The following is a 457,346-nucleotide window of genomic DNA, read 5'->3' as shown; positions in this document are numbered from 1 at the left end:
GGCAGCAGTAGGGAATCTTCGGCAATGGGGGGAACCCTGACCGAGCAACGCCGCGTGAGTGAAGAAGGTTTTCGGATCGTAAAGCTCTGTTGTAAGAGAAGAACGTTGAGTAGAGTGGAAAGTTACTCAAGTGACGGTATCTTACCAGAAAGGGACGGCTAACTACGTGCCAGCAGCCGCGGTAATACGTAGGTCCCGAGCGTTGTCCGGATTTATTGGGCGTAAAGCGAGCGCAGGCGGTTTAGTAAGTCTGAAGTTAAAGGCATTGGCTCAACCAATGTTTGCTTTGGAAACTGTTAAACTTGAGTGCAGAAGGGGAGAGTGGAATTCCATGTGTAGCGGTGAAATGCGTAGATATATGGAGGAACACCGGTGGCGAAAGCGGCTCTCTGGTCTGTAACTGACGCTGAGGCTCGAAAGCGTGGGTAGCGAACAGGATTAGATACCCTGGTAGTCCACGCCGTAAACGCTGAGTGCTAGGTGTTGGGTCCTTTCCGGGACTCAGTGCCGGAGCTAACGCATTAAGCACTCCGCCTGGGGAGTACGACCGCAAGGTTGAAACTCAAAGGAATTGACGGGGGCCCGCACAAGCGGTGGAGCATGTGGTTTAATTCGAAGCAACGCGAAGAACCTTACCAGGTCTTGACATCCCGATGCCATCCCTAGAGATAGGGAGTTACTTCGGTACATCGGTGACAGGTGGTGCATGGTTGTCGTCAGCTCGTGTCGTGAGATGTTGGGTTAAGTCCCGCAACGAGCGCAACCCTTATTGTTAGTTGCCATCATTGAGTTGGGCACTCTAGCGAGACTGCCGGTAATAAACCGGAGGAAGGTGGGGATGACGTCAAATCATCATGCCCCTTATGACCTGGGCTACACACGTGCTACAATGGTTGGTACAACGAGTCGCAAGCCGGTGACGGCAAGCTAATCTCTGAAAGCCAATCTCAGTTCGGATTGGAGGCTGCAACTCGCCTCCATGAAGTCGGAATCGCTAGTAATCGCGGATCAGCACGCCGCGGTGAATACGTTCCCGGGCCTTGTACACACCGCCCGTCACACCACGAGAGTTTGTAACACCCAAAGTCGGTGAGGTAACCTTCGGGAGCCAGCCGCCTAAGGTGGGACGGATGATTGGGGTGAAGTCGTAACAAGGTAGCCGTATCGGAAGGTGCGGCTGGATCACCTCCTTTCTAAGGAAAACTAAGTAACGGAGGGCGTTTAAAAGCGACTTGATTTTAGGAAACCAAGGCAGTATGCTTGCATACAAGGTGGTTTATCTAAATCACAAGCTTTTAGCCCGAGTACAATTTAGCCGATAAGGTTAATGGTACCCTTATTTAGCTACGGAAGCACGTTTTGGGGAGTGTCTATTTAGTTTTCAGAGGTTTTGTGGGGCCTTAGCTCAGCTGGGAGAGCGCCTGCTTTGCACGCAGGAGGTCAGCGGTTCGATCCCGCTAGGCTCCATTATCTAGGATACAAAGAGATGTTCGGCTTGCCGAAATTTCTGTAGAAAAATAGGAAATCGACGCAGTGTGTCTTGCACACAAGGAGATTTATCTTTTTTCCTAAGAAATTAATCTCGTGTTCAACTAGATAAGCTGATATTAGAATACGATCCTAAACTTTCTAGGAATAAGTCAAAACCACCTAGTGTCTTAGCGACACGTCGTTGGTTGTCTCCTTATTCTACGCAAGTTTTGCGACAGGTCGCACCGGATCTTGATATCATGCACTTGTCCATTGACAATTGAATATCTATCAAATAGTAACAAGAAAATAAACCGAAACGCTGTAAATATTTAATGAGTTAATTAATAAGGTTAAGTTAATAAGGGCGCACGGTGGATGCCTTGGCACTAGGAGCCGATGAAGGACGTGATTAACGACGAAATGCTTTGGGGAGCTGTAAGTAAGCAGAGATCCAGAGATATCCGAATGGGGGAACCCGGCAACTACAGGTTGTCATCACTAATTGTTAAGATTAGTTGAGGGAAGACGCGGTGAACTGAAACATCTCAGTAGCTGCAGGAAGAGAAAGCAAAAGCGATTGCCTGAGTAGCGGCGAGCGAAAGGGCAAGAGGCAAACCAGGATGTTACATTCTGGGTTGTAGGACTGCAATGAGGACTTATAGATGATAGAAGAAGACTCTGGGAAGGGTCGCCAAAGAGAGTAACAGCCTCGTATTTGAAATCGTTTATAAGCCTAGCAGGATCCTGAGTACGGCGAGACACGAGGAATCTCGTCGGAAACTGGGAGGCCCATCTCCCAACCCTAAATACTCCCTAGTGACCGATAGTGAACCAGTACCGTGAGGGAAAGGTGAAAAGCACCCCGGAAGGGGAGTGAAAGAGAACCTGAAACCGTGTGCCTACAAGAAGTTCGAGCCCGTTAATGGGTGAGAGCGTGCCTTTTGAGAATGAACCGGCGAGTTACGTTATGTGCGAGGTTAAGTTGAAGAGACGGAGCCGTAGGGAAACCGAGTCTGAATAGGGCGAGTGAGTACAATGATGTAGACCCGAAACCAGGTGACCTACCCATGAGCAGGGTGAAGGTGAGGTAAGACTCACTGGAGGCCCGAACCAGAGTACGTTGAAAAGTGCTTGGATGACTTGTGGGTAGCGGAGAAATTCCAAACGAACTTGGAGATAGCTGGTTCTCTCCGAAATAGCTTTAGGGCTAGCGTCGACATTGAGAATCTTGGAGGTAGAGCACTGTTTGGGTGAGGGGTCCATCCCGGATTACCAATCTCAGATAAACTCCGAATGCCAAGTATTTATGGTCGGCAGTCAGACTGCGAGTGCTAAGATCCGTAGTCGAAAGGGAAACAGCCCAGACCACCAGCTAAGGTCCCCAAATAATTGTTAAGTGGAAAAGGATGTGGGGTTGCACAGACAACTAGGATGTTAGCTTAGAAGCAGCTATTCATTCAAAGAGTGCGTAATAGCTCACTAGTCGAGTGACCCTGCGCCGAAAATGTACCGGGGCTAAAACAATTTACCGAAGCTGTGGATTCCGAAAGGGATGGTAGGAGAGCGTTCTATGTGTGATGAAGGCATACCGTGAGGAGTGCTGGAGTGCATAGAAGTGAGAATGCCGGTATGAGTAGCGCAAGACAGGTGAGAATCCTGTCCACCGTAAGACTAAGGTTTCCAGGGGAAGGCTCGTCCGCCCTGGGTTAGTCGGGACCTAAGGAGAGACCGACAGGTGTATCCGATGGGCAACAGGTTGATAGTCCTGTACTAGAGTATAGAGTGAAGGAGGGACGCAGAAGGCTAACTCAACCAGACGATTGGACGTGTCTGGCCAAGCAGTGAGGCGTGAACTGAGTTAAATGCTTAGTTCTGTAACGTTGAGCTGTGAAGGGGAGCGAAGTTTAGTAGTGAAGTGAGTGATGTCACGCTGCCAAGAAAAGCTTCTAGCGTTAATGTATACTCTACCCGTACCGCAAACCGACACAGGTAGTCGAGGCGAGTAGCCTCAGGTGAGCGAGCGAACTCTCGTTAAGGAACTCGGCAAAATGGCCCCGTAACTTCGGGAGAAGGGGCGCTGGCTTAAAGTCAGCCGCAGTGAAAAGGCCCAAGCAACTGTTTATCAAAAACACAGCTCTCTGCGAAATCGCAAGATGAAGTATAGGGGGTGACGCCTGCCCGGTGCTGGAAGGTTAAGAGGAGTGCTTAGCGGTAACGCGAAGGTATGAATTGAAGCCCCAGTAAACGGCGGCCGTAACTATAACGGTCCTAAGGTAGCGAAATTCCTTGTCGGGTAAGTTCCGACCCGCACGAAAGGCGTAATGATTTGGGCACTGTCTCAACGAGAGACTCGGTGAAATTTTAGTACCTGTGAAGATGCAGGTTACCCGCGACAGGACGGAAAGACCCCATGGAGCTTTACTGCAGTTTGATATTGAGTATCTGTACCACATGTACAGGATAGGTAGGAGCCATAGAAGCCGGGACGCTAGTTTCGGCAGAGGCGCTGTTGGGATACTACCCTTGTGTTATGGCTACTCTAACCCGATTGGCTAAACGTCAATGGAGACAGTGTCTGACGGGCAGTTTGACTGGGGCGGTCGCCTCCTAAAAGGTAACGGAGGCGCCCAAAGGTTCCCTCAGATTGGTTGGAAATCAATCGCAGAGTGTAAAGGTATAAGGGAGCTTGACTGCGAGAGCGACAACTCGAGCAGGGACGAAAGTCGGGCTTAGTGATCCGGTGGTTCCGCATGGAAGGGCCATCGCTCAACGGATAAAAGCTACCCTGGGGATAACAGGCTTATCTCCCCCAAGAGTTCACATCGACGGGGAGGTTTGGCACCTCGATGTCGGCTCGTCGCATCCTGGGGCTGTAGTCGGTCCCAAGGGTTGGGCTGTTCGCCCATTAAAGCGGCACGCGAGCTGGGTTCAGAACGTCGTGAGACAGTTCGGTCCCTATCCGTCGCGGGCGAAGGAAATTTGAGAGGATCTGCTCCTAGTACGAGAGGACCAGAGTGGACTTACCGCTGGTGTACCAGTTGTTCTGCCAAGAGCATTGCTGGGTAGCTATGTAGGGAGGGGATAAACGCTGAAAGCATCTAAGTGTGAAGCCCCCCTCAAGATGAGATTTCCCATGATTTTATATCAGTAAGAGCCCTGAGAGACGATCAGGTAGATAGGTTGGGAGTGGAAGCATGGTGACATGTGAAGCGGACCAATACTAATCGCTCGAGGACTTATCCAAAGGTATTGACAGCGAGAGGTTGAGCTTGGTACAATAGATAGGTATTCAATTTTGAGTGCACAAACAATCCAGAGGATTGTTTGGGTTGGGGAATCAGGAAACGACGTTTCCCACCTAACCCATTCATAGTTAAGTGATGATAGCCTAGGAGAGACACCTGTTCCCATGCCGAACACAGCAGTTAAGTCCTAGCACGCCTGAAGTAATTGGGGGTTGCCCCCTGTGAGATAAGGGAGTCGCTTAGCGATAGGGAGTTTAGCTCAGCTAAGGAGGACGGAAGTTCGACTTTGTCGAAGCGTTAGCGCACGACAGGGACCAGTTTGAGCTAAGCCCCGCGAGGGAGTTTAGCTCAGCTGGGAGAGCATCTGCCTTACAAGCAGAGGGTCAGCGGTTCGATCCCGTTAACTCCCATGATTAAGTAATGAGGACGTAAAAAAAGCGGTTGATTTTAGGAATCGCTCAGAGGTTTAAGGACTTCAAGAGGATTGCTCTCAATACTAGCTTTTTAGTTCGAATAGAATTACTTGAATAGGTCCCGTGGTGTAGCGGTTATCACGTCGCCCTGTCACGGCGAAGATCGCGGGTTCAATTCCCGTCGGGACCGTTAGTAAGAGGAGACTCGTTAGCTCAGTTGGTAGAGCATTTGACTTTTAATCAAAGGGTCACTGGTTCGAGCCCAGTACGGGTCATAGATGCGGGTTTGGCGGAATTGGCAGACGCACCAGATTTAGGATCTGGCGCTTAACGGCGTGGGGGTTCAAGTCCCTTAACCTGCATAGGAAGCAATAGGCCGGCTTAGCTCAGTTGGTAGAGCATCTGATTTGTAATCAGAGGGTCGCGTGTTCAAGTCATGTAGCCGGCATTTGCGAACGTAGTTCAGTGGTAGCGAATATTATTCGTTACTTTTTTGTTTAGACAATTAAAAAGCACTCATAAATTTAATGAGTGCTTTTACAACTTTAACGATTCTTGAGTTCAAGATAACGCTTGTACCAGATATTGATATAAGATTCTGAGAAAGGCCCTTTTTTATTGTTAATCCACTCAACAAGAATTTTGACATTCTCTTTCAGAATATAATCAATATCTGCTGAATAATGCATTTCTTTTTTATGGCTTTCATATTCGTCAACATCTAAAAGCTTTTTTTCGTGATTCTCAAAGACTTTGACATCTAAGTCGTAATCAATATATTTGAGGGCTTCCTCATCCATAACATAGGGACTAGCTAAGTTACAATAATAGGAAACACCGCTATCACGAATCATTGCAATTATATTGAACCAAAATTTTTTATGAAAATAAACAATGGCTGGTTCTCGAGTCACCCAGCGTCTGCCATCACTTTCAGTAACAAGTGTATGGTCGTTTACACCAATAATTGCATTTTCAGTTATTTTTAGTACCATAGTGTCGCGCCATGTTCGGTGCAAACTACCATTATGCTTATAACTCTGAATTGTAATAAAGTCGCCTTCTTTGGGTAATTTCATGGCTAAAACCTTCTACAATTTAGTTTATCCGTTATAGTTTAACATAATTTGATGGAAAAAGCATTTGTTAAGAAAGAAAATGGTAGAACTATTGCTTATAGATAGTCAGCTAAAGCAGATGAAATGTCGGAAAAATCATAGCCCTTTCGAGCCAAAGCTTGGATTAAATGCTGTTTAAGTGCATAATCCTCATATCTCTTTTGATACTTTGGTAGAAGCCTATCCACATCTCGATAGATAAGAGTAATGTCATCCTCTTTATTTTTATCAATAGCTAAATTTTCGAGCGCTTGATTAACTGTTTGATAGTCAAAACCTTTGCTAAGAAGATTTTGCTGAATTTTAGCCTTGATGGTTTTTGCTGGGTAACGACCTGCATACTTTTTATAAAGTTTTTGTCCAACCTTGACAACAGTATGGGAAAAGTCTTGTCCGTCTAGGCATTCTTCAATAATGGACTTTGCAATCCCTTTCTGGGAAAGCTTCTGGCTTAGAACGAAAGGTCCCTTATCACCATTTGTTAAATTTTGATTGATAAAAACCTCAGCGTAATGATAATCATCAATCCACTTATCTTTTTTTAAATCTGTTAGGACTTTTGGAATAATTTTTTCCTCAATATCATGCTTATTGAGATAATCTTTAACCTCTTTTTCTGTTCTTTGTTTGAAGGAAAGGAAGTAGAGAGCTAGATTCTTACCATAGGAAAACTGGGCAAAATTCTTAATTTCCACCAATTCTTCCTTGGTGACCAATCTGTCCCTTGAAAGCATGAAATGGACAATGGTATCTTCGGTAATATAGAGCTTCTCTTCATCATCTAATTCAAGGAGATAGAACCGTTTTTTCTTTTCAATCTTAGTAATTTTCATAGGTTTATTATAGCAAAAATGGTAGAATATTAGGGTGTAAAGCGAGCCTAGCAATTTTAATGGAAGATTGTTGTTGAGAGTTACTCTTATTTATTCGCTTTTTATTTTTGGTTAGAAAGGACTTTGCAAGAATGAATTTGCAGGTCAAACAGCGGATTCCTCTAAAAATTAAGCGGATGGGGATCAACGGGGAAGGCATTGGCTTTTATAAAAAAACTTTGGTTTTTGTACCTGGAGCCTTAAAAGGAGAAGATGTTTTTTGTCAAGTGACAGCTGTCAAGAGGAATTTTGTCCAAGCCAAACTTTTGAAAATCAATAAAATATCTAAGGACCGAGTACAACCACGATGTCCCATATATGAGAAATGCGGGGGATGTCAGATTATGCACCTAGCATATAAGAAACAGCTAGATTTTAAGAATGAGATTATCAAACAGGCCTTGAAGAAATTCCAGCCTACTGGATACGAAAATTATGAAGTGCGACCAACCAAGGGTATGGAAAATCCTTATCACTATCGGGCCAAGCTCCAGTTTCAAACACGTCATTTTTCTGGCTCGGTTAAAGCAGGACTGTTTGCCAGTAATTCGCATCATCTGGTTCCGTTGGAGAACTGTCTGGTTCAAGATGAGTTGACACAGAAGATTGTGAATAAGGCGACCGAACTGCTAGATAAGTATAAAATTCCAATTTATAATGAACGAAAAATTGCTGGAATCCGAACAATCATGGTTCGTAAAGGGCAGGCGAGCTCCCAAGTTCAACTTATTTTTGTGACTAGTCGTGACTTACATCTGACCGCTCTGATTAGAGAACTAAGGCTGGCCTTCCCTGAAATTGTAACAATTGCTGTTAATTATAATAAATCAAAATCAAGTGAAATTTATGGCGACGAGACAGACATTCTCTGGGGAAAAGAGTCTATAAAAGAAGAGGTGCTGGACTATAGTTTCTCTCTATCGCCTAGAGCCTTTTATCAACTTAATCCTCGACAAACTCAGGTTCTTTACCAAGAAGCGGTTAAAGCTTTAGATATCGCTAAGGAGGACAATCTCATAGACGCCTATTGCGGTGTAGGGACGATTGGCTTTGCTTTTGCAGATAAGGTGAATTCCGTTCGAGGAATGGATGTAATTCCTGAGGCTATTGTGGATGCTAAAAAGAATGCGAAAGCACTTGGATTGACCAATACTCACTATGAAACTGGTAAGGCAGAAGATCTTATCCCCAAATGGTATAATGCAGGTTACCAAGCTAGTGCTTTAGTAGTTGACCCACCGAGAACGGGCTTAGATAACAAGCTTATTAAAACCATTCTCGAAGTAAAGCCTGAAAAGATGGTTTATGTTTCTTGCAATGCCTCAACTCTGGCCCGTGATTTAGTACCTTTGACAAAGTCTTACCAAGTGGACTATATTCAGTCAGTAGATATGTTTCCTCATACCGCTCGAGTTGAGGCGGTTGTTAAGTTGAGGAGAAAGTAGAAAATAATTGTTAAATACGAATAAAGATGAGAGTAGCTACGCAGTTACTCTTATCTTTGTTTTACAAAAAAATTACAAAAATTTCTAATTAATTAAATAAGTTACATTTATATGTTGACGAACAAATTAAACTAGGCTATAATGAAGGCGAAAAGAGAAAGGAATCAAAGATTATGAAAAAATCTTATAAATTTGTAGCTACGTTTATGCTAGGTACTGCCTTGCTATTAACGGCTTGTCACAAGAATAGTTCTCAAAGTAAAGATCGTCCAGCTTCTACAAAGACTAGCCAGACAAGTAAAGCAAGACCTCAAAAAGGAAGTTCACAGAATCAGTCCAGTTCCCAAGCTAGTAGTAATAGTCAAGGTAATGGAGAAACTAACAATCCATCAAGCTCTACAAATCAAAGTTCAGCTAATAGTCAAGTTACTGCTTCAAGTCTTGATGTTACTGCCATTGCTAACGGAGACTTCTCCAGTCTTGTTGGAACCTGGCAAAATGCTAATGGTGACACATTAGTTTTTGATAATAATGGTTTGGTCTCAGACACTCAAGTCATCTCTTCACAAGGTGTTAGCGGAGAAAAGGCTCTCTTTACGATTGCTCCAAAAGATTCAGAAGTAGGTAGTGCGGCCTTGTTTGTCATCCCTGCGGGTGTGCCAACTGTTGGAGGTAAAACCTATAAGCAAGATGCTTTGGTAGCAGGTCAAGGTGAGTCTGCAGAAGATACTCCATATTATCGAGTAGGCTGATGATCCGTAAAATTACTGTTAAGGAGTAGTGATTTTATTTAGTGAAAAGTAATATTACCGAAATATTTCATTATTACAGAAAAATATTGACGCTGCTTACCTATTTTTTTATAATAAAGGCGAAATAAAGTAATATGAATAGAAGGAGAGCTATTATGAAAAAAGATTTGTTATGGAATGAAAGACAACGTTTTTCTATTCGTAAATATTCCTTTGGTGCAGCCTCAGTTTTACTCGGAGCTAGTCTGGTATTAGGGGGACAGGTTCTAGCTGACGAACAAACAGCAGCTCCAACTAGTCAGCCACAAGATACAAGTGTACAGACGACTACGGGCAAGGAAACTGAAGCTATTACACCAAAGACAGATGGTGCTGTAAGAGAAGCTGTAGCAGAGACAGCTACTACCGATAAGGTTACCCAAGTAACTGCTGAGAACCCAACAGCAGTTAGTGATGCTGAAATTTCAACTGATAAAATCTCTACAAAAGAGTCTGATATCGATAACACTACAGTACCAACAAAAGTTGATGCTGCTATTCAAACTGGTGATTATACAGCTCCTAGTGAAATAAATTCAGCAGACCAAGCGCAACAGATAGGGTCAGTAACTAATTCTTCACCTGTTACAGCGATTCAGGAAGTCGGTAAAGACCTCCCAAACTCAGGAAACTATACTTATCCTGAACGCACAGAGGTCAAGAATAGTCCGTCAGCTTCGGCCCCTATAGCCTTCTATGCCAATGCAGGTGACCGTGTTTACTATGACCAAGTCCTCAATCAAGATGGCTATCAATGGCTGAGCTACAAATCCTATAGTGGTATCCGTCGTTATGCCAATATTGCCAAGTTAGTAGTTAAGGAAGTACAAGCCGATAAGCCAGATTCTCAAGTTGGTAAAAAGCCGGAGACTGACAGCGAAGAGACGCCCCTTCCAGCTTTGGAACGCTATATCTTTGATAAAGAAGTTGAGGTTAAGAACGAGGCAAGGGCTGCTGCCCAGACAGAATTTACCTTTGGAGAGGGTGACTCTATCAGCTATGATAAGATTCTTGAGGCAGATGGTTATAAATGGATTTCCTATGTGTCTTACGGCGGTACTCGTCGCTATGTCATGCTGGATAAGCTACCAGCTCAAGCTAACGAGCAAAAGACAGAATCCAAGCTAACCGGTCAAATTAGTATTGAAAACCAAAACGATAAGGGCTTTGATGTTCGGATTTCTAACGTGTCAGATAGCAATGGCATTCTGGCTGTTAAAGTTCCAATCTGGACAGACAAGGATGACCAAGATGATATTGTTTGGTATGATGCTGTGAGTCAAGGTGACGGCACCTATAAAGTGGCTGTGAATATATCTGATCATAAGAATGAAAGCGGTCTTTACAATATTCACCTCTATTATATTGAAAATGATGGTGCTATGAAGGGTGTTGCAAGTCTACAATATCCCCTTCTTGAAGCTGAAAAAACTCAAGTAACCCGGACAGGTACACTTTCCTTTAACAATAAGGATAATGGTGACTTTGATGTTATCATCTCAGATGTGGTTGATAGCCAAGGTGTCTTAGCTGTTAAGGTTCCGGTTTGGACAGATAATGACGGCCAAGATGATATTGTCTGGTATGATGCTACGAAGCAAGCTAACGGTGATTATAAGGTTAGTGTCAAGGTCAGCGATCATAAGAGCCAACATGGTGTTTACAATGTCCACCTCTACTATGTTGAAAATGATAACAAGTTGGTTGGTATTGCTGGGACCCAAACGACAGTTCCTGAACCAGCAGTTAAATCGGACTATGAAACAACCTTTCCGTCATTGAAAAGCTATACTTTTGTCAAGCAAGTTGATGTTAGAAATGAACCTCGAATGGCTGCGGATACAGCCTTCACCTTCCAAGCTGGCGAAAGTATCAACTACGATAAGATTATGCACAAGGACGGCCATGATTGGATTTCCTATGTCAGTTATGGCGGTCAACGGCGTTATATCGTTATTGGTTAAGCTTCCTAACAAATCTTTTATAGATAAAATCGCCTCTGCTTGTTTAAACAGGGGTGATTTTTTGGGTTAGAAGGAAGATGAAAAATAGCTAAGGATAGGCTTGATATAGCTACTTTGACAGTATTGTGAATTTGTGATATTATGATTCGAGAAAGTAGAGTAAAGTATGTATCGCGTATTAAGTATTAATGATGAGGTCATAGTACTTGCTAATACGGACGGTCACGTCAAAAGGATTGATCGTTTGTCTTTTAGTTTTAACCCTAGGTTGGGAGATAGGGTGGATCTTTTTTATGACGATCATGATGAAGTCATTGCGACGAGGGCCAGGGTAGTTGAGAATGAATCGGGTTCTCGCGCAATTAGATCAGCACTCCTACAGGGCATCTTTGACCTATTTACAGAAGTTTTAACGATCCACAATGATCAGGTTGGTAATATCAAGAAAATCCTTTCTCAGCTCTTTATTGCCTTCTTCATGGTTTGGGCCTTGGTGGGCGTTGTTGTTGTTGAGTTGATTATCCTGATTGAGTCACTCCTAATTTGGGCTTATCAATTTATATTAATTGCTATTAAGTATTTGCATGATGTGATTGCTAAGAAGCTGGCTGATCGGGCTCGGCAACAGGCCAAGCAAGAAGTTGCTGCAACTTATGGCTACGACCAAGCCTATGACAATGGGATCGATCCAGAGGCTTATGCTGATTATGAAGATGAGTCTTACGTTGTAGACCTCGATTCTTTAGAGTTGTCCCCTGATGAAAGGGACCGTTATTTTTCAGATGAGGCTGACTATCCAGAGAAGTAGGAGTTTTCCTATTTCTCTTTCTTTATAAGCTAAAATTTGCTAAAATGATAGGGAAATAAACAATAATACGAGGTAAGATATGTCACAATTTTTAGTTTTTGGTCACCAAAATCCTGATACCGATGCTATTGCATCGTCCTACGGCTGGGCTTATTTGGAGCGTACAGCTTTTGGACGTGATGCTGAGGCTGTCGCCCTTGGGACGCCAAATGAAGAAACCGTTTTCGTTCTGGACTATTTTGGTGTTGAAGCACTGCGTGTCGTTGAATCTGCTAAGGCAGAAGGGGTCGATAAAGTTATTTTAACGGACCACAATGAATTTCAGCAATCTATTTCAGATATTCGCGAAGTAGAAATCGCAGCTGTTATTGACCACCACCGTGTGGCCAACTTTGAAACGGCTAACCCGCTTTACATGCGTGTGGAACCAGTTGGATCAGCTTCTTCAATTGTTTATCGTGCTTTTAAGGAAAACAATGTTGAAGTGCCAAAAGAAGTAGCCGGTCTTCTCCTATCAGGTCTTATCTCTGATACCCTTTTGCTTAAATCACCAACTACTCACGAAACGGATCCCCAAGTAGCTAAGGAATTAGCTGAAATTGCTGGCGTCAACTTGGAAGAGTATGGCTTGGCTATGCTGAAAGCAGGGACTAACCTTTCAAGCAAGTCAGCTGAAGAATTGATTGATATTGATGCTAAGAGTTTTGAGCTCAATGGTAACAATGTGCGCGTGGCTCAGGTCAATACGGTTGATATTGATGAAGTTTTGGATCGTCAAGCTGAAATTGAAGAAGCTATCAGGGCCTCACAAGAAGCTAATGGCTACTCAGACTTTGTCTTGATGATTACAGATATTCTGAACTCCAATTCAGAAATTCTAGCACTTGGAGCTAACAGGGATAAGGTTGAAGCAGCCTTCAATTTCAAATTAGAAAACAATCATGCCTTCCTTGAAGGGGCTGTATCACGTAAGAAACAAGTGGTTCCGCAGTTGACGGAAAGTTTTAATGGATAAAAAGCGCACTCAAAAGCCAAGGGCAAAGGGCCCCTGGCTTTTATATATAGGAGAAGCTAATGAAGAAAGAGCAATTAAAAGAAGGAGACCTCCTGTTTACAGTAGGCGATTCAGAAATGGGACAGGCTATCACGACCGCCACAGGTGATTACAGTCATGTTGCTATCTATCTCGAAGGAAGTATTTATCACGCGACAGTAGACCAAGGGGTATCTAAACAGGACTTGACAAGCTTTTTAGAGGAAAATAAGATTGTAGATGTTTTTTGCTATCCAAAGATTAAACTTAAACAAGTTTTTGAAAAAGTTCATGCCTTGCTAGGAAATCCTTATAATATTAGCTTTTATCCTGACGGAACAGGTTTTTACTGCTCTCAGCTCATTGCACATCTTCTTCCGATTTTTGCAGAAATTCCAATGCAATTTGGAGATGGCCATCAAGAGGTGACAAATTTCTGGCAGGAATACTATGAGCAACTTGGTTTAGCTGTCCCTACAGGACGGCCTGGGACCAATCCTAGCCTTCTAGCCCAATCTCCTCAATTATGCTATCGGGGTCGATTAAAATAATGAGTTAAATCCTACTGTTTGAGCCCTCTATAATATCCAGAAAGGCCTTATGCATACGGTAAGTAAAATCTGTTAGGTCTTGGCTAGGTCCATGTTCGGTGGTCCACTTCATCAGTGACCGTACAATAGACGCATACAGTTGGGTCAAGAGCTCTAAGGGAAAGAGTATAGGACATCCCCTCCCTGAGCAAGAGCTCTTTGATATAGAGCTGGCAGAGCTGATCAAACCGATCTTCAAAACCCTGTTGATTTTCCAAGGGTGTTTTTAGCAGTGCCTTGAGGAGGTCTGTATGCTCTTGATAAAACTGGTAAATATCTTCTAGAAAATACTTTAGCCCTTTATTATCAAGGTTTTCTCCGTACTTGGCAGCGAATTTTTCCTGAAGCGGCTCTAAAGTCTTTGTAATCAGCTGTTCCAATAGGTCATACTTATCTAAATAGTGGCTGTAAAAAGTAGAGCGGCTGACTAAGGCTTTTCGACAAATGTCTTGAACAGTTAAGCTATAAAACCCTTTTTCCAGAATTAGAGCGACAAGGGCATACTCGATGTCCCTTTTAGTTTTGAGAATGCGGATGTCTTGCGTCATATAATTTTCCCCTGTTTGTTGCTTATCAAACATTTTTCGGACATAATGTATGATTTCCTACAGATTATAGGAAAGTATAGCTTGTCTGTCAACCCAAGCTAGAGTATACTAACCGTGTTGATAAGGAGAAATCATATGAATATTTTAGTGGTCAATGGACATCCGGATAAAGAAAGTTTTAGTCAGGCTATCTATGAAACAGTAGTGGCAAATCTAGATTTTGCCCAACATCAGGTGGAAACTTTAGAGCTTGGCCACCTGCACTTTGATCCTGTTTTACGCTATGGTTATCGCAAGCGCATGCCAGAGGATAAGTTCATCTTACAATCGCAGGAACTTATTCAGTGGGCCGATCATTTCATCTTTATTTATCCGATTTGGTGGAGCGGCATGCCTAGTTTAATGAAGGGCTGGATTGATCGTACCTTTACTCCGGGTGTTGCCTATTCATCTAATACTGAGGGGAATTTCATCTGGAACTACCTGCGTGGACGGCAATTTCGTAAACTTTTAAAAGGAAGAACGGCAGATATTATTGCAACCTCCATGGCCCCCAGCTGGTGGTATAAACTCTTTTCTGGCTGGATCAGTGTGCCAGATAGTTATGGCCTAGCAGCATTAAAAAGTGCTGTTCTCAATCATTGTGGTATTAAAACGCGCCGCTTAATGGTGCTGGGCAATATGGGGCGTGAAGCTTGTACAGAAGCAAAACGAAAAGCTTTTTTGAACAAAGTAGGTGTAGCTGTCAAAAAGCTGTAGGGAATATAAAAATTAAAAGCGTTTGAAATTCAGTGATTTCAGACGCTTTTAAAGTGGTTCTGGTTTTTGTATTAATGGTTGCCTATAACTTTGAGATGGGTAATCTGGCTGCTTACTACTTTTGCAATGTCTTTACCTGTCAAAGTAAAATAATCACCTGATTTTCTACGACAGACAACGCCCCAATTGGCCTGCAACCAGCCATCATCTTGTTCCTCAATATCCCATAAATGCTTAGTTGCTAGATTTCGACTGAAGAAAATTTTAAAGAAATTTTCAATTTCTGCACGTCCCCTATAGGTATGACCATCATTGGCCTCAATAACAGCGTCTTGGGTAAATAATGCGCAGAGTTCCTGAAGGCTGTTTTCATTTTGAACAGCCAGATCAGATAGTTCAAAGTAGCGGTTTAATATGTTCATGCAATAACCTCCTCTTTAATAATTCGATACAATTTGAACAATTGTATTATAGAGCTTTTTTTGATAGAATTCAAAGAAAGGAGTGATAAGGTGAAAAATTTATCCCATCCTGCAACAGCAGATATTAAACTAGAGCAAATTCTTTATGCTTTGAGTGAGCCCATTCGTTTAGCCATTTTTCGAGAATTATATAAATCTAACAAGGAAAGAAACTGCAGCTACTTCTCGGACTTGGGAAAGAAAAATAATTTGTCTCATCATTATAAAATGTTGAGAGAAAATGGATTAATCAGAGTTCGTATAGACGGACGACAGCGCTTTATTTCCCTAAGACTAGATGAATTGAATGAAAGATTTCCAGGACTGCTAGAGAGCATTTATGAAAGTCTATAAATGATATGAGGAGCTGGATTGATCGTATCTTTACTCCGCGTATTGCTTATTCTTCTAATACCAAGGGTAATTTCATCTGGAGTTATCTGTGTGATAAACAATTTCGTAAATTTCTAAAGAGGGGAAAAGGTAGATATTTTGTGACCTCCATGGCCCCCAGCTGGTGGTATAAACTCTTTTCTGGTTGGATTCGCATGCCAGATAGTTATGGAGTGGCAGCGCTAAAGAATACCGTTCTCAATCATTGAAGTATTAAAACGCGCCGAGTGATGGTGTTGGGTAATATGGGGCATGAGACTTGTACATTGGAAAAGCGCCAACACTTTTTAAAAGAGGTTGAAAAAAATATACAAAAATTATAGTTTTGAAATCATCATAAAAATCTGGAACAATCTTGTTTCAGATTTTTCTTGCTAAATATAGAGGAATAAGATATACTTTATCTCAATAACTAACCGCTGGTTAGTTGTTGAGAAATCAATAGTTCATAAGAAAGCAGAAACGATGATGAAACAGACTTTTTACCAAGTGGCAACAAAATATACGGCTAAAAAATATCATATCAGTCCTCATATTTTTAAAGTGACGTTTGACTTATTAATCTTTCCAGTTAGTATCTGGGTTGTAGAAAATCACGGTTCCTACTTTTTGATCGATACAGGCATGGGGAATATGGCATCTTATGCTGTGGAGACTTATTTAGGCAGAAAGCCATTGGCTGCGGCCTTTTTGACACATGGCCATTCGGATCATGTGGGAGGAATCGCCCAGCTCAAGGACTTATATCCAACCTTACCTCTGATGATAGACAGAAGAGAGCTACCTTACGTTTCGGGACAAAAGCCTTATCCAAGACGTAAAAAGGTGGAGTCAGTAGCTTTCAATACCGATTGGCTAGAAGATTTGGATAGTGAGAGAGCAAGCTCTCTCTTAGCAGATGCAGGGCTGGTACCGATTTTTACGCCTGGGCACTCACCGGGGCATACCTGTTACTATCATGCTGAAGATAAGGTTCTGATTGCGGGAGATCTGCTGACGACCAGCCGATTTGGTCACCTAAAGCCGCCAATGAAAGCTTTCACGGCAGATATGCCTCAAGCTCTGGCGACAGCTCATGATCTTTTGCAGACCGATTCACAAACCTTGATCAGTGTCTGTCACGGAGGAGAAGTTGCCAATGCCCTAGAAGAAATGGAGAAGAGTAGATGGTATCAGAAAAAATAAGTCAGACTAAGGAGAGTATCCTTTCCGCTGCCCAAAGCTTATTTCAAGAAAAAAACTATCAAACCGTGGGGGTACGAGAGATTGCTAAGCGTGCAGGTTGTTCACACACAGCCATTTACCTCTATTTTAAAAATAAGAGTGAGATTCTCTATGAGGTGGCGCATAAGCCCTTAGAAAAACTGTATCATACCTTACTTGCTCTGGAAGAGCAAGACTTGACACCCAGTGTAAAATTATTAGAAGGAAGTCATATCTTCATACAGTTTGGCTTTAATAACTATAATTCTTTCTCCCTGCTTTTTCTAGATGATGGTGAACGTGTGGATCAAGAGCAATTTACCTATCCCATTAGTGAGCTTCGGATGAAGAGTTTCCAACTTTTGAAAGAGACTGTTACTAGTCTACTGAGTCCTGATTTGACGCAGGAACAAGCTCTCAATGTTGTGCGCGGTATCTATCTTTTTCTCCAAGGCATGGTAACTAATTATGCAGATGGTCAGACCAGTTACGATGAACGCCTGCGCACTATCGTAACAGACTATTTAACCTACACAATTATCCAAAAAAGGAAGGAAGAATGTCAATGACTCATTCTTATTTATTGGTTATTGATATGCAAACGGATTATGTTGGAAAGGGAAAATATCGCTCCAATTCCCAATTATTGTCAGCGATTAATGGTAAAATAGGCAGCTATCCTGAAGGTCATGTGATTTATATTGTCAATCGTTTCTGGTGGGAGCTTAGTAGGAAGCCCAAGGTATTTGCTCAAGGTTTGTCGCTTGTGTCAGATCACGTATTTGAAAAACGCCGTGCATCTTGCCTAAGCAATACCGCCTTCTTGACTTTCTTAAAGGAAAGAGAGGTCAGAGAGCTGGAAATTGTCGGTGTCGATGGTAATGGCTGTATTAAAGCGTCCGCTCTAGCAGCAGATCGCTCTGGGTTCAAGGTAACTTTAGATTTAAAATGTATTGGGGTTGCCAATCAGACTAAATTCACAAAAACAAAAGAGAAATTGCTGGCGGCAGGAGTCTCTTTTAAATCTTGAAAAAGGAGGGAAGATGTCAAGTATCATTATTAGCCTTCATTTTTTGTTAGAAGTGGTAACTGTCATGGGGTTACTAGGCGGTCTTCTCACAGAAAAAACTTGGACAGTCAAACTTAGCTTTGCCTTTATAAGCTTACTAGTGGTGCTAGTCTGGAGTCGCTATGGGGCTCCCCAATCCCCACAAGTCCTCAAAGGATTTCGTAAACTTTTGTTAGAATCGTGTGTTTTTGTATTGGGGACGCTTGGTTTCTGGCAGCTCTATGGTGACAAAGCGGGGACACTCTATGCTATTGTCACACTAATTGATTTGGTGCTTTTATACATCTTGGCTTTGCGTTAAAAATGGTATAATTAACCTATTAGAATCTGGGTGTATCAAGGGGGCTGGAATGGAAAAATTGAAATTTACGTGTCCGACCATTTTAGATGGCGGTGAATTCCCGCTGGAACATACAGGGAAGGGTGACAATGTTTCACCGGAATTTTTATTAAAAAATCTTTCTCCGCAAGCCGAGACCCTAGCAGTTGTCCTAGAAGATTTAAACCATCCGCTTAAAAAAGAATTCACGCATTGGCTGATTTGGAATTTACCCGCTTTAAGCCGTATTCCTGCAAAGATCCCTCAAGGATTTGCAGTGGCAAATCTTCAAGGTGCCAGACAGGGAATCGCCTACGGCTGGCACTGCTACGCCGGACCAAAGCCACCTTTGGGTCAGACTCATGCCTATCGTTTTACCATCTATGCCTTAGATAAAACCTTGGAACTAGGGACATGGACCAGAAAACGCCAGTTATTAAAGGCTATGGAAGGGCATATTTTACAAAAGGGAGAACTGACTGCTAGTTTTGGCAGTCCGAAAAATCTTACGTTCTTCCCTGCTAGTTGAGCGATAATAATAAGACTTTATGAACCTAGGAGATTAACCGTGCTGATTGTTTTAAATCCTGATAAATTGACCCGTCAAACTTTTTTTCAAGCCTTGATAAACTACCTGTCACAGCATTCTGATGTTAGTCTGAGGCAAATCAAGCGGGATTTTGGAGAGACTGAGCACTTGGATAGAAAGCTCGAGGATTATATCCAAGCGGGTTATATTGAACGTCGGGAGCGCCGTTATTATTTGAGCCTGACCCCGCTTGAAAACATAGATCAGTTATCTTTAGGCGATAAGGTTATCCTTGATAGGGATAGTTCTGCCTACCAAGAGTTAAAATCTTTAGCATTCGAAACAAGGCTGACCAACACTACTAATGAAGCTGTTCTAGTCGAGTGGACAGACTTTGAACGAAATACATTAACCCTCTCCAATTATTTTCACAGACTGAGGACCAGCTCTCCTTTATCTCAGGAACAAAGAAAGCTTTATGCAACTTTAGGTGATGTCAATCCTGATTATGCTCTCAAATATATGACTAGCTTTCTCTTGAAATTTGCTAATAAGGATTTGGTCAAGCAAAGACGGCCAGATATTTTTGTCCAAAGTCTGAATCAACTAGGCTACATAGAAGAAGCAGAAGTGGGAACTTACAGTCTGAAATTAGACTTTGATAGAGAAAATCTGGTATTTAAGACTAACCAATGATAGACAAAAAATCCTTGCTCACAAATGGGCAGGGATTTTTCCGTTTAGGACACTCGCGAGAAAGAAAAAGTGAAAGAGAGGTCTAATTACTTTAATGCTCTCACATAAATTTCTTGAGCAATTATTTTGGGAATAACCAACTCTTCCCCGTTATAATGAATGGTAAAGGTCTGAGCATAGTTATCTATAGCCGTCAGTTCAATACTCTGGTTGATGTGGAGCCGGTGATCATCAAGATAATTTAAGAGCTGAAAGTTATCGCGGGCACGACCAATCAGATAAAAACCAGTCTTGTCAATCTGACTGAGTGGGATCCGATAGCGCTCCTCTAGAATTTCTCCTTTTTTGGGAATACTGCCACCATGAGGGCAATACTCAGGAAAACCGAGGTTTTCTTCTAAGCGGTCAATGAAAATTGTTGAGACCGTATGTTCTAAAACTTCAGCTTCTTGATGGATCTCGTCAGGCGTGTAGTGGAGATCTCTGACTAAAAACGATTCGATTAAGCGGTGTTTGCGGTAAAGGTCAGATACCAATAAGAGCCCCTTCTGGCTCAAACGATAACCTGAGACTTTGTCTTTAGTGATTAGCTTTTCGCTAATCATTTTTTTAACCATTTCTGAGACAGCCGGTGCAGACACCTGCATCTTTTCGGCAATTTCCTTGTTGGTCATCCTGTGATGAATTTGACCGAGTTCATAAATGCATTTTAAATAGTCTTCACGATTGGGTGTCATAGCTCTCTCACTTTCCTGCTAGTATTATAACAAAATAAAATTCTGGTTGACAAAAGAATCAGAAAAGGAAAACTAAAATTATCATTAATTGCTTCGAGCAGTCAGATGAAAGAACGAACTTTAGTGGTTACACTGCTTGTTTCGGTTGTCAGCCGAAGAATCTAACTTTATGGTAACAGCTCCAAAAGCCATGATGGTTAGAGAAATAACCACCCAAGGCTTCCAGAAGTTGTGGCACTTTCTTCTTCAAGGTGGGATAAACTGATTGATGGACAATGCGGGGTGATAGGCGTCTCGTCAATCAATAGTTGAAGGAGATGACGACCAGAAGCACCCATAATATCTTCGATATAGGTCGTTATCTTAATGCCGCCTGACTGAAGAATTTTATGAATACAATTGGTTTCACGATTGCGGCTTTCCACATAATGTTTTCGTTGTCTGGTCAACTCTCTCAATTCTTGGATGGTGTCATCGGGAACGAAACTCCGAGGAAGCAGACCAATCCGTGTTAATTTGGCAATCCAGTGAGCATCTTTCTTATCGGTTTTCTGACTCGGAATGGCCTTCATGTGGGCTGGTTGAGCGAGTATCAACTCGAAATCATCACATAGAGCATGCCAGACAGGTCGCCAATAAACACCTGTGCTTTCCAGACCAACAGCTTCCACATGAAACTGTCTAAGAAAATCGTGGCAAGCACGTAGGCCTTTCGTTGTTTGTATCAAAAGTTGCCATCTCACGCTTTGGACGAGTTGAGGTAAGTGACCCATGTAAAATACAAACGACAATATTGGCTTGATGGACATCAATACCTGCACAAGATTGATAGAGAACATCCATGACAATTCCCTCCGTTTTAAAATGAGAGAGCTTATCTACCGAATTTTAGTCGTATTTTTATACTCATGCCTATCGCATATTTTGGGGTGCTCGTCAGTAGAGTGGAGTGGATCAGTTTTGCCCTCGATTACTAGAATCATTAACTCGTCAACCACAAAGCCCTCACTAAGATTATACACCTAGTGAGGGCTTTGTGTCCGTTTTCATTATTCTGTGGGTGAGGGTGGAGCCATCATGGATGTCTTGCCCAGTCTCTTTTAGGCTATTAAATCGCTAATTTTAGTCAGTTGTTTTTAGCATCAGGTAAAGGAAATAGGGAGCTCCGATGATAGAGACAATAATTCCCGTCGGAATGCCTGTTCCAACTAAGAGAAGGCGTCCGATAGTATCAGCTGTTATGAGAAGTATCATTCCCACTATGAGCGAAGCAGGTAGGATGGTTTGATGTTGCCCTCCCAGCAGCCGGCGAACAATGTGCCCAGCCAACAGCCCTATAAAGGTGATATTACCAACTAGGACGACGCTTAAAGAGGCTAGGGCTGTTGCCAGACCTAGGATGATTAAACGTTCCCGTTGGAGATTAAGGCCAAGGGCCAGAGCAGTCTGTTCATTTAGAGCCATGATATTAAGGAATTTACTGCGACTAAAGGTCAAAAGCCAGACAATCAGTAAAAAGGGAGTAAAGAAACCAAGAATCGTCCAATCATTACCTGTAATCTTACCACTGAGCCAGGAGATGATACTGGTCATTTTATTGTCATCAGTTAGGCTGAGAATAGCGACCATAATACCAGAGAGCATGCTGGAGATCCCTACACCTGTGATAATCAGGCGAGTAGGATTGATACTGTGGTTTTTTTGCCAAGACATCAAGTAAACCAGCAGGATAGCCCCGGCTCCCCCCAGCATAGCAAAAAAGGGAAGAAAACTGTTTGTTTCTAAGTCACTGTCCGCTGAGAGACTGATCATGATAGTCATGACGAGCCCAGCTCCGGCATTAATCCCTAAAATTCCTGAGTCAGCTAGGGCATTCCTAGTCAGCGTTTGTAAAAGAATCCCAGCTAAAGCTAGGGAGCCTCCGCCAAGAAGACAGGCTAAAATTCGAGGAAGACGAATGCTAGTGATAATAAAGTTTTCTGCCGAATTCCCTTGCCCTAGTATTAGTTGCCAAAGATTTGTCAGAGAGGAATAACTGTAGCCAACTGAGAGCGATAGGTAAATGACTAAGGCTAGGAGGCTTAATAAGATGAGAAAGATCTTGAAGGAGGCTTTTCTTACCATCATAGGTCACTCCCCTTTCTAATCAGCCAGAGGAAGCAGGGCAGCCCAGCGATACTGACAAGGGCGCTGATAGGAACTTCCATAGGTGGATTAAGAGTCCGACTGAGCAGGTCTACATAAATCATAAAGGTAGCCCCAGCAAGGGCAGTAAAAGGCAGCAGGTAACGATAGTCCCGTACAATAAAGACACGGATAAAATGCGGGATAATCAGACCAATAAAGGCAATGCTGCCAACCAAGGCGACGGCACCTGCGGATAGGAGGATGACAATTCCCAGTAAAACAAAACTGACAGTATTGGTCTTTTGCCCCAGAGATTTAGACACGGTTTCATTAAGACTTAGAATGGTCAGTTGATGGGCAAACAGCAGGGTTAAGAGGAAACCAAAAATCATTAAAGGGCTGACGATAGCCAGCATTTTCCAGTTGATCTGAGAAAAACCTCCAGCCTGCCAACCGATAACACTGGTTTCGAGATTGAAGTAGAGAGTGATGGCTTGGCCTAGGGCGGAGCAGAGGGTAGCCACCATTGCCCCAGATAAGATTAGACGGATAGGGTGGTAACCCTTCCTTGGACGATAAGAAAGGCCTAGAACCAGAAGGGCTGCCAGAAGCGAGCCCAGCAGGCATAGCAGCAGAATCAGACTATAGTGGAGACTTCCCCAAAAGGCATAGCCTATAATTAGAGCAAGTCCAGCACCAGCATTAATCCCCAGAAGCCCTGGGTCTGCAATCGGATTTCGAGTGACTCCCTGCATAATAGCCCCAGCTTGAGCCATAGCAGCACCAACTAAGATGGTGGCAAAGAGCCTCGGCAGGCGTAGATCAAAGATGATGTCTTGGCTAGCTGAATTTTGTAAGGGAGCTTTTATAACATGCAAGAGTTGATCGTTGCTGTAATTGATAGCGCCAAATCTTAAGGAAAGGTAGCAGGCTAGAATAAATAGGACAAGGATGGTGAAAAAAACGGGTCTAAGCAAAAAATGCTGCCAATCCCGTTTTTTATGAGCTGTCACAGTGATTGGTTGCTTATGCTTATTCCCTGTTAGACAAGGGGAAAACACCAGTCTAGCAAACTGTGCGAGACTAACCAGAGGATCCCGAGATTTTGGGTTGCCGCTCCCCTTTTTAGCCCCGCTTTTTTGGTTAAGAAGGGAGCTTTTCTTCTTCATAAGGCAGGCGTCCAATCTAATTGGCTTTTTTCACAGCTTCAACAAAGGCGGGCAACTGCTTATCCAGTGACATTGGATCAGAGAAGTAGAAGAGAGCTTCATCAACTTCTAGGATATGATTGTTTTGGACAGCAGGAATATTTTGCCAGACATCACTCTCCTTGAGGGAAGCTGCTGAATTTTTGGTTGCCTTGCTGACATTGAGGAGAGCATAGTCGCCAATGTAATCGCCAAGAACTTCTTGAGAGACACCGAAATAGCCGGTTTTAAAGACATCATCCCTTACTTTTTGGGGTGCCGAGAATCCAAGAGTATCGTAAATGAGCTCGCCACCACGCCCCCAATTTTTGCCATAGAGGTAGATATCCTTATCATAGAAGTCCATAACGGTAAAGGTAGTATTTTTAGAGAGAACAGCATTAAGTTCCTCCTTGGCCTTGGTCGTTTTTACTTTCCAATTTTTAAGCCAAGCCTTAGCTTTATCTTCTTTATCAAAGACCTTACCAAAATCAGTTAGCATCTGCAGATAATCGTGTTTGCCGTATTCAATAACCAAAACAGGAGCAATTTCTTTTAATTGCTTGATGTTTTTGTCGGTTGAAAAGACAATAATCAGATCTGGCTTTTGTGCAGCAATAGCTTCAGTATCTTCGGAAGTCAGCTTCTTAACATTTTTTAGTTTATCACCAAAGGCGGGACTGTCTTTCTCATTATCGAGCGAGTAACTGGAAACATCGATCCCGAGTTCTAAGAGATAACCAGTGTAAGAGTAGGCAAAGTTGACCACCTTTTTTGGATTTTTGGGCACCTTGCCATAATAGGTGAAACCTTCGATCTTTGGCATGGAAGACAGAGAGTCTTTTTCAGAATCTTTTTGCTTGTTGCCGCAAGCCACAAGCAAAAGAGTAGCCAATAAGGCTACAAATATTGTCATTATTTTTTTCATACGATTTCTCCTTGAAATCAATCTATGTAATCAGCTGGTAAGTCAGCAGTATGGGACGGTGGGTAATAGGGTCTTCAGTGAGGTGGGCCTCAATTTTGAAGATTTCCCTTAAAATATCAGGAGTCATCATCTCTTGGACAGAGCCCTGATAAAGGATTCTGCCGTCTTTCATAGCGACCAGTCTATCAGAAAAACGGGCAGATAAGTTGAGGTCGTGCAGGACCATAACAATAGTTTTACCAGCTCTTTGATTGAGCTTTTGAAGTAATTCTAAAACCTCTAATTGATGATTCATGTCAAGATAGGTTGTTGGTTCATCTAGAAAAATAGTATCGGTATCTTGAGCCAAAGCCATAGCAATCCAAACTCGTTGGCGTTGACCGCCAGACAGGCTATCTACATCTAGGTTGGCAAAATCAGTAACCTTGGTGACTTCCATAGCCCAGTGAATGGTATTGCGATCCTCTTGAGTCAGACTGCCCAGATATTTCTGATGGGGAAAACGTCCATAAGAAATAAAGTCATAGACAGAAATCCCTTTGGTTGCTTCCATTACTTGAGGAAGCAGGGCCAACTTTTTAGCGACTTCCTTGGTTGGTAGGTTAGAGATGGCCTGACCATCCAGATATATCTGTCCTTTTTTGACAGCTTGTATCCGTGTCAAAGCCTTGAGTAGGGTGGACTTTCCGCAGCCGTTAGCCCCAATAATAGTCGTAATTTTTCCTTCTGGAATTTGCAGTGATAAGTTCTCGATGATGGTCAGGTCATCGTAGGCCACTTGAATCTGATCTGCACGAATATTGGTCATTGTAAGCCTCCTTTCTATGTAATATTCAGGTCTGGGCAAAGAAAATTATCTTTTGAAGCTTAGACTTTCCTTGCCGATAGAATTTTAAAAAGCTGTCTCCCAAGTCAGTTTTTCTGAATTTTGACAGGATCAGATCTTCAAAACTCCTTCCACATTATAGCATAGGAATTTTAAATTTAGAACTGTTTTCTGAAAAAATTGAATAAAGTAAAAGCCAAGTCCCCCAAGGGATTTGGCTGTTTGGAATGGTTCTTATTTGTCGCTCTAAATTAGAATTTTAATGAGCGATTCAGATACTTTTTAGCAATGACGATATCACCGTCGTAGCTAGCTCGTCTGCCATCAACGATTTGGAAAGCATCCGCCCCCTTACCAGCAATAATAACGGCATCGCTGGATTTTTGGGTTTTTAGCAGAGCCTTTTTAATCGCCTCTTCTCGATCAACGATGATGTCAACTGGGCGGCTGATATGGCTGGCGATCTCCTGACAAATAACGTGAGGATCTTCTTTGTTGGGATCATCGGCTGTTAGGATGACTTCCAAATCAGGATTCTGATTGATGACTCGACCGAAATCTGCCCGCCGGCTTTCGCCCTTATTGCCGGGAGCCCCAAGGATGAGAATGTTTTTACCTGTCTGGTGTTGGGTGACCACCGACAAGAGTTTTTGTAGGCTGTCACCGTTGTGCGCATAGTCAACAAAAACCTTAGCTCCATTAGTTTGGGTAAGAACTTCCATTCGCCCCGGCACACTGGTCTCAGCGATTCCTTTTTGGATATCGGCTAAACTCGCTCCCAACCGTAAACTCGCTAAACCGGCAGCCAGAGCATTTTCCTGATTGAAATCACCGATCAGCTGGATATCGTAATGTCCAGCCAGCTTACCAGTCAGATCAAAATCAAAAGCTTGCCCATTTTTAATCTGATTGGCGGAGCCTTGACCATAAAAATCATGAGGTAAATTAGCCACTTGCTCGCGAACGATGGCAAAATGATTCATGCCACTATTAACAACGACTGCTCGGCTATTGTCCATAAGCAAGCGCTTGTGATAAAAGTAATCCTCAAAGGTCGGATGCTCAATCGGACCGATATGATCAGGACTGATATTGAGGAAGACCCCAACATCAAACGTTAAACCATAAACGCGCTTGACCAGAAAGGCTTGACTGGACACTTCCATAATCAGATGGGTCCGCCCATTTTTAAGGGCTAGAGCCATCATTTGAAAGAGATCGAGACTTTCGGGCGTGGTCAGCTGCGATTTAAAGAAAGTCTCGCCATCCAAGGTGGTATTCATGGTTGAAAGCATGGCAGGTTTGTGGCTCTGTTTGAGAATATTGTAGGCAAAGTAGGCTGCTGTAGTCTTGCCCTTGGTCCCTGTAAAAGCCAGAATTTTCAGCTTCTTCTGGGGATTACCATGGAAGGCCATGGCAATCAGACTCATGGCCTGCTTAATATCATTGACAAGGATAGCTGGGATTCCTACCTCGTAGTCTTTTTCAGCAACATAAAAGGTCAAACCATCATCAACAGCTGCTTCTAGGAATTCCCTTTTAAAAGCAGCACCCTTGGCAAAAAAGAGGGTCGAAGAGCTAACCTTGCGGCTATCGTAGCTGAGTTGATCAAAAGTAACCTCTTTCCAAGTATAGGCAAAACCACCTTTGTAGCTGATATCTCGAAAATTTTTATCTTGCTTGAGAATGTCAAGCACCTGTGTCATCTTTATCATGATTACTATTTTAGACGGAAAGTTCCCGTTTTACAAGTCACAGGCAAAAGTTTATAATAGTAGGGCTAATTTAATAAAGTGAAGAAAGAAGATATGGCAGAAAAACAGTTAACACAGAATGAGAAGATGGCCCGAGGGACCTTCTGGGCAACAACCGGAAATACGCTAAGTCGTCTCATGGGAGCCCTCTACATCATCCCTTGGTATGCCTGGATGGGAGAATATGGCAATCAGGCCAATGCCCTCTATGGGATGGGGTATAATATTTATGCTTATTTCCTGCTTTTATCTACCACAGGAATTAATGTGGCTGTCGCCAAACAGATTGCCAAGTACAATGCCATGGGTAAGGAAGACCATTCTATCCATCTGATTAAGAGTTTTCTCAAACTCATGGGGGCGGTTGGTCTAGTCTTTGCCATTATTATGTATCTGGCCTCCCCCCTCTTTGCTGTGCTCTCAGGGACAGGTCCAGAATTGGAGCCGGTCATCCATAGTCTCTCCCTAGCTGTCTTAGTATTTCCAGCTATGAGTGTTATCCGAGGGATTTTTCAGGGCTACAATGATTTTAAGCCTTATGCCATGAGTCAGATTTTTGAACAATTAATCCGAGTTATCTGGATGCTTCTGACGGCCTACTTCATCATGCAGTTAGGTTCTGGCGATTACGTTAAGGCAGTCAGTCAGTCAACTCTAGCCGCCTTCATTGGGATGATTGCCAGTATGGCAGTTCTCATCTTTTACCTCAATAAGGCTGGCCTGATTAAGAAAATTTTTGCCAAGCAAAGGGAGAAAATCAAGATTGATACCTTAGGTCTGCTGAAGGAGACCTTCAAGGAAGCCATTCCCTTTATCATCACAGGATCTGCCATCCAGACCTTGCAGTTGATTGACCAAGGAACCTTCAACAACGTCCTTGCTCTCTTCACCAACTATAGCCGAACAGAGCGTAATGTCCTCTTTAGCTACATGTCGGCCAATCCAAGCAAGATTAATATGATTTTAATTTCAGTCGCCACCTCTATCGGAGGTGTGGGCATTCCTGTCATTACCGAATCCTTCACTAAAAAAAATTGGGGGGAACTGCGTAAAGTTGTGGTCAATAACCTGCAGATGCTCTGGCTCTTTATTCTACCGGCAGTTGTTGGTTCGGTTATCTTAGCCAAGCCGATTTATGTCGTCTTTTACGGCCTGCCGACTAAAACAGCCCATTACCTCTTTGTCTTTGTTATGGCCGAGACTGTTCTGCTGGCCCTCTATTCCCTTATGGCTCCTATGCTTCAGGCCCTCTTTCAAAATCGCAAGGCTATCCAGTATTTCCTCTGGGGAATTTTGGTTAAGGTGCTTTTCCAAATACCGATGATGTATGTCTTTGGCCCTTACGGCCCCCTAGTGGCAACAGCTCTGGCTCTTTGGATTCCTATCGTTTTGATGTATTTCAAGATACAAGAAGTGACCGGTTTTGACCATGCAGAAATTAGGCAGGATGCGCGAACCATTCTCTGGATGAGCTTAATCATGGGCGTGGTTGTCGGCCTTGGTTACTTCGGCCTCAGTCAGGTCTACCCTGTCGTCGGACGAGTCTCCAGCCTCGTTCACGTAGCCATCTTAGGGGCTCTTGGCGTCTGTATCTACGGCTACTTTGCTCTCCGTACCCGTCAGATTGACGGTCTCCTTGGGCGCCGTGCAGCCGCCCTACGGCAGAAATTCCATATTAGATAGTAGCTACTAGAAGACTTTGTCAGCAGTTAATACGCGAGCATCGGAATTTTTAATAATAGTTAGAAACTGTCAATGCTGTTAAAGCAATGGCAGTTTTATTATGTGACTTTTAGTCAGTCTCGCGTCTGTTGGTAAAGACTAAAAGAGTCTGGGCAAAACTCGTCCAGTATTCCTGTTTTGGAATAACCCCTTGACGTAATGGTTGGGAGCGACAAAGTCCTGCCTCCTATTAACTCGTTTAGATAGAGCTATTTAACGCAGTGGTTGGGAGTAAGAGAAGTGGGACAGAAGTCGATTTTTTATATAAATTGACTTCGTTGTCCCACCTCCGCACAGTTGATTAGGATGGCCGCTAACACTTGCGAAGCAAGGGTTTAGGACCTCCAATCAACCACTACGTCAAACTGTTATTACTGCAAAAATAGAAGGCTGGAATACTTTTCTCCAGCCTCTTGCCCCCGCACAGTTCATTAGGTACTTTAGCACCAATGAACCACTGCTGATGGGAATTCCCTATCTTGGGGCGCCGTCCCATTTTTAGGCGCCCCTTAAACAAGTCCACTGGACTGTTTAACTACCACGCAAGAGATAGGTCAAACAGTCTGGGAGACTGTTGAGAAAACTAAGATCAACTGTGCGGGGATGGGAGTAAAACGGTCTGGGGAGAGACCATTTCAGGTCACCACCTTAAAACTAGGATGTGGTGAGGGCCTTATAAATTTTTCTTATACCTGTTTATCACTAATAAATATGGAGTTAGTGCCCACTACAGTCATAAATCGTGTTACAATAAAAAGCAAATGTTTAGGAGGCGATTTGATGACACACGATTATAAATTAGCAACCCTTTTGGCCCACGCTGGTATCAATTCTGACAAGGAAACGGGAGCTTTGGCAGCCCCCCTGCATTTTTCAACCACCTACCAGCATCCAGAATTTGGTCAGTCAACAGGATTTGACTATACTAGGACTAAAAACCCAACGAGGGTGACGCTGGAAAAGACTCTGGCAGCCATTGAAAAGGCGGATTATGCTATCGCAACCAGCTCTGGGATGAGTGCTGTCGTTCTGGCCTTAGAAATCTTCCCAGTTGGCTCTAAAGTAGTGGCAGCTCGGGATCTCTATGGGGGGTCTTTTCGCTGGTTTAATGATCAAGAAAAGCAAGGCCGGTTTTCCTTCACCTATGCTAATTCTCAAGCAGAAATGCTGGCAGCTATCTCTGACGAGACAGATATCGTCTATATTGAAACGCCTACTAATCCGCTCATGATTGAGTTCGATATTAAAACAGTAGCTGAACTGGCCCACCAAAAGGGGGCAGCGGTTATCGTGGATAACACCTTCTACAGTCCGATTTACCAAAATCCAATTGAGCTGGGGGCAGATATCGTGATTCACTCAGCCACTAAGTATCTGGCTGGTCACAATGATGTCCTAGCAGGAGTGGTCATCACCAGTAATCAAGATTATTACGACAAGCTCTTCTATAATCTCAATACAACTGGTCCCAACCTGTCGCCCTTTGATAGCTATATGCTCATGCGTGGGCTCAAAACGCTCAAGCTCAGGATGGCAGCTTCCACTAAGAACGCTCAAGCTGTTGCTGAATATTTACAGCAGTCATCGGCAGTTAAGGAAGTTCTTTATACTGGCAAGGGTGGTATGATTTCCTTCAAGGTTAAAAATCAAGCTAAGATTCCAGAGATTATCAATAGTCTGCACGTTTTTACCTTTGCGGAAAGTTTAGGAGGGGTGGAAAGCCTCATTACCTATCCAACGACCCAGACCCATGCTGATATTCCTGCAGATGTCCGAGCTTCCTATGGCTTGACTGATGACCTCCTGCGTCTTTCCATAGGTATTGAAGACAGTCAGGATTTGATTGCAGATCTTAAACAAGCTCTGGAAGCTTGAAGATTAACAGGATGGCCGTTGGCAAACCAAACTAGCCACTAGGATACACGATTAGCTCTTGAGGAGAAGACAATGACACAATACGATTTTACGACCTTACCCAATCGTCTCAACAACCATTCCATGAAGTGGAAAGAAGTGGAGGCCAATCGCTCCCTCCTGCCACTCTGGGTGGCTGATATGGATTTTTTAGCCTTTCCTGAAATGAAAGCGGCCGTTCAGGCTTATGCTGACCGTGGGGTCTATGGTTACCCTTATTTTTCAGATCAGGTTCTGGAGTCCATTCAGAATTGGGAAAGAGAGCAGCATGGCTATAGATTTGATAAAGAGGCCCTAGTCCTGATTGAAGGAGTCGTTCCAGCGATTTCAGTAGCTATTCAGACCTTCACTAAAGAAGGAGATGCGGTCTTGATTAATACCCCAGTCTATCCGCCCTTTGCCCGTTCGGTCAAGCTCAACAACCGACAGTTGATTGAAAATTCCTTGGTTGAAAGGCAGGGCCATTTTGAGATTGATTTCGATCAGTTGGAAAAAGATGTGGTAGAAAATCAGGTTAAGCTCTATGTCTTCTGCAGTCCCCATAATCCGGGCGGTAGAGTCTGGAGTCCGGAAGAGCTTATCAGAGTAGCTGAACTCTGCCGCAAACACGGTGTCATTCTGGTCTCTGATGAGATTCACCAAGATCTAGCCCTCTTTGGACACAAGCATCATTCCATCAATACGCTGGGCGACTTTCAGGATTTCACCGTGGTCCTCTCCAGTGCCACCAAGACTTTCAATATTGCAGGGACTAAAAATAGTTTTGCCATCATTGAAAATTCTGCCTTGAGGGCAGCCTTTAAAAAGCGCCAGCTGGGCAATAATCAGCACGAAGTCCCAACAATCGGCTTAGTGACAACTGAAACGGCCTTTCGTTATGGGAAACCTTGGCTGACTGAACTCAAAAAAGTTTTGGAAGACAATATTAATTTAGTCTTTGAGACCTTGACGCAAAAGACCAACATTAAGGTCATGAAGCCAGAGGGGACCTATCTAGTTTGGTTGGATTTTTCAGACTATCACCTGTCTGATGAAGAACTTCATCGCAAAATCAAAGAAGAAGCCAAGCTGATTCTTAATGTCGGTTCGACCTTTGGTAAGGAGGGTACAGGCCATGCCAGATTAAATGTAGCCACTCCTAAAACTACTCTGCAGGAGGCCTTAAATCGTTTAGTCCAAGTCTTCTAAAACGATCACTCTTTGTCTGTAACAGCTGCTGGAATTTCTGAATTTTCCTGCTAAATACTAGATGTTTTGATATAATAAAGAAAACAACTAGAAAGGTGGAAAGCTTCTAGGAAGCTGACACATTATGGGAAAATTTCAAGTTATTTCACACCCACTGATTCAACACAAATTATCAATTTTACGTCGTGAGGATACCTCAACTAAGGTTTTCCGTGAATTGGTTAATGAAATTGCTATGCTGATGGGTTATGAGGTCTCTCGGGATCTGCCGCTGGAAGATATTGACATTCAAACCCCCATCACCAAGACGACTCAAAAGCAATTAGCCGGTAAGAAATTGGCCATTGTCCCCATCTTGCGGGCTGGAATTGGAATGGTTGATGGTTTGGTCAGCTTGGTTCCGGCAGCCAAAGTCGGTCATATCGGGATGTATCGCGATGAGGAAACCCTTCAGCCAGTTGAATATCTCGTTAAATTACCAGAAGATATTGATCAAAGACAAATTTTCTTGGTTGACCCAATGTTGGCAACCGGAGGTTCGGCAATTTTGGCGGTAGACTCCTTAAAGAAACGCGGTGCAGCCAATATCAAATTTGTCTGCTTGGTAGCTGCTCCCGAAGGAGTTAAGGCTCTCCAAGAAGCCCATCCAGATATTGATATCTACACCGCAGCATTGGACGAAAAGCTTAATGACAATGGCTATATCATTCCAGGTCTCGGTGATGCGGGCGACCGTCTCTTTGGTACAAAGTAGTGAAAATGAGAAGCAGTCCTTTGGGGTGTTTCTCTTTTTACGCCCATAAGTTTTTTATTTGACCTATTTTGACCAAACAGCTATAATAGTGACACGATGATAAGACGGTGGGAAGCCTCTCTTGTACAGCTAACTTGTCTTATCGAAATTTAAGTTAAGAAACGGAGAACTTTTATGATTCCAGTAGTTATTGAACAAACCAGCCGTGGGGAACGTTCCTACGATATTTATTCCCGTCTTTTAAAAGACCGTATTGTCATGCTGACGGGGCCTGTCGAAGATAATATGGCTAATTCTATTATTGCACAGTTGCTTTTCTTGGATGCCCAAGATAGCACTAAGGATATCTACCTCTATGTCAATTCACCGGGTGGTTCTGTCTCAGCCGGTCTGGCAATTGTTGATACGATGAATTTCATCAAGTCAGACGTCCAAACCATTGTCATGGGGATGGCTGCTTCCATGGGAACCATTATCGCCTCTAGCGGTGCCAAGGGCAAACGTTTCATGCTGCCAAATGCAGAATATCTCATTCACCAACCAATGGGCGGTACTGGTGCTGGTACACAGCAAACGGATATGGCTATTGCGGCAGAGCAGTTACTGAAAACACGGAATAATTTAGAGCAAATCCTAGCTAATAATTCTGGCAAAACGGTTAAGCAAATCCATAAAGATGCTGAACGTGACTACTGGATGTCGGCTAAGGAAACCCTTGCTTACGGCTTCATCGATGAAATTATGGAAAATAATGAATTAAAATAAAATGGAAAAACTGGCAGTTGATCTGACCAGTTTTTTAATGTGCTATAATAGAAACATGTTAGAAATCAATGAGGAGTACTGGCGATCGATGATGCCGTGGACCATCTTGCCAAACTTGTTTTAGCCAGTCCACAGGCTAAAAATTATCAACTAGCTAAGACTAAGGTCTTAGCTGACCAAGACCTGCAAATTCAATTAGCTCGCTTTCGAGACTTACAGGAGAGTTACGAAGAGCAAAAAGAATTTGCCAAGTATCGGCCAGAAGTGGATGGCCTTCGCCGACAGGTCTTGCAGCTCAAGCGCCAGATAGATTTGACTCAGACCATGCAGGATTTCCGAGCAGCAGAAGTAGCTCTGCAAGAGGTCTTGGCTGGCATTACTGAGCAGTTAGCCCAGACAATTTCACCTGATATTTTTGTTGATACAGGCCTTCCCCTCGCCCCTCACCATCGTCAGCATGGTCATGGGCGAGGTCAGAATATTCGTGAGAAAGGAAAAGTACAATAGCCATGTTTGAAAAACAAGAGCGACTAGGGATTATTGTTTATCTCTATTATAATCGAGATGCCCGTAAATTAAACCGTTATGGCGATATGATTTATCATTCACGGCGTTTTCGCTACGTTCACCTCTATCTGGATGCTGATAAGTTGGAGGAAACCTTAGAAACCCTAAAGAAATTAAAGTTTGTCAAGCGCGTGCGGCTATCACATTTTGATGAGATTGATCGTAATTTGGTTGGTAGTCTTTATCGTGAGGAAAATAAGCCAGAGTTGGAGACGGACTAGTCTTAAACGCTTTATAGCTTCAAAAGGACCAATCCCTCTAAGGCTAAATGTCATCAATTTTTATGCGAGGCAGAGTGTTAGACTTGGCCTCTTTTTGCTGAAATTTTCTAATTAAAAGGCGGGAATTACAAAAGGAACGAGCTAAGGGCCTTCTAAATTTCCCTTATTAGCAGCTTTTAGAGAGGCAAAAGCAAATGCTCTTGACAATTATCAGATAATTCTGTATTCTATGAAGTAGATTTTCGAGACCAGACTGAACTAATTTTCAGCGATCTCTTGTATCTTATACTAATTGAGCATGACTTGAGTTACAGGAAAGCCCCTTGACTTCCAAAACGCAGTTTGGTCACTGGGGCTTGTCTTGTACTTTTAGTCTCTGCATCTTATTTTTAAGGAGAATAATCTGATGTATAAAAAGATTATCGCAACTGGTATGCTTCTGCTGGCTGCTGTAACATTAGTAGCTTGTGGTAAGTCCCCTGATGTTACCAGCAACGCTGCTGGGACAAAAATCGGCGACACCATTAAAATTGGTGTAGATATGGAATTAACTGGACCTGTATCTGCCTATGGCTCAGCCGAAAATCAGGGAATTAAGCTGGCTGTCAAAGAAATTAACAAGGCCGGTGGCGTAGATGGCAAAAAGCTAGAATTGGTGACCAAGGACAATAAGTCTGACAATGCTGAAGCTTCTACATCAGCAACAAACTTAGCTGTTCAAAGCCAAGTTAATGCCATTGTTGGTCCGGCTACATCTGGAGCGGTTTCGGCAGCTTCGCTGAATGCTCAAAAAACAGGAGTTCCTCTCCTTTCCCCTAGCGGAACGCAGGATGATTTAACTATTGATAATCTCAATGGAAAAACACAAACCAAGCAGTTTGTTTTCCGTACGACTTTTAGAGATAGCTTTCAGGGGCAAGTATTAGCCCAGTATGCATCGGAAAACCTGCAGGCGAAAAAGGTTGTGCTTTTCTATGATAACTCCAGTGATTACGCTAAAGGAATCGCTGATGAGTTCAAGAAAACCTACAAGGGGGAAATTGTTTCCACTAAGACTTTTGCGGCGAAAGATACAGACTTCCAGTCAGCTCTGACAAGTATCAGGGACCTCGATTATGATGCTATTGTTATGCCGGGTTACTATACTGAAACGGGACTGATCACCAAACAGGCGCGTGATATGGGCATCAGTGCACCAATCCTTGGTCCCGATGGTTTCAGCGATAAGACTTTTGTGAGCTTGGCAGGTAAGAAGAATACGACGAACGTTTATTACGTGTCGGGCTACTCTACTAAGATTGCCTTATCTGGGAAAGCCAATGACTTTATTAGCGGCTTCAAAGAAGAGTACGGTTCAGAACCAAATATGTTCTCTGCTCTTGCCTACGACTCGGTCTATATGATTGCAGCGGCAGCAAAAGGGGCAGACAATTCCATCGAATTAGCTTCTAATCTAGCAGCTTTGAAGAATTTTGAAGGAGTTACTGGCAAGATGACTATTGATAAATACCATAATCCGATTAAATCAGCTGTTATGGTGAAATTGGACAATGGTACAGAAAGTTCTGCTGAAGCTGTAACGGTTAAAAAATAGTCGTACTTGTACAACTGCATTAATGGATAAAACTAGAAAGTTTGGTATTTTATGTTACTTGAACAACTCCCACAACAACTAGTTAATGGTATTATTCTGGGAAGTATCTATGCCCTGCTGGCCCTAGGTTATACCATGGTTTACGGGATTATTAAATTGATTAACTTTGCTCATGGAGATATCTTCATGATGGGGGCTTTTATCGGTTACTATGCCATCAATGGACTCCACATGAATTTCTGGCTGGCCCTCATCTTTACTATGGTATTGACGGCATTGCTGGGAATGTTGATTGAATTCTTAGCCTACCGTCCTCTGCGTAATTCCACGCGAATTTCAGCCTTGATTACGGCCATCGGGGTATCTTTCCTATTGGAATATACGATGGTTTACTTTGTTGGTTCTAATCCTCGTTCATTCCCTGAGTCTATTCAACAGCACAATTACGATTTAGGACCAGTAACAGTCACCAATATTCAGCTCCTAATCTTGATTGTAGCCATTGTTTTGATGGTAGCTCTCCAAGTCATTGTTAAGAAGACAAAGATGGGAAAAGCTATGCGGGCTGTGTCAGTGGACAGTGATGCTGCTCAGCTGATGGGAATTAATGTGAATTCAACCATCAGCTTTACCTTCGCACTGGGTTCAGCTTTAGCTGGTGCAGCAGGTGTACTGATTGGTTTGTACTATAATTCTATTGATCCTTTGATGGGGATGATTCCTGGGATCAAAGCCTTCGTCGCTGCTGTTTTGGGCGGTATCGGTATCATTCCGGGTGCTGCCTTGGGTGGTTTTGTTATCGGAATTTTGGAAACTTTGGCAAATACGGTCAACCTATCAACCTACCGCGATGCGATTGTCTATATTGTACTGATTATTATCCTTTTAGTTCGTCCAGCTGGTATTCTCGGTAAAAATGTGAAAGAGAAGGTGTAAGACATGAAACAGAATTTAAAATTAAATCTTATCTGGCTTGCGCTGATTGCTCTCATCTACGCTGTTCTGCAAATTTTAGCCAGCAGTGGTATTTTGAACCTCTATTATATCCAAATCCTAATGGGGATTGGAATCAGTATTTTGATGGGCTTGGGCACTAATCTAGTCTTAGGATTTTCAGGCCAATTAACCTTAGGACAGGCCGGGTTCATGGCTATTGGTGCTTATTCTTCAGCTATCATTACAACCTACTATCCTACCTATGCTGCCTTCTACTGGTCTATCCTAGTGGGAGCTGTTATTGCAGCTGTAGTCGCTATTGTTTTCGGTTTGCCTACCCTACGCTTAAAGGGGGACTATCTGGCCATTGCTACCTTAGGTATGGCGGAAATCATCCGTATCTTAATCATTAACGGCGGAACTTTGACAAATGGAGCTGCTGGACTAACAGGAATTTTGCCTTATACAACTTGGCAAGTCATCTTTCTCTTTGTAGCAGTCATTACCATTCTTGTATTAAACCTTCTGCGCTCATCAATGGGACGTCAGATTATCACCTTGCGTGAAGATGAGATCGCAGCAGAGGCTATGGGTGTTAATGTTACCAACAGAAAAGTGCTAATCTTTGCAATCGGTGCGGTCATCTCAGCTATTGCTGGATCCCTCTATGTCAGCTATATCGGTACCATCGTCCCCAAAGATTTCCAATTGATGAAATCAATTGATTATCTCATCGTGGCCGTTCTCGGCGGTCTGGGTTCTATCACAGGTACCATCATTGCAGGGATTGTTTTGGGAATCTTGAACATGTTCCTACAAAATGTATCGGAGCTGCGGATGATTATCTACTCTATTGCTCTTATTTTAGTAATGATTTTCCGTCCGAGCGGTCTCTTAGGAACTAAGGAATTCACGCTGTCGCGTTTCTTTAAAAAGAATAAGGAGGGCAACCACTGATGGCACTTCTTGATGTAAAAAATTTAACAAAAAATTTCGGCGGCCTGACTGCAGTTGGTGATGTCTCCCTCGAACTTAATGAAGGAGAATTAGTTGGTCTCATCGGTCCTAACGGTGCAGGTAAAACGACTCTCTTTAACCTTTTGACTGGTGTTTATGTTCCTAGTGAGGGGACTGTAACGCTGGATGGTACCCTTATCAATGGTAAGGCCCCGCATAAAATTGCCTCATTAGGACTGTCACGAACCTTCCAAAATATCCGTCTCTTTAAGGATATGACTGTTTTGGAAAATGTTTTGATTGGACTTGCCAATCGTCACAACGCTCATATTTTGGCAGCCATTTTACGTCTGCCTAAGTATTACCAAAGTGAGAAAGAACTCAAGCAAAAAGCAATGGATTTGCTAGCCATCTTTGATTTGGCTAATGATGCTGATACCCTGGCTAAAAATCTTCCTTATGGACAGCAGCGCCGTTTGGAAATTGTGCGGGCTCTGGCTACAGAACCTAAAATTCTCTTTTTAGATGAACCTGCTGCCGGTATGAATCCGCAGGAAACAGCAGAGTTAACAGCCTTAATTCGCAAGATTAAGGAAGAATTTGGAATTACTATCATTCTAATTGAACACGATATGAGTTTAGTTATGGATGTAACTGAACGTATCTACGTGTTGGAATATGGCTGTCTTATCGCTCATGGCACACCGGATGAAATCAAGGCCAACAAACGCGTTATTGAAGCCTATCTTGGAGGTGAAGCTTAGTGTCTATGTTAAAAATTGAAAACCTCTCAGTCAGTTACGGTGCCATTGAAGCTGTAAAAGATGTCAGCTTTGAAGTCAACGAGGGGGAAGTAGTATCCCTCATCGGTGCTAATGGTGCAGGCAAAACGTCTATTCTTCGAACGATTTCAGGTCTTGTTCGTCCTAGCCAAGGAAGGATTTCTTATCTGGGCAATGAGATTCAAAAGGTAGCTGCGCGTAAGATCGTAGCAGACGGGTTAGCTCAGGTTCCCGAAGGCCGTCATGTTTTTCCGGGACTGACCGTTTTAGAAAACCTAGAAATGGGAGCTTTCCTCAAGAATAATAAGGATGAAAATCAGGCTAATCTAAAGAAAATCTTCGATCGCTTTCCGCGTTTGGAAGAACGTAAAAATCAGGATGCAGCCACCCTTTCCGGTGGTGAACAGCAGATGTTGGCCATGGGGCGCGCACTTATGAGCCAGCCCAAGCTCTTGTTATTAGATGAACCCTCTATGGGACTGGCCCCAATCTTTATCCAAGAAATCTTTGATATCATTCAGGATATTCAAAAGCAAGGAACAACGGTTCTTCTGATTGAGCAGAATGCCAATAAGGCGCTCTCCATCGCTGATCGCGGTTATGTCCTTGAAACTGGGAAAATTGTTCTTTCCGGCACAGGTCAGGAATTGCTGGCTTCTGATGAAGTCCGCAAGGCCTACTTGGGTGGTTAGGGAATCGCCTAGATATAGTAAAAATGGCTAGAAATATTTTCTAGTCACTTTTTGTATCACCAAGTCTGTACTAACTTGAATAATTGCCAAAATAAGCTATAATGAAAATTAAGTCAGCTTTAAAGGCAGGTCAATCCGCTTTGAATAAGGCTTGCTTGATTGCTCAGATGAGATCTTGCTGAGCAGGAAGAATTATTTCTAAGGGGGAGATGGCTGGTTTAGTTGCTTTAGAAGGGTTTGAGCGAATGAACTGGCGAGAATTTTCCAAATTTAAATCAAAAAGAGAGAGGGACTTATGAAGTTCAAAAAAAGTGAAAGACTGTATTTACTGATAAGCATTATCTTACTTATCTTGATTTTGGCAATGTATATGCTGGCTAAGCGCTCCAATACGGCTAAGACTGGCAATGTTGAAGTCGCCCCAACGCATATTTCAACCAGCTCTTCATCCGATAAAGGGGCTGATTCTGTCGAATCTGATTTGGAGCATTTAGAAAATAACCCAAGCCAAGATAAGATTGAAGATATTCAAGATGAAATTGATCACGTCAGCAATAAGAGCCAGAAAGCTGCCTATCAGGAACGTCTGAATATTGTTAAAGCCAATCTTGCTGTCGATGAAGCAGACACCAATCGGACAGCCGACAGCATCCAAGAGGCGCAGGCTGCTATTGATGAACTATCCACTCAATCTAAAAAGGATGAGCTCCAAGCTCGTCTGGATACGATTAATCAAGCGAGCCAAACCGCCGGCCTTTAATTTTTATTAAATGATTTCAGTTAAAAATAAAATTTTATCCATCTTTGTTTCGGTTTTTTAGGGGAGAAGGCCTGATTTTACAGGCTTTTTCTAACTTTTAATATCTTTAAAATTATGACAGACATATTAAAAATGAATTAAAATTCCTTGGAACTGAGATGAAATTTCGGTATAATAAGTCCATAAATAAATGATACTGGAGAAGCAAAATTAATGGCAAGACATAATCGCTCAAAGGCAAAAAGTTTTAGTACGCATTATTTCGTAAATATTTTATTATTTATACTTTATACGGCGGTCACTGGTATGACTCTCTTTACCATGTATACCTATCATTTTTTGGCCTTCCGTTATTTGAATGTCATCTTGACCCTGGTTTTAGGTCTTGTTTTTCTTTTGTCTGCTTTTTTGACCGTCAAGGGAAGAGCTAAACTTGTCAATAGCTTCTTGCTTGTAATTTTTACGGTCCTATCGACCATAACCTTTCTCGGGTTTAATAAAGTGGTTAATTTAGCCGGAGGCCTCAATAACTCAACTAAGTATTCAGAGGTTGAAATGAGTGTTGTTGTCCCTAAGGACAGCTCGATTAAAAGTGTTAAAGAACTTGACGCTGTGGAAGCACCAACTCAGAGTGATGGTACGAATATTGATGAATTCATCAAGCAGATTAAGGTAGACCAGTCTAAGAATTTATCCGTCAATCACGTTGACTCCTATGCCCAAGCCTACAGCGACTTGATGGCAGGTTCAACCCAAGCTATCGTACTCAACAGTGCCTACTCAAGCCTGATTGAAAGCCAAGATAAGGACTTTAATAAAAAAGTTAAAAAAATCTACACCTATACAATTCAAACCGCTAATAAAACGAGCTCAAAGAAAAAGGTTGATACCAACGCCTTTAATATCTATATTTCAGGTATTGATACTTATGGTCCCATCAACTCTGTTTCCCGTTCAGATGTTAATATTATTGCAACTATCAATCTCAAAACTCACAAGGTGCTCTTGACAACAACTCCACGTGATGCCTATGTACCAATTCCTGATGGCGGCAATAACCAAAAGGATAAATTGACCCATGCTGGTATCTATGGTGTTGAAACCTCGATGAAGACGTTAGAGAATCTCTACAATATTGATATTGATTACTATGCGCGCCTCAACTTCACTTCTTTCCTCAAGTTAGTTGATCTTCTGGGTGGGATTGATGTCTATAATGACCAAGCCTTCACGGCCCATACCAACAAGGATTATACTTTTGAAGTCGGAAATGTTCATCTCGATTCGCAAGGGGCTCTGGCTTTTGTCCGTGAGCGTTACAGCCTGGAAAATGGCGATAATGACCGCGGTAAGAACCAAGAGAAGGTTATCACTGCTATCATCAATAAGTTAGCATCTGCTAAGTCTGTCTCTAAGATTTCTTCGATTGCTAATAATTTGCAAGATTCTATCCAAACCAACATGCCTCTGAATGATATCATGACGATTGCCAATACCCAATTGGCCTCTGGTGCTTCGTTCAAGGTCAGCTCTCAGTCTGTTACAGGAACTGGCTCGACAGGCGAATTACCATCTTATGCTATGCCAGGTGCCTCACTCTATATGATGCAGCTAGACGATGCGAGTGTCAGTGCTGCCGGTGATCAGATTAAAGATGTCTTAGGAGGAAAATAGACTTGATTGATATCCATTCACACATCGTTTTTGATGTGGATGATGGGCCTAAAACGCTCCAGGAAAGTCTAGCGCTAATTGCTGAGAGTTATCGGCAAGGGGTGCGCACGATAGTGTCAACTTCCCATCGGCGTAAAGATATGTTTGAAACGCCTGAAGATAAAATTTATGCTAATTTTTTGCAGGTTAAAGAAGCAGCGGAAGAAAAATTCTCTGATTTAACCATCCTGTATGGAGGAGAACTCTTCTATACCGAGAATCTCCGACAAAAGTTAGAAGAAGGTACAGTGCCGACTATGGCTGGAACAAGCTATGCCTTGATTGAATTTAGTATGCACACACCTTGGAGAGATATTCACCAAGCTTTGACGAAGGTTTTGATGCTGGGGATTACCCCCATTGTTGCCCACATTGAGCGCTATAATGCCTTAGAAGGAAAGCCTGAGCGAGTTCAGGAAATTATCAATATGGGCTGTTATACTCAAGTCAACAGCAACCATGTCCTCAAGCCCAAACTTTTTGGAGACAAGGAAAAACGCTTTAAGGTGAGAGGCCGTTACTTTTTAGAGCAGGACCTTGTCCACTGCATCGCCAGCGACATGCATAATCTGGATAAGCGCCCTCCTTATATGGAGCAGGCCTACCAGCTTGTTGCCAAGGTTTATGGCGAAGCCAAAGCTCAAGAGCTATTTAAAGAAAACATTCACGTTCTACTCAAGAATGAAAACTAATAAGGAGAGACTATGACTTCAGCAGAAAATGCATCGTTTGAGATTGATGTATTCGCCCTACTTAAGAAATTATGGAACCGGAAATTTTTAATTATTTTCGTAGCCCTCTTATTCGGCTTTGTAACCTTGTTTGTCAGTGTATTCATTATTCCAAAGACTTACACAGCTGGAACTCGGATTTATGTCGTCAATAACAGCACGAGTGACTCGATCAATTATCAGGATATTCAGGCAGGGACGGACTTGGTTAATGACTACAAAGAAATCATCCAGTCGCAAGATGTCCTTGATGATGTTGTCAAAAAGGAAAAATTAGATATCAGTTCGGATGAGCTCGCTAAAAAAGTTAGTGTTCAGGTACCTACTGATACTCGCCTCATTACCATTGCTGTCCAAGATAGAAGTCCTCAGGAAGCTAGTCGGCTGGCTAATGCTGTCCGAGAAGTTGCTATTCAAAAAATTAAGGATGTCACCAGAGTTGATGATGTAACAACTGCTGAAACGGCTAAGGTTCCAACCTCGCCAACCTCACCGCGCATCAAGAGGAATCTGGTTCTTGGCACAGCAGCAGGAGGCTTTATTGCAGTTGTGACTTTGATAATCTTTGAAGCCCTTGACGACCGCATCAAAACGAGTGAAGATATTGAAAAAGCTCTTGATCGGACCTTGCTCGGGGTTGTTCCAGATATTAATAGCCTATAGGAGGAATTATGGGTTACTTAGAATTATCCAGTAAACAAGAAAAAACAATTGATAAAGCTGAAGAATATTACAATTCCATTCGTGCCAATATCCAGTTTAGCGGAAGCGACATTAAGGTCATTGCCTTGACCTCTGTCCAACCCAAAGAAGGGAAATCGACAACTACAATGAGCTTGGCTGTGTCCTTTGCCCGTGCTGGCTATCGAACGCTCCTGATTGATGCGGATACTCGCAATTCTGTTATGATGGGGAGCTTCAAACCGGACGGTCCAGTCAAGGGCCTGACGGATTTCCTCTCAGGAAATGCAGACTTGCAAACGACTATCAGCCGGACTAATATTCCTAATTTAACCATGATTCCTGCTGGGCAGGTGCCGCCTAATCCAACGGCTCTCTTTCAAAGCGATAATTTCAAACGTATGATTGAGGCCGTTAGAGAGCATTATGATTATGTTTTGCTTGATACGCCGCCGATTGGGAAGGTTGTCGATGCTGCTATTATTGCCCAAGACTGTGATGCTTCCGTCCTTATTACTGAAGCAGGAGTCATTCGCAGCCGCTTTGTGAAAAAGGCTATTGAGCAGATGGAAAAGAGCGGAGCTCAATTCCTCGGTGTTATTCTCAATAAGGTGGATGAAAAATCAGAAAACTATGGCAACTATGGTAGTTATGGCAGCTACGGGGATTACGGTAAGCGAACTGCCGTAACTCGCACCAACCATGCTAGTCACACTCGCCGGTCCAAATAAAAATTAAGAGAAGCCGTAAGGTTTCTTTTTAAAAACGAATCATCAATTGATAGGAGTCAAGCTGGTTTTCTGGCTGAGCTTTTTCTTGTGTTATAATAGAAAAAACGCAAGTAAAGAGCCGATCTACCTAGCTGAGAGCAAGGATCAGAAGTTTTTATACGAAGGTTCCATCTGGTGGGTTCCGTCATAAATTTTTAAAGGAGCATTGGCAATGAGAAGAAGGGAAGTATAGCGAAAATGAGCATTATCGAAATTATATTGGGCGTTCTCTTAGTAATTCCGTTTGTTATTTTTATACTAACTTATCCGATAGTCTTATTGGCTGTTTTTTTGCTACCTATCATTTCTAGACTTAGTAAAAAAAATCAAGTTTTGGTAAATGATTTTCTTCGTTCCACAGTGAATATTCCGGTACTTATTTATTTTAGTATGCCAGTAATTTCAGCTATATACAGTCATATTTTTGAAGGAATCCTGAAAAAAACTGGTATAAACATTAATGGAGATTTTACTATACAGGTAGTTGCATATATGGAATTTCTTACAGTCTTAACTTATTTTGCAATAATTTTTTTAGAGACCGTAAGTGAAAAAAATGGAACCATTGAGATAAAAATTAAAAGAGTATTAGTTTCTTTTGATAAACATAAGCATTTCCTTAAGAAAATGCTTATCCCAGTATCAGTAATTGGCTTTTTGTCATCAACTATGAGTATTACAGCCTTACTTTTTCCACAGTTTAAGAACTTTATATCCTCGGTAATGTTAAATTTAAATGAAGGAGTATACTCCATTTTAATTATTATAGCAATATATGTCACATACTTTGCTATAAATTATTTTGTAGTAACTGTTTTCAAACTAGTAGTAGAAAATTGGAAAGATTATTCAATTTGGTATAAGTCATTATGGGCTGTATTAAGTAGGATAAAAAATCTTTTTGAAAAATAAATATACAGGAGTGCAATAGCAATGAGAAAATCTTTTTATACCTGGCTGATGACCCAGCGCAATCCCAAGTCTCAGGAACCAGCAGCCTTGCTGGCAGATCTGGCCTTCAACGACAGCACCTTTCCCAAGCATACCGATAATTTTGAAGAAGTCAGCCGCTACTTAGAGGACTACGCCAGCTTTAGCTTTAACCTAGGCGATTTTGATAAGATTTGGGAAGACTATTTGGCTCACTAGGCGTTACTATAAAGGAGAAAGTAAAGACAAACCTATTTGTGACCTCTACTTAACCAGTATTTAGCCGCACCTTCCCAGAGCAGTCATTTTTTAGCTAGCAAAAACCTAGGCAGGTCTTAACTAGCCTTTCTTTCCAGCATGATTTTTCTAGTCAAATAAGTTATAATGGGATTACAGTAAGCAAAGAAAGAGGCAGCCTATTTGCAGGACTATTCTGTTGATATTAATTTAAAACATCCCGATGATTTGATGGCTCTTTTCGGTAGCAATGAGCGTCATCTGAAATTGATTGAAGAAAATGCAGGCGTGGTTATCCATGCCAGAACTGAAGTGGTGCAGATTCTCAGTGATGATGAGGAATCTTTGGAGATTGCCCGCTTGACCATTGAGGCTCTCTTAGTCTTGGTGGACCGAGGCATGCTGATCAATACTTCCGATGTTGTTACTGCCCTGAGTATGGCCCAAAATGGAACGATTGATCAGTTTGTCGCCCTCTATGAAGAAGAAATCATCAAGGATAATTATGGTAAGCCTATCCGCGTTAAAACTCTGGGGCAAAAGGTTTATGTGGATAGTGTCAAGAATCACGATGTCGTCTTTGGCATCGGTCCAGCAGGAACTGGGAAAACCTTTCTGGCTGTTACCTTAGCGGTGACAGCTCTTAAACGCGGTCAAGTCAAGCGCATTATCCTAACGCGTCCAGCTGTTGAAGCTGGCGAAAGTCTGGGCTTCCTGCCAGGTGACCTCAAGGAAAAGGTGGATCCTTATCTGCGACCAGTCTATGATGCCCTCTACCAGATTTTGGGCAAGGACCAGACCACACGTCTTATGGAGCGCGAGATCATTGAGATCGCTCCCTTGGCCTATATGCGGGGACGGACTCTGGATGATGCCTTTGTTATCCTGGATGAAGCCCAGAACACGACCATCATGCAGATGAAGATGTTCTTGACTCGTCTAGGTTTTAACTCTAAGATGATTGTCAATGGCGATGTCAGTCAGATTGACCTGCCAAGAAACAGCCATTCTGGCTTGCTTGATGCTATTGAGAAGCTCAAAGCTATCAAGCAGATTGACTTTGTCTACCTGTCTGCCAAGGATGTCGTTCGCCATCCAGTTGTGGCTGAAATTATCAAGGCTTACGAACAGGAAATGGAGTAATTTAGAACCTTTTAAGTGTATAAGTGTAAAGAGGCTGGGCGAAAACTCGTCCAGTCTTCCTATTTTGTCATAAACTTTTGGCGCAGTGGTTGGGAGTGAGACTTATTGGCTAGGTCAAGAAATCTTACCCCTGCACAGTTCATGAGGTACTTTAGCACCAATGAACCACTGATGAGAGTTAATCCGGTAGACGAATAGATAGACCAATGATACGGCGCGTTGGTAGGACTGGATTATAATATGGATAGAGTTAAAATTTGTCAGGAAAAAATGGGAAACTAGAAAATGTGGCAAACAAATCTTTTCTAAAACTTTATGCTAGGATAACAGTTTGATGTACTTTTGAAGAAAAGGATTGTATCGCCACTCTTATTTTTGAGTATCGGTAGGTGCAATAGAGCCGTTTTAAAAACGAAATAATCATCAATGCACCGGCCTATCTCTTCTCTTTGTTTTGTCCGAAGGTTAGGCTTTTATGCTATAATAAAAAAGATAATTAGATTGGAAGAGTTATGTATATTGAAATGACTGATGAGACCAAGCAGGTTTCCCAAGAGATGCTGACCCAGATCGGAGATATGCTTAATTTTGCTGCCGAAAAGCTGGGCAAAGAAAATAAAGAGATGGCTGTCACTTTTGTGGATAATGAGGCGATACACCAAATTAACCTAGAATATCGTGGCATGGATCGCCCGACAGATGTGGTCAGTTTGGAGTACAAGCCAGAAGCACCCATCATTTTTTCTGACGAAGATCTAGCTGAAAATCCTGAATTAGCAGAGATGATGGCAGACTATGATGCCTACATCGGCGAACTCTTTATTTCTGTTGACAAAGCCCATGAGCAGGCTGACAGTTATGGCCACAGCTTCGAGCGTGAGATGGGGTTTCTAGCTGTTCATGGTTTTCTGCACATCAATGGTTATGACCATTATACCCCAGAAGAAGAAAAAGAGATGTTCACTTTACAGGAAGAGATTTTAGAAGCCTATGGACTTACGAGAGACTAATTCACCTAAGAAATGGAAAAACCGAACGCTGACATCCAGTTTAGAATTTGCCTTGACCGGTATCTTTACAGCCTTTAAGGAAGAGCGTAACATGCGCAAGCATGGGATATCGGCTGTTCTGGCTGCTTTAGCGGGCATTATTTTTCACATTACAGCTATCGAATGGTTATTCTTGCTGCTGGCAATTTTCTTAGTGATTACCTTTGAAATTATTAACTCGGCTATTGAAAATGTTGTTGACTTAGCCAGTAATTACCACTTTTCAATGTTAGCCAAGAATGCTAAAGATATGGCTGCGGGTGCTGTGCTGGTTATTTCAGGCTACGCAGTTGCCACTGGCATTATTATCTTTGTGCCAAAAATTTGGGCACTGCTTTTTCACTGAGTCAGCTGCAATTGGCAGCTGGCCTTATTTCTTAGAATAGAAAGGAATGAACGAGTTTGTGTTCTGACCTGAACACAATTAAGGCTGGGTAAAAACTGAGCCATTTAGAAAATCCTGATTTTCTGTTAATGGTCTATGTTTACTTTGCTTGTAACGTTCTTTATATCGTATGTTTAAATCAGGTTTTGTGGCCATTTTAGGCCGTCCTAATGTTGGTAAATCAACGTTTCTCAATCATGTCATGGGCCAAAAGATTGCCATCATGAGTGATAAGGCTCAGACAACGCGCAATAAAATCATGGGTATCTATACAACAGATACGGAGCAGATCGTCTTTATCGACACACCGGGGATCCATAAACCCAAGACAGCACTGGGAGATTTTATGGTCGAGTCCGCCTATTCGACCCTTCGTGAAGTGGAAACGGTGCTCTTTATGGTCCCAGCCGATGAGGAGCGTGGCAAAGGCGATAATATGATTATGGAGCGCCTTAAGGCAGCTAAGATTCCAGTCATTTTGGTCATCAATAAGATTGACAAGGTCCACCCTGACCAACTTTTAGAAAAGATCGAAGATTTTCGCTCTCAGATGGATTTTAAAGAGATTGTACCAATCTCTGCCCTGCAGGGTAATAATGTGGAAACCCTATTGACCATTCTTAAGGATAATCTGGAAGAAGGATTTCAGTATTTCCCTGAAGACCAAATCACAGATCATCCAGAACGCTTTTTAGTATCTGAGATGATTCGTGAGAAAATCCTCAAATTGACCGAGCAGGAAGTACCGCACTCCGTAGCTGTGGTTATCGAATCTATGAGGCGCGACGAAGAAACAGACAAGGTTCATATCCGCGCGACCATCATGGTCGAACGCGATAGCCAAAAAGGCATCATTATCGGTAAGCAAGGTGCTATGCTTAAGAAAATTGGTAAGATGGCCAGACGCGACATCGAACTCATGCTGGGGGACAAAGTTTACCTTGAAACCTGGGTCAAAGTTAAGAAAAACTGGCGTGATAAAAAGCTGGACTTGGCTGACTTTGGCTATAATAAGAAGGAGTATTGAGAGCGAGACAGAAATCATTATTTCGGAGAAATTGATTTCGTCGTCCCACCTCCGCACAGTTGATTACTATTGACATGAACTGACGTTCATGGGATTCCTCCAACAGTTCCCCAAACTGTTAGAGCTATCACTTGCGTGGTAGTTAAACAGTCTAGTGGACTGTTTAAAGGGTCGCCTGAAAATAAGAAAGCGATGAGGGTCGGCGGACCTTTTTAATCCGAGCCTAGAAATGGGGGAGCGAGGTACAGATAGATAGACTTGTAGTCCAAGTTGGGCTTAGTGAGGAGACAGACCAATGACAGGTAACTTATTTATCGAAGAAACAGGGTACGAACAGAAACAAACGATAATCTTTTTGCATGCTTCGGGTTCCAGCAGTAAAATGTGGCAGCAGCACATGGCAGCACTAAAAAATAATTTCCACTGTGTCGCCATTGACTTGCCTGGGCATGGCAATAGTCGTGATATCGAATGGACAAATTTTGCTGATGTGACAGAAATGATTGCTGACATTATCAAGGTGAAAGCTCACGGTAAACCGCATCTGGTTGGTCTTTCGCTGGGTGGCGGTCTCGTTTTGAACTTGCTAGCGAAACATACCGATTTGGTTGAGCGTGCTGTTGTCGATGGCATGGCCCACTATCCCATCAAAGGTTATCGGAAGGTTATTGCTGGTGTCTATGCTATGTCATTGCTCAAAAATACGATGTTAGTCGCCAAACTCATGAGCAGCATGATGGCAAAAGATGGTGTTCCTGAAGAAGAGTATCGAACCTTTGTTGCTGATTTACAGCAGGCTTCAAAGCGCTCTTTTCGCCGTGCTATGTCCCAAGCTAATCTCTTAAGATTAAACCTGAGAGTTGATAATCCTATCTTTTTTGTTTCAGGTGGAAAAGAGTCGGGTTCGATACATGAATCGCACCAATTACTGGCAAGTCAAAATCCAGCCAGCGAGTATGCTTATTATCCCGACAAGGGTCATGCTTGGCTGTTTAGTGATGTGACCACCCACATTCAGCTCGTGCAGTATTTTTTGCAGGGCGCTGCCTTTCCCCATAAATTGAGGCGGTTTGCTGATTAAGAAGATGTCAAATAAGGTTTAAAGCTGGGGGAGATCCCGGCTTTTGCCATGAGGAGGTAATAATATGACGTATTTAGATATGTTAGTAGAAAGTGTTGACCGCGCACAGGAGCGGTTTGAACGATTATTTGAAGGAGTAACAGTTGAAGAGGCCAATCGTTTTCCAGCTGCAGAAGTTTCAGGTCAAATTAAATCTATGACTTGGCTGGCTTGGCATACTGCGCGTGAAATGGATTTACAGATTTCGGACTTGGCAAAAACAGAGCCGATTTGGTTGGCTCAGGGCTGGAAAGAAAAGTTCAACTTGGACTTGCCTGATGACACACAAGACTGGCAGCACTCGTTAGAGGAAGCCCAAAAAGTTCAGGTGGATGATCTGAGTATTGCGCTGGGATATCTGGAAGCAGCTGCTAAGCTCACTAAAGATTACCTCAACTCGCTTGATGAAGCCGCTCTTGATGATATTGTGGACGATTCTTGGACACCTGCGGTCACTCGCGGTGCCCGTCTGGTGTCGATCATTGATGATGCTGCCATGCATTCAGGTCAGGTTATCTATGCTAGGCGCTTGTTAGGTTTGAAGGATTAAGCTGTTAAAAAAGCAAAGAAGTATCAAAAGAAAGGAAGGATCAGCTTAGAATCCAAGTGGAAGAGCTGATGAAAAAGATAAGAGGCATAGAAAAGCCAATTTCTCTGTCTTAGTCTTGTTTCGATTAGTTTTTCTGGCTGTTCCTGATGTTTTAGATATGCCTGAATTACCAGAAGTTGAGACCGTCAGGCGCGGTTTGGAAGGCCTGATTGTCAACAAGAAGATTGTATCAGTAGATGTGCGCGTGCCCAAGATGGTTAAGACGGATTTGGATACTTTTAAGATGAATCTGCCTGGTCAAACGATTTGCGCTATGCGCCGCCGAGGGAAATACCTTATTTTTGATTTAGGCGCTCAGGTGTTAATCTCGCATCTGCGTATGGAAGGCAAGTACCTGCTCTTTCCAGATGAGGTACCCAACAATAAGCATTTTCATGCCTTCTTTACATTGAATGACGGCTCAACCTTGGTTTATCAAGATGTCCGCAAGTTTGGGACATTTGAGCTCTTAGCAAAATCAGCAGAAGAGGCTTATTTTGTCAAAAAGAAAATTGGCCCTGAGCCGACCAAGGAAGATTTTAAGTTGGCGCCCTTTGAGCGAGCTGTCTTGTCTTCTCATAAGCCCATCAAGCCGCTGCTCTTGGAGCAAAAATTAGTTGCCGGCCTAGGAAATATCTATGTTGATGAGGTGCTCTGGGCAGCTAAAGTTCACCCAGAACGTCAGCCACCCAGTCTCAAAAAAGCAGAAATTAAGCGGCTGCATGATGAGACTATTCGTATTTTGCAGCTGGGCATTCGCAAGGGCGGATCGACCATTCGAACCTATCGTAACGCTTTAGGTGAAGACGGCACCATGCAAAAGTATCTACAAGTTTACGGCCGAACAGGTAAACCCTGTCCGCGTTGCGGAACAGAGATTCAAAAGGTAAAAGTAGGAGGACGGGGCAGCCACTATTGTCCCAAGTGTCAAAAGAAATGAGTAAGATTATCGGATTAACAGGTGGTATCGCTTCGGGGAAATCGACGGTGACAGCCTATTTGAGACAAAAAGGATATCAGGTTATTGATGCTGATCAATTGGTTCATGACCTGCAAGCAAAAGGTAAACCGCTCTATCAGGCCCTAATTTTAGCTTTTGGAACTGGAATTTTGGCTCCCGACCAAGAATTGGATCGCCCTAAATTTGCCCAACTTATCTTTAACGATCCAGCTGCCAGAAAGAAATCGGCTGATCTTCAAGATCGCATTATCCATCAGGAGCTGGCAAAAAGGCGAGATCAGCTAGCAAAGTCTGAAAAAATTTTCTTTATGGATTTGCCGTTACTTTTTGAGCTAGATTATCAAGACTGGTTCGACGAAATTTGGCTGGTCGCCTTAGATGAGGACCAGCAAATCGAGCGTTTGATGGCGAGAAATGGTTACTCCTTAGAAGAGGCTGAAAAACGGATTGCTGCCCAGCTCCCTTTGTCTAAAAAAATTCGTCTAGCTGACCGAGTGATTGACAATAATGGTAGCCTAGAGGAGACTTATGCTCAGCTGGAGCAGCAGTTAGAACGACTGAGCGCCAACTGATAACTGAACCCGCCTACACTCCTGTGAAAAAGCTTCACCTTTCTTGAATTTGCATGATTCATCATCAGGTTTCCTATTTTCGTTGGAGTGCTTAACGGTTTAGCGACACTGCGTTTGTTAGTCGATTTTACTAACTAAACGAGGTTAGTGGGAGAGGTAGCCAAGTCACCTTAGTGATTGGCGTTTGCCATCAAGTGCGAAGCACTTAGCTAACAAGCCTCTGCTATATCTTACGAAGAAGTGCTAATGCCGAAAATTACTAATTAGTATTTTTCCTTGTTGGGCTTGAGGAAAAGTCAATCACCTTGCACTTTTTCCAAGTCCAACTTGTGGTATAATATTTAACAGATGATCCAAGAAAGAAGATGATGACTTATAGAAACAGCAAGTGTTGCAACTGTCAATTGGCAACAGAATCTAAGGATAGCTTGGTTCGGTAATTTTCTCACTGGGGCAAGTTTTTCACTTGTGATGCCTTTTATGTCCCTCTTTGTGGAACAGTTGGGAGCTAAACCAGGGAGAGTTGAGCTTTACGCTGGCTTGTCTGTTTCACTTTCAGCCCTAGCTTCGGCTCTAGTTGCCCCTATTTGGGGTTCTCTAGCTGATCGCTATGGGCGTAAACCTATGATGATTCGGGCCAGTCTTGCTATGGCTTTTACTATGGGAGGATTGGCCTTTGTCCCCAATGTCTTTTGGATGCTGGCTCTAAGACTTTTAAATGGAATGTTTGCTGGCTATGTCCCTAATTCGACAGCCTTAATTGCCAGTCAAGCGCCCAAGGAAAAGTTAGGAGCAGCTCTAGGGACTCTGGCGACTGGCGTCACAGCAGGAACTTTAATTGGGCCTCTCTTAGGAGGCTATTTCGCTGACCTCTTAGGCATTCGTAATATCTTTCTCTTTGTTGGCGGTCTCTTACTTTTGTTAAACCTTATGACAGTCTTCTTGATTCGAGAGGATTTTGTGCCTGTAAAGAGGGAACATGAACTTCCGACCAAAGACCTGCTGCACCAAGTCAAGGACCGTCAGGTCATGCTGGGCCTCTTTGTTACCAGCATGATTATTCAGGTTTCGGCCCAATCTATTGCCCCTATTTTGACGCTTTACATCCGTCATCTAGGGCAGACAGAAAACCTCATGTTCGTCTCCGGTTTGATTGTTTCCAGTATGGGTTTTTCCAGTATGCTATCTAGTTCCTTCCTAGGAAAAATCGGCGATAAAATCGGCAATCATCGTCTGCTTCTTTTGGCCCTTTTTTATAGTTTTTGTATGTATCTGTCCTTCGCCCATGCCCAAACGCCTCTGCAGTTAGGACTGCTTCGCTTTCTATATGGTTTTGGGACAGGGGCCCTAATGCCCAGTGTCAATTCGCTGCTGACCAAGATTACGCCTAAGGAAGGGATCTCTAGGATTTTTAGTTACAACCAGATGTTCTTCAATATAGGGCAAGTCGTCGGTCCCTTTATCGGTTCCAGCGTAGCGGCAGGTCTAGGCTATCACTGGGTTTTTTATGCCACCTCAATCATCGTCTTTGTTAATTTCTCATGGAGTTTTATTAATTTTAGACATTATCTGAAAGTTAAGGAAATCTAGTGCGGATAAAAATAAATTTGAAATGTAGTTCCTGCGGCAGTCTCAATTATTTGACTTCAAAAAATAAGGTAAACCATCCTGAAAAAATTCAGGTGCCCAAATACTGTCCCAAGGAGCGAAAAGTGACCCTTCATCTTGAATCTTAAAAGCATTTATGATAAACTACTTAGGATAATAGTGGAGGAAAGATATGTACAATATTTTACTGACTGCTCTGTTGGTTATGTCTGTGATTTTGATTATTGCCATTTTTATGCAGCCTCAGAAAAACCCAAGTAGTAATGTATTTGATAGCAGCGGTTCAGAAGCCCTCTTCGAGCGAACAAAAGCCCGCGGATTTGAGGCCTTCATGGAACGCTTTACTGGTATCCTAATCTTCCTTTGGTTGCTGGATGCCCTAGTGCTTGCGATTTTATCAAGTAAGTAATGACGAAAGTGAGCCGAGACTTGGTCTGGCTCCTTTTTTATAGAAAATTCCCCACAAAATCAAGAAATAAAGAGGATGAAAAGACAGTTCAAACAAACGTCTGGTCTGTCAAGAAAATTATGGAAGAACAAATTATTAACTACTTAAAAGAGCAAGGCAAATCCAGTGTCAATGATCTGGCTGCTGCTCTGGACATGGCTGGTTCACAAAAATTTCCCCAGTTGATTAAGGTTATCTCTCAGCTAGAGAGCAACAAGAAGCTTCGATTTCATCAGGATGGCTATGTCTCCCTGCGCAAGGAAGTTCCTAAGAAAAAGCATGAAATTACCATTCAGGGGGTCTTCCGGGCCAATAAGAATGGCTTTGGTTTCTTGCATGTCAGTGATGATGAAGAAGACATGTTCATCGGTCGCAATGATGTTGGATATGCTATTGACGGAGATACCGTTGACGTTGTGATCAAAAAGCCAGCTGACCGCCTCAAGGGAACAGCTGCAGAGGTGCGCGTTGTTGATGTGGTCGAGCGGGCTCTCAAGACTGTTGTCGGCACGTTCATCCTCGATGATGAACGACCACCGTATGCCGGTTATATCAAGTCTAAGAACCAGAAAATTCCTCAAAAAATCTACATCAAAAAAGAACCGGTTGCCTTAGATGGCAGTGAGGTCATCAAGGCCGAGATTGATAAATACCCCACCCGCCACCATGACTATTTTGTCGCCCATGTACGTGATATTATCGGTCATAAGGATGATGTGGGAATTGATGTGCTGGAAGTTCTGGAATCTATGGACATCGTGTCTGAATTTCCAGAAGCGGTAATGGCTGAGGCCGAAGCTATCCCAGATGCTCCATCTGAAAGTGACTTTGAAGGCCGTTTGGATCTGAGGGACGAAATCACCTTTACCATTGATGGTAAGGAAGCCAAGGACTTGGATGATGCGGTTCATATTAAGAAATTGCCTAATGGTAATTTTGAACTGGGTGTGCATATTGCGGATGTCTCTTACTATGTGACCGAAGGGTCAGCCCTAGACAAGGAGGCAGTCGCCCGTGGCACGTCTGTTTACGTGACGGACCGTGTGGTCCCAATGCTGCCAGAGCGTCTCTCAAATGGTATCTGTTCCCTCAATCCTAATGTCAACCGCTTGACCCAATCCGCCATTATGGAGATTAATCCACAGGGGAAGGTCGTCAAGCACACCATTACTCAGACGGTCATTAAGACAACTTTTCGTATGACTTATGATGATGTCAACCAGATGTTGGCTGGCAATCCCGCTGTTATCGATCAGTTCAAGCCCATTATGGAATCTGTTAGCCACATGGCTGAGCTCCATAAGATTTTGGTGGCTATGCGCATCAAGCGAGGAGCCTTGGACTTTGATCGTCCAGAAGCCAAGATTTTGGTTGATAATAAGGGACTGCCGACTGATGTTGTCGTCAGAGACCGAGGCACCGCTGAGCGGATGATTGAGTCCTTTATGCTGGCTGCCAACGAATGTGTAGCTGAACACTTTGCCAAACGTAAACTGCCCTTTATCTATCGAATTCATGAAACGCCCAAGGCTGAGAAATTGCAGAAGTTCATGGATTACGCCTCCCTCTTTGGAGTACCTATCTACGGCACGGCTAATAGTCTCGGTCAGAAGGCTCTGCAAGAATTTATGAATCGGATTGCAGGACAACCCGGACACGAGGTCATGTCCATGATGCTCCTGCGGTCCATGCAACAGGCCCGATATTCCGAAAACAATCATGGTCATTATGGCTTGGCGGCCGATTATTACACTCATTTCACCAGTCCTATTCGTCGTTACCCCGACCTGCTGGTTCATCGAATGGTGCGGGAATACAGCGATTTGACTGAGGAGAAGAAAGAACACTTCCAAGAGGTTATTCCAGAATTAGCTAGCTCTTCATCAGCCTTGGAACGTCGGGCTATTGATGCCGAACGGACTGTTGAGGCTATGAAGAAGGCCGAATATATGGCTGATCAGGTTGGACAGGAATTTGAGGCCGTGGTAGCTAGTGTGGTTAAATTTGGCATGTTTATCGAATTGCCAAACACTATTGAAGGTTTGGTCCACATTACTACCCTGCCAGAATTTTACAATTACAACGAGCGGACTATGACCCTGCAAGGGGAAAAATCTGGCAAAGTCTTCCGTGTTGGTCAGAAGATTAAGGTGCGATTGACCCGAGCAGACAAGGAGACGGGAGATATTGACTTTGCCTATTTGCCTAGCGACTTTGATAGCATCGAAAAGGTAGATAGACAGGCTAGAAAGGCCCGTGAAGAAAAAGCTAAGGAGTTCCGTAATCGTCAAGGTTCAGGCAAACGTCGCTTTGATAAGCGACAAGATCGCTTTGGCGACAAGGACAAGGCCGATAAGGGCAAAGGCAAGTGGGACAAGAAGCCGGATGATCATCGGAAGAAAAAGCCGGATAAACGCAAGAACCAGAACCGTCCCCATAACGATAAAAAAGGGCGGGAATCAGGCCGCCGTCGCAAAAAACGCTAAGAGATCCTTTGAAAATAAAATAGCAGGCTGTTCATTCACTTGGTCATAAGAGTAACAGTCTAAAACTGGCTGCGGTAGGCGTTTAACCAGTTGATAGTATTGGCCTTAAACAAGACAGAGAGAATCCCCTAAGACTCTTCATAATAATTGAGACCGAAGATAAAGACTTGCAGCATCTTGGGGGATGTCAACAAGTCGTTAGGACAACTCATTCTATGTTATCCTAACGAGATAAACATTAGCTGAACAATGCAAGAAAGGAGAAAAATGGCAAAAAAAACAACAAAAACTGACCCTGTTTTGGCTCAAAATAAAAAAGCCCGGCATGATTATACCATCGTTGATACCGTCGAAGCTGGCATAGTGCTGACTGGAACCGAAATCAAATCTGTTCGGGCTTCTCGCATCCAGCTCAAAGATGGCTATGCTCAGATAAAAGATGGTCAGGCTTGGCTGGTTAATGTTCATATTGCTCCTTTTGAGCAAGGCAATATCTGGAATCAGGATCCTGAGCGCACCCGCAAGCTCCTCCTTAAAAAACGTGAGATTAATCGCTTGGCAAATGAGCTTAAAGGAACTGGTATGACGCTGATTCCCCTCAAGGTCTATATCAAGCGGGGTTTTGCTAAGGTACTCATCGGTCTAGCCAAAGGGAAGCACGACTATGACAAACGGGAAACGATCAAGCGCCGAGACCAAGAGCGGGATGTCAAACGCCAGATGAAAAATTTTAATGCTAGATAAAAAGTTTGGAACCCACAAGGTCCCAAACTTTTTTAGTATTTAGCCTTCAAAAGGACTCCTTATCGCATTTCCTGATGAATAAGATTCAGCAAGATTTCGACAAAGATGGAGGAAATAGATTGAGGATTAATAATGGATTGCCTATTAATCGCACTGCCCGGCAGGACAATAGTATGTCTGAAAAATTTATCAATCTGTGAGTGATTATTGAGGGTGATAAGATAAGAATTTTGGGGCATATTATGCTGCAATGCTGCTAGAGCAGATCTGTAGTTGCCCATATCTCCTGACAGTGAGAACATAATTAAGGTATCTTCGTCCCGTATAATATTGGTCAGATGGGCTCCGCTGTTTAAGTCACCAGCAAAATAACTGGGGATGCTCAAATCCTGAAGTCCCATATGTAAAAACCTTGCTGGCAAGGACGAGTAGTAGATACCGAAAATATGAACCCGTTGACCGTTTAAAATGGCCTGAATAAGCTGGGTAACGTTATGTCGATCAACATTTTTAAATTGCCTAGCTAGACTGATATAATTATCAGTCATATCATCCAGAGAATCAAGGGACTCTTTGCGGTAGTGACGGTGGAGATAGTCGATGGCGTCATAACGAAAGTCTTTAAATCCTCTGTAACCCAGTGTTTGGCAAAATCGTTGTACAGCTGCCGTAGATGTATGTGAAAGATCAGCAATTTTAGTAATGGTGTACGTTTCCAGAGTATCAATGTGGTTAATAACATACTGGTAAACCTTTTGTTCAGTTTTAGAAAAATCCGAGCGGTGCTGTTCTATTTGTTCTAAAAAATTCATGTTAGTAAGGACTCCTGTAGCATTCATTTTACTGAGTTTTAAAGCAATTGTCAAAACTCTCGGCTTGTCATCAGAGCAAGATTGACAAGGCTTTCAAAAAAAGATAAAATCAATTTGTTAAAAATAATTTAATTTATCGATAAAATTATCAAAAGTTAGAGGGAGGCTCCTATGGACTATCAACAGTTAGCAGACAGCATTGTAAAAAATGTTGGGGATGTAGACAATATAGCCATCTTATCTCACTGTATGACGCGATTGCGTTTCAATTTAAAGGACGTTTCTAAGGTCAATAAGGAAGCCTTAGAGCAGCTAGAAGGGGTTATTGGTACGGTTTACGCTGGTGGTCAGTATATGGTTATCTTAGGGCAGCATCTAGTTCCAGTTTATGATGCCATCATGAAGACCTATGATATTAAGTCTGGCGGTGTCGTTGATGAAAATCTGGATGGCAATCTAGGAAATCAAGAGGGCTGGACTTGGAAAAATGCACCAAATAAGATTATCGGCTTTGTATCCAGTTCTGTTACCCCAATGATTCCTGCTTTGATTGCGGGTGGTATGCTGAAAGTCGCCTTAATCCTGATAACGACCTTTATCAGTAAAGATTTTGAAACCTCTTCAACTTACTTGTTGCTGTCAGCTATTGGGGATGCTCCTTTCTACTTTATGCCTATTTTTGTAGCCTACGGTGCAGCTACAAAATTGGGTGGGACACCTATTTATGCTATGGTATCGGCGGCAGCCTTATTGCATACGAATTTCACTACTTTAGTGACGGCAGGAAAGCCAATTGATCTCTTTGGAATCGATGTTCGCCTGCTGTCCTATGGCACATCCATGCTGCCAGCCCTGCTTATTGCAATTGTTGCCTACTATGCTGAGAAATATCTAAATAAGTTAGTACCTAGTATTTTCAAGGCCATCTTCGTTGGTATGGGAACGATTTTTATAGCAGGCAGTTTAGGCTACCTTGTCTTAGGTCCTATTGGTAATATTGTTGGTCAAGGTATTGCAGCAGTCTTCATGTTTTTAGACAGTACCGTAGGTCCTCTAGCCGTAGGGCTTCTTGCAGCAGTTTTGCCTTGGATGGTTATGGCAGGAATGCATACGGCGATCACCCCCTTCATGCCTCAATTGCTTTCTAATCCAGGCTATGATGCCATGCTTCGTCCAGCCTTTCTGATGCATAATATGGCAGAAGGTGGTGCCGTGCTTGGCGTTATTGGAAGAACCAAGGATAAAGTGAAACGCAGTGAATTTACTTCAATAGCTATTGGTTGTATTGTTGCCGGTGTGACGGAGCCTGCTATTTATGGTGTTAACCTTAAGTATAAAAAACCTATGTACGGTGTTATGGCTGGTGGTTTTGCGGGCGGTTTTGTTGCCAGTCTTCTAGGAGCCCGCGCATTTGAAATGGGCTACTCCAATGTGCTGGCACTGCCGATTTTTGCCAATACTGCCATGGCGGCTGTTGCTGGGATTATAGTCTCCATCGTTGTTGCCGCTCTTGTGACCTTCTTTATAGGAGTTGAAATTGAAGACAAACGCACTATCGAAACTGTTACAGAACCCGTGCAAAAGGTGGTGCCAGATGACGCTATATTAGCAGTTGCCGATGCGGAACTACTGCCACTTGAAAGAGTCAATGACGAAGTTTTTTCTCAAAAATTGATGGGAGATGGCCTTGCCTTTAAACTGGAGAGTGACTTTATCACTTCTCCAGTCAATGGTGAACTAACTACAGTATTTCCAACGGGACATGCTTTTGGAGTAACGCGGCCTGATGGTGTCGAAATTTTGGTGCATATTGGTATCAATACGGTTGAGTTAAAAGGTCAGGGCTTCGATGTTTTAACCCAAGCCGGAGAAACTGTTCGTGCTGGTCAGCCAGTAGTTAAAATTGACCGTGAGGCTATTGCTCAAGAGGGTTATGATACAACAACGATGTTGGTTATCGCTAATGCGAATGGTAAGGATATCACCCTTAAAACACAAGGTGAAGTGAAGCAAGGTGAACGGTTGAATTGAACACGGGCTGCGGCTTATGCAAAAAAGATAGTTTCTTTCTAGACGCAAGCGTCTTCGACGGACCTCCTATTTTTGCTTGATCCGCGTACGCCTTTAGCGACATGACGTTTGGTTAGTCGATTTTACTAACCAAACGAAGTTAGTGGGAGAGGTAGGCAATTCACTCTAGTGATTGGCGTTTGGTATCAAGTGCGAAGCGCTTAGATAACAAGCCTCTGCCGTATCTTGAGAATTGCGACACTTCGAACCTGCGGTCGATCATACCGAAGGTTTGAAGTTAGTAATTGGCATAGCAAACTACCATGGTAGTTTGTGTAGTAGAGCAAGACCTAAGGTCTTAGCGATCTTTGTCAATTGAACGCGCCTACGACTCTGTGAAATTAGACTCGCTTTCCTAGAATCTTAAGTGATTCTTCGTCAAGCTCCCTAAATTTCTTTGAGTCGCTTAACGGCTTAGTATCTTGTAAATCGAACCCGCCTACACTCCTGTGGAATTAGATAAATGTCGCTCGATTCTTAATGAATCGTCACTCCATTTCCTAAATTCCTTTGGAGTGCTTAACGGCTTAGTATCTTAATAATCGAACCCGGGCTGCGGCTTGTGCAAAAAAGATAGTTTCTTCCTAGACGCCAGCGTCTTCGTCGAACCTCCTATTTTTGCTTGATCCGCGGACGCCCTTAGTATCTCAATGTAAGGAGGAAGCTATGTCTTATCAATTACCTCAAGGTTTCTTATGGGGAGGTGCGACCGCTGATTTTCAGTATGAAGGCGGCTTTGGAGAAGGAGGACGAGGGCTTCTTTCTCATGATTTTGAAACGGATGGTTCTTTGGAGTCACCCCGTCACCATACCATGAGTATGCCTGATGGTTCTATTATTACACCACGTTCATCTTTCTTTTACGCAGATCCTATTCCTCAGGAAGCAGAACCTATTTTTCTAGATGATGAATATTATCCGAGTCACAAGGCTGTTGATTTCTACCATCATTATAAAGAAGATATTAAATTGATGGCAGGAATGGGCTTTAATGTTTTTCGTTTTTCAATTTGTTGGAGCCGTATTTATCCGACGGGAGAAGAAGCAGAGCCAAATGAAGAAGGGCTTGCCTTTTATAATGATGTTATTAATGAGATGGCAAAATATGGCATGGAACCCCTGATTACAATCTGTCATGATGAAATGCCGATGAACCTAGCACTGAAATACGATGGCTGGTCCTCTCGCTATGTTATTGATGCCTATCTTAAATACTGTCAAACGCTATTTGAGCATTATGGCGACCGCTGTCGCTACTGGCTGACCTTTAATGAAATTAATGCAGTCCGAGGTTTTGGTCCTTGCGGTACCAGAAACTCAACTGGACAGGATCGCTATCAAGCGGCTCACCACATGTTTGTGGCCAGTGCTAAAGCTGTTAGATTGGGTCACGATTTGATGCCAGACAGTCAATTTGGCGCCATGTATGCCATGAGTGAACTTTATCCTGCCACTTGTAAACCTGAAGATGTCTTTCACCGTCTGCAAGAATGCCGTGAAAATTGGTATTTTATCGATATTATGGGGCGTGGATACTATCCTAAATATAGCAAATCCCTTTGGGAGCGTCATGGAGTTGATGAGATCCAAATTGAAGACGGTGATGAGGCGATTTTGCGTGACGGTCAGTTGGATTTTATCTCTTTTAGTTATTATCGTTCGAACACGACTCAGGCAGGTGATGATTGGTTCAATGTAGGCGGATCTAGCAATCCCTATCTTAAGGAAACACCTTGGGGCTGGGCTGTTGATCCTCTTGGCCTTCGGCATGTCATGAATGAGATTTTTGATCGTATTCAAAAACCGCTCTTTATTGTAGAAAATGGTATGGGAGCTATCGATCAGGCTGATGAAGACGGCTATGTCGAAGATGACTACCGTATTAACTATCTGCGCGATCATCTGCAAAATATGGCTGATGCGATTAATAGTGATGGTGTCGACTGCCTTGGCTATACCATGTGGGCACCAATCGACCTTGTTTCCTTATCCACTGGTGAAATGAAGAAACGTTATGGCTTTGTCTATGTAGATATGGATGACAAGGGTCGCGGTAGCCTCAAACGAACCCCGAAGAAATCCTACCAATGGATAAAAGCCATTATTGCCTCTAATGGTGCTAAGTTAGCTGAAATGTAAGAAACTATCAGCTGGCTTGCTGGATGCTTTCTCTTTGGTCGTTGGTTGCAATGAGGAAATTGTTTCAGTGTAGAAACTCCAGACACACAGTAGGAGGACAAAAATGGCCATAAAACGTAAAAAATCTTTAAGATGGATAGCTCTCTTCTTCGGCCTAGCGCTTATTTTGGGCATGCTGTTTCTAATTTGGCACCCCAAAAGTGCAAGTGAAGAACCCCAAATTTATGGTGTGACCGTCGATGACACTTGGGATGGTGAGGTTTCTACCAAAGAAATTGTCAAGGCTCTAAAAGCCATGCCTGTTCGACCGACTGTCCGAATTGTGATGTCCAAGGAAAAAAGTCCTAAGGATTACGTTCCCCTCTTCAAAAAGATCGCACCAGTTGCTGATATCATGGCTCAGCCTGTTGATTCCTACGATATGAAGGCTTATCCCAACGTTTCTTCTTATCGCCAGCGCTTTCAAGAATCGCTGGACTGCCTCTCCGACTATACAACGATTTGGGAGGTGGGAAATGAGGTTAATGGAACGGACTGGATTAAACAGCGTCCAAAGCTCATTATGAACAAGGTTGAGGCTGCGTATGAAGTCGTTAAAGAGGCCAACCAGCAAACAGCGGTAACTTTCTACTATGAGAATCCTAAAGACCGTGATATGATGGCTTGGATCGATCATCATGTCCCTCAAAAATTAAGACAAGGGCTGGACTTTAGTTTTATTTCTTATTATGAAGATGATAACAAGGGCTATCAGCCAGACTGGAAGTCTGTCTTCCAAGTGTTTCAAGACAAGTTTCCACAATCTAAAGTAGGTATGGGGGAATGCGGCAATACAGCTGACTCAGCCACAACAGCCAGTAAAATAGCTATGATGCGCCATTATTACCGCCAGCCAGCTTATACTGAGCACTATGTCGGAGGCTATTTTTGGTGGAACTGGGTTCAGGACTGTGTTCCTTATGAGAATAACCGAGTTTCTCAAGAACTTAATCATATTTTAAAATAACAAAAAGTAAGATTGTACACAGTTTCGGTGAAACTCAAGGAATAAGGCAGTCTTTGATTTTGTTGGAATGATGGTGACTAAGAGTTAAATAAAGGGTCAAAATTAAATAATCATTGCCAGGAGGGGGACATGCCCCTCCACGGTAGAATGATGGTAGCTCATAAAATTTTTTCAGCTAAAATGGTTTATCAAGTCTATTTTACTGGAAATTTTATGAGTTTTTTTATTGCACTTATATGGTAAATTCTAGACAGAAAAATCCCCCATAGTTGGAAATTTTGGTATCCAACTATTGGAGACTTGTTCACCCTCGTTTTAAAATTTTATTTGCTATTAAACCTTTGTAAATCGATGACTTCAATCTTATACCCGTCAGGGTCAGTAATGAAGTAGTACATCTTAGGTTTATTTGGGAGTCCCTTGATGTCGGTGATGGTATAGCCAGCCTTCTCATGAGCTTGATGGGTAGCTTCAAGCTCATCGACCCCAACAGCAATGTGGCCGTAGCCATCGCCAAGATCATAGTCGCCGTGGCCGTAGTTGTAGGTTAGTTCTAATTCATAGTCTGGATCATCATCCAAGGCCATATAGACCAGCGTAAACTCATATTCGGGGAAATCATTGCGACGGACTTCCTTGAAACCGAGAGCTTCTTGATAAAACTTAAGAGAGACGTCCAAGTCTTTGACGCGAACGCAGGTATGCATAAAATTCATAAATGAGACCAAGAATAGACAAAACAGCAGTCAGTATACTGTAGCTGTCCATTCTGTTTCCTTTCTTTAATAATATAAATTAGTTTAGCCAAGTGATAACGTCTTCGCGTGGTTTGCGGGAGCGTGGATGCTTGGGATCGCGCAGACGGTAACCAAAGGAAACCATGCTGGCAATTCCTTCCTTGTCAGGATTAATAATGCCATGTTTGGTCAAGATGGCATTAACCTTATCGTAATCGAAACCTTCAATAGGGCAGGAATCAATCCCCATGAGGGCAGCCGAGGTCATCATATTAGCCATGGCTATGTAGGTTTGTTTGGCCGTCCAATCAAAGAGAGCGCGAGGGTTGTCAGCAATTTTCATATTGACTTCCTGAAAGGTCTTGTAAAGATCTAATCTGGCTGTCAAATCGGCTGGATCGGTCAGCCCTCGGCGTATTAAGCTATTTTTGATGGATGCACTATCGTAGCGGACATCCTTGTCAGCCAAAAGAAGGACAAAGTGACTGGCCGTATCCAATTGGTATTGAGCGCCCCAGGCAACTTCTTTGAGTTCAGAAGCCAACTTCTTGATGTGCTGCCGATCCAAAACGACAAAGCGCCAGCCTTCTAAGCCGATAGAAGACGGACTGAGCCAGGCAGTATCTAGGATGGCTTCCATATCGTTACGCGGAATCTCATCTTCATTATAGACCCGCACAGCCACCCGTCGGTCAAAGGCTTGTCGAATTTGTTTTTTTATACTATCAGTGGTCATCTGAGAGCCTCCTATCTATTGTGCCTTCATCATATCATTTTCTAAAAATTTCTGCTAATCTTAGGAAAAATTGTGATAAGATTAAACTAAGAAAGTGAGAGGCTTATGAGCATTTTAGCTATTGATTTAGGAGGAACGCAAATCAAGTCAGGCCTAGTATCTGACGATTATGTGGTAGAAGAGACATTTCCTCCACTGATGTCACCTGACAATTTATCAGACTGTCTGTCCTTATTGAATGTTCTGATTCAGCCCCACATTTCAGATATTTCGGGAATTGCCATCAGTGCACCGGGAACGATTGATACCGGTCAATCAGTCATTTACCATGGCGGTAGCCTTCCTTTTCTTCATGAATTTAATGTCAAGGACTACTTTGCCAGCACCTATGATTTGACTGCTTGCGCTATCAATGATGGTAAGGCAGCCGTCTTAGCTGAGTTGGCCAAGGGCAACTTAGAAGGCGTTAAAAATGGTGCTGCTTTGGTCTTAGGGACGGGTCTAGGGGGTGGCTTGATTATTAATGGCCAGCTCTACCAAGGCACGCACTTCCAAGCAGGTGAGCTAACCTTCCTGCTTCCCCCAAAGCTGGGGAAAAATGAGATCTTGGATATGCGTGGGGTTCAAGTCTCTGCTGTTGGTCTGATTGCTCGTCTGGCTGAAATTTTAAATCTAGACGATAAGAAAGATGGCCCAGCGGTTTTTCAGGCCTTGTCTCAGAGGGATAGTCGTATCTATCCACTTTTTGAAGATTATTGCCGTTATGTGGCTCTTACCATTCTAAATTTGCAGACAGCATTGGATCTTGAGCGCTTTGTCATTGGTGGCGGTATCAGTGCTCAGCCCCTCCTTTTAGAGGAAATCAATCGACAGTTTGACCGACTCAAGGCGGAAGTAATGCCTGTCAGGGCCGTCATCAAGCGTCCGGATATCGTCGCCTGCTGCCACTCTAATAATGCCAATTTAATCGGGGCAGCCTATCTTTTGAAAACTAAGATGGGTTAAGGAATTGAGGGGAGTTATCTTCCTTACGAGCTATTAGCCTGCCCTGCTCACGGGTTCTTTTATTTAGCTTAGTATAAAAAAATAATCACTTGCAAAGGAGTTATCATGCAAAATCAGCGGAAAGAATTTAACTATCTCTCTAGTTCAATTCTGATATCCGTTTTCCGAGGAATTTTGGTTGGCCTTTTTTCAGGTTTTACAGTCAGCCTCTTTCGCTACCTTATTACTCTAGTTTTCACCCAATTTCAAAAGGGGTATATCCTTGCGCACAAGTTTCCCTGGGTTTTGGTTCTGATTTTCGTCATCTACGTAATTTTTACCCTTATTATCGGTCATTTAATTGTGTCAGAACCTAATATCAAGGGTTCTGGGATTCCTCAGGTTGAGGCCGAACTCAAGGGCTTGATGAGCCAGAATTGGTGGCCCATCCTCTGGAAAAAATTCTTGGCGGGCGTGCTGGGAATTTCCAGCGGTCTGATGTTAGGACGCGAAGGTCCTAGTATTCAGGTAGGAGCTGTCAGCGGTAAAGGGCTAGCTCGTTATCTCAAACTCAGTAAACTTGAAGAGCGGACCCTGATTGCCAGCGGGGCAGCAGCAGGGGTGTCAGCTGCTTTCAATGCCCCAATCGCAGGTCTTCTCTTTGTGGTTGAAGAGGTTTATCACCATTTTTCCAGTCGAGTTTGGATAACGGCCCTATCAGCTAGTCTGACAGCTAATCTGATCTCGCTGAGAGTTTTTGGGCAAACACCGGTCTTGGCCATGCCAAGTAATCTGCCAACACCGCATCTGTCTAACTATATTATTTTCGTTCTGATGGGGCTGCTGCTGGGTTTTCTGGCTTATCACTACGAATGGCTAGTCCTGCGCATGGGTCTCTACTACAATCATCTAGGCAAAATCTTTCATCTCAGGCCTCAGCACTACAGCTTGATTGCTTTTGTTCTTATCATACCGCTGGGCTACTTTGCTCCTCAGCTCTTAGGTGGAGGAAATGCCTTCGTTCGCTCCTTGTCCTCCCTACAGGCTCCCGTCCTTTACTTCTTGGCTTTCTTCTTGCTTCGTTATTTCTACAGTATGATGAGCTATGGCTCAGGTCTACCGGGAGGCATCTTCCTGCCAATTCTGACGCTCGGTGCCTGCCTCGGTGCCTTCTTTGGCAGTGTCTTTCTCCAGCTGGGTTGGATTTCTCAAAATGAATTTCCGATTTTCATTATTCTGGGTATGAGTGCCTATTTTGGAGCTATTTCTAAGGCTCCTTTGACCGCCATGATTTTGGTTTGTGAAATGGTTGGTGATCTTCACCACCTCATGGCTTTAGGAACAGCGACCCTTATGGCTTATATCGTCATGGACTTACTGGGTGGAGCCCCTGTGTATGAAGCCATGTTGGAGAATCTGCTTGAGGGGGGGCATCCCCATGATGAGGATAGTCCGCTGACGTGGATTGAGGTACCGGTCTCCACCAAGATCGCCGGTAAATCTGTCTATCAGCTGGAGCTGCCCAAGGATGTCCTCATCACCAGCCAGCGGGAAAATGGCAAGAGCCATATTGTTTCAGGTGGCACGAAATTAATTTTAGGAAATGCCATCAATGTGGTTTTGCCAGAAGATAGGATTGACGAAGTCAGACATCTGCTCTTAGACTAGAGCGTTTGGTTTATCAGCACTGGAGTACCCCACTGTTAAACTAGCTTATACTGATCACTAAGATTGGGGTAGGTCGAAAGCCTTAATGTGCAACTGTCCTTGCTTAACAGATGATCCAAGCCAAAAAATCACCTCTGTTTAAATAAGCAGAGGTGATTTCATCTATAAAAGATTTGTTAGGAAGTCTAATCATTGAAAAGCGGCTGGGCAAAACTCTTGGCGCAGTGATTGGGGGTGAGTTCTGTCTCCTATTAACTAGTTTAGATAGAGCAGCTTGACGCAGCAGTTGATTGGAAGTCCTTATCTTGGGATGCAGTCTCATTTTCAGGCATCCCCTTAAACAGTCCACTGGACTGTTTAATTGCTTTTCGCAAGATATAGCGGCCTTCCTAATAGCTGTGAGGAGGTTGGAAATAGAAACCAAAATTTTCAATGTTTGAATTATTTCCCACGCTCTTTCTTGTAGCTAATTTAAAAATTAGAGCTCAAAATATTGTAATTTCTTAGGAGTTTGAGTAAGAGGGTTGAAGCCAGTTTTGGTGATATAGCCGCAGTCCTCAATCCGAACGCCGACCCTACCGGGGATATAGATACCTGGTTCAACCGAGAAGCACATGCCTTCTTGGATAACTAGATCATTGCCAGCCATAATGGATGGATATTCGTGAACATCCATCCCTAGACCGTGACCAAGGCGATGGTTGAAGTATTCTCCGTAGCCGGCCTTCTCGATAACCTTGCGGGCAGCGGCATCAACTTCGCTGGCAGTAACACCCGGTTTGATGAAGTCTTGGGCGGTTAATTGGGCTTCCAGACAGAGCTTGTAGATATCTTCCTTGAACTGATCAGGTCGTCCGACGGCGACGGTTCTTGTCATGTCAGAAGTATAACCTTCGCAAACAACACCTAGATCAAAGAGGAGAAGGGCATTATTTTCTATTGGGTTCTTGCCAGGAATACCGTGCGGATTGGCTGCGTTATTGCCAGTCAAGACTAAGGTATCAAAGCTCATCTGGCTGATACCTTTTTTCTTGAGCTCAAATTCAATTTGTGCCACCAAATCCATTTCGGTCCGACCAGCTCGGATATTGTCAAAACCAACCTTGACAGCATAGTCGGCATAAACCCCAGCAACCAGCATCTTATTAATTTCATCGGTTGATTTAATCAAACGCATTTCTTGGACATAGGGCGTGAGATTTTCAAAGCGTCCCAAGAAAACGGACTGTAAGCCGTTAAATTTAGTCACATTGAGATGATCAAATTCTACAAAGATAAACTTAGAGTCAATTCTTGGCAGGCTGAGGCGAATTTTTTGCCAAGGATTTTCAGCATCTTGATAGCCGATGACCTCGAAGCTGACCACTTGACGAGCCCGAGCGGCCTCTAGTTCAGGAACGAAGAGGATAGGCTCATTGTCGCTGTAGACAAAGAGAAAGAGCTGACGCTCATGGGGATCGCAGTCGAAACCAGTTAGATAATTGACTGTAACAGGGTCAGAAATAATAGCCAAACGCGATTGGTGCTGAGCAATATAGTTACGGATTTGATTGATTTTTGACATGTCAAAACCTCTTTTTCTGAATAAATTCTTGCCTTTATTCTTTCAAAAAATCCTCTAAATTGCAAGGGCTTACTAAAATTTTCCCCTAGCCAGAAAATTTCTGCCAGTTTTTTGCTCAGATTTGTGCTAAAATGAATCTAAGCAAACGTTTTCAAAAACGTTTAAAAGTGACTGGGAGTCGAGAGACTGGGCAAAACCTCGTCCAGTATTCTTGTTTTGAGATAAACTGTTATTACTGCAAAAATAGAAGGCTAGAATACTTTTTTCCCCAGCCTTAATGAACCCACTGCTGGTTGGTTTTCTTTTTGCCACAAGGCTAAAGCAGAAAATCTAAACGAATGTGATGAACATCGCTCATTTATTTCCAACCTTAAAAGGTCGTCCGGATCCAAACCTTACTCAGATTTTTAATCGGGAAATGAAGCGTGCAAAGCAAGTGTCAAAAATGGTCTGATGAGAGATCGTTTCAGATCACCACCTTAAAACCAGGACGTGGTGAGAACCAAAATTTTCAATTTGAGGTTGATCCCACTCCCCAGTCTGCTAAAAATACTTAGAAGTAATAGGAGGAACACGCATGGTAACACGTCGAGAATTTGCTGATGAGGAAATGCGGGCAAAGAGTCCCTATTTCTCTCCCTTAAAAACCGTGATTGAAACAGCTTTTTATGAAAATCACGTTAAGTCAATAAAAAGTTTGGAAGAGGCTTATCAGCTGGCTTCATCAGCAGCTGGGACAATCATTTTGGACATGCCAGTTATCCACACCAAGGAATTAGGTCTGCCTTCCTATGCCCGTGTACTTTTAACCAATTCAGGTGCAATAGTCGGTCGGACGGCTAGGGCTAGACGAATTTACGGGCGAAACCCGGCTGAAGACCAGAAGCTCCTCCCTCTTGTACGAGATGCTGTTTTACAGGCTAGACAGAGGACGTTCTATCGTTCGTCAGCAGTTGTCGGTCTAAATGAAGACTTTATGGTACGTGCCCACCTTATGGTTCCTGAAGATGAAAGTCCCAACCTCTATTCTTGGTTACTCAATTTCCAAATTTTGGATGAAACCTTTAAAAATCGTTTAGTAGACTCTAAACAATATAATGAAAATGATATCTTCATCTTCTTTGATCCAGATTGGTCTCACCCTGATTATCCGGAAGGTCTGGTTTATTTCGATGTGCTTCATAATTGTGCCATGATTTTAGGCCTGCGTTATTTTGGTGAACTTAAAAAGGCTACCTTGACCCTTGCTTGGAGCACTGCTGCCCGCAATGGTTATGTTGCCTGTCATGGTGGTTTAAAAATATTTCGTGATAAGACTGGCAAGTCTGAGAACGACTATGTCGCTTCTTTCTTTGGTCTGTCGGGGTCAGGGAAGTCAACCTTGACCCATGCTAAAAACAATGGCAAGTATGATATCCAGGTCTTGCATGATGATGCCTTTATTATTTCAACCAAGGACGGGTCTTCCATTGCCTTAGAGCCTTCCTATTTTGACAAGACCAATGATTACCCGACTGGTCATCGGGAACAAGATTATTTTGTGACTGTACAAAACTGTGGCGTAACGCTGGATGCCAACGGACGCAAAAAATTAGTGACCGAAGATATTCGCAATGGTAATGGTCGAACAGTCAAATCGCGCTATTCTACGCCAAATCGTGTTGACCGTATTAATGAGCCTATCAAGGCCATCTTCTGGATTATGAAGGATGACAGTCTTCCTCCTATTCTCAAGATTGACGATCCTGTTTTGGCTACCACCATGGGCTGTACCCTAATGACTAAGCGCTCTAATGCAGAAAATCTCTCAGGAGATCAAAAGGATCTGATTATTGAACCATTTGCCAATCCTTTCCGCGTTTACCCCTTGGTCGAAGACTTTAAGAAATTCTGCTCTTTATTTGAATCGGGTGTTGACTGCTATATCATCAATACAGGTCTCTATATGGGCAAGCCTATTCCTAAGGAAGTTTCTCTGGGTATTATTGAGTCCATTGTTGATGGTCAAGGAACTTTCAAACCTTTTGGTTCCCTGAGTGGTATCAACTACCTTGAACTGGAGAACTACCCAGTTCCGCCATTCGACCACCATTATAAGCAGTTAATTCGTGAAAGAATGCAAGTCAGACAAGATTTCTTGCTTTCCTTTAATCAAAAGTATCCCCACACCGCCCTGCCCGTCGAGGCCATTTCCAAGATGGAAGCTGTCCTCAAACATTTGGATTAGGATGTAAGCAGGCCGCATAATTAAAGAGGGTAGTGATAATGAAAGGACTAGCTTTTGTATTTACTTTTGTTGCTGCTACTTGCGCTGTTAACAGCTGATCAGCTGTAAAATAAAAATCGCTTATCCTAAGAAAAAATCGTTAATTAATTAGAAAATCATCTGAGTAGGGAAACAAATTAGATAGGAGATTCAAGTAAGTTATGGCCTTGTCTGTACATCTAAGGGATTTTCCCAACGCTGTCGAAGAATGTTTATCCTGATAGGCTTATAACCAGATGCGTTCAACTGATTGTTCATCATTAAAAAGTGGCTTTGTCCACTTTTTTGATTTTTAATACTCCGTTCAAATCCAAATTAGTACTGTATCGCTCATTGATGTGAAGAAGACAAAGTAAGTCTAAAACGCTTCTTTCTAGCGGTATTTTTAGGATGAAACGCCATAGGAAATTAAGACTGGCTATGTCAACGTAATTTCCAACCACTGTGTCAAATTGTTCTATCTAAAATAGTTAGCGCACAGAAGAACTTTTGTCGCATCTCCGCTCATTAAATTAAAAAGTAAATTCTTGAAACGAATTGAGTATGATTAAAAATTTTCCGAGCTTGTTTGCTTAAAATTTGAAAGGGCATACTAAATTTCAAGTTCAAGTTAGCCAGTCTGTAAAAACTCTTTAGGAGATTTATAATTGAATAGTTTCTTTGGATAGTTGTTAATCCAGTTTTCAATAAATGCGACTTGTTGTTGAGTCGCATTTTTGCTTCCCTTAGGCAACCAGCGCCGGATGAGTCTATTATGATTCTCATTAGTTCCACGCTCCCAAGAAGAATAGGGGTGGGCATAGTAGATATGAGCAGGGTCAAAAACTTCTGCTAAACGACTGAATTCAGCCCCGTTATCAGCTGTGATAGAGTTAATTTGATAATCCCTGAGGATTGCTTTCAGAGCTTGATTGACTGAAGACGTGGACTTATCGGGAATGAGTCGAATGATTTGATAACGACTCTTTCTATCCGTTAGAGTCAACAGGCACTCGTTTTTTGCCCGAGTTTGAATAACCGTATCAATTTCAAAATCACCAACATTCTCACGCTTGTTAATGCTTTCTGGTCGTTCCTCGATAGACTTTCCAGCTGGCTTAAAGTTGGGACTGGCATGCTTTTTCTTAGTTTTCTCCTTGCGAGGATAAAGCATGTCAGCTTTAGTCAATCCTAAGTGTCCATGATGAATCCAGTAGTAAATAGTGGAGATGGGAACAGGTAATCCTTTTGCCTTTACTATCATCTCAGGAGAATATTTCTGTTTGATGTAGTGAGTTATCTTTTCTTTGAGTCCCTTGGTCAGGGAGACTTGTTTAACAGAACGTTTACGATTGTTTTGATAGGCTTTTTGGGCGAAGTCAGCTGAGTAGATCACCTCAAATTTTCCTTTACGCACTTGTTGTCTAACCTGACCACGTTTGACTTCGTTGTGAATGGTTTGAGGAGCTTTAGCCAATCTCCTAGCGATTTCACGATTTGAGAGCCCTTCTTGAAGCCAACGTTCAATTATTCTACGTTCAGTTAGTGTCAAATGTTTACTTTTTGGTGTATAATAGTTTTGCATCTCAGAGTCTTTCTAATTGTTATTGTGGTGATTACAATTATATCTCTCTGAGATGTTTTTTGATACTCTTAGGTGGCTAACTTCATTTTAGAACTTTCCTTTGAAAGGGCATACAAAAATTTCAAAAAAACACTCCATAATTATTGAAAGTGTTTACAATATGTGATAATATAATCGTGAAAGCGTAATTTTCATGTAAATCTGTGGCTGTTTCCCTAATTTTTGAGACAGCGCAGAGCTGATTAATCTGATAAAGAGGGAGAGCTCACATGAATACTGATGATACCATTACCATTTACGACGTAGCGCGTGAAGCCGGCGTTTCCATGGCGACTGTCAGTCGGGTCGTCAATGGGAACAAAAATGTCAAAGAAAATACTCGTAAAAAAGTTCTTGAAGTGATTGACCGTCTGGATTACCGTCCTAATGCGGTTGCTCGTGGCCTCGCCAGCAAAAAGACCACCACAGTCGGGGTTGTTATTCCCAATATTGCCAATAGTTATTTTTCTATTTTGGCTAAGGGTATTGATGATATCGCCTCTATGTATAAATACAATATCGTCCTTGCTTCCAGTGATGAAGATGATGATAATGAGGTCAATGTCATTAACACCCTCTTTGCTAAACAGGTAGACGGGATTATTTTTATGGGGCATCATTTGACTGATAAGGTTCGTCTGGAATTTTCCCGCTCTCGCACGCCAGTTGTTTTGGCTGGTACTGTTGACCTCGATCACCAGTTCCCAAGTGTTAATATTGATGAAGAACAAGCGGCTAATGATGCTGTTTCAGATTTGGCAAAACGCCACAAAGAGATTGCCTTTGTCTCTGGTCCTCTAATTGACGATATTAATGGTAAAGTTCGTTTAGCGGGTTATAAGACTGGACTTAAAAATGCTGGCCTTAAGTTTCAGGAAAGCCTAGTTTTTGAAGCTAACTACTCTTATGAGGAAGGCCTCGCTTTGGCGAAACGAGTGCTCAATTCAGGAGCTTCAGCGGCCTATGTTGGAGAAGATGAACTGGCTGCTGGCCTACTGAACGGCCTCTTTGAGGCTGGTCAAACGGTGCCTGATGATTTCGAAATCATTACGGGCAATGATTCCCCAATTGTCAAGTATACTCGGCCCAACCTGTCCTCAATTAATCAACCGATTTATGATTTAGGCGCTGTCAGTATGCGGATGCTGACCAAGATCATGAATAAGGAAGAATTAGACGAGCACGACATCGTCCTCAATCACAGCATCAGCAAACGTGCATCAAGTAAATAAGTTACCTGATCGGTCCGCGGAGATTCTCATATCAAGAATAAGGTTGTCTGGCCATGAAGCTATAGCCCTAGCACGTTTAAATAGTATCAATGGAAGGTCTGCTTAGGCAGGCCTTTTTGAATGAACCTTGCGAGCTTTTTCTTTGAACAGATGACTGAGTATGCTAAACTAAAGACAGTAATACAAGATACAAAGCCGTTAAGCGAGTCAAAGGAAAATAGGAAAGTTGACGCAGATGCAGTAAGCATCTAGGAGACTTTATCTTTTTCCGCAGAGTCGTAGGCGTGTTCAATTATCAAGATACAAAGCCGTTAAGCGACTCAAAGAAATTTAGGGAGCTTGAGGAAGAATCCCTAAAGATTCTAGGAAAGCGAGTCTAATTTCACAGAGTCATAGGCGTGTTCAATTAAAAAAATTTTCGTGGGCCGGCCATAGAAGTGAGTGGCCGAAATCGTTAAACTAATGGGAGCAAAAAGATGAATGGTACTTTAATGCAGTATTTTGAGTGGTACCTGCCAGCAGATGGGAAACACTGGCAGCGATTGGAAGAGGATGCCCAACATCTTAAAGATTTGGGGATTAGTATGGTTTGGTTACCGCCTGCCTTTAAGGGGACGGGGCCGGAAGATGTTGGTTATGGGGTTTATGACCTCTACGATTTAGGAGAATTTGACCAAAAGGGAACAGTCGCAACTAAATATGGGACAAAAGAAGATTACCTCAAGGCAATCCAGACTTTAGAGAAATTAGATATTCGGACCATGGCTGATATTGTTCTCAACCACAAGGCTGGTGGAGATAAAAAAGAACGTTTCAAGGTTGTTCAGGTTAATCCTGAAAATCGTATGGAAATGGTCTCAGATATTTTTGAAATTGAAGCTTGGACCGCATTTGATTTTCCAGGCCGCAAGGATACCTACAGCGATTTTAAATGGCATTGGTATCATTTTACAGGCGTAGACTACGATGCCCTTAATGACCAACGAGGGATCTATATGATTCAAGGTGTCAATAAAGGTTGGGCCGACACCAATCAGGTAGACAATGAGAATGGTAATTATGATTACCTCATGTTTGATGATATTGATTTTGAACATCCAGAGGTCGTTGACCACCTCAAGACTTGGAGTAAGTGGTTTCTAGAGACAACGGGGGTATCAGGTTTTCGTCTGGATGCGGTCAAGCACATCAAGGCCAGCTTTATGATGGACTTCATCAATGATATCAAAAAAGAGGTCAAGCCAGATCTCTATGCTTTTGCAGAATATTGGAAGACGGATGCTCAAGCCAACTTAGATTACATAACAGAAACACAAGGCTCTTTTGATTTGGTTGATGTAGTTCTGCATATGAACCTCTTTGAGGCTAGTCAGCGGAAGGAAAATTATGATCTCAGTCAAATTTTAGAAGGCAGTCTCATGCAGAATGCAGAAACCTTTGCCGTAACCTTTGTGGATAATCATGATTCACAAAGGGGTCAAGCTTTAGAGTCTTGTGTGGAAGAATGGTTCAAGCCAGCAGCCTATGCCCTGATTCTCCTGCGGCAGCAAGGGCTGCCTTGTGTCTTCTACGGCGACTACTATGGTGTTTCCGGTGACTTTGCCCAGCAGGATTTCCAGCAGGAATTAGACAGCCTCCTCTATGTTCGTAAAAATCATGTTTACGGGGAGCAAATTGATTACTTCGATGATCCCAACTGTATCGGCTGGACCAATCAAGGCAATACCGATCATCCAGACGGCTCAGCTATTGTTATCTCTAACAAAGATGCCGATTCAAAGCGGATGGATATGGGTAAGTTTAATGTTGGTAAAATCTTTGTGGACATTATGGGCAATTGCCCAGACAGTGTTGAAATTGGTCAGAATGGCTGGACCGATTTTCCAGTTCAAGGCCAGTCTGTCTCGGTCTGGGTTAATCAAGCTGTCCTCTAGTAGAAAATATATGATAGCAAAAGGAGGCTGAGGCAAAAGTTCTCAGCCTCAATAAACACTGCTGGGGTTTTCCTTTTGCCGTAAGGCCAAAGCAGAAAACCAAAATGGATGTGATGAGGTGATGAGCATCGTTCATCTTATTTCCAACATTAACAGACCTTTTAAACGGTACAGGGGTGGAAATAAGAACCAAAATTGAAAATTTTGGGGCTGTTCCCACTCCCTTTTGGTGAGTCATGAATTTTATATCAAAATAGGCTATAATAGAGGTTATGAAAGTATTACTCTATTTGGAAGGTGAACATCTTATCGGAAAATCAGGGATCGGTCGGGCCATCAAGCACCAACAGAAGGCTTTAGAAATGGCAGGTATTCCTTATACGACCGATTCTAAAGAGGATGATTATGATATTGTCCACATTAATACCTATGGTCCCAAGAGCTTAGCTCTTCTCAATTCTGCTAAAAAGCAGGGAAAAAAGGTTATTGTCCATGGGCATTCTACCATGGAGGATTTTCGTAATTCTTTTATCGGATCAAATATAGTTGCGCCAGTTTTTAAGACCTATCTCAAGAAGATTTATCAGGCAGCTGATTATATCGTTACCCCTTCTGAATATTCCAAGTCATTAATCCAAAATTATGGGGTTACTACCCCCATTTCGGCCATTTCTAACGGAATTGATTTGCCCAAGTATCAGCCCAGTCCTGTCAAAGAGAAAGCTTTTCGCGATTACTTTGAAATTAAAGAGGGACAAAAAGTAGTGATTTCAGCAGGTCTCTATTTTAAACGCAAAGGTATCTTTGATTTTGTTAAGGTGGCACAAGAAATGCCAGAGGTTCGTTTCATCTGGTTCGGTAAAATTAATGAACTGGTGATTCCAGCTGATATTCGCAAGGTGGTTGAAAAGGCTCATCCCGCTAACGTTCTCTTTCCCGGCTACTTTAAAGGAGATATTTTTGAAGGGGCTATGAGCGGAGCGGATGCTTTCTTCTTTCCATCCTATGAGGAGACAGAAGGAATTGTGGTTTTAGAGGCATTAGCCAGCCATCAGGCCGTTGTTCTACGAGATATCCCTGTCTATAAAGGCTGGATTGATGAGACTTCTGCTGAGCTCTGTCACAATAACGATGAATTTGTAACCAGTCTTTATCGCACAATTAATAAAGAAGTTGACAAGCGAGATGCTGGCTATCAAGTGGCCACAACACGCTCGCTTGAAAATGTTTCTAAGCAGCTAGCAGCCGTCTACCAGAAGGTTATGGAGTTGTAAGATGAGAATTGGATTATTTACAGATACTTACTATCCGCAAGTATCTGGCGTGGCAACTAGTATCAAGACTTTAAAGGATCAGCTAGAGAAAAAAGGTCACGAAGTTTATATTTTTACGGGAACGGATAAGGGAGTCAAACGCTTTGAAGATCCCACGATTATCCGCCTGCCTAGCGTCCCCTTCGTTTCTTTTACTGACCGTCGAGTGGTTTATCGCGGTGTTATTACGGCCTATAAGATTGCTAAAGAATACCAGCTAGATATTATCCATACTCAGACTGAGTTCAGTCTGGGTCTCTTGGGAAAATGGGTAGGAGCTGCCCTCCACATTCCTGTTGTCCATACCTATCATACTCAGTATGAAGATTATGTGGATTACATTGCTAAGGGCAAGTTGATTCGACCAAATATGGTCAAATATATCATGCGAGGCTACCTCAAAGACTTAGATGGGGTTATCTGCCCCAGTCGGATAGCTTTAAACCTCTTGGATGGCTATGGCGTTAAGATTCCTAAGCGCGTAATCCCGACAGGTATTCCCTTAGAGGATTTTGTCTGTGATCAGGTGACCGATGATGATGTGACTGCCCTGCGTATTAAAGTAGGCCTTGAGCCCGATCAAACCATGCTGCTCAGCCTGTCTCGGATTTCTTCGGAAAAGAATATCCAAGCGGTATTGGCTGCTTTACCTCAGGTTTTGCAGGAAAATAACCGTGTTAAATTAGTGGTTGTCGGTGATGGTCCTTATTTGGATGAGCTCAAGAAACAAGCAGAGCAATTGCATTTGGGTTCTGCCGTTATCTTTACTGGGATGGTGCCTCATGATCAGATTTCGGTCTATTATAAGGCAGCAGATTTCTTTGTCTCTGCTTCAACGAGTGAGACTCAGGGGCTGACTTATATTGAAAGTCTGGCTATGGGAACCCCCATCATCGCTCACGGCAACCCTTATCTGGATGACTTGATTACCAACCGCATGTTTGGTAGCCTCTTTTACAATGAGAAAGACCTAGCTGATACCATTTTGGATGCGATCGCCCTGACACCCGACCTCACCCAAGAGCAGCTGGAAAGAAAGCGGCATGAAGTTTCTGCTGAGACCTTTGGTCAGGCTGTTTATGAGTTTTATCTGGATATTTTGATTTCCTATTCGACCAAGAAGGCAGAGAAGTTCTCATTGACGGTTGAAGGCAGTCCGACAGACCGCTCTGTCCGCCTTGTTAAATCGGCAGTCCGTCTGCCCCAAAAAGCCGTCCGGACCACCGTTAAAACCTCTCGTAAAGTTGTTAAAGCCCCCGTCAGGATGGTGAAATCCATTAGGGATTTCTTGGGATAGACTTTTGATTCATATTTTAGTGTTAATAAAATGCATTACTTATCTTGAAAATAAATCAATTCCTGCTATAATATGTAACGAAGACAAGTTTCTTGTGTTTGGTCTTCTAGCGAGTGCTTGGTTGGTGAAAAAGCACAGACCTATCAAGGAATACTCCTTCCTCGATTTTATGCAAACATAAAAGGGTGGTTCCCTTATCACCACTGGAGGTCTGCAGCAATCCTTCATTTTGCTGTAGATAAACTGAGGTGGAACCACGTTGCGACGTCCTTTTTAGGGCGGCGCTTTTTTTGTAACTGCCAGACAGTCGAGCTTTTTATAACGATGTTTAAAAAGAGTCAGCAGATGTATTCAGACGTTGGATTAGTAGAAGTGTCGCCATTTGCAAGGCCTACCACCAGCTGGAAGAAAAGCACCACGGCCAGGCTTGGTCTATCGAAGAGGATTTGCTAGCGCTTGGAAATGATATTGGTAATTTAAATCGTTTAGTGATGACCAAACAAGGTCATTACTATGATGAAACTCCCTATCAACTCGAGCAAAAGCTAGCAGAGGCGATTTGGTGGCTCCTAGAGCTGTCTCAGCGTCTCGATATTGATATCCGAGCAGAGATGGAAACCTTCCTATCTGATAAGGAGAAACACTTAAATCTGCAAAATAAAATGGAGTGAAGTAGGTGAGCCTAATAAGAGCAGTAAGCTTTTTATAAATATCTCGGAAAGGGAGAAGAGTATGTTTTTAAAATATGAAGAAGTGATTGAGTTTTTAAAAGAAAAGGAAATTTATTCGGAAGATAGCAAAGTTATCTGGGCTACAAAAAGAATAGGCAGAAGTAGTACAAATGCTTATTTCTTACTTATTTTTTCAAGCGATAGACTTATAGTGATAGGTGTTTCTGCAATGGGAAAACCTGAAGAAGTTTTGGACGTTATTGAAGTAGCAGATATGGAGCGATGTGAGTTTAAGAAAAAACTACTAATGGGCTATCAATTGACGATTGAGACCAAGGAAAGTAAATCTACTACTCTTCATGTTAACAAGGCGATGGTAGGTACCAAATGGCACAAGGAAAACTTTGAATCTATTCAAGGTAACAACTTTGATTATGTGACATTTACTTAAAGTAATTTAGTAAAGTCAAAAGACATTAACAAGAGAAAATAAAGGAGCAAATTATGATTAAAATTACTTTTCCAGACGGTGCTGTACGCGACTTTGAATCTGGTGTGACAACCTTTGAAATTGCGCAATCAATTTCAAATTCTCTGGCTAAAAAAGCTTTAGCTGGGAAACTCAACGATAAACTGATTGATACGACACGTGCGATTACCCAAGATGGTAGTCTAGAAATCGTGACGCCTGATCACGAAGATGCATTGCCAATTCTTCGTCATTCAGCTGCTCACCTCTTTGCCCAAGCGGCACGCCGCCTTTTTCCAGATATTCATTTGGGTGTTGGCCCTGCTATTGAAGATGGTTTCTACTATGATACCGATAACGAAGCTGGCCAAATCTCAAATGAAGACCTGCCGCGTATTGAAGAAGAAATGAAGAAGATCGTCAAAGAAAACTTCCCATCTATTCGTGAGGAAGTGACAAAAGATGAGGCGCGTGAAATCTTTAAAAACGATCCTTACAAGCTCGAACTCATTGAGGAGCACTCAGAAGATGAAGGTGGCCTTACCATCTATCGTCAGGGTGAGTATGTTGATCTTTGTCGCGGTCCACACGTACCATCAACTGGTCGCATTCAAGTCTTCCACCTGCTCAATGTAGCGGGTGCTTACTGGCGCGGGAACAGCGACAATGCTATGATGCAGCGGATTTATGGTACGGCTTGGTTCGATAAAAAAGACCTCAAAGCTTATCTCAAGCGCTTAGAAGAAGCTAAAGAGCGTGACCATCGTAAACTTGGTAAAGAGCTCGATCTCTTTATGATTTCCCAAGAAGTCGGACAAGGTTTGCCATTCTGGTTGCCAAATGGGGCAACTATCCGCCGTATCTTGGAACGCTACATTACCGATAAGGAATTAGCTGCAGGCTATCAACACGTTTACACACCACCAATTGCCTCTGTAGATCTTTACAAGACATCTGGTCACTGGGATCACTACCGTGAGGACATGTTCCCAACCATGGATATGGGAGATGGTGAAGAATTTGTTTTACGGCCAATGAACTGCCCCCACCACATCCAAGTTTACAAAAATCATGTGCGTTCCTACCGTGAATTGCCGATTCGTATTGCGGAGCTGGGTATGATGCACCGTTACGAAAAATCTGGTGCCCTCACAGGTCTGCAACGGGTGCGCGAAATGACCCTCAATGATGGTCATACCTTTGTGGCTCCGGAACAAATCCAAGACGAATTCAAGAAGACCCTTCAGCTCATCATTGATGTTTATGAAGATTTCAATCTGACAGATTATCGTTTCCGTCTATCCTACCGTGACCCTAAGGATACCCACAAATATTATGATAACGATGAGATGTGGGAAAATGCCCAAAGCATGCTCAAAGGTGCCATGGATGATATGGGCTTGGACTACTTTGAAGCAGAAGGAGAAGCTGCCTTCTACGGTCCTAAGCTCGATATCCAAGTGAAAACAGCCCTTGGCAATGAAGAAACCCTCTCAACCATTCAATTGGACTTCCTCCTGCCAGAGCGCTTTGACCTTAAATACACGGGTGCTGATGGTGGAGAGCACCGCCCAGTCATGATCCACCGCGGGGTCATTTCAACCATGGAACGCTTTACAGCCATCCTGATTGAAACTTACAAGGGTGCCTTTCCAACCTGGCTGGCACCGCAACAAGTTACTGTTATCCCGATTTCCAATGAAGCCCATGCTGATTATGCTTGGGAAGTGGCAAAGACTTTGCGTGACCGCGGTATCCGTGCTGAAGTTGACGAGCGCAATGAAAAGATGCAATACAAAATTCGCCAAAGCCAAACCCAAAAAGTTCCTTATCAATTAATTGTTGGTGACAAGGAGATGGCAGACAAGTCTGTTAACGTCCGCCGCTATGGCAGCAAGCAGACCCATACCGAAGCTCTGGATGAATTTGTTGAAAATATCTTAGCGGATATTGCTAGAAAATCGCGTCCAGAAGAATCAGTTGAATAAAGTAGCAGATAGTGTAATGAAAAAGCAAGGAAACGATAATTTTCCCTGCTTTTTCTAAAAGATGTTGAAAGAGAATAACATCCAGAAGAATCTGCTGAATAAGTAAAAAAGGAGTCCAGAGGGCTTCTTTTTTGCTATGATTTTTAACAAAAATTTTTAATTTTGCCAGCTAAGCTTGCTTGAAAGTCGGATAGTAACCCTCTATAATGGGGTTAAAAAAGTAGGTAGGAAAAGTATGATTAGTGAAACGATTGTTCTACTGAGAAAAAAGTTAGGCTATTCTCAGGAAATATTAGCTGAAAAGGTGGGAGTATCCCGCCAAACCCTTAGTAAATGGGAATTGGGCGAGAGTTTACCAGATATTGTCGCTTCAAGCCGTTTGGCAGAAATTTTTGACATTAGCTTAGATGAGCTGGTTAATGGTGATGATTCTCTTTTCGCTGGTAAACCTAGGGAGGGAAAGTATATCTTTGGAACGGTAACGGTTGGTGAAAAGGGACAAATTGTCATTCCTGTACGGGCTAGAAAAGTGTTTAACATTAAAAAAGGCGATAGTCTTATGGTCTTAGGTGATATCAATCAAGGCTTGGCCTTGTTAAACAGCGATTTCTTTGTTCAGGCTTTTGAAGAAATGGGGTTAATGAAATGAGAAAACTAACTGGCTTTGGCCTTAGCTTTGCCGTGTTCATATTATTCTTGAATCTGATAGGCTGTTATGATTTTGTCATGGTGGTAACGCATAATCAGGCTTATTTTACGGCACACTATACCCCAGCTATTGAGGCATACTTTAGCAACTATCCTATTGTCTTTGCGATCGTATGGTTCAGCCATTTGTTAGCTGGCACCTTGAGCTCAATTTTCTATCTTTTCAGAAGAAAATCAACACTTACTTTGGCTGGTCTTGCTTTCTGGGGAGATGCCCTTCTGATGCTATTGACCAGTCTTTTTAGAAATCGTATTCAGGTTTTTGGTTGGCAATTTATCTTTGATTTGGTTATTCTGGGATTGCTTGGCATCTATTATAGGTATGTGCGTAAAGTGATGAGTGATAAATCAAAAATAGATGCTGGATCAAGAGAGTCCTAAATAGGCTTTTTAACTTTAGATGTAAAAAAGGAATCTCTATTGGATACGAAGATCAGAACTTAGTGAACTTATTCTAGAAAAATTATTTAAGAACATAGATAAAATCCTTAGTCATAATGCTGCATTGCATAGAGTTACAAGCAGTTCTAAGAAAAAGTAAGTTTAGAATTTCTATAATTATTTTTACAGATAGTTGCTTGCTCATAAATAAAAACCGACTGAAGCAGAAAACTAGTTATTAGAAGAAGCCTTGAGAGGCTTTTTTTGATCAAAGATAGGTCAGAAGTGTGGTAAAAGTTATTGGAAGGGTCTTTAACTGCCAAATATGATAAGATAGAGTTACGGTCTTCTTGCAGTTAGTTTATGAAGTCCTGTAATTACATCAAAGAAAATCAAATACGATTAGGCAACATTAATGGGCATCAAGCCCCTCACTCACTAAGGGCAGTTACTATGGGAAGGTATACCCTTACTAGTTGGTATACGACATCAACGGCCTATCCTTTTGATCTTCAAAGAGTATAAAACTATAAAAATAAAAAGAGGTCTGTTTATGAAACGTAAACCGTTAGTTATCGTCCTTTCCCTATTAGCCTGTCTGCTTCTGGTAGGTGGTGCAGTTATTGCTTACCTTCAATCAGGGTATAAGATTTCAGTTGCGCAAGCCAAACGTATTGCCCTTAAAAATGCTAATGTGTCAGCAAATCAGGCTACGTTTACGCGCACACAAAAAGAGCGTGACGATTGGCGGGCGACCTATGAAATTGAATTTCACACCGACAATGCGGCCTATGACTATACTGTTGATGCTTCGTCCGGTCATATTTTAGAAAGAGATACAGAAATGCGGGAAAACCCTGTAACCGCCTCGTCGGGTGCTGCTAAATCAAATTCTAGTACTGCTGATTCATCATCGGCTTCTTCCGATACCGATCCATCGTCTCAACTAATTTCTGCCGATGAAGCAAAAACAACTGCTCTCAAAGATGCGGGGCTAGAAGAATCAGCTGTTTCAGGACTGGTTATCCATAAGGAAGTGGAAGATGGTATGACAGTCTATGAAGTAGATTTTAGTGATCCAACTGCTGGTCTTGACTATGATTACACGATTAATGCTGAAAACGGTGCTATTATTGAAGGCAGTTCTGAACCAATTAATGACTAAAAAAGTGGGAGCAAGGCGTACTCGTTTCTATAAACATCGGCTTAAGTCCCACTTTTTTGCTATAATAGTGTCATGAGAATCATCGTCACAACTAGTCTGGGTCAGAATCCTCTTCTGGTTCAAGAGGCTCATGCTTTGGCCCAGCACTATGCGCTGACCTATCTGGAAAGGCAAAAACAATCGCTAAAAAAACTCACTCAGGGAGAAACTCCTGCTTTAGTGGTTTATCAAGACAAGCTTGTTTTGACGCATCCAGATGGCAGTCAGCTCTATTTTCATCCTGATACGGCTGTGCTGAGAATCAAAGCCGATCGCGATCCTCTTGTAGACTTGCTTCCATCTGACTCTGAAACTGTCTTAGATACGACAATGGGCTTAGCCAGCGATAGTATTGTGATGGCTGCGGCAGGTCATCAGATTACAGCGCTAGAAGTTAATCCTCTAATCCACCTAATCGTCAGTCGTGGTTTAAAGACGTTTAAGACTGGCAATGGACAGATAGATAAGGCCATGCGTTCAATAAAAGCGCTCAATCAAGAAGCCCTTGCTTACATGAGACAGCTGCCCAATAAGAGTGTAGACACTGTCTATACAGACCCCATGTTTTCACACAGGATTACAGAGTCCAGCAACCTTAGAGGCCTCGCTCCCCTAGCAGATTTTAGAGGCTTATCAGAGTCTTTCATGCAGGAAGCGCAGCGAGTAGCCCGTCACGCTATCATCGCTAAGGCCCATTTTCGTGACGATAGCCTCGAGCGCTTTGGCTTCGAACGTCAGATTAGACCCAACCAAAAATTCCATTATGGAATTAAATTTCTTCTATAACTGTAAAAAAATAAAGAGTCAGCACAATAATTTTTGATTGCTCTGACTCTTATTTTTTTACAGCTAGCGGAGATTTATAAGGGGTGGGAATAGAGTCTGAGACAAAAGTCCAGACTCGTTAGCATTATTCCAAATTTACCAGATTGACGCAGTGGTTGATTGGCGATCTTTATCCCACTCTCTATTCGTTTAAGTTTTCCGCTTTGGCCTTGTGGCAAAAGGAAAGTCAGCGGTGGTTTATGGTGCTAAAGCACTTAATGAACTGCACAAGGATAAGACTAAGTTGGCGTAATCAATAAAGTCTTGCTCCCAACCACTACGCCAAGAGCTTATTACAAAACAGGAATGCTGGACAGCTGGACAATTTTTGCCCAGTCTCCAAACCTAACCTTATTTTGCAAGCTTTGCGAAATATTCCAAGGTTCGTATAAGTTGAGCGGTAAAGCTCATTTCATTATCGTACCATGCTACCGTTTTAACTAGGTAAGTATTGCCATCAGTAGTAACTTCAGTCTGTGTAGCATCAAAAATGGAACCATGAGTATCTCCAATAATATCTGTAGATACAATTTGTTCATTATTATAAGAAAAACTTTCAGTTTCTGCAGCCTTCATAGCAGCATTAACTTCGTCAACTGTGACTGGACATTTGACAACACTGACAAGTTCAGTCAGAGATCCTGTCGGTGTTGCTACTCGTTGAGCATGCCCTTTTAATCGTCCATCCAGTTCAGGGATAACCAGTCCGATAGCTTTTGCAGCTCCTGAAGAGGTAGGGACGGTGTTAATTGCGGCAGCACGTGCACGGCGCAAATCACCTTTACGATGAGGACCATCTAAGGTCATTTGATCCCCTGTATAACTATGTATTGTTGTCATGGTACCAACAATAATACCGAATACTTTATTCAAGGTATCTGCCATTGGTGCCAAACAGTTTGTTGTACAGGATCCGGGGGAGATGACGGTTTCCTCACCAGTCAACGTTTCGTGATTAACGTTGTAAACAATTGTCTTAACATCATTACCACCTGGAGCAGTAATGATGACTTTTTTAGCTCCTCCATTAGCGTGGAGATGCTTCTCGGCCTTTTCACGTGTAGTAAAGAAACCAGTCGCCTCGAGAACAATATCAACACCAGATGAGGCCCAGTCAATCTTTTCGGGATCGGGCTCTTGTGTAACTTTTATAAACTCTTTGTTAACGAGTAAACCGTCTTTTTCTACGTCAACGGATCCCTCAAACCGCCCTTGTGTACTATCATACTTCAATAGGTGTGCCAGCATTGCTGGATCAGTTAAATCATTGACGTGAACAACTTTAACATTTTCGATGTTTTGAGCCCGTCGTAGTGCTAAACGTCCAATACGCCCAAAACCATTAATACCAACTTTTACAACCATTTTATTTAACCTCCAGATTATTTTTATTAAACAATTTTCCGAATAAAAGGTTCTGACGAAATTCCTTGCGATAATATTTGCTTTGCCCATTCCTTCGCTGAAAATAATGAATGATCTTTATAGTTTCCGCATTCCTTATCAGAAATACCAGGGACATTTTCCCAACTAAAATCATCACGAACTAACTCTTTTAACGAGTCTTTTATGACTCTGGCAATTTCATCTGAAGAATGCTCATGCCATATAATCAAATGAAATCCTGTTCGACAACCAAAAGGAGAAAAGTCAATAACGCCATCAATCCTATCGCGAATAAGACTTGCTAGCGAGTGCTCGATAGTATGGATTCCTCCAGTAGGAATGGCTCCTTTATTAGGCTGGACAAAACGTATATCAAAATTAGTAATGGCATCACCATTATCTCCATACTGGGTATCAATCTTTCTAACGTAAGGGGCTAGAACCTTAGTGTGATCTAAAGTAAAACTTTCTACTTTTGACATGATGGTCACCTCCAATCATTTTTATTTATTAGAACAAGAGAGATTATTACGAAAAGTCCTCCAATGATTAAATCAAAAGTAAATTTATCATGTAAGCCTACTATTGAGAAGAATGTCGAAAAAACAGGAACTAAGAATAGAAAACTGCTGGCAATAGTTGCTTTTCCTCTTTTTAAGCTGAAAAACCAAAGGCCAAATGAACCAACAGAAGCAGGAAGTATAAGCCAAATAAAACATAGCCATCCCACAAAGCTTAATTGCGTTAAATGATAAGTCTCATGTCTCAAAAATGAAATAATAAGCATCCCTAAGCCACCGATTAGAAGTTGCCACCCCGTAAATATCCACGGTCCTTGATCAAATGGTACAAGTTTAGTAATAACGGTATTAACAGCCCAGCAAAATGAGCCAAGCAAAGCAATCCATGCTCCTATACCTGTGGCGGATTTATCAATTCCTAAACAAATTATTACCCCCATGAAACCCAAAATGAGAGAAAATATTTTCCAACGAGTAAGCTTTTCATGCAATAGAAAATGTGCAAGAATAGATAACCATAAAGGATTTGTAAACAAGATAATAGAAGACACGGAAGATGATAGTTCCTTTGCCATGGCAAGATTTAAAAATCCCATAGTCCCAGTTGTTTGTAACAAGCCAATAGCGGTAACAAGAATGATACCTTTCATGGTATTTCCTTTACTTGTTGGAATAGTAGAGCGCCAATCCTGTAACAAGAATATCCATGCAAGCATGAGTACGCCAGCTATTATGAAACGCCAGCCACCTATAAAGAATGGTGGCGCTAAATCACTTGAAATGAGGTACTTACCGGTAGGAAAAGATGATCCCATGAATATAGTTGTTAAAACAATACCAGTAATAAACAACTGCTTAGGTTCAGATTTATTGGTCATATAATAACCTTCCTTTCAGAGACCTTTACATTATGCGTAAAATGGGATATAATTTAAACAGTAAAACCATATTGGGGATATCTTTTATCTCTAATATGGATTATAAAACTTTGATTGGAGAATGTCAACATGAAATTATCATCCGGATGGGAACAATCAGTTTATGTTTTATTAATTCTGGCCCAGCACCACAAAATAAAAGCATGAATTCCATAGCTTTGAGCGAGCGTCTTGGTGTATCGCATTCCTACTTAAAGAAGATCATAAAATGTCTTGTTAATGAAGGATTGATTATTTCTGTACCAGGAAAATATGGCGGTTTTTCATTAGCTAAGTCATTGGAAGAGATAACATTTTATGATGTTTTTGTAGCTGTGGAAGGTAGGGGAAAAATTTTTGCGAGCCAACAACTGCTGAAACAGTTCCTAGGAGAAGAAGAAGGACAGAACGCACAAAAGTGTGCTGTTACAGATTCTTTAGAAATTATTGAAAATACTTTAGTGTCCACCTTAACCTCTATAACTCTTGGTCAAGTGTATAGTCAAATACAATCACATTATGACTTAAAAGAGCTCCATCAGTGGGTAGAGGATAATGCCTAGAAATATAAAGTTTCAGTTTTGTGATTTTACTATAGCTGAAGCGATAACTATAAATTTTTTAGATTTCTATCTTAAACATTAACAAGGCTTGTTTGGTAACAAAAAGTGGTATACTAAACTCATGAAAACCGTATACAAAAAGCCTTAAAGCTTAATTCATAAAATTTAAAATGGTTAATGGTGTCCCGAAAACAACGTTCCATCTGATGCTTGAGTACATAATACTGTCTACCAAGATCAGCACCAGAAAGGTGGGTGGGCCAATACAGACTATGTATGGAAGACCAGATTATCATGACTTTGTGGTATTTACGCTATTGTCCCATTCAGTGACTGCTTGCCTTTGATTTAGCGGCTTTAGTCGTAAATACAGCTTAGTAACTAGAAAGGAGATAGTATGAAAGAGCACAGACACCACCATCAGGACCATCACCATAATGTGGCTAAACAGTCCACTAGTCGAATCTTTATAGCTTTCATGTCCAATTTTGTTTTTGCAATTGTTGAAATGATTTTTGGCAGTATTTTCAATTCCAGTGCTATTTTGGCAGACTCTGTTCATGATTTTGGGGATGCCTTGGCTATTGGCTTATCCTATTATTTTGAGCGGTTGTCCAAACGAAGGAGTGACTATCGATACACACTAGGTTATTGGCGCTTTAGTCTTCTTGGAGCATTGATGACTGCCGTTATTCTTATTATTGGCTCTGCCTTGGTTTTATTTGAAAATATTCAAAAAATAATGCATCCTGAGCCGGTTAACTACAATGGGATGCTGGTTCTTGGTCTGATTGCTATTGTTGTCAATATTGTGGCCAGCCGTGTTTTAAATGGGGAAGAATCTGAGCATGAGTCCATTTTAAGCCTGCATTTTCTTGAAGATATCTTAGGCTGGTTGGCAGTCATTGTTGTTTCCCTAATTTTGAGGGTTGCCGATTGGTATATTCTTGATCCACTGCTATCTGTGGCTATCGCTCTCTTTATTTTAAGTCGAGCCCTGCCTAAGTTTATTAGAAATCTATCAGTTTTCTTGGAACATGCTCCTGCTGACTGTGATATTCAGCAGTTAGAAAAAGAAATTTTAGCTTTAGAGTGGGTTCAAGCCATCAATCAATTTAACCTTTGGTCTTTAGACGGCCGAAAAAATATTGCGATGATCCATTTGTTGGTTGCTCCTGATTGTAATGAGCAGCTATTAAAAGACCGAGTTCATCACCTTTTTCAGTCTTATTATATTGTGGAATCGGCTGTTGAATGCGATCATTCGACCTTTCAGCACCTGCATCACAGTCCTTATGTAAAATAGCTGAAAAAATACTGGCCCCTGTTCAGACTTGCGTTTTTCCAATAGTGGCCGCAGAAGTAGTTGAGTTTGTAAAAAGGCAGCAGATTATTTATAAAAAATAGTCTGTTGCTTTTTTAATTCTGGGACTAATTGTTGAGAAGTAAGGCCAGCCAAGAGATTTAGCTATTTTATTAAGTAGTATAGTATTTCAAAATAAATATGCAAGGAATGCTTTATGGTAGTAATAAGATGCGGGCCTATTCAGCAGAAATAAAAGAAAAAATCTTTACCTACTGCCCCCAAGACCTGAGCACCACCGCTAAAAAATTGGATGCCTGCCCAAAGCACTTTTAGAAAAGTATTGCCGATTAAGGTTAAAACCATTCCGCTATCCTCATAGAAAGTATGGCAGCATAATTAGACTATAAGCAAGCATTAAGAGGTCATTATTCAAGTAGGATTCTCTCAGACCATCATTAAAAGGTTCCAGCCCCCGGCATAAGTCCAAAATCTTCAGCGATAACTATGGCAGGTATAGGTAATAAACATCCGACCCGTCTCATCATATTTATCGAGGTGGAGGGTGCGATAGTAGGACTGGTCGGAACGATAAAGGCTGTGAATAGCCAGTATTAAGAGAAGATATGTGCAGGAGGAAACCAGCTGAAAAATAACTGGGGCAAACAGCCATGGTGACCTCGCCCTCTCCTACACAGTATTGTAATCTCTGAAGATTACGCATAGAAACTAAGTCATAAAATCATTCATAGATACTTGTTTAGCAATCATTTTGGACAATTTACAGTTTTCAAATAGATAAGGCTGAGGCAAAGCCCCAACCTTATTTTATCTATATCCTAAGATAATTTTTGCTGACCATTCAAATAGGAGGTATTATTCCAGCAAATGAGGTCAAAATGCTTACCATCATCGCTGTCAAGAATAGTCACACTGCCATTGTCAAGTCCCCCATGTTCGCGTAACTGACCGGACTCAAGGCCTAATAGGTAATTGATGGCTGCGGTAAAACAGGCACCGTGACCGACGAGGAGGACATTTTGGTCATGCTGATAGTCAAGCTTTGCGATAAAGCTAGCAACCCGTCGGGTAGCTTGATAGACTGATTCTGCTTCAAAAAAGGTATTATCAAATTTAGCTAAATTATGGCGGAAGGCAGCCATCTGTTTAGGATAGATGGCTGCAATGGTTGAAATTTTCTGCCCCTCTAAACGCCCCAAATTCCATTCCCTCAGTGCTTGGCTGGGGATAATTTCAGTTGGCTTTCGATTTTGGTTATTAATAATCGTAGCCGTATCGCGAGCTCGCTTTAGATCGCTTGAATAAACCTTATCGAAATCAATAGTAGATAAGTAGCGGCCCAATTCCTCTAAATTTTGAATGGATTGCTTAAGTAAGGGAGAATCCCCACGGGATCCTTGAAAGCGTCCTTCCAGATTCCACTGAGTTTTACCATGTCTAACAAAATATAAACGCATATTTAAACTTCCTATCTTAATAGCTTTTTACAATGAAAACAAAGAGAAAAGCTAATGAGAATGGGGGCAGATACCCGAAGCGGCCAATTAACTTCCTCGATAACAGTATGGTTATTCTTTGATATCTACAAATTTGGCAGCGACAAAGTCGGCTAGGGTCTGACTGTCAATCCGAATAGAGCGTTTGAGCTCACCGGCAGAGACAATCATCTGCCCCAGCTCTAAAGCAACTTGATCTATATAAATGGGGAATTTATGTTTTTGCCGGATACCGACAGGATTATTGGCCCCGTGAATATAGCCGGTTGTTTTTTCCAAGTCCTTTTGGGGAATCATAGAGACCTTTTTGTTACCAGAGACTTTAGCAAGTTTCTTTTCCGAGAGATGCTCGGTAATAGGTACAATTCCAATGACTGGTCCGGTTTTATCACCAACTAAGGCCAGGGTTTTAAAGATGTCTGACCGCTTAATCCCTTCTGGCAATTGTCCATCTAGACCGTTAAAATCCAAGGAATCGTGTGCGATTTTGGCCTTGTCTAAGATTTGATCGACCAAGGTTTTTTTTAGCTTCTTTTTCTTAGCCATTTTTTCCTCTACAGCAGTATTCTCAAGGATTATTATAGCATATTAGGAGAAATTAGAATAGAGACTCTACCTGAAGCAAAATGACTAAGCAGAAAAAAGGATGCTCGAATAAAAAAGTCTGGGGCTCTCTTGAGTCCAAACTTTAGTGGCTATTTTTATTTTTGTTTAGGTGCTTGTCCAAAGAGCTTTTTAAAGATTTGAACAGAATCCTTGTTAGGATTAATCTGATTAAGATCTAAAGTATCATCAAAGCCGGGCAGAGAGCCGTGAGAGGTATATTGGTGAAGATCATAATCAACATCTGTCTGAGGCTGAGCCTCGTAATAACCTGAATCAGAGCCGTAGGTTGGCAGCCAAACGGCATCAAACTTCTTAACAGAAATTTCTTGCTCAGTCATGAAGTAGGTACCAATATAGATACCGACATGTTCAGCCCCCAAGCGCTTTAATTCAGCTCGAAAGGCTTCAACACCTTTGCTCATGTTTTTCATGGTATCTTCTTCCACATCAATCCAATAGTAAGTTGGCTTGTAGGGAGAGGCATGCTTGTAGAAAGTCCTAGCTTCTGCACGCATCTCTTTCTCAGAGGAACCGAGAGCGTAACTGTAAACAGCGACGGGAATATCTCGTTTTTGAAATTCTTTGATATGGGTTTTAAAAGATTTGTCAATACCAGAGGAGTGAGCAGCATTACTATCCTTAGAAATTTTTGATCCTCCGTAGACACGGACGATAGCTCCAGAAATATTTTTGGATAAGGTATCATAATTAATCTGCTTAGGCAGTTGCCAACCTGAGATATCGACAATCGGATTTAATTTTAAATCTTCTTGTGTCGAAGATGACGTAGATGTCTTGGAGCTGCTAGAACTAGCAGCAGTCTGTGGGATATTTTTTTTAGCCAGCTGCAAACTGCTGCTGCGAGCATTAGAAACTACTAGAGCGGCAAGGCTCAACAGCAGTCCAATTAATCCCAAAAAGACATAAACGACCATCGGTTTTATTCTTTTTCTCATTATGTTTTATTTTAACGTAAATATCTAAAAAAATCAAAGTGAACAGCCTAAACTAAGGGATTTTCCGAGAGGAAAAAAGGAAAATTTAACCTAAAATTTTGTCCTATTAGCCCTCCCTTTTTAAGTCTGCTTAGCGATGAGGTTTCCCCTTAAAATACGCGAAGCTTTAGTAGTTTTTGTAAAGGATAAGTCATCACAATCTCTTTTTTTTTTGACTCCAATACTTTTAAGTATAACAGATCCTTAACCTTCAAGCGATAGTCTCTGAAAACTTTCACAAAATTGTAAGAAACTGTATTCACAACTTTAAATTCTTAGCGTCAGCTGGAAAAAGCCTGGGGAAAAAAGTATTCCAGCCTTCTATTTTTGCAGTAATAACAGTTTGCCGCCGTGGTAAAAAGACGATTGACCCTATTTAAGTCAATCGTCGAGGGGATTTTCAAGACCCTAGGCTTGAAAATAAGCAATGGAACTCCGTTAGGAGGTCGCTTGCGTCCCTGCCACATAAGACTAATTCTCAAAAAATGTGAATACAAGTTCTAATAGTTAGTGGCAATAGCTTCAAGAGATTTTTCTAGTTAATGGATAAAACAAAATAGGATTATTATTCATATAGTTATGAATTATAGTTAAGCATAGAAAATATATATTTTACAGCTATAAGGACTGGTGCTAGAATAAAAGCATAGTGAAGAAAAGAACTTCTGATGAAGTATGGAGGATAAGCTTATGACTAAGATTCAATATCATTTTGACCATGTCGGGTCTTATTTGCGACCGGCTGAACTAAAGACAGCGCGTGAGCAGTATGCGGCTGGAAACATTAATCGAGAGGCCTTATTAGAAACTCAGGATAAACTCGTTGCAGATTTGGTCGGACATCAAGTAGAGAGCGGTCTCAAGGTCGTCTCTGATGGTGAATTTGGTCGCTCTTGGTGGCACTTGGATTTCCTCTGGAACCTGACCGGCTTTGAGTCTTACCAACAGGAAGATTCTTATAAATTCCACGGGGCAAAGACTCGGACCACCAATGTTCGCATCGTCGGAAAAATCGCTGAGAACAAGGCCCATCCCTTCTATCGTGATTTCAGTTACCTCAGCTCTATTACTCCTGAAGGTGTCATCCCTAAGATTACTATTCCTAGTCCTTCTTTGGTTATCAATCGGGACCATCGGTCGGACTTGGCCTTAGAGTATTATGACTCCTGGAAGGACTTCTTGGATGATTTGGCTCAAGCTTATCATGACACTATTCAGCACTTCTATGATTTGGGGGCTCGTTACGTTCAATTAGATGATACAACTTGGGGCTATCTGATTCAGCAGTTTGAGGACAAGAAGGATAATCCAGAAGAAACTGCCCGATTACAGGCCATTGCTCAAGATGATGTCTATACGATTAATAAAGCTTTAGCCGGCTTGCCGGATGATTTGACTCTGGCAACTCACATCTGCCGAGGAAATTTTAAATCGACCTATCTCTTTGAGGGTGGCTATGACTCGGTAGCCCGCTATCTGGGTCAGCTCAATTACGATATTTTCTTCCTAGAATATGATGATGCCAGAAGTGGCAGCTTTACTCCTCTTACTGATATTTGGAATGATCGCAAAGGCGTTGAAATTGTCCTTGGATTGATAACGTCTAAAGATCCTGCTTTGGAAGATGTAGACCAAGTCATTGACCGCATCAAAGAAGCTGCCCAACTGGTTCCGCTGGGAAATCTGGGGCTTTCAACCCAATGTGGTTTTGCCTCAACAGAAGAGGGCAATAGGCTGACAGAGGCCGACCAATGGAAGAAACTCCAATTGATTGAAAGTATTACTGAGAAGGTCTGGGGTTAATGGCTTATACTCAAAGAAAATCAAAATCAGGCTAGAGCCACAGATTACCTGAGAGTAGGACAGACAGCCATGATGGCTTTGCCCTCACCCTCCTATGTTAAGGCGGTAAGCTTTGGGCGGTCTATCCCAAAGGAAGAACCTCCATTGGAGCATTTCAATCCCACCTCCACACTGTTTAATCAGGCTTGAGCTTGTATCGCAGAAATGTGGCAGGGTGTAGTCAATGATGACCCATTTTGATTTCCAACGAGTATGATTGCATAAAAGAAGAGGCAGGGCAAAAATTGATACCCTCCCCTTACAGTGGACAGTGAAAAAACAAAATTCACTAGAAACGATAAGGGGAGTTTTCGTATGCCAAAAAGAAGTCGAAAAACAGTGGAAGAGAAACTAGAAATTAAGAAGTGGGAACAACCCAAAATTTTCAATTTTTGGATTGTTCCCACTCCCTTCTTTGTAGACTTGAGCATTAGCCACCTAACAAGCTTGGTTCGTTTTATGTGCCCCAGAGAAAATCAATTAAGACCTTGTCAACTTCTGGGTTGCTGTGGAGTTTAGAATGACTGGCCTTTGGACCTGTAAAGGTTCTTTCCTCATAAGATTTGGCAAAGGGTGAAACCAGATATTTGAGTGATTGAGTCGCTGCATTTGGGACCCGTCCGTCTGAATGATCACCGATATCTCCCATTAAATTGAGGATTTGTACCTGATTCTTGGGATAAGTCTCCCTTAACTTGGTCAATTCGCGATAGCTGGCATTTATTTTGTTCGGCTTACCTTGAGCATCAATCTTTAGCCCTTGGGGAAGCATGATAGCATCCGGGAGCTTACGATTATCAAAGCTGAGTCCAGCATAATGACCAGCGATTCCAACATACTTATGGACCTGAGGCAGGGCCTTATTTTGACCATTTTGCAACATGTAGTGGAGAACGGCGATATTCCCAAAAGAATGGCCAACCATATTGACTTGTTTAAACTTATAAACCTTCTGCAGTTTTTTAACGACATTGGTCGCATACTGCCCTCGCATCTCAAACATAGTGCTGAAATGCTTTTCAAAGTTGACCATGACAATAGGATTTTTTACATTCTTTTTGAGCCTTCCTTTGAGAGTTACCTTGCCTTTTTCGTCAACAAAAGCAATGGCAACATTATCGGTCACGCCAGCATTCTTGGCGGCATTGACCATGTGTTCCTCGGCATGATAGGAACTAAAGCCTCCGTGGAAAAAGAGGGTTGGAATGGGTTCATGGACTAGCTTCTTACTGGCTTCCTGTCTCTGCCAGGCTCGCCAGCCAAAAATCCCAAAACCGATGGTAAGTAGAGCCAGACTAGTTGCAATAATTTTTTTCTTCACAAAATTTCTCTCCCTTTTCTAAATAAGATTGTAAAGCTTACAAATCTATCTTACCGAAAAGGCTTTCATGAAGCAACTGGCAAACTTGAATTTTTAGGAATTAAAGAATATTTTATAGGTTATAAAGCGGGAGTTCCCTATTTTCCCCAGAGGAAGGCTATCAGCACTTTATCAACTTGAGGATTAGAGTGAAGTTTAGAGTGACGAGCCAGCTTACCAGTGAAGGTCTGCTCCTTATAGGATTTGGCAAAGGGTGAAACCAGATACTTGAGCGACAGGGAAGAGATATTTGGCACCGTTCCATCGGTCTGGCCGCCAATATCGCCGATCAGATTGATGATAGCTGTTTGCCCTTTGGGGTAGGTTTCTCTTAACTTGGCCATTTCTTGATAGCTGGCATTCATCTTATTAGGCTTGCCGTTTTTATCAAGTTTTAGACCACTGGGCTGTCTGATAGCGTCAGGTACCCCTTGGAAATTTAGACCAGCGAAATGACCGGCAATGGCTACATATTTTTGAACTTGGGGCATGGACTCATCTTGTCCATTTTGTAGCATATAATAGACGGCGGCGATATTGCCAGCAGAGTGACCAACTATATTGATTTTTTTGAAAGCGTAGACCTTTTGTAAAGCCTTGACAACATTGCTAGCATAACGTCCTCGCTCATTAAAGTTAGCATTGGTACTGTCATCAAAGTTAACCATGACCAGCGGATTTTTGTCGGATTTCTTTAGTTTTCCCTGTAGACGGACCTTCCCTTTCTTATCAACAAAAGCAATGATAGCTTTTTTGGAAGCACCAGCCCTCTTAACAGCTCTGACCATGTGTTTCTCGGCGTGATAAGAAGAACCGCCTCCGTGAAAAAAGAGTGTAGGAACAGCTTCTTGAACAAATTTTTTGCTGGCTTCTTGCCTGTGCCAAGCCTGCCAGCCCCAAAAGCTTAGGATCAAAATGCCCAGAAGCAGCAGGATTAAAGTTATTTTTTTCTTCATATATATGTTCTCCTTTTAAATGATCGTTTAGGTTTTTATCTTAGCCCAAAGTTATTTAAGAAGCAAAAAAAGTGTTCTGCTTATCTCCATGTCCATGCTTTCTTTAGTTTGACTGGCTTGACAGTTTTGTCTTTCTGACATAGACTTATAAGCATGGAAATAAGTCTAAAACGCCTGACAAGGCTGGCTTTATTGACGGCCCTCTGTATTGTTTTAAGGGAAGCTTTTTCAGGCCTCCCTAATGTTCAGCCCATCACGGCTATTTTTCTTGTTGTAACGATGATGTACGGTGTGGTGGACGGAATAATCCTTTCGAGTTTAACCATGCTTCTGACAGGCTTTCTGCTGGGTTTCGGAGAAATAGTCTTTCGCCAAGTACTTACCTTTGCTCTGATTTGCCTGCTTTGGTTCTGGCTTGGGACGCTTTTTAAAAAGCTTACCCCCAACCTTTCTCTAACCATGCAGCTTGTGACGGCGGCAGGACTTTCTATTCTTTATGGGGTTCTTTTAGATGCCAGTTCTGCTGTTATGTTTAAGACACCAGCCTTGGCCTATATTTTAGCTGGTCTATCCTTTGATTTAGTCCATGCGGCTTCCACGGCTCTCTTTTATCCCTTGATTTTATCTATTTTTAGGAGGTTTTCTCATGAAAAAATTATTGACTAGTCTCGCTTTAGTCCTATCTTTGCTTCTGTTGGTTGCTTGTGGTCATAGCCAAGCTTCTAAAACAGCTGACAAAAAGGCGGATGCTGGAAAGCAAAGCGTTACTTTGATGATCAAAACCGATAATAAAACGACTAAGGAAACGGTCAGCTTCAAAAAGGGGGCCACAGTTACAGATGTTTTAAAAAGCAAGGCTAAGATTGAAGAGAAAGCTGGCCTGATTATTAGCATAAATGGTGTTAAACAGGATGAATCAGCTAAAAAATACTGGTTCTTCAAGATTAATGGAAACTTGTCCAATACAGGGGCTGATCAAACCAAAGTCAAAAACGGTGACAAAATTGAGTTCTACATGGATGTGTATCAGTAAAAAATGTCATTGGAGTATTTTAGCCTTCCAACCAAGCTGAGTGGTTACTAGCTGTACTATTTATCTTTGGATGAAATTAAGATGACCTCTGTTTATGACAGCTACATTTTTCTAACAAAAATACCAGCTAAATTGATGCTTAGTCATCTAGCTGGTATTTTATTTAGCAACTTTAGGCTGATTCCAATTCGGCGGTCGATCAGCAGGGAAGCACAGGCCGCGTTTGATAACTTTATAACTCTTGCCAGTGACTTAACTGGTCAAGATCTTCTTGGCTAAGTTGAAAATGTTGAGCTTCCAGATTACTTCTGGCTTGAAAACGACTGCTGGCTCCAGGGATGGCAAAAACAGTATCGCCGTGTGCCGTGATTAGCCAGTTAAGAGCAATTTGGGCGGGAGACTTGCCATATTTGAGTCCTAGTCGCTTGAGGAGATCAATCAAGGGTTGCGTTTTAACGAGATTTTTCTGGTTCAGCCCAGAATTTACCCGCCGAACTTTTGATAGGGTCTGAATACTATCAGGATTATCGTGAAAACGTCCTGTCAAGACACCTTGTTGGAGGGGAGAGTAGGCGATGAGAGAAATTCCCCGTTCTTTGGCTAATTCAAGCACACCGTTTTTTTCAGGCTTGCGGTGCAAAAGATTGAATTTAACCTGATTGGAAGATAGACGCAGGTCAAACTTTTTTAAAATATCATCGGCTTTTTCCATCTGACGGGCAGTAAAGTTGCTGACTCCGATGGCTTTGATAACGCCCTGATGATGAAGTTTAGCCAATTCTTTCAGCTGGCGGTAGAGGCTGGATAGGGAGGTTGGCTGATGAATCTGATAAAGATCAATCGCATCTCTTTGCAAATAATCCAGTCGAGTTGCAATGGTCTCAGAAATAGTTTTAGCCGAGCGCAAGAGTGGAAACCACTTATCAGCAATGTAGACCGTTTCTGATAAAGCCCCCTCAGACTGTAAGCGTTGTAAATTTCGGCCGATAAATTTTTCAGAGTTTCCTCTTCCGTAAACTTCCGCCGTGTCTAACCAGTTGATGCCTCCCTCAAGGCTCACTTTAATGATGTCGTAGACAGCCTGATCATCTATTTTGTGCCACCAAGTTCTGTCTTTATCCTTATTGCTAAACTGCCAGGTTCCTAAACCCAGAGGGGATAAATAAAGATTTGAGTGGCCGAGAAGTCGTAATTCTTGCATAATAGGCAACCTTTCTGGATAATAGTACTTATGAAATTTCGGACAGGAACATTTAATGATATATCATCTAGTTATGATTAGTTTAACTGTTCAAAATTTAATTGTCAACCAGAAAAAGGCTATCCAATGATAGTAATTTTGTCGAGGAGTTTTAAAGATGACTGTAAATGGTGAAACAATTCGTTCCTTATTTAGAAGTGCTGAAAATTTAGCTAGTCGCAGAATGACCCATTTGTTAGCTCCCTTGGGGATCACTCTCAATCAGAGCGAGGTTCTGCTAGTTTTGGACAAGCATGCTCCCCTATCCTTAAAGGATTTAGGTGATTTACTAATTTGTGAAGAGAAGAGTCCCAGTCGCTTGGTTCAGTCTTTAATTAAAAAGGACCTAGTGGCTGCACAAGCCAATAAGGCCGATAAACGAAGCCGACTCCTCTCTTTAACGGATAAGGGAAAGGCGTTGATCGAGCCTACTAAACAGAAAAAAGCTCAGTTTGATGCTGAGTTGTTGGCAAAAGACTATGACTTGGAAACTTTGCTGGTGACCCTACAGAATTTTGTTGAAGGAAGTTTTTATGAAGAAAAACTGAGGAAGCGCTCTCTCTGGCAGGAAAAATAAAAAGGCCTCCGTACAGAGCAGACCAGCCTAGATAAGAATAGCATTATGGTACTGGGCAAAAACTCGTCCAGTACCTGTTTTAGAATAAACTCTTGGATTAGTGCTTGGGAGCAAGAGGATGGGACAGTTATTAGGTGCTTTAGCACCAATGAACCATTGCTGGCTGGCTTTCCAACCCGACCGGTTTTGAGCAGGAAATCAAGGTTTATCAAGCAGAACAACCTGATTTAGCTCTACAAAAAGGACTTTATATCAATGAGCGGTATCAAACTCAAACCTTAAAGCAAAAAGAAAGTCAAGCGCTTTTATCTGAAAAAGGCAGACGCATCTTTGCCAAACGCAAGGCTGATGTGGAACCTGTCTTTGGTCAGATTAAGGCTTGCTTGGGGTACAAGAGATGTAACCTGAGAAGTAAAAGTCAGGTGACGATTGATATGGGATCGGTCCTTATGGCCAATAACCTCCGAAATACCACACAAGAAGAACTCAAAAGTAAAAAGCAGAGCACTTCATCAAAAGGGACTCTGCTTTTTGATGATCTGAGCACTTTTGTCTCAGGCTTTTTCCTTGCTTTTCTCTCTGAGAAAATTGGCTGGAAGCCATAATAAAAAGCTGGTTTTTCCCAGCCTCTTTTAAATTATCGACGGTGCTTTGCTTCAAATTATTAGTTGAAAAAGATAAGGCATTTGTTATAATGGTATCAATAAGATAACAGTGTTATCGGAAAAAGGAGATGGTCTATGATTAAAAAAGATGAAACACTAAATTCGGAAATTTTAAAGAGTGCTAAGGCTGAATTTTTAGAACATGGTTATCAGGAAGCTTCCTTACGTCAGATTTGTAAAAATGCTGGTGTAACGACAGGAGCTCTTTATAAGCGTTATTCTGGAAAAGAAGCCTTATTTGGCGCGCTTCTTGAACCTAGCTTGCAAGCGATGGAAATGATGGAGCAGCAGCATAAATTAGATGATTATCACTTATTAAAAGAAAATAAATTATCGCGAATGTGGGATAAATCCCTAGATGAATTAACTGATATTATGAAGTTCATCTATGACCACGAGGATAATATGCGATTATTGCTGTTTAAGTCACATGGTTCAAAATTCGAATCATTTCAGCAGCAGATGATTGAAAGCTCAACCGATAATACCTATCGTTATCTTGAACAAGCTTATCAAGAAGGAAAAATTTCTTATGTTCTTGACAAGTCTCAGCTTTATTTAGCCATGACTGCTTATTATAAGGCTATTATTCAGCCTTTGGAGCAGGGGTGGTCCTATCAAAAAGCACTCTTGGCTTGTCAAACCATTATTCAACTCTTTAATTGGTCTCAATTATTAGGCTTTTAAAGGAGGTATATATGAAGAAAAAATCAACAATGGCTTGGATTTCTGAGTTCATTGCTCCCTATAGATTTTATTACATAGCAAGTGTGTTTTTAGCACTGGCTTCGGTTATTTTTGGCTTTTTGCCTTATTTTTACATTGGACAGATTATTCGCGACTTGTTCAATGGTCTTAAAGATGGACAAGTTTATTTGCAAGCCTGTTTATGGATGGCGGTTTTTTGGCTGGCTTATGCTATCTGTCATGCCCTATCAACTGGTCTTTCTCATAAGGCTACTTTTGTTGTCCTAGCAGACATTCGTTTTCGGTTAACAGAGAAATTGGCTAAAATTCCTTTAGGATCTGTCCTTAGTCAATCGTCTGGCTCTTACAAAAATATCATTGTTGAACGAGTGGAGGCTACTGAAACAACTTTAGCTCATATTATTCCCGAATTTACAGCAGCTTTAGTTGGTCCCTTAATTGTCTTTGGTTATATGATAAAATTGGACTGGCGTTTAACCCTTTTATCATTTTTAACTCTGCCGATTGGTATTTTATTTTATCTTAATATGTTACGCAAGAGCAAGGGTGATTATGAGAATACACTAGTTAAAACCAAGGTCTTAAATGATACGGCCGTTGAATATATTAACGGAATTGAAGTTATCAAAATATTTGGTAAAGAAAAATTTTCTTACCAGAAATTTGTTACGGCAGCTAAAGAAGGAGCTGATTGTTTTATTGAATGGATGCGTAAGTGTCAGTTTGATATGGCAGCGGTCACTGTTATTATGCCATCTGTCTTTGTGATTCTGCTGCCTGTCGGAGCTTACTTTATTTACAGTGATCGTTTATCTCAAGACAGTTTTATTTTACTGATGATTTTATCGATGGGATTTTTCACACCATTAATAACGCTTGGAACTTATATGGACGATATTAGAAAAGTACATAGCATTTTTGGTGAAATTACAGAAATCCTGGAACGTCCGGATTTACAGCGCCCACAAGAGTTAAGTCAGAGCTTGCAGGGAGGAGATATTGTTCTGGAAAATGTTTCTTTCGGTTATGAAGAGGACAAAGAAGTTCTACATAATATCTCTATGACCATCAAGGCGGGGACAGTTAATGCCTTGGTTGGGCCTTCGGGCTCTGGTAAGTCTACTTTGGCCAAATTAATTGCTTCTTTCTGGGACGTTAAAAGTGGTCGTATTTCCCTTGGTGGTCTTGATATTAGAGAAATTCCGTTGGAAGAGTATAGTCGGCTGATTGCCTATGTTTCTCAAGACAATTTTCTCTTTAATGATAGTATTTTAGAGAATATTCGTTTAGGAAAGCCATCTGCCAGTGATGAAGAAATCTATCAAGTTGCCAAATCTTGTGGTTGTTACGATTTTATTATGGATCTGGAAAATGGCTTTGCGACACAGGTTGGTAGCGCTGGTGGCAGTTTATCTGGCGGAGAACGCCAAAGAATAGCTATTGCTAGAGCCATGCTAAAAGATGCTCCTATTGTTATTTTGGACGAAGCGACGGCTTACACAGATCCAGAAAATGAAGCTCTGGTTCAATCAAGCATCGCACAATTGGTTAAAGGAAAAACCTTGATTGTAATTGCTCATCGTCTCTCAACTATTGCTGACGCAGATCAGATTATTTTGGTTAATGAGGGGCATTTGGAAGCTCTTGGCAAACAAGAAGATTTATTAAGTTCAAGCGACCTCTATCAGAAAATGTGGCAGGCACATTTGTCGGTTCGAGATACAGATCGAGATGAAAAGATAGGAGGTCTGGCTCATGCTTAGTATTTTAAAACGTTTTTTTGATTTTTGTACTGAAGAAGATCGTAAGAAATTTTATATTTCCATTATTTTGGGACTCTTAAAAGCTATGATAGGAGCCATGCGGATACCAGCTATTGCTCTTATTTTGAATGCTTTGATTGCAAATAAACTTTCAATGACGGTTATTTGGCAGGCAACAGGCATTCTATTGCTCTCGCTTGTCCTCAATATCTTTGTCACCTTGAAAACAACTATGCTGCAAACAGAAGGTGGTTATCATACCTGTGCTCAAAAGCGCATTGAAATTGCTGAACACATTCGTTATTTGCCTATGGGCTATTTTAATCAAAATAGTTTAGGTAAAATTACCAGCATTACAACCAATACCTTGGAGAGTTTGTCCGATATTGCAACACGGGTTATTATGGTGACAGTGCAAGGCTTTTTGACAACCGCTGTCATAACGCTTTTTGTCCTCACTTATGATTGGAGGATTGGCTTAGTTTTAATTGCAGGATTGCTGGTTTTCCTCTTACCCAATGCTTTGATGCGCAAGCAGGCAGGAGCAATGACTCCCATCAAGCAAAAGGCTGACACTGATTTGGTTGATGTCGTCTTGGAATACGTTCAGGGTATTGCGGAGGTAAAAAGTTTTAACATTACCAAACAATCAGCTAAAAAGTTGTCAGCAACAATTTTTGCTAAAAGAGATGCCGATATTAAAATGACCTTAGTCACAGTTCCTTGGATTGCTGCTCAAAATGTTATTACCAAATTAACAGGAGTTGCCATGTGTGGTGCAGCTATTTGGTTTTATTTACAAGGTGGCATGGACTTGCTGATTTGCATGATGATGGTTATTAGTGCTTATATGGTTTATGAAAGTTTGGATGGTGTTAGCAGTTTTTCTTCTCTGTTAAGAGCTGTTGATTTGGCGGTGGAATTGGTACAAGAAGTCTTTGATCTGCAGCCAATGAATACTAAAGGTCAAGAGTTACAAGCTCAAACAAGTACCTTGGAGCTTGAACAAGTTACTTTTTCCTACGGGGACCGTCCGATTATTAAAAATCTCTCTTTGACTATTCCTGAAAAAACAAGAACAGCTATTATTGGCCCTTCTGGCAGCGGTAAGACAACTCTTTGCCATCTGCTGGCACGCTTTTGGGATCTTGACAGTGGCAGCATTCGCTTGGATGGGCACCTGCTGACAGATTACAGCTACGATAGTTTGATTCGAAATTTTAGTTTTGTTTTCCAAAATGTCTATCTTTTTGAGGATACAGTTGAAAATAATATTAAGTTTGGACGACAAGAAGCTAGTCATGAAGAGGTCGTTGCGATTGCTAAAAAGGCTAGATGCCATGATTTTATTATGAATTTGCCAAATGGATACGAGACAGTTATCGGTGAAGCAGGAGCTAGTCTATCCGGAGGCGAAAAGCAAAGGCTTTCCATTGCGCGTGCTATGATGAAGGATGCACCAATCATTATTCTTGATGAAGCTACAGCTAATATTGATCCAGAAAATGAAGCGGAACTCATAACTGCCATTGATGAATTGACCCAAGAAAAAACCGTTATCATGATTGCTCATCGTCTGAAAACAGTAGAAAACGCTGATCAAATTGTTGTTCTTGATAAAGGGCAAATTGTTCAGCAGGGCAAACATGACAAATTAGCCAAACAAGCAGGCCTTTACCGCGATTTTATCACAACCAGAAAAGAAGCCCTTTCATGGAAACTAGCAACAGGAGTATAGTTACCTGAAGAAAGAACAGATATTGAAACAAAAAAGGAGAAAACCATAAAAATTAGGTTTTCTTCTTTTTTTATGCCATACAGCATTAAATGCTGAAGCAGTGGCTTATTGGAGGGCATTATCTGACTGTGATTGTCGGAGAGAGTCTTATTTTTAGACTCAAAAAGGGGACTCACTAGCCAAACTGGCTGCCCGCTTAGAAGTATTTGGGCACATTTTTGAACACTTAAGTGTGTGAGTCTTGGTCTTTTGTAAAAGCGCTTACATTGTTAGAATGAAGGCATAGGAAAACAAAAATCTTTAAGTAAAGGAGTAGGATTATGGATATACTACTTTATATTCTGAATTGGTTCTCGCAAAATATCTTGCAGAAACCAGCCTTCTTTGTGGGCCTTTTGGTACTGGTTGGCTACTGGCTGCTCAAAAAGCCCCTGCACGATGTGTTTGCAGGTTTCATCAAGGCAACAGTTGGTTACATGATTTTGGACGTTGGTTCTGGTGGTCTGGTTACAACCTTTCGCCCTATTCTGGCAGCCCTCAACTATAAGTTTAAGATTGGTGCCGCTGTCATTGACCCTTATTTTGGTCTAACAGCTGCCAATGAAAAAATTGCCCAAGAATTTCCAAAGTTCATTGGGACGGCGACAACGGCTCTCTTGATTGGTTTCTTCTTCAATATCTTTTTGGTGGCCTTTCGTAAGATTACCAAGATTAGGACCCTCTTTATTACTGGTCACATCATGGTTCAGCAGGCGGCCACCGTAACCTTGATGGTCATTCTCTTGATTCCAGCCTTCCGAAATCAAGTTTGGGGGACTGTAGCTATTGGTCTTATCTGCGGTCTTTATTGGGCAGTCAGCTCAAATATGACGGTTGAGCCGACCCAACGTTTAACTGGCGGTGGCGGTTTTGCCATCGGTCACCAACAGCAATTTGCTATCTGGTTTACCGATAAAGTTGCACCAAAACTTGGTAAAAAAGAAGATAATTTGGACAATCTCAAATTACCAGCTTTCTTGAATATCTTCCACGATACAGTAGTTGCTTCTGCAACTTTGATGTTAATCTTTTTCGGTGCGATTCTAGCCATTCTTGGTCCAGATATTATGGCTAACAAGGATGTTATCACCACTGGTACGCTTTACGATCCAACCAAGCAGTCCTTCTTTATGTATGTGATTCAAACAGCCTTCACCTTCTCAGTTTATCTCTTTGTCTTGATGCAGGGGGTTCGGATGTTCGTTGGTGAATTAACGAATGCCTTCCAAGGTATTTCCAATAAGCTCTTGCCTGGTTCCTTCCCTGCGGTTGATGTTGCGGCTTCGTTCGGATTTGGCTCAGCCAGTGCCGTCCTATTCGGTTTTGCAACAGGTTTGATTGGTCAGTTGATTACGATTGTTCTCTTGATTGTCTTCAAGAATCCTGTCCTTATCATCACTGGTTTCGTTCCAGTATTCTTCGATAATGCGGCCATCGCTGTTTATGCAGATAAACGGGGCGGTTGGAAAGCAGCTGTCATTTTGTCCTTCATCTCTGGTATTTTACAAGTAGCGGTTGGTGCTCTAGCAGTTGCCCTACTAGGTCTAGCAAACTTCGGTGGTTACCACGGTAATATTGATTTCGCTATTCCTTGGGTACCCTTTGCTTACCTCTTCAAGTATGCTGGTATCATCGGTTACGCTATTGTGGCTGTCTTCCTCTTGGCTATTCCACAAATTCAATTTGCCAAAGCTCAGGATAAGGAAGCCTACTATCGCGGTGACGTTTCAGTTGAAGACTAAGCGCAACAATGATTATTTAACCTTTTAGAAATTAGAAATAGGAGAAAATATTATGGTAAAAGTACTTACAGCATGTGGAAACGGTATGGGTTCTTCAATGGTCATTAAAATGAAAGTGGAAAATGCTCTGCGCCAACTCGGTGTTACAGATATTGAATCAGCATCCTGCTCAGTTGGTGAAGCTAAGGGTCTGGCTTCTGGCTATGATATCGTCGTTGCTTCTAACCACCTGATTCATGAATTAGATGGGCGCACTAAGGGGCATCTGATTGGCCTTGATAACCTCATGGATGATAACGAAATCAAGACAAAACTAGAAGCTGTTTTGTAGTAAATAAGGGGGAGTGAAATTCAGACGATGCTCACTCCCTTATTTAAAAGAAGGAGATTATTCTATGAATTTAGCACAATCGTTTAAGGAAAATAACTCCATTCGCTTAGGACTGACAGCAGAGACTTGGCAAGAAGCGGTTCATAAGGCTGTAGAACCTTTGATTGACAGTGGGGCGGTGACAGAAGACTATTATGATGCCATTATTCAATCAACTGAAGAGTATGGCCCTTACTATATCCTAATGCCTGGTATGGCTATGCCTCACGCCCAAGCCGGTGTCGGGGTCAATAAGGACTCTTTTGCTTTGATTACGCTGACAAAACCTGTGACTTTTTCAGATGGTAAAGAAGTATCTGTTCTGTTGACCTTGGCCGCCAAGTCAGCAGCTATCCATACGACCGTTGCCATCCCCCAAATTATTGCCCTCTTTGAACTGGACAATGCCATTCAGCGACTCCTTGACTGCCATTCAGCAGAAGAAGTCTTGGCCATGGTTGAAGAATCCAAAAACAGCCCTTACCTAGAAGGAATGGATCTGGATAATTAAATTAGTCCTGTGGACTAATTTAACCCGAGCCCGGAAACTGAAAAGCGAGGCGTCCTGTGGACTAATTTAACCCGAGCCCAGAAACTGAAAAGCGAGGTGTTCTGTGGAATAATTTAACCCGAGCCCAAAAACCGAAAAGCGAGGCGTCCCGTGGACTAATTTAACCCGCAACACGGAACAAGTAAACGCGATAATCGTGTTAGCAAGGAAGATAGGAAGCTCGCACTAGTAGCGGCTCTGTGATTCTTCGTTAAAGCTAAAAACAAAAAACGAAGGCTTCAGTAAAGAGTCTTAGACTGGACTTGAAACAAAGTAATTTGTGTCAATGAGATGGGGCAGACAGCTATGATGATTTCGCCCTCACCCACAAAGTATTGTAATCGCTGAAGATAACGTATAAAAAGCCTGGCCTCGTGTTAACTATTTTAGGTAGAACAATTTGACGCAAAGGGTCTAGGCTGGCAATAAAGTCATAGTGTTTGTCCGAAAACTAGCCTGGGTCGATAAAGATTTTTATGAAAGGAAAATGATTATGACAAAACAACTTCCAAATTTACAAGTAGCCCTTGACCATTCTGATTTACAAGGTGCTATCACAGCCGCAGTCTCAGTTGGCCAAGAAGTCGATGTCATTGAAGCAGGAACGGTCTGCCTCCTCCAAGTCGGTAGCGAATTGGTTGAAGTGCTCCGCAACCTCTTCCCTGACAAAATTATTGTGGCCGACACCAAGTGTGCCGATGCTGGCGGAACAGTCGCCAAAAATAACGCTGTTCGTGGTGCTGACTGGATGACCTGTATCTGCTGTGCCACCATTCCGACTATGGAAGCAGCCCGCAAGGCTATCGAAGCAGTCCGCGGAGACCGCGGTGAAATTCAGATCGAGCTCTACGGTGACTGGACTTACGACCAAGCACAGCAATGGCTGGACGCTGGAATTTCGCAAGCCATTTACCACCAATCGCGCGACGCCCTGCTGGCAGGCGAAACGTGGGGAGAAAAAGATCTTAATAAGGTCAAAAAACTAATTGATATGGGCTTTCGTGTATCTGTTACAGGCGGTCTCAATGTTGATACCCTAAAACTCTTTGAAGGAGTGGATGTCTTTACCTTTATCGCCGGTCGTGGTATTACCGAAGCAGCAGACCCTGCTGCTGCAGCCCGTGCTTTCAAGGACGAAATTAAACGAATCTGGGGGTAGGTTATGACACGTCCAATCGGTATTTACGAAAAAGCCACACCCAAACAGTTTACTTGGCTAGAACGTTTGAATTTTGCTAAGGAGTTGGGCTTTGATTTTGTTGAATTATCCATTGATGAATCAGATGAACGTTTAGCCCGTCTGGAATGGTCAAAAGAAGAACGTTTAGACTTAGTTAAAGCTATTTTTGAAACGGGTGTGCGGGTGCCCACCATTACCTTTAGCGGCCACCGCCGTTTCCCGATGGGATCCAATGATCCCGACAAGGAAGCGCGTGCTATGGACATGATGAAAAAGTGCATCATCTTTGCTCAAGATATTGGCATTCGCAATATTCAGCTAGCAGGCTATGATGTCTACTACGAAGAAAAATCGCTTGAAACGCGGGCACGTTTTATTAAAAATCTGCGTCAGGCCTGCACTTGGGCAGAAGAAGCTCAAGTCATTCTTTCCATTGAAATCATGGACGATCCCTTCATCAATTCGATTGAGAAATATTTAGCTATTGAAAAAGAGATTGATTCTCCTTACCTTTTTGTCTATCCTGACACAGGTAACGTTTCAGCCTGGCATAATGACCTCTGGAGCGAATTTTACAATGGACACCGTTCAATTGCCGCTCTTCACTTGAAGGATACTTATGCGGTAACAGAAAACTCCAAGGGACAGTTTCGTGACGTGCCGTTTGGCCAAGGCTGTGTTGACTGGGAAGCCATGTTTGATGTTTTAAAGAAAACGAATTATAACGGTCCTTTTTTGATTGAAATGTGGTCAGAAAACTGTGAGACCATTGAAGAAACACGGACCGCTATCAAGGAAGCACAAGACTTCCTTTATCCACTGATAGAGAAAGCGGGGTTACGATAAATGCTAGTACCAGAATTAAGACAACGCGTCTATGATGCCAATATGAAGCTACCAGTTCATGGTTTGGTCAAATTTACCTGGGGTAATGTCTCGGCCATTGATCGTGAACAGGGCTATATTGCTATCAAACCATCAGGTGTTGACTATGAGAAACTGTCACCTGAAAACATGGTCGTGACTGACCTTGATGGCAATATTGTTGAAGGGGATCTCAACCCATCATCTGACCTGCCGACGCACGTTGAGCTTTATAAAGCCTGGCCGGAAATCGGAGGCATTGTCCACACGCACTCAACCGAAGGGGTAGCTTGGGCACAGGCTGGCCGTGATATTCCTTGTTATGGAACCACCCACGCTGATACCTTCTACGGACCAATTCCTTGCGCGCGTGCCCTGACTCCAGAAGAAATCAATGGTGCGTACGAAAAGGAAACTGGCAAGGTCATTATTGAAGAGTTTGCTAAACGCGGTCTCGATCCTATGGCTGTGTCCGGTGTTACTGTTCGTAATCACGGTCCCTTTGCTTGGGGGAAAGATGAAAATACGGCAGTCTATAATGCTGTCGTACTAGAAGAAGCAGCACGAATGGCTAGATTTACTGAAAGCATCAATCCTTCGGTTCAAGAAGTCCCCCAAGCACTGAAAGATAAACATTACCTTCGCAAGCACGGGAAAAATGCTTATTATGGTCAAAAAGGATTGGAACACTGATCACTAATAGTAAACACACTCCCAACTGCTGTAGTCAACGTGTTTTTCTATGAGAAGTTTCAACTGATATGTTTGTTCCAGCTTCTAACTCTTTGTTGTCTTAAGCTTCCCTGCCTTTTTGTTCTTTCCAAGTCAAAGTGATATAATGGCAGAGACATTATAGGAGCGGGGTAGAAGACGATGTTTGGTAAGGTGACCATTAACGATATTGCTAAGTTAGTAGGTGTTTCAAAGGCGACAGTATCCTACTACCTTAGTGGAAATTACAAGAAGATGTCACTCGCAACAAAGGAGAAAATTAGGCAGGCCATAGAGGTAACAGGCTATCAGCCAAGTAAAGTTGCCCAGAGTTTAGTAACGCGAGATACTAAAACGATTGGGGTCGTGATTGCTGATATTACTAATCCTTTCATTTCCTTTGTTATGAAAGGAATCAATGATACTTGCACCTTGCATGGCTATGCTGCTACTTTTACAAATTCAGATAATGATTTAAACCAAGAATTAGATAATCTAAGAAGATTAGATCAAGAAAAGGTATCTGGTGTTATTTTAGATTCGGTCGATGCCAATAATCCCATGATTAAAACATTGGATAACCAAAAGATGGTCATGGTCGACCGGCAATCTAAGAACCTAACTCTGGATACCATAGTTTCCGACAACACCTATTCGACCAGTAAATTTTTGAAAAAAATGCAAGCTGCCGGCTATGAAGATATCTATTTTGTAACCTTCCCCATTACGGGGATCTCTACACGGGAAGCCCGTTATCTAGGTTTTACAGAGACGGTAAGCAGCGATCCTTCCAAGTTAATTACACTGGGAGAGGCTGAAACAGAAAAAAAGATTTTTTCGATTATTGAAAAGGCGCAAAAGCGGACAGCTTTCTTTATGATGAATGGTCCTACTCTTTTAGAATTTATGAAGATGTTAAACAAAACAGATTATCGCTACCCTGATGATTTTGGTCTGGGCTCATATGAAGATCTTGATTGGATGGAGGTTCTAAATCCCAATATGTCGTGTATCCGTCAAGATTCCTATGGACTTGGCTGTGTCGCAGCAGAATGTCTGATTGATAAGATTAAGCATGATGACCAGACTTATAAACCTCAGCTGATCGAGGTTCGTAATGACATCGTACTTCGAAAATCTTTTTAATGGGTTTAGAATGGTTTGAGAAAGGGAGGCAGCAGATAATGGTTTCTCCCTTTTCTTTTTCAATTTTAAATAAGAAAACGCTTGCAAAATATTTTTGGTGTGATATACTCAAGATAGCGAAGAAAGGTTAAACGTTTAACCAAAAAACGTTATTATTTTTTGATGATTTGGTTAAACGATTAACTTTAATTTTGGAAGGAGCGTAGAGTACAAATGGAAGTCAAAAAAATATTATCGGAGCCTTTACAATCTAGCTATTCGGTAACCCGACTTCAGCATCAAGATGACGATTATTTGCTGGTAGCCTCGGAAGTTGAAGATGCTTGCTTTGCTTATGACCTCAATCGTTCTTTTGAAAGGACAGTCATTTGGGATGAAATCGGAGGAACTATGAGTATCATCCAGATTCCGGGAACCCTTGATTTCCTAGCAACCCAAAAATTTTACCCTGGCTTTAATGCTAAATCATGTCAAATTGTCAGAGGAAGCTTTTCAGAAGGGTGCTGGACAATTTCCAAGTTGGCAGACTTTCCCTATTTACATCGTTTTGATCTCATTGAACAATCTGATGGCAGCCTTCTCTTTGTTGGTTGTACCATTGCTAATTCTAAAAGTTTTGTTGAAGACTGGTCTGACAAGGGAAAAATTATCGTTGGACAGTTCGACGAACAAAATAACCAATTGACTGATTTACGAACGCTCCCGCTTAGACTTTGTAAGAATCACGGTTACTACAGTGTCAAAGAGGAGGGGTATTCCTTGATAACAGGCGTTGAAGGAATTATAAAGTTAACCTACCCAGAGTATTCGGATACAAATGACTGGCGATTGGATTTGCTCTTTGGTGAAGAAACAAGCGATATCGTCCAGATTGATTTGGACAGTAACGGTGTTAAAGAAAATGTTATCATCCAAGCATTTCATGGTGATAAATTGCGGGTTTTGAATAATGACTTTACGACAGAAATTTTCCATCATCCCCAAAAGACTCCTTTTGGGCATTCGATCTGGTCAGGCTATTTCGATGGACAGCCAGTGTTTATATTTGGCTGGAGATCTGATCAGGCTGATTTAATGCTCTACCGAAAGGTCGACGATAAAATTCAGATGGAACTAATTGATTCAGGCGCCTCTTCAAGTAACTGCTTAGCTTTTGAAAAAAATGGGAAGAATTACATTTTTTCTGCTAACAATGGGCGCCATGAAGTGGCTTTATATCAGATATCTTTTTAAGAATTTAGTGCAAGTTTTATAGGAGGGTGATAAGAAATGCTGTACTCAAATATAAAGAGTTTTAATCTAGCCGATTATCAAGTAGTTGGTAAAGTCTTACAGCTGCTTCAGGAAAGAAATTTTCTTCAAGTTGAGGACGGACGTATTCAAGTAGATGAGGATATTTATCTGCAAGTCTTATCTTATCAAACACAGGATGTATCAAATCTTCCTTTTGAAAGACACCATAAAAGATTAGATGTTCACTATGTAGTAGAAGGTAGCGAATATATCTACTTATCATCCTTAACCGAGATAGAGCCTGCAACTCCCTATGACATTAGGCGAGATATTGAATTTCTGGAAGAGCCTGAACATATCAATAAAGTGAAATTAAAGAAAGGAGATTTTTTGATCATCGGTATGGATGAGCCTCATAAAACAAACGGATGGGTGGATGAAACACCCGAATTTGTTAAGAAGGTGGTCGTAAAAGTTAATCGCAATTCTTGAATCCTTGAACTATACAGTGGTCTTAGTCTTTAAAGAAAAGGAATCGAACATAGTCTGCGGATTGTGTCTTCCTAAATTTAAGTCTCTGTAGTACCTTAGTTTAATCGCACATACCTAAGACTTCTGTTGGAGTCTTCCGTTGATGCTTGCTGTGCAAGCTCAATTTCCAATCTTTAGTTATCCACTGGATAATTAAAGTAGCTCATTATCTTAATAAAAGGAGATGAACCATGATTCAAACGCTAATAGGAATTTTGTTATTGCTAGTTTTTCTAGGACTAGTTGTTTATGCCGTCAAAGGCGGTAACCTGATGATTGGTATGCTGATTATGGCTATCTTATGGACCATTATTCCCTTAGTTGGTAATATGCTGGTCAAGGATCCTCAGTTTATTGCTCAGAACAAAGATGTTGTCACGATGCCTTTTAAAGATGTTTTGACCAATGTTTTTCAAGCGGGGCCAGAAGGCTGGGGACCAGTCTTGGTTAACTTCTGTTTTGGTGCATGGTTTGGCCGTGTCATGCTACAAACCGGCATTGCATCATCGATTATCAAAAAAACTGTTGAGTTGTGAGGTGATAAACCGGCCATAACAGCAACCTTACTCTTGGCTGTAACAACAGCTATCTTTACCAGTATGTTTGGTGCAGGTGCTGTTGTTGCTATCGGTGTTATTGTACTGCCAATCATGCTGACTCTAGGTGTCCCTAAGACTTTTTCCTTGGTTGCTTTTATGCTTTCTATTGGATCAGGACTCTATATCAACCCTTTGATTTTCAATCAGTACCAAGCATTCTATCTAGGTCCTAAGGGTGAACAAACTTATTTCTACAATGCAACTTACTTACATTGGGGATTCATCGCTTTAGCCATTCAGCTGATAATCGCTATTATGATTATTGTCATTTTTGCAAATCGAAAGAAACGCATTCATGCCTGGGCTGCCAAAACACCTGCTAAAGATCAAGAAGGCAAGGTACCGGCTTTAGCTCTGCTGACACCATTTATTCCGGTTGTATTGGCAATAGGCTTTCAAGTTCCAGTTATTCTTGGTTTCCTTATTGCTAGTTTTTATGCCTTAGCAATCTGCGGCTATCTCAAGAACTTCAAGGCAACTGGTGATATCTTCAATAAAACCTTCTATGATGGGGTTATTGATACAGCTCCCTTGGTCGGCTTCATGCTGATTATTCCTATGTTTAATAAGGCATCAGAGCTAGCTGTTCCTTACTTTAATGCTTTATTAGGAGGGATTATTCCTCATTCTACCCTTATCATTTGTCTAGCTTTTGCTATTCTAGCACCTTTAGGCTTATTTAGAGGACCGTTTACACTGGCTGGTGCAGGAGCTGCAACTTTAGGCATACTAAAAAGTGTTGGTTTTAGTACAAATCTGCTCTTTCCTTTGATGTATACGCCAACGATTACGATGAATATTTCATCTTGTATTACTCAGTCTTGGATTATTTGGGGTATCAACTATACCAAGGTAACGACTAAGGACTTCCTTAAGATTAGTATCCCTAGCGGTTGGGTAATCAGTGCTATTTTAGCTATGGTTACCTACTTTATGTTCGGTTAAAGGGGGATAGGTTATGTCAGGTAGAAAAGTAAGAATGGGAATTGATGTTGGTGGCACCCATACCAAAGCGGTAGCCATTGATAATGATACGCACGAGATCATTGGAAAGTCCTCCGTAAAAACCACCCATGATGATGAATTTGGTGTAGCCACTGGCGTCGTCACTTCTTTTGTTAACTGTATGCAGGAAAACAATATCTCTCCAGAAGATGTTGTGTTTGTGGCTCACAGTACTACTCAAGCAACCAACGCGCTATTGGAAGGAGATGTAGCCAAGGTTGGTGTATTGGGAACTGCCGGTGGTTTCTTTGAATCATTTTTGGCCAAGCGCCAGACTCATCTTGATGATATTGATTTAGGAACCGGGCGCTACATCAGGATTGTTAATGAGTTTCTGCCAGGAAGGGAATTCACCCAAGAAAAGGTTAATAAAAAACTGGATAGCTTAGAAGCACAAGGAGCTCAGGTTATCATAGCTTCCTCTGCTTTCGGGGTTGACGATGCCACCCCTGAGCAAAATATTTTAGGTGAAGCTGAGAGCCGGGGATTAATGGCAAGTACAGCTTCTGAAATCACCAAATTATATGGTTTGACTCGTCGGACACGGACAGCAGCTATTAACGGCAGTATCCTGCCCAAAATGCTGGATACTGCTAGGCAGACAGAAACAAGCGTCCATAATGCTGGTGTTGAGGTGCCCTTGATGATTATGCGTGGGGATGGTGGTGTCATGGACATTTCAGAAATGAAAAAGCGCCCTGTTCTTACGATGTTATCAGGTCCTGCAGCCAGTGTCATGGGGGCACTGATGTACTTACGGGCTTCAAATGGAGTTTATTTTGAAGTTGGCGGAACTTCTGTTAATATCGGTGTCATAAAAAATGGTCGGCCGGCGGTTGATTATTCTATTGTTGGTGGTCATAAGACCTATATCAGCTCCTTAGATGTCCGAGTCTTGGGTGTTGCCGGCGGTAGTATGGTACGTGTGTCCAAGGACGGTGTAGTAGATGTCGGGCCCCGTAGTGCCCATATCGCTGGTTTGGATTATGCAGTCTTCTCAGAAACAGAGCGTTTAGAAGATTGTGAATTGGATTTATTCCAGCCTAAGGACGGAGATCCGGAAGATTATGTCCGGCTCCGCCTAAAGGATGGTTCTTATCTGACCATTACTAATAGCTGTGCTGCCAATGTTTTAGGCTTAGTTAGTCCTGATGAGTTTTCTTATGGAAATGTTGAAGCGGCTCGCTTAGCCATGAAACCTGTGGCTGATTACATAGGGATTGGTGTTGAAGAGCTGGCTGAACAAATTCTGCATAAAGCTTATGAGAAGATTGAACCTGTCATTATGGAGTTGGCGGAAAAGTACAAATTGAGCCATGACCAAATTTCCTTGATTGGTGTCGGCGGTGGAGCAGCCTCACTGATAGGTTACTGCGCCGATAAGATGGACATCAAGTATAAAATTCCAGAAAATGCGGAAGTTATTTCTTCTATTGGGGTAGCTCTTTCCTTGGTTCGCGATGCTGTAGAACGGGTAGTTCCCAATCCAACACCCGAGGATATCCGTTCTATTCGGCAAGAAGCCATTGACAGGGCTGTTGAAAGCGGTGCGGCCCCAGCGACGGTTGAGGTGCACGTAGAAATTGATTCTCAGACTTCGAAATTAACAGCCATAGCTCTGGGCTCTACAGAAGTTAAATCTATGGATCTCCTATCTGCTGCGACACAAGAAGAATTGATGACCTTAGCTGCCGAAGATATGGGCGTTCCAGCAGAAAAGGTTGCTATTAAGCTGAACGGTGAGTTCTTTAAGATTATTGGACGCACAGATGGTGATGAAGCTATCCGTATTTTGGACACCAAAGGATTTATTAAAGTTCAAAGCAGTTCAGGAACGGCAGTAGAGATTCAGGTGAAAGATTATCAGGAAGCCGTTGCGGATTTTTATGAAAAATTGGCTGTCTTTACGACAGACAGCGTTTTGCGGCCGGACTTTTATATCTGTGTCGGCCCAAGAATCATGGACTTCAATGGCAGTATGGATTTTGAGCAAATTCTTCTTTTAATGTCTGTTGAAATGGATATGCTAGATCCTGACGAAAAAGTTATCTTAGTGGCGGTTAAAACACAATTATGATGAACATGAATATCAAGAAAATTTTCTTTCCCAATTCGCAGGCTCCTCCCAAACAGGAAGAAACGGATGCTGCGAGTGTACCAGACTTTGAGACCTTTGTGGAATTGGTTATGGCGATTCCAGAAGAAAAATTTTATCAGGACGCCCTAAAAGCAGATCCTGTTTATGGGCGTATGACAGAAGAACTAAAGGCAGAGCTGATTGCTGAAGCTGTAACCTGCGGTTCTGCTTATGCTGAGGGTGTTAAAACAGAAGCCCCCGATCTTCCTGCCTTATTAGAAAGAGAAGAGATTGTCTATACCAATCCACCTACACCGAATGGCGGTAGCTATCTTATTTTTGCCCAGTATGTAGAACCCAATAAAATCACAGTTTTTCAGGACAGTATTGATAAGTTTTTAAATTTGGTGAGGGGGACCAAATACCAGCATGATTTTTCAGAAAAAGCACTTAAGCAGCTGCTGATTGCTCATGAATATTTCCACTATTTAGAATTTCAGCATGAGGCATCAATCATTACCAAAACGAAAAAAATGGTTCTGTGGTCTCTTCTGGGATATTGCTATAAGACGACCTTTGTGTCCTTAAGTGAAATGAGTGCTATGGCTTTTGCCAGAGCTTATCTGGAGTTGCCATACTCTCCCTTTGTTTTGGACTGTCTGCTCACTTATGCTTACAACAAAGAGCTGTCTTACCAAATTTATCAGAATATCAGAATGGAGTAAAAATATGACCAAGAAAAAAATCCTTGTAACAGGTATCGTTCCCAAAGAAGGTTTAACAAAACTTTTTGAAGACTTTGATGTCACCTATTCGGATGGCGAACCATTTTCACGCCAGTATGTGCTGGAGCATTTGCATGAGTACGACGGCTGGCTTTTGATGGGGCAAAAGGGCGATAAAGAAATGCTTGATGCCGGTAAAAACTTAGAGATTATTTCTTTGAATGCTGTTGGTTTTGACCATGTTGATATCGCTTACGCTAAAGAAAAAGGAATTGTCGTTTCTAATTCTCCTCAGGCTGTTCGTGTGCCGACTGCTGAGATGACCTTTGCCTTGATTTTATCAGCTGTTAAACGTTTGGCCTTTTACGATAAGGTTGTCCGCAATGGCGAGTGGATTGATCCCAGTGAACGCCGCTACCAAGGCATGACACTTGAAGGGGCAACATTGGGGGTCTATGGTTTTGGCCGAATCGGCTCGACTGTCGCTAAACTGGCGCAGGCTTTTGGAATGAAAGTCATCTATAATGATGCCTACCGCTTATCAGACGAAAAGGAAAAAGAACTTGGTGTTACTTATGCTGACTTTAATGAACTGGTTGGGACAGCAGATGTTATTACCATTCATGCTCCCTTCCTGCCGTCAACTAAACATAAGTTTAACAGAGAAGTTTTCAAGGCTATGAAGAATCGCAGCTATCTTGTTAATGCTGCGCGCGGCCCGATTGTGTCAGAAGCAGATTTGGTAGAAGCGCTGGAAAAAGGAGAGATTGCCGGTGCCGGTCTGGATGTTTTTGAGTTTGAACCGCATGTTTCAGAAAAACTGCGTGCTCTGGATAATGTTATGATGGCTCCTCATGCGGGCACAGGTACTGTTGAGGGACGTCGGACTTTGGCAGAAGAAGCGGCAGAAAATATTCGTTCCTTTTATGCTGGACATCCTATCAACGTTGTTAATAAATAGTTCTCAGATCAAAATTAGATGTGCTTATCTATTTCGCTATTGAAGGCTGTTTATAAAAAAGGAGGGGGGCTCTGCGGTATGAGTCAAGAGTATAAGATTTCTTCTCCTATTGTAGTAAAAGCCTCCCTACAGCCGATAGTTTAGGCTTAGCTATGTTTTTACAAATAATGACGAAAACTTATCCAGGAAGATGAGGTTACCTATGTTAGAAGCTTTACACAATTTTTTTGATGCCTTTGGAACATCAGTTGTTGTTCCGGTAATGATTTTTATTGTTAGTTTATGTCTAAAGGTCAATTTCCAAAAAAGAGTGTACAGATTGCCAAAGACATTCTCGGAGCTAAGCGCATTATATGGGGAACAGATTCTCCTTGGTCAGCTACCTTTAACACTTATAAAGAACTAGCTGCATAGCTGGAGCATACCGATATTTTTACTCAGGAAGAGTTGGAAGATGTTCTTTACAACAATGCTGAGCGTGTTTACTTTAAGTCAGAAATTGTCAAGGCCAATCACGAGGCCTTTGATCCAGCTACTAAAGCCTTAACTCTATAAGCAGTAGAGCTGGGAAATATTCTCAGCTCTAGTTATTTTTATAGGAGGAATTCTCATGCGGTATTTTTTAAGCATTGATTACGGCGGTACCAACACAAAAGCCGTCTTATTTAATGAAGACGGTCAGCAGCTGGCGGTTTCATCTTTTGAAACGCTACGTATCGAAGATAAACCGGGTTACAGAGAAGTTGATCTGGCAGCAACTTGGCAGGCCATTAGCAATACTGTTAAAAAGGTCATTGAAAAATCTGGAATTAACAGTCAATCTATTTCAGCAGTTGCCTGTATCGGACACGGCAAAGGTTTGTATTTGCTGGATAAGAAAGGACGTCCCTTTAAGCGCGGTATTCTTTCGACAGATAACCGAGCAGCAGCTTTAGCCCAGCAGTTTGAAAAACGTGTATCAGAAATTTGGCCTCTAACTCAGCAGCATATCGTCGGTGTCCAGAATCCCATTCTTTTACGGTGGCTGAAGGAACATGAACCAGAGCTTTATCAGGAAATTGGTTCCATCTTATCTGCTAAAGATTTTGTCCGTTTTAAATTGACCGATAAGATCAACCAGGAGTACGGGGATGCTTCGGGAAATCACTGGATTAATTTTAAAACTGGGACCTATGATGAAGCCATTTTAGACTTTTTTGGCATAGCTGAGATGAGTTCTGCCCTCCCCCCCCTTGTTGATTATGCTCAAGTTGTGGGTGGCGTCAGCAGAGATGCTGCTCACGTAACTGGCCTTACGGAAGGAACCCCTGTTATTGGCGGTTTATTTGATATTGATGCCTGTGCTATTGGCTCAGGTGTCTTAGACAACGATGTTTTTAGCGTGATTTCAGGGACGTGGAATATCAATACCTATTCCAGCAAGACAGCTGCTGACCAAGCCAGCGGTCATATGAATTCCTACTTTCCTAACCGTGATTTTTTAATTGAAGCCAGCAGCCCGACATCTGCAGGTAACCTTGACGCCATTCTGAAAATGCTGATGGCTGAAGAAATCAAAAATAGTCAGCAGGAAGGTGGTTCTATCTATGATAACCTAGAAGTCTTTTTGCGAGAGACCAGCGCTTCTTACACACCTGTCTTATTTTTCCCTTTTCTTTACGGCAGTAATGTCGGCCGGGACGCCAGAGCGAGTTTTTTGGGCCTGAGTTCAACGACAACCAAGTCTCATATGGTTCGTGCAGTCTATGAAGGGATTGTATTTGCACACAAACAGCATATCGATCAACTTGTAAAAACAAGGGGGCGCAAGCCAAGAAAGATCAGACTATCAGGTGGCGCTACTAATTCAAAAGCCTGGATGCAGATTTTTTCAGATGGTCTTGCCATTCCTATCGAAACTGTTGAAGGAAGCGAGTTAGGGGCTCTAGGAGGTGCGATCGCCTGCTTGCAGGCGATCGATGGTTTGAGTTTGGAAGAAGCCTGCCACAAGATGGTGAAGCCTAAAGACTATTTCGAACCGGTTGCAGCAGAACATGCCTGTTATGAAGAAAAATATCGGGTTTACCAGAGTCTGATTGAGGCTATGCAGCCACATTGGGAATCGCTGATTGCTCTGGAAAACCTCCATGAATTAATTAAAAGGGGCTAGCATGAAAAAAGAAGATATTATTGTTAACAGTATCGCCTTTTTATACTTAACAAAAATCAAAAATAGCGATATAATATAGTCATGACACTAGAAATTACACCAGCACAAGCACAAGAACTAAAACAAGCACTCAAAGATAAAGCAAATGATAAACACTATAGAAAACTTCATGCCCTCCTCCTTCGTTCACAAGGAATGAGCTTAACAGCAATCGGCAAAGAGGTTGGGCTCGTTCACCAGTCTGTTCGCAACTTAATTACCCGTTATCAAAAGGGGGGACTAACAGCTCTATTTAAAGAAAATCGCGGTGGTCGTAGACGTGCTTATATGACCATCGAAGAGGAAGAAAGATTCCTAAACCAACAACTAGAACGGGCATTAAAGGGGGAGCACGTAACTGTTCAAAGCTTGTTTGAAGCCTATCAAGCTGAAGTTGGAAAGTCAACCACTCGTGAGGGATTCTATGCTTTATTAAAACGCCACGGATGGCGAAAGGTAACTCCTCGTCCAAAACATCCTAAAAAAGCAGACGCTAAAACGATTTATGCGTCAAAAAATAAAATCTATATTCAGGAAGACAAGAAAGCGCTTTAAGCATAGCTGACGTTACAAGAAAGTCCGTCTCATGTATCAAGATGAAGCGGGTTTTGGTCGTATCAGTAAGCTAGGAGCTTGTTGGGCACCTAAAGGTTATAGGCCACATGTAGCCAGCCACTACATTCGAGAATACCGTTATTGTTACGGAGCCGTTGATGCCCATACAGGAGAATCTTTTTTCCTCATCGCAGGAGGTTGTAATACTGAATGGATGAACGAATTTTTAAGACAATTAAGTCAAGCTTTTCCTGACGATTACATTGTTTTGGTTATGGATAATGCCATTTGGCATAAATCAAAGGCTTTAGAAGTTCCACATAATATAGACTTTGCTTTTATTCCGCCTTATACTCCTGAAATGAATCCTATTGAACAGGTCTGGGCTGAAATAAGAAAACGTGGGTTTAAAAACAAAGCCTTCAAAACTTTGGAGGAGGTTATTAATCAACTTCAAGAGGTTATTCAAAGTTTTCATTGGAAAGAGTTAAAAACGATTGTCCATAGAAAATGGACTTCGGCTATGCTTGATTTTCATTGAGTATTAAAGGATTTACAGACCGGTAAAACTCAAGAGGAGTTGCTTGCAAACGTCTATGATTTAGGACTTAGAAGATTTGAAGTCAGGCGTGAATTTATTAATGATAAAAGAACTGAGCTGTCTGGATTAAAGAAAAAAGCTGATATCTACGGAATATCATTATTTTACAGTATTAATGAAGATTTGTTCGTCAACAGCAAAGTCAACCCTTTATTGCCAGTTCTTTTTGAAGAAGCACGGTCTTTAGCGGCTCCTTTTATCAAATTAAATACAGGAAACAGTCAGGGAGTCACTGAACAAGAATTAAAAAAGTTATCAGCTTTTCCCCTTGATGAAATCGACATACGAGTGGAAAATAACCAAATGCCCTTTCATGCCAGTCTAGCCAACTGTCAACAAACAATGAATATGATAAGGAATGTGGCTCTGCCTATTAGTTTTGTGTTTGATACGGGCAATTGGGCCTAGGTTCGTGAATCTGTTGAAGAGGCTAAAGAAGCTTTAGCTTCAGTTACTACCTATCTTCACTGCAAGAATTATAAACTCGTAAATGATAGGCTCCAGCTAAGTGCTAGCCTATTTGAAGGTGAGTTAGATATCTGTCAGCTTATAGGTGATTTCCCCTCTTTAGAATATCTGGCTTTGGAGTACCCGTCAACTGCTGAAAAGCTTAGAGATGATGTGGATCAGCTCATTGGCCTTGATAAAAAAGACTAATTTCCTTCTTGTTTAGAAATGGAATTCCAGATAAAATCTATTAGGCAAGACAGATTTCTTAGGACTTTTAGGGGCTCTTTGGAATTCACCTACTTTATAGGAGTTTTTAAACCCTTTGAGTATTAATATCTTCGCGCCCTATGAGAGGAGAAAAAATGATTTTTTTAGACAAACGAAGTTATGCCCTGCTCAATTATTTACTAAAGCTGAAGGAGCCAGAGACGATTATGGCGATTTCAAAAGCTTTAGGACAATCGCGTCGAAAGATCTACTATCACCTAGATAAGATAAATGAAGCCCTGCCTGACACGGTTGGGAAAATCATTTCCTATCCTCGGATTGGCATCGTTCTGACTGAAGAGCAGAAGAAAGTCTGCCAAGATTTGATGGCAGAGCTGGATGATTATACCTATGTTATGAAGGTTGATGAACGCCTGCAGTTGATGCTGATTTATATTGGTGTAGCTGCAGAAAAAGTTACGCTTGAGAAACTCATGCAGCTGACCGATGTCTCTCGCAACACGGTTTTAAATGATTTGCAGGAAATGCGTCAGCAGTTGAACCGAGGAATCTTTGGCATCACGCTTCAAGTCAATAAAGCAAGGGGCTATTATTTAGACTGCCCAGCCCTTGTAAAAATCCAATTCTTTTATAAACTCCTTCAATCAATCGTTTATGAAGGAAATGAAGGTTTTAATGAGATTGTCCACCTAAAAATTCGGGAGTTCTCACCAGATAATCTCTACTTTTCTGAAAATATGCGCAGCTATTTTACAGAACAAGTCAATCAGCTGACAGACAGATTAGGGAAGAAAATTAACTGCTATGACCGACAGTTTATGGCTAGAGCTCTGCCTTATTTACTGAGCGTCTATCGGAATATGAGCCTGTCTAATGAAGAAAGAGTGACGGTTCACCGAGAATTTAGCATGGCGCGGGAGCGTAAAGAATACCGTCTTGTTCAGGATTTGGCTGATGGGGTTTATCAGACTTATGGTATTCGACTAGATGAACTTGAAAAATCAATCGTTGCTATGCTTATTCTTTCATTTCGGAAAGACCGAGATGAGCATGTAGAGAGTCATGACTATGATGATATGCGGCAGCAGTTGGATCACTTTTTGAAAAAGTATGAAACTCTTTATCATGGTAGTTTTGTCCATCGCGATCTACTGCTCAGCCAATTGGTTGCCCACTGTAAATCCATGCTTTATCGGAAAACCTATGGGATTTCATCCATTAATCCTCTGACCAATCAGATTAAGGAGAATTATCAAACCCTTTTTGAACAGACTAAATCGTGTGCTGATATTTTGGAGCGGGCCTGGTTTATTTCTCTGACAGATGATGATATTGCCTATTTAGCGGTTCATCTAGGCGGTGAATTGGAAAAAGAAGAGAAAGACAATAATCATTTCAATCAAGTAGAAGTGACCTTAGTGTGTGACGACGGTGTCGGGGTACAAAAGTTTTTCCTCCAACAGTGTCGGCGAATTCTGCCTAATACACGTATTGAGGCCGTTTTTTCTTCGGAGCAATTTCATAGTATCAGTGATTTACTAACTTCTGATTTTGTCATCACCACCTCGGATCCAGACACTTTGACGAGCGCATTACCTGTTCTTCAGGTTAATGCTGTTTTAACCGATGAGGATATTGTGAGAATGGTGCGTTTTATCAGGCGGGAAAGTGCTGACCATCAAGCCTTTGATGAGGAAATCGAGCACTATATCCGCCAGTACGTCAAAAGCGACAAAGAAGCCTATATCTTACTCAAAAAAATCGAGAAGGTTTTCTACCAAGAACTGTTGAAAGATGTCAGTGGTTATTATTAGGAAGTAACGCATACTAGCGTTAACATTGGAAAAAGACAGTGTGGCAGGGAGAACACTTCCTGTCACTTTTTGTCAGATCTAACTCCAGTGACAGCCTAGTTTTGAACACAAAAAAGTGTGAGACTTGGTCTTTTTTTCAAGAAGCGTGGATACTATACTGAACATATAAGAAAAAATACTTTGGAGGTATTAAAATGGCTAATGTAAAAGATATTACACGTGAGTCTTGGATTCTTTCAACTTTTCCAGAGTGGGGAACCTGGCTCAATGAAGAAATTGAAGAAGAAGTGGTTCCAGAAGGCAACTTTGCCATGTGGTGGCTGGGTAACTGCGGTGTTTGGATCAAGACACCGGGTGGTGCCAATGTTGTCATGGATCTGTGGTCAAACCGCGGTAAACACACGAAACAGGTAAAGGATATGGTACGCGGTCACCAGATGGCTAATATGGCCGGTGTGCGCAAATTGCAGCCTAACTTGCGCGTGCAACCCATGGTCATTGATCCCTTTGCCATTAATGAATTAGACTACTATCTCGTTTCTCATTTCCACAGCGACCATATTGATATCAATACGGCTGCAGCTATTGTCAATAATCCTAAATTGGATCATGTTAAATTTGTCGGTCCTTATGAATGTGGTGAAATTTGGAAGAAATGGGGCGTTCCCGAAGATCGTATTATTGTTATCAAACCGGGCGAATCCTTTGAATTTAAAGATATTAAAGTAACAGCCGTCGAGTCCTTTGACCGGACCTGCTTGGTAACCCTACCGGTTGAAGGAGCAGACCAGCAAGATGGCGAATTAAAAGGTCTGGCTGTAACAGACGAAGAAATGGCTCGTAAGGCTGTCAACTATGTCTTTGAAACTCCTGGTGGAACGATTTATCACGGTGCAGATTCGCACTTCTCGAATTATTTTGCTAAACACGGTAAGGATTTCAACATCGATGTTGCTATTAATAACTATGGGGACAATCCAGTTGGTATCCAAGATAAGATGACCTCTATTGATCTTTTGCGCATGGCTGAAAATCTGCGTGCTAAAGTTATCATCCCAGTTCACTACGATATCTGGTCTAACTTCATGGCATCAACTGATGAAATCTTAGCCCTCTGGAAGATGCGCAAGGAACGGTTGCAATACCAATTCCATCCATTTATCTGGGAAGTCGGTGGAAAATACACCTATCCACAGGATAAGGATAGGATCGAATACCATCACCCACGCGGATTCGATGACTGCTTCGAACATGATTCTAATATTCAATTCAAGGCTCTGCTCTAATGTGACCCTTTGAAAATCCTAGATAATCAAGAAAAAACTTGACTTTAGATGGGACTGAGACAAGAGTCTCAGCTCCTCTTTTATTAGTAAGAAAAAATCTAATATAAAGAGCTAAGCTCAAGTTATATGAACTAGTTAGTTACTAAAATAGAAAGAAGTGATACTATGACAGAATTTGATAGCAAGGACTACCTTGCCAAGGTAGATGCTTGGTGGCGGGCGGCCAACTACATTTCCGTAGCTCAGATGTATCTGAAAGATAATCCTTTACTTCGCCGTGAGGTAAGCAAAGAGGATGTCAAGGTCCATCCTATTGGCCACTGGGGTACCATCGCTGGACAAAATTTTATCTATGCCCATCTCAATCGTGTTATCAATAAATTTGATTTGAACATGTTTTACATTGAAGGTCCCGGTCATGGCGGCCAAGTCATGGTGTCTAATTCTTATATTGATGGTTCCTACACCGAGCGCTACCCCAACATTACTCAGGATGAAGATGGCCTTAAACAGCTCTGCAAGATCTTTTCTTTCCCTGGCGGCATTGCTTCTCATGCGGCGCCTGAAACACCAGGGTCTATCCACGAAGGTGGTGAGTTAGGCTATGCTCTGTCGCATGCGACAGGAGCTATTCTAGATAATCCTGATGTCATTGCGGCGACCGTCATTGGTGATGGAGAAGCAGAGACAGGCCCGCTCAATGCTGGCTGGTTCTCCAATACCTTTATCAATCCAGTCAACGACGGTGCTGTTTTACCGATTCTTTATCTCAATGGCGGTAAAATCCATAATCCAACTATTTTATCCCGCAAGACGGACGAAGAGTTAACCCATCTTTTCCAAGGATTGGGTTGGGAACCCTATTTTGTCGAAGGAAATGATCCTGAAGTCATTCATAGTCAAATGGCGGAAACTTTGGATAAGGTTATTGAGAAAATCAAGACTATTCAAACTCAGGCTCGCCAAAAACCTGCTGAGGAAGCCCAGCAAGCTCAATGGCCTGTTCTTATTGTCCGAACACCTAAAGGTTGGACTGGTCCTAAAGAATGGAATGGCGAACCGATTGAAGGAGGGTTCCGAGCCCACCAAGTCCCAATTCCGGTGGAAGCTGGGCACATGGAACATATTGATGCTCTGACAGATTGGCTCAAGTCCTATCGCCCAGAAGAACTTTTTGATGAAAAGGGTTATGTCAAAGAAGAAATCCGTGTGATTTCACCTAAGGGTAATCGTCGCATGTCTATGAACCCTATCACAAATGCAGGAATTGTCAAAAAACTTGATTTGGCAGATTGGCGCAAGCATGCCATTGATACGTCAAAACCTGGCAGTATCATGAAGCAGGACATGATTGAATTCGGTAAGTATGCCGCTGATTTAGTTAAAGCTAATCCTGACAATTTCCGTATCTTCGGGCCAGACGAAACCAAGTCCAACCGCTTAAATAATGTCTTTACAGCGACTAATCGCCAATGGCTGGCACCTCGTGACAAATCCTATGATGAATGGATTTCACCTGTGGGCCGTGTTATTGATTCCCAGCTCTCTGAGCATCAAGCAGAAGGTTTCTTAGAAGGTTATGTTTTGACCGGCCGCCATGGTTTCTTTGCTTCTTATGAATCCTTCCTGCGAGTGGTTGATTCTATGATCACCCAGCACTTCAAATGGCTGCGAAAATCCAAGACCCATACGGATTGGCGTAAAAATTATCCATCTCTCAACTTGATTGCCACATCGACCGTCTTCCAACAAGACCACAATGGCTATACCCACCAAGATCCGGGATTGCTGACTCATTTGGCTGAGAAGACACCTGAATATGTTCGTGAATACCTACCAGCCGATTCTAACTCCCTCTTTGCAGTCATGGAATACGCCTTAGCCGATGAAGACAAGGTCAATGTGATTGTCACTTCAAAGCACCCGCGTCCACAGTTTTACTCTGTTGCGGAAGCGCAAGAGTTAGTCAAGGAAGGATACAAGGTCATTGACTGGGCTTCTAATGACCACGACGGAGAACCAGACATTGTCTTTGCAGCTGCAGGTACTGAGCCTAACCTAGAGGTGTTAGCAGGAATTTCGCTTCTCCACAAGGCTTTTCCAGAAGTGAAAATTCGCTTTATCAATGTTGTAGATATCTTAAAACTCCGCTCACCTAAGGTTGATCCGCGTGGCTTGTCTGATGAAGCCTTTAACAAACTCTTCACTACAGATAAGCCGATCGTCTTTGCTTATCACGGTTATGAAGGCCAAATTCGCGATCTCTTCTTTAACCGCGACAATCACAAGGTCTACATCCATGGTTACCGTGAAAACGGGGACATTACAACGCCATTTGATATGCGAGTCATGTCTGAAATGGATCGCTTCCATATCGCTAAAGAGGCAGCCCAAGCTGTCCTTGGTGATAAAGCCCAAGGTTTTGCCCAAGAGATGGCAGACAAACTAGCCTATCACACCGCCTATATTCGTGAACATGGTGATGATATCCCAGAAGTCCAAAACTGGCAGTGGGAAACTATTGACTAATATTAGCAGAAGCAGGATTGAAAGATGATCCTGCTTTTTTGTAATCCATTTTGTTATCTAAGGTGCAAATCATGGCCCACTATGTGAGTGTGCATGAACATCTAAACCTAGGAAATGTTCGGAAATTGTGATGAATCCTTGGATAGAATTCAGAAAGCCTTTTCACCCTGTCAACAAATATGTAACTATCACTTAATGAAGTTATTTCTTCTTGTTTTAGTTAGAATGCAGACGTGAAAAATAATTTCACTCACTGGGGGAGAATTTTCCCACTTAACGTAACAATGGAGAAAATGTTTAAGATCTCAAGATTCAAAGTCTATATTCCTTGAGACAGAAAGTTGTCTTTGAATGTTAACAGCTATTTTCATGGATTTCAGTCTTTTAAAGGCTCAGCGGTTTGCCAAGTATGGTTCCCATGGATGTATTCAAATGAAGGGACCAGATGGCAAGGGCCTCTCTTGAAAATATATAGGTTCCTATATTATTGTAAATTAGCAGCTAGGTGTTTTGTTTTTGGAAGAAGCAGTATGTCAGATAGTATCACGATTCAGTTAAAAAATGTCATGCAGAATTTTGAAAATCTATCCAATAGGTATTTACAGGCCTATCAATTAATCCACTCGCAGTTTAAAATTATCAAGTATCTCTATCGCAATCAGCATCCTTTCTGTCAATCAAGGCAATGTTGAGCACGATTTTTCGATGTCCAATCCCACTGTAACTGCTATTTTGCAGAATTTGAAAAAGAATGGCTGGCTGAAACATCAGCCTGATCCGACTGACAGTAGAAGTAAACTGCCGATTTTGACAGAACAGTCACTGGCAAAAGAGCAAGAATTTAACCAACTTTTTAGGGATATGAAAGGGGACTTACTTGTCCCCTTAACGCTGCAAGAGCGTCACTCTCTAATGGTTTTACGGATAACATTAAATAACCTGTTCTTAGTCCAAACTGTTAATCTCCTGTACGGATTTTATTGTTATTATCAAAACTCGGTTTCGTTAAACCGAGTTTTTTAGTACTCAAAAAAGCTCTAGTTCCGTAACTCCTGTCAGTGATGTCTTCCTTTGCGGTTGATAAAGCTACTGTCAAAAGAGGCTGAGACAAAAAAGCGTTTGGGAACTCTGTTTTGTCCCAAACGCTTCTAAGTTCTAGTCATTAGTACAGTCTTGGCTATGATTATGTGTTCGCAATAGGTATAAATCCTAAGCGATTTACTGAGAAAGGGTGGTTGTTAGTGAAAATTTTTCTTGACAATAGCTCACCACAATCAATGGGTGACTATAACCTATTGATTGTGGTGCAAGAACTTTTACTCGTCAAGATTTTCCCATTGCCAGTTTTGAACTTCTGGAATATCATCACCGTGCTCACGGATATAATCCTTATGGTAAGCAACAGTTTCATCCATTTTAGCAGAAAACGCTTGTGCTTTTTCACCTAAAGTGGTAAGTGCTGCATCTTGTGCTAGATGGAAGCGATCAAGTTCAGACATGACCCGCATATCAAATGGTGTTGTAATATCCCCATTTTCACGATAACCATGGACATGAAGGTTATGATTATGACGTCGGAAGAAAATATCGCGAATCATTCCTTCATAGGCATGGAAGGCAAAAATGACAGGCTTATCTTTAGTAAATACTTTATCAAATTCTTCATCGGACAGACCACGAGGATCAAGATCTGGGTGACGAAGCTTGAGAATATCCACCACATTCACAAAGCGAATCTTAAGGCTTGGGAATGTCTTGTGCAAGATAGAGATTGCTGCCAAAGCTTCCAGATTTGGTTCGGTACCAGCTGCAGCAAAAACGACATCAGGTTCTTCATTTGCTTGAACAGTCGATGCCCAGTCAATAACTTTGTAGCCTTTTTCTACTAGTTCACTGGCTTCTTCTACAGAATAGAACTGTGGACGTGGATGTTTTGACGTGACAATCAAATTAATTTTATCTTCGTCCTTGAAGGCTTTATCCATAACAGCCAATAGGCTATTGGTATCAGCAGGTAGATATTCACGGATGTATTCAGGTGTCTTTTCAGATAAGTGTGTCAGAACACCTGGATCTTGGTGGGTATAACCATTATGGTCTTGTTGGAAAACGGTCGATGTGGCAATCAGGTTGAGGGATGGATAATTTTTCCGCCAAGTTGTATGAGTTTTTGATTTACGCAGCCACTTGAAGTGCTGGGTAATCATGGTATCGACAACACGCAAGAAGGATTCATAAGAGGCAAAGAATCCATGGCGGCCTGTTAAGACATAGCCTTCCAAGAAACCTTCTGCTTGGTGCTCAGATAGCTGAGAATCAATGACGCGTCCAGCAGGAGAGAGCCATTCATCATAAGATGGATCACGACGTCCCATCCATTGACGGTTTGTTTTCGTAAATACTTCGTTAAGACGGTTAGATTTGGATTCATCTGGACCAAAAATACGGAAATTATCAGGATTAGCTTCAACTAAATCAGCAGCATACTTACCAAATTCAATCATGTCTTGTGCAACGATTTCTCCTGGTGTCTGTATATCAAATGCCCGTTTTTTCCAATCAGCTGTGTCCATTGGTTTGATGACGCCGGCGTTAGTAATGGGATTCATAGACATACGACGATTGCCTTTTGGAGAAAGAGCTGCAACCTCTGATTTTAGATGACCTTCGGCATCAAAAAGTTCTTCTGGTTGATAGGATTTCAGCCAGTCAAGTAGAGCATCAACATGTTCCATGTGATGAGAGTCTACTGGAATTGGAACTTGGTGTGCTCGCCAGCCGCCTTCAATTGGAGTACCTTTCCAAGATTTAGGACCAGTCCAGCCTTTAGGAATGCGTGCGACAATGACTGGCCAAGCAGGCATTGTCGCTTCATCAGCTGACCCTTTACGAGCTTTGGCTTGGATATTTCTAATTTCTTCAATGGCTTCATCTAATTTTGCAGCAAATAATTTATGGGCTGCTGCATGGTCACTGGCAAATGCCGTAACATCAGCAAAAATTGGCTTCCAGCCAAGTCCGGTGAAGAAGGCCTTCAGTTCATCATCAGATTTGCGTTCAAAAATAGTTGGATTATGAATTTTACCGCCATTCAAGAAATGGATTGGGAGCACTGCACCGTCATTGACAGGGTTGATAAAGGTGTTTGACAACCATCCTGCCATGAGCGGTCCCGTTTCACTTTCACCATCACCAATAACAGTCGCCGCAATAACATCGGGATTATCTAAAACAGCACCCGTAGCATGAGACAGAGCGTAGCCTAACTCACCGCCCTCATGGATAGAACCTGGTGTTTCAGGAGCCGCGTGCGAAGCAATGCCGCCAGGGAAGGAAAAGATCTTACACAGCTGCTTCAAGCCTTCCTCAGTCTGTGAAATCTGAGGATTTAATTCGGTGTAGCTCCCATCGAGATAGGAGTTGGATACCATAACCTGACCGCCGTGACCAGGACCTTCAATGTAGAACATATCCAAATCATACTTGTTGATTGAACGAAGTAAATGGGCATAGATAAAGTTCTGTCCAGGCACGGTTCCCCAGTGTCCAATTGGGTGTGATTTCAAGTCTTCTGCAGCAACCTCTCGCCTCAGAAGTGGATTATCTTTAAGGTACATTTGCGCTGCAGAAATATAGTTGGCAGCCCGCCACCAAGCATCTACCTTATTAAGATAGTCACTAGAATCAAAATTTGTATTCATAATAAACCTCCTAGAGTTAATTGTTTTATTTTTCACAGGTAGAATATATCACTAACAATAGGAGAAGTCAAAAGCGCTTTCATGAATCAATCACACGGATGCAGCAGCGGTAAAAACCAGTATTATCAATGGTTTGACCTAAAATCACAGTAGATAAATAGCACGACTTCCACATTAATATGGAAGGAAGTTGATTTTGATTATGAAAGCGCTTATATTATAATGTCGTTGTGAAAAGGAGGTGTGAAAATGAACATCAGGCAGGTCGAAACACTCAGATACTTGCTGTCTATTGAGGACTATATCACGGCTAGCGACTTGTCTGCTAGGTATGGGATCTCAACGAAAACGATTTACACGGATATTGCTGTAATCAATGATGAACTATCTCCTTTTGGAATTGAAATTGAAAAAAGACCCAGAAGAGGGATTCGATTAGTAGTCGAGCCTAAAAAGATGGAACTGCTTGCCCACTATATTGAATCCAGCCGTTTGACTCAGTCGGAAGAAGCTAGCCAATTCCAAAGAGAATGCGATTTTTTAAAGAAGGTGATTCTCTATTCTGAAAAGGTAGAAATTGCAGACTGGTCGATCAGCCATTTTGTTAGTGAAGCCTCGACTCGCAGGGATATAGAGAAACTGGAAAAAAAGATTGCAAAATATAACCTAGGTTTTGTGAAAAGAAACGGAGAGATTTCGTTAAAGTATGTAAATGAAGAAGATGTCAGGAAATTTCTAAGAAACTATTTGATTCAGCATTTCGACCTAGAAAATAGGGAGAGTAGACTTAGTTGTCTAGAACGGTTCTTTGATAGTGAGTTAGTGGAGAATATCGACCATTATATTAATGATTCAGAATCAAAATATCAATTTATGATTAATGACTCTTATCGGGTTTACCTGATACTGGATCTCCTAATCAGTAGTTGTCGCTATAAAAGTGGACATCACATGCTCCAAGAGGAGCCTAAATTCTTGATAAAAAACTTATGCCAATATGAAGTTTATATCATTGCTGGTGACCTGCTTAGCAAGGTAACAGACATACCGATACAGATGTTAGAGTCTTCTGAAATACGCAGTATCTGTTTAACCATACTGTCAGTGGGCTATGAAGCTAAACCGCAGTCCTATATGGAAGTCTCAGAAACTGTTAAGCAATTTATTGATAAGGTTAGCCAATTATCTGGCGTTGATTTTACCAAGGATGAGCATCTTTTAAGGACCTTAGAAAATCATATTCAGCCGATGATTTTTAGGTTGCGAAATGATATTAATATAAAAAATCAAATTACAGAGGAGATAAAGTCAAAATACAGCGCTCTTTATAATATTGTTTGGCTGGCTTCCAGAATCATCTCTAAGCAGTATGCCATTAAAATTATTGACGCTGAGATTGCCTTTTTAACCATCTATTTTGAGATTGCGGTTGAGAAAATTAGTAAACCCCTCAATATTTACATTATCTGTCCCCATGGCTTAGCCACTTCAGAATTAATCATCAATTCAGTTAAAAAGCTAGTGTCGGGATTTGACAGATTGATTAGTGTTGATTGGAGAAAATTAAAGCAATCAGCTATTGAAGATGCTGACTTGATTATCAGTTCAGTTGAATTAGGAGAAATGCCCAAGCCCTATATCCTCGTCAGTCCTATTGTAACCGATATTGAGCGAGAAGAAATTCAAAAAGCTTATAACAAACTGACTGAGACGAATCGATCATCTTTAGCGTCATACTTATCTGTACAAAACAGGGAAGATGTGTCTAAAAAAATTATTTTAGATTTGCTCAACAATAATGTGATTATCCAGCAGTCTTGCAAAACGGTAGAAGAAGCTATTAAGAAGATGATTCATTTAGCTTTTCCCCAAAAGCAAGCGGCTAGGTCTATTCTCAAATCAGTTTTGTCACGTGAAAAATTAGGGAGTACGAGCGTATATACTGGTGTCGCTCTTCCCCATGCCGATCCTAGTGTTGTAAAAAATTCACATCTGGTGACAATGACATTAGACAAGCCCATGAAATGGGGACAAAATTTAGTCAGTGTTATTATCCTTATAGCTATTTCAGAGGATGATGAACAGGTGTATAAAAATGCTTTGATTAGTTTGTATTCGAGAATTAGTAATGTTCAATATATTGACAAATTAAAGTCTAGTAAGAGTAAGGAAGAGTTTGCTAAACGACTCTTTGAATAAAAGCGTTAATCATTAAAGGAGGTTATCAATGTCTGAAAATATAAAATTATTAGATTATCTAGATGAGCGTTTGATTTTTACTGGTCAATCATTTAAGACGAGTACGGATTTATTTGAAACTATTTCTAACGTAGCGCTGAAGCTGGGGAATGTTAGGAAAGACTTTCTTCCTCGTGTTATGGATAGAGAAGCAAATTTTCCTACGGGAATCCAATTAGAAAATATTGGTGTTGCTATTCCCCACACAGATGCTGAATGCATTCTCAAAGAGTTTGTAGCAGTAGTGGTTAATCAAAGCCCAACTATTTTTAAGAGTATGGAAGATCCTTCTCAGTCTGTTCAAGCGAGTATTGTATTTGTTTTAGGGCTGAATCAGCCTCATAAGCAACTGGAAATGCTTCAATCATTGATGGGATTACTGCAAAATGAAAAGTTATTATTTCAGATAGTAGCAGCGACTTCTGCAGAAGAAGTACTAAAAATTGTAAAAACTAATAAATTATAAAAGGAGTTAACAACTATGGCAAAGGTAAAAGTATTGGTGGCTTGTGGAGCTGGGATCGCAACTTCAACAGTAGTCATGAAAAAAATTGAAGATCTTTTTGCAAACAACCAGATTGATGCAGAATTTCGACAAATAAAAATCGCCGAGGCAGCCTCACTTCAGAACGATTATGATATGTTAATCACTACGACAATGCTTCCAACAACGTACGATATTCCAGCTATCAAGGCTATGTCCTTCTTAACAGGAATTAATCAGGCAAAAGCAGAGGAAGAAATTTTGAATACGGTTAAACAAATCCAAGCAGGGAACTAAATGCGATTGTATGTTTAAAATCCTAAGAGGAGGAAAATTATGAGTACATTAACAAATATAGTTCAAGGTATTCTAAATATGGGATCTAGTGTAGTCCTTCCCATTATTATTTTCATATTGGCAATGGTCTTTAGAGTACCTGTGAAAAAAGCTATTACCTCAGGCTTAACCGTAGGTATTGGGATGTTAGGTATCAATCTCGTATTGGGCTTATTATCTGATAATGTCGGACCAGCGGCTCAGGCAATGGTCGAACGGATGGGCCTTAATTTAACTGTTGTTGATGCCGGTTGGCCCGCAGTTTCAGCTGCAACATGGGCTCAGCCAATTGCCGCAGTGATGATTCCGGTTATCTTAATTGTTAACTTGGTAATGTTAGCCTTCAAGTGGACAAAGACATTAAATATTGATATTTGGAACTATTGGCATATGAGTGCTGCGGCCGCAACGGGTTATGTTGTTACAGGTAATTTTTTCTGGGGAATCCTTTGTGGTATTGCTTATACCATTATTGTTCAAATTGTCGCTGATAAAACTGCTCCTTATGTTCAAGAATATTATGGATTAGAAGGGGTAGCCTTTACCACCGGTTCTGCACAGGGATATGGCTTGATTGGTATCCCAGTTGCTTGGCTGGTCAGTAAGATTCCAGGCATCAAAAATTTACATGTAGAGCCTGAAGCTATTCAAAAGAGATTTGGTATTTTTGGAGAACCAATGATTATGGGGATAATTATTGGTATCGTCCTATCCTTGCTGGGGGGCTACGATATTACGAAAACCCTGCAAACAGGGATGGCTATGGGAGCTGTCATGTTTATCTTGCCACGTATGGTAAAAATCTTGATGGAAGGATTGATCCCTATTCAAGAAGCTGCGCAAGCCATGCTGCAAAAACGTTATGAAGGCCGTGAAATTTTCTTGGGAATGGATGCCGCTTTGGCAACCGGTTCACCAGCTGCCCTGTCTACAGGTCTCTTAATGGTGCCTATCACCTTGTTTATCGCAATCATTTTACCAGGAAATAGGGTACTCCCATTTGCCGATTTAGCAACCATTCCATTTTTTGCAGCCTTAGTTGTACCAACGCGCAAAGGTAACATTCTTCATTCGGTTATTTCTTTGACGGTGGTTATTACTCTGGCTCTGTGGATGGCAACAGATTTTGCTCCAGTGCTAACCCACATGTCCGAAGGAATTGTTAAGTTCCCTAAAGGGGCTGCTCAAGTTTCTAACTTTGATACGGGGGGTAACGTTTTAAACTGGATTTTCTTGAAATTGTCACAATTGCTAAAGTCACTAGTTGGCTGATAGTTTAATCTTTATGAGGAACGGTTGGTTAAGTTGAGAAATATTGTTTAATCTATGGAGGAATCAAAATGAGTATTGCTAAAAAAATGAAAGCTGTATTAAAATCGGAGCCAGGTTATGATCACATGTCACTTGAAGAAATAGACGTTCCAGAAGTTTACGGGGACCGTGTCTTGATGAAAGTGGCTTACACTGGTATTTGTGGTACAGATATTCATACCTTTAAAGGAGAATATAAGAACGCTGTGACACCATTAGTTCTAGGTCACGAATTTTCCGGTCAGGTCGTTGCTGTAGGGGAAGATGTGACAACAGTGAAGGTTGGAGACCGCGTAACAAGTGAAACAACTTTTGACACATGTGGTAAGTGTGTCTATTGCCGAAATAAAGAGTATAATCTCTGTGAAAATAGGTCGGGTATAGGGACGAAAGCTTTTGGCAGCATGGCTAATTACGTACTAACCAGGGAAGAAAGTGTTCATGTTTTGCCAGATAATGTTAGTTATCAATTGGCTGCCATGTCAGAACCATTAGCCTCCTGTGTCCATGCTATGTATCAAAAGACTCCACTAACCTTGCATGATAGTATCTTGATTATTGGCCCTGGACCAATGGGACTTCTTTCCTTACAGATTGCGAAGGAGATTGGCGCCTTTACAATCGTATCGGGTACGACAAAGGATGAAGACCGCTTAAAAATTGCGAAGGAGCTAGGAGCAGATATTGTTGTAAACACGCAAAAAGAAGATTTAGAGTCAATCGTTAAGAAAGCTACCAATGGCGTCGGGTTAGATATCGTATACGATTGTTCAGGTGCTATACAAGCTGTTAATGCCGCCTTGCCGCTGCTGAAAAAAGGAGGCACTCTCCAACAAGTCGGACTGTTTGCAAAAGATTTAAATGAAATGGACCAACGGACAATTATTCAGCATGAGGTTAATTATATTGGTTCACGTTCCCAAAATCCTTTTGATTGGGATATTGCAATCCATCTAGAAAGCAAGGGAGCTATTAATACTGAAAAAATGGTGACGGCTGTTTATGATTTAGAGCATTGGCGAGATGCTTTCGAAGCCATGATGGCAGGAAAAGAATTAAAAGTGTTGATTGCTTCTAACCCAGAAGAACTTTCCTAGCTTTGATAATACCGTATTATTAGGATTTAAGGTTATTAATGATAAGTTTGGGACAGGCAGCCATGATGACTTCGCCTCCACCGACAAAATAGTGTAATCTATGAAGCTTACGTATAAAGGGATCTCAAACTCTTTTACTAGTGAGTTTAGTCAGTTTTGTTCCGCAGATACTAAACCAATAACAACCACCAGTTTATCCATACACTGGTGGTTTTAAGGTGTTTAAATAACCTTGATGATACCTTTCGCATCAAAAAAATGTTTCAAATGTCCCAGCGCAAAGGTCATCCAATTCCTGACTGATTTGTTCCATGATTGACTCGACTGTTCCTCTATCCTGGCCCTCAATCACCTAGCAGATCCCTGTTCGATACTGGCGTTATCATTATTGCCCTACAGATTAGATTAATAATCAGAGGAACAATTACACGAAAATAATACAGCAGGTGTTATTGCAGAGCTGATGATGTCCGAATGAAATTTACTATAGACTGTTTCAAAATAACTAGTCACTCCGACAAATTCCTCGTTACTTTAACTTATCCGTCTGCCTAAAACCTGCGCCTTTAAAACGTCCTTGCTTTGGGTAAAAATCTTCTATACCCTCAAAATTAGCCGTCAATACGATAGATTTTCTTGCTTTCCTTCATTTAACTCAAGGCTGTTTGAACAGCACTAGCAAGTCATTGATGGTTGCCAGAAAAGCAAAAATTATTTGATCAAATATGTATTAGTTGGTAACAAAAAGATAACAAATATCTGACAATAATGATAAGTTTCTCACAGATTTCTCAAAGGGCAGAAAAAAACGGGAAATTCTGTTACAATAATTGTAAGTGATTTTTAAGCCCGCTAGGACTGGTTTCTAACCAGTTGCTAGTTTAGTTGGGAGAAGACTGTGTCAAAAATAAAATTAATTGCAACAGATATGGATGGAACCTTCCTCAAGGGAGACGGCAGCTATGATAGGGAGCGTTTTAGCCGGCTTCTACCCAAGCTGAAAGAGCAGGACATCCTTTTTACAGTAGCTAGCGGTCGAGCTATGATTGCTTTGGAAAAGGTTTTTGCTGGTTTTGAGCAGGATCTGGCCTTCGTTGCAGAAAACGGTTCTTTTGTCCTTTATAATGATCGGGTCCTTTTTGAAGCTAAGATGGAGTCGGATTTTTATTTGAAAATTACGGATTTACTAGATAGCCTGCCTGATTTAACGGGGTATATGCTGTCTGGTCGCCGGGGGGCCTATGCCTTGGAAACTGTTTCTGATGAGTATATTAATTTTGCTAAGGATTATTATGAAAATGTCCAGCGGGTTTCTAGTCTGGCTGATGTTTCTGACGATATTTTTAAGATTACGGTCAATTTCACTCAAGAGACCATTCATCAGCGGGAGGCTTGGCTAAATCAGCATCTGGATGGTGCAACAGCTATGACAACTGGCTTTGAGTCCCTGGACATTGTCCTATCCAATGTTGATAAATCAACAGGGCTAGCCGCTATGTGCCAAAAGCTTGGACTAGCTCCAGATCAAGTGCTGGCTTTCGGTGATAATATGAATGATTATCAGATGATGGAATTTGCAGGTCAAGCAGTCGCAACAGCTAATGCCAGACAAGAAGTAAAGGCGATCTCTAATCAGGTTATCGGTCATTGTAACGAGGAATCTGTTATATCTTACATGGAAGGACTTGTAGAATAGATGTCGGGTATTAAACTATTAGCTCTAGATTTAGATGGCACTCTTTTTAATAGCAAGAAGGAAATTAGCTTGGAGAACCGTCGTGCCTTAAAGGAAGCCCACGATAAGGGAATCAAGGTTGTGATTACAACAGGCAGACCCCTTGCTGCTATTGGGAATCTCTTGGCAGATCTGGATTTAGTCAGTTCAGAAGACTACAGTATCACCTTTAATGGAGGTCTAGTTCAACGCAATACTGGCCAAATTTTAGCCAAGCACGCTTTGACCTTTGAAGATGTTGAGAAGATTCATGCTGTCTTGGAACCGCTCGGCCTGCCGGTCGATGTCCTCTCAGAAGGAATTGTTTACAGTGTTCCCAGTCGAGATCAGAAGTCACTCTATCATCTGGCCAATCCCCTTCTGACTTTTGTCGAAATTCCTAGTCTAACTCAATTGCCTAGGGATATTGTTTATAATAAGATTGTCACCGTCTGTCCGGAAGACTATCTCGACCAAAGAATTGCTCAACTTCCAGATAGTTTGCGGCAGGACTATGAGGTCTTTAAATCACGGGAAATCATTCTGGAACTCATGCCCAAGGGCGTTCATAAGGCAGTTGGCCTGCAGCTGCTTTGCGACCGCTTAGGTGTAGAAGCCAACCAGGTTATGGCAGTCGGTGATGAAGAAAATGACCTAACAATGCTGAAATGGGCAGGATTAGGCGTTGCCATGGCTAATGGTGTCGCTTTAGTCAAGGAAACGGCTGATGTGGTAACGAGACGTACCAATGAAGAATCGGGTGTGGCAGAAGCTGTTGACCGCTATATTTTAGAAAAGTTATGACAAGCTTCTGATAAAAAAACTTGTCATGATTAAATAAAAGTAGAGAGAATAAGGAGATCTTTATGGGATTATTTGACCGCCTATTTGGCAGAAAAAAAGAGAAGCAAGAAGAAACAGAGCAAAATTTAGCAAGCTCTGAGGTTCTGGAAGACAGTGTCCAAGTTTCAGAAGAGCTAACCGTTGAAGAACAGCCATCGGATGCGGTCCAGGAGCACAACGATACAACGAATCATTCAGTATCAGAGGACCTTGTGCAGCCTCAAGATAAGACAGAAGTTATGTCGGAAGCTCCAGACCCTTCTTGGGTCAAAGATGTTCTTGACTCTGAAAATTTTATGGCAGACTACAATGCCCTCAAGTCCTCCTTAGCTGAGGATAATGATATTCTTTCAGAAGCGGTTAGGAGTTCAGAGGACACTACCAGCCAAGAAATTTCTTCGGAGGTCGCTGAGACTGCAAAAAAGTTTGAACATGAGGAGCCTGCCGATGCGCTAAAGTCACCAGAGGCGACCTCTTTAACGACTGACTACCAGCCTCAAGTAGTTTCTTCAGAAGCTTCGTTGACATCACAGTCGTCTCAAACCTACCAAGCCGCTGAAGATAAAGAAGCAGAACCAGTCCCTCAAGCGGGAGAAGCTGCCCAAGCAGCGGATGTTTCAGAAACAGCTCAGTCATCTGTATCTATAGCCGACCCAGTTCAGGAAGCGTCAGCTGTTCCAAGTCAGGAGCAGGAAAATCAATTGGATCAAGATTCAGCCAACGATTCTCAAGTACCCCAATCTGATTTGGCAGTTGATTCAGCCAGCTTATCGACTCAAGAAACGGAGCAGGAGAAGTATAACCGTAGTCTGAAAAAGACACGGACGGGACTTGGAGCTCGCCTCAATGCCTTCTTTGCGAATTTCCGTCGGGTTGATGAGGATTTCTTTGAAGACCTAGAAGAAATGTTGATCCTCTCTGATGTTGGTGTGCAGGTGGCAACTAATTTGACCGAGGATTTGCGTTATGAAGTTAAATTAGAAAACGCCAAGAAGACCGAGGATGTCCGCCGAGTAGTCATTGAAAAACTGGTGGATATCTACGAAAAGGATGGTCACTTTAACGAAAAAATTAATTTTCAAGATGATCTGACTGTTATGCTTTTTGTCGGTGTCAACGGTGTTGGGAAAACAACCTCGATTGGTAAGCTGGCTTACAAGTACAAGAATCAAGGTAAGAAGGTTATGCTGGTTGCAGCAGATACCTTCCGAGCTGGAGCTGTTGCCCAATTGGTTGAATGGGGCAATCGGGTCGGTGTGCCAGTGGTTACGGGTCCCGAAAAGGCTGATCCTGCTAGTGTTGTTTTTGATGGTATGGAAAAGGCAGTAGCTGAAGGTGTTGATGTCCTGATGATTGATACAGCTGGTCGCCTGCAAAATAAAGAGAACCTCATGGCTGAGCTGGGGAAAATCAGCCGGATTGTCAAGCGAGTTGTGCCTGACGCTCCTCACGAAACCCTTCTGGCTTTGGATGCTTCAACCGGTCAAAATGCTCTCAGTCAGGCCAAAGAATTTTCAAAGATTACCCCTTTGACCGGTCTCGTTCTAACCAAGATTGATGGAACGGCCAAGGGCGGTGTTGTCCTAGCAATTCGTCAAGAGTTGGACATTCCTGTTAAGTTCATTGGTTTTGGTGAAAAGATTGATGATATCGGTGAATTTCATTCCGAAGAATTCATGAAGGGTCTGTTAGAAGGCCTGATTTAAGTAAATTTGGGAAAGAGCTGGCCATAAGTTTTGCATGGAATTTTCTACACGGATATTCGCCAATGTTTTCTGAGAGATCAGTATTGAATTAATTCATAAGGTTTGAATAAAGTGAAGAGGGTGGGACGACGAAGTCAATTTATATAAAAAATTGACTTCTGTCCCACCCTCTAGTTTTTATGGCTCTATAACTTCTGATGAGAATTTTCCCCACTGCAGTATAGAGCCAATGAAAAAGCCTGCCGCAGAAGGGCAGGCTTTTTTGGCTACCTAATCGCAAAGATAAGGTAGTTAAAGAAGTAGTAGTTAGGATGTAATATTTACGTATCAGATCACTCTTACAGGTCAAATTAGGAAAGAATGATTACATTGGAAAAAGAATAAAAGCAATCTAGAATATAATTTATAAATCTTACACCTAAGACTAGTATAGCTCAATACTAAAAGAAGGCGATAGGAAAATCCTAGAATGATATTTTTTTGTCTTGAAATGTCAAACAATAGTATTGCTATACTAGATTTTAAGACTTTCTTAATAGTCGTGGTTTAAAAGACGCGATAAACATAAGGGTTATCAGGCTGGCTGACGGCTTGGCACTTGGATATTTTCAGGACAGGCAGGCTCTGCTTTAGAGTCTGATTATACTCAATATGGACAGTGCCGGTAGCCTGAACCCAGGTGTTATTAGAATAATGCTGACTATTGCCAGTAGTTGACAAGCCATAAACACCGGAGTCAGCTATGCAGTGGATAATCCCAAAGCGAAAGAGGAATTGATGGTCCTTTTGTTTCGGATCATTGTAAACAAAACCTGTATAGGTAATGGTTTTACCAACAAAGCGGTCTGGATAGAGATAAATCAGCTCCATTACTTCCATATAGTTTTCAGTGGTAATCTCAATCCTATCCTTGTTTAAATAAGGTTTCATTTCCTTTTGCATTTCAGTCTTGTAAGCAGCCGAGGTGAAGTAGGCTGAGGTATCTGGCTTGAGGTATTGGACGGTTGTTCCATCAGCACTGGTTCCGCCAGATGATCCCTCTGCTAGAGGGAAACTGTAGCCTTTGGCCGAAACAGTTGTTGAATTAAGGGTGACTGTTGGTACTAAAAGTCCTACCAAGACCGGAAAAACTAGAATAAAAGGGCTGAATAATTTGGCCCAGCGTCCAGTCAGGTGACTGTGGGTCTTCATCTTTCTCATCCAGATAGTCAGCTGGACAACGGCCAAAAGAAAGGAGAGGATCATAGAAATATAGGCTAGGTAGGAGTAATGAATATTGATATACTGGTTGAGCTTACCTGATAACTGTAGATACATAGTCAACTCAAAATAACCCGCTAAAATCAGAAATCGAATCATTTTATAGAACCCCCACAAGTAGACAATAGATGATAATGACCGTGCTAGAGACCCCAACAAATTGTCCAATAAATCGGACCTTGAAGGACTTGAGCATCATCAGTAGGTTCTTAATGTCAACCATTGGCCCAATCAAGAGGAAAGCCGTTACTGGGCCAATGCCAAAAGTTGATAAGAGACTGGCTCCGATAAAGGCATCGGCTTCGCTACAGAGTGAGAGAATGAAGGCCATCAGCATCATGACTAGGATGGCTAATAGAGGCGTATGCCCAACTGTTCGTAATATCTGAGTTGGAATATAAATCTGCATGGCTGAGGCTACTAGACTACCAAAAATCAGATAACGACCGGTATCAAAGAATTCGTCAACAGCATGAGCCAGAGCGTGAAAGGCCTTCTTTCCCCAACTTATCTGGCTGTAATCTCCATGTTCGTGACTGACATAGTTATCCCTTAAGATATTATCGTTGACGAAGAACCCCAACAAAATCCCCAGACTAACAGCAACAATAATAGCGCCGATTAAGCGTAAGGTCAAAACATAGAAGGAATTTCCGAAGGCTGAGTAGGTCGCAAAAAGCACGATAGGATTAATAATCGGTGCTGTAGTCAAAAAGGGCACAGCCGTATAGCTGGGCACCTTCTTTTCCAAAAAACGAGTGATGATAGGCACAATACCACATTCACAGGATGGAAAAATAAAGCCAACGAAAGTACCAAAGAGAATGCGCAAAAATTTCTGTTTCGGCAGGTATTTATTGACAATATCAGGAGTCAGATAGACTTCGATAAAACCTGATAAAATGGAGCCTAAAAGTACAAAAGGCAGCGCCTCAATGATGATGGACAAGAAGATGGCCAACCATTGGAGGACGCTGTCTGGTAAGTTTTGAAAAATTGCCATAGTATTTAGTTCTTTTCAGATTTTTTTTCATCCTTTTTAGACTTGGGATCATTCCCACCCTCAAAATCAGGGAAGCTGGCAAAACCTTCCAGCATTTTTTCAAGCTCGTCTGTTTTCTTATATTGAATAGCCATAATAATAATCTCCAATCATTAGTGTCTGACCTTATTATACTATAAAAAAGCAAGTGGAACAGCTTTGAAATGCTAAGTGGATGAAACTCATCCCTTTGAAATGCAAAATCATACATCATTGATTCCAGCTTGACATACTTTTGAAGTTCTGCTTTATTCTTGAAGCTTCAACAGATTCAGGGCATGTTTTGCGGCAATCATCTGTGCAGTAAGGAATCCTCTGGCAGTCTTGATGGGCTGCCGGAGGTTTGTGCCTAGAAAATGGCCAGCGAAAATTCCCACCAGCAGTAGCCCCCAATGAATTGTGCAAGGCGAAGCCTTCATGGCTGTTCTGTCCTACTCTCCATTCTTGCTCTCAGTCACTGCGTCTTGCCAGTAAAGCGACAAAAATACATGAGACTGAGAACTATTGTCCGTGTTACTTTAAATTATTATTATTTTTCTCTTACAAGTGATTACTAAAGAGGCTTCAAACCGGAATTTGATGCGGTAAAAGCCAGTAAAGGTCTAAAGAAAAAATTAAGATTTTCACGACGCTCTTCTTATCTATGATATAATAGAAAAAGATTAAAAGGATATAAGGATTATTGATAAAGATGAATCAACAAGAATGGATAGCTTTGTTTGAATCGGTAAATGGCCGAAAGCCAACGCCTGATGAATTAGTAGCTGCTGCCAAGGCTGGTGTCATCCCCACTCCTAAGCATGGTAAATCCAAGGCTAAAGAAGAAGTGAAACAGAAGACCTCAGTAGCTCAAACGGAACGCCCGGTCTTTTCACGCCCAGCTCCTGAAAGAGATGAATTCGGACGAAAGATTAGCTCGTCCAAACCTTCTCAAGCTGAGCGGCCAAAGCCAACCCAAACACAATCAGCTAAGGAAGCAGAACCCAAGCCCAAACAGGTTAGCTCAGCCAGCTCAACAGGTCAGACTGTCAGACGTGCCAGCTTTGGTGGGGTCCATCAGGCCCCACAGGCTTCGGTAACATCAGCCTCACAGCAAGTTGCTGAGCCAGAACGGCAAGTGAATCAGGAACCAGAAGCTACCACTAGTGGCCGCCAGACACAGCGAGGTTTTAATCAAACCAATCAGTCCTCAGTCCAGCCAGTTCAAAAGCAAAAGGCTAAGTGGCCAAAAGTCTTAGCCACTCTGGTTGCTCTCTTCTTCTTGGCCCTAGCTGGTGCTGGTGGCTATGCTTGGTGGCGTAACGATTCAGGAAATATCGAAGGAACTTGGGAACTAACCAATTGGCACTACTATAATCAAAAGAGCGGCAAATGGATTGATGCCCTCAACCAGTATGAAAAAAGTGACTACAGCTATACAGACTTTGTAACGGTCGATGGTCAAAAACATTTTCAGGAGGACTCCTTCTATTTCAGCAATGACTACAAGTCTTATCCTAATGTTTCTCTGGCCAGCTATCTCGATAATATCTATCAGGTAGACCAGTGGAACAAGGAGATTATCATTGCTCCTTCTGAAAGCAACTACAAAACTCAAGTAACCAAGATTTTAAAGCAGGACCTTAAGGGGTACTACAAAAATAATAAAGGCACCAATGTCAATAAGGACATTTCCAGTATTATTGCCGGCTACAGCTACTCTAGGATGTACTCGGTTCAAGATGATGAATTAACGATTACCACTAAGGATAAATCTGGTCGGACCATCTCCAAGGCTGTCTACAAACGCCTATCCGCAACGAAGGCCAAAGATATGAAGAAAAACTTTAAGCGCATGCAGGCTAAGTTTGAAAAGAATTATCATATCAAATAAAAGAAGGCTGAGACACCCCCCTGCTTTGTTCTAACTATTCAGAGATATGCTAGCTTGATTTAGTATAGTTTGGCAGTCTATCCCGGCCTGCCGCCTTAAGATAGAAGAGTTGCAAAGGTCTGAGTCTTAAATAGAGGAGCGAAGAAGATTGGGATCGCCATTTCAAGACGATTTACAAATTTTTATTCCATTCTCAGCCTTATTTTGTTAAAAAGAATAAAAACGAAACGGTAAGAGGGTTAAAAGATGGATTTACAAGAATGGAAAAGATTTTTTGAAGATGTTAATCACCGTCAACCCAGTCAAGATGAAGTAAAGGCGGCGATAGAGGCTGGTGTGGTATCCCCAATGGTCCATGCTTCCGAACCCTCTTTTGGCTCTGCCGGACTTCAGTCAGCCCCCTCTCAATCAGCGGCAAGAGAGCGATTGGGCCAAGGGGGGGCAGCACAATCAGCAGCCAGTAATGGTCAGCCTAGCTCTCCGACTTCTTGGCCGCCCAATCCTCAGAACAAGACCGAATTGGGTCAGAGCGTCAATCAGGCTCAGCCTCAGTTTACTGGCAATTCAGCTCCAACCATGCCAGCCTCTCCCCCTAAGAAAAAGGCCAAGTGGGCTTGGGGGATTTTGGGGACTCTTGTTGGTCTTCTTGTTTTAGTCGGCTTGGTCTTTGGCGGCTATGCCTGGTGGCGAATGGAATCCGGCAATATTGAAGGAACTTGGCAAATGACCAGCCAAAAATATTATGATGATGGTGAGTGGATAGATGCACTCAAGGAATACAAAGATCATGATTATACTTTTTCTAGCTGTATGACAGTTGATAGCCAGAATAATCTCAATGAGTACACTTATTACTACGACAACGATTTAGAGAATTATCCAATCATTTCCGTTCAGGCTTATCTCAAAAATTACTACCATGTTGATAAATGGAATAAGAGGATTACCGTTAGCCTATCCAAGTCAGATTTACGCGGAAGGGTCAAGAAGACCTTGAAGAAAAAATTCAGAGACTATTACCATTATACCAATGAGGACAGTCTTGATGACGATTTGGAAAATATTATCGAAACCTACGACAATACTATTAGTTACACAGTAGATGGTGATCGATTGGAAGTTATTACCAAAAATAAGAGTGGGAAAATTGTCCAAAAAACCAGCTATAAACGCTTATCATCCTCCAAGGCTAGTGAGCTAAGGAAAATCTTCAACAATGTTAAAGCTAAATTTGAAGATAACTACAACATTCATTAAAACGCGCAGACGAGGTCTCCTCGTCTTTTTTCATACCCAATTTTGTGATATAATAAACTGTCGTGAAGCCGGTGGTTTCAGTCAGTTGCCCGCTAGGAAAGTTTCTCGGCAGGCCAGTATAAAAAATAACAATAAAGATGGCTTGAGATTTTTCTCAAAATCCAGAAAGTCATCTGTCAACTAGTTTTTAGGTAAAGGAAGACGATAAACTATGTCTAATAAAACTTTTTATGTGACGACTCCAATCTATTATCCATCAGGCAAGTTGCACATTGGGTCTGCCTATACGACCATTGCCTGTGATGTTCTGGCTCGCTATAAACGCATGATGAATTATGATGTGCGTTATTTGACTGGGCTTGACGAACATGGTCAAAAAATTCAGCAAAAAGCCCAAGAAGCTGGCATCACTCCTCAAGAATATGTTGACGGTATGGCTAAGGAAGTTAAAGAGCTGTGGGAACTCTTGGACATTTCTTATGACCAATTTATCCGCACCACAGATGATTTCCACGAAGAAGTGGTTGCTAAGATTTTCGAAAAATTGCTAGCGCAGGGTGACATCTACCTTGGTGAGTACACAGGTTGGTACTCTGTCTCTGATGAAGAATTCTTCACGGAAAGCCAATTGGCTGAGGTCTACCGCGATGAAAATGGTAATATGATTGGCGGTGTAGCTCCATCTGGCCATGAGGTTGAAAAGGTCTCAGAAGAATCCTATTTCTTCCGCATGAGTAAGTACGCCGATCGCTTGATTGCCTATTATAAGGAGCACCCAGAGTTCATTCAGCCTGACGGTCGTATGAACGAAATGCTCAAAAACTTTATCGAACCAGGCTTAGAAGATTTAGCGGTTTCTCGTACGACCTACACTTGGGGGATTAAGGTGCCATCAAATCCAAAACATGTTATCTATGTTTGGATTGATGCCCTGATGAACTATATTACCGCACTTGGCTATGGACAGGAAAATCAGGCTAACTTTGATAAATTCTGGCACAATGATGCTAACCATGAAGTTCTTCACATGATTGGAAAAGACATCCTGCGTTTCCACTCCATCTACTGGCCTATTATGCTGATGGCTCTTGATTTGCCATTGCCAACACGCTTAGTGGCGCACGGTTGGTTCGTCATGCAAGATGGCAAGATGTCCAAATCAAAAGGTAATGTTGTTTATCCAGAAATGTTGGTCGAACGCTTCGGACTGGATCCTCTTCGTTACTACCTCATGCGTAGCCTTCCCGTTGGTTCAGATGGGACCTTTACGCCAGAGGACTATGTCGGTCGGATTAATTATGAATTAGCCAACGATTTGGGCAACCTCCTCAATCGGACGGTTGCTATGATTAATAAATATTTTGATGGCAATGTTCCTGCCTTTGCCACAGCCACTGAATTTGATGCAGACTTGGCGGCAGTTGTAGCGGACAATATTGCAGCCTACCACCAACAGATGGAAGCTATTGATTTTCCTAAGGCCTTAGAAGCAGTTTGGACCATCATTTCGCGCACTAATAAGTATATTGATGAAACAGCACCTTGGCTGCTGGCCAAGAATGAAGATCAAAAGGTTCAGTTAGCAGCTGTTTTGGCTCACTTAGCCGCTAGCCTGCGTGTTATTGCTCACCTTATCCAACCGTTCATGATGGAAACATCCAATGCCATTATGGAACAGCTGGGCTTGGGTAAAGACTTTGATTTAGAAAATCTTAGCTTGGCTGGTCTGCCAACGGACATCAAAGTGGTTAAAAAAGGAAGGCCTATTTTCCCGCGTCTGGATATGGACGAGGAAATTGCCTATATCAAAGAACAAATGACAGTCGACAAACCTCAGTCCGAAAAAGAATGGAATCCTGAGGAGGTTGAGCTTAAATCCAGCAAGAGCCAGATTAAATTTGATGATTTTGACAAGATTGACATTCGTGTTGCAGAAGTTAAGAATGTTGAGAGAGTTCAAGGTTCTGATAAATTGCTGCGCTTCCGTCTCGATGCTGGTGATGGTGAAGATCGCCAAATCCTTTCTGGTATTGCTAAGTTCTATCCAAATGAGCAAGAGCTAGTCGGTAAGAAGTTACAAATCGTCGCCAACCTTAAACCGCGTAAGATGATGAAACAATATGTCAGCCAAGGAATGATTCTCTCGGCTGAACATGAAGGCCAATTGACCCTGCTAACCGTTGATCCTAGCGTGCCAAATGGCTCTGTTATTGGTTAGAGGACCTATGCGTTAAAATAATAAAAAGGTCAGGATTTTTGCCTATCCTGATCTTTTTTATGTTACTCATTAATGATACTTTGAAAGTCAACATGAGATGTCAGTGGTACCAATTTGCCGAACTTTTGAGAGTGGGACAAACAGCCATAATAGTTTCGCCCTACCCACAAAATATTGTAATCTCTGAAGATTGCGTATAAAAGGTCTTGAATCCTATTGGCTATTTTAAATAGAGTAGTTTGCCACAGTGGATGGGAGTAAGACTTGTTAGTTACGCCAAGAAGTCTTACTCTCTGCACAGGTCATTAGGGGCTTTAGCACCAATGAACACCGCCGGTTGGAAGTCCTTTCCTTGTCTATTTTTGATTTTTTTTGAGTATGACTTTAACTAATCGCTCTAGTAAATTATCTTAGATTTTCTAGCAAGAATGTTAGGACCTGCCTTCCTCTTTTTTACAGGCTATTTTGTTAACTGGTAATATTTATTTAAGAGTAAAAATTACTCCTGCTTTATCATTCCGAGTTAGTTTTCATAATCTCCTAATAATCTATTAACCTCTAATGATATTAATCTGTTTTATTATCAGTTACCCATCCAATTATCCATTGATTTTCGATGGCAACAAAGCATAAGGTGGTAAGCGCTGTTGTTTTACCTAGCTATTTACAGGCCGGTTAGATAGCTAAAAATAGGGATAACGAAATCAACAACTAAGCCGATAATGACAACAGCAATAGCCGCCATGGCGCCTTCCAATTCTCCTAACTCTAGAGCAAATGCGGCTCCAACTGTATGACCGGAAGTCCCCAGCCCTAGACCGACGCCGATTTCACTTTTATCAAGTCGGAAGAATTTAACGAGTTTTTTACCTAGGGCATAGATAATCACAGCATTGAGAATGCAAGCCATAGCGGTAACGGCTGAATTACCTCCAATGGCGCTAGCGATGGGTAGAGCGATGGCAGTTGTTGCAGCCTGTGGCAGCATAGAAGCAGTGCTGACATGGCTGAGTCCAATCATTTTGGAAATGCTGACGATAAGGATTAAGGAAATGACCATGCCTAGCGTTAGGCTGGTAAGAATTTCCAACCAGTATTTTTTAATGGTGGCATTCTTCTTATAAAGGGGGACAGCAAAAGCGATAGTGGCTGGATTGAGGAACCAGAAAATCAAATCACCACCAGGCTTATAAGCTTGCGTGTAGAGGGTTTTAACATCGGTTCCTAATCCCTTAGCCAGTAAAATCAAGAGGATAATGCCGGCAACCATGGCAAAGAAAAGAGGTTGCAAGAGAAAGAACCCCTTGCTCTTTTTGAAGAGATATTGACCGATTGTATAGAGAATCAATGAGAAGCAAATACCGAAAATAGGTGTTTTCAATAGTTCCATTTTATTTACCCTCTACTTCCTTGGCAAATTTTTTCGATGGACGAAAATGAAATTTTTCTGCTAGGTCCGTTAAACTGACTTTCCTTAGAGATAGAATGGCACGGGTAACATAGGTAACGATAATCAGCATACCAACTGTTGATAGTCCGATGACCAGCACTAACTGTAGCCCTTCTGCCTGAAGGATATTGAGATTGGCAGCGATGGAAATGCCTGATGGAACGAACATAAAGCCAATCATGCTAATAAGGAGGGAGCCTAAAGAGTCTACCCATTCTACCTTGATAAGATGACTGCTGAGCAAGCCATACATTAAAAGGAGTCCGATAACAGTAGCAGGAATTGGCAAGGCTTTTGGCAGCAGCTCAGAGATGATTTGGGAAACCAAAAGAATGGCTGTATAGATAGACATTTGGATAAACATAGGTGCTGATTTTCTTTGGCGGGTTTCAGTCGTTTTTTTCATGATGCAGATATCTCCTTCCTTTGTTGAACGACTTTATTATAAAAGATTTTTTAGTAAACGTTTTCAATTTGAAGCCCGATTGCGAAAAAAAGAAGCTGAAATGCAATTTTCAACTTCTCAACGGCAAGATAAATTTTTGAGCTTATGGTGAATCATTTTACAAGGTAAGGTGGTTGTTTAATGCTTTTAAATAGGAGCGTCCAACAGGGAATTTTTCCCCATTAGTCATGACTAGTAAAAGAGTGTGGTTAAACCAAGGCTGGATTTCTTTAATCATTTCAAGATTGACAATGGTATTGCGGTGAATCTGTAAAAAGTTGGGAGATACCGCCCGCTTTTTAAACCAATTGAGGGGCTTTTTGACAGTATAACTGCTATCTTTAGTGCTGACGGTTAGCTCTCCATCTTCAACACTGGCTGCAACGATATCGGGTAGCTTTAAGACAACGCTGCGATCGGCTAGTGTCAAGGTCAATAATTCGACACTTTTTTGAGGCTTAACAGCAGCTGTTTCAGTTATGTTTAACTGTTGTATCTTTTGCGCTTTAGCGAGTGCTTTATCAATGCGTTCCTGCTCAAAGGGTTTTAGAACATAATCTACAGCATTACTGTCAAAAGCCTGAACAGCGTAGTCGTCGTAGGCAGTAGCAAAAACAACCAGAGGGGGCTGGGCCAGTTGCTCTAATTGATTAGCCAGAGTAAAGCCGTTTTCCTCACTGAGGGAGATATCCAGAAAAATCAAATCAATAGCCTGACGAAAGAGAATTTTTTCCGCTGAGCTAATATCTTCTGCCTCGAAAATCTCCGGTTGAGCAATCTGGGAGCTGTTTTGGATGAGGAAGCTTAATTCCTGCCGAGCTAGCTGTTCATCATCAAGAATCAGAATTTTCATGTTTATCATCTCCGATAGTGGTGTGCTTAGGGATAGTGTACCAGACAATGGTTCCCTCAGGGCCACTGTCAAAATGCAGACGGCTGATACTGCCGTAAAGGAGGGTAAGGCGATTGTTGAGATTAACTAAGGCTGTTCCTGATCCTGTACTTTCTGCGACGATTTCCTGTCCCAATTTATCAATGATAGCAGAAGAAATCCCTGTTCCATTATCCTTGACAGCTATTTTGTAGCTGTTTTGTTCATCTGTGATGGTGATAAGAATACGATTGTCAGTCTTACGATCTTTAAAAGCGTGGCGAACAGCGTTTTCAACTAAAACCTGAAGTCCAAAGGGCGGTAAAGTTATAGATTCAGGAACTGTAATGTCATAGTCCAGCTGATATTTGTCGGGGAAGCGGAGTTTTTCAATATTCATATAAGCGTCCACATGGGATTTTTCTTGCTCTAAAGTGACCTCGCGGTCTTGACCGCCCTGCAGGCTAGTTCTAAAAAAGGTACTCAGCTGCATGAGGGCGTAGCGCGCCTTGCTGGCATCGATGCGGATTAGGGCACTAATGGTATTGATAGCATTGAAGAAAAAGTGGGGGTTGATTTGGGCTTGAAGGGCCTTAATTTCAGCAATACTAGCGAGTTTATTCTGCTCCTCGGCAATGCCTATGGCCAGTTGACCTGAGAAGATTTGTGCTAAGCCTAGAGCTAAATTTTCTTCTACCTCTGTTATTTGCTTATCACCAGCGAAATACATTTTTAAGGCACCTACAGTTTTGGCGTTAATCTTGAGGGGAACGACAATAGCAGAATTGAGAAGACAGTTTTTATCGGGACAAGAGATAGATGACTTATCCAAGGCGATTTGAGATTCTCCGCTTAAGATAACACTCTTGGAGAGATCAGTTTTGACAGGCTGCCCAGAAATATGATGATCTTGTCCTATCCCGATATGGGCCAGAACATTAGTACGATCAGTCAGCCCTACGGCATCAAAGTTGGTATGAGCTTTGATAATAGTACAGACTTTGGCTGCCGATTGCTGACTCAGCCCCTGTCGAAGGTAAGGCAGGGTTTGGCGTGTTAAATCTAAGACATCACGTGTCTGGACGGCGCGCAGTTGTTGCTCATTGGAAAGATAGGTCTTAAGAATAGCCAGAAACAGGGTTGATCCTAGACAGTTGAGCAGCATCATAGGAATAACAATCAGTTTGACCAAATCCCAGCCTGTAAAGACGCCAACGAAAAGCATCTGAATAGACTCTGCCAACAAACTGATAAAAATCACTTGGGCCGTAGATGGATAGAGCCTTTTACCCCTTAGATAATCGCCGATACGGCCGCTGAGATAGCCGACCAGAGAAGAACTGATAATGTAAAAGGCGCCGGAAAAATTTCCTTGGAGGAAGCGATGAATCCCGCCGATAAAGCCTACCATCGTACCAACCAGTGGGCCGCCTACTAGACTGGCGGTTGTAATAACGAGTGTCCTAGTATTGGCCAGTGAATCTGAGTGAGAAATAGAGGTGAGAATTGGTCTTTCAACCAAGCTTCGGTCTCCTCTGATTTCGATTCCTGTCATATTAGAGATAATGACAAAAATGCCAAAGATGATCATTAAAGCAATTTTTTCACGTTTGGACCGCTCAACAATCAGCTGTCGAAAGTAACTGTTATTGACAAGTAAGAAGGCTAGGATCATAATAATTCCCAGCCTTTGGAAAAGCAGAATCATTAACATAGTGAGAGCCTCCCTTAGCTGCCTGTTGTACGGCTGTGTCTAGTCTCCATTTTACTATTAGAGAAATCTAGTCAGTGTAGATATCTTAATCCATGATAATCATACTAACGGCACTGACATCTTGAATAATTGAATTGACGAAAGAATTTGCTAGAACTAGCTTCGTTAAACGGATGCTAAATACATTCGAGGAAGAAGATGCGATAGCTAGATAATAATCATGGCTGTGATTGGCTGCTGTCCACTTTTGATGGGACACACGCGCCCTATCATTGCAGCCTACCCTTCATGTCTGCAATCTAAACGGAGACTGACTTGAGCAGATAAAACTCTTTGGCGCTACCTTTGACCACTTTACTGTAAAGGTAGTCTCTCTGCATCGCTAGTGGTAGCTTTCCTTCTGTATCAATTTTCGTTTCGCCATATCTGTGCTTGGGCCGGCAGAAAAGTGTATTCTGAGTCCACAATACCGACATTCCTATCAAAAAAGTGGATTTTTAATCGGCTTCCTCCCCGATCTTGTGCCTCTATTGTAAACGTTCTCTTTTACATTTTCAACTGGTAAATGGTTCCCATACTTTTTAAATAGGCGTAAATAAAAAGGCTAAAAAGCAATGAACCCCTTGTCTCATTAAGCATTTGCGCTAGTTGGTAGGGGGTGTTTTAGGCGATGCTCCAAAAATAGATAAAACAGAGTTTACTTAAAAAATGCAACGCTATATCGTCAAAATAAGAGATAAATGGCTTAATCAGGATTGTAGTCCTTAGAGAGATATAACGAGGGAGATTGCGCCAATGTGAGATTTTTATGAAGATGTTTAACAGTTTGGCCTTTATCCATAAGGAAAATTTATCGTGGATGATAATAAATATAGATTGGGCAGATGTTTGAAGAGATGATAAAATTAAAGCAAATTTGATAGGTATTGAGCCTGTCTATGATGTTGTGGATTCAAACTTACTTTTCTAGGTCTTTTGGTGCTTTTGTAGCAAGTAGCCTAACATTCATCATTCATAGCATTGTCCAGAGGTTTTGCGACACGACGTTTGGTTAGTAAAATCAGTTAACGGAGTTAGTGAGAAGGATAGTCAAGTCACCCTAGTGATTGGTGTTTGCTATCAAGTACGAAGCACTTAGATAACCAGCCTCTGCCGTATCTTGTTAATGGAACCCGGGACTGATTCCTTGGGAGCAATGACAGTTGATACCTTCATTACCGGCTGGTTTGATGCAGTGGGTGATTGGCTGTACTTATGTCTACGCGATAGCGTCCATCCTAATCATCATCCTTGCGGAGGCAAGACGGTGAGAGCGATTGTTCCACAATACCGATTTCTGTCTTACTCGCGATTTCTTTGTCAGTAATTTTCGCTAAAGCGAATCGTCCCTTAGTATCTTAGTAAAGGAGATAAGTTTATGGTTAATCGTAAAAAAGAGTGGGTCTTAAAGGCCTTTCATGGAGAACCTGTAGATAGAGTACCAGTTGGTTTTTGGTACCATTTTTTGCCAGAAGAAGAATTAGGACGAGGACTTAATAGCCGTGCTCTTTTTAATAAGAATCTTGAAGGGCACCGTCAATTTATCAAGGACGTTAATCCTGATTTTATCAAAATTATGAGCGATGGTTTTTTCACTTACCCTAACCCCCTGATTACTACGGACGTCTCTTCTGTCCAAGAATTAGCTGATATCCATTCTATAGGCGAGGATCATCCTTGGTTTGAACAGCAGGTGGAGTTAGTTAAAGCGATTAAGAATAGTTTCACAGAGGATATTGTTGCGATTTATAATATTTTTGCTCCTGTGACTTACCTTAAATGGCAGTTGTCTGGTCAGATAGCAAGCGGAGATACCATTATTGCGAATTTGCTGCAAGAAGATGCATCAACCTTGAAAAAAGTACTGGATACCATTGCCGAAGATATTGCTATTCTCGTCAGAAAAATCATTACCGAAGCTAATATTGAAGGGATTTATCTTAGTGTACAGTCTATTCAGGATGACAGGGTCTCTGCTGAGGACTATCGGAACTATATAGCTCCTAGCGATTTGAGGATTCTTGAGGCAGCCCGTCAGGCTGATGGTTTAAGTGTCCTTCATATCTGTGGCTATGAGGGAGCTAGTAATGATATTCGATTCTTTAAGGATTATCCGGCACAGGTTTATAATTGGGCGGTAGGTCCAGAGGGAGTTAGTCTGTCTCAGGGACGCGGGATCTTTGGCGGTAAAACCGTTTTAGGCGGTTTTGTCAATACTAAAGAAGGTCTTCTTTATCGCGGCAGTAAAGAGAGTGTACAGGCACAAGTGAAGGAGCTTTTGCAAGAAGCAGGCACAAGAGCTACGATTATTGGTGCGGATTGTACAATTCCCAGTGATATTGCCGCTGAGCGTATCGCTTGGGTCAGAGAAGCAGCTAGTTGGTAGAGTGGAGGTAAACGGATGGTACAGAAAAAATGGTTTGTGATTGGGGGGATTCTTGTTTTACTGATTGGTGGTACCTTTATTGGCCGTCAGCTTGCTGGAGATGGTACCGCTAATGGTAAAGTAACTACCTTAAAAGTGGCTCATACACAAAATTATGCGCCCTATGATTATGTTAATGACAAGGGTAAGCATACAGGCTATGAAGTTGATGTTTTAAAAGCCATTGATAAGAAGCTGCCCCAGTATAAGTTTAAATACACTGGGACGAGCGATGAAGATTTGTTAATTGGCTTGGAATCTGGAAAGTACGATATCGGAACTAAGGGAGCTTGGTATACAAAAGAGCGGGCTGAAAAGTTTATTATCCCTAAGGATGCGATTGGTGCCAGTGTCATTGGTTTTACGATTCGCAAGGAAGATAAAGAAAAATTTAAAGATATTGATTCTTTTGCCCAATCCAGTGGTAAATTAGTTCCTATTTCCCCTCAAAATGCTCAGTGGAATGTCATTGAGGACTATAACAAGAGCCATGAGGACCATCCCATAGATCTTAAAGCCGCTGAAAGTTTCACCATGGCAGATGCCTATGCTTGGGTACTGGAAGGACGCTACGATGCTTATTTTGATATAAAATTATCCTTTGAGCAAGCCGTTAAGGATAAAGACGGTGCCTACCATAAATATGCTGATCAATTGACTTGGGTTCCGTACAAAGGGATTGAAACCTACCCCTTAGTTCATCGCAATAAGTCCAACAAAAAATTTGTTAAAGAGTATGCCAAAGCTATCAAAGAACTGAAAAAGGACGGCACTTTGGCTAAATTGTCGAAGAAATATTTTGGAGAAAATGTCTTTAATTACGTGACAAAATAGGGGGAAAGCTATGGTTTCTTATACGCCGTCTTATATTTTTAAGTTTCTGCCAACGATTTTGTCTGCTTTACCTCTGACTTTGTGGGTCATTGTCCTGACCGTATTATTGGGGACGCTTCTGGGAGCCGGTTTGACTTGGGCCCAGGTCGTACCTGACATGGGACTGGCACGTTTTGCTAGAGGATATGTATTCACACTGCGCTGTACGCCACCCATTGTCTTACTCTTTCTAGTTTTTTATGGTCTGCCTGAATTTTTGGCATGGTGGCTTCATTTGGATGTTGATGGCTGGTCACGAACCATTTTTGTCGTGGTGACTATGGTTTTACTCTTTGCTGCTTCAATATCGGAAGTTTTTAAGGCAGCCTATTTAGCAGTCCCTAAGGGACAGCTGGAAGCTGGGTTAAGTATCGGTTTAACAGGTTATCAGACTTTCCGTCGCATCTTGTTACCGCAGATTTTTAGAATTGCGCTTCCTAATATGACAACAGCTGTTCTGAATTTGATGAAGGATGCGGCTCTGGCCTATACGATCGGTTTAGTGGATATTATGGGAGCAGGAAACTTACTGATTAGTCGTAATTTGGGAAACTATTCGCTAGAAACTTATACAGCCGTGGCCCTTATTTATTGGGCAATTGCCTTGGTATTATCAGTGGTCTCTAATATGATGGAACATCGTCTTGACAAGGGAAATGCTTAGAGGAGGGATTATGGATTTTAATTATATTGTTCATACATTTTTACTCGCTTTAAGGGGTGTTCCGGTTACCTTGGCGATTATGGCTGTTTCCATTTTATTGAGTTTTTTTCCAGCTCTCTTTTTGGCCTTGGGGAGGATTTATAGGATCAAAGGGGTAACCGCTTTTTCTGTTGTTTACCTAGCCTTTATTCGAGCAACACCGCCGATATTGTTAATCTTATTTTTCTACAGTCTCTTGCCTAGTGTCTTAAATACGATTTTAAAATCAAGTGGGCTTGATATTTTTAAACTTAACCCTATTTACTATGCCTTTATTATCTTTAGTCTGATGACGACGGGGACCTTATCAGAGATCTTACGTTCTGCCATTTTAACGGTTGATAAGGGACAGCTAGAGGCTGCCCAGTCTATCGGCTTGACAACAAGTCAGAGTTATATCAGAATTGTTTTTCCTCAGGCTCTACGAAATGCTCTCCCCAATCTCTGTAATTTAGTGATCAATATTGTTAAGGGAACATCTTTGGTCTTTGTTATGATGGTTAAGGATATCACAGCGATTGCTAAGGTGGAAGCAGCCCATGGCTACCAGTATTTCGAGTCTTATCTGGTTATTTTTTTCATTTATCTTATCATCTGTGGGGTGATTCAGTGGGGCTTTTCAGCCTTAGAAAAGCGGTTTGCTTAAGGAGATACTATGTTAGATATTAAAAATTTATCAAAGCAATTTGGAGATAAGACTGTCCTTGACAATGTCAGCTTGAAGGTTAATAAGGGAGATGTTGTTGTTATCTTGGGCCCCAGCGGTTCAGGAAAGACAACTTTCTTGCGTTGCCTCAACCATCTGGAAAAGGCTGACCAAGGGGTTCTTACCCTAGATAAGCAGTCCTATAATTTAGAAAATGTAAATCGTAAGGATATCCTGACTATCCGGCAAAAAACCGCTTTTGTTTTCCAGCATTACAATCTCTTCGCTAATAAGACAGCTTTAGAAAATATTTTAGAAGGTCTCGTCGTTGCAAGAAGGATCCCCAAGGAACAGGCGGAAACCATAGCTCTGGGAGCTTTGGAGAAGGTAGGTTTACTGAGCTATAAGGATTATTATCCCAGTCAGCTGTCTGGCGGTCAGCAGCAGCGTATTGGCATTGCGCGTGCTATTGCTGTCAAGCCTGATGTTATCTTTTTTGATGAACCGACGTCTGCTCTGGATCCGGAGCTGATTGGTGATGTTTTAGATGTTATGAAGCAGTTGGCTGAGGAAGGAATTACCATGATTGTAGTGACACACGAAATGAGTTTTGCTAGGGATGTCGCTAATCATGTTGTCTTTATGGATGGTGGACATATTATTGAATCAGCAGCCCCTAGGGAGTTTTTCTCCTCTCCTAAAGAAGAGCGAACGCGTCGTTTTCTGGCTCGTATTTTATCAGACGCTAGGTATACTGTTGAGTGACAATTGTTTCCTGTTAAGACTTGCTGTAATGTAATACCTAAATGTAAAAGTCGATAAACCTAAGGCTATTTGAATTTTTTACTGCGATCACAGCAGCCAGCTATTATGAAAAACAGGCTTCAGCTGGTATACGAGGTAGAGGGACTTATGTCTAAGAAAGCTACGCTTATTTTCCTGACTGCATATTTTTAGACGTTTCAATTGTAGGAGCGTCTATTTTTTTGCTCTTTTGTGCCCTTGGATGTGAATAACTGTGCGATTACTGCAGTATTTAAGCGGCTTGGTGTCTTTTGTGTATTGTTTTTTTGGGAGGAACTGATTATACCAACTCAATTTCTAACTTAAGAGCTATTGGACTTTTTAGCCTTACACTAAGTCAGAAAAAAATGAGAAAAGTGGGTTAGTAGTACAATACTGATAGCTGTTAGAATGGCGGAGGGCCAAAATTTCTGAAGGGTAGTTAGTCTCTTGAGCTGAAAAATTCTCCATTTCGAAATCGAACGTTAGATTTTAGTTTTTCTTTCCTTGAATTTTTTTGTGTCTGATATTGTCTTAGCAAGATACGGAAGTTATCTCAAAGAAAAACTTTAAAAAATCTTAAATTGTGTTATAATAGTGCTGTTAGAAAAATAGTGTCTACTTGAAAGGAGTTTATGATGAAAAAAAGAACTGCACTATTAGTAAGCCTCTTAACCACTGCCCTTTTAATCTTGGCTGGTTGTGGCATCAGTAAATCAGATTTACAAGGAGAGTGGCAAGTTCAAGACTCTGCTGGTAATAATATGACGATGACAGTCACAAGTAAGTCTTTGAAGGTGGATGGCGATAGCATTACCTATAAATATGCCGGTAAGGGAACAATTAACGGTAATCGTTATCTGAGTATTACGGTCAAAGGTGAAGACTATACAATCTTTTTCCCTGAAAAGGATAAGAAGACGGCTCTCATGATTCAGCCTACTGATAATGATGATAAGCTGAAAGGGGAATTAGTCATGGTGATGAATAAAACCAAAAAGCCTGATTATGAAGACTATGCCAAAAAATATATGAAAGGCATTGATAAGTAAAGAAATTTTTAGATGCTGTTCGCAAGAGTCTGGGCGAAAATTTGTCCAGTATTTCTGTTGTGGAATAAACTCTTGGCGCAGTACTTGGGAGCAAGACTTGTTGGATAGGCCAAAAAGTCTCACCTCCGCACAGTTGATTAGGATGGCCGCTAACAATTGCGGAGTAGTTAAACAGTCCAGTGGACTGTTTAAGGGGGTGTTTGAAAATGGGACTGCACCCCAAGATAAGGACTCCCAACCACTGCGTCAAACTGCTATTACTGCAAAAAAATAGAAGGCTGGGATACTTTTCCCAGCCTTAATGAACCAATGCTGGCTGGTTTTCCTTTTGCCACAAGGCCAAAGCGGAAAACTTAAGCAAATGTGATGATAAACATCGTCCATATTATTTCAAACCTCACAAGGTCTGGGAGAGACCTTTTTATAAAAGTCACCACTTTAAAACCAGAACGTGGTGGGAACTAAAATTTTTTATTTTTGGGTTGATTCCATTCCCTTTTGTTATAATGAAGGTGATGAATCGGAGGTATTAATTATGGTGCAGAGGCCTGAATTTAGCCCTGACTTGAGCGCTGAGGATTTTCTTTCCTATTATTGGTATAAGACAGAGCTAGAAGCTATTTGCCGTGATTATCAATTACCCAGCTATGGGACTAAAGCTGAGTTGACAGCCTATATTGAGCAATTTTTGCAGGGCAAATCAGCTAATCAGATTAAACGAGTGAGACGAGCCAAGTCCGGATCTGGTTTAAAGGCTGACCAGATTAGCCCAAAGACCAAACTCCTAGACAGTGGTTTTAAGCTGAATAAGGAAGCCCGTCAGTTCTTTGCCAACTACTACGGTCTAGAAAAATTCACCTTTAAAAAAGTCATGGCCATTAAGTTAAGAGAGGTGGAGCGGCTGGAAGACAAGGAAGCGACCGTTGCAGATTTGATGGCAGTCTTAGAAAATCCCCAGTTAGTTTCACAGGAGACACCAGAGGAAAAATCTTACCAGTGGAACCGTTTTGTCAAGGATTTTCGTCAGGACCCCATGTCGCAAGCCTATCAGGAGCCAATGAAGGTTGCAGCCCTTCTTTGGCAAAAGGTTAAAAACTCTCAAGATGAAAAAGTTTATACAAGTCAGCTTTTGGTCGATTATAGGTCTGAGCTGGTCAAGTATTTGAAATAAGGAGGCAGCTTATGCATTTAGCACTTTTAGGGACTGGAATGATTGTCAAAGAAGTCCTACCTGTTTTACAAACTATTGATGGCATTGAATTGGTAGCCATTATGTCTACTCCGCGGTCCCTAGATAAGGCTCAAGCCTTGGCTAAAGACTACGGCATGAGTCAGGCAAGCAGTGATTTTTCAGAAATTCTGGCCAACGAAGCTGTGGATACGGTTTATATTGGCACCCCCAACCACACCCACTACGATTATGCCCAAAAAGCTCTTAAGGCAGGAAAGCATGTCATTTGTGAGAAACCTTTTACTATGGAAGCAGATCAGCTAGAAAATTTATACCAAGAAGCAGAGAAGCAAGGGCTTATCCTTCTTGAAGCTATCACCAATCAGTATCTGTCAAATTTCCAAGTTTTGAAGGATAATTTAGCTAAAATCGGTGACCTTAAAATTGCCAACGTCAATTACTCCCAGTATTCCTCCCGCTACGATGCCTTTAAGAGGGGAGACATTGCCCCTGCCTTTAATCCTGCTATGGGAGGAGGTGCTCTGCGGGATCTTAATATCTATAACATCCACCTCTTGGTCGGTCTTTTGGGTCAGCCTGAGCAGGTTAACTACTTAGCCAATATGGAAAGAGGTGTAGATACCTCAGGGATCTTGGTTATGGACTATGGTTCTTTTAAGGCTGTTAGTATTGGAGCCAAGGACTGCTCTGCAGAGATTCGTTCAACATTTCAAGGGGATAAGGGCTCACTGACGATTCTGGGCCCAACTAACAGTCTGCCCCAGATTGTTTTAACCCTCAACGGGCAAGAACCAATAGATATCAGTCAGATCAACCCTCATCACCGGATGTATGATGAATTTGTTGCCTTTGAAAAGATTATTGCTGAACGAGACTTGGCTAGCAGTCGAAAAGCCTTGGAACATAGCCGGACTGTTATGGCCGTTCTAGAAGAGGCAGCCCAATCTATGTCTTGAAGACTATTTATAGGAAAGGAGTCTGGGACAAAACCTGTTCCGCGGCAGACAAAAAGCAACGGTTTTGATGCCGTTGCTTTTTGCTTTAGTGAGCTAGCCTTGATAAAATAGAGTTGACTAAAACCTACTAGAAAGGCTACCCCATGTATATTCACTATAACACAAATCAAACCACTTTACCACTAGAAACGCGTTCCTTGTTGCCCTCCAATCACCTGGTGTTTACAATTGAAAAGGTGGTTCATGCGCTTGATGATAGTAACTTTGACACCTTTTACCACGACTATGGGCGCCCATCCTACCATCCTAAAATGCTCCTAGCTTCTTTACTGTTTGCTTATACGCAAGGAATTTTCTCTGGGCGTAAAATCGAAAAAATGATGGTAGAAAATATCGCCATGCAGTATCTGACAGGACAACTGGTGGTTTCCTACCGCACCATCAATCGTTTTCGAGTGGCATCTGGTATGGAGAAACTCATTCGTGATTTGTTCATTGACCTCAATCTTCGTTTGAAAATGGAAGAGTTGGTTACTTTGGATTGTCTCTTTATTGATGGGACTAAGATTGAAGCCAACGCCAATAAATACAGCTTTGTTGGAAGAAAGCACCGATAAGTTTTCAGCCAAACTTCAAGCTAACTTACGCCACTATTTCCAAGAGGAAATTACTCCTCTCATTCAAGAGGCTATCATTTTAGATGAGGAAGAGCCCGTTACTTCCCAACAGTTATCAGAATTCGCTCAGCTCTTGGAGAATGAGTTACAGGCTGTTAACCAAACTATTGAAGAAAATCCTGTTAAAGGTAAGGACGAGCGAAAAGTGAAACGTCGCAAACTCAAGAAAGTCCTGCACAAAGTTCAGAATGACTTTTCTGTGCGGGCTAAAAAATATGAGGCCTACCAAGAGACCTTTGATGGGCGTAACAGTTTTTCTAAGACGGACACAGCTGCCACTTTTATGAGAATGAAGGATGATCACATGAGAAATGGCCAGCTCAAGGCAGGCTATAATCTTCAAATCGCCACTGAAAATCAATTTGTTCTTCACTATGATGTCTTCCCAAATCCTACGGATACCAGAACCCTTTTGCCATTTCTTGAAACCTACCCGCATGAATTGAAGACGGTTGTCGCAGATGCGGGCTACGGCAGTGAGGAGAATTTACTGAAGCTGGATCAACAGGAAATTAACCACTTGATTAAGTACGCCATGTTTGATAAGGAGCAGAAGAAAAAGCACCAACAGTCGGCTAAGAACTTGACCAACTGGCACTATGATGAGACAGAGGACAGCTACACCCATCCTGAAGGCTGGCGCTATCAGTTTCATCATCTCAAGCACCAGAAGACCCCAACTGGTTTTGAACAAGAAATCAAGGTCTATTACGCTGAAGAACCAGATTTAGCTCCTCAAAAGGGGCTCTACATCAACGAACGTTATCAAAAACTCAAAGCTAAAGAATGTCAAGCGCTTTTATCTCCTGAAGGCAGACAGATTTTTGCCCAACGCAAGATTGAGGTGGAACCTGTCTTTGGGCAGATAAAGGCTTGTTTGGGTTACAAGCGATGTCACCTGAGAGGCAAGCAGAAAGTAAACATTGACATGGGATTAGTTCTCATGGCCAACAATCTCCTAAAATACAACAGAAGAACCGTTCAAAACTAAAAAAGAGACTCACAAAAGTGAATCTCTAGTTTTTTTGTCACTGGGAATTGATTTTGTCCCGGACTCTTTTCGATGATGATAGGAGTTAAACAAGGATAGTCAGAGACAAAGTGAGTCCAAATAGAAATACTGGGACTGTCCCCTTGGAACTAATCTGGGAAAATCAATTAAAATATGGTATCCTAATAGAGGAAAATACTGAAATTAATAAAGTGGTTGGCTAAGTTTTTACCAACCATGAAAGGAAAAAACTATGGCAAATTATGCGATTATTCTAGCGGCAGGAAAAGGGACCCGAATGAAGTCTGACTTGCCCAAGGTCCTCCATAAGGTTTCTGGTATTTCTATGCTGGAACATGTTTTCCGCAGTGTTTCTGCCATTCAACCGGTTAAAAATGTAACCGTTATCGGTCACAAGGCAGAGTTGGTTAAAGAAGTCTTAGCTAGTCAATCTCAATTTGTTCTGCAAACAGAGCAACTGGGAACTGGTCATGCTGTGATGATGGCGGAAAAAGAACTGGCTGGCTTAGAAGGTCAGACTTTAGTTATCGCTGGAGATACGCCTTTGATTACCGGCCAAAGTTTGCAGGACTTGATTGATTTTCACATTAACCACAAAAATGTGGCGACTATTCTAACAGCGACGGCCGAAAATCCCTTCGGATATGGTCGCATTATCCGCAATCAAAATGGCGAAGTAACCAAGATTGTTGAGCAAAAAGATGCAACTAAATTTGAGCAAGAGGTTAAAGAAATCAATACAGGGACCTATGTTTTTGACAATAAACGCCTCTTCCAAGCTCTCAAAAACATCAATACCAATAATGCCCAAGGCGAATACTATCTGACCGATGTCATCTCAATTTTTCGGGAAGCTGGTGAAAAGGTTGGTGCCTTTACCTTGCGCGATTTCGATGAAAGTCTGGGTGTCAATGATCGCTTAGCCCTAGCCAAGGCAGAGTCTGTTATGCGTCGTCGCATCAATGATCAGCACATGGTCAATGGAGTAACCTTCCAAAATCCAGCTAGCACTTATATTGATGTAGATGTTGTTATCGAGCCAGACGTGACTATTGAAGCAAATGTTACCCTCAAGGGTCAGACAAAGATTGCGAGCGGAGGGTATCTAACTAATGGTAGCTATATTGTTGATTCAACAATCGGCAAAAATGCAGTCATCACTAACTCCATGATTGAGCAGTCAGTAGTGGAGGCTGGCGTGACAGTCGGTCCTTATGCCCACTTACGTCCAGATTCTACCCTTAAGGAAGGGGTTCATGTTGGGAACTTTGTCGAAGTGAAATCATCAACCCTTGATAAAAACACCAAGGCAGGCCATCTGACCTATATTGGTAACGCTCAAGTCGGTCAGGATGTCAATTTTGGGGCAGGAACTATCATTGCCAACTATGATGGTAAACACAAGTACACCAGCAACATTGGCAATCATGTCTTTATCGGCAGCAACTCAACCTTGATTTCGCCAGTTGAAATCGGCGACAATGCCCTGTCTGCAGCAGGTTCTGTCATTTCTAAGGATGTGCCGGCAGATAGTATTGCCATCGCTAGAGAGCGTCAGGTTAATAAAGAAGGTTATGCTACTCGGATGCCCCATCATCCTTCGCAACAGTAAGCACAAACTATAGAAAGAGGGTTTCTATGGAATTTGAAGAAAAAACCTTGGAACGCCAGACCATCTTTGAAGGTCAGATTATGACTGTTGCCAAGGATAAGGTCCAACTTCCAGACGGGCAGACTTCCTATCGGGAACTGGTCTTCCACAATGGTGCAGTCGCTGTTTTAGCGATTACACCAGCTAATAAAATTATTCTGGTCAAGCAGTATCGCAAGGCCATTGAAGCAGTTTCCTACGAAATTCCTGCTGGCAAGTTAGAGCTGGGAGAAGCTGGCCATGAAAAGGAAGCGGCAGCCAGGGAATTAGAAGAAGAAACAGGCTATACAGCTGATTTAGAGTTGCTTTACGAATTTTATTCGGCTATCGGCTTTAGTAACGAGCATATCAAACTTTATCTAGCCAAGGATTTGCAAAGGGTTCCCAATCCCCGTCCTCAGGATGAAGATGAATTTCTGGAGCTCCTCGAATTAAGTTATGAAGAATGCATGGATTTGGTTAAGTCAGGAAAAATCCAAGATGCCAAGACTATTATTGCGCTTCAATACTTTGCTTTAAAAATGAACAGCTATTAAATAGGAAGGAAAGCTTATGGGAAAACCTTTATTAACAGATGATATGATTGCTCGAGCTAACCGCGGTGAGAAGTTGAAAGGGGACTATTTAGACGGTCAGGAAACACAAATTTTTACCGACATCGGCGATAATTACGATAGCTATGAGGATTATAATGACGATGAGGACTGGGAAGATGACTCCCACTACACCTATAAAAGCCGTCGAATTGAAAATGCTAAAAGGGGAGCCTTCCAAGCGAAATTAAATAAAATTTTGCTTATTGTTCTGATTCTCTTGGCCATTCTGATTTACGCTATCTTCAAACTATAAGTTAAGGAAAATTCATGAAAATTGGAATTATTGCTGCCATGGAGCAGGAATTGCGATTGCTGGTTGACCAGCTTACGCATAAAAAAGAAGAAACAGTTCTTTCGACTACCTACTATTCTGGACGTTTGGGAAAGCATGACTTGGTTCTAGTCCAGTCGGGTGTGGGGAAGGTAATGTCAGCCATGTCGGTTGCCATCCTCGCTGACCATTTCGGAGTCGAAGCGCTTATCAATACCGGTTCAGCTGGTGCAGTAGCATCAGGCCTCAATATCGGTGATGTTGTTGTTGCTGACCGTTTGGCCTACCACGATGTAGACCTGACCGCCTTTGGTTACGACTATGGCCAGATGTCTATGCAGCCTCTTTATTTTGAGAGTGACCCTCAGTTTGTCCAAGTCTTTCAATCTGTTTTGGTCAAGCACGACCGGCCCAGTAAAATTGGACTAATTACAACCAGCGATAGCTTTATCGCAGGTCAAGATAAGATTGACCAAATTAAGGCCCATTTTCCAAATACGCTAGCGGTTGAAATGGAAGGGGCAGCCGTAGCCCAAGCGGCTCAAGCGGCAGGTCGTCCTTTTATTGTAGTTAGGGCTATGAGTGATACAGCAGCCCACGATGCTAATATCACTTTTGATGAGTTTATCATTCAGGCAGGCCGACAGTCAGCACAAGTCTTAATTGACTTTTTGGAAACATTATAGTTAAAAAGCGATGACAAGTTTGAAATCGGGAATTTGGTGTTTCCTGAAAACAGACTTCTCATCGCTTTTTAGCCTTAGTTTTAGCCTACTAAAAGGATTAAGAATATATGACAAAAAATTGAAAATAAGCCCCTTTTCCGTTTTTTTATGGTATAATACCTTCTGTATAACTCTGCCCAAAAGGGTGGGTCATTAGATAAGAATAGATCGTAAAGTAAGAGAGGTCGAGTGAATGGCTAGAAATGGCTTTTTTACAGGTTTGGATATAGGAACAAGCTCGATTAAAGTATTGGTTGCCGAATGGGTTGATGGACAGATGAACGTCATCGGTGTGAGCAATGTACCTAGTTCGGGTGTAAAAGATGGAATTATTGTTGATATTGAGGCAGCTGCCAATGCCATCAAAGAGGGTATTGACCAAGCTGAAGAAAAAGCAGGGATCAGTATTGACAAGGTCAACGTTGGCCTGCCAGCAAATCTCTTGCAAATCGAACCGACTCAAGGCATGATTCCAGTCATCACAGAATCAAAAGAAATCAAGGATGAAGACATTGAACGTGTTGTCCAATCGGCCCTGACTAAGAGCATTACGCCAGAGCGAGAAGTGATTTCTCTAGTGCCTGAAGAGTTCATCGTTGATGGCTTCCAAGGTATTCGTGACCCACGTGGAATGATGGGGGTTCGCTTAGAAATGCGTGGTTTGATTTACACAGGCCCAAGCACAATTTTGCACAATCTTCGGACAACCGTTGAGCGAGCTGGTATTCAAGTTGAAACCATTATTATCACCCCGCTTTCCCTAGCCAAGTCAGTCTTAAATGAAGGTGAGCGTGAATTTGGTGCCACTGTTATTGATATGGGTGGTGGCCAAACAACCGTTGCCTCAATGCGGGCTCAAGAATTGCAATATACTAACATCTATCCGGAAGGTGGGGACTTCGTCACCAAGGATATTTCCAAGGTCTTGCAAACCTCGATCCAAACCGCCGAAGCTCTCAAGTTTAACTTTGGAACTGCCAATCTAGCTGAAGCTAGTGATAAAGAGACAGCCCAAGTTGAATGCGTTGGTAGTGATGAACCTGTTGATATTTCTGAACGTTACTTAGCAGAAATTATTACAGCACGGGTTCGTCATATTTTTGACCGTGTTAAACAAGATTTAGAACGCGGTCGTCTGCTCGATCTACCAGGCGGAATTGTTCTGGTTGGTGGAGCAGCCATGCTTCCAGGAGTTGTGGAACTGGCTCAAGAAATTTTTGGCACTCAAGTCAAACTTCATATTCCAAACCAAGTTGGTATCCGCAATCCAATGTTTGCTAATGTTATCAGTCTAGTTGAGTACGTCGGCATTATGAGTGAGGTTGATATTATTGCTCAAGGAGCTGTTCTCGGTGAAGAAATGCTTCGTCGGAAACCGGTTGTGCCAGTGACCCCATCGGTTGCTCCTCAACCAGCTCAGCCCGCTGCTCCAGCTATGCAGCCTCAACAACCGCAAGCTCCTGCTGGTGACTTCTCGGTTCCAGAGCCTGTTCAAGGCGGGACAAATCAGAGAGAAAGTAAACCAAAGACTAAGATGACTGACCGCGTTCGCGGTATTTTTGGAAGTATGTTTGATTAATTTAAAGTGAGGAAATAAAATGGCATTTTCATTCGATGCTGCATCTGTCCAGGGTGCAGTCATTAAAGTTATCGGTGTCGGTGGTGGCGGAGGTAACGCCATCAACCGCATGATTGAAGAAGGCGTTGCAGGGGTTGAATTTATTGCTGCAAATACGGATATCCAAGCCTTAAGTTCATCAAAAGCTGAGACTGTTATTCAGCTTGGACCTAAATTGACCCGTGGCCTTGGTGCTGGAGGTCAGCCTGAGGTTGGCCGTAAAGCTGCCGAAGAGAGTGAAGAAGCTTTGAATGAAGCTCTTCAAGGAGCCGATATGGTCTTCATCACGGCTGGTATGGGTGGTGGATCTGGTACAGGTGCTGCCCCAGTTATTGCTCGCGTGGCTAAGGGTCTCGGTGCTCTTACTGTAGCGGTTGTAACCCGCCCATTTGGCTTTGAAGGAAATAAACGTGGCAACTTTGCTATCGAAGGGATTAATGAACTTCGTGAACAAGTTGACACCCTCTTGATTATTTCGAATAACAATCTTTTGGAAATTGTTGATAAGAAGACTCCTCTCTTGGAAGCCCTCAGTGAAGCGGATAATGTCCTTCGTCAAGGGGTTCAAGGGATTACCGATTTGATTACCAGCCCAGGCCTGATTAACCTCGACTTTGCCGATGTTAAGACTGTCATGGCTAACAAAGGTAACGCTCTGATGGGTATTGGTATTGGGTCAGGCGAAGAACGAATCATCGAAGCTGCCCGTAAAGCAATCTATTCACCTCTTTTGGAGACAACTATTGATGGTGCTGAAGATGTGATTGTCAATGTTACCGGAGGTCTTGACATGACCTTGACCGAAGCTGAAGAAGCGTCTGAGATTGTTGGCCAAGCGGCTGGCCAAGGCGTTAATATCTGGCTTGGTACAGCAATTGACGATAGCATGAAGGACGAAATTCGCGTTACTGTTGTAGCAACGGGTGTTCGTCCAGATAAGTTTGAACGGGTATCTGGTGTCAGCTCACAACCACGGGTCTTCAAACAAACTGGTTCTACTAATGAACAAGCAGCTCCAAATAATGGTAGCTTCGAACGTCGTCCAAATAGCTTTGAATTTGATATGGCTGAACATCGCGAAATGCCACAGGCGACACCGCGTCATACGCAGCCAAGCCAACCAAGTTCAGCTTTTGGTGACTGGGACCTGCGCCGTGATAACATCAGCCGTCCAACCGAAAATCAATTGGATAGCCAATTAGATGTTTCTTCTTTCTCAGCCTCTGATGTGGATACTGGTGATGATGAACTCGAAACACCACCATTCTTCAAGAATCGTTAATCATGGATTTAGCGAAGAATAAAAATTTCGTCTATGAGCAAGTAGCAGCGGCGGCTGCTAAAGCAGAGCGTCAGCCTTCTGATATTTCTATTATTGCTGTTACTAAGTATGTTAACAGTCAAGTAGCTGAGCAACTGGTTGATCTAGGTGTGAAACACATTGGTGAAAATCGTGTTGATAAATTCCTTGATAAATATCAAGCGCTCAAGGATAAGGATGTCACTTGGCATCTGATTGGAACCCTACAGAGACGTAAAGTCAAGGATGTTATCAATTTAGTGGATTATTTCCATGCCCTTGACTCACTCAAATTAGCTGCTGAAATTCAAAAGAGGGCAGACCACACTATCAAGTGCTTCCTTCAAGTTAATATTTCTGGTGAGGAAAGCAAGCATGGCTTTAACCCAACGGAAGTAGATAGTATACTTGAAGAATTAGCAGCTTTCGACAAACTTGAAATTGTCGGGCTCATGACTATGGCACCGATTGATGCCAGCGATCGGGAATTGGATGAAATTTTTAAACAGACAAATGATTTGAGACAGCGTCTCAAAGAGAGAAACATAAAGAATATGCCTTTCGATGATTTGAGCATGGGGATGAGCAGAGATTTTCCAATGGCTATCTCAAATGGCTCGACATTTGTCCGAATCGGAACATCATTCTTTAAAGAATAGGAGAGAATCATGGCTATAAAAGATAGATTTGAAAAAATCGTTTCCTACTTTGATACGGATGATGCTAGCGAAGTAGAAGAAACACAGGAGACTGAGCCACAAGGTCCGCGTCCTTTACGTCAGGAGCCACAGCAGGCTCAGCAACGTCCGCAGCGTCAACCACAAGCAGCTGCTGCACCACAGCAGCAATCACAAGTTCGGCCACAAAGACCGCAAGCAGCTCAAAATCGACCTCAAGCTCGACCAGCTCAAGAAGAAGCAGTTCGTCCAAACTCTCGTCCTGCAGATGTATCAATTCCGGCTGGAGCGGGTGGGACAACCATCGCCCTTAAGTTTCCTCGTAAATATGAAGATGCTCAAGAGATTGTCGACCTACTTATCAAACATGAATGTGTTTTGATTGACTTCCAATATATGCTGGAAGCGCAAGCTCGTCGTTGTTTGGACTTTATTGATGGAGCTAGCCGAGTTCTCTACGGTAGTTTACAAAAGGTCGGTTCGTCTATGTATCTTTTAACACCAAAGGATGTTGTTGTAGATATGGAAGAAATGCACCTGTCAAATGCTAGTCAAGAAGTTCCTTTTGACTATGACATGAAACGCCGTTAGCTATGGTATTCTTTCTAGTTGCTTTTAGCTACTTAGTCAGGATACTGACACTTCTGCTGGTTGTCTATGCTCTCTTATCCTGGTTCCCAGGAGCTAGAGATTCCTGGCTGGGTCGGGCTTTGGAGGAGTTCTTAGAACCTCTGCTCAAGCCTCTACGACGTTTACCCCTGCAAATTGCAGGCTTGGATTTTACCATAATTGCGGCGATCTTTATCCTGCAAATGATTGAGAGGCTGTTACCAATTTTACTGTTTTGATGGTTGAAAATGATATTTATCAGCACTTCCGCAAGGAAGAGAGAACCTTTATTGATAAGATGAGGGACTTGGCCGAGCGGGTTGAGGATACATATACTTATCAGCTGACGGATTTTTTAGATCCAAGGCAGGTGAAAATTGCCGAGAGTGTTTTCGGACAGATGGGGATAAAGTATTACTTATCTACAGACTATCTCAAGACTGAATATGCTAGAGTAATTGCAGCGCCGGATTATTATGAATTGGAACCGCAAGATTTTGAGGTAGCTCTCTTAGAAATTAGCTATAATTCCAAATTCAATCATTTAACGCATGCCCAAATCATGGGCAGTTTCATCAACAAGTTAGGTATTCAGCGCAATGTTTTTGGTGATATTATCTTAACGGAAGTTCGGGCTCAAATTATTGTGACGAAATCTCTTGTTAGCTATTTTGCAACGGTCGAAAAGATTGGCCGTGCAGCTGTTAAGATTAAAGAGGTTGATTTTTCACAACTCCTGTTGCCTGCTAATAGGGCTAAAGAATTTGACGTTTTAGTTTCAAGTTTGAGACTTGATAAAGTTATTGCTTCAGCTTTTAAATTGTCAAGGTCATTAGCTAGTAAATTGGTAGAGCAAGAAAAGGTCAAGCTTAACTATGGCCTACTGACCAGACCTGCTGAATTACTAGAGTTGGGAGATTTGGTAAGTGTACGAGGTTATGGTCGCTTTCAGATTTACCGAGATAATGGCTTATCTAAAAATAAAAAGCATAAGTTAACACTTAAAAAATACGCTAATAAATAAGGAGATTACCTTAGTCTCATGAGGCATGAGGTCAAACACACAATAAAGTTAGACTTGAGTCTAGGCTATGAAAAAGAAGGTCAGTCAGTTTACTGAAAGTTAAAAACTGATGGGACGATGCAGTGTTAACACGATCTGAAGATGAATGACAATTGGGAGATTGTCGAGGTCTTAGATGGTGTGAACACTACAAAGTTTGTTAGGATGATTTATCGTCAGATAAATGAATATTAAAAATAAATAAGGAGGGTGACATGGCATTAACAGCACTCGATATTAAAGACAAAACTTTTCACACAAAATTCCGCGGCTATAATGAACGGGAGGTTGACGCCTTTCTCGACGACCTTGTAGACGATTTTGAAGATTTAACACGTAAAAACCGTGATCTTGAAGCGAAGATTAAAAATCTTGAAGAAAAACTGGTTTACTTTGATGAAATGAAGGAATCATTGAGTCAATCGGTTATCTTGGCTCAAGAAACTGCTGAAAAAGTTAAATTCTCAGCCAACACACAAGCTACTAACTTGCTCAGCAAGGCCAACTATGATGCTAACCAGCTGATCGATGAAGCTAAGACACGGGCTAACAAGATTTTACGTGACGCAACAGATGAAGCCAAGGCCGTTGCCATCGAAACAGAAGCCCTCAAACGTCAAAGCCGTGTCTTCCACCAACGCCTGTTGAGTACTATTGAAGGTCAGTTGAACATGATTAATTCACAAGAGTGGAGTGAACTCTTGCAACCGACTGCCGTTTATCTGCAAAATTCAGACGAGGCCTTTAAAGAAGTTGTTGAAAAAGTTTTGGATGATAACCAAACCCTTACGAGTGCTGGGACAACAACACCGATTGCAGAATCAGAATCTACTGATGATGCAACTCGCCAATTCACTGAATCTGAAATGGCTGAGCTGCAACGCCGTGTCGAAGAAAGCAACCGTATTCTTGAAGAAACACAAAAACTTGATTTGGGTGAAATTTCTGCAGCGATTGATGCAGCAGATAATACGCCTCAAGCCAAACAAGCCCCAACTATTCAAGATACTTCTGAAATGTCAGCTACAGAATTGGCTGGCGGAGAAGCCCAAACCTTTAAATTGAATATTCAAGACTAAGGAATGTCCCTAGTCTGGAGGAAAACGCGAGCAAGTCCTAATATTTCCAGCGAGCAGGTGATGGTGGAAGACCTGCAGTCCCTTAGGAAAAGCTTATCATTTCCTAGTGTTCTAGCTGAATTTATAGTAGGTTAGGAGGGTGACCCCCTTATCGTCACAAGAGAGAAAAGCTAGTTAAATCTAGTTTTTCTGAATTAAGGTGGTACCACGAGCTTTCGTCCTTATGCAGACGAAGGCTTTTTTATATTTTTCTAAGTCATTAGAAAATCTTATCAAAATGGAAGGTGTATTTATGAAATTAAAAGAGACTTTGAATCTTGGGAAAACAGCATTTCCAATGCGGGCTGGTCTGCCCAATAAGGAACCTCAGTGGCAGGCAGCTTGGTTGGAAGCTGATGTTTACGGGAAACGCCAAGCTTTAAATGCCAATAAACCGGCTTTCTTCCTGCATGATGGTCCTCCCTATGCCAATGGAAATATCCATGTTGGGCACGCTATGAATCATATTTCTAAGGACATCATCATCCGCGCTAAGTCCATGATGGGCTTCCGAGCACCTTATAACCCAGGGTGGGATACGCATGGCCTTCCTATCGAGCAGGTTTTAGCTAAGAAGGGCGTAAAACGCAAGGAGCTAGACCGTGCAGAATACCTAAAGATGTGTCGTGATTACGCCCTCTCGCAGGTGGACAAACAGCGTGAAGATTTTAAACGTCTCGGAATGTCGGCTGATTGGGACAATCCTTATGTAACCTTGACGCCTGACTATGAAGCTGCTCAGATTCGTGTCTTTGGTGCCATGGCTGATAAGGGTTATATTTATCGTGGAGCCAAGCCAGTCTATTGGTCTTGGTCGTCAGAATCTGCTTTAGCTGAAGCTGAAATTGAATACCATGACCTGGTTTCAACTTCTCTTTACTATGCTAATAAGGTTAAGGATGGTAAAGGAGTGCTGGACAATGATACCTATATCGTTGTCTGGACAACCACCCCATTCACCATCACGGCTTCACGTGGGCTGACTGTGGGGGCAGACTTTAGCTATGTGACTGTTCAAGTGTCTGGTCAAGACCGTAAATATGTCGTAGCCGAGGAACTTTTGGATGATTTGGCTGAGCGTTTTGGTTGGTCCGATTTCCATGTCTTGGAGCGTCATACTGGTGCTGAGTTGGAAATGATTACCACCGAACACCCTTGGGACGGTGAGGTTGAAGAATTGGTCATGGTCGGTGACCATGTTACCCTTGATTCTGGTACAGGAATTGTCCATACCGCTCCGGGCTTTGGTGAAGATGACTATAATGTTGGTATCAAATATGGATTAGAAGTCTCTGTAACAGTTGACAGTCGCGGTATCATGACGCAAGAAGCTGGGCCAGATTTCCAAGGTCAATTCTATGACAAGGTCCTGCCAACAGTTCTTGAAAAATTAGGGGATTTACTCCTTGCTCAAGAAGAAATCACCCACTCCTACCCATTTGACTGGCGGACTAAGAAGCCGATCATATGGCGGGCTGTTCCCCAATGGTTTGCCTCTGTTTCTAATTTCCGCCAAGAAATATTGGATGAAATTGATAAAACAGTATTCTACCCATCATGGGGGAAGACACGTCTCTATAATATGATTCGTGACCGCGGTGATTGGGTCATTTCACGTCAACGGGCCTGGGGTGTGCCGCTTCCAATCTTCTATGCTGAAGACGGTACAGCAATCATGACCAAAGATGTGACAGACCACGTAGCTGACCTCTTTGCGGAACATGGATCAGTCATTTGGTGGGAATGGGATACTAAAGATCTTCTTCCAGAGGGTTACACCCATCCAGGTTCACCAAATGGTAAATTTACCAAAGAAACGGATATTATGGATGTCTGGTTCGACTCAGGCTCATCATGGAATGGCGTCATGAATCAACGAGAAGGTCTAGGGTATCCAGCTGATCTTTATTTGGAAGGATCTGACCAGTATCGTGGTTGGTTCAACTCGTCTTTGATTACCTCAGTTGCTGTCAATGGGCATGCACCTTATAAAGCAATCTTATCGCAAGGCTTCGTCCTTGATGGTAAAGGTGAAAAGATGTCTAAATCACTTGGTAACACTATCCTTCCAAGTGATGTTGAAAAGCAATTTGGTGCTGAAATCCTGCGCCTTTGGGTTGCCTCTGTAGATACCAGCAATGATGTCCGCATCTCAATGGATATCTTGAAGCAAACCTCAGAAAGTTATCGTAAGATCCGCAATACGCTTCGCTTCTTGGTAGCTAACACATCTGACTTCGATAAAGCTGATGCGGTCGCTTATGAGGATCTTCGCCCGGTTGACCAATATATGATGATTAAGTTCAACCGGTTGGTAGCAACTATTCTCGAAGCTTATAACAATTATGACTTTATGAGTGTCTATAAGGCTGTCAATAATTTCTTGACAGTTGACTTATCAGCGTTCTACTTAGATTTTGCTAAAGATGTTGTCTATATTGAGGCAGCGGACAGTCATGTTCGCCACCAGATGCAAACTGTATTCTATGATGTTTTAGTAAAAATCACCAAGCTATTGACGCCAATTCTGCCTCATACTGCTGAAGAAATTTGGACTTATTTAGATCAAGAATCTGAGGATTTTGTCCAATTAGCTGAGATGCCAGAAGCTCAAACCTTCGCAGGTCAAGAGCAGGTTCTTGAAAGATGGGAAGCCTTTATGGCCCTTCGTACCCAGGCGCAAAAAGCCTTGGAAGAAGCTCGCAATGACAAGTTAATTGGCAAGTCCTTGGAAGCTCACTTGACAATCTATGCTGATCAAGAAACACTGACTCTTCTTGAGAGCCTTCAAAGCGATATCGCTCAGCTTCTGATTGTCTCACAATTAACAGTGACTGACCAAACAGCACCAGCTGATGCTGTCAGCTTTGATGGTGTAGCCTTTAGTGTTGAACATGCAGCTGGAGCAGTTTGTGACCGTTGCCGTCGCACAGATGAAACTACTAAGGAACGTTCTTATGGCGTAACCATCTGTGACCACTGTGCAGAAATTATCGAAAGCAATTTCCCAGAAGCTGTCGCCCAAGGTTTTGAAGTGCAAGCAAAATAACTGTGGATAACTAAATAACGGCTTATTTTCAGCTGTTGTGAGTGGCCTACAACGAAACACGAGAGAAAATAAGATTATACTCCCCTTATAGTAAACAGTGAGAAAGCAAAAATTCACTAGAAACTATAAGGGGCTTTTTCATATAGCGAATTGTTAAAATACTTTGAAATTTCTGCTGATTATCCCTTAGGTTTGTAAAGTGGACAATGCCATTTGTGAAGCAATAAGGGAGACTTCATTCTATAGTGTGGATATTTGGGACCTGTTGAACTCTTACTCACTGGCAAAGCAGAAGCTAACTGAAATTAATTTTAGTTAGCTTTTTTGGTAACCTAAAAGGAACCGACCAAATGTAATCAATTCCTTGTTTTTTGTAAATTATGAGATTAGGCCAACGATTAAAACTGTCTCAAAAAGAGTTTCTTGTTCAATAATCCTTTAGTTGTCAGTCAATGGCAGTGTAATAGTGACAACAAGACCCGGCTGGTTATCAGTGAAGCTAATTTTACCGTGATGAAGGGAAATGACTTGTTTAGTGATGATGGTTCCCATGCCGTGGGTATCGTAGTTGCGGGATTTCTGGTTGAGTTCGCGAATTTTCTCAGTGCTAATCTGCCCATTATCACGAATCAGCAACAGGGCTTGCTGATTGTTAAGAGTCAGGGACAGACTTAGCTGAGGCTTATTGTTATGCGTAAGGCTGTTAAGGAGCAGGTTATTAACTGCACGAGTTAACAGGGTCTTGTTTCCAGAAATCACGGTCGCCTCGTCTGGTAGATCGAAGGTCAAGTCTAGGTCTTCGTAGGTATTGTAAAGGTCTGCAATGACTTGTCTAAGCAGGCCATTGAGATCAAAGCTGGTCATCTCCTGCTCAATATCTTGGTTTTCTAGGAGATAACTCATGTTTAGATTGGAAATGATGTGTTCCATCTTATGGATATTAGCCTCGATCTGTTGGGTCTGTTTGTTGCTGCCATTAAGATTCTCTAACTGACTGGTGTAACCTAAAATAAGAGTCAGGGGATTGCGCAAATCATGGCTAATACCACGAATCCAATGGTTGCGTGTATCCTTGTTTTTTATGAGAAGCTGGGAGGTCTGGTTGAGAGCAGTTTTAATTTCAGACAGGTTGCCACCTTCATCAAGAGCGATGGGCTGGTTATCAGACAAGTCTGACAAGGCCTGAGTAATGGGCTTGAATTCTCTGCGAAAGCGCCACTGAGAACGAAGATAGATAAGGAGCAAAATCACGAGGATGCCTAAGAAAATACCTAAAGATAGCTTAGCAATATCAAAGAAATTTTGTGCATTGTAATAATTGGCTGGAAATTTAGCGTAGGCGCCTTTAGGGTATCCTATGATAAGCAGTTTCTTGCCTACTACAAAGGTAAAGACAGGATAGTCGTCCAGATACCAGCGTGACGCACGCGCAATATCTGCCATGCCATAGCGATGGTTGAGTTTGTCTGGCAACTGATAGGACTGCTTAATCTCTCCCTCTTCAGACAGCAGCATGAACCAGATCTTTTGCTTGTCTAAGACCTTCTTATTCTGAGCGGTTAAGGTCAGTTTGTCATGACTGATGAGAGTCTGCGCTAGAGTAGTAGGTCCTTCAGCCCTCTGTCTCATATTGTCAATGATATGAGAACTACCAAATAAAAAGATAAAAATAGCAGTAACTCCCAGAAAAACCACGGTCGCAAAATAGGTCAGCAAGACTTTGGAAAAATATTTAAAAGTTGTCATCTAATTCACCCGCAGCTGGTAGCCCAGTCCTTTAATGGTAATCAAGTGGACAGGTTTGGAAGGGTTAGCCTCGATCTTCTGCCGTACCTTACGGATGTGCGCCATGAGCGTATTTTCATAACCCTGATAATTGTTGCCCCAGACCTTGCTCAAGAGCTGGTCAAAAGTGACGATTTTATTTTTGTGGTCGTAAAGGACCTTAAGCAGGCTATATTCCTTAGCGGTCAGTGGGATTTCCCCGTCTTTTCTGAGAATGGCTGCACGCTCAAAATCAATCTGGCAGGCACTTAGTTCGACTAGCACATCCTGCTGGGGATAGCTACGCCTGAGAATGGACAGCAGACGCAGCTCCAGCTCTTTAGGGCGAAAAGGTTTGACGATGTAGTCATCCGCTCCCAGCTCAAAGCCTTGGTATTGCTTTTCAATGTCAGACACTGCCGACAGGAAAAGGACTGGCATAGCAGAAGTCTTTCGGATTTCTTTTAACACCTCAAAGCCAGAACCATCCGGCAGCATGATATCTAAAATGGCCAAGTCAAACGATTCCTTTTCCAGAAGATCTAAAGCTTCTTTTTTACTCGCTGCAGTGGTTAGCTGCTTAAATCCTGCAATGGACAGACTTTCTGTAACCATATCTAAGATATCAGAATTATCATCTAAAATGAGTAGTTTTCTGTCTTTTTCGCTCATATCTCTTACCTCAAACCTAGTATAGCATAATCAAAAGGGTGGCTCTGCTATTTTCCAAAAAATTAAGGAAGAAGTAAGGAGAGCAACAAGGAGAGATAAGGTGGGGACACTATACTAGAGGTATCAATGGGGAAACCAACAATCGAAAAGGAGAACTGTCATGAGCGACTATATTATTGAAACGGATCATCTAAGTAAGGATTTCACTGGAGAATTATCTGTCAATCAGCTGTCTATCCATGTCAAGAAAAACGAAATCTATGGCTTTCTTGGACCAAATGGTGCTGGAAAGTCAACAACGATGAAAATGTTTTTGGGACTTTTACAACCAACCCAAGGCTCAATCAAATTATTTGGCAAAGAGTTTTCTAATAATCAAATTGCCTCATTGTCAGATGTAGGATCCCTCATTGAAGAACCTTCTTATTATGCCAATCTGACCGGCTATGAAAATTTACAAATCATTCAGCGCTTACTCAAACTGCCCAAAGAAAATATTGACAAGGTGCTGAAGATTGTCAAGCTTTACGATCAAAAGGATAAGTTGGTTAAAAATTACTCATTGGGTATGAAGCAGCGGTTAGGAATTGCCTTAGCCATTGTCAAATTTCCTAAATTATTAATTCTAGATGAGCCAACCAACGGACTGGACCCTGCTGGTATTCAGGAAATCCGCGAACTCATCAAGTCCCTGCCACAAAAATACGACATGACGATCATTATTTCCAGCCACATTCTATCAGAGATTGAACAGATGGCTACGACTGTTGGTATTATCAATAAAGGAACGCTACTTTTTGAAGGGGATCTCACTGACCTTGAAGAAGATGAAAAATACCTTTTTGAGACTAGTGATGATGCAGCAGCTAAACAACTGCTAATAAGTAAAGGTTTTGAACTAGAGGAAAATCAGAGCTTGGTACTTAAGGATTATAACAAGAGCAATATTGCAGCAGCTGTCAAATTTTTGGTGGCAAATGACGTTGATATTTACCAAGTTCGCATGATTCGTAAATCATTGGAAGAGGTCTTCCTTGATATGACAGGACGTGAAGGAGGTGTCTTGTAATGCTCAATCTACGCTTAGAATTTACCAAATTAAAAAGGCGCTCTTTCTTGCTGTCCTTGATTGTCATTGTTGTTATAGAATTAGTCTGGAGCAGTCTAATTATCAATCATGAGTTGCCGGAAACGCGGGAGGCCCACAACGCCATCTTTGACATGGCTTATATGAACGACCTTATCCTTCCGATTTTTCTTGCTGTTTTGGCCTCTAGATTACTGGAGATGGAGCATTTGGGTAAGACATTTAAAATGTTGCAAACCAGCAATGAAAGTCCTTGGCAACTTTTTAGGGCTAAACTAACCTTGATGGCCGCTTTTGCCTTTGTAGTCAGTTTGCTACAAACTATCTTTTTAAAATTCATTATCCAAGCTGCACAAGTCCAGGTAACACTCACTCAATTAAGTCTCTCTTTACTGACAACTTTTTTAGTCTGTATTTTCTTATCTTGTCTTCATCTATGTTTGGCTTTTATCTATGAAAAAGCAAGTGTGACGGTAGTAACAGGCCTAATTGGTGCCTTTCTATCATTTGTTGGTATTGGTGCTTTGCCTTTGCCTATTCGTTTCTTTGTTCCGTGGCAATACTTCTCTATGATGGGAATTGCTAAGCGAATAACAGGAGCCCACACCTACCTTTTCCAATACGATAGTAGCTATCCTTTTAAATTAGTTGCTCTGCTGCTTATCATTCTTTTAACTCTCCTTGTCAGTAAAAAGATCATCGGAAAGGCGGATTTATTATGATGGCATTTGAATTTAAAAAAATCAGGAAGAGCGCTATTCCGATAATACTTATCTTCTTCAATCTTGTCGGAACCTTATTGGGAACAATGCTATTTGCCCTTAATCGCAAGTACCTTATTGATGGGACAGAAGCTCTTATCCTCTGGGGGCAAACGGTTTTCTACGCCTCACAAATTTTTACTCCTATTTTGATTGGAATCATCTGTTCTACCTCTTGTCAATTTGAAGAAACTAATAAAAACTGGCAGCGGCTCTTGAGCATTCCCGTCACACCTAGCCGCATTATTTTAGCAAAAATCGCTAGCTTATCAGTGGTTATGGCTATCAGCCAATTATTGGTACTCTGCTTTTATATGCTTAGTGCTGTCGTTTTGAAAGTACCCTTTGTGACTTATCTGACAGACTTTTTATTCTGGTCCATTACAGGATGGCTGGCGACCGTTACTATTGTTACCATTCAAGTTTTTATCAGTATTCGCCGGAAAAATTTTGCAGTACCCATTCTTATCTCAGCTATTTTGGCAATGGCAGGTCTTATGACTCTCTTTGTTGGGAATAGTCTATTTACTATCTTTCCCTATACTCAAGTTGCAGTAGGCCTCCGATCTCGCGATTTAGCACCTTTTGCCTTGTCAGAATTAGCCTTGTTCTTAGGGCTCAATGCCCTTTACATTATTCTCTTTTATGGTTTAGCAGTCAGACAGCTTAGAAAACGTTTCATTTAGGTGGTTTGTTTAAAAAGGATTAAACAAAGTTTGCTCTGCCATTTTGCAAAAAATTAAAGGAGGCAGCCTAAGGATTGTTCTTCGGGAATGAAACATCACTTAGCTCTTAATTCCGCTTTGATACAAAACTGCTATTATTAGACGAGTAAACAAATGGTTTGGCTCCAGCAGGAATTCACAAAATTCGGAAATTAATCATTAGACTATCTAAATCAGTGTGAACCCTGTTATAAGGCAACTATATCTGAGACAAGCTTTGTCAAGAAGTATTGCCAAGTTTTTGAGTTAGTAAGACAGGCCAACTGTAGTGAGCGGTCATATAACTAAGTACGAGAGGGAACCAAATTGATTCTCTCTTTTCTACTATTTATCAAAGATAATGCGACTTTCCAGTCTCTAAATTTTTTCTGGAGATTTTTTAGAGATTTATTAATGCATAAGCGACATTAAGGATGCAGAGTTTGGAGGGCTCACAGACTTTAAATACTGGTTTAGAATTGGGGAGTAGCTTGTGGGTCTATACTCGTGATTAGCTCAATAAATCCTCTCCTCCTAGAAATAAAAAAGAGGAAGCAAACTGGCGTCTACATTCCTCATTAATAAAAAATACCGCTCGTTTGGGCGGTAACTGGCTATAATCTCAGATCCACTTTAGTTTATTGTTGGAATTGAGATCTCAATCAACTTTTCTGTATGACTCGATTTGATTTGATCGGGAATAATAATATCTGGATTAATTTTGCGCTTGAAGAAGAACTCACGGATCTTCTCAATTTCTTCATCTTTGATAGCCCGATGGCGGTTAGAAATCAGGAGTTCATAGTGACCGGGTGCTTTAGAAAAAACAACATCGCTGTTGCCAGCAGAATAAACTTCAACTAATTCAGCATCAGTATTACGCAGCTGATTACGAACAAGTGATGGGTGGCTGCTCGTGGTATTGATTAGTCTCATCGAAGACCTCCTTATCGACTTTGCATAGTAACATTATAGCACGATTTTTTGAAAATAGCGGCCTGCTTATAAGGAACTATGAGATTTTTTCCACTCTTCAATTCCCCATTTGTGACTGCCTCGTTTGAGCCTGCTAATAGCTTCCTCGACTGGGAACCAAGACAGATGGTTGAAATCTTCTAAAGGCTTACTAACAGCTTTATAGCTAGTGACCTCATAGATATAAGCAGGATTATAAAAGTAGGTATCACGATGACTGGAATAGAAATATTCATCAGCCTGGCCATAGTACTGCCCAACCTGTGCCGTAAAGCCCAGCTCTTCAATCAATTCTCGTTCCAAGGCAGTTAGCTTGTCTTCATCAGCCTCAATCTCACCGCCTGGCAGGAACCAGGCTCCATTGGGGGCTTGGACTAGGATGATTTCTGTTTGGTCCTGATTGGGGATGACAGCATAGACCCCATAGCGGGCAACATAGTTTTTTCCAGCCTCTTTTTGGCCAAAAGTAGGAGTGGACATAGGAATTCCTCATCTTTAGATTTTCTGAGTTTATTATAACATAAGAGAGCCAGATGCTTGCTTGCATTTGCTGAGAAACTTGTTAAAAAGAGTCACTTGTAAGAGATGCAGAACTACTCTCTGTCAAGATAAGGATGTTCAATAACTGCTGTGGCAACCATTTAATACTGCATAAATAGAATGATAAATAAAAAAGAGTGGGACCAACCTAAAAATTGAAAATTTTAGGTTGTATTCCCACCCCGTAAGTTGACTAGGTTTTCCGTTTTGCCACAAGGCCAAAACGGAAAACCAGTTAGCAGTGGTTCATTGGTGCTAAAGCACCTAACGAACTGTAAGTGGTAAGACTAAGTCAGCGTAGCCAACAAGTTTTACCACTGCGTCAAGAGCTTATTTCCAAACAGGGATACTGGACAAGTTTTTGCCCAGCCCTCTAAGATCGTTTGCTTAGTCTGTAGAAGGACTTTCTTCCTTGCTGGCAACACTTGTTTCGGATTTTTTAGCAGCCTTAATGCTGATCTTACCATTTGAGGCCATGACAGCCTTAAAGTTCTTTTCGCTTGGATTTTCCAAATAGAAGTCAGTGATCGCATCTTCAATATGTTCTTGAATTGTTCGACGCAGAGGTCTTGCTCCCATCTTAGGATCATAACCCAGATCAACCAATTTTTCTTTGACCTTATCCGTTACATCAAGGTGGAGATCATTGCTGGACAGACGCTGATTGACATCATCCAGCATCAAATCAACGATATGAAGCAGATTTTCCTTGCTCAAAGCCTTGAATTCAACAATACCATCGAAACGGTTCATAAATTCTGGACTGAAGAAGTTGCTGAGTTCACCAAGGACAGAGTTGGTCCGACCTTCGCGGGCAGCTCCAAAACCAACAGATGCTTCTGCTTTACCAGTACCAGCATTAGAGGTCATGATAATAATGGTATCCTTGAAGCTAACAGTCCGGCCTTGACCATCTGTCAGGCGACCGTCATCCAAGACTTGCAGGAACATGTGCATAACATCAGGATGGGCCTTTTCGACTTCATCTAGGAGGATGAGGGAGTAAGGATTGCGACGAACCTTTTCGGTTAATTGCCCAGCTTCTTCATAGCCCACATAGCCTGGAGGGGCACCGACCAATTTGGCGACAGCGTGTTTTTCCATGTATTCCGACATATCAAAGCGGATCATGCTGTCGGCTGAACCAAAGAGCTCGATAGCCAGCTGTTTAGACAGCTCCGTCTTACCAACACCAGTAGGTCCGACAAAGAGGAAGCTACCGATTGGCCGATTAGGAGCCCCTAGTCCAACACGATTCCGACGGATGGCCTTAGCGATCTTATCAACAGCATCATCTTGACCGATAACGTGAGCCTTGAGGTCACTAGCCAGATTAACCAGTTGGGACTGCTCTTTTTCTTTGAGATCACCCACTGGTATATTGGTCTTTTCTTCAACAATGGCTTCAATATGTTTTTCGGTAATGACAGGAATATCTTGCTCATCCAGCTGTTGGGATTGCATTTCCTTGTACTTAGCAATTTGGTCACGGAAGTAAGCCGCTTTTTCAAAGTCTTCTTCACGAGTGGCTTGGGCCTTGAGATTCTCAGCTTCTACCAGCCTTTGATCAATTTCTTTAGGATCAACAAAGTTGAGCGTTAGGTTCATCTTTGAACCAGCCTCGTCCAAAAGGTCGATAGCTTTATCAGGCAAGAAGCGGTCTTGAATATAGCGATTGGAGAGGACGGCAGCCGCTTCAATCGCTTCATCAGTATATTTAACATGATGATAGTCTTGATATTTTGGCTGGATACCATGCAAAATAGTGATGGTTTCTTCCACAGAAGGCTCATCTACCTTGACAGGCTGCATCCGCCGTTCCAGAGCGGCATCCTTTTCGATGATACGATATTCATTGAGGGTTGTTGCCCCAACCAGTTGCAGATCACCGCGAGCTAGGGCTGGCTTTAAGATATTACCAGCATCCATGCTGCCATCTGTTGTACCACCGGCACCGACGATTTCATGGATTTCGTCAATGAAAAGAATAACATCCTGCCGCTGGCGAATTTCTTCCATCAGCTTTTGCATCCGCTCTTCAAATTGGCCTCGGATACCGGTTCCTTGAACCAGACTGACTACATCTAGGCGGATAACTTGTTTGCTCTGTAATTTTTGTGGCACATTGCCATCAACGATCTTTTGTGCCAGTCCTTCAACAACAGCAGTTTTACCAACACCAGGCTCACCAATTAGGACAGGATTGTTCTTGGTCCGTCGGTTGAGGATTTCAATGACGCGGACAATTTCCTGATCGCGGCCGATGACAGGATCGATATCACCACGACGGGCCATATCGGTAATATTGATACCAAATTCTTCCAAGATACCTTGAGGCTGTTGGGGTTGAGCCTGAGGACGGCGTCCCTTGTTGCTCCCACCATTGTTCCCTCCACGATTACCGCCATCGCGTCCCGCTTGTGTTTGTGGAGCATTAGGCAGGTCTGGGTTAAAGGCTCTGAAATTGTTTAAATCGCCAAAGAAATCATCGAAGAAAGAATCCATGGATTGGTTCTGTGGATTTTGGCTGGTTAAATTACTGTTGAGAATATTTTCTGGATCAGCTTTCATAATTCGATAGCAGTTTTGACAGAGATCAATCTGCTTTTGCTGACCATTGACATTTGCATAGAGATGTATGCTCGCATCGTTGAGCTTACAATTTTGACATAACATAGGAAACCTCCGATCTTGACCTATAGTCAATATTGGTCAAAGTCTATGCTGTTATTATAACATTCAAGCTAGAGAAAGCAAGCAAAAAGATTGAATTTTAGCAGACAAATCTCAAGAGTGCTAAAAAATAAAACGGAACGAATAAAATACAACAATTTCTTGACAAATACCCGGATTGTTGTAAAATTGTTGTATAAAAATACATTAAAAGGAATAATTTATGGCTAAATCATTTTTAAAAGAAATAGATTTTACTAAAGAAGAACTGCTGGGGCTGATTGAATCAGCTGCTAAATTTAAGGAACTTAAGAAGCAGAAGCAGGCTCACAGATATTTGGAGGGACTCAACATCGCCCTAATCTTTGAGAAAACGTCCACCAGAACACGCTCTGCCTTCACAGTGGCTGGACAAGACTTGGGAATGAATGTGACCTATTTAGGAGCAGGTGAAACCCAGTTAGGTAAGAAGGAGTCGGTGGCTGATACGGCCAAGGTTTTGGGATCCATGTTTGATGGTATCGAATATCGGGGCTTTAAACAGGAGGATGTTGAAACCCTGGCTGAGTATTCTGGTGTACCCGTTTGGAATGGTTTGACCGATACCTGGCATCCAACTCAGATGATTGCGGACTTTCTGACCCTTAGGGAGCATTTTGGACGCTTGGGGGGCTTGAATATCGCTTATATTGGAGATGGTCGTAACAATATGGCCAATTCTCTCTTAGTAACCTCTGCTATCCTTGGTGTTAACTGCACCATTATTGCTCCGGAGGGACTGCAGCCGGAGCAAGCGATTGTAGCCTTAGCCCAACAGCACAATACTGGGGCCAAACTGCTGGTAACCGACGATCCGTCAGCCGTTAAGGGTGTAGATATGATTTACACCGATGTTTGGGTTTCCATGGGAGAAGATGTAGATTTTAAAGACAGAATCGATTGGCTTCTGCCTTACCAAGTTAATCAGGGACTCCTGAATTTGACGCAAAATCCAGAAACCATTGTCATGCACTGCTTGCCTGCCTTTCATGACCTCAATACTAGCATTGGTCGAGCTATCTACGATAAATATGGTTACAGCGAGTTAGAAATCACCGATCAGATTTTTCAAAAGTTTAGTCCAATCATTTTCCAAGAGGCTGAGAACCGCCTGCATGCTATTAAGGCGATTATCTACCAATCTTATTAATAGGAAAGAATTGACCCCTAAAACCTTGTGTATGGTTCTGCTTTACCAGAGAATAAGTGAATTTTAGTTTAATATAAAGGAAAATACTGGCAAAACAGGGCAAATTTGGCTATTTTAGGGTTTCCACCTATCCCATTCTCCTAGTTTATGGTAAAATGAAATTGATTAAAAGATTAATGGAGCAAGGAGCAAAAGTAGTAGCTGGAGATATTTAGATTTCCAAGCCCCTTGTATCTTAGCTAAGGAGAATTTACATGGAATCACATTTGGTGAGAATCATTGATCGTCTCAATCTGATGACGACAGATGGGAGTAATCTGAAACGAAATTTTGAACGTGACGGTGTTGTTGTTGCGGAAGTTTCTTTTGCGAACGATCCTGAAAATGGTCCTGTTTTCACGTTGCGTGATGTCAAGGCACGTGAGACTTACACCTTCGATAGCATTGACCTAATCGCTATGGAAATCTATGACCTGCTTTATTAAGATAATCATAGAAAAATCGGGCTTTTTAGTCCGATTTTTGAATTTATGAGACTTTTAATCCACCTCACTCTGCAAGGTGCGAAATAATGCACCACCTGTAAGGGTGTTCATAATTTTATAAAAAAGATGTCCGTCACGAAATAACTGTAAGGAAACCTAGGTGCTTATCCCTATCTGAATGATTGTAGAATGGGAGCTGGCTTGGTCAATGGTAGATCTGAAGTTTTTGCAATGACTGTTCTACTAATTGATAATGCGGAATCAGGTAGGCTTTATAGGAACTTTGAGTATCTGGGCTTCTTGTCTTAACTGACATTTGGATGAGTATAATTCCGTTCCTCTGCCGATTGACAGAAAATACTTGATAGCCTTGTAAGATATTTTTCTGCGCCTGATGCCAGAAAATAGATGGCATATAGGAAGAGGCGATATGAAGATAGTTGTTGTCAAACAACCATCAATAGTGTTGAGGTAGTAGATTATGCTTTTACAACGATTGGAAATGCTGAAGCACTTGTAAGAGTTGAATATTGCTATTTGTTATTCAGACTTGCACAGGGTTCATGGAGCTTTTGACAAAGCGTCTGAATGTATTCTTGTCACGAAGGTATTAATATTTTCTGATAAAATAGGGGATCTGTCTCCTAAATCTACCTAGGTTAAACAATAGTATACGGTAAAGCTGATTGATGATTTTCTTTGCGCCAGCTCAGAGAATTTTCCATTTGGCTTTTTATTTATCTTCTAGCTATTTTTTCCAAAAAAATATGCAGGAATTTCAAAGAATTTCGAAAATTATAAAATAACATTGTATTATTATACATTTTATGGTAGAATGATTTACAAATTTATTGATGGGATCTCTTCTTTAGAGTCAGTTGCCCGTCATTAGGAAACTGCCGATTGGCTATTTGAAATAGGAGTAACTCTGTGCATTTCGATTTTTCTTTTTTGCCCAAGTATTGGGGCTATTTTAACTACGGTGTTCTTGTTACCGTTATGATTTCTATCTGTGTGGTCTTCTTTGGAACCATTCTTGGGGTGCTGGTAGCTCTCGCTAAACGTTCGTCTATCAAAGTTTTGAACTGGCTGGTGAGCTTTTATGTCTGGGTCTTTCGCGGGACTCCTATGGTTGTGCAAATCATGATTGCCTTCTTGTGGATGGACTTTAAAAACGCACCATCTATTGGATTTGGAACGGTTGAGCTTGATTTTTCGCGCCTGATTCCGGGTATTATTATCCTCTCACTTAACAGTGGAGCATATATCTCTGAAATTGTTCGGGCAGGGATTGAAGCCGTGCCTAAGGGACAAACGGAAGCTGCCTATTCCTTGGGAATTAAGCCTGGTAAGGCCATGCGTTATGTGGTCTTACCACAGGCCTTTAAGAATATCCTGCCGGCCTTGGGTAATGAATTTATCACCATCATCAAAGATAGTTCGCTCTTGCAAACCATTGGAATTATGGAATTGTGGAATGGTGCCCAAACTGTTTTGGCAACAACTTATGTTCCTTTGGAGCCCCTCTTGTTTGCAGCCTTCTACTACCTCATGCTGACAACCATCTTAACGGCTGGTCAGAAGTGGCTTGAAAATCGTCTCGGGAAAGGACAAAAAGCATGACAGATACCTTGATTAGCATTAAAAATCTGCATAAGTATTTTGGACAAAATGAAGTTCTTAATGGGATTGATTTAGATATTAAAAGAGGCGAAGTTGTCGCTATTATTGGTCCATCAGGATCTGGTAAATCAACCTTTCTTAGGACTATGAATTTGTTAGAAGTTCCTACCAAAGGAACCGTCAGTTTTGAAGGTGTTGATATCACTGACAAGAAAAACGATGTTTTCAAAATGCGCGAGAAAATGGGGATGGTTTTCCAGCAGTTTAACCTCTTCCCAAATATGAATGTACTGGAAAATATCACTTTGGCGCCAACTAAAATCAAGGGCCAATCCAAGAGTCAAGCTGAAAAGAAAGCCTATGAGCTATTGGAGAAAGTTGGACTCAAGGACAAGGCTAAGGCTAATCCAACCTCACTTTCGGGTGGCCAGCAGCAGCGGATTGCTATTGCTCGTGGTTTAGCTATGGATCCAGATGTTCTCCTCTTTGACGAACCAACTTCTGCTTTGGACCCTGAAATGGTTGGAGAAGTTTTGGCGGTTATCCAAGATTTGGCCATGTCTGGTATGACCATGGTCATTGTCACTCATGAAATGGGCTTCGCCCGTGAGGTCGCTGATCGCGTTATTTTCATGGACGGCGGTATCATTGTCGAAGAGGGCAGCCCTCAAGAAGTATTTGAAAATACCAAGGAGGAACGCACTAAGGACTTCCTCGGGAAGGTCTTATAAGCCAGCCCAGTAAGATTTGAGCTAGGCCTAGTTTGGGCAAATAACCGATAAAAGGAGCGAAAGATTATAATTTTTCGCTCCTTTTTGAAATGATTCTAATCTTCTATAAACGCCTATCTAACGGGCTTTTCTATGGTATAATAGTGGCAGTAAAAATTTTTTGGTCAGTAAAGTAGGTCCTGATGATTTTACAAGAGGCAGACTTAAATAAGTCCTATCAAGTTGTCAGTATTAATTTGCCAGAAGCCAGTCTGCGTCACCTCTCTAATCTGGGCCTCAAGGTAGATACGACCCTAAAAGTCCTGTCTAAGACCAAGTCCAGTGCTATTATCCTCTTAAAATCTAATCGTTTGGCTTTTGACACATCAATCTTAGCTAATATTGATGTGGCTGACCTAGCTGAGGAAGAAGAAATTCTCCCCTTATCGGAATTGGAAGTCGGTCAGTCTGCCTATATCGAAAATATATATGCCCTCAATGAGGCCAAGCGTCGCTTGATGGATATGGGCTTGACCAAACATACCAAGATTTATTTGCGTAAAGTAGCACCACTTGGGGATCCTATCGAAATCAGTCTGCGAGGTTACGAATTGACCTTGCGGAAATCAGAGGCTCAGATGGTTAGCGTTGTTAGAATCAAAGACCAGAAGGGAGACAGGGAATGACAGAAATTGCTCTTATTGGGAATCCCAATAGTGGAAAAACCAGCCTGTTTAATCTGCTGACGGGGACCAACCAGCAAGTGGGAAATTGGCCTGGTGTTACCGTTGAGAGAAAAAGCGGTCAGGTTAAAAAATTATCGGATGTGACTGTTCAGGATCTGCCAGGTATTTATTCGCTTTCTCCTTATAGCCCAGAAGAAAAGATTGCCCGTGATTATCTCCTTAGTAATCATTCAGATGCTATTTTAAACGTGGTTGATACAACCAATTTGGAGCGAAATCTCTATCTGACGACCCAGTTGATTGAGACGGGCATTCCCGTTACCCTTGCTCTCAATATGAGCGATGTGCTCAAGAGTCAGGGGAAGACTATTAATGCTGAAAAACTGTCCTATCAATTAGGCCTACCAGTCATTGCAACCAGTGCCCTGAAAAATACCGGTGTCGATAAGGCCATTAAAAAGGCTAGCCAGACTACAAAGGCTAACGTGGAGACTATCCAGTATCCAACCTACGATGACAAGTTTGAGGCAGCCTTGACCCAAATTATCCAAGTGCTTGGTCAAACAGTACCTCAGAGGTCCAGCCGCTTTTATGCCATCAAGCTTTTTGAAAGGGATCAATTGGTTCAGGCAGAAGTCAACCTCTCCCCTTTCCAAAAGGAAGAAATTGACGAAATTATCAAGATCACTGAAGAAATCTTTACCGAGGATTCGGAAACGATTGTTGTCAACCAGCGTTACGCTTTTATTGAGCGTGTCTGTCAAATGTCTCAGAGTCAGGATGACGACTTTAAGATGACCCTCTCTGACCGTATTGATAAGAGTGTGACCAATCGGATTTTGGCTCTGCCAATTTTTGCTATAGTCATGTTCATGGTTTATTACCTCTCTATTCAGACGGTGGGGACTTTTGGAACAGATTGGGTCAATGATGTCCTTTTCGGCAGTTATATTCCTGATCTAGTCACCAATGTTTTACAGGATTTGCAGGTGGCCAACTGGCTCCAGTCCCTGATTGTGGATGGAATTGTTGCTGGTATCGGCACTGTACTGGGTTTTCTGCCCCAAATTTTTGTGCTTTTTGTCTGTCTGGGTATTCTGGAGGACATCGGGTATATGAGTCGGATTGCTTTCGTCATGGACCGCATTTTCCGACGTTTTGGGCTATCAGGGAAATCCTTCATTCCCATGCTGATTTCAACAGGTTGTGGTGTGCCGGGAATTATGGCCAGCCGAACCATTGAAAATGAGAGGGATCGTCGTATCACCATCATGACTGCGACCTTTATGCCCTGCTCGGCTAAATTGTCCATAATCGCTCTGATTGCAGGAGCTTTCTTCCCCAACAGCCCTTGGGTTGCTCCAAGTACTTATTTTATGGGGATGCTAGCCATCATTTTTTCAGGAATCTCTCTTAAGAAAACCTCCTTCTTGGGTGGCTATGCCAGTCCCTTCATCATGGAATTGCCTAGCTATCACCTGCCCAAGGTTAGAGCCGTTCTGCGTTATGCCTTTGGCAAGGCTATGAGCTTTGTCAAACGAGCTGGGACCATCATCTTTAGCTTAACTGTCTTGATTTGGTTTATGTCTTCCTATAATTTTGCCTTCCAAGCGGTTGAAACTGATCAGAGCATCTTGGCCAGTCTCGGTCGTCTCTTAGCTTGGATGTTTACGCCGCTGGGATTTGGAAATTGGAAGGCGACGGTTGCGGCCATTACTGGTCTAGCAGCCAAGGAAACAGTGGTAGCGACCTTTGGGATTCTCTACCACAATCCAGATGCAACTGAGACCAGTAAGGCCCTCTGGACCAGCCTGCAAGGGGATTATACAGCTCTGGCCGCCTATTCCTTCCTGACCTTTAATCTCCTCTGCGCCCCATGTTTTGCGGCCATTGGAGCCATTCGCCGGGAAATGGGAAATCTCAGATGGACCTTGCTGGCCATTGGTTTCCAAACTGGTCTAGCCTATTTAGTCAGCTTAGTTATCTACCAATTAGGTTTGGTCTTGCTTTACGGTAGGTCCTTCACCGTTTGGACAGGTCTAGCTCTCTTGATTGTTGGCACCATGATTTATGTCATCCTGAGAAAGCCGAGTCAGGTCAAGGAAGAAGTCATTACCCTAGAAAATCTTCCTTTAGCAGATAAACTATAAACGAGGAGGTTTAATTCATGTCAACCCTTATTATTGCAAGCTTGATCGCCTTGGCTGTCCTAGCTGGCCTACGCCATTATATTAAGCAAAAAGGATCTTGCGGTGACTGCGATTGTGCCTGCCCCATTAAGAATGAAATGCATAAGGTCAAAAAAGTTGATCATAAGATTTCTTAATAGGAAGGGAACTGGTGGTCTTATCTTGCTGCCGCCAACTTCTCTGGAGACTGGACAAAAATTCGTCCAGTCTTCCTGTTTTTAAATAAGCTCTTGGCGCAGTGGCTGGGAGCAAGACTTGTTGGTTATGCCAACCTAGTCTTACTCCTGCGCAGTTCATTAGGTGCTATAGCACCAATGAAATACTGCTGGCTGGTTTTCCTTTTGTCGCAAGGCCAAAGCGGAAAGCCGAAATGAATGCGATGAACAGCGTTCATCTTATTTCCAACCTCCGCACAGTTGATTAGGTTGGCCACTATCACTTGCGTAGTAGTTAAACAGTCCAGTGAACTGTTTAAGGAAGTGCCTAACAATGGGACTGCACCCCAAGATGGACCGCCAATCAACCACTGTGTCAATCTGGTAAATCTTGAACAATGCTAACGAGTCTGGACTTTTTATACGTAATCTTCAAAGATTACAATGTTTTGTGGGTGAGAGCGAAGCCATCATGGCTGTTTGTCCCAGACTCTTTGAGCTGTGTGGGAGTGAAGTGGTCTGGGGAGAAATCGTTTCAGGTCACTACCTTAAAATTAGGACGTGGTGAGAACCAAAATTTTCAATTTTGGGGTTGATTCCACTCCTTTTTTGGTATAATAAAAAGGTTCAGTGGACTTCTATTGGGAGCCCAGAAATAAAAAACAAGGGCAAGCTGACAGGTCTTTGAGGATTTAACTTCACGTATAAAAAAGAATTCTTTGCCTAAAAATAAAAACCTTGGGTAAGGCCCTGTATACCGCTTGCCATGGCAATCATGTAAAGCTTGCGCAGCCTGCGTGTACGATAATATAAAATATTGGGAGTAAAAATGACAGCTAAAATCATTGATGGTAAGGCTTTGGCCAAGAAAATTCAGAGCCAGTTAACAGAGAAAGTAGCTCAGCTGAAATCTGAACATGGTATCGTGCCAGGTCTAGTAGTCATTTTAGTGGGGGATGACCCTGCTAGTCAGGTGTATGTTCGCAATAAGGAGCGCTCCGCCCTAGCAGCAGGATTTACCAGTAAAACCATCCGTCTATCAGACAGCATCAGTCAGGAAGAGCTGCTGGCTATTATTGAAAAGTACAACCAAGATCCCGCCTATCACGGGATTTTAGTCCAGCTCCCCCTGCCTACCCATATCAATGACAAGAAGGTGATTTTGGCCATTGATCCTAAAAAAGATGTTGATGGTTTCCACCCTATGAATACCGGTCACCTCTGGTCTGGCCGCCCCCTCATGGTTCCTTGCACGCCAGCGGGTATCATGGAAATGCTGCAGGAGTATCAAGTTGATTTGGAAGGTAAGAATGCGGTTATCATTGGTCGCTCCAACATTGTCGGTAAACCTATGGCCCAGTTGCTCCTAGATAAAAATGCGACAGTCACCCTGACCCATTCCAGAACTCGCCATCTGGCTAGAGTCTGCAAAGGGGCAGATGTTTTAATTGTGGCTATTGGTCAGGAAAATTTTGTGACCAAGGACTATGTTAAGGAGGGAGCTGTGGTCATCGATGTTGGCATGAATCGCGATGATAATGGTAGGTTAGTCGGTGATGTCAAATTTGATGAGGCGGCTGAACTTGCTAGCCTGATTACCCCAGTTCCCGGCGGTGTTGGCCCCATGACCATCACCATGCTTCTGGAACAGACCTACCAAGCAGCCCTAAGAAGTGTGAGCTTATGATTATTGATGAAAAATTAGTCAAGGACCTTATACACCCCCGTCCCCTTAAAAGTCATAAGGGGACTTTTGGCCGTGCCCTCCTTATCGGTGGCCTCTATCCTTATGGTGGGGCTATTATTATGGCTGCTTTAGCTACGATCAATAGCGGCGCAGGTTTAGTGACGGTTGCTACCTACTCAGCTAATATCACAGCCTTGCATAGCCACCTGCCGGAAGCTATGGCCTTTGATTTGGCAGACCAGCCACTCTTAAAGAGACAAATCCATGCGGCTAATGTCATTCTGATTGGCCCAGGTCTAGGAGATTCCCCTCTAGCCCAGAAAACTTTAGAGCTAGTCTTGACCCAAGCTGAATCAGAGCAAACCCTTATTATTGATGGATCAGCCTTGGATTTACTGGCTCAAAAGGAGCAGATTGATTGGCCTACGGAGAAAATTGTCCTGACGCCCCACCAGAAAGAATGGGAGCGCCTGTCAGGCATAGAAATTTCTCAACAAGACCAAGAAAATACCCAAGCAGCTCTAGTCCGCTTTCCCAGTCAAACGGTTCTAGTGGCTAAGTCCCACGAAACAAAAATCTATGATCAGACTGGCCATATCGGTCAATTAACAGTTGGCGGCCCCTATCAGGCAACTGGTGGCATGGGTGATACCTTAGCCGGCATGATTACAGGTTTTGTAGCGCAGTTCACAGATAACCTCTTTCAGAGTGTCGGCGCAGCCAGCTACCTTCATTCGGCCATTGCAGAGGATCTGGCCAAGGAAGCCTACGTCGTCCTCCCAACCAGCATCAGTCAAGAAATTCCCAAGTGGATGAAAAGGATGAGCGATGAGACGTAAAAAGGCTGCCAACTTTTACCACATCCTCAGCAAAATCAATTCAACCAAATAAGCAAGACTCAAAAAGGGCAGGAAGGGAACTGCCCTTTTTTCTTTGCGACTAATGATGAACAGGATGGCTAGCAGACTCCCCAGTTGAATTAGCCAGAGAAGCGAATGAAGGTCCGTGGTCAGGCCCAAGAGGGCCAAATAATAGAGGTCTCCCTCTCCGATTCCCAAGGGCAGAATTTGAGCCAAGACTCCCAGTAGAAGAAGAATCAAAGCTGTGGTATTACTGCCGCAGAAAGAACAGGTAACTAGGCCTGCTAGTAAAATAATAACCAAGGGGTAGTTCTGGTTTTTCAAATCGTAGAGACTCAGTAAAAGACTGATCAGGATTAAACAGACCTGGTTCCAGCTCAGTCCGCCAATCCAGCCCAACCAGAAGGTCAGAGCAGAGGCAATTTCTAAGAGACAATAGCTGATCGGCAATTTTGTCCCACAGAAACGACAGGCAAAACCGTTGCCTATCTCCGAAAGAATGGGAATCAAATCTCTGATGGCCAAAGCTCGACCGCAGCTGTCACAATGGCTAGGAGGCCAGATAATAGATTTTTCTGGGAAGCGATCCAGCACCAACCCCAGAAAGGAACCCAGGCTGGCCCCGAGAAAAAGTATTAAAAGAGTTTCCATACTTATTATTCCGAAAATAATTCAAATAGTTGCATATTTGCCAAGCTTGCATTAGAATAAAGGTGCCAATAAATAAGAATCATTCTAAATAAGATTTTTTCGACTACCGACAAGGTAACTCGAGACTGGGCAAAAACTCGTCCGGTATTCCTATTTTGGAATAAATTCTTGGTACAGTGGTTGGGAGCAAGACTTGTTGGCTATGCCAACTTAGCTTTCCCCTGCAAGTTCATTAGGCGCTTGAGTCGCTTAACGTAACGGTTTAGTAACTTAAAACTAGGAGGTTATATCATGTCATATTCTATAGATGCAATTGCAAAACAAGTAGTTCAAGCTGCTGATAGCCAATCTGGTTCTCGTCCAAAGACCAAGGCTGTCCTCAACCAAGCCGTTGCTGATTTGTCAAAGGCTTATTCAATCGTTCACCAAATTCATTGGTATATGCGAGGTCGTGGCTTCCTTCATCTTCATCCCAAAATGGACGAATATATGGATGCCATCAATGCCAATCTTGACGAAATCAGCGAGCGTCTGATTACTCTGGGAGGCTCCCCTTATTCTACTTTAGCCGAATTTGACCAAAATTCAAACTTGGCTGAAGAAAAAGGTACTTGGGATAAATCCATGGAGGATCACCTGCGCCGCCTCGTTGATGTTTATACCTACTTGGATAAACTTTATCAAGTCGGTCTGGACGTTACTGATGAGGAAGAAGATGCTCCAACCAACGACATCTTCACAGCTGCTCAAGCTGATGCTGAAAAGACTCTCTGGATGGTTCAGGCTGAACTTGGCCAAGCCCCAGGACTGGAATAAGCTTGATGCGTTTTATCGATAATAGGACGGCCTTTCTGGGTCGTTTTATTTTTATGAAAATTTTTGAGTTTGTTTTCCTCAGAAAGTTTCAGAAAACGCTTTCTGATTAACTTGAAAGCGTTAGCTTTTTTTGTTACAATTTGCTTATGAAAACTTTGTATGATGTTCAGCAGTTGCTTAAACGCTTCGGGATAATCGTTTATCTGGGAAAGCGGCTCTATGATATTGAAATGATGAAAATTGAGTTAGAGCGACTCTATCAGTCTGGCCTCATAGAAAAACAGGATTACCTGACAGCCGAATTGATTTTACGGCGGGAACATCGCTTGGAAAAGCAAAGAGTAGAAGAAGGGAAAACGCATGACTAAAAAATTATTGGGTATTGACTTAGGTGGTACGACCATCAAATTTGGTATTTTGACAACAGAAGGAGAAGTCCAAGAAAAGTGGGCGATTGAGACCAATATTTTAGAAGAAGGCAAACACATCGTGCCTGATATTGTGGAATCTCTCAAGCACCGTTTGGATCTCTATGGTTTAACAGCTGAAGATTTCATCGGTATTGGTATGGGATCACCCGGCGCTGTTGACCGCGAGAAAAAAACGGTAACTGGAGCCTTCAACCTCAATTGGGCTAAGACCCAAGAGGTTGGATCAATCATTGAAAAAGAGCTGAGTATTCCTTTTGCCATTGATAATGATGCTAATGTTGCGGCTCTAGGCGAAGCTTGGACTGGTGCTGGAGGCAATAATCCCGATGTTATTTTGGTGACACTAGGGACTGGTGTTGGCGGCGGTATCATCGCTGATGGCAACCTCATTCACGGTGTGGCCGGTGCTGGTGGTGAAATTGGTCACATCAATGTCCAACCCCTTGATGGGTTCGAATGTACCTGCGGTAATAGGGGCTGCTTGGAAACTGTTGCGTCTGCAACAGGTGTCGTGCGTGTAGCCCGTCAGCTGGCAGAAGAATACGAAGGTGATTCACTAATCAAGAAAGCTATTGACAACGGGGAAACCGTAACCAGTAAGGACGTCTTTGTCGCTGCACAAGCTGGCGATGTATTCGCCGATTCTATCGTTGAAAATGTAGCCTTCTACCTAGGTTTGGCAGTGGCTAATCTGGGGAATACCCTCAATCCGGATTCTCTCGTTCTGGGTGGCGGTGTTTCAGCAGCGGGTGAATTCTTGCGCAGTCGGGTTGAAAAATACTTCCTGCAATTCGCCTTCCCAGCTGTTAAGACGTCAACGAAGATTAAGATTGCTGAGCTGGGAAATGATGCTGGTATCATTGGCGCTGCCAGTCTAGCCCGTCAGTTTGCCTAATCGATTGAAAATGGTCCGCTGAGCGTTATTGGCGGATTTATCTATTCTAAATTTATTAAAAGGAGAATTTTTTCATGACATCACAAATGCTTATCAACTGGATTCTAGTTGCTGTTATTATTCTCGCCTTTTTGGGCTGGTCAGCCTGGCGGTATTTTCGGATTCGCCGTGCAGCCAAATTTATTAACAACAGCGAATTTCAGAAGCTTATGCATCAAGGGCAAATTATTGATTTGCGGAGTTCCAAGGCCTTTCATGATAAGCACATCCTAGGAGCTCGCAATTTCCAAATTCAACAGTTCAAGGAGTCCCTCTCTGCCCTTCGCAAAGATAAGCCTGTCTTGCTCTACGATAATATGCGCAGTCAGGCGATTGCCCGAGCTGTTCCAGTTCTTAAAAAGGCTGGCTTTACCGATGTCTATGTCCTTGAATCTGGCTTTGAAAATTGGGATGGCAAGACCAAGTAAATACTTGAAAAAATAGCTTGAAAATCTTGTAAAATTTTTCAAATTTATATCTTGTCAGGAAATAGGGACTATGGTATTATAGATAGGTAGCCGCTGTAGTTAAATGGTATAATAGAGCAATGGTAATGCTCCGTTCCGAGTTCGATTCTCGGTGGTGGCAGATCTAGTGAGAGGAGACTGGGACAATAGGTACCAGTCTCCTTATTTTTTAAGTGTAAGCAACAAGCCGCAGTGGTTGGAAGTAAGACTTGTTGGCTATGCCAACCTAGTTTTATCCCTGCACAGTTCATTAGGCATCCTAGCAATAATGAACCACTGCTGGTTGGGAGTCCTTATCCCTTATCAAGTAAGTGATAGGTCAAACAATCTGAGAGAGTGATGGAGAAAATCGAAATCAACTGTGCGGGGTAAGACGACAAAATCGAAATCGTCATTTCATGTTGATTTACTGATTTTTATATGTAATCTTCAGAGATTACAATATTTGTGAGTGAAGGCGAAGTCATCATGGCTGTTTGTCTCATTCCCCCCCCTCTTGGTTTTGCTCTTGTTTAATGAACCACGCTTATGACTCTGTGGAAACAGATAGTCATTCCTAGATGCTAGTACATCTTCGTCAGGGTTCCTATTTTTCTTTGAGTTGCTTAACGGCTTAATATCTTACGAGGAGGTGCAAGATGACTGTTCAGGATTTATGGCTCAAACGAGACCAGTTCAATCTCTATGGTAAATTTTATCTACCCGATCAAAGAAAAGGAAAACTTCCTTTGGTTATCATGTCCCATGGCTTTAGGGGAAATCATTTAGGAACACAAGTTTATGCTCAGCAGGCTTATGAAGCTGGCTATGCCGTTTATTCCTATGATTTTGCTGGCTCTGGGGATGGCTCAGAGAAGCAAAGTGATGGTAATTTCCTTGATATGTCAGTACTGACTCAGGCTGATGACTTACAGGCTGTTTTTGAGCAACTGCAGGAACGGCCTGAAATTAATCCCAATCGAATTTACCTTATGGGTGAGAGCCAAGGCGGATTTGTATCAGCCTATGTGGCTGGTCAACTTTCTGAGCAGCTTGCAGGTTTGATTCTCTTTTATCCTGCCTTTGTACTTCAAGATGATGCCAAGGAACGTCTCGCGAAATACGGTCTCGGACCTGAATCTCGTGTTGTCATGGGAACTCAAATTGGAGCCATCTACAATCAGGATGCGACTTCTTTTGACATCTATCAAGAGATGGTGGCCTATCAAAAGCCTGTGCTTATCGTCCACGGAGACAGCGACAAAATTGTCCCCCTCAGTTATTCTGAGCGGGCAGAAGAAACCTACGCTCAGGCTGAACTGCTGGTCTTGCCCAATGCTGGTCATGGCTTTCATGGCGATGACGTTCGTAAGGCTGGTCAAGCTATGTTGGCCTACCTGAACCAAAGACAAGCGGACTTGCGAGGTGAGGAAATTTGAGCGTCTTTCTGCAGAGTATTTCAGGTATTGTTACTATCCTGATTATGGTGTTGGTCGGTTATGTTTTAGCTGAGCGGGGATGGTTTGATGATAAATCTTCCAGTATACTGGCTCGCTTGGTCACTCAAATTGGTCTGCCCTGCTACATGATTGAAACCATCTTTGGACGATTTTCGGCCCATGATCTTAGAGTTATGCTGCCTCAACTGCGTTATCCAGCCCTGTCCATGGTTATCCTCCTAGGGATTGCTATGGCTGTCGCCCAGATCTTTCAGGTCAAGAAGTCTCACCGAGGCCTTTTTACCTCTATGTTTTTCAACTCCAACACGGTCTTTGTTGGTCTGCCGATCAATCAGGCTCTCTTTGGCGACAAGAGTATTCCCTATGTTTTGGTTTATTATATGTGCAATACGACCTTCTTTTGGACGATTGGTCTCTACCTGATTCAGCGAGATGGTGAAACAGAATCAGGGCTTAACTGGCAAAATAGCTTGAAGAAGATCTTCTCCGCTCCCCTGCTTGGCTTTATGGCCGGTGTAGCCTTGGTACTCTTAAAAGTCCAGCTGCCAGATTTTCTCTTGTCAGACCTGACCTATTTGGGCAATATCACTATCCCTCTGTCTATGATTTTTATCGGCCTATCCATTTCCAAGGCGGGCCTCAGCCACCTGCGCCTAGGAAAGGACCATCTTCTGATTCTTCTGGGACGCTTTGTGGTGGCTCCTCTGCTCATGACCCTCATGGTCCTGCCAGCCAAGATGCCTCATCTGATGAAGGAAGTCTTTATCATCCAGTCGGCCATGCCCGTTATGACGAATGCCCCCGTTGTTTCCAAACTTTACGGTGCTGATGCAGACTATGCAGCTATTATGGTAACAGAGACAACGCTCATGACCTTAATTGTCATTCCAATCTTAATGGTCTTGCTGGGGTAGGGATATGATATAATGGTGATTAGCCAAGGCAAAAGAAAAGGAGTCGTCAGATGACCTACGAACAAGAATTTTTAAAAGACTTTGAAGACTGGCTCAATAGCCAAATTCTAGTGAATCAGACAGCTGTTAAAACCAGTCAGGACGTTTGGAAAGAAGATGGGGATGAGCGGGCTAAAGAAGCTGCCATCCGCTATGAGAGCCGTCTAGATGCCTACCGATATTTGCAGGGAAAATTTGCCAATTACCACCAAGGTAAATCCTTCCATGACCTGCCAGATAATCTGATGGGAAAACGGACCTATTAAGCCCCAGTGCGTATCAGCAAAATGAACAGGCCTAAGCAGAAATATTTCTGTCTAGGTCTTTGATTTATTTCAAAAATAATTAGCGATGATTGCTGTTAAAAAAGTTGCTCACTGATACTCAAAGAAAGTCAAAACCAGACTGGGAGACGAGCCAGAGCCCGCCAGATAGCTTAAAGTTGGGAATAAAACAGGTCTAGCTTGCGTCACTGAAGTATAGCAAGGCAAAGTCAACAAAATATTATTTTGAGTTTCAAATAGTCTAATAACTGCCAGCTGAAACAAGGGTTCAACGCTCAATGGCTAAAGGATTTAAGCCCAAGTCTCATGGGGATGACGTAGAAGCATTGACTATTCTTGAGAAGGTGAACCTGATCGGTTCTTGAGCTCAGAACGTTTTCCCCTTCGCATTTGAATCTGTGATGAGGAAGATTGCGGCTTCAAAAGCTCAGACAATCAGAAGGAAAACGAAAGTTTCCAGAAGCGGAGAAGATACTAAAATCTATTGGTCTCCATCCTATAAGCAAGAATTCCAACTATTATAACTACTCAGAAGTATTTTGACCCTATCAAATAACCATAACCTTTCTCCTTATCCCCTAGCTACGATGAGTCATTCTTTACACAGTATATTCTTGCCAAAATTTGATTGGAATGTTATTTTGGCAGATTATTTAAGGAAAATAGAAGTGTTTGTCTGGAATTTAGATTACAATTTTGTAAAGAATGGCCTGAAATTGCTATTTCTAGGCCTTTTGGTGTTTATTTTCTGAAAAGAACCTGCTATAATAATAAAAAAAGTTTTTTGGAGTATAAGATGTCTCAAAAGAAAAATCGCAAAAAAGCATTGAAATTGAAAATGAAACGTCAAGGCCTGCTCAAAGGCCAACCAGTTCAAGAGGCTGCACCTGCTAAACCAGCGGCTCCTAAGAAACCAGCTCAAACGGCAGCGGAAGTCAAGCCAGCCCCTAAAGCAGACCAAGTTGATGTCTTTGCCGGTCTTGGTGCCACTAAACAAGCTAGCCTTGAAGAAGCAGGATTTAAAACTTTGGCTGATTTTGAAAAGGCTTCTGAAAAAGAAGTGTTGGCTGTTAAGGGTATTGGCCCAGCAGCAATCACTAGCTTGAAAGAAAACGGGGTCAGCTTCAAAGCCTAAGGTTTGAGGCCATCATCTATATCAGAGGAGTAAAAGCCCAAAATCTGTCACAGAGAGCGGTGAGGTTGAGAAATCCGCACAGGTAGCTTTTACGGGTTGCTGATATGTCATAACAGCATAGCAAAGTTGCAGATAGAGCTCAGCTCCATTTCTGAATATGGGTGGTACCGCGGATTATACATTCGTCCCTGTCTGGCATGATGCCAGATAGGGACTTTTTTGTTGTGAAAGGAGACAATAGAATATGCCTTTAGATTTAAACCAGTTCAAATGGACACGCCAGCCAAAATCTTATCAGATATCTGATAAGGAAATTACCATTGAAACCCTGCCGCATACCGATTTGTGGCAGCGGACCTATTATCATTTTCGTAATGATAATGCGCCTGTCTTGCAGATGACAACAGAGGAACAGTATTTCTCTCTTGTGGTCAAGACGACTTTTGATAGTCATCATCGCTTTGATCAATGTGGTGTGGTGGTTTATCTGGATAGCGAAAATTGGATTAAGGGGTCAATTGAGTATGAAAATGAAACCTTTCAACATCTAGGTAGTGTTGTCACTAACCAAGGGTATTCAGACTGGGCGACAGTGGAAATTCCTGCTGAAACCAACAGCATGTGGTACCGTCTCAGCCGCCGCGGTCAGGATTTTCGGATTGAAAATTCGCTGGACGGTGTGACCTTTAAGCAGATGCGAATTGCCCATTTAGCTAAAGCAACAGATGAGATTGCTTTTGGCATCTATGCCTGCAGTCCAGAGGATTCCTCTTTTAAAGCCACATTCACCGATTTTGCTTTGATGGATTGTCAATGGCAGGCTCATGATGGGCAGCAGCCGGATTAGAGAAAATTGCCATGCTAAAGATTTTAGAAGAATTTGATGGAAAGATTCTGCCCAACGTGGAAACGGAACGTCTGAATTTGCGTCAGCGAACGATGGCGGATGCAGCGGATGTGTTTGAATATGCCAAGTTGGCTGAGGTTTCTTATCCTGCTGGCTTTTCGCCCGTCGCAACCTTGGAAGATGAGATTTATTATATTGAGAATGTCCTCCCAAAACGCTGTGAGGAGCAAAATATCCCTTCAGGCTATGGCATAAAGCTAAAAGGAGAGGATAAAGTGATTGGCTCTGTGGACTTTAACCATCGTCATGCAGATGATGTGTTGGAAATCGGCTATACCCTGCACCCAGATTATTGGGGACAAGGTATTGTACCGGAGGCAGCAGCTGCCCTGATTGAGCTTGGTTTTACCCTCCTCAACCTTCATAAGCTTGAATTGAACTGCTATAACACCAATCAGCAAAGTCAGCGTGTGGCAGAGAAATTGGGCTTTACCTTAGAAGCACGGATTCGAGACCGCAAGGATGCCTTGGGCAATCGCTGTGATGACCTGAGATACGGCCTGCTCAAAAGTGAGTGGGAGGCAGCCCATGGATAAGGAAAACATTCTTGCCAGCACGCGCCGATTTGTGAAAGCTACTTTAGCTGGCGAGACCAGCGGTCATGACTGGTGGCATATTGCGCGTGTCACGAAGACTGCTCTGGCCATTGCAAAAGCCGAAGGAGCAGATCTCTTTATCTGTGAAATGGCTGCGCTCCTGCATGATATGGCCGACAGCAAGCTTTTCGATGAAGACAAGGCTCTGGCTGAAGTGGAGCATTTCCTAACTGAGCAAGGTTTGCCACAAGATCAAATTACTGAAATCACCAGCATCATGACAGGTATTTCCTATAAGGGGGGCCACAACACCGCCCAGCTCAGCTTAGAAGGCCAGATCGTCCAAGATGCTGACCGGCTGGATGCAATCGGCGCTATCGGCATTGCGAGGACTTTTGCCTATTCAGGCAACAAAGGACGCCTAATCCATGATCCTAACATGAAGCCAAGAGAAACTCTTAGCCTAGAGGACTACCGCAAGGGTGAGGACACCGCCATCATGCACTTCTACGAAAAACTCCTCAAACTCAAAGATCTCATGAACACAGCAGAAGGCAAACGCCTAGCCCAAGGCCGTCATGAGTTTATGGAGACCTACCTCCAGCAGTTTTATGCTGAGTGGGAAGGGGAGAGGTAGACAGAGAGATTTATATAAATTGATCAAGTTAGTTTAGAGTATCAAACTAGTAAAAGGAGATATAAATTGAGCGTAGAAGAGGTGATTAAACTACTTTCTGCATTTGGTATTGGAACGATAGTTAGTGCTATTTTTGTTTTTATTCAGTCTAGCAAGAGAAACCAGCTAGATTATATTACAAAAGAACGATCAGAGTGGCGTAAAGATATAAAATCAATAATTGTTGATTTACTAAATGGGAGAAATAGAAAATCTGCAATAAGTAGGCTGAAAACACAAATAAATCCTTACGGATATGATAGAAATTTTAAATACAGTAAGGACTATTATATGAATGATGGGCATATTTGGGATTTGTTAAACAATTTTACTTATAAGAATAAAGAATGTGAGAAACTAAGTAGATATCTAGAATTACTTTTGAAATATGATTGGGAGCGCTCAAAAAATGAAGTCAGAATCAATAATATTTATTTATGGAATATTTTAAGATGGGGCTTGATAATCCTAAATACAGTAATGCTTCTTTGGGCTGGTCAAGTAGATAATAGAGTAAACCTATACTTTGCACTTGCATCGGTCATCTGTTTACTTTTACAGAAGGTTGTTATAAGTTGGCTATCGAAATTAAATTTTGATTTATGGAAATCAAAAGCTGTCTTTTTTATAAGTTTCATATCCATGTTTTTATTTCCGTATGTTTATTCTCTGTTTTTAATAGTAATTCTATTAAATTTTTACAAGTTGCTTAAACTTACTACTTTTATAGATGTCCTGCCAATAATCTTTATTGCTATCACAATTTCTTCAGAAATATTTTTACTATATCAAATTTTTAATTTGGATCAAAAATATATATCGCAAATAAAAGCAATTAACAAAAGCAAAACATATTTGGATATGGAATATTATAAGCTTTATAATCAAAATTATAGATTAAAAGAAGAAATTGCGAGCAATAAAATAGCATTAAACAAAAAGATATTGATGACCTTAGGAAGAAACAAAAAAGATTAAATGAATCGCTAAAGGAGAAACTAAAATGAAAGAACTTTCACCAAAATACAATCCAGCTGAGGTTGAGGCTGGCCGCTATCAGAAATGGCTTGATGAGGATGTTTTCAAGCCATCAGGCGATAAGAAAGCACACCCTTACTCAATCGTGATTCCGCCGCCAAATGTGACGGGTAAACTGCACCTGGGTCATGCTTGGGATATCACGCTTCAAGATATCATCATCCGTCAGAAGCGCATGCAGGGCTTTGATACCCTTTGGCTGCCTGGCATGGATCATGCGGGTATTGCCACTCAGGCCAAGGTCGAAGTTTGTTTGGCTGACGAAGGCGTGTCTCGCTACGACCTCGGTCGTGAGAAATTCTTGGACAAGGTCTGGGAATGGAAGGACGAATATGCCGCAACCATCAAGGAGCAGTGGGGGAAGATGGGGATTTCTGTCGATTACTCACGTGAGCGCTTCACCCTTGATGAAGGCCTGTCAAAGGCTGTTCGTAAGGTCTTCGTTGAGCTTTATAAAAAAGGCTGGATCTACCGTGGTGAGTTCATCATCAACTGGGATCCCAAAGCTCGTACGGCTCTGTCTGACATCGAGGTTATCCACAAGGATGTCGAAGGCGCCTTCTACCACATGAACTACATGTTGGAAGATGGTTCACGCGCCCTTGAGGTCGCAACCACCCGTCCGGAAACCATGTTTGGTGACGTTGCGGTAGCGGTTAATCCAAATGATGATCGTTACAAGGACCTGATCGGCAAAAATGTTATCCTGCCAATCGTTAACAAACCAATTCCAATCGTAGCGGATGAACACGCTGATCCTGAATTTGGAACTGGTGTCGTGAAAATCACGCCTGCCCATGACCCTAACGACTTTGCGGTCGGTCAGCGTCACAATCTGCCGCAAGTCAATGTCATGAATGACGATGGTACTATGAATGAACTGGCTGGCGAATTTGCAGGCATGGATCGCTTCCAAGCTCGCAAGGCTACGGTTGCCAAATTAGAAGAAATCGGCGCCCTTGTCAAAGTCGAAAAAATGACCCACTCGGTCGGTCATTCAGAGCGTACCGGTGTCATGGTGGAACCTCGTCTGTCAACGCAATGGTTCGTTAAGATGGATGAGTTGGCTAAAAATGCTATTGCCAACCAAGATACAGACGATCGTGTGGACTTCTATCCGCCACGTTTTAATGACACCTTCCTCCAATGGATGGAGAACGTCCACGACTGGGTTATCTCTCGTCAACTCTGGTGGGGTCACCAAATCCCAGCCTGGTACAATGAGAATGGTGAAATGTATGTCGGGGAAGAAGCACCAGAAGGAGACGGCTGGACACAAGACGAAGATGTCCTTGATACGTGGTTCAGCTCTGCCCTCTGGCCATTTTCAACCATGGGCTGGCCTGACACGGAAGCAGAAGACTTTAAGCGTTACTTCCCAACCTCAACCCTCGTCACAGGTTATGACATCATCTTCTTCTGGGTGTCTCGCATGATTTTCCAATCCTTGGAATTCACTGGTCGCCAGCCTTTCAAGAATGTCCTGATTCACGGTCTTATTCGTGACGAGCAGGGTCGCAAGATGTCTAAGTCGCTTGGTAACGGAATTGACCCCATGGATGTTGTCGATAAGTACGGTGCCGATGCCCTGCGCTGGTTCCTCTCAAACGGCTCTGCGCCGGGGCAAGACGTCCGCTTCTCTTACGAAAAGATGGATGCTGCTTGGAACTTCATTAACAAAATCTGGAACATTTCCCGCTATATTCTCATGAACAATGAAGGCTTGACACTTGATCAAGCGACAGCCAATGTCGATAAGGTCGCTGCGGGAACGGCAGGCAACGTGACAGATCGCTGGATTCTCCACAACCTCAATGAGACCATTGGCAAGGTTACGGAAAACTTTGACAAGTTTGAGTTTGGAGTGGCTGGTCACATCCTCTACAATTTCATCTGGGATGAATTCGCCGACTGGTATGTGGAATTGACCAAGGAAGTCCTCTACAGTGACGATGAAGACGAGAAGGTGATTACCCGCTCCGTTCTCCTCTACACACTGGACAAGATTCTGCGTCTGCTGCATCCAATCATGCCATTTGTGACGGAAGAAATCTTTGGACAATATGCAGCTGACTCTATCGTGACAGCAGCCTATCCGACGGTTAATCCTGCTTTTGAAAATGAGGCTGCGCATAAAGGCGTGGAAAGTTTGAAAGACTTGATTCGTAGTGTTCGAAATGCACGTGCTGAAGTCAACGTAGCACCAAGCAAGCCAATCACTATCCTTGTCAAAACCAGCGACAGCGACTTGGACAGCTTCTTTAATAGCAATGTCAACTACATCAAGCGCTTCACCAATCCTGAAAAACTTGAAATCTCAAGTGACATTGACACGCCAGACCTTGCCATGTCAGCCGTTATCACAGGCGCCGAAATCTTCCTGCCGCTGGCAGACCTGCTCAATATCCAAGAGGAGTTAGATCGCCTCAACAAAGAATTGGCCAAATGGCAAAAAGAACTGGACATGGTTGCTAAAAAACTCAGCAACGAACGCTTCGTTCAAAACGCCAAACCAGAAATCGTCCAAAAAGAGCGCGACAAACAAACCGACTACCAAGCCAAATACGATGCAACAGTCGAGCGGATTAAAGAGATGGAGAAGCTGATGGAATAAAATGGGATTATTAAAGAAAATTTTAAATAAAAAAATTGTTAATACAAACGGTTACACAAGATCTGATACAGGAACATCTGTGCATGCCTATCTTAGGACTCACCCTAAGAATCAAGGTGTAGGAAAGAAAATAACCAAAAGTGTTATCAATGCGCTTAAAAAGTAGGCGAGATCAAAAAGCACAGTCAAAAGGCTGTGTTTTTTGGGTATAATCATACAAAATAGAAAGGATTCCCTATACATGATATTTGGATTAATATTCATTTGCTTAGTTCTCTATATAGTTAGCCGCTTAGTTAATGGTTTTCGACTAATTGATATTTTTGTAATTTTAGGTTTTATATATTTCTTATGGAGGGAATGGACGCAGTATGAATGGAATTTTAAAAATCTGACCGACTTGATTCCAATAGTGTTTCTCATAATTTATGCTATGCGCGATACTTTATGGGGGATTAGAGTAATTGGATTATCTATACCTATTATTCAACAAGTAGTGCTAAAATATATCGAAACAAAAAATAAATTACAGAATCGATACCAAGATTATTTATATGAAATAAGTGAAATAGTGCTCGTGTTAACGATATTCATAGGCTTTGGAATTCAAAATTTTTTGAAACTCCCTTATGTCGAATTATCAAATCAGAGTTTAATAGAGATATTTGGATTTGAATTTGCTATTTTTAGTCTATATGGTATCTATGCAGCTTTTTTACAATTTCTAACAGAAAATGATAAGTCATACTATTTAGGGATAAGTAAAGCTCGATTCATGCTAGATAAGTCAATCTGGCCCCGATTCACTAGAACTACCTCATTTCATATCCTTTTAGCACTGATAGTATTTATTCCCATTATTGATAAGATAGAATATTTTGATAGTATTCAAGAATTGCCATACCTTTGGCAAACTTGCTATATAGTTATAACAATGATTTATTTAAATTTATTGAAGTTGAATCTAAATATTGCTTACCGTATATTTAGATTGAATGCTGAAAAAATAAAGAGAGAGAATAATAAAGAGGAAAATAAGCGAAGAATTACAGAGATATATGGTCTTGAAAAGCAAATCAGTATAGATGTACAGCGATTTTTTACAGATGAGTTTTGGAAAGTATATGAGCATCAAGGAGATTATGTGAGAGATTATATTTCTATCAGATTGTCAGAAAGGTTGAGGTTAATTAATGATTCGGAAATAGATGAACTGGTTTTTACAATATTTGCAAGAGAGCCTTTTGAAAATTATAATCTGGCAAATAGAATTTTTGAATATATAGAAAAAAATAAGAAAAAAGATTTTGTAAAATTCTTTCAATTTTATAAAGAGTTCTGTAAAAACAAGTGGAATACTTTAAAGAATTATCAAGAATCGATATCTCCAAGTACATGGAGGTTTTTGATTGAACAAGATATCCGAATTTTTGAAAAGTTAATTGAAACCGATAAAACTCTAGATACTTTAAAAATCGAATATCCAGAAGAAATAAAACAAATGCCGTTTCTTAGAGATGAGAAAATCAGAGAATTTTTATTTAACTTATTAATTAATAAAGAAGGTATAGACTTAGATAAAGTTTTAAAAAGTGTAAGCGAAGAAATTCGAGAATTCCATGGAAAGACTACTAATCAGTTTTTTGAATATACGTATGACTTTTTAAAATTTAGATTGGTAACAATTCTAGACAAGTATGAAAATGGGAATGTTGATCTAAGTTTACCTAAATTTCAAAGACTATCTGATTACAATGTGTTTCAAAATAGTGAACGAAATGATTATGAAAACAGTATGCTTTATTCTAAAATTTGTTTCAATTATTTAGATAGAGGAAGAATTGAGGATTTTAGTCAAAGTAAAATTAAAAAATTTGATAATGATGAACAAAGAAAACACAAAATTAAAGCCCAAAAGATTAAAGATTTGATTTCAAGTTTGAATGAAGAATACCGATTAGCTTTTATGCTATATCAACTATTCTATACAGACCGAATTCAGTGGGATGATAATCTTGAGTTTTATGATACGGAAATAAAAAAAATAATGAATTATGATGAGCAGTATCATGATTATTTATTTGATCAAGCTAAAAAGATTATAGTTTCCGAGACAGATATTGATCATCGTATTACTGAAATGTTCTTAGATAAGCTATGGAAAACACGTAATGAGACAATTAAAGATTTTTCTTGGTTTGACCAATTTGGTGAACAACACCTAATGTCAGATTTTAAAATTATGTATATCCAATGGTTATTATCGAGGAAAGAAGATTCTTATCCGAAGAGTAGATTTAATATCGAAAGAGACTTTCCCATTAAAGTATGCAAATCACTTGTTGGAAAAATAAAAGGAAATGGGGAGATGTCAGTTAAAGATTTGAATTTGAAATGGAGGATTAGATGTAAAGAAGAAAGGCTTGGTTATTTTTGTCGAGAGTATTTAATTCTTACTGATAAATTAGATTCAATTTTTGAAAAATACCGTTCCTATGGTAAAAAAAATAACATACAAGTTTCAGTTGAATATCTTTTGCATAGTGGTAAAGTAAATTTATCAGATGTCATAGATAGTATATCGGTATCAAGTTTACTTCACTTGGAATGGATTTTAAAATGGAACTATAATCATTATACCAGAGAGTCTAATTACACTAGTAGAACATTTTTTGATACGATGACTTCTAATAGTTGCTATTATTGGTCTGGTGGAGAAGGGATATTAGAATTTTATATTGTTAAAATTATTGATAATTTTTATTATAATTTGTACCAAGATAGAGAATTTATGGATGGTTTTAAACGTCATTTAGAATCACAACTAAATTCATTGAATAAAACTATTGAAGAATATGTAGAGTCAATTGGTGAGAAGGTGACTGGAATAGATAATATTTCAATTTTACAGAAAGAACAAATTATTTCTAAATTGAATGATATTTTATTCTATCAAGATAAACAACTTGAATCAAAAGTAAGAAAAAATATTGGTATAAATGGTGGATTCATATCTTAAATTATAAATTAAACATCCTCATCCAACTTGTCTTTTATATCAAAATGTAGTAAAATATAACTACAAACAAAAATTTTAAAAGGAGTAATACCATGGCTGTACCAACTTCAGTTCGTTTGTCGGATGAGTTAAATGAAAAACTGACTTTATGGACGAGTTCCCACAATATCAGCAAGTCCGAATTTATTGCGCAGGTTTTGGCAGAAAAATTGGAAGATCTCTATGATATCCAGGAAGCTGATTTGGCTATGCAGGAGTGGTTTGATAATGGACAAGTGACCTACTCTCATGATGACATGATGAAGCGTTATGGCTAAATATCAGGTTCGCTATGCCTCGACCTTTTTTAAGGCTATGGATAAACTGGATAGGGGAACACAGAAGGTGATTGCCAAATGGATTGATAAACATTTGGTAAACGTTGACTTTCCCAAGGCGCCAGGGAAATACCTAACAGGAAATCTTTCAGGTTATGTTCGTTTTCGTGTAGGTTCCTATCGAATCATTGCTCAGGTTGATGATGAAAAGTTTATTATTATGAATGTCCATGTAGCCAAACGATCAGAGGTTTATAGATTTAAGGGAAAAAATTAAGATTTTCTTCGGCTTATTTCAAGGTTAAAATAATCTGTTCTCCTTATACCGTAAAGCTCCTATCCAAGTCCATCCGAGAGGTTGGGTTTGGTTTTTTGGTATGATTGTCTGCGTAAGCAGGAACACGATCAGAAATTGTTTATACTTCTAGTCACCCCCTACCTCAAAAACCAGTTTATAATCCACCAGATCCTTAACAGAAAAATACGGTGTTTAGCCGTATTTTTTGCTATAATGATGGCAAAAAATGGAAGGAAAACACGGATGATGCAGGGTAAGCAAGCTTGAATAATACCCTGAATACGATAAAGATGAGTAGGAGTTTTATGACGAATGACACAATGTGGTTTGACCAATTTTCAAATAAGATATTGGATAAGGGATTTGATTATTATCAAGCTGGCTGTGTTTGTGGTTTGATCAAAACTTCAAGGGGGTATCGCGCCTCTGTGTCTGGGAATGAAGATTACGAAGTTATTCTAGAAATTGATAATGACACCCTGGGGCAAATGTGGTGCGACTGTCCTTATGCCTTAGAAGGGCATAATTGTAAACACATGGCTGCGGTTTTATACGCTATCGGCGATGATACTGAAATCAAGAGTTCAGACGTAGAAGAGACTAATGCTGTATCTGAACTAATTGCGCAGCTGACGGAAGAAGAGTTACGAGATGCTCTGTCTTATTTGTGTCAAACAGATCAATCACTTGAGATGCTACTTGTGACGCGCTACAGTAACAAGATTGGTCAAAAGCAGATTGCCCATTTAAAGGCCGAATTTACGTTCTTGGCTAATAAATACAGCGACCGGTATGGTTATATTGATTGGCCTAAAGGAAAAAGCTATAAACGTGATGTCGTTAACTTTCTCAACCAGAAGATTTTAAATTTGATTCAAAAACAGTTTAATAGAGAAGCATTTGAATTGCTTGGCTTTATATTTGCAGAAATTGACGAGCAACAAATTGAAAATGGTGAGATTATCGGAGCGCTTTTCAGCCATTGTTCCCAGCTTTGGGAGCAGATCTATCATCAGGCTGACAGCGATTTCAGACAGGAGATGTTCATCTGGTTTAATCAGTATCAGCTTAGCCATTTGAACGATAGTTTTGCACAAGAATGTGTTCAAGATTTTTTGGAAGAACACTTTCAGACACCAGAATATCTGGAAGAAAAACTATGGGCTCTGGATCAAGTTATTGCGCATCTGGAAGAGCGGCAGGCTGATAATGACTCACGGTATCCTTCTTATCAATTTGAGGATTTCGTGGTAAAACGCTTGACACTGATGGAGGATCTTGGTTATAGTCAAGAAGCCATTGAATCTTACCAAAAAGACTATTGGTTTATCCCACAGGTTCGTATGACAGCGGCTCATAAAGCCTTGTCTGAACAGCGATTAGATCGTGCTGTTGCCATCCTTAAAGAGAGTAAAATCTTGGACAGTAATTATAAAGGACTGGTGCTTCGTCACAGTGAGCTTCTAATGGCTATTTATCAGAAGCAAGGAGCTGATAAAGATTATAAGAATGAGCTGATAAAATATGTTTTTGAATATGGTGAGGATAACTTAGATAAGATTGAAAAATTAAAAGAGCTCTCTAGTCATGAAGAATGGCTGGATTATCGTTCACGTTTACTGTCTCAGATGAGCACAAAGGGACGTTTAGCGCTGTTAGATAAAGAAGGCTTATATCGTCAGCTGCTGGATGCCATTCTATCTATACCTTTTCAGCGACACTATTACCTTGATCAGTATGAACAAACGTTAAAAAATTTATTTCCAATCCCAGTCAGGGATGCTTACATTAAAGAGGTGTCGAAAATGATAATGTCAGCCTCTGATCGGAAGACCTATAGACTTTTGGCTGACTACTTAAAAAAGATAGCCACCTACCCTGATGGTCAAGTGATCGGCAGTAAAATAGTCCATAATTGGAAGGAGACTTATCCTCGTAAGCGTGCCCTGTTAGAAGAACTACGTCAGGCTGGGTTTTAATGGAGGTACTCTATGCTCCTATGGAGTCTAGCAGCTTGGAGATAGGCTAGTGCAGCTTGTTGCCTAAAAATAAGAAAGCAGCAAGGGCTAAAAGAGAAAATTGACTGTTTATGAAGTTCCATTGAGCAACTTCCCTTAGGCCTTTCAATGATCATTGTCCGCAAACCTTATTGACTACCTTGAATAGTTCATTGGCCTCTTTGAGTAGTTTCGGATCTTGATGAAGCCTAGTGGTAATGCCTCTTAAGTTATCAGATGTTAAAGAGTGTCTTTATATGAGTGATTGGGAATTTCAACACTATTATGATAGGCAGTCTGATAGTCTTTTATTGATTCATGATCATATGGTTAATGGTGAAGCAGATTCTGATTTAGTTGAAACGGTTAAAGAAGGAACAACTGACGAGTATATTCCTTTGCCAAGCCAATTTGATATTGACGACTATAAAATGATGGCGGATTTTATTGAACAGTTGCCATCAGGGAAAGCTCAAGAATCCTTAACAAAAGCAGTACAAGGGCGTGGTGCTTTCAGGCGTTTCAAAGATACGGTATGTTTATTGGAGATTGAAGAAGAGTGGTACAACTTTCAAGAAGAATGCTATAGCAAGATTGCACGAGATTGGTATCACAGGTATGGTATTAGAGTGATTGAAGAGTGATGAGGAGGAGATGTTAATGACGGCTGTATATTACGAAAAATCCACGGGCAGGCAGGTTAAACAGCTTGCCCGTTTTCCATATTATAAGAGCGATGAGCAGCTGAATTTATTGGAATATCAAGATAACAAGGAAAGATTTCTTATTAACGATAACCAGCTACAAGCCGACTTTGCACTCCAGTATTCACAGTTTACGACTCGCCAAAAGCTGCAACTATATTTCTCTCTTTTCAAGGGGCGCAGAGATGTCTATGCTAAATCCTATATTAACCAAGAGAAGAGGGGAATATTCAGTATTATCCTTCTTATCACTACGGTTGGCGCAATCTTCCTCCTGAAAAAAGGACCTATGCTCCTTTAACAGATGAGGTACTGAAAAATCATTTGCGCGGCAATAACAGAATCGGCCTCTTCCCTATCAGCCAATCGGACACCTGCTCTTTTTTAGCTATTGATTTTGATAAGAAAGATTGGCGTGATGCAGTAACGGCTGTAAGACAAGCGGCTGATCAGCAAGGCGTAGAAGCTTATGTAGAAATTTCTCGTTCAGGAAATGGTGCCCATGTCTGGTTTTTCTTTGACAATGACATTCCTTGTAAACAAGCTCGAGATTTTGGAAAGACCATAATAAAACTAGCCATGCAGGAGTCTAAATCTATTTCATTTTCTTCTTTTGATCGTATGTTTCCTAATCAGGATCTTCTTCCTAAAGGTGGTTTTGGAAACTTGATTGCTTTACCTTTGCAAGGAGACAGTTATAAGGAAGGGCGGACTGTATTCGTTGATCGTGATTTTAAACCTTATAAAAATCAGTGGAAGTACTTACAAGATGTTAATAGGATAAGTTCAAAACAGTTGAAAAACGTGCTAACTATAGAAAATGAATCAAAAAAGGATAGCAAAGAACTGTCTCTTAGCTTATCAAATGTTTTGAAAATTGATAAATCAACATTGTCAACTAAAACTGCTTACTTTCTTAAAAACTTAGCATCGTTTCCTAATCCAGAGTTTTATCTAAAGCAAGCAACTAGGCAACCAACCTACCAAACACCAGAACGCATTTATCTTTTTGAGGAAAACGATAAGGAGCTGAGGCTTCCGAGAGGATTACTGACACGGATAAAACAAGAATTTGAACAAGTCAATGTATCTGATGAGCGCCCTCGTCAGGAGACCATACAGGTATCTTTTACAGGTCAATTACGACTTGAGCAGGAGGTAGCTTTATCCGACATGACGAATAAGGAGAATGGTCTTCTATGCGCAGAAACGGGATTTGGAAAAACCGTTTTAGGAGCAGCTTTGATTGCCCGCCTCCAAAAGAGAACGATTGTTTTGGTTCATAATCGTCAACTACTAGAACAGTGGTTAGATAGACTTTCCGATTTCCTCTACTTTGAAGAAGATGAAGCTGTGCGCTATACACCATCTGGACGGGAAAAACGGATTGGTCATATCGGACAATACCAAGCTGCTAAAAAATGGACAAGCGGACTTGTTGATGTTGTTATGATTCAATCGCTTTTTAAGCATGATAATATTGATAAATTTCTTAGCTCCTATGGGATGATGATTGTAGATGAATGTCATCACGTAACTGCTCGCCAGTTTGAGAAAGTTGTTGCTCAGTTTTCAGGCCAGTACCTTTACGGCTTAACGGCAACACCGGAACGCAAGAATGGGCATGAACCTATTGTTTTTCAGAGAATCGGTGAAATCTTACATATTGCAGATAAAGAAGACACTAATTTTGAGAAGTACCTTACGCTTCATTTAACGTCTTTTGGGAAACTAGATATTGAAAAATCTAAGAGTACGAATTTTTCAGAGCTCAACCAATGGCTTGCTGAAGATGTCACCCGGAATAAAATGATTGGTCAAGACATCTATCGGTCCTATCAAGAGGGAAGAAAAATTCTGGTACTTGTCAATCGTGTCGAACATATCGAACATTTAGGAGAATTACTTCAGCAAAAACAGTTGATGCATGTTTTTTATTTGAGTGGTAGAACAAAGAGAAAAGATGTGCAAAAAAATTTGGAAAAATTAACGGTTTAGACGACAATCAAGCATTTGTCCTTTTATCAACTGGCAAATTTATTGGTGAAGGATTTGATTTGCCAAAATTGGATACTCTTATTTTAGGGGCTCCTTTATCTTGGAAAAATAATCTTATCCAATATGCTGGAAGATTGCATCGTCCATATAAAGGGAAAGATAAAGTAAAGATTTTTGATTATCTTGATATTTACATCCCTTACCTTGAAAAAATGTATCAAAAGCGGCAAGTTGCTTATAAAAAGATGGCTTATCAACTAGAAGGAGATAAGAGGGAACAAAGTCTATTCGATGCATCTTCCTATGAAAAAGTATTTAAAGAAGACTTACAAGAGTTGCAGTCAAGTATTTTACTAAGAATAAACTCTTTTACCTCTCGTAAGGTATATGACTTACTGCGACTTTTATCGGGGAAAAAGCTAGAATTCCAAATTCCTAAGGAACACCGCCTAGCTTTATGGTTAAAAGGCTTCGAACAAAAAATGGTAAGAGTAAGTCTAATAGACGAAAAATTTTCAACGAATTTGTTAGTCATTGATGAAAATATCGTATGGTATGGCAGTCTTTCGCCATTAGCTGACAATTTTAAAAACGATATGAATTTATTGAGACTGGAAAGCCAAACAATTGCTAGAGAATTTTTAACTGAAATAGATAAGAAAAGGTGAGAAGAGACTAGGATGAATGTTCTGTTTCATGTTAACTATTTTAGATAGAACAGTTTAACGCAGAACAGGTGATGGTTAAACAATATCTCGAGGAACAGAACACCCTGTAACATTGGCTTATCTTGTGAGGCTGGGCAAGAACTCGTTCAGGCCTGCTGTTTTGTCATAAACTTTTGACGCAGTGGTTGGCTGATTTCCCCTTTGCCACAAGGCCAAAGCGGAAAAACTAGCTAACTGTGCGGGGGTGGGTTAAAAGGTCTGGGAGACCTTTTTAATCGGGAAATGAAGTTTGCAGAGCAAGTGTCAAAAACGGTCTGGGGATCGTTTTAGATCATTTCAGGTCGCCACCTTAAAATCAGGAGGTGGTGAGGACCGAAATTTTCAATTTTTAGGTTGATCCCACTCCCTTTTTAGAAAAAATAGAATGTTTTCGTTTGTGTAATTTTTGCTCATGCTTTGTTGAAAAACGAATTGGCAAGCACTATAATGAATGCGCATACATCCTAGAGGGTGGAATCCTAAAACTCTGATTATCCCTGATTAGGGGATAAGGACTGACACTTTCGCGTGATGAAACGGACACGGGCCTAATTTCCTCGAGGAATAGAGAACACTCCTTGTGTGCCAGCACATGGCGCCGTTCCCCATTTTCCTGTCGAACATTTTCGCTAAAGCGAATCGGCCCCTAGTTATCTTATAGGAGGCAGCTTATGTTTTCATTTTTGCAACCGTCACCTGATGCTACAGAAAAAGTTCCTGCTGAAAAAATAGCCCGCAGCTATCGCTGGCACCAGATTGGCGTTTTAGCCGCACTGTGCTTAGGCTATATTGGCTATTATATTATTCGTTTGATCTTCACCACCGAGCAAAATGATATTATGAAGGTCTACGGTTATACAACTGCTCAGATTGGCCTTGTTTTGTCTTGTTTTGGCGTAGGCTATGGCATTTCAAAGCTTTTTATGGGAGCCCTCAGTGATAAAAGTAATACCATCCGCTATTTAGCAACTGGATTGATCATTTCGGCTCTTCTTAATCTAGGTTTGGGGTCAACGCGCAATTTTTATGTCATGATGGCGCTCATGCTGGTGATGTCAATCGCTCAGGGCATGGGAGCAGCGGCCTGTCAGCGAACCATCCAACTTTGGTGGGGCAGGCGCTGGCGTGGAACCATTTTTTCCATCTGGTCCTCGGCTCATAACGCAGGTGCTTTTTGCTGTGTTGCAGTCGTCCAGATCGCCAGTTTCCTTTTTTCAGGCTCTATCACAGCCGTCTTTTACACAGCCTCAGTTGTTTCTTTCTTAATAGCAGCTTTTGTGCTTTGGGCTGGTTCGGAAAGACCTGCTGCGGTGGGACTTCCTTCTATTGCTGAATATACAGGTGATGCGGTTGTTTTAGAGAGCGGAGAAGCAGCTGCGGATGACTTAACAGACCTTCAGCTTTGGAAAATTTTTGTCCAATATATTTTAAAAAATCCTATGGTCTGGGCTGTAACATTAACCTCAATGTCCCTCTATATTGTTCGCTACGGCGTCATGTCTTGGATTCCTAGTTATTTGGTTCAGTCAAAGGGCTTTGAGCCTAGCTTTTCCAAATGGTTGGTTGGTATTTTTGAGTTAGCCTCTGTACCTGGTGTGATTCTCCTAGGAGCAATTTCTGATTCTCTAAAAAATCGCCGTGCCTTGGTCTGTTTAGCGAGTGTTATAGGATTACTGATTTGTTTAACGACTTATTTCTATAGTAAAAATGCTACCTTGATTGTTGTTGTTCTCTTTATTATGGGGACTCTAATTTATGCTCCCCTAACATTGGTAGGGCTGATGGTCAATGAAGTTGTGCCTAAATTTGCCGTCGGTTCCTCGACAGGCTTCATGGGCTTTTTCCAATATATATTTGGTGAAACCTTAGCAACCGCCCTGATTGGTATTTTAGTTGCGAGATTTGGCTGGGTAGCCAGTGATACTGTCCTTTACGGTGCCTGCATCTTAGCGGTATTTTTACTGATCTACATCATGATCCATGAAGCTCGAATGAGGAAAGCTTTGGCCAATCATTAGTTGGGTTAATACTGAAAAATGGAGCAGGTTTAATTGGGTACATGATTGCCTGCTGGCATGTGAGAAGCTGGATATTTAGCGTTTAGACTTTCACCTATGCTATCAAACTTTAAAAACAGAGGAGGCGGGGAATTTTTCTGTCCTGCCTCTCTTTTTAGCCCTTTGCAGCAACGAACTGAATTCAAGTTGCGCAATTCTCTTGAAAGGGAATGAGGCTTGTGAAGAGATTTTTGTCTCAAAAATGAAAGTGTTATAATAAGAGGTATGAAAAAACGTTACAATACTGTCAATGACTATTACCGTCAGTTGTTTGGCGAAAAGATTTTTAAGTTGCCGATTGACGCAGGATTTGACTGTCCCAATCGAGATGGTACGGTCGCTCATGGCGGCTGTACTTTTTGCACCGTATCGGGTTCAGGGGATGCCATTGTGGCACCAGAAGCACCCATTCGCGAGCAGTTTTATAAGGAAATCGACTTCATGCACCGCAAGTGGCCAGATGTTAATAAATACCTCGTTTATTTTCAAAATTATACCAACACGCATGACAAGGTCGAAGTCATTCGTGAGCGTTATGAGCAGGCTATCAATGAGCCGGGTGTCGTTGGTGTCAATATTGGGACGCGCCCTGACTGTCTGCCAGATGAAACCATTCTCTACCTAGCTGAGCTCTCAGAGCGTATGCACGTCACGCTTGAGCTAGGACTGCAAACGACTTACGAGAAAACTTCCGAGCTGATCAACCGTGCTCACAGCTACCAGCTCTATATCGATATTGTCAAGCGCGTGCGGGAGCTAGCTCCCAAGGTAGAAATCGTCTCCCACCTCATCAATGGTCTGCCCGGGGAAACGCATGAGATGATGGTGGAGAATGTCCGCCGTCTGGTGCGGGATAATGATATCAATGGAGTCAAGCTCCATCTCCTCCACCTCATGACCAATACCCGCATGCAGCGCGACTACCATGAAGGACGCCTCAAACTCCTCAGTCAAGAGGAGTATGTCTCTATCATTTGCGACCAGCTGGAGATTATCCCTAAGGATATCATCATTCACCGCATCACAGGCGATGCCCCGCGCGATATGCTCATCGGCCCCATGTGGAGCCTTAATAAGTGGGAAGTCCTCAATGCCATCGACCAAGAAATGGAAAGACGGGGTTCTTGGCAGGGGTGTAAGTGTTAGGTAAAAAGAAAAAATTAAAAATAGAATTTTTCAAAGGACAATTAAATAAAGCTGTTGAAGCTGGAATTTATGGTATGTATCTTTCGAAGCACAATGAAAAACAATTATTGTATATTGGAGAATCCTCCAGTGTTATCGTACATGCCAGCCAACATTTATTAGAATTGCGAAATAATCCAAACTATCGAGGTCTTACGGATAAAACGATTGATGATGTTTCTCTGACCTTATCTTTTGAATTGTTGAAAACTGCAGTGGATGATAAATTATTGATGGGCGAGAAGGAACGTAAGGAACAAGAAAAGAAGCTAATAACTGAAGCTATAACTAGTTCGGATTCAAGGAAAAGGCCATTACTTCAAGATGGAATTAGTGATAGGGCAATTAAGGATAGAGAAGAGAGAGTAAAAAGAGTGGAGGCTTTTATAAAGAAGGTTGAGCTGCAATGATCACCCCCATTCACCTCTCACATAATTTTAGCGAGGAATAAAGTATGTTCTACGATTTAACACTGTTGCTGACGGCTGTGATTGCTGGGTTTATGCTGTCCTATTCGGTCACATTGGGTGCTTATTTTAATTATTTATTGCGCCAAGAGCTAGATCAAGGTTTTTCACATTTTTACAGCCAATTTAGACGGAATACTGCAGTTGCCAGCCTCTATCGTATGTGTGTCAGCTTGCAGTTTTTCTTAGGGTTAATGTCTCTTTTAGTAAGCAGCCCTTTAGTAACCGTTCGTGTATTGGGGATTATTCCTCTAATGGTATTACTGGTTTGCCATCATGTGACAGGCTTTGCAAAAAGTGAAGAGGCCATCAATAGCGGTAAGCCAATTTCAACTGATATGAGACAGAATTATCTCAAATGGAATTTACCCCTTCATTATTTCTACTTTGTTATCTATTTCGTGAGTGCCTTAGTGCAATTGTACTATCGTTAAATCCCAAATAAGGGAAATGGTTTGTCTTATTCACCACAAAAACGTGCTCATGAGGCTAACCGCAGAATGCGATAGGGGCGAACCGTAAACTATGCCAAAAGTAAGAACAAATTAGGAGAAATTTATGAAACTCAATGCAATACCAGCCTTAGCCGATAATTACATTTGGGTATGGTCTCAGGGGGACGAAGCCATTATCGTTGACCCTGGGGAAGCCAAGCCAGTCTTGGATTATTTAGAAGAACACAATCTCAAAGCGGGTGCTATTTTAATCACTCATGTTCATGCTGACCATATCGATGGCATGGGCGAGATTGTAGCCCAATATCCTAACGCCAAAACTTATGGACCCAAAGAAGTCAGTCATTTGGTAGACACTGTCCTCAAAGACGGCGACATCATTGAACTCTATGGGTCTCAAATAGAGGTCTTTTTAACGGGAGGCCATACGGAAGACCACATTTCTTATCTTGTGGATAAGCAGCACCTCCTGTCTGGTGACGCGCTTTTCTCAGCGGGATGCGGCAGAGTCTTTACAGGAGACTATAAGGCTCAGTACAAGTCTATGGTCTTCTTCAGAAGTTTAGCGGATGATGTTAAGGTTTATGCAGGTCATGAATACACACTGACCAATTTACAATTTGCTCTGACACAAACGACAGATGTTTTCGTCAAAGACTATTATGACAAGACGAAAGCCCTTGTCGAGCAAGGCCTTCCAAGCCTGCCATCTACCATAGGAGTAGAAAAACAGATCAATGTTTTTCTCATGGCCAAGGATGTCCAAGAATTTACAAGATTGAGAAACTTGAAGGATAATTTTTAGAAAAACATACCAAGAACGAACAGGTAAGGAAACTTTTATGATCAAACGCCCTATTCAGCTTTCCCATGATTTTTTAGCGGAGGTGTTAGACAAGGACAGTATCGCGGTCGATGCGACCATGGGAAATGGTAATGACACCGCCTTTTTGGCTAATCTGTCTAAAAAGGTTTACGCTTTTGATATTCAGGAACAGGCCCTTGAGAAAACGCGGGAACGCTTGGCGCACCAAAACCTGACCAATGCCCAGCTGATCCTAGATGGCCATGAAAAAGTGGATACTTATGTATCTGAGCCTATCCGCGCAGCTATTTTCAATCTGGGATATCTGCCTAGTGCGGACAAATCAGTTATCACCAAACCTGATACAACCTTGAGTGCTATTGGAAAGATTTTAGAGCGCCTAGAAGTTGGCGGCCGCTTATCCATTATGATCTACTACGGACACAAGGGTGGCAATCAGGAAAAGGATGCTGTCCTAGACTATGTCCGCCAGCTGGATCAGAACCGCTTCACAGCCATGCTCTACCAGCCTCTTAATCAGGTTAATACCCCGCCTTTTTTAGTCATGATGGAGAAGTTGAAATAAAGCAATCCCCCTTTGAAAAGCAATAAGAGAGGTTTTGAAACAGCTAAAAAATTAGATGCTTTTACACGTTCATCTATCCTGCTTTGGATAGATAAAAATCTTCAAGGAACGCATAATCCAAGGCAACATGGGAAGGGACTGACTGCCAATTGATTTGGGGAGTGGCGTTATCGTGTAGGTGATTATCGAATACTAGCCACTATTCTTGAAGATGAAATCATTATAGAAGTGTTTGCGGTTGGGCATCGTAGTGATATTTATTAGCGAGTATATTTACTCTTGCCATTAACGACAGGCCTGCTCAATCAAGTTTTATACGACATCTTTTTAGTAATGGTGAAAATGGTTACTTAGCTAGTGTTAATAGAGTTTTAAAGAATTCCTATCAGAGAATAAACAAAGGCATTATTAAGGAGGCGAACAAATGATCACCAAGCAGGAAATCTTGGATAAAAAGTTCTCGACAGAATTTAGAGGTTACAATAAGGAAGAGGTTGATGAATTTCTCGATGAGATTATAGCAACCTTAGACGCTTTGGAACAGGGAAAGCCATCCTCCAACGGTGGCATCAAGGCATTGAAGTCGGAGATAAATGATTCTCCGTTTTATTAGATTTGATAACCAAAGAAGCTGTCAGAGCAATGACTCTGGCAGCTTTTATGATGTAGCGTTAAGAGGAATTATCTCTCTTCAAATTTCTGAATATCACGAGCTCCGTAGTCAAAGGTGCGAGGTTGCAAAGTCAAATGGTTTTTAGAGGAAGTGTTGAGGGAATGATGGAAATTCTACACTTAAAATTTTGCTTATAAAGTATGAACGGTAATAAATTGGTCCTGATATTTAAACTGTATTCGTGATATAATACATCTATAATATTTATTATGAATAGATGGGAATAAAAATGTCAGATTCTTTTGTAGTAGAATTAATAAAACAGGTTCAGCCTAATTTTAGCGGAATTAAATATTTAGCAGAGTATCTTGGCTTTAATATCGAAAAAGTCGAGAGTATTAAAGAGTCATTTGAAAACGATACTATTTTTTCTTTTGCGCGACCAAATGATTTAGAAGGAATTTTTGCTTATGTTACCACTCAGGAAAAACTAGCTGTTAAAACACGTGCCAATCAGTTTAAAACGTTTTTTCAGGAGGCAGCACAAGCAATGATCGAAAGGGCTCAAACAAGTGCAGAAGTTGATTTCATCATTGTAATTGGAAAAAACATTGTCATCATTTTTGATTCAGCAGATTATAGGAAAAGGTTAATTCTAACACCTGATAAATTATCTCGTAGTAATTCTAAATATTAGCGAAATTAAATTTATTAAAATCAGATTCCCTAATAGCCAATCAGAATTATGTAGAAGATGATTTCTTTGGTTTAGTCCAATTGGATGAAAGATTTAAAGTAGACCTTTTTCGTTTTGCCATAGCTGATGATGAACAATTTATTAATAAAACTAGGGTTCTGCGCCTTAATTTTTGGAAAAGAATTAAAGAAGATACCAAGTGTAGAAAAATTATTAATAAGATTTTTTTCAAGGAGCCTAGTTATACAGATGAATCATCTGAACGTTATGGTGATGTTATCTCCGCAGTATTGGATACACTGGTATTACGATACATTTTGGTCCGTATTTTAGAGGGGCGTTTTGGTTATGAGAATGATCTTGCTAAAAAGTCTGTCGCTAAAATTGGATTAGGAACATCTCTGTCTATAGACCAATTGCTTGAATCTAAAGCACACTTTGATCAGCAACAAAAAGATGAATTGTTTGCTTCGAAAAAGAAGGCAGCACAACTGTCACTTTTTGATCTTCTACCTGATGAGATTGACATCCAAGCTGTTTCAGAGATACAAGATGAACAATCAGCTTATATGGAAGAAATGTATGGTGGAGATCTTTATGTATCGGATATTGCAAAAGCTGCAACACAAATTGAAGGGACTTTGAGTGAAGCTGAGTACGCCCTTATTTGGAATGTCACTAGTTCAACCGATTTAGATTTTGATTTAGATGATGTCACTCCGGGAACTATTGGAGAACAGTACGAACAGACACTTCAGATGAAATTAGTTCAAGATGAAGCAGGAAATTGGGTTTACAGTAAAGATAATGAAAAACAACGTTCACAAGGTTCTTTTTATACTAGTGCACAAATCACAGATTATATCATAGAGCAAACTCTTGGGAAAAGACTTAGTGAAATCAAACACAAACTTATCGATAAAGAATCTTCTGAAAATCAAAAAATTAAGATTTTAAGGGATACTTTAAATCTAAAAATGGCTGATATTTCCAGTGGTGGAGGGACGTTTTTAGCTGGTGCTGTACGCAAACTAGGAGATTGGTACACAGAGCTTGAGAAGGTAGAAGATATAAAAGAGTTATTACCTAAAATTTCTAATTTTAAATCGGCGATTGAATTTCAGAAATATGCTGTTAATCATATGATTTACGGTGTGGATCTTGATTTAAAAGCTTTAATTGTTTCAAGTTTTGCTTTAACACTAGAATCACTGGGAGATACTCAAGGGAAACTACCAGAGCTCATAGGTAGAACGCTGATTCACCAAAATTCTTTAGTGTCGTTGGTACCAGAATCTTTGAAATTAGAATGGTTTGCTGCTTATAAAGATGATATTGCTAAGTTATATACCGAGAAGAAAAAGTGGCTCTCTAAAAAAAGCAATGATTTTTTTGAAGTAAAAGCTAAACTACAACAAATTTTTGCTGATATGGCTTCTGAACACCTCAGATCAAAAAAATATGCAAAAGAAAGTTTAGAAAACGTTTTTGTTGATAAACATATGGAAGTATTGGAGTTTAATCTTCCTGAAGTATTCTTTGATAAAAATGGCAACTATAGTGGAGGCTTTGATATTATATTTGGTAATCCGCCATACATTCAGCTGCAAGGCAATTTTTCAGATATAGAACAAGGTCTTTATAGTAATTTAGGAGAATTTGAAAGTTTCCAGAAGAGAGGTGACATTTATGGATTGTTCTTTGAAAGGGGTGTTCATCTACTGAAACCAAATGGTTTGCTTGGGTTTATTACTTCTAATAAGTATCTACGATCAGGATATGGAAAAACATTGCGGAACTTCTTCCTTGAACGCACAAATCCATTATTATTAGTCAATCTTGGTTCAGGAATGTTTGGAGGTGCAACAGTAGATACCAGTATATTGGTACTTGAAAAATCTACTAATCAAAATAAATTAAAAGCCATTGACCTAAGTAAACGTTCAAATAATCCTAAAGAGCGATTAGAAAATATGAGCGATTATATCATGCAGAACAAGGCATCAATTTCGTATGTTAGAAACGAGAGCTGGATTATCTTGTCCTCTATTGAACAATCTATTAAATCAAAGATTGAATCTATAGGGACACCTCTAAAAAATTGGGAAATTTCCATTAATTATGGAATTAAAACAGGTTTTAATGAGGCCTTTATTATCAACGCTGATAAACGAAATGAAATTCTGGAGAATTGCCAAACAGACGATGAGCGTCAAAGAACTGCTGAATTAATACGACCGATTTTGCGTGGCCGTGATATTAAAAGATATAGCTATATGATGGCAAAACTTTACGTTATTGCTGCATATAAGGGAATAAATGAAATTATTACTAAAAAGTATCCAGCTATCTATTCTTACTTATCACAATATGAAAATCAACTACGACAGAGAGGGCAATGCGAAGGGACCCCTGATAAACCGGGGTCAAAACAGCATCATTGGACAGAGTTAGATAACAACATTAGTTTAGAAAAATTGGACGATTTTTCTAAACAGAAGATTGTATATCGGGAAATCAGTAACAACACGGATGCCTGTATTGTTGAGCCTAATATTGTCACAAATAACAAGTGTTACATAATCACTGGGAAACACCTTATATATTTATTGACTATACTAAATAGTACTATATTTAATAAATTTATCTTGTCTAGGGCTAACTCTACTGGGGGAAAAGGACCCGATTTTATGAAAAATATAAGTATACCAATCCCGACAGATGATATTGAAGTACTTTTAGAAAATCTATATAACAAACGTATTTCTTGTGGCAATGGTGACAATATAGAAAAAATTGATAAAAATACTAATAATATTGTTTATTCAATCTTTGAGTTATCATCAACAGAAATAGAGTATATTGAAACAGTAAACTAAAATTATTATGAGTTATCTGCTAAACTTATAAGCTGCCTTTCCTCACTTGTTAATCTTAATTCCTGACTATTTGGCATAGGAATCGGTAAATTCTTAAGATTATCGAGTTTGAATTCCTTTTCAATTCCACCTCCCATATAAAACCGCCGAAAAGCAAACCAATATTCAGGTGAGCATAGTTTGTGTAATAAATATTCTAGATTATCACCAAGAATCATATACGCAGTATCGTTCATCATACAACTAGCATTATCAAGTGCAAAACAAGGCTCATTACCCGAGATTCTTGAAAATACAATTTTAGGCTTATTGAAATCGTCCATATATGCACATCTTCTTAGATTATATGGGGTATCTCCTTTATCCTGACGTTTATTAATCTGTTGCCAGTAATAGTCTAAATGTTCTTTTATAGTAGGATAATCTTTTATATCAATTGATGGATGAACTATTCCATTATCATCTGCATATTCATTATAAGTTGTAATAAGATATTTATCTGCAAAATCATATGAGTATCGTTTGATATCCTTGCCCCTTAAAATCGGTCGTATAATTTCGGCAGATTTGGGATCTTTTTTAATTAATTCATCACGTGTCTTTTTATCAATGATAAATGCTTCATTGTAACCCGTAAGAATACCACGATTAATCCGAATATCCCAATCTCTTAATGGTGTTCCGACTGCCTCAATTTTTTGCTTAATCGATTGCTCTATAGGCGATAAAATCAACCAACTTTCATCATTTTTGAATGAGCATTGAATTTTTTGTTGCTCAATATAATCGCTCCTTTTAAGAAAGCAGGTGTGAAGGAATGATTTATGGTTATATAAGGGTGAGTACAGATAAGCAAACTGTAGAAAATCAGAGATTTGAGATTGAAGAATTTGCAAAAACACGAGGAATGGTGGTTGAAGAGTGGACATCTGAGGTAATCAGTGGAACAAAGAAGGCAAATGAACGTATTTTAGGAGAATTACTTGAACAATTGAAAAAGGGAGACATCCTAATTATTAGTGAATTATCTAGATTGGGAAGAAATCTTTTGCAGATTATGTCTTTGTTAAACTATTTAATGGAAAAAGAAATCATTTTGTTAACTGTTAAAGAGGGTTACGAATTAGGAAATAATATTAATTCTAAAGTTTTAGCATTTGCCTTTGGCTTGTCTGCTGAAATAGAAAGGAACCTAATATCACAGCGTACAAAAGAAGCATTAGCTAGAAAGAAGGCAGAAGGGGTTATTTTAGGGAGGCCAAAAGGGCTAGCTGAAATTTCAACTTATAAACTGTATAGATATAAAACAGAAGTCTTAGAGATGAGAAAAACAGGCTTATCTTTTAATAAAATTGCTCGTTATTATGGTGTAAATAGAGCAACAGTCTCAAAATTTATTAAACGTGTAGGAGAGAATAATGGCATTAGATAATTATATTCCTGAAATTGGTACTGAAAATCGCATAGATAATAAGTTGAGGACCATGCGAGGTGCTATCGGTGGTCTTATGGAACATAGCAATAAAATAAGAATTGCCAGTGGTTATTTTCGACTAAGTGGAATTGTTGAGCTAGAAGATGATTTTAGACAGTTCTTTGCGCGCTCAGAAAGAAATAAGATAGAGCTCTTAATAAGTAATCAATATGATACAAAAAACACTGATACACGAACTGTTTTAGGAATTGCTGAAGGCTCAGTTGATTACAGTACAGAGTCTTTCTTTTTGGATAATCAATTTTATCAGGAGTTAGTCAAGTGGATTAAGACTGGGCGTATTGAAGTAAAAATTTTTGTAGATGAAAAATTTTATGAAACTCATTCTAGAGCTGATATCGCATTTTTACATGGTAAGGCCTATTTATTTTCGGCCTCTGACGAATACATCAGCAACAGTGTCTTAATTGGCTCATCTAATTTTACTTATGGTGGCCTTGTTGCTAATAGAGAATTAAATATGGTTACTGCGGATTCATTTCCTACAATTAGGGAGTGGTTTGATGAAATGTGGACAGAATACTCTGAGCCCTATGCAGATAAATTACTGAGTGATCTTGAATATCAAAAAGATCATTATTCAAAACCTAAAATTATTTATACTCCAGTAGAATATTTTTATTGGAATTTAGGAAAATATTTTGGCAAAAAGGCTTCAGAAACTCTGGTTACTCGGGTAAAAGAGATTGAGCAAGATTTACCTTATCCTAGTCGTAAAGACGGTAAGAAATATTTTGCCCATCAGTTCTATGGAATTTTACATGTTTACCAAGCTTTAAAAGAGTTCGATACTCAAGTTCTAGCAGATGGAGTCGGTTTAGGAAAAACCTTAGAAGCCGCTAGTATCATCAAATTGTATCTTCAAGATTTATTGCTAAAAAATGATAAACGAAAGGTATTAATTTTGGCGAATGATCGTTTGAGGGAACAGTGGGTAGATGAACTTGGAAATGTTGGAGGAGACTTTTCTCGAATTGATATTACCACGCGTCAAAAATTTACTGGATTAACTGAGGAAGAAATACATTCCTATGCAGAAATGTACTCTTTAGTTGTTATTGACGAGGCACATGAAGGTTTTCTACGTAAAAATAATAAGGCTTACCAAAATATGCAAGCTATGATTCATTACGCAAGAAGAACTCAAAGTCGTACAATTAGAGGATTATTGTTAACAGCTACACCGTGGAATAACTCCAGAGAGGATGTTATTCGCTTGGGATTGCTCTTTTTAAATATTGATAAAGTTCCAAAACAACGTCAATATTATAACTATATATTAACTAATCGTGAGAAGTTACTATATGATGTTAAAGATAGTGGAAACTATAATCATAATGCTTACGTAGAATTTTGGAAAGATTTGTTTTATCAACGTACAAGAACTAGTTTGGCAAATGACCAATATTTATCGGATAGATATCCAAGACGAGAATTTCCCCTTGAGGAAAGTGAAGAACCATTTACAATCACCTATTCTCCAGAGGTGTCACAATCTCTTAGTGAAATTTTAGAGCGCTTAATTGAATTGAAGCTACCATACCAGGATACAGTTTGGCAGTATTTTGGCTCAGATAAAGAAAGTAATGTTATCTTACGTCAACGTTTTCAGTTGCTTCGTAGAGTAGATTCTAGTAATGCTGCTTTTGGAAAAAGTTTGGAAAATATCAAGAATAAGTTAGAGTTATTTCAAAAAGATATTTTGAATTTACAAAATGAAACTCTTACACAGGTTAAAAAATATTTTTACTCTAAAGTAAATGAAGATTACGCTGAAGACTTTACAGATTCTGAAGAAGGATTTGATTTTGGTAGTGATTTGGAAGAGTATGAAATCGACTTAAACAAATCTCAACGTGATCGTATCAGATTAATTGATGAAAAACTTTCGGAACAGACACTTACTCCATTATTAACAGAAATGTTGGAAGATACAAGTAATGACATTCAAAGTTTAGATGAAATTCTTGAACAATGGGGAATTACTTCAAAACAAGATGAGAAGCAAAAGATAATTATTGACCAAATTAAAGAAATCATTTCTAAGGGTGAAAAAGTATTGATTTTTTCAGAGTTTTCGGATACTGTGGAAAATTACTTCCAAGAAATGATAGCAGATAAAGCGATTTTAGAAGCTGGTATAGGTATGATTCATGGCAGTACTAACCGTATTAACCATGGCGAAAGTACCAAAAAGGAAGTTTTGGGGCGATTTTCCCCTATTTCTAAATCATATGAACTTTTTGATAAAAAGGAAATTTCGATTCTAATAGGGACTGATGCTATTTCAACAGGACAAAATCTACAAGATGCTGATCATATTATGACTATTGAATTACCCTACAATCCAATGCGCTTGGAGCAGAGAATTGGGCGGATTGACAGACCAAAAATTAAGGGTGAAAATAAAATTTGCGTCTATGCTTTTCCTTCTGAAGAAATTATCAGTGCTGAATTAAAACTTTCAGAACGCTTTGAAAATAAAGCAAAAGGAGCGGCTACTGACACTGAAGGAGACTTCAAGTTACCCTTTGTTCATGAAGGAAGCTATAAAGGTCTTGTTGAAAGTTTATCTGAGAGTAACAGTGATGAGAAAAATATTCAAGATGAACTTTTAGCTTCTGTATCAGAGTTTGAAGCACGCGAACGTGTCCGCGATTTTTATGAAAAAATTGGAGATGATTTTACAAAAAATAGAGAGTTTCAGTTTTTCCCTTATTCCTTTAATCACAAAGAATCCTTATTATTGTTCCAAGTAGAATTCAATGATGTTAATGGTAAATTTATACAAAAAACAGCTCCTACTTTATGGAACATAGCTAGTGGGAATGAGTTAAGTTTTATGGAAGCCGAAAATAGAGTAAGAAAAATTTTGAAAAAGGATGCTTTTATTGAAGTTTCTGAAGCGACGAGTTTAATCAATGATTATAACAATAATCAGGTGGAAATTCTCAAGAAAATGGTTGAATACTATAATAAAGACTTAAAAACTGTAACAGAGTTAGAACAACAGCCGACTTATATTTTAGAGCTGAGGAAAACTTTGATGGACAATATGCTAGGGCATAGAAAAAACTTCTTAGACCAGAATATTAATGGAAAAGCCTTTTATAAGATTGTCCACTCGTTAGATCAAATGGGCTTTAACTCGGAACAACAGATGTTTTTGAGAAATTTAAAAGATAATGAAGGCAAATTAAGTACGTTCAAAATTAATGAAAACATCTGGAAGAATCTAGGTAGATTTATAGATGTATTCAGCGAATCTACTCATAATGCAGAAAATATTGTTTTAGAAAAAAACACAAATAATAGGGCTAATACTAAGCGTTCTACCTTAGAAGTGATAGCTGGGGTACTAAGCACAAATTGAAGTAGCTCTTACTATAACAGTAAAAGAATTGACTGTAATCTCATTCTGGGTTAATATATAAGTATAGGACTAGGTCAGGAAGCGTACGGCGCCCTGACCATTTTTTAAGTGAGATTATAAGAAGGCTCCTTGAAAATAGACAGTTGCTTTTTCTGCAATTAGAAATAGTAAATTTTTGTTAACTAGTGGGTTCTATTTGATAAATCAATACCGATTTGGTATAATTCTGTTATGGAAGTTTATGGGGAAACAAGTAAAATAACAAAAATAATAGGTGACAGGCGTCAGCTTGTTAAACATTATGGTAAGGAGCGAGCTTTAAAAATTCAGCAACGTTTAGGTGAATTTAGTGCTGCTGAAAATTTAACACAGATTTCCTATTTGCCTCCAGCTCGTTTGCACCGACTAAAAGGAGATAGACAATATCAATTTGCCGTAGATATAGGTGCTAATTGGCGAATTATTTTCGAAGGTTATGACGAATATGATGAGCTGTCGGTTGAGAAATCTGAGATCGTCACCTTATCTATCCTTGGTATTGAAGATTACCATTAGGAGGGTTGCTTTTATGTTGAACAAAAACAATAGAATTATAACTCCGGCTGTGACGTCTGCCGCAGATACTTTGGCAGAACTTTTAGCTTACCACCATATCAATCAGGGTGATTTTGCTGAACGTATTGGTGTCTCTCAAAAACATGTATCTGATTTGCTGAATCGTAAAAAATTTCTTACGGCGGATCTGGCTGTTCGGGTGGAACAGGTGACAGGACTTTCGGCAGAGTTCCTACTTCGTTTGGACATTGCCTATAAGTTGGCCCACCACAAAGAAAATGACTCTGGTCACTCAGATAAGTTTTTGCAAGCCTATGATTGGGTCGTGTGAATGATTTTTCCATAACAAAAACGCTCCTAGTTCTAGTTTACTAGATTTCAACAGGAGTGTTTTTCTTGTGTCTCATTTGTTGGGTGCAGTACCTAGTACCGTTGTTTTTAGTTAGTTGAGATTGTTTAGGCTCCCAATCTCCTACGAAATTTATAGCAAACGTTCTTAGGTACAAGTCGCCATAGACAGATTTTCTATCTTCGTCCGATCTGCATTCGCCCTTTGTATCATAGTTCCGGCTTGATAAAAAAGCGGTGGTTATCAATCGGAATGATGGAAACTTGATTATCGAAAAATTCGGTCAGAGTTGGCAGGGTAATGATGTCTTCTTTCTTGCCTTGAGCAATGATTCTCCCTTGTTTCAGCAGCAGGACATGATCCATCTTTTGGGTGATTTCCTCGGCGTGATGGGTGACGTAGAGAACCGTAGGTGCCTGCGGCAGGTCGGTGATCCGATCGATTTGCTTGAGCAGTTTTTCTCTGGCAAAGAGATCCAGTCCGACAGTGGCTTCGTCTAGGATGATGATATCCGGCTCTTCCATGAGACAGCGGGCAATCATAATCAGTTGGCGTTCTCCTTGAGACAGGGTGTGGAGCCTGCGTCCGATGAGCTTCTCACCCTCTAGGCGCCTCAGCATATCTCTAGCCTCTTCCAGATCTTTCTCGCCATATTCCTTGTAGAGTATGGAAGATTTGTACTTACCGGTTAAAACGGCCTGTTCAGCCACCATCTGCAGGGAGAGGCGGTCGCTGATGAAGCCCGAGACAATACCAATGCGCTTGCGGATTTCAGAGATGTCTCCTTGGCCAAATGGAACGTCTAAGATCTCCGTTTGGCCATCGGTAGGGTAATGCTCAGCCATGATGAGCTTGAGCAGGGTTGTTTTACCAGCCCCATTAAGTCCCAGAATAGCCCACGTTTGACCTTTCTCGACAGTCCAGTTGATACCTGTCAGCAGATTTTTCCCTTGCTTACGTAAGCTGACATTTTTCATGGAAATGATAGCCATACATTACCTCCGCTATAAAAAATTAGCTACATTATAGCATGCTTTGTCTGAAAAATTAAGGGCTTGGGCGACTTTTCAACATGCTTTTTGAAATTATGCTATAATGAAGGCAATCTACATTTTAGGAGAAAGAATTTAATGGAAGACCCGAGCAGTCAGCATTTGCTTTTTCAATTGCTTTTACTTGTTGTCCTCACATCGTTGAATGCCTTTTTTGCAGCATCCGAGATGTCCATGGTATCACTCAATCGGGCGCGTGTGGAGCAAAAGGCAGAAGAGGGCGATAAAAAATATATCCGTCTGGTCAAGGTACTGGACAAGCCCAATAATTTTCTATCAACCATTCAGGTGGGTATCACCTTTATCTCACTCTTGCAGGGGGCTAGTTTATCCGCTTCTCTGGGTAAGGTGATTGCAGGCTGGTTTGGCAATTCTGCTGCTGCCCAGACAGCAGGTAGTATCATTTCGCTGATTTTCTTGACCTATATTGCTATCGTTTTAGGGGAACTCTATCCCAAGCGCATTGCCATGAATCTCAAGGATAATCTGGCCATCTATTCTGCCCCTGTTATTGTGGGACTGGGCAAGATTGTCAGCCCCTTCGTCTGGTTCTTGTCAGCCTCGACTAATCTGCTCAGTCGGATCACACCGATGACCTTTGATGATGCGGATGAGAAGATGACGCGTGACGAGATTGAGTACATGCTGACCAATAGTGAGGAGACTCTTGATCAGGAAGAAATCGAAATGCTGCAAGGGGTATTCTCGCTGGATGAACTGATGGCGCGTGAGGTTATGGTTCACCGGACCGATGCCTTCATGGTTGATATCAACGATGATCCTCAGGAAATTATCAAGGAAATCCTCAAGAAAAGCTATTCACGAATTCCTGTTTATGATGATGACAAGGATAAGGTTCTCGGTTTGATTCATACCAAGAAACTGCTGGAAGTGGGCTTTAATAACGGATTTGAGACCATTAATCTGCGCCGTATTTTACAGGAGCCCCTCTTTGTACCGGAGACCATCTTTGTGGACGATCTGCTTAAAGAATTGCGTCGGACGCAAAATCAGATGGCGATTCTGCTGGATGAATACGGCGGTGTGGCTGGTCTAGTGACATTGGAAGATCTCTTGGAAGAGATTGTCGGAGAAATTGATGATGAAACCGACCAAGCTGAGGTTGAGGTTCGTGAGATTGCCCCTGATACCTATATTGTCCTCGGTACCATGACTCTCAATGATTTCAACGAATACTTTGAAACCGAATTGGAAAGTGATGATGTGGATACTATTGCCGGCTACTATCTGACTGGTGTCGGCAATATTCCATCACAAGAAGAAAAAGAAAGCTTCCATGTGGATAGCGGTCAACGTCACCTAGAAATCATCAATGATAAGGTCAAGGAAGGCCGAGTCACCAAGGTTAAGGTGCTTGTCAGTCCGCTCGAAGAAGCAGACGACGTGAAAGAATAAAATAGGACTCGTAGCCGCTGGCTGCGAGTTTTTAGTGATAAGGATGAGGCTGGACAAAAACTTGTCCAGTATTCCTGTTTTGGAATAAATTCTTGGTACAGGAGTTGGGAGCAAGGCTTGTTAGCTAGACCAAGAAGTTTTACCCCTATACAATTATTAGGTGCTTTAGCACCAGTGCCCCGCTGCTGGCTGTTTTTTTCTCAAAGAGTCTCCCAGACCTCTTGAGCTGTGCGGGAGTGGGTTAAAAAGGTCTGGGAGACCTTTTTAATCGGGAAATGAAGCTGGCAAAGCAAGTGTCAAAAACGGTCTGGGGAGAGACTGTTTCAGGTCACACCTTAAAATCAAGACATGGTAAGAATAAAAATTTTTAATTTTTTGGTTGACCCCACTCCCAAATAATGAAAATCATTTTCATGGTTTTGGTGCTTGAATTACCTCCGCAAATCAGATAGAATAAAATAGCTAAAAGGAGCTGTCTGGACTTTGCCGCCTTGTCTATTTTTGAGTATTAGCTGGTAGGGCGTGAAGACGGATGGTTACTGACAGTGTTTAACGGCTTAGTATTTTTGTAATTGAACACGGACTAAAAGCCTAGTGAAAAAGATGAAGGTCTTGAAAATCAGGATTTTACATCCCTTCCCTATTTTCATACGGCTTTTGTAACGCCCTTTGTATCGTATGTAATTGAACACGGGCTAAAAGCCCTTTGTATTTTATTTTTAGGAGCATAATGTTGATAGTTTTAGCAGGCACAATTGGTGCTGGTAAGAGTTCGTTGGCGGCATCTTTGGGGGAACACTTGGGGACGCAAGTGTTCTATGAAGCAGTTGATAATAATCCTGTTTTGGATCTCTATTATCAGGACCCTAAGAAGTATGCTTTTTTATTGCAAATATTCTTTTTGAATAAACGCTTCCAGTCCATCAAGGAAGCCTACAAGGCTGATAATAATATCCTGGATCGCTCGATTTTTGAGGATGAACTTTTCTTGACCCTCAATTACAAGAATGGTAATGTCACTAAGACAGAGCTGGATATTTACAAGGAGCTCTTGGCTAATATGCTGGAAGAATTAGAAGGCATGCCCAAGAAGAGTCCTGATTTGCTGGTCTACATTGATGTTTCCTTTGATAAGATGTTGGAACGGATTAGCAAGCGGGGACGCAGCTTCGAACAGATTTCTGACAATCCTGAACTCTATGAATACTATCAGCAGGTTCACGGAGAATATCCAGATTGGTATGAAAATTACAGTATTTCTCCCAAGATCCGCATCGATGGTGACAAGCTGGACTTTGTCAAGAATCCAGAAGATTTGCAGACTGTCTTCGATATGGTTGATCAGGAATTGAAAAAATTGAATCTGCTCTAAGCTTTTTCTCAAGCACCTTAGTCCTATTGGGTTAGGGTGCTTTTATGGACACAATGCTAGATTTTTAAAGGGAAAAACGCTATAATGAAATTACCGTAAAAACGGTTACAAATGTTTTCACTAAGGGACTTCCTCTAGTCCTTTCTGATAGAAAAGAGCTTATTATGGCAGATGAAATAGATTACCGGCAAGTGACCGGCATGATTCACTCGACTGAGAGTTTCGGGACTGTTGATGGCCCCGGTGTGCGTTTTGTTGTTTTTATGCAGGGCTGTAAGATGCGTTGCCAATACTGCCACAACCCTGACACTTGGGAGATGGAGACCAATCGTTCTACCGTACGGACGGTAGATGATGTCCTTAATGAGGCTCTCCGTTATAAAGGCTATTGGGGCAACAACGGCGGTATTACAGTGTCTGGCGGTGAAGCCATGCTGCAGATTGATTTTGTGACGGCCCTTTTCACCGAAGCCCAAAAATTAGGTATCCACTGTACCCTTGATACCTGTGGTTTTGCCTATCGGCCAACGCCTGAGTATCATAAAATCGTAGATAAGCTTTTGGCCGTGACAGATTTAGTGCTTCTCGATATTAAAGAGATTGACCCTAAGCAGCACATTGTTGTAACCCGCCAGCCCAATAGGAATATCCTGCTCTTTGCCCAATACTTGTCTGATAAACAGGTACCTGTTTGGATTCGCCATGTCTTGGTACCGGGTCTGACCGATTTCGATCAGGATTTGATTGACTTAGGAAAATTCGTTGAGACCTTGAATAATGTGGATAAATTTGAAATTCTACCTTATCATACCCTAGGTGAATTCAAATGGCATGAGTTGGGCATTCCTTATACTTTGGAAGGGGTTAAGCCACCGACCAAGGAGAGGGTACAAAATGCTAAGGAACTCATGCATACCGAGACTTATCGGGACTATATGAAACGAACCAAGCGTGTACAGGCTTAAAAGAGTCTGACAGTAGAAGAAAAATATCTAGGAGGCTGGGCAAAAACTTGTCCAGTCTTCTTGTTTTGGCATAAGCAGTGGTTGGCTGTTATCACTTGCATAGTGGTTAACAGTCCAGTGACCTGTTTAAGGGGGGCTGAAAATGAGACTGAACCTCAAGATAAGAACCCGCCAATCAGCAGTGGTTTACTGGTGCTAAAGCACCTAATAACTGTGCAGGAGGTAAGGCTTCTTGGCATAGCTAACAAATCTTACTTCCGACCACTGCGTCAATCTGGTAAATCTAGAACAATGTTAATGGGTCTGGACTTTGTCCCAGATTCCACTGCTGGCTGGTTTTCCTCTTGCCACAGAGCTAAAGCAGAAAAATCTAAACGAATGCGATGATCATCGTTCATCTTATTTTCAACCTTCAAAGGTCCCCAGCCCCTTTGAGCTGTCCGGAAGTGGGTTGACAAGGTCTGGGAGACCTTGTTAGTCGGGAAATGAAGCTTGCAAAGCAAGTGTCAAAATGGTCTGGGGAGCGATCGTTTCAGATCACTACCTTAAAATCAGGATGTGGTGAGAGCCAAAATTTTCAATTTTTTGGTCCTTTCCCACTCCCTTTTTGATATAATAAAAAGGTCTGTGTCAACAGGCAAAATGCAATGAATAATTTTCCGATGAGAGATGGAGATGGGGACACTCATTCAAAATGATTTCCTTTCTCAGTTTCAAAGTTTAGGTGGACATGGCCAATCTCCAGATTCGTTTATGCCCAGTCCTGCGGAAAAGAACTTAATATGTTACGAAAGGCTGATGATTGAATAATGCAAGCGTTAGAAAAAAAATTACAGGCAGACTTTGGGATTGTTTTTAAAGATAGTTCCCTCTTGGAAACTGCCTTTACCCACACCTCTTATGCCAATGAGCATCGCCTCCTAAACATTTCACATAATGAACGTCTGGAGTTTTTAGGAGACGCCGTTCTGCAACTTTTGATTTCGCGCTACCTATTTGCGAAATTTCCTAAGAAGCCAGAAGGCGACCTGTCCAAGATGCGTTCGATGATTGTGCGTGAGGAAAGTTTAGCTGGCTTTTCTAAGGACTGCGGTTTTGAGTCCTTTATCAAATTAGGCAAGGGTGAGGAAAAATCTGGCGGTCGTGACCGTGAAACCATTCTAGGTGATCTTTTTGAAGCCTTTTTGGGAGCCTTGGATTTAGACCAAGGGATTAGCGCTGTTGAAAAATTTCTCAACCAAGTTATGATTCCTAAGGTGGAAGCTGGCGACTATGAGCGAGTTAAGGACTATAAGACAGCACTCCAAGAGAAGTTGCAGGTTAATGGCCCTGTCCAAATTAGTTACAGGGTCATCAATGAAACGGGACCGGCCCACAATAAGAAATTTGAAGTGGTTGTATCTGCTGATGGTCAGGACCTCAGTCAAGGGCAAGGAAAGTCCAAAAAGTTGGCCGAGCAAGCAGCTGCTAAGACCGCTCTTGACCAGCTAAGACGAGGTTAATATGTTTCTAAAAGAAATTGAAATGCAGGGATTCAAGTCATTTGCGGATAAGACGCGGATCGAATTTGACTCTGGCGTAACAGCAGTTGTTGGTCCCAACGGTTCAGGAAAATCGAATATTACTGAGAGTTTACGCTGGGCTTTGGGGGAGTCCTCAGCGAAGAGTTTGCGCGGCGGCAAGATGCCCGATGTTATCTTTGCTGGAACTCAGGATCGCAGTCCCTTAAATTTTGCTCAGGTGACTGTGGTTCTGGACAATGCTGATCATTTTATCAAGGACAGCGGCGATGAGATTCGTGTTGAACGGCATATCTACCGCAATGGAGACAGCGACTATCTGATTGATGGTAAGAAGGTCCGTCTGCGGGATATCCACGACCTCTTTATGGATACTGGCTTGGGGCGGGATTCTTTCTCTATCATTTCCCAAGGGCGTGTTGAAGCCATCTTTAATAGCAGGCCTGAGGACAGACGGGCGATTTTTGAAGAGGCTGCCGGTGTCCTCAAGTACAAGACGCGTAAGAAAGAGACCCAGAGTAAACTGGATAAGACTCAGGACAATCTCGACCGTTTGGGAGACATTATCTACGAATTGGAAAGCCAAATTAAGCCTCTGGAAAAACAAGCGGCAACAGCCAAGCAATTCTTGGTTCTGGACAAGGAGCGCAAGTCCCTCAATCTCAACATCCTGATTGAAGATATCAAGGCTTACCGCTCTGACTTGGATGAGCGCAATCAGCAGATTGAAGCGGCTAAGAACGATTTGAAGGATTACTATAGTCAGCGCAATCGCTTGGAAATGGAGAACCAAAGGCTTAAGGAACGCCGCCAGAGTCTATCGCAAACCATGGATGCTCAGCAGTCAGACTTACTAGAAGTTACTCGCTTGATTGCAGACTACCAACGGAAAATCGAGGTTCTTTCGCTGGAATCCAGTCAAAAGGCTGAAAAGAAAGCTGATGCTCAAGGACGTTTAGCAGATTTGGAAAGCCAAAAGCAGGATCTGGAACAGGCACTGTCGGATAAACAGGCCCAGCAGGCTCAACTCGCTGAAAAATTAGTGGATTTGAGACAAGAAATTGCTAAGTTGGAAAAGGAGCAGACCCGCTTTTCGACCAATCCAGACCAAATTATTGAGAACTTGCGAGAAGAATTTGTTGGCCTCATGCAAAAAGAAGCTGACCTTTCCAATCGTTTGACGGCTCTTCAAGCCGATATTGAGCAAGAAAAAGCCGCCCAAGCTGAGCAGTCTGCAGAACGCCAACAGACTGAGAAAGACTTAGCTCAAGCCAAGGAGATGGCCCAGACAGCCTTAGCAGAATTCCAAGCGGCTAAGGACAGGGTCAAAGAGCTTTTAGAAGCCTACCAAGTCCAGGCTAAGGCCTTGAGCCAAACTGACAATAGCTATCGTCAGGAGCAGAGCCAAATGTTCGCCCTTCTGGATCAGATTAAGGAAAAAGAGGCCCGCCAGCGTAGCCTGGAAGCTATTCAGAAGAATCACTCTAATTTCTTCGCAGGGGTCAAGGCTGTCCTTCAAGAAGCTGACCGCTTGGGTGGGATTATTGGGGCAGTCTCTGAGCATCTGACCTTTGAACAGGATTATCAGACGGCTCTGGAGATTGCCTTAGGAGGCAGCAGTCAAAATATTATCGTAGAAGATGAAGCGGCAGCCAAGCGAGGCATTGCCTTTCTGCGGCAGAATCGTTCAGGTAGGGCGACCTTCCTTCCTTTAACGACGATTAGGCCGCGTCAGATAGCTGCCCACAATCTGACGAAGATTGAAGCGGCTTCAGGTTTCCTAGGTCTAGCCAGCGATTTGGTAACCTACGAACCCAAGCTGGCTAATATTTTTCAAAACCTCCTGGGTGTGACAGCCATTTTTGATAGTATTGACCATGCCAATCAAGCCGCCCGCGAAGTTCGTTATCAGGTTCGCATGGTGACCTTGGACGGCACAGAATTGCGTCCAGGCGGTTCCTTCTCAGGTGGAGCGAATCGCAGCCGCAACACGACTTTTATCAAGCCAGAATTAGATAGTTTAACAGCTGAGATTTCAGAGCTGAAGGAAAAGCTGGCCCAGCAAGAAATTGCTGTAGCCACTCTCAAAAGAACCAAGACTCAGGAGGAAGAAGAACTGACCAGTCTTAAGGAAGCAGGTGAAACAGCCCGCTTGGCTGAGCAGAAGGCAGAGCTGGCTTATCAAAGTCAAGCCAGTCATCTGGCTGATTTGAATCAACTGCTGGCTGGTTTTTCAGCAAATGATGTAGAGGACAGTGCCTCATCCTTGTTGGAAGAGAAGGCTAAGGTTGAGTCTGGACTCCTTGATATCCAAAACCAAAAGGCTCGTGTTCAAGAACAACTGGACCAAATCAAGGGTGATAAGGATACCATAGCGGCTCAGGTGGCTAAGCTTAATGAAGACCTATCCCAAGCCCGTTTGAGCGAGCGTGAACTAGCTGGTGAAGAACGCTTTACTAAAAATGAGTGCAACCGTCTCAACTTGGATCTGGCTGACTTGGAAAGGGAAATTTCTAATCTGACTCAGCTGCTCTCCAGCCAGACTGGCGATCTTTCACAAGAGGAATTGCCTAAGTTAGCTAAGCAGCTGGAAGAAGCAGAAGCTAAGAAATCTGACTTGGAAACCAGTTTGATTCGCCTTCGCTTTGAAATAGAGGACTGTGATGGCCAGCTGGAAGACATTGAAGAGCAGGTTCAGGCGGCTGGTAAGCGCAATGAAGAATTAATTCGTCGGCAGGCCCATCTGGAGGCCGAAATTGAAAACCTATCAGAAAAACTGCGAGGATTTGCCCGCCAGTTGGCCGAAGACTATCAGATGAGCTTTGATCAAGCTAAGGAGCAGGCTCAAGCAGTAGAAGATTTACCATCTGCTCGTCAGAACTTGACCCAGCTCAACCGGCAGATTAAGAGCTTGGGACCAATCAATCTGGATGCTATTGAGCAGTATGATGAGGTCAATGACCGTCTGGAATTTCTCAACAGCCAGCGCTCTGATTTGGTGGAAGCCAAGAACCTCTTGCTTGAAACTATTAACGATATGGATGATGAGGTCAAATCACGCTTTAAAACGACCTTTGAGGCCATTCGTGAAAGCTTCAAAGAGACGTTTGTTCAAATGTTTGGCGGAGGTTCAGCCGACCTGATTTTGACCGAGGGGGATCTTCTAACGGCTGGGGTGGAAATTTCAGTCCAACCGCCCGGTAAGAAGATTCAGTCTCTTAACCTGATGTCAGGTGGGGAAAAGGCCCTTTCGGCTTTGGCCCTACTCTTTTCCATTATCCGAGTTAAAACCATTCCTTTTGTCATTCTGGATGAAGTAGAAGCAGCTCTGGATGAGGCCAATGTCAAACGTTTTGGTGATTACCTCAACCGTTTTGATAAGGCCAGCCAGTTTATTGTGGTTACCCACCGTAAGGGAACAATGGCAGCAGCTGACAGTATTTACGGGGTTACCATGCAAGAGTCGGGTGTCTCAAAAATTGTCTCTGTTAAACTCAAAGATGCCCAGAAATTGATGGAAACGTAAAGGAGTCTGTCACAGACAGTTCTGCACTCTGATCCGTAAGCTGACAAAAATAAAAACGAACAAGGTTACCATTTCTATCATCAGAAATCTATCCTGTTCGTTTTTTTTTTTTTTGATTTTCTGGATTAAGAAACATAAGTGCCCAGCTCTTTCCAAATAAAAGCCTTGCTGTCTTAACGCATTTATTAAACTTACTCGGAGCCCCAAAGCCTGCATTACTTACCTTTTAATTTCATTGGGTTATGTAAAAGTTTGCTTCAGTGGCTACAAGAGGTATCATGGCTGATAAAATAAGAGAGTGGGATGGTGTCACTAACAATTGCGGAGTAGTTAAACAGTCAAGTGACTGTTTAAGGGGGTCTGAAAATGGGACTGCACCCCAAGATAAGGACTCCCAACCACTGCGTCAAACTGTTATTATGGCAAAAAATAGAAGGCTGGAATACTTTTTTTCAGCCTTCTTATTTTATAGCAAAATCTCAATATCGCTGGCAATAGTTTCCGGCTCTGCCTTTGGGGCATAGCGCTTGACAACCTGACCTTTGCGGCCAATTAAGAATTTCGTGAAATTCCATTCGATAGGCTCTCCGACCAAGTCATGTTTTTGCTCCTTGAGCCAACGATAGAGAGGATCAGCTTCCTTGCCGTTGACCTTGATCTTAGCAAAGCGCGGGAAGGTCGTTTGGTAGTTGAGACTGCAAAACTGATTGATGTCTTCGGCACTGCCAGGTGCTTGGCCGGCAAATTGGTTGCAAGGAAAATCTAAAATTTCAAACCCTTGATCTTGATAGCGATCATAGAGAGCTTGGAGCCCGTCATATTGGGGTGTAAAGCCACAGCCAGTTGCCGTATTAACAACTAAGAGAACCTTATCCTTATAGTTGCTCAAAGAAATGGGCTGCCCGTCCTGTCCGGAAACGGTAAAATCATAAATTGTCATGGTTCTCCCCCTCATTAAGTTTTTCTTTAGTGTAACAGAAAAAAAGAAGTTTGTCTCTTAAATAGACGAACGTGGGTGAAGAAACCCGAACGTCAAGGCTTTTCTTTTGAAAAAATCTTTAGTTTTAAGCTTAAAAGTGATATGATAGGAAAGAATTGTGAGAAGCTAAACAAACTGATGCTTCTGTCCCGATAAAAGGCACAGTATCTGGGATATTTAGATAATGGAGGAAGAAGATGACCATTAAAAAATTAGAGGCAAGCAGTGACCAGACCATCGTCACTGAAGAGGTCCAGATTTTAAGGGGGATTCTCGACGATACGACGCGCCAGATGATCGGCGATGACGCCTTCGCCAAGATTCAAACTTTAATTGATTTATCCAGCAAGGAAAAATACGGCGAATTAGAACAGGCTATTCACACCATTTCTAATGATAATATGGTCGTGATTGCCCGATATTTCTCAATTTTACCCTTGCTGATTAATATTTCAGAAGATGTAGATCTGGCCTATGAGGTTAACCACCAAAATAATACGGGCCAAGATTATCTGGGTAAAATTTCGACCACTATTGACTTGGTAGCTGAGAAGGACAATGCTCAAGATATTTTGCAGCATGTCAATGTAGTCCCAGTTTTGACGGCTCACCCAACACAGGTACAGCGCAAGACCATGTTGGAACTCAACACCAAGATTCATGACCTCCTGCGTAAGCATCGCGATGTCAAAAGAGGCTTGATTAATAAGGACAAATGGCATGCTGATCTGCGCCGCTATATTGAAATCATGATGCAGACCGACATTATCCGGGAACAAAAGCTCAAGGTCACCAATGAAATTACTAATGTCATGGAGTATTACAACAGCTCCCTGATTAAGGCCATCACCAATCTTTCGATTGAGTATCAACGTTTGGCGGCTGAGCGAGGCATTAAATTAGACAATCCTAAACCTATTACCATGGGGATGTGGATCGGGGGCGACCGCGATGGTAACCCTTATGTGACTGCCGAAACGCTTCGGATTTCAGCTACGGTTCAGAGCGAGGTTATTCTCAACTACTATATTGAAAAACTTAACGATCTTTACCGTTCGTTCTCCTTGTCCACCCATCTGATTAGGACCTCTGAAGCAGTTGAACGTTTGGCTGCCCTGTCCAATGATACCTCCATCTATCGAGAACATGAACCCTATCGAAAGGCTTTCAATTATATCCAATCCAAGGTGATTCAAACTCTCTTGAATTTACAGGCCCGTGCTGGTTACAATCAGGAACGTAAGCAGTCTGAATTCACCAGTCCAAATAGCAGTATCATTGCTAGCTATGTTCAAAATAAAGTTTCTCAGGCCGCATCTGAGCTGGAAGATGAACAGATGGCGTCCTATCAGACGGCTCAAGAGCTTAAAGAGGACTTATGGGCTATTAAGGAGTCCCTTATTGCTAATGGTGAGCAAACCCTCTTGTCTGGTGATTTTGAGGAACTTTTGCAGGCTGTGGAAGTCTTTGGCTTCTATCTAGCCAGTATTGATATGCGGCAGGATTCCAGTATTCAGGAGGCTTGTGTGGCAGAGCTGCTCAAGTCAGCTAATATTGTTGCCGACTACAGCAGCCTCTCCGAAGAAGAAAAGTGTCAGGTTCTGCTCAAAGAATTATTGGAAGATCCTCGGACCCTGTCTTCAACCCACGCGCCTAAGTCTGAGCTCCTGCAAAAGGAACTGGCTATCTACCAAACAGCGCGTGAGATGAAAGACCTCCTAGGTGAGGATGTTATCAAACAGCATATTATCTCACACACCGAGTCTGTCTCTGACATGTTTGAATTGGCCATTATGCTCAAGGAAGTCGGCCTGATTGATAAAGATTCTGCCCGAGTACAAATTGTTCCTCTCTTTGAAACCATCGAGGATTTAGACAATTCTACAGGCATCATGGAAGACTATCTGAGCTACGATATTGTCAAGAAATGGGTGGCTTCCAAAAACAATTATCAAGAAATCATGCTGGGCTACTCCGACTCCAATAAGGACGGCGGTTATCTAGCTTCTGGCTGGGCCCTCTATAAGGCACAGAATGCTCTGACTAAATTGGGTGACGATCAAGGTGTCAAGATTACCTTCTTCCATGGCCGTGGAGGAACGGTTGGACGCGGTGGCGGCCCATCTTACGAGGCTATCACATCCCAACCTTTTGGCTCAATCAAGGACCGAATTCGTTTGACCGAGCAAGGTGAAGTAATTGGTTTTAAGTATGGGAACAAGGACGCTGCCTATTACAATCTGGAAATGCTGGTATCGGCCGCTGTCAATCGGATGGTTACTCGGATGCTGGCTGATCCTAATGAGATTGAAGGCTTCCGAGCTGATATGGACGCTATTGTAGCTGATTCTAATGTCATCTATCGCGATTTAGTTTTTGGAAACCCTCATTTCTATGATTATTTCTTTGAAGCGAGTCCGATTAAAGAAGTTTCCAGCCTCAATCTAGGCTCTCGTCCAGCTGCCCGCAAGACCATCACAGAAATTTCTGGTCTCCGTGCGATTCCATGGGTCTTCTCGTGGTCGCAAAACCGAATGATGTTCCCAGGTTGGTACGGAGTCGGTTCAGCCTTCAAGCACTTCATTGATGCGGACGAAGGTAACCTCGCTAAGTTGCAGCACATGTATAAGACTTGGCCCTTCTTTAACTCTCTCCTATCCAATGTTGACATGGTGCTGTCCAAGTCCAATATGAATATCGCCTTCCAATATGCTAAATTAGCAGAGCAAGAGGAAGTACGAGAGGTCTTCAATATTATCTTAGACGAATGGCAATTGACGAAAAATGTCATTCTGGCCATTGAAGGAGAAGAGGACTTCCTAGCGGAAAACCCAGCCCTCAAATCCAGCTTGGATTATCGTCTGCCTTACTTTAATGTCCTCAATTACATTCAAATCGAGTTGATTAAACGTTTGCGCCATGAAGGCCTAGATGAAGATACTGTCAAATTAATCCACATCACCATCAACGGTATTGCCACAGGTCTGCGTAACTCAGGCTGATGAAGGTAAACAGCTTGGGTCACCCTAATCTAACTTTGTGAATAAAATCAAGAGAGCTTGACTGAGTTCAGGCTCTTTTTGTACCTGCTGAACAGGCCTAGCAGGCAATTTTCAATACCGTCGGGGTACCGATTCACAAGTCTCCGTCTTTAATTTTGCTCTCAAACATGGTATACTTTTAAACGTATGATTTGTTAAGAAACTGTATTCACAAGTTTAAATTCTTAGCGTCAGCTGGAAAAAGTCTGGGAAAAAAGTATTCCAGCCTTCTATTTTTACAGTAATAACAGTTTGACGCAGTGGTTGGGAGAAAGACTTGTTGGCACTGCCAAGAAGTCTTTCCCCTGCACGGTTCATTAGGTGCTTTAGCACCAATGAACCACTGTTGATTAGAGGTCCTTATCTTGGGGTGCAGTCCCATTTTCAGGCACCCCCTAAACAGTCCACTGGACTGTTTAACGACTCCGCAAGTGTTAGCGGCCATCCTAATCAACTGTGCGGAGGTGGGACAACGAAGTCAATTTATATAAAAAATCGACTTCTGTCCCACTCTCAAAACAGACAGTTGCCGCCGTGGTAAAAAGACGATTGACTTAAATAGGGTCAATCGTCGAGGGGATTTTCAAGACCCTAGGCTTGAAAATGAGCAATGTAACTCCGTTAGGAGGTCGCTTGCGTCCCTACCACATAAGGCTAACTGTCAAAAAAATGTGAATACAAGTTCTAAGTATTGGAGCATTCATGAAGATAGATAAAAAGCACTTGTTGAATTATTCCATATTAATTCCTTATTTGGTGCTCTCTGTGCTTGGCTTGATTGTGGTTTATTCCACGACCAGTGTCTCTCTGATTAAGTTCGGTCTGAATCCTTTTAGTTCGGTTCTTAACCAAGGAGCTTTTTGGCTGGTCAGTCTTTTTGCCATCACTTTTATATATAGATTAAAACTGAACTTTTTAAAAAATAAGCATGTCCTAACAGCCGCTCTCTTAGTTGAAGTGGTCCTCTTAGTTGTCGCTAAGTTTTTTTCGGAAGAGATCAATGGAGCTAACGGCTGGATTTCTTTAGGCCCTATCACCTTCCAGCCTGCCGAATACCTCAAACTCATCATGGTTTGGCTCTTAGCTTTTACCTTTTCCAGACGACAGACGGATATCGAGACTTACGATTATCAAGCTCTTACGAGACGGCGCTGGTATCCTCGCAGCCTAGATGACCTCAAGGACTGGCGGGTCTATTCTGCCATTATGGTTGGTTTGGTTGTTATCCAGCCCGACTTGGGGAACGCCTCTATCATCGTTTTATCCGGTGTTATTATGTTCGCCCTCAGTGGGGTTGGTTACCGCTGGTACACTGCTCTGATGGGGGTAATCGTAGCGGTATCGACTATCTTTCTCAGCATTATCGGTGTCGTTGGTGTTAAGACCATGTCTAAAGTTCCGGTCTTTGGTTATGTGGCTAAGCGTTTTGCTGCCTTCTTTAATCCTTTTAAAGATCTGGCCGATTCTGGCTTACAGCTGGCTCATTCCTATTATGCCATGTCTAATGGCGGTTGGTTTGGCCGGGGACTGGGAAACTCTATTGAGAAGAATGGCTACCTGCCCGAAGCCACGACAGACTTTGTTTTTTCTGTGGTAATCGAGGAGCTGGGACTGATTGGTGCCGGTCTTATCTTAGCACTGGTTTTCTTTCTTATCCTGCGTATTATGCTGGTTGGCATCAAGGCTAAGAATCCCTTTAATTCCATGATGGCCTTAGGTATCGGCGGTATGCTCCTGATGCAGGTCTTTGTTAATATCGGCGGAATCTCAGGCCTGATCCCTTCAACAGGGGTTACCTTCCCCTTCCTTTCTCAAGGTGGGAACAGCCTCTTGCTCCTATCGGTTGCCATCGGTATTGTCCTCAATATTGATGCCAATGAAAAACGTGAGGAAATCTACAAGGAAGCAACCGAAGAGATTCGGCGGGCTGAAACCCAAGAATTTAAAGTTATCAGTTGAGTCGAAAGTCTTCTTTCGGCTCTTTTGCTTTGATTGAGAAAGTATGGGAAAATCAGCACCAACAGTGAGACCTTCCCCCTAAAAGAATTGCCTAAATCCATGTAAAAAGCTTGCAATTCTAAAACAATTTGTTAGAATAGTAGGGTAAAGTTAGACTGTATTGCCTACCGTCTATCTATAAAATATATTTTATTGGAGGCTTTTCCTAAATGGCAAAAGAAAAATACGATCGTAGTAAACCACACGTTAACATTGGTACTATTGGACACGTTGACCATGGTAAAACTACTTTGACAGCAGCTATCACTACTGTATTGGCACGTCGCTTGCCTTCAGCAGTTAACCAACCAAAAGATTATTCATCTATTGATGCTGCTCCAGAAGAACGCGAACGCGGTATCACAATCAACACTGCACACGTTGAGTATGAAACTGCAAAACGTCACTATGCTCACATCGACGCTCCAGGACACGCGGACTACGTTAAAAACATGATCACTGGTGCTGCCCAAATGGACGGAGCTATCCTTGTAGTAGCTTCTACAGACGGACCAATGCCACAAACTCGTGAACACATCTTGCTTTCACGCCAAGTTGGTGTTAAGAGCCTTATCGTCTTCATGAACAAGGTTGACTTGGTTGACGATGAAGAATTGCTTGAATTGGTTGAAATGGAAATCCGTGATCTTCTTTCAGAATACGATTTCCCAGGTGATGATATCCCTGTTGTTCAAGGTTCAGCTCTTAAAGCCCTTGAAGGTGATACAGCTGCCGAAGACAAGATCATGGAATTGATGGACATCGTTGATGACTACATTCCAGAACCAAAACGTGATACTGATAAGCCATTGCTTCTTCCAGTCGAAGACGTATTCTCAATCACTGGACGTGGTACTGTTGCTTCAGGACGTATCGACCGTGGTACTGTTAAGGTCAATGACGAAGTTGAAATCGTTGGTATCAAGGACGAAATCCAAAAAGCGGTTGTTACCGGAGTTGAAATGTTCCGTAAACAATTGGATGAAGGTCTTGCAGGGGATAACGTTGGTGTGCTTCTTCGTGGTATCCAACGTGATGAAATCGAACGTGGTCAAGTATTGGCTGCACCTGGTTCAATCCATCCACACACTAAATTCAAGGGTGAAGTTTACATCCTTTCTAAAGATGAAGGTGGACGTCACACTCCATTCTTCAACAACTACCGTCCACAGTTCTACTTCCGTACAACTGACGTAACTGGTTCAATCGAATTGCCAGCAGGTACTGAAATGGTTATGCCTGGTGATAACGTTACTATCGACGTTGAATTGATCCACCCAATCGCTGTTGAAAAAGGTACTACCTTCTCTATCCGTGAAGGTGGACGTACTGTTGGTTCAGGTATCGTTTCAGAAATCGAAGCTTAAGGATTTAAGTTCCCGTTAAAACGATTAAAAGTCAGACAATGAAAAAGCTAGTAGCCCCTTGGGTACTGGCTTTTTCTATGCTATAATGGATTAAATAATTTTGAGGAGAATCCTGTATATGAAGACACCTTTTGTCAGCAAAGACCAATTAGACCAGATTACAAAAGAATTCCCGACGCCCTTTCACCTCTACGATGAAAAAGGCATTCGGGAAACAGCCAGAGCTGTTAATAAGGCCTTCGCCTGGAACCCAGGTTTCAAGGAATATTTTGCCGTTAAAGCAACACCCAATCCTTCAATCTTGAAAATACTCCAAGAGGAGGGCTGCGGTGTCGACTGTGCGACCGATGTTGAAGTCATGCTGGCTAAGAAGTTGGGCTTTAAGGATATCAGCTTTACTTCCAATGATACCCGTGCTGAAGAGTTTGTCTATGCCAGAGAAGCAGAAGCGATGATTAATTTAGATGCCTATGAGCATATTGCTTTTTTGGACGAAGTAGCGGGCTTGCCTGAGACAGTGTCTCTTCGCTATAATCCTGGCGGTGTCTTCTCCTTGGGTACTGATATTATGGATCATCCAGAGGAATCCAAGTTCGGTATGACCAAGGCTCAATTGTTGCAGGGCTACAAAGAGCTTAAGGCTAAAGGGGTTAAGAATTTTGGCCTCCATGCCTTCTTAGCTTCGAATACGGTCACCAATGACTATTATCCAACCTTAGCTGGTCAACTCTTTGAATTAGCCTTGGAAATCAGGGAGGAAACTGGTGTAGAGCTCAGTTTTATTAACTTGTCTGGAGGTATTGGTGTTGACTATAGTCCGGCTGACAAGCAAAATGATATTGCGGTCATTGGTCAGGGAGTCCACGAGAAATTTGATCAAATTCTAGTGCCAAATGGACTGGGGAAAATCAAAATTTTCACTGAGCTCGGTCGTTTTATGCTAGCGCCGCATGGTCACCTTGTTACCAAGGTGCTCCACCTCAAGGATACCTATCGCCATTATGTCGGTGTCGATGCGTCTGCTGTTAATCTCCTGCGTCCTGCCATGTATGATGCCTATCACCATATTACCAACATCAGCAATCCCGGCGGTAAGGTGCAAGTCGTAGATGTGACTGGCTCCCTCTGTGAAAACAACGATAAGTTTGCCAAAAACCGTGAATTACCTGAGGCCAGAGTTGGTGATATTTTAGTTATTCATGATACAGGAGCGCATGGCTTCTCCATGGGATACCAATACAATGGCCGGCTTCGCTCAGCTGAAATTCTCTTACAGGAGGATGGTACAGCCAAAATGATCCGTCGTGCGGAAAGACCAGAGGATTATTTTGCCACCCTCTATGGATTTGGGTTGGACGAGTAAAACCAATAAAGATTTTCAGGAGGATGGGCAAAAATTCGTCCAGTACCTGTTTTGGAATAAGCTCTTGGCGCAATAGTTGGGAGTTAGCTAGGCCAAGAAGTCTTACCCCCGCCCATTAGGTGTTTTTTTAGCACCAATGAACCACTGCTGGCTTTCCATTTGACACAAGGCCAAAGCAGAAAAAACTAAACGAATGTGATGAACTTCGTTTATCTTGTTTCCAATTTCAAAAGGTCCCTCAGGCCTCTTGAGCTGTGCGGAGGGGTGGTAGATGAACCAAAATTTTCAATTTTTTGGTTGATTTCACTCCCTCTTTGATACGCCAGAAGAATCAGTCAAGTCCTGATACGACGTCTGCTTTGCCCGCTGTAATCCGAACCTAACAAGTTAGCATTTAGTCATCGTAAGGGAGAGAAGGAAACAGTCTCAGTGCATTCTATAGTCAGTCCAAATTGTAAAAGAAGGTCTAGGCTTCGCCCGTGGCCGTATGAAAATCAGACTGTCGAAGTTACTACCTGATTTGAGCCAGTCAGGCAGGAAGCCAAGTTCCATAAAGTGATTGACTTTCTTATAAGTATCCCAAGCACTTAGGTAACTTTTCAGAATTGTAGCCCGAAGTCTAACAAGTCGATAATATTGTTAATATTTGTGAGACAAAATTCGTAAGGGGGTGTAAAGACTTCCGGTAAAAATTTTTATAGTACCTCTTTTAAACTAAGTTAGAGATACTTCGCCTGTTGCGATATGGAGTTTATCTAACCATACTACTAACCAAACGCAGTTAGGAAGGAACCTAGAGGATTGTTCTAATAATTTCGTAACCTGTCTAACCAAGTGAGCTAGCATTGTTCGTTGTTTTTATGGGCCTTTTCTGCTATAATCAGTTATGTAAAAAATTACTAGGAGTTATTAAACTATGGCACTTTGGTTAGCTGTTTTGTTGATTGCTGTTGCCCTTATGGGTGGTGTTCTTTTGGGGGCATATTTAGCTCGTCGTCAATTTGTTAAGGAGATTGCAGAATACCCTCGTTTGACGCCCGATGCTATTCGAGAAATGATGTCTTCTATGGGACAAAAACCTAATGAAGCGAAGGTCCAACAAACCTATCGCAATATTATTAAACAGTCGAAAGCACAAGCAAGTAAGAAAAAATAGGCGCAAGAGAGCAGGCTGGGTGAAAACTCAGCCTTGTTTTAGAAAGAGAGCTATGGATAACAGACCGATTGGCTTTTTGGATTCTGGTGTTGGCGGCTTGACGGTTGTCCGTGAACTCATGCGCCAGTTGCCCCACGAAGAGATTGTTTATATCGGCGATTCGGCTAGGGCTCCTTATGGTCCAAGGCCGGCTGAACAGATTCGCGAATTTACCTGGCAACTGGTTAATTTTCTTTTGACCAAGGATGTCAAGATGATTGTCATTGCCTGCAATACAGCAACTGCCGTTGTTTGGGAAGAAATTAAAGAACAATTGGAGATCCCTGTGTTGGGGGTGGTTCTGCCGGGTTCCAGTGCAGCCATTAAATCGACAAGTTCGGGTAAGATTGGTGTCATTGGCACCCCCATGACGGTCAAGTCTGATATCTATCGGCAAAAGATTGTTGACCTGGCCCCTCAGATGCAGGTGACTAGTCTGGCCTGCCCTCGCTTTGCTCCCTTGGTTGAATCTAACCAGATGGCTTCCAGCATTGCCAAAAAGGTAGTTTATGAAAGTCTGGCTCCCTTGGTTGGCAAGGTTGATACCCTGATTTTAGGCTGTACCCACTATCCGCTCCTGCGGGGCATTATTCAAAATGTTATGGGGCCTTCGGTCAAGCTGATTGACAGTGGAGCTGAGACTATTCGTGATGTCTCTGTTTTACTCAACTATTTCCAGCTCAATCGCAGTCGGGATGTCAGCATCAGTCAGCACCGTTTCTATACAACGGCGGGAGTAGCCACGTTCAAAGAAATTGCGGAAAATTGGCTGGGACAGGATTTAAATGTGGAGCATGTTAAGCTATGACAGATAAAATTTATGAATATAAGGACGATCAAAATTGGTTTGTCGGTAAGTGGCGTGACTTTACCAATATCTATAATCTGGGCGGAGAAAAGAATTTCTTTCAAATTGAGCAGGAATTAGCCAGTCTCATCTCCGGTAAGCAAGGCTTTGATGTGTCAGTTCTTCGCTATTCTTCAGATTTTCGTCTGATGGCTTTTATCATTGATATGATTAATGAGGAATTGGATCTGCACCTAGAAATCAAGCGGTACAGAGGAGCTATCATCATTACTGAAGGCGAGCTCTTACGCTTGGTTCACCTGCCTGAACAAGGCCTGACTCTGGATGACTTTTTTGCTCAAGGGGCCAAGCAGAGCTTGGGTGATAGAATTCTGATTGCCACCCGCAATGATGGTAAGACCAAAGAATTTCGTCAGATGTTTAAGAATTTGGGCTTGGAAGTTGAAAATCTCAATGACCACCCTGACTTGCCGGAGGTGGAAGAAACAGGAACAACCTTTGAAGAAAATGCCCGTCTCAAAGCTGAAACCATTGCTCAATTGACTGGGCAAATGGTCTTAGCAGATGATTCAGGTCTCAAGGTGGACGCCTTAGGCGGGCTTCCTGGTGTTTGGTCGGCTCGCTTTTCAGGGCCTGATGCCGATGATGAAAAGAACAATGCCAAACTCTTACATGAGTTGGCCATGGTTTTTGAAGAGAAAGACCGATCGGCTCAATTCCATACCACTCTAGTTGTAGCGGCACCCGGGCGTGAAAGCTTAGTGGTGGAGGCTGATTGGCCGGGTTATATCGCTTTTGAAGCTAAGGGAGAGAATGGCTTCGGCTACGATCCTCTCTTTCTGGTAGGAAAAACAGGCCGAACGGCAGCCCAGTTGACAGCAGAGGAAAAGAATGCCCAGTCCCATCGTGGCTTGGCTGTTAAGAAGTTGATGGAGGTATTTCCAGCATGGCAACAAAAACAATCGTAGTGATGAGCGATTCTCACGGGGATCGCGAGATTGTCCAAACCATTAAAGACCGTTATCAGGGAAAGGTGGATGCTATCTTTCACAATGGGGATTCTGAACTTCCTTCCAATGATTCAATCTGGGAGGGAATCAAGGTAGTGCGTGGGAACTGTGACTATGACAATGGCTATCCAGAGTCCTTGGTCACTCAGGTCGGTGATGCGGTTATCGCTCAGACCCATGGCCATCTCTACGGTATCAATTTTACTTGGGAGCGTTTGGACCTTTGGGCTCAGTCAGAAGATGCTGATATCTGTCTTTATGGTCATCTGCATCGGGCCAGTGCTTGGCAAAATGGTAAGACTGTTTTTGTCAATCCAGGTTCTGTTCTCCAGCCTCGCGGGGAGGTCATGGAAAAACTCTATGCTAAGATTGAGATTTCGGAGCACACGATTAAGGTGGACTATTATAACCGTGACCACCAAATCTACCCAGATTTAAGTCAGGAATTTGAACGATGATTGCTAAAGCATTTGTGGACTATCTGACCCCCTTTGTCCCAGATTATTTAACGCCAGCTGAAGATCTAGCCTTGGTCATGTCCAACCATAAGGCGGGACATGTCATGCTTTTATTGACCCGAAATGGCTATTCCAGAATCCCTGTCATGTCTACGGACAAGCGCTATATGGGCACTATTTCTATGTCGGATATTCTGTCCTATCAAGCCCGCAATGGTTTATCTGATCGGGAGATAGCAGACGTTGAGATTATTGAAATGCTCAATCATAAGATTGACATTCTGACAGATGATGCAGATTTGACCGAAATTTTGCACAAGATTGTTGATTTCCCCTTCCTGCCTGTGATTGATAAGCAAGGGATTTTCCTTGGTATTATTACCCGTAAGAAGGTTCTCAAATCAATCAATAGCCTACTGCACAATTTTACAGAGGAGTATCAGATTGAGCCCGTTGACCCAGAGTCTTAATGATTTTATTGCCAGCAAGAACCTATCGGAGAATTCCCGCAAGTCCTACCAGTACGATCTGCAGCAGTTTGTCAAGCTGATTGGTGCTCAGGTTTCTTCAAGCAAGCTCAGACTCTACCAGCAGTCTCTTGCTGACCTCAAGCCATCGGCCCGTAAGCGCAAGTTTTCTGCAGTCAATCAGTTTCTCCTTTATCTTTATGAAGCAGGACAAGTAGAACATTATTATCACTTAAAAAATCACGAGAAATTGAGACCAGAAGCAAAACCGCAGGAGCTTTTGGACCTTGCTTTCTTTACGCAGGCCCAGCCCAGCCGTGGGAAGTGGATTGCCCTCTTGATTTTGGAGCTTGGCTTAACCCCAAGTGAGATTGCAGGCATTAAGCTGACTGATGTGGATTTGGAATTTCGTGTGATTCGCTTGAAGAGGGCCGAACAGGTGAGGATTCTTCCCCTATCAGAGGAGCTGCTGCCTTGGCTCAGTCAGCCCAGCGATGGTCTTTACCTTTTTGACAAGAAGGGACAGCCTTATTCGCGGCAGTGGTTTTTTAATCAGCTCAATGACTTTTTAGCCCAAGTTGGTTTTCCAGATTTGACCGCTCAAAAATTGCGGGAGCAATACATCCTAAGAAAGATCAAAGAAGGGACCTCAATATTGGACTTAGCGAAAAATTTGGGTCTTAAGAGTCCCTTAACCTTGGAGCACTATTACAAGAATGGATATTAAATTAAAAGATTTTGAAGGACCGCTGGATTTACTCTTGCATCTGGTCTCAAAATATGAAATGGATATTTACGATGTGCCCATTGTGGAAGTCATCGAGCAGTATCTGGCCTATATTTCCACTCTGCAGGCCATGCGGTTGGAAGTAGCTGGTGAATATATGGTTATGGCCAGTCAGCTCATGTTGATCAAGAGCCGCAAGCTTCTGCCAAAAGTGGTGGAAGAAACGCCACTGGAAGAAGATCCTGAGCAAGAACTGCTCAGCCAATTGGAGGAGTACCAAAGATATAAAGAACTTAGTCAGGAATTAGCTGCTCAGCACGACATTAGGGCTCGTTTTTTCTCCAAGCCCAAGCAGGAATTGATTTACGAGGATGCTGAGCTGTCCCATGATAAGACGACTCTGGATCTCTACCTTGCTTTTTCTAAGGTCATGGCAGCCAAGCAGGAAGAGATAAAAAATAGTCATACCACCATTGAGCGAGATGACTATAGGATTGAAGATATGATGGAGTTGGTTTCAACCCGTCTAGCGGGTCACAAATCGGTCGAACTGGGGGAAATCTTCTCAGAAGCTCAGTCTATGAATGAGGTTATCACCATCTTTTTAGCCACTCTAGAACTGATTAAGGTCGGTCGGATTCAAGCCCGACAAGCTGAGAATTTTGGACAAGTCACCTTGATTAGCATGGAAGGAGAGCAGACTTAATGTCTTATTTAGCACAAATGGAAGCCCTGCTCTTTGTGGCGGGAGAAGATGGCCTCAGCCTGCGCAATCTGGCCAGTTTACTGGATATCTCAGCTATGGCAGTCAGCCAGCAGCTGGAAAAACTGGCTGAGAAATATAGAATGGATCAGGATTCTGCACTTTGCTTATTAGAGTCTTCCAACACCTACAAGATTGTTACCAAGGAAGAGCATGCCGAGCTCCTGCGGCAGTATGCTAAGGCTCCTATTAATCAGAGCCTGTCCCGAGCCAGTCTGGAAGTTCTTTCCATCGTAGCCTACAAGCAGCCCATTACTCGGGTTGAAGTGGACAGCATCCGCGGCGTTAATTCCAGCGGGGCCATTTCTAAGCTGCAGGCTTTTGGTTTGATTCAGGAAGTCGGAAAGAAGGATGTGATCGGTCGGCCCAATCTCTATGCCACTACTGACTATTTCTTGGATTATATGGGAATCAATAGCTTGGATGAGCTAGTTGATGCCTCTGCGATCGAATTAGTGGATCAGGAAATGACCCTCTTTAGTGAGGATGATATTTAAAACAGAAAGAAAATCATGAGAATTAACAAATACATTGCCCATGCTGGTATAGCCAGTCGCAGAAAAGCAGAAGAGCTGATTAAAAAAGGTCTGGTTAGTATCAATGGTCAAACAGTGACAGAGTTGGCTACCAATGTCAAAAATGGTGATTTAGTCGAAGTTTCCGGCCAGCCTATCTATAATGAAGAAAAGGTCTACTACCTCCTAAACAAGCCTCGGGGCGTGATTTCTAGCGTCTCAGATGATAAGGGACGTAAGACCGTCATCGACCTTCTGCCAGATGTCAAGGAGCGCATTTACCCTGTCGGCCGTTTAGATTGGGATACGACTGGCCTCTTAATCTTGACCAATGACGGCGATTTTACCGACGAGATGATTCATCCCCGCAATGAGATTGATAAGGTTTATCTGGCACGGGTCAAGGGCATTGCAACTAAGGAAAATCTGCGGCCCCTGACACGAGGCGTGGTGATCGATGGTAAGAAAACAGGGCCAGCCCGCTACAATATCATCAAGGTTGAGCCTGATAAGAATCGCTCGATCGTTGAACTGACTATCCATGAAGGCCGCAACCATCAAGTGAAGAAGATGTTTGAAGCTGTCGGCCTCTTAGTAGATAAACTGTCCCGAACCCAGTTTGGCACCCTTAACTTACGCGGTTTGCGCCCAGGAGAATCCCGACGCCTCAATAAAAAAGAAATCAGCCAGCTCCACAATGCGGCTGTCACAAAAACAAAATGAAAAAACTCTTGATCGCTCCGGTTCGGCTCTATCAACAACTGATTTCCCCTCTAACACCGGCTTCCTGTCGCTATCGTCCTACTTGTTCCAATTATATGATTGAAGCTATTGAAAAGCACGGTCTTCTAGGGGTACTCATGGGAATCGCCCGAATCTTACGCTGCCATCCCTTTGTCGCAGGCGGTGACGATCCCGTACCCGACCATTTTAGCCTAAGAAGAAATCGAGAAACCAAGTCAAAGTAGGCTTGGTTTTTTTGATATTTATAAAAGACAAATAATTTTAAGCATAAAAAATTATAATCTATCTGATTATTTAAAAATCACTAATAAAAATAGGGAGATAGCTTAAAATGAAAGACCTAAAATTAAATGATTTGTTTGGATTTACTACGGAAGAAATTCCCCATGTAAAGATTTACTTTCATGTTTGGAATAGTAGTGTAAATTATACAAAAGAATACTATCTATCAAACAAGGAAGGAGTTAATAATTGGAATATCTTTTGGAACAGTGATAAAAAACACTTTAAGGTTGGCGAAATTGTTATCAATGCTGTAAAAATTGATTATGATAAATATCTTATTACGATGGTTAAAAAAGTGACTAAAGATTTGAATAAGTATGGTGAAAAAGGTTATGAAGGTGAAGTTGTTGACAGGTTCCTTCCTTATTTTGACCGTCTAATAATTCAATATAAACCTGGACGAATGAGGGTGAGAAAATATAGCAGTTGTTATGATGATATTGTTATTTCCGAGCTTTTGTCTGAGCCTTGGAGAGGAGAAGAGTTTAAAGGTTATGATGAGATTTGTCTCTCGTATATCCAATTAGAATCGATTTTTCGATTGGAAAAAAAAGATTGGATGACAGCTTTGCAAAATCAGAAAGCTGTTTATCTAATTACTGACAAAAAGACGGGGAAATTGTATGTAGGTTCAGCAACTAGTAAAGATAAGATGCTACTCAGTCGCTGGCAATCATACGTTAATAATGGTCATGGTGGAAATAAGGAACTGAAAGATTTAGTGAATAAAAAGGGAATAGACTATATAAAAGAGTATTTTCAATACAGTCTATTAGAGAATTTTAATGGTAAAGTTGACGATGATTATATCCTTAGTCGCGAGAAGTGGTGGAAAAAAGCTTTGCAATCAATAGAGTACGGCTATAATGAAAATTAAAGGGCAAAATTAAATTATGATTGCTTTAGGCAGCATAATGGCTTTAGAAAACTATTGATATGACTAGTATTTAGCGACTTTATATTGGGGTGTTGCAACGACAACGCTCTTTTTTATACTTCTTTTTCCATAACTAGACAATTTTGTAAATTAGATCATTTTCATTTGCCCCCTTCCATGACTTTTGTCATATCATGTCATGACATTAGATGCTGAAAAGTTTTGCTCTTTTTCGGTAAACTTAAACCAGAAAGAAAGTAAAGCGAGAAAATATTATAAAAATCAAAGTATCTGATATCATTTATACCTTTATTGGAGTAGTTTGCGTAGCCTTAAGTGTCTTTCCAACTGTTTTTGAACAGTTGGAGATTGAAACTGTCTTTTCGTATTTTGGAGAGTTCATAGGCATGTTAATTTCAGCGATTGTTCTAATCAGTATTGCTAAATCTCTTATCGAAGAATTGGCTGATTAGGAAGAAAGGGCAGCCTTCTCCTACCTTAACAGTTACAAAGGAGGGACTAAAATGACCTATGAGGAAATTAAACTTAGACTTTTAGAAGATGGTATCCGCAGCTATAAAATCTTTCAAGGGATTAAAATTTACTCCCACACTGTCAAAACTGAGGATGAACAAAAACAAATCTCAAAAAGAGTTTACCTGACAAAAAAGCAACACTATGTTTATTATGAACGAACAGATCCTAACTGGTATTACTGGAATAAGGATAGGGAAAACGCAAACTTTGATCCAAGTGACATTAATGAAAATACACTTTTTGAAGTGGCAAATGATTTGGAATCTTTAACAAAATATTTGGGAAAAGATATCATTCACAGACTGGCGGAAAAAGTTAAACATGGTGAAGTCACCGAATATCTAGATATTTAGAAATCATTAGAAAACACACCGCCTAAATAAACTTGCTCTAAAGGCTGTGTAAAAAAGATAAACCGTCTAGAAAGTCAGGATTTTCTGCTAATTTCCTATTTTTGCTTTGCCTTTTGGGGGTTCGGCATTATATCAAAAATGAACATAGGCTGCGGATGGTGTCAAAGGGATGATTTCTCCTAGAGTTTTCTCTTGACTCTTCGGTGCAATCCCTATTTTGACTGTATCTGTGGACGCCCTTTGTGACACGACGTTTGGTTAGTAGATTTTGCTAACCAAACGAAGTTAGTGGGAGAGGTAGGGAGTGGGAAAGAACCCAAAAATTGAAAATTTTGGTTCGTCTTCCCACCCCCGCACAGTTGGCTAGGTCTTCCGCTTTGGCCTTGTGGCAAAAGGAAAGCCAGCCAGCAGTGGTTCATTGGTGCTAAAGCACCTAATGAACTGTGCAGGGGTAAGACTAAGTTGGCGTAGCCAACAAGTCTTACTCCCAACCACTGCGTCAAGAGCTTATTCCAAAACAGGAATGTTGGAAAGTTTTTGTCCAGCCTCGTTTGGTATCAAGTGCAGAGCACTTAGATAACAAGCCTCTGCCGTATCTTAGTAAAAGGAGTATAGTGATGGCAACTACTGTTATAAACGTTTCAAACTTATCCAAACAATTTAAATCCAAAAAGGTTCTTGAGGGCATTTCTTTTGATGTTAAGGAGGGTGACTGCTTAGCTCTGATTGGTCCCAATGGTTCGGGGAAGACCACCTTGTTTAACTGCCTGCTGGGGGACTATGCTCCAACAGAAGGTAGCGTTACGGTACTGGGACAGAATGCCCAGTCTTCGCAGCTTAAAAGAAAGGTGGGAATTCTTTTTCAGGAGAATTTGACAGAAGAAAAGATGAGGGTTTCTGAGCTTCTTGATTTTCAAAAAGCTATTTACTCCAATCCTCTGTCTGACAAAGCAATTGATGACTTGCTGCAATTTTCTGACCAGCAGAGAAATCAGTTTGCTGAAAAATTATCCGGCGGTCAAAGACGCCTTCTGGCTTTTGTGCAAGTCTTGGTCGGTCAGCCCGACATCATCTTCTTAGATGAGCCGACGGCTGGCATGGACACGAACACACGCAAGCGTTTTTGGGAGATTGTTGCAGATTTGAAAATGACAGGCAAGACCATCATTTATTCCAGCCATTATATTGAAGAGGTTGAACACACGGCGGACAGAATTTTGGTCTTACACCAAGGAAAATTACTGCGGGACACGACACCTTATCTGATGCGCTCAGAAGAAAGAGAAAAAGTCTTTACCCTACCTGTTGACTACCTATTTGCTGTTGAAGGACAGGATATTGCTGATTTGGAAGTGAAGACGGATACCATTTCCTTTAGCAGTAAGCGCCCCCAGTATATTTGGGATTTGCTTACAGAGGCTAAGTGTCCTATTGAGGACATTGAAATGACTAACCGTACCCTTTTAGATACTATTTTTGATATGGCAAAGGAGGATGATTATGAACACGTTTAAAGCAATCCTGCATCAGGAATATCTCATCAATAAACGTTCCCTGTCTAACCTAATAATGGGAATTGGTATGCCGATTGCTTTCTTCCTACTCTTTACCAGTATTTGGGCCAGTGACGACAATATGCCCAAGGCACAGGTAGCTTATTGGGTACGTCAATATATGATACAGATGACAGCCTTTTCCAGTCTTAGTTTCGCCTTTTATTCCTTACCCTTCGCTTTTCAGGAAGACAGAAATGGCAATCGTCTCAGAAGTATTCAGCACAGTCCCATCCCCATGTGGCAATACTATTTTAGTAAAATTTTAGCTGTTCTTATTCACTTTGTTTTAGCTATTGTGGCTGTTTTTGCCGTAGGACACTTTGTCAAAGGGGTCGATATGCCTGCGATAGATTGGCTAACTAGTGCAGTGGTTTTGTTTGCTGGAGCTATCTGCTTTATGCCTTTCGGCGCCCTTTTTGCTCATATCAAGTCGTCGCAGACCCTTTCTCTGATTGCCAATATTTTCTATATGGGGTTGGCTGTCTTAGGCGGTCTCTGGATGCCAGTGCAGACTTTCCCAGATTTCATGCAGAAACTAGCCAAGGTGACTCCGACCTATCATCTCAATAATCTCTTAATTTCTTATTTCAAAGATGATTTTTCCATTCGGTCTCTGGTCATTCTTTTGGGATATGCTATCATAGTTTTAGTGATTGCTCTGGCAGTCGGAAAAAAACTTGAGGTGCATTGATATTGATGTTTCGACGATTTCAAAAGACGGATTCGCTCTACTATGTAGGGCTGGTCTTCATGATCTTTCCCTGGGGAGGAGTGCTGTGGTTTGGCTATCCTAGCTGGACTTTAGTTCCATCAATACTTTTTGGAATTTGTTATATCCTGCTTATCCATCTTCGCGACCAGTATAAAAAGTTGATCGCTCTCCTGTGGTTCTATCTGCTCGGCTATATTCTTGGGATGACTTTTGCGATTGAGCCCAATATGATATGGTTTTTCTTCTATTTAGAGAATCTTTTGGTTTGGCGATTTGGAGATGACATACGAAGTTACCGTATGGTGTCTTATGTTCTTGCTCTTTCAGCTGTTATGCTGTGGGTATTATTCTTTGCCCCAACAGTCCTAGAAAAAGTAATGACGGTGCTGATTACCACCTTTATCATTGCCATGCATTATTTTCAGCGGCAGAATTATTTGGAAAGTAAGGTTAAGGAGGAAATTTATCAGAAGAATAAGGAAATTAACCTCCTGTCCGCCGAAAATGAACGCAACCGCATTGGCCGTGATTTGCATGATACGCTGGGACATACCTTTGCCATGATGACCCTGAAAACGGAGTTGGCCCTTAAGCAGTTAGAAAAGAAAAACTTAGCTGCTGTTAATAAGGAATTACGGGAGCTTAACCAGATTAGCCAAGAGTCGATGAAGAATGTCCGTGAGCTCATTAATAATCTCAAATACCGTACAGTGGCAGAAGAATTAGATAATATCACTGAGGTGTTTACTCTGTCAGACATTGGCCTGACAGTGGATAATCAGTTGAACTTAGATACTTTATCACCAGTTATCCAGTCCAGCATGACCATGATTTTACGAGAATTAACCACCAACATTATCAAGCATGCTGGAGCTAATCAGTGTCACATCAAGCTCTACAGAACTGATGAGCTAACGATTGATGTCAGTGATAATGGCTGCGGCTTTGCCCAGCTGACCGGTGAGGAGTTACATTCCATCAAAGAGCGCCTGCAGCTGGTTAAGGGGGACGTTGTGATTTTATCCAGCCAAAATCCAACGCTTATTCGTGTGACCTTAGAAGAAGGAGATGGGCTATGAAATTATTAGTTGCAGAAGATCAGGCTATGCTGCGGGATGCGCTTTGCCAGCTCTTGCTCATGGAAGATGGCGTGGAGGAAATTTATCAGGCTGCAGATGGAGACGAAGCGATAGCTCTGCTGCAAAAACAAGCTGTTGATGTCGCTATTTTAGATGTTGAAATGCCAAAGAAAACGGGACTTGATGTGTTGGAATGGATTCGCGCTAATGCGGACATCAAAGTGATTATCGTGACCACCTTCAAGCGCGCAGGCTATTTCAAACGCGCTTTAGCAGCTCATGTAGACGCTTATGTTTTAAAGGACCGTTCAGCTTCGGAACTCATGAAGACTATTTATACGGTTTTAGCAGGCCAAAAGGAATATTCACCAGAACTGGTTGAAGAGGTGGCCTTTACGTCAAATCCTCTCAGTCAGCGTGAGCAGGAAGTCCTAGAATTGGCAGCTAAAGGCCTGTCCAATCAAGATATTTCTGAAAAACTGTTTTTATCGAATGGGACCATCAGAAATTATATGACCAGTATTTTTAATAAATTATCGGCCAGCAATCGTACCGATGCCGTCCGCATTGCCAAGGACAAGGGCTGGGTGTAGGAAAAAATTAAAGCCGTTTTAAAAAGCAGTGTTATTTGTCTAAACCAGCAAAACTTCAGTTCCTGCAAGGTCTGAAGCTTTTTTATGCGTAAGGAACGATTGACATTCACTTATTTGGAGACTATAATAGCTTCCAATAATAGACATCTTACGATTATTGAAAGTTGGACGAGTGAACAGACAGCTAGGAGGATTTCGCCATCATAACTGTCTGCCCCAGCCTTCACTTAGTCAATAGAGCGTTGCATCCGCAAGTCAATGGACACGGCTCTCTAAAAACAAAAGGAGTAACTATGCATTTTATTGAAAGAAAAATTAAAGGTATCCGTTCAACTTGGCAAGAAATGTCACAGGGGCTGCAACTGATCATCCAAGGATTAAAAGAGCGCTCCCTAGCCGATAGCCTCAAGATCTTTTGGGATGATCTGTTTGCCAACCGTAGCCTCGTTCAATGGCTTTACTTGCTTATCCTCGGTAGCTTTCCGCTCTGGCTGGAGCTCTATTACCACCATCAGGTGAGAGACTGGGTAGGTATGACCTGCAGTCTGACCGGCATTATCTGCGTCATTTTTGTATCAGAGGGCCGGGCCAGCAACTATTTATTTGGTCTGATTAATTCCGTCATTTATCTAATATTAGCCTTGCAAGAAGGATTTTATGGTGAGGTACTGACAACCCTGTACTTTACGATTATGCAGCCAATTGGTCTTTTTGTCTGGATTTACCAATCCCAGTTTAAAAAGCAGGAGCAGACGTTCGTGGCTCGTAAATTAAGCTTTGCCAACTGGCTCAAATATCTTCTGATAACCGCCCTTTGGTGGCTGAGTTTCGGTCTCATCTATCAGTCTATCGGAGCTAGGCGGCCTTTCAGAGACAGTGTCACCGATGCGACTAATGGGGTAGGCCAGCTCCTGATGACAGCTGTCTATCGTGAACAGTGGCTCTTCTGGGCGGCTACCAATATTTTCTCTATCTATCTTTGGTGGGGAGAAAGTTTACAAATACAGGGAAAATACTTTATCTATCTCATTAACAGCTTAGTCGGCTGGTACCAATGGTCTAAGGCTGCAAAGAAAGATGGGAAAGAGAGTGGGAAAGAACCAAAAAATTGAAAATTTTGGTTCTCATCATATCCTGGTTTTAAGGTGGTGACCTGAAACGATCCCTTCCCAGACCGTTTTTGACACTTGCTTTGCAAGCTTTATTTCCCGATTAAAAAGGTTTCCATACCTTTTTACCCCCCCTCGCACAGCTTAAAAGCTCTGAGGGACCTTTTAAGGTTGGAAATAAGATGAATGACGGTCATCACATTCGTTTAGGTTTTCTGCTTTGGCCTTATGGCAAAAGGAAAACCAGCCAGCAGTGGTTCATTAAGGCTAGGAAAAAGTATTCTAGCCTTCTATTTTTGCAGTAATAACAGTTTGGCGCAGTGGTTGGGAGTCCTTATCTTGGGGTGCAGCCCCATTTTCAGGCATCCCCTTAAACAGTCCACTGGACTGTTTAACTACTCCGCAATTGTTAGCGACCATCCTAATCAACTGTGCGGAGATGAAACGACAAAGCCAATTTATATATAAAAATTGACTTCTGTCCCACTCTCTAATGAACTGTGCAGGATCAAGACTTGTTGGCTTAGCCAACAAGTCTTGATCCCAACAACTACACTAAGAGTTTATTCCAAGACAGGAATACTGGATGAGTTGTCCCTCACTCTTCATGCTGTCTAGCTTTAGTGGTCAACTGTGAAGAAGGCCTAAATTATTAATTCTTTCATTGATGGTAGGTGAAAATATCGTGTCAGCAGTCTGTGAAACGTATGGTGGCTATGGTTTGTCAAAAATGAACGGCTGGCTTGATTTGCCTTGGTAAGCAAGGCTAGCTCTAGGACAAAAGGCTAGTACAACTGAAATAATTAAAGAAAGATCCGAAATTTTTTACAGAAAACGCTTGCCATTTTCGGAGGACTGATTTATAATATAAACCAATCAGAAGAAGTACTTTAAGAGAGGTTTTCAGGAAGTTGCCGGTTACTGTGAGGCAATAGCAGCTCTTTTGGGAAATGGGCTGATGGCTATAAAAGCGGAGATAAACAATAGTCTCCCGGTTAGGCACTCCTTATCGTGCAGCTTGTTGTTGGACAAGTATGAGATGATGGGAAATATTGACAAATCCTATCAATCGAGGTGGTACCGTGTTTTGACTTTGTACTAAACGCCCTCGCACAGATTTTTCTGTGCGAGGGTTTTTGACGTTTATCTCAAGAATTTGAAGCCAACCATTTTTCAGAAAGCCGATTCCGTAAGTAAATCCCCAAAGAAAATCAAAAATAGACAAGGCAGCGAAGTGCAGGCAGTACTAGTGTACGGCAAGCTGAAGTCAACGATGTATAGTTTTGATTTTCAAAGAGTATAAGAAAGGACTTCTAAAACTTTGAACATCAGATAATGGCTGTAAAGGAGGAATGCTATGCCCCAGACACTAGCTGACGTTCGTCAGAAAATAGATAGTTTAGATCAGGAAATGATTAAATTGTTGGCCGAGCGGCAAAAATTAGTAGAAACAGCGGGACGTTTAAAACCCAGCCAAGATACTGCCGCTGTGGCTGCCCCTCATCGTGTAGCCCAGATAATCCGTGAACGCCGCAGTCAGGCCGCAGAGGCAAACCTATCACCAGCTGTTGCGGAAGCTGTATGGCGGTCAATGATAGAAGCTTTTATCCTATTAGAGACTGAAGTCAATAAGGCAAAACATCCTCATACCAGTTAAATCGTTTGGAACGGGGGTGGAAATAAGATGAACGATAGTCATCACATTCGTTTAGGTTTTCTGCTTTGGCCTTGCGTCAAAGGGAAAACCAGCCAGCAGTGGTTCATTGGTGCTAAAGCACCTAATGAATTGTGCAGGGATAAGTGAATGGGACAACAATCGGTACATCGTTATGAAATGGCGATTTCGATTTTCCTCACTCTCCCATTGTAAGTCTCAGGTTGAAATCCTCCACTAGAGCATTTCAATCCCACCTCCGAACAGGTATCTGAGTTTTCTCAAACAGTCTGAGAGACTGTTTGACCTATCTCTTGCGTGGTACAGTCCAGTGGACTGTTTAAGGGGGCGCCTGAAAATGGGACTGCGCCCCAAGGTAAGGACTCCCAACCACACCACTGCGTCAAAGTGCTCTATCTAAAGGAGTTAATTAGAGACGGGACTTTTGTCCACCCTCTTACTCCCAAACACTGCGTCAAAAGTTTATTTCAAAGCAGAAATACTGGAGAGTTTTTACCCAGCCGCTGATAACATGGACAGAAAGGAACCATTATGCAAAAAATTTTACCGGCAGACACTCTTACTCCGATTTTAGCCTATATGCGCATTAGAGGTCAGCATAAGGTTATCTTGGAATCTATTCCTCGCGAAAAGGAAAATGCCCGCTTTTCAATTGTGGCCTATAATCCCGTTTTTGAACTGCGTTTTGAAGAAAGCCGCTTATTGAAAAACGGAATAGTAGTTGATGATGATCCGCTTGATTATCTCAGCGCCGTAACACTTAAATCGAATCAATCTGCCCTTCCTTTTGGCGGCGGCGCCATCGGTTTTGTTGGCTATGATATGATGAGTCTTTATGAAAATATTGGTCAGATTCCCCAAGACACTATCGGGACACCGGATATGCACTTCTTTATTTATGAGTCTTATTTGGTCTTTGATCACAAGAAGGAAAAGGTCTATGTGGTAGAGGATAATATTTACAGCGGCCGTGATAATGATGCTAGCCGTCAGGCATTGGGACAGGTCATTCAGGATTTGCAGACTCAGGCTCCGAATGAATTCAGCCCGCAAGAGCTGCACCGACTGGATTTTAAGAACCATCTAGAAAAGGAAACATTTGAAGCTATGGTCACCAAGGCTAAAACGCTTATTCGTCAGGGAGATATGTTCCAATGTGTGATCAGCCAGCGCTTTTCCAGTGATTTTCAAGGGGATCCGCTCGATTATTACCGAAATTTGCGCGTGACCAGTCCGTCAAATTATCTCTATTTCTATGATTTCGGAGATTATCAGATTATCGGAGCCAGTCCTGAGAGTTTAGTCTCCGTTAAAGACGGTCAGGTCGTGACCAATCCGATTGCCGGCACTCGTCCCAGAGGTAAGGATGAAGCAGAAGATCAGGCCTTAGCAAAAGATTTAGCCAGTGATGTCAAAGAAACGGCCGAACACCGTATGCTGGTCGATCTAGGCCGCAATGATATCGGTAAGATTGCTGAGATTGATAGTGTTAAGCTGACCCAGTATATGGAAGTGGAATATTTTCGCTATGTGATGCACCTGACCAGTGTTGTCAAAGGAACTCTGTTGTCTCAACTGACAGCTATTGATGCTCTGAAATCAACCCTGCCAGCAGGAACCGTATCAGGTGCTCCTAAAATTCGTGCTATGACGCGTATCTATCAGCTGGAAAAAGAAAAAAGGGGAATCTATGCCGGTGCCATCGGTTACCTATCTGCGACAGGCGATATGGATTTTGCCATTGCTATTCGGACAATGATTCTCAAAAATAACAAGGCCTACGTTCAGGCTGGCGCTGGTATTGTTTACGACAGTCAGCCTGAGAATGAATTTTACGAAACAATCAATAAGGCCAAGGCTATGACAAAAATAGGAGATGCCCAATGATTTTACTGATTGATAATTATGATTCTTTTACCTATAACTTAGCTCAGTATCTTGGGACTTTCGCAGAGGTTAAAGTGCTGCGCAATGATGCTGAAAACGTGTACCAAGAGGCGCAAACAGCTGATGCCCTAGTTTTTTCACCAGGTCCAGGTTGGCCAGCTGATGCTGGGAAAATGGAAAGTCTGATCAAGGACTTTGCTGGACAAAAGCCGATACTGGGTATCTGTCTGGGACATCAGGCTATTGCTGAGAGTTTTGGCGGTAAACTGGGGCTGGCTAAAAATGTGAGACATGGGAAGCAATCGCCTCTGGAACTGCAAGCACCTTCTCCTCTTTTTGAAGGTATTGCAGACGGCGTACCTATTATGCGCTATCACTCAATAGTCGTTGAAGACCTGCCTCAGGATTTTGAAGTGACGGCCATCACTAGCGATGATCATGAAATCATGGCTATGCAGCATAAGGAACTGCCCATTTACGGTCTTCAATACCATCCGGAAAGTATCGGCTCACCGGATGGCTTGAAAATGATTGAAAACTTTGTCAAGCTTTCAGCCAAAGAGTAAGAAGCAAACAGTAGACGTATAAAATGTAAGAGGAGAACAACAGATGAAAGAGATTTTTATGAAATTAAGTCAGAGACAAGACCTAAATCAAGAAGAAGTTCAGGAACTTTTTGAAAATATCTTGCAGGGTCAAGTGTCAGAAGCACAAATCGCCGCTTTCTTGTTAGGCTTGAAAATTAAGGGTGAAACACCAGAGGAGATTACAGGGGTGGTCAAGGCTCTAAAAAATCGAGCAGCCCAGCTTCCTCAGACTTTTGAGGATGCCATGTGCAACTGCGGAACTGGCGGTGACCAATCCTACAGTTTCAATATTTCGACAACAGCCTGCTTTATCTTAGCAGCTGGCGGTGTCCGCATGGCCAAGGCAGGGAATCGTTCGGTCTCATCTAAATCAGGTTCAGCCGATGTTCTGGAAGAATTAGGGATTAACATTGCAGCAGAACCTGAAACTCTGTCTAAGGCTTTGGATGAGGCAGGCTTAGCCTTTATCTTTGCGCAAACCATGCATCCAGCCATGCGTTACATTGGTCCAGCCAGACAGGCACTGGGGATTCCAACTATTATGAATTTGGTAGGGCCTCTGGCTAATCCGCTGGATTTAGAAACTCAGCTTATGGGGCTCTATCGTGTAGAATTGCAGGACATAGTTGCTCAGTCACTGCAGCAGCTGGGCCGCAAACGTGCTCTAGTCATTACAGGACCTGACAATATGGATGAGGCTGCCCTCTATGGTACCAATACCTATACTTTATTAGAAGACGGTAAAATCAGCCAGCACACATTTACCTATAAAGATTTGGATATGGATAAGGTTGAATTGGCCGATATCACAGGCGGTGATGCTAAAGACAATGCTCAAATCTTGCTCAGCGTCCTAAACAATGAACCGAGTCCTTATCTAGAGACGACCGTCCTAAATGCAGGCTTGGGCTTCTATGCCAATGGTAAAGCTGACAGTATCAAAGCCGGCGTAACCCTAGCCCGTCAGCTTCTAGCTGACGGTTTGGCTCTAGCCAAGCTTCACCAGTTACAAGAGGTACAAGTATGAGTCAAGAATTTCTCCCCACCATCCTAAAGCAAAAAGCCAAGGAAGTTGCCCAGCTTACCATGGAAGAACTGCACCCCTTACGTCAGGCCTATCGTTTCTATGATTTTCTCAAGGGTCACCAAGACAAATTGCAAATCATTGCCGAAGTCAAAAAAGCCAGTCCCAGCCTCGGTGATATCAATATGGGTGTTGATATTGTGGCTCAAGCTAAGACCTACGAACAAAATGGCGCTGCTATGATTTCTGTACTGACAGATGAGATTTATTTCAAGGGACATCTAGATTATTTGCGACAAATTTCTAGCCAAGTGGCTATTCCGACTCTGGCTAAGGATTTTATCATTGATGAAAAGCAGATTATCCGCAGCCGAAATGCTGGAGCAACGGTGATTCTATTGATTGTAGCAGCCCTGTCAGAGGGACGTTTAAAGGAACTGTATGATTTTGCGACGGGCCTAGGTTTGGAAGTTTTAGTGGAAACGCATAATTTACCAGAACTTGAGGCTGCTCACCGTATTGGTGCAAAGATTATTGGAATCAACAATCGCAATCTAGTCACTTTTAACACGGATATCAACACGAGTTTGCAGCTATCCACCCATTTTAAGGAAGGACCTGTTTACATTTCTGAATCAGCCATTAGCACCGAAGAAGATGCGCAGACAGTTGCTCCTTACTTTAATGCTATCTTAGTAGGAACAGCCCTGATGACAGCTGACAATGTTGCAGACAAGATAAAGGAGCTAAAAATTGACAAGGGTTAAAATTTGCGGCCTATCCGACCCAGAAGCAGTAGCAAGGGCCGTCACCAGCGGTGCGGATTATATCGGCTTTGTTTTTGCTCCCAGCAAGCGTCAGGTGACTCTGACTCAGGCTCATAATTTAGCAGCAGCTGTCCCCGAAAGGGTTAAGACGGTGGGTGTCTTTGTCTCTCCCAGTCTAGAGGAACTGCAGGCTGCCATTGCAGCTGTCCCTCTCGATCTGGTCCAGATTCATGGGGACTTTCCAGATTCCCTGATCCGTCAGGTTTCAGTACCGGTTATCCGTGCCTTGCAGGTCAGCAATTCAGCGGACTCAGTCAGGAGTTCGGCCGCTTACCTGCTTTTCGACGCTCCTCTGGCTGGCTCTGGGAAAACCTTTGATTGGCAAAAATTAGATACTAGCCAAGTTAAGCAGCCCTTTTTCATTGCTGGCGGTCTTAACAGCGGCAACGCTCAAGCGGCTATCGCAGCCTTCCATCCTTACGCCCTCGATGTTTCATCAGGAGTTGAAACCGAGGGCAGGAAGGATCTTCGCAAGATTAAAGAATTTATAGAAAGTGTGAAACAATGACCTATAATCAACCAGATGCTAAAGGATTTTACGGCAGTTTCGGCGGTCAATTTGTCCCCGAAACACTGATGACAGCCGTTCTGGAATTGGATCAAGCCTACCGTCAGGCTAAGGATGATCCAGATTTTCAAGCGGAATTGGATCAATTGCTCAAAAATTATGTTGGCCGTGAGACCCCGCTCTACTATGCCAAACGCCTGACCAAGCATATTGGCGGAGCCAAGATTTACCTCAAGCGCGAAGACCTCAATCATACCGGTGCCCACAAGATTAATAACGCCCTCGGTCAGGTGCTGTTGGCCCGGCGTATGGGGAAGAAAAAAGTAATTGCAGAAACCGGTGCCGGTCAGCATGGAGTAGCTACAGCAACGGCGGCAGCCCTCTTTGATATGGAATGTACCATTTACATGGGAGAAGAAGATGTCAAACGTCAGGCCCTCAATGTTTTCCGCATGGAACTGCTGGGAGCCAGAGTTGAGGCAGTTACAGATGGCTCTCGTGTCCTTAAAGATGCGGTCAACGCAGCCCTGCGCGCTTGGGTAGCCAATATTGACGATACCCACTATATCATGGGGTCAGCCTTAGGCCCAGCTCCTTTCCCTGAAATTGTACGTGATTTCCAATCCGTCATCGGTCGGGAATCTAAACGTCAGTTTTCCCAGCTTTCTGGCGGTAAGCTGCCAGATGCTGTTATGGCCTGTATTGGCGGTGGATCCAATGCCATCGGGATGTTCTATCCTTTTGTTGATGATGAGTCAGTTGCCCTCTACGGTGCAGAAGCATCCGGTTTAGGTCTAGACACCGATAAGCATGCGGCAACTTTTGCTAAGGGACGTCCGGGCGTGCTGCACGGCGCTTTGATGAATGTCTTACAGGATAGGCATGGGCAGATAATGGAAGCCTTCTCTATTTCAGCAGGACTGGACTATCCAGGTGTTGGACCTGAGCATTGCTACTTCAATGAAATCGGCCGTGCCAGCTATGATTCCATTACGGATCAGGAAGCCTTGGAAGGTTTCACATTGCTTTCCCGTCTTGAGGGAATTATTCCTGCTCTGGAATCCAGCCATGCCATCGCTCTGGCGCAAAAAGTCGCGAAAACCATGCGGCCGGATCAATCTTTAATCATCTGTTTATCAGGGCGTGGAGACAAGGATGTCTCACAGGTTAAAGAGCGCTTGGAAGCTGAGAAAGAAGGGAAGTAGATTATGACAAAGACATTAACCAACCACCTGCAAGCTATAAAAAATGCTCGAAAAGGTCTCATCCTTCCCTATATCATGGCCGGTGACCACGATAAGGGATTGGACGGTCTCTTCGAGACCTTAAGCCTCTTAGAAAAAGCAGGAGCTTCTGCCATTGAGGTCGGTGTCCCTTTCTCAGACCCTGTCGCAGACGGTCCAGTCATTGAAGAAGCAGGTTTGCGCAGCTTAGCACACGGTACCACACTTGACGGCATTGTTGCCAAATTGCAGGAGCAAAGTCTTCAAATACCGTTGGTCTTAATGACCTACTTTAATCCGGTCTACCAATATGGTGTGGAAAAATTAGTAGCAGACTTGGCTGAAACTTCTGTCAAGGGGCTGATTATTCCCGACCTGCCACATGAGCACGCTAATTTTGTCGAACCCTATCTGGTCGATAGTGATATTAGCCTCGTTCCCCTTGTCAGCCTAACGACCGGTCTCAAACGCCAGAAAGAGCTTATCAAAGATGCTCAGGGCTTTATCTATGCAGTTGCCATCAATGGGGTAACTGGAAAATCAGGAAGTTACCGTCAAGATTTAGACCAGCATCTAAAGCGTCTATCAGCCATGGCCGATATTCCAGTGCTGACAGGGTTTGGTGTTTCCAGTCAGGAAGATGTTGCCCGTTTCAATCAAGTATCCGACGGTGTCATTGTTGGCTCAAAAATCGTCCGCGACCTTCATGCTGGCCAAACCAAAACAGTAAAAGACTTTATCCAAGCAGCCAGCCAGTTTGAAAAATAGATTGATTTGGAAACTAAGAACTTGTATTCACATTTTTTGACAATTAGTCTTATGTGGTAGGGACGCAAGCGACCTCCTAACGGAGTTCCATTGCTCATTTTCAAGCCTAGGGTCTTGAAAAAACCCTCGACGATTGATTTAAATAGGGTCAATCGTCTTTTTACCACGGCGGCAACTGTCTGTTTTGAGCGACCTTATGGTCGCTTTTTACAGCTGATGCTAAGAATTTAAACTTGTGAATACAATTTCTGATACCTTGCAAATGATGAGTCCGCAAAGTCCGTAAATTATTTCAGTACTATCCAAACGATTCCTGCCCGTTGCGATAGGGATGAATCATGATTTTGTAAGGTCTTAAACTTAGCCTTAAAATGCTCTCCTCAATACAACTTGAATGAGAGTGGGACAGAAGGGAGTAGAAAAGAACCCAAAATTGAAAATTTTGGTTCGTATTCTCACCCCCGCACAGTTGATTAGTACGGCCGCTAACACTTGCGGGGTAGTTAAACAGTCCAGTGGACTGTTTAAGGGGGCGCCTGAAAATAAGACAGCGTCCCAGATCAGGACCTCCAATCAACAGTGGTTCATTGGTGCTAAAGCACCTAATGAACTGTGAAGGGGAAAGACTTCTTGGCAGAGCCAACAAGTCTTTCTCCCAACCACTGTGTCAAACTGCTATTACTGCAAAAAATAGAAGGCTGGAATACTTTTTTCCCAGCCTCATTCAACCAGCAGCCATCTCCTTCTTGAGCTGCTTTTATTTTGGAGGGGGTCAATGGTAGTAATATTGGAGGTATTCAAACGTCATATATCCGTTGAGAATTCAGGTGATACATCGTTGACTTTAACTAGCTGTACAAAAGTACTGCTTGCATCTTGTCGCCGTGTCTGTTTTTGATTATCTTTGAATATCCACTGTCTCTTTTTTTGTACCAACCTGGGGGTGAAACTTTTCCAAATATAGTTTTCCTATCTTTAGTTTCTCATTCTTGTATTTCTAAAAAATTCGATAACAATAACCAGAATTTTTATTCTTCTTTTTCAAAAGATTACCTTTGATGTTAAATATTTCAAATTTCCTTGCATAAGTAAACTTTAAGCGTTAAAATAGCCACATAATTTTTTAAAAAGGAAAACTTTTTATGAACACAGTACTTTAGACACAATGGCATTTGAGGAATACACGTTGGCGAATATGGAAGTTCTTTCTGAGACCGAAGGTGGAGGAAAAGTATTAGGTTGGGTCTTTGGAGGAGCTGGTTCTGTACTTGGAGAATCAATTGGTGGTATGATTGACGGAGCACTTGGCACAGTTGCTGAACCCGGAGGAGGTACAGTTGCTGGACTTGCTTGGGGTGCAGGTATTGGAGGTGCTATTGGCGGAGGTATTGAATCTGAACTTGGAAATTCAATTCATATACCTGGTACGCCATCTTGGTTGTAATAAATTGGATAGAGGTACAATAGAAATGATTTCACTCAAGTATTTAATCCCATTTATATTATTATTGATGCTGGGGATTTTCAGTTATTTTGTAATCAGGCCAATGGAAAAGGGAAGGACTAAACAAATTTTAGCCTGGATTTCCTTTATTATATTAATTGTTTTATCAATCTATACAACGTTTTTCGCCTAAATTCAAGTGAGATTAATATATAAAAATAGGATAACAATATGGAATGCTTTATTATGGGAACGATTGCTGGTGTAGTATCAGGTGGCTATCTTGGAGCGAACGTCAATAAAGGTGGTCTCCTTTAAATGTTAGATGTACCTAATATGTGAGAATAGCTATATAATTTATCAAAAGTAAGGACTAAAATGAAAACACCAATTGATATCATTAATGCAATAGTTATTATTGTTATGTTTTTTTTTTAGCTGATCGAGGACTTAAAAGTATTAAATCAAAAAAGATTAGATTTTGTGTTTCGGGTTCTTTACTGCTCTATTTGATTGTTATGGCGATATATTATTATTTACGTAATAAATAATAGCAGTTTGAATGACACCTATCATTGCATGCCGCTTAGCACTGCCCAACTGCATTAGAACATGGCAGCTTAGAATTTAAGCCAAGATTTTCCAATAACAGACTGCTCATTCTAAGAATAACTGGGCGCAGATATGTCTGTGCCGATCAACTCAACCTTCATAAACAAAAGGGCCTGGATTTTCTTCCGGCCTTTTTGTAGTTATCTCTCCTCATCAAATCTCATAAAACATGCTATAATAGTGGTATTATGGCAAAAGCAAAATCAACAAAATCAGCTAAAAAAAATAAGAGACAGGGTAGGAAAAACAGCCGCCCGACCAAGAAGGAAAGAGAGCATAAAAAAGCTGTTCGCAAAATGGTAGTTGCCTTTTTGACAGCCTTTATTCTTTTTTTTGCAATTATTCGTTTGGGAGTTTTTGGTATCACGGCTTACAACCTCATTCGTCTAGCCGTTGGAAGTCTGGCCTATCCAGCTATTTTTGGCGTGCTCTTTTACCTCTTTGCAGGGAAATGGCTGCAAAAGCATGCAGGCTTTATGTCAGGCTACATATCTGCTATGGCCGGCCTCATGCTGATCTTCCATGCTTATTTCTTCTCTATGGATGTGATGAAGAAACGTGATATCTTTGAAGGGACTTTTCGTTTGGCAACGGCAGACCTCAAAAATGTGGATGTCACCCATTTCCTAGGCGGTGGCATGGTTGGGGCTGTCCTTTACAAGCCAGTTGTCTTTCTTTTTTCTAACATCGGTTCTTATCTAATCGGCGGACTCTTTATCGTCCTCGGTCTTTATCTGATGAGCTCCTGGGATGTGTATGACGTTATGCGTTTCTTTAAAAAGACCGGCAGCAGTCTCAGTGATAAGATCGACCAAACCAGCCTTCAAATGGAATCGCGTCGCGAGCAGAAGCGCCAGGCCAAGGTCCAAGCTAAAGCTCAGGCAGCTAAGGAGCAAGAAGCAAGTCAGCCGGAAAAGGATGATGACTTTGCTGGCCTAATTGATCCTGAAACAGGCGAAATCCTATCATCAGACCAAGTCCAATCCGCTCCGAAAACTGAGCCGGAAATTCTGGGAGGATATGATGAAGAAGTTCAGGACAGCTATTCTCAGCAGGACTTCAAGAATTATCACTTCCACTATCCTGATGAGGAAGAAGCTGAAAATCCAGCTTCCGCATCAGATCAAGCAGCCAGCTCCAATCTAGATCAAACCCAAGATCAAGAAGAAGATGATGAACCTGTTCAGGTTGATTTCACTCCTAAACAGCATCTGCTTTATAAGTTGCCAACCATTGATCTCTTCGCTCCTGACAAGCCTAAGAACCAAACCAAAGAGAAAAAGATTGTTCGCCAAAATATCAAGATTTTGGAAGAAACCTTCGCCAGCTTTGGTATTAAGGCTAGTGTTGAACGGGCAGAAATCGGACCATCCGTCACCAAATATGAAATCAAGCCAGCTGTTGGGGTTCGGGTTAACCGCATTTCCAATCTGGCGGACGATCTGGCACTTGCTCTGGCAGCCAAAGACGTGCGGATTGAAGCGCCTATTCCTGGAAAATCTCTAGTGGGTATCGAAGTCCCTAACTCGGAAATTGCGACGGTTACCTTCCGTGAACTTTGGGAGCAGGCCAAGACTAATCCTAGCAAACTTTTGGAGGTTCCGCTTGGCAAGGCTGTCAATGGAACGGCGCGTAGCTTTGACTTGGCCCGGATGCCCCACCTTCTGGTAGCTGGTTCAACCGGTTCTGGTAAGTCGGTTGCAGTCAACGGTATCATTGCCAGCATCCTGATGAAGGCTCGGCCGGAACAGGTCAAATTCATGATGATTGACCCTAAGATGGTCGAGCTCTCTGTCTACAATGATATCCCCCACCTCCTAATTCCTGTTGTGACCAACCCTCGCAAGGCAGCCAAGGCTCTGCAAAAAGTTGTTGATGAAATGGAAAACCGCTATGAGCTCTTTAGCCATGTCGGTGTCCGCAATATTGCAGGTTACAATGCTAAGGTTGAATCCTTCAATGCCCAGTCTGAGGAGAAGAAGATTCCCCTGCCCCTCATTGTCGTTATTGTGGATGAGTTGGCCGATTTGATGATGGTAGCCAGTAAGGAAGTTGAAGATGCCATTATCCGTCTGGGACAAAAGGCGCGTGCAGCTGGTATTCACATGATTTTAGCGACCCAGCGGCCATCCGTTGATGTTATCAGCGGTCTCATCAAGGCCAATGTTCCATCACGGATTGCTTTCGCGGTTTCGTCGGGTACCGACAGCCGAACTATTCTCGATGAAAATGGGGCAGAAAAACTGCTTGGCCGGGGAGATATGCTCTTTAAGCCGATTGATGAAAATCACCCTATTCGTCTGCAAGGTTCGTTTATCTCTGACGATGATGTGGAACGGATTGTTGACTTTATCAAGGACCAAGCTGAAGCGGATTATGATCACAGCTTTGATCCCGGTGAAGTTTCCGAAAATGATGGTGATTCTGGCTCAGGCAGCGGTGCTTCCGAAGGAGATCCCCTCTTTGCTGAAGCCAGAGCTCTGGTTTTGGAAACGCAAAAAGCCTCAGCCTCAATGCTCCAACGGCGGCTCTCGGTCGGCTTTAACCGTGCCACCCGCCTGATGGAAGAATTAGAAGAAGCAGGTGTTATCGGTCCAGCCGAAGGTACCAAGCCACGCAAGGTCTTGATAACGAATCAATAAAAAACGCAGATACCGTGGTACTGCGTTTTTTATATAAGATAAGCTAGCAAACTGTCAAGAACGAAACAAGAAATACAGGGAAGGCGGCGCCTAAGTGGCTGGCTGTCCTGATTTTTTCCCCAGCTTATAAGCCTGTTCAGGAATCAAGTTCTACTGTTTGAATTTGAAGCGTATCACAAATCAATCTGTAACAGCTTGCTCGGCCTGGCGGCCTCTAAGGCTATCATCTGTCCTTTATGGATGGCGACCAAACTATTGGCTTCTAGCTTGATTTTTTGGTTATCTAAAGACAGCAGCAGCCTGCCCTCTATTACTTGTAAGAGTTTATCGTCTGTGCTGACCTCTGGACTGATGCTCTCCCCTTGATCAAAAGCATAGAGCGTGACAGTTTGCTCCAATCCTAGTTTCTGGCTGAGCGAGCGGCTGGCAATTTGCTGATCATGGTAATGAACCAAATTTGGAAATGACTCAATCATGGTCAGCCTCCGGTTTAACGACAATTAGCAGCATTTGAAAGGCCTCTTTAGCAAAGAGGGCATGGGGAATATTGGCTGGTAAAATAATCGTTTGACCTGCAGCGACTTCGAAATCCTCTTCAGCAATGGTAATCCTAGCAGTTCCCGATAAGACATTGACCATAGCATCACCTAGAGAAGAATGACGGCCAATCTCCTGCCCCTTATCCAGAGAAAAGAGGGTCATACCTAAGTCTTGGCGCTGAACCAGAGTTTTACTGAGCACTTGCTCTTCAGCAATAGGAACTTCCTTGGTTAAATTCAGAATATGTGCGGGCTCTAATTTATCAATATAACGCATGATATTTCCTCCTTATTTTTGACTGGCTACAGCAATATAACGCAGATCTTTCCCTGTTTGATTAAAAAAGCGATACATCTTCCAAAATTGCTGACGATTTTCCTTTTTCATACCCCGGTAGAAAATTTTGCAAGTCCCCCCAAGGCCTTCGTCTCTAATCATCCCTGACAGAGACATCAGGGACATTTGGCCATAGGTTGCATGTACCTGTCTAAATCCCATTTCCTGATAAAGATTTTTCCAATCATCAACTTGAAGGGGCTGGACATTAGCATTAATGGTGGTTCTCAGCTTTTCTAAAGTCTGTTCCAACTGGGGATCCTCATAGGCAACATCATGTGTCAGCAATAGGCCTCCCGGTTTTAGGACGCGTCTGTATTCCGTGATTGCCCGCTTCTTGGCTTTTCCTTGGAGCATGGTCAGCATAGCCTCGTTGATAACAATGTCAAAAGAGTTATCATCAAAAGGTAATTTCATAGCATTAGCTTCTTGGACCTGGATGAATTCCCCAAGACCAGCTTGAACAATAGCTTCTTTGGCTTTTTTTAAAACCCCAGTATCGGTATCGACTCCTCTGACATGGCAGCCATAAGTCTGAGCCAAATCAATAGCAGTTGTTCCCTGATTGCAGGCAACTTCTAAGACCACTTTGTCCTTGCTGAACTGCCCCTGTTCAATTAGCCAATTAGTGGCTGTAATCCCGCCAGGGCGCAGCCGCTTCTTGCCAAGTCTAGCTAAGAAATGATGTCCTAGTTCTTTTTGTGCCATTTACCTCACTCCTCTATTAAGATAAGGGCCGGTTGGCCTTGTTCATCCTGTCCTACAAACGAACGGAACTTTGTTCCGTCTATTTCTGAATTCAAAAGCGCTCTCAGGCCTTTTGGGTTATGTAGAGTCATAGACATTAGTCAGTTTGTAGAAAATGTGTTTAGGTTTAGGCCTTTATTTTAACAAAAAGAAATCAGCCCAGTAAGCATTTACTGGATAAACCCATTCATTGGAATCATTACAAAAAAACTAAAAACTATGAGATTAACAATGTAAATTAAAGACACGGCAATCATGTTGCTACCAAACTAAAGTTGATCACAACAGAAATAGCTGCTTCTCACAAATTTTGTATCGCCGCCTACCATTTATTGCAGGCAATACATTATGCTATACTAAAATCATCTTAAACCTTAGGAAAAATGATAATAAGGAAGAATTTTTGAAACAGTACACCTATGCGCCTGAAACGCAGGATGATGATAGATATTAAAAGAGTGGTAGTAGTCTAAATTAGTAAAAAACGAGCAAATCCTTTAACAAGATGCTCGTTTTCCATTTACTTATTTGTCCTTAAGCCAATTCTGGTATTTTTCAACCAGATTAACGGCGTACTGCGTGGCTAAGGCCAGTGAAAAAGCCTCGGTTCCTTCTGTTTCTTCATTGGCTACTTCAATTTTTGTCTCATCGTAGATAGCCTTGAGGCTCTCGGTTGACAGAGTATTCTTGAAAGCTTCAAATCCTTTATTCATAAGTAGTTCTTCCTTTCTAAACATACCGTTACTTTATTATAGCATGTGAAAGCGCTGAGGACTTTTTCAAACAGTAAAAGTATAAGGAAAAGCACGGTTGTTAGAGCTTGTATTCATATTTTTTTGACAGTTAGACTTATATGGCAGGGACGCAAGCGACCTCCTAACGGAGTTCCATTGCTTATTTTCAAGCTTAGGGTCTTGAAAATACCCTCGACGATTGACTTAAATAGGGCCAATCGTCTTTTTACCACGTCAGCAACTGTCTGTTTTGAGAGTGGGACAGAAGTCGATTTTTTATATAAATTGACTTCGTTGTCCCACCTCCGCACAGTTGATTAGGATGGCCGCTAACACTTGCGGAGTAGTTAAACAGTCCAGTGGACTGTTTAAGGGGGTGCCTGAAAATAGGAGTGCACCCCAAGATAAGGACCTCCAATCAGCAGTGGTTCATTGGTGCTAAAGCACCTAATGAACTGTGCAGGGGAAAGACTAAGTCGGCAGAGCCAACAAGTCTTTCTCCCAACCACTGCGGCAAACTGTTATTACTATAAAAATAGAAGGCTGGAATACTTTTTTCCCAGACTTTTTCCAGCTGACGCTAAGAATGTAAACTTGTAAATACAGTTTCTTAGAATTTCCCTTTTACTCGCCTTTACAAACCCCTCTTGCCTTTGTTATCATAAGACCATGGTTCAAACGTACAGTAAAAATGCTAATCATAATATGCGCCGTCCTGTGGTCAAAGAAGAGGTTGTTCGTTACATGCGGACACATCAGAAAAAAGAGGCAGGACATTTAAGAGAACTGGCAGACTTTGCCCGGCAGGAAAATATCCCTATCATCCAACCAGAGGTAGTGGCTTATTTTCGTTTTCTTATGCAGACTCTAGCCCCAAAATCTATTTTAGAAATTGGGACAGCCATCGGTTTCTCGGCTCTTCTTATGGCCCAATATGCACCTGAGGCTAAAATTACAACATTGGAACGTAATGAAGAAATGCTGGGCTTGGCTAAGGAAAATCTAGCCAAGTACGATAGTCGGCGACAGATCAAGTTGTTAGAAGGAGAAGCCCTCGATATTCTACCGACACTAAGGGACAGATACGATTTTGTTTTTATGGATTCAGCCAAATCTAAGTATATCGTCTTTTTACCCCAAGTTCTGGAGCGACTGGAAGTCGGCGGTGTCGTCGTTATTGACGATGTTTTTCAGGGAGGCGATTTAGCCAAGCCGATTGCAGAGGTTAAGCGAGGACAAAGAACCATCTACCGCGGTCTCCAACGGCTTATGGATGCCACTTTGAATAATCCGGATTTGACAGCTAGTCTCTTACCGATTAGTGATGGCCTATTGCTGATTCGCAAAAATGCTATAGATGTCACTCTTCCAGACTAGGCAAGATGGAAGAAAGTATGTTATAATAGGTGAGTTAATGTTTGGGGCAGGATACAAAATCGATTGTGCTGCACTACCGATTTTTGTTCCAGTTCCCAATAAGAAGGAGTAGAATATGGCGAATAAAAAAGCATTTCAGGATGAAGTAAAAAATAAAAACCGACGTGCTAGAAAAGACCAAAGAAAGAAAAAGAAGAAAACCCAAGGCAGTTTATGGAATTCTCTTGCGACCATCTTTGGAAGCAAGGTTTTCCGCAGTCTCCTGACCTTTGTTTTAGCTATGGCTATCGGTGGTGTAGGGACCTATCTTTATATGAATAGTCGTCCTTCCCAAGAAACTGTTCTGGTTCGGATGAAGGGCAAGACTATCACGGTTGCTGATCTCTATGAAAGTTCTAAGGGTTCAGATGCAACTAAGAGTGCTCTCTTGCAAAAAATCTTCTCAACAATGCTGGAAGACAAGTACGGTAAGAAGGTCTCTGACGACAAGGTTAATGACAAGTATCAACAATACGCTAAGCAATACGGAAATCAGTTGACTACCCTCTTGTCACAAAATGGCTTGACAACAGATACCTTCAAACAAAATCTTCGCGTTCAAGCTTTGCAGGAATATGCCTTTAGGGATGCTGCTAAGAAGGATTTGAACGACAAGAAATTGCAAGAACTTTATAAGGATTATAATCCAGAAATTACTGTCAGCTACATCAAGACAGATGATAAGGATAAGGCTTCAAGCCTGCATGATCAAGCTGCAGCGGACGGAGCTGATTTCAGCCAAATCGCTAAAGATAATAGTGGTCAGGAAAATGTCTCCTTCGATTCTGGAACATCTTCCGACACCAATGCAGCCCAAAACCTTCCACCAGAAGATGTCCAAAAGGCAGCCTTCAAGTTGGACAATAATGCTGTATCAGATGTCATTGAATCCGAAGGTAACGATGGTTCTAAGAGTTACTATGTTGTCAAAGTAACCGCTAAAAATGAAAAGAATCCTGATTGGAAATCTTATAAAAAACGTTTGACAGAAATTTACGTCAACAAAAAGATTGGCGATTCTAAGTTTACCAATAACGTTATCGCTAAATTGCTCAAAGAATACAACGTCACAATTGAAGATAAGACCTACAGCTCACTGCTTTCAAACTATGGTTTAGACGGCAGCACAGCTTCAAGTTCTAAAAAGTCTAAATAAGACAGTTTAAGACGGAAAAATAAAATTGAGAATTGTTTAGAATTGACCTGTTCAGAAATCTGGCGGTTGCTGCGAGCCAGACAGGTAATCTAACCATGCTGCTCAATTTCAAAACGAAATAGCTAATGAAGAATGACAAGTTCATTAAATGGAGGTGGTACCGCGGCCATGTTCGCCCTCCCCATTGTTGAACTTGTCTTTTTATAATTTCTTATGATATCGAGGAATCTGTATGAAAACATTTCAAATTAAACAAAAAATGTGGTCATTAGGTGGAAAATTTACCATTAATGACGAGTTAGGGATGCCAGCCTATCAGGTCGAGGGCAGCCTCTTCAAAATTCCCAAGACCTTTAAAATCATGGATATGCAGGGAAAACTGATAGGTCAGATTGATAAGCAATTCTGGAGTTTTTTGCCCAAGTTTCAGGTCAATTTAGCCAATGGTCAAAGCTTTACCATCAAGAGGGATTTTACCTTCTTTAAACCCCACTATTCTCTCGAAAATCTGAATATGGAAGTTCAGGGTAACTTCTGGGAGATGAATTTTAACCTGCTGCAGAACGGGGAGCTTGTAGCCCGCATCTCACAGGAATGGCTGCGTATGACTTCAACCTATAATATTGAGGTGTATAACGAAATTTATTCAGACTTAGTCATCGCTTTAACAGTAACGATTGATTATGTAAAAGCTCGGAAATCTGGGGGAGCAGCTAACTCAGCTGCTAATTAACTAAGACTAAAGATATAGAAAGGTTATAAATACTCATGAAAGCACTAACTTCTGCACAAATTCGTCAAATGTGGCTTGATTTCTGGAAATCCAAAGGTCATGCCGTAGAACCATCAGCTAACCTAGTGCCGGTCAATGATCCCACCCTCCTCTGGATTAACTCTGGGGTCGCTACCCTCAAGAAATACTTTGATGGTTCTGTCATTCCAGAAAATCCCCGTATTACCAATGCGCAAAAGTCTATTCGGACTAACGATATTGAAAACGTTGGTAAGACAGCCCGCCACCACACTATGTTTGAAATGCTGGGGAATTTCTCAATCGGAGATTACTTCCGTGATGAGGCGATTGAGTGGGGCTATGAGCTCTTAACTAGTCCGGACTGGTTTGCCTTTCCTAAGGAAAAACTTTATGTAACTTATTATCCAGATGACAAGGATACCTATGACCGTTGGGTTGCCTGCGGTATGGACCCCAGTCACATGGTTCCAATCGAAGATAACTTCTGGGAAATTGGTGCCGGTCCTTCAGGCCCTGATACAGAAATCTTTTACGACCGTGGTGAGGACTTTGACCCAGACCATATTGGTCTACGTCTCTTGGCAGAAGATATCGAAAATGACCGTTATATCGAGATCTGGAATATCGTCTTATCACAATTCAACGCAGATCCTAAAGTTCCACGTAAAGAGTATAAAGAACTCCCAAGTAAAAATATTGATACGGGTGCTGGCTTAGAGCGTCTGGCAGCAGTCATGCAGGGGGCTAAAACTAACTTTGAAACAGACCTCTTCATGCCAATCATTCGCGAAGTTGAAAAGCTCTCAGGGAAGACCTACGATCCAGACGGCGACAACATGAGTTTCAAGGTCATCGCTGACCATATCCGTGCCCTTTCTTTTGCTATCGGTGACGGTGCCCTTCCTGGTAATGAAGGTCGTGGTTATGTTCTTCGCCGTCTCCTCCGTCGTGCTGTTATGCACGGACGCAAGTTGGGTATCACGAATACCTTCCTCTACAAACTTGTTCCAACAGTTGGTAAGATTATGGAATCTTACTATCCAGAAGTGTTGGAAAAGCAAGACTTTATTGAAAAAATCGTTAAACGTGAAGAAGAAACCTTTGCCCGCACCATTGACGCTGGTAGCGGTCACTTGGAAGAGCTCTTAGCTGATCTCAAAGCGGCTGGTAAGGATACTTTGGAAGGTCAGGATATTTTCAAACTCTATGATACCTACGGATTCCCAGTTGAACTAACAGAAGAGTTGGCAGAGGATGCTGGATATAAGATTGACCATGCTGGTTTCCAAGCTGCCATGAAAGAGCAGCAAGAGCGAGCCCGGGCTGCCGTTGTCAAGGGCGGTTCTATGGGGATGCAAAACGAAACCCTCGCAGGTATCGTCGAGCCATCAGCCTTCAGCTATGAGAAGGAAGTCCTAGATAGTAAGCTTTCAGTTATCATTGTGGATAACGAGCGTGCAGACTCAGTAGCTTCGGGTCAAGCTCTTCTTGTCTTTGAAGAAACGCCATTCTATGCTGAAATGGGCGGACAGGTAGCTGACCATGGTGTCATTACAGATGCTGCTGGCCATGTCCTAGCCCGTGTGACAGATGTGCAAAAGGCACCAAATGGTCAAGCCCTCCATACCGCTGAGATTGAAGGTGAATTGACTCTCGGTACAGAGTATCACTTGGAAATCGACCACAAACGTCGCTATGCGGTTGAGAAAAACCATACGGCCACTCACTTACTCCATGCGGCCCTTCACAATGTCATCGGTGAACATGCGACTCAGGCTGGATCGCTCAATGAAGAAGACTTCCTGCGCTTTGATTTCACTCACTTTGAGGCTGTAACAGCTGACGAACTCCGTCGTATTGAAGAAGAGGTCAACCAACAAATCTGGAAGGCTATTGCGGTCAAGACGATTGAAACTGACCTTGATACGGCTAAGGAAATGGGAGCTATGGCTCTTTTCGGTGAGAAGTATGGCAAGGATGTGCGCGTGGTTGTCATTGGTGATTATTCTATCGAGCTCTGTGGCGGTACTCATCTGGGCAATACCTCTGAAATTGGTCTCTTCAAGATCGTCAAAGAAGAAGGAATCGGCTCTGGTACGCGTCGTATTCTAGCTCTCACTGGTCAACAAGCTTTTGAAGCCTTCCGTGAAGAAGAAGATGCCCTCAAGACAGTGGCTGCGACTGTCAAAGCACCCCAGCTTAAGGAAGCGCCAACTAAGGTGCAAAACCTGACCGAACAAGTTAAAGATCTGCAAAAAGAAATCGCAGAACTCAAAGAAAAAGCCGCTGCTGCCGCAGCAGGCGATATCTTTAAGGATGTCAAAGAGGCACATGGTATCCGCTACATTGCCAGTCAAGTAGAGGTTTCAGATGCTGGTGCTCTGCGCACATTTGCGGACAACTGGAAGCAGGCAGACCACTCAGATGTTCTGGTACTTGCAGCAAGTATCGGTGATAAAGTCAATGTCCTTGTGGCAAGCAGGTCTAAAGACATTCACGCTGGTAATCTGATTAAGGAACTAGCTCCAATCGTCTCAGGTCGCGGTGGCGGTAGGCCAGATATGGCCATGGCTGGAGGTTCAGACGTCTCACAAATGCCTAAACTCCTTTCAGCAGTCCCTGAAAAGTTGTAATCAAATAAACGTAAGAAAACCAAGCCTTGGTGGGCTTGGTTTTTGAATGTAAGTATGCTATTCTAACTGTACTAAATAAAATAATTAATATGGAGACGACTGTATGCATTTGGCGTGTGTTTTTATAATCTGCTCATGGTTACTTGTTTTTTTAAATTTTATGTTCACTTCAAATCGTCAGAAAAACTTAACTGAAAAAAAGAAAAAATATGGGTTAAGAGAGGAAGATGTAAGAAAAATTAGTAATTTAGCAAGTATAGAAATTGTCGTAGGGGTAATATTCTTTAATATTACTACTTTTATATGTATATATTTGAAATTTAAATATAATTGGAGTAGTTCCGTATTGCCTATTACAACTTATTTTCTTTTTGTAATAAGTATTTGTATTATGGCTTATATATCTCAATTTGAACCTGAACGCTTTGATAATGAATTAAAAGCGGATTCTAATTATTCGCTAAATAAGTGGAATTATTTAGCCTTTAAGTACACAGGGAAAACTAGACAAGAAATAAAAAAGATAAATAAGGAAAATCCTAGAGAGGCTGAATTTCGTAAAGTGAAAGATGAATTATCAAAAATGACTGAGGATGAGCGAAATTCTATCTTATTTTGTTTAGGGGAAGCGGAGAACACAGTACGCTCTTATATATTTAAATTTATTAAAAATAACTGGAAAGTTTTATTTGCTGAAATTAGTTTGGTTTCAGTAGTAGGTATAATATTTACTATTATGGGCGAAGATATTATTAAAACAATTAAAACTATAGTAGTTCTAATAATTTTAAGTATTATTTTTATTTACTGGTTAAATAATAAAACATCATTAAACCGCAAAATTAATACTTCCAAAAATCTTAAAGAAATAATAAATAAAATTAATAATGGATAATTTGGTCAGAAATAGATTTTTTTGATTAAGAATCAAAAAAATTAATGTTAGAGATGGATTGTTAGATGATGTTCATTTTATTTAATAAAATAATAGTTATTTTAACCCGTGATGCTAGTAACAAAATCCTAGGTTATAAGCAAAGATAGACTGTTCTAACCAAAGCTCCAACCCCTTTAAACTTCTCACTAATGGCCTTTCGATATCAAACTCCGAACACAAAACTGAAAATCGCGTTTCAATGGTTCTCCTCTCAGCCTTGAACTTCCAGTGATTGTGCTTATTGGCATTAGCCATATTACGCCTCAAAGGCGTCCCAAAACAGTAGCCCTTCTGGGTTAACTGTTGTTTCAAGACCTGACTGAGATAACCTAAGTCCGCTAAAACACCAGTGAAAGTTGTGCTCTCAAGCAGTTCTTCAGATGCCTGACGATGCCGGCATTACAACATAGTTCACGATAAAGCCTGACAAGGTGACCAACATATGGACTTTAAAACCACATCTTTTTTGAAGGATTGTAGGCAACCGTCACATGCTCTCGAAAAATGCGAAACTTGTAGTTGTGAGCTGGCCAACAAAACAGTATAAACTATCCATAATGACCAATATCATCCTGAAGGAATTGGCTCGTCATGCCCTGATGAATGCGCTTCAATAAGGGAATGAGATAGCGAGCTCTTCGATAGAATCGGGTTCGCTCTAAGCCAGTTGTTACAAGAAAGACTTGGCATAGTCTATAAAATCGGCGTTGGGATTTGATGCCGAGTTCAGCTTGAAGGACTAGGAGAACAAGAATGGAGCTATCGCTAACTTTGCAATAGTTGACATTTTGACGGTGTGTCAGTTCTTTAGGCGTATAGCAGCGATAATAGGAGGTAATAATCGTTTTTAATTGTTTCATATTGTATCGTAAGTGATGGCGTTTAGCGGTATCATTTAGATGGTTCATTTGGATGACTCCTGTTCGTTTGGTCACTGACAGCATAATCCAAATGAACTTTTTTGTGAACTAAAAAATAAACTAGTACCAATAGTCTCCTATTAACTGTTGTTCTAGCACTAGGTTGGCTATCGGATCCCATTTACCTCTTTATTGTCAGCCTGCATGCGGCTGCTTGTAGTGGCGATTTTTACTATGTGTATATCATAACTTGGAAATATCGTAACAATGAGATTTTAGTAGAAAATAACGAAGATGGGATTAAGATTTTTCAGTGCTAGTCTTCTAAGTCAGTTCTAACTAGCTAGTCATCTACCAAGTCTATCCGGACTTGGTTTTTTGCTAAAAAAATCGATGAATTGCTAAGTTCAGAATAATCAGATAATAATAATTGTGTTAAAATATAGGCAACATCGCGTGAAAGGTGGTATTTTATGCGCGTTTCCTTAATTCAAATGGATATTTTATATGGTCAGCCCCAGACTAATTTTGAGCGGGCTTTGGAGCTCTTAGAGCAGGCTGCCCAAGAAAATCCTGATGTTATTGTCTTACCTGAGATGTGGAATACAGGCTATGCCTTGTCCGATTTGGACCGACTGGCTGATAAGGATGGTCGGCAGACCCAGCAACTGCTCAGTCAGTTTGCTAGAGAGTCTAAGGTAGCTCTTGTCGGTGGCTCAGTGGCTGTTAAAGAAGATGGTCATTTTTTCAATCGAACCTATATCTATAACAAAGAGGGGCAGCTCTTGACAGCCTATGACAAGGCCCACCTCTTTGGATTGATGGCAGAGGATTGCTATCTGACAGCAGGATCTGACCAGAGCCTTTTTGAAGTAGCTGGCATTAAAGCGGCCTCTGTTATTTGCTATGATATTCGTTTTCCCGAATGGTTGCGAACGCTCATGTCTGATGGACCCCAAATTCTCTTCGTTGTGGCGGAGTGGCCTCAAACCCGAGTGCAGCAGTGGGAGATTCTCTTAAAAGCCCGTGCTGTTGAAAATCAGTCCTTTGTTGTGGCAGTTAATCGAGTAGGAGATGATCCTGACAATCATTTTAGTGGGCATTCCATGGTTATTGATCCTCTGGGGAATGTCTTGCTCCAAGCGCCGGATAATGAGACAGGTATCTTTACGGTCGACTTGAACGTAGCCCAAATAGCTCAGATTCGTGGAAGTATTCCAGTTTTTGAAGATCGCAGACCAGAACTTTATTATTGAAGGGAATCGCTATGAAATTTGAAACATCTCATTTATTAAAAAAACTACCCAAACAATTTTTTGCAGATTTAGTGACCAAGGTCAATGCTAAGATTGCTCAAGGAGCTGATGTCATCAACCTCGGTCAGGGAAATCCCGACCGACCAACCTACGACTTTATTGTGAAAGCCTTGCAGGATTCTGCAGCTAAGCCAGCCTCCCATAAATACTCCCTCTTTCGCGGTAATCCTCCTTTCAAGGAGGCAGCAGCTGACTTTTACAAGGCAAATTATCAGGTTGATTTAGACAGCCAGACGGAAATCTGTGTTTTAGGAGGGTCTAAAATTGGCTTGGTCGAATTACCCTGGGCCTTAATGAATCCTGGTGAACTTTTACTCTTGCCAGACCCAGGCTATCCAGACTATCTCTCAGCGGTTGCTTTGGGGCAGGTGGATTGCGAGACTTATCCTCTGCTGGCAGAAAATGACTTTTTGCCTGATTTGACTGCCATCCCCGAGGAGAGCGCTCGTCGTGCTAAATTCATCTATATTAACTATCCCAATAATCCAACAGGCGCTGTGGCCACTCCGGCATTCTATGAAAGCTTGGTGGATTGGGCCAAAAAATATGAAGTCGGTGTCGTCAGCGACTTTGCTTATGGAGCCCTGGGTTACCAAGGCTATAAAAATCCTAGCTTTCTATCCACACCAGGTGCTAAAGATGTTGGCATTGAGCTCTATACTTTCTCTAAAACCTTTAATATGGCTGGCTGGCGTTTAGCCTTCGCAGCTGGTAATGCAGATATGATAGAAGCTCTTAACCTTATTCAAGATCATCTCTTTGTCAGCATTTTTCCTGCCATTCAGGATGCAGGAGTGGCGGCTTTATCGGATCCAAGAGCCAAGGAGGCTATTGCAGCCCTTAACCAGAGATACGACCAAAGACGGGAAGCCTTCGTCCAAGCAGCTGCCCAGATTGGTTGGCAGGCCTTCCCGTCTAAGGGTTCTTTTTATGCATGGATGCCTGTACCTGAGGGTTTCAATAGTCAAAACTTTGCGGATCTCCTGTTAGAGGAAGCCCATGTTGCCGTTGCCCCAGGAATAGGGTTCGGTCAAGAAGGTGACAGCTATGTCAGAATCGGCCTCTTGGTTGAGCCAGACCATCTGGCTCAGGCCGTTGAACGCATTGGACAGCTAGACTTGTTTTAAACGAATCAAAGGATAAGCTGTCCCGCTGAGTCAGTAACCGCGTTCAAAATCAGGTATCAGATTCCTTTGGACTTGTTTTTTTAAATACCTATCGCCAAACGATAGTCGATTTTTTACAGGATTAGTGTTAGGATGACCCCATGTCAAGCATAAATCTATTATTTTCTATTGACAACGGCTACCTTGACCAGCTCAAGGTTATGCTCTATTCGATTTCCCTGCAGATGCCTCAGCAGCAAGTAGCGGTCTATGTTTTACAGAAAAATTTACTGAAAAAAACAGTTGAACTCCAGACTTTTCTGGAAAAATTAGGTATGACTTACCATCCAGTTATCATAGGCGAAAATGCTTTTCCTCATGCTCCAACGACTGAGCGTTATCCTGATACCATATACTATCGCCTCTTGGCTCACGAATACCTCCCTGAGGATGTAGAACAGATCCTCTATCTGGATGCTGACATGCTCTGCCTCAATTCTTTTGAGGAACTTTACCAGTTAGACATGGGCGACAATCTTTATGCAGCAGCCAGTCATAATACCGACCAAGGGTTGATGGATCAGGTTAATAAGGTTCGACTGCAAAATTTTCAAGCAGAGTCCTATTTCAATTCGGGTCTACTTTTGTTGAATCTGCCTAAAATCAGGCAAGCAGTCAAACGTGATGATATCCTTAAGTATATCGAGCACAATCGTCAGCTGTTGGTTTTGCCCGATCAGGATGTTCTCAATGGCCTCTATGGTCATCGAATATTACAAATTCCTGATCAGATTTATAATTTTGATGCCCGCTATAGTTGGCTCTATCTGGTTCGTAGCCATAACCTCTGGGATTTGGACTGGGTCATTAACCATACGGTTTTCTTACATTTCTGCGGACGGGAGAAACCTTGGCGGGTTGATTATCACGGACGCTTTTCAGGACTCTATAAATTTTTACAAAAAGAAGCCTTGAAACTTTAACACTAGCTGCTGCCTTTGATAGAGGAAAAAGCAGCTTTTCTTTTCAATCTATTTTCGAAAGTTCCTCCTAATCTTTTCAGTCTGTCATTGGCAAATTAAATCTCTCATGGTACAATGAGAGAGTGAAATCAGAAAATATTAAACAATAATAACAATAATGACGATAGGAGATAAGTTACTAGAGCGCAGGGGGAGAGGCCTACTATGAAATTGATTGCTGACTTAAATATCTTAAAGCGAAAAGGGCTGATCATTGGCTTAAAACTATTGAGTCTCCTGCTCTGTTTCCCTTATTACTATCTCTTTTCTCGACTGGCTATCGCTATCACAGGCACCTCCTCCTTTTATATCAATTGGTGGGAACCTTTTTTCTTCCTCTTCGATTTAGTTCTCCTGTTAGTCATTCACGAGGGGATTCATGCTTTCTACTTAAAGCTCTTTAACCCCAATAATCCTGTAAAATACGGTTCCAAATGGTATCTAGGCTTTTTTAATGCCGCCAGTCCAGGTTCCTACTATCCCAAAGGGCAGATGCTGATTGTTTATCTGGCTCCCTTTGTCCTAACCAGCCTTGTTTTAACCCTCGTTTTAGCCCTAGGTTGGCTTTCTTCCCTCACCTATCTCGTTTTGAGCGTCCTGCATACAGCAGCCTGCACCAAAGATTTTTATTTTGTCTATCTTATCTTTTGGAAATACCGCAAATATCAGCTCTTAATTGAGATTAAAGAGCTGATAATCAAGTTTTATCAGGCCTGAGGATCAGTAGAAATATAAAAATAAAATAATCTAAGCTTCTGGCTCAATTTTTCACAGGCCAAACTTAGTTTTGGAACAATAAATGTTTCTAGCTACAATATTGAACGGCACCATCATTTCATCAAAAGGAATGAGAGGTCTTTTATGTGTATACAGGCAGTCATGCAGATTTGTTTAAAATGTGAAGGCAGTTCTTGATGAGCTGTCTTTTTATTTTCTGAGCCGCTAAGCTGATAACGCTAACCTAATCCATACTAAAAGAAATTTGGGAAATATGTATGATTACGACTAAAATTTTCAGCGATCGATTATAGGGAAACTTTGTTTTTTAATTGACCATTGTCGCGATGTTCACTATAGAAAAACTATTACGGTAAGTGCTTGAATAAACAGAAAAAAAGACTTACTAACCTACAAAAAACAGGGATTCCAACTGATTAACTGGCTCGATAAAACATGACACATTTAAAATGAAACGGATTTATAGGATGAAGGAAGGATAAGCAGTGGCCTATTTTGAAAAATGATTTTACTATATTTACCTCGCCATCCTTACGCCTATTGGGAAAGGGGAGATAATAAAAATAATAATCGCTTGATTTGACGCTAGTTAGCTAAAGGCATACAATGCGACGGAAAACTTGGCAGCATTCATTGAAAACTGCCCCAATGACCCTTAAAAGACCACTTATTATCAGTCTTCTAAGATGGTTTTTAGAGGCGGGGTGACTTAGGATTTGGCAAATTTCTAAAAATTATCAGTTGCTAATAAATAACAGTCAATTAGCTTGTTTAGTTCCTAATAAAATGGTAATATGACATCAATGTCATCAAAAAAACTAAACTGTTACAGTTTGATTAAAAGGAGTAGAGATGAAGCGCAAAGAAACGTTTGGTTTTCGTAAGAGTAAGATCAGTAAGAGCCTTTGTGGTGCCCTGTTGGGAACTGCTATTGTTGTGTCTGTAGCAGGTCAAAGGGCATTGGCTGAAGACATGACGACCAGTACAACATCAGCTGTTGATACAACCGCAGTTGTTGGAACGGAGACTGGGAATCCCGCAACCAACCTGCCTGAAAAACAGGCTGACTCTAGCAGTCAAGCAGAAGCTAGTCAAGCTCAAGCTGAGCAAAAGACTGGTTCAATGCCTGTCGATGTAGCAACTACTGAGCTGGACGAAGCTGTAAAATCCGCTGCTGAAGCTGGCGTAACAGTGTCACAAGATGAGACTGTGGACAAAGGAACTGTGGGCACATCTCAAGAAGCAGATGAAAAATCAGGTGAAATCAAGGCTGACTACAGTAAGCAAGCGGAAACCATCAAAATCACGACAGAAACCTACAAGGCCGATGTGGCTGCTAATCAATCAGAAACCAACCGTATCAATCAAGAAAATGCCGCCAAGAAAGCCCAGTATGAACAGGATTTAGCTGCTAACAAGGCTGAAGTTGAGCGCATAACCAATAAAAATGCCCAAGCTAAGGCTGACTATGAAGCTAAATTAGCTCAATATCAAAAGGAATTGGCAGCTGTTCAACAAGCTAACTCCGACAATCAGGCTGCTTATGCAGCGGCTAAGGATGCTTACGAAAAAGAATTGGCCCGTGTGCAAAAGGCTAATGCCGATGCTAAAGCGGCTTATGAGCAAGCGGTTGCTGCCAATACTGCTAAGAATGAACAGATTAAGGCAGCCAATGCCGCTATTCAGCAGCGCAATGCCCAAGCCAAGGCTGATTACGAAGCCAAATTGGCCCAATATCAAAAAGACCTAGCGGCAGTCCAAGCAGGGAATGCCGCTAATGAAGCAGACTACCAAGCTAAGAAAACGGCTTACGAGCAAGAGCTAGCCCGAGTGCAAGCGGCTAACGCGGCTGCCAAGACCGCTTATGAGCAAGCAGTTGCTGCTAATACTGCCAAGAATGAACAGATTAAGGCGGCAAATACTGCTATTCAACAGCGTAATGCCCAAGCCAAGGCTGATTACGAAGCCAAATTGGCCCAATATCAAAACGATCTAGCGGTAGTCCAAGCAGGGAATGCAGCCAATGAAGCTGACTATCAAGCTAAGAAAACGGCTTACGAGCAAGAGCTAGCCCGAGTGCAAGCGGCTAATGCGGCCGCCAAGACCGCTTATGAGCAAGCAGTTGCTGCTAATACTGCCAAGAATGAAGAGATCAAGGCAGCAAACGAGGCTATTAAACAGCGCAATGCCCAAGCTAAAGCAGACTATGAAGCCAAACTAGCTCAGTATCAAAAAGACCTAGCAGCAGTCCAAACAGGGAATGCGGCTAACGAGGCAGACTACCAAGCTAAGAAAACGGCCTACGATCAAGAGTTAGCCCGTGTGCAAAAAGCGAACGCTGATGCCAAGGCAGCCTATGACCAAGCTGTTAAGGACAATCAAGCTAAGAATGCTGAGATTGCAGCCGAAAATGCAGCTATCAGACAGCGCAATGCGGCTGCCAAAGCTGACTATGAAGCCAAATTAGCTCAGTATCAAAAAGATTTGGCTGCTGTTCAAAAGGCCAATGCAGCCAATGAAGCTGACTACCAAGCTAAAAAATTAGCCTACGAAACTGAATTAGCCCGTGTGCAAAAAGCGAACGCTGATGCCAAGGCAGCCTATGACCAAGCTGTTAAGGACAACCAAGCTAAGAATGCTGAGATTGCAGCCGAAAATGCAGCTATCAGACAGCGCAATGCGGCTGCCAAAGCTGACTATGAAGCCAAATTAGCTAAATATCAACAAGACTTAACCCAATACCAAAAAGATTTTGCTGACTATCAAAGCAAGTTAAAAGCTTACGAAGATGCCCAAGCTGCTTACAAGGCTGCCTTAGCAGAGCTGGAAAAACACAAAAATGATGATGGTTATTTACCATCACCAGAATCGCAACCCTTTATTTTTGAGCAAGAAAAAAATGCTACCCTCGAAATTACATCGGGAGATAAAGTCTATAATGCTGACGAATTCTATGCCGAAGCAGATAAACTAGATTATATTAAGGCAGATACTCTATTTAATACGGAAAAGAGAAGGGTTGCCTATGAACATTTTAAGGGAGGAATTCAAGATAGTGCAGATTGGCCGGGCAAGCGAGTATTTTTGCCAAAAGGTAAACCTGTTGTTGCACGGTATAGCAACCTAAAGAATTCAGAGCTGAATGGTAAAAAGATTGCCTCTGCAGAATTCATATATACGCTAAAAGACACCAGTCTTAATGCCGATAAAATACCTGCGATGCTATATGATGATCCCACACAAACAATATATTATTTTGAGTTCTTTGGTTCACAGAGTATTGATGTCGACATTAAGTTTTATGATGAAGATGGAAATAAGATCGATGCAACGGGTGCATTGCTAGATTTTTCTTCACTTAACAGAGGACATGGCTGGCCACAGTATAATGGTATAAATACCATTGAAAAGGTTAATTATCATACGGGAACGGCCATTGAAATAAACGGCTCTTCTGTAAAAGACAATGGGGATGGCTTATATGCTGCTACTCCAAACTATACTAAGGCCAATCAATCAAGATTTGAAAGCAATGAGTGGGATACTACGAATTCCCCAGTGAATTGGTATGGAGCTATTGTTGGTAAACAAACTGGTCCCGATATTAAATTTACGCTTTCTGCTGAAAATGCTTCGGGAATATGGTTCGCTTTTGATTCTAAAATAAAGGCAAAGGACATTCCTAATAAACCGATGGAATCTGAACCAACCCCGCCAGTAGCCCCAACTCAGCCCTTAGAACCTGTTTACGAGGTCGAAAAGGACTTGGAGCCAGTTCCGGTAGAACCCAACTACGATCCAGAGCCAACGCCGCCGACTCGTACGCCGGATCAGCCGGAACCAAACAAACCAGATGAGCCTAACTATGAAGTAGAAAAACCATCAGAACCGGCACCGATCGAACCCAACTACGATCCAGAACCAACGCCGCCGACTCGCACACCGGACCAGCCAGAACCGAATAAACCAGATGAACCCAACTATGAAGTGGAGCAGCCCCAGGAACCGGCACCGGTCGAACCCAAGTACGATCCGGAGCCAACCCCACCTGTTGATCCTGTTTATGAGAAAATACCTGATCCAGTTAATGTACCAACGGTTCGCTATCACTACTACAAGTTGGCGATTCAGCCAGGTGTAACCAAGGCAATCAAGAATAGCGATAATCTTGATATTGATAAGACTTTAGTAGCTAAGCAATCAACTGTTAAGTTCCAATTGTTAACCGCAGATTTACCAGCTGGTCGTCCCGAAACGACTTCCTTTGTTCTGGTGGATCCATTGCCAAGTGGCTATCAATTTAATTTAGAAGCTACAAAGGTTGCTAGTCCTGGCTTTGACACTAGCTATGACGAAGCTACGAATACAGTAACTTTCACAGCCACTGCAGAAACATTAGCCAACCTCAATAAAGATCTGACCAAGACGGTTTCAACTATTTACCCAACGATTGTTGGCCAAGTACTGAATGATGGTGCTATCTATACCAATAATTTCACTCTGACGGTCAACGATGCCTACGGTATTAAATCCAATATTGTTCGAGTAACCACTCCAGGGAAACCAAACGACCCTAAACATCCAAATAACAGCTATATCAAGCCGCACAAGGTCAATAAAAATGAAAACGGCGTGGTGATCGATGGAAAGGCCGTCTTAGCAGGTTCAACAAACTACTATGAATTGACTTGGGACTTGGACCAATACAAGGGTGATAGCTCTGGTAAAGAAAGTATCCAAAAAGGATTCTTCTATCTAGAGGATTATCCAGAAGAAGCCCTCGATCTGCGTCCAGATTTGGTCAAAATTACTGATACTAGCGGTAAGGCTGTAACAGGTATCAGCGTGACTGATTATGCCAGCCTTGAAGCTGCTCCAGAGATGGTTCGTGAGATGCTTCAAAAGGCTAACATCACACCCAAAGGCGCCTTCCAGCTCTTTACAGCCGATAATCCGCAGGCCTTCTATGATACTTATGTCGTTAAAGGTATTGATTTGACCATTGTGACACCAATGGTTGTCAAGGCTGAAATGGGTAAAACAGGTGGCGGCTACGAAAACAGGGCCTATCAAATTGATTTCGGTAACGGCTATGAGTCCAACCCAGTGATTAACAATGTCCCTAAGATTGATCCTAAGAAGGATGTGACACTGACTCTTGATCCCGCCGATTTGACTAATATTGATGGGCAAACGATTGCTCTCAATCAAACCTTCAATTATCGTCTGATCGGTGGTATCATTCCACCAAAGCATGCTGAAGAGCTCTTCGAGTATAGCTTCGACGATGATTACGATCAGACAGGTGATAAGTACACGGGCCAATATAAGGCTTTTGCCAAGGTTGATTTTACCCTCAAAGATGGTACTATCATCAAAGCAGGTACGGATCTAACCCAATATACCAAAGCTCAAATTGATGAGGTTAATGGTCGGATTCTTGTCAGCTTCAAGGAAGACTTCTTGCGGTCTGTCTCTGTTGACTCGGCCTTCCAAGCGGAAGTGTATCTGCAAATGAAGCGGATTGCTGTTGGTACCTTTGAAAATACCTATGTTAATACGGTTAATGGCATCACTTACAGCTCAAACACGGTCCGCACTAGCACACCGGAGCCTAAGACGCCAGAAGATCCTAGAACTAGCCATACGGTCGTTTACCGTCCGATTAAGGATAAAACTTATCAACCGGCTCCGCCACAGACCGGTCAACTGCCAGCAACTGGTGATGCTAACAATGCTTATATGCCTTTGTTAGGATTAGTTAGCCTGACAGCCGGCTTTAGTCTGCTTGGCCTTCGCCGTAAGAAAAACTAAGGTATACTGCAAAAAATGAGAAAGCACACCTTTCTCATTTTTTCTGTATTTTGAAGAAAAAACGAACAAAATGAGTTTTCTATTATTTAGAAAGTCATCCTGTTCGTTTTTTATTTAATTTACCATTTTACGGGGCTTGACGATTCTTGAAATCAAAACCTTTTGGACCTAAGTTTTTCTTTAATTTATTAGCAGAAAACGTTTAATAAAGGGAAAGAGCAGACTTAGAGCAATGATGCAGGCTAAGGTTTCACCCAAGCAAGAAGAACTATTGATAATAGCAGAGTAGACGAGAGCTGACTGCCCCTTAGGAGCGTAGCTTCCCCAGAAAATAATTCCAGCAATAAAATGGATGATATAGCGAGACAGGCTGCCGATTAAAATCCCAAGAACCATAATGGCCCAGCTCCTTAAGGGCTGATTTTTTTTAAGAGTTTGATTGAATAAAGGCCTGATGATGCCGGCAAAGCCGATCAAACTAAAGGCAACGAAGTATTCTAAAAAACCTTGCCAGAGATTGAGCCAACCCCCAGCTGCCTGACCAAGCGCAACTTGCAGGATCCCCCAGATCAAGCCTGCTACGATAGCAGGCTTGGTGCCTCGGCGAAAGGCGATTAAAAAGATAGGGACCATCTTAAAGGATAAGGAAATCCAAGGACCGATTGACATCGGCTGGGTAAAGAAATCCAGTACCATGGCCAGACCAGCAAAGATAGCTATTTCAGCCATCGAAGCAACATTTGTTTTTTGCATAAAAAATCCTCCTTAGCCCAGTCTGACTGGGCAATTGATTTGATTTGCCACAATCAAAACTGAGATAAGCAGGACTTTGACTAATCCACTTATTTCTGCACATCCCTTACGCAAGCATTACCTTGTTCAGGTTCAAAGAGTTTAGACACCCAGACTTTGCGCAAAACTCCAATGTTATGGAATTTACTTAAAACTGGAGGTCATTCTCAGCAAAAGCTCCTCTTGTGACGCCTACATCATAGCAGAAATCTGCTCATTTAACAAGTTCCTACTCTTGCTATATTTCCTAAATCATCAGCAGATCTGCTAAATTAGTGGCAAATGACTTGGCAAAGTACTTTTCCCCTATAAATATATACTCAAAAAAACCATATTAAACAAAGTGACGATGTGCAGATGCTTCAAAAATGGCTAAAATAAAGCAAAATGCATCGTATTATGTTTTAGGAAGGAGGAATTAGAGGCTAAATTATAATTATTCTGTAATAAACAGAAAGATGTCATATATTTTTCAAAACAATGTCTATGAAAGGCGATAATATTTCTCAATCAAGAAAATTATGTTACAATATGTTAGGCAATAGTAGTTGCTTAGAAAAATATTGGGAGAAAACAATGAAAGCAAAACAAATTTATGGTTTTCGAAAAAGTAAGGTTGTGAAGTCTCTATGCGGTGCTGTATTGGGAGCTACAGCATTGATGGCATTGACAGGCCATAGAGCCGCAGCCGAGGAAGTATCGGAAACAACATCGACAAGCGGTGTTGACACGAAGGTTGTCGGGACAGAAACAGGCAATCCGGCGACTAATCTGCCGGAAGCCCAAGGCCCAGCCAGCGACCAAGCCAGCCAGAGTCAGGCTCAAGCAGGCCAGAACAATGGGGAGAAGCTGGTTGTAGAGGCTCCGTCACCAGAGTTGGAGCAGGCGGTTAAGGAAGCCTATCAAGCCGGTGTGACGGTTCAAGAAGAGGCTGATGTAGACGCAGGGACCGTTCAGACCTCAGATCAAGCAGCTGCTAAGCAGGCAGAGATCGATGCGGATTATGCCCAGCAAGTGGAACAGATTAAGACTACCGTCAACTCTTATAAGGAAGAAGTTGCTAAGCACAAGGCAGAAGTAGAGCAAATAGATGCAGAAAACAAGGCCGCTGCAGAGCAATATGATAAAGATTTGGCTGCCCATCAGGCAGAAGTAGGGCGGATTAATGCTGCTAATGCTGCTGCCAAGTCTGACTATGAAGCTAAATTAGCTCAGTATCAAAAAGATCTGAAAGCTATTCAAAATACGAATAAAAATAATGAAACCGCTTATCAGGCTGCACTTGCAGCCTACCAAGCTGAATTAGAACGGGTTCGGAAAGCCAACGGTGATGCCAAGGCAGCCTATGACCAAGCTGTTAAAGACAACAAGGCTAAGAATGCTGAGATTGCAGCGGAAAACGCCGCCATCAAACAGCGCAATGCGGATGCTAAAACCAAATATGACGCTGCTGTCAAACAATATGAAGCCGATTTGGCTGCCATTCAACAGGGTAACAAGGATAATGAAGCGGATTACCAAGCCAAGAAACAGGCTTATGAAACGGAATTAGCCCGTGTTCAAAAGGCTAATGCGGATGCCAAGGCAGCCTATGACCAAGCTGTTAAAGACAACAAGGCTAAGAATGCTGAGATTGCAGCAGAAAACGCCGCCATAAAGCAGCGCAACGCCGATGCTAAAGCCGACTATGAAGCAAAACTAGCTAAATCCCCGTGGTGCTAGTTAATTTCAAAATACAATAAAAAGCCCAAAAGGACTATACTGTAAGTGCCTAAACAAACAGGAGGTTAGTCCAAATGAGCCACTTACAGTATACTGCTAAATCTCATCACTTACAATGGAATTTGAAGCAATTATCAAAAATATGCCATCAGCTCTATAGGAATTATTGTCCTTACTCTTTCAAACATCGTCATAATATCAGTTTATCTAAGGTTTCAGATCAATCGCTATTGGTTTTGCTTATTTTACAAGCTGAGCTAGGTATTAAATCACAACGACACTTCTATCGTCTCTGTCACTTATTTCCTTGCGGCCAACTTCTTGAAAGAAGTCGTTTTAACCGACGAGCAAGACAGTTGGTTTGGTTAGTTCAAGTCATTAGACAAGCCATGAATACTCAAATTTCTCCTGATACTATCGCTATTATAGATAGCTTTCCCTTACCACTTTGTCAACCTGTCCGTAACTGTAGAACACGTATTTTTAATGATTTGGCAGACATTGGTTACAATGCTTCTAAACATCTTTGGTTCTATGGATTCAAAGTACATATGCTGGTCACTTTATCAGGCTATATTCTGAATTACGTTGTGACCCCTGCCTCAGTACACGATATTAGGACGGTTGATGACTTACTAGAAAATTGCCGACAACCTTATATTTTAGCAGACCTAGGATATCTTAGCAGGGAACTTAAAGACCATCTAGTTCAAAAAGGCTATCATCTATGGACTCCTTTGCGTCAAAACATGGCAGGAGCTAAACAACATAATCATTGGAAATTGATGGCTATGAGACGAACCATTGAGACACGCTTCTCCGAGCTTTGCGCTCTTTTTGACGTAGAACACACACTGACTAGAGGTTTAGCAGGACTGCAGTTAAGACTTGAGCAAATTATACTTACTCACAACCTGAGATACTTTGAGATTAACTAGCACCACGAGTTAGCTAAATATGAAAAAGATTTAGCTAAATACCAAAAAGATTTGGCTGAGTATCCTATCAAAAAACGGGAATACGAAGAGGAACAAGAGCGCATTAAAAAAGCTCTTGAAGAACTTGAGAAGCATAAGAACGAAGACGGTAACTTGACAGAACCATCTGCTCAAAACTTAGCTTATGACTTGGAACCAAATGCCCAGTTATCTGTTACCACAGAAGGATCATTCCTCAAGTCTAAAGCTTTAGATGAGTCTTTGGAAAACACGTCTTACTATAAAAATAAGCAACTCTATCTGGACAGACTTGATGTCACTAAACTAGAGCAAGCAGATGATGTCACTGATAAGATGGAACTTTACGGTAATATCGGTGACAAATCGGACTGGGAAACCATCATTAATGGTAAAGAAGAAGTGAAATGGGCTTCTGTCCTTTTGAAACGCGGTCAAAGTGCAACAGCTACCTATACGAATCTTAAAAATTCTTACTACAATGGTAAGAAAATTTCTAAAGTAGTTTTCAAGTATACAGTTGACCCAGCTTCGACTTTCCAAAATCCAAGTGGCAATGTCTGGTTGGGGATCTTTACTGACCCAACTCTGGGTGTTTTTGCCTCAGCTTATATGGGTGATGGACCTACCGAAGCCCAAAACAAGATTGAGACACACACCTCCCTCTTCATTAAAAATGAATTCACCTTCTATGATGAGGACGGCAATCCGATTGACTTTGATGATGCCCTTTTCTCAGTAGCGTCATTAAACCGTGAGGCTAATTCAATTGAAATGGCCAAAGATTATACTGGCAAGTTCGTTAAAATTGCTGGTTCATCTGTTGGTGAAGATAATGGCAAGGTTTACGCGACTGAATCAGAAAACTTTAAACAAGGTGTCGGTGGTTCCAAGCATACCATGTATAAACGTAATGGCGAGGCTGGTTCTGGTTGGGATTCAGCTGGAGCACCTAACTCGTGGTATGGTGCGGGGGCTATTAAAATGTCTGGTCCTAACAATACCATTACCTTGGGAACAATCTCTTCAACAGATGTTCTAGGTGAACCTGATGCTGGTGACCCACGCTATGCGGAAAAGACAGCAGGTAAAAAGCCAAATATTTGGTATTCTCTTAACGGCAGAGTCCGTGCGGTTAATGTGCCTAAAGTGACCAAGGAAAATCCAGAACCGCCAGTAGAACCTACCAAGCCAGAAGAACCTAAGTATGAAGTCGAAAAGGATTTAGAACCAGCACCGGTAGAACCCAAGTACGATCCGGAGCCAACACCGCCGACTCGTACGCCGGATCAGCCGGAACCTAATAAACCACAAGAGCCTAACTACGAAGTAGAGAAGCCACAGGAGCCAGCACCGGTAGAACCCAAGTACGATCCAGAGCCAACACCGCCAACTCGTACGCCGGATCAGCCGGAGCCTAATAAACCACAAGAGCCTAACTACGAAGTAGAAAAGCCATCCGAACCGACACCGGTCGAACCTAACTACGAACCGGAGCCAACACCACCGGCCCGTACACCGGATCAGCCGGAACCAAACAAACCGCAGGAACCTAACTACGAACCGGAGCCAACGCCTCCAACGCCACCGATTCTAAAACGCTTCCCTGGAGAGCCAGCAGTTCCAACGGTTCACTACCACTATGCGAGATATGCCATCCAGCCTCAGGTTAACAAGGCAATCACCAATAACGTAGGAGTCAATATCGACAAGACTCTAGTCGCTAAGCAGTCAGTGGTCAAGTTCCAACTGAGAACGGCTGAGTTGCCGGCCAACCGTGAGGAAACCACCTCCTTCGTCTTAGTCGACCCTCTTCCAAGCGGTTATCAGTTCAATCTGGAAGCAACCAAGGTGGCCAGCCCAGACTTTGACGTCACCTATGAGCAAGCCACGCATACGGTGACCTTCACCGCCACCGCTGAAACGCTGGCCCTGCTCAATCAGGACTTCACCAAGGGTGTCATCGCTCCAGTCCCAACCATTGTCGGTCAGGTCATGAACGATGGGGCCACTTATGAAAATAACTTTACTCTAACAGTCAATGATGCTTATGGCGTTAAATCCAATATCGTTCGGGTCACCACCCCAGGGAAGCCAGAAGACCCAGATAATCCAGGGAACAACTATATCAAACCGCACAAGGTCAATAAAAATGACAAAGGTGTTGTTATTGATGGCAAAACCGTCCTAGCCGGAACCATCAATTACTATGAATTGACGTGGGATTTGGATCAATACAAGGGCGATAAGTCTTCCCCAGATACCATCCAAAAAGGCTTCTTCTATCTGGATGATTACCCAGAAGAAGCGCTGAACTTGAATCCAACTCTCGTTAGAATCGTCGACGCTAATGGCAAGGCTGTTGAAGGGATCAGTATCACTGATTATGCCAGCCTTGAGGCGGCCCCAGAGGACGTTCGGACCATGCTCCAAAAGGCTAACATCACACCAAAAGGGGCCTTCCAGCTCTTCACAGCCGATGATCCGCAGGCCTTCTACGAGGCTTATGTGGTTAAAGGGATTAACCTGACCATTGTGAGTCCCATGACGGTTAAGGCTGAGATGGGCAAGACTGGCGGTTCCTATGAGAACAAGGCCTACCAAATTGATTTTGGCAATGGCTATGAGTCCAATATCGTGGTCAATAACGTGCCTAAGGTGGATCCTAAGAAGGACGTCACCTTGACCCTAGATCCAGCCGATACCAGCAACATCGACGGTCAGACCGTAGCGCTTAACCAAGTCTTCAACTACCGTTTGATCGGTGGGATCATCCCAGGCAACCGCTCAGATGAGCTGTTTGAGTACAACTTCTACGATGACTATGACCAGACAGGCGATCAGTACACCGGTCAGTATAAGGTCTATGCCAAGTCTGACATCACCCTCAATAATGGAACTGTAATCGCAGCGGGAACTGATATGACTGGTTATACGACGGCAGACGTCAATGAAGCTGAGGGTCTCATTGTCATCAGATTCCAGGAAGGCTTCTTGCGTTCGGTTTCGCTGGACTCTAGTTTCCAAGCCGAAAGCTATATTCAGATGAAACGGATAGCTGTCGGCACCTTTGAGAACACCTATATCAATACGATTAACGGTGTGACCTACAGTTCCAATACGGTTAAGACGACAACGCCGGAGGATCCAGCCGATCCTACGCCGCCGGCACCGAATCGCGACCGGATGCCGCTAACGGTGACCTATCACTTTGAGAATGCGGCAACGCAGCCAGCAAAAGCCAGCCTTCTGCCGCAGACTGGCAGCAAGGACAGTGCTTATCTGCCGCTCTTAGGCGTGAGTGCGATTCTGGCTGGTCTTGGTTTACTAGGCAGTCAACGCCGCAGAAAAGAAGAAGACTAAAAGAATGGGAAGAGCTTTTAGTAATAAACTCTGTTAGAAATCTTCTATATCTTAAGTAAAAACACAAGTAAGTCTTACTTTTGGCGTCTGCCATTTTGGACTTGCTTGTGTTTATTTTTTATGTTCTTAGATTTTATATGCGAGTACTAGAAGCTAGCAGATGACATACCTTATGAGCATTTGAAATCAAAAGCTCGTTATCATAGCATAGGGCTTTAAAACTAATCACTGCTAGCCAGCACATTAAGGTTAAAAAGTACTTTTGCAGTGGCAGAGGTCTATCTTTACGGCACATCATTTTACAAGGTACATGTATAATCCACTACCAAATATCTTATTTGTGGATCTTTGTAAAATTTTAGGATCTATTCTTGACAAAAGTTATCGCATTAGATATAATCAGTTTATCTGATAATCAGAAAAGGTGATTATTTTTGAAAATTGAAGAATCGTGGGGATTTGCTATCAGTAAAATTGGCCAAGAGATGGATCGGTGTTTCAGTCGGCAATTAGAAGCAGTGGGATTGAACTATAGGGATTCTAGATATTACGGAGTCCTTCTGGCTGTTTATAATTATCCTCAGCTGACTCAGCTGAAAATTGGGGAGAAGCTCAGTATTGACCGCACAAGTATCGGGCAGCTGATTGACGAACTTGAGAGGAAAGGATTGGTTCATCGCGAAAAAAAACCTAAGGACAGAAGACAGAATGTCCTTACATTAACGTTAGAAGGAGAAGGGTTAGTCAAAAATATGTGGCCTAAACTCAAAGCCGCCGAACAGCAAGTGATCAGAGACTTACCTGACAGTCAAAAAACTATTATCTTAGAAATCGCTGAACAAATAAAGGAGAATAACCATGACAAAACTGGAATTACTAGAAACCTACCTTAGCCTGTATATTAACCATTTTGACGTATTGAAGGCCATGGAAAGCAACGAGTCACCTTATGTGATCTTGGATGTCCGCAATGCACCGGCTGCTGTCAAAAAAGACCAGATTAAGGGCGCTTTGGCGATACCTGCTAAGGACTTAGCTAATGAGCTTGAGCAGTTAGACAAAGAGAAAATCTATGTTGTCTATGATTGGAACAGCGGAACAACCTTAGGCAAGCAAGCACTCTTCATACTGTTATCCGCTGGTTTTGAAGCCTACGAGCTCTCAGGAGCTCTTGAAGGATGGAAGGGCATGAATCTGCCAATTGAAGAAGTTCACTAATTTTTAAGGGCCAATCAGCAATCAGCCATGGAGAGATTGATGCCATCTTGTCTGCCAAATCAAGCACTGCGCTAATTGGTTAAAACAATAGACTTGTTCAGTAACCAAAACTAGTATGCCAAACTCATGAAAATCGTATACAAAAACAAAAAGCCCTAAAACTTTACTCAGAATATTTAAATGGTTAAGCTGAGTTGATTTGTGGCATTATCAATTATAAATGGCTTAGTTTTCGAACAAGTCTAATATAAAAAAAGAGTTTGCAGCAATTTGATATACTCCCCTCATAGATGCTAGTGAAATTTTTAATTTTTTCACTGTTCACTATGAGGGGAGTTTTCGGATCTTCAAACTTTTTTTCTTGATACTTAGACTAAACCTTTGTATAATATGTATACAAATAGTTGGTGTACATATTATTTTAAAAGGGGAACTGATGGAGTTACATGAATCGTTGGGCTTTTTGCTAAATTACAGCGCACGTTTGATAAAGAGAAGGCTTGATCAAGAGCTTAAGCAGTACCATCTGACAACGTCACAATGGGCAGTTTTAAAAATACTATCTGAACACAGTCATATATCACAAGCGGAATTGGCAGATTTGACTGGAACTGATCGCGCCAATTGCGGCGCTGTGCTTGATAAATTAATCGCTAAACAGTTTGTCGAAAAAACACTGTCGCCCCAAGATCGCAGAAGTTATGTTGTTTCAATAACACCGTCAGCACTTGAGTTGGTTGAAAACATTGTCGCCTTAGTTAATCAAACAAATAGACAGGCGCTGGAAGGATTCTCAAAAGACGAGCAACAGCAATTTGTTAATAGCCTAAACCTTGTCATAAAAAATTTGCTGAAAGCGAGGTAGAAGTATGATGTTAACAAAGCTAATAATGGGTTCTTTTGGTTCAATTGAAATAGTGGCTAATCTTATTTTTTTGCTAAGATTTTTTGAGAAAAGGGATTTTCAATATGCTCAAGTGTTTCACGGAGACCTGCCTAAATCCGCCAGTCAGAAGGCTTGGCTTTTAAAAATAACAACTTCTTTTGTACTAGGACTGATAGCTTTGGCAGGGACTTTGCTTCTCCTAGTTCATTTGACATCTGTGGGATTAGTTTTATATTATTTATTCGGTCTGGGGATGCTAGTCATGACCTTGGTGCAGACGCTGTATTATGGGAAGCAGTATCCGCCTGCAAAATTTGCTTTTATTTTAGGAATAGGCATTCTGGTGCTAGTCTTTTTCCACCCCTAAGCAGCTAATCTGCCTTTAAATAAGAAGTTTTACTCTCTTTTTAACCTTTATAAGCACCTGATATGTCTTTTTTGTACTAGGCAAGACGTTATTCACCCACTTGACTGTCTATTTTTTAAAAGAAGTAGGCTTATTAAAACAATTTAATAGCTGAATTCACAGATTAAGTCCTGAGGACCTTTTGAAAAAAACTGCATGAAATCAACAGAAGTTAGTCTCAGACTAGGTTCTGTTTTTTAGTAAAAAGCTGGTATCATTGCTTTTCTCAGAACTAAGTGTTTTATAAAGAAGTGTACAAAAGCTCCTAGGTTTGAGATATCCTATAATCAATTTTCTGCCTTAGACTAATGTCTGGTTTTACAACTAGCTAGGACGTATTCCGAGAATTAACCATGTTAAAAATAATGCTAAATTAAAAGATTAAGCTACCATTTTCATTCATAACGTGTTATACTGAATAGGTTGCACAATTGCACACGATTATAGGCTTTATAAGGCAGCCTCGCACTGCCTTTTAGAAAGAAGAATACCATTGAAATTTACAGAATTAAACTTAGCAGAAAATATTCTGCAGGCTGTTGAAAAAGCAGGTTTCGTTGAACCCTCTCCTATTCAGGAGATGACTATTCCCTTGGCTCTTGAAGGCAAAGATGTTATCGGCCAAGCACAGACAGGAACTGGTAAAACGGCAGCTTTCGGCCTGCCAACCTTAAATAAGATTGACACTGCTAATAATGTCATTCAAGCTTTAGTTATTGCGCCAACACGGGAATTGGCCGTTCAAAGTCAGGAAGAGCTCTTCCGTTTTGGCCGCGAAAAGGGTGTCAAGGTTCGCTCAGTTTACGGTGGGTCCAGCATTGAAAAGCAAATTAAGGCCTTGCGTTCAGGTGCCCATATCGTAGTTGGTACACCAGGGCGTCTGCTGGACTTGATCAAACGTCGAGCTCTTAAGCTCAATACAGTTGAGACCTTAATTCTTGACGAAGCCGATGAAATGCTTAATATGGGCTTTTTGGAAGATATTGAAGCCATCATCAGCCATGTGCCAAACGAACGCCAAACCCTGCTCTTCTCGGCTACCATGCCAGATGCGATTAAACGTATTGGTGTGAAGTTTATGAAAGATCCTGAGCATGTCAAAATTGCAGCTAAGGAACTAACCAGCGATATGGTTGAGCAGTTCTACGTTCGCGTTAAAGAGCGGGAAAAATTTGATACCATGACTCGTTTGATTGATGTCGAACAGCCTGAGCTATCTATTGTCTTTGGCCGGACTAAACGGCGGGTAGATGAATTGACTCGCGGTCTCAAACTGCGAGGCTACCGGGCAGAAGGTATCCATGGAGATTTGGATCAAAACAAGCGTTTGCGAGTCATCCGCGACTTTAAAAATGATAATCTAGATATCCTAGTAGCGACCGATGTAGCGGCGCGTGGACTCGATATTTCAGGCGTGACCCATGTCTACAACTACGATATTCCGCAAGATCCCGAGAGCTATATCCACCGCATCGGGCGAACTGGCCGTGCAGGTAAATCAGGTCAATCCATCACTTTTGTCTCACCTAATGAAATGGGTTACCTTTCTATCATTGAAAATCTAACTAAAAAGCGCATGAAGGGCCTTAAACCGGCAACTGCAGACGAAGCCTTTCAAGCTAAGAAACAGGTTGCGCTCAAGAAGATTGAGCGTGACTTTGCAGACGAGAGCATCCGCTCTAGCTTTGATAAATTTAAAGGAGATGCGGTCAAACTGGCTGCTGAATTTTCACCAGAAGAACTGGCCCTCTATATCCTGTCCTTAACGGTACAAGATCCAGAAACGATGCCAGAGGTAGAAATCAGCCGTGAAAGACCCCTGCCATTTAAACCATCTGGTAGTTATAAGAGCAAAGGCGGCCGCAGCAATAATAATCGCCGCAATGGCGGTGGTAGAGATCGTTCTCGAAGGGATAACAATGGTCGACGCGACTTTAAGCGGTTCTCCAATAAAAATCGTAAAGACTTTGAAAAGAAGGACAATAAACGTCCCCACCGCACTTCAAACGAGAAGAAAAATGGTTTTGTTATTCGCAACAAGGGTGACAGATAGTCTTCTCGTTTCTCATATATAAGCAAAAGGCTTCTAGCTATTGTGTAGATCTATAGATCGCTGCACAGCTAGGTGCCTTTTTAGGTGTTTTTTTAAACAAAAATATGCTCATGCCTGAAGAAAATCTTACTCAAATCTGACCGTGTTTAAGATCGCTGGATGAGCTCTTGCAGATAGCGTTTTAATCTGGCTATCGGTTTGATGGCTGTACTTGCAGTTTTTGTCAGTTTCCCTTTCCCCAAACAGGCCATTTTCGTAAAATACCTGCTGAAGAAAATAGATAAAGCACTAAAAATTTTTCACTGCCAGTAAAAATAAATTTGTGATGATGCATAAACTTTGAATCATCTTGGTGAATGGAGGTTCATAATTCCAGATGACCACTATTTGAGGCTACTCAAGAAATATCTTAACCAGCGGCTCGCTTATTTTGGATCGAGCATAACTGATAGAAAGTGCTGTGAGGATATTGAGTATTAAAAAGTCTTGACTTAAGAAACAAGACTATTCCTCATCAAGGATGAGTTTTGAGCCTTTGACAAAGGAATTATAAGAAAATTTAAATATTGTTTAAAGTGATGTAAACGCTTACTTAAATGGTTGCAAATGAGTATAATATAAATATAGAAGGTACGAAGTTTTAATTAAAATTAATGATGATCTAAATAAGGAGGTGATTTCTATGCCATCACGTCATGATTTACACCACTCTAAAAAACGAATCTCCTTTTGGAAGTGGGGAGGATTACTTTTGTGTTTGGTTTTAGCAGCTTTAATTGCTTTTGTTTTCATCGATCATTCTGCTACCCAAACGCAGAAGGGTCAGGAAGTAAAAGCTTCTAAATCTTCCACAAGCTATCGGTCATCAAGCAGATCAGTGAAGAAGTCTGAAAGTAAAAATAGTTCAGCACCTAGCACCAGCCAATCAGCTACCAATGATAATAATAACAGTCAGTCCTCCAGTCAGAACCAAAGCCAGGTCATTTCCAGTGATCTAGTAGGTAGCTGGCAGGGGCAGACTCCTTTCAGCAATTATAATGTTACGATGACCTTCCAAGAAAATGGTCAAATTGATATCACTGTTGACCAAAACAGTTATTATTTTACCGTCTCTGGTCTGAGACAGATCGCTCCAGGACTTTATCTCTACCAAGATGTCAGTCCAGCAGATAAAGCTTACCAGATTATTCCGGGAGCTGAAATAGGTGGAACCGGTGCCCCGGTCAAGCTTGGTTATGGTGTCTCGGTCAATGGGGATACGATTAAACCAGTCTTTTGGCAAATTTCACCAGAGGAAGACTTTACGTCTGATAATATGGCCAGAGGAGGATACCATGGTGAATTCACCCTCAACCGTCTTCAATAGTCAGTATTAAGATATAGAAAAAGTAGTCTTATCGCTTGATAAGGCTACTTTTATTGTCAACTCTAGTAAACAAAAAACGAAAAGTCAGTCTGCTTGAATCTCTATCGTAAAGCTAATGTTTTCAAAGTTTGAGCCAGTTCTTTGTCAGAGCTATTTTACTTCCTTCACTTTTAGAAAGGAGTTGTCTCTAAGAGCCTTGATATCAATATCATCTGAGAGGATTCCAATCTTTTGCAGATCATTTGCAACCGAAGCAAAGCTGTTGTAAGCACCGGAGTAACTTGGCTTGAAAGAGTAGCTATTTAGACTGGTAAGGTTGGTATCTTTATCACCAGCTACGTAATTTTTTGATAGTTGGATGCCAACCGTTTCTTCTTTGTGGTTTTCAATCTATTGGGAAGCCTTTTGTATAGCAAACGTGTATTTAGCAGCAACTGCGGGATGCTTTTTAGCGATATCATTGGAAACGTAGGCCACACAGCAATATTCATCTTTAAAACCCTTATCGGTAGAAGAGTTGGCCAGCGTTTTAAAACCGTATTGTTTTTTTAGAATTTCAGTTTGGGGATCTCCAAGCGCAATGGCATCAACTTCTCCTTTATCAAGAATTTGACCTAATTGATCCTCTTGATAGGTGACAAAATTAACATTATTTTTATCATCGGAAACGTTGAGGCCTGCTCTTGAAAGGGCACGTTTAGCGAAAATAGCCGGACTTCCTGCTACAGCAGTGACACCAATTTTCTTTCCCTTGAGATCTGATAAAGACTTGGTACCGTTATCTTTTGTCAATACCTGTAGACAGCCTGTATGAAGTCCAGTTGTCACTTTTAGCTTGGCACCATTTGCTAAGGGCTGTACGATACTTGCCATTAATGAATTGGAAGCATCAATTTTTCCAGCATTCAAAGCCTCTAGATTAGATGTATCCTGTCCAATTTTGACAACTTTATATTTCAAACCTACATCATCAAAAAAGCCTTTTTCAATAGCGATCTGCTGAGGAGCACCACATAGATCGGAGTTCTCGGAAATTTTCAAGACATAAGCATCCTTAGACCTGTTCGAAAACTAATGTATTTCAAAAATGTTAATGCTACAAAGGAAAGTTCTAAAATGAAGTTAGCCACCTAAGAGTATCAAAAAACATCTCAGAGAGATATAATTGTAATCACCACAATAACAATTAGAAAGACTCTGAGATGCAAAACTATTATACACCAAAAAGTAAACATTTGACACTAACTGAACGTAGAATAATTGAACGTTGGCTTCAAGAAGGGCTCTCAAATCGTGAAATCGCTAGGAGATTGGCTAAAGCTCCTCAAACCATTCACAACGAAGTCAAACGTGGTCAGGTTAGACAACAAGTGCGTAAAGGAAAATTTGAGGTGATCTACTCAGCTGACTTCGCCCAAAAAGCCTATCAAAACAATCGTAAACGTTCTGTTAAACAAGTCTCCCTGACCAAGGGACTCAAAGAAAAGATAACTCACTACATCAAACAGAATATTCTCCTGAGATGATAGTAAAGGCAAAAGGATTACCTGTTCCCATCTCCACTATTTACTACTGGATTCATCATGGACACTTAGGATTGACTAAAGCTGACATGCTTTATCCTCGCAAGGAGAAAACTAAGAAAAAGCATGCCAGTCCCAACTTTAAGCCAGCTGGAAAGTCTATCGAGGAACGACCAGAAAGCATTAACAAGCGTGAGAATGTTGGTGATTTTGAAATTGATACGGTTATTCAAACTCGGGCAAAAAACGAGTGCCTGTTGACTCTAACGGATAGAAAGAGTCGTTATCAAATCATTCGACTCATTCCCGATAAGTCCACGTCTTCAGTCAATCAAGCTCTGAAAGCAATCCTCAGGGATTATCAAATTAACTCTATCACAGCTGATAACGGGGCTGAATTCAGTCGTTTAGCAGAAGTTTTTGACCCTGCTCATATCTACTATGCCCACCCCTATTCTTCTTGGGAGCGTGGAACTAATGAGAATCATAATAGACTCATCCGGCGCTGGTTGCCTAAGGGAAGCAAAAATGCGACTCAACAACAAGTCGCATTTATTGAAAACTGGATTAACAACTATCCAAAGAAACTATTCAATTATAAATCTCCTAAAGAGTTTTTACAGACTGGCTAACTTGAACTTGAAATTTAGTGTTAATGCTACAAACCAACTCAGCTTAACTATTTTAAAAGTTTTGAGTAAAGTTTTAGAGATATTCGCATGCGGTTTTCATGAGATTAGCGTACCAGTTTTGGTTGCCGAATAAATTTATTATACTCCCAGTTGTATTGTTTGCATAATTAATAAAAATTATGCTGAAGCATAAGGTTTTTTTATAAGATTCGGAAATAAAACTATTTTCCCTGATAAAGTCCTTAAATTTTTATTTTATAACTAATATAGACGATGAAAGACAGGCTGCGGATTGTGTCAAAAAGATGAGTCCTCCTAAAATTTTTAATGATTCATAGGCAGACTCCCTATTTTGACATTATCCACGGACGCCCTTTGTATCTTATATAAGGAGGAGAGCATAATGGATTATATGCTAGAAACGAAAAATTTAACCAAACAGTTTGGTCGGCAAAAAGCAGTTAATCAGCTGAACTTGAAAGTTGAACGGCAGTCGATTTATGGTCTGCTAGGACCCAATGGTTCCGGTAAGTCAACAACTTTAAAGATGGTTACGGGAATGCTGAGAAAGACATCTGGTCAGATTCTGATTGACGGACACGATTGGAGTCGTAAGGATTTAGAAAATATCGGTGCTTTGATTGAATCGCCGCCGCTTTATGAAAACCTGACTGCGCGTGAAAATTTAAAAGTACGCACCCTGATGCTGGGTTTACCCGACAGCCGCATTGATGAAGTCTTAAAGATTGTTGACCTAACCAACACCAGTAAGAAACGAACAGGTCAGTTTTCCATGGGGATGAAGCAGCGCTTGGGAATCGCGATTACTCTGCTTAACCATCCTAAACTCTTGATTTTAGACGAGCCGACTAACGGGCTTGATCCTATTGGTATTCAGGAACTGCGTGAGCTCATTCGTTCCTTTCCTGAACAGGGGATTACAGTTATCATTTCCAGTCATATCTTATCTGAGATTCAGATGACAGCGGATCATATCGGGATTATTGCCAATGGTGTGCTTGGCTATCAAGATAGAATTCACCAAGACGAAGACTTAGAAAAGCTCTTTACTGATGTTGTCATGAAGTATCGAGGAGGTGAGTGAGATGCTGGGAATGTTTCAGGCAGAGCGCTTAAAACTGAAGCGGACGATGGCAAAAAAATTACTGATTTTTGGACCGCTATTGGTAGTGATACACGGTTTTATGGTGCCTCAATATTTGATTACGAATGCTTATAATTGGTGGTATGTCATGATTTTACCGGGGCTCCTGACCTTATTTGCTGCTTTAGTAAATACTTATGAAGAAAAAAAGTTACATTATCGGGCAGTCTTTCCCTTGCCAATTTCCTTAAGAAAATTTTGGACGTGTAAGATTATGACTTTGGCTTATTACTTGACCCTGAGCAGTTTCTTGCATTGTTTTGTTTTAGTCTTGTTGAAATATTTTGTTTTTCCTAACGCTGGAGAAACTTATCCTATTAGCCAAATGCTTCTTGCTTCTATGGCCTTATTGCTCAGTGTGCTTTGGCAGCTCCCATTTTGTTTATGGTTGGCAAAGAAACTGGGCTTAATTGTCACCTTGTTGATCAATCTCACAGCTAATGTTATTTTGGGAGTTGTTTTTTCGACGACCGTTTATTGGTTGTTGTGCCCGTATGCTTGGGGGATACGATTGATGATCCCCATTATGAAAATATATCCTAATGGACTGAAAGCTGATTCAGAAGCTGCGGCACCGCTATTAGCAACTAGCAACTGGTCTGTTATGATCAGCTTAACTCTGGCGCTTGTCCTCTTTGCAGGGCTGACCTGGCTAACGGCTCTTTGGTTTGAGAAACAGGAGGTTAAGTAATGGTTAAATTGATTTGGGCAGAGTTTTTAAAATATAACCATACCTTTTTGCCTTGGATACATGTACTTTTACCAACTGGTATCGCTGTTTTAACGGCTGTCTTTGGTCTGGTGACACCTGCTTATTCTTGGGCAAGTATTACGAGTGGTTATTTACAGATGCTGGGAATTGCTTTTCCGTTAGTCATTGCTGTTATTTGCAGTAAAGGCGTTGAATTAGAGGCGGAAGCAGGTCGCTTTCAGACTGTCTTAGCAAGTAGTCAGCGAAACATCCTTTATTTTGTAAAGTTTGTCAGTCTTATCGTAATGGAAATTGTTGCTATATGTTTAGCTTTGGCCATCTTTGGCATCTTGTATCGCTCCGATGCGGATGTCCCTTATCTTGCCTTTTATAGCTATGCGGGTCTGTTTTTATTGGCATCAACAGTCATCTTATATGTGCTTCATCTATTAATCGCCTTTTTATTTGGCAGTGGTGCAACGATTGGCTTAGGGATTTTTGAAACTCTAGTCTCAGCCTTGCTGTTAACAGGATTAGGTGATGGCATTTGGCCATTTGTGCCTTGTGCTTGGCCAGCACGATTGATGGGGACTTGGTTTAACATGCTGCAATACCCAGATCAAAATCCTGTCTTTGCCCAGCAGCTTCTCCTCTGGCTGGAGGTGGCCTTTCCAACGACCCTGCTTGGTTTATTTCTCAGTCTTTTTTGGTTTGACAGATGGCAGGGGAGAAATGATGGAGAGTAGACTTGCCTATTAATTTTACGGCAAAAGGAGATTGATTTATTTATGGAAAAATTTCAAAAGCTGACAGGCTTTCACCTCAAATACCTTGCTTTGGTGCTAATGTTGCTAGACCATATTCATTACTTTTTTGACTATACGGGAAAGATTCCGCTGTGGTTCACTCAGCTAGGGAGACTATCCGCTCCTTTGTTCTTATTTGCGATTATCGAAGGGTTTATTCATACGCATGACCGCAAAAAATATTTCCTCAAGATTTACAGCTTGGCTATTGCTATGGGACTGATTCAGTTTGGCTTTTCTAATGTGCTGCAGCCTTTGGTACGGGGAGATGGCTTCTTTCCTAAGAATATGATGCTGTCCTCCTTTGCCATTTTGCTGGTTGCTTTGCAGGGGTTTGCTTGGATTGAGGAGAAGAAGTACCTTCGAGGCATTCCGACCCTTCTTTTTCCGATTCTTCTTCCCTTTCTTTTCATGCCTTTCTACCGCATCTTTATGGGGTCTGGTAATCAACTGGGCATGTTTGTTGTTAACTTGCTCAATTTCACGATCCTGCCGCTGCATCTTTCCATTATGGATGGTGGAACGGCGACTTTGATTGTAGGCATTGCCATGTACCTCTGCCGAAAAACGCTCAAAAGGGAAGTTATCGCCTTTGTTATTGTTTCGCTGCTAATTGAGTTAGGCCGTAGTCTTCTGGTGGGTGCTCCGCTGACGCTTCACGCATTTTTATTTCTTTATTTTGAGTGGATGGAAATCTTTGCAGCACCGTTCATGCTTATGTACAATGGCCAACGAGGCAAGGGCAGTAAACATCTCTTTTATATTTTCTATCCGCTGCATATTTACTTACTTTATGGCTTGTCAGTATTACTTTATGGATGATATGATAAAAACGGTACGAATAACATAAAAAGGAAAAAAGATGACACGCATTTTAGCAATTGATGATGAAGCAGATATTCTGACTTTAATAAAAAATACCTTAGAGTTGCAGAGCTATCTGGTGGAGGCTTTTACGAGCGTTGGACACGTTGACCGTTCAAGATTAGCGCGCTATGATTTGATTTTACTGGATATTATGATGCCTGATGTGAACGGCTTTACTTTCTGTCAGGAGATTCGTCCTTTGGTAGACTGCCCTATTCTTTTTCTGACAGCTAAGTCGCAGGAAGCAGACATTGTCACAGGGCTTAGTTACGGAGCGGATGATTATCTAGTTAAGCCTTTTGGTGTCCAAGAGCTTTTAGCGCGTGTTAATGCCCACTTACGTCGGGAAAGACGTGAACATCATACCAGTCTAGTCTTGGGAAATATTCGGTTCGATCTGTCTGCCAAAGAAATTTCTATCAGCAATCAAGTACTTGCCCTGACTAAATCAGAGTACGAAATTTGTGAGCATTTGGCCAAACACCGCGGTCAGGTTTTCTCTAAAGAGCAGCTTTATAACTATCTCTATGGATTTGAAGAACGCGGAACACCTGCAGCCATTGCTGAGCATATCAAAAATATTCGAGCGAAATTTCGAATGGCTGGAGCAGAGCCCATTGAAACAGTTTGGGGGATTGGTTACAAATGGCAAACAAACAATTGAACCAGTCCTTGACCAATATTTTCATGGCTTATTTCATGAGTGTTGTGCTGGGAGCAGTAGGAATGGGGATTATAGCTTACATTGGTTTGATAGTGGCTTTTAGAACCGGATTTATCTTGCCAGCTAATCAGACAGAAAATGAGTTGATAAGCTTAACACGTTCGATTGAGACAGATTCGCATTTTAAACTATCCAATCTTCCACAAGGGACTAGCTATCTGCTCGTGGATAAAGATGGACAGGAACTACAAACTAATATGAGCTCTCAACTGAAGAAGGTGGCGGCGTCATCTCGAGATTCTTACAATCTTGACCATGGTCGCTATGGGTATTTCAAAACCTTTAGGAAGCCTGATGGCAGCCATCTTATTGTCAATTATAAACTTAGGCAGCGTTATCGTGATCCTTGGTTAGAGCAGCATTTGCCCCGTCTGAGCATAGTTGTTATTGGTTTATTAAGTCTAGGACTCTTACTCTATTTTATCTTGACCAGCCTTTTCTTTGGCCGTTATGTCAAGCGCCAGTTGTGGCCTATTATAAGGATGACAGAGAAGATCCAAGATGAGGAGTTAGAATTTTCTTTACCAAAGACTAGAATCAAGGAGTTCGACCAAATTATCCAGAGTTTGGACAGATTGCGCACTAGTTTGAGAGATTCCCTGATGCGCAGCTGGCAATTGGAGCAGGAAAAGCAGAACCAAATAGCTGCCTTAACGCACGATATCAAGACTCCCTTGACTGTCATCAAGGGCAATACAGATTTATTAGAAATGACCAAGCTGACGGATCAGCAGTCTGAATTTTTGGTCTATACTAAGCGCAATGCTCAGTTGCTGGATGACTATGTGCAAGCGCTCAACCAATTGACTAAAAGTCAAAAACGACAGGACTACACACCGCAGCTGATATCTCTTAAAGCCTTTTTTGATGATTTGGACAAAGATGCTAGGGGGCTGTCTCTGGCTAAAAGGATCACTTGGGAATCGCAGGGGTTATCTAGTTTACCCGATATACAAGCCAACTGGGATCAATCTCTTCTTAAGCGTGCTCTTATAAACGTTATAAGCAATGCTATGGAATATTCACCAACAGGAAGTGTGGTCAGCATGACCTATAGATTGCAGGATAGTCAGCTCTTACTGAACATCACTGACAGTGGCTCAGGGTTTAGTCAAGAAGCATTGGAATCAGCAAAAATGCCTTTCTATACCTCTAATACTAGCAGGAGCAAAAGTCAGTCTCACCAAGGATTGGGCTTGGCTGTTGCTGATAATATTGTCCGCCTGCACGGCGGAAGTCTAGAACTGTCAAATGCTAGGCATGGTGGTGGTCAGGTTACTATCACCTTACCTATTATAAAAAAACAAGTTTGAGACACTTTTGGTCCCAAACTTGTTTTTTTTATATGACTTCAACTTGCCTCGCTTCAATAAGTGAGGAGCAAATAAACACTCGTAAAGCAGGTAGTCAAGATTGTCTTTTTAACTAAAAATTTGTATCAGAATACCACCTAAAATCAGGACGATAGCACCGCCAAGACGATTAGCCATTTGAGCGAAGGCAATCATCTCCATCCGATCGGCTGCTGATAGTACAGCGATATTACCAGTACCACCCATGGAATTATTGATCATACCAGCACCAATAGCCGTTTCGACTGGGAAGAGCCCGAAGATTTTTCCCAAGAACCAGCTGGCTAATCCCATGGAGACAACAGAGGTCAGACTGAGAATAGCGAAACTTGGTGTCATAGTCTTGACAAGAATAGTCAAATCCATCATGGCTAAACCGATACCAGCCAAGACAGCATGGGTCAAGTTAGTCATAATAACTTGGTTAAACATGACCACACAGTCTTGAAGTGCTTGGGGTACAGCATTGGCAGCTTTAAGAATAAAGACAATGATGATCATAAAGGCGTAACTGTGAACTTTAGGAACAAAGTTATTGAGGATAACTCCGACCAAGAAGATACCAAAAGCGAACATAAGACCAACCCCGATTTTAGTGGCATCCAGTTCCAATTTTGGTTTTTCCAATTCAGACTTATCGACCTCAATCAAGACGCCATGACCATTATACTTGGTTTTAGCAAAGCCACGGGCCAGTACGATAGCCCCGATGATGGCAAAGAGGTTACCTAGAGTCGTTGCAGGGGCCAACTGACTGAAAATCGCCTGACTATCTGTGTGCAGAGTACTAGAATAAATTTGTGACAGCGGGGTAATTCCAGCTCCGACACCGCCAGCCATCTGAGCCATGGAGATGTAGAGTACAGAGTGACCGAAACCTTGCCCTAGAAGGACACCCATACCGCCAGTTGCAAAGAAACCGATGACCATAGTTGCCAAGGAAATCGGAATGAAGCGGGCAGAAGCTTTAACCAGAAGATTACGATTCATTCCTAGAATAGCTCCACAGATAAGGGCTGCAATATAGAAATCTAGGAAGCCCCCCTTATTCATAAAGCTATTGGTAGCGGTAACCACATCCTTTGGAATAATGTGGAAAGTGTTAAGCAGGGCCGCCAGCAAGAGGGTCATAACCGAACCGCCACCTAGATAGGTATTGAAGAAAGGCGTTTTTTGACCAATCCAGTAAAAGAGATGGCCGAGGAGCACCAACATCAAGGTGATTCCCAACATATTGAGAGGTAACTTCCCCAGCCATATCGTAATGGCTAAGATGACAATAAGGGCTGCGTAAAGGGGAAGTCCAAGACCAGAGATCTTAATATCATTAAGTTTTTTCATGATCGCTGAAAGCCTCCAATATTAATATTCTGGGTACCATTTGAGGTCACGGACAGCCTTAGCCATATCAGTTTCCTTTGCTTGGGCCAAGCCCTGTTCTTGCGCTTTTTTGGCAACGGCTTCAGCTACCTTAATAGAAACATCAGCTACATACTTAAATGGTGGAAGAACAGGTGCCCCTGGCTGACCCGGATCGACCAAACCACTGAGTGAGTGGGCTGCGGCCCCAATCATTTCATCAGTCAAGAGCTTGGCTTCTGAGGCTAACATACCAAGTCCGAGACCTGGATAGATAAGGGCGTTGTTGGCTTGACCGATTTGATAATCCACACCCTTGTAGGAAACAGTGCCGGAAGGAACACCTGTTGCTACGAAGGCCTTACCATCAGACCATTGAATGACTTGCTCAGCAGTTGCTTCCAATTTTTTAGTTGGATTAGAGATTGGGAAGATAACCGGACGTTCGGTATTTTGACACATAGCTTGGACAACTTCCTTGGTGAAGGCACCAGCATCGGTAGAGGTACCAACCAAGATTGTTGGTTTGACAGTTTTGATAACGTCAAGGAGGCTAGTCATATCACCAGCATTTTCAAAGTCCGCACGTTTTTTAGCAAATGGTTTTTGGGCAGGTGTCAAATCTTCCATATCATCGAAGAGAAGACCTTGCTGGTCGATCATGAAGAAATGTTTGTAGGCTTCCTCTTCTGATAATCCTTCGCTGACCATTTCAGCATGAACTCGAGAAGCGATACCAGCACCGGCAGAACCGCCACCGTAGCAGAGGTAGACTTGGTCAGTGAGTTTTTCGCCAGTGATATCAAGGGCACCGAAGATACCACCGAGAACAACAATACCAGTACCTTGAATATCATCATTGAAAGTTGGAATATCATTCTTGTAGCGGTTCAAGATGTCAGCCGCAGTTGAGCGCCCGAAATCTTCCCAGTGAAGGTAGAGTTTAGGGAAGAGTTTTTCTGCGGTTTGAACAAATTGGTCGATAAATTTATCATATTGTTGGCCACGGATCCGTTCGTGACGGTTACCGAGGTACATTGGATCGTCCAAAAGTTCTTGGCGGTTGGTACCAGCGTCGATAACCAAAGGCATTACGGATGATGGGTCAATACCAGCAGCGGCCGTGTAGACCATCAATTTACCAACAGAGATATCTACCCCTTGGACACCCCAGTCACCGATACCAAGGATTCCTTCAGCATCTGTTGCTACAATCAAACGAATATCACGGTCGCCGGCTGCATTTTTCAAGGTTTCTTCGATATTTTCTGGATGGTTAATATCAAGGTAGGCCGCGTATTGAGGATCGACAAAAAGTTGACTGTAATGTTCAATTGTATCCGCAATTGTGGGATCGTAAACGATAGGATTGAACTCTACGATATGCTGATTAAACAAGTAGTAAAAGAGGGTACGATTGGTGTTGAAAATTTCCATCAAGAAGAGGCGTTTTTCCAAATCTGATGGTTTTTGTAGGTAGTGCTGGTAAGCTTGATCTGCCTGTTCTTCAATGCTTTGTACGTAAGGTGGCAAGAGACCAATCAGACCGTGTTCCTTACGTTCTTCCATAGTGAAGGCAGTTCCCTTATTCAAAAAGGGATTGTTTAAAATATCGTGTGCTTGCATTTTATTCTCCTCTATAATAAATAATGTTGCTCGCAAAGAGCGACCTTATTATAGGTTTAGCGTCTTCTTATAGTCAACTACCTGCCTTATCATAAATTTTATTTATAAGACTGGCGTTTGTGGTACAATGATGACAATATAAGGGAGGTTCTGTATGAATATCAGGGATTTAGAATATTTTCAAGAGTTATCGAGGCTAAATTCATTTACAGCAGTTGCCCAGTCTTTTAAGGTTAGTCAACCCACTATCACCTACGCTATTAAGCGTTTAGAGCGTCAGTTTGACTGTGAGCTTTTTGTTAAAGATCCTTCCCACCGCTCAGTTGTTTTAACCTATCAAGGAGAGATTCTAGCTAGGCATATTGAAGCCATTCTAGCGGAACTGGCCGTTTCACAAAAAGAGATAGACCGCGCCAATCATCAAGAAGTTAAGGTCGGCTTCCCGCCAATTATCAGAGCGCGAATTCTATCACAGCTTATCCACAAGGGAGTAGATCTCAGTTTTATGTCTAGCCTGCAAATGCTGGGCGGCGGATCTGTTGACCTGCTCCAGCAGTTGGTGGCTGGCGACTTGGATTTCAGCTTTATCGGCAGTCTGCACCCTTTAGATCATCCTAAATTGATAACGAAGGAACTTTATCAACGTCCCTTTTATATTGTTGTATCTGAAAAACATCCCCTAGCTAAAAAGCGGTCGGTCTCCTTTGGTGAGGTATTAAATGAACCCTTTCTTATCTTGGATGAAGGCCATACGCACTTAGAAGCCTTTAATCATCTGAATGACAAATACCGGCAACGCGCCAATATCTTTTTGAAATTGAGTGAGATTTCTATTATCGGACAGATGGTTGGAGAAAATCTTGGCATTACCCTCTTGACTGACTTCCTTCCCTTTTCAGAATTGGAAGGCTTGGTCAAAATCCCTCTTACCGATGATGATAATGTCAGCTTTCATGTCAGCTATGCCTACTCAAAAAGTACAGTTTTATCTCCATTAATTGAGCATTTGATTGAGTTGTTAGGGAAAGTTAGAGATTGAGGGGTAGGAATTAAGAAAAAATTATGGTAAAATCAAGCACGAAAACGATTATCAAAAAAGGAATTAAGTAGTTATGACAAGTCAACGCATTAGAGAAATCGACCAAGAGCTAGAGAGCCTCTGGCAAGAAGAAAGAAGATTATCGGATAAGGAAAGTGAAATTAGTCGACAGATTTTCAACCTTTCCCAACAAGAGGAAGAGATTGGCTACTATCGAGAGGAAATTTCCTATAGGTTAATAGATTTGGCTAACCGCTATCCCAGCTCCTTCTATGAATTTGAAGCGATTGAAGCAGAGGTACGGCAGCGTTCTTACAATCTTGCAGATATCTATGAGGATGAAATAGCCACTCTCAAGAAACAAAAGCGAAAGACCCTAGATGACATGGATACCTGTTATTATCAACGCTTAAAACTAAACAGTGATCGTGAAGATATTTTAGACAAAAGAAGAAAAGGAGAAAATTAATGGGAACAATTCAAAGTAACAGGGATATCGCTCAGCAACATGCGACAGCTCTCAGTGCTGCTTCTGATCAATTAGCGGCTATTCAGGTTTCTGACAAGGACGACAGTACAACTGTAGCTGGCAATACTAATGCACATTCGGTCATTGATCTCGCTCAAGAGAGCTCCAGCATGATTAGTTCAGCAATCGAATCGGTAATGACCAGCCTTCATAGTGTTGCTTCAGGTTTTGAAGCTGCAGATAATGGAGCAGCCGGAACGATTAAAAGTTTATAAAAGACAGTTTAAGGAGAACCCCATGAGTGTAGACATGTATCTTGACCTATCGCAGTCACAGGCAGATAGTACGGGAAGAATGATTGATAGACAGTTGGAAGCCTATGATGTTTTAGAGCAGGCCCTCCAAAATTTCGTCAACTCCAGTGAAGATTTAAAAGGGGCAGCTTACGATTCCGCTAGGGACTTGGTCAGTTCTGATGTTCTCACCCTGCTAGCAGGAGGCCGTCTGTTATCTGAGAAAGTTAAGGCAGCCGTGACCAAGTTTCCGGAAGCTTTTTCTTCACAGGTAGCGCCAGAAAGTCTCCAAGAATCTCAGCTCCGGGCAGATATCGCTATGCTTTCCAGTCAGATTGATGCCGCTCAGGACCATTTGAGTCATATCAGTTCCAGTAAGATGTCATCGGAAAACAAGCATGCTGCGATGGATCAGCAACATAGCCTGATTAGCGGACTTGAAGAGTCCAAGCAAAAATTAGAGGAGAAGCTGGAAAAACTCCTAGCTTTCCATGCTTCCTCACCTGCTCTCTTTTCAGATATTGAAGCCTTAGATGCGGCTATAAAGGCAGGTTCTGCTCAAGTTCAGAACGCATGGGATTCAGGTCAGGGGAAGTTTCGGCTTTTGGGGAATGATCCTCAATGGAAAGAAGAGATCAAAGACACGACCTTTGCGCAAGGTTATAATGTTCAGCGTCCAGAAGGAATGTCAGATAATGACTGGAAAACCTATAAGCATACCTTGAGAACACAGGCAGAGGCCTTACGGCAAGACGGCTGGACAGAAGATGCCGTTAAGGATGGCTACATCCAATATTTGAATGACCATTATTCGACAAATAATGGCAGTGTCGACACACAACTAAAGAGTTACTATGAGACCGTTCATACCTTCGGCAGTGATATCTTCATCACTATGTGGAATATTGATGCGGGTAAATTAAATAGCTATGATGCCAACGAAAGACCAGAAAAGGCTCAAACGCTGCTCAACATAGCCATGACCTACACCGGCATGCCTCAAGAGTTGAATGGCAGTGCTGAGCAGACACGGGCTATTTTGGATAAAATGTCTGACAGTCTAGCTCCGCATGATAAATTTTGGGATACCTTCGCCCAAACGGTGCAGGCGGCTTATCCGGATGACTTGGAAGAGAAAAAAGATGGAACCTTCAAATCAAATGCTAGGGCATTGGGAGCTCCCGGCGGCAATGAGGCTCTCAAACAGCGAGTCAACCAATTTCGCTATGTTATCTCAGCCCAACAAGCGCAATGGGTACGGGACTGGGCAAGGGAAAGGTATGGGAATGATATCAGTGATGAACAAGCCCTAGCTGCTTACCTTAACGATGGTCATAAATCTAGCTATGATTTCGATGATACCGCTCGTTTTCATAATAAAGTCTCCGAAAGGGGAACTTACCCTGGTGGTAAGAAACAGGTTAACTATAAAATCTTGTCTAAAGATTTCCACACCGAATTTATCATCAGTGAAGATGGCAGTTTTGTCAATGAAATTGACCCTGAAAAGGATGCTTCAGAGAACCAAAACGGTGTGGTCAACGGAGCCAGCTTTAATTATGCGGATGATGGAGATAAGAAGGCCCATGAGCGCTTGGATGAAAATGCACCGAAGTTCTATGACCCTGAGTACCGCGACACTATGCGTGAGAACGATGGGGATACTTTTTTATCGCCAGATAAGGAGCGGTACAAAGATTCTGAAGATAAAATTTATGGGTTTGACGGGGATGAGTCAACGTATGAAAGAGAGAAGGCTCAAAAAGATGAGTTTAAAGAGATGGTAGGTGAGTCATGAAAAAATATCTTGTCATTTGTATAATACTATGTACCTTCTTATTAGCAGCCTGTCAGGTGAAAAATCCTGAAAAGTCTGCCAAGCCTAAACAATCAGAGACAGTCCGCTTAGAAAAAGCTAAGAACCTAGAAGTTGGGATTACCTACAAGATTGGTGCTTCTAAGAATCCCAATGCTTTTTATGTAAAATTTATTGATGATCAACACTATGTTTATATGAATGATGATAGTCACTATACAGAAAAAAAAATTGCGGAAAGAAGTGGTGATGGGGGCTATTTCTATCCCTATATTTACTTTACAGAAGGGGAGTACATTCAAGAGGATAATAATTATATATTAAAACCAATGCGGACACAAAAAGTCGAGTTTAAGGATGCTCAGCATGTTAAAGATAGCGTTATAGCGAACAAGAAGTTCTACGAGGAAACTGAAAACGATAGCTCAGTTACCATTGTCAAAGAAGGTAGCAGTTACATTGAAAAGTCTCAAAATCGTAACCTTCCTCTTTATGAAATCAGTAAAAACCTTCCAAATTCAATTGATGATTTTCTAGCCCAGTACGACTATCAGCCAGAAGAGCTGCATTGGTAGGTGAATCATGAAAAAATATCTTGTCATTTGTATGGTACTATGTACCCTCTTATTAGTAGCCTGTCAAGCGAAGACGCCTGAAAAGTCTATTAAATCTAAACAATCAGAGCCAGTGCACCTAGAAAAAGCTGTGAAATTAAAGATTGGCACCGCTTATAGAATAGGTAAGTCCAGCGACCTTAATGCTTTTTACATAAAATTAATTGACGATAAGCATTGTGTTTATATGCTTGATGAGAGTCAGTACACAGAAAAACAAATTGAAGAAAAAAGCGGTGATGGTGACCATTTTTATCCTTATATTTCTCTTACAGAAGGAGAGTATTCTAAAGATGGTGATGATTATATACTAAAACCAACGCGGACACAGAAAATTGAGTTCAAAGATGCCAAGCATGCTAAAGATAAAATTATTGCGACCCAAAAAATACAGGATAGTGATCCGCAGGATGTTTTTGCAATAGAAAAAAAAGATGGTGTTTACTCGTGGTGCTAGTTAATCTCAAAGTATCTCAGGTTGTGAGTAAGTATAATTTGCTCAAGTCTTAACTGCAGTCCTGCTAAACCTCTAGTCAGTGTGTGTTCTACGTCAAAAAGAGCGCAAAGCTCGGAGAAGCGTGTCTCAATGGTTCGTCTCATAGCCATCAATTTCCAATGATTATGTTGTTTAGCTCCTGCCATGTTTTGACGCAAAGGAGTCCATAGATGATAGCCTTTTTGAATTAGATGGTCTTTAAGTTCCCTGCTAAGATAGCCTAGGTCTGCTAAAATATAAGGTTGTCGGCAATTTTCTAGTAAGTCATCAACCGTCCTAATATCGTGTACTGAGGCAGGGGTCACAACGTAATTCAGAATATAGCCTGATAAAGTGACCAGCATATGTACTTTGAATCCATAGAACCAAAGATGTTTAGAAGCATTGTAACCAATGTCTGCCAAATCATTAAAAATACGTGTTCTACAGTTACGGACAGGTTGACAAAGTGGTAAGGGAAAGCTATCTATAATAGCGATAGTATCAGGAGAAATTTGAGTATTCATGGCTTGTCTAATGACTTGAACTAACCAAACCAACTGTCTTGCTCGTCGGTTAAAACGACTTCTTTCAAGAAGTTAGCCGCAAGGAAATAAGTGACAGAGACGATAGAAGTGTCGTTGTGATTTAATACCTAGCTCAGCTTGTAAAATAAGCAAAACCAATAGCGATTGATCTGAAACCTTAGATAAACTGATATTATGACGATGTTTGAAAGAGTAAGGACAATAATCCCTATAGAGCTGATGGCATATTTTTGATAATTGCTTCAAATTCCATTGTAAGTGATGAGATTTAGCAGTATACTGTAAGTGGCTCATTTGGACTAACCTCCTGTTTGTTTAGGCACTTACAGTATAGTCCTTTTGGGCTTTTTATTGTATTTTGAAATTAACTAGCACCACGGGTGGTGTTTATATTAGAAAGCAATCAAACGGTGAATTTACTCTATTTAAAGTAAATAAAAAACTCCCAAATTCAATTGATGACTTTCTAGCCCAGTACGACTATCAACCAGAAGAGCTGCATTGGTAGGTGAATCATGAAAAAATATCTTGTTATTTGTATGGTGCTATGTACTTTCTTACTCGCAGCCTGTCAGGCGCAGAAGTCTGAAGAGTCAGTCACGCCTAAACGATCAGAGACAGTCCGCTTAGAAAAAGCTAAGAACCTAGAAGTTGGGGTTACCTATAAAATTAGTGACTCTAAAAATCTTAATGGCTCCTATATTAGATTTGTTGATGATCAACATTATGTTAATATGAATGATCGCAGTCACTATACTAAGAAAGATATTGCGGAAAAAAGTGGTGATGGGGAACATTTTTATCCACATATTTCTTTTACAGAAGGGGAATATTCCAAAGAAGGCGAGAATTACGTACTAAAGCCGGCGCGGACACAGAGGGTTGAGTTTAAGGATCCCCAGCATGTAAACGATAAAGTTATCGCTTTTAAAAGGTTAGATGAAGGAGCTAATGCTGGTGTAACACTCACTATTGCTAAAAAAGACGGGGGCTACGCAAAAAATAATCAAGGTTTCTACTCGACTCTCTACAAAATAAATAAGAACCTTCCCAATTCTATTGAGGATTTTATAGATCAGTACGACTATCAGCCAGAGGAGCTGCATTGGTAGGTGAATCATGAAAAAATATCTTGTCATTTGTATAATACTATGTACCTTCTTATTAGTAGCTTGTCAGGTCAAAAATTCTGGAAAGTCTGCCAAGCCTAAACAATTAGAGCCAGTGTACCTAGAAAAAGCTAAGACCCTAGAAATTGGGATTACCTATAAAATTGGTGATTCTAAAGATTCTAATGCGTCATATATAAAATTCGTGGATAATCAACACTATGTTTATATGAAGGATTATAGCCATGATACCCAAGAAGAGATAGATGACATTAATAGAGAAGGAGATGGATTTTATCCCTATGTTTTATTCACAGAGGGCCAGTACACGAAGGATGGAGATAATTTAAATTTGACACCTACAAAAACTATGGATGTGGAGTTTAAAAATCCTGAGCATGTTAAGGATAAGATTATAGCTTCCAAGAGATTAGATGAAGGAGCGAATGCTGGCAGAATACTTATCCTTACCAAAAAAGATGGTGCTTATGCTGAAAACAATCAAGAAAATTATTTTACCCTTTATAAAGTAAATAAAGCAATCCCAGATTCGATTGAGGACTTTCTGAAACAGTACGAGTATCAGCCGGAGAAGTTACCTCGGTAGGTGAGTCATGAAAAAGCATCTTATATTCTGCATGTTATTGTGTACATTATTCTTAGGCGCTTGTCAGGTAAAAACACCGAAGACGAGTGTAAAGTCGAATGAGTCAGAAGCTGTCCATCTAGAAAAAGCTAAAAATTTAGAATTTAGGATTACTTACAAAAGTGGTAAGTCTAAAGATCCCAATGGATTTTATCTGAAATTTATTGATGGTAAACATTATGTATATATGATTGAGGGCAGTAAATATACTGAAAAAGACATCAAAGAAAAAAGTGAAGATGGCTATGCGTTCTACCCTTATATTTATTTCACAGAAGGTGAATATTCTAAAAAGGGGAACAATTATGTACTAAAACCGATACGAACACAGAAAATTGAGTTTAAAGATGCCAAACATGTTAAAGATAAAGTGATAGCATCTAAGAAATTAGATGAGGAAAATAAAAACGACAGAGCAATCATAATCGCCAAAGAGGATGGAGGATACAATGAAAAAGCTCAAAATGGTGACTTTACATTATACAAAACAAATAAAAAAATCCCCAATTCAATTGATGATTTTCTAGCCCAGTACGACTATCAGCCAGAAGAGTTAGAGTGATTTTAAAGGTTCATCAGTTCCGCTACGTGATTTCGCAGCAACAGGTGCAGTATATTCGGGATAATTACCGAGAAAGCGGGATGACGGATGAACAGGCCTTGGCTGCTTACCTCTCTACCATGGAAGAAGGAAATGGTGACAATCAGTATAGTTTAAGTGAGTCTTCTAGAGCACATAATAAAGTAAAATTTGACAAGAAAGGAAAGCCTAGTTATCCTGAAGGCTCTAAGGCCAATTATAAAGTAACAATAGGTTTTCACTCGGAATTTATTGTTGACCAAAATGGTAATTTTTTGAATGAAGTTGATCCAGAAGGTCGCACCGATAATGGAACAATTAATGGTGCAAGCTTTAATTATGCGGAGAAAAATGATGATTTGCATGAAAAACTAGATGGAAATAATGCTATCGGACGATATGATCCTGGCTATCGTAAAACAAAAACTAAAGGATATTATGCCCCCAATGATCTTAAAACAGCTATCCATGAAGGCTGGGAAGATTTTAAGTCAGCTGTCACAAAAGGAGAAGGTGACGAAAAGAGTTGGGATGACAGCTATTGGAATAGTGAAGGTAGCTATAGTAAGAATGGAATGAGTTCTCGTGATCGTGTCAATAACGAAGCGGATGAATTTCGTGGTATGATTGAGAGTTATTAGTTCAATTAAGGGGGAAAATGTGTATGAAAAAATATATTTTAGGACTGTTCTTGTTTTGTTCTTTATTTTTGGTAGCCTGCAATAAACAAACTATTGAAAAAATAATTGATCAAAAGCAGGGGGTTACCTCATTTGAAATGGGTCAAACCTACCGTCGTGATGATGGTATGTACTTTAAACTGGTAGATGAGGATACTTGTGTTCATTTCAGAGACAATGCTTCAAAGTATAAAACTGAGGATGATTTGAACGATTCCAATGAGGGGGAGGAGGATCCTATTTATCCTCAGTTGACACTTTATCAGGATAATTATCACATAACTGGAAAGACTGTAGTTATAGGGAGCGGTAGAGAAACCATGTTGACTTTTGACACAGTCAAGGATTTTAAAAATCAGACCTATCAATGGATAAATGAGGAAAGTTATTCAAATACAGACCCCACCAAACTCCACTACAGCAAAAAAGGTTATTATCTAGAGATAAGATCAAAGCGCTACTATTTCCACAAATCGAACAAAAAAATTCCGAATTCTCGAGAAGAATTTCTGAATGAATATCACAAGGGTGAGAGTAAAGACTAGTATCAGTTGACTGGAAAACACCTTATGAAATCTTTTATGGAAAATCGTTGCACTTCATTTGATAATTCGTCGTATGAAAAAATATATTTTAGGACTGTTCTTGTTTTGCTCTTTATTTTTGGCAGCCTGCGATAAACAAACTATTGAAAAAATAATTGATCAAAAGCAGGGAGTTACCTCATTTAAAATAGGGCAAACCTACCGCCGTGATGATGGTATGTACTTTAAACTGGTAGATGAGGATACCTGTGTTGATTTCAGAGACGATGCTTCAAAATATAAAACTGAGGATGATTTGAATGACGCCAAAGAGGGTGAGGAAGACCCAATTTATCCCCAATTAGCTCTTTTTGAAAGTTCTTACAAAAAAGAAGGTGAAGATTTTCTCTTGGGGGATAGCAAAGAAACTTTATTAACGTTTGAGACTGTAAATGACTTTAAGAGCAAGACTTACAGAAGTATTCATAATGATATTTTTAAGGACTCAACTCCTGCTACTCTACAGTATAGCAAAAAAGGCTATTACCTAGAGATAAGATCAAAGCGCTACTATTTTCACAAATCGGATAAAAAGATTCCGAATTCTCGGGAAGAATTTCTTAAAGACTATCATAAGAATGAGACAGAGAACTAATCAATGTTGACTGGCATAGGTTAATAGATTTGATCAACCGCTCTCAGTGTTGCTTCAGGTTTCGAAGCTGCAGATAATGGAGCAGCCGGAACGATTAAAAGTTTATAAAAGACAGTTTAAGGAGAACCCCATGAGTGTAGACATGTATCTTGACCTATCGCAGTCACAGGCAGATAGTACGGGAAGAATGATTGATAGTCAGTTGGAAGCCTATGATGTTTTAGAGCAAGCCCTCCAAAACTTCGTCAACTCCAGTGAAGATTTAAAAGGGGCAGCTTACGATTCCGCTAGGGACTTAGTCAGTTCTGATGTTCTCACCCTGCTAGCAGGAGGCCGTCTGTTATCTGAGAAAGTTAAGGCAGCTGTGACCAAGTTTCCGAAAGCTTTTTCTTCACAAGTAGCGCCAGAAAGTCTCCAAGAATCTCAGCTCCGAGCAGATATCGCTATGCTTTCCAGTCAGATTGATGCCGCTCAGGACCATTTGAGCCATATCAGTTCCAGTAAGATGTCATCGGAAAACAAGCATGCTGCGATGGATCAGCAACATAGCCTGATTAGCGGACTTGAAGAGTCCAAGCAAAAATTAGAGGAGAAGCTGGAAAAACTCCTAGCTTTCCATGCTTCCTCACCTGCTCTCTTTTCAGATATTGAAGCCTTAGATGCGGCTATAAAGGCAGGTTCTGCTCAAGTTCAGAACGCATGGGATTCAGGTCAGGGGAAGTTTCGGCTTTTGGGGAATGATCCTCAATGGAAAGAAGAGATCAAAGACACGACCTTTGCGCAAGATTATAATGTTCAGCGTCCAGAAGGGATGTCAGATAATGACTGGAAAACCTATAAGCATACCTTGGGAACACAGGCAGAGGCCTTACGGCAAGACGGCTGGACCAAGAAGGCCATCAAGGACGGCTATATCGATACGGTTAATGCATCTTATGATCCTAATAAGGAGATGAGCATTGCCGCTCAGCTGGGCGAGTACTTCAATAATGCCCATATTGTTGGTTCTGCTCTCTTTAATAAGATGATGACCGTTGCCTACAAGGATACCCCAGAAGGTCAGGAAAAGACCTTGGACATGATTTATAAGGTGCTTGGAGCCAAGGTTGATGAAAATGGCTTCCTGCAGATGACTAACATGAAAATCACGGACAGTGATCAGCAAGGCGCCACAAGTTTACGACAAACATGGACGATGCCCTTGATTTCGATAATACCTTCTCCGGCATTGTGCAAGACGCTTATCCTAAGGGTCTGCCGACAAATCTTAAAGAAGGCAGTCAAGACTTCACCCGTGCCCAGGAGACCCATCAGTTCCGCTACTACATGGATAAGAAGAACAATGATGCCCTGCGTGCTGCTTATCCGGAGGCCGCCAATGATTTGGAGCGGATTAAGAAATACAATGCCGCCCATCCCCATCATCAATTTAAGGGAGAAAAGGCCCGTTATCACAATAAGTATCAGGGAGAGCCCAAGGATTATAAGGACCATATCGAAAAATATGGTGAGAATTCTAAGTATGTCAGCTCAGGCGACGGTTTTCACACCGAGTTTGTGGTTGATAAAAATGGCAATCTGGTCACCCAGTGGAATGCCTACGAAATAGATGAGAACGGCCATGTCAACTCGGATCCAAATAAGCAGTACACCAAAGAGGAGCAGATGCAGTTAGTTGATGGCAACAGTGTCAACTATGCGGAGAACGCCGAGGGTGATTATCATGATAAGGTCGACGCTAATCCCGTTTCAAAATATGATCCTAAGGTCAGAAGAGAGGTCGGAAAGAACTGGCATAATCCGGATACCGACAATAGTAGACCGGATTACTATGATAAAGACCAGTCAGAAGTGGATGCAAACGATAGATTGAAGGGGTAGACAATGACATTAAAAAAAATAATTAAGTTCCTGGTTGCAGTATCTGTGTCAATCTTTTTAGTTTCTTGCAGTCTCACTGAAACAAATAATCAAGGGGGTTCAGAGGCATTAACAGTCACTAATGTTCATGACCATGTGGTTAGAGGACGGACAACTGAAGAGGAACTCGTCAAACTATTTGGAGAACCAAGAAAAAAAATACACGATTCATCTAAAGTTGAAGAGCTCTATGATAACTACAAGGATCAAGAGGGAGGTATGTTTGATTTACTGGACGATAATACTAACTACTACAAAACTGAAAAATATGTTAAAGTAGATTACAGTGATGATTCGTTTTATGATAGTTGTTATATTTATCATAGTAATGACTTAGGGCTAGAGTTTGTTAGATTTTATATCAAAGATGATCTTGTACGGTATTACCACTTTGGCGATATCACAGACAAATCTATCGCCAAAAAAGATAAGTACCTCCGCCAAATTATAGAATAAAAGCGTTGTTAAGTATATCCCTTTATCTTAGATTCTAGCAAACTCAAAGGTTAATGTTGTTTACGACTTTCGACGTAAAGTGACCGTTAAGAAGGTCAGGAAAAGACCTTGGATATGATTTATAAGGTGCTTGGAGCCAAGGTTGATGAAAATGGCTTCCTGCAGATGACTAACATGAAAATCACGGACAGTGACCAGCAAGGTGCCTACAAGTTTACGACAAACATGGACGATGCCCTTGATTTCGATAATACCTTCTCCGACATTGTGCAAGGTGCCTATCCCAAGGGTCTGCCGACAAATCTTAAAGAAGGCAGTCAAGACTTCACCCGTGCGCAGGAGACGCACCAGTTCCGCTACTATATGGATAAGAAGAACAACGATGCCCTGCGTGCTGCTTATCCGGAGGCTGCCAATGATTTGGAGCGGATTAAGAAATACAATGCCGCCCATCCCCATCATCAATTTAAGGGAGAAAAGGCCCGTTATCACAATAAGTATCAGGGAGAGCCCAAGGATTATAAGGACCATTTCGAAAAATATGGCGAGAATTCTAAGTATGTCAGCTCAGGCGACGGTTTTTACACCGAGTTTGTGGTTGATAAAAATGGCAATCTGGTCACCCAGTGGAATGCCTATGAGATAGATGAGAACGGCAATGTCAACTCGGATCCAAATAAGCAGTACACCAAAGAGGAGCAGATGCAGCTAGTGGACGGCAACAGTGTCAACTATGCGGAGAGTTCGGATAAAGGAAAGCACCATGGTGCTCTCGATTCAGACCCAGTTTCAAAATATGATCCCGAAGTGAGAAATAAGGTTGGTAGTAAGTGGAAGAGTCCTGTTACAGGTGAAGGTAAAGAAAGTGCTCCTCATTATTTTGATACTGATAAATCGGAAAAAGACGCAAATGAAAGGTTGAAAAATGACTAAGAAGTTTAAAAACCGAAAATGGATGATAATAATAGTGATGTGCTTGAGCTTAGGTATACTTGGGAGCTGCACTGTGGTTAAAAGGTTAAACTTCTCAAATTCTGACTTAACCGTGACTGGAATTCATAATACTGTCATTGTAGGAAAAACATCAACCAAAGAGTTAGAAAAATTATATGGGAAGCCCGATAGAGTTGAGACAGATTCTAAAAAAGCTACAGATTTATTTGACAAAATCAATAATGATGAAGGAAGTATCAATGTAGCTTTAGAAGACAACACAGATTATTGGGATACAGTGAAAGCTGATCATGGTTCTGCTATTCTAAAGAAATGGAATATTGATGGATACTATGAGTATAAGGGAAAAGAACTAGCTGGTGTAAAAGTGTACTTTTTTATTTCGGATGATAAAGTTCTCTCTTACGTGTTTGACGGTGATATTACAGATGAAAATATTGCCAAGAAAGATAAGTATCTCAGAGAAACTATTGGTGCTTAAGTTCAGGTTTCCCCAGAGATTTATCAGAAGACAAGTATTTTACATCAAACACATCAGCAAAATTTCGAATCCAATAAAATTTACACCAAAGAGGAGGAGATGCAGTTAGTGGACGGCAACAGCGTCAACTATGCGGAGAGTTCGGGTAAAGGAAAGCACCATGGTGCTCTCGATTCAGACCCAGTTTCAAAATATGATCCCAAGGTCAGAAAAGAGGTTGGGAAAAATTGGAATAATCCAGATAGAAGAAGGAACCAACCTGACTACTTTGATGTAGATAGGTCAGAAGTGGATGCGAACGATAGATTGAAGGAGTAGGTAATGACATTTAAGAAAATAATTAAACTTCTGACTGTGGTATTTGTATCAATTTTCCTAGTTTCTTGCGGTCTACTCAATGTTTCTAAAACTCATAAAAACAATCAAACCAAAATGTCTAGCAAACTAACAGTAACTAAGATTCATGATAGCATTATTAGAAATAAAACGACAGAACAAGATTTGGTAAATCAATTTGGGAACCCTGATGAAAAGGTTATGGATTCTTCAAGAGCAGAAGAACTATATTATAATGATAATGATAACGAAGGTGGAACTCTTGATCGATTAGATGATAAGACTGACTATTTTGATACTGAAAAATATGTGAAAGAAAACTATGATGATGGTAATAGGTTTAGCAGTTGCTATATCTATAGAGGTAATAAATTAGGCGTAGAATATGTCAGGTTTTTCATAAAAGATGGCCTAGTTCGAAATTATACTTATGGTGACATTATTGATAAAACAGCTGCCAAGAAAGACAAGTACCTCCGTCAAATTATAGATTAGGGACAATCTCTTTGTGTCACTGACCCCATGAATTCAATGCCGCCCATCCCCATCATCAATTTAAGGGAGAAAAGGCCCGTTATCACAATAAGTGTCATCGGAAAACAAGCATGCTGCGATGGATCAGCAACATAGCCTGATTAGCGGACTTGAAGAGTCCAAGCAAAAATTAGAGGAGAAGCTGGAAAAACTCCTAGCTTTCCATGCTTCCTCACCCGCTCTCTTTTCAGATATTGAAGCCTTAGATGCGGCTATAAAGGCAGGTTCTGCTCAAGTTCAGAACGCATGGGATTCAGGTCAGGGGAAGTTTCGGCTTTTGGGGAATGATCCTCAATGGAAAGAAGAGATCAAAGACACGACTTTTGCGCAAGATTATAATGTTCAGCGTCCATAAGGGATGTCAGATAATGACTGGAAAACCTATAAGCATACCTTGAGAACACAGGCAGAGGCCTTGCGGTAAAGCGGTTCATTGGTGTTAAAGAACCTAATGACCTTAGGGGTAAGATTTCTTGGCCTAGCCAACAAGTTTTACTCCCAACCACTGCGCCCAGAGTTTATTCCAAAACAAAGATACTGAACAAGTCTTGCCCAGTATCTTTGTTTTATAGATGTCAAATGCGTGACCTTATCGGTTATGACAACCTGTTAGTTAGCTAGGGTGCCATCAGGATTAAAAATATACTCCTGACCATTGATCGTTTGATTGCCAGTCACCCCTCTACCATCAGCACCAAAGTAATAAGTGTTTCCATCCACTTCGACAAAGCGATTCGTTACGGCCTTACCACTTTCATCGAAGTAATAAAAATCACTGGTAAAGGTAGTTGTTGATGGATTTTTGTAGTAAGCTTTTTCAGGTGTATGGCTGTAGACACTGCCAGATGGAGCATAAAGGCGGTAGAAGACCAGTTGATTTGATCTTGCAGGATAGTTTGTAACAGTACCAAGGCCATTTTGATCAAAGTGATAGGTTACTCCATCAATAGTGATATCGGAGTTTGCCTTAGTTTCGCCACTGTCAGCATCAAGGTAATAACGCTCTCCCTTGAGCGTAGAAATCAATTTACCTTTGACTTGGCTACCATCTTCAGTGAAATAGTAAGTTTTTCCATCGATGGTTTGCAAGCCAGTAAGAGCCTTTCCGTCTTTACCAAAGTATTTGTAAACGTCGCCTACTTGAATAAATTGATTGCTAACGGCACTACCATCTTTACCGAAATAAAGACGGTAGCTATTATCATGGTTATCATACTTATTTGTTGGGATATGGTAGTGAGGTTGACCATTTGCTTCAAACCAGACCTCACCATGGTACATAACATTGTCGTTGCCTGTTACTTTCGCTGGGGCATTATACTGCCATTCTTTAACAGTACCAAAATAGTAGGTCTTTCCATCGATTTCTTGAAGACCAGAAGCTAATTTACCATCAGCATCCACATAGTAAGTCTGACCATCCAGCTCTACCCATTGGTTTTTGACTTCTGTATTTTCAGTCAAAACGCCATGTTTATCAGGAGTATAAGCTTTACCGTTATAAACAGAGACTAGCGGTAGAGAGTCGTAAGAATTAGTGGTAGCTGAAGTAGGCCTATAAACATTTCTAACGATAAGATAGCCATTTTCAGTGAAATGATAGAGTTTACCGTCGATTTCTTTGAAACCCTTCACAGCCTTACCATCAGCATCAAAGTACATGGTGTAGGTAAGGCTGGGTCCTACTGGGGCATAATTAAAGTTGGCATATCCCCAGCCATTTTTGACCTTGATACCGGTGTCTTTATCATAGTAACTAACCGAATCATCCTCATTACGGAGAGTCTTCCCCTTATACTCCTGACCAGTGCTAGAAAAGTAATACTCATTGCCATCGATGATTTGTTTACCAGTGACACGAGCACCGTCAGCACCGTAATAAACCCACTTGTCTTCTGGGCTCCTTCGAGGGAAACTAATCACCTCAGCCAGTCGGAAACGGTTTTTCCACATGTGACCGTTATCTTGGTCGAAATAATAGGTCTTATCATTAATTTGAACATCAACGCCTTTGGCTTGCTTCCCATCCTCATAGAAGTAGTGAGGGGCACCGTCGATGTCTTTAAGCCCTGTAACATTTTGACCGTTTTGATCAGCATAATACCAATTGCCTTGGTCATCAGAGTGGAATCCAGTTACAGCTACTTTGTCAGCCTCAGCTACTACTTGTAGATCTGATGGAGCCTGAGCTTGAGGTGCAGTTGATTCAAAATTTTCTGATAGAGCAGGTTGCTCAGCCGTTTCTTCTACAGGAGCAACAGTAGTAGTGTCAGCTTGGACGGGCTCAGAAGTTGCTAATGGTGATGATACAACTGCAGTATTTTGATGATCTGTAGCAGCTGGTGTCTCAGTCGTATTAGCTATTGAGCCGGTCTCAGTAGCAGGGGGTGTCGTACTTTGTACAGGATTTGGGGTGGTGACTTGCTCGGCCGTAGCAGCTACTTCATCGGCAGAGACTCGCCCTTCAGTTGCTGCTAGTAGACCCATACCAGTTAACAAACTAGCACTGGATACAGCAATAGCTACCCACTGTTTTTTGACCTTGTGGAGTTTGTAATGTAATTTTCTTTCCATTTGACTCTCCTTAAAAAGTGATAATTTTACTGGTTAAAAATTATTTAAAACAATAACCCTTAACTTCAAACAATCTTAACATTTCCCGACTCTTTTTACAATGGTTTAAGTTATTATTTAGCATAGAATAATTGATTTTGACGGATAAAAGTGGGAATAGGACAGACAGTTATAATTCGAAGAATTTGATTTCGTCGTCCATCTCCGTCCAGCTCAAAAGGCTTGTGGGACCTTTTGAGGTCGGAAATAAGCACCTATTCATCACATTTATTTAGGCTGACCGCTACTACTTGTGTGGTACTTTAACAGTCCAATGAATGGTTTGTTTAATGTGGACGCTTAAAAACTAAGAAGCGCCAGTTACAGAAAACCAATCAGCAGTAGTCCATTGGACTATGTATGAGTAAGGCTAAGCAGGCCTAGCCAACAAGCCTTACTCCTAACAACCACGTCAATCTGGTAAATCTAGAACAATACAAAATGACAAAATTAAGTGTTGCTTTTATGTATTGTTTTGAAGTTATTAAATCACAAAAAAAAGACAATAGCCTTAAAATGACTACTGTCTTAAAAATAGTTCTTGTCTAAAACCCTGATAGGCTTGACAAATGGTAGAAAAAAGGCAGAACGGTTGTCCTAGCCTTCAGCCTTGGTATTATTATTTTTAGGTGACAATGCGTTACTTGCCTTATCTTTCATGTTCTTTGATATAAGCTATCTTTTGCTGACGGGTTTTATTTTTAAATTTAGCCTCAGCACTCATAGCCGCATTTTTATGATTGAAGGTTTCCGAGTAGATAAGTTTAACAGGGAGACGGGACTTGGTGTATTTGGCGCCTTTACCAGCATTATGAGTTGCAATTCGCTTGTCCAAGTCAGTAGTGTAGCCGGTGTAGAGACTGCCGTCAGCACATTCCAACACATACATATAAGCCTTGTGATCCTTACCGAAGTAAATGTCATGAATCTTATCAGTGTAGTCACCATTATCTTTATGGACAATGAGTGGGGGTAGGAACTTCATACCGTCGATAGAGCCGTCTTTAATAGCTTCAATCAAAAGCATATTAGCTTCCTTATTGGCCTTTGGGTAGACAAATTGGATCCGTTTGGGAGCCAGTTTGTACTTTTGCAAGGTATCCATGATTTCAAGGAAGCGGTCTGGTCGGTGAACAAGAGCTAGTTTGCCTTTAGTCTTGAGAGCTTGCTGGCTGATATGACAGATGTCATCTAGGGTGGTTGCAATCTCGTGACGGGCCAGAAGATAGTGTTGACTGGCATTTTTCTTGGAGGTTTCGGTTGCCTTGAAATAGGGAGGATTACAGAGGATAAGATCCACTTTGGAGCGAGGCGCGTGGTTCATGAGATTTTTTAGGTCATCATTAATCATGGTGACCTGCTCAGTTAGCCCATTGAGTGCAATTGAACGCTGTCCCATATCAGCCAGTCGCTCTTGGAGTTCAATTTCTAGGATTTTGGCCTTAGTCTGGGTGGAGGCAAAGAGGCCAACTGCTCCATTGCCGCTGCAGAGATCGACAATCAAACCTTTAGACGGGAACTTTGGAAAGCGTGACAGCAAGACACTATCGACAGAGTAGCTGAAGACTTCCTTGTTTTGGATAATTTTAACATCGGTAGAAAAGAGCTGATCGATGCGCTCTCCCTTAAGCAGATTTTCCTTGGTCATGGAAATCATTATAGCATGATTTAGGAATGAAAAATAGCTGGTTTTGTCTTTGGTCAGTGATCGTCTTGTAAAAATAGCAAAATTAACTTAGCCTTTCAGAAGAAACGAAGTTATAATTATCAGAAAGATTGTCATTTATTTTTAAACGAGTACTATTTGTGTTAAAGATTACAAAATCACTCTAATTTTCCTTGATAAGTAAATTTTAAGTGTTAGAATGACCATATAATTTTTTATGAATACAATGAGTTTGGATTCAATGGCATTTGATGATTTTGAAGTAGCAGGTAGTAACTATTTGATTAACGTTGAAGGTGGGAGCTTTAGTTGGAAAGGCTTCAACGATGCCGTAGGTAATGGTGGACTTGCCGGAGCAGCCACCGGTGCCGCTGAAGGAGCGATGGCAGGAGCAATGGGTGGAACTGCCGTTTGTCCTGGTGTAGGGACTGTAACAGGTGCATTTGCTTGTGGTGTTGCAAATGGATTTATTGGTGCAGTTGCCGGCGGAATTGGTGGAGGAGTGAACTATTTACTGAATTGTTGAGGTTACTATGGAATATTGCATTACGGGAGCTGTTACAGCATTAGTTGTCATAATAATTATACAGCTGATGAATCGGAAAAAACCAAAATAACTTGTTGTGAAGATTAGCGTTGGTGACCTCAAGGTAGCTAGCTATCTGCATGAAAATTAATGATAAAGTGCTTGGAATCTAGTGGAAAGCTAGGTTCTTTTTTGCTAGATCACTTTGTTTTTCCAGTTAGTTTGGTTCTTTTTATTTCCTTGATTTTTAGGGGGATTTGCTTTAGAATAAAAGAGCTAAAAAATGAATAATGACAGGCGATGGTTAACAGCTTGTCTAGGAGATAGATTATGTCAATAAGTATCAAAAAACGTCCTGAGGTCTTATCACCTGCAGGGACTTTAGAAAAATTAAAAGTGGCCGTTCTCTACGGGGCTGATGCAGTCTTTGTCGGCGGCCAGCAGTATGGACTGCGCAGCCGCGCTGGCAATTTTAGTATGGAGGATATGCAAGAAGGCATTAACTTTGCTCATGAACACGGGGCCAAGGTCTATGTGGCCGCTAATATGGTAACGCATGAGGGCAATGAACAAGGGGCTGGCGAATGGTTCCGCCAGTTGCGTGATATGGGCCTCGATGCCGTTATCGTATCGGATCCGGCCTTGATTGAAATCTGTGCGACAGAAGCACCGGGATTGGATATTCATCTGTCGACCCAAGCGTCGGCTACCAATGTCGAAACTTTTAAATTCTGGAGCAATTATGGCCTGACTCGTGTCGTCTTGGCGCGTGAGGTCAATATGGAAGAGTTGGCAGAAATTCGCCATCGGACTGATGTTGAGATCGAAGCTTTCGTCCACGGTGCTATGTGTATTTCTTATTCAGGTCGCTGTACCTTATCTAACCACATGAGTCACCGCGATGCCAATCGTGGCGGCTGTTCACAGTCCTGTCGCTGGAAATATGACCTCTACGATATGCCATTCGGTCAGGAGCGTCGCAGCCTCAGGGGGGAAATTCCTGAAGAATATTCTATGTCAGCGGTTGATATGTGCATGATTGAACATATTCCTGACATGATTGAAAACGGTGTTGATAGCTTAAAGATTGAAGGCCGGATGAAATCGATCCATTACGTTTCAACTGTAACGAACTGCTATAAGGCCGCAGTCGATGCTTATATGGAGAGCCCAGCAAAATTTGAAGCCATCAAGGATGATTTGATTGATGAACTCTGGAAGGTTGCCCAACGTGAATTGGCAACAGGTTTTTATTACGGTACTCCTACAGAAAACGAGCAGCTCTTTGGTGCTCGCCGCAAGATTCCTCAATATAAATTTATCGCTGAGGTCGTTTCCTTTAATGCAAAAACGATGACAGCTACCATTCGTCAGCGTAATGTTATCAAGGAAGGGGATCGTGTTGAATTTTACGGTCCAGGTTTCCGCCATTTTGAAACCAATATCGAAGATCTCCACGATGCTGAGGGAAATAAAATTGACCGAGCACCAAATCCAATGGAACTTTTGACTATCACGGTTCCTCAGACGGTTCAGCCGGGCGATATGGTCCGTGCCTGCAAGGAAGGTTTGGTTAACCTCTACCAAAAAGATGGTTCCAGCAAGACTGTCCGAGCTTGAGATTAATCTGACTGGTCGTTTACGAATAAATAAATGAAGTCGTCTGCATGTTCTAGACTAGAAGTTGCTGGGCGATTTTATTCTTTTATAGTAGAAAGGAAATATGATGGCAGAATTTACATTTGAAATCGAAGAAAAACTTTTGGTCCTCTCTGAAAATGATAGGGGTTGGACCAAAGAACTTAATCGTGTTAGTTTTAACGGTGCCCCTGCCAAGTACGACATTCGCGCTTGGAGTCCTGACCATACCAAAATGGGCAAGGGCGTCACTCTGACCAACGAGGAATTTCAAGTCCTTGTTGACGCTTTTAAACATTAAATAGGATTAGGGCTGCTGTTTTGCTTGTAGAGCGAATGGCCAGCCCTAATCTTTTTTGTTAGGAAAGCTTAATGGTGGTCATTTCTATCATATTTGGCTTTAGTAAAATGTCTTTAGATATCGTCTTGGGCTAAAATTTTTGGTCACTGACGCTGACCTTTGACAGTATTATCTTGACAAAGGTTTCTGAAAGAGGTTACAATATGAGAAAATAAGCCATGGAAAAAGGAATAGGTACCAGATGAAAAATTTTGAGGATGATTACAGACGGGGTATCGGTAGAAGTGGTATTCAGGGATTGGGCAATCCCCGTGTCAAAAAGGAACTGGAAGATCGCATAAGTCGTCTGCAAGAAGCCTTGGCCACAGCTGAGGATGATCAATCCCGTCAAGAGGTTCAATTCCTCTTGGACCGAGCAAGGGGCGATTACCAAAAATATGTGACAGCTGAGAAACAGATGGCACAAAAAATTCATTACGATAGACAATTTCAAAGGGTCTATGAGCAAAAGAAAAAGAAGCAGACCATTACCTTGACAGCTTCGATTGTCGGGACAATTCTGTTAATACTTTTTCTTGTTCTCCATTTCAATGCTTCCCACCGTGCTGCTAAAAATGAGGCAGCGGCTAAGGCTGCCTTTCAGCAAAAATCTAATCAGACGGAATCTAAACCAGATCCTGATAATAGACTGGGTGATGATGAATTACTCCCTAAAAATTTAATTGGGACTTGGACAGGGACCCAAGGCGGAGCTACCATTACCTTGACCTTTGAAGAAGACGGTACAGTAACTGTTAATACCGAGCTAAGTGACGGTAGCTATACCGAGAATTCTGGTGCTATCACTTCAACCTTACCAGTCGACGATACTACTTTTAGAATCGTTTATTCGTCTGGTAATGTTTTCCCAGGACAATCAACCCAAGGGTTAGGCTATGAGCTAGGCTATAAGTTCAGCAATGATGGTAAGACCCTCTATCCCATCCAATGGGATGTCCAGAATGGTCAAAAGCCAGATTACAGCCAATATAAATACGATAAAGACAATGCCTTTACAAAATCGGAATAAGATTATAAAAATGGTGTAAAGAGGCTGGGCAAAACTTGTCCAGTCTTCTTATTATGGCTTCGAGGAGCTCCTAATAAAAGATATGGTTGAGTAAAATCGTTTGCTTGACCTTTTTAATGCCTATTTTGTATATTTTCTACTATATTTTCCTTCTGAAGTTCGATAATATACATTTTTATAGCTCTCCTAACTAAAATTTGCTATAATATAAACTAACATTTGCTCTTTTAAGCAGGTCGGAGGTAGCCTTTTGTCGGATTATTTGTCGGTCAGTTCCCTGACTAAATATCTAAAATTAAAGTTTGACCGCGATCCCTATTTGGAACGGGTTTATTTGACGGGGCAGGTTTCCAATTTTCGTAAGCGGCCCAACCATCAATACTTTTCGCTCAAGGATGAGCAGGCTGTTATTCAGGCAACCATTTGGGCAGGGGTCTTTCGCAAGCTGGGATTTGAGTTAGAAGAAGGCATGAAGATCAATGTTGTTGGCCGTGTCCAGCTCTATGAGCCCAATGGTTCCTATTCAATCATTATTGAGCGGGCTGAGCCAGATGGTATCGGAGCCTTAGCTGTTCAGTTTGAACAACTCAAAAAAAAGTTAACTCAGGCTGGCTATTTTGCAGCTGAGCATAAGCAGCCCCTACCTCAATTTGTCAGGAAAATTGGTGTGGTCACCAGTGCCAGCGGGGCCGTTATTCGTGATATTATCACAACCGTCAGTCGACGCTTCCCAGGTGTGGAGATTCTCCTTTTTCCAACCAAAGTTCAGGGAGAAGGCAGTGCTCAGTCTGTCGCTGCAACTATTGCGGCAGCCAATCAGCGAGCTGACCTCGACATTTTAATTATTGGCCGGGGAGGCGGCTCTATCGAAGATCTCTGGGCCTTCAATGAAGAAGTTGTGGTTCAGGCTATCTTTGAATCTCGGCTGCCAGTCATCTCTAGTGTCGGTCACGAGACCGATACAACCTTGGCAGACTATGTTGCTGACAGACGGGCAGCTACTCCAACGGCAGCGGCTGAATTAGCAACTCCAGTTACCAAGGCAGATATTCTGGCTTGGCTGCGCGAGGCTGGTCAGCGGGCCTACCAAGCCACCAACCGGCGAATCCGGCAAGAAATCGATAGATTGACCAAACTCAATCAATCGGTTATCTTTCGGCAGCCTGAGCGGCTCTACGACGCTCACAGTCAAAAATTGGATCGCTTGACGACTGATTTAACTAGCCAGATGCGCTATCGCCTAGGTCAGGCCAAGCAGGAGCAAGGCTTGCTCAGTCAGCGACTGACTAGTTTAGATTTATTTGCCCGCTTGGAGCGTTTACAAGAGCGATTGTCCCAGCAAGAACGCTTGCTCAAGGCCAATATGGCCAATCAATATGACAGTCTTTTAGCTCGTTTTGAGAAAGCACAGGATGCCCTCATTTCCTTAGATACCAGTAGAATTGTGGCTCGGGGCTATGCCATTGTTCAAAAAGATAATAAACCGATTACCAGTGTTAAAGATATCCAGAAAGGTGATCAGCTGACCTTGCAGATGAAGGATGGCCACGTAGAAGTAGAGGTAGAAAATGCCAAGCAAGAAAAAAACATTTGAAGAAAATTTACAGGACTTAGAGGCAATTGTCACTAAGCTAGAAAACGGTGATGTACCTTTGGAAGAAGCCATTGCAGAATTCCAGAAAGGAATGGTGCTCTCTAAAGATTTGCAAAAAACTTTAGAGGATGCTGAAAAGACCTTGGTTAAGGTCATGCAGGCTGATGGTACAGAGACAGAAATGGAAAATAATGGTTAAACGCGAAAAACTTGATGCTGCCCTAGCTAAATTTTATGAGCAAGGGCCGGTTTCTAATAGATTGCAGGAGGCCATTCTCTATTCTATCCATGCGGGTGGCAAGCGAATTCGTCCCCTGATTTTATTGGAAACTCTGGAAGGTTTTGGTATCACCCTAAAAGAATCCCATTATCAGGTTGCAGCTGCTCTGGAAATGGTTCACACGGGTAGCCTAATTCATGATGACCTGCCTGCTATGGACGATGATGATTACCGACGGGGGCGTTTGACTAATCATAAGCAGTTCGATGAGGCAACGGCTATTTTAGCAGGAGACAGCCTTTTTCTTGACCCTTACGGTCTCATAACTCAGACGGATTTGAAGTCTGAGACTATTGTGGCCTTGATTGCCGAATTGTCTCAAGCTGCCGGAACTTTCGGTATGGTCGGCGGTCAAATGCTGGATATTGAAGGCGAGGAGCAAGCTCTGACTCTTGAACAGGTCTATGCTATTCACAGCCATAAGACCGGTAAATTACTGGCCTTTCCCTTTAAGGCGGCTGGCATAATAGCCGAGCAGGATTCTGATATTCTAGCAAAACTGGAGAAAGTTGGCCTTTTAGTAGGGACAAGCTTCCAGGTTCGAGATGACATTCTGGATCTGACGGCTTCTTTTGCTGACTTGGGCAAGACCCCACAGAAAGATCTGACGGCTCAGAAAGCGACCTACCCTAGTTTGCTGGGCTTGGATGAATCCTATCGCATCTTGAATGATTCTTTAGATCGTGCAGAGGTAATTTTCCAAAAATTAAAAGCAGATAAGGGATTCATACCTGATAAGATTTTAGAAATACTAGAAAGGTTGCGTCTTTATGCCTAAGGAAAGAGTGGACGTTCTGGCTTATAAGCAAGGTCTCTTTGATACTAGGGAGCAGGCCAAGCGAGGGGTCATGGCTGGTCTGGTTGTAAGCCTGTTGGACGGTCAGCGTTTTGATAAGCCTGGAGAAAAGATTCCCGATGATACAGAACTTCGGCTCAAAGGACAAAAGCTCAAATATGTCAGTCGTGGCGGTCTCAAATTAGAAAAGGCGCTTCAGGTTTTTAACCTTTCTGTTACTGGCCTAACAACCATAGATATTGGAGCATCAACAGGTGGATTTACCGACCTTATGCTGCAAAATGGAGCTGACTTGGTTTATGCAGTTGATGTCGGCACCAACCAGTTGGTCTGGAAACTGCGTCAGGATCCTCGGGTTGTCAGCATGGAGCAGTATAATTTCCGCTATGCTCAGGCTGAAGATTTTAAGCAGGGACTGCCTCATTTTGCCAGTATTGATGTCAGCTTTATTTCCCTCAATCTTATTCTCCCCGCTCTGACTGGTCTCTTGAGTGAGGGCGATAAGGTCGTTGCCCTTGTAAAACCTCAATTTGAAGCTGGTCGTTCTCAAATTGGCAAGCACGGGATTGTCAAAGACAAAGCCATTCACCGTTCTGTCCTAGAGGCGGTAACAGATGCTGCCCCAGATTACGGATTTACTATTAAAGGGATAGATTTTTCCCCTATTCAGGGAGGTCACGGCAATATTGAATTTTTGATTTGCCTAGAAAAGTCAGCTCAGGCCCAAAATTTGGTTAAAACTGCGATTGTATCAACTGTAGAAAAAGCACATGAGGAATTTAAAAAGAATGAAGAAGCATGAACGTTTAGAACTTCTGCGCAAAATTGTTTTGGAAAATGAAATCGAGACCCAGCATGACTTAGTCGCTAAGTTGGAAGCACACGGTCTTAAGTCAACTCAGGCAACTATTTCCCGCGATATTAATAATCTGGGGATTATCAAGGTACCAGGTAAATCCGGCAAGTATGTTTACGGCCTTTCCAAAGAATCAGCTCGCAAGCTGATGACGCCCTTGCAGCAAGCTTGTGAATATATCACGAGTCTTTCTGAACAGGTTACAGGCTTGGAGCAGATGATTGCTATTTCTGTCGTACCAGGGAATACCAGATATCTGAAGCGCCTCTTAATCAAGGATTATCAAGAGGAAATTTTTAGCATTATTGCTGACGATGATGCTATCCTAGTGGTTATGAAATCAGCAAAGCAGGCTGATCAACTGGTTCAAAATTTGCGAAGCTGGATGCAGCAGCACCACTGATTGGGGCAAGCCTATGTTATTAGAAATTTCCATTAAAAATTTTGCTATTATTGAGGAAATTTCCCTCAATTTTGAAAAGGGGATGACTGTTCTGACTGGTGAAACGGGTGCAGGAAAGTCCATCATTATTGATGCCATGAATATGATGCTAGGAGCTAGGGCTAGTACGGAAGTTATTCGTCATAATGCTCCCAAAGCTGAAATTCAGGGCTTTTTCGCGGTGGAGGAGAGTCCTGCCCTCAGTCAGGTTATGCAAGAACATGGGATTGAATTCAGTGATGAGCTGATTATCCGACGTGAAATCCTCCAAAACGGCCGCAGCGTCAGCCGTATCAACGGTCAGATGGTCAATCTATCAACCCTCCGTTCGGTTGGTCAATACCTTGTAGACATTCATGGACAGCATGATCAAGAAGAATTGATGAAAGCGACTCAGCATATCAAGCTCCTTGATGAGTTTGGCGATGAGGATTTTCAAGCCATAAAGAAAACTTATCAGTCGACTTTTGATGCCTATCGAAGTCTGCGCAAACGTGTCATTGAAAAGCAAAAGAATGAGCAGGAGCATAAGGCGAGGATAGAAATGCTGGAGTTTCAGTTGGCTGAAATTGAAGCAGCCGACCTCAAAGCTGGTGAAGATGATAAGCTGAATCGAGAGCGAGACAGATTACTCAATTACAAGAATATAGCAGACACACTTAACAATGCTTATGCGATGCTGGATAATGAGGATTTCTCAAGCCTAGCTAATGTTCGCTCTGCCATGAATGATCTCCAGACCATTGAGGCATACGATCCAGATTATAAGGAACTTTTTACTAGCCTATCAGAGAGCTACTATATCTTAGAGGACGTTAACAAGCGTCTATCCGATATCATTGACAATCTTGATTTTGATGGGAATCGTCTCAATGCCATTGATGACCGCCTTAATGTTATCAATACTATTACCCGAAAATATGGCGGAAATGTTGACGATGTCCTAGATTATTTTGCTACGATCAGCAAGGAGTATAATCATCTGACGGGGAATGATTTAGAGAGTGATGATTTGGAGGGGCAGCTCAAGAATTTAGAGAAGAAATTGCTGATGTCCAGTCAAGCGCTGAGTGATAAACGGCATTTCCTAGCCCAGACCCTGGAAAGTGATATTAAACATGAGTTGACAGACCTTTACATGGAAAAGGCAGACTTCCAAGTGCAGTTTAGCAAGGCTAAGTTTAGTCATGAGGGAAATGAGCACGTAGAATTTTACATTTCTACCAATCCCGGAGAAGGCTTTAAGCCACTGGTTAAGGTAGCCTCTGGTGGTGAATTATCCCGTCTCATGCTGGCCATTAAGTCTGCTTTTGCCCGTAAGGAAGATAAGACTTCTATCGTCTTTGATGAGGTTGACACAGGGGTGTCAGGTCGGGTCGCTCAAGCCATTGCCCAAAAGATTTATAAGATTGGCAGTCACGGTCAAGTCTTGGCCATTTCACATCTGCCTCAGGTTATTGCGGCAGCTGATTATCAATTTTTTATTGAAAAGGAAAGCAAGGATGACTCAACCGTTTCCACTGTCCGTCTTTTGACAGCAGAAGAAAGAATTGAAGAAATTGCTAAGATGTTAGCTGGTGATCAGGTTACTCAAGCAGCCTTGAGCCAGGCGAAAGAACTCTTGAAATAAAAATTTACTACTGAAATAAATATTAGAAAGAGACTGGGCAAAAATTTGTCCAGTATCCTTGTTTTGGAATAAGCTCTTGGCGCAGTGGTTGGGAGTAAGACTTGCTAGCTATACTAAGAAGTCTTACCCCTGCACGGTTCATTGGCACTTAGAATCAATGAACCCCTGCTGATTGGCTTTTTCTGTAGCTGGACGCTTCTCAGTTTTTAAGAGAGTGGGACAGAAGTCGATGTTTTATATAAATTGACTTCGTTGTCCCACCTCTTTTTTATTTTTAAAAGTAAAAAATATTTTAATACTACTTGTCAAATCAAGGAAGAGATGATAGAATATCATTTGCATTTAAGGGAGAAAGAATAAATAGCGAAAATAGTATTGAAATACTAATTTTGAATTGAGTATTTTGCTTGAACCACAAGATATAGTATTTCATGTTTGGGGGTGACACAGTATGTTGATGCAGATGGTGAATATCGTAAAAGGAAGTAAGGATAAAGAAAAGAAATTACGTTTTGACCTACAATTAGCCATGTTAATTATAGGTGGAATTATTTTGGCTTTCTCACTAGGAGCTATTGAACAAAAGGTAAGTTCAGATACCTCATCATCTGATCAGCCAGTTGCCCAAACAACTGGGGAAATCTTACCATTGGATACCAATGGTGTCCTCAATGGCGATTATTCCAGTGTAGTCGGAACTTGGAAATGTGATAACGGAGCTAGCATTACTTTTGATACAGCTGGCCAAGTCAGTTATAAATCCAAAAAAGGAAAAATCAGCAAAGGATTGATTTACAATGCCCGCCTCCTAGATGGACGACTGGAAGCCCAATTTCAAACTAAGGGCGGAGAGGTTGTCAGCATTTTCTTGATTCCAACTGGAACCACTAGTAAATATGAAAACCAAAGCTATCAATCTGATGCTGTTCTGGTGAACTCTAAGACATCAGATGATAATCATCCCTTCTATAGATAAATTTAGCTTTCCCATTTATGAGTTAATGAGCTTGAGCTCGTTGGCTCTTTTTTTGTATTCTTCTAACATCAATTGGTAGAAATTGAAATGATAGGAAAGGATAAATTCTGTATAGAATTTCATTTTTTACAAGAAAAACTTGACAATTATACATTTATCATTTAGAATGATCACATATTTATTCAGTTAGAGGTGATTAATATGAAAGTAGCCATTGTCGGTGTTACAGGGTATAGCGGACTTGAATTAGTCCGGTTGCTGGCTGGCCACAGCCAAGCCCAGGTAGCATCCGTTCATGCGACTAAAGAGGTTGGGCAAAAGTTATCCGCTCTCTACCCCCACCTAGCTGGTATCTGTGATTTGGAATTACAAGCCTTTCAAGCTTTGAATATTATTCAAAATACTGATCTAGTCTTCTTTGCCACACCAAGTGGTGTCGCTAAAGAAGCCTCAGAAATCTTTGTTGAGCATGATTTTCCTATGATTGATCTTTCAGGTGATCACCGCTTGTCTGCTCCAAGCTATGAAAAATGGTATGGGAAGCAGGCAGCTAAACCAGCTGTTTTAGATAAATTCACCTATTCCTTGGCTGAATTTGCGGACGGGTACTCAGGAAAGTTCATTGCTAATCCTGGCTGTTATGCCACCGCAACAGAATTGGCCCTGATTCCTCTGATGAATTGGGGGAAGGTCGATTTAGATTCCATCATTGTAGATGCTAAGAGCGGCTTGACTGGGGCAGGGAAAAAGCTGGCTGAATCTAGCCACTTTGTCAACGTCCATGATAATTACATGACGTACAAGATCAATAAGCATCAGCATATTCCTGAAATTGCGCAGGAGCTAAAGAAATTCAATCCTAATTTTCAGCACCTACAATTTTCAACTTCTCTTTTACCAATCAATCGAGGTATCATGGCGACAGCCTATATCAAGATGACAGAAGATGTCAGTCAGGAGGAGGTTTATCGACGTTATCAGGATTTTTATGACGATAAACCTTTTGTTCGTCTGCAAGGCAATTTACCTAACTTGCACGATGTTCTAGGCTCTAACTATACCGATATCGGTTTTGCTTACAATCCGATAACTAAGGTCTTAACCGTAGTCTCTGTCCTTGATAATCTGGTCAAAGGGGCTGCCGGTCAGGCCATTCAAAATATGAACATAGCCTTTGGCTTTGCTGAGACAGATGGCTTGCTATCAGGTCCCAGCTACTTATAAATAAGGTAGTCAGCTGATAAACACTCCGAAGAAAATTAGAAAAACTAATGAAGAAATCTTAGGAAGTTTTCTCTATTTTAGGAGTGTAGGCATGGCAATTGAAGAGTTTCACTAAACCTTTAAAATACTTGTTCAACTGCGAAATTTTCTAAGGAAAGTTTCTAGTTTACTTATCAAGTCGTTATTTGATCACCCAATAATAACAACTGCCGTCATTTAAGGAGGAGAAAATTTTGGAAATACTTAATGGAAATATTGCCAGCCCGCTAGGCTTTTCAGCTGATGGCTTGCATGCTGGCTTTAAAAAGCGGAAATTAGATTTTGGTTGGATTGTTTCAGAATGTCCTGCAAGTGTCGCAGGCGTCTATACCACCAATAAGGTCATTGCAGCACCTTTGATTGTTACTAAGCAGTCGGTGGAAAAGGCTGGACAGCTGCAGGCCATTGTTGTTAATTCAGGGGTGGCCAATTCCTGCACTGGTGTCCAAGGGATGAATGATGCTTGGGAAATGCAAAAGCTGACTGCCGAAAAACTCAGTCTAGCTCCTGAACTCGTTGGCGTTGCTTCGACCGGTGTGATTGGTGACCTTCTGCCTATGGCTACCTTGAAATCAGGCCTGTCTAAGATTGTAGTAAATGGGAATGCTGATGATTTTGCCAAGGCCATTTTGACAACTGACACTCAAACCAAGACAGTGGCAGTTAGTCAAGACTTTGGCCGTGATACGGTTACCATGGCTGGCGTTGCTAAGGGGTCAGGTATGATTCATCCTAATATGGCCACCATGCTGGGGTTTATTACCTGTGATGCTAATATTTCAAGTACTGCCTTGCAAAAAGCCCTGTCAGCTAAGGTTGAAACCACTTTTAACCAAATTACGGTTGATGGTGATACCTCAACTAATGATATGGTTTTGGTCATGGCTAATGGTTGTGCCAAAAATGTTGAAATCTTACCAGATACACCTGAGTTTGAGCAATTTGTAGAGATGTTGGAATATGTTATGGCAGATTTGGCTAAGAAAATTGCTCAGGATGGAGAAGGTGCTACCAAACTTATTCAGGTTGATGTTGAGGGTGTAGCAACAGCCCTCGATGCACGAATGCTGGCCAAGTCAGTTGTTGGGTCTAGTCTCGTTAAGACAGCCATCTTTGGCGAAGACCCTAATTGGGGCCGGATTCTGGCAGCCCTCGGTTATGCGGGTGTTGATATTCCGGTTGACAATATTGATATCTATCTAGGCCAGCTTCCCGTTATGTTAGCTTCCAGTCCGGTCTCTTTTGACAGTGAGGAAATGGATGAGGTTATGCAAGCAGATACCATTCAGATTAGGGTTGATATCCACGCCGGCAATCAGTCCGGCCGGGCTTGGGGATGTGATCTCTCCTATGATTATGTGAAAATCAATGCCCTCTATCGGACGTGATAGCAATTTAAGAAAGGACATTAAATGTCAGATACAATTGTGATAAAAATTGGTGGCCGAGCCAGCCAGAATTTAACTGGTGATTTTCTCGAACAGCTGGCCTCTTGGAAGTCCCAAGGGAAGTCTCTCATCATTGTTCATGGTGGAGGCTATGCCATCAATCAGCTTATGGAAGAAGCCGATATTGCCGTTAAAAAAATTGATGGCTTGCGGGTAACAGACAGCCAGTCGCTTAACCTCGTCAAACAAGCCCTCGTTGAGATTGTCGGAAAAAACATTCTTACCAGTCTGAGTCAGGCTGGTCTTGACGCTCAACAGCTGATAGAGGAACTCCCAGCCCTGGTTGAGGCTGATTTTCTGAACCAAGCTAAATATGGCTATGTCGGACAGGTCAGTCAAATTCACAGTCATGTCCTACAGTCCCTTCTAGAACAAGGGGTTATTCCTCTTATTCCGTCTCTGGGTTATCAAGGAGGTCGGATCCTGCTCAACATTAATGCTGATTATCTGGCAACTAGTCTTGCGGTCGCCCTGCAGGCAGAAAAGCTGATTCTGATGACTGATGTTTCTGGCGTAAAGGAGTCAGGGCAGGTCTTATCCAGCCTGAAAATTGGGGATATTCCTGATAAGATTGAACAGGGAATCATCACTGGCGGTATGGTTCCTAAACTACAGAGTGCTGCTCAGACGGTCAAATCAGGTGTGGCTCAGGTGTTGATTGGTGACAATTTGACCAACGGCACCCTGATTGAAGTTTAAATAGTACTAAAAAATCAAACATAAAAAAGAAAGTCAGTATCCATCTGGAGGTTAACATGACTAAATTATTTTCAAATTATAAACGGTCGACGATCGAATTTGTCAAAGCACAGGGCAATGAATTGATTGATAGTCAAGGCAAGCACTATCTAGATTTTTCAACGGGCATCGGAGTAACCAACCTTGGCTTCCATCCGCAGGTTAAGGCAGCTTTGGAAAATCAGGTACAAGAAATCTGGCACACACCCAACCTTTATCAAAACAGTCTGCAAGAAGAAGTCGCCCAAAAGTTGATCGGTGACTATGATTATCTGGCCTTCTTCTGTAATAGCGGGGCCGAGGCAAATGAAGCAGCTATTAAGATCGCCCGCAAGGCCAGCGGTAAACAAGGCATTATTACTTTCCAAAATTCCTTTCATGGTCGGACTTTTGGGTCCATGTCTGCGACAGGCCAAGATAAGATTAAAACAGGCTTTGGTGATGGAGTTCCCCACTTTAGTTATGCCAAATTCAATGATTTGATGTCTGTCAAAAGCTTGGTTGATGAGCAAACAGCAGCAGTGATGTTGGAAATGGTTCAGGGAGAATCAGGTATTCTCCCTGCGGATAAGACCTTTGTTCAAGACCTAGCCGCCTTCTGCCAAGAAAAGGGAATCTATCTGATTGTCGATGAAGTTCAAACCGGCATGGGACGCACGGGTAAGCTCTTTTCCTTTGAGCACTACGGTATTATACCTGATATCGTCACCTTAGCTAAGGGCCTAGCCAATGGTGTCCCTGTCGGTGCCATGCTGGCTAAGACAAATCTCGGTTCAGCCTTCTCTTACGGCAGTCATGGATCAACCTTTGGCGGCAATAAATTAGCTATGGCGGCCAGTTCGGCTGTCTTGGATATCCTGACTTCACCAGGTTTTCTCGACCAAACTTGGGAAAATGGTAATTATCTCCAAGACCAATTGAAAAAAGTCTTAGCGAATAATCCTAAAATCATTCAAATTCGCGGATTAGGCTATATGATAGGAATTCAGACGACCGAGAATTTAGCAGATTTAGTTCAGGCTGCGCGTGATAAAGGATTGATTGTTCTGACAGCCGGTACCGATGTCATTCGTCTCCTGCCGCCGCTGACCTTGACCAAGGATGAGATTGACAAAGGCGTGGCCATTTTGGCAGATATTTTTACCGAGCAAGGCTAGCGAAACTTACCAGAGGACAGCAAGTTTTAATTTGCTGCTGCCTAGTATAAAAGCGCTTGGAACAAGAGGTTCCAAACGCTTTTTTAATAAGATCGCTAGGGGATACAGCAGTTACATAAAGATATCAAGTACCCAAGGACTGATAGGAGGTGGGTCCAGATAATAATTAACTATAGACTCGTGTTAGGGGCGATGTAGGTCGTCTCCGTCCTCACCATCAACAGTCGCCAGTGCCTGAGTGTCCATCACAACAAATTGTTCAAAAGCTTGTGTTGTCATAAGAGATTTCTTCTTTCTGCTAGACTTGACCTAACAAAATTAGTATAGAATTTTTTTAGAAGCTTGTGAACCCTAAAAATCCTGATGTTAGGGGAAAACAATAGTTCCGTTAAAGAAGATATCCCTTGTCAACTTCAGCGCAAAAATTCTTTCAAATGAAACTAAATGATAAAAATTATAAGGTCGATTAATTAGGAGAAATCTAGCTTATCTAGCTAAGAGTAGAAGTCTATCAGTTGGAACTTACATTCTCATCTCAAAATCAGCTGAGCCACAATCGGACTGATAATGACATACATGACACCGGTAACTCCGATAGCCAAACCTGCCATGGCTCCTTGAATCTGTCCATATTTAAGGGCAGCCCCTGTCCCGATAGCGTGACCGGTACCGCCAAGAGCTAGCCCAAAGGCAATGGGGTCTTGAATTTTGAAGAATTTTAGAACAGATGGGCCGATAACACTTGTTAAAATACCAGTCATAACCACAACCGCAAGAGTCAAAGTAGTAATTCCCCCCATCTTTTGGCTGATACCAATGGCCATGGCGGTAGTGACGGATTTTGGAAAAAGTGAGATAGCAAAGAAAAAGTCTAAGCCAAAACACTTAGCTATCACCGCTGTATAGCAAGTATTGATAATAGTTGATATAGAAGTCCCCAAGAGAATACTGCGATAGTGATGTTTCATCAAGGGAAAATTACGATAAAGGGGAATGGCCAAAGCAACCGTCGAGGGAACAATCAAGGTGTTAAGATAAATGCCACCTTTATAATAGTCAGCATAAGAAATTCCTGTAATTTTCAAAAGAACGATCAAGGCAATGGTAGCAACTAAAAGAGGCGTAGTCGCTGGATGAGGAAAACGCCTAAAAATTAAAAGCCCAATAAGGTAGGCAAAAATTGACAATGATAGACCGAAAATGGGATTGCTGTAAATATCAGCCATGATAACCTCCTATAAGATACAAAGCTGTTAAGCGACTCAAAGAATTTAGGGGTCGGGAGTAGAAACGAACCCTAAATTTGAAAATTTTGGTTCCTATTTCCCCCTAACAAGTTGGCTGGTTTTTTCGCTTAAAAGGAAAACCAGCTAGCAGTGGTTCATTAGGTGCTTTAGCATCAATAAATTGTGCAGGGTCAAGACTATGCTGACTTAGCCAACAAGTCGTGCTCCCAACCACTGCACCAAGAGTTTATTCCAAAAGAGGAATGCTGGACGAATTTTTGTCCAGCCTCAGTGTACATAATTTCACAGAGTTCTAGGTGAGTTCAATTTAATCTTTATAGTCGCCTTCAAAACGATTCTTAATCCAAGTGACAATCAAGCCAATCGTTAATAGATTAATGACTAGAGCTCCTAAAGTAATGATAAGAATTGGCAAAAGATTGGGGATAATAACCTTAAAATATTGCATAATCCCGACACCAGCCGGTAAAAAGAGAATCGTCATATTATCCAGCATGAATTTCCCGACAGTATAAATATGCCGCAAACGAACGAGTTTGACCTCCAAAGCCACAAAAAGCAAAATCAAGCCAATAATGCTGCCGGGAATAGGTAAATTAAAGACAGTAGAGATAATCTCACCGACCAAAGAAAAAATGAGAATAATCATAAACTGAACATAGAGTTTCATGCAGAAGTTTCCCCTTCATTAATTCTGAGAACTTGTATTCACATTTTTTTGACAGTTAGCCTTATGTGGTAGGGACGCAAGCGACCTCCTAACGGAGTGCCATTGCTCATTTTCAAGCCTAGGGTCTTGAAAATCCCCTCGACGATTGACTTAAATAGGGTCAATCGTCTTTTTTCCAACTGACGCTAAGAATTTAAACTTACGAATACAGTTTCTGAATACTTATAACCAGTTTACTACTATGAAAATATATTGCAATATAATGAAACGTTTTCAATAAAAATTGAAAACATTTCAAGAATATCTTGGACACATTAAAACCCTTCCTAGATTCCTAAGAAGGGTTAAGATAGCTATTTATTGCATCTCACGTCCGTAATTATAATCATCGTCCTGCATGGCTTCAACACTACCAAGAAGATAGCCATTCCCAACTTGTGAGAAAAAGTCATGGTTGCTAGTACCAGTCGAAATCCCATTCATGACGATAGGATTAACATCATCAGCCGTATCCGGGAAGAGAGGATCTTGCCCCAGATTCATCAGAGCCTTATTGGCATTGTAACGCAGGAAGGTCATGACCTCTTCGGTCCAGCCTACTCCATCGTAGAGGGTTTTGGTGTAAAGCTCTTCGTTTTCATAGAGTTGATAAAGGAGATCGTACATCCAGTCACGAAACTCGCTTTGTTCTTCTTCTGAAAGTTCGTTAAATCCTAATTGAAACTTATAGCCGATATAGGTTCCGTGAACAGATTCATCACGGATAATGAGTTTAATAATTTCTGCAACGTTAGAGAGCTTATTGTTTCCAAGGTAGTAAAGTGGGGTGAAAAAACCAGAGTAGAAGAGGAAGGTCTCTAGGAAAGTTGAAGCAACCTTCTTTTGGAGGGGATTACCATTGAGATAAATTTCATTGATAATCTCAGCTTTTTTTTGAAGGTATTCATTGTTGTTGGTCCACTCGAAGATCTCTTCAATCTCAGACTTGGTATTGAGAGTTGAAAAGATGGATGAGTAGGATTTGGCATGGACAGATTCCATGAACTGGATATTGTTGAGAACGGCCTCCTCGTGGGGAGTACGAACATCTTTACGAATAGCCTCAACACCAGTCTCTGATTGCATGGTATCAAGCAGCGTCAAGCCTCCAAAAACCTTGCCGACCAAGTCTTTTTCTTCATCAGATAGCTTACGCCAGTCATCCAAGTCATTTGATAGTGGGATACGGGTATCCAGCCAAAATTGCTCAGTGAGCTTTTCCCAAGTTGACTTGTCAATTAGATCTTCAATTTCGTTCCAGTTAATGGCTTTGTAGTATGTTGTCATGAGTTTCTCCAAATTAAGAGGGGGATAATATTATTCAAGAGTTTAGTCAGCGAACTAGGCAAGTCGTCCTAGCGCTTGCCGTGTCAAACATAGGAGTTTTAGCTCCAAGTTTGCCTTGCCTAAAGAGTTACGGCACGCAGTAGAAGGTGTCGCTGGTACCCCTTCTACGAAGTTAGTAAGTGAACTAGCCAAACCGCTGATAGCGGTTGGCGTGTCAAACATAGGAGCTTTAGCTCCAAGTTTGCCTTGTCTAAAGAGTGACGACACGCAGTAGAAGGTGCCGATGATACACCTTCTACGAAGTTAGTAAGTGAACTAGCCAAACCGCCGATAGCGGTTGGCGTGTCAAACATAGGAGCTTTAGCTCCAAGTTTGACTGTTCAGTTAAATCACACAGCTTTCACACTGATTAGCGCCGACTTCATCACCATCATCTGTGAAGGTGCGAACATAGTAGATTGACTTAACGCCTTTATTGAAGGCATAGTTACGAAGGATAGACAGATCGCGAGTGGTTTGCTTGCTTTCTTTTTTCCATTCGTACAGTCCTTCAGGGATATCACTGCGCAGAAAGAGTGTTAGTGATAGACCTTGATCGACATGCTCGGTAGCAGCTGCGTAAATGTCAATGACTTTGCGCATATCCATATCATAAGCAGATGTGTAGTAAGGAATAGTATCCGTTGATAAACCGCTGGCTGGATAGTAGATCTTACCAATTTTCTTTTCCTGCCGCTCTTCAATCCGTTGTGTAATAGGGTGAATGGAAGCGGAGACATCGTTAATGTAAGAGATAGAACCATTTGGTGCAACAGCCAGACGATTCTGGTGATAAAGTCCATCTTTCATTACGGCTTGACGAAGGGCTTCCCAGTCCTCAGCCTGAGGAATAAAGTGATCTTCGAAGAGTTCCTTAACCTTGGCCGACTTTGGAACATATTTGCCAGTGATGTACTTGTCAAAGTAAGTGCCATCAGCGTATTTCGATTTTTCAAAACCAACGAAAGATTCGCCACGTTCACGAGCAATATTGTTAGATTCAACCAAGGTCCAATAGTTCATCAACATGAAATAGATATCAGTGAACTCAATCGATTCAGGACTGCCATACTCAATGTGGTTGCGGGCAAGGAAGGAGTGGAGCCCCATTGCTCCCAAGCCAAAGGTATGAGCTTGCTCATTACCGGCCTTAATTGTTGGGACAGCTTCAATACTAGAGGAATCTGTCACAAAAGTAAGTGCGCGGGTCATAGCCTTAATAGAACGACCAAAATCTGGAGATGCCATCATGTTCACCACATTAGTAGAGCCGAGGTTACATGAAATATCGGTTCCCATCTGTACAAATTCTTGTGCATCGTTAATCAAGCTAGGCTTTTGAACTTGCAGAACCTCAGAACACAAGTTGGACATAATGATGCGGCCGTCGATAGGGTTCGAGCGATTGGCAGCATCGACATTGATGATATAGGGATAGCCTGATTCTTGCTGCAATTTAGAAATCTCAGTTTCTAAATCGCGAGCAGAAATTTTTGTCTTAACAATCTTAGGATTAGCTACCAACTCATCATACTTTTCGGTAATATTAATATAGTTGAATGGGACACCATACTCTTTTTCGATGGAGTATGGACTAAAGAGGTACATATCCTCATTTTTGCGGGCCAATTCATAGAATTTATCAGGAACGGTAATCCCTAATGATAAGGTTTTAACCCGCACCTTCTCATCTGCATTTTCTTTCTTAGTTGACAAGAAAGAAAGAATATCTGGGTGAAAGACATCCAGATAGACTGCACCAGCTCCCTGACGTTGGCCAAGTTGGTTGGAGTAGGAGAAACTGTCTTCAAAGAGCTTCATCACAGGAACGACACCAGATGCTGCACCTGCATAACCCTTGATTGGAGCCCCGGCTTCGCGCAGGTTACTGAGCGAAATCCCAACCCCGCCACCGATACGCGATAGCTGCAAGGCTGAGTTGATGGAACGACCGATAGCATTCATATCATCGGTTACTTGAATTAAGAAGCATGAGACTAATTCACCGCGGCGGCTGCGTCCAGCATTTAGGAAGGATGGCGTTGCCGGTTGGTAGCGTTGGTGGATCATTTCTGTCGCTAGGTCTTTGGCCAGCTGTTCATCACCATCCGCAAAGTAAAGGGCATTAAAAAGGACGCGGTCTTCAATACTTTCGAGGTAGAATTCTCCATCATTCGTTTTTAAAGCATATTGTTGGTAGAACTTATAGGCTGCCATGAAGGATTGAAAATGAAAATCTGCTGCCTGCAGTTCCTGTGCCAGCTCCTCAATAAATTCGACCGAATATTTTCCAATAAACTCAGCCTCGATGTAGTCGTTGTCAATTAAGAAACGCACTTTATCTGTAATGGAATCAAAGGCCATAGAATTAGGAACAACATTTTCCCTAAAGAAAGCCTGCAAGGCTTCTTTATCCTTATTGAGAGGAATTTGACCATTGACAGGGCGGTTAATTTCATTGTTAAGGCGGAAGTAGGAGACTTCGCCCAAATCTTTAAGACTCATAGGTATTTCCTTTTATCTATCTAAATATAGTTATAATGCAGAGGTGATATGGAGGTGTTAAATTTAAACTACCAAGCAGTTTTAGCCTGCTTGGTCAGCGTATTCTTATTCTAGAGATTAAACAATTTCTTTTAATTTAGCAGGTTGAAAACCTGAAAAGGTAACATCACCAGCCTCGATAACCGGTGCCGCCGTAAAACCTAAGCGCTTAACATAATCAATTTTTTCTGGATGCTCATCAATATTGATTTCTTGGTAGTCAGCACCGTTTTGTTCCAAGAATTTCTTGGTCATCTTGCATTGCATACAGTTGTTCTTTGAAAATAATGTGATTTGTGACATTGTGCTCTCCTCAAAATTAATACCTAATTAGGATAACCAAATCAATTTAAAAAATCAAGCAATTTTGCTCGGAAAACACAATATTTTGTGTTTAAGGAAAAATTAACCCCCAACATCTTGTGGTTGTTTTCATCCATTACACAATCTGCCAGAAAGCTAGAAGCAGTAAGGGCTAACTCAAAATCAAGAGCCGAATCATGTGAATGTAATTTCTGCACTATTCATAAAATCAGATTAGTAACTAATAGCCCATCGGTACGAAGCTATTACTTACCCCTAAATTCTCTCTGTTTAAGCTTTTTAGTTGCAAAATGTTGCAAGTGGATTAAGGAGTTTCGATCATCTTGCAATAATATCTTTTTTTTTGTAAACTAAAACTGAAAAAATTTTTAAGGAGTTTCTTATGAAAAAAGCATCCAAATTATTCCTAGGCTTAGGAATAGCCCTTACTCTCATGGTTTTAACAGCTTGTGGCAATGGTTATGATAAAAATGGCATCCCAACAGAGCTGAAGAAATCTTACACTGGATCAACGGATATTGAAGACTATGATGCCAATATCCCTTCTGGGGGTTCAACACTAACATTTAATACGAACTCCCATACTATAAAAGTAAAGACGGATGATGAAACAAAGACAGTTTACTTTAAAGTTTTATCCAAGAAGGATATGACAAAAGATACAAAAGGAAAACTGAATAAAGTTAAGTCTAAACTTGAAGGGAATAAATATTTTGTTATGGTGTTAACTGCTAGAAAGAGTGATTTAACCCAGAAGGCCAAGTCACAAAGCTTCCCGATTTTTGTCAGTGTTAGCGATAGGGGGAATAAAATCCACATGTTCGAATACAACGATGGTTACACCAGGTCTGAATACTTTGATTATAGCGGTGAATCTGATACCTAGAATAATAAGAACCTATAAAGTGAGAGTGAGACAAAAATTGGTAGAGTCTGCGACAAAAGTCCAGACTCTTTAGCATTGTTCTAGATTTACCAGATTGACGCAGTGGGTGGGAGTAAGACTTGTTGGTTATGTCCAACTTAGTCTTACCCCCTGCACAGTACATTAGGTGCTTTAGCACTAATGAACGAACCACTGCTGATTAGCTTTCTGTAACTGGAGCTTCTTAATTTTTTATACGTAATCTTCAAAGATTACAATGTTTTGTGGGTGAGAGCGAAGCCATCATGGCTGTTTGCCCCACCCTCTTGATTTTCCTCTATCTTATTTTAAAGCTCAGATAGAAATCCTCCACTGGAGCACTTCTATCCCAACATTTTTATGCCTTTTCCGTTAAATAAGTTTCTTGAAAACTCGGATTGAAATATTTAGGAAAAGGGTTTCATTTTTTATGGAAAATAGGGTTAAGTCTTGAAAATGGAAGGGTGATATGATATAATCCTATTTTGTAAGGGTTATCATAAGATGATCTAAAATATTTACATTAGAAAAAAGGAGAACCATTATGGCTTCTAAAGATTTCCACATTGTTGCAGAAACAGGTATCCACGCTCGTCCAGCTACTTTGCTCGTTCAAACAGCTAGCAAATTTGCTTCAGATATCACTTTGGATTACAAAGGTAAATCAGTAAACCTTAAGTCAATTATGGGGGTTATGAGCCTTGGTGTTGGTCAAGGTGCTGATGTGACAATCTCAGCTGAAGGTACAGATGCTGACGATGCTCTTGCAGCTATCGACGAAACAATGACAAAAGAAGGATTGGCTTAAAATTATGACAGAAATGCTTAAAGGAATCGCAGCATCTGATGGTGTTGCTGTTGCTAAGGCATATCTGCTGGTTCAACCGGACTTATCATTTGAAACTGTATCCGTTACAGATACAAATGCAGAGGAAGCTCGTCTAGACGCAGCTCTAGCAGCGTCTCAAGACGAGCTTTCTCTTATCCGTGAAAAAGCAGTAGGAAGCCTTGGTGAAGAAGCCGCAGCCGTATTTGATGCTCACTTGATGGTTCTTGCTGACCCAGAAATGATTGGTCAAATTAAAGAAACCATCCGTGCTAAAGAAGTAAATGCGGAAGCTGCCTTGACAGAAGTGACTGACATGTTCATCACTATTTTTGAGGGTATGGAAGATAATCCATACATGCAAGAACGGGCTGCTGACATTCGCGATGTAACCAAACGTGTTTTGGCAAACTTGCTCGGTAAGAAGTTGCCAAACCCCGCTTCTATTGATGAAGAATCCATCGTCATTGCTAATGACCTGACCCCTTCTGACACCGCTCAATTGGACAAGAAGTTTGTTAAAGCCTTTGTGACTAACATTGGTGGACGTACCAGTCACTCTGCTATTATGGCGCGTACGCTGGAAATCGCAGCCGTACTTGGTACCAATAATGTTACCGAAGTGGTTAAAAACGGCGATGTGGTAGCTGTTAATGGTATTACTGGTCAGGTTATCGTCAACCCAAGTGATGATCAAGTAGCTGAATTCAAGGCCGCTGGAGAAGCTTACGCTAAGCAAAAAGCTGAATGGGCTCTTCTTAAAGATGCTGAAACAGTAACAGCTGATGGCAAGCATTTTGAATTGGCTGCTAACATTGGTACACCTAAGGACGTTCAAGGGGTTAATGACAATGGTGCAGAGGCTGTTGGTCTTTACCGGACTGAATTCCTCTACATGGATTCTCAAGACTTCCCAACTGAAGATGAGCAATACCAAGCTTACAAGGAAGTTTTGGAAGGCATGAATGGTAAGCCAGTTGTGGTTCGTACTATGGATATCGGTGGTGATAAGGAATTACCTTACTTCGACCTACCGAAGGAAATGAACCCCTTCCTTGGTTTCCGTGCTTTGCGTATCTCTATTTCAGAAACTGGCGATGCTATGTTCCGTACACAAATCCGTGCGCTCCTTCGGGCATCTGTACATGGTCAATTGCGCATCATGTTCCCAATGGTTGCCCTACTTAAAGAATTCCGTGCTGCTAAGGCTGTCTTCGATGAAGAAAAAGCAAAATTGCAGGCAGAAGGTGTCCCTGTTGCCGACAACATTGAAGTGGGTATTATGATTGAAATCCCTGCTGCAGCAATGTTGGCTGACCAATTTGCCAAGGAAGTTGATTTCTTCTCAATTGGTACTAACGATTTGATTCAATACACCATGGCTGCTGACCGGATGAATGAACAGGTATCCTACCTCTATCAACCATACAACCCATCAATCTTGCGTTTGATTAACAATGTCGTTAAGGCAGCTCACGCAGAAGGTAAATGGGCTGGTATGTGTGGTGAAATGGCCGGTGACCAAAAGGCTGTTCCACTCCTTGTAGGTATTGGACTTGATGAATTCTCAATGTCTGCAACATCTGTTCTTCGGACTCGCAGCTTGATGAAGAAACTTGATACCAAAAAGATGGAGGAATTGGCACAACGTGCGTTGACAGAATGCTCTACAATGGAAGAAGTTCTGGAACTTGAAAAAGAATACGTTGATGTTGACTAAGCCATCACTAAAAGGTTAGAGCCCAGCTCTGGCCTTTTTTGCTAGGTCGGAGTAAATAAAACTTGACTGATTGACTTTAGATCAGACGGCTGTTTTCTAATCTAGGAGCCTAAAGGAGTAAGGCTGGTTTTCCTTCTTATCAAAAAAGCAGCTTTCGAAATATTCAGATTATTAACATAGTAGATATTGGAAAATTACGTAAAAAGTGATAGAATAGGTCTATCATAAGTAAAAGGAGAACTAGATGACTAAACAATACAAAAACTATGTCAATGGTGAATGGAAGTTATCAGATGAGGAAATCACAATCTATGAACCTGCGACTGGTAAAGAGCTGGGTACAGTTCCAGCTATGAGCCATGAAGAGGTTGATTATGTTTACGCATCAGCTAAAGCCGCTCTTCCAGAATGGCGGGCACTCTCTTATATTGAACGTGCCGCTTATATTCATAAGGCTGCTGATATTTTAGAACGAGATGCTGAAAAAATCGGTTCTGTTTTGTCCAAAGAAATTGCCAAGGGTCTGAAATCAGCCGTTGGTGAAGTCACTCGGACAGCTGAAATTGTCAATTTCGCTGCCGAAGAAGGTGTTCGTGCTGAAGGTGAAGTCCTCGAAGGCGGCAGCTTCGATGCAGCCAGCAAGCGTAAAATTGCAGTAGTTCGTCGCGAACCAGTCGGTTTGGTCTTGGCTATCTCACCATTTAACTATCCTGTTAACTTGGCTGGTTCCAAGATTGCCCCTGCCTTGATTTCCGGAAACGTTGTTGCCTTTAAGCCACCAACGCAAGGATCAATCTCAGGCTTGCTCTTAGCTGAGGCCTTTGCTGAAGCTGGTCTGCCTGCTGGTGTCTTCAATACTATCACAGGCCGAGGTTCAGTTATCGGTGACTACATCGTTGAACATGAAGCTGTTGACTTTATCAACTTTACAGGATCAACACCAGTCGGTGAAAACATTGGTAGGTTGGCTGGTATGCGCCCAATCATGTTGGAACTCGGTGGTAAAGATGCAGCCATTGTGCTCGAAGATGCTGATCTTGAGTTAACGGCTAAAAATATCGTTGCTGGTGCTTTTGGTTACTCTGGACAACGTTGTACAGCCGTTAAGCGCGTGCTTGTTATGGATAGTGTGGCAGATGAATTGGTTAAATTAGTCACTGAGAAGGTTGAAAAACTCTCTGTTGGTATGCCAGAAGAAGATGCTGACATCACGCCGCTGATTGACACTAAGGCAGCCGACTTTGTGGAAGGTTTGATTAAAGATGCTGCTGATAAGGGTGCTGTAGCTACAACACCAATCAAGCGGGAAGGTAACACGATTTATCCAACTGTCTTCGATAAGGTGACAACTGATATGCGTTTGGCTTGGGAAGAACCATTTGGTCCTGTCCTGCCAATTATCCGTGTCAACTCGGTTGATGAAGCTTTGGAAATTGCCAATGAATCTGAATATGGCCTGCAATCCTCAGTCTTCACTCAGGACTTCCCATTGGCTCTTAAGATTGCTGAACAATTGGAAGTTGGAACCGTCCACATTAATAATAAGACTCAACGTGGTACCGATAACTTCCCATTCTTAGGAGCTAAGAAGTCTGGTGCTGGTGTTCAAGGGGTTAAATATTCTATTCACGCCATGACCAATGTTAAATCTGTCGTATTTGACATTGCTAAATAAGGTATTATGAAAGAGCTGTTCTCTCGAATAGCTCTTTTTTCGTTCTCGTTAAAAATAGTTTGATTTCAGTGCTTTTCTGGATAAAGTAGAAAAGAATTTTATCGCTTAGCAGGTCTAATTGGTCAGCTGATTTTTAGCCCAGTTATTGTCTTTTTCAAGCGTATTAACATCAGTATAGGCTTGTCTGTAGACATTATAAAGTAGGCCCGGCTTATAGGGACTGACTGGTTGATCGTAATCAGTCAAGTGATACAGTTTAATCAAATAGTTGAGCTTAGTATTATAACTGGTGTCAGTTGCATAGCGACCGGTTAAGGCTTGGGTTGCATCCCGATAGCTAGTAGTATTAGATTTCCTAGCATCTGCATAGAGATTCTTACTGAGAATATCAGCATAATCCTCTAACGATTCCTTGTAAGAAGGATATTTTCGAAAAGCAGCATCAATCTTATAGGTATTACCCTTGCCATCATCCTCCCAGGTTTGGAAGGTAGCCGAGTTTCCCTGATAATCCCCCTTAATCCCAAAGAGGTTGTAATTAGGGTTAGAACCAAGCTTAGACGTACCATGATTACTTTCTAAAATGGCTTGAGCAATCATGACAGAAGCATAGAGGTCATTATCTTGAGCAATGGATCGAGCATCTTCGCCAATATTATTGATGAAGTAGAGGACGGCAATATCGCGGTTATCTTGTCTGGTTTGGGGAGGCTTGGTATTGATAACAGTCAGCCGACTGAACAGGCCATAGCCTGTAAAAAACAAAATAGCAAGAATGAGAAGTAAAGTAAGAACAAACGACTTACGGTTTTTCTTTTTAATCTTAAAAAGTTTTTTCCACCGACTTGGGCGGGATTTCTTTTTGTTGGCCATGCCTTCCTCCTTTCCTTAACGTGTTTTTAAGACCTTAAGAACTAGTATAGCATAGTTAAAAGAATTTCGGTGGTCAAAACAAAACTCTCATTTCTATTAAAATCCCTATGTCCTTACTGTTTGTTTAGCGAGTTGAAGACTAGTTAAACTTCGTGTCGCAAAGTATGATAAAATAAGAACAAGGAGGTCAGTTATGCGGGATAATCACCTACACACTCATTTTTCTTACGATTCTCAAGCTAAATTTAAAGATTATTTGGATGCTTATTCTGGAGAGATTGTCACAACCGAACACTTTGATTTGTCCAATCCCTATACAAAAAAGGATGATATTCCTGATTATGATGCCTACAGTCGAGAAATTGACCAACTCAATCAAGCTTATGGAGGTCGCATCAAACGTGGCATCGAAATCGGTTATTACCAACCCCGTGAAGCGGATATTTTGGCTTATTTGGCAGATAAGGCATTCGACCTCAAGCTATTATCGGTTCACCACAATGGACAAAATGATTATCTGGATGACGAAATAGCTGAGCGAGATAAGGATGAAGTCATCCCTGAGTACCTGAATTTACTAGAAGCTGCTATTGGGCGAGTGGATGCTCATGTCTTGGCCCATTTTGATTATGGTTTTCGACTCTTTGAACTTAGCCCTGCTGACTTGCAGGTTTATGAACCACAGCTGATAATCATTTTCCAAAAGATGATTGAGAATGACTTGGCTTTTGAGCTAAATAGTAAATCCATCTATCTTTACCATCATGAAGATCTTTATCGCTACGCACTCGGTTTAGTCAAAAAGCTTGGTTGTCAAAAATATTCTCTAGGGTCAGATGGCCACAAGTTGGAGCATTTTCGCTTGAATTTTGATAAATTGCAAGCTCTCTTGAAAGAGTTTGAAATCGATCCTGAGCAGCTTATTTGACTGCCTTGGCAATAGAGAAAAATCTAGGTAAATCTTTAAATGCCCAGTGATTTATGGTAGAATGAAGGAGTAAATAAAATATAGAAGAGGTATGTGAAATGTCACGTAAACCAATTATCGCTGGAAACTGGAAAATGAATAAGACGGCTGCAGAAGCACGTGAATTCATTGATGCAGTGAAAAACAACATTCCATCAAGCGAACTTGTTGATACTGTTGTTGGTTCCCCTGCCCTGTTCCTTGAAGGCATGAAAAAAGGTGTTAAAGATACTGAGCTACAAGTGGCAGCCCAAAACTGTTACTGGGAAGATTTTGGAGCTTTCACCGGCGAAACAAGTCCAGCAGCTCTGGAAGCTCTTGGTGTTGAATATGTCATCATTGGTCACTCTGAACGCCGTGATTACTTCCATGAAACAGACGAAGAAATCAACAAAAAAGCTCATGCTATTTTCAACCACAATATGATCCCAATCCTTTGCTGCGGTGAGTCTCTTGAAACTTATGAAGCTGGTAAAACAGCTGAATGGATTGAAGGCCAAATCACTGCTGACCTTAAAGGCTTGAGTGCAGATCAAGTTGCAAGCATGGTTATCGCTTACGAACCAATCTGGGCTATTGGTACTGGTAAATCCGCTGACGCTAACATTGCTGATGATATCTGCGGTGTTGTTCGTTCAACTGTTGAAAAACTTTATGGTAAGGAAGTTTCAGAAGCTGTTCGTATCCAATACGGTGGTTCTGTGAAACCTGAAAATGTTGCAGAATATATGGCTAAAGAAAATGTCGATGGCGCTCTCGTTGGTGGTGCTTCACTGCAAGCAGATAGCTTCTTAGCTTTGCTTGACTTTGTAAATTAATCGGTTGATTTGATTCATAATAAAACGGCTAGATGTACACGCATCTAGCCGTTTTTGACTGTGGTAAGATATAATCTGGCTTCCTTCAAATTATCTGAATCTAAAAAGGGAGTAGAAAGAAATAAGATAAACAATGGTTATCACCACATTCGTTTAGGTTTTGTGCTTTGGACTTTAGCAAAAGGAAAACCAGCCAGCAGTGGTTCATTGGTGCTAAAGCATCTAATGAACTGTGCAGGAGGAAGACTTCTTGGCTAAGCCAAGAAGTCTTCCTCCCAACCACTGCACCAAGAGCTTATGCCGAAACAGGAATGGACGAGTTATTGCTCAGCCTCTTGATTTGTTATTGCCGTCCTAGAAGTTTTTTGATACCCTTCAGGATTTTAAATTTGAAAGGATTTGGATAGTAGCGGAAGGTTCCCATCTTGCGAGTAATGTAACCGTTGAAGTTCTGCTTGAAGCGGAGAACACCATCGGAGCCATCGAATATCCCCTGAATACCAAGGAAATTATAGCTTGGGATACCACGTTTAATAGCCTCCAGCATAACATATTCTTGCAGGAGAGCTGGGGCATAGAATTTGTTAAATTCGGTATAAGAGCCTGAAAATAGATAGATGGCTTCCTGCTTGGTGTAAACAAAGAGACTGCCAGCTAGAATCACATCTTGATCTCCGTGCTTGTTAATTAATTCCTGAGCCTCTTCCAGACGTTTATCAAAGGTCGCTAATTGTTGATCCAATTCCTTCTTTTGCCGCAGGTATTTGGAAGACTCAAGATTTTTAGCATGGGTTTGGGCGAGTTTGTCTAGCTTAACTTGAAGATTGGCCTGACCTTCTTTGAGGTGGTTAGCGTAATCCTGAAAATTAAGGCTGGCAATCATGAATTCGGCCTGATCTCCCCAACTATCATAGAAGTCTTGGTAGTAGTCCAAATCCTTATCAGTATAATCTCGCCGATCAGAGGTCGATGAGGTAATTTCCTTAAAGATAGGAAGTTCTTCGCGGGTCAATTTTTTCAGCTTGGTTCCGAAGGTCTTGGATTTCTTAACCAGAGGGCGTCCCTTTTTGCTCAAGGATTTCATGAGGTTATCGGCAGTAATCTCCCGCATATCCTTGACGTAATGCCAATCGGGTTCCCCGCCAGGATAACCTGTCTGCAGGCCATCATGGACAAAGCCTAAATCGGTAAAGGTCTTAATCAGGTCTGGTTTAGCATCGTCATTTGGCTGGCCATCACTATCGAAGGTTTGATAGGTATCATAGGGCTTGACAATTAACTCTAAAGCTCCTTCACTTTTAGCGTAATCCTGTAGACCTCGGTAGAAATCACTTAGGTATTTTGTATCTGTCGAGAAAGGGCCTGAGTTAATTTCCATGTGGAGACCACCGGTCATGGGCATGGAATAGACCAAGGCAGCTACTTGGAGGTCGCCGTCAGCTCTAAGGCCGACATAAGCAATTTTATAACCCCGCTTTTTAAAAAGCTCAGCCATCTGGGGTGACTGCATAAAGGACTTGTAAGCAACCTTTTGGCTAAAGGTCTCAAAGACATCTTTGCTTAAAATCTCAAAAGTCATTAGTGGTTACTCCTTGCTTGTTTACGTTTATTGTAAGCGTACATAGCTGGTTTGTAGAGAAGGCTGACGGGAATGTTAAATTCACCAATAAATTCCTCAATGGTTGGATTGAAGTTAGATTTAAATTTGGTCAGACCATCGTCCAAAGTCCCTTCGACGCCCCCCATATTGGCCCAGATAATACCATCAGCGTAGGCATCTTCAAAAACTTTAGGGTAGAGTGAATACTGTGGGTAGAATTTCTTAAATTCATCATTCATACCGGCATAGAGCATTTCCATGACATTGCCGAAACGAACGGATAAGATCCCGGCGATAATGAGCTCATCGTCGTATTTATCAACAAATTCTTCAAACTCGGTGATGTATTTTTGGACGGAATTCTTTTGCTGGGTCAACTTAGTCAGTCGTTTCTTTTGATTTTCAGCAGTCTCTGACAAATCTTTTTCAATCTGAGCTAATTGTTCTTTATATTCGGCCAGACGTTTAGGCAGGTTAACCTTGGCCAGATGAAGGTAGGCATCATCGCCATAGATGGTCATCATCTTCTTGAAATAGTCGTAGTTGCGCAGAGCTACACCCTTACGATCTTCGGTCAGTGCAACGACATCAGCGAAAGCCTGCACATCATCAATGGTCCCCCGGCTGGTAATAACCCCCCGCTTTTTGGCATCCTTCATCAGACGTTTGGTGTGTTTAGGGAAGGTCGCCAGCATATCTTCCTGCGTATAGACATTGGCTTGAAAACGTGGCTGAATGCTTTCAGCAATTTCCATGGTTCGGCCAGTCCACTCAACCCCTGCCTTTTTGAGGTTATCAAGAACAGACAGAGTTTCTGAATTTTCCTCCGTTTCCTCGCCAATCTTATAGGCCTTAAGCAACAGAGCCGGATCGAATTTGATAAAGAGGGCATGTTTTGATTTACCATATTTCTTGAGGGACTTGATAACGAAATCTACGATGTCCTGATTTTGGTAATCCATGATTGGTCCGCGTGGAATGTAGAGCATAGTCATACCCAGAGGCAAGCGTTTAATCAGGATAGAAGCAGAGGCCACCATTTCATCGTCCTGATAAAAGCCAAGGCGTTCGTTATCCCAGTTGTCTTTGACCTGAGCCCAATTGGAGCTTTGCAGTAAATTGGTTTGGTTACTGGCCTTGGCAAATTGGTCATGTTCTTGAGCAGAAATTCCCACTTTATAAGTAAACATTAATCTAAAACCCACTTTCTAATGGCGTATGCAACACCGGATTCGTCGTTTGATTTGGTAATGTGCTGAGCAATTTTTTTCAGTTCTGGATTGCCATTTTCCATAACAATTGGATGGCCAACCACTTCTAGCATAGCTCGGTCGTTCTCTTCATCGCCGATAGCCATAGTTTCCTCAACTGAAATACCTAATTTCTCGGCTAAATGGAGGACAGCAGTCCCTTTATTAGAAGTCTTGTTCAGCACTTCTAGGTAGAAGGGACGAGATTTAACGATGGTAAAACGGTCATAAAATTCTTGCGGAATTTTAGCAATGGCTTGATCCAGAATTTCAGGCTCATCGATATACATGGTTTTGACGAATTCCTTATCACGATTTTCTTCAGGGGTCCGATAGAAAATTGGCATGCTGACGAGAGTAGCTTCATGGACCGTATAGTTACCGATATTGCGGTTGCTAGTGTAGATACCATCTTTGGTAATGGCATGGGAGTGAATACCTAGTCTAGTGGCTAGGTATTCAATGTCTAAGTAATCTTCATAGCTAAGTGCATCCTTGATGACTTCTTGACCAGTAGCTGTCTCTTGCACCAAGGCACCATTGAAGGTGATGACATAGTTATCGGGTTCGTTTAAATTGAGTTCATTTAGGAGCTCTTGGACGCCGGCGATTGGTCGACCAGTTGTGATAACAATCTTAACCCCAGCAGCCTTGGCCTCTTGAATGGCCTGATAGACTTCAGGTGTGATTTTTCGCTTACTGTTGACCAGTGTGCCATCAATATCGATGGCCACAAGTTTAATTGACATGGTTTTGTTTTCTCCAGTTTTGATTCATAGAATAAAGTAAAAGCCCAAGCACTCAGTGTCCTAGGCTTGAGGGCTGATACATCCCTACTATTTTACTAAAAATCAGGCTATTTGTCAGCTGGCACTATGGGAGAGGAAAAGACACTGGCACTATGGGGTAGTATCAACCCAAAAATTGAAAATTTTAGGTCTCACCACGTTCTGGTTTTAAAGTGATGACCTGAAACGATCTCTCCCCAGACCATTACTTTGCAAGCTTCATTTCCCGATGAAAAAAGTCTCCCAGACCTTTTTAACCCACTCCCGCACAGCTCAAAGGGGCTGGGGGACCCTTTCGAGGTTGGGAATAAAATTAAGGAGGTTCATCACATTCGTTTAGTTTTTCCGCTTTGGCCTTAGCTAGCAGTGGAGTCTGGGACAAAAGTCCAGACTCGTTCGCATAGTTCTAGATTTACTAGATTGACGCATTGGTTGATTGGCAGCTCTTATCTTTGGGGCACAGTCCCATTTTTAAGCGCCCCTTTTCTTAAACAGTCCACTGAACTGTTTAACTCCCACGCAAATGATAGCGGCCAATCTAATCAACTGTGCGGAAGTGGGATTTAAATGCTCCAGTGGACTTTGGCAGTCTGGGGAGAGCCTGCCACCTAAAAGCAGGAAAGTACAGAGGCCTAATCCTTAAAATGGGAGAGCGAGGAAAATCAAAATCGTGATTTTATCACGATTTACTGATTTTCACTCTCACATTCGTTTAGTTTTTCCGCATTGGGCTTGTGGTGAAAGGAAAGCCAGTCAGCAGTGGTTGATTGGTGCTAAAGCACCTGATGAACCATGCAGGAGCAAGACTTGTTGGCTACGCCAACTTAGTCTTACTCCCAACCACTGTGCCAAGAGTTTATTCCCAAACAGGAGTGCTGGATAAGTTTTGGACCAGCCTCATAGGTCTCTTTCTGATTTTGAGATTATAGCAGGCGATCATTGTTGATGTGCCCAAGGAACTCTTCTTTTTCACTGCTAAAAAGGTCATCAGTTGCCAGCATCTCAGCTGGAAAATAGAAACGACTGTCGCCGTGAACGGTTCCTGTCAGAGCCTTGACTAAGTCGGATTCTTGACTGAGTTCCTTGAGGCTGCCGTCTTTTTGCAGAAGTTCAATCTGAGTACGAGGATTTTCTTTTTCAGGTCGGTAAATATCGTAAGGCAAATCAAAATTTTTATGCTCGGCTGTATAATAGTCAGGGTCATAGCCAATAGCTGCGACCAGTTTTTGTAGTGCTGTGAGAGACGTCTGGCTGGCCTGCGTTAAAATGACAGATTTGAAGAGCTTACGATTGATGAAGCGATTAGCTAAGTCAGCCAAAATGGCATCATCAGAGGTCATCCAGCTCTGAAAATAGGTGTTCATCACCCCATCGTCCAAATAAAGATAGTCCTGCAGGCTGTAGCTCTTCTCAAAGAAGGGAATCAGACAAGGCGATGTTTTCTCAAAATAGGCCTGTTGCTGAGGATAGAGTGCCTTGGCTCGCTTAAGAAGATTTTGCAAGAGAACCTCCATGGCCCGACTGGCCGGGTGGAAATAAACCTGCATGTACATCTGGTAGCGGCTGACCAGATAGTCCTCAATAGCATGGGTTCCATTAATGGTAAAAGCAATGCCATTGCCATGCGGACGAATAACACTAAGAATCCGTGTTAAATCAAATTGACCGTAACTGGCCCCCGTGTAGTAGGCGTCTCGCAAAAGATAGTCCATGCGGTCGCAGTCAATTTGGCTGGAAATCAGTTGTTCTACCTGTTTATTGGGGTAAGTGTGGTTAATGACACTAGCGACTTTATCGGGGAAATCTGGGGCTATTCGGCGCAAAACGGCATTGACCTCGGTCTGGTTGTTAGTAATAATCTCTTGCGTAATAGCTTCGTGGTTGGTGTCAAAGAGCCGTTCAAAGGTATGAGAATAAGCCCCATGTCCCAAATCATGAAGGAGAGCGGCAGCCATAGTCAGTAGACTGTCGTCTGGATTCCAATCATCAGGATAATGCTTTTCAAAATAATCAACCACTCGGCTGGCAATATGATAAACACCCAGACAATGAGAAAAACGGCTGTGCTCAGCCCCATGAAAGGTGTAACTGGTTGTTGCCAACTGCTTTATCCGCCGCAGGCGTTGAAATTCACTAGTGTTAATCAGGTCATAGATAAGAGAATCTGTGACGGATATATAATTGTGGACAGGATCACGAAAAATTTTTTCATTCATGATTTTAGTATAGCAAAAATTGCGAAATTAGGTTGAACTTGATAGAATATTAGGGCAAAAAACAGGCTTTGGAAAATATTTGAAAATTAGAAGACACATTCACTGTTTTTGGAGGCAAGCCGTGCAGATTAAAATTTATAATACTATCCAAATGGAAGAACAGACAGAGCTGATTGAAGAAATTCATGACTGTCAGTGGACCAATAAGGGGGATTATGACTACCTCATTCATCAAAATAGTCAGAACGAAAAGGTGGTCATCAAACTCAATCATAAGGAACTAGTCATGACCCGCTTTTCTAACCCTAAATCTATCATGCGTTTCCTTAAGGGGAACCTTGATTTTGCGGCCATTCCAACCTCAATGGGGGTCCAGCGTCTGGTAACGAGGACAAAGACCTTTCAGCTAGACCGGGACAGCCAGCAGCTTCATCTGATCTATGATCTCTTAACTGATCCGGAAGCAGACCGTCCTTTAGCTTCCTACGATATGCGAATCGCTTGGGGAGATTGAAAAGACCCAAACCCAATGAATCTTATGAGTGATTGAAGCAGGCTATCCAGCCATAAAATAAAGAACTTTTTCTTGAGCTTCATCCTGATTTTTTATATAATAGAAAGTATACCAAGGGAGTAGCAGACGTTTGAAAGGGTATGAGACCCTTGAAAACGTGTCAGTGTCGTCATTACGAAAGCAATTTCCGGCACTGACTTAAACAGCGAGACTTGTTTTTAAGCAGGTCTCTTTTTTATGAAAAAAAGAGATTAAAACTCAAACTGCGGCAGTCTCACAAATCTGCCCCTATATTTATTAGTTTAATGGAGGAAACTATGTCCAAAGAACAAAGTAGGCCCTCTTATCACGTGCAAAGTGCTGAGGAAGTCCTAAAAGAAGTAGACAGTTCAAGAGAGGGTTTGACGTCCAGTCAGGCTCAAAGCCGTCTAGAAGCCTATGGTAAAAATGAGCTGGATGAAGGTGAAAAACGGGGACTGATTGCTAAGTTTATTGACCAATTCAAGGATTTGATGATTATCATTCTTTTAGTAGCGGCTGCTCTGTCTGTCCTTACCGAAGGAATGGATGGTTTGACGGATGCCCTGATTATTCTGGCCGTTGTGATATTGAATGCCGCATTTGGTGTTTATCAGGAAGGACAGGCGGAAGCAGCCATTGAAGCTCTTAAGGATATGTCCAGTCCTTTAGCTCGAGTTCGCCGTGATGGTCATGTGACCGAAATTGACTCCAAGGAATTGGTGCCAGGAGATATTGTCCTTTTGGAAGCTGGTGATGTAGTACCAGCTGATATGCGGCTTTTGGAAGCAGCTTCATTGAAGATTGAAGAAGCAGCTCTGACAGGGGAATCCGTTCCAGTTGAAAAGGACTTAAATGTTGATGTGGCGGAAGATGCTGGAATTGGTGACCGCCTCAATATGGCCTACCAAAATTCCAATGTCACTTACGGACGTGGTTCCGGTGTTGTAGCCAACACAGGGATGTACACCGAAGTCGGCAAGATTGCTAATATGCTGGCCAATGCTGATGAGACTGAGACGCCGCTCAAACAGAGCCTAACTCAGCTTTCCAAGGCCCTAACCTATTTAATTGTTGTTATCGCCCTGATTACCTTCTTAGTTGGTATCTTTGTCCGCGGTGAAGAACCTTTGAACGGACTTATGGTAGCCGTGGCTTTGGCTGTTGCAGCAATACCAGAAGGTCTACCTGCTATCGTTACCATTGTCTTGTCCATGGGGACTAAGACTTTGGCTAAACGTAACTCTATCGTGCGTAAACTACCGGCTGTCGAAACACTGGGTTCAACCGAAATTATCGCCTCAGATAAGACTGGTACTCTGACCATGAATCAGATGACTGTCGAGAAGCTTTATACCAACGGTCATCTCCAATCTTCGGCTGCTGATATTTCTGCAGAAAATAACACTCTGCGGGTTATGAACTTTGCCAATGATACCAAGGTTGACCCTCAGGGTAAGCTGATTGGTGATCCAACAGAAACTGCTCTAGTTCAATTTGGTTTTGACCATAATTTTGACGTGCGCGAAGTCTTGCAGGCTGAACCTCGTGTGGCTGAGTTGCCATTTGATTCAGACCGCAAGCTCATGTCAACTATTCATAGAGAAACTGATCATTCTTACTTTGTTGCTGTCAAAGGTGCTCCTGATCAGTTGCTCAAGCGAGTGACACAGATTGAGGAAAATGGTCAAATCCGCCCCATCACAGAAGCCGATAAAAAGGAGATCTTGGCTACGAACAAGGATTTGGCCAAGCAAGCCCTGCGGGTGCTGATGATGGCCTACAAGCGCGTAGATGAAATTCCTACTATGGAATCTGAGATTGTTGAAGCCGATTTGATTTTCTCTGGTTTAGTCGGCATGATTGATCCTGAGCGGCCAGAAGCCGCCCATGCAGTTGAGGTAGCCAAGGAAGCTGGTATCCGTCCGATTATGATTACTGGAGACCACCAAGATACTGCAGAGGCTATCGCTAAGCGCTTGGGAATTATTGAGGAAGACGGCCAGGACCACGTCCTGACCGGAGCTGAGCTCAATGAATTGTCAGACGATGATTTCCAAAAGGTCTTTAGGAAATACTCCGTCTATGCTCGGGTATCACCAGAGCATAAGGTGCGTATCGTTAAAGCTTGGCAAAATGAAGGCAAGGTTGTTGCCATGACAGGTGACGGCGTCAATGATGCCCCATCCCTTAAGACCGCTGATATCGGTATTGGTATGGGAATCACCGGAACGGAAGTGTCTAAAGGGGCTTCCGATATGGTTCTGGCGGATGATAACTTCGCAACGATTATTGTTGCGGTTGAAGAAGGGCGCAAGGTCTTCTCCAACATCCAAAAATCTATCCAGTACCTGCTTTCAGCTAATATGGCTGAAGTTTTCACCATTTTCTTGGCTACCCTCTTTGGCTGGGATGTTCTCCAACCTGTCCATCTTCTGTGGATTAACTTGGTAACCGACACCCTACCAGCCATTGCTCTCGGAGTTGAACCGGCGGAACCTGGTGTTATGACCCATAAACCACGTGGCCGTAAGTCCAACTTCTTTGACGGTGGGGTCTTTGGAGCTGTCATCTATCAAGGTCTCCTGCAAACAGCTCTGGTTATTGGTATTTACGGCTGGGCTCTGATGTTCCCAGAACATACCGATAGTCAGATGATGCATGCGGATGCTTTGACTATGACCTTCGCAACCCTGGGTCTGATCCAACTCCTCCACGCCTTTAATGTTAAGTCGGTTTATCAATCGATTTTCAAGGTTAGACCATTTAGTAACCCAACCTTTAACTGGGCAATCCCAGTAGCCTTCCTAATTCTTATGATGACTATCGTGGTACCTGGTTTTAACAAGCTCTTCCACGTTTCCTACCTCGATGCGGCTCAATGGTTGGCTGTTATTATTGCCAGTCTCCTCATTGTCGTTCTAGTTGAAATAGTCAAGGCTGTCCAAAGGGCCCTAGGACAAGATAAAAAAGCTATATAATGTTTAAAACACACTAGTGACCGAAACGCTCCTTGGAGCAATGGTCTAGGTGTGTTTTTCTTATGCGCTTAACTGAGATTTTCAAATCCACTTTCGTCGAAAATCAAAGTATATGCCAGTATATCAAATGGAATGCGCCTACGGCTGCGTGGAGAAAGATAGACTGAAAATGAGATAGATTGCTATGATAGGGCTGCATCCTCCTCTGCAATCTCTGAATCTGACGTATAAGAAATCAGAAGACCAAGTCTTGACTTACTCGCTCTTTAATGTCCCAGCTCAGGTTGAAGTCCTCCGTTGGAGCATTTCGGACCCGATTCTGCGCAGTTCATCAGACTCCACTAGTTTTCCAAACTGCTGGCGCTATAAAAAATGAATAACCTAATGAATCACTGTATAAGTAATAGTCTCTGCATATCTTAAAGAATATGAAGCCTTCCCGCCCTCTCTAATACCTGCGTTTTATTGCCATTTCTATTTTTAATTTTTTGGATTAACAGGAAATCCTAAGTATTAGATATAGCTAAAAATTATAACTAAGCCTTTTTCTATAGTTTCTAGCTATAGAAGAAGATAAAAAATCAAAAATCATAATTTATTGATTTAACAAGGAATATCTAGTATGATTTTTATCATCAAATAAAAAACAGAGTATAGTTTTAAGTTAAGTAATTTCTTTATATTAACTTAAAACTATAAGGGAGGGTGAAATGACAAAAATTTCTAATTTAGGTTATCCGCGTTTAGGAGAAAATCGTGAATGGAAAAAGCTGATTGAATCTTACTGGTCCCAAAAAATTAGTCAGCAGGAACTGTTTGCAGGAGCAAAAGCGCTGCGCACAGATTTCTTGAAAAAACAGCTAAATGCGGGATTAGATTTAATTCCGGTTGGTGATTTTTCCTTTTATGATCACATTTTGGACTTGTCTGTGCAGTTCAATATTATTCCTAAGCGCTTTGCTAAAGAAGTAGCAGATATTGATTTATACTTTTCTATTGCTCGGGGCGACAAGGAAAATGTCGCTTCCTCTATGAAAAAATGGTTTAATACCAACTACCACTACATTGTTCCTGAGTGGACAAAAAAACGTCCCAAACTGAATAATAATCGGCTTCTGGAACTTTATTTAGAAGCAAGAGAGATTGTAGGGGATAAGGCAAAGCCCGTTATCACAGGGCCTATTACCTATGTAGCTCTGTCATCGGGAGTTGAAGACTTCACTGCTGCTGTAAAAAGTCTCCTACCGCTCTACAAACAAGTTTTTAAAGAGTTAGTTGAGGCAGGTGCCGTCTATATTCAGATTGATGAGCCGATCTTTGTGACTGATGAAGGCGCTGATTATCTTGAAGCAGCAAAAGGCGTCTATGGTTATTTTGCTAAGGAAATTCCTCAGGCTAAATTTATCTTTCAAACTTACTTTGAAGCTTTGATTAATGCCGAAAGCCTATCACAACTCCCTGTTGCAGGTTTTGGACTTGATTTTGTTCATGGTCTGGAAGAAAATCTTGCTGCTTTGACTTCGGGACTTTTCAAAGATAAGGAAATCTTTGCAGGGATGGTTGACGGTCGTAATATCTGGAGTTCCGATTTTGTGAAGACTGCCGAACTTTTGAATATTATCAAAGACAATTCTGCTGAGGTGACCGTCCAGCCTTCTTGTTCACTTTTGCATGTGCCTGTAACGACTAAAAATGAAACGGATCTAGAAACTGTTTTGTTAAACGGTCTGGCCTTTGCTGATGAAAAATTGCAGGAAGTCAAACTTCTGACTGAAAAGCTGGACGGCCGAGAAACTCCTGCCTATCACGAGCATATCGCTCATTTTGAAGCACTACAGGCTGCTGATTTCAGAAATGTTGAATTGGAAAATGCGGAGCAAGCAGCAACTAAGCGCATCAGCAGTTTTAAAAAGAGACGAGATCTGCAGCAGAAAAAACTACAGTTACCGCTTTTGCCTACGACAACCATAGGCTCTTTTCCGCAATCGCAGGAAATCAGACGGACACGCTTAGCTTGGAAACGCAGAAACATCAGCGATGAGGATTATCAAGACTATATAAATGCTGAAATTAAACGCTGGATCAAGATTCAGGAAGATTTAGATCTTGATGTTTTAGTCCATGGCGAATTTGAGCGGGTTGATATGATCGAATTCTTTGGTCAACAGCTGGCTGGCTTTGCTACGACGAAGCTTGGCTGGGTCCAATCTTACGGTTCTCGGGCTGTGAAACCACCTATTATTTACGGGGATGTGCAGCACATTAAACCCTTGACTGTCCGTGAAACGATTTATGCGCAGAGTCTGACTGACCGGCCGGTTAAGGGAATGCTGACGGGACCGATTACCATTACTAACTGGTCTTTTGACCGCACAGATATTCCACGCAGACAGCTCTTTGATCAAATTGGTCTAGCTATCAAAGATGAAATTAAGCTTCTGGAAGATGCCGGTATTGCTATCATCCAAGTTGATGAAGCTGCCCTTCGTGAGGGACTACCGCTGCGCAAGGCTAAGCAAAAGGCTTATCTTGATGATGCCGTTCGCGCCTTTCATATTGCTACCTCATCTGTTAAAGATGAAACGCAGATTCATACGCACATGTGTTATTCTAAATTCGATGAAATCATTGATTCTATTCGGGCGCTTGATGCGGATGTTATTTCCATTGAAACCAGCCGCAGTCACGGAGACATTATCGAATCCTTTGAGACAGCAGTTTATCCGCTGGGGATAGGTTTAGGCGTTTACGATATCCACTCTCCGCGCGTGCCGACTAAAGAAGAAATCATCGCTAATATCGAAAGGCCTCTGCGTAAATTGTCTCCTAAGCAGTTTTGGGTCAATCCTGACTGCGGGCTGAAAACTCGTCAAGAACCTGAAACGCTTGCTGCTCTTAAAGTTTTAGTTGCAGCAACCAAGGAAGTTCGTCGGAAATTAAGAAGTTAATTAAGGAGAGTGTCCATGTCCAAATTGCTAGACAAACTAAAAACCGATATTTTAGTAGCTGACGGTGCTATGGGAACCCTTCTTTACGCTGATGGTCTGGAATCCTGTCATGATTATTATAATATCAGTCATCCAGAACGTATTTCAGCCATTCATAAGGCCTATATTGATGCCGGTGCTGATATCATCCAGACCAATACTTACGGTGCTAAACGCCACCGCCTTAAAAGTTTTGGCCATGACAATGATGTTAAGCTAATCAATCAAAAAGCGGTTGAGATCGCCCGTCAGGCTGCCGGAGAAAGTGTTTTTGTTCTGGGGACGATAGGAGCTTCGCGGGGGCTGAGACAGTGCGATCTTAGCCTAGCAGACATTGTCGAAGAGACCGTTGAGCAGGCTCAGGCGCTTTTAGAAACCGGGCAGCTGGACGGCTTGCTGCTTGAAACTTATTATGACAGGGAAGAGTTAGAGGCTGTCGTGAAAGCGATAAGGCCACTGACTGATTTGCCCTTGATAACCAATATGGCTCTTCATGAAGCAGGCATCACAGAAGATGGCCGTCCCTTAGTAGAAGCCCTCAGTCATTTGGTGATGTTAGGCGCTGATATTGTCGGGCTGAACTGTCATCTGGGACCTTATCACATGATTCAGTCCTTCAAGCAGGTGCCGCTTTTTGCACAAAGTTATCTGTCTGCTTATCCTAATGCCAGCCTTTTATCATTTGCTAGCGACAATGAAAAAGGACAGTATCGCTTTAGCCAGAATGCTGACTATTTCGAATATTGCGCTCGGCTTTTTGTGGAAGAAGGTGTGCGCTTGATTGGCGGCTGCTGCGGAACGACTCCAGATCATATAAGGGCTATTAAGCGGGGCATCAAAAATTTAAAGCCAGTTGAACGTAAAACTATTACCCCATTGATTACGGAAGAAGAACTCATTGATGAAATTAGTAAAAAAGAAACGTTGGCAGATAAGGCTAAAAAAGAAGTCACTATCATTGCTGAGATTGACCCCCCAAAGACCTTGGCTATTGAAAAATTTATTGAAGGGATTAAAGCCTTAGATAAAAAGAATATTGCTGCGATTACTTTAGCAGACAATTCTTTAGCCAAAACGCGTATTTGCAATCTCAGTCTTGCTTCCCTATTAAAAAATGAAGTAACAACGCCTTTTTTACTCCATGTTGCTTGTCGCGATCATAATATGATAGGCTTGCAGTCACGCTTGTTGGGAATGGATGTATTGGGATTTAATCAACTGCTGGCTATTACAGGAGATCCCACAAAAATTGGTGATTTTCCCGGAGCTACTAGTGTGTATGATGCCACCAGTTTTAAATTACTTTCTCTAATTAAGCAATTAAACCACGGAAAAGGCTATAGTGGGGCCAGTTTGAAAAGAACAACCCATTTTACAACGGCGGCAGCTTTTAATCCCAATGTCCATCATCTCGAAAAAAGCAGTCGTCTGATTGAACGTAAAATTAAAGCAGGGGCAGATTATTTTATTACCCAGCCTATTTTTAGTGAAGAAATTATCCATCAACTGGGACATTTAACAGAAGCTTATGACCAGCCCTTTTTCATCGGCATTATGCCTATAACCTCCTATAACAATGCTGTTTTTCTGCATAATGAGGTTCCGGGAATTCACTTGCCAGAAGTGTTTCTGGAAAAGCTGGAAACTGTTAAGGATGATAAAAAGGCCTGTCAGGCCATTGCTTTGGCAGAAAGCAAGAAATTAATCGACTGTGCTTTAGAATATTTTAATGGAATCTATCTGATTACGCCCTTTTTACGCTATGATTTGACCTTGGATTTAATTGACTATATTCAAAAGAAGAAAACCCTAATGTCCCCAAAATAAAAAATAATTGGATATAAAAAACGAATGACTCTAACCTTCAAATAATAGGAAGCTGGAACCATTCGTTTTTGGTTATGACTAAATCAAACATGACATTTGACAAAGAAGTTCTAAATAAACCATCATCCATTATAACACTTTTATCTAGTTTCTAAAAAATGGATTGAAAGTTTTCTCATGACCAATAGTAGTATCAAAGCCGTGGCCGGGATAAACGTGATAGTGGTTAGGCAGTATAAAGAGTTCTTTGCGAATGGCATCAAGGAGCTGCTGGCGATTGCCAGTTGGAAGATCGGTCCGGCCAATGGTTTCGCAGAAGAGGGCATCGCCCGAAAAGACAGCCTCCTCAGTCTTGAAAATTAGGGAGACGCTGCCCCAAGAGTGGCCGGGCGTTGGGACAACTGTGAAATTAAAGCCAGCCAATTCATAGTTCTGGCGGTAGCGGTAGAAGTGGTCAGCAGGCCTTGCTCTGACATTCACCATATCATCATGGCAGGGGAGGCCTGACAGGTTATCGACAGGGTTGGTTAACCAACCTGCCTCTTTTTCTGAGATGTAAGCTGGAGCCTGTCCGAACTTATCACGAACAGCATCCAGACTCATGATATGGTCATAGTGGGCATGGGTTAAAAGCACTGCTGCGACAGGCTTAACCAAGTCATTTAGCTTAGCCAAAATATCTTGACCATTGCTTCCGGGATCAATAACGAGAAGGGCTTGTTCATTTTCCAGAATGTAGGTATTTTCAAGAGCAACTTGATTTTTAATGGTATAAATTTTCATAGGGACCTCGATTGGATGATTTGCCTTTATTATAACGCAGCAGCCGGTAAATGTCTTTGGCTGGAGGTCTTTGCCCGAGAGAATTTTCAGAAAAATCTGTCAAAATAGCTTGAAAGATGGTAGAATAAGGGTAACGATAATAGAGGAGGCTCAAATGACAAGACCCTTAAATTTTGTAATGATTTCCCCTCATTTCCCAACGAACTTTGAACCTTTTGCCCATCGCCTAAGGGCTAATGGTTTTAACACTTTGGGAATTGCGGATACCCCTTATGAGGAACTGAGTGACAGCTTGAAGACTGCTTTAACCGAGTATTACCGTGTGGATAATATGGAAGATTACGATCAAGTCTACCGAGCAGTAGCCTACTTTGCCCATAAGTATGGTCGTATTGATCGCATCGAATCCCACAATGAATATTGGCTGGAGTTAGATGCCCATTTGCGGACAGACTTTAATGTTTTTGGTTATAAAAATGATGATATGCTGTCCATTAAGACCAAACGGCAGATGAAGGAAATTTTCCGCCAAACTGGTATCAAGGTTGCCCGTGGAGAGGTTTTCCATAGTGATGATGAGGCACGCAACTTGGCTAAAGAACTGGGCTTCCCAGTTATTATCAAGCCTAATTCAGGAGTAGGAGCTTCTGACACCTATAAGATTAAGTCACAAGCTGAACTGGAGGATTTCTTGGGCCATCAGACGCCTGATGTTGAGTACATCATGGAAGAGTTTATTGATGGTGATATCATCACCTTTGATGGCTTGACTGACCATGATGGTAACATCGTCTTTTACTCTGGCTTGGAATATTCTGAGGCTGTTTTGGATACCTTAGACCATGATAATGACATGTTCTACTATATCCCTAGGGAATTTTCACCAGAGTTGATTGAGCTAGGAAAACAGTGTGTCAAGGCTTTCAACGTAAAAGAACGTTTCTTCCACTTTGAATTCTTCCGCGTTAAGAAAACCAAAGACCTTATGGCTCTTGAAATCAACTGCCGTCCACCAGGTGGCTTGACTATTGATATGTGGAACTATGCAGATGATTTTGATATCTTTGACCAGTATGCCAAGATTGTACGGGACAATCAATTTACCGCCGATGTTCAGCATCGTTATAATGTGGTTTATATCTCTCGTAAGGCCAATCGTAATTATGCTCATAGCTTAGAAGATATTCAAGCTCACTTTGGTGATAAGATTATTTTGATCCAGTCTGTTCCAGGCGTCTTCGCTCAAATCATGGGAGAAGTTGGTATCCTAGCTAGAACCCAAACTATGGATGAGCTCAGAGAATTAGTCAGTTATGCTCAAGCTAAGGTTTGAGATTTTTAGAAAGGAAACGGCAGGGGTCCTTATTATCCCCTGTTAGAGTAAGTTATGCATTTTGAAAGAAGAAGTCAGTGGTCGGGTGAACTTGGCCGTGAGATGTATTTTAATGTCTATGGTCATGCTGGTAAACCAGTTGTTGTTTTTCCTTCATCGGGCGGCAGTCAGGATGAATACGGCGATTTTGGTATGATCGAAGCCTGTCAGGACTTTATTGACCGTGGCTTGGTTAAATTCTATACACCAGATTCTTTTGATAATGAATCTTGGCTCTGTGAAGGAAAATCAGCCCATGATATGGCTTTGGCCCATGAAGCCTATGATCGTTATATCGTTAATGAACTGGTACCTCTGATTCGCTATGAATCTAATTGGGCAGGGGGCATGATGGCAACGGGTTGCTCCATGGGGGCCTTCCATACCATCAACTTTGCCTTGCGACATCCGGATCTCTTTGATGTAGCTGTAGCTCAGTCCGGTGTTTATGATGCCCGTTTCTTTACAGGAGAGTACTATGGCGATCCAGCTGTTTATTATAATTCACCTTTAGATTATCTCTGGAATCAGGAAGACTCTTGGTTTTTGGATCGTTATCGGCAGAATGCCTATATCGTTTCAGTTGGTCAAGGTGATTGGGAAGCTCCTCATATCGTTGATACCATGCGCTTGGAAGAAGCTTTTTCATCCAAGTCCATTCCCGGCTGGTTCGATTACTGGGGCAATGATGTTGCTCATGATTGGCCGTGGTGGCGCTTGCAGATGCCATACTTCTTAGGAAAATTAGAAGAAGACGGAAGGATTTAGTTATACATAAAAGATGGGAGTGGGAAAGACCCAAAAGATTGAAAATTTTGGGTCGTGTTCTCACCCCCCGCATAGTTGATTAGGATATCCGCGAACATTGCGGAGAAAGGATTTAAGACCTCCAATCAGCAGTAGTTCATTGGTGCTAAAGCACCTAATGAATTGTGCAGGGGTAAAACTTCTTGGCATAGCCAACAAGTCTTACTCCCAACCATTGCGTCAAACGGTTATTACTGCAAAAAAGATAAGGCTGGAATACTTTTCCAACCTTATCTTTTATTCTTTTAGCGTAAACTGTAAAAATTCAAGGAAGTGGTCAGCCCAATGTTTTTCGTGATGGATTTCATTGGCCATAACTCTTAGCTGGATATGCTCCATAGGCGTTCTTGATTTGAGCAGAGATTGATAGTAGTGAAGGCTGCAGTCGATATAGGCTTGATTCATATTAGGAGCGAACTGTTCATCAACCTCATCGCCTTCCTTGGTGCCCACTTGAATATAAACCTTGGTATCCTTTTTCAATGGGTGACTATTGCAGTAACGCAAAAAATCACGTTCACTGAACCACGAAGCCAGTGAGAAGACTCCCAAGCCACCAAAAACATCCGGATAGGCCGCTCCCATATAAGCAGTGATAATACCTCCCATGGATGAGCCGGCTAGCAGGGTATGCTCAGGATCTGATTTAGTACGATAGGTTTTATCAATAAAAGGTTTAACAGTGTTGACTACCCAATCTCCGTAAGCCATGCCATCTCCGCCGACACTGGCAGTTTCAGGCGTGGTTCCAACATCTGTCATCCAAGGGGCATATTCATTGAGCCGGTTGTCCTCAGCATTGTCAATTCCTACAACAATGACCTTAGGTAACTCTTTGTGACTCTTGATAGTTGGGATAATTTTCCAAGAGTAACCGGAGAAGGACTCCTTGCTGTAAAAAATATTTTGACCATCGTGCATATAGAGTACGGGATAGCTGGCCCAGTCTTCCTTGGCATAATCTTTAGGCAGAAGCACTCGAATACGGCGCTCTTCATCATAGTAGGGAACATGCAGGTAATGTTCTTCCATTTCTAGATAGTAATTGTTGAGTTTCGTTCGCTTCATTGTTTTCCTCTGTCTCATAACTGTTTTTATTATAGCATATAGAAAACTAAGAAACCAAATAAAATTAAACAATCAGAGAAAGACAAAACTTATCGAAAATGCAAAGCTTTTCTGGCTGAAACAGCCCAAAATCACTATAAGCCCAGTATTTTTTAGAGATTAGACTTGTTCGGTAACCAAAACTGCTATGCTAATTTCATGAAAACTGCATACGAAAAGCCCTAAAACTTTACTCAGAACATTTAAAATGATTAAGCTGAGTTGATTGTGGCCTTATCAATTATAAAATGCCTTAGCTTTTGAACAAGTCTATTATTTGATAACCAACATTGCTGCTATGGCTGATGCCGATCAAGAATAGGTTTTGCTATTGCTGAATGTCTGCTTTCACGAGGCGTATTTAAGATTGCTCCTAGTATAATAAAGGCACAGCTAAAGTCCCAGAGACCCAGTTGAGAAACTTCTGAGGAAAGAACCTTTGTATCAGTAGCAACTATACTTAAACAAGTCCAAGTAGGAGTAACTATCGACAAAAGTCATTGAACGTTTTGGTCATTTGAACATCTCCGTCAACAATGCTGTAGCCTTCCTTGCAGGTCCAGATTTTGCCTATGTTACAGGCTAAACCATTATCGTTGATGGTGGTATGCAGTTCCACTAATTTTACAGTAAAAGCGACCTCTCTGGCTTAGGAGGCCGCTTTTCAGTATAATTATTGAACGATTTGCATGAGCAGGATAAAGAAGACGGCAATGGCATTGTTAATGACATGAATGCTATAACCAAATTCAATACGCTTATTCATCATGGTGGTAAAGCCAATGACCAGCCCCATACCTGCGTAGGTAATCCAGAGTCCTAGGGACATCAGATTGTCAAGAGAGGACCATAGATGCAGTAGGCCAAAGAGAAAGCTGGTTACGATTAATCCCAGCCATTTCCAGCGACCAAAGCCAAAGAGTTTTTCAAAAAGGCACTTGCGGAAAATAATCTCCTCAAAAATAGGAGCGAAGACTACTGCAAAGATGAAGTAGAGGTAGATTGGCATCCCGAGACTATCAATGGCTGCCTGATTGGCTGAGGTGGTTGTGTGGGTCATCAGCTGGTGAATAATGCCTCCGATTATTTTGATAACAAAGAGGATAACCGTGCCAATACCAACATAGAGGGCGTACATGTCCCACTTAATTTTTTTTAAGGTCATGGGCTCTTTTAAAAGCCGTAAGCTCAACCAAGCCAGAACCGCAACAGCAGTTAACCCCAGACTAGCTATCAAGGCAGGTCCTGTATGTGACAGTTGCTTGTGGGCCAAAAACAAGGTTTGAGCCAGAAAGTCAAGGAATAAGAAAGCAAAGGCTAGGCCAATCCATTTAAGTTTATCGAGTAGGGTTTTCATGAGTCCCCTCCAATCTATTTGAATTCAGGATTTGGTCTGATTTGAGGCCAAATCTCAATTATCTATTACCTTAACGAAAAAAACAGAAGAAATCAAGCTGGTTTGAAAGATTTTGGTAATTTTGTGAACAATACATCAGGTTGGTTAAGAATAGACTTGTTCGAAAACTAAGGTATTGCATAATTAATAATGCGACAAATCAACTCAGCTTAATCATTTTAAATATTCTGAGTAAAGTTTTAGGGCTTTTCGCACGTAGTTTTCCATGAGTTCAGCCGTACCAATTTTGGTTACCGAACAAGTCTAATATTCAAAGAACCGGACAAGATCTAATGTTGTGCCCTAGCCCATGGAAGGGCTGCCCAGGCACAGTTGCTTTTAGATTTTGCTCCTCAGCTTATCTAGTGTCTAGCGATACAGCTGCGTCTGGATTAGATTGGTATGGTCAAGGCTTTTTACTGAAGGTTTTAAAAGTGTTTTAAATTTTTAATATTTTTCTGAGAGTAATTATGAAGGTAATCATATCAGAATTTTTAAATTACTAAAGCTGCTCTAAATTGCCTTGTAGAGTGGCTCTATATGGGTATCTTAGATTTGCGACTTCTTTCCACCCCTCATTCATGCTATAATAGAAGCACTATGACTGACAAGAAGCTTGGACGAAAATATGCCGTGGTTGACTTAGAAGCCACCAGCGCTTCGACGACGGCTCAGATTATTCAGGTTGGGATTGTCATTGTTGAGCAAGGTCAAATCGTCCAGACCTATGAGACCGATGTCAATCCTCACGAGTACCTGACCAATCATATTATTGAGCTGACAGGAATTACAGACCAGCAGCTGGCTAAAGCTCCCGATTTTTCTCAGGTGGCTGGAGAAATTTTTGACCTGATTAAGGACTGTGTCTTTGTAGCCCACAATGTGAAATTTGATGCTAATCTCTTGGCGGAACAACTCTTTTTAGAAGGTTATGAATTGCGGACTCCTAGAGTAGATACGGTGGAATTATCACAGGTTTTCTTCCCTACTCTGGAGCGTTATCGTCTGTCGGATTTGGCCTGGCATTTAGAGTTGAATTTGGAACAGGCCCACACGGCCATAACCGATGCCTATGCTACCGCTCAACTTCTGCTCAAGATTCAGGAGAAAATTGCTAGTTTACCTCGCTTGACGGTTGAGCGGATTTTGGATTTTGCGGACCATTTGCTGTATGAATCTCGTCTGGTAATTGATGAAGTCTACGTTGGAATGGCAGCCGAAATCCCCAAGGGTTTTCGTGACATTAATAATCTACTTGTAAGTGAAGTAGTTCCCTTACTGCAGGAACGGCAGTTATCAGCGGATTTTGCGACTAATTTGGCTCTCTTGGATTTGGAAGATAGGCCAGCTCAGGCAACTTTTGCTCAGGCAATCACCGATAATTATGAGCGACCTAAACCTCTTTTTATTCAGGCTCAAGCTGGGTTGGGAAAAACTTACGGCTATTTGTTGCCCCTTTTGACCAAGGTTAGGAATGAAAAAATCATTGTGACAGTACCGACCAAGGTTTTGCAGGATCAAATCATGGAGCAAGAAGGACAGCAGCTGGCTCAGGTTTTTCATGTCAATCTGCACAGTCTCAAGAGTCCGCGGAATTACATCAAATTAGATGCTTTCGCTGGAAGTTTGGCAAAGGATGATAGCAACCGATTGATCAATCGGTACAAGATGCAACTCCTAGTTTGGTTGACACAAACCCAGACGGGAGATCTTGATGAAATCAAGCAGAAACAGCGTTTTGAAGCCTACTTTGACCAAATTCGTCACGATGGTCATCTTAGCAAAAAGTCCCCTTTTTGGGACTGTGATTTCTGGAAGCTTTCCTATGACCGTGCTAAGCAAGCACGGGTTATCATTACCAACCATGCTTATTTCCTGACTAGGGTTGAAGATGACAAGGACTTTGTCAAGGGGCAGGTGCTAGTGGTTGATGAGGCCCAAAAACTCTTTCTCAATATGGAGCAATTCTCCAGACGGCAGGTTAATCTCAATCAGGTTATGAAACACTTGCATGAGGCCTTGGAGCATCCAAACAATCATCTTCAAGGTCGAATTCTGGAGAGCCTCCAGTATGAATTGTCCAATTTAAACCAGCAATTTTATCAGAATAGGCAGCTAACTATTCCAGACTGTCAGGTTGAAAAAATTCGACAAGATTTGTTGGAGCTAGATGAGCCTGACTTGTTTGAACTTAAGGAGCTGTTTGCCCCTGTTTTTTCTGATTTTTGGCTCAGTCAGGATTGGTCTCAAGAACATCGTATCACTAAGCTGAATAGTGCTCGCCTGGATTTTATGAATCTCAAGGATTTTCTGCCAGAGACGGCCAAAACTTATTTTGTTTCAGCCAGTCTGGATATTAGCGAGCAGGTTTCCCTGCCTGATCTGCTAGGCTTTAAGGTTTACGATTATCAGCGATTAGCTCAAGAACGCCAGATGGGACAAGAAATCTGGTTGGATAGCTCTATGCCAGCTATTCCTGACTTGTCCGCTCAGGACTATGCCCAAGAAATTGCTAGCCGTTTGATAGGGTTGAGCCAACTGAACAAACCCATTCTGGTGCTCTTTAATGCTAAAAAGCCCATGTTTGATGTCTCTGAAAAACTGGATGAAGTAGATTTATCCCACCTCTGCCAGCACAAGAATGGTCTAGCCGCCAATGTCAAACGACGGTTTGATAAGGGGGAAGCAAGTATCCTCCTAGGGACAGGCTCTTTCTGGGAAGGGGTAGATTTTAATAATCAGGACAATCTGATTGAAGTTGTCACCCGTCTTCCCTTTGATAATCCTGAAGACCCCTTTACAAAAAAACTCAATCGTCAGTTGGTCCAAGATGGTAAACATCCATTCTATGATTATAGCCTACCGGTGACTATCTTGCGGCTTATGCAGGCTATTGGCCGGAGCAAGCGGCGTCAGTCTCAAAAGTCAGCAGTAGTTATTTTAGATAAGCGAATCTTGACGAAAGGTTACGGTCGCTTAATTTATGATACTCTTGCCCAAAGATTTCCTGTGTCGGAGAGAAAATTTGTAAGAATATTGCCAGAATTGGCTCATTTTTTCAAAAATATTTGATATAATAAGTTTTATTAATGTATTAGAAGGTTGATCGTATGGAAGAGCCTAAAAAGAGGCATTTTTGGCGGTATTTTATCAGCGTCTTGTTAATCTTGGCCTTAGCCCTTGCCGGAGCCATTAGTTTCTTTATCGGAGCCACTAAACCCCAAAAAGAAATGAAGACTGAGGCGATTAAAACAGCAAGGCAGTATGCAGATTTCAGCTCCATTAGTACCGTCCAGCAGTACAATGGCAAGGAAGTTTTTTATACAGTATTTGGTCAGGATGAATCTGGACAAAAGATTATGGTAACCATCAATAAAAAGCATTCTGGTCAAGTTTATGTTTATCATGCTGATCAGGGTATCAGTTCTAAGGATGCCCAAAGAGTAGCTAAATCTAATGGTGCTGAAACCATTCAAAAGACAACCTTTGGCATGGCTGAGGGTGTCCCAGTTTGGGAGGTTCGTTCTGGTGGTGCCTATTATCTTGTTAATTTTGAAACCGGCGATCTTATAAAAAGGGAGGGACTATGACCTATTTGTCAAATCGTGTTTTAGAAATGGAAGAAAGTATCACCCTAGCTGCGGGAGCGCGTGCTAAAGAACTCAAGTCACAAGGACGTGATATTCTCAGTCTGACTTTAGGACAGCCTGATTTTGTAACGCCCAAGAATATCCAAGAAGCTGCCATTAAGGCTATTGAGAGTGGTCGGGCTTCCTTTTATACAGTTGCTTCTGGTTTGCCTGAGCTTAAGGCTGCTATCAATACCTATATGGAAAAATTCTACGGTTATTCAGTTGAGACCAACCAGATTGTAGCAGGAACGGGGGCAAAATTTATTCTCTATGCCTTCTTCATGGCAGTCCTTAATCCAGGTGATGAAGTTATTATTCCGACACCTTATTGGGTATCTTATGCTGACCAAGTCAAGGTCGCCCAAGGTCAATCTGTCTTTGTTCCAGCTAAGGAAGAAAATAATTTCAAGGTGACTGTTGATCAGCTAGAGGCTGCTAGAACAGATAAAACCAAGGTCTTTCTTCTCAACAGTCCATCCAATCCAACGGGGATGATTTATGAAGCTGATGAATTACAGGCTATTGGCGATTGGGCTGTCCAACACGATATCCTGATTTTAGCTGATGATATCTACGGACGTTTGGTCTACAATGGGGCTGAATTTACACCGATTTCAACCTTGTCTCAGGCTATCAGACAGCAGACTATTGTAATCAATGGAGCTGCCAAATCTTATGCCATGACAGGTTGGCGGGTTGGCTTTGCCGTTGGCAACCCAGAGATTATCGGAGCTATGGGTAAAATTATCAGTCAGACGACCTCTAATCTTACGACAGTTTCCCAATATGCAGCTATTGAAGCTTTTACAGGGGATCAGTCCACGGTTGAAAACATGCGGCAGGCCTTCGAGGAAAGGCTTAATACGATCCATCCCCTGCTCAATGAAATTCCTGGTTTCAAAACGGTCAAGCCACAAGGGGCCTTCTATCTCTTCCCAAATATTAAGGAAGCGATGAAAATGAAGGGCTACGATGATGTGACCGACTTTACCACTGCTATCTTGGAAGAAACGGGTGTTGCCCTAGTAACGGGTGCCGGTTTTGGGGCACCTTACAATGTCCGCCTCAGCTATGCAGCCGATTTGGATACGCTCAAGGAAGCTGTTCGCCGAATTAAGGCATTTATGGAGAAATAAAAATGATTGATCATTTTGGGATTCAAGTAACGGATTTACAAGCTTCAAAGCAATTTTATCAAAAAACGTTGGCGCCACTTGGTTACGAATTGCGATTTGATAATGAGTATGCGGCTAGTTTTGGAGAAACTCGTAGTACTGATCCAGGAGGAGACTTCTGGTTGGGAGTTGCTCAGCAAAAGCCCATAACACTTTGCTTTTAATGCAAAGACGCATGCGGAGGTAGATGCCTTTTTCCAGGCGGGTTTAGCTGCTGGTGGTCAGGACAATAGTGCCCCAGGATTGCGCTCGCATTACCATCCTAATTACTATGCAACTTTTTGATAGATCCAGATGGAAATAATATTGAAGCTGTCTGCCATAAGGAAGAGTAAATTTTTGGCTAGAAAATATAATAAAGTAAAGATAATAAAAGAAAAGAGAAATGAATTTAATGACTAAAGATTTAGTAAGCATTAGTGATGTACCAAAACATGTTGGAAAAGAAGTTACCATCGGCAGCTGGGTTGCCAACAAATCTGGTAAAGGAAAGATTGCCTTCCTCCAACTCCGTGATGGAACTGCCTTTTTCCAAGGTGTCGCTTTCAAGCCAAACTTCATCGAAAAATACGGTGAAGAAGTAGGTCTCGAAAAATTCGATACTATCAAACACTTGAGCCAAGAAACCTCTGTCTATGTGACTGGTATTGTCAAAGAAGACGAGCGTTCAAAATTTGGCTATGAACTGGATATCACGGATATCGAAGTAATTGGTGAATCAAAAGACTATCCCATCACACCAAAAGAACACGGGACAGACTTCCTCATGGATAATCGTCACCTTTGGTTACGCTCACGTAAACAAATGGCCATTATGCAAATCCGTAACGCCATTATTTATGCGACTTACGATTTCTTTGATAAGAATGGCTTCATCAAGTTTGACAGCCCGATTCTGTCAGGCAATGCTGCTGAAGATTCAACTGAATTATTTGAAACGGACTACTTTGGTACTCCAGCCTACTTAAGTCAATCTGGTCAGCTTTACCTTGAAGCGGGTGCTATGGCTCTTGGCCGCGTCTTTGACTTTGGTCCCGTTTTTCGAGCTGAAAAATCTAAGACTCGCCGCCACTTGACTGAGTTCTGGATGATGGATGCAGAATATTCCTTCCTCAACCATGAGGAATCACTTGATCTTCAAGAAGCCTATGTTAAAGCTTTGATCCAAGGCGTTCTTGACCGTGCTCCGCAAGCTTTGGAAATCTTGGAACGTGATGTTGATCTGCTTAAGAGCTATATTGACAAGCCTTTCAAACGCGTCTCTTATGACGATGCCATTGACCTTTTGCAAGAACATGAAAATGATGCGGATACCGACTATGAACACCTAGAGCATGGTGATGATTTTGGGTCACCACATGAAACTTGGATTTCAAACTACTTTGGTGTGCCAACCTTTGTAGTCAACTATCCAGCCAGTTTCAAAGCCTTTTACATGAAGCCCGTACCTGGCAATCCAGACCGCGTCCTCTGTGCCGATCTTTTGGCCCCAGAAGGCTACGGTGAGATCATTGGGGGTTCCATGCGTGAAGATGACTATGATGCTCTCGTCGCTAAAATGGATGAGTTGGAAATGGACAAGTCAGAGTATGACTTTTATCTTGACTTACGTAAATACGGTTCCGTGCCCCATGGTGGTTTCGGTATCGGTATCGAACGGATGGTGACCTTCGTAGCAGGCACCAAACACATTCGTGAAGCTATCCCCTTCCCACGGATGCTCCATCGGATCAAACCGTAACGAAAGAGCAGAACTAAGTGCTTGTGGTTTAGTTAGGTTCCTCACTAACTCTGAAAATTCAGTATCATGACTGAATCTTCTTTATACCGTAAAATACTAGAGTGCTAAACAACTTGAAGAAGAAGTAGAAAGCCACCTGAAAAATTAACATTTTTCAGGTGGCTTATCTTTTTTCAAATTTCAAAGAGCTTCAATGTCTTCAATTGGTGATGAACAAACTAAAAGTGCAGCAAGCTGATATTAACGGCCTATCATTTTTATTTTCGAAGCCTATTCAACGGTATGTCAAGGTAAAAAACAGTGTTTTGTTCTTTTTGGCCATTTTCTTTTATTGGCATCGTTTTAATCTTCTGAATATTTTGCTATAATAGGAAATATCGTGGGAGCGTAGAAACTCCCTAAAAATGATACTTGTCACCGCCAATCAGACGATGACCAATGATTGATTTGGAGGATAATAAATGACAACTAACGTAATGGCTAATTATAGCTATGGAGAAGACTGCTATCAAGAAATTCCCACAGTTCTCAAACCTTATGGTATTAAAAGTGTTGCCCTGATTGGAGGGAAACGAGCACTGGCTGCGACAGAGAGTGAAGTCCGGGCTATTTTAAGCAAGGCTGGCATTAAAGTGACAGGAAGTTTTGTCTACGGGGTGGATTCAACCCAAACTAATATTGATAAGTTGGCGGCCAATCCGGATGTGCAAAAGGCAGATGCCCTCTTTGGTTTCGGTGGCGGACGGGCTATCGACACGACTAAAATGGTTTCTAAGGCATTAGATAAGCCAACTTTTACCTTCCCGACTATTTGTTCTAACTGTTCAGCCGGTACGGCTATTGCTGTTGTCTACAAGGATGATCACTCTGTACTCCGCTATGGTTACCCAGACTCACCTTTGCATATTTTTATCAATACTCGTGTTATTGCGGAAGCGCCAAGCAAGTACTTCTGGGCTGGCATTGGTGATGGAATTTCTAAGGCTCCGGAAGTGGAGCATGCGGTAGCAGAGGCTAAGAAAAACGGTTTGGCTGAACTACCTCATACGGCGACCTTGGGGCATGCCGTTGCCCTATCATCCAAGGATGCCTTCTATGACTATGGTAAGCAGGGGCTGGAAGATGTTAAAAATAATAAAGCTTCTAAAGCGGTTGAAGAAATTGCTTTGGATATCGTTGTCTCAACGGGTTACGCTTCAAACTTAGTCAATCAGCCTGACTTTTATTACAATTCTTGTCATGCACATGCCTTTTACAATGGAACAACAGCTGTTCAACGGCAGGGGGAATATCTTCATGGTGTTGTTGTTTCCTATGGTGTTTTGGTCCTTCATGCCTATTTCCAAGAACAAGACGAACTGGTAAGAGTAGCGAAATTCAATAGAGAGCTGGGACTGCCAACTACCCTTAAGGAGTTGGGCTTGACAGAGGCCGATATTCCAAAAATTGTCGACGTTGCTCTGACTACCAATGAATATAAAAATACACCTTTTGATGCTGATAAATTTGCTCAGGCTATCCGAGACGTTGATAAACTGGGACAAAGTCTAGACTAAAAGAAAGTGTGATTCAGATGAAAACCTTCCATACCGATAATGCTCCCCAGGCCTTAGGCCCTTACGTTCAAGCTAAACAAGCAGGTAACCTTCTCTTTGCTTCTGGTCAGGTTCCTCTTTCCCCTGAGACAGGGCAAGTAGTTGGAACCGGTATTGAAGCACAGACGCAACAGGTCCTTAAAAATATCAGAGCTATCTTGACAGCAGCCGGGACTGATTTTGACCATGTGGTCAAAACAACCTGTTTCTTGAGTGATATCAATGATTTTGCTGCCTTCAACGATGTCTATGCGACAGCTTTTAAAGAAGAATTTCCAGCTCGCTCTTGCGTCGAAGTGGCTCGTCTACCTAAGGATGTCAAAGTAGAAGTTGAAGTAATTGCTTATTTAGACTAGATTATTAAAAACATGATTAAAGACCGCTGAAGAACCAGCGGTCTTTAATAGACTGATTTGGGAACAGCCTCTTAGCCGAGCTTAACCTTTGAAAATTAGGCTGGTCTGTCTCGACAGATTTTATCATGGCCCATCTTATCAGTATTTTTACTGAGTTCTATTGGTAGATTAATGTTGACTTTGCCATGCCAGCTAAAGAATTAACCTGATGGACATTGCCTAATCAACCATGCTTACTTGCCGATTATGGAGCTATTATCAACCACGTAGAAGCTTGTTGCCTGTCCTCTAAAGGTTATTTTTGCTATAATAAACTGGTAAAGAAAGAAGGTCAAGCTATGCCAGAAGATAAGCTCGTTTACGACGCTTTAAACCATCAACCCTATCACTTGACAGAAGGGGTCTTTTTATCGGAAATTGATGGCCGACTCAAACATCTGATTACACATGATTATCCTTATTTGGAGGATGGCGATTTTATCTCCAACAAAGATCTCCTCCATTACCGCTTGCTCTTTCTCAACCGAACGATTGAACGGGCTCAGGATAAAAATGACCGTGTGCGAGAGACTGTTTATCAGGTTTCTAAGAATAAGGACTACCAGACTGTTGATGTACCCGAGGCTTGGGACCGCAAGGTAACCTTTGGCCAGCGGATAGCCGATGATGTTGCTCGCTTTGGTGGTTCATGGACCTTTATTATCAGTTTTACCCTCTTTATGGCAGCCTGGATGGCTCTCAATGTTTATCAGCCCTTTGGGATTCATTTTGATGCTTATCCTTTTATTTTGCTCAATCTGGCCCTATCAACTCTGGCAGCTATTCAAGCTCCCCTGATTATGATGAGCCAGAACCGAGCTTCTGATTATGATCGCTTCCAAGCCAAAAATGATTTTAATGTCAATAAAAAGTCTGAGGAAGGCATTCGCCTGCTCCACACCAAGATGGACCACTTGGTTCAACAAGACCAATCAGACCTCTTGGAAGTGCAGAAGTTGCAAACTGAAATGTTAGCTTCTATTACCCAACAGCTGGATAATTTGCAACAGACCAATTATGAGCTTAAGGAGCAGTTAGTCACAAAAAAACTTCCTAGTTAAAATAATTGGAAGGATTTGGGAGAAAATCAAAACTTCCGACCATTTATTTACTCCTACATTTTCAGGATTTGGCTATCAGGTCCGCTGACTGTTTGGCTTAGCATTTGGTTCAATAAGAATAGAGCAGCATCTCTACCTAGCTAAAGGGCTAAATACTAAAACTTTTCATCGCATACAGACTGCTGCCTTAAGATTTAATTATAGTAAAAACGGGACTCGATAAGCTTTTTATACGTAATCTTCAAAGATTACAATGTTTTGTGGGTGAGAGCGAAGCCATCATGGCTGTTTGTCCCAGCCCGATGAAGGGAGAAGATTCATGATAAATCCGATTAATTTAGTAATTGTAACAGGAATGAGTGGTGCCGGTAAGACGGTCGCCATTCAATCCTTTGAAGATATGGGGTATTTTACCATTGATAACATGCCACCAACCCTAGTGCCTAAATTTATGGAATTGGTTAGCCACAGTGAGGATAATGACAAGGTGGCTCTTGTCGTCGATATGCGGAGTCGCCTCTTTTTCAAGGAAATCAATTCCATTTTAGATGAATTGGAGAAAAATTCAGCTATTAATTTTAAGATTCTCTTCTTAGATGCAACAGATGGCGAATTAGTGGCTCGCTACAAGGAAACCCGCCGCAGTCACCCACTGGCTGCCGATGGTCGAGTTATGGACGGCATCAAGCTGGAACGTGAGCTTCTAGCTCCTCTCAAGAGCCTGAGCCAGAATGTAGTGGATACGACAGAATTAACTCCACGCCAACTGCGTAAGACCATCTCTGAACAATTCTCCTCAGATAACGATGCGGCACCTTTCCGGATTGAAGTCATGAGTTTTGGTTTTAAGTACGGCTTGCCACTGGATGCTGACCTCGTTTTTGATGTACGTTTTCTACCCAATCCTTACTATATTCCCGAATTGCGCAATCAAACGGGACTAGATCAAAATGTAGCTGACTACGTCATGAACCATGCGGCATCCGAAGATTTTTACAGTCATCTTTTGAGACTAATACAACCAATCCTGCCGGGCTATCAAAAGGAAGGCAAGGCTATTTTGACCATTGCTATTGGTTGTACAGGGGGTCAACACCGTAGTGTTGCCTTCGCCCACCGACTTGCTCAAGACCTCAAGCAGGATTGGACTGTCAATGAAAGCCACCGTGATAAGGACCGACGGAAGGAAACGGTGAACCGCTCATGAGAAAACCCAAGATTACAGTCATTGGTGGTGGAACTGGAATTCCAGTCTTGCTCAAGAGCCTTCGCCATGAAAATGTTGATATCACAGCCATTGTGACCGTAGCTGATGATGGCGGTTCCTCAGGTGAGCTCCGTTCGGCCATGCAGCTGACTCCGCCTGGTGATCTGCGCAATGTCTTGGTTGCCATGAGCGATATGCCCAAGTTCTATGAGAAAATTTTTCAATATCGTTTCAATGATGGAGATGGGGCTCTGTCGGGTCACCCTCTGGGGAATTTGATCATCGCTGGAATTTCTGAGATGCAGGGCTCAACCTATAATGCCATGCAGATTCTTAGCAAGTTTTTCCATACCACGGGCAAAATCTATCCCGCAAGCGAAGACGCCCTGACCCTTCATGCTGTCTTTCAAGATGGCCATGAGGTAGTAGGAGAGTCTAGCATAGCAGACTATGACGGCATGATTGACCACGTTTTTGTTACCAATACTTACAATGCCAAACAACCCTCAGCCAGCCGTAAAGTTGTAAAAGCTATTATGGATAGTGATATGATTGTTCTCGGTCCTGGTTCACTCTTTACCTCCATTCTGCCCAATCTCGTCATTCCTGAAATCAAGAAGGCTTTATTAGAAACACAGGCAGAAGTAGCCTATGTTTGCAATATCATGACTCAGTACGGTGAAACAGAGCAATTTTCGGATGCCGACCATGTGGCAGTTCTCAATCGTCATTTAGGTGCTGATGTCATTGACACTGTTTTAGTCAATATTGAACCTGTTCCTAAAGACTACATGGACACCAATAAGTTTGATGAATATCTGGTTCAAGTTGACCATGATTTTGAAGGGTTGCAGAAGCTGGTTAAGCGAGTGATTTCTTCCAATTTCTTGCGTTTGGAAAATGGCGGAGCCTTCCACCATGGTGAGTTGGTCGTTGAAGAATTGATGCGATTAACCAAGAGGAGAAAACGATGAGCTTCACCACCCAAGTCAAAGAAGAAGTGCTGGGCTTAGCGGATGCGGACCGCAGCCAGCTATCGGCTTTCATTAAAATGTCTGGGAATTTGGGATTGACTAGCAGTGGCCTGACCCTGTCCATTCTAACTGAGAATGCAAAAATCGCCCGCCATATCTATTCGCTTTTGGAAGACCTCTATGGTGTTCAACCGGATATTCGCTACCATCAAAAGACCAATTTGAAAAAAAATCGTGTCTATACTGTTTTTGTCGATCAAGAAGTTGACCTTATCCTTTCTGATTTGCAATTAGCAGATTCATTTTTTGGTATTGAAACTGGGATTGCCGACTCTATTCTCCACGATGATGAAGCAGGCCGGACCTATTTGCGTGGAGCCTTTTTAGCTAATGGTTCTATCCGTGATCCTGAATCGGGCAAGTACCAATTGGAAATTTTCTCAGTCTATCAGGACCACGCTGAGGATTTGGCCCAACTGATGCAAAAATTCATGCTGGATGCTAAAGTCATTGAACATAAAAATGGCGCGGTGACCTATCTGCAGAAGGCTGAGGATATCATGGATTTTCTCATCGTTATTGGTGCTATGCAGGCCAAGGATGCTTTTGAAGAGATTAAAATCATGCGAGAGACTAGAAATGACCTCAATCGGGCCACTAATGCAGAAACTGCTAATATCGCTCGCACCGTAACAGCTAGTATGAAAACCATCAATAATATTATTAAGATTATGGATACAGTTGGCATGGATATTCTGCCGGTAGAATTGCGGCAGGTTGCTCAGGTTCGAGTGGATCATCCTGATTATTCTATCCAGCAGATTGCAGACAGCCTAGAAATCCCTCTAACCAAAAGTGGTGTTAACCACCGCCTCCGCAGAATCAATAAGATTGCTGATGAACTCTAACAGATAAGAGACGTTAAAAACTTCTATAATGTTGAAAGCTGGCTGAAACTCCTCTTTTTCAAGTCAGCTCTTCGGTGCTTTAGCCTATGTTCAATAGTATAAAAGAGGGAAGCGTCTAATATTGTACTGACCCCAAAAAGTTGGACAAGAAATTATTGAAGGGATTTAGTTCTGTATCACACAGGGCCAAGTCCCTTTTAGTTTTGCTTTAATTCGTACGTTGTTGTAGTAAAAATAATCCAGCCATTTGGTAAAAACTTGTAAATAGTCAGTTATTTTTTCACAAAGGACTTGCACTTCTGTTTATTTGTGATATACTTAACCAGTAAACAATTTAATTAACCAGTTAAGGAAGGTAAGTGATATGAAGAAAAAGAGAATAACAATAATTGGAATCTTGCTGATTTTAGCTTGTGCAATTGTCGGTGGTATCTGGTTCAATGAACATGAGAAACAGAAGTCTGGTGATATCGAGGTGGTGGCCACTTTCTACCCCATGTATGAATTCACTAAAAATGTCCTAGGAGATCAGGGACATGTTAGTTTGCTCATAAAGGCAGGTAAGGAGCCTCATGACTTTGATCCTTCGACCAAGGATGTGGCAACGATCCAAAAGGCTGATGCTCTCGTTTATGATAATGAGAGTATGGAAACCTGGATACCTAAAGTGAAGAAATCCATCGGTAAGGATAAGACTGATTTTATTCGAGCTACCGGTAATATGGTTCTCTTGGCTGGAAGCGAAGAAGAAGGTAAAGAAGAAGGACATGAAGGCCATCATCATGAATTTGATCCCCATGTATGGTTATCACCACAACGGTCCATTAAACTGGTAGAAAATATTCGTGATAGCCTATCTAAGAAGTATCCCAACAAGGCTAAAATTTTTAAGAAAAACGCCGCAACTTATATTAAAAAACTGGAAGCCTTAGATAAGGAATACAGTTCAGCCCTTTCTGCTGCTAGGCAGAAGAGCTTTATCACCCAGCATGCTGCTTTTGCTTACCTAGCATTGGATTATGGCCTCAACCAAATCCACATCAATGGTATTTCTGCAGAAAGTGAACCATCAGCCCAGCATTTAGCCAATTTATCCCAACAGGTTAAAGATTCCGGCATTAAATACATTTATTTTGAAGAAAATGCCTCATCAGCTGTTTCGGAAACCTTAGCCAAAGAAGCTGGTGTTGAAACCTTGGTTTTGAATCCTATCGAAAGTTTGACCGAAGGAGAGATGAAGGGTGGTCAAGACTACTTGTCCATCATGCGACAAAATCTGAAGAATTTGCGGAAGACAACAGATAGTCAAGGGCAAGAAGTCCCAGCAAAGGAAGCTGAAAAGACTGTTCAAAAAGGCTATTTCAAGGATACCGATGTTACAGATCGCAGGTTATCTGACTGGACTGGCAGTTGGCAGTCAGTTTATCCTTATCTTCAAGATGGTACCTTGGATCAAGTCTGGGACTATAAGGCCAAACTCAACAAGGATATGACAGCCAAAGAATACAAAGATTACTATACCAAGGGTTATAAAACGGCTGTTGAAGCTATCTCTATTAATGGTAAGAAAAATCAGGTAACCTTCACCCAACATGGTAAAAAACATACCTACACTTACAAATATGTTGGCTATAAGATTTTAACCTATAAGAAAGGGAACCGTGGTGTTCGCTACCTCTTTGAAACTAAAGATAGTAAGGCTGGAGAATTCAAATACATCCAGTTTAGTGATCATAATATTTCAGAGACTAAGGCAGCCCATTTCCATCTCTTTTGGGGCGATTCCGATCAAGATACGATTTTAAAGGAGATGGACAACTGGCCGACCTACTACCCTAAGGACATGACAGGACATGAGATTGCTCAAGATCTCGTTGTTCACACCTAAGTCGAAAAACTGAGCTGAAAATAATTCCAGCTCAGTTTTCTTTTTTAGATAGAGAAAAAACAGCTCATCAGAGCTGTTTTCAATCTTATTTGAGGCCGTATTTTTTGTTGAAGCGATCGACACGTCCATCTGCTTGTGTGAACTTTTGACGTCCAGTGTAAAATGGATGTGAATCTGAAGAAATTTCAACACGTACCAATGGGTAAGTTTCACCTTCGAATTCAACAGTCTCTTTAGAAGGTTTTGTTGAACCACTAAGGAACTTGTAACCTGTAGTTGTATCAAGGAATACGACTGGACGGTATTCTGGATGGATATCTTTTTTCATTCTTTTAAATTTCCTTTCTGCCATAGCTCTTTTAAGCCATAGTTTAATAACTATTCTAGTTTAACAAAGTTCCCTAACTTTGGCAAGACTTTTGGTCAAATTCTTTAAGGTTTTTAGTGAGAAGATGCACCAGAAGTAGCATCGGCATCAGGTTGGGATCCGCTGTTAGAAGAAGATGCACCGGAAGTAGCATCAGCACTGGCAGGTCCGGCAGCTGGGGCTGTTCCACCAGCCAAATGTTGACCAGTAGTTTCCAGATACCAGTCTAACCAAGGCTTGAAGTTGAAGACAATTTCATTAATGCCTGCATAAGAACCGTCATCATAGTACATAGCTTGGTAATTATGGGTATTGAGGACAGCTGGATTGGGATTAGGAATTAAGGTCCGAACGACTTCTTGATCGCCATTGCGCAGAGTACCAATAACCCATTCAACATTTTTCATTCGATTAGCTGGTAGGCTGTTGTGGACTGTTGACAAACGGCTGCCTGACTGTGATGGAACACGTTTTGCAAACATGGTTTCTGGGTCTTGGTGAGCATTATTGTAGTAGAGAAATTGGTTGTTATCATCCGCATAGGTCAATTCAAAAGGCATAGACTTGAGGAACATATTGATTTGATCGACAGTTAGGATGCCATGGTCAAGCTTGACATAGGTATTACCCGAGACAGCACCAGTAATTTCGGCCACTTTTTCAACCCAGTCTGGATCATCAGGATCAACTTCGGTTACAGTGGTTGCAATTGGATGGTTACAATCCAAATCTTCTGGTTCGATAGGTTTTGGTTTTTTCAATTTTGAAACGACCTCCACATATTTAACAAAGTTATCTAAGCAGGTACTAAGAAAATCAACAGTTCCTTGGTTGATGATATCACCATTATCATCAAAGGCTTCTTTTGCCTTGCCCAAGAGAAATTCATTACCGGGTAGGGTGTAAGCATTGACACCAGGTGCATCTAAAATTTTTCTCAGATGGACCTGAGCTCGTGAAGTTCCTTGATCATAGTAGGAAGCTCCGACAATCATGACGGGTTTGTTTTCAAAGGGATGGAGGTTGAAAGATAGCCATTCTAAAGTGCTCTTAAGTGCCGGTGTGATGGTATGATTATGCTCTGGTGTTGCAATGATGACACCATCAGCTCGGGTAATTTTATTATAGAGGTATCGGACTGCAAAGGAATCCGACTGGTCCTCGTCTTGATTGAACATTGGAACATCTTTGATTTCCAAAAGTTCTAGTTCGAACTGAAATTTAAAGTGCCGACGAATATATTCCAGCAGCATGCGGTTATAAGATGTTTCTGCGTTTGAGCCTACAAGTCCAACAAATTTCATCGTCATTTTTTATCCTCCCCTTTAATTCAACGTTTCCCAGTTAAAGTTTTCAGCCTCTTTTTTCAAGAGTTCTTTGGCATGAGACATCTTTTCTGTCATTTTTACAAAAATTCGGAAGTCATCGAAAATAGCATCCAATTTTTGACTGGTTTCAATGTCATTGAGCTCCCCTTTAGGATCAAAGGCTTGTAAGGAATGAGATAAAAGAAATTCATCAGGGAGAACATTGGCTTTGAGTTCTGGGGCATTGAGAATTTGTCGCAATTGGAGCTGGGCACGAGAAGAACCCAGGGTCCCATAGGAAGCTCCTGTAATCATGACTGGTTTGTTAAGCATGGGATAGATACCATAGGAGAGCCATGCCAGGGCATTCATCAGAACCGCAGGGACAGAGTGATCATATTCGGGTGTTCCAATAATCACCCCGTCTGCGGCTTCAATTTTAGCAGCCAGCTGTCTAACGGTTTCAGGTAGTATGCGATCCGCAGGTTTATTAAAGAGAGGTAAGTCCTTAATTTCAACCAACTCGATGTCTGCCTTGTCAGTAAAATGTTTTTGAATATATTGTAACAGCTGCCGGTTAGTAGATTTCTTAGAATTTGTTCCAACAATTCCGATAATTTTCATAATGTGACCTCCTTTTGAATGCAATGTTATTGTAGCAAAAAAGAACCTCTTTTGAAAGCGCTAAGAAACTGTATTCACAACTTTAAATTCTTAGCGTCAGCTGGGAAAAGCGACCATAAGGTCGCTCAAAACAGACAGTTGCCGCCGTGGTAAAAAGACGATTGCCTCTATTTAAGTCAATCGTCGAGGGGATTTTCAAGACCCTAGGCTTGAAAATGAGCAATGGAACTCCGTTAGGAGGTCGCTTGCGTCCCTACCGCATAAGGCTAACTGTCAAAAAAATGTGAATACAAGTTCTTAAAAAATATTTGAATTAGCTTTTCAAGATTGGCAGGTTAGAGCTAGGGAAGATCTGGTTTTCATTGGTCACGACTATAGCAGCTAAATCTGGTACTCGGATGACTTCTGTCAAAATTTCTGATGGGGATTTACCAAAGAGACGAGTAGTCCAGATTTCCCCGTCAACCGATAGCTTGGAAACAATGGTTAGACTGACTGTCTGGCAATCGACAGGATAGCCAGTCTGACTGTCAAAGATATGGTGGTAAGTTTTTCCTTGGTAGGTAAAAGTACGCTCGTAAATGCCTGAAGTGACCACTGATTGGTCGCGGACGGAAAGAATGGCTAAGTGATTCCCTCGAGGAAGGCCGGGATTTTGAATACCGATACGCCAGTTTTGATCTGGATTATGATAGGCAGGTCCGAATGTTAAGACATTGCCCCCTAGATTGATGAGGCCAGCAGGGACACCTTGTTTTTTCAAAAATTCCATAATTCGGTCGGCAATATAGCCCTTGGCCAAAGCTCCTAGGTCAATTTTCATGCCAGCCTTGGCTAGAAAGACAGAGGAATTTTTCTCATCCAGAATAATTTTTCTAGGATCAATCAGAGCTAACTTGGCTGTTATTTCCTCTTGACTGGGAACCTTAGCATCGTCAAAACCAATTCGCCAGGTTTGAATCAGTGGACCGATGGCAATATTAAGATGACTGCTAGGGGCCAGACTGTGCTTTTTTCCCAGAGCAATCAGTTCAAAAAGCTGAGGATGGACTACGACAGCCTCAGTACCTGCCGACCGATTAATAGCCATTAATTCAGACGAATCATCATTAGCAGAAAAGCGATGGTTATAAAGATAAAGGAGTTCTTCGGCTTCATCCAAAATAGGTTCTGGATTTGCGTGGTAAATAGAGATATCAATAGTTGTCCCCATTAAATAAACTTGCCGATTAGTTAGTGTTAGCATGGGCAACAGCCTCTGTAATCTCTCGGTAAATTTGCTCGTTTTCTTCTAGGCTGTAAGAATTAGCTCCACTGGCAAGAGGGTGGCCACCGCCATCATGTCGTTTAGCAATTTCATTGATAACGACCTTTTTACTGCGGAGACGAACTCGGTAGTAGCCCTCAGGCTGCTCAACGAAGATAGCCCAAGATTGTACAAGGTCAATCTTGCCTGGCGTGCTGACAATGGCTGAGCTTTCAGCATCACTGACGTCAAACTCCTCCAGAACCTGACGAGTTAGGAGCAGACGGGCAGCCCCATTTTCATCAATGTCCAAATGGTCGAAGACATAGCCCTGCAGTTTAGCAATTTTGAAGGGGAAACTATCCATTTGACGAGAAATAGCCGCAAAATCAAAATCAAATTCTCGCAAATCAGCTGCAATTCTCAAAGTCTTAGGGCTGGTTGCATCGTAGAGGAAGCGACCGGTATCGCCAACAATACCAGCATAGAGGAGGCGAGCAGCCTCGCTAGTTAGCTCAAGACCAGTTTTTTGGGCAAAATCAGTGATGATTTCGCTGGCTGAAGAAGCTTGAGTATTGACATAGAGTAGGTCACCATAAGGGTCCTCATTAGGATGGTGGTCAATTTTAATCAGACAATCCCCACGCTCAAAACGCTCATCATCAATGCGGGGCGTATTGGCAGTATCTGTTACGATAACTAAAGCACCTTGGTAGGCGCTGTCAGCAACAGAATCCATCTTGCTCAGCCAGCCTAAACTCGGTTCATCACTGCCTGTCGCCAGCACAGTTTTATCAGGAAAGTTATAGCGTAAAATTTCCCGCAGCCCCAACTGACTGCCTAAGGCATCAGGGTCAGGCCTTTGATGACGGTGAATAATAATCGTATCGTAAGTTTTAATTTTTTCCAGAATCTGGTTGAAAGTCATAATCTTCTTCCTTAAATGCTTTTTATGCTATTATAGCACGGAATACTTCCATTGCTTGAAAAATAGTAAAAAAGAATCTATATATGGTTAAAATGAATTTGATATATTTGGTAAAATATAAAATGTCAAAGAAATTAGAAAAGAAGAGTACTACGAACAGCGATTAGCCTAATACTGTCACGAACTGATAGGAGTTGCCGCTTAACACCACACAAATGAGAGAGTGGGACAAAAATCGATAATTCAAAGAATTTGATTTCGTTGTTCCACCTCCGCACAGTTAGTTAGGATAGCAGCTATCACATGCATAGCAAAGGATAAGGATATCCAATCAACCACTGCGCCTAGCAAATAAATAAGGCTGAGAACTTTTGTCTCATCCTCTTCAAATGTAACGACATTGCAGAAAGAAAGCAAAGTTCCAACTGACATGCCTCTTTTTCCGATGTGTTTAGCTTGAGTATAAAAAGTAGAAAGAAGCAGATGAATGAATTTATCATTTAATTTAAGTGTAGCAAATGCTTATAAAAATAAGTCCCAAAGGGCCAGAGTGCTGACTGAAACTTGGGTGGCCCGTAATAGTTACTGTCCCAATTGCGGTTATGCCCCAATACATGAATTTGAAAATAACCGACCAGTTGCAGACTTTTGGTGCCCTTCTTGTGCGGAGGAATTCGAGCTTAAAAGCAAAAATGGAAAGTTTTCATCAACTATTGTAGATGGAGCTTATCAAACGATGATAGCCAGGATTAAGTCAAATAATAATCCTAATTTTTTCTTCTTAAATCACACCAAAGAAATGACTGTTAGCAATTTCATCGTCATACCTAAGCATTTTTTCACTCCTGAAATAATTATAAAGCGTAAGCCTTTATCTCCAAATGCTAAACGAGCTGGATGGGTCGGTTGTACTATTGATATGAGTAAAATATCAGAAAGGGGAAAAATTTTTTTAGTCAGTAATGGAAGAGTGATAAATCCTGATTTAGTTCAAGAAAAATTTCAGAAAACATTGTTTTTACGCCATCAATCTATTGATAAGAGAGGGTGGTTATTAGAAATGCTAAAATGTTTAGATAAAATTTCTGATAATGAATTTACGCTGAAAGACATATATACTTTCGAAGCAGAGTTTAAACAAAAGTATCCGGACAATCACTATATTAAAGAAAAAATTCGACAACAATTGCAAATATTACGTGACCAAAGTATTATTGAGTTTTTGGGAAAAGGAAGGTATAGAAAGTTGTGAGCTTTTGGATTAGATAGACAACCAATTTCTAACTTGGATTTGGTTAATCCGCTTAAAGAGGTAATCTCTGTATCTGATTGGTTGTTAAGCAAAAAATTAGGTGCCATAGCTAAATAAGCCCAGCACCTTTTAAAATCATTTTATTTTATTTTCTTATACTCAGCTCCAATCCCACGTTGAACAGCTGGACGTTGAGCAATTTTCTCAGTCCAAGCTTGTAGGTTCTTGTATTCTTGGACATTAAGAAAGATACCAGCCTTGTCCCAAATCTTGTCTTGGGCCAGACGGCCGTACCAAGACCAAATGGCGATATCAGCAATGCTATAGGTGTCTCCTGCAATATAAGGTTTCTTGGCTAATTCTTTATCGAGCAGGTCCAGTTGGCGCTTAGCTTCCATGGCAAAACGATTGATGGCATATTCGATTTTTTCAGGCGCGTAGTGGAAGAAATGTCCAAAACCGCCACCGAGGAAGGGCGCTGCGCCTGTCTGCCAGAAGAGCCAATTGAGAACTTCGTTACGCCCAACCGGATCTTTGGGGATCAGCTGATCAAACTTTTCTGCAAGGTAGAGCAGGATGTTGGCAGATTCAAAGACGCGTACAGGGCTTTCTCCAGATAAGTCTAAAAGGGCAGGAATTTTTGAGTTAGGATTGATAGCGACAAAATCAGAGCCAAACTGGTCACCATCACCGATAGCAATTTTGAAGAGATCATAGCCTGCTTCTTTAACACCTAACTCTTTTAATTCCTCAAACATAATAGTAGCCTTGATACCATTAGGTGTCCCCAGAGAATAGAGCTGAAAAGGCTGTTCTCCCTTTGGCAGATGCTGTTCAAAGCGGGCACCTGCTGTCGGCTGATTGATGGAGCCCCAAGCTCCACCAAGGTTAGCTGGATTTTCCCAAACTTCTGGTAATTGATATTCTGACATAGTCATAGCCTCCATTTTTTTATTTGGCTTTATCCTAACAGAAATAAAAAAAGAATACAAAAAATTGGCGCAGCAGGACTGGCTCGGCTAATCCAGTCACTTGAAATTCCTCAATTTTATGTTAAGATAGTAAAAATTCTTGGAGAAAGGAAACAATATGTATCAGCAGCTAGCAAAAACAGAACTTCATTGTCATTTGGATGGTTCACTCTCCTTATCAGCCATTCGTCAGTTAGCCCAGCTGGCCGAGATTGACATTCCAGAATCTGACCAGGAGCTAAGGAGTTTAGTGACTGCTCCGGAACATTGCCAAAATCTAATGGATTATCTGAAGACATTTGATGTTATCCGTCCGCTCCTACAAACTCAAGAGGCTCTGGAGTTGGCAGCCTACGACGTGGCTCGTCAGCAGGCTGAAGAAAATGTCATTTATAGTGAAATTCGTTTTGCTCCTGAATTATCCATGGATCAAGGCTTGACAGCCAGTCAAACAGTCAAGGCTGTCCTAGCAGGCCTGCAGCGGGCTCATGAAGAGTTTGGCATTGTCAGTAAGACTATAGTTTGTGGCATGCGGCAATCGAATCCTGAGTTGACTTGGGAAATTCTATCAGAAGTTGCAGACTTAGCTCCCCAAGGCTTAGCTGGTTTTGATTTTGCTGGAGATGAGCATGCCTTTCCGCCTGCCAAAATCGAAAAGCTCATCAAAAAAGTTCAAGAACTGGGCTATCCCCTGACCCTACACGCTGGTGAGTGTGGCTGTCCCCATCATATTGTCCAAACCTTAGAACTGGGTATCAAGCGAATGGGCCATGCGGCAGCTATTACCCATCACCCAGAGATTATCACTGAATTTGTTGGAAAGGGAGCAACGGCTGAGCTCTGCCTGACCAGTAATCTCCAAACCAAGGCTGTTCCTAGTTTAGTTGATTATCCTTATCAGGAGCTCCTCAAAGCAGGTGCTAAGATTACTATTAATACCGACAATCGGACGGTTTCTGACACTAATTTAACCAAAGAGTATGAGCTTTTTAACCGTTACTTTGCAACCAGCTCTGCTGATTTTCTAACCTTCAATCAAAATGCAATCTCAGCTGCCTTTATTAATCAAGAGGAGAAAGAGTATTTATCTAAAAAGCTAGAAGAAGCCTATCAGCCTTACTTATAAGATTTGCGTCTACTAAAAAGTTCTCTAATGTGCTATAATCATCTCAATGATTATTTGGAGGAAACTATGGCTTTAGCTAAAATTGTTTATGCAAGTATGACAGGCAATACTGAAGAAATTGCAGATATCGTGGCAGAGAAGTTAGAGGAATTGGGACATACCGTTGATGTAGATGAGTGTACCACTGTCGATGCCGCTGACTTTGAAGATGCTGATATGGCTATTGTTGCTACCTATACTTATGGAGACGGTGATCTTCCTGATGAGATTGTTGATTTCTACGAAGATTTAGCTGATGTTGATCTAAGTGGCAAGATCTTTGGTGTGGTCGGTTCAGGGGATACCTTCTACGATTACTTTTGTAAATCTGTTGATGAATTTGAAGATCAATTTGCTTTGACAGGCGCTACCAAGGGCGCCAATTCTGTCAAGGTTGATCTAGCAGCAGAAGACGAAGATATTGAAAATCTCGAAGCCTTTGCTCAAGAAATGTCAGCAAAATTAGGCTAATACTCAAAGAAAATCAGACAGCGGAGGGCATACAGGACAAAAGCTTTGGGAAACTTTTTGAGTTTTCGAAAATGGATAAAGCCGGGCTTCTCTCAAAAGTCGAACAAGCTGAAGTCAATGACGTATCATTGTGATTTTCAAGGAGTGTAAATAGTAGTAGAGGAATCGGCAGAAATTGTCGGTTCCTTTTTCGTGAAAATTCCTTGCAAAGAGGTTATAATGAAAAAGACCCTTTAGGGTCTAGTGTAGATTTTTAGGGGATGAGACGCAATCAATAGGACAGAGCCGTTGATTAAGCTCACCTCTGCGCCGTTGCTTGTGAACGTTTCAATAGCCCTTCAGAGGGTTTTACCCAGTAAAGAATTCAGCGATTGCTTTCGCTGGCTGGTGACAGGCTAAATGCTAAAGCATGCAGCCTATCATCACAAATCAACTACGAGGTGAAACTACCAAATTTAAAAATTAATGCAGCTGGTGATTTTACGCCAGCCTTTCCAGAATAGATGGAGGAAATATGGCTAAGAATAGAGATTACGCTTTTGGCTTCCACGACGATGTCAGCGCCCTAGTTTCGACAGGTAAGGGCTTGACCGAGGAAGTCGTTCGAGAAATTTCCCGAGTTAAAAATGAGCCAGACTGGATGCTGGCCTATCGGCTCAAGTCCTTAGAGCTTTTTCATCAGCTTCCTATGCCTGAGTGGGGCCCTGACCTATCAGGTATCAATTTTGATGATATTATCTACTATCAAAAACTGTCCAAGGACCGTTCACGTTCTTGGGAAGAGGTACCTGATAAAATTAAGGAAACCTTTGATCGTTTAGGGATTCCTGAGGCTGAAAAGCAGTACCTGTCGGGTGCCGCTGCCCAGTATGAATCTGAAGTGGTCTACCACAATATGAAGGAAGAGTTTGAAAAGCTGGGTATTGTCTTTACTGACACTGATACAGCTTTGCAGCAGTATCCAGAGCTCTTCAAAGAATACTTCGGTACGGTCATTTCCAATGCCGAGCATAAATTTGCGGCTCTCAATGGTGCAGTTTGGTCAGGTGGCACCTTTATCTATGTGCCAAAGGGGGTTCAGTGTCCGATGCCGGTGCAGACCTATTTCCGAATCAACAGTGAAAATGCTGGTCAGTTTGAACGTTCCCTCATGATTGTTGACGAAGGAGCTTCTATCCAATATATCGAAGGCTGCACAGCACCGTCATATACGACTAACAGTCTGCATGCTGCCAGCGTAGAAATCGTTGTTAAGCGCGATGCTTCCTTCCGCTATACGACCATGCAGAACTGGTCGGATAATGTTTATAATCTGGTAACCGAGCGGGGAATCGTTGAAGAAAACGGTACGCTGGAGTGGATTGATGGCAATCTTGGTAGTAAGGTTAATATGAAATACCCTTGTTCCCTTCTCAATGGGCCCCATGCCCGTTGTTCCGTTCTGTCCATGGCTTTTGCCAACTACGGCCAACACCTAGATGCTGGTTGTAAGGTTTATCACAACGCTCCGAACACTTCCAGTACCCTGATTTCTAAATCAGTTGCTAAGGATGGCGGTCGAACTGACTATCGCGGAACGGTCCGCTTTGCTGCAAATAGTAAGGGCTCTAAGTCTCATATCGAGTGCGACACCATTCTCATGGATGAGGAATCAAGCTCAGATACTATTCCTTTCAATGAAATTCATAACTCAGATGTGGCTTTGGAACACGAAGCTAAAGTTTCCAAAGTTTCTGAGGAACAACTCTATTATCTGATGAGTCGAGGCATCAGTGAAGAAGATGCCACAGCCATGATTATCAATGGCTTTATGGATCCAATTACCAAGGAACTTCCGATGGAATACGCCGTCGAACTTAACACCCTCATCAATATGAGTATGGAAGGATCAGTTGGGTAGCGGAAGCATCTAAGTTGATATTTAAAGTCTTGCTAGATTATGGCATAGAGTGTCTTGCTGATTTTTCTTACTAATGCAAAGGGGAAGGGCAAAAACTCGTCCATTATCCCTGTTTTGAAATAAACTCTTGGCGCAGTGGTTGGAAGCTATCCCTTGTATGGTAGTTAAACAGTCCAGTGGACTGTTTAAGATGGACGCTTAAAAACTAAGAAGCTCCGGCTACAGAAAGCCAATCAGCAGTGGTTCATTGGTGCTAAAGCACCTAATGAAACTGTACAGGGGTAAGACTTCTTGGCTTAGCCAACAAGTCTTACTAGTTTTACTCCCAACCACTCTGCGTCAAACTGTTATTACTGCAAAAATAGAAGTCTGGGATACTTTTCCCAGCCCCTAGCTTACTTGAATTTCGGCTATCAATCCCCTATAATAAGCCTATGTCATTGAAGAAAATAAATTTAAGAGGGCGGAGTCTACGACGCCTCATTGCCCTTTTGGGTCTGGTTATCGGGCTATTTTATCTGTCTTTCTTCCTTTACCGTTATCGAGATAATCTCAGCGCTTTCTTTAATCTTGAGCAGCAGGTTCTTTCCCTTGGCCGTCAATTCTCGTCAGCTAATGCGGTTAATTTTTGTGTTTTAATTCTGCTGACGGCACTGGGGTCAGCTGTTCCTTTCCTGTCCAATGCTGTACTTGCAGTTTTCAATGGGGTCGTTTTTGGACCGTGGCTGGGGCTACTGATGAATCTAATAGCTAACAGCCTAGGAAATTTTCTAGCCTTAAAAATTCTATCTAAAATTACTATCATAGAACGAGAGAAAAGCTTTTCTGAAAAGCTAGACTTCTTGAAGAAAATTGACAATCCCTATCTCGCTATTAGTCTTGGCTACATGGTGCCTATCTTTCCTACTCTTTTGGTTAATTATTTAGTCATCGAGTTGGACTTTCCTCTGAAAAAATGGTGGCCGTGTGTGTTAGTCGGGGTCTTTCCCACTTCTTGTTTATATGCCTTTGGTGGAGATGCCATTCTCAAGAGAAATATCAAGCGAGTCTTCATCCTCCTGGTTCTAGCCCTCTTGGTCTACCTTCTAGCAAGGGCTTACATAAATAAGCGAAGAGCCTAGTTTTACTTTACAGGGCTCTTTTTGTTATAATTTATTTATTTAAAACATAGATACCTTTTCTATTGAGGAAGGTTTTTCTGCTAAGGAGGATAAGATGGATTTAGAAGTCATTCGACAAAATATCGACAAAATTGATAAGGAATTGGTAACCTTGATTGAAAAGCGAATGAATTTGGTCAGCCAGGTCGCAGCCTATAAGAAGGAAACAGGACAACCTATCTATGATCAGGCGCGTGAAGAAGCTATCTTAGACAAGGTAGCTGGCCTAGTCCAAAACAAGGGTCTTGAGCCCTTTATCCGCGCAACCTTTACGGATATTATGAAAGAATCGCGGGCCTATCAAGCTCAAGAATTGAGCTAGTCTGAACTCAGATTGTACTCTCTCAATCAAGTTTTCGACTGTTGAGAAATTGCCTCAAATTTTGGTCATGGAGGAAATTCGTGTTAACATCACTAAAAAATAATTCTTTACTAGTTGCCACAGCCACCATCATTGGTCTAGTAATCGGTGTTATTGATATGGTCTTCGGTCGTGTTCTGATCCTTGTCAGCGATTTTCGTGATAACCATTTAGTCTGGACCTTACCCTTCCTTGCTCTTGCTGGGCTGCTCAGCGTTTGGCTCTATCAGCGATTCGGCGACGAAGCTGGTAAGGGGATGGGATTGGTCTTTGAAGTAGGTCACGATGAAAGGGACAGCATTCCTAAAGTCTTAATTCCTTTGATTATGGTAGCAACTTGGCTGACACATCTTTTTGGAGGAAGTGCCGGACGAGAAGGTGTAGCTGTGCAGATTGGGGCAACAGTCTCGCATTGGTTTGGCAAACGCATTCCGCTGGAAAATAACTCTCGTATTTTCTTAGTGACAGGGATGGCAGCTGGTTTTGCTGGTCTTTTTCAAATTCCCTTAGCCGCAACCTTTTTTGCTCTTGAAGTGCTAGTAGTCGGAGAATTAGCTTTTTCAGCACTTTTACCAGTCTTAATTGCTTCTTTAGTAGCCAGTCAGACTTCCTATGCTCTGGGCTTGGAAAAATTTGCAGTACCAGTCTCTGCTCATCTGGACTTGAGTCCAGTTGTCATTGGGAAATTGCTTCTTTTGGGTCTCTGCTTCGGCCTTGTGGGTAACCTCTTTGCGGCCAGCCTGGTTTGGACCAAGAAACAAGCCTATGCTTTTTTCAAAAATCCCTATTGGCGGATTGCTGCCATCAGTCTCTGTCTGACAGTCTTGCTTTTTTTGCTTGGGCAAGGACGCTATACGGGATTGGGGACTAATTTGATTTCAGACAGTCTCCTAGGTGGTAAGATTTATCCTTGGGACTGGTGCCTTAAATTAGTCCTGACAGTCCTGACCCTTGCAGCTGGTTTTCAAGGAGGAGAAGTGACACCGTTGTTTGCAGTAGGAGCCAGTCTCGGAGCAGTTTTAGCAGGCCTCTTTAATCTTCCAGTGGCCCTCGCAGCGGGACTAGGTTATGTCAGTGTCTTTGGTTCAGCTACCAATACCCTCCTAGCTCCAATTTTACTGGGCGGTGAGGTCTTTGGCTTTGCCAATACGCCCTACTTTGTCATCGTGGTAATAGCTGCTTTTCTCTTTAGTCATAAACATACGATTTATGCCTTGCAAAAACGCTAATCATAGTGTAAAATGTTTCTATGTGTGCAATGGACACACGAAAATACGGCTAATCCGCTGGGACAGGCACCTAAGATTAGTAAGATAGGAGAACAATAAATGAATCCATTAATCCAAAGTTTGACTGAAAATCAACTGCGTACTGACATTCCTGACTTCCGCCCTGGTGACACTGTTCGTGTTCACGCTAAGGTTGTCGAAGGTAACCGTGAACGTGTTCAGATTTTTGAAGGTGTGGTTATCTCACGTAAAGGTCAAGGTATCTCAGAAATGTACACTGTTCGTAAGATTTCAAGCGGTATCGGTGTTGAACGTACTTTCCCAGTTCACACACCGCGTGTTGAAAAGATTGAAGTCATTCGTCACGGTAAAGTGCGTCGTGCTAAATTGTACTACCTTCGTGCTCTTCAAGGTAAGGCTGCGCGTATCAAGGAAATCCGTAAATAAGAAACAGTTCAGTGAGCTGTTTAGGTTGAAGAAAATGGTTATTTCTTCAACTTTTTTATTTGTAAGATAAAAACTCTTAGAATGCTGAGCAATCAACAATTCTAAGAGTAGTCAATATTATCTATCATTCCAGAGTTTTTAAAATAAGTTTTGTCCATGTTTTGAACAGTCCATTAGGCTGTTTTTTTTATTTTTCTTCAGAATTTGATGACTTATCTTCTAAATGATTTGATAAGTTTTTGAACATGTCATTCAGAGTTAACAGACGTTTTTCAACTTTTTTAACAGAGGCTTCTAAAGTAAATCCCTCTTCTAACATTTCTTGGATTAAAAGTATTTTTTTGATGTTCATATAATCATAACGTCTGGTTGTCCCTTCCTTATCCTTCTGAGATTGGATAATTCCTTTTTCCTCCCAATAGCGGATTTTTCGAATAGGAATACCAGTGATTCGAGAAACTTCACCGATACCGACAACTAATTTTTTTAAGAGTTCCACATCCAATAATGCTGAGTAATCTTCGTTTCTTTTCTCCATAAAACAAGCCCTTTTTAGTCTATATAAGTTTTTCTGATAGCTCTATTTTACAATATTGAGAGTTAAAGGACAATTTTTCTTGACTATCAAAAACATTTAATCTACAATTGTTGTAGATTAAATACAATAATTGTTTATTTATTGCAAAAAGGAGCTTGACATGAGAAAAAATCGAGTCAACAGAAACGAAGTGATTTTAGCAACGTTACTATTTTGGTGTGGTCTTGTAGTTGTCGCCAGTAATTATATAACGATTCCTTTAATGTCTGTTTTTAATCAGCAGTTTCATGCCAGTTCAGAACAAACAGCCTTGTTAGGAACAAGCTTTTCCTTTGCTTATGCTTTTAGTTGTCTTTTAGTTGGAGTTTTATCTAACCAATTTGGCAGAAAAAGAATGATGGTTGGAGGCTTGATTTTATTGTCAGTCGTTACTGTTATCATTCCCTTTGGAAACCAGCTGTCTTGGTTAATTGTGGGACGGATGATTCAAGGAATAGCTGCATCTAGTTTTGCTCCCGTTGCTGTTATCTATATTTCTGAGAAATTTTCAAAAGGCTTTAAGGGGACAGTCGTAGGCCTCGTCAGTGCTAGCTTTTTGATTTCAGCGATTGTAGGCCAAATTGTCAGTGCTTATATTAGCCAGTTACTGAATTGGCAAGCAGTCTTCTATATATTTGGAATGATTTATTTGTTAACGGCTCTTATCTTATTTACCTATGCTGCGCCCGTTTCTAAACAAAATCAAGGAATTCATTTTTCTCAACTTTTGCACCAGTATTGGAAGGTATTAAGAAAAAAGAACTTAGCTAAACTTTATCTGATTGCACTCACGTTATTGTTTGTCTTTGTAGCTTTTTACACCGTTTTAGAAAACTATTCAGTTCATATACTTCATTTGAGTAAGACTATGGTTTTCAGGATAAGGGCTTTGGGGATTGTCGGTATGATGTTTGCTCCCTTGGCGGATAAATTGGCCAAAATGTTTGATATAAAACGAGTACTCATCTTGTCTTTGCTGTCTTCGCTTCTATCTCTTTTTATTGTTGCTGTTTATCCCTATCTCAATGTGTTGATTGTAATGAGCCTTTTATTTGTAGCCGGAATTTCAATCATTGTTCCCGTTTTAATTATTTTAGTGGGAAAATTTGGGCAGGAGCAAGCTGGAATCGCTGTTTCTTTTTATACCTTCACTTTGTTTTTAGGTGCCAGTTTTGGACCGCTTGCAGGAGTTCAGCTATTGACCTTGTTAGGGGAAAAAATAACCTTTTTGACCTTAGCACTGATATTGTTATTTAGTATGCTGATGGCATTTACTTTGGAGATTAAAGGAGAACAATAATATGCAGAAGGTATTAGTATTAGGCGCAACCGGCAGAACGGGAAGCTTGGTCATAGAAGAATTGTCTAAATACAAGTCTATTCAGCTCGTTGCTGGCCTAAGAAAGCCGGAAGATAAGGGGCGGCTGCCTAGGTTAAAGGCAGCGATAGAGACAGCAGTGATTGATATTGATGATGTCTGCAGTCTGCGCAAAGTTTTGATTGACAGCGACATTGTTATTCAAGCTATTCGCCTACGAGAAGATATATCAAAAGATGCTTTAATTGATCTGGATCGACGGATTCAGCAAGCTCTTAACCCCTCAAAGAAAACTCATCTGGTCACGGTTGGAGGTGCTGGATCTCTAAAATTAGCGAATAATCGGCGCTTTTGGGAAGATGAACATTTTCCAAGACAAACTCTACCTAGAGGAATTGCTCACGCTAAACTGAGAGACTATTTGGAAGAGTCATCTTTTGATCATACTTGGACCTATTTGATTCCTCCGCCAGTTTACATTGCACAAGGAGTAAGAAGCAATAGTTATGATTTCTATCCTTCAGCACAAAGAGAAGAATTTTTTCTCAATAAATCTATTTCTTATGCAGATTTTGCCTTGGCGATAGCAGATGCTGTAATGGAAGAGTGGCAGGGTGTTTACTTAATTTCAGGAAAGGAATAGCCTCACGTTTTAATTGCTTGAATCAGCTTCTTAGGGTTGCATTCGTTTTTAGTCTAGGGTACAATAGAGGAAGCTGATGTGTCTCCTTAGTTAAATGGATATAACAACTCCCTCCTAAGGAGTAGTTGCTGGTTCGATTCCGGCAGGGGATATATTTGAAAGCAAGAATAGTAGGAACTGAGAACTTACGACTCAGTTTTTTAATTTTATGCAGTATGAGTGCAAGTGGCTAATACTGGGTCTCAAACTCATATATAGTAGTGAAAATCATATTCATCCATCTTTTGCAGGCTGATTATTGTTAATCTCTGCATACTGCAGAGAATTAAGCTAGCGCAGCCACCGCTATTGGCACATTTTGAGCTTACTATTTACATTCTAGTTTTGTGAGGGTATTTTTATTTTCTTGTTCCTTTGAAATAATCATGCTACAATATCTTGTATAGAAATAAACAATCCAACACAAGATATTGTAATAAAAGGAGTTTTTCTTGAAGTTTGTATATATTAGCCTGAGCGGTAATACTAAGGCCTTTGTCCAGAAGCTGGTTGATTATTTTACCTTTAACCATGCCGATATTCCAGTTGAAACTTTAGATGTCAAAGAGTTAGTCAAGGAAGGTCAGGCTTATCCTGATTTGGATCAGCCCTATATAGCCTTTCTACCAACTTATTTAGAAGGTGGAAATGGTGTGGATAATGGTGATCGAGAGATTCTAACAACTGATCTGCGTCAGCTGATCGCAAAGGGAAACAATGCCCATTATTGCTTGGGAATTATCGGAAGCGGCAATCGAAACTTTAATAACCAATTTTGTTTAACAGCTTATCAATATTCTAACCAGTTTGGCTTTCCCGTTCTTGACACTTATGAGATGCGGGGCCTGTCTGCTGATGTGGAGCGAATTGCTGGGAAGATTATGATGGCTTATGATTTAGAAAAATAGACAGACAGAAGGGGAATCAACCCCAAAATTGAAAATTTTGGGTCTCACCAGGTTCTGGTTTTAGGGTGGTGACCTGAAGCGGTCTCTCCCCAGACCATTTTAACCCACTTCTGCATAGCTCAAAAGGCTTGGGGAACCTTTTGAGGTTAGAAATAAGATGAATGACAATCATCACATTCGTTTAGGTTTTCCGCTTTGACCTTGAGGCAAAGGGAAAAACAGCCAGCAGTGATTTATTGAGGCTGGGAAGAAAGCATTTCAGCTTTCTATTTTTTAACAGTAATAACAGTTTGACGCAGTGGTTGGAGGTCCTTATCTTGGGGTGCAGTCCCATTTTCAGGCACCCCCTTAAACAGTCCACTGGACTGTTTAACTACTCTGCAATTGTTAGCGGCCATCCTAGTCAGCTGTGCGGAGATGGGACGACGAAGTCAATTTATATAAAAAATTGGTTTCTTATACGTAATCTTCAAAGATTACAATGTTTTGTGGGTGAGAGCGAAGCCATCATGGCTGTTTGCCCCACTCTCTAATGAACTGTGCAGGGGTAAGACTTCTTGGTGCAGCCAACAAGTTTTGCTCCCAGCCAACTGTGCTAAGAGTTTATCTCAAAACAGATATACTGGACGAATTTTTTGCCCAGTTTAAAAAGCTTTGTTAACTAATGATTTTAGCTTATTTATAATGATTTTCATCTAGACAAATCGTCTGAATTGTGCTACAATTCTGAATTATAAAAGGGAGGATTCCTAATGCGAGATGATATCAAGTTAAATGAGCGTGCTAAGGCTATCAGTCAAGAGTTGGTTGAAAAGTTAGAAACCGTTTATGATTCAGAGATTGAGCTGGATATTTATAATCTTGGCTTAATTTATGAAATTAATTTGGATGACAATGGCCACTGTCGGGTAGTCATGACATTTACCGATGTTGGTTGTGGTTGTACAGAGACTCTCCCACTTGATTTGGCTGATACCCTCAAAACCATCGACGGGATTGATTCTGCTACGGTCGAAGTTGTTTGGCAGCCGGCTTGGAAAATCACCCGCATCAGTCGATTTGGTCGGATCGCTCTAGGAATTAGTCCAAAGTAACTTTAGATTTCTGGAAAAGAAGTGGCTGAGACTTTGCTTTGTCTCACCTTATTTTCACTTATCTATCTAATAGAGAAGAGGAAGTTTTATGACAGATGATATGAAACAACTCCGTCATCGTTCAGCTGTTTATGACAGCATGGTTAAATCACCTAATCGTGCTATGCTGAGGGCAACGGGGATGACCGACAAAGATTTTGATACTCCGATTGTTGGAGTCATCTCAACATGGGCTGAAAATACTCCTTGTAATATCCATTTGCACGACTTTGGTAAGTTGGCCAAGGTTGGCGTTAAAGATGCTGGTGCTTGGCCAGTTCAGTTTGGAACTATTACAGTTGCTGATGGTATTGCTATGGGGACCCAAGGGATGCGCTTTTCTCTGACTTCCAGAGATATTATTGCCGACTCTATCGAAGCAGCTATGGGTGGTCACAATGCCGATGCCTTTGTCGCTATTGGTGGTTGTGATAAAAATATGCCAGGTTCCATGATTGCCATTGCCAACATGGATATCCCTGCTATCTTCGCCTATGGCGGTACCATTGCTCCGGGTAATCTGGACGGCAAGGACATTGACTTGGTTTCCGTCTTTGAAGGGGTTGGTCACTGGAATCACGGTGATATGACTGAAGAAGAAGTGCGCCAAATTGAATGCAATGCCTGCCCTGGCCCTGGTGGCTGTGGCGGTATGTATACGGCTAATACCATGGCGACAGCTATCGAAGTTCTGGGAATGAGTTTGCCAGGTTCTTCGTCGCACCCAGCTGAATCAGCTGAAAAGAAGGCAGATATTGAAGAAGCTGGTCGTGCGGTCGTCAATATGCTTAAATTGGGTCTCAAACCATCTGATATCCTGACACGTGAAGCCTTTGAGGACGCTATTACAGTCACGATGGCACTTGGTGGATCAACTAACTCAACCCTTCACCTGCTTGCTATCGCGCATGCAGCTAATGTTGAATTGACCCTAGAAGACTTTAATACCATTCAAGAAAAAGTGCCGCACCTAGCTGATTTGAAACCATCTGGCCAATATGTTTTCCAAGATCTTTATAATGTCGGTGGTGTTCCTGCTGTTATGAAATATTTATTGGCTAATGGTTTCTTACACGGTGATCGTATGACATGTACTGGTAAGACTGTTGCTGAAAACTTGGCAGCCTTCCCAGATTTAACGCCGGGTCAAAAGGTGATTATGCCGCTTGACAATCCTAAGCGCGCCGATGGTCCTCTGATTATTCTTAATGGCAATCTGGCACCAGAAGGAGCTGTTGCCAAGGTTTCTGGTGTTAAAGTCCGCCGCCACGAAGGCCCAGCTAAGGTCTTTGATTCTGAAGAAGAGGCTATTGAAGCGGTTCTGAATGACGATATTGTTGACGGTGATGTTGTCGTTGTTCGCTATGTTGGTCCGAAGGGTGGCCCTGGTATGCCTGAAATGCTGTCTTTGTCCTCTATGATTGTCGGTAAGGGACAAGGCGACAAGGTAGCCTTGATTACGGATGGTCGCTTCTCTGGCGGTACCTATGGTTTGGTTGTCGGTCACATTGCGCCCGAAGCCCAAGATGGTGGTCCGATTGCTTACCTAAGAACTGGTGACACTGTTATCGTTGACCAAGATACCAAAGAAATCACTATGAAAGTTTCTGAGGAAGAACTGGAACATCGCAAGGCTGAGACAATTATCCCACCACTTTATTCCCGCGGTGTCCTCGGTAAATATGCTCACATCGTTTCCTCAGCTTCTAAGGGTGCTGTAACGGACTTCTGGAATCGAGACGACAAATAACCGATGGAACTCTCTACTTTAGAGGACTTGAAAATAAACATGACGAATAAATGATGAGTTTGGGACAAAAGGTCTCAAACTCTTTCATTTTATGCAGCATTAACTAATTGTTTAACGCAGTAGCTTACTGGAAGTCCCCGTCTGATTAAGACAAGTTTTGAACAGTTGTTTGGCTAAGGAAGGAAAAAAATAACAGCAGGAGAGCTTCGAATAAAAAGAGGAAACGGCTGACTAAAGAGAGTCCAATCCTAATTTGGACTTTTTTTGCTACTCTAAAAATGGTAACATAATAACGATAATATTTTTGGAGGTCGCCATGAAGACTTTGCAAGCCTATTTACCTGGCTTTGCCCTGACAGCAGTTTTAGCGGTCATTGCGATGATTTTGGGGAACTTTTTCCCCTTAATTGGCTCAAGTGTTTTCGCTATTAGTTTGGGAATTTTGATTAATAATACTCTGGGTGTGAAAGATACTCTGAAACTGGGCGTTGCCTATAGCGGGAAGAAAATTCTTCAGTATTCCATTATTGTCTTGGGATTTACTATGTCCATCCAGCAGGTATCTAAAACTGGCATTTCTTCCTTAAAAATTTCGATTACGACAATCTTGATTTCCTTTTTAGTTTCTTACCTAATTGGTCACTGGCTTAAGATGTCCAAGAATTTAGAGACTTTAATTGGTTTTGGGACGGCTATTTGTGGGGGATCGGCCATTGCAGCGGCTTCGCCAATTTTAGAGGCTGAGGATGATGAGATTGCTCTCTCTATGTCAACCATTTTCCTATTCAATATTTTAGCAGTCTTTCTCTTCCCTGCTCTAGGTCATTTGATGCAGATGTCGGATGGCAATTTTGGTCTTTGGGCAGGAACTGCCGTCAACGATACGTCTTCAGTGGTGGCAGCTGGTTACAGCTACAGTCAAAAAGCAGGAGATTTTGCGACTATCGTGAAATTGGCCCGTGCCTTGATGATTGTACCGACCTGCTTGATTTTGGCGGGAATTAAATTTTACCAATCCAAAAAGAGCCAACAAAATTTCTCTTTTAAAAAAATTTTTCCTTGGTTTATTCTCTGGTTTGTCGTAACCTCAGTCCTGTCTTCGGTGGGGATTTTTCCGAAGTTTGCGATTCCTTATGCTAAATCGCTGTCCCAATTCTTGATGGCTATGGCTTTATCTGGAATTGGCTGTAAGGTTTCCTTCCAACAATTCAGGAGAGCCGGACATAAGCCCTTGGTTACGGGTCTCGTTACCTGGGCTGCAGTTGCAGGGTCTAGTTTAATCTTGCAATATTTTGTCTTTTAAGGTCATGAGATTGTCATGAAATCATGTTATAATTATTTGTAATTGTATTAAGGAGTGTGGTTATGCCAAGAAAAAGAAAACGACCCTTAGATAGTCGGATTGATTATACGGTAATTTTACCAGTCTTTCTGCTAATTTTAATTGGAATGGTAGCAATATATACAGCAACCGATCACGACTATCCTAAGACAGTTTTATCAGTCATGATTCAGCAGGTCGTTGGAGTTGTTATCGGTTGTGCGATCGCTTTTGTGGTCATGTTTTTCAATGTTGAACGGCTTTGGAAGTTGACCCCTTATCTCTATGGAGTGGGTCTGGCTTTAATGGTTCTACCTCTCTTTATTTATAGTCCGGCCTTGGTGGCCTCTACTGGGGCGAAGAACTGGGTCAGCATTGGTTCAGTCAGTCTCTTTCAGCCATCAGAATTTATGAAGATTTCCTATATTCTGATGCTAGCTCGAATGGGAGTCTGGTTTAAGGACGAGTACAAGGACGAAGAGCCATCTTTGAAAAAAGACGGTCGTCTGATTTTGATTTATTTTGGTATTACTGTCCCTGTTCTCTTGCTTCTGCTTTTGCAAAAGGACTTGGGGACTGCGATGGTCTTTTTGGCTATTTTAGCAGGGTTGATTGTTCTCTCGGGGGTATCTTGGCGACTGATCTTACCTACCATCTTGGTGGCGGGTCTAGGTTTTGGTCTCTTCCTCCTCATTTTTACCAGCGATTGGGGCAAGGAATGGCTCTATCACATGGGGATGGAGACTTATAAGATTAATCGGGTGGCAGCTTGGTTGGATCCTTTTGGCTATGAATCTGGCATTGCCTACCAACAGGTTCAGGGATTGATTTCTATCGGCAGCGGTGGCCTATTTGGGAAAGGGTTTAATGTTGCAGAGCTCTCGGTGCCAGTGCGCGAATCTGATATGATTTTCACGGTGATTGCAGAAGATTATGGTTTTATTGGAGCTGTGATCGTAATTCTGCTCTACTTGATTTTGATTTTCCGAATGATCCGGATTACTATCGAATCAAATAATGTCTTTAATACCTATATTGCGACCGGTTTCATCATGATGATTCTCTTCCATGTTTTTGAAAATATCGGAGCAGCCATCGGCGTTCTTCCTCTGACAGGGATTCCTTTGCCCTTCATTTCAAAAGGGGGATCATCACTTATGTCAAATCTGATTGGGGTTGGTTTGATCCTCTCCATGTCCTACCAAAACTCCTTAGTCAAGGAGAGACGGATTGATGAAGGATTGAGTCGACAAAATTGGAATAAATATTGGATTTAGGAAGAAGCCTTGGACCTAGTTCCAAGGCTTTTTTGTATCGCCAAACAGCAGTGAAAAGCTGGCATATCTAGTGCAAAAAGTGCCAAAATATGCTACAATAAAGATTATGAAATTTCACGATTATATCTGGGATTTAGGCGGCACTCTACTTGATAATTATGAGACCTCAACACAGGCCTTTTGCCAAACCTTAAAGGAGTTTGGCCTAGAGGCTGATCATGATCAGGTTTATGCTAAATTGAAGGTTTCGACAGATGCAGCCATTGCCTATTTCATTCCTAACCAACCAGCCTTTCGGGCCCACTATAAGAGCCGTGAGGCACAAGCCTTGGCAGAACCGGTTCTCTTTACAGGTGCTAAAGAATTGTTGGCAAAGATTGTTGACCAGGGTGGACGAAATTTTATGATTTCCCACCGAAACCATTTAGTCTTAGATATCCTTAAAAAAGCAGGAATTGACCAGTATTTTACAGAAGTTGTAACCAGTGAGTCAGGATTTGCCAGAAAGCCTAACCCTGAATCTATGCTTTATCTTAAACATAAATACGCCATGACGAGCACTCTGGCTATTGGCGATCGCGAAATTGATTGGCAAGCAGCCCAAGCAGCAGGAATTGAAGCTCTGCTCTTTGATGGAAAAAAATCATTATTAGAAACGGTAGTATAAGATGACAGAAGAAAATAAAAATCGTCAAGAATTGGCCCAACAATATGATGCCAGCCAAATTCAGGTTCTAGAAGGTCTAGAGGCTGTTCGGATGCGGCCTGGTATGTATATTGGTTCAACCTCTAAGGAAGGGCTGCACCACTTGGTTTGGGAAATTGTTGATAACTCCATTGACGAGGCCCTAGCTGGTTTTGCAAGTCATATTGAGGTTTTTATCGAATCTGATGATTCCATTACCGTTGTTGATGATGGTCGGGGAATTCCGGTTGATATTCAAGAAAAAACAGGCCGTCCGGCAGTTGAAACAGTCTTTACAGTCTTGCACGCTGGAGGTAAATTTGGCGGAGGCGGTTACAAGGTTTCTGGTGGTCTCCACGGTGTTGGGTCTTCTGTCGTTAATGCGCTTTCAACCTCTTTGGAAGTTAAGGTCCATAAAAATGGTAAAATTCATTTCCAGGAGTACAAGCGCGGCTTGGTTGTTGCTGATCTGAAGGTTATCGGGGACACTGATAAAACAGGGACAAGTGTTCACTTTACACCAGATCCAGAAATCTTCACAGAAACAACTGAATTTGATTTTGATAAACTGGCTAAGCGGATTCAAGAATTAGCCTTCCTTAACAAGGGGCTCAAGATTTCTATTACCGATAAGCGGGAAGGGAAAGAACAGAGTCAGGTTTACCACTATGAAGGTGGGATTGTCAGTTACGTTGACTACCTCAATGAAAACAAAGAAGTTCTCTTTGATCAGCCCATTTATACTGATGGTGAAATGGATGGTATCTCGGTAGAAGTAGCGATGCAGTATACTGGGACTTATCATGAAAATGTCCTCAGTTTTGCCAACAATATTCATACCCATGAAGGCGGAACTCATGAGCAAGGTTTCCGCACTGCCCTGACTCGGGTTATCAATGACTATGCCCGTCAAAACAAGTTGCTCAAAGAAAAGGATGATAATCTCTCAGGCGAAGATGTTCGTGAAGGTTTGACAGCGATCATTTCTGTTAAACACCCCAACCCTCAATTTGAAGGTCAAACCAAGACGAAACTTGGTAACTCGGAAGTGGTTAAAATTACTAATCGCCTCTTCAGCGAAGCTTTCTCACGCTTCCTTTTAGAAAATCCTCAGATTGCTAAGAAAATTGTTGAAAAGGGTGTTCTAGCTTCCAAAGCCCGGATTGCAGCCAAGCGTGCCCGAGAGGTTACTCGTAAGAAGTCAGGTTTGGAAATCTCCAACCTGCCCGGTAAGTTGGCCGACTGTTCTTCTAATGACGCCAGTCAAAACGAACTCTTTATTGTCGAAGGGGACTCGGCTGGCGGTTCAGCTAAGTCTGGACGAAATCGCGAATTTCAAGCCATCCTTCCAATTCGCGGTAAGATTCTTAATGTTGAAAAGGCCAGCATGGATAAAATTCTGGCCAACGATGAGATTCGCAGTCTCTTTACAGCTATGGGAACAGGCTTTGGGGCTGAGTTTGATGTCAGCAAGGCACGCTACCAAAAATTGGTTATCATGACCGATGCTGATGTCGACGGTGCCCACATCAGAACTTTACTCTTAACTCTCTTTTACCGTTACATGCGACCAGTTGTTGAAGCAGGCTATGTCTATATTGCTCAACCACCAATCTATGGGGTTAAAGTTGGCAGTGAGGTCAAGGAGTACATCCAACCAGGTGCTGATCAAGAAACTAAGTTACAGGAAGCTCTGGATCGCTATACTCAAGGTCGCTCTAAGCCAAGTGTACAGCGCTATAAGGGACTTGGTGAAATGGATGACCATCAACTGTGGGAAACAACCATGGACCCTGAACATCGCCTCATGGCAAGGGTTTCAGTGGATGATGCAGCTGAAGCAGATAAAATTTTTGATATGCTGATGGGAGATCAGGTCGGTCCTCGTCGTGAGTTTATCGAAGAAAATGCAGTCTACTCTACCCTAGATATTTAGTTGGAACTTTTTTTGATAAGTCCCTAGAACTATGATATAATGGGGCGTACTATGTGAAAGAAAAGGGGCAAAAGTGTTGGTTTTCATCAGATTGAAACTCATCATTTTGCTCTAGCAAGCCCGATTAACTTTGCAGGCCGGCCCTGATAAAGACAGTGGATCTTGCATTAAGGTATCAAAATGATAGAAAGTAAGGTGGCCTTCCTCGGAATGCTCATCTTATAACTTAAAGGAGAGAACATGTCGAGCGGAATTGTCGTACTGATTGTAGTCGTTGTCCTAGTGGTCATCGTCGGCTACCTCATCGGTGTTATTCTTAGAAAACGAAACGATTTACGACTGGCTAAGTTGGAAGAACGCAAGGAAAAGTTGTTTGACCAGCCTGTCGCAAAGGAATTAGAATCCGTTAAAAAGCTGAATCTGATAGGTCAAAGTCAAACCACCTTTCGTGAATGGAATCAAAAGTGGACAGATCTTTCGAATAATACGATCAAGGATATTGAGGCCAATCTAGTTGAAGCTGAGAACCAAAATGATTCTTTCCGTTTCCTCAAGGTCAGAAATTCTATTGGCACAATTGAAAGCCAGTTAGAGTTGGCAGAAGAAGATATTACCTCGGTTCGTGAGGCTCTTGAAATTTTGAAGGATCAGGAAGATAAAAATAGTGCACGTGTTAAGCATGCCCTTGATCTTTATGAAGATTTGAAAACCAGCATTGAAGATAATTCTGATAACTTCGGAGCAACGAGGACTGAGATTGAGAAACAACTCAAAAATATTGAGGCTGAGTTCTCTCAATTTGTAACCCTTAATTCAACAGGAGATCCAGTTGAGGCAGCTGAAATTTTGGATAAGGCTGAGGAGCATACAATTGCTCTCGGACAGATTTCTGAAAGAATCCCTGCAATTGTAGCTAAGTTGGAAGATGATTTTCCGGATCAATTGGATGATTTGGAATCAGGTTACAGCAAGCTGTTGGATGCTCATTATCATTTCCCAGAGCGCAATATTGAGCGTCGCTTCCAAGACATTCGCGAATCAATCTCCAGCAATGCAGATGGTTTGGTGACCTTAGATTTGGATCGGGCCAATGAAGAAAATGAAGAAATCCAAGAGAAAATTGATGGCCTCTATGCAATCTTTGAGCGTGAAATTGATGCCAATAAGCAGGTCATGAAAGACTCCAAGATTCTTCCAAAATATTTGGAACATGCCAAGCATAATAACCAAGCTTTGGAAAAAGAGATGGACCATCTCAATACACTTTACATTATTGAAGATAATGAGACTCTCAGTGTTAGCAAGTTTGCTAAGGAGCTGGAAAAAATTGAAGAAGATACTATTCCAGCAATTGAAAACTTTGATACTCAAGAGAAACCTTTCTCGGAACTCAAAGGAATTTTCGATGATGCTCTTAAAACCTTGTCCACTGTTGAAGAAGGTCAAATTGAACTCAGTGGTGAGCTCAGGGGTATTGAACGTATTGAAAATGAGTCACGGATTAAGGCTGATGACTATGTCAATCAATTGCACGTTATCAAACGCTTTATGGAAAAGCGCAACCTGCCTGGTATTCCGCAAGATTTCCTCAGCATTTTCTTCACAACCAGTGAGCATCTGGAAACGTTGTTGGATGAATTGAGTAAGGGACGTATCAATATCAATTTGGTAGCGCGATTAACGGAATCAGCGGGTTCTTCTATGGATCTTCTGATTGAAACAACCTACCGAGTGGTTCAAAATGCCACTTTAACCGAACAGCTTTTGCAGTACTCAAACCGCTACCGTAGCTTTGAGCCAGCTGTTCAGGATAGCTTTGAAATTGCTCTTAAACTCTTTGAGAAAGAGTATGATTATAAGTCCTCCTTTGAAGAGATTTCTTACGCCTTGGAAATTGTTGAACCTGGTGTAACCGATCGTTTCGTATCATCTTATGAAAGGACACGGGAAATTATCCGCTTCTAATAAGGGTAAAATGACTGGAATTTCCAGTCATTTTTTAATGGAAAATTTTGGACCAAAGGTCATAAATTTTACACCCATTTGTGATATAATGAAAGTCCTAATGAACAAGGAGAGCTGGTAAGGATTTGCCAGTTTTACCATGATAGCTTGTTTAACTTGTTATTTAAAAGGGGGATGCTAATGTTTGAGACGGCTGAAAGCGCTGAACAGGTGATTTTGCTGGGCGTTGAACTGCCAAGTAGTCAAAACTTTGCAATGTCCATGTTAGAATTAGCTAGTTTGGCTGAAGCAGCAGGTGCTCAGGTCGTCACAAGTTATCGGCAAAAGCGAGAAAAGTATGATAGCCAATTCTTAATTGGTTCTGGAAAACTGCAAGAGATTGCTGCTATGATTGAGGCGGATGAGATCGATACGGTTATTGTCAATAATCGCTTAACTCCAAGACAAAATTCCAATCTGGAGCAAGCCTTTGGTATTAAGGTTATCGACCGCATGCAACTGATTTTGGATATCTTTGCCATGAGAGCCCGCAGTCATGAGGGAAAGCTCCAAGTTCATCTCGCCCAGCTTAAATATATGCTGCCTCGCTTAGCTGGACAAGGCGTTATGCTCAGTAGGCAGGCAGGTGGCATTGGCAGCCGAGGTCCTGGTGAAAGTCAGTTGGAACTCAACCGCCGTTCTATTCGCCATCAAATTGCTGATATTGAAAAACAGCTCAAGGCGGTTGAAAAGACGCGGTCAGTCGCGCGAGAGAAACGCCTAGAGCCCACCGTTTTTAAAATCGGTTTGATTGGTTATACTAATGCCGGAAAATCCACTCTCATGAACTGTTTGACGGATAATAATCAATATGAAGCTGATGAGCTCTTTGCTACCTTGGATGCCACGACCAAGCAAATTTATCTCAAAGATCAGTTTCAAGTGACGTTGACTGATACGGTTGGTTTTATCCAAGATTTGCCAACAGAACTGGTAGCAGCTTTCAAGTCAACTCTGGAAGAGAGCCGTCATGTGGATTTGCTTCTCCACGTTATTGATGCTAGCGACCCTAATCATACTGAGCAGGAGCAGGTCGTTTTAGCCATTCTAAAGGACTTGAATATGTTGGATATTCCTCGATTAGCCATCTATAATAAGATGGACCAGACTAAGGACTTGGTGGCAACTGTCTTTCCTAATATCTGCATTTCATTAAGGGATCAGGGAAGCCGACAGACCCTCCGGCAGCAGATTTTAGATGAAATTGAGCAGATTTTTCTGCCTTTTTCAGTCAGGGTCAGTCCAGATAAGCTTTACAAGCTCTACCAATTAAGCAAGTATGCCCTGCTTGACCCTTATCAGTTTACTGAAGAAAGTCAAGAAATATCAGGCTTTATTGCTGAAACAAATAAATGGCGATTGGAAGAATTTTATGGCTGATGTGATAGAACTAGCCCTCAAATACGGCGGTTATACTAATTTAGATAAAGTTTATCTACAAACTGTTTTAGCGAATTTAAGTAGCGAGGAGGCCTTACTTCTAGTTAGTCCTCCCCCGAGTGTTGTCAATGCTTATTTCGCTGAGCTCTACCAGAAAGAGAGTCCTCAGAGAGCAACTGACTACTACTGGGAGCTCTCCAAAGCCTTGGGCTGGATGACTAAAGAGCCCTCCTTTGTAGAAGAAAGTCATCCCTTTATCCGGCTCAATTTGTCAGGAAAATCCTTTGGCTTTGTTTATGAGTCCGCTGACCAAGTGGCTCAAGTTTTTTCGGAAAAGACGGAAGTTATTAGCGATCAACTCTTGATGGAGTTGGCTCAAATCTTCCCCCACTATAAGGTTTATCAGGAGGCTGGCAAAATCAAAATGCGGCTACTGGAATTTGATGAGGAAGAAAAAGAAGCTGTTACCTTAGACAATATATCGTTATTGACGGATGTTTCCCGCTTGAAGGGGGGAATCCTCAAGATTTCTGGCTATAATATGGATGAAGTTGTTCATCTAGCAAGCCAGCTGAAAGAGAGGACTCATAGCTCTGTTTATTATGGCTTTAGCCAGAGAGAGTTTGCCATTTATATGAAAGAATAGTAAGAAAGAGAGACTAGTTCTCAAGTGTCGGAACTAGCAAGAGAGTTAAGTATGGAATTACAATTTTTAGGAACGGGAGCGGGCCAGCCAGCTAAGGCAAGGAACGTCTCCAGTTTAGTTTTAAAACTTCTCAATGAGATTGACCAAGTTTGGATGTTTGACTGCGGGGAAGGGACCCAGCGGCAGATTTTGGATACGACTATTAAACCCCGCAAGGTCAGAAAAGTCTTTATCACTCACCTACACGGCGATCATGTTTTAGGTTTACCCGGCTTTTTAGCTAGCCGGTCTTTCCAAGCCAGTGAGGAGCAAACCGATTTAGAAATCTATGGCCCAGTTGGTATTCGCAGTATGGTACTCAATACCCTCAAACTTTCTGGAACCCGCCTGCCTTATCGGATTCATTTTAATGAATTTGATGCTCAGTCTTTGGGAAAAATTTTAGAGACCGACAAATTTACGGTCTATGCTGAAAAGCTGGACCATACCATTTTTTGTGTGGGCTATCGGGTTGTGCAGAAGGAATTGAAAGGCACTTTGGATGCTGATAAATTAAGGGCTGCCGGCGTTCCTTTTGGCCCCCTCTTTGGTCGAGTTAAGAATGGTCAAGATGTAGTACTAGAAGACGGTACAAAAATTATTGCCAAGGACTATATCTCTGCTCCTCGCAAGGGCAAGGTTCTGGCTATCCTTGGGGATACTAGAAAATGCCATGCCAGTGTCAGACTGGCTTTAGGTGCTGATATACTAGTCCACGAATCAACCTATGGAAAGGGAGATGAGCGTCTGGCACGCAATCATGGCCATTCCACTAATATGCAGGCAGCGCAGGTGGCTAAGGAGGCTAGTGCTAAACGACTCTTAATGAATCATATCAGCGCCCGTTTCTTGGCCCGTGATGTCCGTAAGTTGGAGGCTGATGCCAGAACTATTTTTGAAAATAGTAAGGTGGTCTGGGATTTAGAAGAGGTAGAGATTTGACACAAAAACGACAGCGAGTGATTGCCATTACAGGGGCTTCCGGTGGTTTAGCAGAAGCTATCATTAAACTCTTGCCGCAAGAAGATATGGTAGTGGCTATTGGACGCAACAAGGAAAAAATGGACAGGCTTTATGCTGATAGAGTTAATTTTCAAGCATACAGCCTCAATAGCCGAGATGATCAGGCAGTGGCTAAGCTGGTTGACAGGCTCTATGCTGACTTTACCAAGATTGATGTTTTTATTAATAATGCTGGTTTTGGTGAATTCAAGAATTTTGATCAATTTGATGCTGGAACTATCCGAGAGACCTTCGATGTTAATACGCTGGCTGCCATCAATTTTTCTCGCCTAGTTGGGGAAAAGATGGCACAGACTGGCTCAGGGCATATCATCAATATTGCTAGTATGGCTGGTAAAATGGCAACCGCAAAATTCTCTATTTATGCGGCAACGAAGTTTGCCCTTATTGGTTATTCCAATGCTCTGCGTCTGGAATTGGCTGACAGCCATGTCTACGTGACCACGGTCAATCCTGGTCCCATCTCGACCAAATTCTTTGACCGAGCGGATCCATCAGGAAATTATCTCAAGGCGGTTGGTCGGTTTAGTTTAACCCCTGAGCAGGTAGCCAAGAAAATTGTTGCCAGTATGGAAAAGAATAAACGGGAGCTCAATATGCCCTTCGCCATGGTATTGGCGGCCAAATTCTATGCTCTCTTTCCTAAGACGGCAGATTTTCTTTCAAGAAAGGCTTTTAACTATAAATGATTTCTTCAAAGTTTGATTGGAAACAAATTGACCAGGCTCCGAGTGAGCCCTTTTTAGAGCTGGCGAAAAAAGAAGATTTAGATGAATTGGCAGCTCAGATTCTCTATGAACGAGGAATTGATGATGAAGACAAGCTTCATGATTTCCTATCAGCTGACTTATCTCAGCTCCACGATCCTTATCTGCTCCATGATATGGATAAGGCTGTGGATCGGATTCGTAGAGCGATCGAGTCTGGTGAGCGAATTCTTATTTATGGAGACTACGATGCTGATGGTATGACTTCTAGCTCCATTATGAAGGAGGCTCTGGAAATACTGGGCGCTGAGAATCAGGTTTACCTGCCTAATCGTTTTACCGATGGCTATGGTCCCAACCTGAGTGTCTATAAGTACTTTATTGAGCAGCAAGGGATTTCTCTCATCGTGACGGTTGATAATGGGGTAGCTGGCCACGAGGCCATTGCTTATGCCCAAAAGCAAGGGATTGATGTTATCGTCACTGACCACCATTCTATGTCAGATAGTCTGCCGGATGCCTATGCTATTGTGCACCCTGAACATCCAGCGGGCGATTATCCCTTTAAGTACCTAGCGGGCTGTGGCGTGGCTTTCAAATTAGCTACAGCTCTCTTGGAGAGCATCCCAAATGAGCTGTTAGATTTGGTAGCTATTGGGACTATTGCTGATATGGTCAGTCTGACAGGGGAAAATCGGATTTTAGTAAAATTCGGCCTGCAGATGCTGGCCCAGACAGAGCGAATTGGCCTGCAGGAGCTTATGCAGGTGGCTGATATTGACCCCAGCGACCTTAATGAGGAAACGGTAGGGTTCAAAATTGCTCCCATGCTCAATGCCTTGGGACGTCTGGATGATCCCAATCCAGCCGTTGAACTGCTGACGGGCTTTGATGACCAAGAAGCTCACGAAATTGCCCTCATGATTCAGGGAAAAAATGAGGAACGTAAGCAAATAGTTCAGGACATCTATGACCAAGCGCTTGCTATGGTTGACCCTAATAAGCCAGCTCAGATTCTTGCCAAGGAAGGCTGGCATCCGGGTGTTTTGGGAATTGTTGCCGGCCGGATTCTGGAAGCCATTAGTCAGCCAGTCATCCTCTTAACGATTGAGGATGGTCAAGCTAAGGGCTCAGCCCGCTCGGTTGAAGCCATCAATATTTTTGATGCTCTCAACCCTCATCGAGAGATTTTCGAGGCCTTCGGCGGTCATGCCGGAGCAGCTGGAATGACCTTGCCTGTTGAAAATGTAGCTCAGCTTTCGGATGTTCTTTGTAATTACATCTTTGAAAAAGAGTTAGATAAGGCTGGCAAGAATAGCTTAATCATTGACGAGGAACTCCAGCTGTCCGAATTATCTTTAGAGACAATCAGAAGTTTGGAAAAACTAGCTCCTTTTGGCATGGATAATAAGAAGCCAGTCTTTCTCCTCAAGGACTTTAAGGTCCTCCAAAGTCGAATTATGGGACAAAGTGGGGCTCATCTCAAACTTAGAGTAGGCCAAGCAGGGACAGAGTTCGATTTGGTAGCCTTCTCGCAAGGGCATTTAGCTCAGGAATTTGCCCAAGCCAAAAACCTCGAGCTGGCAGTGACCCTCTCGGTCAATAAATGGAACGGCAACACCAGTCTCCAGCTCATGCTGGTAGACGCTCGGATTCAGGGAGTCCAGCTGATTGATATCAGATCTAAATCTGCCCAGTTGCCTGCAGGCGTCCCCAGCCTCCAGCAAGTAGAAGAAGGGACTAATAAAGTTCAGAGCCCAGCTGTGATTTTATTAGAAATTCCTGATAACCCGAGTCAGCTCAAGGAAGCCTTTAAAGGACAAGAGTTTCAGACAATCTACTTTAAAAATCAGATTAAACAAGCCTATTATCTAACAGGCTACGGAACCAGAGAGCAGTTTGCTAAACTCTACAAGACAATCTACCAATTCCCAGAATTCGATGTTCGCCACAAGTTGAAGGACTTAGCTGCTTATCTCAATATTCCTAATTTGCTTCTGATTAAGATGATTCAGATTTTTGAAGAGCTGGATTTTGTATCCGTTGATAATGGCATCATGACGGTCAATAAGACTGCCAGCAAAAAAGAGATTTCAGATAGTCAGATTTATCAAAATTTGGTAGCCCTAGTCAAATATCAAGAACTGATGGCTTTGGGAACACCTCAAGAGATTTATGACTGGTTAAAAGCTGAAGATCAGGACTAGTTGAAGGGGGACAACTTTTGGTTGACAATTTTAAATAAAGAAGGTGGCTGATCCTCAGATGAGAGTCAGCTTTTTATTTTTTACAGGATTTTAATCTCAAACGCAATTGAATACCTTGACGACTGGGTTCTATTCCGATAAAATACAAGGTAAAATTAAGGTAGATTGGAGAATTTTATGGAAATCAAAAGTCAATTATCCATTGCTCAATCGCATGCCAGTCAATTTTCAGCGACAGGCAGCACTCTAGCTGGCATTGGTGAAGTGGCTAAGGATGATTCCACCACTGTGGCTGGCAATGCTAAAGCGCATGAGGCGCTGAAGCTAGCTCAATCAGCTCGACAAAAAGTTTTTGATTTGCTGAGTCATGCTTCCACAAATATTCACAGTGTTGCCAGTGAATTTGAATCTGTTGACGCCAATCAGGCTCAGGCTATCCGTGCCACAAAGCTGTAAGGTGAGCCGTGATGCTTCAGTTTTTTAGAAAATTATTGAGATGCTCAAGCCCCAGTGTTAATGGAACCTATCGGACGTTTAAGAATGCTCCGCTGTCCCCAAACACTCCGTACGTATCGCCTAATCAGTTTTCAGCGACAGGAGCTCAGATAACAGGTTTTGTCCAGCAGTCTGTTCATCCTGCCAATCCTGCTGGTTTTCATCCTATGCCGCCGACATGTTCCACTGCAACGTCTGCCCAGCCAGCACCTGCCCCAGTGGGTTCTCAGCCCGTTCAACCTGTGACTCCTGCTGGCTTCTCGACAGCTTCGGAAGCTCCGACAGTGCCTTTCCCATCAGTGCCCGTTCCAGCTCAGACTCCTCAGCCAGTCTCTCTGGATCAATCGTCAGTTCCAAAGCAGAAGCCGAAACTTTCTCGGTCTGAGCAAGTGGTGTCCCAATCGTCGCCTTCTAAAAAGAAAGCGCCATCAGATCAGGCTGCTAAAAAGTATCAGCTTGAAGATGCCAGCGAATGGCGAAAGAATTTAAACCGGACTTTAGAGCGTGAGCGCCAAAATCTTGGGCTCAATACTTGGCCGACTCCTCCGAGCAAGGAAGACTTGGAAGAGCTGGAACGGCGCCGGGCCAAAATCAAAAAGGAGGCAGAAGCCGAATCTAAACGTTGGGAAAAGCGGAAAGAGATAGCAGCCAAGGAGGCCGAACAGGATAAGCTTTGGCAAAAGGAACTGGGCTTGTATGATGAAGAAGCTGACCTGATAGCCCAAAGCCGCCGATTAGATGAACAGGAGCAGATAGCCGGTGATGTCTTAGCTAAGCTGGGCGGTGTTTTGGAAGGTTTAGTCTATGCTTACCGATTTTCCGGTGAAATCGAAAGAAGCTATCATCTGGTCTTTCAAGAGCGTGGCAGAGCCGATGATTTACTAGAAACCGCTAAGGAGAAGGTGCAGGCTCGGAAAAGACAGGTCATCGAGGAGCAAGGAGTGGTTTATACCCAGCGTCAGAAACTGACGGCTGAGATCGAAGATTTAGAAGAGGAGATTAGGAAGATTCCATGAGTATTGATATGTATTTAGAGAAATCACAAGCACAGGCAGCCAGTGCCAAGGCCATAGCCCAGCAAGAGATTCAAGCCTATGAAGAGCTGGAAGCTGCTTTAGAAGATTTTGAGAACAGCGGGGCTGAATTAAAAGGAAAGACCTATGATTCGGCTCGGCGGTATTCAGCCACCGTCCTGCGCCCGCTGGCTATGATTGGAAAACAGCTGGCGCAGACAGTGGCTGAGGCTGTTCAGCGCTTTCCTGAAGCTTATATGGAACAGGTAGCTCATGAGAGTTTGAAAGAATCGGAGTTGGAGATGGCTATTGCCGAGTTAAATCTTCGGATTTCCAATGCTCGAGATGCGGTTGCGGGGATGAACCTGGATTCCCGTGATGCCAATGAGGGAGCCCGGCTGACCAGCTATCACAGGATGATTGATGCTGCAGAAAGCAGCCGGAGGGTTTTGGAAGACAAGTTAGAGAAACTCCGTGTTTTTAATGCGACATCTCCGCAGATATTTTCAGAGATTGATGCCTTAAAAGCTGCTTTAGACAGGGGCATTGCCCAAGCAGAGCAAAGCTGGGACAGTCAGACGGGGACCTTCAAGTCTGTAGGCACTCAGTGGCTTTCTGAGCTGAAGGTCGAAGTTCAGAAAGTCGCCAAAGAGCTGACCTTGTCTAAAGAAGAAAGAGAAGCCTTTAAAACCATGATGGAAACTCAGTATGGTTTTAGTGCTGAGGAAGCTGATATTATGCTGGATGTTTATGTTGGCTTGGTCAAAGAGTACGACGGTGATAAAGATAAGGCTAATCAGAAGTTCTTTGTCTATATGGGGTCATTTGTTTACGGTGATAGCTATTTTGGGGGCTATGCATGGTCATATGTTGGCGGGTTGATCAAACCTGATGAGGTTGAGAAGAAGCTAAAAGATTTAGGGATTAGCTCTAAAAAGATTGAGACTCTTAAAACTGCGATTTTGAACCAGTCTAATGTGACCGGGCTTTCTGGGGCAACCAATGAGGAACGGCTAAAAGAACTTGCAAAGATTTATAAGAAAGATCTCAATAAGAAAAGTGATAAGAAACGTCTTCAAGAACTGTTGGATCAATATAATGGCAAAACAGATTTTGCTCATACCAGCGCAACTGTTTCAGCTTACTATAAAGAGAACGGGGCAGAAATTCTTGTCGATGAGAATGCTTATGCTGGCTACTATGGTGACTTAACCATCCCTGGTAATACTTCGATGAATAATGGGGATTATCATGCGGATCTAGATGCGGTGAACCTCTATAATCAACTAAAAGGCGGTAAGAATCTTGTCACCTCTATGAATAGCTATTTTGACCAAGTAGAATCTGACGATAGGTATCGGGTGACTGAGTTTGTTAGGAATATAGGTGATGGAGATTTTGCCAGGGGCGTTAAATTGTTAGAAGCTCAATACAAAGATAATCCTGACAATCCCTTGTATAAAGACTTCATGGATAGTATACGCAGCTTTAGTGATGATTTGAAAGCGGACGGTAAATGATATGAAACGACCTTATAAGATACTATTAGCTATTCTATTCATCTTAATTTTGTTTGGTTTTATTGCCTTATCTGTCTTAAACCATCAGACCCGCCAAAAAAGCGCCAATATTTTTGATGAGATATATTACGATGAAACATCTTTTTCGACGCGAATTTTTCATCTAGGGGGCACACACTTTAGCCATGTAAAAAGTGTTACAGCTCATCACAGAGGACGCGGAGATGAGGGAGCTATTCCTATTGAAGCTGCTAATTCTGATTATCGTTATGATAAGTCTTCGTTAGAGAAAGATAGACAGTATCTGGATATTGATTTTTATTACCCCCCTGATACTTTATATGATGATGGTATTGTTAGATTTTCTACAAATTGGGTTTTAGATGGTTACCATGAAATTGGTGTTGACTACTACTATAATGTTACAACAAAAGTTCTGTCTAAATCATATTATATTTATGTGTCTCAGCGTGATGAGATTCTATACACAGGTGAGCAGTCCTCTGAGATTGCTAGAATATTGAAAAAGAAAAATATTTCTGAAGTGGAAATCTACCATTACGGCGACAACAGTCTGCATAAGATTTTAAAGGACTGGTCTTCTGTCTACCACAGCCGCTTTTCACCAAATATTGAACACTGGGGGAAAGTAGAGGTCAGGGAAGTTCGAACTACTTCAAATGATGATTTAGAGGAGCTGACATCAAAGTAAAATGAAACGACAAAAGCTTACTAGCCCTGAGAACTGAGGCAAGTGTCTTAACTTGGAAGAGAATGGACAGCCATCATGGCTGTCTGTTCCAAAATTGTTGTACTGTTTTTAAGCTCATTTCAATTATGTCTTTAGCTTGGTGTTGATATGCTACAAGTTGTCTAGTCATGCCATTAAGTTTTTAATCAAAGAAAGGTTATTTCCTTGACTTAAGTCGGAGATACTGTTAAAGTAGTCAAGTAATGATTTTTTGAGATAAAGTATTAGACATCTTTTGTTTTACCTCTTAATTTTTACAAATAAATAAAAAGAGGTAACTCAAAATGGCACAAGGTACAGTAAAATGGTTTAATAGCGAAAAGGGATTTGGTTTCATCACTCAAGAAGATGGCCCAGATGTGTTTGCACACTTCTCGGAAATCCAGTCAAATGGGTTTAAGTCACTTGAGGAAGGACAAAAGGTTTCATTCGATATAGAAGAAGGAAATCGTGGGCCTCAAGCTACTAATATCATTAAGGTTGATTAGTACTTATTTAAATAACTTAAAGCACTTCTTTCTTCTGAATAGAGAGAAGTGCTTTTTAGTGGCTCTTTATGGCTCATTATCAACTGTGGTGGGGCTTATAATCAGGACTAAGAGAGTGGGAGACAAATCAGTAAATCGTGTTTAAGGCTCAGACCTCTGCCACCTTCCTGTTTTTAGGTGGCAGGCTTTGGCAGTTATCTCCAGACTGCTAAAGTCCACTGGACCCCCAACCACTGCGTCAATCTGGTAAATCTAGAACAAAGCTAACGAGTCTGAACTTTTGTCCCAGACTCATTTTTTGAGTTTATAGTAATTAAAATGGGTTAGTCATGAGGACAATTAGAAGATATTCCCAGTCTGCTGCAGTGTCTGTCCATTTTCAGTGTTAATCACCGATGGGTTTGACTATGTTCCTAAAAAACTGTACTATAATAGCATGGATATTTGGACAGCCTTGGGAAAGTATTCCCAGTTGGAAACGGAGCGGCTTTGGCTTCGTCCCTTTCGCTTTGCTGATAGTCAAGACTTTTATAAAATTACGCGAAATCCCACTAATCTGGCTTTCATCTTCCCTGCTCAGGCCAGTCAGGCAGAAAGTAATTACCTCTTGGTTCATTATTTTATGAAAGAGCCCTTAGGAACCTGGGCTCTGGAGGATAAGGTCAGTCACCAGATGATCGGAGCTATCCGCTTTGAAAAGCTTAACTTAACCAAGCAGAGAGCCGAAATTGGCTATTTTCTTCGTCAGGATTTTTGGGGACAGGGTCTAGCAACAGAGAGTCTGAAACTGCTGTCCTTTTTAGCCTTTCAAGAATTTAATCTGCGAAGCCTGACAATTATTACCCACAGAGAAAATTTGGCCAGTCAAAAGGTGGCTCAGAAGGTTGGATTTAAATTGTTGAGGACTTTTAAAGGAAGCGATCGCTACACCCATAAAATGCGCGATTACCTAGAATTTCGTCTAAAGGCAGGTGAGATGTCATGACTAAACATCAGGAAATTTTAGAATATTTAGAAGGTCTGCCCATTGGTAAGCAGGTTAGTGTTCGCTCTATTTCAAACCACCTGTCGGTCAGTGAGGGAACAGCTTATCGCGCCATCAAGGAGGCTGAGAATCGTGGTTTGGTTGAAACCAGACCTCGCAGCGGAACCGTTCGGGTAGAGCAGAAGGTTCAGGTGCGACTGGAGAAGTTGACGTATGCTGAAATTGCGACCATCTCAGAGTCTGAAGTTATAGCTGGTCATGCTGGTCTTAAACACGAATTCAGCCGTTTTTCTATCGGGGCGATGACCAAGAAAAATGTTGGCCGCTATCTCGTTAAAGGCGGCCTGTTAATCGTTGGTGACCGAGAAGAAATTCAGATTCTAGCCTTAGAAAATAAAAATGCTATTCTAGTGACTGGTGGCTTTACTGTTTCGGACAAGGTTTTAGAGCTGTCTAAAAAGCAAGGGATTCCAGTCATGGTAACAGCCTACGATACCTTCACCGTTGCAACTATGATTAACCGTGCCCTGTCTAATGTAAGAATTAAGACCGATATCAAGACGGTAGCTCAGGTCTATAGTCTTAGGTCCCAATACGGTTATCTAACCACAAGTGATACTGTTAATGATTATCATCGTCTAGTCAGAAAGAACAACCATGTTCGCTACCCTGTCATTGATCAGTTAGGACAGGTGCTGGGGGTTATTACCATGCGGGATGTCTCCAACCAAGAGCTGACCACCAAGTTGACTGAGGTCATGACTAAGCCAGTGACGACCAAACCAGAAACCAGTCTGGCAACGGTTGCTCAGCGGATGATTGTCGAGGATTTTGCCATGCTACCAGTTGTTGATGATGACAAACAACTGCTGGGCGTTATTACCCGCAAATTAGTCATGGAAAATTTGCAGGAGCTTAATCATGATGGCCTTCATACCATCAGCGACCAAATTATTGCCAGCCTCAAGGCAGAAAACCACGGCTATGGCTTCAAGGTAGAACCTGCCATGATTGATAACGCTGGTAATTTGACTACTGGCGTTTTGGCTGAAATTCTCAAGGAGACTAGTCGGCGGACGTTATCTCAAACTAGTAAAAAAAATATCATTATTGAACAAATGATGATATACTTTCTACAGGCTGTACAAATTGATGATGATCTGCGCTTAGAGCCGAGGATTGTCAGAGAAAATCGCCGCTCTGCCCTAGTGGATATTGAAGTGACTTGTCAGGAACGGGTAGTCTGTAAGGCCCTGATTACCAGTAAGCTTAATTGAATAAACAGAAAAAAAGAAGATTGATGTGGATGAGAGAGCCTGAGCCAAAAGTCTCAAACTCTTCCACTTTATGCAGTATTTAGAGGAGTTTTTTAAATGATTACACTAAAATCACCACGTGAAATTGAAGCTATGAAGAAAGCAGGGGACGTCCTTGCCAGCATTCATATTGGCTTGCGTGATATGATTAAACCGGGACTGGATATGTGGGAGATAGAAGAATATGTCCGTCGTCGCTGTAAAGAAGCCAATGTCCTGCCCCTGCAAATCGGTGTAGACGGTCAGCTCATGGATTATCCTTATGCTACTTGCTGCGGACTCAATGATGAAGTTGCTCACGCTTTCCCGCGCCACTATATCCTGAAAAAAGGTGATTTACTCAAGGTAGATATGGTACTGAGTGAACCCCTAGATAAATCTGTCGTCAATGTGGCCAAGTTGGACTTCGACAACACTGCTGAAATGAAGAAGTATACAGCGCCTTATACTGGCGGTGTAGCGGATTCTTGCTGGGCTTACGCCGTGGGTGAAGTATCACAGGAAGTTAAAGATTTGATGGCTGTGACCAAGGAGGCCATGTATTTAGGGATTGAAAAGGCTGTTGTCGGTAATCGTATCGGCGATATCGGCGCTGCTATTCAAGAATATGCAGAAAGCCGTGGTTACGGTGTTGTTCGTGATCTTGTTGGCCATGGTGTCGGTCCAACTATGCACGAAGAACCGATGGTTCCCCACTATGGTAAAGCTGGGCGTGGTTTGCGACTTAAAGAAGGCATGGTGCTCACCATTGAACCTATGGTTAATACAGGTACATGGGAAATTGATACGGATATGGAAACCGGCTGGGCCCACAAAACCCTTGATGGCGGTCTGTCTTGTCAATATGAGCACCAATTTGTCATCACCAAAGACGGGCCAGTCATCTTGACCAGTCAGGGAGAAGAAGGAACATACTAAGAAGATGAAGAAAAAATTCTTGGATAGGTTAGTGGATAAACTTAACTATCCGCCCTTGCAAGTCTATCTCAAGCATTATCGCAGTGCTGAGATAGACTTATCCAGTATTGCTGTGGCCTACTATTTGTTACTGACATTCTTTCCCTTGATTGTTATCTCGGCCAATATTTTTCCTTATCTGGATATTGATTTACCAGATGTGTTAACCTTTTTACGGGCCAATTTGCCAGCTGAAATTTACAGCAATGTTGCAGGTATCATTCGTAATCTCTTTGCTACCCCATCCAATGGAATTCTGGGGATTGCGACCTTGGCGGGCTTTTGGACCATGTCTCGCAGCCTGACTTCCTTGCAGAAGGCCTTTAATAAGGCTTATGATGTCAGTCAGCACCGTGATTTTGTTATCGGTCATATCGTAGGGATTGTGGCTAGTTTTTTCATCCTCTTCCTATTGACCTTTGCTCTCTTGTTGTCGACCTTGTCCGATGGGGTCTATCAAGCGGTTCTTCAGAAAAAATATGACGTTCCTTCTGGCCTGATTAAGCTTTTGCTTCACCTCAACCGACCGATAATGGTTCTGGTGGTTTGGATTGGCTTGACTGTCCTTTACTTTATCTTGCCTAATGTGCGTATTAGGAAGATTCGCTATACACTTCCGGGAACGATTCTCAGTGCTATTGTTATTATCTTTATGACTGGTTTGGTCGGAGACTATGTGACCCGGACCTTTAATAACCTTGTTGATATCAAATTTTTTGGCTCTATCATCATCTTTATCATTATGTTCTGGTTTGTCCTCTTGGCACGGATTCTTATTACTGGTGCTGTCCTCAATGCGACTGCTCAGGAATTATTAACTGGTAAGATGGAAGGCCGCAGAGGGGATATCTTCGCCTTTCTTCAATCCATGGGAGATCACCATGAGGAAAATGACAGGGAAAATCAGCCAGATAAACAGTTTGGCAATCCTTTTAAAGAGGATGACTAAATCAGCGCCGAGGCTTTTGCCTTGGTTTTTTTTGTGTCCTTGATAATACTTACAGCCATAGCGGCTCCTTTAGTCTGGCCTGTATTTGTGCTATAATAGTGAAGATTAAACCCATTAGATGAGGTAGCGAAATGACAGTTGATTTTAAAGCAGAAGTAGAAAAACGCCGTGAAGATTTGCTGGCTGATTTGTTCAGCCTTTTGGAAATCAATTCGGAACGTGATGACAGTAAGGCTGATAAGGAACATCCTTTTGGCTCGGGTCCTGTCAAGGCTTTGAAGCATTTCCTAGCTATGGCTGAAAAGGATGGCTACAAGACTAGAAATATTGATAATTATGTCGGTGATTTTGAGTTTGGTGAGGGCGATGAAACCTTAGGAATTTTTGCCCATCTGGATGTGGTGCCTGCTGGTTCTGGTTGGGAGACCGACCCCTACAAACCAGTCATCAAAGATGGCAAACTCTATGCGCGTGGTTCCTCTGACGATAAAGGCCCAACTATGGCAGCCTACTATGCTCTAAAGATTATTAAAGAGCTGGGCCTGCCAACGTCTAAGAAGGTTCGCTTTGTTTTAGGAACGGATGAAGAGTCTGGCTGGGCTGATATGGATTATTACTTTGCCCATCCAGATGTGGACAAACCAGACTTTGGCTTTGCTCCAGATGCTGAGTTCCCTATTATTAATGGAGAAAAAGGGAATATTACCCAATATCTGCATTTTTCTGGTCAAAATGCTGGTCCAGTTGTTCTCCAGTCTTTCAAGGGAGGGCTGCGGGATAATATGGTTCCAGAATCTGCAACAGCAGTCCTTTCTGGTCAAGTCAATCAAGCAGATTTGGAAGAAAAATTAGCAGCTTTCTTGGTTCAAAACCCTAACCTGTCGGGCTCTTTAACAGCAGAAGAGAGCCAATTTAAAGTCCAAATCGTTGGGAAGGCAGCCCATGGTTCAACCCCTGAAGAAGGTCTCAATGGGGCAACTTATTTAGCGCTTTTTCTTAAGGATCTATCTTTTGCTGGTCCTGCCAAAGCCTTCATTGACTTGACTGCTGATGTTCTGCACGAGGACTTTGCTGGTCAAAAATTAGGCTTAGCTTATACCGATCCTAAGATGGGGGCTTTATCCATGAATGCTGGTATTTTTGACTTTGAAGCGACCTCTGGTGATAATACCATTACCCTCAATTTCCGCTATCCTCAAGGAATAGATACCGCAACCATCAAGGCTGGCCTCGAAAAGTTAGCTGGGGTAGAATCTGTTAGTCTGGCTGATCATGAACACTTGCCTCACTATGTCCCAATGGATGATCCTTTAGTCAAAACACTCTTGTCTGTCTATGAAAAGCAAACTGGTCTAGAAGGTTATGAGCAGGTCATTGGCGGTGGGACTTTTGGCCGCCTCTTGGAAAGAGGTGTCGCCTTTGGTGCCATGTTCCCTGATTATGTCAATACCATGCATCAGGCCAATGAATTTGTCGAAGTGGAAGATCTCTATCGGGCTTGCGCTATCTACGCTGAAGCTATCTACGAATTGATCAAATAGCGCAATAACCATATATCTAAACCAGCTCAGCTCTCGCTAGACTGGTCCGCTGATTTTATCTTGGAAATACTCAAGGCTGAATGCCCAAGGGCAGAAAAAATATGCTCTGACGTCAACCTGATTTTGAAAAGGAGATGTTGTCCATGTCAACCATGCAAGACATTGTTAAAGCTATCATGGCTGATCCACAAAATGAGGATTATACAAAAGCTGGCATTGAACCGCTTTTTACGGCGCCAAAAAGCGCCCGTATCAATATTGTCGGTCAGGCTCCGGGAATTAAGGCACAGGAGTCCCGCCTTTACTGGAATGATCCATCAGGTGATAATTTACGGGATTGGTTGGGGATTGATCGGGATACTTTCTACAGTTCCGATAAAATAGCCGTTATCCCTATGGATTTCTATTATCCTGGTAAGGGTAAGTCAGGGGATCTTCCCCCTCGCAAAGGCTTTGCTCAGAAATGGCATCCCTTGATTTTGCAAGAATTACCTGATATTTCCCTAACTCTGCTGATTGGTAATTATGCGCAACACTATTATCTCCAGCAAAAGCCTTCAGTCAAGCTGACCGACAATGTCAAGGCCTATAAGAACTTCCTCCCTGACTTTTTTCCTCTGGTTCATCCGTCGCCTCGCAATAATATTTGGCAAAAGAAAAATCCTTGGTTCAAAGAAGAAGTATTGCCAGACCTCAAAAAACTTGTGAAAGATATTCTTGAAAATGACGCAAAAACTGACCTTTAATGTCGCTACCGCTCAAAAGAAACCCAACAATAAGGATAGCTGTCCCTTTTGTCAGGTAGATAGTCTGGAAAAAATCATCGCTCAAGAAGGCGATATGATTTGGCTAGACAATAAATATCCTGTCCTCGATAAGACCTACCAGACCTTGATCATTGAGTCTGATCATCATCTAGGTGATATCACGACCTACAGCCAAGAACATAATCGCAAGCTTTTTGCTTTCGCCATCAAGGCTTGGCGTCAGTTGGAGGAGAGCGGCCAGTTCAAGACGGTTGGCCTCTTTAAAAATTTCGGCCCCCTTTCCGGCGGATCTCTTCGCCATCCTCACATGCAGGTTATCGGTTTTGACGACCTTGATGCCTATGAGGCTATTGACCTGAAAACCTTTGAGGGAGCTCTGGTCTGTCAAGAGACAGAGCGGTTGGCTCAGGTCACTATTTCCGACCAGCCCATGAGCAGTTTCACTGAAATCAATGTGGCTATAGCAGATAGCGGGAACAGCCATAAGCTGGCTGACACTGTTCAAAAGGTCCTCCGCTATGTTTTAGAGGGTTATTTAAATGGAGCCTGCAGCTCCTACAATCTCTTCTTTTACCATCAGGAGGAAGGTCTCATTTGTAAGGTGGTTCCCCGTTTTGTGGCCTCTCCCTATATGATTGGCTATCATCTGGTTCAGGTCAATTCAGCTGTCAGAGTGGCAGAAGAAGTAGCAGAGTTACAGGCTTTTTTAGAAAAGTAGATGGAGTCTGATCCAGGTTGCTTGGACCAGATTTTTTCTAGCCGGTCGATACACTTATCCTATATTAAAATTATTAGCAAAAGGCTTGCTAGCCCTCTTATAAAATGGTGTACTTTTTCTAAAAGTTTTTTAAGAAAAATATTATGGCTCCGAATCAATTTAACCAAGAGCGAGAGGACCAAGACTTTCCTAACCCTATTTGGACATAAGTCAAAAAAATCTGAGTCTTGTCTCAGATTTTTTTGAGTATGATAATAATTGCAGGCCCCGACGGCAACAGTTTGTTTCTTAATTGTCCGCCATCTATTTTCAAGCTTGGTCTGAACCAGCTGCTTCCAGACTGGTTCATTTCCCTAAGCAGAACTGACTAAAGAGTTGGGTGATTAGTTCATCAGGAGCTGCATCACCGGTGATTTCTCCCAGAATTTCCCAGCAGCGTGTCATATCAATCTGGAGTAGGTCAACTGGCATACCTGCTTCCAGTCCCTTGTTGACGTCTTTCAGGCTGGCCAAAGCCCTTTCTATCAGAGAAATATGGCGGGAATTGGATAGGTAGGTGGCATCCTTTTCCACTAGACCAGCATTATCAAAGAAGAGGTCATTAATCCTTTCTTCAATGAGGTCAATATTTTGATTTTTTAAAACCGAAATTTGGATGACATCATCGGGCAGCTGATCTAATTCAATCTTCTGGGGTAAATCAGTTTTATTGATAAGAATAATACGCTTGCTATCCTTGCTGATATCCAGCAAGGCGCGATCTTGATCGGTCAAACTTTCTGAACCGTTGAGAACAAGAAGGACTAAATCCGCCTCAGCCAGAGCTCTTTTGGAACGCTCAACCCCGATTTTTTCAACGATGTCATCGGTTTTGCGAATTCCAGCAGTATCAATCAATTTGAGTGGAACGCCCTTGATGTTGACATACTCTTCAATAACATCGCGGGTGGTTCCTTCAACATCGGTGACAATAGCCTTGTCTTCCCGCAAAAGATTGTTAAGCAGGCTGGATTTGCCGACATTGGGCCGTCCGATGATGGCTGTTGAAATCCCTTCACGAAGGATTTTACCTCGCTTAGCGGTAGCCAGCAGGCGAGTTAACAGAGCCTCAAACTCTTGAGTCTTTTCCCGCATTAGGGCTGTGGTCATTTCTTCCACATCGTCATATTCAGGGTAGTCAATATTAACTTCTACCTGAGCCAGAGTATTGAGAATTTCCTGACGGGTATTATTGATGAGATTTTTGAGGGATCCATCCAACTGACTGACCGCAATATTCATGGCCTTATCAGTCTTAGCTCGGATCAAATCCATGACAGCCTCGGCCTGAGTTAAATCTACTCGGCCATTGAGAAAGGCCCGCTTGGTAAACTCACCGGGCTCAGCCATCCTAGCACCTGACCGAAGCAGCAGCTGAAGAATTTCATTGGTGACAGCAACACCTCCGTGGGTATTGATTTCGACAACATCCTCCCGCGTGAAGGTCTTTGGTGCCCGCATGACAGAGACCATGACTTCATCAATAATCTCGTCATTTTCAATAATATGGCCGTAGTTAATAGTGTGAGAAGGGACCTTTTCTAAATCCTTACCTTTAAAAACGCTCTTAGCAATAGTAACAGCCTGACTGCCGGAGAGTCGGACAATACCAATAGCTCCTTCACCTAGGGGCGTTGAAATCGCTGCAATGGTATCAAATTCTTTTGTAATGGCCATAAGTCCTTCCTTCATGATTAAGATACTGTCATTGTATCGCAAGCCTCAAGGGATAGCAAGTGATAAAATCACCAGCCTCAGTTGGTACTTAAAGCCTTTTCATGATATAATAAGTTGATTAAAAAGAGAGGGAAAATAGCATGCAAAATATGGATGACTTGAAAAAGCAAGCGGGTGTCAAAGCTGCCCAGTATGTCAAAGACGGCATGGTCGTCGGTCTGGGAACGGGTTCAACCGCTTATTATTTTGTCGCCGAGATTGGCCGCCGAGTTCAAGAGGAAGGGCTGCAAGTAATTGGCGTAACAACGTCAAGTCGGACGACTGCCCAAGCCCAATCTTTAGGTATTCCGCTCAAGTCTGTTGATGAGATTGATAGCATTGATGTCACCGTTGACGGGGCTGATGAGGTGGATCGTGACTTTAATGGCATCAAAGGTGGCGGCGGTGCCCTCCTGATGGAAAAAATTGTGGCGACCCCAACCAAGGATTATATCTGGGTGGTTGATGAGAGCAAGTTGGTTGAGACTCTGGGGGCTTTTAAGTTACCAGTTGAAGTAGTTCAATACGGAGCAGAACGGCTTTTTCGGGATTTTCAAGCCAAGGGTTATAAGCCGGCCTTTCGCCAAAAGGATGGTCAGCGTTTTGTGACCGATATGAAAAACTTTATCATCGACCTAGATTTGGGAGTGATTGAAAATCCTTTGGCCTTGGGACAAGAACTTAAAGCTATGACTGGTGTGGTGGAACACGGCCTGTTTAATGGAATGGTCAACAAGGTCATTGTTGCTGGCCAAGAGGGCGTAAAAATTTTAGAAAGTCACTAATTGTGGTGTCCAAGTGTGATCTGAGAATGACTGGTGCGCAGATTCAAAGATCAAACTTGGATTCAACCATGCAGAATATATTGATAGCTCAGCTATCTTAGAAAAGAGACGGAAATGTCAAAATTTGATCGTATTCACTTAGTTGTTTTAGATTCAGTTGGGATTGGTGCAGCACCAGATGCTAATAATTTTTCCAATGCTGGTGTGCCAGATGGTGCCTCTGATACCCTAGGCCACATTTCTAAGACTGTTGGACTTGATGTGCCGAATATGGCTAAAATAGGCTTGGGTAATATCCCTCGTCCTCAGGCCCTCAAGACGGTTTCAGCAGAAAGCAATCCAAGCGGTTATGCTACTAAGCTGGAAGAAGTGTCACTTGGTAAGGATACCATGACTGGTCACTGGGAAATTATGGGACTCAATATTACTGAACCTTTTGATACTTTCTGGGACGGTTTTCCGGAAGAAATCATCACTAAAATTGAAGAGTTCTCAGGACGCAAGGTTATCCGTGAAGCCAACAAACCTTATTCAGGAACTCAAGTTATTGCGGACTTTGGTCCCCGCCAAATGGAAACCGGTGAACTGATTATCTACACTTCAGCTGACCCAGTTTTACAGATTGCGGCGCACGAAGACATCATTCCACTTGACGAACTCTATCGTATCTGTGAATATGCACGCTCGATTACCTTAGAACGTCCTGCTCTTCTTGGGCGTATTATTGCCCGTCCTTACGTTGGGGAACCAGGAAACTTTACTCGAACAGCTAATCGCCGCGATCTAGCCGTTTCTCCATTTGCTTCAACTGTCCTCAACAAATTGGACGAAGCTGGTATTGACACTTATGCCGTTGGTAAAATCAATGATATTTTCAATGGTTCAGGCATCAATCACGACATGGGGCACAACAAGTCTAACAGCCATGGTGTTGACAATCTTATCAAAGCTATGAAGTCGCCTGACTTTGAGTACGGCTTCTCATTCACCAATCTGGTAGACTTCGACGCCCTCTACGGTCATCGGCGCAATGCTCACGGTTACCGCGATTGCCTGCAAGAATTTGATGGTCGTTTGCCAGAAATCATTGCAGCTATGGGTGACAATGATCTTCTCATGATTACAGCTGACCACGGTAATGACCCAACTTACGCTGGTACCGACCATACTCGTGAATACATCCCACTCTTGGCCTACAGTCCAGCCTTTAAGGGTAATGGCACCATTCCAGTCGGTCACTATTCAGATATCTCAGCCACCATCGCTGAAAACTTCGGTGTTGACACAGCTATGATTGGCCAAAGCTTCTTAGATCAGTTGGTGTAGGGAAAACAAACTATTTGAACCAGTATTAAGGGAAAAGGCGATGCCTTGGCTGACCGTACTAAAAAATTCACTTCAGAAAAATCTGCTCAAACTCAGGAAATAAGTCAGGAAGCTCTTTCAAACACTTTGGACTGGGCCTACTCAAAGACTGTTAAAGGAATACTGGGCCAACCATCTATAACTTAATTTGTGGATGACTACCTAGCAAAAAGTAAGCGTGCTGATGAAGCTATTGACAAGATCATTAAGTTTCAAACTACAAAAGCTGCTGTTTCTGGATTTGTCACAGACTTCGGAGGTGTTTTGACATTACCTGTAACGATTCCTGCGAATATATCTTCGGTTATTTTATTCCAGATGAGGGTGGTAGCAGCTATTGCCAGTATACGAGGCCATGATTTACATAGCGATCAGGTTCAAAACTTCGTATATGCTATTAGCCGGTTCTTCCGTAGCTGATATTATTAAAAAGTCTGGGATAACAATCAGTAATAAGTTGGCTATTAGTGCTGTCCGAAAAATCTCTGGAACTGTTCTAACCAAAATAAATCAAGCTGTTGGGTTTAGATTGGCAACTAAATTTGGAACCAAAGGAGTTGTTAATCTGGGGAAACTGGTGCTAGTAGCTGGTGCAGGAGTAGGAGCTATTTTTGATGATACTGCCACAAAGGCTATTGCTCGAATGGCTAAGAAAACTTTTACCGATGATGGCATTGATTTGGGGAATGGTGATGTCATTAGCAAAACAAACACTAATCAGTAAGTTTTTAGATACTAGAAAGAAGGTCGTCCATGCCAACATCTATTGAAAAGGTTGAACGCCTGATTGATCAAATCAATAAGCTTCACTTAGCTTATTCCCGGGATTATTTTGAGACCGGTAAAGTTGAGAAGGTCAACCTCTCTCATACTTTTTCAAAAGTACCGACTGAGCATATTTTGTCTTACCGCCTTAACCTCCACGAGTCTATCAACGATTATCTGTATCGGGCTGATGTCAAGGATATTAATTTTTACTATCGAGTAAAGACAGCTGAGTCCATTTTAGATAAAATTGAAAGGTACAAAGCTCGAGATACTCAGTACCCCGTTAATAATATTCTGAATGATATCTTTGGAGCTCGTATGATTTTGACCTCTGAGCAAGTTAGTCAAGTCCTTAATTCACTAGATATCTGGAAAGAAAAATTTGGTCTGAAAAACTGGTACTTACGTGATCTGGATGGCTACATCGGTATCCATATCTATTTCAAAAATAGCAGCAATTTCTACTATCCTTGGGAGTTGCAGATTTGGGATGAGAAGGATGCTGAAGCCAATATCAAAAGCCATCAAGACTTTAAGCGGTCATTTGTAAATTAAGAAAGAGGAAGCTATGACACTAATTGAAAAAATCCAGCAAACCCGTGATTTCTTACAAGATAAAGGTATGACAGCTCCTGAATTTGGTCTGATTCTTGGATCAGGTCTGGGTGAACTGGCAGAAGAAGTCGAAAATGCCATCGTTTTGAATTATGCTGACATTCCTAATTGGGGCCGTTCAACGGTTGTCGGCCATGCTGGTAAGCTAGTCTATGGTGACTTGGCTGGCCGAAAGATCCTGGCTCTGCAAGGCCGTTTCCATTTCTATGAGGGCAATCCCCTAGAAGTGGTTACCTTCCCAGTTCGAGTTATGAAGGCTCTTGGCTGTCAAGGTGTCCTCGTTACCAATGCTGCAGGCGGCATTGGTTTTGGTCCAGGAACACTTATGGCTATTAGCGATCATATCAATCTAACAGGACAAAACCCGCTGATTGGAGCTAACTTAGATGACTTTGGTCCCCGTTTTCCTGATATGTCCAATGCCTACAGCAAAGACTATCGGAAGGCAGCCCACCAAGCAGCTGATAAGCTCGGTATTAGGCTGGATGAAGGCGTTTATATCGGTGTATCAGGACCTTCCTATGAGACACCGGCCGAAATCCGAGCCTTTAAGACCATGGGAGCTGATGCTGTTGGCATGTCAACCGTACCAGAGGTGATCGTAGCAGCTCATTCAGGCCTTAAAGTCTTAGGAATTTCAGCTATCACCAACCATGCCGCTGGTTTTCAAGCTGAACTTAATCACGAAGAAGTGGTAGCAGTCACTCAGAGAATTAAAGCCGATTTTAAGCAGTTGGTCAAGGCAGTTCTAGCAGAACTGTAGGAGGCAACCATGCGGGTCCATTTTGTTATTCATGAGCCATACGAAGCACCAGGAGCTTACTTAGCTTGGGCAGCTCTGCGGGGACATGAGGTGTCTTTCACCAAGGTCTACCAATTTGAAAAACTACCTAATACAGTTGATGATGTCGACCTCTTGATCGTCATGGGAGGGCCCCAGAGCCCGACCTCTACTCAGGAAGCATTTCCTTATTATAATGCTCAAGCAGAAATCGATCTGATTAAAAGGGCTATTGACGCTGACAAATATATCATTGGAGTCTGTCTAGGAGCGCAACTTCTAGGTGAAGCTTATGGGGGAACCTGTACAGCCAGTCCAGAGCGAGAAATCGGTAATTTTCCGATTGAACTCACCGATGCCGGACAGGCAGACTCCAGATTATCCCATATCCCATCAGGCCTTGTCGTTGGCCATTGGCACGACGATATGCCAGGCATGATCAAGGGTGCTCAGGTTCTGGCAACTAGTCAAGGCTGCCCTAGGCAGATTGTCCGTTATACGCCTAAACATTACGGCTTCCAATGTCATTTGGAATTGACTAAAGATTTGGTGGCTCAGCTCTTGAAGCAAGAAACTGATATTGAAGGCGAAAGCCGAAGGTATACTTATGTGCAGGATACTAGGACTATTCTCACCTACGACTATGACCAGATGAATCAGGTTCTCTACGAGTTTTTAGATAAACTGCTTAGTACTTAATTCCATAAACGATTTAGAAGAGATGAGAATGTGTCCAAGTCATTTGAACACGAGCGGAAAATTTGGAAATAGATAAGACTTATAAGAGTGACAGACGCCCATGAGGACTGTGCTCTAGCCCATAATATATTTAACCTCTGAAGGCTATATATCAAAAGCTCTGCTGCGTATGAACTATTTTTGTGAGATGAACCGCTTGACGCAGCGGTTGGAGTGAGGCTTGCTGGCTGTGCCTAGAAGTCTTACTCCTAGTTCATTAGGTGTCTTAGTACCTCCTCGATTTTCTAATTTCCAGTCGCTTTCTGGTCACTCTCAAGATCTTTCACAATAAAAATAACAGAAAGGCGGGTGTAGCCTGTAGTCAGTGTAACTGAATACGAGAGCTGAGGACTTGAATAAAAAGATAATCGCCGGCAAAAGTCATGATTTTCGAGCGATTCTCTCTTTGGTCTGTGTCCTTTTACACCCTTTATATCTTAATTATGTCTATCCATATTGAAGCGACCCAAGGTCAAATTGCTGATAAAATCCTACTGCCAGGAGATCCCCTGCGGGCAAAATTTATTGCTGAAAACTTTTTAGAAAATGCCCAATGTTTTAACAAGATTAGAGGCATGCTAGGCTACACCGGAACCTACAAGGGTGAAAAGGTCTCTGTCATGGGAACTGGTATGGGAATGCCATCTATCTCCATCTATGCCCACGAATTGATTGTTGATTACGGTGTGAAGAAGCTGATTCGCGTTGGAACAGCGGGTTCGATTGACCCAGATGTTCATGTGCGTGAGCTGGTTCTGGCCCAAGCTGCAGCGACCAATTCCAATATCATTCGCAATGACTTCCCAGAGTATGATTTTCCACAAATCGCTGATTTTGACTTACTGGACAAGGCCTATCACATTGCCAAAGACCTTGGGCTGACGACCCATGTTGGCAGTGTCCTGTCATCAGATGTCTTTTACTCTAATATGCCCGAGCGTAATATGAAACTGGGGACACTGGGGGTTAAGGCCATCGAAATGGAAGCAGCAGCTCTCTATTATTTGGCAGCTCAATACCATGTTCAGGCCTTGGGAATCATGACTATATCTGACAGTGTAGTCAACCCAGAAGAAGACACGACAGCCCAAGAGCGCCAAACAACCTTTACCGATATGATGACCGTTGGCTTAGAAACATTGATTCGTTAAGATGAAACAGCAGACTTTGGAAGATACACTAGAAATTCTGATTAATCACTATGATTATGCTTCTGCTTATGGTTTGCTGGAGCAGCAGCAGATTGCCCCGGATGTCAAAAAGTTGATTTATCTCATGAAAAAACGTCGTCAGCTGGATATTGAGGAAATTTGTGAACCAGCGACGCTTAAATATTTTCAAGAGACTTATCGGTTTCAGTTGGCAGTCAATCCTAAAGACGAGGAGCAGTTGGCCAACTACATTATGGACTTGCAGGCTAAGGTGATGACTGAAGACATTATCGATTTTGTTCGGGCAGTCAGTCCTATCATCTACCGTTTATTCATGCGATTGATTGCTGGTAAAATTCCCGACATTCAGGATTATGTGGCCAATTCTAAAGATGCTCAATATGACATGTGGAGATTTTCCAAGATGGAAGAGTCACCTCAGCAGGTTTTGATTGATTTTTCCAAAACGTGGCATGACTCCAGAGTGACTTCCAGAAGTCTAGTGGCCCTGATTGCTCTTTTGCCGATTTCCGATTCGCTCAAGAAAGATGTGGTCTTCCTTAGGAATATGGAAAAGTCGGTCCGCAATCCTCTGGCTCATCTGATTAAGCCATTTGATGAAAAGATCTTGCATGACACAACAGGTTTTTCCTCCCGCTCCTTCTTGGAGATGATTATCAAGTTAGCTCGTCATACTGGCATCAACTATCAAGAAAGCCCCTTTTACTTTGACCAAATTAATCGGCTGATTAGCTCACTCTTATAAACCAAAAGGATAAAAATTTTTATGAATTATTTGATTACCTTTCTCATTTCCATGATCCCCCTTGTCGAATTACGGGGAGCCGTCCCCTATGGTATAGGTACGGGGCTGCCCATGTGGCAGGCTCTTGTCATCGCTGTTATCGGCAATATGTTGCCCGTCCCTATAATCTTTTTCTTCGCTCGCCGTGTACTGGAATGGGGAACTGACAAGCCTGTCATTGGTGGCTTCTTTAGTTGGTGTTTGAAAAAGGGCCATAATGGTGGCCAGAAGTTAGCCAAGAGCGCTGGTGACAAGGGGCTTTACTTCGCCCTCTTCCTCTTTGTTGGCATTCCTTTGCCGGGGACAGGAGCTTGGACTGGCACCCTAGCAGCCTCCATTCTTGACCTCAAATTCAAGAACAGTATCATTGCTACTATGGCAGGTGTTGTTTTGGCCGGTTTCATCATGGGCTTCGGCTCGGTATTTGTCAAGAGCTTTTTCTAGACATGGAAAAAGGCTGGGAAAAGTATTCCAGCCTTCTATTTTTGCAGTAATAACAGTTTGACGCAGTGGTTGATTGGGAGGTCCTAAACCCTTGCTCTGCAAGTGTTAGCGGCCATCCTAATCAACTGTGCGGGGTTGAGACAACGAAGTCTATTTATATAAAAAATTGACTTCTGTCCCACTCCCTTTTTATATGTGTTCTTGAGCGGAGATTACTACATTTTTTGGTGCAGACATTGCAGAGTAGTTCAACAGTCCACTGGACTGTTGAAGGGGGAGCCTGACAATGGGACTGCGCCTCAAGCTAAGGGATCGTCAATCAGCAGTGCTTCAT

396 protein-coding genes, 8 tRNA genes, 3 rRNA genes and 20 pseudogenes are annotated in these 457,346 nt (G+C 42.0%); 351 read left to right on the top strand and 76 right to left on the bottom strand.

Annotated features, from left to right (window positions below; all coding sequences use genetic code 11):
• The 9 genes from STRCR_RS11255 to STRCR_RS11215 all read left to right on the top strand — a co-directional run.
• Nucleotides 1-1,193: ribosomal RNA gene (locus STRCR_RS11255) — 16S ribosomal RNA — on the top strand; the annotation flags it as partial.
• 201 nt (nucleotides 1,194-1,394) lie between these two features.
• Nucleotides 1,395-1,467, top strand: a tRNA-Ala gene (locus STRCR_RS11250).
• Nucleotides 1,468-1,821: 354 nt separating this feature from the next.
• Nucleotides 1,822-4,717 (top strand): 23S ribosomal RNA (locus STRCR_RS11245).
• A gap of 129 nt (nucleotides 4,718-4,846) precedes the next feature.
• A 5S ribosomal RNA gene (gene rrf, locus STRCR_RS11240) occupies nucleotides 4,847-4,962 on the top strand.
• Between the two features lie 93 nt (nucleotides 4,963-5,055).
• A tRNA-Val gene (locus tag STRCR_RS11235) sits at nucleotides 5,056-5,128 on the top strand.
• A 120-nt stretch (nucleotides 5,129-5,248) separates the two neighbouring features.
• Nucleotides 5,249-5,321: transfer RNA gene (locus STRCR_RS11230), tRNA-Asp, on the top strand.
• Between the two features lie 12 nt (nucleotides 5,322-5,333).
• Nucleotides 5,334-5,406, top strand: a tRNA-Lys gene (locus STRCR_RS11225).
• Between the two features lie 5 nt (nucleotides 5,407-5,411).
• Nucleotides 5,412-5,493 (top strand) — tRNA-Leu (locus tag STRCR_RS11220).
• A gap of 13 nt (nucleotides 5,494-5,506) precedes the next feature.
• Nucleotides 5,507-5,579, top strand: a tRNA-Thr gene (locus STRCR_RS11215).
• 97 nt (nucleotides 5,580-5,676) lie between these two features.
• Here the strand turns inward: STRCR_RS11215 and ntdP are convergent.
• Nucleotides 5,677-6,210, bottom strand: coding sequence for a nucleoside tri-diphosphate phosphatase (ntdP, locus tag STRCR_RS11210; RefSeq protein ID WP_004226094.1), 534 nt, complete (start codon nucleotides 6,208-6,210; stop codon nucleotides 5,677-5,679).
• A gap of 95 nt (nucleotides 6,211-6,305) precedes the next feature.
• The gene (gene recX / locus STRCR_RS11205; protein ID WP_004225225.1) at nucleotides 6,306-7,082 is read right to left on the bottom strand and encodes a recombination regulator RecX; all 777 of its coding nucleotides are present in this window, start codon (nucleotides 7,080-7,082) and stop codon (nucleotides 6,306-6,308) included.
• A gap of 131 nt (nucleotides 7,083-7,213) precedes the next feature.
• Between recX and rlmD the strand changes: the two genes are divergently transcribed.
• From rlmD to STRCR_RS11175, 6 genes are all read left to right on the top strand, one after another.
• A complete protein-coding gene (rlmD, locus tag STRCR_RS11200) occupies nucleotides 7,214-8,566 on the top strand; it encodes a 23S rRNA (uracil(1939)-C(5))-methyltransferase RlmD (RefSeq protein WP_004229255.1) in 1,353 nt (450 codons plus the stop codon).
• A 173-nt stretch (nucleotides 8,567-8,739) separates the two neighbouring features.
• The gene (locus STRCR_RS11195; RefSeq protein ID WP_004227093.1) at nucleotides 8,740-9,318 is read left to right on the top strand and encodes a DUF6287 domain-containing protein; all 579 of its coding nucleotides are present in this window, start codon (nucleotides 8,740-8,742) and stop codon (nucleotides 9,316-9,318) included.
• A 155-nt stretch (nucleotides 9,319-9,473) separates the two neighbouring features.
• Nucleotides 9,474-11,321 carry an SH3 domain-containing protein gene (locus STRCR_RS11190; RefSeq protein WP_004225954.1) on the top strand — a complete coding sequence of 616 codons (1,848 nt, stop codon included), beginning with the start codon at nucleotides 9,474-9,476 and terminating at the stop codon, nucleotides 11,319-11,321.
• A 166-nt stretch (nucleotides 11,322-11,487) separates the two neighbouring features.
• Complete coding sequence (locus STRCR_RS11185; RefSeq protein ID WP_040804712.1) at nucleotides 11,488-12,129, top strand: hypothetical protein; 642 nt, start codon at nucleotides 11,488-11,490, stop codon at nucleotides 12,127-12,129.
• A gap of 79 nt (nucleotides 12,130-12,208) precedes the next feature.
• Complete coding sequence (locus STRCR_RS11180) at nucleotides 12,209-13,144, top strand: manganese-dependent inorganic pyrophosphatase (protein ID WP_004230106.1); 936 nt, start codon at nucleotides 12,209-12,211, stop codon at nucleotides 13,142-13,144.
• A 59-nt stretch (nucleotides 13,145-13,203) separates the two neighbouring features.
• On the top strand, nucleotides 13,204-13,713 hold the full coding sequence (locus STRCR_RS11175) for a YiiX/YebB-like N1pC/P60 family cysteine hydrolase (protein ID WP_004229070.1): 510 nt from the start codon (nucleotides 13,204-13,206) through the stop codon (nucleotides 13,711-13,713).
• Between the two features lie 83 nt (nucleotides 13,714-13,796).
• Here STRCR_RS11175 and STRCR_RS11170 read toward each other — a convergent pair whose 3' ends face one another.
• Nucleotides 13,797-14,300 (bottom strand): TetR/AcrR family transcriptional regulator, encoded by a 504-nt coding sequence (locus STRCR_RS11170; RefSeq protein WP_100208009.1) that lies wholly within the window; start codon nucleotides 14,298-14,300, stop codon nucleotides 13,797-13,799.
• A gap of 135 nt (nucleotides 14,301-14,435) precedes the next feature.
• Here STRCR_RS11170 and STRCR_RS11165 point away from each other — a divergent pair, with 135 nt between their 5' ends.
• Complete coding sequence (locus tag STRCR_RS11165) at nucleotides 14,436-15,059, top strand: NAD(P)H-dependent oxidoreductase (protein ID WP_004227084.1); 624 nt, start codon at nucleotides 14,436-14,438, stop codon at nucleotides 15,057-15,059.
• 71 nt (nucleotides 15,060-15,130) lie between these two features.
• On the opposite strand, the gene STRCR_RS11160 is transcribed toward STRCR_RS11165, so the two are convergent.
• Nucleotides 15,131-15,481, bottom strand: a complete 351-nt coding sequence (locus STRCR_RS11160; protein ID WP_004228266.1) for a nuclear transport factor 2 family protein — start codon at nucleotides 15,479-15,481, stop codon at nucleotides 15,131-15,133.
• Nucleotides 15,482-15,571: 90 nt separating this feature from the next.
• On the opposite strand from STRCR_RS11160, the gene STRCR_RS11155 reads away from it, so the two are divergent.
• From STRCR_RS11155 to STRCR_RS11125, 7 genes are all read left to right on the top strand, one after another.
• Nucleotides 15,572-15,874: an ArsR/SmtB family transcription factor gene (locus STRCR_RS11155; RefSeq protein WP_004227010.1), complete on the top strand. Its 303-nt coding sequence runs from the start codon at nucleotides 15,572-15,574 to the stop codon at nucleotides 15,872-15,874.
• 504 nt (nucleotides 15,875-16,378) lie between these two features.
• Nucleotides 16,379-17,098: an MBL fold metallo-hydrolase gene (locus STRCR_RS11150; RefSeq protein WP_004230087.1), complete on the top strand. Its 720-nt coding sequence runs from the start codon at nucleotides 16,379-16,381 to the stop codon at nucleotides 17,096-17,098.
• On the top strand, nucleotides 17,080-17,685 hold the full coding sequence (locus tag STRCR_RS11145; protein WP_004228509.1) for a TetR/AcrR family transcriptional regulator: 606 nt from the start codon (nucleotides 17,080-17,082) through the stop codon (nucleotides 17,683-17,685). The genes STRCR_RS11150 and STRCR_RS11145 overlap by 19 nt, the downstream gene beginning before the upstream one ends.
• Entirely contained in the window at nucleotides 17,682-18,146 is a 465-nt protein-coding gene (locus tag STRCR_RS11140; RefSeq protein ID WP_004228073.1) for an isochorismatase family protein, read from the top strand. The genes STRCR_RS11145 and STRCR_RS11140 overlap by 4 nt, the downstream gene beginning before the upstream one ends.
• A 13-nt stretch (nucleotides 18,147-18,159) precedes the next feature.
• Nucleotides 18,160-18,486, top strand: coding sequence for a DUF2568 domain-containing protein (locus STRCR_RS11135; RefSeq protein WP_004229528.1), 327 nt, complete (start codon nucleotides 18,160-18,162; stop codon nucleotides 18,484-18,486).
• 49 nt (nucleotides 18,487-18,535) lie between these two features.
• Nucleotides 18,536-19,033 carry a YbhB/YbcL family Raf kinase inhibitor-like protein gene (locus STRCR_RS11130; protein ID WP_003048867.1) on the top strand — a complete coding sequence of 166 codons (498 nt, stop codon included), beginning with the start codon at nucleotides 18,536-18,538 and terminating at the stop codon, nucleotides 19,031-19,033.
• Nucleotides 19,034-19,072: 39 nt separating this feature from the next.
• Entirely contained in the window at nucleotides 19,073-19,729 is a 657-nt protein-coding gene (locus STRCR_RS11125) for a DUF1803 domain-containing protein (RefSeq protein ID WP_004226664.1), read from the top strand.
• An 86-nt stretch (nucleotides 19,730-19,815) separates the two neighbouring features.
• Here the strand turns inward: STRCR_RS11125 and STRCR_RS11120 are convergent, their stop codons facing one another.
• The 7 genes and pseudogenes from STRCR_RS11120 to STRCR_RS11090 all read right to left on the bottom strand — a co-directional run bounded on the left by STRCR_RS11120 (nucleotide 19,816) and on the right by STRCR_RS11090 (nucleotide 27,249).
• Entirely contained in the window at nucleotides 19,816-20,466 is a 651-nt protein-coding gene (locus STRCR_RS11120) for a metal-dependent transcriptional regulator (protein WP_004228259.1), read from the bottom strand.
• A gap of 184 nt (nucleotides 20,467-20,650) precedes the next feature.
• Nucleotides 20,651-21,309: pseudogene (locus STRCR_RS11115) on the bottom strand (IS110 family transposase); the annotation flags it as partial.
• Nucleotides 21,310-21,588: 279 nt separating this feature from the next.
• Entirely contained in the window at nucleotides 21,589-22,590 is a 1,002-nt protein-coding gene (locus STRCR_RS11110; RefSeq protein WP_040805088.1) for a FecCD family ABC transporter permease, read from the bottom strand.
• Nucleotides 22,590-23,762: a FecCD family ABC transporter permease gene (locus tag STRCR_RS11105; protein WP_004227897.1), complete on the bottom strand. Its 1,173-nt coding sequence runs from the start codon at nucleotides 23,760-23,762 to the stop codon at nucleotides 22,590-22,592. Before STRCR_RS11105 ends, STRCR_RS11110 begins: the two co-directional genes overlap by 1 nt.
• 16 nt (nucleotides 23,763-23,778) lie before the next feature.
• Nucleotides 23,779-24,708, bottom strand: a complete 930-nt coding sequence (locus STRCR_RS11100; RefSeq protein ID WP_004227148.1) for an ABC transporter substrate-binding protein — start codon at nucleotides 24,706-24,708, stop codon at nucleotides 23,779-23,781.
• 22 nt (nucleotides 24,709-24,730) lie between these two features.
• Nucleotides 24,731-25,516, bottom strand: a complete 786-nt coding sequence (locus STRCR_RS11095) for an ABC transporter ATP-binding protein (protein ID WP_004226067.1) — start codon at nucleotides 25,514-25,516, stop codon at nucleotides 24,731-24,733.
• A gap of 269 nt (nucleotides 25,517-25,785) precedes the next feature.
• On the bottom strand, nucleotides 25,786-27,249 hold the full coding sequence (locus STRCR_RS11090; RefSeq protein WP_004229923.1) for a UDP-N-acetylmuramoyl-L-alanyl-D-glutamate--L-lysine ligase: 1,464 nt from the start codon (nucleotides 27,247-27,249) through the stop codon (nucleotides 25,786-25,788).
• Nucleotides 27,250-27,342: 93 nt separating this feature from the next.
• Here STRCR_RS11090 and STRCR_RS11085 point away from each other — a divergent pair, with 93 nt between their 5' ends.
• From STRCR_RS11085 to smpB, 32 genes and pseudogenes are all read left to right on the top strand, one after another.
• The gene (locus STRCR_RS11085) at nucleotides 27,343-28,971 is read left to right on the top strand and encodes a putative polysaccharide biosynthesis protein (RefSeq protein WP_040804710.1); all 1,629 of its coding nucleotides are present in this window, start codon (nucleotides 27,343-27,345) and stop codon (nucleotides 28,969-28,971) included.
• An 819-nt stretch (nucleotides 28,972-29,790) separates the two neighbouring features.
• Nucleotides 29,791-30,885, top strand: a complete 1,095-nt coding sequence (locus tag STRCR_RS11080) for a cystathionine gamma-synthase (RefSeq protein ID WP_004226520.1) — start codon at nucleotides 29,791-29,793, stop codon at nucleotides 30,883-30,885.
• Between the two features lie 72 nt (nucleotides 30,886-30,957).
• Nucleotides 30,958-32,112: a MalY/PatB family protein gene (locus STRCR_RS11075; protein ID WP_003048846.1), complete on the top strand. Its 1,155-nt coding sequence runs from the start codon at nucleotides 30,958-30,960 to the stop codon at nucleotides 32,110-32,112.
• A 124-nt stretch (nucleotides 32,113-32,236) separates the two neighbouring features.
• Nucleotides 32,237-32,866 (top strand): uracil phosphoribosyltransferase, encoded by a 630-nt coding sequence (upp, locus tag STRCR_RS11070; protein WP_003048829.1) that lies wholly within the window; start codon nucleotides 32,237-32,239, stop codon nucleotides 32,864-32,866.
• Nucleotides 32,867-33,040: 174 nt separating this feature from the next.
• Nucleotides 33,041-33,631, top strand: a complete 591-nt coding sequence (locus tag STRCR_RS11065; protein ID WP_004229416.1) for an ATP-dependent Clp protease proteolytic subunit — start codon at nucleotides 33,041-33,043, stop codon at nucleotides 33,629-33,631.
• A gap of 55 nt (nucleotides 33,632-33,686) precedes the next feature.
• Nucleotides 33,687-34,138, top strand: a pseudogene (locus STRCR_RS11060) (YlbF/YmcA family competence regulator).
• A gap of 2 nt (nucleotides 34,139-34,140) precedes the next feature.
• The gene (locus tag STRCR_RS11055) at nucleotides 34,141-34,419 is read left to right on the top strand and encodes a YlbG family protein (RefSeq protein ID WP_003048851.1); all 279 of its coding nucleotides are present in this window, start codon (nucleotides 34,141-34,143) and stop codon (nucleotides 34,417-34,419) included.
• Nucleotides 34,420-34,825: 406 nt separating this feature from the next.
• The gene (locus STRCR_RS11050; RefSeq protein ID WP_004228857.1) at nucleotides 34,826-36,013 is read left to right on the top strand and encodes an ABC transporter substrate-binding protein; all 1,188 of its coding nucleotides are present in this window, start codon (nucleotides 34,826-34,828) and stop codon (nucleotides 36,011-36,013) included.
• 51 nt (nucleotides 36,014-36,064) lie between these two features.
• A complete protein-coding gene (locus STRCR_RS11045) occupies nucleotides 36,065-36,949 on the top strand; it encodes a branched-chain amino acid ABC transporter permease (RefSeq protein ID WP_004229643.1) in 885 nt (294 codons plus the stop codon).
• Nucleotides 36,950-36,952: 3 nt separating this feature from the next.
• On the top strand, nucleotides 36,953-37,906 hold the full coding sequence (locus tag STRCR_RS11040) for a branched-chain amino acid ABC transporter permease (RefSeq protein ID WP_004227852.1): 954 nt from the start codon (nucleotides 36,953-36,955) through the stop codon (nucleotides 37,904-37,906).
• Nucleotides 37,906-38,670, top strand: coding sequence for an ABC transporter ATP-binding protein (locus STRCR_RS11035; RefSeq protein ID WP_004226397.1), 765 nt, complete (start codon nucleotides 37,906-37,908; stop codon nucleotides 38,668-38,670). The genes STRCR_RS11040 and STRCR_RS11035 overlap by 1 nt, the downstream gene beginning before the upstream one ends.
• Nucleotides 38,670-39,380, top strand: a complete 711-nt coding sequence (locus STRCR_RS11030) for an ABC transporter ATP-binding protein (RefSeq protein ID WP_004227455.1) — start codon at nucleotides 38,670-38,672, stop codon at nucleotides 39,378-39,380. Before STRCR_RS11035 ends, STRCR_RS11030 begins: the two co-directional genes overlap by 1 nt.
• A gap of 295 nt (nucleotides 39,381-39,675) precedes the next feature.
• Entirely contained in the window at nucleotides 39,676-40,140 is a 465-nt protein-coding gene (locus tag STRCR_RS11025) for a hypothetical protein (RefSeq protein ID WP_004227773.1), read from the top strand.
• A gap of 213 nt (nucleotides 40,141-40,353) precedes the next feature.
• A complete protein-coding gene (gene cpsA, locus STRCR_RS11020; RefSeq protein WP_004229208.1) occupies nucleotides 40,354-41,814 on the top strand; it encodes an LCP family glycopolymer transferase CpsA in 1,461 nt (486 codons plus the stop codon).
• 2 nt (nucleotides 41,815-41,816) lie between these two features.
• Complete coding sequence (gene cps4B, locus STRCR_RS11015) at nucleotides 41,817-42,545, top strand: capsular polysaccharide biosynthesis protein Cps4B (RefSeq protein ID WP_004228022.1); 729 nt, start codon at nucleotides 41,817-41,819, stop codon at nucleotides 42,543-42,545.
• 12 nt (nucleotides 42,546-42,557) lie between these two features.
• Nucleotides 42,558-43,247, top strand: a complete 690-nt coding sequence (locus tag STRCR_RS11010) for a Wzz/FepE/Etk N-terminal domain-containing protein (RefSeq protein WP_004225963.1) — start codon at nucleotides 42,558-42,560, stop codon at nucleotides 43,245-43,247.
• Between the two features lie 8 nt (nucleotides 43,248-43,255).
• On the top strand, nucleotides 43,256-43,996 hold the full coding sequence (locus tag STRCR_RS11005; protein WP_004229577.1) for a tyrosine-protein kinase: 741 nt from the start codon (nucleotides 43,256-43,258) through the stop codon (nucleotides 43,994-43,996).
• A gap of 237 nt (nucleotides 43,997-44,233) precedes the next feature.
• Nucleotides 44,234-44,947, top strand: coding sequence for a hypothetical protein (locus tag STRCR_RS11000; RefSeq protein ID WP_004228951.1), 714 nt, complete (start codon nucleotides 44,234-44,236; stop codon nucleotides 44,945-44,947).
• Between the two features lie 21 nt (nucleotides 44,948-44,968).
• Nucleotides 44,969-45,184: a YozE family protein gene (locus STRCR_RS10995; protein ID WP_004226230.1), complete on the top strand. Its 216-nt coding sequence runs from the start codon at nucleotides 44,969-44,971 to the stop codon at nucleotides 45,182-45,184.
• Nucleotides 45,185-45,385: 201 nt separating this feature from the next.
• The gene (locus STRCR_RS10990; RefSeq protein WP_004229693.1) at nucleotides 45,386-46,345 is read left to right on the top strand and encodes a PhoH family protein; all 960 of its coding nucleotides are present in this window, start codon (nucleotides 45,386-45,388) and stop codon (nucleotides 46,343-46,345) included.
• Between the two features lie 512 nt (nucleotides 46,346-46,857).
• Nucleotides 46,858-47,355 (top strand): rRNA maturation RNase YbeY, encoded by a 498-nt coding sequence (gene ybeY, locus STRCR_RS10985; protein WP_004227867.1) that lies wholly within the window; start codon nucleotides 46,858-46,860, stop codon nucleotides 47,353-47,355.
• Nucleotides 47,336-47,740 carry a diacylglycerol kinase gene (gene dagK / locus STRCR_RS10980; RefSeq protein WP_004227245.1) on the top strand — a complete coding sequence of 135 codons (405 nt, stop codon included), beginning with the start codon at nucleotides 47,336-47,338 and terminating at the stop codon, nucleotides 47,738-47,740. Before ybeY ends, dagK begins: the two co-directional genes overlap by 20 nt.
• A 169-nt stretch (nucleotides 47,741-47,909) precedes the next feature.
• On the top strand, nucleotides 47,910-48,806 hold the full coding sequence (gene era, locus STRCR_RS10975) for a GTPase Era (RefSeq protein WP_004226332.1): 897 nt from the start codon (nucleotides 47,910-47,912) through the stop codon (nucleotides 48,804-48,806).
• A 295-nt stretch (nucleotides 48,807-49,101) separates the two neighbouring features.
• Nucleotides 49,102-49,887: an alpha/beta hydrolase gene (locus STRCR_RS10970; protein ID WP_004225252.1), complete on the top strand. Its 786-nt coding sequence runs from the start codon at nucleotides 49,102-49,104 to the stop codon at nucleotides 49,885-49,887.
• 64 nt (nucleotides 49,888-49,951) lie between these two features.
• Nucleotides 49,952-50,476: a mycothiol transferase gene (locus STRCR_RS10965; RefSeq protein ID WP_004226236.1), complete on the top strand. Its 525-nt coding sequence runs from the start codon at nucleotides 49,952-49,954 to the stop codon at nucleotides 50,474-50,476.
• Nucleotides 50,477-50,633: 157 nt separating this feature from the next.
• Complete coding sequence (gene mutM / locus STRCR_RS10960) at nucleotides 50,634-51,455, top strand: DNA-formamidopyrimidine glycosylase (protein WP_040805083.1); 822 nt, start codon at nucleotides 50,634-50,636, stop codon at nucleotides 51,453-51,455.
• Nucleotides 51,452-52,048: a dephospho-CoA kinase gene (gene coaE / locus STRCR_RS10955; RefSeq protein WP_050897024.1), complete on the top strand. Its 597-nt coding sequence runs from the start codon at nucleotides 51,452-51,454 to the stop codon at nucleotides 52,046-52,048. The genes mutM and coaE overlap by 4 nt, the downstream gene beginning before the upstream one ends.
• A 375-nt stretch (nucleotides 52,049-52,423) precedes the next feature.
• Entirely contained in the window at nucleotides 52,424-53,638 is a 1,215-nt protein-coding gene (locus STRCR_RS10950; protein ID WP_338062898.1) for an MFS transporter, read from the top strand.
• Nucleotides 53,638-53,784 carry a 50S ribosomal protein L33 gene (rpmG, locus tag STRCR_RS11895; RefSeq protein WP_004227942.1) on the top strand — a complete coding sequence of 49 codons (147 nt, stop codon included), beginning with the start codon at nucleotides 53,638-53,640 and terminating at the stop codon, nucleotides 53,782-53,784. Before STRCR_RS10950 ends, rpmG begins: the two co-directional genes overlap by 1 nt.
• Before the next feature lie 44 nt (nucleotides 53,785-53,828).
• Complete coding sequence (gene secG, locus STRCR_RS10945) at nucleotides 53,829-54,065, top strand: preprotein translocase subunit SecG (protein WP_004226742.1); 237 nt, start codon at nucleotides 53,829-53,831, stop codon at nucleotides 54,063-54,065.
• 119 nt (nucleotides 54,066-54,184) lie between these two features.
• A complete protein-coding gene (gene rnr, locus STRCR_RS10940) occupies nucleotides 54,185-56,590 on the top strand; it encodes a ribonuclease R (protein WP_004227462.1) in 2,406 nt (801 codons plus the stop codon).
• Between the two features lie 267 nt (nucleotides 56,591-56,857).
• Nucleotides 56,858-57,334 carry an SsrA-binding protein SmpB gene (gene smpB, locus STRCR_RS10935; protein ID WP_004228983.1) on the top strand — a complete coding sequence of 159 codons (477 nt, stop codon included), beginning with the start codon at nucleotides 56,858-56,860 and terminating at the stop codon, nucleotides 57,332-57,334.
• 59 nt (nucleotides 57,335-57,393) lie between these two features.
• Here smpB and STRCR_RS10930 read toward each other — a convergent pair whose 3' ends face one another.
• Nucleotides 57,394-58,146, bottom strand: coding sequence for a MurR/RpiR family transcriptional regulator (locus STRCR_RS10930; RefSeq protein ID WP_004229621.1), 753 nt, complete (start codon nucleotides 58,144-58,146; stop codon nucleotides 57,394-57,396).
• Between the two features lie 171 nt (nucleotides 58,147-58,317).
• Between STRCR_RS10930 and STRCR_RS10925 the strand changes: the two genes are divergently transcribed.
• The 3 genes from STRCR_RS10925 to STRCR_RS10915 all read left to right on the top strand — a co-directional run bounded on the left by STRCR_RS10925 (nucleotide 58,318) and on the right by STRCR_RS10915 (nucleotide 63,361).
• Nucleotides 58,318-60,177, top strand: coding sequence for a glucose PTS transporter subunit IIA (locus tag STRCR_RS10925; protein WP_004228758.1), 1,860 nt, complete (start codon nucleotides 58,318-58,320; stop codon nucleotides 60,175-60,177).
• A gap of 705 nt (nucleotides 60,178-60,882) precedes the next feature.
• Nucleotides 60,883-62,355 carry a glycoside hydrolase family 1 protein gene (locus STRCR_RS10920; protein ID WP_004227818.1) on the top strand — a complete coding sequence of 491 codons (1,473 nt, stop codon included), beginning with the start codon at nucleotides 60,883-60,885 and terminating at the stop codon, nucleotides 62,353-62,355.
• Between the two features lie 109 nt (nucleotides 62,356-62,464).
• Nucleotides 62,465-63,361, top strand: coding sequence for a hypothetical protein (locus STRCR_RS10915; protein ID WP_420805024.1), 897 nt, complete (start codon nucleotides 62,465-62,467; stop codon nucleotides 63,359-63,361).
• Between the two features lie 323 nt (nucleotides 63,362-63,684).
• Here STRCR_RS10915 and gloA read toward each other — a convergent pair whose 3' ends face one another.
• Nucleotides 63,685-64,077, bottom strand: coding sequence for a lactoylglutathione lyase (gloA, locus tag STRCR_RS10910; protein WP_040804697.1), 393 nt, complete (start codon nucleotides 64,075-64,077; stop codon nucleotides 63,685-63,687).
• Between the two features lie 79 nt (nucleotides 64,078-64,156).
• Complete coding sequence (locus STRCR_RS10905; protein WP_004225815.1) at nucleotides 64,157-64,834, bottom strand: NAD(P)H-dependent oxidoreductase; 678 nt, start codon at nucleotides 64,832-64,834, stop codon at nucleotides 64,157-64,159.
• Nucleotides 64,835-64,939: 105 nt separating this feature from the next.
• Here STRCR_RS10905 and STRCR_RS10900 point away from each other — a divergent pair, with 105 nt between their 5' ends.
• Nucleotides 64,940-65,839 (top strand): ROK family protein, encoded by a 900-nt coding sequence (locus STRCR_RS10900; protein ID WP_004225712.1) that lies wholly within the window; start codon nucleotides 64,940-64,942, stop codon nucleotides 65,837-65,839.
• Between the two features lie 105 nt (nucleotides 65,840-65,944).
• Nucleotides 65,945-67,486 carry a ClC family H(+)/Cl(-) exchange transporter gene (locus STRCR_RS10895; protein WP_004229250.1) on the top strand — a complete coding sequence of 514 codons (1,542 nt, stop codon included), beginning with the start codon at nucleotides 65,945-65,947 and terminating at the stop codon, nucleotides 67,484-67,486.
• A 478-nt stretch (nucleotides 67,487-67,964) separates the two neighbouring features.
• Here STRCR_RS10895 and STRCR_RS10890 read toward each other — a convergent pair whose 3' ends face one another.
• Complete coding sequence (locus STRCR_RS10890) at nucleotides 67,965-69,050, bottom strand: M24 family metallopeptidase (RefSeq protein WP_004227825.1); 1,086 nt, start codon at nucleotides 69,048-69,050, stop codon at nucleotides 67,965-67,967.
• Between the two features lie 577 nt (nucleotides 69,051-69,627).
• Here STRCR_RS10890 and STRCR_RS10885 point away from each other — a divergent pair.
• Nucleotides 69,628-71,277, top strand: a complete 1,650-nt coding sequence (locus tag STRCR_RS10885) for a phosphoenolpyruvate carboxykinase (ATP) (RefSeq protein WP_004226459.1) — start codon at nucleotides 69,628-69,630, stop codon at nucleotides 71,275-71,277.
• Between the two features lie 649 nt (nucleotides 71,278-71,926).
• Here STRCR_RS10885 and STRCR_RS10880 read toward each other — a convergent pair.
• Nucleotides 71,927-72,880, bottom strand: coding sequence for an IS30 family transposase (locus STRCR_RS10880; RefSeq protein WP_004225294.1), 954 nt, complete (start codon nucleotides 72,878-72,880; stop codon nucleotides 71,927-71,929).
• A 269-nt stretch (nucleotides 72,881-73,149) separates the two neighbouring features.
• Here STRCR_RS10880 and ccpA point away from each other — a divergent pair, with 269 nt between their 5' ends.
• From ccpA to STRCR_RS10825, 11 genes are all read left to right on the top strand, one after another.
• Nucleotides 73,150-74,151, top strand: coding sequence for a catabolite control protein A (gene ccpA / locus STRCR_RS10875; RefSeq protein ID WP_004225969.1), 1,002 nt, complete (start codon nucleotides 73,150-73,152; stop codon nucleotides 74,149-74,151).
• A gap of 476 nt (nucleotides 74,152-74,627) precedes the next feature.
• The gene (locus tag STRCR_RS10870; protein WP_004228663.1) at nucleotides 74,628-76,085 is read left to right on the top strand and encodes an alpha-amylase; all 1,458 of its coding nucleotides are present in this window, start codon (nucleotides 74,628-74,630) and stop codon (nucleotides 76,083-76,085) included.
• A 272-nt stretch (nucleotides 76,086-76,357) separates the two neighbouring features.
• The gene (locus tag STRCR_RS10865) at nucleotides 76,358-77,359 is read left to right on the top strand and encodes an LTA glycolipid anchor biosynthesis glycosyltransferase, IagA/BgsA family (protein ID WP_004228971.1); all 1,002 of its coding nucleotides are present in this window, start codon (nucleotides 76,358-76,360) and stop codon (nucleotides 77,357-77,359) included.
• A gap of 1 nt (nucleotide 77,360) precedes the next feature.
• Complete coding sequence (locus STRCR_RS10860; RefSeq protein WP_004226287.1) at nucleotides 77,361-78,695, top strand: glycosyltransferase family 4 protein; 1,335 nt, start codon at nucleotides 77,361-77,363, stop codon at nucleotides 78,693-78,695.
• A gap of 362 nt (nucleotides 78,696-79,057) precedes the next feature.
• A complete protein-coding gene (locus STRCR_RS10855; protein ID WP_040804694.1) occupies nucleotides 79,058-79,366 on the top strand; it encodes a MazG-like protein in 309 nt (102 codons plus the stop codon).
• A gap of 61 nt (nucleotides 79,367-79,427) precedes the next feature.
• Complete coding sequence (locus STRCR_RS10850; protein WP_004227090.1) at nucleotides 79,428-79,817, top strand: hypothetical protein; 390 nt, start codon at nucleotides 79,428-79,430, stop codon at nucleotides 79,815-79,817.
• A gap of 53 nt (nucleotides 79,818-79,870) precedes the next feature.
• Nucleotides 79,871-81,823 (top strand): threonine--tRNA ligase, encoded by a 1,953-nt coding sequence (thrS, locus tag STRCR_RS10845; protein WP_004228348.1) that lies wholly within the window; start codon nucleotides 79,871-79,873, stop codon nucleotides 81,821-81,823.
• Between the two features lie 235 nt (nucleotides 81,824-82,058).
• Nucleotides 82,059-82,472, top strand: a complete 414-nt coding sequence (locus STRCR_RS10840) for a helix-turn-helix domain-containing protein (RefSeq protein ID WP_004225649.1) — start codon at nucleotides 82,059-82,061, stop codon at nucleotides 82,470-82,472.
• Nucleotides 82,469-82,912: a hypothetical protein gene (locus tag STRCR_RS10835; protein WP_004226702.1), complete on the top strand. Its 444-nt coding sequence runs from the start codon at nucleotides 82,469-82,471 to the stop codon at nucleotides 82,910-82,912. Before STRCR_RS10840 ends, STRCR_RS10835 begins: the two co-directional genes overlap by 4 nt.
• A gap of 553 nt (nucleotides 82,913-83,465) precedes the next feature.
• Nucleotides 83,466-84,077: a PepSY domain-containing protein gene (locus tag STRCR_RS10830; protein ID WP_004226339.1), complete on the top strand. Its 612-nt coding sequence runs from the start codon at nucleotides 83,466-83,468 to the stop codon at nucleotides 84,075-84,077.
• Nucleotides 84,078-84,149: 72 nt separating this feature from the next.
• The gene (locus tag STRCR_RS10825; protein WP_004229700.1) at nucleotides 84,150-84,902 is read left to right on the top strand and encodes a class I SAM-dependent methyltransferase; all 753 of its coding nucleotides are present in this window, start codon (nucleotides 84,150-84,152) and stop codon (nucleotides 84,900-84,902) included.
• A gap of 390 nt (nucleotides 84,903-85,292) precedes the next feature.
• On the opposite strand, the gene gap is transcribed toward STRCR_RS10825, so the two are convergent.
• The 3 genes from gap to STRCR_RS10810 are packed head-to-tail and all read right to left on the bottom strand — an operon-like array spanning nucleotide 85,293 to nucleotide 87,726.
• Complete coding sequence (gap, locus tag STRCR_RS10820; RefSeq protein ID WP_003048857.1) at nucleotides 85,293-86,306, bottom strand: type I glyceraldehyde-3-phosphate dehydrogenase; 1,014 nt, start codon at nucleotides 86,304-86,306, stop codon at nucleotides 85,293-85,295.
• A gap of 26 nt (nucleotides 86,307-86,332) precedes the next feature.
• Entirely contained in the window at nucleotides 86,333-86,809 is a 477-nt protein-coding gene (locus STRCR_RS10815; RefSeq protein WP_004229469.1) for an S-ribosylhomocysteine lyase, read from the bottom strand.
• A 5-nt stretch (nucleotides 86,810-86,814) separates the two neighbouring features.
• Complete coding sequence (locus STRCR_RS10810; RefSeq protein WP_004227991.1) at nucleotides 86,815-87,726, bottom strand: DMT family transporter; 912 nt, start codon at nucleotides 87,724-87,726, stop codon at nucleotides 86,815-86,817.
• Between the two features lie 129 nt (nucleotides 87,727-87,855).
• Between STRCR_RS10810 and STRCR_RS10805 the strand changes: the two are divergent.
• Together STRCR_RS10805 and STRCR_RS10800 are read left to right on the top strand one after the other, a co-directional pair.
• Nucleotides 87,856-88,328 (top strand): annotated as a pseudogene (locus STRCR_RS10805) (RrF2 family transcriptional regulator).
• A gap of 397 nt (nucleotides 88,329-88,725) precedes the next feature.
• Nucleotides 88,726-89,634, top strand: a complete 909-nt coding sequence (locus tag STRCR_RS10800; protein WP_004226325.1) for a cation diffusion facilitator family transporter — start codon at nucleotides 88,726-88,728, stop codon at nucleotides 89,632-89,634.
• A 240-nt stretch (nucleotides 89,635-89,874) separates the two neighbouring features.
• Here the strand turns inward: STRCR_RS10800 and STRCR_RS12435 are convergent, their stop codons facing one another.
• From STRCR_RS12435 to STRCR_RS10785, 4 genes are all read right to left on the bottom strand, one after another.
• Nucleotides 89,875-89,997, bottom strand: a complete 123-nt coding sequence (locus STRCR_RS12435; protein ID WP_004229950.1) for a hypothetical protein — start codon at nucleotides 89,995-89,997, stop codon at nucleotides 89,875-89,877.
• 473 nt (nucleotides 89,998-90,470) lie between these two features.
• Nucleotides 90,471-91,109, bottom strand: a complete 639-nt coding sequence (locus tag STRCR_RS10795; protein WP_004229122.1) for a histidine phosphatase family protein — start codon at nucleotides 91,107-91,109, stop codon at nucleotides 90,471-90,473.
• Between the two features lie 111 nt (nucleotides 91,110-91,220).
• Entirely contained in the window at nucleotides 91,221-91,694 is a 474-nt protein-coding gene (locus STRCR_RS10790) for an aminoacyl-tRNA deacylase (protein WP_004227688.1), read from the bottom strand.
• 155 nt (nucleotides 91,695-91,849) lie between these two features.
• Entirely contained in the window at nucleotides 91,850-92,710 is an 861-nt protein-coding gene (locus tag STRCR_RS10785) for a glycoside hydrolase family 25 protein (protein ID WP_040804692.1), read from the bottom strand.
• A gap of 729 nt (nucleotides 92,711-93,439) precedes the next feature.
• Here STRCR_RS10785 and STRCR_RS10780 point away from each other — a divergent pair.
• Complete coding sequence (locus tag STRCR_RS10780) at nucleotides 93,440-94,552, top strand: vitamin B12 independent methionine synthase (RefSeq protein WP_004225959.1); 1,113 nt, start codon at nucleotides 93,440-93,442, stop codon at nucleotides 94,550-94,552.
• 496 nt (nucleotides 94,553-95,048) lie between these two features.
• Here STRCR_RS10780 and STRCR_RS10775 read toward each other — a convergent pair whose 3' ends face one another.
• On the bottom strand, nucleotides 95,049-95,912 hold the full coding sequence (locus STRCR_RS10775; protein WP_004229862.1) for an alpha/beta hydrolase: 864 nt from the start codon (nucleotides 95,910-95,912) through the stop codon (nucleotides 95,049-95,051).
• Between the two features lie 137 nt (nucleotides 95,913-96,049).
• Entirely contained in the window at nucleotides 96,050-96,907 is an 858-nt protein-coding gene (locus STRCR_RS10770) for an alpha/beta hydrolase (RefSeq protein ID WP_004225989.1), read from the bottom strand.
• Between the two features lie 153 nt (nucleotides 96,908-97,060).
• Here STRCR_RS10770 and STRCR_RS10765 point away from each other — a divergent pair, with 153 nt between their 5' ends.
• Both STRCR_RS10765 and STRCR_RS10760 read left to right on the top strand, forming a co-directional pair.
• Nucleotides 97,061-97,573 carry a hypothetical protein gene (locus tag STRCR_RS10765; protein WP_004227100.1) on the top strand — a complete coding sequence of 171 codons (513 nt, stop codon included), beginning with the start codon at nucleotides 97,061-97,063 and terminating at the stop codon, nucleotides 97,571-97,573.
• A complete protein-coding gene (locus STRCR_RS10760; RefSeq protein ID WP_004229558.1) occupies nucleotides 97,554-97,940 on the top strand; it encodes a DUF4430 domain-containing protein in 387 nt (128 codons plus the stop codon). Before STRCR_RS10765 ends, STRCR_RS10760 begins: the two co-directional genes overlap by 20 nt.
• A gap of 232 nt (nucleotides 97,941-98,172) precedes the next feature.
• On the opposite strand, the gene STRCR_RS10755 is transcribed toward STRCR_RS10760, so the two are convergent.
• Nucleotides 98,173-99,141 (bottom strand): aldo/keto reductase, encoded by a 969-nt coding sequence (locus STRCR_RS10755; RefSeq protein WP_004225419.1) that lies wholly within the window; start codon nucleotides 99,139-99,141, stop codon nucleotides 98,173-98,175.
• Nucleotides 99,142-99,298: 157 nt separating this feature from the next.
• On the opposite strand from STRCR_RS10755, the gene STRCR_RS10750 reads away from it, so the two are divergent.
• The 27 genes and pseudogenes from STRCR_RS10750 (at nucleotide 99,299) to STRCR_RS12165 (ending at nucleotide 128,707) form a co-directional block, all read left to right on the top strand.
• Entirely contained in the window at nucleotides 99,299-99,757 is a 459-nt protein-coding gene (locus STRCR_RS10750) for a MarR family winged helix-turn-helix transcriptional regulator (protein ID WP_004227651.1), read from the top strand.
• A 179-nt stretch (nucleotides 99,758-99,936) separates the two neighbouring features.
• Nucleotides 99,937-100,253, top strand: a pseudogene (locus tag STRCR_RS12390) (transposase); the annotation flags it as partial.
• Between the two features lie 244 nt (nucleotides 100,254-100,497).
• Nucleotides 100,498-101,109 carry a TetR/AcrR family transcriptional regulator gene (locus STRCR_RS10745; protein WP_004228682.1) on the top strand — a complete coding sequence of 204 codons (612 nt, stop codon included), beginning with the start codon at nucleotides 100,498-100,500 and terminating at the stop codon, nucleotides 101,107-101,109.
• Nucleotides 101,110-101,120: 11 nt separating this feature from the next.
• The gene (locus STRCR_RS10740) at nucleotides 101,121-102,893 is read left to right on the top strand and encodes an ABC transporter ATP-binding protein (RefSeq protein ID WP_004227796.1); all 1,773 of its coding nucleotides are present in this window, start codon (nucleotides 101,121-101,123) and stop codon (nucleotides 102,891-102,893) included.
• Nucleotides 102,886-104,631, top strand: coding sequence for an ABC transporter ATP-binding protein (locus tag STRCR_RS10735; protein WP_004227269.1), 1,746 nt, complete (start codon nucleotides 102,886-102,888; stop codon nucleotides 104,629-104,631). Before STRCR_RS10740 ends, STRCR_RS10735 begins: the two co-directional genes overlap by 8 nt.
• Nucleotides 104,632-104,951: 320 nt before the next feature.
• Nucleotides 104,952-106,412: a PTS ascorbate transporter subunit IIC gene (locus tag STRCR_RS10730; protein ID WP_004226430.1), complete on the top strand. Its 1,461-nt coding sequence runs from the start codon at nucleotides 104,952-104,954 to the stop codon at nucleotides 106,410-106,412.
• Nucleotides 106,413-106,464: 52 nt separating this feature from the next.
• Nucleotides 106,465-106,743, top strand: coding sequence for a PTS sugar transporter subunit IIB (locus STRCR_RS10725; protein ID WP_004230108.1), 279 nt, complete (start codon nucleotides 106,465-106,467; stop codon nucleotides 106,741-106,743).
• 64 nt (nucleotides 106,744-106,807) lie between these two features.
• Complete coding sequence (locus tag STRCR_RS10720) at nucleotides 106,808-107,293, top strand: PTS sugar transporter subunit IIA (protein ID WP_004226122.1); 486 nt, start codon at nucleotides 106,808-106,810, stop codon at nucleotides 107,291-107,293.
• Between the two features lie 532 nt (nucleotides 107,294-107,825).
• The gene (locus STRCR_RS10715; protein WP_004225980.1) at nucleotides 107,826-108,491 is read left to right on the top strand and encodes a 3-keto-L-gulonate-6-phosphate decarboxylase UlaD; all 666 of its coding nucleotides are present in this window, start codon (nucleotides 107,826-107,828) and stop codon (nucleotides 108,489-108,491) included.
• A gap of 3 nt (nucleotides 108,492-108,494) precedes the next feature.
• Nucleotides 108,495-109,358 (top strand): L-ribulose-5-phosphate 3-epimerase, encoded by an 864-nt coding sequence (locus tag STRCR_RS10710; RefSeq protein ID WP_004227073.1) that lies wholly within the window; start codon nucleotides 108,495-108,497, stop codon nucleotides 109,356-109,358.
• Nucleotides 109,359-110,069 (top strand): L-ribulose-5-phosphate 4-epimerase, encoded by a 711-nt coding sequence (locus STRCR_RS10705; protein WP_004227630.1) that lies wholly within the window; start codon nucleotides 109,359-109,361, stop codon nucleotides 110,067-110,069. It begins immediately after the preceding gene.
• 180 nt (nucleotides 110,070-110,249) lie between these two features.
• Nucleotides 110,250-111,233, top strand: a complete 984-nt coding sequence (locus tag STRCR_RS10700; protein WP_004229478.1) for a LacI family DNA-binding transcriptional regulator — start codon at nucleotides 110,250-110,252, stop codon at nucleotides 111,231-111,233.
• Between the two features lie 213 nt (nucleotides 111,234-111,446).
• Complete coding sequence (locus tag STRCR_RS10695; protein ID WP_004228922.1) at nucleotides 111,447-112,466, top strand: hypothetical protein; 1,020 nt, start codon at nucleotides 111,447-111,449, stop codon at nucleotides 112,464-112,466.
• 36 nt (nucleotides 112,467-112,502) lie between these two features.
• Nucleotides 112,503-112,958 (top strand): NanQ anomerase/TabA/YiaL family protein, encoded by a 456-nt coding sequence (locus STRCR_RS10690; protein WP_004226056.1) that lies wholly within the window; start codon nucleotides 112,503-112,505, stop codon nucleotides 112,956-112,958.
• Between the two features lie 230 nt (nucleotides 112,959-113,188).
• Nucleotides 113,189-113,533: a hypothetical protein gene (locus STRCR_RS12220; RefSeq protein ID WP_004228473.1), complete on the top strand. Its 345-nt coding sequence runs from the start codon at nucleotides 113,189-113,191 to the stop codon at nucleotides 113,531-113,533.
• A 33-nt stretch (nucleotides 113,534-113,566) separates the two neighbouring features.
• Complete coding sequence (locus STRCR_RS10685; protein ID WP_004229796.1) at nucleotides 113,567-114,541, top strand: hypothetical protein; 975 nt, start codon at nucleotides 113,567-113,569, stop codon at nucleotides 114,539-114,541.
• A gap of 13 nt (nucleotides 114,542-114,554) precedes the next feature.
• A complete protein-coding gene (locus STRCR_RS10680) occupies nucleotides 114,555-116,678 on the top strand; it encodes a hydantoinase/oxoprolinase family protein (RefSeq protein ID WP_040804688.1) in 2,124 nt (707 codons plus the stop codon).
• Between the two features lie 5 nt (nucleotides 116,679-116,683).
• Nucleotides 116,684-117,403, top strand: a complete 720-nt coding sequence (locus tag STRCR_RS11420) for a hypothetical protein (RefSeq protein ID WP_004227599.1) — start codon at nucleotides 116,684-116,686, stop codon at nucleotides 117,401-117,403.
• A 4-nt stretch (nucleotides 117,404-117,407) separates the two neighbouring features.
• The gene (locus STRCR_RS10670) at nucleotides 117,408-118,364 is read left to right on the top strand and encodes an NAD(P)-dependent oxidoreductase (RefSeq protein ID WP_004227645.1); all 957 of its coding nucleotides are present in this window, start codon (nucleotides 117,408-117,410) and stop codon (nucleotides 118,362-118,364) included.
• 297 nt (nucleotides 118,365-118,661) lie between these two features.
• Nucleotides 118,662-118,919: pseudogene (locus STRCR_RS11880) on the top strand (amidohydrolase family protein); the annotation flags it as partial.
• Between the two features lie 55 nt (nucleotides 118,920-118,974).
• A complete protein-coding gene (locus STRCR_RS10660; RefSeq protein WP_004225469.1) occupies nucleotides 118,975-120,513 on the top strand; it encodes an FGGY-family carbohydrate kinase in 1,539 nt (512 codons plus the stop codon).
• Between the two features lie 81 nt (nucleotides 120,514-120,594).
• Nucleotides 120,595-121,648, top strand: a pseudogene (locus tag STRCR_RS11875) (IS630-like element ISStso1 family transposase).
• Nucleotides 121,649-121,687: 39 nt separating this feature from the next.
• Nucleotides 121,688-122,116, top strand: coding sequence for a hypothetical protein (locus STRCR_RS11415; protein ID WP_003048896.1), 429 nt, complete (start codon nucleotides 121,688-121,690; stop codon nucleotides 122,114-122,116).
• 404 nt (nucleotides 122,117-122,520) lie between these two features.
• Entirely contained in the window at nucleotides 122,521-124,200 is a 1,680-nt protein-coding gene (locus STRCR_RS10640; protein ID WP_004229037.1) for a BglG family transcription antiterminator, read from the top strand.
• 194 nt (nucleotides 124,201-124,394) lie between these two features.
• A complete protein-coding gene (ulaG, locus tag STRCR_RS10635) occupies nucleotides 124,395-125,486 on the top strand; it encodes an L-ascorbate 6-phosphate lactonase (RefSeq protein ID WP_004228215.1) in 1,092 nt (363 codons plus the stop codon).
• Nucleotides 125,487-125,651: 165 nt separating this feature from the next.
• Nucleotides 125,652-128,015: a phosphoketolase family protein gene (locus STRCR_RS10630; protein ID WP_004226837.1), complete on the top strand. Its 2,364-nt coding sequence runs from the start codon at nucleotides 125,652-125,654 to the stop codon at nucleotides 128,013-128,015.
• 530 nt (nucleotides 128,016-128,545) lie between these two features.
• A complete protein-coding gene (locus tag STRCR_RS12165) occupies nucleotides 128,546-128,707 on the top strand; it encodes a hypothetical protein (protein WP_004229687.1) in 162 nt (53 codons plus the stop codon).
• A gap of 624 nt (nucleotides 128,708-129,331) precedes the next feature.
• Here STRCR_RS12165 and STRCR_RS10620 read toward each other — a convergent pair.
• The gene (locus STRCR_RS10620; protein WP_004227524.1) at nucleotides 129,332-131,716 is read right to left on the bottom strand and encodes a phosphoketolase family protein; all 2,385 of its coding nucleotides are present in this window, start codon (nucleotides 131,714-131,716) and stop codon (nucleotides 129,332-129,334) included.
• A gap of 249 nt (nucleotides 131,717-131,965) precedes the next feature.
• On the opposite strand from STRCR_RS10620, the gene STRCR_RS10615 reads away from it, so the two are divergent.
• The 8 genes from STRCR_RS10615 (at nucleotide 131,966) to ftsY (ending at nucleotide 141,445) form a co-directional block, all read left to right on the top strand.
• Complete coding sequence (locus STRCR_RS10615) at nucleotides 131,966-133,915, top strand: BglG family transcription antiterminator (protein ID WP_004226129.1); 1,950 nt, start codon at nucleotides 131,966-131,968, stop codon at nucleotides 133,913-133,915.
• A 28-nt stretch (nucleotides 133,916-133,943) separates the two neighbouring features.
• The gene (locus STRCR_RS10610; protein ID WP_004227748.1) at nucleotides 133,944-134,420 is read left to right on the top strand and encodes a PTS sugar transporter subunit IIA; all 477 of its coding nucleotides are present in this window, start codon (nucleotides 133,944-133,946) and stop codon (nucleotides 134,418-134,420) included.
• 15 nt (nucleotides 134,421-134,435) lie between these two features.
• On the top strand, nucleotides 134,436-134,735 hold the full coding sequence (locus STRCR_RS10605; RefSeq protein WP_004225363.1) for a PTS sugar transporter subunit IIB: 300 nt from the start codon (nucleotides 134,436-134,438) through the stop codon (nucleotides 134,733-134,735).
• 39 nt (nucleotides 134,736-134,774) lie between these two features.
• Nucleotides 134,775-136,046, top strand: a complete 1,272-nt coding sequence (locus STRCR_RS10600) for a PTS galactitol transporter subunit IIC (RefSeq protein WP_004227889.1) — start codon at nucleotides 134,775-134,777, stop codon at nucleotides 136,044-136,046.
• Between the two features lie 68 nt (nucleotides 136,047-136,114).
• Nucleotides 136,115-137,182 carry a zinc-binding dehydrogenase gene (locus tag STRCR_RS10595; protein ID WP_004229351.1) on the top strand — a complete coding sequence of 356 codons (1,068 nt, stop codon included), beginning with the start codon at nucleotides 136,115-136,117 and terminating at the stop codon, nucleotides 137,180-137,182.
• An 898-nt stretch (nucleotides 137,183-138,080) separates the two neighbouring features.
• Nucleotides 138,081-138,878, top strand: a complete 798-nt coding sequence (locus STRCR_RS10590) for a Cof-type HAD-IIB family hydrolase (RefSeq protein ID WP_004227021.1) — start codon at nucleotides 138,081-138,083, stop codon at nucleotides 138,876-138,878.
• Complete coding sequence (locus tag STRCR_RS10585) at nucleotides 138,879-139,700, top strand: Cof-type HAD-IIB family hydrolase (protein WP_004225405.1); 822 nt, start codon at nucleotides 138,879-138,881, stop codon at nucleotides 139,698-139,700.
• A 62-nt stretch (nucleotides 139,701-139,762) separates the two neighbouring features.
• On the top strand, nucleotides 139,763-141,445 hold the full coding sequence (ftsY, locus tag STRCR_RS10580) for a signal recognition particle-docking protein FtsY (RefSeq protein WP_004229827.1): 1,683 nt from the start codon (nucleotides 139,763-139,765) through the stop codon (nucleotides 141,443-141,445).
• Nucleotides 141,446-141,991: 546 nt separating this feature from the next.
• On the opposite strand, the gene STRCR_RS10575 is transcribed toward ftsY, so the two are convergent.
• Genes STRCR_RS10575 through STRCR_RS12430 form a run of 3 tightly spaced genes read right to left on the bottom strand, consistent with a single transcriptional unit; the run spans nucleotide 141,992 to nucleotide 143,842 of the window.
• Nucleotides 141,992-142,804, bottom strand: a complete 813-nt coding sequence (locus STRCR_RS10575) for a TIGR03943 family putative permease subunit (RefSeq protein WP_004226217.1) — start codon at nucleotides 142,802-142,804, stop codon at nucleotides 141,992-141,994.
• Nucleotide 142,805: 1 nt separating this feature from the next.
• Complete coding sequence (locus STRCR_RS10570) at nucleotides 142,806-143,708, bottom strand: permease (RefSeq protein ID WP_003048814.1); 903 nt, start codon at nucleotides 143,706-143,708, stop codon at nucleotides 142,806-142,808.
• A 5-nt stretch (nucleotides 143,709-143,713) separates the two neighbouring features.
• Complete coding sequence (locus tag STRCR_RS12430; protein ID WP_004226523.1) at nucleotides 143,714-143,842, bottom strand: SPJ_0845 family protein; 129 nt, start codon at nucleotides 143,840-143,842, stop codon at nucleotides 143,714-143,716.
• A gap of 596 nt (nucleotides 143,843-144,438) precedes the next feature.
• Here STRCR_RS12430 and STRCR_RS10565 point away from each other — a divergent pair.
• The 3 genes from STRCR_RS10565 to metG all read left to right on the top strand — a co-directional run bounded on the left by STRCR_RS10565 (nucleotide 144,439) and on the right by metG (nucleotide 149,095).
• A complete protein-coding gene (locus STRCR_RS10565; RefSeq protein ID WP_004228790.1) occupies nucleotides 144,439-145,620 on the top strand; it encodes a hypothetical protein in 1,182 nt (393 codons plus the stop codon).
• A 246-nt stretch (nucleotides 145,621-145,866) separates the two neighbouring features.
• Nucleotides 145,867-146,877, top strand: a complete 1,011-nt coding sequence (locus STRCR_RS10560) for a PB1 domain-containing protein (protein ID WP_004227026.1) — start codon at nucleotides 145,867-145,869, stop codon at nucleotides 146,875-146,877.
• Nucleotides 146,878-147,088: 211 nt separating this feature from the next.
• A complete protein-coding gene (gene metG / locus STRCR_RS10555) occupies nucleotides 147,089-149,095 on the top strand; it encodes a methionine--tRNA ligase (RefSeq protein WP_004227384.1) in 2,007 nt (668 codons plus the stop codon).
• Between the two features lie 664 nt (nucleotides 149,096-149,759).
• Here the strand turns inward: metG and lrgB are convergent.
• The 4 genes from lrgB to STRCR_RS10535 all read right to left on the bottom strand — a co-directional run bounded on the left by lrgB (nucleotide 149,760) and on the right by STRCR_RS10535 (nucleotide 153,575).
• The gene (gene lrgB, locus STRCR_RS10550) at nucleotides 149,760-150,485 is read right to left on the bottom strand and encodes an antiholin-like protein LrgB (protein WP_004227909.1); all 726 of its coding nucleotides are present in this window, start codon (nucleotides 150,483-150,485) and stop codon (nucleotides 149,760-149,762) included.
• Nucleotide 150,486: 1 nt separating this feature from the next.
• Nucleotides 150,487-150,951 carry a CidA/LrgA family protein gene (locus STRCR_RS10545; protein WP_004229776.1) on the bottom strand — a complete coding sequence of 155 codons (465 nt, stop codon included), beginning with the start codon at nucleotides 150,949-150,951 and terminating at the stop codon, nucleotides 150,487-150,489.
• 157 nt (nucleotides 150,952-151,108) lie between these two features.
• Nucleotides 151,109-151,843 (bottom strand): LytR/AlgR family response regulator transcription factor, encoded by a 735-nt coding sequence (locus STRCR_RS10540; RefSeq protein ID WP_004225806.1) that lies wholly within the window; start codon nucleotides 151,841-151,843, stop codon nucleotides 151,109-151,111.
• A complete protein-coding gene (locus tag STRCR_RS10535; RefSeq protein ID WP_004225449.1) occupies nucleotides 151,824-153,575 on the bottom strand; it encodes a LytS/YhcK type 5TM receptor domain-containing protein in 1,752 nt (583 codons plus the stop codon). Before STRCR_RS10535 ends, STRCR_RS10540 begins: the two co-directional genes overlap by 20 nt.
• 1,417 nt (nucleotides 153,576-154,992) lie before the next feature.
• Here STRCR_RS10535 and STRCR_RS10530 point away from each other — a divergent pair.
• The 22 genes and pseudogenes from STRCR_RS10530 (at nucleotide 154,993) to ileS (ending at nucleotide 176,610) form a co-directional block, all read left to right on the top strand.
• Nucleotides 154,993-156,000, top strand: coding sequence for a uroporphyrinogen decarboxylase family protein (locus STRCR_RS10530; RefSeq protein WP_004226911.1), 1,008 nt, complete (start codon nucleotides 154,993-154,995; stop codon nucleotides 155,998-156,000).
• A 15-nt stretch (nucleotides 156,001-156,015) separates the two neighbouring features.
• Nucleotides 156,016-156,873, top strand: a complete 858-nt coding sequence (locus STRCR_RS10525; RefSeq protein ID WP_004227854.1) for a transporter substrate-binding domain-containing protein — start codon at nucleotides 156,016-156,018, stop codon at nucleotides 156,871-156,873.
• A gap of 10 nt (nucleotides 156,874-156,883) precedes the next feature.
• Nucleotides 156,884-157,576 (top strand): amino acid ABC transporter permease, encoded by a 693-nt coding sequence (locus STRCR_RS10520; RefSeq protein WP_004229043.1) that lies wholly within the window; start codon nucleotides 156,884-156,886, stop codon nucleotides 157,574-157,576.
• 10 nt (nucleotides 157,577-157,586) lie between these two features.
• Nucleotides 157,587-158,261: an amino acid ABC transporter permease gene (locus tag STRCR_RS10515; RefSeq protein WP_004227804.1), complete on the top strand. Its 675-nt coding sequence runs from the start codon at nucleotides 157,587-157,589 to the stop codon at nucleotides 158,259-158,261.
• A 9-nt stretch (nucleotides 158,262-158,270) separates the two neighbouring features.
• Complete coding sequence (locus tag STRCR_RS10510) at nucleotides 158,271-159,026, top strand: amino acid ABC transporter ATP-binding protein (RefSeq protein ID WP_004225896.1); 756 nt, start codon at nucleotides 158,271-158,273, stop codon at nucleotides 159,024-159,026.
• A 656-nt stretch (nucleotides 159,027-159,682) separates the two neighbouring features.
• The gene (locus STRCR_RS10505; RefSeq protein ID WP_004227790.1) at nucleotides 159,683-160,096 is read left to right on the top strand and encodes a hypothetical protein; all 414 of its coding nucleotides are present in this window, start codon (nucleotides 159,683-159,685) and stop codon (nucleotides 160,094-160,096) included.
• A gap of 535 nt (nucleotides 160,097-160,631) precedes the next feature.
• Nucleotides 160,632-161,267, top strand: a complete 636-nt coding sequence (locus tag STRCR_RS10500) for an SAP domain-containing protein (protein ID WP_003048843.1) — start codon at nucleotides 160,632-160,634, stop codon at nucleotides 161,265-161,267.
• Between the two features lie 11 nt (nucleotides 161,268-161,278).
• Nucleotides 161,279-162,244 (top strand): Gfo/Idh/MocA family protein, encoded by a 966-nt coding sequence (locus tag STRCR_RS10495; RefSeq protein ID WP_004229081.1) that lies wholly within the window; start codon nucleotides 161,279-161,281, stop codon nucleotides 162,242-162,244.
• A gap of 143 nt (nucleotides 162,245-162,387) precedes the next feature.
• A pseudogene (locus STRCR_RS11870) lies at nucleotides 162,388-163,912 on the top strand (IS1182 family transposase).
• A gap of 253 nt (nucleotides 163,913-164,165) precedes the next feature.
• Entirely contained in the window at nucleotides 164,166-165,545 is a 1,380-nt protein-coding gene (gene glmU, locus STRCR_RS10480) for a bifunctional UDP-N-acetylglucosamine diphosphorylase/glucosamine-1-phosphate N-acetyltransferase GlmU (protein ID WP_004229761.1), read from the top strand.
• 26 nt (nucleotides 165,546-165,571) lie between these two features.
• A complete protein-coding gene (locus tag STRCR_RS10475; RefSeq protein ID WP_004226850.1) occupies nucleotides 165,572-166,120 on the top strand; it encodes an NUDIX domain-containing protein in 549 nt (182 codons plus the stop codon).
• A 16-nt stretch (nucleotides 166,121-166,136) separates the two neighbouring features.
• Nucleotides 166,137-166,433 (top strand): cell wall synthase accessory phosphoprotein MacP, encoded by a 297-nt coding sequence (gene macP / locus STRCR_RS10470; RefSeq protein WP_004230096.1) that lies wholly within the window; start codon nucleotides 166,137-166,139, stop codon nucleotides 166,431-166,433.
• Between the two features lie 14 nt (nucleotides 166,434-166,447).
• Entirely contained in the window at nucleotides 166,448-167,137 is a 690-nt protein-coding gene (locus tag STRCR_RS10465) for a 5'-methylthioadenosine/adenosylhomocysteine nucleosidase (RefSeq protein WP_004225577.1), read from the top strand.
• Between the two features lie 232 nt (nucleotides 167,138-167,369).
• Nucleotides 167,370-168,558 (top strand): annotated as a pseudogene (gene ftsA / locus STRCR_RS10460) (cell division protein FtsA); the annotation flags it as partial.
• On the top strand, nucleotides 168,537-168,755 hold the full coding sequence (locus STRCR_RS12585; protein WP_420805023.1) for a cell division protein FtsA C-terminal domain-containing protein: 219 nt from the start codon (nucleotides 168,537-168,539) through the stop codon (nucleotides 168,753-168,755). The pseudogene ftsA and the gene STRCR_RS12585, both read left to right, overlap by 22 nt.
• A 19-nt stretch (nucleotides 168,756-168,774) precedes the next feature.
• Nucleotides 168,775-170,076: a cell division protein FtsZ gene (gene ftsZ / locus STRCR_RS10455; RefSeq protein ID WP_004228544.1), complete on the top strand. Its 1,302-nt coding sequence runs from the start codon at nucleotides 168,775-168,777 to the stop codon at nucleotides 170,074-170,076.
• A gap of 2 nt (nucleotides 170,077-170,078) precedes the next feature.
• Complete coding sequence (locus STRCR_RS10450; protein ID WP_004229581.1) at nucleotides 170,079-170,753, top strand: YggS family pyridoxal phosphate-dependent enzyme; 675 nt, start codon at nucleotides 170,079-170,081, stop codon at nucleotides 170,751-170,753.
• Between the two features lie 9 nt (nucleotides 170,754-170,762).
• Complete coding sequence (locus STRCR_RS10445; protein ID WP_004227262.1) at nucleotides 170,763-171,362, top strand: cell division protein SepF; 600 nt, start codon at nucleotides 170,763-170,765, stop codon at nucleotides 171,360-171,362.
• A gap of 2 nt (nucleotides 171,363-171,364) precedes the next feature.
• Nucleotides 171,365-171,619 (top strand): YggT family protein, encoded by a 255-nt coding sequence (locus STRCR_RS10440; protein ID WP_004228542.1) that lies wholly within the window; start codon nucleotides 171,365-171,367, stop codon nucleotides 171,617-171,619.
• Nucleotides 171,619-172,404, top strand: a complete 786-nt coding sequence (locus STRCR_RS10435; protein ID WP_004227907.1) for a YlmH family RNA-binding protein — start codon at nucleotides 171,619-171,621, stop codon at nucleotides 172,402-172,404. The genes STRCR_RS10440 and STRCR_RS10435 overlap by 1 nt, the downstream gene beginning before the upstream one ends.
• A 254-nt stretch (nucleotides 172,405-172,658) precedes the next feature.
• Entirely contained in the window at nucleotides 172,659-173,522 is an 864-nt protein-coding gene (locus STRCR_RS10430) for a DivIVA domain-containing protein (protein ID WP_004226202.1), read from the top strand.
• Between the two features lie 292 nt (nucleotides 173,523-173,814).
• The gene (ileS, locus tag STRCR_RS10425) at nucleotides 173,815-176,610 is read left to right on the top strand and encodes an isoleucine--tRNA ligase (protein ID WP_004226901.1); all 2,796 of its coding nucleotides are present in this window, start codon (nucleotides 173,815-173,817) and stop codon (nucleotides 176,608-176,610) included.
• 438 nt (nucleotides 176,611-177,048) lie between these two features.
• On the opposite strand, the gene STRCR_RS10420 is transcribed toward ileS, so the two are convergent.
• Nucleotides 177,049-178,356, bottom strand: a complete 1,308-nt coding sequence (locus STRCR_RS10420) for a sensor histidine kinase (RefSeq protein ID WP_004226026.1) — start codon at nucleotides 178,354-178,356, stop codon at nucleotides 177,049-177,051.
• Nucleotides 178,357-179,046 carry a response regulator transcription factor gene (locus tag STRCR_RS10415; protein WP_004229977.1) on the bottom strand — a complete coding sequence of 230 codons (690 nt, stop codon included), beginning with the start codon at nucleotides 179,044-179,046 and terminating at the stop codon, nucleotides 178,357-178,359.
• A gap of 160 nt (nucleotides 179,047-179,206) precedes the next feature.
• Between STRCR_RS10415 and STRCR_RS10410 the strand changes: the two genes are divergently transcribed.
• From STRCR_RS10410 to STRCR_RS10400, 3 genes are read left to right on the top strand one after another with little or no spacing between them, the layout of a single operon-like run.
• Nucleotides 179,207-180,115, top strand: a complete 909-nt coding sequence (locus tag STRCR_RS10410) for an ABC transporter ATP-binding protein (protein ID WP_004225972.1) — start codon at nucleotides 179,207-179,209, stop codon at nucleotides 180,113-180,115.
• Nucleotides 180,115-180,855 carry an ABC transporter permease gene (locus STRCR_RS10405; protein ID WP_004229652.1) on the top strand — a complete coding sequence of 247 codons (741 nt, stop codon included), beginning with the start codon at nucleotides 180,115-180,117 and terminating at the stop codon, nucleotides 180,853-180,855. Before STRCR_RS10410 ends, STRCR_RS10405 begins: the two co-directional genes overlap by 1 nt.
• Nucleotides 180,852-181,580 carry an ABC transporter permease gene (locus STRCR_RS10400; protein WP_004228887.1) on the top strand — a complete coding sequence of 243 codons (729 nt, stop codon included), beginning with the start codon at nucleotides 180,852-180,854 and terminating at the stop codon, nucleotides 181,578-181,580. Before STRCR_RS10405 ends, STRCR_RS10400 begins: the two co-directional genes overlap by 4 nt.
• Nucleotides 181,581-182,231: 651 nt before the next feature.
• Here the strand turns inward: STRCR_RS10400 and STRCR_RS10395 are convergent.
• The 3 genes from STRCR_RS10395 to STRCR_RS10385 all read right to left on the bottom strand — a co-directional run bounded on the left by STRCR_RS10395 (nucleotide 182,232) and on the right by STRCR_RS10385 (nucleotide 185,789).
• Nucleotides 182,232-182,534 carry a DUF1827 family protein gene (locus STRCR_RS10395; RefSeq protein WP_004227318.1) on the bottom strand — a complete coding sequence of 101 codons (303 nt, stop codon included), beginning with the start codon at nucleotides 182,532-182,534 and terminating at the stop codon, nucleotides 182,232-182,234.
• A 66-nt stretch (nucleotides 182,535-182,600) separates the two neighbouring features.
• The gene (locus STRCR_RS10390) at nucleotides 182,601-183,053 is read right to left on the bottom strand and encodes an NUDIX hydrolase (protein WP_004226594.1); all 453 of its coding nucleotides are present in this window, start codon (nucleotides 183,051-183,053) and stop codon (nucleotides 182,601-182,603) included.
• Between the two features lie 447 nt (nucleotides 183,054-183,500).
• Nucleotides 183,501-185,789, bottom strand: coding sequence for an ATP-dependent Clp protease ATP-binding subunit (locus STRCR_RS10385; protein WP_040804674.1), 2,289 nt, complete (start codon nucleotides 185,787-185,789; stop codon nucleotides 183,501-183,503).
• A 220-nt stretch (nucleotides 185,790-186,009) separates the two neighbouring features.
• On the opposite strand from STRCR_RS10385, the gene argF reads away from it, so the two are divergent.
• From argF to STRCR_RS10340, 9 genes are all read left to right on the top strand, one after another.
• Nucleotides 186,010-186,975 carry an ornithine carbamoyltransferase gene (gene argF, locus STRCR_RS10380; RefSeq protein WP_004229514.1) on the top strand — a complete coding sequence of 322 codons (966 nt, stop codon included), beginning with the start codon at nucleotides 186,010-186,012 and terminating at the stop codon, nucleotides 186,973-186,975.
• 254 nt (nucleotides 186,976-187,229) lie between these two features.
• Nucleotides 187,230-187,460 carry a DUF1797 family protein gene (locus STRCR_RS10375; protein WP_004228013.1) on the top strand — a complete coding sequence of 77 codons (231 nt, stop codon included), beginning with the start codon at nucleotides 187,230-187,232 and terminating at the stop codon, nucleotides 187,458-187,460.
• A 930-nt stretch (nucleotides 187,461-188,390) separates the two neighbouring features.
• Nucleotides 188,391-189,083: an amino acid ABC transporter permease gene (locus STRCR_RS10370; RefSeq protein ID WP_004227932.1), complete on the top strand. Its 693-nt coding sequence runs from the start codon at nucleotides 188,391-188,393 to the stop codon at nucleotides 189,081-189,083.
• The gene (locus STRCR_RS10365) at nucleotides 189,080-189,814 is read left to right on the top strand and encodes an amino acid ABC transporter ATP-binding protein (protein ID WP_004226865.1); all 735 of its coding nucleotides are present in this window, start codon (nucleotides 189,080-189,082) and stop codon (nucleotides 189,812-189,814) included. The genes STRCR_RS10370 and STRCR_RS10365 overlap by 4 nt, the downstream gene beginning before the upstream one ends.
• Nucleotides 189,815-189,996: 182 nt before the next feature.
• The gene (locus STRCR_RS10360; RefSeq protein ID WP_004227596.1) at nucleotides 189,997-190,479 is read left to right on the top strand and encodes a ferrous iron transport protein A; all 483 of its coding nucleotides are present in this window, start codon (nucleotides 189,997-189,999) and stop codon (nucleotides 190,477-190,479) included.
• Complete coding sequence (feoB, locus tag STRCR_RS10355) at nucleotides 190,476-192,629, top strand: ferrous iron transport protein B (protein ID WP_004226178.1); 2,154 nt, start codon at nucleotides 190,476-190,478, stop codon at nucleotides 192,627-192,629. Before STRCR_RS10360 ends, feoB begins: the two co-directional genes overlap by 4 nt.
• Before the next feature lie 17 nt (nucleotides 192,630-192,646).
• On the top strand, nucleotides 192,647-192,805 hold the full coding sequence (locus tag STRCR_RS11865) for a FeoB-associated Cys-rich membrane protein (RefSeq protein ID WP_004229616.1): 159 nt from the start codon (nucleotides 192,647-192,649) through the stop codon (nucleotides 192,803-192,805).
• Nucleotides 192,806-193,652: 847 nt separating this feature from the next.
• The gene (locus STRCR_RS10345) at nucleotides 193,653-194,510 is read left to right on the top strand and encodes a bifunctional methylenetetrahydrofolate dehydrogenase/methenyltetrahydrofolate cyclohydrolase (RefSeq protein ID WP_004226716.1); all 858 of its coding nucleotides are present in this window, start codon (nucleotides 193,653-193,655) and stop codon (nucleotides 194,508-194,510) included.
• Nucleotides 194,507-195,349 (top strand): NAD(P)H-hydrate dehydratase, encoded by an 843-nt coding sequence (locus tag STRCR_RS10340; RefSeq protein ID WP_004225622.1) that lies wholly within the window; start codon nucleotides 194,507-194,509, stop codon nucleotides 195,347-195,349. Before STRCR_RS10345 ends, STRCR_RS10340 begins: the two co-directional genes overlap by 4 nt.
• Before the next feature lie 15 nt (nucleotides 195,350-195,364).
• On the opposite strand, the gene STRCR_RS10335 is transcribed toward STRCR_RS10340, so the two are convergent.
• Nucleotides 195,365-196,021, bottom strand: coding sequence for a prepilin peptidase (locus STRCR_RS10335; RefSeq protein ID WP_004227550.1), 657 nt, complete (start codon nucleotides 196,019-196,021; stop codon nucleotides 195,365-195,367).
• Nucleotides 196,022-196,312: 291 nt separating this feature from the next.
• Here STRCR_RS10335 and STRCR_RS10330 point away from each other — a divergent pair, with 291 nt between their 5' ends.
• The 31 genes and pseudogenes from STRCR_RS10330 to STRCR_RS10185 all read left to right on the top strand — a co-directional run bounded on the left by STRCR_RS10330 (nucleotide 196,313) and on the right by STRCR_RS10185 (nucleotide 227,035).
• Complete coding sequence (locus STRCR_RS10330) at nucleotides 196,313-196,837, top strand: Dps family protein (RefSeq protein ID WP_004225807.1); 525 nt, start codon at nucleotides 196,313-196,315, stop codon at nucleotides 196,835-196,837.
• 146 nt (nucleotides 196,838-196,983) lie between these two features.
• A complete protein-coding gene (locus STRCR_RS10325) occupies nucleotides 196,984-197,205 on the top strand; it encodes a YqgQ family protein (RefSeq protein WP_004226478.1) in 222 nt (73 codons plus the stop codon).
• Nucleotides 197,198-198,163 (top strand): ROK family glucokinase, encoded by a 966-nt coding sequence (locus tag STRCR_RS10320; protein ID WP_004225354.1) that lies wholly within the window; start codon nucleotides 197,198-197,200, stop codon nucleotides 198,161-198,163. Before STRCR_RS10325 ends, STRCR_RS10320 begins: the two co-directional genes overlap by 8 nt.
• Before the next feature lie 86 nt (nucleotides 198,164-198,249).
• Nucleotides 198,250-198,630, top strand: a complete 381-nt coding sequence (locus STRCR_RS10315) for a rhodanese-like domain-containing protein (protein ID WP_420805022.1) — start codon at nucleotides 198,250-198,252, stop codon at nucleotides 198,628-198,630.
• A gap of 89 nt (nucleotides 198,631-198,719) precedes the next feature.
• Nucleotides 198,720-198,790, top strand: a tRNA-Thr gene (locus STRCR_RS10310).
• Between the two features lie 517 nt (nucleotides 198,791-199,307).
• Nucleotides 199,308-200,087: an alpha/beta hydrolase gene (locus STRCR_RS10305; protein ID WP_004227971.1), complete on the top strand. Its 780-nt coding sequence runs from the start codon at nucleotides 199,308-199,310 to the stop codon at nucleotides 200,085-200,087.
• A complete protein-coding gene (locus STRCR_RS10300; protein WP_004227149.1) occupies nucleotides 200,084-201,022 on the top strand; it encodes an AEC family transporter in 939 nt (312 codons plus the stop codon). Before STRCR_RS10305 ends, STRCR_RS10300 begins: the two co-directional genes overlap by 4 nt.
• 50 nt (nucleotides 201,023-201,072) lie before the next feature.
• Entirely contained in the window at nucleotides 201,073-201,327 is a 255-nt protein-coding gene (locus STRCR_RS10295) for a DUF1912 family protein (protein ID WP_004225777.1), read from the top strand.
• 814 nt (nucleotides 201,328-202,141) lie between these two features.
• On the top strand, nucleotides 202,142-202,480 hold the full coding sequence (locus tag STRCR_RS10290; RefSeq protein ID WP_004228946.1) for a helix-hairpin-helix domain-containing protein: 339 nt from the start codon (nucleotides 202,142-202,144) through the stop codon (nucleotides 202,478-202,480).
• Between the two features lie 244 nt (nucleotides 202,481-202,724).
• The gene (locus STRCR_RS10285) at nucleotides 202,725-203,327 is read left to right on the top strand and encodes a DUF1349 domain-containing protein (RefSeq protein ID WP_004225379.1); all 603 of its coding nucleotides are present in this window, start codon (nucleotides 202,725-202,727) and stop codon (nucleotides 203,325-203,327) included.
• A gap of 11 nt (nucleotides 203,328-203,338) precedes the next feature.
• A complete protein-coding gene (locus STRCR_RS10280; RefSeq protein WP_004226350.1) occupies nucleotides 203,339-203,923 on the top strand; it encodes a GNAT family N-acetyltransferase in 585 nt (194 codons plus the stop codon).
• Nucleotides 203,916-204,560: an HD domain-containing protein gene (locus tag STRCR_RS10275; protein ID WP_004228476.1), complete on the top strand. Its 645-nt coding sequence runs from the start codon at nucleotides 203,916-203,918 to the stop codon at nucleotides 204,558-204,560. Before STRCR_RS10280 ends, STRCR_RS10275 begins: the two co-directional genes overlap by 8 nt.
• Nucleotides 204,561-204,626: 66 nt before the next feature.
• Nucleotides 204,627-205,577 (top strand): hypothetical protein, encoded by a 951-nt coding sequence (locus tag STRCR_RS10270; protein WP_004229541.1) that lies wholly within the window; start codon nucleotides 204,627-204,629, stop codon nucleotides 205,575-205,577.
• 25 nt (nucleotides 205,578-205,602) lie between these two features.
• Nucleotides 205,603-208,251 carry a valine--tRNA ligase gene (locus STRCR_RS10265; RefSeq protein WP_004225152.1) on the top strand — a complete coding sequence of 883 codons (2,649 nt, stop codon included), beginning with the start codon at nucleotides 205,603-205,605 and terminating at the stop codon, nucleotides 208,249-208,251.
• Between the two features lie 241 nt (nucleotides 208,252-208,492).
• On the top strand, nucleotides 208,493-211,270 hold the full coding sequence (locus STRCR_RS12385; protein WP_004229105.1) for a hypothetical protein: 2,778 nt from the start codon (nucleotides 208,493-208,495) through the stop codon (nucleotides 211,268-211,270).
• Between the two features lie 92 nt (nucleotides 211,271-211,362).
• Nucleotides 211,363-211,587: a type II toxin-antitoxin system RelB family antitoxin gene (relB, locus tag STRCR_RS10255; protein ID WP_004229898.1), complete on the top strand. Its 225-nt coding sequence runs from the start codon at nucleotides 211,363-211,365 to the stop codon at nucleotides 211,585-211,587.
• The gene (locus tag STRCR_RS10250) at nucleotides 211,580-211,864 is read left to right on the top strand and encodes a type II toxin-antitoxin system RelE family toxin (protein ID WP_004226252.1); all 285 of its coding nucleotides are present in this window, start codon (nucleotides 211,580-211,582) and stop codon (nucleotides 211,862-211,864) included. Before relB ends, STRCR_RS10250 begins: the two co-directional genes overlap by 8 nt.
• 326 nt (nucleotides 211,865-212,190) lie before the next feature.
• Nucleotides 212,191-213,864: an SWIM zinc finger family protein gene (locus tag STRCR_RS10240; protein ID WP_004227030.1), complete on the top strand. Its 1,674-nt coding sequence runs from the start codon at nucleotides 212,191-212,193 to the stop codon at nucleotides 213,862-213,864.
• A 236-nt stretch (nucleotides 213,865-214,100) separates the two neighbouring features.
• Nucleotides 214,101-214,526 (top strand): UPF0158 family protein, encoded by a 426-nt coding sequence (locus STRCR_RS10235; RefSeq protein ID WP_004227190.1) that lies wholly within the window; start codon nucleotides 214,101-214,103, stop codon nucleotides 214,524-214,526.
• A gap of 16 nt (nucleotides 214,527-214,542) precedes the next feature.
• Nucleotides 214,543-214,887, top strand: coding sequence for a hypothetical protein (locus tag STRCR_RS12595; protein WP_234944264.1), 345 nt, complete (start codon nucleotides 214,543-214,545; stop codon nucleotides 214,885-214,887).
• On the top strand, nucleotides 214,815-216,584 hold the full coding sequence (locus STRCR_RS12580; RefSeq protein ID WP_447450078.1) for a TOTE conflict system archaeo-eukaryotic primase domain-containing protein: 1,770 nt from the start codon (nucleotides 214,815-214,817) through the stop codon (nucleotides 216,582-216,584). The genes STRCR_RS12595 and STRCR_RS12580 overlap by 73 nt, the downstream gene beginning before the upstream one ends.
• 59 nt (nucleotides 216,585-216,643) lie before the next feature.
• The gene (locus STRCR_RS12590) at nucleotides 216,644-217,252 is read left to right on the top strand and encodes a hypothetical protein (RefSeq protein ID WP_004229267.1); all 609 of its coding nucleotides are present in this window, start codon (nucleotides 216,644-216,646) and stop codon (nucleotides 217,250-217,252) included.
• Between the two features lie 710 nt (nucleotides 217,253-217,962).
• Nucleotides 217,963-219,309 (top strand): MFS transporter, encoded by a 1,347-nt coding sequence (locus STRCR_RS10220; protein ID WP_004227131.1) that lies wholly within the window; start codon nucleotides 217,963-217,965, stop codon nucleotides 219,307-219,309.
• 264 nt (nucleotides 219,310-219,573) lie between these two features.
• A complete protein-coding gene (mnmL, locus tag STRCR_RS10215) occupies nucleotides 219,574-220,494 on the top strand; it encodes a tRNA modification radical SAM protein MnmL/YtqA (protein WP_004225826.1) in 921 nt (306 codons plus the stop codon).
• Complete coding sequence (locus tag STRCR_RS10210) at nucleotides 220,488-220,943, top strand: hypothetical protein (protein WP_004230075.1); 456 nt, start codon at nucleotides 220,488-220,490, stop codon at nucleotides 220,941-220,943. The genes mnmL and STRCR_RS10210 overlap by 7 nt, the downstream gene beginning before the upstream one ends.
• 44 nt (nucleotides 220,944-220,987) lie before the next feature.
• Nucleotides 220,988-221,434 carry a hypothetical protein gene (locus STRCR_RS10205; RefSeq protein WP_004230058.1) on the top strand — a complete coding sequence of 149 codons (447 nt, stop codon included), beginning with the start codon at nucleotides 220,988-220,990 and terminating at the stop codon, nucleotides 221,432-221,434.
• Nucleotides 221,435-221,558: 124 nt separating this feature from the next.
• Entirely contained in the window at nucleotides 221,559-222,260 is a 702-nt protein-coding gene (gene gloB, locus STRCR_RS10200) for a hydroxyacylglutathione hydrolase (protein ID WP_004228786.1), read from the top strand.
• A 37-nt stretch (nucleotides 222,261-222,297) separates the two neighbouring features.
• Entirely contained in the window at nucleotides 222,298-222,846 is a 549-nt protein-coding gene (mnmM, locus tag STRCR_RS10195) for a tRNA 5-(aminomethyl)-2-thiouridylate-methyltransferase MnmM (protein ID WP_004226639.1), read from the top strand.
• Between the two features lie 12 nt (nucleotides 222,847-222,858).
• Nucleotides 222,859-223,110: pseudogene (locus tag STRCR_RS12070) on the top strand (type II toxin-antitoxin system RelE family toxin).
• Nucleotides 223,111-223,270: 160 nt separating this feature from the next.
• Nucleotides 223,271-223,459 carry a DivIVA domain-containing protein gene (locus STRCR_RS10190; protein WP_004225888.1) on the top strand — a complete coding sequence of 63 codons (189 nt, stop codon included), beginning with the start codon at nucleotides 223,271-223,273 and terminating at the stop codon, nucleotides 223,457-223,459.
• Between the two features lie 289 nt (nucleotides 223,460-223,748).
• Nucleotides 223,749-227,035 (top strand): annotated as a pseudogene (locus tag STRCR_RS10185) (Eco57I restriction-modification methylase domain-containing protein).
• Between the two features lie 5 nt (nucleotides 227,036-227,040).
• On the opposite strand, the gene STRCR_RS10180 reads toward STRCR_RS10185, so the two are convergent.
• Nucleotides 227,041-227,769, bottom strand: a complete 729-nt coding sequence (locus STRCR_RS10180; protein ID WP_004226298.1) for a TaqI-like C-terminal specificity domain-containing protein — start codon at nucleotides 227,767-227,769, stop codon at nucleotides 227,041-227,043.
• An 83-nt stretch (nucleotides 227,770-227,852) separates the two neighbouring features.
• Here STRCR_RS10180 and STRCR_RS10175 point away from each other — a divergent pair, with 83 nt between their 5' ends.
• The 4 genes from STRCR_RS10175 to STRCR_RS10160 all read left to right on the top strand — a co-directional run bounded on the left by STRCR_RS10175 (nucleotide 227,853) and on the right by STRCR_RS10160 (nucleotide 232,789).
• Nucleotides 227,853-228,467 carry a master DNA invertase Mpi family serine-type recombinase gene (locus STRCR_RS10175; RefSeq protein WP_004226765.1) on the top strand — a complete coding sequence of 205 codons (615 nt, stop codon included), beginning with the start codon at nucleotides 227,853-227,855 and terminating at the stop codon, nucleotides 228,465-228,467.
• Nucleotides 228,454-231,903: a helicase-related protein gene (locus tag STRCR_RS10170; RefSeq protein WP_004228602.1), complete on the top strand. Its 3,450-nt coding sequence runs from the start codon at nucleotides 228,454-228,456 to the stop codon at nucleotides 231,901-231,903. Before STRCR_RS10175 ends, STRCR_RS10170 begins: the two co-directional genes overlap by 14 nt.
• Before the next feature lie 231 nt (nucleotides 231,904-232,134).
• Nucleotides 232,135-232,458 carry a type II toxin-antitoxin system RelE/ParE family toxin gene (locus STRCR_RS10165; protein WP_004228048.1) on the top strand — a complete coding sequence of 108 codons (324 nt, stop codon included), beginning with the start codon at nucleotides 232,135-232,137 and terminating at the stop codon, nucleotides 232,456-232,458.
• 13 nt (nucleotides 232,459-232,471) lie between these two features.
• Entirely contained in the window at nucleotides 232,472-232,789 is a 318-nt protein-coding gene (locus STRCR_RS10160; protein WP_004229485.1) for a HigA family addiction module antitoxin, read from the top strand.
• A gap of 227 nt (nucleotides 232,790-233,016) precedes the next feature.
• Here the strand turns inward: STRCR_RS10160 and STRCR_RS10155 are convergent, their stop codons facing one another.
• Nucleotides 233,017-233,799 (bottom strand): ABC transporter ATP-binding protein, encoded by a 783-nt coding sequence (locus tag STRCR_RS10155; RefSeq protein ID WP_003048898.1) that lies wholly within the window; start codon nucleotides 233,797-233,799, stop codon nucleotides 233,017-233,019.
• A 138-nt stretch (nucleotides 233,800-233,937) separates the two neighbouring features.
• On the opposite strand from STRCR_RS10155, the gene STRCR_RS10150 reads away from it, so the two are divergent.
• From STRCR_RS10150 to smc, 5 genes are all read left to right on the top strand, one after another.
• Nucleotides 233,938-235,275 carry a hemolysin family protein gene (locus tag STRCR_RS10150; protein ID WP_004226540.1) on the top strand — a complete coding sequence of 446 codons (1,338 nt, stop codon included), beginning with the start codon at nucleotides 233,938-233,940 and terminating at the stop codon, nucleotides 235,273-235,275.
• A gap of 730 nt (nucleotides 235,276-236,005) precedes the next feature.
• Nucleotides 236,006-236,647, top strand: a complete 642-nt coding sequence (locus tag STRCR_RS10145; protein WP_004228304.1) for a deoxynucleoside kinase — start codon at nucleotides 236,006-236,008, stop codon at nucleotides 236,645-236,647.
• Between the two features lie 161 nt (nucleotides 236,648-236,808).
• Nucleotides 236,809-237,612 (top strand): pyruvate formate-lyase-activating protein, encoded by an 804-nt coding sequence (gene pflA / locus STRCR_RS10140; protein ID WP_172459634.1) that lies wholly within the window; start codon nucleotides 236,809-236,811, stop codon nucleotides 237,610-237,612.
• 806 nt (nucleotides 237,613-238,418) lie between these two features.
• Nucleotides 238,419-239,114 (top strand): ribonuclease III, encoded by a 696-nt coding sequence (gene rnc / locus STRCR_RS10135; RefSeq protein ID WP_081478763.1) that lies wholly within the window; start codon nucleotides 238,419-238,421, stop codon nucleotides 239,112-239,114.
• A 1-nt stretch (nucleotide 239,115) separates the two neighbouring features.
• Nucleotides 239,116-242,658, top strand: coding sequence for a chromosome segregation protein SMC (smc, locus tag STRCR_RS10130; protein ID WP_004226160.1), 3,543 nt, complete (start codon nucleotides 239,116-239,118; stop codon nucleotides 242,656-242,658).
• Nucleotides 242,659-243,124: 466 nt separating this feature from the next.
• Here the strand turns inward: smc and STRCR_RS10120 are convergent, their stop codons facing one another.
• A complete protein-coding gene (locus STRCR_RS10120; RefSeq protein ID WP_004226947.1) occupies nucleotides 243,125-243,598 on the bottom strand; it encodes a glutathione peroxidase in 474 nt (157 codons plus the stop codon).
• A gap of 236 nt (nucleotides 243,599-243,834) precedes the next feature.
• Here STRCR_RS10120 and ppc point away from each other — a divergent pair, with 236 nt between their 5' ends.
• From ppc to STRCR_RS09960, 31 genes are all read left to right on the top strand, one after another.
• Nucleotides 243,835-246,639: a phosphoenolpyruvate carboxylase gene (gene ppc / locus STRCR_RS10115; protein WP_004228460.1), complete on the top strand. Its 2,805-nt coding sequence runs from the start codon at nucleotides 243,835-243,837 to the stop codon at nucleotides 246,637-246,639.
• Nucleotides 246,640-247,380: 741 nt separating this feature from the next.
• Complete coding sequence (ftsW, locus tag STRCR_RS10110) at nucleotides 247,381-248,637, top strand: cell division peptidoglycan polymerase FtsW (RefSeq protein WP_004227577.1); 1,257 nt, start codon at nucleotides 247,381-247,383, stop codon at nucleotides 248,635-248,637.
• 209 nt (nucleotides 248,638-248,846) lie between these two features.
• Nucleotides 248,847-250,043 (top strand): elongation factor Tu, encoded by a 1,197-nt coding sequence (gene tuf / locus STRCR_RS10105; protein WP_004225291.1) that lies wholly within the window; start codon nucleotides 248,847-248,849, stop codon nucleotides 250,041-250,043.
• A 118-nt stretch (nucleotides 250,044-250,161) separates the two neighbouring features.
• On the top strand, nucleotides 250,162-251,406 hold the full coding sequence (locus STRCR_RS10100; protein ID WP_004228459.1) for a diaminopimelate decarboxylase: 1,245 nt from the start codon (nucleotides 250,162-250,164) through the stop codon (nucleotides 251,404-251,406).
• Nucleotides 251,407-252,322: 916 nt separating this feature from the next.
• On the top strand, nucleotides 252,323-252,562 hold the full coding sequence (locus STRCR_RS10095; RefSeq protein ID WP_004229248.1) for a YneF family protein: 240 nt from the start codon (nucleotides 252,323-252,325) through the stop codon (nucleotides 252,560-252,562).
• Nucleotides 252,563-252,614: 52 nt separating this feature from the next.
• On the top strand, nucleotides 252,615-253,409 hold the full coding sequence (racE, locus tag STRCR_RS10090; protein WP_004225574.1) for a glutamate racemase: 795 nt from the start codon (nucleotides 252,615-252,617) through the stop codon (nucleotides 253,407-253,409).
• On the top strand, nucleotides 253,406-254,377 hold the full coding sequence (locus STRCR_RS10085; RefSeq protein ID WP_004226386.1) for a nucleoside-triphosphate diphosphatase: 972 nt from the start codon (nucleotides 253,406-253,408) through the stop codon (nucleotides 254,375-254,377). Before racE ends, STRCR_RS10085 begins: the two co-directional genes overlap by 4 nt.
• Nucleotides 254,356-254,877: a metallophosphoesterase gene (locus STRCR_RS10080; protein ID WP_004227835.1), complete on the top strand. Its 522-nt coding sequence runs from the start codon at nucleotides 254,356-254,358 to the stop codon at nucleotides 254,875-254,877. Before STRCR_RS10085 ends, STRCR_RS10080 begins: the two co-directional genes overlap by 22 nt.
• On the top strand, nucleotides 254,874-255,347 hold the full coding sequence (cbpB, locus tag STRCR_RS10075) for a cyclic-di-AMP-binding protein CbpB (protein WP_004228716.1): 474 nt from the start codon (nucleotides 254,874-254,876) through the stop codon (nucleotides 255,345-255,347). Before STRCR_RS10080 ends, cbpB begins: the two co-directional genes overlap by 4 nt.
• The gene (gene xerD / locus STRCR_RS10070; RefSeq protein WP_004230020.1) at nucleotides 255,322-256,071 is read left to right on the top strand and encodes a site-specific tyrosine recombinase XerD; all 750 of its coding nucleotides are present in this window, start codon (nucleotides 255,322-255,324) and stop codon (nucleotides 256,069-256,071) included. The genes cbpB and xerD overlap by 26 nt, the downstream gene beginning before the upstream one ends.
• Nucleotides 256,061-256,777, top strand: a complete 717-nt coding sequence (locus STRCR_RS10065; RefSeq protein ID WP_004225871.1) for a segregation/condensation protein A — start codon at nucleotides 256,061-256,063, stop codon at nucleotides 256,775-256,777. The genes xerD and STRCR_RS10065 overlap by 11 nt, the downstream gene beginning before the upstream one ends.
• Nucleotides 256,777-257,331, top strand: coding sequence for an SMC-Scp complex subunit ScpB (gene scpB / locus STRCR_RS10060; RefSeq protein WP_004225889.1), 555 nt, complete (start codon nucleotides 256,777-256,779; stop codon nucleotides 257,329-257,331). The genes STRCR_RS10065 and scpB overlap by 1 nt, the downstream gene beginning before the upstream one ends.
• A gap of 15 nt (nucleotides 257,332-257,346) precedes the next feature.
• Complete coding sequence (locus tag STRCR_RS10055) at nucleotides 257,347-258,072, top strand: pseudouridine synthase (RefSeq protein ID WP_004227070.1); 726 nt, start codon at nucleotides 257,347-257,349, stop codon at nucleotides 258,070-258,072.
• Complete coding sequence (yidD, locus tag STRCR_RS11855; protein WP_004228739.1) at nucleotides 258,069-258,317, top strand: membrane protein insertion efficiency factor YidD; 249 nt, start codon at nucleotides 258,069-258,071, stop codon at nucleotides 258,315-258,317. Before STRCR_RS10055 ends, yidD begins: the two co-directional genes overlap by 4 nt.
• A 107-nt stretch (nucleotides 258,318-258,424) precedes the next feature.
• Nucleotides 258,425-259,255: a GIY-YIG nuclease family protein gene (locus tag STRCR_RS10050; protein ID WP_004230065.1), complete on the top strand. Its 831-nt coding sequence runs from the start codon at nucleotides 258,425-258,427 to the stop codon at nucleotides 259,253-259,255.
• Nucleotides 259,256-259,779: 524 nt separating this feature from the next.
• Nucleotides 259,780-260,145: an EXLDI protein gene (locus tag STRCR_RS10045; RefSeq protein ID WP_004225765.1), complete on the top strand. Its 366-nt coding sequence runs from the start codon at nucleotides 259,780-259,782 to the stop codon at nucleotides 260,143-260,145.
• 617 nt (nucleotides 260,146-260,762) lie between these two features.
• Entirely contained in the window at nucleotides 260,763-261,659 is an 897-nt protein-coding gene (locus STRCR_RS10040; RefSeq protein WP_004227162.1) for an ABC transporter ATP-binding protein, read from the top strand.
• Nucleotides 261,646-262,392 carry an ABC transporter permease gene (locus tag STRCR_RS10035; RefSeq protein ID WP_004228006.1) on the top strand — a complete coding sequence of 249 codons (747 nt, stop codon included), beginning with the start codon at nucleotides 261,646-261,648 and terminating at the stop codon, nucleotides 262,390-262,392. Before STRCR_RS10040 ends, STRCR_RS10035 begins: the two co-directional genes overlap by 14 nt.
• Before the next feature lie 5 nt (nucleotides 262,393-262,397).
• Entirely contained in the window at nucleotides 262,398-263,492 is a 1,095-nt protein-coding gene (locus STRCR_RS10030) for a sensor histidine kinase (protein ID WP_040804654.1), read from the top strand.
• Complete coding sequence (locus STRCR_RS10025) at nucleotides 263,489-264,085, top strand: response regulator transcription factor (RefSeq protein WP_004225370.1); 597 nt, start codon at nucleotides 263,489-263,491, stop codon at nucleotides 264,083-264,085. The genes STRCR_RS10030 and STRCR_RS10025 overlap by 4 nt, the downstream gene beginning before the upstream one ends.
• Before the next feature lie 293 nt (nucleotides 264,086-264,378).
• On the top strand, nucleotides 264,379-265,197 hold the full coding sequence (gene pnuC / locus STRCR_RS10020; RefSeq protein WP_004228471.1) for a nicotinamide riboside transporter PnuC: 819 nt from the start codon (nucleotides 264,379-264,381) through the stop codon (nucleotides 265,195-265,197).
• Nucleotides 265,198-266,551: 1,354 nt separating this feature from the next.
• A complete protein-coding gene (locus tag STRCR_RS10010; protein WP_004227066.1) occupies nucleotides 266,552-266,851 on the top strand; it encodes a chorismate mutase in 300 nt (99 codons plus the stop codon).
• Between the two features lie 549 nt (nucleotides 266,852-267,400).
• Nucleotides 267,401-268,756, top strand: coding sequence for an anthranilate synthase component I (gene trpE, locus STRCR_RS10005; RefSeq protein ID WP_004225408.1), 1,356 nt, complete (start codon nucleotides 267,401-267,403; stop codon nucleotides 268,754-268,756).
• The gene (locus STRCR_RS10000; protein WP_004226843.1) at nucleotides 268,753-269,322 is read left to right on the top strand and encodes an aminodeoxychorismate/anthranilate synthase component II; all 570 of its coding nucleotides are present in this window, start codon (nucleotides 268,753-268,755) and stop codon (nucleotides 269,320-269,322) included. Before trpE ends, STRCR_RS10000 begins: the two co-directional genes overlap by 4 nt.
• Before the next feature lie 43 nt (nucleotides 269,323-269,365).
• On the top strand, nucleotides 269,366-270,370 hold the full coding sequence (gene trpD / locus STRCR_RS09995; protein ID WP_004226884.1) for an anthranilate phosphoribosyltransferase: 1,005 nt from the start codon (nucleotides 269,366-269,368) through the stop codon (nucleotides 270,368-270,370).
• Nucleotides 270,367-271,134: an indole-3-glycerol phosphate synthase TrpC gene (gene trpC / locus STRCR_RS09990; protein WP_004227624.1), complete on the top strand. Its 768-nt coding sequence runs from the start codon at nucleotides 270,367-270,369 to the stop codon at nucleotides 271,132-271,134. The genes trpD and trpC overlap by 4 nt, the downstream gene beginning before the upstream one ends.
• Entirely contained in the window at nucleotides 271,121-271,702 is a 582-nt protein-coding gene (locus STRCR_RS09985; protein ID WP_004229900.1) for a phosphoribosylanthranilate isomerase, read from the top strand. Before trpC ends, STRCR_RS09985 begins: the two co-directional genes overlap by 14 nt.
• Entirely contained in the window at nucleotides 271,699-272,907 is a 1,209-nt protein-coding gene (trpB, locus tag STRCR_RS09980) for a tryptophan synthase subunit beta (protein WP_004225333.1), read from the top strand. The genes STRCR_RS09985 and trpB overlap by 4 nt, the downstream gene beginning before the upstream one ends.
• A gap of 3 nt (nucleotides 272,908-272,910) precedes the next feature.
• A complete protein-coding gene (gene trpA / locus STRCR_RS09975) occupies nucleotides 272,911-273,693 on the top strand; it encodes a tryptophan synthase subunit alpha (RefSeq protein ID WP_004229882.1) in 783 nt (260 codons plus the stop codon).
• Between the two features lie 1,165 nt (nucleotides 273,694-274,858).
• Entirely contained in the window at nucleotides 274,859-275,137 is a 279-nt protein-coding gene (locus STRCR_RS09965; protein ID WP_040804647.1) for a hypothetical protein, read from the top strand.
• Nucleotides 275,138-275,937: 800 nt separating this feature from the next.
• Nucleotides 275,938-278,391, top strand: coding sequence for an FtsK/SpoIIIE family DNA translocase (locus STRCR_RS09960; RefSeq protein ID WP_004226919.1), 2,454 nt, complete (start codon nucleotides 275,938-275,940; stop codon nucleotides 278,389-278,391).
• 173 nt (nucleotides 278,392-278,564) lie between these two features.
• Here the strand turns inward: STRCR_RS09960 and STRCR_RS09955 are convergent, their stop codons facing one another.
• The 4 genes from STRCR_RS09955 to STRCR_RS09940 form a co-directional block, all read right to left on the bottom strand.
• Nucleotides 278,565-278,867, bottom strand: coding sequence for a cupin domain-containing protein (locus STRCR_RS09955; RefSeq protein ID WP_004225467.1), 303 nt, complete (start codon nucleotides 278,865-278,867; stop codon nucleotides 278,565-278,567).
• Nucleotides 278,860-279,207 (bottom strand): cupin domain-containing protein, encoded by a 348-nt coding sequence (locus STRCR_RS09950; protein WP_004229902.1) that lies wholly within the window; start codon nucleotides 279,205-279,207, stop codon nucleotides 278,860-278,862. The genes STRCR_RS09955 and STRCR_RS09950 overlap by 8 nt, the downstream gene beginning before the upstream one ends.
• A 12-nt stretch (nucleotides 279,208-279,219) precedes the next feature.
• Complete coding sequence (locus STRCR_RS09945) at nucleotides 279,220-279,975, bottom strand: class I SAM-dependent methyltransferase (protein ID WP_004228540.1); 756 nt, start codon at nucleotides 279,973-279,975, stop codon at nucleotides 279,220-279,222.
• Between the two features lie 563 nt (nucleotides 279,976-280,538).
• Nucleotides 280,539-280,727, bottom strand: coding sequence for a hypothetical protein (locus STRCR_RS09940; protein WP_004227106.1), 189 nt, complete (start codon nucleotides 280,725-280,727; stop codon nucleotides 280,539-280,541).
• 690 nt (nucleotides 280,728-281,417) lie between these two features.
• Between STRCR_RS09940 and STRCR_RS09935 the strand changes: the two genes are divergently transcribed.
• The 5 genes from STRCR_RS09935 to STRCR_RS09915 all read left to right on the top strand — a co-directional run bounded on the left by STRCR_RS09935 (nucleotide 281,418) and on the right by STRCR_RS09915 (nucleotide 287,602).
• Nucleotides 281,418-282,125, top strand: coding sequence for an O-methyltransferase (locus STRCR_RS09935; RefSeq protein ID WP_004225250.1), 708 nt, complete (start codon nucleotides 281,418-281,420; stop codon nucleotides 282,123-282,125).
• A gap of 115 nt (nucleotides 282,126-282,240) precedes the next feature.
• Nucleotides 282,241-283,320 (top strand): peptidylprolyl isomerase, encoded by a 1,080-nt coding sequence (locus STRCR_RS09930; RefSeq protein ID WP_004229911.1) that lies wholly within the window; start codon nucleotides 282,241-282,243, stop codon nucleotides 283,318-283,320.
• Between the two features lie 232 nt (nucleotides 283,321-283,552).
• The gene (locus tag STRCR_RS09925) at nucleotides 283,553-284,053 is read left to right on the top strand and encodes an LURP-one-related/scramblase family protein (protein ID WP_004228204.1); all 501 of its coding nucleotides are present in this window, start codon (nucleotides 283,553-283,555) and stop codon (nucleotides 284,051-284,053) included.
• 35 nt (nucleotides 284,054-284,088) lie between these two features.
• Nucleotides 284,089-286,707, top strand: a complete 2,619-nt coding sequence (alaS, locus tag STRCR_RS09920) for an alanine--tRNA ligase (protein ID WP_004228372.1) — start codon at nucleotides 284,089-284,091, stop codon at nucleotides 286,705-286,707.
• 103 nt (nucleotides 286,708-286,810) lie between these two features.
• Nucleotides 286,811-287,602, top strand: a complete 792-nt coding sequence (locus STRCR_RS09915) for a hypothetical protein (protein ID WP_004225592.1) — start codon at nucleotides 286,811-286,813, stop codon at nucleotides 287,600-287,602.
• A 114-nt stretch (nucleotides 287,603-287,716) separates the two neighbouring features.
• On the opposite strand, the pseudogene STRCR_RS11840 reads toward STRCR_RS09915, so the two are convergent.
• Nucleotides 287,717-288,552, bottom strand: a pseudogene (locus STRCR_RS11840) (IS982 family transposase).
• An 80-nt stretch (nucleotides 288,553-288,632) separates the two neighbouring features.
• Here STRCR_RS11840 and STRCR_RS12470 point away from each other — a divergent pair.
• From STRCR_RS12470 to STRCR_RS09880, 6 genes and pseudogenes are all read left to right on the top strand, one after another.
• Nucleotides 288,633-288,824, top strand: a pseudogene (locus tag STRCR_RS12470) (DUF3267 domain-containing protein); the annotation flags it as partial.
• A 153-nt stretch (nucleotides 288,825-288,977) separates the two neighbouring features.
• Complete coding sequence (locus STRCR_RS09900) at nucleotides 288,978-289,760, top strand: carbon-nitrogen family hydrolase (protein ID WP_004227370.1); 783 nt, start codon at nucleotides 288,978-288,980, stop codon at nucleotides 289,758-289,760.
• An 11-nt stretch (nucleotides 289,761-289,771) separates the two neighbouring features.
• Nucleotides 289,772-290,947, top strand: coding sequence for a pyridoxal phosphate-dependent aminotransferase (locus STRCR_RS09895; RefSeq protein WP_004225309.1), 1,176 nt, complete (start codon nucleotides 289,772-289,774; stop codon nucleotides 290,945-290,947).
• Nucleotides 290,948-291,096: 149 nt separating this feature from the next.
• Nucleotides 291,097-291,909, top strand: coding sequence for a glycosyltransferase family 8 protein (locus tag STRCR_RS09890; RefSeq protein ID WP_172459636.1), 813 nt, complete (start codon nucleotides 291,097-291,099; stop codon nucleotides 291,907-291,909).
• 204 nt (nucleotides 291,910-292,113) lie between these two features.
• Nucleotides 292,114-292,665: a DUF3267 domain-containing protein gene (locus STRCR_RS09885; RefSeq protein ID WP_004228966.1), complete on the top strand. Its 552-nt coding sequence runs from the start codon at nucleotides 292,114-292,116 to the stop codon at nucleotides 292,663-292,665.
• A gap of 873 nt (nucleotides 292,666-293,538) precedes the next feature.
• On the top strand, nucleotides 293,539-298,500 hold the full coding sequence (locus tag STRCR_RS09880) for an antigen I/II family LPXTG-anchored adhesin (protein WP_004225946.1): 4,962 nt from the start codon (nucleotides 293,539-293,541) through the stop codon (nucleotides 298,498-298,500).
• A gap of 180 nt (nucleotides 298,501-298,680) precedes the next feature.
• On the opposite strand, the gene thiT is transcribed toward STRCR_RS09880, so the two are convergent.
• A complete protein-coding gene (gene thiT, locus STRCR_RS09875; RefSeq protein ID WP_004227545.1) occupies nucleotides 298,681-299,253 on the bottom strand; it encodes an energy-coupled thiamine transporter ThiT in 573 nt (190 codons plus the stop codon).
• A gap of 615 nt (nucleotides 299,254-299,868) precedes the next feature.
• Here thiT and STRCR_RS09870 point away from each other — a divergent pair.
• The 9 genes and pseudogenes from STRCR_RS09870 to STRCR_RS12360 all read left to right on the top strand — a co-directional run.
• Nucleotides 299,869-300,999: pseudogene (locus tag STRCR_RS09870) on the top strand (putative cross-wall-targeting lipoprotein signal domain-containing protein); the annotation flags it as partial.
• 89 nt (nucleotides 301,000-301,088) lie between these two features.
• Nucleotides 301,089-301,952 carry an IS982-like element ISScr1 family transposase gene (locus STRCR_RS09865; protein ID WP_004229599.1) on the top strand — a complete coding sequence of 288 codons (864 nt, stop codon included), beginning with the start codon at nucleotides 301,089-301,091 and terminating at the stop codon, nucleotides 301,950-301,952.
• Between the two features lie 6 nt (nucleotides 301,953-301,958).
• A pseudogene (locus STRCR_RS09860) lies at nucleotides 301,959-305,333 on the top strand (antigen I/II family LPXTG-anchored adhesin); the annotation flags it as partial.
• A 485-nt stretch (nucleotides 305,334-305,818) separates the two neighbouring features.
• A complete protein-coding gene (locus tag STRCR_RS09855) occupies nucleotides 305,819-306,226 on the top strand; it encodes a MarR family winged helix-turn-helix transcriptional regulator (RefSeq protein ID WP_420805021.1) in 408 nt (135 codons plus the stop codon).
• Nucleotides 306,192-306,551: a rhodanese-like domain-containing protein gene (locus tag STRCR_RS09850; protein WP_004226244.1), complete on the top strand. Its 360-nt coding sequence runs from the start codon at nucleotides 306,192-306,194 to the stop codon at nucleotides 306,549-306,551. Before STRCR_RS09855 ends, STRCR_RS09850 begins: the two co-directional genes overlap by 35 nt.
• Nucleotides 306,552-306,987: 436 nt before the next feature.
• On the top strand, nucleotides 306,988-307,416 hold the full coding sequence (locus STRCR_RS09845; RefSeq protein ID WP_004227285.1) for a MarR family winged helix-turn-helix transcriptional regulator: 429 nt from the start codon (nucleotides 306,988-306,990) through the stop codon (nucleotides 307,414-307,416).
• 4 nt (nucleotides 307,417-307,420) lie between these two features.
• Nucleotides 307,421-307,804, top strand: a complete 384-nt coding sequence (locus STRCR_RS09840; protein ID WP_040804644.1) for a hypothetical protein — start codon at nucleotides 307,421-307,423, stop codon at nucleotides 307,802-307,804.
• Between the two features lie 532 nt (nucleotides 307,805-308,336).
• Nucleotides 308,337-309,896: a degradosome RNA helicase CshA gene (gene cshA / locus STRCR_RS09835; RefSeq protein WP_004228287.1), complete on the top strand. Its 1,560-nt coding sequence runs from the start codon at nucleotides 308,337-308,339 to the stop codon at nucleotides 309,894-309,896.
• A 682-nt stretch (nucleotides 309,897-310,578) separates the two neighbouring features.
• On the top strand, nucleotides 310,579-311,262 hold the full coding sequence (locus STRCR_RS12360) for a hypothetical protein (protein WP_004229256.1): 684 nt from the start codon (nucleotides 310,579-310,581) through the stop codon (nucleotides 311,260-311,262).
• A gap of 150 nt (nucleotides 311,263-311,412) precedes the next feature.
• Here STRCR_RS12360 and STRCR_RS09820 read toward each other — a convergent pair.
• Nucleotides 311,413-312,318: pseudogene (locus STRCR_RS09820) on the bottom strand (ABC transporter substrate-binding protein); the annotation flags it as partial.
• 146 nt (nucleotides 312,319-312,464) lie between these two features.
• Between STRCR_RS09820 and STRCR_RS09815 the strand changes: the two are divergent.
• From STRCR_RS09815 to STRCR_RS09785, 7 genes and pseudogenes are all read left to right on the top strand, one after another.
• Nucleotides 312,465-313,417, top strand: a pseudogene (locus STRCR_RS09815) (IS30 family transposase).
• A 403-nt stretch (nucleotides 313,418-313,820) separates the two neighbouring features.
• A complete protein-coding gene (locus tag STRCR_RS09810; RefSeq protein ID WP_004226059.1) occupies nucleotides 313,821-314,522 on the top strand; it encodes a lantibiotic protection ABC transporter ATP-binding protein in 702 nt (233 codons plus the stop codon).
• A 1-nt stretch (nucleotide 314,523) separates the two neighbouring features.
• On the top strand, nucleotides 314,524-315,273 hold the full coding sequence (locus STRCR_RS09805) for a lantibiotic immunity ABC transporter MutE/EpiE family permease subunit (protein ID WP_004227220.1): 750 nt from the start codon (nucleotides 314,524-314,526) through the stop codon (nucleotides 315,271-315,273).
• Nucleotides 315,273-316,019: a lantibiotic immunity ABC transporter MutG family permease subunit gene (locus STRCR_RS09800; RefSeq protein ID WP_004227206.1), complete on the top strand. Its 747-nt coding sequence runs from the start codon at nucleotides 315,273-315,275 to the stop codon at nucleotides 316,017-316,019. The genes STRCR_RS09805 and STRCR_RS09800 overlap by 1 nt, the downstream gene beginning before the upstream one ends.
• Nucleotides 316,020-316,061: 42 nt before the next feature.
• On the top strand, nucleotides 316,062-316,901 hold the full coding sequence (locus STRCR_RS09795; protein ID WP_004228675.1) for a TraX family protein: 840 nt from the start codon (nucleotides 316,062-316,064) through the stop codon (nucleotides 316,899-316,901).
• A gap of 40 nt (nucleotides 316,902-316,941) precedes the next feature.
• Complete coding sequence (locus tag STRCR_RS09790; RefSeq protein ID WP_004230024.1) at nucleotides 316,942-317,610, top strand: response regulator transcription factor; 669 nt, start codon at nucleotides 316,942-316,944, stop codon at nucleotides 317,608-317,610.
• Entirely contained in the window at nucleotides 317,592-318,983 is a 1,392-nt protein-coding gene (locus STRCR_RS09785; RefSeq protein ID WP_004226923.1) for a sensor histidine kinase, read from the top strand. Before STRCR_RS09790 ends, STRCR_RS09785 begins: the two co-directional genes overlap by 19 nt.
• Nucleotides 318,984-319,091: 108 nt before the next feature.
• On the opposite strand, the gene STRCR_RS09780 is transcribed toward STRCR_RS09785, so the two are convergent.
• Together STRCR_RS09780 and STRCR_RS09775 are read right to left on the bottom strand one after the other, a co-directional pair.
• Complete coding sequence (locus STRCR_RS09780) at nucleotides 319,092-320,363, bottom strand: 2-hydroxycarboxylate transporter family protein (RefSeq protein WP_004226974.1); 1,272 nt, start codon at nucleotides 320,361-320,363, stop codon at nucleotides 319,092-319,094.
• 21 nt (nucleotides 320,364-320,384) lie between these two features.
• Nucleotides 320,385-322,007, bottom strand: a complete 1,623-nt coding sequence (locus tag STRCR_RS09775) for a malolactic enzyme (RefSeq protein WP_004227620.1) — start codon at nucleotides 322,005-322,007, stop codon at nucleotides 320,385-320,387.
• Nucleotides 322,008-322,161: 154 nt separating this feature from the next.
• Here STRCR_RS09775 and STRCR_RS09770 point away from each other — a divergent pair, with 154 nt between their 5' ends.
• The 6 genes from STRCR_RS09770 (at nucleotide 322,162) to STRCR_RS09745 (ending at nucleotide 326,695) form a co-directional block, all read left to right on the top strand.
• Complete coding sequence (locus STRCR_RS09770) at nucleotides 322,162-323,046, top strand: LysR family transcriptional regulator (protein WP_004229127.1); 885 nt, start codon at nucleotides 322,162-322,164, stop codon at nucleotides 323,044-323,046.
• A 73-nt stretch (nucleotides 323,047-323,119) separates the two neighbouring features.
• Nucleotides 323,120-323,515, top strand: coding sequence for a hypothetical protein (locus STRCR_RS09765; RefSeq protein ID WP_004227237.1), 396 nt, complete (start codon nucleotides 323,120-323,122; stop codon nucleotides 323,513-323,515).
• Nucleotides 323,515-323,790 carry a TIGR04197 family type VII secretion effector gene (locus tag STRCR_RS09760; RefSeq protein ID WP_004228302.1) on the top strand — a complete coding sequence of 92 codons (276 nt, stop codon included), beginning with the start codon at nucleotides 323,515-323,517 and terminating at the stop codon, nucleotides 323,788-323,790. The genes STRCR_RS09765 and STRCR_RS09760 overlap by 1 nt, the downstream gene beginning before the upstream one ends.
• A 22-nt stretch (nucleotides 323,791-323,812) precedes the next feature.
• Complete coding sequence (locus STRCR_RS11405; protein WP_004229329.1) at nucleotides 323,813-325,606, top strand: DUF3114 domain-containing protein; 1,794 nt, start codon at nucleotides 323,813-323,815, stop codon at nucleotides 325,604-325,606.
• Complete coding sequence (locus STRCR_RS09750; RefSeq protein WP_004227598.1) at nucleotides 325,603-326,199, top strand: hypothetical protein; 597 nt, start codon at nucleotides 325,603-325,605, stop codon at nucleotides 326,197-326,199. The genes STRCR_RS11405 and STRCR_RS09750 overlap by 4 nt, the downstream gene beginning before the upstream one ends.
• A 7-nt stretch (nucleotides 326,200-326,206) precedes the next feature.
• Entirely contained in the window at nucleotides 326,207-326,695 is a 489-nt protein-coding gene (locus STRCR_RS09745; RefSeq protein ID WP_004227813.1) for a hypothetical protein, read from the top strand.
• Here the strand turns inward: STRCR_RS09745 and STRCR_RS09740 are convergent.
• Nucleotides 326,692-327,555 (bottom strand): annotated as a pseudogene (locus STRCR_RS09740) (IS982-like element ISScr1 family transposase). The gene STRCR_RS09745 and the pseudogene STRCR_RS09740 sit on opposite strands and share 4 nt — an antisense overlap.
• A gap of 221 nt (nucleotides 327,556-327,776) precedes the next feature.
• Here STRCR_RS09740 and STRCR_RS09735 point away from each other — a divergent pair.
• From STRCR_RS09735 to STRCR_RS09670, 14 genes and pseudogenes are all read left to right on the top strand, one after another.
• A complete protein-coding gene (locus STRCR_RS09735; RefSeq protein WP_003048910.1) occupies nucleotides 327,777-328,373 on the top strand; it encodes a hypothetical protein in 597 nt (198 codons plus the stop codon).
• A gap of 7 nt (nucleotides 328,374-328,380) precedes the next feature.
• Complete coding sequence (locus tag STRCR_RS09730; protein WP_004226011.1) at nucleotides 328,381-328,977, top strand: hypothetical protein; 597 nt, start codon at nucleotides 328,381-328,383, stop codon at nucleotides 328,975-328,977.
• Nucleotides 328,978-328,984: 7 nt separating this feature from the next.
• On the top strand, nucleotides 328,985-329,578 hold the full coding sequence (locus STRCR_RS09725) for a hypothetical protein (protein WP_040804641.1): 594 nt from the start codon (nucleotides 328,985-328,987) through the stop codon (nucleotides 329,576-329,578).
• Entirely contained in the window at nucleotides 329,575-330,237 is a 663-nt protein-coding gene (locus STRCR_RS09720) for a DUF3114 domain-containing protein (RefSeq protein ID WP_004228311.1), read from the top strand. The genes STRCR_RS09725 and STRCR_RS09720 overlap by 4 nt, the downstream gene beginning before the upstream one ends.
• A 23-nt stretch (nucleotides 330,238-330,260) precedes the next feature.
• Nucleotides 330,261-330,821: a hypothetical protein gene (locus STRCR_RS09715; protein WP_004227443.1), complete on the top strand. Its 561-nt coding sequence runs from the start codon at nucleotides 330,261-330,263 to the stop codon at nucleotides 330,819-330,821.
• Nucleotides 330,822-330,894: 73 nt separating this feature from the next.
• Nucleotides 330,895-331,455, top strand: coding sequence for a hypothetical protein (locus STRCR_RS09710; protein ID WP_004230086.1), 561 nt, complete (start codon nucleotides 330,895-330,897; stop codon nucleotides 331,453-331,455).
• 76 nt (nucleotides 331,456-331,531) lie between these two features.
• Nucleotides 331,532-332,158: pseudogene (locus tag STRCR_RS12355) on the top strand (T7SS effector LXG polymorphic toxin); the annotation flags it as partial.
• Nucleotides 332,159-332,643: 485 nt separating this feature from the next.
• Nucleotides 332,644-333,336 carry a DUF3114 domain-containing protein gene (locus STRCR_RS12350; RefSeq protein WP_081478777.1) on the top strand — a complete coding sequence of 231 codons (693 nt, stop codon included), beginning with the start codon at nucleotides 332,644-332,646 and terminating at the stop codon, nucleotides 333,334-333,336.
• A 3-nt stretch (nucleotides 333,337-333,339) separates the two neighbouring features.
• Nucleotides 333,340-333,831 (top strand): hypothetical protein, encoded by a 492-nt coding sequence (locus tag STRCR_RS12155; RefSeq protein WP_003048892.1) that lies wholly within the window; start codon nucleotides 333,340-333,342, stop codon nucleotides 333,829-333,831.
• Between the two features lie 114 nt (nucleotides 333,832-333,945).
• Nucleotides 333,946-334,764 carry a DUF3114 domain-containing protein gene (locus STRCR_RS09690; RefSeq protein WP_004227031.1) on the top strand — a complete coding sequence of 273 codons (819 nt, stop codon included), beginning with the start codon at nucleotides 333,946-333,948 and terminating at the stop codon, nucleotides 334,762-334,764.
• Nucleotides 334,757-335,266, top strand: coding sequence for a hypothetical protein (locus STRCR_RS09685; RefSeq protein WP_157769179.1), 510 nt, complete (start codon nucleotides 334,757-334,759; stop codon nucleotides 335,264-335,266). The genes STRCR_RS09690 and STRCR_RS09685 overlap by 8 nt, the downstream gene beginning before the upstream one ends.
• Nucleotides 335,267-335,365: 99 nt before the next feature.
• On the top strand, nucleotides 335,366-335,584 hold the full coding sequence (locus STRCR_RS09680) for a DUF3114 domain-containing protein (protein WP_004229952.1): 219 nt from the start codon (nucleotides 335,366-335,368) through the stop codon (nucleotides 335,582-335,584).
• Nucleotides 335,585-335,587: 3 nt separating this feature from the next.
• Entirely contained in the window at nucleotides 335,588-336,097 is a 510-nt protein-coding gene (locus tag STRCR_RS09675; RefSeq protein ID WP_004225899.1) for a hypothetical protein, read from the top strand.
• A gap of 118 nt (nucleotides 336,098-336,215) precedes the next feature.
• Nucleotides 336,216-336,491: a hypothetical protein gene (locus STRCR_RS09670; protein ID WP_004227012.1), complete on the top strand. Its 276-nt coding sequence runs from the start codon at nucleotides 336,216-336,218 to the stop codon at nucleotides 336,489-336,491.
• A 254-nt stretch (nucleotides 336,492-336,745) separates the two neighbouring features.
• On the opposite strand, the gene STRCR_RS09665 is transcribed toward STRCR_RS09670, so the two are convergent.
• Nucleotides 336,746-338,710 (bottom strand): KxYKxGKxW signal peptide domain-containing protein, encoded by a 1,965-nt coding sequence (locus STRCR_RS09665; RefSeq protein ID WP_004228487.1) that lies wholly within the window; start codon nucleotides 338,708-338,710, stop codon nucleotides 336,746-336,748.
• Nucleotides 338,711-339,398: 688 nt separating this feature from the next.
• Nucleotides 339,399-340,397, bottom strand: a complete 999-nt coding sequence (locus STRCR_RS09660) for a GIY-YIG nuclease family protein (protein WP_040804636.1) — start codon at nucleotides 340,395-340,397, stop codon at nucleotides 339,399-339,401.
• A gap of 235 nt (nucleotides 340,398-340,632) precedes the next feature.
• On the opposite strand from STRCR_RS09660, the gene STRCR_RS09655 reads away from it, so the two are divergent.
• From STRCR_RS09655 to STRCR_RS09585, 15 genes are all read left to right on the top strand, one after another.
• Complete coding sequence (locus STRCR_RS09655) at nucleotides 340,633-340,941, top strand: hypothetical protein (RefSeq protein ID WP_040804632.1); 309 nt, start codon at nucleotides 340,633-340,635, stop codon at nucleotides 340,939-340,941.
• A 330-nt stretch (nucleotides 340,942-341,271) separates the two neighbouring features.
• The gene (locus STRCR_RS09650; RefSeq protein WP_004225838.1) at nucleotides 341,272-342,561 is read left to right on the top strand and encodes a peptidase U32 family protein; all 1,290 of its coding nucleotides are present in this window, start codon (nucleotides 341,272-341,274) and stop codon (nucleotides 342,559-342,561) included.
• Between the two features lie 106 nt (nucleotides 342,562-342,667).
• The gene (locus STRCR_RS09645; RefSeq protein WP_004227200.1) at nucleotides 342,668-342,880 is read left to right on the top strand and encodes a YdbC family protein; all 213 of its coding nucleotides are present in this window, start codon (nucleotides 342,668-342,670) and stop codon (nucleotides 342,878-342,880) included.
• Nucleotides 342,881-343,121: 241 nt separating this feature from the next.
• The gene (locus STRCR_RS09640) at nucleotides 343,122-343,949 is read left to right on the top strand and encodes a hypothetical protein (RefSeq protein ID WP_004227821.1); all 828 of its coding nucleotides are present in this window, start codon (nucleotides 343,122-343,124) and stop codon (nucleotides 343,947-343,949) included.
• 250 nt (nucleotides 343,950-344,199) lie between these two features.
• Nucleotides 344,200-345,543 (top strand): exodeoxyribonuclease VII large subunit, encoded by a 1,344-nt coding sequence (gene xseA / locus STRCR_RS09635; protein ID WP_004229509.1) that lies wholly within the window; start codon nucleotides 344,200-344,202, stop codon nucleotides 345,541-345,543.
• Nucleotides 345,518-345,742: an exodeoxyribonuclease VII small subunit gene (locus STRCR_RS09630; RefSeq protein ID WP_004230022.1), complete on the top strand. Its 225-nt coding sequence runs from the start codon at nucleotides 345,518-345,520 to the stop codon at nucleotides 345,740-345,742. The genes xseA and STRCR_RS09630 overlap by 26 nt, the downstream gene beginning before the upstream one ends.
• Complete coding sequence (locus tag STRCR_RS09625) at nucleotides 345,735-346,601, top strand: polyprenyl synthetase family protein (RefSeq protein ID WP_004226645.1); 867 nt, start codon at nucleotides 345,735-345,737, stop codon at nucleotides 346,599-346,601. The genes STRCR_RS09630 and STRCR_RS09625 overlap by 8 nt, the downstream gene beginning before the upstream one ends.
• A complete protein-coding gene (locus tag STRCR_RS09620; RefSeq protein ID WP_004227115.1) occupies nucleotides 346,594-347,421 on the top strand; it encodes a TlyA family RNA methyltransferase in 828 nt (275 codons plus the stop codon). Before STRCR_RS09625 ends, STRCR_RS09620 begins: the two co-directional genes overlap by 8 nt.
• The gene (locus STRCR_RS09615; RefSeq protein ID WP_004228949.1) at nucleotides 347,408-347,878 is read left to right on the top strand and encodes an arginine repressor; all 471 of its coding nucleotides are present in this window, start codon (nucleotides 347,408-347,410) and stop codon (nucleotides 347,876-347,878) included. The genes STRCR_RS09620 and STRCR_RS09615 overlap by 14 nt, the downstream gene beginning before the upstream one ends.
• Before the next feature lie 13 nt (nucleotides 347,879-347,891).
• Entirely contained in the window at nucleotides 347,892-349,547 is a 1,656-nt protein-coding gene (gene recN, locus STRCR_RS09610) for a DNA repair protein RecN (RefSeq protein ID WP_004227135.1), read from the top strand.
• 457 nt (nucleotides 349,548-350,004) lie between these two features.
• Nucleotides 350,005-350,523 (top strand): DUF6287 domain-containing protein, encoded by a 519-nt coding sequence (locus tag STRCR_RS09605; RefSeq protein ID WP_420805020.1) that lies wholly within the window; start codon nucleotides 350,005-350,007, stop codon nucleotides 350,521-350,523.
• A 201-nt stretch (nucleotides 350,524-350,724) separates the two neighbouring features.
• Entirely contained in the window at nucleotides 350,725-351,747 is a 1,023-nt protein-coding gene (gene argC, locus STRCR_RS09600) for an N-acetyl-gamma-glutamyl-phosphate reductase (RefSeq protein ID WP_004226463.1), read from the top strand.
• A gap of 233 nt (nucleotides 351,748-351,980) precedes the next feature.
• Nucleotides 351,981-353,174 (top strand): bifunctional glutamate N-acetyltransferase/amino-acid acetyltransferase ArgJ, encoded by a 1,194-nt coding sequence (argJ, locus tag STRCR_RS09595; RefSeq protein ID WP_004227602.1) that lies wholly within the window; start codon nucleotides 351,981-351,983, stop codon nucleotides 353,172-353,174.
• A gap of 24 nt (nucleotides 353,175-353,198) precedes the next feature.
• On the top strand, nucleotides 353,199-353,933 hold the full coding sequence (gene argB / locus STRCR_RS09590; RefSeq protein ID WP_004226142.1) for an acetylglutamate kinase: 735 nt from the start codon (nucleotides 353,199-353,201) through the stop codon (nucleotides 353,931-353,933).
• 56 nt (nucleotides 353,934-353,989) lie between these two features.
• Complete coding sequence (locus STRCR_RS09585; RefSeq protein ID WP_004229791.1) at nucleotides 353,990-355,129, top strand: acetylornithine transaminase; 1,140 nt, start codon at nucleotides 353,990-353,992, stop codon at nucleotides 355,127-355,129.
• A 530-nt stretch (nucleotides 355,130-355,659) separates the two neighbouring features.
• On the opposite strand, the gene STRCR_RS09580 is transcribed toward STRCR_RS09585, so the two are convergent.
• The 5 genes from STRCR_RS09580 to nrdH all read right to left on the bottom strand — a co-directional run bounded on the left by STRCR_RS09580 (nucleotide 355,660) and on the right by nrdH (nucleotide 361,258).
• The gene (locus tag STRCR_RS09580; protein WP_004228315.1) at nucleotides 355,660-356,355 is read right to left on the bottom strand and encodes an LrgB family protein; all 696 of its coding nucleotides are present in this window, start codon (nucleotides 356,353-356,355) and stop codon (nucleotides 355,660-355,662) included.
• 328 nt (nucleotides 356,356-356,683) lie between these two features.
• Nucleotides 356,684-357,046, bottom strand: coding sequence for a CidA/LrgA family protein (locus STRCR_RS09575; RefSeq protein WP_004226975.1), 363 nt, complete (start codon nucleotides 357,044-357,046; stop codon nucleotides 356,684-356,686).
• A 357-nt stretch (nucleotides 357,047-357,403) separates the two neighbouring features.
• Nucleotides 357,404-358,372, bottom strand: a complete 969-nt coding sequence (gene nrdF / locus STRCR_RS09570) for a class 1b ribonucleoside-diphosphate reductase subunit beta (protein WP_004225500.1) — start codon at nucleotides 358,370-358,372, stop codon at nucleotides 357,404-357,406.
• Nucleotides 358,373-358,756: 384 nt separating this feature from the next.
• Nucleotides 358,757-360,916, bottom strand: a complete 2,160-nt coding sequence (nrdE, locus tag STRCR_RS09565) for a class 1b ribonucleoside-diphosphate reductase subunit alpha (RefSeq protein WP_004229107.1) — start codon at nucleotides 360,914-360,916, stop codon at nucleotides 358,757-358,759.
• Nucleotides 360,917-361,033: 117 nt separating this feature from the next.
• A complete protein-coding gene (gene nrdH / locus STRCR_RS09560) occupies nucleotides 361,034-361,258 on the bottom strand; it encodes a glutaredoxin-like protein NrdH (protein ID WP_004227770.1) in 225 nt (74 codons plus the stop codon).
• Between the two features lie 403 nt (nucleotides 361,259-361,661).
• Between nrdH and STRCR_RS09555 the strand changes: the two genes are divergently transcribed.
• The 4 genes from STRCR_RS09555 (at nucleotide 361,662) to STRCR_RS09540 (ending at nucleotide 366,404) form a co-directional block, all read left to right on the top strand.
• The gene (locus STRCR_RS09555; RefSeq protein ID WP_004228896.1) at nucleotides 361,662-362,165 is read left to right on the top strand and encodes a hypothetical protein; all 504 of its coding nucleotides are present in this window, start codon (nucleotides 361,662-361,664) and stop codon (nucleotides 362,163-362,165) included.
• Between the two features lie 562 nt (nucleotides 362,166-362,727).
• Nucleotides 362,728-362,991, top strand: coding sequence for a phosphocarrier protein HPr (locus tag STRCR_RS09550; protein ID WP_004225852.1), 264 nt, complete (start codon nucleotides 362,728-362,730; stop codon nucleotides 362,989-362,991).
• Nucleotides 362,992-362,995: 4 nt separating this feature from the next.
• Nucleotides 362,996-364,729, top strand: a complete 1,734-nt coding sequence (ptsP, locus tag STRCR_RS09545; RefSeq protein ID WP_004227146.1) for a phosphoenolpyruvate--protein phosphotransferase — start codon at nucleotides 362,996-362,998, stop codon at nucleotides 364,727-364,729.
• 244 nt (nucleotides 364,730-364,973) lie between these two features.
• Nucleotides 364,974-366,404 carry an NADP-dependent glyceraldehyde-3-phosphate dehydrogenase gene (locus STRCR_RS09540; RefSeq protein ID WP_004228692.1) on the top strand — a complete coding sequence of 477 codons (1,431 nt, stop codon included), beginning with the start codon at nucleotides 364,974-364,976 and terminating at the stop codon, nucleotides 366,402-366,404.
• A gap of 114 nt (nucleotides 366,405-366,518) precedes the next feature.
• On the opposite strand, the gene STRCR_RS09535 is transcribed toward STRCR_RS09540, so the two are convergent.
• Nucleotides 366,519-367,277, bottom strand: a complete 759-nt coding sequence (locus STRCR_RS09535) for a glucosaminidase domain-containing protein (protein ID WP_004230100.1) — start codon at nucleotides 367,275-367,277, stop codon at nucleotides 366,519-366,521.
• A 193-nt stretch (nucleotides 367,278-367,470) separates the two neighbouring features.
• On the opposite strand from STRCR_RS09535, the gene STRCR_RS09530 reads away from it, so the two are divergent.
• Together STRCR_RS09530 and tpiA are read left to right on the top strand one after the other, a co-directional pair.
• On the top strand, nucleotides 367,471-368,205 hold the full coding sequence (locus tag STRCR_RS09530) for a PHP domain-containing protein (protein WP_004225130.1): 735 nt from the start codon (nucleotides 367,471-367,473) through the stop codon (nucleotides 368,203-368,205).
• Nucleotides 368,206-368,303: 98 nt separating this feature from the next.
• Nucleotides 368,304-369,062, top strand: a complete 759-nt coding sequence (gene tpiA, locus STRCR_RS09525) for a triose-phosphate isomerase (RefSeq protein WP_004226820.1) — start codon at nucleotides 368,304-368,306, stop codon at nucleotides 369,060-369,062.
• A gap of 343 nt (nucleotides 369,063-369,405) precedes the next feature.
• On the opposite strand, the gene STRCR_RS09520 is transcribed toward tpiA, so the two are convergent.
• The 4 genes from STRCR_RS09520 to STRCR_RS09505 form a co-directional block, all read right to left on the bottom strand.
• Nucleotides 369,406-370,641, bottom strand: a complete 1,236-nt coding sequence (locus STRCR_RS09520) for an aminoacyltransferase (RefSeq protein WP_004225834.1) — start codon at nucleotides 370,639-370,641, stop codon at nucleotides 369,406-369,408.
• Nucleotides 370,641-371,852: an aminoacyltransferase gene (locus tag STRCR_RS09515; protein ID WP_004227325.1), complete on the bottom strand. Its 1,212-nt coding sequence runs from the start codon at nucleotides 371,850-371,852 to the stop codon at nucleotides 370,641-370,643. Before STRCR_RS09515 ends, STRCR_RS09520 begins: the two co-directional genes overlap by 1 nt.
• The gene (gene yidA / locus STRCR_RS09510; protein ID WP_004228694.1) at nucleotides 371,852-372,661 is read right to left on the bottom strand and encodes a sugar-phosphatase; all 810 of its coding nucleotides are present in this window, start codon (nucleotides 372,659-372,661) and stop codon (nucleotides 371,852-371,854) included. The genes STRCR_RS09515 and yidA overlap by 1 nt, the downstream gene beginning before the upstream one ends.
• Before the next feature lie 962 nt (nucleotides 372,662-373,623).
• Complete coding sequence (locus STRCR_RS09505; protein ID WP_004225131.1) at nucleotides 373,624-374,916, bottom strand: HD domain-containing protein; 1,293 nt, start codon at nucleotides 374,914-374,916, stop codon at nucleotides 373,624-373,626.
• A 121-nt stretch (nucleotides 374,917-375,037) separates the two neighbouring features.
• Here STRCR_RS09505 and STRCR_RS09500 point away from each other — a divergent pair, with 121 nt between their 5' ends.
• From STRCR_RS09500 to STRCR_RS09480, 4 genes are all read left to right on the top strand, one after another.
• Complete coding sequence (locus tag STRCR_RS09500; RefSeq protein ID WP_004227142.1) at nucleotides 375,038-375,430, top strand: YwiB family protein; 393 nt, start codon at nucleotides 375,038-375,040, stop codon at nucleotides 375,428-375,430.
• A 317-nt stretch (nucleotides 375,431-375,747) separates the two neighbouring features.
• Nucleotides 375,748-378,429 (top strand): cation-translocating P-type ATPase, encoded by a 2,682-nt coding sequence (locus STRCR_RS09495; RefSeq protein WP_004227127.1) that lies wholly within the window; start codon nucleotides 375,748-375,750, stop codon nucleotides 378,427-378,429.
• 710 nt (nucleotides 378,430-379,139) lie between these two features.
• Nucleotides 379,140-381,377 carry a 5-methyltetrahydropteroyltriglutamate--homocysteine S-methyltransferase gene (gene metE, locus STRCR_RS09485; protein WP_004225433.1) on the top strand — a complete coding sequence of 746 codons (2,238 nt, stop codon included), beginning with the start codon at nucleotides 379,140-379,142 and terminating at the stop codon, nucleotides 381,375-381,377.
• Between the two features lie 15 nt (nucleotides 381,378-381,392).
• Nucleotides 381,393-383,243: a bifunctional homocysteine S-methyltransferase/methylenetetrahydrofolate reductase gene (locus STRCR_RS09480; protein ID WP_004229563.1), complete on the top strand. Its 1,851-nt coding sequence runs from the start codon at nucleotides 381,393-381,395 to the stop codon at nucleotides 383,241-383,243.
• A gap of 144 nt (nucleotides 383,244-383,387) precedes the next feature.
• Here STRCR_RS09480 and STRCR_RS09475 read toward each other — a convergent pair whose 3' ends face one another.
• Nucleotides 383,388-384,026 carry an MBL fold metallo-hydrolase gene (locus tag STRCR_RS09475; RefSeq protein ID WP_004227778.1) on the bottom strand — a complete coding sequence of 213 codons (639 nt, stop codon included), beginning with the start codon at nucleotides 384,024-384,026 and terminating at the stop codon, nucleotides 383,388-383,390.
• Nucleotides 384,027-384,180: 154 nt separating this feature from the next.
• On the opposite strand from STRCR_RS09475, the gene STRCR_RS09470 reads away from it, so the two are divergent.
• Nucleotides 384,181-385,359 carry an ATP-grasp domain-containing protein gene (locus STRCR_RS09470; protein ID WP_003048871.1) on the top strand — a complete coding sequence of 393 codons (1,179 nt, stop codon included), beginning with the start codon at nucleotides 384,181-384,183 and terminating at the stop codon, nucleotides 385,357-385,359.
• 54 nt (nucleotides 385,360-385,413) lie between these two features.
• The gene (locus STRCR_RS09465) at nucleotides 385,414-386,166 is read left to right on the top strand and encodes an esterase family protein (protein ID WP_004229985.1); all 753 of its coding nucleotides are present in this window, start codon (nucleotides 385,414-385,416) and stop codon (nucleotides 386,164-386,166) included.
• A 276-nt stretch (nucleotides 386,167-386,442) separates the two neighbouring features.
• Here the strand turns inward: STRCR_RS09465 and STRCR_RS09460 are convergent, their stop codons facing one another.
• Nucleotides 386,443-387,273: an alpha/beta hydrolase gene (locus STRCR_RS09460; RefSeq protein ID WP_004228933.1), complete on the bottom strand. Its 831-nt coding sequence runs from the start codon at nucleotides 387,271-387,273 to the stop codon at nucleotides 386,443-386,445.
• A 712-nt stretch (nucleotides 387,274-387,985) separates the two neighbouring features.
• On the bottom strand, nucleotides 387,986-388,669 hold the full coding sequence (locus STRCR_RS09455; RefSeq protein WP_004228904.1) for a CPBP family intramembrane glutamic endopeptidase: 684 nt from the start codon (nucleotides 388,667-388,669) through the stop codon (nucleotides 387,986-387,988).
• Nucleotides 388,670-389,308: 639 nt separating this feature from the next.
• Between STRCR_RS09455 and STRCR_RS09450 the strand changes: the two genes are divergently transcribed.
• From STRCR_RS09450 to STRCR_RS09395, 12 genes and pseudogenes are all read left to right on the top strand, one after another.
• Nucleotides 389,309-391,780, top strand: coding sequence for a bifunctional DnaQ family exonuclease/ATP-dependent helicase (locus STRCR_RS09450; RefSeq protein ID WP_004225602.1), 2,472 nt, complete (start codon nucleotides 389,309-389,311; stop codon nucleotides 391,778-391,780).
• Between the two features lie 38 nt (nucleotides 391,781-391,818).
• Nucleotides 391,819-392,298 (top strand): cell wall elongation regulator TseB-like domain-containing protein, encoded by a 480-nt coding sequence (locus STRCR_RS09445; protein ID WP_004229164.1) that lies wholly within the window; start codon nucleotides 391,819-391,821, stop codon nucleotides 392,296-392,298.
• A complete protein-coding gene (locus STRCR_RS09440) occupies nucleotides 392,295-393,476 on the top strand; it encodes a pyridoxal phosphate-dependent aminotransferase (protein WP_004229379.1) in 1,182 nt (393 codons plus the stop codon). Before STRCR_RS09445 ends, STRCR_RS09440 begins: the two co-directional genes overlap by 4 nt.
• A gap of 2 nt (nucleotides 393,477-393,478) precedes the next feature.
• Nucleotides 393,479-393,850: pseudogene (locus tag STRCR_RS09435) on the top strand (VOC family protein).
• Between the two features lie 59 nt (nucleotides 393,851-393,909).
• Entirely contained in the window at nucleotides 393,910-395,256 is a 1,347-nt protein-coding gene (asnS, locus tag STRCR_RS09430; protein ID WP_004227027.1) for an asparagine--tRNA ligase, read from the top strand.
• Between the two features lie 461 nt (nucleotides 395,257-395,717).
• The gene (locus STRCR_RS09425) at nucleotides 395,718-396,812 is read left to right on the top strand and encodes an iron-containing alcohol dehydrogenase family protein (RefSeq protein ID WP_004226233.1); all 1,095 of its coding nucleotides are present in this window, start codon (nucleotides 395,718-395,720) and stop codon (nucleotides 396,810-396,812) included.
• A 17-nt stretch (nucleotides 396,813-396,829) separates the two neighbouring features.
• The gene (locus STRCR_RS09420; RefSeq protein ID WP_004226588.1) at nucleotides 396,830-397,207 is read left to right on the top strand and encodes a RidA family protein; all 378 of its coding nucleotides are present in this window, start codon (nucleotides 396,830-396,832) and stop codon (nucleotides 397,205-397,207) included.
• A gap of 338 nt (nucleotides 397,208-397,545) precedes the next feature.
• The gene (locus STRCR_RS09415) at nucleotides 397,546-398,307 is read left to right on the top strand and encodes a DUF1003 domain-containing protein (protein WP_004225139.1); all 762 of its coding nucleotides are present in this window, start codon (nucleotides 397,546-397,548) and stop codon (nucleotides 398,305-398,307) included.
• Nucleotides 398,308-398,626: 319 nt separating this feature from the next.
• Entirely contained in the window at nucleotides 398,627-399,514 is an 888-nt protein-coding gene (gene rapZ, locus STRCR_RS09410) for an RNase adapter RapZ (RefSeq protein ID WP_004229490.1), read from the top strand.
• Entirely contained in the window at nucleotides 399,511-400,488 is a 978-nt protein-coding gene (locus tag STRCR_RS09405) for a YvcK family protein (protein WP_004228394.1), read from the top strand. The genes rapZ and STRCR_RS09405 overlap by 4 nt, the downstream gene beginning before the upstream one ends.
• Nucleotides 400,485-401,396 (top strand): DNA-binding protein WhiA, encoded by a 912-nt coding sequence (gene whiA / locus STRCR_RS09400; RefSeq protein WP_004229060.1) that lies wholly within the window; start codon nucleotides 400,485-400,487, stop codon nucleotides 401,394-401,396. The genes STRCR_RS09405 and whiA overlap by 4 nt, the downstream gene beginning before the upstream one ends.
• Before the next feature lie 364 nt (nucleotides 401,397-401,760).
• Nucleotides 401,761-403,284 carry a zinc ABC transporter substrate-binding protein AdcA gene (locus STRCR_RS09395; protein WP_004225401.1) on the top strand — a complete coding sequence of 508 codons (1,524 nt, stop codon included), beginning with the start codon at nucleotides 401,761-401,763 and terminating at the stop codon, nucleotides 403,282-403,284.
• Nucleotides 403,285-403,369: 85 nt separating this feature from the next.
• Here STRCR_RS09395 and STRCR_RS09390 read toward each other — a convergent pair whose 3' ends face one another.
• The 5 genes from STRCR_RS09390 to STRCR_RS09370 all read right to left on the bottom strand — a co-directional run bounded on the left by STRCR_RS09390 (nucleotide 403,370) and on the right by STRCR_RS09370 (nucleotide 407,756).
• A complete protein-coding gene (locus tag STRCR_RS09390) occupies nucleotides 403,370-403,612 on the bottom strand; it encodes a type B 50S ribosomal protein L31 (protein WP_004229899.1) in 243 nt (80 codons plus the stop codon).
• A gap of 113 nt (nucleotides 403,613-403,725) precedes the next feature.
• On the bottom strand, nucleotides 403,726-404,955 hold the full coding sequence (locus STRCR_RS09385; protein WP_040805047.1) for an NAD(P)H-dependent oxidoreductase: 1,230 nt from the start codon (nucleotides 404,953-404,955) through the stop codon (nucleotides 403,726-403,728).
• 21 nt (nucleotides 404,956-404,976) lie between these two features.
• Nucleotides 404,977-405,582, bottom strand: coding sequence for an NADPH-dependent FMN reductase (locus tag STRCR_RS09380; protein WP_004227097.1), 606 nt, complete (start codon nucleotides 405,580-405,582; stop codon nucleotides 404,977-404,979).
• 313 nt (nucleotides 405,583-405,895) lie between these two features.
• Nucleotides 405,896-406,828 (bottom strand): FAD:protein FMN transferase, encoded by a 933-nt coding sequence (locus STRCR_RS09375; protein WP_004226584.1) that lies wholly within the window; start codon nucleotides 406,826-406,828, stop codon nucleotides 405,896-405,898.
• Nucleotides 406,812-407,756 carry a DHH family phosphoesterase gene (locus STRCR_RS09370; protein ID WP_004227893.1) on the bottom strand — a complete coding sequence of 315 codons (945 nt, stop codon included), beginning with the start codon at nucleotides 407,754-407,756 and terminating at the stop codon, nucleotides 406,812-406,814. Before STRCR_RS09370 ends, STRCR_RS09375 begins: the two co-directional genes overlap by 17 nt.
• Nucleotides 407,757-408,243: 487 nt before the next feature.
• On the opposite strand from STRCR_RS09370, the gene STRCR_RS09360 reads away from it, so the two are divergent.
• Nucleotides 408,244-409,008 (top strand): DpnI domain-containing protein, encoded by a 765-nt coding sequence (locus STRCR_RS09360; RefSeq protein ID WP_004225764.1) that lies wholly within the window; start codon nucleotides 408,244-408,246, stop codon nucleotides 409,006-409,008.
• Between the two features lie 140 nt (nucleotides 409,009-409,148).
• Here STRCR_RS09360 and yghU read toward each other — a convergent pair whose 3' ends face one another.
• Nucleotides 409,149-409,940 carry a glutathione-dependent disulfide-bond oxidoreductase gene (gene yghU / locus STRCR_RS09355; protein WP_004225840.1) on the bottom strand — a complete coding sequence of 264 codons (792 nt, stop codon included), beginning with the start codon at nucleotides 409,938-409,940 and terminating at the stop codon, nucleotides 409,149-409,151.
• A gap of 157 nt (nucleotides 409,941-410,097) precedes the next feature.
• Between yghU and add the strand changes: the two genes are divergently transcribed.
• The 7 genes from add to rplS all read left to right on the top strand — a co-directional run bounded on the left by add (nucleotide 410,098) and on the right by rplS (nucleotide 416,712).
• The gene (add, locus tag STRCR_RS09350; RefSeq protein WP_004229239.1) at nucleotides 410,098-411,105 is read left to right on the top strand and encodes an adenosine deaminase; all 1,008 of its coding nucleotides are present in this window, start codon (nucleotides 410,098-410,100) and stop codon (nucleotides 411,103-411,105) included.
• Nucleotides 411,106-411,171: 66 nt separating this feature from the next.
• Nucleotides 411,172-411,615 (top strand): flavodoxin, encoded by a 444-nt coding sequence (locus tag STRCR_RS09345; protein WP_004227763.1) that lies wholly within the window; start codon nucleotides 411,172-411,174, stop codon nucleotides 411,613-411,615.
• Between the two features lie 514 nt (nucleotides 411,616-412,129).
• Entirely contained in the window at nucleotides 412,130-413,515 is a 1,386-nt protein-coding gene (gene sufB / locus STRCR_RS09340; RefSeq protein WP_004225789.1) for a Fe-S cluster assembly protein SufB, read from the top strand.
• A 434-nt stretch (nucleotides 413,516-413,949) separates the two neighbouring features.
• On the top strand, nucleotides 413,950-414,636 hold the full coding sequence (locus STRCR_RS09335; protein ID WP_004229851.1) for a VTT domain-containing protein: 687 nt from the start codon (nucleotides 413,950-413,952) through the stop codon (nucleotides 414,634-414,636).
• Between the two features lie 94 nt (nucleotides 414,637-414,730).
• Complete coding sequence (locus tag STRCR_RS09330; RefSeq protein ID WP_004226829.1) at nucleotides 414,731-414,997, top strand: chorismate mutase; 267 nt, start codon at nucleotides 414,731-414,733, stop codon at nucleotides 414,995-414,997.
• An 80-nt stretch (nucleotides 414,998-415,077) separates the two neighbouring features.
• On the top strand, nucleotides 415,078-416,265 hold the full coding sequence (locus tag STRCR_RS09325) for a chloride channel protein (RefSeq protein WP_004226469.1): 1,188 nt from the start codon (nucleotides 415,078-415,080) through the stop codon (nucleotides 416,263-416,265).
• Between the two features lie 99 nt (nucleotides 416,266-416,364).
• The gene (rplS, locus tag STRCR_RS09320) at nucleotides 416,365-416,712 is read left to right on the top strand and encodes a 50S ribosomal protein L19 (protein ID WP_004225403.1); all 348 of its coding nucleotides are present in this window, start codon (nucleotides 416,365-416,367) and stop codon (nucleotides 416,710-416,712) included.
• Between the two features lie 187 nt (nucleotides 416,713-416,899).
• Here the strand turns inward: rplS and STRCR_RS09315 are convergent, their stop codons facing one another.
• Entirely contained in the window at nucleotides 416,900-417,250 is a 351-nt protein-coding gene (locus tag STRCR_RS09315) for a MerR family transcriptional regulator (protein WP_004229175.1), read from the bottom strand.
• Nucleotides 417,251-417,410: 160 nt separating this feature from the next.
• Here STRCR_RS09315 and STRCR_RS09310 point away from each other — a divergent pair, with 160 nt between their 5' ends.
• From STRCR_RS09310 to STRCR_RS09175, 28 genes are all read left to right on the top strand, one after another.
• Complete coding sequence (locus STRCR_RS09310) at nucleotides 417,411-418,589, top strand: MFS transporter (RefSeq protein ID WP_004227895.1); 1,179 nt, start codon at nucleotides 417,411-417,413, stop codon at nucleotides 418,587-418,589.
• Between the two features lies 1 nt (nucleotide 418,590).
• Nucleotides 418,591-419,250 (top strand): NAD(P)-dependent oxidoreductase, encoded by a 660-nt coding sequence (locus STRCR_RS09305; RefSeq protein WP_004227399.1) that lies wholly within the window; start codon nucleotides 418,591-418,593, stop codon nucleotides 419,248-419,250.
• An 80-nt stretch (nucleotides 419,251-419,330) separates the two neighbouring features.
• Nucleotides 419,331-419,402, top strand: a tRNA-Arg gene (locus STRCR_RS09300).
• A 339-nt stretch (nucleotides 419,403-419,741) separates the two neighbouring features.
• On the top strand, nucleotides 419,742-420,197 hold the full coding sequence (gene nrdI / locus STRCR_RS09295; RefSeq protein WP_004226301.1) for a class Ib ribonucleoside-diphosphate reductase assembly flavoprotein NrdI: 456 nt from the start codon (nucleotides 419,742-419,744) through the stop codon (nucleotides 420,195-420,197).
• Nucleotides 420,198-420,949: 752 nt separating this feature from the next.
• Nucleotides 420,950-421,291, top strand: a complete 342-nt coding sequence (locus STRCR_RS09290; RefSeq protein ID WP_004228567.1) for a metal-sulfur cluster assembly factor — start codon at nucleotides 420,950-420,952, stop codon at nucleotides 421,289-421,291.
• 88 nt (nucleotides 421,292-421,379) lie between these two features.
• A complete protein-coding gene (ilvD, locus tag STRCR_RS09285; protein WP_004228137.1) occupies nucleotides 421,380-423,080 on the top strand; it encodes a dihydroxy-acid dehydratase in 1,701 nt (566 codons plus the stop codon).
• Nucleotides 423,081-423,396: 316 nt separating this feature from the next.
• Entirely contained in the window at nucleotides 423,397-424,383 is a 987-nt protein-coding gene (locus STRCR_RS09280) for a YeiH family protein (RefSeq protein ID WP_004227757.1), read from the top strand.
• 62 nt (nucleotides 424,384-424,445) lie between these two features.
• Nucleotides 424,446-425,678 (top strand): FtsW/RodA/SpoVE family cell cycle protein, encoded by a 1,233-nt coding sequence (locus tag STRCR_RS09275; protein ID WP_004226086.1) that lies wholly within the window; start codon nucleotides 424,446-424,448, stop codon nucleotides 425,676-425,678.
• A 106-nt stretch (nucleotides 425,679-425,784) separates the two neighbouring features.
• Nucleotides 425,785-426,345 carry an HAD-IA family hydrolase gene (locus STRCR_RS09270; protein ID WP_040804625.1) on the top strand — a complete coding sequence of 187 codons (561 nt, stop codon included), beginning with the start codon at nucleotides 425,785-425,787 and terminating at the stop codon, nucleotides 426,343-426,345.
• Nucleotide 426,346: 1 nt separating this feature from the next.
• Nucleotides 426,347-428,299 carry a DNA topoisomerase (ATP-hydrolyzing) subunit B gene (gyrB, locus tag STRCR_RS09265; RefSeq protein WP_004229559.1) on the top strand — a complete coding sequence of 651 codons (1,953 nt, stop codon included), beginning with the start codon at nucleotides 426,347-426,349 and terminating at the stop codon, nucleotides 428,297-428,299.
• Nucleotides 428,300-428,539: 240 nt separating this feature from the next.
• Nucleotides 428,540-430,264, top strand: coding sequence for a septation ring formation regulator EzrA (gene ezrA / locus STRCR_RS09260; protein ID WP_004225162.1), 1,725 nt, complete (start codon nucleotides 428,540-428,542; stop codon nucleotides 430,262-430,264).
• Between the two features lie 180 nt (nucleotides 430,265-430,444).
• Nucleotides 430,445-431,683, top strand: coding sequence for a GTPase HflX (hflX, locus tag STRCR_RS09255; RefSeq protein ID WP_004227321.1), 1,239 nt, complete (start codon nucleotides 430,445-430,447; stop codon nucleotides 431,681-431,683).
• Nucleotides 431,676-432,329 (top strand): hypothetical protein, encoded by a 654-nt coding sequence (locus STRCR_RS09250; protein ID WP_004228877.1) that lies wholly within the window; start codon nucleotides 431,676-431,678, stop codon nucleotides 432,327-432,329. The genes hflX and STRCR_RS09250 overlap by 8 nt, the downstream gene beginning before the upstream one ends.
• A 51-nt stretch (nucleotides 432,330-432,380) precedes the next feature.
• Complete coding sequence (rnz, locus tag STRCR_RS09245; protein WP_004229488.1) at nucleotides 432,381-433,310, top strand: ribonuclease Z; 930 nt, start codon at nucleotides 432,381-432,383, stop codon at nucleotides 433,308-433,310.
• Nucleotides 433,307-434,080 (top strand): SDR family NAD(P)-dependent oxidoreductase, encoded by a 774-nt coding sequence (locus STRCR_RS09240; protein WP_004225788.1) that lies wholly within the window; start codon nucleotides 433,307-433,309, stop codon nucleotides 434,078-434,080. The genes rnz and STRCR_RS09240 overlap by 4 nt, the downstream gene beginning before the upstream one ends.
• The gene (gene recJ, locus STRCR_RS09235) at nucleotides 434,077-436,305 is read left to right on the top strand and encodes a single-stranded-DNA-specific exonuclease RecJ (RefSeq protein ID WP_004229221.1); all 2,229 of its coding nucleotides are present in this window, start codon (nucleotides 434,077-434,079) and stop codon (nucleotides 436,303-436,305) included. Before STRCR_RS09240 ends, recJ begins: the two co-directional genes overlap by 4 nt.
• Nucleotides 436,306-436,482: 177 nt before the next feature.
• Nucleotides 436,483-436,761: a TIGR04197 family type VII secretion effector gene (locus STRCR_RS09230; protein ID WP_004225209.1), complete on the top strand. Its 279-nt coding sequence runs from the start codon at nucleotides 436,483-436,485 to the stop codon at nucleotides 436,759-436,761.
• Nucleotides 436,762-436,772: 11 nt separating this feature from the next.
• The gene (locus STRCR_RS09225) at nucleotides 436,773-437,816 is read left to right on the top strand and encodes a hypothetical protein (protein ID WP_004226933.1); all 1,044 of its coding nucleotides are present in this window, start codon (nucleotides 436,773-436,775) and stop codon (nucleotides 437,814-437,816) included.
• The gene (locus STRCR_RS09220) at nucleotides 437,813-439,333 is read left to right on the top strand and encodes a hypothetical protein (RefSeq protein ID WP_004226721.1); all 1,521 of its coding nucleotides are present in this window, start codon (nucleotides 437,813-437,815) and stop codon (nucleotides 439,331-439,333) included. Before STRCR_RS09225 ends, STRCR_RS09220 begins: the two co-directional genes overlap by 4 nt.
• Nucleotide 439,334: 1 nt before the next feature.
• The gene (locus STRCR_RS09215; protein ID WP_004227438.1) at nucleotides 439,335-440,045 is read left to right on the top strand and encodes a TipC family immunity protein; all 711 of its coding nucleotides are present in this window, start codon (nucleotides 439,335-439,337) and stop codon (nucleotides 440,043-440,045) included.
• A 323-nt stretch (nucleotides 440,046-440,368) separates the two neighbouring features.
• On the top strand, nucleotides 440,369-440,572 hold the full coding sequence (locus STRCR_RS09210; protein WP_004228588.1) for a cold-shock protein: 204 nt from the start codon (nucleotides 440,369-440,371) through the stop codon (nucleotides 440,570-440,572).
• A 436-nt stretch (nucleotides 440,573-441,008) separates the two neighbouring features.
• Nucleotides 441,009-441,557: a GNAT family N-acetyltransferase gene (locus STRCR_RS09205; RefSeq protein ID WP_004228977.1), complete on the top strand. Its 549-nt coding sequence runs from the start codon at nucleotides 441,009-441,011 to the stop codon at nucleotides 441,555-441,557.
• Nucleotides 441,554-442,834, top strand: coding sequence for a CBS-HotDog domain-containing transcription factor SpxR (spxR, locus tag STRCR_RS09200; protein WP_004226272.1), 1,281 nt, complete (start codon nucleotides 441,554-441,556; stop codon nucleotides 442,832-442,834). The genes STRCR_RS09205 and spxR overlap by 4 nt, the downstream gene beginning before the upstream one ends.
• Nucleotides 442,835-442,930: 96 nt before the next feature.
• A complete protein-coding gene (locus STRCR_RS09195; RefSeq protein ID WP_004226967.1) occupies nucleotides 442,931-443,791 on the top strand; it encodes a methionyl aminopeptidase in 861 nt (286 codons plus the stop codon).
• 4 nt (nucleotides 443,792-443,795) lie between these two features.
• On the top strand, nucleotides 443,796-444,779 hold the full coding sequence (locus STRCR_RS09190) for a YihY/virulence factor BrkB family protein (RefSeq protein WP_004228044.1): 984 nt from the start codon (nucleotides 443,796-443,798) through the stop codon (nucleotides 444,777-444,779).
• Between the two features lie 131 nt (nucleotides 444,780-444,910).
• On the top strand, nucleotides 444,911-446,320 hold the full coding sequence (gene pepV / locus STRCR_RS09185; protein WP_004228546.1) for a dipeptidase PepV: 1,410 nt from the start codon (nucleotides 444,911-444,913) through the stop codon (nucleotides 446,318-446,320).
• Between the two features lie 143 nt (nucleotides 446,321-446,463).
• On the top strand, nucleotides 446,464-447,066 hold the full coding sequence (locus tag STRCR_RS09180) for a uracil-DNA glycosylase family protein (protein ID WP_004229650.1): 603 nt from the start codon (nucleotides 446,464-446,466) through the stop codon (nucleotides 447,064-447,066).
• Nucleotides 447,044-447,805: a DUF4931 domain-containing protein gene (locus STRCR_RS09175; protein WP_004226193.1), complete on the top strand. Its 762-nt coding sequence runs from the start codon at nucleotides 447,044-447,046 to the stop codon at nucleotides 447,803-447,805. The genes STRCR_RS09180 and STRCR_RS09175 overlap by 23 nt, the downstream gene beginning before the upstream one ends.
• 345 nt (nucleotides 447,806-448,150) lie before the next feature.
• Here the strand turns inward: STRCR_RS09175 and mnmE are convergent, their stop codons facing one another.
• On the bottom strand, nucleotides 448,151-449,521 hold the full coding sequence (gene mnmE / locus STRCR_RS09170) for a tRNA uridine-5-carboxymethylaminomethyl(34) synthesis GTPase MnmE (protein WP_004228866.1): 1,371 nt from the start codon (nucleotides 449,519-449,521) through the stop codon (nucleotides 448,151-448,153).
• A 149-nt stretch (nucleotides 449,522-449,670) separates the two neighbouring features.
• Here mnmE and rpiA point away from each other — a divergent pair, with 149 nt between their 5' ends.
• The 9 genes and pseudogenes from rpiA to STRCR_RS09125 all read left to right on the top strand — a co-directional run bounded on the left by rpiA (nucleotide 449,671) and on the right by STRCR_RS09125 (nucleotide 457,012).
• Nucleotides 449,671-450,345 (top strand): ribose-5-phosphate isomerase RpiA, encoded by a 675-nt coding sequence (gene rpiA / locus STRCR_RS09165; RefSeq protein WP_040805043.1) that lies wholly within the window; start codon nucleotides 449,671-449,673, stop codon nucleotides 450,343-450,345.
• A 114-nt stretch (nucleotides 450,346-450,459) separates the two neighbouring features.
• Nucleotides 450,460-451,671 (top strand): phosphopentomutase, encoded by a 1,212-nt coding sequence (locus tag STRCR_RS09160; RefSeq protein ID WP_003048869.1) that lies wholly within the window; start codon nucleotides 450,460-450,462, stop codon nucleotides 451,669-451,671.
• Between the two features lie 24 nt (nucleotides 451,672-451,695).
• A pseudogene (locus STRCR_RS09155) lies at nucleotides 451,696-452,434 on the top strand (EcsC family protein).
• A 29-nt stretch (nucleotides 452,435-452,463) separates the two neighbouring features.
• Nucleotides 452,464-453,033 carry a nucleotidyltransferase family protein gene (locus tag STRCR_RS09150; protein ID WP_004226898.1) on the top strand — a complete coding sequence of 190 codons (570 nt, stop codon included), beginning with the start codon at nucleotides 452,464-452,466 and terminating at the stop codon, nucleotides 453,031-453,033.
• A gap of 13 nt (nucleotides 453,034-453,046) precedes the next feature.
• Entirely contained in the window at nucleotides 453,047-453,856 is an 810-nt protein-coding gene (locus STRCR_RS09145; RefSeq protein WP_004225424.1) for a purine-nucleoside phosphorylase, read from the top strand.
• Between the two features lie 9 nt (nucleotides 453,857-453,865).
• The gene (locus STRCR_RS09140) at nucleotides 453,866-454,573 is read left to right on the top strand and encodes a glutamine amidotransferase-related protein (RefSeq protein WP_004229804.1); all 708 of its coding nucleotides are present in this window, start codon (nucleotides 453,866-453,868) and stop codon (nucleotides 454,571-454,573) included.
• Nucleotides 454,574-455,055: 482 nt separating this feature from the next.
• Nucleotides 455,056-455,763, top strand: coding sequence for a purine-nucleoside phosphorylase (gene deoD, locus STRCR_RS09135; RefSeq protein WP_004229574.1), 708 nt, complete (start codon nucleotides 455,056-455,058; stop codon nucleotides 455,761-455,763).
• A 1-nt stretch (nucleotide 455,764) separates the two neighbouring features.
• Nucleotides 455,765-456,529 carry a hypothetical protein gene (locus STRCR_RS09130; RefSeq protein WP_004226841.1) on the top strand — a complete coding sequence of 255 codons (765 nt, stop codon included), beginning with the start codon at nucleotides 455,765-455,767 and terminating at the stop codon, nucleotides 456,527-456,529.
• 21 nt (nucleotides 456,530-456,550) lie between these two features.
• A complete protein-coding gene (locus STRCR_RS09125; RefSeq protein ID WP_004225422.1) occupies nucleotides 456,551-457,012 on the top strand; it encodes a COG2426 family protein in 462 nt (153 codons plus the stop codon).
• Nucleotides 457,013-457,346: the final 334 nt, after the last annotated feature.

Origin of the sequence: Streptococcus criceti HS-6 (assembly GCF_000187975.2) — a bacterium.
Taxonomy (GTDB): Bacteria; Bacillota; Bacilli; order Lactobacillales; family Streptococcaceae; genus Streptococcus; species Streptococcus criceti.
Note: the sequence above shows the minus strand (reverse complement) of the source record. Positions and strands in the feature narration are given on the sequence as shown.

Excerpts from the sequence above, each read along its gene's own strand:
- ntdP (WP_004226094.1), bottom strand. The coding sequence starts at position 6,210 with ATGAAATTACCCAAAGAAGGCGACTTTATTACAATTCAGAGTTATAAG.
- recX (WP_004225225.1), bottom strand. The coding sequence starts at position 7,082 with ATGAAAATTACTAAGATTGAAAAGAAAAAACGGTTCTATCTCCTTGAA.
- rlmD (WP_004229255.1), top strand. The coding sequence starts at position 7,214 with ATGAATTTGCAGGTCAAACAGCGGATTCCTCTAAAAATTAAGCGGATG.
- STRCR_RS11195 (WP_004227093.1), top strand. The coding sequence starts at position 8,740 with ATGAAAAAATCTTATAAATTTGTAGCTACGTTTATGCTAGGTACTGCC.
- STRCR_RS11190 (WP_004225954.1), top strand. The coding sequence starts at position 9,474 with ATGAAAAAAGATTTGTTATGGAATGAAAGACAACGTTTTTCTATTCGT.
- STRCR_RS11185 (WP_040804712.1), top strand. The coding sequence starts at position 11,488 with ATGTATCGCGTATTAAGTATTAATGATGAGGTCATAGTACTTGCTAAT.
- STRCR_RS11180 (WP_004230106.1), top strand. The coding sequence starts at position 12,209 with ATGTCACAATTTTTAGTTTTTGGTCACCAAAATCCTGATACCGATGCT.
- STRCR_RS11175 (WP_004229070.1), top strand. The coding sequence starts at position 13,204 with ATGAAGAAAGAGCAATTAAAAGAAGGAGACCTCCTGTTTACAGTAGGC.
- STRCR_RS11170 (WP_100208009.1), bottom strand. The coding sequence starts at position 14,300 with ATGACGCAAGACATCCGCATTCTCAAAACTAAAAGGGACATCGAGTAT.
- STRCR_RS11165 (WP_004227084.1), top strand. The coding sequence starts at position 14,436 with ATGAATATTTTAGTGGTCAATGGACATCCGGATAAAGAAAGTTTTAGT.
- STRCR_RS11160 (WP_004228266.1), bottom strand. The coding sequence starts at position 15,481 with ATGAACATATTAAACCGCTACTTTGAACTATCTGATCTGGCTGTTCAA.
- STRCR_RS11150 (WP_004230087.1), top strand. The coding sequence starts at position 16,379 with ATGATGAAACAGACTTTTTACCAAGTGGCAACAAAATATACGGCTAAA.
- STRCR_RS11145 (WP_004228509.1), top strand. The coding sequence starts at position 17,080 with ATGGTATCAGAAAAAATAAGTCAGACTAAGGAGAGTATCCTTTCCGCT.
- STRCR_RS11140 (WP_004228073.1), top strand. The coding sequence starts at position 17,682 with ATGACTCATTCTTATTTATTGGTTATTGATATGCAAACGGATTATGTT.
- STRCR_RS11135 (WP_004229528.1), top strand. The coding sequence starts at position 18,160 with ATGTCAAGTATCATTATTAGCCTTCATTTTTTGTTAGAAGTGGTAACT.
- STRCR_RS11130 (WP_003048867.1), top strand. The coding sequence starts at position 18,536 with ATGGAAAAATTGAAATTTACGTGTCCGACCATTTTAGATGGCGGTGAA.
- STRCR_RS11120 (WP_004228259.1), bottom strand. The coding sequence starts at position 20,466 with ATGACACCCAATCGTGAAGACTATTTAAAATGCATTTATGAACTCGGT.
- STRCR_RS11110 (WP_040805088.1), bottom strand. The coding sequence starts at position 22,590 with ATGGTAAGAAAAGCCTCCTTCAAGATCTTTCTCATCTTATTAAGCCTC.
- STRCR_RS11105 (WP_004227897.1), bottom strand. The coding sequence starts at position 23,762 with ATGAAGAAGAAAAGCTCCCTTCTTAACCAAAAAAGCGGGGCTAAAAAG.
- STRCR_RS11100 (WP_004227148.1), bottom strand. The coding sequence starts at position 24,708 with ATGAAAAAAATAATGACAATATTTGTAGCCTTATTGGCTACTCTTTTG.
- STRCR_RS11095 (WP_004226067.1), bottom strand. The coding sequence starts at position 25,516 with ATGACCAATATTCGTGCAGATCAGATTCAAGTGGCCTACGATGACCTG.
- STRCR_RS11090 (WP_004229923.1), bottom strand. The coding sequence starts at position 27,249 with ATGATAAAGATGACACAGGTGCTTGACATTCTCAAGCAAGATAAAAAT.
- STRCR_RS11085 (WP_040804710.1), top strand. The coding sequence starts at position 27,343 with ATGGCAGAAAAACAGTTAACACAGAATGAGAAGATGGCCCGAGGGACC.
- STRCR_RS11080 (WP_004226520.1), top strand. The coding sequence starts at position 29,791 with ATGACACACGATTATAAATTAGCAACCCTTTTGGCCCACGCTGGTATC.
- STRCR_RS11075 (WP_003048846.1), top strand. The coding sequence starts at position 30,958 with ATGACACAATACGATTTTACGACCTTACCCAATCGTCTCAACAACCAT.
- upp (WP_003048829.1), top strand. The coding sequence starts at position 32,237 with ATGGGAAAATTTCAAGTTATTTCACACCCACTGATTCAACACAAATTA.
- STRCR_RS11065 (WP_004229416.1), top strand. The coding sequence starts at position 33,041 with ATGATTCCAGTAGTTATTGAACAAACCAGCCGTGGGGAACGTTCCTAC.
- STRCR_RS11055 (WP_003048851.1), top strand. The coding sequence starts at position 34,141 with ATGTTTGAAAAACAAGAGCGACTAGGGATTATTGTTTATCTCTATTAT.
- STRCR_RS11050 (WP_004228857.1), top strand. The coding sequence starts at position 34,826 with ATGTATAAAAAGATTATCGCAACTGGTATGCTTCTGCTGGCTGCTGTA.
- STRCR_RS11045 (WP_004229643.1), top strand. The coding sequence starts at position 36,065 with ATGTTACTTGAACAACTCCCACAACAACTAGTTAATGGTATTATTCTG.
- STRCR_RS11040 (WP_004227852.1), top strand. The coding sequence starts at position 36,953 with ATGAAACAGAATTTAAAATTAAATCTTATCTGGCTTGCGCTGATTGCT.
- STRCR_RS11035 (WP_004226397.1), top strand. The coding sequence starts at position 37,906 with ATGGCACTTCTTGATGTAAAAAATTTAACAAAAAATTTCGGCGGCCTG.
- STRCR_RS11025 (WP_004227773.1), top strand. The coding sequence starts at position 39,676 with ATGAAGTTCAAAAAAAGTGAAAGACTGTATTTACTGATAAGCATTATC.
- cpsA (WP_004229208.1), top strand. The coding sequence starts at position 40,354 with ATGGCAAGACATAATCGCTCAAAGGCAAAAAGTTTTAGTACGCATTAT.
- STRCR_RS11010 (WP_004225963.1), top strand. The coding sequence starts at position 42,558 with ATGACTTCAGCAGAAAATGCATCGTTTGAGATTGATGTATTCGCCCTA.
- STRCR_RS11005 (WP_004229577.1), top strand. The coding sequence starts at position 43,256 with ATGGGTTACTTAGAATTATCCAGTAAACAAGAAAAAACAATTGATAAA.
- STRCR_RS11000 (WP_004228951.1), top strand. The coding sequence starts at position 44,234 with ATGAGCATTATCGAAATTATATTGGGCGTTCTCTTAGTAATTCCGTTT.
- STRCR_RS10995 (WP_004226230.1), top strand. The coding sequence starts at position 44,969 with ATGAGAAAATCTTTTTATACCTGGCTGATGACCCAGCGCAATCCCAAG.
- ybeY (WP_004227867.1), top strand. The coding sequence starts at position 46,858 with ATGTATATTGAAATGACTGATGAGACCAAGCAGGTTTCCCAAGAGATG.
- dagK (WP_004227245.1), top strand. The coding sequence starts at position 47,336 with ATGGACTTACGAGAGACTAATTCACCTAAGAAATGGAAAAACCGAACG.
- era (WP_004226332.1), top strand. The coding sequence starts at position 47,910 with ATGTTTAAATCAGGTTTTGTGGCCATTTTAGGCCGTCCTAATGTTGGT.
- STRCR_RS10970 (WP_004225252.1), top strand. The coding sequence starts at position 49,102 with ATGACAGGTAACTTATTTATCGAAGAAACAGGGTACGAACAGAAACAA.
- STRCR_RS10965 (WP_004226236.1), top strand. The coding sequence starts at position 49,952 with ATGACGTATTTAGATATGTTAGTAGAAAGTGTTGACCGCGCACAGGAG.
- mutM (WP_040805083.1), top strand. The coding sequence starts at position 50,634 with ATGCCTGAATTACCAGAAGTTGAGACCGTCAGGCGCGGTTTGGAAGGC.
- coaE (WP_050897024.1), top strand. The coding sequence starts at position 51,452 with ATGAGTAAGATTATCGGATTAACAGGTGGTATCGCTTCGGGGAAATCG.
- secG (WP_004226742.1), top strand. The coding sequence starts at position 53,829 with ATGTACAATATTTTACTGACTGCTCTGTTGGTTATGTCTGTGATTTTG.
- rnr (WP_004227462.1), top strand. The coding sequence starts at position 54,185 with ATGGAAGAACAAATTATTAACTACTTAAAAGAGCAAGGCAAATCCAGT.
- smpB (WP_004228983.1), top strand. The coding sequence starts at position 56,858 with ATGGCAAAAAAAACAACAAAAACTGACCCTGTTTTGGCTCAAAATAAA.
- STRCR_RS10930 (WP_004229621.1), bottom strand. The coding sequence starts at position 58,146 with ATGAATTTTTTAGAACAAATAGAACAGCACCGCTCGGATTTTTCTAAA.
- STRCR_RS10925 (WP_004228758.1), top strand. The coding sequence starts at position 58,318 with ATGGACTATCAACAGTTAGCAGACAGCATTGTAAAAAATGTTGGGGAT.
- STRCR_RS10920 (WP_004227818.1), top strand. The coding sequence starts at position 60,883 with ATGTCTTATCAATTACCTCAAGGTTTCTTATGGGGAGGTGCGACCGCT.
- gloA (WP_040804697.1), bottom strand. The coding sequence starts at position 64,077 with ATGAATTTTATGCATACCTGCGTTCGCGTCAAAGACTTGGACGTCTCT.
- STRCR_RS10905 (WP_004225815.1), bottom strand. The coding sequence starts at position 64,834 with ATGACCACTGATAGTATAAAAAAACAAATTCGACAAGCCTTTGACCGA.
- STRCR_RS10900 (WP_004225712.1), top strand. The coding sequence starts at position 64,940 with ATGAGCATTTTAGCTATTGATTTAGGAGGAACGCAAATCAAGTCAGGC.
- STRCR_RS10895 (WP_004229250.1), top strand. The coding sequence starts at position 65,945 with ATGCAAAATCAGCGGAAAGAATTTAACTATCTCTCTAGTTCAATTCTG.
- STRCR_RS10890 (WP_004227825.1), bottom strand. The coding sequence starts at position 69,050 with ATGTCAAAAATCAATCAAATCCGTAACTATATTGCTCAGCACCAATCG.
- STRCR_RS10885 (WP_004226459.1), top strand. The coding sequence starts at position 69,628 with ATGGTAACACGTCGAGAATTTGCTGATGAGGAAATGCGGGCAAAGAGT.
- STRCR_RS10880 (WP_004225294.1), bottom strand. The coding sequence starts at position 72,880 with ATGCAAAACTATTATACACCAAAAAGTAAACATTTGACACTAACTGAA.
- ccpA (WP_004225969.1), top strand. The coding sequence starts at position 73,150 with ATGAATACTGATGATACCATTACCATTTACGACGTAGCGCGTGAAGCC.
- STRCR_RS10870 (WP_004228663.1), top strand. The coding sequence starts at position 74,628 with ATGAATGGTACTTTAATGCAGTATTTTGAGTGGTACCTGCCAGCAGAT.
- STRCR_RS10865 (WP_004228971.1), top strand. The coding sequence starts at position 76,358 with ATGAAAGTATTACTCTATTTGGAAGGTGAACATCTTATCGGAAAATCA.
- STRCR_RS10860 (WP_004226287.1), top strand. The coding sequence starts at position 77,361 with ATGAGAATTGGATTATTTACAGATACTTACTATCCGCAAGTATCTGGC.
- STRCR_RS10850 (WP_004227090.1), top strand. The coding sequence starts at position 79,428 with ATGTTTTTAAAATATGAAGAAGTGATTGAGTTTTTAAAAGAAAAGGAA.
- thrS (WP_004228348.1), top strand. The coding sequence starts at position 79,871 with ATGATTAAAATTACTTTTCCAGACGGTGCTGTACGCGACTTTGAATCT.
- STRCR_RS10840 (WP_004225649.1), top strand. The coding sequence starts at position 82,059 with ATGATTAGTGAAACGATTGTTCTACTGAGAAAAAAGTTAGGCTATTCT.
- STRCR_RS10835 (WP_004226702.1), top strand. The coding sequence starts at position 82,469 with ATGAGAAAACTAACTGGCTTTGGCCTTAGCTTTGCCGTGTTCATATTA.
- STRCR_RS10830 (WP_004226339.1), top strand. The coding sequence starts at position 83,466 with ATGAAACGTAAACCGTTAGTTATCGTCCTTTCCCTATTAGCCTGTCTG.
- STRCR_RS10825 (WP_004229700.1), top strand. The coding sequence starts at position 84,150 with ATGAGAATCATCGTCACAACTAGTCTGGGTCAGAATCCTCTTCTGGTT.
- gap (WP_003048857.1), bottom strand. The coding sequence starts at position 86,306 with ATGGTTGTAAAAGTTGGTATTAATGGTTTTGGGCGTATTGGACGTTTA.
- STRCR_RS10815 (WP_004229469.1), bottom strand. The coding sequence starts at position 86,809 with ATGTCAAAAGTAGAAAGTTTTACTTTAGATCACACTAAGGTTCTAGCC.
- STRCR_RS10810 (WP_004227991.1), bottom strand. The coding sequence starts at position 87,726 with ATGACCAATAAATCTGAACCTAAGCAGTTGTTTATTACTGGTATTGTT.
- STRCR_RS10800 (WP_004226325.1), top strand. The coding sequence starts at position 88,726 with ATGAAAGAGCACAGACACCACCATCAGGACCATCACCATAATGTGGCT.
- STRCR_RS12435 (WP_004229950.1), bottom strand. The coding sequence starts at position 89,997 with ATGGTTTTAACCTTAATCGGCAATACTTTTCTAAAAGTGCTTTGGGCA.
- STRCR_RS10795 (WP_004229122.1), bottom strand. The coding sequence starts at position 91,109 with ATGCGTTTATATTTTGTTAGACATGGTAAAACTCAGTGGAATCTGGAA.
- STRCR_RS10790 (WP_004227688.1), bottom strand. The coding sequence starts at position 91,694 with ATGGCTAAGAAAAAGAAGCTAAAAAAAACCTTGGTCGATCAAATCTTA.
- STRCR_RS10785 (WP_040804692.1), bottom strand. The coding sequence starts at position 92,710 with ATGAGAAAAAGAATAAAACCGATGGTCGTTTATGTCTTTTTGGGATTA.
- STRCR_RS10780 (WP_004225959.1), top strand. The coding sequence starts at position 93,440 with ATGACTAAGATTCAATATCATTTTGACCATGTCGGGTCTTATTTGCGA.
- STRCR_RS10770 (WP_004225989.1), bottom strand. The coding sequence starts at position 96,907 with ATGAAGAAAAAAATAACTTTAATCCTGCTGCTTCTGGGCATTTTGATC.
- STRCR_RS10765 (WP_004227100.1), top strand. The coding sequence starts at position 97,061 with ATGGAAATAAGTCTAAAACGCCTGACAAGGCTGGCTTTATTGACGGCC.
- STRCR_RS10760 (WP_004229558.1), top strand. The coding sequence starts at position 97,554 with ATGAAAAAATTATTGACTAGTCTCGCTTTAGTCCTATCTTTGCTTCTG.
- STRCR_RS10755 (WP_004225419.1), bottom strand. The coding sequence starts at position 99,141 with ATGCAAGAATTACGACTTCTCGGCCACTCAAATCTTTATTTATCCCCT.
- STRCR_RS10750 (WP_004227651.1), top strand. The coding sequence starts at position 99,299 with ATGACTGTAAATGGTGAAACAATTCGTTCCTTATTTAGAAGTGCTGAA.
- STRCR_RS10745 (WP_004228682.1), top strand. The coding sequence starts at position 100,498 with ATGATTAAAAAAGATGAAACACTAAATTCGGAAATTTTAAAGAGTGCT.
- STRCR_RS10740 (WP_004227796.1), top strand. The coding sequence starts at position 101,121 with ATGAAGAAAAAATCAACAATGGCTTGGATTTCTGAGTTCATTGCTCCC.
- STRCR_RS10735 (WP_004227269.1), top strand. The coding sequence starts at position 102,886 with ATGCTTAGTATTTTAAAACGTTTTTTTGATTTTTGTACTGAAGAAGAT.
- STRCR_RS10730 (WP_004226430.1), top strand. The coding sequence starts at position 104,952 with ATGGATATACTACTTTATATTCTGAATTGGTTCTCGCAAAATATCTTG.
- STRCR_RS10725 (WP_004230108.1), top strand. The coding sequence starts at position 106,465 with ATGGTAAAAGTACTTACAGCATGTGGAAACGGTATGGGTTCTTCAATG.
- STRCR_RS10720 (WP_004226122.1), top strand. The coding sequence starts at position 106,808 with ATGAATTTAGCACAATCGTTTAAGGAAAATAACTCCATTCGCTTAGGA.
- STRCR_RS10715 (WP_004225980.1), top strand. The coding sequence starts at position 107,826 with ATGACAAAACAACTTCCAAATTTACAAGTAGCCCTTGACCATTCTGAT.
- STRCR_RS10710 (WP_004227073.1), top strand. The coding sequence starts at position 108,495 with ATGACACGTCCAATCGGTATTTACGAAAAAGCCACACCCAAACAGTTT.
- STRCR_RS10705 (WP_004227630.1), top strand. The coding sequence starts at position 109,359 with ATGCTAGTACCAGAATTAAGACAACGCGTCTATGATGCCAATATGAAG.
- STRCR_RS10700 (WP_004229478.1), top strand. The coding sequence starts at position 110,250 with ATGTTTGGTAAGGTGACCATTAACGATATTGCTAAGTTAGTAGGTGTT.
- STRCR_RS10695 (WP_004228922.1), top strand. The coding sequence starts at position 111,447 with ATGGAAGTCAAAAAAATATTATCGGAGCCTTTACAATCTAGCTATTCG.
- STRCR_RS10690 (WP_004226056.1), top strand. The coding sequence starts at position 112,503 with ATGCTGTACTCAAATATAAAGAGTTTTAATCTAGCCGATTATCAAGTA.
- STRCR_RS12220 (WP_004228473.1), top strand. The coding sequence starts at position 113,189 with ATGATTCAAACGCTAATAGGAATTTTGTTATTGCTAGTTTTTCTAGGA.
- STRCR_RS10680 (WP_040804688.1), top strand. The coding sequence starts at position 114,555 with ATGTCAGGTAGAAAAGTAAGAATGGGAATTGATGTTGGTGGCACCCAT.
- STRCR_RS11420 (WP_004227599.1), top strand. The coding sequence starts at position 116,684 with ATGAATATCAAGAAAATTTTCTTTCCCAATTCGCAGGCTCCTCCCAAA.
- STRCR_RS10670 (WP_004227645.1), top strand. The coding sequence starts at position 117,408 with ATGACCAAGAAAAAAATCCTTGTAACAGGTATCGTTCCCAAAGAAGGT.
- STRCR_RS10660 (WP_004225469.1), top strand. The coding sequence starts at position 118,975 with ATGCGGTATTTTTTAAGCATTGATTACGGCGGTACCAACACAAAAGCC.
- STRCR_RS10640 (WP_004229037.1), top strand. The coding sequence starts at position 122,521 with ATGATTTTTTTAGACAAACGAAGTTATGCCCTGCTCAATTATTTACTA.
- ulaG (WP_004228215.1), top strand. The coding sequence starts at position 124,395 with ATGGCTAATGTAAAAGATATTACACGTGAGTCTTGGATTCTTTCAACT.
- STRCR_RS10630 (WP_004226837.1), top strand. The coding sequence starts at position 125,652 with ATGACAGAATTTGATAGCAAGGACTACCTTGCCAAGGTAGATGCTTGG.
- STRCR_RS12165 (WP_004229687.1), top strand. The coding sequence starts at position 128,546 with ATGTCAGATAGTATCACGATTCAGTTAAAAAATGTCATGCAGAATTTT.
- STRCR_RS10620 (WP_004227524.1), bottom strand. The coding sequence starts at position 131,716 with ATGAATACAAATTTTGATTCTAGTGACTATCTTAATAAGGTAGATGCT.
- STRCR_RS10615 (WP_004226129.1), top strand. The coding sequence starts at position 131,966 with ATGAACATCAGGCAGGTCGAAACACTCAGATACTTGCTGTCTATTGAG.
- STRCR_RS10610 (WP_004227748.1), top strand. The coding sequence starts at position 133,944 with ATGTCTGAAAATATAAAATTATTAGATTATCTAGATGAGCGTTTGATT.
- STRCR_RS10605 (WP_004225363.1), top strand. The coding sequence starts at position 134,436 with ATGGCAAAGGTAAAAGTATTGGTGGCTTGTGGAGCTGGGATCGCAACT.
- STRCR_RS10600 (WP_004227889.1), top strand. The coding sequence starts at position 134,775 with ATGAGTACATTAACAAATATAGTTCAAGGTATTCTAAATATGGGATCT.
- STRCR_RS10595 (WP_004229351.1), top strand. The coding sequence starts at position 136,115 with ATGAGTATTGCTAAAAAAATGAAAGCTGTATTAAAATCGGAGCCAGGT.
- STRCR_RS10585 (WP_004225405.1), top strand. The coding sequence starts at position 138,879 with ATGTCGGGTATTAAACTATTAGCTCTAGATTTAGATGGCACTCTTTTT.
- ftsY (WP_004229827.1), top strand. The coding sequence starts at position 139,763 with ATGGGATTATTTGACCGCCTATTTGGCAGAAAAAAAGAGAAGCAAGAA.
- STRCR_RS10575 (WP_004226217.1), bottom strand. The coding sequence starts at position 142,804 with ATGATTCGATTTCTGATTTTAGCGGGTTATTTTGAGTTGACTATGTAT.
- STRCR_RS10570 (WP_003048814.1), bottom strand. The coding sequence starts at position 143,708 with ATGGCAATTTTTCAAAACTTACCAGACAGCGTCCTCCAATGGTTGGCC.
- STRCR_RS12430 (WP_004226523.1), bottom strand. The coding sequence starts at position 143,842 with ATGGCTATTCAATATAAGAAAACAGACGAGCTTGAAAAAATGCTGGAA.
- STRCR_RS10565 (WP_004228790.1), top strand. The coding sequence starts at position 144,439 with ATGAATCAACAAGAATGGATAGCTTTGTTTGAATCGGTAAATGGCCGA.
- STRCR_RS10560 (WP_004227026.1), top strand. The coding sequence starts at position 145,867 with ATGGATTTACAAGAATGGAAAAGATTTTTTGAAGATGTTAATCACCGT.
- metG (WP_004227384.1), top strand. The coding sequence starts at position 147,089 with ATGTCTAATAAAACTTTTTATGTGACGACTCCAATCTATTATCCATCA.
- lrgB (WP_004227909.1), bottom strand. The coding sequence starts at position 150,485 with ATGGAACTATTGAAAACACCTATTTTCGGTATTTGCTTCTCATTGATT.
- STRCR_RS10545 (WP_004229776.1), bottom strand. The coding sequence starts at position 150,951 with ATGAAAAAAACGACTGAAACCCGCCAAAGAAAATCAGCACCTATGTTT.
- STRCR_RS10540 (WP_004225806.1), bottom strand. The coding sequence starts at position 151,843 with ATGAAAATTCTGATTCTTGATGATGAACAGCTAGCTCGGCAGGAATTA.
- STRCR_RS10535 (WP_004225449.1), bottom strand. The coding sequence starts at position 153,575 with ATGTTAATGATTCTGCTTTTCCAAAGGCTGGGAATTATTATGATCCTA.
- STRCR_RS10530 (WP_004226911.1), top strand. The coding sequence starts at position 154,993 with ATGGTTAATCGTAAAAAAGAGTGGGTCTTAAAGGCCTTTCATGGAGAA.
- STRCR_RS10525 (WP_004227854.1), top strand. The coding sequence starts at position 156,016 with ATGGTACAGAAAAAATGGTTTGTGATTGGGGGGATTCTTGTTTTACTG.
- STRCR_RS10520 (WP_004229043.1), top strand. The coding sequence starts at position 156,884 with ATGGTTTCTTATACGCCGTCTTATATTTTTAAGTTTCTGCCAACGATT.
- STRCR_RS10515 (WP_004227804.1), top strand. The coding sequence starts at position 157,587 with ATGGATTTTAATTATATTGTTCATACATTTTTACTCGCTTTAAGGGGT.
- STRCR_RS10510 (WP_004225896.1), top strand. The coding sequence starts at position 158,271 with ATGTTAGATATTAAAAATTTATCAAAGCAATTTGGAGATAAGACTGTC.
- STRCR_RS10505 (WP_004227790.1), top strand. The coding sequence starts at position 159,683 with ATGAAAAAAAGAACTGCACTATTAGTAAGCCTCTTAACCACTGCCCTT.
- STRCR_RS10500 (WP_003048843.1), top strand. The coding sequence starts at position 160,632 with ATGGTGCAGAGGCCTGAATTTAGCCCTGACTTGAGCGCTGAGGATTTT.
- STRCR_RS10495 (WP_004229081.1), top strand. The coding sequence starts at position 161,279 with ATGCATTTAGCACTTTTAGGGACTGGAATGATTGTCAAAGAAGTCCTA.
- glmU (WP_004229761.1), top strand. The coding sequence starts at position 164,166 with ATGGCAAATTATGCGATTATTCTAGCGGCAGGAAAAGGGACCCGAATG.
- STRCR_RS10475 (WP_004226850.1), top strand. The coding sequence starts at position 165,572 with ATGGAATTTGAAGAAAAAACCTTGGAACGCCAGACCATCTTTGAAGGT.
- macP (WP_004230096.1), top strand. The coding sequence starts at position 166,137 with ATGGGAAAACCTTTATTAACAGATGATATGATTGCTCGAGCTAACCGC.
- STRCR_RS10465 (WP_004225577.1), top strand. The coding sequence starts at position 166,448 with ATGAAAATTGGAATTATTGCTGCCATGGAGCAGGAATTGCGATTGCTG.
- STRCR_RS12585 (WP_420805023.1), top strand. The coding sequence starts at position 168,537 with ATGCTTCGTCGGAAACCGGTTGTGCCAGTGACCCCATCGGTTGCTCCT.
- ftsZ (WP_004228544.1), top strand. The coding sequence starts at position 168,775 with ATGGCATTTTCATTCGATGCTGCATCTGTCCAGGGTGCAGTCATTAAA.
- STRCR_RS10450 (WP_004229581.1), top strand. The coding sequence starts at position 170,079 with ATGGATTTAGCGAAGAATAAAAATTTCGTCTATGAGCAAGTAGCAGCG.
- STRCR_RS10445 (WP_004227262.1), top strand. The coding sequence starts at position 170,763 with ATGGCTATAAAAGATAGATTTGAAAAAATCGTTTCCTACTTTGATACG.
- STRCR_RS10440 (WP_004228542.1), top strand. The coding sequence starts at position 171,365 with ATGGTATTCTTTCTAGTTGCTTTTAGCTACTTAGTCAGGATACTGACA.
- STRCR_RS10435 (WP_004227907.1), top strand. The coding sequence starts at position 171,619 with ATGGTTGAAAATGATATTTATCAGCACTTCCGCAAGGAAGAGAGAACC.
- STRCR_RS10430 (WP_004226202.1), top strand. The coding sequence starts at position 172,659 with ATGGCATTAACAGCACTCGATATTAAAGACAAAACTTTTCACACAAAA.
- ileS (WP_004226901.1), top strand. The coding sequence starts at position 173,815 with ATGAAATTAAAAGAGACTTTGAATCTTGGGAAAACAGCATTTCCAATG.
- STRCR_RS10420 (WP_004226026.1), bottom strand. The coding sequence starts at position 178,356 with ATGACAACTTTTAAATATTTTTCCAAAGTCTTGCTGACCTATTTTGCG.
- STRCR_RS10415 (WP_004229977.1), bottom strand. The coding sequence starts at position 179,046 with ATGAGCGAAAAAGACAGAAAACTACTCATTTTAGATGATAATTCTGAT.
- STRCR_RS10410 (WP_004225972.1), top strand. The coding sequence starts at position 179,207 with ATGAGCGACTATATTATTGAAACGGATCATCTAAGTAAGGATTTCACT.
- STRCR_RS10405 (WP_004229652.1), top strand. The coding sequence starts at position 180,115 with ATGCTCAATCTACGCTTAGAATTTACCAAATTAAAAAGGCGCTCTTTC.
- STRCR_RS10400 (WP_004228887.1), top strand. The coding sequence starts at position 180,852 with ATGATGGCATTTGAATTTAAAAAAATCAGGAAGAGCGCTATTCCGATA.
- STRCR_RS10395 (WP_004227318.1), bottom strand. The coding sequence starts at position 182,534 with ATGAGACTAATCAATACCACGAGCAGCCACCCATCACTTGTTCGTAAT.
- STRCR_RS10390 (WP_004226594.1), bottom strand. The coding sequence starts at position 183,053 with ATGTCCACTCCTACTTTTGGCCAAAAAGAGGCTGGAAAAAACTATGTT.
- STRCR_RS10385 (WP_040804674.1), bottom strand. The coding sequence starts at position 185,789 with ATGTTATGTCAAAATTGTAAGCTCAACGATGCGAGCATACATCTCTAT.
- argF (WP_004229514.1), top strand. The coding sequence starts at position 186,010 with ATGGCTAAATCATTTTTAAAAGAAATAGATTTTACTAAAGAAGAACTG.
- STRCR_RS10375 (WP_004228013.1), top strand. The coding sequence starts at position 187,230 with ATGGAATCACATTTGGTGAGAATCATTGATCGTCTCAATCTGATGACG.
- STRCR_RS10365 (WP_004226865.1), top strand. The coding sequence starts at position 189,080 with ATGACAGATACCTTGATTAGCATTAAAAATCTGCATAAGTATTTTGGA.
- STRCR_RS10360 (WP_004227596.1), top strand. The coding sequence starts at position 189,997 with ATGATTTTACAAGAGGCAGACTTAAATAAGTCCTATCAAGTTGTCAGT.
- feoB (WP_004226178.1), top strand. The coding sequence starts at position 190,476 with ATGACAGAAATTGCTCTTATTGGGAATCCCAATAGTGGAAAAACCAGC.
- STRCR_RS11865 (WP_004229616.1), top strand. The coding sequence starts at position 192,647 with ATGTCAACCCTTATTATTGCAAGCTTGATCGCCTTGGCTGTCCTAGCT.
- STRCR_RS10345 (WP_004226716.1), top strand. The coding sequence starts at position 193,653 with ATGACAGCTAAAATCATTGATGGTAAGGCTTTGGCCAAGAAAATTCAG.
- STRCR_RS10340 (WP_004225622.1), top strand. The coding sequence starts at position 194,507 with ATGATTATTGATGAAAAATTAGTCAAGGACCTTATACACCCCCGTCCC.
- STRCR_RS10335 (WP_004227550.1), bottom strand. The coding sequence starts at position 196,021 with ATGGAAACTCTTTTAATACTTTTTCTCGGGGCCAGCCTGGGTTCCTTT.
- STRCR_RS10330 (WP_004225807.1), top strand. The coding sequence starts at position 196,313 with ATGTCATATTCTATAGATGCAATTGCAAAACAAGTAGTTCAAGCTGCT.
- STRCR_RS10325 (WP_004226478.1), top strand. The coding sequence starts at position 196,984 with ATGAAAACTTTGTATGATGTTCAGCAGTTGCTTAAACGCTTCGGGATA.
- STRCR_RS10320 (WP_004225354.1), top strand. The coding sequence starts at position 197,198 with ATGACTAAAAAATTATTGGGTATTGACTTAGGTGGTACGACCATCAAA.
- STRCR_RS10315 (WP_420805022.1), top strand. The coding sequence starts at position 198,250 with ATGCTTATCAACTGGATTCTAGTTGCTGTTATTATTCTCGCCTTTTTG.
- STRCR_RS10305 (WP_004227971.1), top strand. The coding sequence starts at position 199,308 with ATGACTGTTCAGGATTTATGGCTCAAACGAGACCAGTTCAATCTCTAT.
- STRCR_RS10295 (WP_004225777.1), top strand. The coding sequence starts at position 201,073 with ATGACCTACGAACAAGAATTTTTAAAAGACTTTGAAGACTGGCTCAAT.
- STRCR_RS10290 (WP_004228946.1), top strand. The coding sequence starts at position 202,142 with ATGTCTCAAAAGAAAAATCGCAAAAAAGCATTGAAATTGAAAATGAAA.
- STRCR_RS10285 (WP_004225379.1), top strand. The coding sequence starts at position 202,725 with ATGCCTTTAGATTTAAACCAGTTCAAATGGACACGCCAGCCAAAATCT.
- STRCR_RS10280 (WP_004226350.1), top strand. The coding sequence starts at position 203,339 with ATGCTAAAGATTTTAGAAGAATTTGATGGAAAGATTCTGCCCAACGTG.
- STRCR_RS10275 (WP_004228476.1), top strand. The coding sequence starts at position 203,916 with ATGGATAAGGAAAACATTCTTGCCAGCACGCGCCGATTTGTGAAAGCT.
- STRCR_RS10265 (WP_004225152.1), top strand. The coding sequence starts at position 205,603 with ATGAAAGAACTTTCACCAAAATACAATCCAGCTGAGGTTGAGGCTGGC.
- STRCR_RS12385 (WP_004229105.1), top strand. The coding sequence starts at position 208,493 with ATGATATTTGGATTAATATTCATTTGCTTAGTTCTCTATATAGTTAGC.
- relB (WP_004229898.1), top strand. The coding sequence starts at position 211,363 with ATGGCTGTACCAACTTCAGTTCGTTTGTCGGATGAGTTAAATGAAAAA.
- STRCR_RS10250 (WP_004226252.1), top strand. The coding sequence starts at position 211,580 with ATGGCTAAATATCAGGTTCGCTATGCCTCGACCTTTTTTAAGGCTATG.
- STRCR_RS10240 (WP_004227030.1), top strand. The coding sequence starts at position 212,191 with ATGACGAATGACACAATGTGGTTTGACCAATTTTCAAATAAGATATTG.
- STRCR_RS10235 (WP_004227190.1), top strand. The coding sequence starts at position 214,101 with ATGCCTCTTAAGTTATCAGATGTTAAAGAGTGTCTTTATATGAGTGAT.
- STRCR_RS12595 (WP_234944264.1), top strand. The coding sequence starts at position 214,543 with ATGACGGCTGTATATTACGAAAAATCCACGGGCAGGCAGGTTAAACAG.
- STRCR_RS10220 (WP_004227131.1), top strand. The coding sequence starts at position 217,963 with ATGTTTTCATTTTTGCAACCGTCACCTGATGCTACAGAAAAAGTTCCT.
- mnmL (WP_004225826.1), top strand. The coding sequence starts at position 219,574 with ATGAAAAAACGTTACAATACTGTCAATGACTATTACCGTCAGTTGTTT.
- STRCR_RS10205 (WP_004230058.1), top strand. The coding sequence starts at position 220,988 with ATGTTCTACGATTTAACACTGTTGCTGACGGCTGTGATTGCTGGGTTT.
- gloB (WP_004228786.1), top strand. The coding sequence starts at position 221,559 with ATGAAACTCAATGCAATACCAGCCTTAGCCGATAATTACATTTGGGTA.
- mnmM (WP_004226639.1), top strand. The coding sequence starts at position 222,298 with ATGATCAAACGCCCTATTCAGCTTTCCCATGATTTTTTAGCGGAGGTG.
- STRCR_RS10190 (WP_004225888.1), top strand. The coding sequence starts at position 223,271 with ATGATCACCAAGCAGGAAATCTTGGATAAAAAGTTCTCGACAGAATTT.
- STRCR_RS10175 (WP_004226765.1), top strand. The coding sequence starts at position 227,853 with ATGATTTATGGTTATATAAGGGTGAGTACAGATAAGCAAACTGTAGAA.
- STRCR_RS10170 (WP_004228602.1), top strand. The coding sequence starts at position 228,454 with ATGGCATTAGATAATTATATTCCTGAAATTGGTACTGAAAATCGCATA.
- STRCR_RS10165 (WP_004228048.1), top strand. The coding sequence starts at position 232,135 with ATGGAAGTTTATGGGGAAACAAGTAAAATAACAAAAATAATAGGTGAC.
- STRCR_RS10160 (WP_004229485.1), top strand. The coding sequence starts at position 232,472 with ATGTTGAACAAAAACAATAGAATTATAACTCCGGCTGTGACGTCTGCC.
- STRCR_RS10155 (WP_003048898.1), bottom strand. The coding sequence starts at position 233,799 with ATGGCTATCATTTCCATGAAAAATGTCAGCTTACGTAAGCAAGGGAAA.
- STRCR_RS10150 (WP_004226540.1), top strand. The coding sequence starts at position 233,938 with ATGGAAGACCCGAGCAGTCAGCATTTGCTTTTTCAATTGCTTTTACTT.
- STRCR_RS10145 (WP_004228304.1), top strand. The coding sequence starts at position 236,006 with ATGTTGATAGTTTTAGCAGGCACAATTGGTGCTGGTAAGAGTTCGTTG.
- smc (WP_004226160.1), top strand. The coding sequence starts at position 239,116 with ATGTTTCTAAAAGAAATTGAAATGCAGGGATTCAAGTCATTTGCGGAT.
- STRCR_RS10120 (WP_004226947.1), bottom strand. The coding sequence starts at position 243,598 with ATGACAATTTATGATTTTACCGTTTCCGGACAGGACGGGCAGCCCATT.
- ppc (WP_004228460.1), top strand. The coding sequence starts at position 243,835 with ATGACCATTAAAAAATTAGAGGCAAGCAGTGACCAGACCATCGTCACT.
- ftsW (WP_004227577.1), top strand. The coding sequence starts at position 247,381 with ATGAAGATAGATAAAAAGCACTTGTTGAATTATTCCATATTAATTCCT.
- tuf (WP_004225291.1), top strand. The coding sequence starts at position 248,847 with ATGGCAAAAGAAAAATACGATCGTAGTAAACCACACGTTAACATTGGT.
- STRCR_RS10100 (WP_004228459.1), top strand. The coding sequence starts at position 250,162 with ATGAAGACACCTTTTGTCAGCAAAGACCAATTAGACCAGATTACAAAA.
- STRCR_RS10095 (WP_004229248.1), top strand. The coding sequence starts at position 252,323 with ATGGCACTTTGGTTAGCTGTTTTGTTGATTGCTGTTGCCCTTATGGGT.
- racE (WP_004225574.1), top strand. The coding sequence starts at position 252,615 with ATGGATAACAGACCGATTGGCTTTTTGGATTCTGGTGTTGGCGGCTTG.
- STRCR_RS10085 (WP_004226386.1), top strand. The coding sequence starts at position 253,406 with ATGACAGATAAAATTTATGAATATAAGGACGATCAAAATTGGTTTGTC.
- STRCR_RS10080 (WP_004227835.1), top strand. The coding sequence starts at position 254,356 with ATGGCAACAAAAACAATCGTAGTGATGAGCGATTCTCACGGGGATCGC.
- cbpB (WP_004228716.1), top strand. The coding sequence starts at position 254,874 with ATGATTGCTAAAGCATTTGTGGACTATCTGACCCCCTTTGTCCCAGAT.
- STRCR_RS10065 (WP_004225871.1), top strand. The coding sequence starts at position 256,061 with ATGGATATTAAATTAAAAGATTTTGAAGGACCGCTGGATTTACTCTTG.
- scpB (WP_004225889.1), top strand. The coding sequence starts at position 256,777 with ATGTCTTATTTAGCACAAATGGAAGCCCTGCTCTTTGTGGCGGGAGAA.
- STRCR_RS10055 (WP_004227070.1), top strand. The coding sequence starts at position 257,347 with ATGAGAATTAACAAATACATTGCCCATGCTGGTATAGCCAGTCGCAGA.
- yidD (WP_004228739.1), top strand. The coding sequence starts at position 258,069 with ATGAAAAAACTCTTGATCGCTCCGGTTCGGCTCTATCAACAACTGATT.
- STRCR_RS10050 (WP_004230065.1), top strand. The coding sequence starts at position 258,425 with ATGAAAGACCTAAAATTAAATGATTTGTTTGGATTTACTACGGAAGAA.
- STRCR_RS10045 (WP_004225765.1), top strand. The coding sequence starts at position 259,780 with ATGACCTATGAGGAAATTAAACTTAGACTTTTAGAAGATGGTATCCGC.
- STRCR_RS10040 (WP_004227162.1), top strand. The coding sequence starts at position 260,763 with ATGGCAACTACTGTTATAAACGTTTCAAACTTATCCAAACAATTTAAA.
- STRCR_RS10035 (WP_004228006.1), top strand. The coding sequence starts at position 261,646 with ATGAACACGTTTAAAGCAATCCTGCATCAGGAATATCTCATCAATAAA.
- STRCR_RS10030 (WP_040804654.1), top strand. The coding sequence starts at position 262,398 with ATGTTTCGACGATTTCAAAAGACGGATTCGCTCTACTATGTAGGGCTG.
- STRCR_RS10025 (WP_004225370.1), top strand. The coding sequence starts at position 263,489 with ATGAAATTATTAGTTGCAGAAGATCAGGCTATGCTGCGGGATGCGCTT.
- pnuC (WP_004228471.1), top strand. The coding sequence starts at position 264,379 with ATGCATTTTATTGAAAGAAAAATTAAAGGTATCCGTTCAACTTGGCAA.
- STRCR_RS10010 (WP_004227066.1), top strand. The coding sequence starts at position 266,552 with ATGCCCCAGACACTAGCTGACGTTCGTCAGAAAATAGATAGTTTAGAT.
- trpE (WP_004225408.1), top strand. The coding sequence starts at position 267,401 with ATGCAAAAAATTTTACCGGCAGACACTCTTACTCCGATTTTAGCCTAT.
- STRCR_RS10000 (WP_004226843.1), top strand. The coding sequence starts at position 268,753 with ATGATTTTACTGATTGATAATTATGATTCTTTTACCTATAACTTAGCT.
- trpD (WP_004226884.1), top strand. The coding sequence starts at position 269,366 with ATGAAAGAGATTTTTATGAAATTAAGTCAGAGACAAGACCTAAATCAA.
- trpC (WP_004227624.1), top strand. The coding sequence starts at position 270,367 with ATGAGTCAAGAATTTCTCCCCACCATCCTAAAGCAAAAAGCCAAGGAA.
- trpB (WP_004225333.1), top strand. The coding sequence starts at position 271,699 with ATGACCTATAATCAACCAGATGCTAAAGGATTTTACGGCAGTTTCGGC.
- trpA (WP_004229882.1), top strand. The coding sequence starts at position 272,911 with ATGACAAAGACATTAACCAACCACCTGCAAGCTATAAAAAATGCTCGA.
- STRCR_RS09965 (WP_040804647.1), top strand. The coding sequence starts at position 274,859 with ATGGCATTTGAGGAATACACGTTGGCGAATATGGAAGTTCTTTCTGAG.
- STRCR_RS09960 (WP_004226919.1), top strand. The coding sequence starts at position 275,938 with ATGGCAAAAGCAAAATCAACAAAATCAGCTAAAAAAAATAAGAGACAG.
- STRCR_RS09955 (WP_004225467.1), bottom strand. The coding sequence starts at position 278,867 with ATGATTGAGTCATTTCCAAATTTGGTTCATTACCATGATCAGCAAATT.
- STRCR_RS09950 (WP_004229902.1), bottom strand. The coding sequence starts at position 279,207 with ATGCGTTATATTGATAAATTAGAGCCCGCACATATTCTGAATTTAACC.
- STRCR_RS09945 (WP_004228540.1), bottom strand. The coding sequence starts at position 279,975 with ATGGCACAAAAAGAACTAGGACATCATTTCTTAGCTAGACTTGGCAAG.
- STRCR_RS09940 (WP_004227106.1), bottom strand. The coding sequence starts at position 280,727 with ATGAATAAAGGATTTGAAGCTTTCAAGAATACTCTGTCAACCGAGAGC.
- STRCR_RS09935 (WP_004225250.1), top strand. The coding sequence starts at position 281,418 with ATGGTTCAAACGTACAGTAAAAATGCTAATCATAATATGCGCCGTCCT.
- STRCR_RS09930 (WP_004229911.1), top strand. The coding sequence starts at position 282,241 with ATGGCGAATAAAAAAGCATTTCAGGATGAAGTAAAAAATAAAAACCGA.
- STRCR_RS09925 (WP_004228204.1), top strand. The coding sequence starts at position 283,553 with ATGAAAACATTTCAAATTAAACAAAAAATGTGGTCATTAGGTGGAAAA.
- alaS (WP_004228372.1), top strand. The coding sequence starts at position 284,089 with ATGAAAGCACTAACTTCTGCACAAATTCGTCAAATGTGGCTTGATTTC.
- STRCR_RS09915 (WP_004225592.1), top strand. The coding sequence starts at position 286,811 with ATGCATTTGGCGTGTGTTTTTATAATCTGCTCATGGTTACTTGTTTTT.
- STRCR_RS09900 (WP_004227370.1), top strand. The coding sequence starts at position 288,978 with ATGCGCGTTTCCTTAATTCAAATGGATATTTTATATGGTCAGCCCCAG.
- STRCR_RS09895 (WP_004225309.1), top strand. The coding sequence starts at position 289,772 with ATGAAATTTGAAACATCTCATTTATTAAAAAAACTACCCAAACAATTT.
- STRCR_RS09885 (WP_004228966.1), top strand. The coding sequence starts at position 292,114 with ATGAAATTGATTGCTGACTTAAATATCTTAAAGCGAAAAGGGCTGATC.
- STRCR_RS09880 (WP_004225946.1), top strand. The coding sequence starts at position 293,539 with ATGAAGCGCAAAGAAACGTTTGGTTTTCGTAAGAGTAAGATCAGTAAG.
- thiT (WP_004227545.1), bottom strand. The coding sequence starts at position 299,253 with ATGCAAAAAACAAATGTTGCTTCGATGGCTGAAATAGCTATCTTTGCT.
- STRCR_RS09865 (WP_004229599.1), top strand. The coding sequence starts at position 301,089 with ATGAGCCACTTACAGTATACTGCTAAATCTCATCACTTACAATGGAAT.
- STRCR_RS09855 (WP_420805021.1), top strand. The coding sequence starts at position 305,819 with ATGGATCGGTGTTTCAGTCGGCAATTAGAAGCAGTGGGATTGAACTAT.
- STRCR_RS09850 (WP_004226244.1), top strand. The coding sequence starts at position 306,192 with ATGACAAAACTGGAATTACTAGAAACCTACCTTAGCCTGTATATTAAC.
- STRCR_RS09845 (WP_004227285.1), top strand. The coding sequence starts at position 306,988 with ATGGAGTTACATGAATCGTTGGGCTTTTTGCTAAATTACAGCGCACGT.
- STRCR_RS09840 (WP_040804644.1), top strand. The coding sequence starts at position 307,421 with ATGATGTTAACAAAGCTAATAATGGGTTCTTTTGGTTCAATTGAAATA.
- STRCR_RS12360 (WP_004229256.1), top strand. The coding sequence starts at position 310,579 with ATGCCATCACGTCATGATTTACACCACTCTAAAAAACGAATCTCCTTT.
- STRCR_RS09810 (WP_004226059.1), top strand. The coding sequence starts at position 313,821 with ATGGATTATATGCTAGAAACGAAAAATTTAACCAAACAGTTTGGTCGG.
- STRCR_RS09805 (WP_004227220.1), top strand. The coding sequence starts at position 314,524 with ATGCTGGGAATGTTTCAGGCAGAGCGCTTAAAACTGAAGCGGACGATG.
- STRCR_RS09800 (WP_004227206.1), top strand. The coding sequence starts at position 315,273 with ATGGTTAAATTGATTTGGGCAGAGTTTTTAAAATATAACCATACCTTT.
- STRCR_RS09795 (WP_004228675.1), top strand. The coding sequence starts at position 316,062 with ATGGAAAAATTTCAAAAGCTGACAGGCTTTCACCTCAAATACCTTGCT.
- STRCR_RS09790 (WP_004230024.1), top strand. The coding sequence starts at position 316,942 with ATGACACGCATTTTAGCAATTGATGATGAAGCAGATATTCTGACTTTA.
- STRCR_RS09785 (WP_004226923.1), top strand. The coding sequence starts at position 317,592 with ATGGCAAACAAACAATTGAACCAGTCCTTGACCAATATTTTCATGGCT.
- STRCR_RS09780 (WP_004226974.1), bottom strand. The coding sequence starts at position 320,363 with ATGAAAAAACTTAATGATATTAAGATCTCTGGTCTTGGACTTCCCCTT.
- STRCR_RS09775 (WP_004227620.1), bottom strand. The coding sequence starts at position 322,007 with ATGCAAGCACACGATATTTTAAACAATCCCTTTTTGAATAAGGGAACT.
- STRCR_RS09770 (WP_004229127.1), top strand. The coding sequence starts at position 322,162 with ATGAATATCAGGGATTTAGAATATTTTCAAGAGTTATCGAGGCTAAAT.
- STRCR_RS09765 (WP_004227237.1), top strand. The coding sequence starts at position 323,120 with ATGACAAGTCAACGCATTAGAGAAATCGACCAAGAGCTAGAGAGCCTC.
- STRCR_RS09760 (WP_004228302.1), top strand. The coding sequence starts at position 323,515 with ATGGGAACAATTCAAAGTAACAGGGATATCGCTCAGCAACATGCGACA.
- STRCR_RS11405 (WP_004229329.1), top strand. The coding sequence starts at position 323,813 with ATGAGTGTAGACATGTATCTTGACCTATCGCAGTCACAGGCAGATAGT.
- STRCR_RS09750 (WP_004227598.1), top strand. The coding sequence starts at position 325,603 with ATGAAAAAATATCTTGTCATTTGTATAATACTATGTACCTTCTTATTA.
- STRCR_RS09745 (WP_004227813.1), top strand. The coding sequence starts at position 326,207 with ATGAAAAAATATCTTGTCATTTGTATGGTACTATGTACCCTCTTATTA.
- STRCR_RS09735 (WP_003048910.1), top strand. The coding sequence starts at position 327,777 with ATGAAAAAATATCTTGTTATTTGTATGGTGCTATGTACTTTCTTACTC.
- STRCR_RS09730 (WP_004226011.1), top strand. The coding sequence starts at position 328,381 with ATGAAAAAATATCTTGTCATTTGTATAATACTATGTACCTTCTTATTA.
- STRCR_RS09725 (WP_040804641.1), top strand. The coding sequence starts at position 328,985 with ATGAAAAAGCATCTTATATTCTGCATGTTATTGTGTACATTATTCTTA.
- STRCR_RS09715 (WP_004227443.1), top strand. The coding sequence starts at position 330,261 with ATGAAAAAATATATTTTAGGACTGTTCTTGTTTTGTTCTTTATTTTTG.
- STRCR_RS09710 (WP_004230086.1), top strand. The coding sequence starts at position 330,895 with ATGAAAAAATATATTTTAGGACTGTTCTTGTTTTGCTCTTTATTTTTG.
- STRCR_RS12350 (WP_081478777.1), top strand. The coding sequence starts at position 332,644 with ATGGACGATGCCCTTGATTTCGATAATACCTTCTCCGGCATTGTGCAA.
- STRCR_RS12155 (WP_003048892.1), top strand. The coding sequence starts at position 333,340 with ATGACATTAAAAAAAATAATTAAGTTCCTGGTTGCAGTATCTGTGTCA.
- STRCR_RS09690 (WP_004227031.1), top strand. The coding sequence starts at position 333,946 with ATGATTTATAAGGTGCTTGGAGCCAAGGTTGATGAAAATGGCTTCCTG.
- STRCR_RS09685 (WP_157769179.1), top strand. The coding sequence starts at position 334,757 with ATGACTAAGAAGTTTAAAAACCGAAAATGGATGATAATAATAGTGATG.
- STRCR_RS09680 (WP_004229952.1), top strand. The coding sequence starts at position 335,366 with ATGCAGTTAGTGGACGGCAACAGCGTCAACTATGCGGAGAGTTCGGGT.
- STRCR_RS09675 (WP_004225899.1), top strand. The coding sequence starts at position 335,588 with ATGACATTTAAGAAAATAATTAAACTTCTGACTGTGGTATTTGTATCA.
- STRCR_RS09670 (WP_004227012.1), top strand. The coding sequence starts at position 336,216 with ATGGATCAGCAACATAGCCTGATTAGCGGACTTGAAGAGTCCAAGCAA.
- STRCR_RS09665 (WP_004228487.1), bottom strand. The coding sequence starts at position 338,710 with ATGGAAAGAAAATTACATTACAAACTCCACAAGGTCAAAAAACAGTGG.
- STRCR_RS09660 (WP_040804636.1), bottom strand. The coding sequence starts at position 340,397 with ATGACCAAGGAAAATCTGCTTAAGGGAGAGCGCATCGATCAGCTCTTT.
- STRCR_RS09655 (WP_040804632.1), top strand. The coding sequence starts at position 340,633 with ATGAATACAATGAGTTTGGATTCAATGGCATTTGATGATTTTGAAGTA.
- STRCR_RS09650 (WP_004225838.1), top strand. The coding sequence starts at position 341,272 with ATGTCAATAAGTATCAAAAAACGTCCTGAGGTCTTATCACCTGCAGGG.
- STRCR_RS09645 (WP_004227200.1), top strand. The coding sequence starts at position 342,668 with ATGGCAGAATTTACATTTGAAATCGAAGAAAAACTTTTGGTCCTCTCT.
- STRCR_RS09640 (WP_004227821.1), top strand. The coding sequence starts at position 343,122 with ATGAAAAATTTTGAGGATGATTACAGACGGGGTATCGGTAGAAGTGGT.
- STRCR_RS09630 (WP_004230022.1), top strand. The coding sequence starts at position 345,518 with ATGCCAAGCAAGAAAAAAACATTTGAAGAAAATTTACAGGACTTAGAG.
- STRCR_RS09625 (WP_004226645.1), top strand. The coding sequence starts at position 345,735 with ATGGTTAAACGCGAAAAACTTGATGCTGCCCTAGCTAAATTTTATGAG.
- STRCR_RS09620 (WP_004227115.1), top strand. The coding sequence starts at position 346,594 with ATGCCTAAGGAAAGAGTGGACGTTCTGGCTTATAAGCAAGGTCTCTTT.
- STRCR_RS09615 (WP_004228949.1), top strand. The coding sequence starts at position 347,408 with ATGAAGAAGCATGAACGTTTAGAACTTCTGCGCAAAATTGTTTTGGAA.
- recN (WP_004227135.1), top strand. The coding sequence starts at position 347,892 with ATGTTATTAGAAATTTCCATTAAAAATTTTGCTATTATTGAGGAAATT.
- STRCR_RS09605 (WP_420805020.1), top strand. The coding sequence starts at position 350,005 with ATGCAGATGGTGAATATCGTAAAAGGAAGTAAGGATAAAGAAAAGAAA.
- argC (WP_004226463.1), top strand. The coding sequence starts at position 350,725 with ATGAAAGTAGCCATTGTCGGTGTTACAGGGTATAGCGGACTTGAATTA.
- argB (WP_004226142.1), top strand. The coding sequence starts at position 353,199 with ATGTCAGATACAATTGTGATAAAAATTGGTGGCCGAGCCAGCCAGAAT.
- STRCR_RS09585 (WP_004229791.1), top strand. The coding sequence starts at position 353,990 with ATGACTAAATTATTTTCAAATTATAAACGGTCGACGATCGAATTTGTC.
- STRCR_RS09580 (WP_004228315.1), bottom strand. The coding sequence starts at position 356,355 with ATGGCTGATATTTACAGCAATCCCATTTTCGGTCTATCATTGTCAATT.
- STRCR_RS09575 (WP_004226975.1), bottom strand. The coding sequence starts at position 357,046 with ATGAAACTCTATGTTCAGTTTATGATTATTCTCATTTTTTCTTTGGTC.
- nrdF (WP_004225500.1), bottom strand. The coding sequence starts at position 358,372 with ATGACAACATACTACAAAGCCATTAACTGGAACGAAATTGAAGATCTA.
- nrdE (WP_004229107.1), bottom strand. The coding sequence starts at position 360,916 with ATGAGTCTTAAAGATTTGGGCGAAGTCTCCTACTTCCGCCTTAACAAT.
- nrdH (WP_004227770.1), bottom strand. The coding sequence starts at position 361,258 with ATGTCACAAATCACATTATTTTCAAAGAACAACTGTATGCAATGCAAG.
- STRCR_RS09555 (WP_004228896.1), top strand. The coding sequence starts at position 361,662 with ATGAAAAAAGCATCCAAATTATTCCTAGGCTTAGGAATAGCCCTTACT.
- STRCR_RS09550 (WP_004225852.1), top strand. The coding sequence starts at position 362,728 with ATGGCTTCTAAAGATTTCCACATTGTTGCAGAAACAGGTATCCACGCT.
- ptsP (WP_004227146.1), top strand. The coding sequence starts at position 362,996 with ATGACAGAAATGCTTAAAGGAATCGCAGCATCTGATGGTGTTGCTGTT.
- STRCR_RS09540 (WP_004228692.1), top strand. The coding sequence starts at position 364,974 with ATGACTAAACAATACAAAAACTATGTCAATGGTGAATGGAAGTTATCA.
- STRCR_RS09535 (WP_004230100.1), bottom strand. The coding sequence starts at position 367,277 with ATGGCCAACAAAAAGAAATCCCGCCCAAGTCGGTGGAAAAAACTTTTT.
- STRCR_RS09530 (WP_004225130.1), top strand. The coding sequence starts at position 367,471 with ATGCGGGATAATCACCTACACACTCATTTTTCTTACGATTCTCAAGCT.
- tpiA (WP_004226820.1), top strand. The coding sequence starts at position 368,304 with ATGTCACGTAAACCAATTATCGCTGGAAACTGGAAAATGAATAAGACG.
- STRCR_RS09520 (WP_004225834.1), bottom strand. The coding sequence starts at position 370,641 with ATGACTTTTGAGATTTTAAGCAAAGATGTCTTTGAGACCTTTAGCCAA.
- STRCR_RS09515 (WP_004227325.1), bottom strand. The coding sequence starts at position 371,852 with ATGTTTACTTATAAAGTGGGAATTTCTGCTCAAGAACATGACCAATTT.
- yidA (WP_004228694.1), bottom strand. The coding sequence starts at position 372,661 with ATGTCAATTAAACTTGTGGCCATCGATATTGATGGCACACTGGTCAAC.
- STRCR_RS09505 (WP_004225131.1), bottom strand. The coding sequence starts at position 374,916 with ATGAATGAAAAAATTTTTCGTGATCCTGTCCACAATTATATATCCGTC.
- STRCR_RS09495 (WP_004227127.1), top strand. The coding sequence starts at position 375,748 with ATGTCCAAAGAACAAAGTAGGCCCTCTTATCACGTGCAAAGTGCTGAG.
- metE (WP_004225433.1), top strand. The coding sequence starts at position 379,140 with ATGACAAAAATTTCTAATTTAGGTTATCCGCGTTTAGGAGAAAATCGT.
- STRCR_RS09480 (WP_004229563.1), top strand. The coding sequence starts at position 381,393 with ATGTCCAAATTGCTAGACAAACTAAAAACCGATATTTTAGTAGCTGAC.
- STRCR_RS09475 (WP_004227778.1), bottom strand. The coding sequence starts at position 384,026 with ATGAAAATTTATACCATTAAAAATCAAGTTGCTCTTGAAAATACCTAC.
- STRCR_RS09470 (WP_003048871.1), top strand. The coding sequence starts at position 384,181 with ATGACAAGACCCTTAAATTTTGTAATGATTTCCCCTCATTTCCCAACG.
- STRCR_RS09465 (WP_004229985.1), top strand. The coding sequence starts at position 385,414 with ATGCATTTTGAAAGAAGAAGTCAGTGGTCGGGTGAACTTGGCCGTGAG.
- STRCR_RS09460 (WP_004228933.1), bottom strand. The coding sequence starts at position 387,273 with ATGAAGCGAACGAAACTCAACAATTACTATCTAGAAATGGAAGAACAT.
- STRCR_RS09455 (WP_004228904.1), bottom strand. The coding sequence starts at position 388,669 with ATGAAAACCCTACTCGATAAACTTAAATGGATTGGCCTAGCCTTTGCT.
- STRCR_RS09450 (WP_004225602.1), top strand. The coding sequence starts at position 389,309 with ATGACTGACAAGAAGCTTGGACGAAAATATGCCGTGGTTGACTTAGAA.
- STRCR_RS09445 (WP_004229164.1), top strand. The coding sequence starts at position 391,819 with ATGGAAGAGCCTAAAAAGAGGCATTTTTGGCGGTATTTTATCAGCGTC.
- STRCR_RS09440 (WP_004229379.1), top strand. The coding sequence starts at position 392,295 with ATGACCTATTTGTCAAATCGTGTTTTAGAAATGGAAGAAAGTATCACC.
- asnS (WP_004227027.1), top strand. The coding sequence starts at position 393,910 with ATGACTAAAGATTTAGTAAGCATTAGTGATGTACCAAAACATGTTGGA.
- STRCR_RS09425 (WP_004226233.1), top strand. The coding sequence starts at position 395,718 with ATGACAACTAACGTAATGGCTAATTATAGCTATGGAGAAGACTGCTAT.
- STRCR_RS09420 (WP_004226588.1), top strand. The coding sequence starts at position 396,830 with ATGAAAACCTTCCATACCGATAATGCTCCCCAGGCCTTAGGCCCTTAC.
- STRCR_RS09415 (WP_004225139.1), top strand. The coding sequence starts at position 397,546 with ATGCCAGAAGATAAGCTCGTTTACGACGCTTTAAACCATCAACCCTAT.
- rapZ (WP_004229490.1), top strand. The coding sequence starts at position 398,627 with ATGATAAATCCGATTAATTTAGTAATTGTAACAGGAATGAGTGGTGCC.
- STRCR_RS09405 (WP_004228394.1), top strand. The coding sequence starts at position 399,511 with ATGAGAAAACCCAAGATTACAGTCATTGGTGGTGGAACTGGAATTCCA.
- whiA (WP_004229060.1), top strand. The coding sequence starts at position 400,485 with ATGAGCTTCACCACCCAAGTCAAAGAAGAAGTGCTGGGCTTAGCGGAT.
- STRCR_RS09395 (WP_004225401.1), top strand. The coding sequence starts at position 401,761 with ATGAAGAAAAAGAGAATAACAATAATTGGAATCTTGCTGATTTTAGCT.
- STRCR_RS09390 (WP_004229899.1), bottom strand. The coding sequence starts at position 403,612 with ATGAAAAAAGATATCCATCCAGAATACCGTCCAGTCGTATTCCTTGAT.
- STRCR_RS09385 (WP_040805047.1), bottom strand. The coding sequence starts at position 404,955 with ATGAAATTTGTTGGACTTGTAGGCTCAAACGCAGAAACATCTTATAAC.
- STRCR_RS09380 (WP_004227097.1), bottom strand. The coding sequence starts at position 405,582 with ATGAAAATTATCGGAATTGTTGGAACAAATTCTAAGAAATCTACTAAC.
- STRCR_RS09375 (WP_004226584.1), bottom strand. The coding sequence starts at position 406,828 with ATGCTAACACTAACTAATCGGCAAGTTTATTTAATGGGGACAACTATT.
- STRCR_RS09370 (WP_004227893.1), bottom strand. The coding sequence starts at position 407,756 with ATGACTTTCAACCAGATTCTGGAAAAAATTAAAACTTACGATACGATT.
- STRCR_RS09360 (WP_004225764.1), top strand. The coding sequence starts at position 408,244 with ATGAATTTATCATTTAATTTAAGTGTAGCAAATGCTTATAAAAATAAG.
- yghU (WP_004225840.1), bottom strand. The coding sequence starts at position 409,940 with ATGTCAGAATATCAATTACCAGAAGTTTGGGAAAATCCAGCTAACCTT.
- add (WP_004229239.1), top strand. The coding sequence starts at position 410,098 with ATGTATCAGCAGCTAGCAAAAACAGAACTTCATTGTCATTTGGATGGT.
- STRCR_RS09345 (WP_004227763.1), top strand. The coding sequence starts at position 411,172 with ATGGCTTTAGCTAAAATTGTTTATGCAAGTATGACAGGCAATACTGAA.
- sufB (WP_004225789.1), top strand. The coding sequence starts at position 412,130 with ATGGCTAAGAATAGAGATTACGCTTTTGGCTTCCACGACGATGTCAGC.
- STRCR_RS09335 (WP_004229851.1), top strand. The coding sequence starts at position 413,950 with ATGTCATTGAAGAAAATAAATTTAAGAGGGCGGAGTCTACGACGCCTC.
- STRCR_RS09330 (WP_004226829.1), top strand. The coding sequence starts at position 414,731 with ATGGATTTAGAAGTCATTCGACAAAATATCGACAAAATTGATAAGGAA.
- rplS (WP_004225403.1), top strand. The coding sequence starts at position 416,365 with ATGAATCCATTAATCCAAAGTTTGACTGAAAATCAACTGCGTACTGAC.
- STRCR_RS09315 (WP_004229175.1), bottom strand. The coding sequence starts at position 417,250 with ATGGAGAAAAGAAACGAAGATTACTCAGCATTATTGGATGTGGAACTC.
- STRCR_RS09310 (WP_004227895.1), top strand. The coding sequence starts at position 417,411 with ATGAGAAAAAATCGAGTCAACAGAAACGAAGTGATTTTAGCAACGTTA.
- STRCR_RS09305 (WP_004227399.1), top strand. The coding sequence starts at position 418,591 with ATGCAGAAGGTATTAGTATTAGGCGCAACCGGCAGAACGGGAAGCTTG.
- STRCR_RS09290 (WP_004228567.1), top strand. The coding sequence starts at position 420,950 with ATGCGAGATGATATCAAGTTAAATGAGCGTGCTAAGGCTATCAGTCAA.
- ilvD (WP_004228137.1), top strand. The coding sequence starts at position 421,380 with ATGACAGATGATATGAAACAACTCCGTCATCGTTCAGCTGTTTATGAC.
- STRCR_RS09280 (WP_004227757.1), top strand. The coding sequence starts at position 423,397 with ATGAAGACTTTGCAAGCCTATTTACCTGGCTTTGCCCTGACAGCAGTT.
- STRCR_RS09275 (WP_004226086.1), top strand. The coding sequence starts at position 424,446 with ATGCCAAGAAAAAGAAAACGACCCTTAGATAGTCGGATTGATTATACG.
- STRCR_RS09270 (WP_040804625.1), top strand. The coding sequence starts at position 425,785 with ATGAAATTTCACGATTATATCTGGGATTTAGGCGGCACTCTACTTGAT.
- gyrB (WP_004229559.1), top strand. The coding sequence starts at position 426,347 with ATGACAGAAGAAAATAAAAATCGTCAAGAATTGGCCCAACAATATGAT.
- ezrA (WP_004225162.1), top strand. The coding sequence starts at position 428,540 with ATGTCGAGCGGAATTGTCGTACTGATTGTAGTCGTTGTCCTAGTGGTC.
- hflX (WP_004227321.1), top strand. The coding sequence starts at position 430,445 with ATGTTTGAGACGGCTGAAAGCGCTGAACAGGTGATTTTGCTGGGCGTT.
- STRCR_RS09250 (WP_004228877.1), top strand. The coding sequence starts at position 431,676 with ATGGCTGATGTGATAGAACTAGCCCTCAAATACGGCGGTTATACTAAT.
- rnz (WP_004229488.1), top strand. The coding sequence starts at position 432,381 with ATGGAATTACAATTTTTAGGAACGGGAGCGGGCCAGCCAGCTAAGGCA.
- recJ (WP_004229221.1), top strand. The coding sequence starts at position 434,077 with ATGATTTCTTCAAAGTTTGATTGGAAACAAATTGACCAGGCTCCGAGT.
- STRCR_RS09230 (WP_004225209.1), top strand. The coding sequence starts at position 436,483 with ATGGAAATCAAAAGTCAATTATCCATTGCTCAATCGCATGCCAGTCAA.
- STRCR_RS09225 (WP_004226933.1), top strand. The coding sequence starts at position 436,773 with ATGCTTCAGTTTTTTAGAAAATTATTGAGATGCTCAAGCCCCAGTGTT.
- STRCR_RS09220 (WP_004226721.1), top strand. The coding sequence starts at position 437,813 with ATGAGTATTGATATGTATTTAGAGAAATCACAAGCACAGGCAGCCAGT.
- STRCR_RS09215 (WP_004227438.1), top strand. The coding sequence starts at position 439,335 with ATGAAACGACCTTATAAGATACTATTAGCTATTCTATTCATCTTAATT.
- STRCR_RS09210 (WP_004228588.1), top strand. The coding sequence starts at position 440,369 with ATGGCACAAGGTACAGTAAAATGGTTTAATAGCGAAAAGGGATTTGGT.
- STRCR_RS09205 (WP_004228977.1), top strand. The coding sequence starts at position 441,009 with ATGGATATTTGGACAGCCTTGGGAAAGTATTCCCAGTTGGAAACGGAG.
- spxR (WP_004226272.1), top strand. The coding sequence starts at position 441,554 with ATGACTAAACATCAGGAAATTTTAGAATATTTAGAAGGTCTGCCCATT.
- STRCR_RS09195 (WP_004226967.1), top strand. The coding sequence starts at position 442,931 with ATGATTACACTAAAATCACCACGTGAAATTGAAGCTATGAAGAAAGCA.
- STRCR_RS09190 (WP_004228044.1), top strand. The coding sequence starts at position 443,796 with ATGAAGAAAAAATTCTTGGATAGGTTAGTGGATAAACTTAACTATCCG.
- pepV (WP_004228546.1), top strand. The coding sequence starts at position 444,911 with ATGACAGTTGATTTTAAAGCAGAAGTAGAAAAACGCCGTGAAGATTTG.
- STRCR_RS09180 (WP_004229650.1), top strand. The coding sequence starts at position 446,464 with ATGTCAACCATGCAAGACATTGTTAAAGCTATCATGGCTGATCCACAA.
- STRCR_RS09175 (WP_004226193.1), top strand. The coding sequence starts at position 447,044 with ATGACGCAAAAACTGACCTTTAATGTCGCTACCGCTCAAAAGAAACCC.
- mnmE (WP_004228866.1), bottom strand. The coding sequence starts at position 449,521 with ATGGCCATTACAAAAGAATTTGATACCATTGCAGCGATTTCAACGCCC.
- rpiA (WP_040805043.1), top strand. The coding sequence starts at position 449,671 with ATGGATGACTTGAAAAAGCAAGCGGGTGTCAAAGCTGCCCAGTATGTC.
- STRCR_RS09160 (WP_003048869.1), top strand. The coding sequence starts at position 450,460 with ATGTCAAAATTTGATCGTATTCACTTAGTTGTTTTAGATTCAGTTGGG.
- STRCR_RS09150 (WP_004226898.1), top strand. The coding sequence starts at position 452,464 with ATGCCAACATCTATTGAAAAGGTTGAACGCCTGATTGATCAAATCAAT.
- STRCR_RS09145 (WP_004225424.1), top strand. The coding sequence starts at position 453,047 with ATGACACTAATTGAAAAAATCCAGCAAACCCGTGATTTCTTACAAGAT.
- STRCR_RS09140 (WP_004229804.1), top strand. The coding sequence starts at position 453,866 with ATGCGGGTCCATTTTGTTATTCATGAGCCATACGAAGCACCAGGAGCT.
- deoD (WP_004229574.1), top strand. The coding sequence starts at position 455,056 with ATGTCTATCCATATTGAAGCGACCCAAGGTCAAATTGCTGATAAAATC.
- STRCR_RS09130 (WP_004226841.1), top strand. The coding sequence starts at position 455,765 with ATGAAACAGCAGACTTTGGAAGATACACTAGAAATTCTGATTAATCAC.
- STRCR_RS09125 (WP_004225422.1), top strand. The coding sequence starts at position 456,551 with ATGAATTATTTGATTACCTTTCTCATTTCCATGATCCCCCTTGTCGAA.